Below are 461,373 nucleotides of genomic sequence, written 5' to 3'. Positions count from 1 at the left end.
TCTTCAAAAAAGAGCTTGCTGAAATGACTCTGAGATGAAAAAGACAGATAATTTGATATTTCAATTATGGAGTAATCACTAAAACGAAGCAGGTTCTTAGCTTTATCAAGTTTTATGTTTCTTATGTAATCACTCGGGGAAATGCCAAGCTCTTCTTTAAACATCCTTGAAATGTGGCTTGTTGAAGTCTTTAAATGTTCTGCCAGATCATCAATTGTTATGCGATCGTTAACATGAGCATATATGTAATTTAAGCATTCGTTGGCTGTTCGTGAAAGACCGGCATTTTGGCGAAGATCCTTCATTCGTACCGTATAATCCATAACCATTTTTGAATGAAGATCGGAGAGAGCATCTATCGTTTTTATGTCATCCAGTTTTTGAATGTAAAAATCACTTAATCTGAAAGCACGCTCCATCTCCATGCCTTTTTCAGTACATATTCTGGTAATAAGTGCAACACTTACAACAAAATGATACTTCAGATTCTGCAGAGGGTCTCTTGATAGTGTACCGGTTCCGTTTGAATCAAGGAATCTGTGTTGATCAATGTTGTCCTGTACAGCTTCCGTATTTCCGCTTGCCACATATTGATAAAACATGTACTCATCATTTTGCTGTCTGTGAGTCATATCATTTTCGGATAAGAGTATCTCATTTTCTTCCCAGTCTTTGAAAGTATTCATGGCGTTCCTTTTCACTGATAAGTTTTTAGAAAAATTAATCGGATTAATTATACATGGAAAACATAATTAAGTTAATAATAGGCATATATGGAAAATGTGATAGAATATAAATGTATTTTAATACATTATTCATTAAGTCAGATTAAAAAAATGAGTTTGTTGAGGAGAATTATTATGGCTGAAGAGCGGGGGAGCTTTGGTTCCAGATTGGGATTTATTTTGGTGAGTGCAGGCTGCGCAATTGGTATCGGAAATGTATGGAAGTTTCCATATGTTACCGGTGCTAACGGAGGAGCTGTATTTGTTCTCTTCTATCTGATTTTTCTGATAATCATGGGAATACCTGTAATGACTATGGAACTTGCAATCGGACGTGCAAGTAACAGGTCGATTGTACAAGGCTATCATAAATTGGAAAAGCCGGGGCATAAATGGCACATCCATGGATGGCTTTGTATGCTTGGATGTTATCTTCTTATGATGTATTACACCACAGTATCGGGGTGGATGGTTGATTATTTTTACAAATTTGCTTCCGGTAAGTTCAGGGATATAGGCGTTGAGGACGTTGAGGGTGTTTTTGGCGAAATGCTGTCAGATCCCGAGGAAATGGGAATATTTATGGTTTTGACCGTTGTTTTCGGTTTTGTTGTTCTAAGTCTCGGCGTAGTGGAGGGCCTAGAAAGAGTAAACAAGGTAATGATGATAGGACTGCTTGGGCTGATCATAGTTCTGGCAATTCACTCACTTACTTTACAAGGTGCTGCGGAAGGTGTTAAATTCTATCTTCTTCCTGACTGGAACAGAGCGATGGAGGTCGGATTAGGCAAAGTAATAAGCGCTGCCATGAATCAGGCATTCTTTACACTGAGTCTTGGAATTGGTGCAATAGAGATATTCGGAAGTTACATGTCAAAGGAGCACACACTTACGGGAGAAGCTATAAGAATCTGTGCACTTGATACATTTGTAGCAATTATTTCAGGACTAATTATATTCCCGGCATGTTTTAGCTATAATGTAGAAACAAGTCAGGGACCTTCACTGATATTCATAACTCTGCCGAAAGTATTTATGAACATGAAAATGGGAAGAATCTGGGGATCATTATTTTTTGTATTCATGACTTTTGCAAGCTTTTCAACAGTTACGGCTGTTTTTGAAAACCTTGTGGCCTTTACCAGTGACAATTTCGGATTGAAAAGAGGCAAGGCCATTATCGCAAACTGTATATTCATCCTGATAGCAAGTCTGCCGTGCGTTCTCGGATATAACGTGTGGAGCAATCTGCATATTATAGGAGCAAGAGATGTTCTTGATTCGGAGGATTTTATAGTAAGTAATATCCTGCTGCCGCTTGGCTCACTGATTATTACATTTTTCTGCACTGCGAAATTCGGATGGGGATTTGATAAATATCTTGAAGAAACAAATACGGGAAGCGGAAGAAAAATGCCTGTAATATTCAAATACTATTTCAGATTTGTGCTTCCGGTTTTAATATTGATCATATTGATACAGGGATTAATTGCCTGAAAAAAGGAGCATCCATCGGATTTGATGGATGCTTAATTTTTTATATATCCCTGTCGGAATGAATATCTATGGAATAATCCGGATAGCTTTCTGTTAGATGCATGCGGGCATGATCAAGGGTAGCATCAGGATAGGGAGTGTCAAAACTGATTATTATATCCAAATCTATAATGCGGTTCTCATTATCAATGTGTATTCCATGCACCTGCAGAATTCCGTCGATATGTTCCAGGCGTCTGACGATTTCTTCCCGCATATCCTTGCTTTCACTGCTTATAACGCAAATGCCTATGGCACTTAGAATTACATTGAATTTATCAAGGACATCGTCTTTTATCTTATGACTAATAGTATAGATGCTGTTTGCAGTCATATTACTGTCGACATCTATAACAACAGAACCGATAAAACGATCCGGCCCATAATTATGTAGAACAAGATCGTGAACATCAAGAACTTCCTCATAACCATGAACAAATGATTTTATATCTTCTGCCAGGCTCCTGTCAGCTCTTTTACCAAGGATGTCGTTCATATCATCAATGAGTAGCTCTAAGCCTGCCTTGATGATCCAAAATGAAATAAAAAGACCGATAAATGCATCAATCTGAATATTCGCAATTATGGATAAAAGTGCTGAGATAAGTACTGTTATTGAAACAATGCAATCGTTTATGGCATCCTGACCGGAGGCAACAAGAGCAGGAGAACTAAAAGCTTCTCCGCGTTTTTTTACAAAGCTTCCAAGTAAAAATTTTGTAATTATCGAAACTATAACCATTGCTATTGTGTAGAACGTGTAGGTGGTCTTTAAAGGATTTATAATTTTTTCTATGGATTCTATTCCTGCGGAAGCACCGGCATAGATAATGATAATTGCAACAATAGCAGCACTTATGTATTCGATTCTTCCATGACCCATAGGATGCCCCTCATCCGGTCGCTTTTCGGATAGCTTTAAGCCAATGATAGTTACAACTGAGCTTGTGACATCCGTAAGATTGTTAAGAGCATCGAGGAGCATGGCAAGTGAACCGGCCATCATACCAAAAACAGATTTTAATATTACGAGGACGATATTGACCAGGATGCCAATTACAGAGGTATCAATTATTTTTTTATTTCTAAGTGTATTATTTTTAGTATTCATAGAAATTATTATACATCCATAGGTTTGGAGTTGTTAATGAAATATGTTAGAATAGCTTTCAATGGTATCCGGAATATGGCCAATAATCCTGATAGGTATAGGAATTGAGATTTTTATAAGAGGATTTTTTGGTTTATAAAGAAGACCTCAAAACGAAACAAAATGATCTGATGTAGGAAAGAGGAAAAATGGCAACAATAAAATTACTTGAACAACTAACGGAAAATAGATTTGTTAATCTTTTTCATGTTGAGGGAGAGAATGATAAAGGGCATCATTCAAATTATTATGTGGCATCCAGAGCTAAAACTAAGGAAGATTTGATGATTACCACAGGAAAAAATGTGGCTGACGGAGTTTCAATCTATGCTTTGTACGGAGAGAAGAGAGATAAGGTTGTTTTGGTAAGACAGTATCGTTATCCAATAAACACTTATATTTATGAGTTTCCTGCGGGACTTTGTGAACCCGGAGAGAACTATAAAGAGGCAGCAGAAAGAGAACTCCACGAGGAAACAGGACTTAATTTTCACCCGCTTGATGTAGATGATTTGTATGAGCTCCCTAGGTTTTCGACAGTAGGAATGTCAGATGAATCAGTTGCAATGGTCTTTGGGTATGCTGATGGAAAAATTTCTGATAAGTATCAGGAAGAAAGTGAAGAGATTCAGGTGGTTATAGCTGACAGGGATGAGGTAAGAAGAATCCTTAAAGAGGAGCATGTGGCAATCCTCGCAGCTTATCATCTTCAGCATTTTTTGCATGATGATGATCCATTTGAATTTTTAAATGTCTAAATATGATAATCAAGGATCGATTTACAGAAAGGAACAGCGATGTCAATTAGAGAAAATTTACAACTGGTAGAAGAAAATATACAAGCAGCTTGTGAAAGGTCCGGACGCGACAGAAACAGCGTGACACTAATAGCTGTAAGTAAGACCAAGCCTGTATCCGACATAAGAAAAGCCATGGAGTGCGGTATTACAGTATATGGTGAAAATAAGGTTCAGGAGATCAGGGATAAAACCGAAGAGATAAAGGAACCTCTCCATTGGCACATGATAGGGCATCTCCAGACAAACAAAGTCAAATATCTTCCGGGTAAAGTTGACATGATTCATTCTGTAGACAAGCTCAGCCTGGCAGAAGAGATCGAGAAGCAGGCAGCTAAGAATAATCTTGTAATGGATGTTCTTTGTGAAGTAAACATGGCAGGTGAAGATACCAAATTCGGACTTACTCCAGAGGAAACACCTGATTTTGTAAGAACAATAGCGTCTTTTCCACATGTGAGAGTAAGAGGATTGATGACTATTGCGCCGTATACAGATAATCCTGAGTCCAACAGAGTGTATTTTAAAGGGCTTCGTGAACTTCTTGAAAATCTGAAAAATGAGAATATTCCGGGGACACAGTTGGATACTCTTTCGATGGGCATGACAGGTGACTATGAGGTTGCCATAGAAGAAGGTGCAACTTTTGTCAGGGTCGGAACCGGAATATTCGGTGAGAGAGATTACTCGGTTAAGTGATAGATGATGAAAATGCTAAACTGGTTTATCGTTCGAAATAATATTATGAATTGATAAATCAGTTTAGCATTTTTTTATTTTCATTTAATTGATAATAAAACAGTTGAATCATAGAATAAATGTAGAGAAATTTTAGCTTGTCAACATTTGTCGGGAGTTTTCTGATGATTAGAACAGTGCCGTTAACCAAAAATCTAACATTGGATCAGATAAATTATCTGATTGATACGGGGCATGTATTTGTTACCCCGCTGGGTTTGAACAGAACTGCCTATATCGTAATTAATCACAAACCATTTATGGTTGTGGTGACGGATGTTTCTGTTAACGGAATTCAGTTGTCAGGCTCCTGGTATAATTGGGATGAGCTTGAAAAAATGGGTGGAGTATTTGAATCTGAATTTGACGCTCTTAAAGCAGTTGCTAATGGGGCTTGAAAAATGTGCTTTGATGTGGTCGACGAGTATATTTGTGGACCACTTTTTTCTTAAAGGAGATTTCTTATGGAAAATGCGAATGTTCAGGATGTAGCACAGAATAATGATATTGCAGCACCAAATGCTGATACTACATCACCCTCTGTTGAAGATATGATTGCTGCTATGGCTGATGCTAAGACAGCGACGGATGTTGATAAAAACTTGGAAAAAATTGCATTTGCAGAAGCGGTAGCTGCCTATGAAGCAAATCCTGATGGAAACGCAGTTTCAGCATCTGCAGCTGAAGCAGCGCCTGCAGTAGAGGAAATCCCTATACCTGAACCTGTACCCGAAGTAGCACCTGCGGTAGAGGAAATTCCGATACCTGAACCTGCTCCTGAGGCAGCACCAGCAGTAGAGGAAGTGCCAATCTCTGAGGCAGCACCTGCAGCAGAGGAAATCCCGATCCCTGAACCTGTACCTGAAGTAGCGGCTGCAGTAGAAGAAATACCGATCCCTGAGGCGGCACCTGCAGTAGAGGCAGTACAGATTCCTGAAGTAGCACCTGCTGTAGAGGAAATCCCGATACCGGAGGCAGCACCTGTAGCAGAGGAAATCCCGATTCCTGAAGCAGCACCTGTAGCAGAGGAAATCCCGATACCGGAGGCAGCACCTGTAGCAGAGGAAATCCCGATATCGGAGGCAGCACCTGTAGCAGAGGAAATCCCGATACCTGAACCTACACCAGAGGCAGCACCGGTGGTAGAGGAAATCCCGATACCGGAGGCAGCACCTGTAGCAGAGGAAATCCCGATACCTGAACCTGCACCTGTAGTAGAGGAAGTGCCTATACCTGAAGTAGAACCTGCTGTAGAGGAAATCCCAATACCTGAACCTACACCAGAGGCAGCACCGGTGGTAGAGGAAATCCCGATTCCTGAAGCAACACCTGGAGCAGAGGAAATCCCAATACCAGAGGAAGCACCTGCGGCAGAGGTAATCCCGATACCTGAACCTGCACCTGTAGTAGAGGAAGTGCCTATACCTGAAGTAGAACCTGCTGTAGAGGAAATCCCAATACCTGAACCTACACCAGAGGCAGCACCGGTGGTAGAGGAAATCCCGATACCTGAACCTGCACCTGTAGTAGAGGAAGTACCAATCCCTGAGGCAGCGCCTGTAGCAGAGGAAATCTCGATACCAGAGGCAGCTCCTGTAGTAGAGGAAGTGCCTATACCTGAAGTAGAACCTGCTGTAGAGGAAATTCCGATACCAGAGGCAGCACCGGTGGTAGAGGAAATCCCGATACCTGAACCTGCACCTGTAGTAGAGGAAGTACCAATCCCTGAGGCAGCGCCTGTAGCAGAGGAAATCCCGATACCGGAGGCAGCGCCTGTAGCAGAGGAAATCCCGATACCGGAGGCAACGCCTGTAGCAGAGGAAATCCCGATACCGGAGGCAACGCCTGTAGCAGAGGAAATCCCGATACCGGAGGCAACGCCTGTAGCAGAGGAAATCCCGATACCGGAGGCAGCACCTGCGGCAGAGGAAATCCCGATACCGGAGGCAGCGCCTGTAGCAGAGGAAATCCCGATACCAGAGGCAGAACCTGCAGTAGAAGAAATACCAATTTCTGAGATAGCACCTGCAACAGAGGATAATCCGGTTACAGAAGATTTACCGATTATAGAAGAAACAATTATTCCTGTTGAGGATGCTCAGGAAGAGGAAGAGCAGGAAGAAGCCGGAATCGAAATGCCTGAACTTGATCTTGGAATACCTGAATTGATAATTCCTGAAGAAGAGATACTTTTGAACGAAGACAATGAGGATATTGAAAAAGATGTTTCGGCAACTGACATTTCTGAGGATAAGAGCCCTGATGATATTGCGATGGAACAGGCAACAAATGCTATGCTTGGACCTGTTGAAGATATGAAGATATTCCTGCAGGAAGAGGACTACGAATATACTGAGATTGAAGCTGACGGAGTTACAACATTGGTTCTTGTAAAAATGGAAGACGATGATGTACTTTACATTGAATATGAAGATAATGAATTCTCAATGCTGATATCTCATTATGAGAAGGATGGAAAACATAGCTATAAGGATGTAAGGGACACTTATATTAAAGAATCAATAAACAAGGGCTGCAATTACAAAATCCGCCGTCATAAGGGAAGTAGAGCTGTTGTAAGATATAATTGATGAGAACGCAGCTCTCTAATAAAAAGATTATAAAAAACAAAATAATGGGGCTTTCGCTCCGGATGATTGTTCATCTGGGCGAAGCCCTCTTTTCATGTTCTTAATTATCTGTTAAGCCCTCGAATGCTTCATATGATAAAGGTCGGTATCAGCTCTTGCAATAAGAGAGGGAATCGGAACAGGAGATGAATAATCATATTCTGCAATTCCGACACATACAGATAAACTGTAAGGAGCTCCGGCTTTCTCGTTTAAATGCTTTACATTGGACCTTATTTTGTCAGAAAGCCAGTTTACTTCACCTTTGTATTCGGTTTCGGCTATTATTATAAATTCATCGCCTCCGAATCTGGAAACAAAGAAACGATTTCTGTGAGCCTGACAAGCCTCTTTCATTGCTGTGGCAACTCTTATAAGTGCTTTATCACCTTCGATATGACCATAAGAGTCATTGATTTCTTTGAAATGATCAACATCGATTATCATAAGATAAAGAGATAATCCGGGAGTCGGTGACTTCATTTTTTTCATTAGATAGCGCTGCATTTGATGGCGGTTGTTAACCTGTGTGAGAGAGTCCATAGAAATAAGATTCTCCATAGAGGTCAGATATACAAGTAAAACCGAAAGCGTAGCACCATAACACATTATGGGGAACGTTAAAAACATAACCTGAAGAATACCGCATGTCAGTGGCAAAATAGGGAAGATACCGATTACAAAATATAAACTGTGGTCAAGGTATCTGTCCTGTGTATAAGCCCTCCAAAAGCCCTTTATCGAGGAATAAATCAGATAACCTACAGGTACAAGTAAAAAAAGTCCATATAAAGGACCGTATTCTATAGTTCCATTATCTGAAAACTTGAATACAATTCCGCTGAAAGCGCCGGCAAAAATAAGTATAATTGCTATTGCCATGGGAATAGACCGTTTTATCATACCTGAGGATGTCAGGATTTTTTTGTTCTGTTGTATCAGTTCACAATACAGAAACCAGAAATAACTGCATCCGACAATACAACCATAGGGAATGATTGTAACTATGTACATTATGATATGATTCGATGGAATAAAGCCGGACTGAAAAAGAATCCATACTGAATCGGATAAAAAGTAACCAATCATTATGTAAATCATACGTCGTATCAAAATGGTAGAGGCCTGACGGTCAATACCATGATTTATTTTAACGAGAATCAGCCCCAAAATGAATGTGCAAGCAATATTTGCTTCTGCATAGTAAAAAAACTCTGACACACGAAGCCTCCCTGCTGAGTAAACGATTTCGTAAGAATACGATAATCATAATTTTAGCACGATTGCCCTGTGTTTATGGCAACGTAATTTGAATTTAATAGTTTTTTTATATTTTTATTCTTTAATATGAAATTAGGGTAAATTATGAGAGAATTTCCTTAATTGTGCTATACTAAAAGGAATAAATATTTTTTTATGGGGGGGTAAAGCCATGCAGATTTATGTTTCGCAGAGCGTAGTTCGAAGTGGCGACGGGACGAGAAATCATCCGTTCCGCTTTATTCAGGAGGCTGCAGATATAGCGCAGCCGGGTGATATTGTAATAGTTGCTCCGGGCATATATAGAGAATTTGTCCACCCTGTTAACGGTGGAACAAAAGATAAGCCTATTGTTTACTGTACAACCGAGCCTCAGGGAGCGGTTATCACAGGTGCTGAAGAAATCAGGGAATGGGAGCAGTTTAAAGGTGATGTTTGGAAAGTTAATATCCCTAACAATACCTTTGGCGATTATAATCCGTTTATTACGCCTGTAGAGGGCGACTGGTATTTTGGAAGCAAGACTAATCATACTGGTGATGTTTATTTAAACGGCAGATCAATGTACGAAGCCGGTTCACTTGAAGAAGTGGAGAATCCGGTAGCAAGAGCCGAGTCATGGGAACCGGAATATAGCATTTATACATGGTTTTCTGCGCAGGAAATGAACGACACTGTAATATTTGCCAATTTCCACGGTAAGAATCCAAATGAAGAAAATGTTGAAATAAGTGTGCGCAGAAACTGTTTTATGCCTCTTGAAGATGGCATAAATTATATTACAGTTTCCGGATTTGCACTTAGACAGGCTGCTACTCAATGGGCACCGCCTACGGCTTATCAGGATGGGCTTATCGGGCCTCATTGGTCCAAGGGATGGATAATTGAAGACTGTGAGATTTCGGAATCAAAATGCAGTGGCATTTCTCTTGGCAAATATTTACAGCCGGGTAATGAAAACAAATGGACAAAGCATTACATAAAGGATGGAACACAGACTCAGCGTGATGCTGTATGTCGGGCGGTCAATGAAGGATGGAATAAAGAAAATATCGGCTCGCATATCATCAGAAGATGCGAGATACATGATTGCGGCCAGACAGGAATAGTTGGGCATCTTGGAGGAATATTCAGCACCATTGAGGATAATCATATTTACAGGATCAATAATAAGCATAATCTCGAAGGTGCCGAGATCGGAGGTATAAAACTCCATGCTGCAATAGATACGGTAATAAGAAGGAATCATATACACCATTGCACAAGGGGCCTGTGGCTTGACTGGCAGGCACAGGGAACCAGAGTTACACAGAATTTCTTCCACGATAATACGCCTCCTGAAGGGTGCAAGATAAAAGACGGACTTGCCCTTGGCGAAGATATTTTTGTGGAAGTATCTCATGGTCCCACACTGATAGATCACAATATCTTATTATCTGATATAGCATGCAGACTCAGCACACAGGGGATTGCTCTGGTGCATAATCTCGTTGGCGGATCTTTTTCATTTGTCGGAGAGGGAACGGATAATGGCGGACTGAAGTTCCAGAGCTGCAGGTATACGCCTTATCATGAGCCGCATTCTACTAAAATTGCAGGGTTTATGACTATTCTCCATGGAGATGCGAGATTTTATAACAACATCTTTGTGCAAAAAGAAATAAGGCAGGACCTTAGAGATTACGCAAATTCCACGGGTATGGAATCACTGACTCTCTATAATTTTATATGCGGGACAAAGCCGTATGACGGCTATCCTACAAGGGAGCAGTACTTTGCTTCTCTTATGCCAAAGTCGGAAGATAAGTATGGCCCCGGTTTTAATGATAAGTATTATGCGCATCTGCCTGTTTATACAGGGGGAAATGCATATTTTAACGGTGCTCAGCCTTGCGATACAGAGCTTTTTTCATATATAGAAAAAAATCATACCGTTAGGATCATTGTTTCGGAAGAGGAAGGACATTTCAGACTTCACACAAATCTGTATGAGTACCTGCCAAGAAGCATGACCCGTATGATTTCATCAAAGGTCCTCGGAGAAGCCTTTGAACCTGAGCAGAGATTTGAAAACAAGGATGGTACGGAAATAATTCTGGATTCTGACTACTTTGGAAGAAAGAGAAGTATCCATCCGTTGTGCGGACCTTTTGAAGAAGGTGCCGGTGACAGATTTACGGTGGCAATGCCTGTGATGGGAGGGCGTGCTATTTATCATCATGGAAAACAACGTATCGAAGGCAGAATGAGGAAAAGGATATCACTAAGAGACCCTGTTGAACCTCTAAGGGAAACCGAGGAGTGGGGAGAATTTGTCAATGGACCTGAAGGAGAAGGAAGCTGGGAAGCATCTGAAAGAGAAGATGAAGTTGCCAGAATTCAGGCAGACATTACTATGACAGGCTGTGAAAATATATCCTTCCCATATAACGGTACGCTTTTCCAGGTGCAGGACATATTTGTAAGAGGTAATACCGCATGGCTTCGCGATCTTAAAACGCAGAAGCTTGTTGAGGTTGACTGTGAATATGGGATATACTCTGAAAAGAAGAAGTGGAGTGTCAGTTCGCTTCAGGCTGTAGATGCAGGACATGATATGAATATGAACGGACTGGTGCAGACTGTCGGAACACTTCTTTGTGTTTTGAGCAAAAGTATGGCTCATGATCCGGCAGATGCCTGCAAGACAATAAGCGAAAGAGTTAATAAAGCGCTTGAACCCCGGATTACCATGAGGCTTACGCCTAAATATTTAAAATTTATACAGGAGAAAAAATTCATCTCACTTGAGGATGTTATTTATCGTGTTAAAACATCCCAGATTGAGCCGGTTACGGAAACAGTCGAGAATCTGTAACAGAAGACAACGATACGTAATGGAAAGAAGTTCTAATTGGTATAAACTTGATAATGCAGCAAAGATCATTCCTTCAACTGTTCGCGGTGCAAATACGAGAGTATTTCGTATTTCCTGCGAACTTTTGGAGGAAATAGATCCTGTTATTTTACAAAGGGCGCTTGACGAGTCTATCGTTGAATACCCTTTCTTTAACTGTATACTTAGGAGAGGATTGTTTTGGTACTACCTAGAGGACAGTAATTTGAACTGCATCGTGGAGGAAGAACATCTTCCTGCATGCAGTGCCTTATATCTTCCGGGTAAAAAGAGCCTGTTATACAGAGTTTTTTATTACAAAAGACGAATAAGCATAGAAATGTTCCATGTTCTTGCTGACGGGACCGGAGCCTTTATGTTCTTTAGGCGTATGGTCACAAGATATTTGGAAATAGCTCATGATTTTCATGTTGATAATGATTTCTTTGCTGCGGAAATAGCATCATTGCAGGAGAGAAATAATGATTCCTTTAAGCATTTTTATCAGAATCAAAAAGGGCTTAAACAATTAAAAAGTCTGTCATCAAACAATGCATATCAGCTAAATGGTGAGATAGACAGCAATAATGAATCACATATTGTTGAAGCCTGTGTATCGGCAAAGGCATTTAAGAAGCTTGCCGAGAAATATAATTCCACGGTCGGTGTTTTGAGTACAGCTGTTTATATAGCTGCGATAATAGATACTATGTCGACTGCGCAGAAGAAAAAACCGATAGTTGTCAGCGTTCCGGTTAATTTAAGACAATATTTTCAGTCTTATACAGCCAGGAATTTCTTTGGGGTTATCAGTATAAAATATGATCCGATGGATTTTGATAATACTCTTGATAGTGTTATCAAGGTTGTAAACAATGCTTTTAGGGAACAACTTGAACCATCAAGAATAAATGAGACCATGAATTCGTATGCTGCTCTTGAGCATAATATTGCAATTAAGGTAGTTCCTCTTTTTATAAAGGATTACGTCGTTGGACAGTTTGATGCAGCTGCAAAAAAAGGTGTGACTACATCTATTTCAAATATGGGGGTTATTAAAATGCCTGCTGAGGTTACTCCCTTTATTGAGCGGTTTTCGGCATTTATGACAGCGTCCAAGGAACAGATAACTATATGCAGTTTTAGGGATAAAATGGTGTTTGGCGAATGCTCGGCATTTACTACCCATCCAACAATGCTTAATTTGTGCAGAAGACTTACAGCGGAGGGGATTGGTGTTGAAATCAGCACTAATGACTTTAATGTGCAGCATCATGAGAAAAAGACAAAGGAGAATCAGTAATGCTTTATTGCCCGAAATGTAAGATTACTATTAGGGGAGAAAAAACATGCTGCCCTTTGTGTGAAGGAAAAATCCTTAACAGACAGGATGTTTTACGAACCGGAATAGATGAAAAAATGTATGATATTGATGATTTTTCAGATGAACAGGATGAGCCTTATCCCACGCTTCCTGAGAGAAGGATCAATGGTGTGACTTTTATCAAGATATGCACTTTCCTCCTTGCGATTATTATAGTTATGGGGGCAGCAATAAAGTATCTTTTCGGAGATAGAGTTACCTGGGTGGGAATGGTTATTCTCGGAAGTGTTGTTTTATGGCTTGATATGCTGGCAATCATGAGATACAGATACAATCTGATAAAGGTTCTTACTGTTGAAATGATTGTATCGAACATAGTGGCTTATTATATCGATAAAAAGACAGGCTTTTACGGATGGAGCGTTATCTGGATGATTCCTTTTGCTCTTGTCGGACATGCGATGCTTTGCTTTATATTTGCAAAAATCATGAAGCTTCGTTTTGAGGAGTATATTATTTATATCGTTATGGATGCAGTATTTGCTTTTTCACAGGCATTTTTTATATGGAATCATGAAAATACACTTCCGTATGCAGCCGTTTTTGTAATGGCCGGATTCGCGATAACACTTGTTGCAACATTTTTGTTTAGATTCAGAGAATTAAGAAGCGCGACACAGAGAATGTTTAATGTATGAACCTTTGAGGGAGCATATGGATTACAGAGAAAAAAGAAGAATGCGAAAGCAGATGCTGGAGCAGCAGTTCGGGGATTTTGTTGAAAATACTATCGGAAAGAGAATTGTGGATCGCGACCTTATTGCACCTGAGCTTCTGGATGATCCGGAAAAAGGAAAATGGTACAGGGTTGTAATACCGATGGGAATGTCAGGAGACGGCTCCGAATATCATGTATATGTGAAAATAGCAGATCCTGAAAAACTGTGTATCTTTTTTTCGGGCGGAGGAATTGCATACGATGAATATACTGCCGCAAGACCGATAACAGGAGGGAAAGTAGCAGCAGACCTGCCAAATTACTATTGGAATAATCTCAGACCTTTTACGCAGATAATGAATATAGATATGGGAATTATGAATCTGCGCGACAATGACAACCCTTTCAGGGACTGGAGTATAATTGATATTGCCTATGCTACAGGGGATTTTCACATTGGCAATAACGACTTTCCTTATGAGGGTGAAGACGGGGAACAGCATGTTCTCCATTTTCATGGCTATATTAATTTCCTTGAAGCTATGGGAGTTTCCAAGAATCTGTTTGCAAATCCTAAAAAACTTCTGATCGCAGGAAATAGTGCGGGAGCCTTTGCAGTACCGGCACTTACGGACGAGATACTTACTATGTGGTATCCCGGAGTAAAAGATATAACACTTCTCTCTGACAGTGCACTGCTTTTGTATAATAAATGGAAATATACTGCCAAAGAAGTATGGAAAGCTCCAAAACCAATCTGTGATGCTGTTAATTCGGATAATATAACTCTTAGCTGGTACAGAAATCTTTTTGCAAAATATGGAAACAGCTTAAGATATCTTTACTCAAGTTCAATCAGAGATTATGTTCTGAGCGCATATTACAATGACATCACCAACAAAGAGTACAAAACCGATTCTGATGTTCAGGATGCGTATTGCAGACAACTGAAAGAAATGGTATCGGATCTTAAGCTTTTGAATCATGACTTTGGGATGTATATAAATAACTGGGTTTTGCCTATTGTTACAAAAGGCGGAACAGTTCATACGGCAGTACGTGAGCCTTATTTTACCAGGTTTATGCAGGATGACGTGACTATGGCAAGATGGTTGTATGATGCTGTGAACGGTAATGTGTATGATGTTGGAATGGATTTGCTCGGTTAATATACTGATCGTTCATTCCTTCATTATAATTTTGGTATATCTATAAATTTTTTGGCAGTTTATGCCGAAATAGAATATGAAAGTTTAAATAAATCGGTATGGGGAATTTTGCTTATGCGAAGGCGTAGGGGGAAAATAAAAAAGACTATAAGAAATACAATCCTTACGTTATCCTGTATTACCTTTCTGGTGGTGACAGGAATTTTTGCCGTAGAGATTTATCAGGAGCACAGAAGCTCTTCCAATATGAGAAAAGTCCAAGCAATGGCTGCTGTTTCGGTAAGTAATTCCAAGGCTGCCATGGAAGAGAAAAATGACTCAGATGAAGTTCAAAATACAAATCTGGTTTCCCTTAAAATCGAATATCTTTACAAAAAGAACAAAGACCTTTGCGGATGGCTCAGAATAAACGGATCTGACATCGATTATCCGATCATGTACAAAGAGGGTGATAATGATTTTTACCTTCAACATGATTTCTTTGGAAATGAGGACAGAAACGGGCTTTTGGTCCTGGATAAGAGATGCAGCTTTGATCTTTCTGATAATCATCTGCTGATACATGGTCACAATATGAAATCAGGGGCGATTTTTGGGACGCTCAAATATTATAAAGAAGATGATTACTTAAGAAAACATCAGGCGATAGAACTTGATACACCAAGTGAACAGCGCTTTTATGAAGTAATCGCTGTGGTAGATACTACTGCAAATGGTGAAAAAAACGGCTTTAATTATTCCGAATACATCAGAATAAATGATAAGGAAACCTTTGACAGCTATGTAGCTAATTTAAAGGCCAGATCAATGCATAAAATTGCAGCTACAGCAGCTTATGGGGATCAGCTTTTAACGTTATCAACCTGTGATTATACAATGAAAAACGGAAGACTCTTGATTGTTGCTAAAAGGGTAGGATGACAGGAGGAAAACAGACATGAAAATGGGAAAAACAAAGTATTTACTGGTAATACCTATGTGTTGCATGCTTATGCTGACACCGGCTTCTTCAATGGAGGCTTTAGCCGTTACTGTTGATATAAACGATAATTATGATGCAGGACTTATTGGAGAGGAACTTGATTCAGGAAATACCGATAATTCCGGCAATAACACGGCAGAGGGCGGAAGCGGTGCTCAGACACCTGCAACGCCTGCGACATCTACAACACCCGCAACACCTGCAACGGCGACGGCTAATAATGTTGCATCAACAAATAATAATGCGACTGAAGCAGTTTCGACAGTAACACCTGCTGAGACAACTGCTGAGACGAATGATCTTCCAAGAACAGGTGATGATAATCGTATTACTATAACTTTTATAGCAATGCTTGCAAGCTTTTCTGTATTTTTGACAGCACTTCTTTCCGGAAAAAGGATTGGTAAAAATGTGTAAAATAAAAATCATAAAATCTTATAAAATGCCAATAAACAAAGAATAAATTATTTGATACACTGTAAACAGAAAAAGTTGTTAGTTTTCTTAGGTTGAGGTGAGGGGGATTTTTTCTATGTTACATGTATTTGCTTCAATCCTGTTTGTGATTGCGGCTGCTGCCTGCTGGTTCGTTCCCAGAACAACGCCAAATGAGTAAACTATTCTAAAACGCCATCGGGGTGACCGGTGGTGTTTTTATGTTTAATAAATAACTCGTTATTTTTATTAAGATAGAATGCCCCTCGCTATGAATGCGAATAAAATTCTTTCTTGTGAAAATTCCAAAGCACACTAATGAATTAATGTTATTTGCCGATATATAAGATAGCAACGGATATGCCGAATATCAAAGGAATGAGATCTTCTGATATTCGGAATTTTTGTATATAACGGAAATTTGCGGAAAGGAGGAAACTGTTAAATGCTGAATCTGACAGAGTTAAAGAGAAAGGAAGATATTCATACATATAGCTACAGTGTGTCAAAGGGAACGGATAAGACATCCGATGTAAAGGCAGCAGGAATAAAGGGAAAAATAAAAAATCAAGATACGGAACAGACAAATCAGAGCTTTAAGAGCTGTATGAACAATGCTGCAAGCACCGCGGATAAAACATCAAAGTCTGACTATACACAGGTTCAATGGGATGCTCAGAGAAAGAAAAACAATGCAATAGCCAAGCTTCAGATAATTGATGGAGATGTGGCTGCCCTTGAGAGAGTAGCACCTAATGCATCTGAAGACGTCAAAAGCGCGTGGATGGATGCTGCAAGAGAAACCGGCTTCAACGGACTTGGCTATGGGACGGATGGAGACAGTTCTCAGGCGACCAGTCTGTATGCTGAGATGAAAACCAGTGCAAAGATGACTGATAACAACATATCAGGTGTACAGGACATTCTGGGCGGAACAGTGGATTCTGCTATTGATGCAATTTCCTCAGCTAAGTATGACAGGATAAATTCCAAAGCTTCAGGCACTATTAATGTAAATGCAGAAAAGGAAATAAAATTTTATGATTCTTTATTACAGAAACTTAACGGATTAAAAGACGGCAGCTATTTGCCTGATTTCAGTAGCGTTTTTGACAGGATGAATAAAATCCATGATGAGATTTTTCCTTTCGCTGATAATGGAAATGCGGTGGAAAAAGAGGTACCACAAAATTATTATGCGAGTGCTTTTTTTCATGAAACAACAACAACAGCACCTGATGGTGAAAGCTACGAGCTAAAAGCACGATATCCGGAAAATTATGATCCTGTCAATCCTGTCATTGAGGTCTATGTTAAGGGAAAAGATGAAAGATTGTTCGTTGTAAAAGTAAACGATGTAAATCCCCAAAATGCATCACAGACAGAGTTATATGGCTTGTTTTCTTATGCTGAGGATGACAGAAACGTTCCTAGAAATATAGATCCTGAATCTGCTGACATCTATTACAGCAGCTTGGATAGGAAATACGATAAGATGAAGGAAGAGGCAGGCACTGAACCGGAAGAGATAAAAATGGTCAATTCATTTAAAAGTATGGATAATCTTTCTTACTGGGACAGAAAAGAGCTTCTTGAAAGTATAAACTTTTAATATGTTGGACATTTGTTGGACTTTCTGTAATATAATAGACTTAACAATAAAATATGCCTTTATATATGTGGAGGTGGAAAAATGACTAATGCAGAAGAAAGCCGGGAAACAAAAAATATAAACGTATCAGATATGGAACAAAGTACCACAAGCAGCCAGACAGAGCTTGAAGATGACGTTCTTGAGAATGTTGCAGGTGGAAAAGTTATAGATAATTGCATAAAAACAATTATAGATTTTGCTCTAAAAACCAAAAAGTGATTGGAAGAATAAAAAGTCTTAAAAAGGATGTGCTTTGACGTTTCTTTTTAAGACTTTTTTTATTTTGAATATATTATCTTATGTGCTATATTTTATAAAACAATATACATATCACTTTTTTATAAAGGATGGTAATTTTTTATGATAAAGAAAATGAATATAAAAAAAGCATTATTACTGGTTATTACAGCGGCGTTTATATCGGGCTGTGGAGAGATTGATAGTACTGTGAATGAAGCACTTGGAAATGTAAATGCGGAAGAGATAAAAAATACTATAAGTGAAAATCTTGAGAATGTGGATACGGAAGAAATAAAGAACAATATAAGTGAGCAGCTTGAAAACGTAGATACGGAAGAAATAAAGGACAATATAAACAAGCAGCTTGAGAACGTAGATACGGAAGAAATAAAGGACAATATAAACGAGCAGCTTGAAAACGTAGATACGGAAGAAATAAAGAACAATATAAGTAAGCAACTTGAAAATGTAGATACGGAAGAAATAAACAAACAGGTAAATGAGTTTATTTCCAAAGGCAGTGAGATAATCCGTTCAGAGCTTAATAAGTCTTCGGGAAAAGATAATGGGACATCGGAAATAGATCTTAGTGAGTACAGTGATATGATAGATGATGCTAAAGAAACCATAGAGGATATGGGAATTCTGAAGTCGACGGCTGATATAGGTCTTCATGATGTGGACGGAAAAGGTAAGAATTATAAGTTTACTTACGATAACGTTGAATATAGTGCTATCTACACGACAGATAACTGGAAGATCATGGATTCCTACAGAATTAATAATATGTCGGATATGGCAATTATATGTCAGGCGCTTATAGATGTTCATCCTATTCACGGAAGTGATATGGAGAGTTATCGCAACGCAACGGACTTGGCTTTTGAATGGTTACAGCATAATATTGCATATGTTGCGCTTTCAGATGACAACGCTTTTAAGAGCCATGCCAAGGATGTGGACCTTGATCCTAAAGATCAGGGTAAGACCATTGATCAGATTTATGAAGACAGAACAGGCAAGGAATTTGACATAAATGAATTCATAAGTGAGGAAAATCAGGAAAAGATTTATAGTGCTCTAAAAGACTTTATCAATGGAAAATAACAGGAAAATAGCAATGAAAAAGCCGCAAAGCATATAGCTTTGCGGCTTTAATAAAATGAAGCAGAACACGGGAGTCGAACCCGCCTCTTCAGCTTGGGAAGCTGACATACTACCGATGTACTAGTCCTGCAAAGAACTATTTAATAATACCCAAAATGTGATATAATTTCAAGTGGTTTGAAAAATAGTTTCCTTAAATGGATATGAGAGGATTGGAGGAGAGATATGGTAGTTGATAAGGGTAAGGCTATTGAAAAAAGTAAGGGTTTTGCAAACGAGTTTCGTGAGTTTATTATGCGCGGAAACGTAATGGACCTGGCAGTCGGTGTTATTATCGGTGGAGCTTTTCAGGGGATTATCAATTCATTGGTAAATGATGTTATCATGCCTGTTATCAGTGCACTTACAGGTGGCATTGATTTTTCCAACTGGTTTATTTCCCTTGACGGATCAAGTTACAGCACGCTGGCAGCTGCTCAGGAGGCCGGTGCAGCAACACTTAATTACGGTGTTTTCATTACTGCAGTAATTAATTTTCTGTTAATGGCACTTGTGATTTTTTGCATTGTTAAAACACTTAATAAGATGAGCGATAAGATTAAAAAGGAACAGGAAGAAGAGGCACCTACAACAAAGATTTGCCCTCGCTGTAAGAGTGAGATCAACATCGAAGCTACAAAGTGCCCTTGCTGTACTTCAGATATTTAAAAAAGTAATAAATAAAAAAAGACGGTCCGGATTTCCGGACCGTCTTTTACATCTGATGTTTAACAACTTCGTATTCATTGTTGTTTCGGTAGTATGGACATTCGGATTTTGAAGAACCCATAAGTCTTGCGTAGTCGTCTTCATCCATATCAACGCCACAGTAGTAGGCTTCATCATCTTCATCGTACTCATAGTAAGTACAGTCATCACAGTGCAATTGCATATAAAATCAGATCCTTTCATAATAATCATTTTTGAAGAAAAGCATATTGATCTTTTAATTCCTGAGGAACCTCAAAACCTTCATTCTGAACCTTGCGGATGGTGTTTGAAATAGGTCGCAGCAGGCTGTTTTTGTGCGCTGTATGCTTCTTTATAAGCTCCCCGTATTGGGGATTATCAGCAAGCTTATCGCGATATTCTTTTGAAAAGGCGCAAAATGTAAACAGTATTTCTCTTGCAACCTTATTAAGGCGGGGAGAAGCGCCAGCTTCAAATTTAATATAATTGGTATAGTCGCCAACAAAAACATTTTTATAATTATTGCTGTATCTTTTAAGATCAGTCCTGAGTTTTTCCTTCATTTCGGAGGAGAGTGTGTGGTTCTTTTTATAGAACTGAAGATAATCGCAATACATTGAGGTAAGTGAAGGATCCGTTACATCATTCCAGTGAACACCCTGTACGGTCTTGCACATTTCCCATCGGAATTCGCCGCATAGACGTATCATAACATCTTCCAGAGTTTCTGTGTTAAAAATTGAGATAATAAATCTGGCGGGGGTGTTTCTTTTTTTTCCTTCTATTTCCTGCCATAAAGAAGCACGGCTTCCCATATTTGGCATAAGAATCATGTATGGTGTGATGTCAACATCAATAAATGCCTGAGTTATACCGATTTCAGGATTTGAGAATACCGACTGCCTGCAAAAAATTGTGTAGTCGATTGAACGTATATAAGTATAAAAATCATTGATTTTCTGTGCAGTAACATAAGCTGTATCAAGAGGTCTTACGACATTTTCCGAGTCAAATACCGGAACAAACATGGAAGGTCTTCCGAATGTCATTCTGTTGCCCAATACCAAAAGATTTCTGATTTCAAAGGTCAGCCTGTCAATTGGGCTGTTTTTCATCTGCTCCATTTCTTCTTCGGTGATATCACCATTGGTTTTCAGTGTGCGGAGAGCGGTAAAGTAATCTTCATCAAACTCATTTCTCGAAGGCTCAAGCTCCATTTGGTAAATTTTTATCAGCCATTCATAGATAGTAATAACATAGCCGTTTGGATCGGGTTTATATGTTTTCATAAGGGCATAAAGCTGCCTTGTGTTTTCGAGCCCCGCAAGCTCTTCGTCCACAAAACCGAACATTAAGAACATCATAACCTCTGACGGAACCTGAGTGTCGGAAATGCTCCTTAAAAAGGCAGAGGTGTAGATTGTATAAAAATCTTTGGCAACGCTTCTCCTGAGCGCTCTGCTTTCGTCTGAAGTGTCATACCTGGTAGGCGTATTTTTGAATTGAGTTATTATGCTGCGAAAGTTTTCCGAAGCTGTTTCATCGGCATCAGCATATTGAATAATAGTGTTGAGTGCATTGTGTATATCTATCTCGGTAATGGCACCTTCAGAACCATTTCGTTTCATTTCGTCGGATTTCGCTTTTAAAAGTCCGATAGTTGAACGGAATTTTGAAATCGTGCCGGTATACTCTTTTTTGCATTCCGAAAGTTGCTGTCTGCAGGCACCAATAAAAGCAAGTGCTTCAATGCCGTGCATAATGATACCGTTTGCAATATCGCATGAGCGTATATAGCAGCCTTTTTTCATTATTTCCTCATTGGCATACATGGAACGATAGAATTTTTCCTGCCACTCCGAAAGGGCATAAGGTTTTACCGGGGGCTCAATGTCTTCAAGCTCGGGAAAATCCTCAACCTCTGCACCGACTGATACTGCCAGCATGGGATATTCGTCTTTTTCAGTATCCAAACGCTTAAAATCAGCTAAAATATCATCATAATCTTCGTAATACTTATCTAATCCCAGGACTACGTTTTTTACGGTAGCAGATGCAAGTATAGGAGATATTTTTGGATTGGAATTTACAATTTTATATATATCATCGACTGAAGTGAATGAGTATGAATAGACGGAGGTTTCCTCATTTGCTGTGTAAGTATAAGCGTAATTTTCCCCGGGCTTTTCGGCGCATCCCAAAAGAGTACCTATACCTACCGGTACAAACTTTCCGTCTATGCTGATAGAAACAGATCCTTTTACGATAATTTCAAGAGTTTCTACCTTATCACCGGCTTTATGAAGAATCTGATTTGGATTAAGAGTTATAAGCCCCATGTCTCTCCTTACAGAATGAAAAATAGAATATTTTGAACTTCATATGAATAAAGCTAATTTAATTATAAACGTATTTTTGATAGTTATTTATTAAAGTTTGGTAAATATATTTCAATTTCTATAAAATAAGCTAAATGGGGCAAAAACATCTTGAAATAAAGCATGTAAAATAATATATTAGAATTATATTTGGGAGGAGAGATGATGCGCTTTTTGTGTGCGTCAGCTTTTCTCCTTTTTATTTGAGAGTAAGCAAAATCCTTTTTTTGATGAGGAATAATATGCAGTTTTCATATCAGTTTGATGTTGCCGGAATAATGGTAATATTGACAAGCTTAATATGTGCCTGGATTCGTCCCAAGCTTATGAAGAACTTTGGATTTAGTCTGAAGCTTCTTATTTGCTGCTCCATTGCATATAATATACTTGATTCTACGACAATAATTCTGCTAAAGATGGCAAAGCCCGGAACATATTACGTTACATATTTTTTACTTGTAGGGTATTTTTGCGTTTTATACCTGATTCCTTATAGTGCAACAAGGTATTTTTATGAACTTTGTGGCGAAAGAGCTGACATGATTTTTATGAATGTCAGTCTTATAGCCATGATATTTCTTGCAACATTCGGAAATGTAATTTTTCATTTTTTCTTTTTCCTCGATAGGAATACCATGGAATATACACATGGTACTGCTATTTGGATCACCTTTGCTTATTATCTTCTTTGTGCGTGCCTTGTTGGTATTTGTGCCGTAAGGCATTCGAGATATCTTGGGCATGTCAGAAAAAGACTTCTTATCACAGTATTTTTTATCACGATTTTTTCTCTTGTTTATCAGGCCTTTTTACCCGAAGAATCCATAACTGGACTGGTTATAGCACTGGCGGTTGCCATGACCATCGTTGTATTCTGCTTTGTTGATGTTACGGTAGATGAACTTACAGGTCTCAATAACAGAACAGGTTTTGTTCGTTCCTGCGATGAACTTATGAATAAGCAGAATATGGATGGCTATTCCATGATAAAAATCCAGGTGTATCATATGCAGGAGCTTAATGAACGCACCGGAATGGAGAATGGTGACAGGGTATTGACTATACTTGCGGATGGCATTCAAAGGTGTGTTGATAACGCAGAACATAGAGCTGTATGCGGTAGAATAGGGGGAGATACATTTGCGGTTCTTACAGATGAAGAGCTTTCAATCAGTACTTTGGCATCTTCTGATTTGTCGGAATCCATAAGGAACCCTCTTACCGGACTTGATTATGCAGTTTCGTTTTATGCCGGAGTGTACAGACTTGAAAAGGGTGATACCGATATAGACAAAATGCTCGATCATGCGGGGTATGCATTAAAATGGGTATCGGGTAATTTCAAGACGAATGTTGCTTTTTACGATTCGGATATACGCAAAGAAGACGAGCACAGAAAATCGGTCGAGCAGAGAGTCAGAGGTGCAATACTTGACAGAGAATTCAAGGTATATCTGCAGCCGGTGTGCGATACCATGACAAGGGAGAGAATAAGTGCAGAAGCACTCGTCAGATGGATCGATTCTAAGAATCAGATGATCAATCCCTCTGATTTCATACCTATATTGGAGAAAAACGGATTTATCACGGAACTTGATCTTTACGTTCTTGAAGAAGTGTGCAGAATGCTTCGTGAATGGATGAATCAGGGGATGGCAGTAGTGCCCGTGTCGGTTAATTTTTCAAGAGTTGATGTTGATCATCACGGAATAGTCGAAGAAATTGTGGCAATAGTGGATAAATATCAGCTTGATCATAAGCTGATAAAAATCGAATTAACTGAAAGTGCCTTTAATGATAATATGGAGAATATTATCAAGATGCTGTCAAAGCTTCGTGAACATGGCTTTGTTATTATGATGGATGATTTTGGAAGCGGATATTCCAACCTCAATATGTTTAAAGACATGCCTGTGGATGTTGTGAAGATTGATATGTATTTCCTTAGAAATATTGAGAACAGTGAAAAGGGAATGATTGTTCTTGAATCTGTTGTTGATATGGCAAAGAGACTGGGACTTAAGATAGTTGTGGAGGGAGTTGAAACTCAGGAGCAGTATGATTATATAAGAAAACTGAGATGTGAGATGATACAGGGCTTCTACTTTGCAAAGCCAATGCCATCCGAGATATTCCCCGACCAGGTTACAGCCGGGTAATATCACTCAACGATTTACTGTGATGACAGCCTTTGCAAACTCATTTATTTTAGATTTACCGCTTACAAGATCATATATATTTGAAGCAGCAACCGTTTCTTTTAAAAGCATATACTCCCTTTCGGGAAGTGCTTTATATGCGTCTGACAGCTTTGAAATTACAGGGATGCTTGAGCATTCCTGTAGTTTTTTGAGAAGAGGAGATGCATTTTTGTTTAGGCCGAGAATTCTTATGTATGAACAGGGACGTTCTTTGTCTTTGACATAGTTTGAAAAGCTCTCCTTTGTCATTCCGAGAAGAATGTGCAGGAGGGCACGGCTGATCCTTGTATAGGTAATATCCTTTGACTTAAGTGCTGCCGTAAAATCGGTAATGCATGAAAAACCGGCTATATGAGATGTGATTTTATCTGACAGATCAGAAGATACATCAAGGTATTTATCAAAACCGTTATTCTTTTCGGACAAAAGCTTAAAGTGCATAAAATCAGAAAAATCATCAATATGCATTGCAAAATGACCGGAGTTTTGGATAGTTTCTTTTAAAACATCCACTGCGGACTTAGGTATATAAGAAGTTAAAGCATTAGGGTCATTGAAGCTAAAGCCTTCAGACTCAATAAGAAATCTGATTGCTTTTGCGGAAGAATAAATATCGGGGGTATCCGAAAGGCTGACATCATCATAGGATGAACCTTTTCTTTTTATACAAAAGGGAACAATACTGCTTTTTTGTAATTTGAGTGCTTTTATATATTCTGTACCCAATATATCGTTAGCGTTTGAAATGACCGATATATCGCTTCCTAAATATGAGGATAGGGCACAAGACCTTGCTGCTGCATAATTTTTTCCGGATTTTAAATTTTCTTTTAAAAGAAAAGAATATTCCTCCGGTTCGTCCAGAAGAACAGAAGCGATGTTTTCCAAAGCTTTAACATTTCCGGATTCGGAGCCAAAGCCAAGGAAATCAATACAGCCTGAATTATTTAGGATTGAAATGGCACCACCGGCGAAAAATTCTGCGCTGGATGTGCTATAATATACAGGCAACTCTAATACGAGGTCTGCTCCGCAAAGGAGCGCCATTTTAGTTCTTGCATATTTATCGAAAATTGCAGGAGCGCCGCGCTGGGTGTAATCACCGCTCATTATGACGACAGCATAATCGGACCCGGTCTGTTCTTTCAGAGTCCGGATCAGATATTCGTGTCCATAGTGGAAGGGATTAAATTCAGCTACGATTCCTACAGTCTTCATAAAAAATATATTATCATGGAGGTTTAATAATGAAAATACTGGTTATCAATTGCGGAAGCTCGTCTCTTAAGTTTCAGCTTATTGATTCAGAGACGGAAAAGGTAATTGGAAAGGGACTTTGTGAGAGAATAGGCATTGACGGTAGAATAAGTTTTACTCCCGGTGATGGCGATAAGATTACAAAGGATACTGCAATACCCGATCACAATCGCGCAATTGAACTTGTTATCGAAGCACTTACAGATGCAGATTCCGGAGTTATCGGTTCTTTAGAGGAAATCGGTGCAGTCGGACACAGAATCGTACATGGCGGAGAGAAGTTTACAAAGTCTGTTGTAATTGATGAAGAAGTAATTAAGGCAATAGAAGAGGTTTCGGATCTTGCTCCTCTTCACAATCCCGCAAACCTGATCGGCATAAGAGCATGTCAGAAGGTAATGCCTAATGTGCCTATGGTTGCTGTGTTTGATACCGCATTTCATCAGACTATGCCGCAGGAAGCATACCTTTACGGAATACCTTATTCTTTATATGAAAAGTATAAGATCCGCAGATACGGTTTTCATGGAACAAGCCACTCTTATGTAAGTAAGAGAGCTGCCGAAATGCTTGGAAAGGATTATTCAGAGCTTAAAACAATCGTATGTCATCTTGGAAACGGAGCATCTGTTTCTGCAGTAAAGAACGGTAAATGCGTAGATACATCAATGGGTCTTACACCTCTTGAAGGTCTTATAATGGGAACAAGAAGCGGAGATATCGATCCTTCAGTTGTTGAATTTATTATGAAGAAGGAAAATTGTGACGCTTCCGAAGCAGAGAATATACTTAATAAGAAATCAGGTGTGTATGGACTTTCCGGAGATGTTTCTTCAGATTTCCGTGATCTTGAGGATGGCTATAATGCAGGTGATGAAGGCTGTATCAGAGCTATTAATACTTTCTGCTATCGTGTTTCCAAATACATTGGTGCATATGCTGCGGCAATGGACGGAGTTGACTGTGTATGCTTTACAGCCGGTGTAGGTGAAAACGGACCCCTTGTAAGAAATATTATCTGTGAGAGACTTGGCTTCCTTGGAATAAAGCTTGATAAGGAAGCAAATGAAGTTCACGGAAAAGAGAAGGTTGTTTCAACTGAAGACTCTACGGTTAAGGTACTTGTTGTTCCTACAAATGAAGAACTTGCAATCGCCAGAGACACAAATGAACTTTGCAAGTAAGAAAATAATAAAATTACATTGACAACTGCTTTGGAAATGCATATAATAGCAAGAGTGTGTTGACAAATGCAAATGACCATTTATGGTTCATGATATGAACGCTGTAAGGAGGTGTTACCGAATGTCTATCTGCCCTAAGAATAAGTCTTCTAAGGGTCACAGAGACCAGAGAAGAGCAAACTGGAAAATGACTGCTCCCACACTGGTTAAGTGCAGCCACTGTGGCGCACTTATGCAGCCTCACAAGGTATGCAAGAAATGTGGCTACTACAACAAGAAGAGCGTTGTAGCAAACGAAGATTGATAATCATTTGATAATCATATCAAACCCGAGATTCTTTGGAATCTCGGGTTTGTTGCTTTTTCTTATTTTTTCTAGTAAACTTTTCTCATATATTCATATAGATTGGGGAGAAACAATGGCGGATTTAGTAAGAGTTGCAGTTGATGCAATGGGAGGAGACAATGCACCATACGAGATTGTAAAGGGTGCAATTGAAGCACTACAGGAATCTGACAGACTTAAGATTTTTCTTGTAGGCAAAGAACAGATTGTAAAAGATGAACTTTCAAAATATACCTATGATTCAGACAGGGTAGAGGTTGTTAATGCCGAGGAAGTAATTGAAATGGCAGAACCTCCTGTTATGGCTATCAGAACCAAGAAGGATTCTTCTATAGTTAAGGCTATGTTTCTTGTAAAACATGGCGAGTGTGATGCATATGTATCTGCGGGAAGTACCGGAGCTACACTTGTAGGAGGACAGGTCATAATCGGCAGAATTAAGGGAGTTGAGAGATCACCCCTTGCACCGCTTATTCCTACTCGTAACGGGGTATCGCTTCTTATAGACTGTGGTGCCAACGTTGATGCCAGACCATCTCATCTTGTTCAGTTTGCGAAGATGGGCTCTGTATATATGGAAAACTTTTGCGGAGTTAAAAATCCGAGAGTCGGTATTGTGAATATCGGTGCTGAGGAGGAAAAGGGAAATGCCCTGGTCAAAGAAACATTTCCTCTTTTAAAGAACTGCCCTGATATTAACTTTATAGGGTCGGTTGAAGCAAGAGATATTCCTCAGGGTGTTGCTGATGTAATAGTTTGCGAAGCCTTTACCGGTAATGTAGTGCTTAAGATGTATGAAGGAGTGGCTACAACATTGCTCAAAGTTGTAAAAGAAGGACTTATGAGTAATCTCAGAGCTAAAATCGGTGGACTTCTGATCAAACCAACTCTGAAAAAAGTACTAAAGGCATATGATATGGATCAGTACGGTGGAGCACCTATGCTTGGACTAACGGGACTTGTTGTTAAGACTCACGGAAGTGCAAAGTCTGTAGAAGTTAAAAACAGTATTTTGCAGTGTGTTACTTTTACCGAGCAGAACATTGCGGAGAAGATAAAAGAGTCTATTACCGCAGAATCATAAAAAGTACTTGTAAAGGAACTATAAATAGTATTATAGTTTTATAACACAAACAGTATTTTGTGAATCAGTTATAAAAGGAATGGAGAACTTATGGAATTCGAAAAACTTAAGGAAGTTATTGCTAACGTATTAAATGTCGACGTAAATGAGATTACAATGGACTCTACTTTTACAGATGACCTCGGTGCTGACTCACTTGATGTATTTCAGATCATCATGGGTATTGAGGATGAATTTGACGTAAAAATTGATGCAGAGCTTGCTGAGAAAATTTCAACAGTAGGTGAGGCAGTAGAGCTTCTCAAAAAAGCCAGAAACGAAGGCTGATAGGTAAATAATTACGACTTAAGGGTGATATGGAGCAGAGCTCACCATTTTTGCTTTGCATCATATCACTTTGTTGTTTATATATAGTTATCTTTAAAGACCGATATCAATCGTAAACACATGATAAATATTCGTTTTTAGATGAGGTGAAAAAATATGATAGGCGATAATGAACTTAATGAATTACAGGAAAACATCGGATATCATTTTAAAAATAAAGGACTTTTGCTTCAGGCGTTAACCCACAGCTCCTTTGCCAATGAGCAAAAAATTAATAAACGTAACGATTATGAGAGACTTGAGTTTTTGGGAGACGCAGTGCTTGAACTTGTGTCAAGCCACTATTTATTCAAGGAGTACCCTGATAAAAGAGAGGGTGAGATGACCAAAATGAGAGCAGCTATGGTATGTGAGCCTGCTCTTGCTTATTGTGCTGCGGCTATTCATCTTGAAAAATATCTTATTTTGGGAAAAGGTGAAGAGGCAACAGGCGGTCGATATAGAGAATCAATTATTTCGGATGTGATGGAGGCAATTATCGGTGCTATATATTTGGATAGCGGAATAGATGCTGCCAAAGCTCACATTGAAAAATTTATTTTGGATAATCCTGAGGAAAAACAGATTTTTTATGACAGCAAATCAATGCTTCAGGAAATGGTGCAAAAGGACACAGGGGTTGACCTGCGCTATGAAATTTGTGGCGAAAAAGGTCCTGAGCATGATAAAATATTCGAAGCTGCGGTTTACGTAGGTGATAAAAAATTGGGAGAGGGGTCAGGAAGGACTAAAAAAGCAGCAGAGCAGAAGGCTGCATATCAGGCAATCCTGGAATTAAAAAAAGAGTAACATGTATTTAAAAAGCATTGAAATTCACGGCTTTAAGTCGTTTGCAAATAAGATAAAACTTGATTTTCATAATGGAATATCAGGAATTGTCGGACCTAACGGTTCAGGTAAGAGTAACGTCGGAGATGCTATGAGATGGGTTCTTGGTGAACAGAGAATCAAACAGCTTCGAGGCGGTACTATGCAGGATGTTATCTTTGCTGGAACGGAGCTGAGGAAACCCTTAGGCTACGCATATGTCGCTATAACGCTTGATAATTCAGATCATGCGCTTCCTATTGATTATGATGAAGTAACTGTCTCCAGAAGGTTGTATCGCTCCGGAGAGAGTGAATATATGATTAACGGTAACTCATGCAGATTAAAGGATGTTAATGAGCTTTTCTTTGATACGGGTATCGGTAAAGAGGGGTACTCTATCATAGGACAGGGTCAGATTGAACAGATTCTGTCAAGTAAGCCTGAGGACAGACGTAATCTTTTTGATGAAGCTGCGGGTATTGTTAAGTTTAAATCCCGAAAGGATACGGCAATTAAGAAGCTTGAGCAGGAAAAGCAAAATTTAACCCGTGTTAACGATATTCTTTCCGAGCTTGAAAAACAGGTGGAGCCTCTTGAAAAGCAGTCCGAAGTTGCAAAGGTTTACTTAAAACACAAGGAAGAGCTAAAAACACTCGATGTTAACATGTTCCTTCTTGAGAACCAGGCTCAGAAAAAAACTCTTGAGGAATCGGAACAGAATCTTAAAGTCGCATCCAAAAATCTGGAGGATGCGGTAACTAAATATGAAGATACCAAGAATAGATATGAAGAGATTCAGGGAGAACTTGAGGTTCTTGATCATGATATTGAAGAGGCAAGAGCTAAGATAACCGACACTTCGGTTAAGCGAGAAAAGCTGGAAGGCCAGATTGGTATCATGAACGAGCAGATTCGTTCAGCTACCAGTGAAGCCGATCATTTTGAAAAGAGAAAAACTGATGAAGAGGCTAAAATTACCGAGAAGGAAAAGGAAAGAGATAAAGTCCTTGCAGTAAAGAGTGAGATTGATAAGGAACTTGAAGAACTTTCAGCTGATCGGCAACAAGCCCGTAAAAAACTTGATGGTATCCTTCTTCAAATCAGTGACATAAATAATGAAGTAGAGAATTGCAAGAGCAAAATTATTGAGACTTTAAGCGAACGTTCTACTATAAAGTCAAAGCTTAGTTCTCTTGATACCAGACAGGAACAGATTAATATACGCAAGGCGGAACTGACCGGTAAACTTGTAAAAGCAAGGTCTGACGAGTCACTGCAGGAAGAAATAATCAAAAAACTACAGGCAGAATTTGATCAGATAACTGAGGAAATTCGTTCAATGAATACCAGGAAGAAGGATTCTGAGAATGAATTAAACGGCATCAGGGACAAGCTTTCCAAAAAAGATGAAAGACTTCGCGATATTCAGAATCTGTATACACAGCAAAAATCAAAGCTTGAAGCACTAAGCAATCTGACAGAACGCTATGAAGGATATGGCGGCAGTGTTAAGAAGGTAATGGAGCGTAAGGATGAAAATCCGGGTATAATCGGTGTAGTTGCTGATATTATCAAAACACAGCCTGAATATGAAACGGCTATTGAAATTGCACTTGGCGGAAATATTCAGAATATTGTAACGGACGATGAAGATACTGCCAAGGATATGATTGAATATCTGAAGAAAACAAGAGCAGGAAGAGCAACGTTTCTGCCGCTTACCAGTATTCGAGATCCCCAGGAATTCAAGGCCCAGGAAGCGCTTAATGAGAAAGGCGTTCTCGGAATGGCAGACGAACTTGTTGACACCGAGGACAGATATAAAAGTGTGGCAAAGGCCATGCTTGGAAGAATTGTAGTTGTTGATACGGTCGACAATGCCGTAAAAATTGCAAGAAAATACAAATATACCATAAGAATGGTCACTCTTGAGGGAGAACTTCTTGTACCTGGTGGAGCTATAAGTGGTGGTACCTTCAGAAATAACTCAAATCTTCTCGGTAGAAGAAGAGAAATGGAAGACCTTGAGAAAAATACCAAAAAATGCAAGGAAGATATTGCTCTTATTCAGAAAGAGATAGAGGATACTAAAAAACGCAGAAATGAACTGCGAGTAAGCATAGAAGAATTAAGAAATTCACTCCAGACCAAATTCATTGAGCAGAACACTGCGAGAATTAACGTTGAGAATGAGAGAGAGAGACAAAGTCAGCAAAAGGGAAATTACACAGATCTCAAGACTGAGAGTGAAGCAATAGAACAGCAGATGGTCGATATCAAAAAGGAGCGTGAAGAGTATAAAGAAGCTCTGGAGCTTTCCGAGAAGACAGAAAAAGAACAGGCACAGAAGGTATCGGAATATCAGGCTAAGCTTGAAACGCTGCATGCTGAAGAGGAAAAAGAGTCTGAGAATGTATCTTCCTGGGATATTCAGTATGAGAAAATTCTTCAGAAGGAAACCTTTGAACAGCAGAATCTTGACCGTATAAACGGCGAGATCGGTGATGAAAAAGCTGCTCTTGAAGAAATTCTTAATTCTATTAAGGAAAATAATGAGATTCTTTCTCAGAGAAAGAAAGACATTGAAGAAATCAGACTTACGATTGAAAGTTCCAAGGATGTTCAGACAGATGTTAGCAAAGAGCTTGAAGAGAAGAGAGCAAGAAAAGAAGAACTTACGGCTTCTCAGAAAAATTTCTTTAAACTGACCGAAGAACTGAATCATACTATGAACGGTCTTGATAAGGAAGTGACAAGACTTGGTGCCAGATGCGAGAGAGCTAAGGAGGCAATCGAGACACAGATTAACTATATGTGGGATGAGTATGAGATTACTCTTACAGATGCTGCGGCTCTCAGAAATGAAGAGATGACGGATATGTCTTCCATGAAGAAGCAGATCGGAACCCTCAAGGATGCCATAAGAAAACTTGGGGATGTCAATGTCAACGCTATTGAGGACTATAGAATTCTCATGGAGAGATATACATTCCTTAAAACTCAGCATGATGATCTGGTTGCCGCTGAACAGCAGCTAAGAGAGATTATTACTGAACTTGACGAGTCCATGAGAAAACAGTTCATGGAAGAATTTACTAAAATTCAGACAGAGTTTGACAAGGTATTTAAAGAAATGTTTGGAGGAGGTAAGGGTACTCTTGAACTGGTTGAGAATGAAGACATTCTTGAGGCAGGTATCAGAATCAACGCACAGCCTCCGGGAAAGAAACTTGTTAACATGATGCAGCTTTCGGGTGGTGAGAAAGCTCTTGCTGCTATAGCACTTCTTTTTGCTATACAGAATCTGAAACCCTCACCCTTCTGTCTGCTTGATGAGATTGAAGCTGCACTTGATGAGAACAATGTTGTTAGATTTGCTCAGTATCTGCATAAACTCAAGTCAACACAGTTTATTGTAATTACGCATAGGCGTGGTACAATGGAAAGTGCTGACAGACTCTATGGTATTACTATGCAGGAGAAGGGCGTTTCAACGCTCGTCAGTGTTAATTTGATTGATAAGGAGTTGACTGACTAATGGCTAACGGCTTTTTTGCGAAACTTTCAAGCGGTCTTTCAAAAACCAAGGAAGGTGTAGTAAAGGGAATAAATAATGTTCTGAGTAATTTTTCTACTGTTGATGAAGAGTTTTATGAAGAACTTGAAGAGACTCTTATTATGGGAGACATTGGAGTCAATGCTACCAGCAGGATTATGGATAAACTTAGAGAACAGGTCAGGGATAATCATATAACCGATACCTGGGCCTGTAAGACACTGCTTATATCCAATATCCGTGAACAGATGAAGACCGATGATGATACTTATGATTTTGAAAATCATAAAACTGTTATCTTTGTAATTGGAGTAAACGGAGTCGGAAAGACAACTTCTGTAGGTAAGCTTGCAGCGCATTACAGAAGGAAAGGTAAGAAGGTTCTTGTTGCCGCTGCGGATACATACAGAGCAGGGGCTACGGAGCAGCTTCGTGAATGGACAGAACGTGCGGAGGTTCCGCTTATTTCCGGAAAAGAAGGCGCAGATCCCGCAAGCGTTATTTATGATGCAGTAGCTGCATTTAGATCCAGAAACTGTGATATTTTGATGATTGATACGGCAGGAAGATTACACAATAAAAAGAATCTGATGGAAGAGCTTGCAAAGATGAACAGGATTCTGGATAAGGAGCTGCCTGATGTACGCAGGGAGAATTTTATCGTGCTTGATGGTACTACAGGTCAGAATGCTATTTCACAGGCAAGAGAATTTGGTGAAGTGGCAGATCTTACGGGAATTGTGCTCACAAAGCTTGACGGAACAGCAAAGGGGGGAATAGCTGTTGCCATTGTTTCTGAGCTAAATATACCTGTCAAATACATCGGGGTCGGAGAGAGTCTTGATGATCTTGAGAGATTTAATTCCGATCAGTTTGTTGATGCACTTTTTGACTAATTATATGGTTCCACACTTTAAAACAAGAGGAGATTGCAATGTCTGAGGAAAAGAAGAGTCTTACACTTCCTGCATTTGAGGAAGCTTATGAAGACGTGAAAAAAGTTACACTTGAAACAAAACTTATTTTCAGTGATTACTGGAGTGCTACCACCGGTAACAAGGTATATTTAAAGCCGGAGAACCTTCAGAGAACAGGTGCATATAAGGTAAGGGGGGCATATTACAAGATTTCAACCATGTCTGAGGCTGAAAGAGAAAAAGGTCTTATTACAGCCTCTGCCGGCAATCATGCTCAGGGTGTAGCGTATGCTGCAAAGAGCTATGGGGTAAAGGCTACAATTGTTATGCCTACATCAACACCTCTTATTAAAGTTAACAGAACAAAGGCACTTGGCGCCGAAGTAATTCTCTATGGCGATGTTTATGATGAGGCTTGCGATCATGCTCTTAAGCTTGCAGAGGAAAAAGGATACACTTTTGTTCATCCTTTCGATGACCTTGATGTAGCGACCGGACAGGGAACAATTGCAATGGAGATAATCAAGGAGCTTCCCACTGTTGACATGATTCTGGTGCCTATAGGTGGAGGCGGACTTGCAACAGGTGTGAGTACACTTGCAAAGCTCCTTAATCCCAAGATAAAGGTTATCGGTGTTGAACCCGCAGGCGCAAATTGTATGCAGGAAAGTCTGAAAAACGGTAAAGTTACAACTCTTCCTACAGTTAATACAATAGCTGACGGTACCGCAGTTAAGACACCCGGAGAGAAGATTTTTCCTTATATACAAAAAAATATAGATGATATAATCGCAGTTCCGGATGAGGACCTTGTTGTTTCTTTCCTTGATATGGTTGAGAATCATAAGATGGTTGTAGAAAATTCCGGCCTTTTGTCTGTTGCCGCTCTTAAGCAGTTAAATGTAAAGGATAAGAGAATTGTCTGCGTTCTATCTGGTGGTAACATGGATATTATCACCATGTCTTCTGTTGTACAGCAGGGACTGATTATGAGAAACAGAATATTTACTGTTTCTGTTCTGCTTCCTGACAAGCCGGGACAGCTTGCACAGGTTGCTGGAGTTGTTGCAAAGACAGGTGGTAATGTGATAAAGCTTGAGCATAACCAGTTTGTATCAATAAACAGAAATGCGGCTGTGGAACTTCGAATTACTCTGGAGGCATTTGGAAGCGAACATAAGACTGAGATTATGAAAGTCCTTGAGGAAAACGGATATAAACCCAGACTTGTTCGCACAAACATTTAAATTATATGAAGTATGCTGAAAAGATAACAAAAAAAGGAACAGACTATTTGCTGATTACTTTCGGAGCTTTTTTGTATGCGATAGGTACAAGCTTACTTAACGATCCGAATAATATTGCTCCCGGTGGACTTACGGGGGCAGCAATAGTTCTTAACAGAATAGTACCTATAGGAACCGGTATATGGTTCATGGTAATGAATATACCGATTTTGTTTCTGGCAATATATAAATTTGGAATAAGATTTACGATTTCTACGGTATACGCTACTGTTGCCAACTCGATTTTTACGGACCTACTGGCAAAATATTGCACGGGTTATATTGTAAAGGACGTAATACTTGGCGTAATATTCGGCAGTGCTTTTGTTGCTGTGGGTATCGGAATTACATTCAAATGCCATGCTACTACCGGCGGTACAGATGTTATAATTAAAATACTAAGATTGAAATATCCGCATATAAAAACCGGCGTTTTATTCATGATGATAGATGTTTTTGTAATAGCTTTTGCCGGTCTTGTTTTAAAGGATATAAAGGTTGTTCTTTATTCATTTTTGGGAGTTATGATCACATCCTATGTGATTGATTTTGTTTTGTACGGAAGAGATGAGGCAAAACTGATCTACATCATTACGGATAATACCGACAAGATAACAGCAAGACTCCTTGAAGAACTTGATGTCGGAGTAACACATGTATTTGGAAAAGGTGCGTACAGCGGAGAGGATAAAAAGGTCATACTTTGTGCTATAAGTAAGAGACTTTCTCCTCTTGCTGAGGATATCGTACGAGAAGAAGATCCTGAGGCATTTATGATTATTACCAGAGCATCAGAGATATTCGGAGAAGGATATAAGAGCTATTTTGATGAACGGATATAATATTTATGAAAAATACTGAGAATCCAAAACACAATAGCAAAATGGTTAAAAACACCAGGAACCTGATTTCTGTTATTTTTCTAAGCCTGGTAAGTATTCTCGCACTTTCAACATGCATAGGATTGCTTTTGAGTAATGCTGCCACTAAGAGACAGGCGGACGCTTCCAGAAGTGAGCTTGATGTTCTTGAGAATGAAGGCTATTATACAAAAGCTCAGGCCAAACAACTTATTGAGAGGGCTGAATCTGCAGCACGTAAAGAAGAAGGAGATATTATACGCTCGCAGTTTAGGGAAAAGCTTGTTGAAGGCGACAAACTTGGTGCTGTAAGGGCATTGTACCCTGATGAAATTGTTACTGAGTATGGCGGCCAGTATTTCTTTACTCCCATATTGGAAGATATTGATAATAGTTCGATATTCCCTGATGAAATGGTGCTTTCTGATGATGGGAATATATATTACGGGGGAGAAAACAGCAATATTGTGCTGACACGAGGAATTGATATTTCAAGGTCCCAGGGAATTATTGATTTTGTCAAGGTCAAGGAATCAGGTATAGATTTTGTAATGATAAGGGTCGGACTTCGCGGGGCAGCAGAAGGACAGATCCTTGAGGATGATCTTTTCAAGACAAATATCAGACAGGCACAAAAAGCAGGATTGGATGTAGGAGTTTATTTCTACTCACAGGCTATAAATGATAAGGAAGCAGTTGAAGAAGCTGATTTTGTTATTAATCTTCTGGAAGGTTATGAAATCACTTATCCGGTTGCTATTGAGCTTGAACAGGTTAATTCTGCTGACGCAAGGACTGCAAAGCTTACTATGAGTCATTATACACAGATTGCAAAAGCCTTTTGCAATGAGGTGGAAAACGCAGGATATTCGCCAATGATAGCGGGAAATATAAGAACATTCAGCGAATTGCTTGATATTAGAAAGATAAAGACTTTCCCGGTGTGGGTTTCATATTATGGATTTCCTCAATATTATCCTTATGATTATTACATGTGGCAGTACAGCAAAACAGGAAAAGTTGACGGAATAGACGGCGAGGTTAATATGAATCTATGTATTTTTGCAAAGTAAAGTAAAAATACTTGACACAAAAAAGATAATGCGATAATATAAGCATCGTGCCTATAGTATCGCATTATTTGTCTTTTAAGATGGAGCAATGATGGAAAAGATTGTTGAGCAGGGGCTTTTATATGATTTTTATGGAGAGCTTCTGACGGCCCATCAGAGGCAGGTATATGAGGATGCAGTGTATAATGACCTTTCACTTGTTGAGATTGCGGAAGAATACGATATCAGCAAACAGGGTGTGCACGATCTTTTAAAAAGATGTACTAATTCTCTTGAAGGATATGAGAAGAAACTTCATATGATAGAGAGAACAGACAGAATCAGGAAGCAGCTTGGAGAAATGGCAGCTGCAGTATCCGATGACAAACTTGAGGATGAAGAATTGAGAACAAAAATCCTTGAGGCAATAGAATCAATCAAAGAGGAGTTGTCATAGTTTATGGCATTTGAAAGTTTATCCGATAAACTGCAGAACGTATTTAAAAATCTGCGAGGCAAGGGACGCCTTTCGGAGGAAGATGTCAAGGTTGCCATGAAGGAAGTTAAGATGGCACTTCTTGAAGCAGATGTAAACTTCCGTGTAGTTAAATACTTTGTAAATAAAGTACAGGAGAGAGCTGTAGGTGAGGACGTATTAAGCGGTCTGAATCCTGCGCAGATGGTTGTTAAGATTGTTGATGAAGAGCTGACAGCTCTCATGGGATCAGAAATCACTGAGATACAGTTTCAGCCCGGTAAGAGCATTACTGTGATCATGATGTGTGGTCTTCAGGGTACCGGTAAGACCACCACAGCAGCCAAAATAGCCGGCAAGGTTAAGCTTAAAGGTAAAAAACCGCTGCTTGTAGCATGCGATATTTACAGACCTGCTGCTATTGATCAGTTACGCATAAATGCTGAAAAGCAGGAAGTTGATTTCTTTTCACTTGGTACTGACGTAAGTCCTATTGAGATTGCTAAGCAGGCAATAGCACATGCTGAGAAAAATAACGAGAATGTAGTTATTCTTGATACAGCGGGACGATTACAGATTGATGAAGAAATGATGCAGGAACTTGTGGCTATAAAGGAAGCGGTCACAGTTCACCAGTCACTTCTTGTTGTTGATGCCATGACCGGTCAGGCTGCGGTTGATGTAGCAGTACAGTTTAATGACAGAATCGGTATAGATGGTATTGTGCTGAGTAAGATGGATGGCGACACCAGGGGTGGTGCGGCACTTTCAGCCAGACAGGTTACGGGCAAGCCTATTCTTTACGTAGGTATGGGAGAGAAGCTCTCGGATCTGGAACAGTTTTATCCGGATCGTATGGCGAGCAGAATCCTTGGAATGGGTGATGTCCTTAGTCTTATAGATAAAGCTGTTGAAGCAAATCGCGAGAGAGATGAAGAAAAAGAACGCGAGATGGCTTCCAAGATGAAAAAGGGTAAAATTGATTTTGAGATGTACCTTGAGTCCATGAAGCAGATGAGAAACATGGGCGGTCTTGGAGCGATTATGGGAATGCTTCCCGGAATGGGAAAGATTAGTGATGATCAGCTTCCTGACGAGAAACAGCTTGCAAGAATTGAAGCAATTGTGCTTTCCATGACACCTGAGGAGAGAAAGAATCCCAAGCTTATGAGTCCTCAGAGAAAATACAGAATAGCTAAAGGATCGGGAAATGATATTGCAGATGTTAACCGCTTTATTAAGCAGTTTGAGCAGATGCAGAAGATGATGAAACAGATGCCCGGCCTTATGGGTAAAAAAGGAAGAAGAGGCCTTGGAGCTCTTGGCGGTCTTGGTAAAGGCGGCTTCAATAAATTTTTCTGATATATGATATGCAGATTCGGCTATCCCGGATTTCATATATAAGATGATTGCGGAGTAATTCGTTTATCATAGCAATTAACATTTTATTTTTATTTAAATGGAGGATTTTTAAAATGGCAGTAAAAATTAGACTTAAGAGAATTGGAAAGAAGAAGGTTCCTTTTTATCGTATCGTTGTATCTGATTCTAAGTTCCCTGTAAACGGTAAGTTCATCGAGGAGATCGGAACTTATGATCCTAACACAGATCCCAGCACATGCAAGGTAAATGAGGAACTTGCAAAGAAGTGGCTTTCAAACGGAGCTCAGCCCACAAACGTTGTAAATAAGATCTTCAAGCAGGCAGGCATCACCAAGTAATTAAACTAGGGGAAAATTCATGAAAGAATTGGTTGAAGTAATTGCAAAGGCTCTGGTTGATAATCCTGATGAAGTTGTGGTTAACGAGAAAAAAGAAGGCCGTAACATCGTCATAGAGTTGCACGTTGCACCTTCGGATATGGGTAAGGTGATCGGAAGACAGGGAAGAATAGCCAAAGCTATTCGCTCTGTTGTGAAGGCAGCATCTACCAGAGAAAATCTTAAGGTTGATGTAGAAATAGTTGACTGATTTAGCCAGCGTGGCATTGACAGGTTTTAGGCCGAATAAAGCAGTATAGCTTTATTCGGCTTTACTTTATTTACTCTTTTTATTTTGGGAGCTTTATATGCATTTTTATGTTATGACCTTGTTTCCGGATATGGTCCTTTCGGGACTGCGGACAAGCATACTTGCGAGAGGCATGGATAAAGAACTTATTCATGTAGAGGCATACAATATACGAGACTATGCCGATAACAAACATAATAAAGTAGATGATTATACCTATGGAGGCGGTGCCGGAATGCTCATGCAGGCTCAGCCTATTTACAGTTGTTATCAGGCTATTTTGAAAGTAATAAAAGAAAGAGAACCGGATGCAAACCCCAGGGTTGTTTACGTGACACCTCAAGGAAGTGTATTTAGTCAGGGGATGGCCAGGGATTTTGCTAAGGATGATAATATAATTTTTTTGTGTGGTCACTATGAAGGCATAGATGAGAGAGTTCTGGAGGAGATAGTGACTGACTATGTTTCGATCGGAGATTATGTTCTTACCGGAGGAGAGCTTCCTGCGATGGTTATGATAGATGCTGTTGCGAGACTTGTTCCCGGTGTGCTTAATAATGAGGAATCGGCTGAAACGGAATCTTTTGATGATGGACTTCTTGAATATCCACAATATTCAAGACCTGAAGTGTGGATGGAAAAGAGAGTACCTCCCGTTCTTCTGTCAGGAAACCATCAGAATGTTGATGTATGGAGATTCCAAAAATCGCTCGAACGCACAAAAGAGCGAAGACCAGAATTATATGATAAATATGTGGAAGAGCATCCTGAACAATTTACGCCAAAAGCTATAAAAAAGCGTAACAGGATATTGGATAAAATCGAAGACTGATTTTTGTAACAGTACGGGAAACAAAATCAGATAAAAGCATTCGTTTATAGATGAGGTATATATATGACAGAATATTTTCAGGTAGGCGTAATCGCCTCCACACATGGACTTAAAGGTGAAGTAAATGTTTTTCCCACAACTCAGGATCCGGATCGATTTCTTGATTTGAAAAAGGTTATTCTTGATACGGGACGCGATGGCAAAAAAGAACTGACAATTGAGAAAGTCCGTTTTAATAAGAAGTTTGTAATCGTTAAATTCAAGGAATTCAACGATATAAATGAAGTTGAGCGCTTTCGTCAGAAGGAGCTGATTGTCAGAAGAGAGGATGCCATAGCACTTGAAGAGGGTGAGTATTATCTTGCTGATCTTGAGGGGATGACTATTGTTGACGAGGACGGTAAGGAACTTGGAATCCTTAAACAGGTTATTCAGACAGGAGCTAATGACGTGTATGAAATGAAACGCACTGACGAAGATGCATCTGAGGATTCTGAAACAGTTATGATTCCGGGTATCAAAGAATGCGTAAAAAACATTGATCTGGAGAATAAAATAATGACCATACATGTGATGGATGGTTTATTTTAAAAGAGAATTTAGCACTTTATAGCGCCGCATAAGAAAAGTTCACGTGTATAGTTTCCTGTCAAGTACTGATTTTGCATCATCTTTTGCATTATCTGTAAACAATGTTTTTACTTCATGAAATATAATAAAATACATGAAGGGGGCATGCATGAAGGAAGGAAACGGCATTAGTTTAATGCAGTGTTCTTTGGCTACGCATTTTATAACTGCGTCTTTTTGTTATGCAATGAATATAAAATATAAGAATTAACCGCTTTATTAGATGATTTGTGAGGCATCTTAATAAAGCGGTTTTTATGTTTTATAGGAAGTTTTGATGCTCTTGTATGAAAAAGCTTTTTTGAGAACGACACTTTTGTTTTTTTATGTGTAAAGGAGACAAAATATGAAGAAAAAGGCAATTATTCTTACAATAATGGTAGCAATGGCATTATCTGTAACAGCGTGTGGATCGTCAGCAAAGGATACTTCTTCAGAAAAGGTTTACATCACTCCGGAGGGAAAAGAGAAGGCACCGCTTGCAGATGCTCCAAAAGTTACAGATACAAAAACGACGAAAGAAAAAACACAAAATACTAAAGTGACTGAAGAAGAGAATATTGAAACAGAGAATAGTGTAGTCGGTTATTACAAAATTGTGCATATGACAACCGATGGGGAGGATATAACAGAACAGATACAACAATTGGCCCAAATGGGGACAGGTATGTTTGCCATTGTAAATCCTGATGGAACGGGGCATATGAATCTCATGGGTGAAAAGACAGATTTTAACTGGGATGAGAAGTATTTTCATATGCATGATGATACGGTACAGGATGCAGATGTGGAATATACATATGCCGATGATACCTTGATTATAAAGCAGGACAGTGATGAAATGCAGTTTGTACGTATGTCTGCAGAGGAAAAGAAGGACTATGACGATGGTAAATACGATAAAACCATTGATGAAATTACTGATAGTATGCTCGATCAGGCATACGACGAAGCGTTAGGTGAGCTTGATAATGCTTACAATGATGCAATTGATGCTATTGATAACAGTGCTAAGGAGGCCTCGAGTGTAACAGGAGATGCGGATACAACATATCTTCCGGATTTGTCAGCTTCAAAGCATAATGATTCAGGGTACTATAAAATAATGGCTTTTCAGGAGAATTTGAAAACATATAGTGCTGATGAATTAGCCAAAGCCGGAGTGGAGTTTGATATGATGCTTTGCCCTGATGGCAAGGGATATGCTCATTTTATCGGAACATACTATGATCTTTCCTGGGATGATGGCACTATATATGTTGCCACTGATGAAGGACAGGAGAAAATGAATTACTTTAAGTCGGATTATGATGGTAAGACCATAATAACCATAAATGATTCATCTATGGCAATGGTATTTGAATATGTCAAGGAAGCAGATTCTACTTGTGATTGGACAGGAGTGTCGGGAATTGCGGAATAACTTCATTACCTGACAGGGGTATGAGCCGGATAAATAGATTCCTTCATAGATGAGGATATGATGAAGAAAGAGAGAATGTTATTATGGGAAAAAATTTAAGATCATATATGGTGATGTACATAATGACAGCGCTTGTGCTGAATGTAACAGCGTGTGGAAAAGGACAGACAGTTGTGGCAGGAAATGTAGAAAAAACGCAGATTGAGGAAAAAACAGAGAACTCTTTTGATAATTCGGAAGTTACAAATGAACAATCGGAATTTGAACAGGAAGATGCGAGCAATCAAACGGAATTCGGACAGGAAGATACGATTGAACAAACGGATGTCGAAGAGATAAAGACTCAGACAGAAACGCCATCAGAAGAAACGGAAGTGGGGTATTTAACAGAGGCTGAGTGCATTGATGAAATAGAAAAATTAAGAAATACAGAGCCGTTTATTCCAGATAATAAGGACACACTTTCCGAGATGGCTGATTGCGTTACGGTATCACGTATCCTTGATGAACAGGGAATGATTTTTTCAAAGATGGAAAATTCAAGAAAGGAGTTTCTCCGCTACCAAATTCTGTGCCAGATTATGTGGGGGCAAAACCTTAGTGAAGATATTGCTGAGACTATAGACGGGGAAACTGCCATTTCACTGGATAATGCAAAGCGTGTGTTTAGGGATGTGTACGGAGAAGAAAACTTTATCCCGGGAGAGTACGAAAAAGCTGATGATGAATACCTTTACCCGATGTTTGGCGACGGAGAACCATGGGAAAATGTAGAACATAAGCAGTTTTTCGAGGATGAAAAATATATTCTTTTGAGCGGCCCGGCCTTCTATGAGAGCAATGGTGGCGATGAGGAATTTTTGGGCTATGCAGATATATTATTTGCTAAAAATGATGCCAGTAGATATGGAGTGACATTGTTGTATGGAAAATATAGGAATGACAGGATAAAGGTCTCTTCTGTAGAAACTTCTTCAGAACTTGAGGGAACCGGTGGCAAGAACTATTCCGGAAAGAATCTTATTGATGGCGATTACAAAACGATTTGGGCAGAGGGCGTTTCCGGAACCGGAGTCGGCGAAAATGTTATCCTTCATCTAGATAAAAAGCAGCAGGTGTATGGGGTTCTTATTTGTAATGGATATACTGCAAGCTATGAACAATATAATAATAATGGTTTATTGACGGATATCACGGCAGATTTTGGGGATGGGAATACTGTAAGTGGCACTCTTTCAGGATATGCGTATGAAGGTTTCTCTGCAGAAAACCTGGCAGATATTAATAAAACAAAGTTTGAACTTGAAGAACCGGTAATTACTGACACGATAGTTATTACCATTACCGGAGCAAAAGCAGGGGTTAAATATGATGATACCTGTGTGAGTGAAATATTGGTTTATTAACGCATAGGATACTTGATTTCATCAGAAATACGGTATCTATATATTGTTGAAAATGGGGGGATATATGAAAAAGAAAAAAATGAAATCTTTTTTATCAGGAGCATTGATATTCGGAATGCTCATGAATCTTACGGCATGTGGAAGTACACTAAGCGGACAGGCAGGAAACCCGGAGAGCAAGGATACTGCATTTGAAAATAATAATGAAACGCAGGAAAAAGCAGAGAATAATGCAAAAATTGCAGAAGAAAATGCAATAGATATTGCTTTGAAGGAAAATCAGTCCGAACATGACATGGACACCCAAAAAGTAGACGAGTGCAAACTATATGAAGACACAAATGGCTGGTTTTTTGAACTTGTGCCATCAGGAGCGAATGAGAGTAACTGGAGAACATATGTCACATTTTCCGGGGATGGATCTTTTAGTGGCTCATTCATCAAGGATTTTTATACCACATCCGATAATGGTGAAGATAAGTCTTCTTTAGATGCGAATTTTACAGGCAGGCTTGGTGAGTGCAGACAGATTGACAATTATACCTGGAAAGCGAATATTGCTGAACTTACCTATGATGTATCTGAGGATATTCCTGAGGAATATTCAAAGGCGGGCGGCTTTGAAGGGTATGAGAACGGAAATTCAGAAATGACATTTTATCTTCCGGGAAAAGCTGTTGAAGCCCTTCCTCGAGATGTGGCAGCGGATCTTTTCGGAAATGATTTTGGAGTTTATGTGGGAACAGAGATGGATTGGGTGTTTGATACACCGGAGGATATCCCTTTTTACTGCATGACAACTTCCGATGGATGCTTTATGGGAAGAAATGAAAATGCCATAAATTCACTTTATGTCAAAAATCTGGCAAAATTCCCCGGTATTGTAAACCTTGAATTGCAATACAATTCAGACGGGACATATTACTGCGTGGATGGTGATGCAGACGGCAGTATGAAATTTATAAATACATGCTTTAAATATGATGAGATGAATCTTGATGTAAAGGAGTGCATAAAACATATATATGATGATTTTGATGATGAAAATCTGACTGTTTATGGTGATGGAGGGGAAAATGACAAAGATGACTGGATATATAAGCCTGACTATAAGTGGCTAAACGGTATGCAGTCAAAGTATGCTTCATGGAGTGTGGAAAATGCCGGGAACTATGTCTTTTATCATGCGAGATTTGTATGCCCATACATCAACGATTCAAGATATGTGTTTGCTTATATTACCGAATATCACAAAGCTATTGATGCAGTAGATGCCGAGACAATAGGATTTGCCCTGGGGTCTTTAAGCTTTTCAGGAAGAAAAGAAGATGTATCCTGCGCAGGCGAAACGGAAGGCGAACCTTATGAAGAAATGCTGATTTACTGTAAGTCTGGATCGGATCGAACCATAAAAGGCGATGAAGTTGAGTTTGTAAGGGAAGAAGATACAGAGAAAATTGAAAAGTACGGACTTGATCCCAATGAGTTTGATAACGATTATCAGATTGGAGGATATGACGGGGAATTCGAAGAATTCAAGCTTGCGTCAGATTGTCCTGTCTATGTTCAATATGCTCCCGATGGATTGCACAGATACATTTCTTATGAAGAATTGTGTGAGCATCTTTCACGATTTGAACCTGAAGGCCTTCTGATGAACATCATCTTGGATAAGGATGGAAATGTAGTGCTTATCAAGGAGCCCTATACACCGTAAACGTCTTTATTTTTGCTGATATTAACAGTGTTTGATGGTATAATTAATCTACCTATATATTTAACAGGCTATTGACGTACATCCTGCAATATTCAGTCAGATATAAACTATTCTTTATGGAGGATAATAATTATGGTGGATTATACGGAAGGTGCCGGATATCAGTATCACATTCATCTTAAGGAGGGTGATGTCGGAAGATATGTTATTCTTCCGGGTGACCCGGGAAGATGTGAAAAGATTGCGGCTTATTTTGATGATGCTGCGCAGGTGGCATATAACAGAGAATACAATACATACACAGGCTATCTTGACGGAGAAAAGGTAAGCGTGGTTTCTACCGGGATTGGAGGAGCTTCTGCGGCTATCGCCATAGAGGAGCTTCACAAGATTGGTGCGGATACCTTCATCAGAGTCGGAACATGCGGGGGAATGCAGCTTGATGTTATGGGCGGAGATCTCATAATTGTAAACGGAGCGATAAGAGCTGAGGGAACATCCAAAGAATATGCACCTATTGAGTATCCTGCTGTGGCTACATTTGAGGTTACGCAGGCACTCAGGGAATCGGCTTTAGAGCTTGGACTAAGACATCATGTGGGAGTTGTTCAATGTAAAGATGCATTTTACGGTCAGCATGAGCCTGAGACAAAGCCTGTATTTTATGAACTTCAGAACAAATGGGAAGCATGGAAAAGGTGCGGATGTCTTGGTTCAGAGATGGAATCGTCCACACTTTTCATTGTCGGGCAATGGCTTCGTGCAAGATGCGGTGCGATAATGCTTACAGTAGCTAATCAGGAGAGAGCGGCAGCCGGACTTGATAATCCGCAGGCCCATGATACGGATTCTGCAATTAAGGTTGCTGTATCAGCGATAAGAAAGCTTATTGCTGAAGATAAGAAGAACTCAAAATAAATGATAAGGATACGGCAGATACATATATGGCTGCCAATGGTAGTATGATGAAAAGTTATGATGAATTGGTTGAAATTGCCCTTGAAGCAAGAAAGATGGCATACACTCCCTATAGCCATTTTAAGGTTGGGGCTGCTTTGATGACAAAGGATGGCAAGGTATATAAGGGATGTAACATTGAAAACGCAGCTTATACACCTACCAACTGCGCAGAGAGAACAGCTTTCTTTAAGGCAATCAGTGAAGGCGAAAGAGAATTTGCTGCGATAGCCATAGTTGGAGGCTATGAAGACCGGGAAGAACTTGGCCTTTGCTCTCCCTGCGGTGTTTGCAGACAGGTAATGCGTGAGTTTTGTGAAGATGATTTTAAAATAATATTGCTTACAGGGCAGACTAATGGTGAAAATACCTATGAAGTATATGATCTGCCTGAGATTTTGCCACTTGGATTTGGTCCTAAAGACTTGAAAGTTAAGTAAAAAACCTTGACTGAGTCTGTCTATATGTGATAAACTCATGTATGTTGCGAAAATGACGGTCCTCTGGTACGCAGATGTATTTAAGAACGTCCATTTATATAGTATAGGAGAAAGCAAATGAATACAATCATTGCAGAGATCGAGAAGGAGCAGCTTAATCAGAACGCTCCCGAGTTCAACACTGGTGACACAGTACGTGTTTACAACAAGATTAAAGAAGGAAACCGTGAGAGAGTACAGGTTTTCGAAGGAACTGTTAAGAAGATTCAGGGTGGTTCAAACCGCACAACATTCACAGTTCGTAAGATTTCAAACGGCGTAGGTGTTGAGAAGACATGGCCACTTCACTCTCCTCTTGTTGAGAAGGTTGAAATTGTGAGAATGGGTAAGGTTAGAAGAGCTAAGCTTAACTACCTTAAGGGCCTCACAGGTAAGAAGGCAAAGGTCAAGGAAAAGGTTCGCTAAGAATGATTTCTTTGGTAAGGGCAGTTACTATTTAGTAATTGCCCTTCTTTCGTTTTATTACTAAACAAATTGCAGGTAAAAAATATGTATCGAAAAAATAGATATCAATCAATGTACCGGGAAAAAAAGAAGACAGTAACACCTGAACTTATAAGAGAAATCCTGTCCTGGGTGTTTTATACGGTAATCGCTGTTTTTGTAGCGTTTGTGCTTGTATTATCCTTTGGAAAGAGAGTCAGGGTAATAGGCGATTCCATGGAAACTTCACTATATAACGGGCAAAGTGTATTGGTTAATCGTATTGTTTACAAGCTTGTTTCACCTAAGAAGGATGATGTAATAGTGTTTTTGCCAAACGGTAATGAGAAATCCCATTACTACGTAAAGAGAGTAGTTGCAGGTCCGGGAGAGACAGTTAAAATTGTTGACGGAAATCTTGTTGTAAATGGTGAAACTGTTGTTACTGAGTCAAGGGAATATGATAAAATGGAAGAGGCAGGAATTGCCGAAAATGAAATAAAGCTTGGTAATGGTGAATTCTTTGTTCTTGGTGACAACAGAAATAGCAGTGAGGATTCACGAAGCGCCAATATAGGTGTTGTCAAAATATCAACTATAGCAGGTAAGGCATGGTTTTCTTTTGGTTCCAAAGAAGGAAAGACAGGCCTTATAGATTAAAGGGTAAACTATGAATAATTATCAGTGGTATCCCGGACATATGACTAAGGCCATGCGAATGATGCAGGAAAACATCAAGATGGTAGACCTTATCATAGAACTTACAGATGCAAGAATACCGATGTCAGGAAGAAATCCGGATATTGATAAGCTGGGACAGAATAAATCAAGGCTGGTTATCCTCAACAAGGCCGACCTTGCTGATCCTGAAATCAGTAAGGAGTGGATTGAATACTTTTCAAATACCGGAGCCAGAGTTATGGAGATGAACTCCAAGACAGGATCCCAGGTAAGGCAGGTTCTTGATCAGGTTACGGAGAGTTGCAGGGAGAAGATTGAACGGGATAAAAAAAGAGGAATTGTAAACAGACCAATCAGGGCAATGGTGGCCGGAATACCTAATGTGGGTAAATCTACTTTTATAAATAAGATATCCGGAAAAGCAGCGGCTAAAACGGGAAATAAACCCGGTGTTACAAAGGGAAAACAGTGGATAATGCTTGGGAAAAATTTGCAACTGCTTGATACTCCCGGAGTCTTATGGCCAAAGTTTGAGGATGAGACTGTTGGATTGCATCTGGCTCTTATAGGTTCCATGAATGATGAGAACCTTGATAAAGGTGAGCTTGCTGTGAGTCTTATCAGAATTTTGGATGACTGGTATCCGGGAACGCTTTCTGAGAAATATGGAGTTAGTGAGGAGCAGAAGCACTTATATGAAGAAAATCCATATGAGACACCTGAATCTTCGATTCTGACTGCAATTGCTGAAAACAGAAAGTTAATAAAACAGGGTGGTAAACCTGATTTGGACAGAGCTTGTATGCAACTGTTGGATGATTTTAGAAATGGTAGACTTGGAAAAATTTCGTTGGAGAGGCCAATATGAATAAAATGCAGGAATTCTTAAAAAATGCGGGAAGTACAATACTTACAGTAGTTATTGTGTGCGTTATTACTATGCTTTTTATGAAATTTGTAGCTCAAAGAACCGATGTTGACGGTGAATCCATGATGTATACACTGCATGATGGGGATGCCCTTATGGCAGATAAACTCACTTACAGATTTTCTGATCCAAAGCGTTTTGATATTGTAATATTCCCGTATCCACAGGATCCAAGTGAGTATTTTATTAAACGTGTAATCGGACTTCCCGGAGAAACTGTTCAGATTGATTATGAAGGAAATATTTATATCAATGGAGAAATTCTCGAGGAGCATTATGGTGCTGAGGTTATCCAGAATCCCGGAAGAGCAAGTGAACCTGTAACTCTTGGCGAAGATGAATACTTTGTGATGGGTGATAACAGAAATTACAGTATGGATTCAAGAGAACCCAGCGTTGGTAATATTAAAGGATCAGACATTATTGGAAGAACCTGGCTTAGAATATATCCGTTCTCTTCCTTTGGAATAATTGATAAAAATAAGGAAAACAAGCCAAATGAGTGAGAAAATCGGAGATATTAAAAACGAGCTTTTGCTGGCTGAAGATGTTTCTGCTTATAATCTTTTTTGTGAAAAATATAAAGACGATGAGAGGGCAGGAGTAAAAAAGCTGGTTGATACGGCAAGAAAGCATATTGCAGCTATTGAAAAAGAAAAAAAACGCCTCTATGACATGAGATATTATGAGAGGCTGCATTCGGACAAGAGGTATATTTGTGGCATAGATGAAGTTGGACGGGGGCCACTCGCAGGGCCTGTTTATGCTGCTGCAGTAATACTTCCTGTGGATGCCGAGATTCTCTATATAAACGATTCAAAGAAACTGTCCGAAAAAAAGAGAGAAGACTTATATCGTGAAATATATGATAAAGCCATATCGGTAGGTATAGGCTTTAGTAGTCATGAGAGAATTGACGAGATCAACATACTTCAGGCTACGTTTGAGGCGATGGCTAAGGCAGTTGATAATCTGTCTGTTAAGCCGGATATTCTTTTGATAGATGCCGTTCATATCCCACAGTTGGAGGAATATCCACAGGAATCAATTATTAAAGGTGATGCCAAGAGTGTATCTATAGCTGCGGCAAGTATAATTGCCAAGGTCACTAGAGATCATCTTATGGCTGATCTCAATGAAAAGTATCCGGGTTATGGCTTTGCTCATAATAAAGGGTACGGAAGTGCTGATCATATTCAGGCGATAAGAGAAAATGGTCCGTGTGATATTCACAGAAGATCCTTTATTAAAAATTTTATATAAAGAATTGTCATGTTGCTAATGTTGAAAAGAAAGTGAGCCTGCATGAGTATCATTCAGAATCTTACCCAGAGAACCCCTGCTGTGAAGGTGGATGGGAGAATTGTTAATCAGAATGCTGCAAAACCGCAGGAATCTTTGCGCTCATTGGAGAGCGGAGACAGGCTTTCGGGGAAAATTATTTCCATGACAGATGAAGGTGGCATTAAAAATGCGCAGATAAGACTTGGAGATAATTCTGTCATTTCAGCCAAACTTCAAGACGGAATGTATCTTAAAGAAGGGCAGACGATTTCTTTTGAAGTACGTGGCGTATCTAATCAGATAACGCTTACTCCACTTTATGAAAATACATCTATAGATCCAACAACGCTTAAAGCACTTATTGCAGCCGGGCTGGAGGTCAATCAGGATACTGTGAATATGGTCAGGTCCATGATGGAGAATGGACTTGGAATTGACAAAAATTCACTTACATCCATGCATCAGCTTATTACTTCACATACTGATGCTGATATTAGTTCAGTTGTGCAAATGAGAGCGCTTGATATACCTGTTACAGAGCAAAATCTTCAACAATTTGAGAGCTATAAAAATTATGAGCACCAGGTGGTTGAGACCATGAAATCTATTATGGATGATCTTCCTGAGGCTTATGATCAGCTTGTTCAAAATGGGGAAGGGCAGGCTGCAAATGATTTATATGGAGGCATTCTTGATATGCTTGCTAAGGGTGCTGAACATATGGAACAATCATTTATTCAGAATGAACCCGAAACTATTAGTGCTCAAAATGAACAGGGGCTTTCAGGCATGCAAAATGAAAATACGTTACCCGGTATGCAAAATGAAGTTAATGTGCCTTCTATGCAAAATGGAACGGAAGTGCCTGTTTTTCAAACTGAAATTGCCCGGTTACAAACTCAAAATGATAGTGCCGGTGTGCTGCCAGCAGGAGAAATTCCTACAGGAAATGAAGAAACCACTGTTTTAAACGAAAACGGTGAAAAAGTTAATGTAGGAGAAGAACCCTTAGAAACATTAATGCCGGGTAAGGAAACGGCGGATGAAAATATAGATGCAGTAACAACTGAATCCCGTAAAGGCATAAATACTAATCAGGCTGAAATCAGTGATGCTTCCGGAGAAAATATCAGAACACATAATGGGAATCAGTTTGTTTCGCAGAAAATGACCTTCAGTAATGAACTTGCAGGAATAATACGTGAGCTTAGTACAGGTACAGGAGCAACAGGAACAGAGATTCAGAAACTGATTGCTCAGGCAGGGAGTGGCAAAACCGCAGAGATTGACCAGATGGCTCTTTTGAAGGAACTGGCGGATGCTTATGCAAAGTCAGCACATACTTCTGAAAGAGCAGATCAGGCATTTACAAAGCTTTTTGGAAATAATGAATACAACAAGCTGATGAAAAATATCATGCAGGATGAATGGATGCTGCGGCCTGATGATGTGGGAGTAAAGGAAAATGTGGAAAATCTCTATGCGAGATTAAATTCACAGGCCAGACAACTTACTCAGCAGCTTACGACAGCTTTTGGGGCTGACAGTAAAGTTGCCCAAAGTGCTGCTAATTTGCAAAATAATATTGATTTTATGAATCAGCTTAATCAAATGTTTCACTATGTGCAGCTTCCCCTCAAAATGGCAGATCAGAATGCGCACGGAGACCTTTACGTGTATTCAAACGGTAAACGGAAATTTGAGCCGGGTGATACTGTGAGTGCTATACTTCACCTTGATATGGATAATCTTGGACCTTTGGATGTTTATGTTAAGATGAGAGATAACAATGTAAAGACGAATTTTTATGTTGCTGATGAGAGTGTAATTGATCTTATTGCGGAGCATATTGGGGAACTGAGCGATAGGCTTAATAAACGAGGTTATAACATGGAGGCAAAAATGATGCTTCATACGGATATGGATGATGATAGCGAAGATCCACCTGTGAGCAGCATTCTGGATGCAAAAAAGACTTCATTTATGTCTATGACGTCCTTTGATGCCAGAGCATAGCACTGTCAGATAAGGTATGGTTAGATGTAAGTATAGATGAGGTAGATGATTATGGCTGATGATAAAACGAAAGGAACGGGCAAGACAAAAGACGGAAAGCCCAAGCAGGCTATTGCCCTAGCATACGATCCGAATGAAGATGGGGCGCCGAAAGTTATTGCAAGCGGTAAGGGCCTTATAGCAGAAAAAATAATAGATGCTGCTAAGGAAAAGGATATCCCCATACATGAGGACAGTAAGCTTGCGGATACTCTTTCAAAGCTGGAAATAGGAGAAATGATTCCTCCGGAGCTCTATGAAGTTGTGGCTGAAATCCTTGTTTTTGTTGATGCAATGGATAAGATTAGAGCAAAAGAGAAGGCACATTAGTTTTTAGTGCTTAACGTTTACAGATGAATTATGAATAAAAGAGAAACAGGAACATATTATGAAAATCTTGCCTGTGAATATATCATGGAGAACGGAGCGGAGATTTTGCTCAGAAATTTCAGGAGCAAAAAAGGTGAGATTGACATTGTGGCAAAAGATGGACGATACCTGATTTTTATTGAGGTAAAGTACAGGACCACTTCCCGATACGGAACGGCAGAGGCTGCTGTGAACTACAGAAAACAAAAAGTTATCTGTCGAGTATCTGATTACTATATGAAAAGATTTGGTATAGACGTGGGAACTCCCGTCAGATATGATGTTATTGCCATTTGGGTTGACGAAATGTCTGCTGCTCATATAAGATGGCATAAAAATGCTTTTTCATATATACCATGTAAAGCATGGTAATATAGCATGAGAAAGCGTTTGGAAACTATCGTTTACATAGGAGGTTTTTTAAGTGCAAAACGTACTGGTTTGTGATGATGACAAAGAGATAGTTGAAGCTATTGAAATATATTTAAAGCAGGAAGGTATCAATGTGTTTAAGGCATATAACGGCTTAGAGGCACTTGATATTGTTCAGAATAATGAGATTCATGCAGCGATAATTGATATTATGATGCCGATTATGGATGGAATACAGTGCACCATGAAAATTCGAGAGCACAGTTCAATCCCGATAATTATCTTGTCTGCTAAATCCGAAGATGCGGATAAAATACTCGGACTTAATATCGGCGCTGATGATTATGTTACAAAACCCTTTAATCCGCTTGAACTTGTAGCAAGAGTCAAGTCGAACCTTAGAAGATACACGCAGCTTGGTAATGCTGATAATAAGGATGCGGATGATGAATATGTTTTCAAGGCAGGAGGTCTTGTGCTCAATGATAATTCCAAGTCTGTAACAGTTGACGGCGAAGAAGTAAAGCTTACAAAAATAGAATACAATATACTGATGTTTCTTCTTAAAAATAAAGGAAAAGTATTTTCCATCAATCAGATATATGAAAACATATGGAATGAGAATGCTGTATCGGTTGATAATACTGTTGCTGTTCATATCAGACATATCAGGGAAAAAATTGAGATTGATCCCAAAAATCCTAAGTACCTGAAGGTTGTTTGGGGCGTTGGATACAAAATTGATACCGAGGATTAAGTATGTTTGACAAAATTTTCAGGCATAAAACTATGTCTTGGATCAGCAGGTACGTATTAAGAATATTTCAGCATATATGCATAGCGATAGTAGCGGCATTGATGTTTTATATTTATATAGGATCTTCATTTGTAGGCACTAACGGCGTAGTATATAACCTCCAGAATGAGGACAGCGGTGAGGAATATGCTGATTCCAGCCTGTTTAATGAGATCCTTATGAATAATCTTAAGAGTGTAGTTGAACTGTCTGCTTACCAGACTCTTTTTGAAACTTTCGGAGAGTACAATGGCAATAAAAGTGTTGATGTCACTGCTTTTATAAACAGGAACACAATTCTTCAGTCGGACTACATAACAGCTGTTTATCCGGTTTCAAATCTCATTAAATGGTCTCAGAACGGCTTTGAGTATGAGGATATGAATTTCTCTACAAAAGAAAGTAAGGATTTTCTTGCATCGACTACCGTCTATACTCACCTTATGAAGAATAATGCGGAAGGTGGTATGAACAGTTTTTTGAATTCTCAGCTCGACAATAATATGGTAAGAACCAACATTAAAGAGGCTGATGTTGACGGGGGAGGATCGCATACGGTCCTTATACCCAGATATCAGACTATTTATCATGAAAATATTGAAGAAATTGTTTCCCGCTGGGATGAATATAATGAACTGTGTGCAAACATAACAGAGGCCGCTTCTACAATGGCATCCTGTTATGACAGGTACGCTGATTATAAAGATGAATATTCATTCTATAAATCAAATTTCAGGTATTATATTACTAGAACAATAAATGCCAGAACAGAAGTTTATACTAATGTTGAATCGTTAAAGGGCAGTACTACAGGCTTGAATCTGAAGGATGTTTTTAAATCCTACGGAAGATACATTTATTACTGTCCCTATGATATTGAATACTCAACAAATACAAAAATCAATGAAGATGATCTGCGCAAAATACTTGGTAATTATCAGTATGCATATCCGGATCAGATGAAGTTTTATTTTGCGGTTGATGTAAATAAGACCTCAAATAATGATGATTTCAAAATAGGTAAAGAAGCTTTTAGCCGATATATGCCATATTATAAACAGCTTCATATGATAATAGCTTTTTTTGCTATTGCATACGTAATTGTTTTTGTTCATCTCAGTCTTTATGAAGGAAGGATTGAGTATTCAGACGGAACAGTAGGCGGTATTGAAAAAATAGATGTAATTCCTATAGAAATAGTCATATTATTTTCAGCGATAATAATAGGAATCTTATTTGGATTCTTCCAGTTTGCAAGAAACAATTATGCTACGATTTATAACAATACCTTTAATATGGCAGCACTTGCAGGAGGACTTACATTCCTGGCAAATAATGCGGCTGCTTATGCGGTATTTAGTGTCATAAGGCGTGCGAAATCAGGCTTTTTGTACAAGACGTCTCTGCTTAGGATGAGTCTTGAAATGGTCAAAAAACTTTTTGCCAAAATGACACTTAAGCAGAATCTTTTTGTAAGAACTATAGTGCCTTATTCTATTTCTATTGTATTACAGTTCTACCTGATAATCAGATTCCATATCCTTGGCATTATAATAGCGGTTGTGCTTGATATAGCCGTTGCACTGTATATTTTTAACCTTAACAAAGATAAGTTCATGATTCTGGATGCACTTCGTAGAATTAGTAATGGTGAGCTTGACGTTAAGGTTGATGTCAACAAGCTTCATGGTGCAAATGTGTACCTTGGTGAAGAGCTGAACAATATATCAGATTCAGTTGAAGCTGCTGTCAACAGAAGTATGAGAGATGAGAAGCTTAAAGCTGATCTGATAACGAATGTATCTCATGATATAAAGACACCGCTTACTTCAATCATCAATTATGTGGATCTTTTAAAAAGAGAAAATATAGAAGATCCAAAGGTGAGCGAATATATAAGGGTACTGGACAACAAGTCACAAAGACTTAGACAGCTTACGGATGACCTTGTGGAAGCATCTAAAATATCATCGGGAAATATCACGCTAAATATTGAAGAATTCAATTTTGCTGAATTTGTAAATCAGATACTGGGAGAGTTTTTTGAGAAATTTGACAGCTTTGATCTGGTACCGATACTTAAGTGTGAGAAGTATGACGTATTTATTCATGCAGATGCAAGACAGCTATACAGAGTTATCGAAAATCTGCTCAATAATGTTTGTAAATACGCATTGCCTAATACCAGAGTTTACATGGATCTGGTGGTTGTGAAACCTGAAGACGGACCGCACAGGGCAGTATTCTCAGTAAAGAATATTTCCAGAAATGAGCTGAACATAAATGCTGATGAGCTTACAGAGAGATTTATCCGAGGAGATATATCAAGAAGTACAGAAGGATCCGGCCTTGGCCTTTCTATTGCAAAGAGCCTGACAATAGCAATGGGAGGGCAGTTTGAGATTATTCTGGATGGTGATTTGTTTAAGGTAAATGTTTCTTTTGAAACTGGAAAATTCAGTAACGGAAATCCTGCTTCCGAAACAGCAGATGTAGAACAATAAAAAATGTACGGATAAGTAAAAAAAGACCGGGGGCCTGTTAATCAAACAGGTCCTCGGTTTTTGCCGTACGTGAGTTGTATTTTTCAAGAATGCTGTGCAGCTTTTCGGTAGGTGTTATTACATTACTAAGCGAATTGTCATGATTCATGAAATCAATTATCGTTGCAAGGAACTTACTCATATCAGCTACATGATAATATTCTCTCTTAATAAATTCAGGGTTCTGATAAATGAGATTAGTGGTTATAAGTGCATCAAAATCTCCCTTTTCATAGCCTTCATCAAAAACCTCAATTCCATTTGTGAAAAGGCCGAAGGTTGTACAGATAAATACACGCTTTGCACCCTTTTTCTTAAGCTGGCGTGAAGTATCTATCATACTTGAGCCGGAAGAAATCATATCGTCAATAATGATTACATCCTTACCATCAATGGAAGAACCAAGGTATTCATGAGCTACAATGGGGTTGGATCCGTTAACGACTTTGCTGTAATCACGTCTCTTGTAGAACATACCTGTATCAACATTAAGAACGTTGGCAAAGTAAACAGCTCTGTCAAGTGCGCCCTCATCTGGACTTATAACTGTAAGATGCTCTTTATCAACCGTAAGATCATCAATTTCTGAAATCAGAGCCTTCATGAACTGAGGAGATGCCATGAAGTTGTCAAAACCGGAAATCGGTGCTGCGTTTGAAATTCTGGGATCGTGTGCATCAAAAGTGAGGAAGTTACTAATTCCCATTTTGTAAAGCTCTGAGAACATAACAGCTGCATCAAGTGATTCACGGCTGTTTTTGTTATGCTGCCTTCCTTCGTAAAGAAAAGGCATGATGATATTTACTCGTTTGGCTTTTCCTGTAATGGCGGCAATTACTCTTTTTAAATCCTGATAGTGATCATCGGGAGAGTAGTAATTGTCATGGCCGAACATTTTGTAGGTCATGCTGTGATTCATGACATCAGTAATGATGAAAACATCCTTACCGCGTACAGACTCGCAGATCTGAGCTTTGCCCTCGCCGCTTCCGAAGCGTGGGTTTGTGTACTTTACTCTGTAATCATCCTTGACATATCCCTGAAAAGCCGGGTCATTACCGGGAGTATCATGCATGTCATGTCTGAATGAAACAAGGTGTGAATTTACCAGTTCGCCAAGACCACTTGCGGATTCCATAACCATTAAGGCAAGCGGAGCAACAGGCATGGAAGAATCTAACTTATGAAAATCAGGCATTTTATCTCCTAACATATTTGAAATATTGATTTTTTACGCTACTATCTTATTGTATCTTATACTGAAACGTCAAGACAGAACATATGATAACGTATAGTATCTAACTCAGGGAAAGTGTGGTACAATCTCTATTATGAATAATAACGGACATTTAATTAAAAAAGTTGAACCCGGAAGCATTGCCGATGAAATGGAAATTGCAGCCGGGGATCGTTTGCTTGCAATAAACGATAAAACCATAGAGGATATTTTTGATTACCAGTACATGGTGCAGGATGAAGAGCTTACGCTTTTGATACAAAAGCCAAACGGTGAAGAGTGGGAGCTTGAAATTGAGAAGTACTATGATGAGGATATTGGAATTGAATTTGATAACGGCCTTATGGATGATTACAGATCCTGCTGTAATAAATGCATTTTCTGTTTCATAGATCAGATGCCTCCCGGTATGCGGGATACCCTCTATTTTAAGGATGACGATGCAAGATTATCGTTTTTGCAGGGAAACTATGTTACGCTCACCAATATGAGTGATAAGGACATAGACCGTATCCTTAAATATCATTTGTCGCCGATTAACGTATCATTTCAGACAACCAATCCCGAACTTCGCTGTAAAATGTTAAACAACCGCTTTGCAGGTGAAGCCTTGAAAAAAGTTGAAAGACTTTGTGAGAAGGATTCGGGAATAGAATTAAACGGTCAGATAGTTTTATGTAAAGGCGTAAATGACAAAGCTGAGCTTCACAGATCGCTTACGGACCTGTATAATTACAGACCGAATCTGAAAAGTGTATCTGTTGTTCCTGTTGGATTATCCAAATACAGAGAAGGGTTGTATCCCCTGGAACCTTTCGAAAAAGAGGACGCCAGAGAGGTACTAAGAGAAATTGAATTCTGGCAGGAGAAATCCTTTGAAGAGTATGGCGATCATTTTGTACATGCATCTGATGAATGGTATATGATAGCAGAGCTTCCTATACCTGATGCGGATGTTTATGATGATTACGGTCAGCTTGAAAACGGAGTCGGAATGGTAAGGCTTTTACTTGATGAATTTGATACGGCTCTCGAAGATATTAAGAAAAACGGTATTGACGGAATTGATATTAAGGATATAAAGGGAGAGGTTTCGACAGCAAGCGGTAAGCTGATCTATCCTTTTATATGCAGTATGGCTGACAAACTAATGGAGGCAATTCCCGGTTTGAAAGTACACGTTCATGAGATTACCAATAATTTCTTTGGGGAGAGAATTACTGTTACAGGATTGCTCACGGGACGTGATATAATTGACCAGCTAAAAGGACAACACCTCGGAGATGCGCTTGCTCTTCCTCAAAATGTCCTTCGTGCAGGTGAAGATTATCTTCTTGATGATGTTCATATATCGGATATTGAGCGAGAACTCGGTGTAAAGGTACGCATTATCAGGAATGGAGGTATGAATTTTATCAGGGGGCTTATTTTTGAACAGGATGGTAATATATGAAGAGAAAGAACATAGTTGCAGTTGTCGGAAGACCTAATGTAGGAAAAAGTACTCTTTTTAATGCAGTAGCAGGAAAGAATATATCAATAGTTGAAGATACACCGGGCGTTACACGTGACAGGATATATCAGGATGTGGAATGGCTGAATTATAATTTTACACTAGTTGATACGGGCGGTATTGAACCTGATACCAATGATACAATTCTTTCACAGATGAGAGATCAGGCTGAGATAGCGATTGAGACTGCCGATGTCATTATTTTTATGTGTGATGTAAAGCAGGGACTTACAGATGCGGATTCTCAGGTTGCAGATATGCTCAGAAAATCAAGAAAACCGGTTGTTCTCTGTGTCAATAAGGTTGACAGCTTTAAGCGCGATTCACTGGATGTATATGAGTTTTATAATCTCGGCATCGGAGAACCTTTCCCCATCAGTGCGGCTAATAAGCAGGGAATAGGAGACCTTCTTGAAGAGGTTACAAAGAACTTTACTGCTTCTGATGGTGAAGAGATTGAAGATGACTCTATAAGAGTTGCTGTAATAGGAAAGCCTAATGTTGGTAAGAGCTCCATTATTAACAGACTCTGCGGAGAAAACAGACTTATTGTTTCCGATGTAGCTGGAACAACAAGAGATGCCATAGATACAGAAGTTAAGTACAATGGTAAGAAATATACCTTTATTGATACAGCCGGACTTCGAAGAAAGAATAAGGTTAAGGAAAAGCTTGAAGAGTTCATGATACTTCGTACCGTTACCGCAGTTGAGCGCGCGGATGTGGCTGTGATAGTAATAAATGCAGATGAAGGTGTTACCGAACAGGATGCGAAGATTGCCGGAATAGCCCATGACCGTGGGAAAGGAATTATCATTGCTGTAAATAAATGGGATCTTATAGAAAAAGACAATAAAACAGTAAATGAATTTACTAAGGATGTGAGAGATACACTTTCTTTCATGCCTTATGCGGAAATAATCTTTATTTCCGCGGAAACAGGCCAGAGACTTGTTAAACTCTATGACATGATTGATGCTGTAAGTGAAAATCATGCAATGAGAGTTGCGACAGGTGTGCTTAATGAAATAATGATGCAGGCAGTTGTAATGCAGCAGCCCCCGTCAGACAAAGGAAAGATGCTTAAACTTTATTACATTACACAGGCTTCGGTTAAGCCGCCAACCTTTGTTATATTTGTAAATGATAAAAAGCTTATGCATTTCTCATATACCAGATATATTGAAAATCAGATAAGAGGCTCTTTTGGATTTAAAGGAACGCCGCTGAGATTTATAATACGTGAGAGAAATAGCGACAAGGATAAAAAATAATAAGAGCTGACTAAAGTGAGAAAACCGGGAAGAGGAGAGTATGATCGCAAGAGTTTTATGTTTATTAATTGGCTACGTCTTTGGCCTTATTCAGACTGCAGTTATTTACTGTAAGATGAAGGGGGTTGATATTAGAAATGTGGGAAGCGGAAATGCCGGTACAACCAACACACTGCGCGTTCTTGGAGCAAAAGCAGGATTTACCGTGCTTTTCGGAGATATGCTAAAATGTATAGCAGCAGTGGTTCTTTCATCAATTATCTGTAAGAACATGCTGGGGGATGGCTATTATGACATGCAGTATCTCCTCAAAATTTACACAGCAGCAGGCTGCGTACTCGGACATGATTTTCCTTTTTATACTAATTTCAGAGGCGGAAAAGGTATAGCCTGCACTTTCGGTTATATTGTGGCATTCAAACTGACTTTTGTTATCGGATCATTGCTGGCTTTTCTTATACCGTTCAATATTACTCATTTTGTATCACTTGGATCTCTTTGCCTGTATGCGGTATTTTTTATTCAGCTGATTGTTGAAGGTCAGCTTGGGATTTTAGGAATGCCTCAGGCTTATCTTACCGAGATGTATATAATTGCTTTTGCTATGACAGCGCTGGCTTTTTATCAGCATAGGACTAATATTTCAAAACTTATCAAAGGTGAAGAGAGAAAGACATATATTTGGAAAAAAAATAAAGTTGACTAACTAAGAGAGGGAGAAAATTTTGGAAAACAACAATATTGCAGTCATAGGCTCCGGAAGCTGGGGAATTGCGCTTGCCTTTAGACTGTGGAAAAACGGAGCAGATGTGACCATTTGGGCCAGAAGCAGAAACTCCGCAGAAAAACTTCGTGACAACAGAGAAGATAAGGATAAGCTTCCCGGAGTGATTCTTGATGGCAGTATTAAAATTACCGATAATATGGAAACAGCGTTAAAGGATAAGGATATGATAGTACTGACTGTTCCTTCGACAGCTGTTCGTGAAGTATGTCAGAAGATGAAGCCTTATCTTGCATCAGAGGATGAGAGACATCAGATAATTGTTAATTGTTCAAAGGGAATAGAGTCTGAAACACTCATGCTCATGTCAGATGTGATCTTGGATGAGCTTCCGGGAAGTGATGTTGCAGTTCTTTCCGGACCTTCGCATGCTGAAGAAGTAGGGAAGAATCTTCCAACCAGTATTGTTGTAAGTGCCTTTTCAAAGGAAACGGCAAAAATGGTACAGAATGCTTTCATGGCAGATACTTTTCGTGTATATACCAGCCCTGACATGCTTGGAATCGAGATTGGAGCAGCACTGAAAAATGTAATAGCTCTTGCCGCGGGAGTATGTGACGGATTGGGATTTGGAGATAATGCCAAGGCTGCACTTATTACAAGGGGAATAGCGGAGATGTCCAGGCTTGGAGCTGCTATGGGAGGTGATTATGAGACCTTCTCGGGACTTTCGGGTATTGGAGACCTTGTTGTGACCTGTGCTTCCATGCATTCCAGAAACAGAAAGGCCGGAATATTGATAGGGCAGGGGAAAACTGTAGAAGAAGCTACCAAAGAAGTGAATATGGTGGTGGAGGGTGTTAACAGTGCTGCTGCAGCCCTTGCTCTTGCAAGAAAATTTGAAGTAGAGATGCCTATTGTTGAGCAGGTTAATGAAGTACTTTTTAATCACAAGAGTGCAGGGGATGCGGTAGGTGATCTTATGTGCAGAGAAAAAAAGGATGAAAACGATCTGCAAGGCTGGTAAAAAACATTAAAAAAACTAACTATATTACGTGCGTTGAAATATAATTGCATTTTTTATTACTTTTTTTGTAATTTTATGTTATTATATAAAACGCACGTTTTTTATGTTTCAAAAGAGGAAAGAGGAAAAGTATGGAAAAGAGAAGAATTTTAAAAACATTGTTAGGTACAGCTCTTGCTATTGCTATTACATTTGCAGCAGTACCTCAAACAGCAAAGGCTTATTCACCCAGCCAGCTTAACACAAACGGAGTTCAGGGAAAAACACATACAATCAAGAGCTATTTCCCCGGAATCGGCTATCAGAAGATCAATGTTAAATTTGAGTCAATCACAAAGGAAGATGGAGCTTTCAGATACGGAAGTAGTTACTATCCGGCTAAGAAAGCAAATGTTGTTGTAAGATGCACACTTCCTAAGGCAACTCTTAATAAGATTAAGCAGAATACTGTAAAAATGTACAAGGCAAGTAAGTATAAGACTGCAAACAACAATTTCTGCATCGCTGTTCTTGACGCAGAGACAGGTTGTGCTTTCAACAGCACTAACATGGTTGGTAAAGCTTATGCTGCATCAATCTCACAGGGATATAATACAAAGAGAACTACTTATCGTCAGACAGCAGACCACTTCAGAGTAACTTATCCCTGCCTTACAACATGGACTCAGGATGTTACAGTTTATTATCCCCCTGCAAATGAAGGCAATATCCTTGTTGGTGTAGCAGGAACAGCTAAGGAAGTATCTGTTTACAGCACAAAGAGAACAAACTTCACATCAGGAAGCTCACCGATTACAAGCTCTGTATTCTTCAAGAAAAAGATGAAGAATCTTTCAATCTGGACAAGAATTTAATAGTTTTTTTCTATGATAAGATGACTGATCCCTGCACCTTTTTAAACTATAGGTTGCAGGGATTTTCCTTGACATAAATAAAAAAATATTGATAATAAATACGTAAAGGCTTTGAAGGGAATAAGTAGTTTTTAGTACCGACCACAGAGAGCAGCCGTTTGGTGAGAGGCGCGGAAGAGGGCTACAAACGAATACCTCCCGGAGCTTCGCGGAAAAATGATTTTGCATCTAGTAAGCCGCGACGAGAACCGAGGCGTCAGTCGGAAGAGTATAATAGGAATTTTCCTAAAGTACTTGCTGAGGCATACAGTGTGAACTGTATGTAAATGAAGGTGGTAACACGGATTAGACTCCGTCCTTCGTAATCAATTACAGATTGCGGAAGATGGATTTTTTTTATCTTCTGCAAAAAACGGAGGTGTAACATGCAGATTTATGAAGAACTTAAGAGAAGAGGACTTATTGCTCAGGTAACAGACGAAGAGCAGATAAGAGAACTCGTAAATACAGGAAAAGCAACATTTTATATTGGCTTTGACTGTACAGCAGACAGCCTGACAGCAGGACATTTCATGGCTCTTACTCTAATGAAGAGATTACAGGAGGCAGGGAATAAGCCCATCGCACTTATCGGTGGCGGCACAACAATGATCGGTGATCCTTCCGGAAGAAGCGATATGAGAAAGATGCTTACAAGAGAAGACATCGATCATAATGCTGAATGCTTCAAAAAGCAGATGGAGAAATTTATTGATTTTTCCGAAGGCAAGGCTATGATGGTAAACAACGCAGACTGGCTTATGAACCTTAACTATATTGAGCTTTTGAGAGAGGTTGGGGCATGCTTTTCAGTTAATAATATGCTTCGTGCAGAGTGCTATAAGCAGCGTATGGAGAAGGGCCTTAGCTTCCTTGAATTTAACTACATGATCATGCAGTCATATGATTTCTATTACATGTTCCAAAAATATAACTGCAACCTTGAATTCGGCGGTGATGATCAGTGGAGTAACATGCTTGGCGGTACAGAACTTATCAGAAGAAAGCTTGGTAAGGATGCACACGCAATGACAATTACTCTGCTTACAGATTCTCAAGGCAATAAGATGGGTAAAACCGCAGGCAATGCTGTATGGCTTGATCCCGAGAAGACATCACCATATGATTTCTATCAGTACTGGAGAAACGTTGGAGATGCTGATGTTGATAAATGTTTGAAGATGCTTACCTTCATTCCGATTGAGGAAATTGAAGAGATGGAGAAATGGGACGATTCCAGAATCAATGAGAAAAAGGAAATCCTTGCATTCGAGCTTACAAGTCTTGTTCATGGAAATGAAGAGGCAAAGAAGGCTCAGGATGGAGCAAAAGCACTCTTTGCAGGTGGCGGCGATCTTTCAAACGTTCCTGCTGTTGCTCTTAAGGAAGAGGATTTCAGAGATGGCGTCATTGACATTCTTCAGGTTCTTGTTTCTACAGGCCTTTGCCCTACAAGAAGTGAGGCGAGAAGAGCGGTTCAGCAGGGAGGAGTTACCTTCGCTGATGAAAAAGTAACAGATTTCAAGACTACCTACACTAAGGATACATTTGCCGGTGACGGAGTAATGGTTAAGAGAGGCAAAAAGTCCTTTAAGAAAGTAACGATTTAATGATTTTATTTTTTGATATTGACGGAACTCTTTGGAATTACAAAAACGAAATAAATGAAAAAACAATAGAGGCTATTCGCGCTGCCAGGAAAAATGGACATAAATGCTTCATTAATACTGGCAGGGCAAGAGCCTTTGTAACGAACAAAGAGCTTCTTGGAATTGGCTTTGACGGAATTGTTTCAGCATGCGGAACAATGATCGAGTATGGTGGAGAGGTAGTCTATAATCGTCTTATTCCGGTCGATGACGCTGTAAGAACAATTGAAACTGTCAGAAGCTTTGGATTTAAAGCCATTCTGGAAGGACCCGGGCATCTCTATATGGAACGTTCCGAATTTGAAGGAGACATGTATGGAGAAAAGGTCATGGCAGAGATGGGAGATCGCCTCAGAGGAATTGATGAATGCTGGGGTAAGTGGGAAATACAGAAGCTGTCCTGCGCAACAGAGGTTCCCACTGAAAAAAGGGATGAATGTTTTGAAAAACTGAGTGACTTATACGATTATATGATTCATTCCGACAGAGTGGTAGAGATGGTTCCCAAAGGATTTGACAAGGGCTTTGGAATAGAAAAAGTATGCGAACTCCTTGGCGAAGATATTAGTAATACTTTTGCTTTCGGAGACAGTATAAATGATAAGGAAATGCTCTTAGCCGCCGGAGTAGGCGTAGGAATGGGAGATACTTATCATGATCTTTCGGACTATGCTGACTATATAACGGCATCTCTTGATGATGATGGCATATGGAAAGCTATGGAACATTTTGAATTGATTTAAAAAAGAGTCTGTGAAAATAAGAAATTTTCACAGACTCTTTCAGCTTTATGGATTTTATTTTAATTTATCTCCAAAGTACCCACAAAAATACGTAAGCACCGATAACGGCAGCAAGTGTGAAAGGAATACCTATCCTTGTGAAATCTTTAAAGCTTACTTCGTAGCCTTCTTTCCTGAGCATACCAACACCTGCTATATTGCAGCTTGCTCCTACAGGAGTTATGTTTCCACCAAGTGTTGCTCCGCAGAGAAGTCCAAAGTAAAGCAGGTATGGAGCAATGCCAAGTGATGCTGTAACGCCCTGAAGAACAGGGAGCATTGTTGCTACATAAGGAATATTATCGATGAATGCGGAGATAAGTACAGATCCCCAAACAACGATAGTGAAAAGTACAAACAGATTATTTCCGCCTGCCTTTACAATAAGGGCTGCAAGGTCATCAACAAGACCCATATGAGTAATTCCTCCTATTACCATGAAAAGACCGGTAAGAAGGAGAACTGTGTCATAGTCAAGGTTTTTAACAACTTTTTTGATACGTTCCGTATCGTGATCCTTGAAGTATTCCCAAACAATTCCTATAAGTGAGCAGATAAGACAAATCATACCGTTTGTAATCTCCGGCTTATCGGGAATGAATGAAGCTCCCATAAGAAGTACGACGTGAGCTATCATCATAATTGTAGGAACATAATCCTTTACTACTGTTTTTTCTGTTGCGGAAACAGGCTCTTTGTCTTTCCTGAAGAGTATCATCATGATCGGAACAGTAAGAAGTGCACCGAGCTCGACCGCAAAGAAAATACCGGGTCTTCCGTTCATCCAGAAGAAATCATTGAAGTCCATTTTTGCATAAGCACCAAGCATGATAGAGGTTGTGTCACCGACAAGAGTGGCTGCACCCTGGAGATTTGATGATACTGCAATTGATATGATCATAGGAACAGGATTGATCTTTAATTTTTTACAAATAGCAAGACCGACAGGTGCAACCATAAGGAGTGTGGCAACATTGTCTATAAAGGCGGAAATAAGGCCTGAGAACAGCGACATGTAAATAGTTACCCACATTACATTGGGCGCCAGGTCGAGAAGATGGTCGGCAATAAGATTTGGCATTTTTGATTCGATAAAATAATCCACAAGCAGCAATGTTCCGAAAATCATTAACAGGACATTCCAGTCAACAACAGAAAGAACCGTGTTGTATGGAAGAATTCCCGTAACAATATAAATTGCTGCTACACCAAGCGCTATGTAAGCACGCTTTTTGGGAAAAACGATTAAGCCAATGTACATGGCTACAAATAAGATGATTGCAAGAGTTTTCATGTTTTGTTCCTTTCGAAGTGGTTTGAATTCCATTATTTCTTTTGGGTAAAAAGATACAAGGAATTTGGGTTAAGTAAAGTGCCGTGCATGATAAACCGCAATAAAAAAGAGACAAATACTGCAGATACATGCAGTAAAAGTCTCGTTAATTACGACACATCCGGGGAATCATCTTCCCGTATTGACGGATAAATGCTACATGCATATGCATGACAACTACTCCCTTTTACCTATAATAAAATAGCAAATAAGCGCATTTTCGTCAAATTAAATTTTTATTAAAATACATTGAGAGTATATCATGATATATGATATAATATTAGCGTTTTGCGTATGAAATAAAATTGAATAAGTGATGAAGGAGAAGTTTATGAAGAAATTTTTAGCTATCACAAGTGCTTTTGTACTTGGAGTAACAGCTTTGACCGGATGTGGTAATAATAACGCTGATTCAGCACAGGTTCAGGAAGAGGTACAGGAAGAAACTCAGATTGAATCCGATAGCACAGAATCTGCTGAAGATAAGACAGCTGATGATAAAGAAAACGTAGAAGAATCAGCTACGAATGAAGAAAACGATGAGTCTGTTGCTGATTCATCTGTTATCAGAGTTGGATCTCTCAAAGGACCCACAACTATGGGACTTGTAAATCTTATGAAGGCTTCCGAGAATGGTGAGTCCAAGGGCTCATATGAGTTTACAATGGCTACACAACCCGATGAACTAATGGCAGGCATGGTTGCAGGCAATATTGATATAGCGCTTGTTCCTGCAAATATGGCAGCCGTTCTTTACAATAAAACTGAAGGCGGAGTAAGCCTTGTCGATATTAATACTCTTGGTGTTTTGTATTGTTTGACCGGTGATGAGAACGTTAAGAGCGTTAAGGATCTTGCAGGTAAAACAGTTGTTACAACAGGACAGGGGGCTTCTCCTGAATATGTTCTCAGATATCTGTTAGAGAAAAATGAAGTTACAGATTGCACAATCGAATTTAAATCAGAGGCAACAGAGATTGCAGCGCTTCTTCAGGAGGATGCTTCTAAGATTGCAATTCTTCCTCAGCCTTTTGTTGCAGTTGCAACAGCTAAAAATGAAGCACTTTCCGTTGCTTTTAGTCTTACAGATGAGTGGGATGCTGTTTCTGACGATTCAAAACTTCTTACAGGCGTTACAATAGTAAGAAATGATTTCCTTAAGGATAATACTGATGCTGTAAATACATTTATTTCAGAGCATCAGGCAAGTACAGATAAAGCATCATCCGATCTTGATGGAACTGCAGCACTTGTTGCTGAATACGGAATTATTGAAAAAGCTGAGATAGCAAAAAAGGCGATGCCTGAGTGCAATATTGTTTGTATTATCGGAGATGAAGCAAAAACAGCGCTTTCAGGTTATCTTCAGGTTCTTTTTGACAGTGATCCCAAGTCTGTAGGTGGAAAACTTCCTGAGGATGATTTCTATACATTTGACTGATATTTGAACATAAATCTTTTGTGGGGGATTTGATTTGAAGACAGTAAAAAAAATTGGCATTGCTGTTTGCTGGATTATTGTATGGCAGCTTGCAGCCCTTATCATCCACAATAAAATACTTCTGGCAGGTCCTTTAGAATCAGCTGCAGCTCTAATAAATATGGCAAAGACTCCTGATTTTACGGCATCAGTAATAACATCCGTGGCACATATTGCATTGGGAATAATATTTGGTGCGGTTTTAGGAATAATACTTGGGGCTTTATCATTAAAGGTAAAAATTATCGGAGAATTTTTATCACCAATAGTTACAGTAATTAAATCGGTTCCTGTTGCAAGCTTTGTTGTTCTTGTTTTAATATGGATAGGAAGTGATAATCTTTCTACGGTAATAGTAACTCTTGTGGTTTTTCCTATTATTTATCTGGCTACGATAGGAGGGCTTACAGCTGCTGATATTAAGCTTCTTGAAATGGCTCATGTTTACAGGATGCCGGCATCGAATAAGATAAGGTTTATTTATATTCCGGCGCTTATTCCTTCGTATCTCGGTGCGTTTTCTACTGCAGTAGGAATGGGATTTAAGAGCGGCGCAGCGGCAGAGGTAATAGGGCAGCCGCTGCTTACTATGGGAAATGGATTATACAGATCCAAGATTAACCTTGATACAGCTGAGGTGTTTGCATGGACTTTTGCAATAGTATTGGCATCATGGCTGACAGAGAAGGTATTTTATTTATTGATCAGACTTGGCAGAAAGATTTTTGTTCCCGGTGCTTCTGATAAAGACAAAAATATCTGTAAGGAGGCACAGAATGACAATTGATCTTGAAAATATCTGTAAATCTTACGGAAATCTGAATGTTTTAAAGGATTTTAATCTCGGCATAGAGGATGATCACTCTTATGTGATAACAGGAGAGTCAGGTAGTGGCAAGACTACATTGATAAGAATTCTTCTAAGCCTTGAGGAACCTGATAGCGGCAGAGTGCATTTTATGGGGGATTATAAATATCCATACTTGAATGCCGGAGTAGTATTTCAGGAAAACAGGCTTTGTGAAGATTTTTCCGCAGTTCAGAATGTGGTGATGGTAGGTCGAAAGAATTCGGTTAAGGTAGTAAGACAAGAGCTTCTGAGACTTTTACCGGAGGATGCGATCGACAAACCGGTATCACAGCTTTCCGGAGGAATGAAGAGGAGAGTAGCCATTGTTAGAGCATGCTCGATACCGTCGGATATGCTTATAATGGATGAGCCTTTTACAGGTCTGGATATTGAAAACAGACTTAAGGCAATTGAGTACATTCGTGAAAAACAGGGTCGAAATCCGCTTCTTCTAACCTCACATGATTTGGAAGGACTTGACTTCTGCAGACGGATAGAATTGTAAAATTCCTTTGTATCCCGGGAGGGTGAAAAGGTTTATATATGTAATTGTTAATAGTTTTATTAGAATTGGGAGATTTCAATGGTAACAAACGACAAAGGACTGGTAAGTTTTAAACACAAGATTATGGAAGAAGTTTGCCGTCTTGCATGGAAAGGCGAACTAAATGAGGAGCACAAGGACGAGCTTACGTACGAGATGGCTCCGGGCCCGAAGCCGGAGTACAGATGCTGCGTTTATAAGGAACGCGAGATTGTACGTCAGAGAATTCGTCTTGCATGCGGACAAAGCACAACCTACAACAAAGAATCTGATAATGTTGTACAGGTAATCGATCCCGCATGTGATGAATGTCCAATATCTGCTTTTTCTGTAACAGATAACTGCCGTTTTTGTATCGGAAAGGCCTGCCTTAACTCATGTAAATTTGATGCTATTCATCCCGGTGATATGAAGATGCATATAGATCCCGCTAAATGTAAAGAATGCGGAATGTGTGCAAAGGCATGTCCTTACGGCGCAATTGTTCATCTTGAGCGTCCCTGTCATAAGGCTTGTCCTGTCGGAGCAATTACATATGATGAATATGGCTATTGCAAGATAGATGAGAGTAAGTGCATCCAGTGCGGACATTGCATCCATAATTGTCCCTTTGGTGCTATAGGTTCAAAGACCTATCTTGTTCAGATTATCGATGCTATCAAGTCAGGCAAAGAAGTTATCGCTATGTGTGCTCCTGCAACAGAAGGACAGTTTGGTGAGAACATCACAATGGCTTCTGTTAAGAAAGCACTTGTTAAAGTTGGATTTGCTGACATGGTTGAGGTTGGACTTGGTGGAGATATGACTGCTGCATATGAGTCCAAGGAATGGGCAGAAGCTTATGCTGAAGGAAAGAAGATGACAACATCATGCTGCCCTGCATTTATCAATATGCTTAAGAAACATTTCCCTGAGCAGTTTGAGAATAATATGTCATCCACAGTATCACCTATGTGTGCTATTTCAAGATACTTAAAGGTGACTCATCCCGGGTGCGTTACTGTATTTGTTGGACCTTGCATAGCTAAGAAATCAGAGGCTCAGGACCCTGATGTTCCGGATAATGCAGATTATGTTGTAACCTACGGAGAACTCAGAGCTCTTATGAGATCTAAGGACGTTGAGTTCGAGCCTGTAGAAGATGAGTATCAGGAGTCTTCCATCTGGGGTAAACGTTTTGCTACAAGCGGTGGCGTTGCTAATGCTGTTATCGAATGTATGCAGGAGAGAGGCCAGGATATAGGAGATCTTAAACTTCATCGTGCAGCCGGAGGTATTGAGTGTAAGAAGGCTTTGACACTTCTTAAGATGAACAAATTCCCTGATGACTTCATCGAAGGAATGGTATGTCCTGGCGGTTGTGTTGGCGGCCCTTCAAAGCATAAGACGGAAACAGAAATAACAAAAGCTAGAGCCAGCCTTCTTGCAAAAGCTGATGGAAGAAAAGTGCTTGAGAATCTTAAGAACTATCCAATGGATCAGTTCTCGATGCATAGAGACGGAAAGCATATTGATCTTCCCGATTGATAAATCCTGCTTTGTATACAGCCAAATGTAGTTATATTATTGTATTAAAGACATAATAGAATTTAAAAATGCTACTGTTGAGAGATCTCAATAGTAGCGTTTTTTGTTGTCAGTTTGATATTTTTTTATCTATTCTTGAGTAAATTTATGCTTTGGGTATATAATTTTTAGGCACAGTCAATATTTTGATATTTGTAAAATATTTTATCACAGTTTTTATAACCTATTCAGGTTAATCAATTCATAATTTAGGAGGAATAAAAAATGTACGGTTTTGGAGAAATGATTTCCAAGCTTAAAGCTAATCCGAAGACTATTGTGTTTACAGAGGGTGAAGACCCCAGAATTTTAGAGGCTGCATCAAGACTTCTTGCAGGGAATTTTTTGAAGCCTATACTTCTTGGTAACCCTAATGTGATCAATAAGGTTGCAGAGAATGAGGGATATAATATAAGAGGTGCTGAAATAATCGACCCCACTAATTATGATGATTTTGAATCCATGGTAGATGAGTTTGTCGAGCTTCGTAAGAGCAAGGGAATGACACCTGAGCAGGCACGTGTTATTCTTTCTCAGTCAAATTATTTCGGAACTATGCTTGTTAAAATGAAGAAGGCAGATTGCCTTCTTGGAGGTGCTACGTATTCAACAGCTGACACAGTTCGGCCTGCACTTCAGATTATTAAGACGAAGCCCGGTAATAGCGTGGTATCTTCATGCTTTATTCTTGTTCGTCCTTCAGCTATTGGGGATAACGAAGTCATTGCAATGGGTGATTGTGCTATAAACATTGACCCTACAGAGGATGAGCTTGTTGAGATTTGCGGTGAGACAGTTGAGTGTGCTAAGGCATTCGGTGTTGATCCTAAGGTTGCTTTCCTTTCATTCTCAACAAAGGGATCAGCTAAGAGCCCTTCAGTAACCAAGATGCAGAATGCTACAAAGAAAGCTCAGGAGAAATATCCTAACATTCCTATTGATGGAGAGCTTCAGTTTGATGCAGCCGTATCACCGAAGGTTGCCAGAGTTAAGACTCCGGATTCACCGGTTGCAGGACACGCAAATACTTTTATTTTCCCTAATATTGATGCCGGTAACCTTGGCTACAAGATTGCTCAGCGTATGGGCAACTTTGAAGCATATGGTCCTATTCTTCTTGGACTTAATGCTCAGATTAATGACCTTTCAAGAGGCTGCAATGCTATAGAGGTTTATTCTATGGCGATCATTACAGCAACACTTGCCTGATGAGAACATTTAGCAATTAGCGAGGCACTATCTGTGTATAGTTCGGATAAAACTATCGTTTTTAAGGAGCTATAAAACTGACTTAGGAGACTACATGGGATATAAAGACTACATGATAAGGGCAACAGCTGCAGATGCGCAGATAAGAGCCTTTGCAATTACATCGAGAGATCTGGTTGAAGAGGCCAGAAAGATACATAATTTAACCCCTATTTGCAGTGCTGCACTAGGAAGACTTATGAGTGGCGCACTTATGATGGGCGATATGTTAAAAAATGAAAAGGATGCGCTCACTATCACAATTGATGGCGACGGTCCTATCGGAGGACTTCTTGCAACAGTCAATAACAGAGGAGAAGTAAAGGGGTACGTCAGGAATAATGAGGTAGCACTTCCGAATAATGAAGGTGGCCATCTCAATGTTGGCGGTGCTGTTGGAAACGGTACGCTTACAGTTACCAGAGATCTTGGACTTAAAGATCCATATGTCGGTACCATTCAACTTTTGTCCGGAGAAATTGCTGACGATCTTACCTGTTACTTTGTAGAGTCTGAGCAGATTCCTTCATCTGTAGGACTTGGGGTTCTGGTTAAGAATGATTTTTCCATAATGGAGGCAGGAGGCTTTATTGTACAGCTTATGCCCGGAGCTACAGAGGAAGTAATCAGCAAACTGGAGAGCAATATTCAGGGAATGAAATCTGTCACGGATATTTTGAAAGAGGGTAATACACCTGAAAATCTTTTGGAGATGGTGCTCTCAGGTTTTGATTACGAAATCACTGCCAATATGCCTGTGAAATATCACTGTGGATGTGACAGGGACAGAGTCGAGAGGGCACTTGTTCTTCTCGGAAAAAAGGAATTGGATAACCTTGCCAAAGATGGTGAGGACGTGGAAATAAAATGCCATTTCTGCGGAAAAGCATATTCCTTCACACCGGATAATTTAAGAGAAATGATGCAAAGAGCAAAATAAAAAAGAAAGCTTCAACGATAGAAAATTGTCGTTGGAGCTTTTTGATATTTTCAGAGCTATATATGACAAGCTCTGATCAGCAAATTATTTCGGAAAACAGAACTTTTTTTGTTTTATCCGGAAGTTCAACAATGAGTTTAGCGTTTTCATCAACATCAAGAGCTTTAGCTTTGTAGGTATCTGCCCCGGAAATTACTGTTATATCTTTTGAAAGCATGTTCAGACGACTGCGGTATTCTGATAAAATTTCACTGTCGTCTTTTGTGTTATTGGACAATAATTCATTGATTAATCCTGCAACAAACTCATTTTTTGTAATAGATTCTTCGCCTCGCTTAAATACAGCTCCGATTCTTTCTTTTTGATCTGCAGGGAAACACTTTTCGTCATTATTAAAATATATACCTACTCCAATTACTATGTACTGAATATCTCCGGTGTCAAAATCAGCACTAATTTCTGCAAGAATACCGCATACTTTTTTGCCGCTTAGATAAATGTCATTCATCCATTTTATTGATGGAGACAGATATGCGTCTTTTTCTAGAACCTTGCAGATAGATACAGCAGTAAATGGGGTTATAAGCTGTGAGTTTGAAATATGTAATTCTTCAGGTTTAAGAACGAAGCTCATATAGATGCCGCCATCCGGTGATGTGAAACTGCTTTTTCTTTTCCCTGTGCCGTTTGTCTGTTTAAGAGCAATAACTGTGTAACCGTGAGGACAGCCTTGAATAGCCTTCTGCTTTGCAGCTTTATTGGTAGAATCTATGGAATCAAATATCTGTATCAGATTAGGATCAATATCATCATTCAAAAGAGATGATATGCCTGATAGTGTCAGTTTATCGGAACGCTCTGATAAAAAATAACCCCTGCGGGAAGACGCTTCTATCAAAAAACCGTCTCTTCGCAGGGATTCAATTGCTTTCCAGACACTGTTTCTTGAAATATTCAGCTCATTTGCGATAGCTTCTCCTGAGGAAAATTTCCCGCGATTATTTTCAAGATAATCAAGTACTTTTTCTTTTGTGCCCGGCATATAAGTGGTCCTCTTTTATTAGTGCAATATAGTGGAAAGTCTTTTCTTTAATTCGGGACCGATAACAGTGACGATAATTATTTTTAGTACGGACGTAGGAATAAACGGCAGTACACAAGCGGATAATCCTGCGATAAAGGTGCTTTTCGAAGAAAGCATGAACCAAACGGTTCCGAATACATAGTTTATTGTAGCACCAATTACAAGACATAGCACAAGAGGAATGTAATAAAGAAATTTTTTTGAAAAATTTGTACGTTTTGCAAGCTTATGCCCCAGCTCATCGCCTAATCCTGCTGTTAAGGATAAAATGGGAAATGATATCAAAAAACCGCCGGTAAGGTTAAGCAGTACTCCTATACCTCCGCTAAAACCGGAAAACACAGGTACGCCTACAGCTCCGATGAGTAAATACAAAAGGGTGGAATAGGTACCTCTTTTTTTACCAAGTACAATTCCGGCAAGTGGAATTATCAGTGTTTGCAGGGTCATGGGGACGCCTGCGGGCATAGGGATGGAAAGCTGTGACAAAATGCTTATCATAGCGGTAAAAACAGCTATAAAACAGAGATCTTTCACTGATGAGGCAGTTCTGGTCTCGATTGGAGCAGTAACATTGGGGTTAATTTCTTCATTCATTTTTGAGTCCTTCTTTCGATGTTGTTTTTTTTAGGATTGAAAAATATAGCAATTATTCCAAATTTGTCACCCTTTACAGGTATGGCATAAGGGTGACAAATACAGAATAAAATGAATTGTTTGTATTGTCAACTACAATTATCCATCAAAGGTGACAATAAGACTATACAATATATAGTATGAATAAAATCTGAAATACAATATGAGAAGAACAATAGGAAAAATAATCGGAAGAGAAATTATGGAATAAAAATTACATTCAATTTGCATAAAAAAGACAGAAAATAGTGACTAATTTGATCGTATAGTAATATTTTCTAAAAATAATATAAATACAGGCAAAATGTATTGACATTTATGCCGGTAATTGATATTATCATTTTACCAACAGACGAGCAGATAACAGCTCCATAGTAGCAACGGTAGCGTGTGCTTTACCTAAGCACTAAACAACGAGTTTTATCTGTTTTGAGAATAGAGGGGAGATGAGGCGGCGCGTGCTTCACCAATTCGAACTTTCTATTCATTCTTTTTTCTAACGAATCATTTGGACTACGAAGAGGCGAGTAATTTGGATGCCGGTAGTCGGAAGAGAACATGATGCGCAGCATGGTTTTCGGTTGAGGATTCGTTGATATAATAAACAGAAAAGGAGACAAGTCCATTGGAAATTCAGAACTAAAGGGCACTGGTCGTAAGATCGGTGCCCTTCGTCATGCATAGAAAACTATTTGGCGTGCACTTTATTTAGCGAAAAAATTTTTATTATTGCAATGCCCTACAATATAGTGTATATTACGAAACTATGAGACCCTAAAAAAGAGTTTCTACTAATTAATTTAAACAGAGGGGCATTTTTAATGGCAACTAAGAAAAAGAATTTACTTATTGTGGAGTCACCTACAAAGGTGAAAGCAATTAAAAAATTCCTGGGTAACGGCTATGAAGTCGCTGCCAGCAACGGACATGTCCGTGACCTTCCGAGAAGCCAGATGGGAATTGACATTGAGCACGGTTTTGAACCTAAGTACATTACTATTAGGGGAAAAGGAGATGTGCTCGCTGCACTCAGGAAGGCAGCAAAAAATGCTGATCATATCTACCTTGCAACGGACCCTGACCGAGAAGGTGAGGCAATCTCATGGCACTTAATGACAGCTTTAAAGCTTGACGATCCGAATCGTTTTTCAAGAGTGACATTCAATGAGATTACACAGTCTGCAGTTAAGGAGGCTATGAAGCATCCCAGAGACATAGATATGAATCTTGTTGATGCACAACAGGCGAGACGTGTTCTCGACAGGATGGTTGGATATCAGATATCACCACTTCTTTGGGAAAAGATTAAAAGGGGCCTCAGTGCCGGAAGAGTTCAGTCTGTTGCACTCAGAATTATATGTGACAGAGAGGATGAGATTAATTCATTCATACCTCAGGAATATTGGACACTCGATGCTACACTTAAGGTTAAGGGTGAGAAAAAAACGATAGTAGCTCACTACTATGGCAAAAATGGCAAAAAGGTAGAAATTGCTTCAAGAGCTGAGCTTGATGAAATTTTAAAAGAGTTAAAAGGCAAGAGCTTTAAGATATCAGAGATAAAGAAGGGTGAGAGATCCAAGAAAGCACCGCTTCCTTTTACAACATCAACACTTCAGCAGGAAGCATCAAAAGCGCTTAATTTCTCTACCCAGAAAACAATGCGTACAGCACAGCAGCTCTATGAGGGAATAGATATGGGTAAGGCCGGAACAGTCGGACTTATTACTTACCTTCGTACTGATTCAACACGTATTTCGGATGAAGCACAGGCAGCTGCACAGAATTATATAACCGAAGCTTTTGGCGAGGAATATCTTGCTGAGAAAATCCAGGGAAGCAAAACAAATGCCAAGATACAGGATGCTCATGAAGCGATCAGACCAACAGATGTAAATAATACACCGGTTGCTGTGAAAGAATTCCTAAGTCGTGATCAGTTCAGACTTTATCAGCTTATATGGCGAAGATTCATGGCCAGCAGAATGGCGCCGGCAAAATACGAGACAACTTCTGTGAAAATTGATGCCGGAGAGCATCGTTTTACGGTTGCAGCATCAAGAACTGTTTTTGATGGTTTCATGAACGTGTATACTGATGAAGACGACCAGATTGAAAAAAACACACTTGCAAAAAGAATTGATGAGAATTCCGAGCTTGAACTGCAGGATTTTGAGGAAAAACAGCACTTTACACAGCCTGCACCGCACTATACGGAAGCCTCTCTGGTTCATGACCTTGAGGCGCTCGGCATTGGCAGACCCAGTACTTATGCACCGACTATTACAACAATTCTTGCAAGACATTATATTACCAAAGAAAATAAGAACCTCTACGTAACAGAGCTTGGAGAAGCGGTTAACAAGATGATGAACGAGGCGTTCCCTCAGATTGTTGATGTAACCTTTACTTCCAATATGGAGACGCTTCTCGACAGCGTTGCAGAGGGCGATGTTAAGTGGAAGACAATAGTAGAGAATTTTTATCCGGATCTTGCTGATGCAGTAGAAAATGCGCAGAAGCAGCTTGAGAAAATTGAGATACAGGATGAAGCAACTGATGTTGTCTGTGAAAATTGTGGCAGAAACATGGTTATCAAATATGGTCCTCATGGTAAATTCCTTGCATGTCCCGGATTTCCGGAGTGCAAAAACACCAAACCTTATTATGAGAAAACCGGTGTTGCCTGCCCTAAATGCGGAAAGGATATTGTCCTTAAGAGAACCAGAAAGGGACGTCTGTACTATGGATGCATAGATAATCCTGATTGCGATTTTATGGTATGGCAGAAGCCCTCTAAGAAAGCATGCCCCAGATGTGGTGGACTTATGCTTATTAAAAATAACAAGCTGGTTTGTAACGATCCTGAATGTGGATATATTGAAGACCGCAGTAAGGATGATGAGGAATAAATATATGATTTCAAAACAACTCGGAAATGTAAATTTCCGAGTTGTTTCTGTCTAAGCTACTTTTGTATTTTCGATAATTTCTGTGAATTTTCACCATTAATCACGCTATTTGTATTCAATATTCATTAAATTTTAATTAAAATACGAACAAATTGCTTTGATGTAAACAATATTATGTGCTACAATTTTATTAGTTATAGTGGATTTGTGCAAATTGTTAAAGATTTTCAGATAAAAGGAGACTTTTTTCATGAGTAGCGTACAACTTTTGGATAAAACAAGAAAGATTGGGAAGCTTCTGCACAATAGTAACTCCGGTAAGGTGGTGTTTAATGACATCTGTACGGTTTTGTGTGACATACTTAATTCCAATATGCTTGTTATAAGCAGAAAAGGTAAGGTTTTGGGAATAGGTGAAACCTCGGCTGTGGATTCATTGGGTGAGATGCTGGTGGATGATGTCGGTAGCTTTATTGACCCTATGTTAAATGAGCGACTTCTTACGGTTTTATCCACGAAGGAAAATGTCAATCTTGAGACTCTTGGATTTGAAGATGTCGATATGAGAAAATACCAGGCAATCATCACTCCGATAGAAATAGCAGGTGAAAGACTTGGCACTTTGTTTATTTATAAATGCAATCAGCCTTACGATATTGATGATATTATTCTTTGCGAATACGGGACAACAGTTGTGGGGCTTGAGATGTTACGTGCCGTTAACGAAGAGAATGCTGAGGAGAGTAGAAAGCTTGCGGTAGTAAAATCTGCCATAAGTACACTTTCATTTTCTGAGATGGAAGCTATTATCCACATTTTCGATGAACTTAACGGAATGGAAGGTGTTCTCGTAGCAAGTAAGATTGCAGACAGAGTGGGAATAACAAGAAGCGTTATAGTAAATGCTCTTAGAAAGTTCGAAAGTGCGGGTGTTATTGAATCAAGATCTTCCGGCATGAAAGGAACATACATAAAGGTCTTGAATGACGTGGTATTTGACGAAATCAAAAAACTCAAAGCTCAGATGTAATGGGAATGACTTTTTATTCCGAAATAAGTATTACAGGACGTGCATTGATGAAGGGATTTATCTGTAACGGGTAAATCCCTTTTTTAGCAAAACTAATTCTTGTGTTTTTGAACATAAAAGACACAAGATAAAGTATTATTTTATTCAAATATCTTGTAATTTGATTAAAATAATCTTAATATGATAGTAAGGGTTAAAAGGATTTTTGTAAGGGGGTTATATGATCAACAGTAATGCATTTGATTACATAAACGTACTTGATAAGACGGCAGATGCTTCCTGGATCAGGAATGAGGTGCTGTCCAATAACCTTGCAAATGTTAATACACCGGGATACAAGAGACAGGATGTGGCATTTGAGAGAGAACTTGAGAGAGCTCTTGGCAATTCCAGATATAAGACAATGGATGCCAAGGTTTCAGACCTTAAGATTAACAGACTCAAAGCAAGGCCATATACCGATTATTCCAATTTCTCTTACAGAATGGATGGCAATAATGTTGATATAGATACAGAGAATGTCACACTTGCTGCCAACCAGATTAAGTATCAGGGTGTAATGCTTGGAATACAGTCGGAATTCACTAACCTTCAGAACGCCATGAGAGGGCAGTAATACATAACTGTTTCAATGAAAGAGGTATAGCGTATGATTAGTACCGGCAATCTGTTTGATTCATTTAATATTAATTCCTCGGGAATGACAGCGGAACGTTTCCGTATGGATATTATTTCCCAGAACATCGCCAATGCAAATACGACACGCGATGCTACAGGGGATGTTTATACCAGAAAGGTGGTCACCTTTTCTGAAAAAGGCACACAGACACCTTTTTCGAAGATCCTTAATGAGAGACTTGATCACTATAGTGGTCGTGGAGTAAAGGTTTCATCTGTAAAAGACGATACCTGGACGGATTATAAGATGGTATATGATCCGTCACATCCTGATGCCGACGAGTTTGGTTATGTTACTTATCCGAATGTAGATATAGTAACCGAAATGACCAACCTTATAGATGCGCAGAGAGGCTACGAGGCTAACGCAACTGCGTTTAATTCAAGTAAAAACCTTATGAGCCAGGGATTATCAATAGCTCAGGGCTGATGATATTACATTGATTGCAGCAGGGGAACTGCAAGGAGGGTAAATGGCAGATATTGATATCAGTCAGATCAGAAATGTTCATTCAACTGCTATCAGAAATGCTGAAAAAGCTAATTCCAGAGTGACCAATCCTCTTGGGGACAGGTTTGGGAACGATAGCTCTTTTACGAATATTTTTAACAGAGCAGTTGAAAATATAAATACCACAAATGCTTATTTGTCAGATGCCGAGAATGAGGAGATAAAGTGGTCTCTCGGCGAAACAGACAATACGCATGATCTCGCAATTGCTTTGCAGAAGGCTGAAACAGCCCTGCAGTACACGATTGCGGTAAGAGATCGTATGCTTTCTGCATATAAGGAAATAATGCAGATGCAGATTTAAGTTTTACGGAGGAGTAAAGTATGCGAGAACGTCTTTTGGAGCTCAGGGACAGGCTTCTTGGGTGGTGGAATCGTTTTACAAGAAAACAGAAGACGCTTATTTTGGCCGGAGTTGCTGCAGTTGTTCTGACAGTGGTAATACTGGTGACTGTATTCAACCAGCCTCAGTATGTTACGATTGCAACTGTTGAGACGATGAAGGAGTCTCAACAGATAATCGATTTATTTGAAGAAAACGGAATAAAGTACAGAAAGTCAGAGGATAATCTCAGATTCGAAGTTTTGAAATCGGAAGAGAGTAGTGCCTCTCTTTTGCTTGGAACAAACTATATTCAGCCTGACACCTACAGTGTAGACAATGTAATAAACGGTGGGTTTTCTACAACAGAATCGGATAAGCAGAAAAAATATATAGCTTATCTTGAAAAAAAGCTTGGTACGGATTTTGCGGAATACTTTGATGCTATTGAAAGTGCAAGAATAGAGCTTCATATTCCTGTCAATGATGGCACGCTTTTATCAAAGAACGAGGAATCCTCTGCAAGTGTATTTCTGAGAATGAAGGATCCTGAATCTTTTACGGAGGATAACGCTGCATTTTTGGCAAGAGCAACCGCAAATGCACTTGGAAACAGTACTACCGAAAAGATTATCATCATGGATACAGACGGAAACCTTTTGTTTTCGGGTTCTGAGGATAACTCCGCTGCCGGACTTGCAAGTACTCAGCTTAATGCCAAGACTAAGGCTGAGCAGCAGGTTAGAAGTGAGGTAATAAGAGTCCTTAAGGGAACAAAACTCTATAATGATATAGAGGTAGCAAGTAACCTTGTTCTGGATTTTTCAAACATTAAGAAGACAACGCACACTTATACTCCTGCAGAGGGACAGACTCAGGGTGTGCTTAGTCACGAGGATAACTACAGTGCACAGAATGTAAACGGCAATAGTGGAATCCCGGGCACTGATACCAATAATGATGATGAGACATCCTATATGCTTCAGGATAATGAGAACTCATCGTCTACAATAGAAGAAGAATCGAAGGATTACCTTCCTAACGAGGAAATAACTACTGTTGATACGCCTTCAGGAAAAGTAAATTACGATGAATCTACGATTTCCGTAACAGCGACAAAGTTTGTTATTTACAAGGAAGATAATTATAATCCAGAAGATCATGACGGAATGACCTGGAAAGAATTCAAGGATACTACAGGTGTTACTCAGACTGAGGTTGCGGAAGATACCATAAATATTGTGTCAAAGGCTACCGGAATAATGGCAGCAAATATTTCGATGACAGCATATACACAACCAGAATTTTTTGATGCTGAGCCTAAGGGACTGACATTTACCGATATACTTCAGGCAATTCTTATTCTCCTTATCCTGGGACTTCTCGCTTTTGTTATCTGGAGAAGTATCAGAACACATAAGGAAGAGATTCAGATTGAGGAAGAAGAGGAAGAAATACTTCCCGAGGAGCTTTCTGTTGAAGAACTTCTTGAGTCTCAACCCGATGAGTTCTTTGAGGACGAAGAGACTGAAGAAGGCGAGGAAGGCGGTCTTGCTGACATTCTTATGGAAGAGAGCAGTGAGACTATGAAGCTTATAGAGAAATTTATCGAAGATAATCCAGAAGCAGCTGCTATACTTCTTCGCAACTGGCTGAAGGAAGATTTTGAAATGTAAAATAGTTGCAATTTAAAACTCAGAGGGGAGTACTAAATCATGGCAATTGACGGCGAAGAATTTGATGATGACGAGTTGGATGGTGCGGGCAGTAAAGGAAGTGCCATGCCACCTGCAGGGAATTATGACCCTTCCCTGATAGCGAATCTTTCCGGAACTCAAAAGGCAGCCATTCTTTTGATTGCTTTGGGACCTGAAAAGTCATCTGCAATATTTAAACATTTAAAAGAAGACGAAATAGAGGAACTGACTCTTGAAATAGCAAACACCAGAAGCGTAACACCTCAGGTAAAGGAAGCTGTTATAGAAGAATTCTATGGCATCTGCCTTGCTCAGCAGTATATCGCTGAAGGTGGTATTAACTATGCTAAGGAACTGCTGGAGAAGGCTCTTGGGGAAGATAAGGCAATGGATGTTATCAGTAAACTGACGGCATCTTTGCAGGTAAAACCTTTCGAATTTATCAGAAAGGCAGATCCTTCACAGCTGCTTACTTTCATTCAGGACGAGCATCCGCAAACGATTGCTCTTGTTATGTCCTATATGTCTTCAGCTCAGAGCGCATTAATACTTGGTGCGCTTCCACCTGAGAGACAGGCTGATGTTGCAAGACGTATTGCAACCATGGACAGAACAAGTCCTGATACGATCAAAGAGGTAGAAAGAGTCCTTGAGTCGAAACTTTCATCATTGGTCAACCAGGATTATACGGTTGTCGGTGGTGTGGATGCAGTCGTAGAAATCCTCAATGCAGTAGACCGTTCTACAGAAAAACATATCATGGAAACATTGGAAATCGAGCAGCCTGAGCTTGCTGATGAAATCCGTAAGAAGATGTTCGTATTCGAGGATATCCTTCTTTTGGACGACCGTGCTATTCAGCGTGTGCTTCGTGATGTTGATAATGCAGACCTGGGACTTGCCTGCAAGGGTTCTACCGAACAGGTACAGACTGCTATCTTTAACAACCTGTCCAAGCGTCTTGCTCAAATGATCAAGGAAGATATGGACTTCATGGGACCTGTTCGTATGAAGGATGTTGAAGAAGCACAGCAGAAGATTGTTAATGTTATTCGTAAGCTTGAGGATGCCGGTGAAATTGTAATCTCCAGAGGCGGAGGTGATGACCTGGTTGTCTAATCAATCTAATTTACTTAAGTTCGGCTGGTATCAGGTTGATGAGAATGATAAGCACATCATTGATAACAACGAACTTTCTGAAAGACGAATAGAAAAATATCAGGCTGAGGAAGCCAAACGAAGAGAGGCATTGGAAAAAGGAGAACCAGTGCCCTCTTTTGGCGGGTTTGAAGAAGGCCTTGGCTTTGAGCAGATAGATGCTTTTGACGGCACTCAGAACATTATCGGTAATACAAATTACGATGATCAGGGCGGCATTAACGACTTTTCCGAAGGTCTTTCCGGCACATATGACTCCGAGTACGGTATGGACTTTGAAAGTGAAGGCTTTGGGGAAAATACTGAAGCTTTTGATGAGAACAGCTTTAATGCCTACGGCGAAGACGGAATGATGGGGAACGATGGAAATCCGGATATGGATGGAAATATATTCGGTGAGGATAATCCTGATTTCCAAAATCTTCAGATGCCGAAAGAAGATGAAAATTCTTCCATGGGAATGGAAGAGGAACAGATGGTGGTTCCTGAGCCTGAACCGGAACAGCCTCAGATAAATCTTGAGGAAATACAGGCTCAGATAGATGAGCAGATAAGGATGGCAGAGGAGCAGGCAAAGCAGATTATAGATGATGCCAATGCTCAGGCAGAAGCCATAAGAAATGACGCTGAAGCTTTCAAAAACCAGGCTATCGAAGAAGGCAGAAATGCCGGCTATGAGGAAGGCGTAAAGCAGGCTGCAGAAGAAATTGAAAATATGAAGGCAGCTGCTGAAGCTGAACTGAAAGAGGAAAGAGAAAAACAGGAAGCTGATATCAAACAGCTTATAGCCAGTATTGAGCCTGATATGGTAGATACACTTACCCAGATTTATGAGCATGTGTTTAATGTGGATCTGAGGGAAAATAAGGAGATAATTCTTCATCTTATCAGAACCACTCTGGGTAAGGTTGACAGTGGAACGGATATAATCCTTCACATTTCATCTGATGATTATGACCTTGTGACAGATGAGAAGCCAAACCTTGAAGAAGCAATGGCTTCACCCAATTCCACACTTGAGATAATAGAGGATCCTCTTTTAAAGGAGAATGAATGTATCATAGAGTCTGAGGGCGGCGTGTTTGACTGCTCTCTTGGAGTGGAGCTTTCAGAACTTACCAGAAAACTGAAGCTTCTGGCATTTGACAGGAATAGGCGCTAATGGCAAATGGATTTATTGACTATTCGAAATATAAAAAAGTAGCAAATACCATGTTCTATAAGGTTCGTGGCAAGGTGGTAAATGTAGTCGGTCTTACAATCGAATCTGCAGGCCCCGAGGCCAAGATGGGTGATATTTGCTACATTTACTCCAAAAAAAAGGACGGCGAAAGCACGGCAAGACCTTCCGGAAGGGGGACCATGGCAGAGGTTGTCGGTTTTAAGGATAACCATGTGCTCTTAATGCCCTATGAGAACATAAGCGGAATAGGAAGCGGAAGCATAGTCGAGAATACTGATTCACCCCTGCGTGTAAATGTCGGAGAGGGACTCCTTGGAAAAACACTTGATGGACTTGGAAGAATAGATGGTACCAACTATGGAAAGGGCGTTATGCTTGAAAACGGTATAGCCTATTCTGTTGAGAATCAGCCTCCGGATCCTATGACGAGAGATCCGATATCGGATGTTCTTTCACTTGGAGTAAAAGCTGTCGACGGACTTTTGACAGTAGGTAAGGGGCAGCGAATTGGAATATTTGCAGGTTCAGGTGTTGGTAAATCAACTCTGATGGGGATGTTTGCCAGAAACACCAATGCGGATATAAATGTTATTGCTCTTATCGGAGAGCGTGGCAGGGAGGTCCGGGAGTTCATTGAACGTGACCTTGGACCTGAAGGAATGGAGAGGTCGATTGTTGTTGTTGCGACTTCTGATAAACCTGCACTTGAAAGATTAAAGGCTGCAAAAACAGCAACATCCATTGCGGAATATTTTCGTGATAAAGGAAAAGATGTGCTTTTGATGATGGATTCTCTTACACGTTTTTCAATGGCACAAAGAGAAATAGGACTTGCGAGCGGAGAGCCTCCGGTATCGAGAGGGTATCCGCCAAGCGTATATGCGGAAATGCCCAAGCTTCTTGAAAGAGCTGGAAAATCCAGAAAGGGATCGATTACAGGTCTTTATACTGTACTTGTTGATGGTGATGATTTTAATGAACCGATAACAGATACAGCAAGAGGTATTCTTGATGGACATATTGTATTAAACAGAAAGCTGGCGCAGAAGAATCATTACCCTGCTATAGATGTTCTTGCAAGTATTTCCAGATGTATGAGCGCGATAGCTCCACCGGAGCAGAAAAAAGCAGCGGGAAAACTTAAAAATGTTTTGGCAACATATGCGGATGCTGAGGACCTGATAAATATCGGAGCATATAAGAGCGGTGCCAATAAAAGTATTGATTACGCTGTTTCGAAGATAGACGCAGTAAATGAATTTCTTATGCAGGAGACAGATGAAAAGTTCACTTACGAGGAAGTCTGTGCCAAGCTGACAAGCATGTTCAAGGATTGATATAATATCCGGAATTTTATTTTTTTATTGTTTAAGTAGCGGGGTGAGGGCTTAAATGGCAAGGTTCAACTACAGACTCCAGGGAGTATTAAACTTAAGACTCCAGCAGGAGGAACAGGTAAAGATGGAATTTGCCCAAGCCTCCAAGGAATTAAATGACCAGATTGATATATTAAATGACTATATTGCGACGAGAGATGCTTTTATTCGTGAAGGATATGAGCTTAGAAGCGCCAGCATAATGGATGTCCAAAAAATCATGGACAACAACTATTATCAGCGACAAATGGATGTCATCATTAAGGATCAGGAGGTCAAAGTTGATTCCTATGCTGCGAAGCTTGAAGTTGCAAGACTTAAACTTACAAGAGCAGTACAGGAAAGAAAAATGCAGGAAAGACTAAAAGAAAAAGCTTTCGAGCAATTTGTTGAGGAAGAAAAAGAAGCGGAAGCAAAGGAAGTTGATGAAAGATCCAGCTTTACATATACTCAGCGTAGCAGAGAGGAAGAGTAATGGCAGAAAAAGAAGCTAAGGAAGCAAAACCGGAAAAAGAGGCTTCGGTATTACCCAAACCCGTTGACCCCGATAAAGAGGCCAGGCAAAAGCTGAAGGAAGAAAGGAAAGCTTTAAGGCAGGAACTCAAGGAGCAGAGAAAAGCGGCAAAGGCTCGTGAACTTGAGCTTGCTGAGAGAACAGCAGAGCTTAACGGCGAGGATGCAGGTGGAGTGGCAACGCTTATACTTACAGTTGTTATTATTCTTGTATGGCTTGCAATTATGGGAATGCTGATAAAGCTTGACGTCGGTGGCTTTGGGTCTAACGTTCTTGCACCCATAATAGGGGATGTTCCCGGACTGCAGGCAATACTTCCGGAAGGCAGTTATACACCGATTGCTCAGAAGAAATACGAGGAATCGCAAAAGCCTGTTGTTAATCCTGTGGATGAACAGCTTGCAAGCAGCCTGGATGAGGCCAATCTCTATATCAAGCGACTTGAAGAAGAACTTAGAAAAGAGATGGAAGAAAATGCAACTTTGCAGGAAGAAAATGAAAAGCTTCAGACAGAGATAACAAGACTTCAGCCTTTTGAAGAAAACCAGGCTAAGCTTGAACAGGAAAAAGAAGATTTTTACAAGAATATCGTATATGCTGATAATGCTCCCACACCGGAGGAATATCAGAAATATTATGAACTTATAGAGCCTGATGTGGCTGCGCAGATATATGCACAGATCATTCAGGGAACAGCGGATGATGATGAACTGGAACAGTATGTAAAGGCATATTCATCCATGAAGGCAAAGGAAGCGGCAGCGATTTTTAACGCTATGATAGAGAATGATACAGGCGATGCCGTAAGACTTATTTCAAAGATACTTGGTAAGATGAGTGCGGAAAATCGCGGAGCTATTCTTGATAAGATGACTGAAGAATATGCAGGAAAGGTAACGGATTATATGGAACCCGCTACTCATAAGGCTACAGTTTCCGGTGTCGGTAGCAGTAACTAAATGGAATTCGCTTTGTTTATAAATTTTTAATTTTTTTCGGCCATGCGGGTTAAGTTTTTTCCTGCATGGCCGATATATGTTTTGTAAAGCTATGGGCAAACCTTACCCATATAAGAAAGGAGGTACAGAATTTGATTACAAATGCGATTCCGGGTATTACAAATATTAATGCATTCGTTAATACCGCAACAGCAAAAGGAATTGCTGCATCAAAGGAGCAGACTGCAGACTTTCAAAAGACTTTGAATAACGCAAACACTCAAAAACAGGCAGCACAAGTAGCAACGTCTACAGCAAAAACTCTGACAGCCACAGCTGCGTCGAATAAAGCAGGAACTTTAGCAGCGACTTATGAACAGGCAAATACTCCAAGGCAGACAGAGAACATTAGTAAGCAAGACAATATGACAAAAAATGCTGATAGTACAGATGATACGAAAGCACTTCAAAGTCAGAATGCTGATGAAAAAAATGTAAATGTTAAAGAAGTTACAGATAATGTGGCAGAAGCTCCTGAAGAAGTCACGGAAGAGATAGCAGAAGAAACAGAAGTCTCCGAGGTCCTCATAACAATAAATGAAAACCCCGGAGAGGATGGTTCCATGATAGGAGTTATAGACGATGCTCTTAGTGCACTGGAACAGGCAATGCTTGATGACAGCAGAGAACTCATGCAGCAGCTCGCTGATCAACTGGGCGTTGATATTGAAGACATAGAAAGTGCCATGGCAACCCTCGGCCTTACAAATGTAGCGATACTTGAACCTACAAATCTTACACAGATAATAGGTCAGGTTACCGGAGCCAATGATGTGATGGCTATAGTAACCAATGCAGATCTTTATCTGAATGTACAGAATATGCAGGATGCGGTTGATACTACAAGGCAGAACCTGATGGAAGAGTTTAATCTTTCAGAGGAAGACTTAAGCTCAGCACTTGAAGACTTTAGTGAGAATCTGGCACAGCAGAGCTCTGAAAATCAGGTTCAGGCAGTACCTGTCGAGAACACAAATACAGAAGAAAATCCTATAATAATTGAACAGCCTCAAAATTATATCGATTCCGAAGCTGTAAGACTTGATCTTACGAATAATGCCGGAATAGTAAAAGAAATTGCAGTAGAACAGGAAGAAGAGGCACCTGTTACAGAAGTATCTGAAGAGATCGAAAAGCCTGATTTTAGTCTTCAGGTTGAAGAACCCGTTCAGGAACAGAGAAACGTTAAGGAAAATAACGCTAATAACAACAGTAACAATAATAACGGTAATAGCAATACACATGAGAATAACCTGGAAGGTTCCGTTTACAATCAGGTAATGAACCAGATATCATCATCCCTCTCTGAAGTAGTGGAAACCGAGAGCTATGGGCAGATGGCAAGGGCGAACACTCAGGAGATAATGGATCAGATAACCGAGTTCATAAAGATGAATGTTAAAGCAGATTCGACAACAATGGAGATGCAGCTTCATCCCGCAAGTCTTGGTAACGTTAATGTAATCATTGAAGCAGCAAAAGACGGAAATGTAATTGCAAAATTCCTTACACAAAATGAGGACGTAAAAGCAGCTATAGAGAGCCAGATACAGCAGCTTCAGGATAAGCTTAATGAACAGGGCGTAAAGGTTACTGCAGTTGAAGTTACAGTAAATGCGGGGGCTTTTGACCAGACGCTTAATGACAGCCAGAGCCAGAGACAGGATGATCAGGATGCTCAGAATTCCATCAGAAAGCCAATGAGAAGGATACGACTTGATGACCTTTCAATGGAAGAACTTGATGAAATTGACGAAGCAGATCAGCTCACAGCTGAAATGATGGCTATTAACGGTAATTCAGTAGATTTCTCAGCATGACAAATTTGTCGGAGGTAACCAAATGGGCGTAAATGCAGTAGTAGAAAACGGTAAACTTCTTGATACCTCAAACAAGGTTGAAGACGCCAAAAAGACAGCGGCTTCCAATCAGGGGTATGATAAAAACGCTTTCATGAATATCCTTTGCGCACAGATGAAATATCAGGATCCTTTAGAGCCGACATCCAACACCGAATATATTAACCAGTACGCAACCTTTACACAGGTTGAACAGATATCCAATATGGCAGAAGCTTTTTCGATGTCGAGAGCATCTGACCTGGTAGGAAAAACTGTTATCGTAACTAATGAAAACGGCGAGAAGGTAGAAGGTAAGGTCGATTATGTGACCTATAAGAGCGGCGAGGCATACCTTAACATCGACGGAACAGACTACAAGATGGACGATGTTAATTCCGTAGCGGATTCTCATTTCGTGGAAATCCATAATCAGGCAGACGATCTGCAGGCACTTATGGATAAGTTCCCTGTTTATGAGAATATGGTATATACCGATGCGCAGAAGGTATATGATGCTTATTCCTTCTATCAGCAGATGGATACCGATGCGATAGCTCTTATTGATAAAAAGGATATCGAGAAACTTGAACAGTACTATGCAAGGGCAAAGGAACTCATAGAAGAAGCACAAAAGAACGATGCGGAATACCAGAAAAAGAAGGCAGAAGAAGATGCAGCAAAGGCTGAGGCATTGACACAGGATCAGGATAGTAATACTGAGAGTGGTACAGATAATAACACTGCAACAACCGAAGGATAAAAGTCATATAGATTGGATTATATCAAATAATAAAATTTAAAAAATTTTGAAGATACACCTTAATAATATGACTTATGTGCCGAAATATAAATCGGCAGAGTAAATCAAGGCTTAGTGTTTTTGTTTAGGGAAAGGAGAAAGCCGTGAGAATAGATAAAAGCGGATTCCTTTCAATTGAACAGGTTCAGAACCAGTATCTTGGTCAGGGCGAAAAGATAAGAGGTGGCGCCGGCGTCCAGAATTCCGATTTCGGCAAAATCCTTTCTCAGCTCGAGAGCAACAGAGAAGGTGTGAAGTTTTCAAAGCACGCTTCCAACAGACTCAGTGACCGTAACATTGAGCTCACTCAGGATCAGATGGACCGCCTGAACAACGCAAGAAATCAGGCAAATGCGAAAGGAATAAACGAATCACTTATCCTGGTTGATCAACTTGCCTTCATCGTTAATGTAAAGAGCAACACTGTTGTGACCGCGATGGATAGTCAGGAAACTGGCAGCAACATTTTCACCAATATAGACGGAGCGGTAATCGCATAAGTTCTATAGAACAGGCAGAATGAAAACTATAATGACCGGACCGAGGCCGTATGAAGGCGGCCGCAAGCTTATCGGAAGTGGTAAGTATCTAAGGAGGTCATGAATTCCCGACTGACAGAAGGAGTTCACATTACGTTTCCCATTCTTTCATTCCCTTTTCTGAAAAATAGAATGTGTGTGCCGTCCCCGGAAGAGTGCGATAAATGCGCTCGTTTTTCAGGAGGACTTGCCTTATGATGAGATCACTTTTTTCTGGTGTAGCAGGACTTAAGACCCACCAGGTCAAGATGGATGTTATTGGTAACAACATCGCCAACGTTAACACCACATCCTTCAAATCACAGTCCATCACCTTCAGTGATTTGATGTATCAGACCACACAGCGCGCGTCCAGAGCCACTGAGAGAACCGGTGGTGTAAATGCCCGTCAGATAGGTCTTGGTGCTAAGTCAGGCGCGATTGCTACAGCAATTACACAACAGGGTGCGACGGAAACAACAAACAATCCTTTCGATATGCGTATTACAGGTGATGCCTTCTACGTAGTAAACAACGGAAACCAGACAATGTTCACACGTGACGGTTCCTTCTACGTTGACGGTGCAGGAAACCTGGCAATGCAGTCAACCGGTTACTTCGTATACGGATGGACAGCAATTGAAGATCCGGAAACAGGAGCGATTACAGTTAATACTAACGGTGGTATCGGAAAGCTTCAGATCATGTCTCCCGATAACATGACATATCCTCCGGAAGGAACAACAGAAGCAGTAGTAAGCGGCAACATAGATGCACATGATACAAATATAACCAGCGACAATGGTAAAACAGTTTCTCTTGAATTCTATGATAACCTCGGTTATCTCTATACAGCTAAATTCGCAATTCGCGATGTTGATGATGTTGAGCATACTTATTCAATTACTCTTGAGGATATTCTGGATTCCACAGGCAATACAATTGGTGCTGAAAAACTTCAGTATGTTACTTTTACAGATCTCGACAATGAAGAAACTGTAAATCCCATGAGAGATTCATTTACAAAGAATACTCAGAATCCAAAGTACACAGCAACAGTCGGAGCATCAAAGGCAAGCTTTAAGACTGCAACCGGAACAACAGCTTATTCCGGTGTTCCTGTTAAAGGCTTTATAAGTGACCTTCAGAACAATCCTAATTACTCAACTCTCCTTGATGAAGTTTACTCCAATTCGGGAGTAATACCGGATAATATCACTGATATTTCAGGTATCACATATGACCCTGACTGGTATTATGTTTTCGGAGAAGATGGAAGTATTACAATGTCAGCATTAACACCTGATGCAGACGCACCGACTTACGGAGACATAAATAATGTGATTGGCGATACTCATATCAGCTCCTGCACAGATACCGGAACAACTACGGTTCTTACACTTGCAAGTGATACTAATGTTAATCTTTCTCCTGCAATAGCAATCAGCAATTCCGGAACTAAGTGGTCTGCACTTTCAGATGAAGCAAAAGCACTTTTAAAAGGAGAAAAAGGATATTACAACATTGATGAAAAGGAGAATATAGAAACTATTCTTGGCTATGATGATACAACAGTAACTCTCTCAGCAGATGGTTCAACACTGAAAATTGATTATATTGATGTTAATGATAACAACAAGAAAAAGGTTATTTCATGCAAGGCTAAGTACGATTATTCATTAGATTTATCAGATCCTGATAAGATTACATACAATGCTATTAAGGGAAGCCCGATGTCAGTACCTCGTTCAGGCCTTATTTCAAACCTTACACAGTCCCAGAAAAATCTTTTGCAGAACATTTATCAGGGTGCTGTTCTTGGCGGAACAGGAGTAGCGTATGAAATTTATCTTGATGACAATGGTGATACAAATCTGAGAATCAAATCCATGGAAGTTCAAGATGATCCTCAGTCACCCGTATCAGTAAATATTGGTACAAACTATGTAGAGACAGATATAACTCCTGAGATACAGGATCCTATGGGAGCAACCACAGTTACGATATTAAATGCAGCTGCAGGCGGAGACGTTTTATATGACAGCATTCCAAGAACCGGTTATGTATCCGAGATAGCAGATGCGACCTTAACCAAGGACTTCTTCTCTGATGTATATAACTATACAGTAGATAAAGGTGCTGATAACTATGAGAAGCTGACCTACAGAATTTTGGATAACGGAAACCTTCAGGTAGTTAATAACTCAGCAATACTTACTTATGATGCAAATACAGGTAAGATTACTTCTCCTACAGAGAAATTAAAGCTCGATTTTGATCAGCTCGCACTTATAGACGGACAGCCCAAGATGGCAGGCTTCACAGATGTAAACCTTGACTTCTCGACTACAACAAATTACAACACCATGGCAACTTCAACAGTTGGTGCAGTTAAGGGTGATAAGGAAAGTCTTAAGACCGGACGTGCGGTAGGCGAGATGAATGGTGTCACAGTAAGTAAGGACGGAACAATATACGCAACATATTCAAACGGACAGACAAAGCTCCTTGGACAGATTGCAACAGCAGAATTTGCCAATGCATCAGGTCTTGAGAAAAACGGTGACAACCTTTATACACAGACACTTAACTCCGGCGAAGCAACGATTCAGGACGTAACAACAGATGGTGGCTACATCACAACCGGCGTTTTGGAAATGTCCAACGTAGATCTTTCAAGTGAGTTCACAAGCATGATAACAACGCAGCGTGGTTTCCAGGCTAACAGCCGAATAATCACAGTTTCCGATACACTCCTTGAAGAACTTACGAACCTGAAACGATAAATAATTTATTCACTTAACGAGGGGGAGATAAGTGATAATGCAAAAAAGGCACTCAAACGAGTGTCTTTTTTGCGGTTTGCGCGCCACCTGTGTGTTCTAACGGATTGGGCTTTCTTGAAAATAATCATCGGGAAACCATATTTTTTTGGAATTTTCCTTCAAATTATAGTAAAATTTACGACGGGGATTAATTTGGAGGGAATGTGTTATGAGGAAAGTGAAATTATATTTATTCTTAGCAGCGTTCGTTGCTTTATTTTTCACGTTTAATTTTCATACTTTTGATGTAAGTGCATCCGAAATGTACTACATAGAAGATGATGAGATGGCTCCTATAGACTGGCTTGTTACAGGGGTTACGGAGAATTCTGTAAGTGTTGATGTTTCAAAGCTTAAGACTAAGACTTTAACCGAGCTTAAGTATACTTATGGTGGTAACTTTGATTCACTTAACGTTTCTGTAGCCATTGAAGAGATTTCAAGCAATGACTATAACGGCAAGAATCTCAGTTATGTTGATATGAAGAATAAGACTAAGCATACTTTCAGTAAACTGAAATCAAAAACGGGTTACAGAGTTTATATTAAATATGATTATACCTATAAGCTGGATGGAAAGAGAATAAGCAAATCTTTTTATGATTATACTAACATGTCTACGGATGGATTCGATGAACTGAGTCTTTACACAAAGGGCGTAACAGATACTACAGCTACGCTTGATTGGAGAAGAACTCTAAAGAGTGTTAAGAATGAGTCTGATAATGGAGAATTTGGTTCTTTTTCCATAGGATATGCAAAGGTGGGCTCATGGAAAAATAATAAAGAGAAGACTGCAGCAGAGAATAAGGCAGTAAAGGCTGCCAAAGAGATGGCATGGAGACATGAGATTACGACACCTGATAAAAGCAGAATGTTTGCCATTACTGATCTTGAGCCTGATTCAACCTATGTAGCATGTCTTTTGTTTAAAGCTTCGGTAGTTTTAGACAAAAAGCGCATAAGCTGCATTTCATATGCGATTACAAGAGAGATAAAAACCACAAAGAAGAGTGGTATAGGTAAGCAAAGTGAAGATTCTTGCAGAAAGCGGGACATCAACGCTCCGCTTTATACAGATGCAGCTTATAAGTATAACGATTTTGCATCTAATTATTCAAATTATTTCTATGATATAAAGAAAAATGGAAAATCCGTCACACTTAGCTGGAAGGATCATAATAACACAATAGTACCTTCAGATAATACATTCAGCGTGGGATATGCAAAAGAGACAGTCTATGATCCGCTTGATATAGTAAGTAAAAACAAGGACCCTATGGGCGACGACTTAAAACAGGCATATTCCATGGCTAAGTCCGGGAAGATTAAGATAAATGGAAAAACTACAGAATATACTTTGCAAGGTCTTGATCCGAACGCATATTACACTATAGTGTTAAAAATCGGAACCCCGGATTATTACGGTTCTGTGAAAACTTACTATGCGGTAAGTCAGCATGTGTGTCCGGCAGAAGATAAAAACGAAGAGAACATATGGGATGATCTTAATAATATCCAACAGGGCTATATGTATGATTTTCAGGTGAAAAAGGATGGGAAAGATGCAATCATAGACTGGTCTGGAGCAGTAAGTGCATTCATATCACAAAAGGGTCTTGATCATTATCTGATTAAATATGATGAGATGGGCTCTGCAGCGCTTTATGTAACGAATAAAAGTGTGCTTGGTAATGGAACTGATGACGATAAATTTTATACGTATAAACGAATATACAATAATATAAGAAGAGCCGATGATACGACTCAGTATTATAGTATGAAATTCGACCAGAGAAGAAAAAAGACCAGATCTTACAATCTGAACAGTGACCAAAATATATATGCACTTAAGTTGGATTTTGTCTGCTATTCCTATGGAGGATGCTATAGAAAAATCAGTACGGTATTTTTCTGCGAAGATGGCGGTGAGAATTACTTTAGGGCTATGAAGACAGGTGGTAAGGATCCTTTGGGATTCCACAATTTAGGAGACAAAACCCTGTATCTGAAGAAAGAGGGGGTTAAGTGCGATAGGCGTGATGGATATGCAATGCTGAATGCTATTTATGAAGACGATTCGCATGCCGGTTCCAAGACCTATGCCTATTACGACAGAGATGAGAAATGCTATTACGTAGATTTTAACAGCGATGGTAAGAATGAGCTTAAGTTTAGTGAAACATCGGATAATAAAATACTGATAAATATTGTTGATGATACTTCTTTTAAGGGCAAAACAATATACCTGCGCATGACTGATAAGGAAATTGCGGATTTTGAAAGCAAAAGCGATTATGTCAGTGATGATTATGAGTATTTTTATTCCAAGCTTACGGTTAAGTTTCCTGAAAATAATTTGCCTCCGAAGCAGGATAAAGACGATAATGTTCCCGGCGCGGGTAACGGACCATCGGGAAATTCCGGAAATGAATCTGCAAATTCCGGAAATGGTAAGTCTGAAGGAAGTATTTCAGGACAGGTTTCAGCTTCTGATAAGAAATATGTATCCATGAAGGAGAACCATGCTTATATCACTATAGACAGGGATTCCGTAAAGGCTTCCAAGGTTAAAAAGAAGGCGCAGAAATTTGTTATCGGAATTGAAAATTCAAAGGGCAAGATAAAGGTTAAAAACCTGTCACCCAAGAAACTTCGTAAATACATTGATTTTAAAGTGAAGAAGGGGAAAGTTACGGTAACTCTTAAGAAGGGGGCAAAGAAGGGCACATATAAGCTGAAGGTTACTGTAGGCGCAAACGGTAATGTCAATAAAACCACGGAAACCGTAAGAATTAAGGTTAAATAAGCGATTAGGGGAAAATTGCAGGTATGAAAAAAGTAATGTTTAATTCGAAGGGAATATTATTGGCTGCCATAGCTGCAGTTACAGTTCTCTGTTTTGGCAAAATGACTGCAAAGGCTGATACAGACTATTATAAAAAGCTCAGATCGGATTATATTCTTTCGGATGTTACAGAGAAATCATTTACTGTTGATGTGACGAAGTATTACAACAGAGATGTTAAGGCACTGGAGCATGATAGGCAGGGTAAATGTACACTTCTTAGTGTGAGCTATGCTTGTACGAATAAGGCAGAGAGATATGACTATGATAATCTTGATTACAAAAATGTATCGGGAAATGCCAGAAAATTTACTATTAACGGACTGAAGGCTGATACCGATTATCTGATATTTGTAAAGATAAATGTAAGGTTATCAAGTGATAACAAGGAATATAAACTTGGATATTTCAAAAGAACATCTACATTATCTGCCAAGCTAAAAGAAGTAAATTTAAAGGGCGATATTGTTGAGGGAGTTACAGATACTACGGCTTCTTTAAATTTTAGCAAGGCCATTGACACAATCATGGAAAAGCATCCGAATATGAGATATTCAAGCGATGATTATTCCATAGGTTTTTGCAAGTATACAGGTGACGATACAACAGCAGCTTATAAGAAAGCAAAGACTATGGCCTTTGAGAGCAGGGTAATAGCATCTTCTAAGCTTGGAGGAAGATATACTCTGACAGGTCTTGAACCAAATACTAAATATGTTGTTTGTGTTCTTATCAAAATGGATATCTATTCTGATGAATACAAGGACAACACATATACTTACGGTATTTATTATGCTAAAGGTACATTTAAGACAAAGAAGGATGATGACCTTGAAGAACTGGAAGGACCATGTGTAGTAAGAGATCCTGATTGGGAATATAAGTCCTATTACGAAGATATCCATGAGGATATTAATGGGAATAATTACTATTGTGATTTTGAGATCACGAGAAATACCAATTCTATTACAATAGACTGGTCTAAGGATACAACCATATCAAAGGCAAATGATAATACCATTAGTATAGGATATGTTGAGGAAACTGTTTTTAATGTAAGGGGAGATAAGGAAAAATACGGCTATTATAATAATTTCGGTAAGAATGTAAGAGATGCTTACAATATGGCGAGGACCAAGCAGCATATAGTGCATGGAAATGATAATAGCTATACAATCAAGAATCTTAACCCTGATAAGACATATGCCATAGTAATTAGGCATGGTTTGAAATCACAGAAGTATTCGAAAGATGTTACCTATACAGTTATGAGCGGGATTAATCCACAGCCGAAGGTTAACTCTACTGCTGAAACTGAGTGGAATTCCATAAATTTTCAGCCTCCATATATGTTTGATTTAAAGGTTAAAAAAGTAGACGATGGGACGGCAGCTGTGATTGACTGGTCTGATGCGTCTAAGAGCTATGCTACGCAGAAGGAACTTGGAAAATATATCGGGGAAATGGACACAAGTGAAGTAAATTATATCTATTACAGGGAAATGGACCCGAATATGACAAGAAGCCAGAAAAATGAGATTTATATGGCTTTTAACAGAAGCAATATGTATGGCACCGGTGCAAAAAAAATCCCTGTAGAGCAGAGCAGAATGAAGAAACTGATCTATGGCCTTGATAAAGATAAGCAGTATCTTTTTGCTATCAAACTCACTTTCCATGTGTATCTGACAGGAGGCAGTTCCTATACTTTTAACAGCCTTTTCTTCTATGATGAGACAGGAGAAAATGGAGAGAATTATTTTAAGAACCTTAAGAAAAACGGGCAGGAACCATTCAGACAGCACAGCAAGGGTACCAAAGTAATAGATATACCTAAAGAGGGGGTAATAACTCTCTCCGGAAATGAAGTTAAGTACATTAAGAAAACCATAGGATCCGGAATTATTGATGAAAGATATGATCTGAAGACAGATTACAACCACTATGAGAATCTATATGATTTTCAAAAGAACGGAGATAACGATCTATCTGTAAACTTCACTAATTCAGGGGACGAGGTAACCTTTAAAATGCTAAAGCCGGATTATCTCTCAGGTAAGACAGTCACTATTTATCTGACAGGACAATCCATGAGCTATTTTGAAACATCAAGTACCGGTTTTAATAATGAAGGAAATTATTATTACGAAAAGATTGTCCTGAGATTTCAGGCGGGTGACAAAAAGCAAGATCCATCAGCACCGGGAATAGGTAATAATCCGGGTGGCACCTCGGAAACAGGTAAAAACGGAGAAAACGCGAATGCAGGCAGCTCTTCCGGAAATAATGCCGGTGCGGGAGAGAAGCAGTCGGATGCTTTGAACATTAAGAGCGGAAAGGCAGACAGTAAGAATGTAAAGTATCTGACAAAGAAAAAGAATCATGCTTGGATCACTATCGATAAAGATAATCTAAGCGCATCAAAGCTAAAGAAGAAAAATCAGAAAGTTACAATCGGAATCGAGAAATCAAAGGGCAAGATCAAAGTTAGTAATGCCTCATCCGGGAAGCTTGGTAAGTACATCGACTATAAAGTTAAGAAAGATAAGGTAATCGTTACGGTAAAGAAAGGCGCAAAGAAAGGCACTTATAAGCTCAAGGTTACTGTCGGTGCAAAGGGCAAGTACAAGAAAACCACTGTAATAATAAAAATTGTGGTTAAGTAAAATGACGAAAGCCATTCCGCTTAATACGGGATGGCTTTTGTCTGAAATATAGATTTTTTAAAAGGGAATTGAAGAAAATGAAGAATTCGTTGGGGAGAGTTTTAGAAGCAAGCTTTATCAGAGCTTTTGCAGGACTAATGGTTTTGATGTGTCTTATTTTTGCTTATAAATATGACGCGAAAGCGGCAGGAACAGCCGGCATAATAGAACAGAAAAAAGAGGGAAAAATAACCTGGACACTTACGAGCGACGGTGAGCTTACGGTATCAGGTAAAATAAAAGGTATTAAAGGAAAAAGAAAAAAGGTTATTGTAAAAGCAATAAAGAAACAGACAAATGCAAAGGTGAAATAAAAATACGCCATCCTCGAACAGATAGGGGATGGCATATTTTTTGAAATTAAATTACATGAATTCTGGCAACTTATGTAATTTAATTTCAAGCACACCGGATTGTTGGAATTTATAATATAAAAATCGAATTAACAAACTAATAAAAGAATATAAAAATCAAAAATTGACCAAAATCCAATTAAACGAGGAATAAATTTGTTTAAATAAAGCACGAGATATTGTATAATAGATTCTGATGTATGCACAAGATATAGCGTGAAATAAAAATTCAAAATATATTTGATTTTGTGAAATAAAAAATCAAACAGCGTTTGTTTGCGGCTTTTCGATTACCTTTTCATCAAAAAACATGATAAAATTAACTTAATTCAATTAATTTATGAAATTTTTTTGCTTTGCTTAAGGCCGTTTTTCTGAAAGCTTTTTACAAAAATAATTATAAGAGGATGATATTTTGATTGAGATTACCAGACTGGATGGACGGAGTATGCTTGTCAATGAAAATCTGATAGAAACAGTTGAAGCAACTCCCGATACGGTCATAATTTTGGCGAATGGACGTAAGATTATAGTAAGGGAATCACTTACGGAAGTTATGAACAGATGTAATGAGAGAGGGACTATACAGACAGGTGGCCCTTTGGTGTCTGCCGGCGAAGACGTACAGAAGTGCAGAGTTCGTGAAACTGTTCATAACATGGGAATTAAGTGATGTTTGAGTCTATATGTCTTTTGACTTATTAAAATGAAGGGGGAAAACTAAGTGGATATTGCGTCAATACTAGGTGTAGGTCTTTGCCTTGTTTTCATGATTCTGAGTATCGTGCTGGGTGCCGGAATTGGTGGCGTTAAGTACTTTGTGGATGCACCGTCAGCGATGATTACATTCGGTGGTGCGCTCATGGCTGTTTTGGGTTCGAGAACCATGCCTAGCTTTATAAACGGACTCAAGACTTACCCAATGATTTTTAAAGGGACGACTGATGATACCAAAACAGTAATTAAGCAGATCATTGATCTGTCTAATACTGCCCGTAAAGAGGGACTTCTTGCACTTGAAGAAGCTGCCAGCAATATTGAAGACCCCTTTATGAAGAAAGGTGTAGGACTTATTGTCGATGGTACTGAGCCTGAACTTGTTAAGGCAATACTTGAGGCAGAGATAGACGCTATGTCTGAGAGACATAAGGAAAACTACAATATATGGGCTGATATAGCCGGAATGGGACCTTCCTGGGGAATGATCGGAACACTTCTTGGACTGGTTCTTATGCTGCAGAACATGTCAGATCCCTCATCAATCGGACCGTCCATGGCCGTTGCATTGATTACTACGTTCTACGGTTCAGCGCTTGCAAACTGGATTTGCTATCCTGCTGAGAATAAGCTTAAGGCCAGATCTAATGCAGAGTACACTATGAAGAGTATTGTTATTGAAGGACTGCTTTCCATTCAGGCAGGTGAGAACCCCAGAGTTACTGAAGAGAAGCTTAAATCATTCCTGTCACCTGCTAACAGAGCAGCATACGAAGCCGAGAACGGCTCCAGTGATGGCGGAGGAGAATAATGGCTAAGAAACCAGAAGAAATAAAACCGGGTTTGCCTGCGTGGCAGGGTACATTCGGTGATCTTATGAACCTGCTTCTATGCTTCTTCGTTTTGCTTTTCTCTATGGCTACCATGGATGCTCAAAAGTTTGAAGAAGTTGCTTCCTCGTTCAGTTCCGCTTTTGGCATTTTCAGTGGTGGTGAAGCTGCGTTGGGGCAGGGGGCACTTGTAGGTGACGGTATTTCACAGCTTAATCAATTATCCAATTACATTATTTCAATGGGTATTTCACAGTCAGGTTCTCAGAATGAGGAGGTTACCGATACTGAGGGTGAGAATGCCAGTGAAAATGGTGGTGCCGGTATAAATGATGAAGGCGACAGCGCCGGAATCATGCAGGGTGAAGGTGGAATAGGCCAGGGAGCTGAGGGACAAGGTGAAGGAACCGGTTCCGAAGGCGAGCTTGAGAATGCCGGCACAGAAAGTGAATCCGAGAAAACCGGTGCAAATGCGGAGGATACTCAGGAGGCAGCTGAAGCTGAACAGCTTAAGGCTTCCGAAGCACTGGCTGCAGAGATAAGCGAATCACTTGATGCGATGGATATAACAAAACAGGTGGATGTGAACTTTACTAGTCAGTTTGTACAGTTAACATTACAGGGAGCAATCCTTTTTGATACAGGTGATGCCACACTTAAGGAAGGCGCGAATGTTATTCTTGATAAGGTTGGCTCGATTCTTGAGAGATATGCCGGAGGAACAATAGAGATTGAGGGACATACGGATAATGTTCCGATGCACAGATCCTACGGAAAATACTCAAATAATGATGAACTTAGTGATGGAAGAGCTCTTTCGGTATTTTATTATCTTCTGGAAAATACCGACCTTGAACCATCGAAACTTAAACACTCCGGAAGAGGAGAATATGAGCCGGTAGCTGATAACTCCACACCTGAAGGACGTGCTAGAAACAGACGGGTTGAGATTAGAATTTATAATCCGCTCAGTCCGATGTATTGAGGGAGAATAAAATGAAAAAAAATCTGCTTGCAATTATTATTCTGGCTATACTTTTGATCAACACCGGTATGACAGGCTTTATGATGTTCACGGTGATGTCTACGAACAATCAGGCTGTTGCGCTCATCGGTGATATAGCCGCAGCACTTCAGATTGAGGCAAACGGTGGCGAAAACGGCCAGGGCTTTTCCGGTTCTGCATCAGGTAATGTAGACATAGCGAATGTTGATTCTTATTCAATTCCGGATATGACAATTACCCTAAAGGACAGTGGTGACGGAAAATCACATTACATGCTGTGCACAGTTGTTCTTTCAATGGATAAATCAAATCCGGATTATGAGACATATGGTACCGCCGAATCAATTGTTACCTATCAGGATATGATCAAATCAAAGATTACTTCCGTAATAGGTTCATATACACTTGATGAGATCAGACAGCATGAGGAAGATGCGAAAGCAACTATCCTTGAGCAGATTCAGGAGTTGTTCGGATCAAACTTTATTTATGAAGTTAACTTCTCCGGTAATGTTTACCAGTAAAAATGATATATATTTTGGGGATTATGAAAAGAGTTTATTATGTTTGTTTTATGTTTTAAAAGTGAGGTGATCTACGTTTGAGTGAAGTATTATCACAGAATGAGATAGATAATCTACTTGCCGCTCTGAATACCGGTGAACTCGATGTGGATCAGATGTCCGCTGCGGACGAGAAAAAAGTCAAAGATTATGACTTCAAACGACCTGCAAAGTTTTCTAAGGAACATTTAAGAACCCTGGAGATGATCTATGAACATTACGGAAGACTGCTTTCAACAACACTTCCGTTGTATCTAAGAAAAAACGTACAGGTTTCTGTTGCCAACTCTGAAACGGTTACATATTCGGAGTTCAGTAATGCGCTAAGTAACCCTGTAATTTTGGGGATTATAAACTTTCTTCCCTTGCAGGGAACCATTATACTTGAGCTTCAGGCCAATATCGGATTTGCCTTCATAGACAGAATGCTTGGAGGAGAGGGCGTGGGACTTGATAAGACCAGACCCTTTACCGATATTGAGATACCTCTTATCGAGAAGCTCATAACGATCTGCATGCAGCTTATGGTAGAGCCTTGGGAAAACGTACTTGCAATCAACCCGATCATGGAGCGAATAGAGACTAACCCACAGTTCGCACAGGTCATTTCGCCTACTGACATGATAGCGATTGTTACACTTAACATTAAGATCGGTGAGGTTGAAGGCTTGATGAATATATGTCTTCCCTACTTTACGTTGGAGAGTGTCATGGATAAGTTGAATACCAAGTTCTGGTTTTCAACCATGCAGAAACACGATGATGATACCTATGGAGATCATCTTGAGTCTCTTGTCAGACATGTTGATGTGCCTGTTAAGGCAATACTTGGAAGATGTAATGTTTCGGTAAGCGATTTTGTTCAATTGCAAAGAGGGGACATTATCAGACTTGATAATCAGGTAAACAGTGAGTTACAGGTTTATGTCGGTGATATTTACAAATTTACGGCATTACCTGGTACTACAAAAGATAAATATGCCGTCAGAATTACGTCGGTTGTAAGAGAGGAGGAAGAGTAGCAGCATGGATGGAATGCTTTCACAGGAAGAAATAAATGCACTGCTCGCCGGTATGGATACGTCAGGAGGTGGCGATGCCGGTGGCTCAGATGCTCCGGCTGCAGATGCGCCGGCAGATGCGCCCGCCGGGGATGCTCCTTCAGGTGGCGGTGGCGGCTTTGTCGCAGGTGAGATTGATGAGAGTCTTCTGAATGATACGGAAAAGGATGCAATTGGAGAGGTTGCCAATATCAGTATGGGTTCCTCTGCTACAACCCTTTATTCGCTCGTTAACCAGAAGGTTAATATTACTACGCCTCAGGTTGAGCTTGCAAACTGGAATACGGTTCTAAATAATTACGAAAAGCCATGTGTATTTATTCAGATTAAATATACGGTAGGTCTTGAAGGTACAAATATCCTTATCCTTAAGGAACGTGACGTTATGGTTATCACTGACCTTATGATGGGTGGTGATGGTACTAATACGGATGGTGAAGTTGGTGAACTGCAGCTCTCAGCTATTTCAGAAGCAATGAACCAGATGATGGGTGCAGCTGCAACATCGCTGTCAACCATGATTGGCCAGAAGGTAGATATCAGCCCGCCGGAAGCAACGCTTCTCGATATGATAGATGATGACCCGAGTGAGATTTCAGAGTTTCTTACGGGAACCTTCTGCCGTGTAACATTTAAATTGCAGATCGGCGAACTGGTCGATTCTACGCTTATGCAGCTGTATCCGATAGACTTCGCTAAGAGTCTTAAGGATACTATCAGTACCGAAGCTGCAGAAGATGCGGCTTCAACTCCCGCTCCTGCACCGGCACCGGCCGCTGCAGCTTCTGAGATGGGAATGCCGATGCCGGATGCATCAGGTGCTCAGCAGGGAATGCCTGCTATGGATCCTTCCATGATGCAGGGTATGCAACCTCAGATGGGAATGGGTATGGGGATGCCGCAGATGGGTATGGGTATGCCTATGATGGGCATGGGTATGCCTATGATGCAGCCTCAGATGATGGGAGCTAACGTTCAACCCGCTCAGTTCCAGAGTTTTTCTACCGGCAATCCGATGATGGCTGCCGGAGAGAACATCGGACTTATCAAGGACGTTCCGCTTGAGGTTACTGTTGAGCTTGGAAGGACAGCAAAAGCTATTTCCGATATTCTTGACTTTGCACCGGGTACTATCATAGAACTTGAGAAGGTTGCAGGTGAACCGGTTGACGTACTTGTTAACGGAAAATTTGTGGCTAAGGGCGAAGTTGTAGTTATTGAGGAAAGCTTCGGTGTACGTGTTACGGAAATAGTTCAGTAATGGTTGGAAGGACATAATAATGAATGTTTCATCGGTTGCGCAGCTGTTTACTGTTCTGATCTTATTCTTCCTGGTTTTGGCTGCGACCTATTATGTGACAAAGTGGATTGCCAGATATCAAAAACAATCTGCGTTTACTGCAAATATGGAAATTATGGAGACCTGCAGGTTATCTACCAATAAATATATGCAGATAGTAAGAGTTGTTAATAAGTATCTGGTGATCGCTGTTTGCAAGGATACAGTGACTGTTCTTACCGAACTGTCAGAGGATGAATATGAACCTCCGGTTCTGAATAACTCCGGCCCTGTAGAATTCAGTAAAGAATTTGAGAAGGTTCTGGAGAGGTTCAAAAAGAAAAATTAGGTATAAAGTTTTAGGTAAAAGATTCAGGTATGAAAAAATTAAGGGGACTAATTGATACAAAGCTACTGTTAAAGAAAGGCATTTCTTTGTTATGCCTTTCTTTTGTTATGGCTTTTTGCATTTTTTACAGTGGTTCCGTGAATGTATATGCATCGACATCTTATATTGATGACACACATCCCACAGATCCTACGGTTGACAGAGATACACATCTTACCGGAACGGATGGGGACAGAACCAATATTAATGAACCAGGTTCGGCAAAGGATGCGGATGATCTAAAAGAGCTTAATATTGCCAATACGGTAACGGTTACCTATGATAACGGCAATGGAACGATAAACGGAGCGCTGAGAATTCTGATCACTCTGACTTTGATCTCTCTGGCACCGCTTCTTCTTATTATGATGACCTGCTTTACCAGAATCATCATAGTACTGCATTTTACAAGACAGGCAATAGCAACTCAGACGGCACCTCCGAATCAGGTGCTTATGGGATTGGCATTGTTTCTTACATTTTTTATAATGCAGCCCACACTTCAGGAAGTCTATGATACTGCTGTGGTTCCTTTTGATAAGGGTGAGATAGAACAGCAGGAATTTTTTGATAAAGCAATGATACCAATAAGAAACTTTATGTACGGCCAGACACAAACTAAAGACGTAAGGCTGTTCATGGAGATTGATGATATTGAGTGGGATGGGGAACTTGACAGTATTCCCAATGCGGTACTCGTTCCGAGCTTTCTTATAAGCGAACTTCGAACTGCGTTTATAATCGGATTTTTGATATATATTCCATTTATTGTTATAGACATGGTTGTTTCTTCGGTACTTATGAGTATGGGTATGATGATGCTTCCGCCGACGACAATTTCCATGCCGTTTAAGATACTTTTGTTTGTACTTGCGGATGGATGGAATCTGGTAATCGGTAGTCTTGTTAAAACGTTTTATTAGTCGAAGATTTAATTTGGATTTTTTGCAGATGGGAGGTTTGGAGTATGACAGTCGATGACGTAACCGCTATTATGAGTAATGGATTGTATATGGTTATAAAAATTGCGGTACCTGTACTTTTGGTATCACTTATAGTTGGACTTTCAGTTTCTATTTTCCAGACAGTAACTTCTATTCAGGATCAGACGCTGACCTTTGTGCCCAAAATTATTATTACGTTTTTGGCATTGATGCTGCTTGGAAACTGGATGCTTACGGAATTATCAAATTACGTTATTGGTATGTGGTCGGATTTTTCATTATATATTCATTAGCGAGGGATGAAGATTGATTGATTATACCTTCACCTACGGTGACCTGGAGGTGTTTCTGCTGATACTTGTAAGGGTGACAATGTTTGTATATATTGCGCCCTTTTTTAGTATGAGTAATACGCCGCACATGGTCAGAATAGGATTTTCATTTTTATTATCTGTTTTGTTATATGGACTTGTGCCCGTGAAAACGCTTGAGTATGATACAATCCTTGGATTTACCATAATTGTTATTAAGGAGTTTTTTACAGGTCTGCTTATTGGATATGCGGCACAGATCTGCACCACGATATCTACACTTGCAGGTCAGATAGCTGATATGCAGGTAGGACTTTCAATGGTTCAGGTTATGAGCCCCGGATCAAGAGAAATGGTACCTGTTTCTGCTGCGATTTATCAGTATGCATTTATCGGAATGATGCTGGTAAGCGGACTTTACAGATACTTTATTTCAGCACTTGTTGATTCTTTCAGCCTTATTCCTGTTAATGGTGCCATTTTCAATTCGGAGAAACTCTTGGAATCAATGGTCAAATTTTTTAGTGTTTATATGATAATCGGATTCAGAATTTGTCTCCCGATATTTATAGTTACTTTTATGCTGAATGTTATACTTGGCGTTCTTGCAAGAGTTGCACCCCAAATGAACATGTTTGCTGTAGGTATGCAGCTTAAGCTTATTGTCGGACTTTCAATTATGTATATTACCTGCACTCTTTTATATAGTGCGTCGGATTTCATTTTTTCAAACATGAGACAGCTCATGACGGAGTTTATTAATGACCTTATGTGAAAATCAGGAAAAATTTAATAGTACATTTCTGATTGCATACGATCTGCAGTTTTTTGCGGATGGTCCTGGTGGAGAAAAAACCGAGGAACCCACAGCCAAAAAGCTGCAGGATGCGAGAGAAGAAGGACAGGTTGCCAATAGCCGTGAGGTTGGTAATGCTGCGGGACTCCTTGCGCTTTTTTTGCTTATAAGATTTTTATACGGATATATGGGGGACAATTTTTCTCATATGTTCAGATTTGTGTATGGAGAGATTCCTACGCTCATCATCCTTCACGAAGGTAACATGCCTTTTCGTAATATAGAATCGGTTATGTCTCATGCGATACTTGTGATGTTTTTAACGGCACTTCCTTTTATGGCGGCTGCTTTACTTATAGGCCTCGTTTCAAATATTGCGCAGGTCGGATGGAAGATTACAACAAAGCCGCTTATGCCAAAACTTAGTAAGCTCAATCCAATAAGCGGGTTTAAAAAGATTTTTTCATCCAGATCGCTTTTTGAACTGTTCAAGTCACTTGCTAAAATTGCAGTAATAAGCTTTATTGTTTTCAATTATTTTACAGGTGTAAATGCATCTCTTTTCACGCTTTACGATATGCCTCTTAAACAGGCTATCGGACTTATGGGTTCGATGATCGTTGATGTGGGAATAAGAATTGCGGCGGTTTATGTTATCATTGCGGCTGCCGATGTAATCTTCCAGCGAAGGAAATTCAAGAAAGACATGAGAATGACCAAGCAGGAAGTAAAGGATGAGTATAAGAATACAGAAGGAGATCCTCAGATTAAAGGACAGCAGAGAAGGCGTATGATGCAGGCATCGCAGAGACGTATGATGCAGGAACTTCCTCAGGCTGATGTTGTTATCACGAACCCTACCCATTATGCTGTTGCGATTTCCTATGATGCCGAAAAATATGACGCTCCTAAGGTTGTTGCCAAAGGTGAAGGCTATCTGGCACAAAAAATAAAAGATGTTGCAAGAGAAAATAATATAGAAATAGTAGAAAATAAACCATTGGCACGTATGCTTTACGCAAACGTTGATGTGGGCGAATTCGTTCCGCCTGAACTTTATCAGGCTGTAGCCGAAGTGCTTGCTTTTGTATATCATCTCCAGGGCAGGGTGTAATCCTTGTGCCTTATTTTCCTCTTGAATACAAGATATGGTATGCGCTATACTAATAATGTATAAGTATGAAAAGTGGGGAAAGGGGGATATCTATGAATCTTAGCTGGCTTGAGACAATAAGAAAGCGTGCTTTTGATTATGGAGTGGCGCTTTATTTTGTTGCAGCTGTAATGATGCTCATTATCCAAATCCCTACGTGGCTTATGGATATGCTTCTGGCATTCGACATGTCGCTGTCTTTTGTAATACTTTTTACAGCCATGTTTTCAAAGGAAGTACTGGATATGTCATTCTTTCCGACTATCCTGCTGTTCACCACAATTTTCCGTATTGCTCTTAACGTATCATCCACCCGTCTGATTCTGACAGGAGGAGATGCGGGTCAGGTTATAGAGGTGTTCGGATCCTTCGTTGGAGCCGGAGATCTTATTATTGGTGCAATTGTATATGGTATGCTTATTCTCGTGCAGTTCATGGTCATCAACAAAGGTTCCGAGCGTGTTGCTGAAGTATCTGCACGTTTCACATTGGATGCTATGCCCGGTAAGCAGATGGCTATCGATGCAGACCTTAATACCGGTGCGATAACCGATCAGGAAGCTAAGGAGCGCCGTGAGAAGATTCAGAACGAAGCAAGCTTCTTCGGAGCAATGGATGGTGCTACCAAATATGTAAAGGGAGATTCGGTGGCAGGCCTTATTATTACGGTCGTAAATATTGTCGGCGGAATACTTATGGGTGTATTGAGACAGGGAATGCCCGTTACGGATGCTCTTGATAAATATGCGATTCTTACAATGGGTGACGGACTTGTAAGTTCTATCCCTTCCCTTTTGGTATCACTTAGTACAGGTATTCTCGTTACTAAGGGCGGAAAAGAAGCTGATTTCGGACCGGCTCTTATTGGGCAGCTGTTCTCGATGTCAAAGACCTTGTATCTGGTAGGCGGTGTTGTGGCTGCATTGGGACTGCTTACACCACTTCCGAATATTCTTTATATACCTCTTGGCGGACTGATTGCGGGGCTAGGCTTTTTGATGGACAGAGGTTCCAAGATTTCCCAGACGGAAGAAGAGGTTATGGCTGAAGAAGAACAGCAGGCAGAGGAGATCAGACAGCCTGAGAATGTAACGAGTCTTCTTCAGGTTGATCCCATAGAGCTTGAGTTCGGTTATGGAATTATTCCCCTTGCCGATGTTAATCAGGGCGGAGATCTGCTTGACCGTGTTGTTATGATTCGTAGACAGATAGCGCTGGAACTCGGTACGGTTGTTCCTATTATCCGACTTCGTGATAATATCCAGCTAAATCCTAACCAGTATATTATAAAAATAAAGGGTATTCAGGTAAGTGATGGAGAAATTCTGTTTGATCATTATATGGCAATGAATCCCGGAAATGTAGAGGAGGAGATTACAGGTATTCCTACCTTTGAGCCTTCTTTCCATCTGCCGGCTACCTGGATTACGGAGAGCCAGCGCGAACGTGCTGAGTCTCTGGGATATACTGTTGTAGATCCGCCTTCAATTATTGCAACACATCTTACAGAGGTTATTAGGAATCATATCGCAGAACTTCTTACAAGGCAGGATGTTCAGAATCTTGTTAACAATCTTCAGGAGAGCAACCCTGCGCTTGTAGAAGAGCTTACGCCTAAGCTTATGAGCCTTGGTGAGATTGAAAAGGTTTTGCAGAATCTTCTTTCGGAAGGTATTTCCATAAGAGATCTGGTAACAATTTTTGAGACACTTGCAGATTATGCTCCTTCAACTCATGACAGTGACATTTTAACGGAATATGTCAGGCAGAGTCTGAGACGTGCAATCTCAAATAAATATTTTTATCCGGGAGAGACTACAAGTGTTATAACACTTGATCCCAAGATTGAGCAGGAGATAATGCAATCCGTTAAGCAGACAGAAACAGGTGCATATCTGACTTTGGATCCGACGAGGACCAAGGCAATTCTTAAGTCGGTAGGCGAGCAGGCCAAGAAGCTTGAGGATGCAGGTATGATACCGATAATAATGACTTCTCCTATTGTTCGTATGTATTTTAAGAAAATGACAGAAGATTACTACAAGGATTTGATCGTGCTTTCTTACAATGAAGTTGAACCTAATGTTGAGATGCAGTCTGTAGGAATGGTAGCAGCATAATATGATTATTAAAAAGTACACAGGAAAAACTGAATCAGAGGCTACAGAAATTGCTAAGAAGGAGCTGGGCGAGAACATTGTAATAATGAATGTCAGACCGGTTAAGAAAAGCGGATTGTTTGCCATTTTTTCTCCTTCAAAGATTGAGATTACGGTTGCTCTTGAAGATGAGCCTTCAAAAAATATGAGATCCGTAAAGCCTGTAAAGGAGCAGAACAAGACTGCTAAAACTCAGAAGCCTCAGTCAATGGCGGATAAACTTTTGAAAGCGCAGGAGCAGGGAGAAATACCACCTCTCAAGGTTTCACAGGTGCCGACACCTGAACCTAAAATTGCGCCTCCTCCGGGGAGAGAGTTTGCTTTTCAACAGGATGAGAGCAGCGCTATAGAGGAAAAACTTGACAGCCTTCATAATCTTATAGAGAAGAATCTTAAGAACGAAAAAGAAGAAGTAAAAGCCGAAGTTTCCGAATCTGAGAATATTGAGGTCAAAGGAGAAAATACTGTCTCTGATGAGACTTTATCTTTTGTCAGAGTTCTTTATAACACACTTATTGAGAATGAGGTTGATGAAATTTATGCAAATCAGCTGACCGATGAGGTTGAGAAGGTTAGTAAGCCAAACATTCCCATGGAATATGTGTTGGCTAATGTATATCAGAAGATGGTTCTGAAATTCGGCCCTGCAGATAAAATCAGGGAGAGTCAGGACGGGCCTATTGCAGAAATATTTATAGGACCTACAGGAGTCGGTAAGACTACTACAATAGCAAAGCTTGCTTCTGAGCTTTGCATTACAAGAAAAAAGAAGGTTGCGCTTCTTACAGTAGATACCTACAGAATTGCTGCGGCAGAGCAACTTCGTACCTATGCGACGATTATGGATATTCCCTTCAGGGTTATCTATTCAATTGAAGAAATGAAGCAGGCTGCTGAAGATTTTAAGGATTTTGATTATCTCATGGTTGACACTGCAGGGCATAGTCTTCATAACGAAGAACAAAAAGAAACGATGATAGGCTTCATACATGCTCTTGAGGAATGTGTTGAGACGGAGAACTATCTGGTGCTCAGCGCTACTACCAAATACAGGGACCTTATAGAGATAGCTGACGGATATTCTGAGCTTGTCAAATATAAGCTGATCTTTACAAAGATGGATGAGACCAGTTCTGCCGGAAATCTTTATAATATACACATGCACACCGGAGCACCTATGTCTTATATTACAAACGGTCAAAACGTTCCGAGCGATATTGCAGTTTTTGATGCACAGAAAAGCGTAAAAGGGCTTCTTGGTGGAAAATAGTAGAAGAATTTAGGATATTTTGATAGAATAGAAACAGGATTATTTTTTTATGGATCAGGCTGAACAGCTAAGAAAAATTATAAAAGCAGAAAACGCACCACAGAGGCCTCTTGCCAGGATTATCACAGTGACAAGTGGCAAAGGAGGTGTTGGTAAGTCCAATGTATCGATAAACCTGGCAATACAATTCAGGAGGATGGGACAACGAGTTATTATACTTGATGCCGACTTTGGACTTGCAAATATAGAGATAATGTTTGGCACGGTGCCAAAACATAATTTAAGTGACCTGATTTATCAGGGAAAGAATATCAAAGATATCATTACCTGGGGACCGGAGGGAGTAGGCTTTATATCCGGCGGCTCAGGCATTTCAGGTATGTATAACCTGAGCAGGGATTATCTTGTATATATAATAGTAAACCTTGCGGAACTCGATGCGATAGCGGACACAATAATAATAGATACGGGTGCGGGAATATCTGATGCGGTTATGGAATTTTTGGTGGCAAGCGGTGAGATAATACTTGTTACTACACCGGAACCCACTTCGATAACTGATTCATATTCACTACTTAAGGCACTTAATCAACAGTCCCGTTTTTCGAAAGACAACACTAAGATTAAAGTTGTTTCAAACAGGGTTTCCAGTGGCGAGGAGGGTCAGCAACTGTTTAATAAACTGAATGCGGTTGTTGCAAGATATTTAAAGCTACCACTTTCATATCTTGGTGCGATACCTCAGGATCAGATGCTGGCGCGAGGCGTTATGCAACAGTCACCGGTTTCAATACAGTATCCGAACTCTAAGTCTTCGAAGGCGTTTGAGCAGATTGCTGCGGAACTTGTGAATAAGAGCGAAATGGAACAATACAAACCAAGAGGAATGGCTGCATTTTTCTCACATATTATAACAGGGCGTAAACTTAATTCAGAGAGAAATACCGGAGATAAGGCTTCCGGTCAGTAATATAAATTAAAGGTAAGAGGGGTACCTGCAATGCTTGCGGACTATATTGCGCCAGGCAATAAAATTGAACTGAAGGCCATCGGTAAGGTCTGGATGGACGATGACAGCCGCACGAAAAAGATTCACCTGAGTAAGATAACCGATATTTTGTCAGAGGACAGGATAGAAGTTCTTATGCCAATGGATAAGGGGAAACTGGTATTGCTACCGGTTGATGGTGAATACAGCTTGTGCTTTTACAGCTCAAGAGGACTGTTTCAATGTTACGGAAGGATAATTGACCGATACCGAAGTAATAACGTTTATATTTTGGTTCTTGACCTTCTTAGTAATCTTCAGAGACTACAGCGAAGAGAATATTACAGATTCAGCTGTGCATTGGAGCTTAGATCGCGAATCTTTACAGAGGAAGAGGTTGAAGCTATCAGGCGGAATTGGGGATTACTTTTGGGAACCAACAAACCGTTGCAACGAAGTGTCATAGTGGACATAAGTGGAGGAGGTTTACGGTTTGTCGCTAATTTCCAATATGAAGAAGGCAGCACAATTTATTGTTCTTATCGACTACCCGGAAATATTAATAATATAGAGTACGAAATGGTGTGCACCGTACTTAGGGTACAGGAACTCGAAAACAGGCCAGGACTGTATGAGCACCGCATACAGTACACCTACATTGACGAGACTTCCAGGGAAGATATTATTCATTTTATCTTTGAGGAAGAACGAAAAATTAGAAAGAAGCAAAACTAAATGTCGAAAAAAATTTTATTAGTTGATGACTCTGCACTCATGAGAACCGTCCTTAGTGATATTATTAATTCAGATTCTAGATTTCAGGTTGTAGATAAGGCTAAAGACGGAGTGGAAGCCCTTGAGCTTCTAAAGACCAAATCATACGATGCTGTTATTTTAGATGTAAACATGCCTCGTATGGACGGTATTACGTTACTCAAGGAGATTAACAAAAATAAAATAAGGGCGAAGGTAATGATGTGTAGTACAGACACAAAGGAAGGCGCAAAAGTAACACTCGATTCATTGGAACTTGGAGCCCTTGATTTTATTCACAAACCGGATCGTGCCTCGGATTGCCGTGGCGATGATTTCACCACTACGCTCACAAGGACACTCGCAGCAGTATGCGAGTCAAGAGCGCCGGTTAGTACGAAGGCTTTTTCAATCGATGAGATCAAAGCCTCTCGTAAGATGGTGAGTATTGTCGCTAAGCATGCAGACAAGGTCACAGGTAATCGTATTGTAGCGATTGCCAGTTCTACGGGTGGGCCTCGTGCGCTTCAAGCGGTTATTCCCAAACTTCCCAAAAATCTAAAAACACCGGTTGTTCTTGTACAGCATATGCCGGAAGGATTCACAGCTTCTCTTGCTGAGAGACTTGATTCTCTTTCTGAGATAAAAGTTAAGGAAGCTGCTGAAGGTGATGTTCTTCAGGCAGGAACCGTCTATATTGCAAGAGGCGGTAAGCATATGCATATTATTACATCAGCCGGCAAGCACACAATCCATTATGTGGACGGCCCCACCAGAGAGGGTGTCAGACCTTGTGCTAACTTCATGTATGAGTCTCTTATGGATTCAGACTATGACTCAATATGTTGTGTAGTACTTACAGGAATGGGTGCTGATGGTACTGAGGGAATTAAAAATCTGAAATCGGCAAAGAAAGTTCATGTCATAGGTCAGGACGAAGCTTCCTGCACAGTTTATGGCATGCCTAAGGCAGTGGCAACAGCTGGTCTCGTTAATCAGGTCGTTACACTTGAGGACGTAGCCCAGGAAATTATTATGAACGTTGGCGTTAAGTAATCACCTGGTGAGTTTTCTCACGAGCCCGGTGTACTACTTAGTTCGGTAAAAGACTTCTGTCCGATATCAGAACTTCCTTGTGAAGAAATTACTAGAGATGAGATTTTCCTGATTACTTCCGCTAACGAGATGTTTTTTCTTATGGAGGTAAAGGGATTATGGATGTTTCTCAGTATCTAGGCGTCTTTCTCGACGAAGCAAAGGAGCATCTCCAAACACTGAATGATAGTATCATGCAGTTGGAGCAGGATCCGGAGAACGAAGATTGTATTAATGAAATTTTCCGTTCTGCGCATTCCATGAAGGGAATGGCAGGAACCATGGGTTATAAGAACATGCAGAATCTTACCCATGATATGGAAGATGTATTTTCTGATGTGCGTAACGGCACTCTCAAGATTGATTCCAGCATGATTGACACGCTGTTTCAGTGTCTGGATGCTATACAGGCTTACGTTGATAATATTACGGAGTCTCAGGATGAAGGAACTGAGGAAAATGCCAACCTTATAAAAGCGCTTGCTGACATCAGAGCAGGCGGAACAGGTGGCGGAGCAGCACATGCAGCTGCAGCAACGCCTGCACAGGAGGCAGCGCCTGCACAGGAAGCAGCGGCTGCTGCTCCTACTATGACTGCAGCTCCTTCTGACGCAGACCCTACAAAGGATTATAGAGCAATTAAGATTGACCCTGATACCAAAGGGACATTGGAAGATGCCAAGGGGCAGGGCAAGAAGCTCTATGGCCTTAATGTAAAGATTCAGGATAGCTGTATCCTTAAGGCAGCAAGAGCATTCCTTGTATTCAAGGGTATTGAAGAAATTGGTGAACTTGTAATTTCCGAGCCTTCAACCCAGGATATTGAGGATGAGAAATTTGAATTCAATTTTAGTCTAATTATTTCTACAGACGAAGAAGATAAAGATAAGATCAAAGATATAGTTAAGAGTGTTTCGGAGATTGAGGATTGTGAAATCGGTGATTATGATCCCAATGTCGCAACAAGTACTGAAGACGCAGCGGCAGCACCTGCTCAGGGAACAGCACCCGCAGCGCCTGCTCAGGGAGCAGCTCCTGCAGCTCCTGCAGCACCTGCTCCGAAGCCCGCAGAAAAAGCACCTGCAGCAGGAGGTAAGGATGCCGGTGGTAAGAAACCTGTTGGCAAGCCTGTAGTAAACCGTACGGTTCGTGTGGATATCGATAAACTTGATGTTCTTATGAATCTGGTAAGTGAGCTTATTATTGCAAAGAACTCTTTGATATCTGCTGCTAATTCAGCAGGAATTGTAAGTGGCAACGTAAACGAGCAGATAGAATATCTGGAAAGCGTTACTACCAATCTTCATGAATCTGTCATGAAAGTTCGAATGGTACCTATTGAGAGCGTACTCCAGAAATTCCCTCGTATGATTCGAGATTTAAATAAGTCACTTGGCAAGAAGATGGAACTGACCATGACCGGTGAAGACACTGAAATGGACAGAACCGTGGTTGATGAGATCGGTGACCCTCTGATGCACCTTTTGAGAAACAGTGCTGACCATGGTATTGAATCTGCCGAGCTTCGTGCAGAGAGAGGAAAACCTGAAGAAGGACAGATTTTCCTGCATGCATACCAGGATGGTAACAGTGTTGTTATTGAAGTTGGTGATGATGGTAATGGTATTGACGCCGAGAAGGTTAAGGCTAAGGCTATTGAGAAAGGCGTTATTACTCAGGATCAGGCAGACAGCATGACTGAAAAACAGGCTGTTGAGCTTCTTTTCCATCCCGGATTTTCTACAGCAAAGCAGGTATCTGAAATTTCAGGAAGAGGCGTAGGCCTTGACGTTGTTAAGTCAAAGGTTGAGTCTTTGTCCGGCGAAGTTGATGTAAAGACAAAGCTTGGAGAAGGAAGTACTTGGATTATTAGACTTCCGCTTACACTTGCGATTATTCAGGCTCTGATGGTTGTAGTAGGAAATGAAAAATATGCTATTCCTCTTGATTCTATCCAAAGTATTGAGGATGTTGCTCCTACGGATATTAAGACCGTTGAGAATAAAGAAGTTATAAATCTTCGCGGAAGCGTAACTCCTATAATTCGTGTAAGTGATGCACTGGATGCAGAAAGTAACAAGAATGAAGATGAAGATCTTGTAGTCGTTATTACAAGAAAAGGTGATCAGCAATTTGGTCTTGTAATTGATGAACTGATGGGACAGCAGGAAATTGTTATCAAGCCTCTTGGCAGATACATGAATAAGTGCCGCATGATCAGTGGTGCTACTATCCTAGGCGATGGCGAGATCGCATTGATCCTTGATACAAATCAGTTAGCATAAAAGTGAGGCAATCAATCTCTGATTTTCGATATCATCCTTGTTCTGCAAAGTGAAGCGAATGCAAAAGTTTATGGATGAGGAGAACAATTCTGACGAAAGGGAAAAATTATGAATGAATTAAGAGATACACAAGATGTCGGCGAACTGATTCAGTATATTATCATCAGACTCGGTGACGAACAGTATGGAATAGATATTAAATATATTGATAACATTGTGCGCATGCAGCAGATAACAAGAGTACCTCAGGTTGCCCATTATCTTAAGGGCGTTATCAATATTCGAGGTGTCATTGTACCTGTTATGAGTCTCAGACTTAAAATGGATATGGCTCCGGATGAAATAACAGATAAAAGCCGTATTATTATTCTGAAGGCTGAGGAGGATACGCTTATCGGTATTATTGTTGATCAGGTTAATCAGGTTCTTACCCTGGGAAGTAAGAGCATTGAAAAAGTTACATACAGTGCCGATAAGGGGAAAAAGCTTAACAGCTTCATAAGTGGCGTTGGAAAATATGAAGGAGGTCTTGTTTCAATTCTTGATCTTGGAATGGTAGAGATGGAAGAGGATAAGGCTAAAGCGTAAAGGAGGAAAACCCTTTGAGTGAGATGAGTTTGGAGAATATGTCCGACCAATATTTTGATGTTCTAAAGGAACTGGGTAATATTGGAGCGGGTAATGCGACCACTGCACTTGCACAAATGCTTGGTACAAAGGTTGATATGTCAGTACCGCAGGTTAAGCTTCTTGATTTTAAAGATGTTGGAGATCTGATGGGCGGTGCTGAGCAGATAATGACCGGCATTTACCTGGCTGTTGAGGGCGATATAAACGGTAGCATAATGTTCCTTCTTGGTATGAAAGCAGCAAGACATCTTGTAAACATGCTTATGGGAATTACCGATAAGGACGAAAATGTTCCTTTTGATGACACAGAGCTTTCTGCGATCAAGGAAGTGGGCAATATTATTACAGGATCATACCTGAATTCACTTTCTATGATTACAAATTTGAAACTTTTACCTTCAGTACCTTTTCTTGCAATCGATATGGCGGGAGCTATCCTGTCAGTACCTGCAATTGAGTTTGGTATGATGGGGGATAAGATTCTGCTAATTGAGACATCTTTCTTTGACAGTGAAGTTCTCAGCGGATATTTTATCCTGCTGCCTGATGTGGACGGTTACAGTAAGATTTTGACATCTCTCGGAATGGGCGATGTTACCATTAATGGATAAGGAGCTAAGTGAATGAGTCAAATTATCAAGGTTGGTATGGCCGATCTTAATATTTGCGTCAGTCCTGATGGAATCACGACACTTGGACTTGGCTCCTGTGTAGGGATTGCTGTACGGGATCCGGTAACCAAAATAGGCGGTCTGGCACATATTATGCTTCCTGATTCCAAAGAGATAAAAAACAATTCCAATATTCCGAAATTTGCGGATACCGGAATTGATGAACTTATTAAGCAGGTAGTAGCAAAAGGTGCCAGCAAATCACGTCTTGTTGCAAAAATAGCCGGTGGTGCTCAGATGTTTGCATTTAATTCCGCCAATGCAACTATGCGTGTTGGAGAGAGAAATGTTGCAGCTACAATAAAAAAACTTAAGGAACTCGGTATTCCGATATTGGCACAGGATACAGGAGATTCTTATGGACGTACTGTAATTTTCTATCCTGAGAATGGAAATTTTGTCATAAGAGCTGTAGGTAAACCGGAAAAGACGATATGAGCGCTGAAGAAAATACTGAAGAAATTAACCAAAAAAAAGTTAACGTGAAAAAGGCTTCTCAGAAGGATAATTCTGAGAACGTGGTTGACGAAGAATTAGTTAATGAAGCCGGCGAGGATTCTGCTGATGAGGATCCTGAGGAAAAGCCGGAGGAAGAGAAAAAAGAGAAAAAGTATAGAACGGAGACTATCACCATTACTGAGGCTCCGAAGACCAGGCTGATTACCGCTATCGTAATGCTTATGGGCAGTGGTTTTATAGCTATATATACGATGCTCCAGCATTACGAAATCGGAGCCTGGATTAAAACGCTCTTTTTGTCACTTGTGATTTTTTTCATAGTCGGCAGGCTTTTTGAGCTATTGGTTGTTCATTTTGATACCCTGAATTCCGATAAGGAAAAGGCAATTCGGATACAGGAGGACGCAATAGCTCAAAGGCAGGCTGATGAACAGGTTGCACGTATTACAGAGGAAGAAGCAGCAGAGGCTGAAAGACTTGCTGCTGAAGAGGCTGAAAGACTTGCTGCCGAACAAGCCGAAGAGAATGAAAATTTACCGGATGAATATGATTCATTTGGAGAAAGTGACGATTTCGATTTAGGTCCAGACCTTTCGAAATTTTAACAGGGATAGTTAACTTATGGATGAAGCCGGAAGAAGCAAGCTTTGGAATGAATATCATAAGAATAAAGCACCCGAACTCAGAGAGAAGCTTATTTTGGAATATGCTCCGCTGGTAAAACTTGTGGCGGGACGCCTTTCCATGTATTTAGGTTTCAATGTTGAGTATGATGATCTTGTTGGATATGGTATTTTCGGACTTATTGATGCTATCGATAAGTTTGATCTCATGAAGGATGTTAAGTTTGAAACTTATGCCAGTGTGAGAATAAGAGGTGCGATTCTTGATCAGATAAGAAAAATGGACTGGATACCCAGGACCATAAGACAAAAACAGAAAAAGATCGAAGCTGCCATTCATGAAATTGAGAAGGAGCAGGGACATCCTGCAACAGATACGGAAATTGCTGCTAAGCTCGGCATTTCCGACGATGAATATGTTAACTGGCAAAATCAGATGAAGGTTACGGGTGTGGTTTCCCTTAATGAATTTATGGAACAGGGAAGTGATGTTCCCGAGGACACCAATAATCTTGCGTCAAGCTTTGAAAAGCCTGAAGAGGCAATAGAAAAAGAAGAATTAAAGAAGATGCTGGCAGAGAGTCTTGCGCTTCTTACAGATAAAGAAAAGAAAGTAATACTTTTGTATTACTATGAAGAGCTTACTCTGAAAGAAATCAGTAATGTATTAGAAGTTTCTGAATCCAGAGTTTCACAGCTCCATACAAGAGCTCTTCAAAAGATGCGTGAAAAACTCGGAAAATATATGGGAATACTGACACAACTTGGCTGATGATCACATCTTTAGTCAAGTTGTTGTCATGCTTTTAATCGCTATTATAAAAACGAACCTTTGCCAACATTTAAATATAAACTATAGTTTATAGAGGAGGGTATTAATGAACGGTTATTTTCAGCTAATCACTATGCCCACTTCAACAGGTATTAAAGTCTATGGGCCTACCGAAGACGGGCATGCTGTAAAATATGATGACGTTAAAGAATACCTGGAAGAGCGAGTAATCAGCTATAGACCGGCCATTTTAAACGAGGCTGTTACGGAAGCAACAGGAGAGATAGTAATTCTTAATGACAATTCCTGCTATCCTGAGAGAGAAAGCTACAGGCTTACTATTTCCAGAGACCGTATGGAAGCCTCGGCATTTTTTTATGCGCCTTCAGAAAATGCTGAATATATGTCTAAAAGAGAATTTCTCGAGGATCTGCAATATAGAAATATTATTTACGGTATAGATATTGATAATATAAATGATTATTTTGATTTCAGAGAATACTGTAAGGAAATTGTTGTTGCAAGAGGAACAAAAACAAGAGAAGGCTGTAACGCAAGAATAGATTATCAGTTCAAGGCTGACCTCCATGCAAAGCCCGCTATGCGTGAGGATGGAAGCGTTGATTACTTTAATCTGAATATTATTAATCATGTTAAAAAAGGTGAGCAGCTGGCTATTCTTACGCCAGAGGATCCCGGGGACCCCGGAAAGAATATTTACGGTGAGGTTTTAAATCCGAGACCTGTAAAACCGCTTAAACTTGCAGTTGGGAAGAATACATCACTATCTCCTGACGGACTTGTCCTTATTTCAGAAACGGACGGCCATGTTACGCTTAAACAGGGAAAAGTTTCTGTAAGCAATGTAATACAATTTGAGAATGTTGACGTGGCAACCGGTAATGTCAATTATGACGGTAGTGTGGAAGTAAGGGGGACTGTGGCAGCCGGCTTTTCAATAAAAGCAGGAGCAAATATTTTGGTTAAGGGTGTTGTTGAAGGTGCCAGTCTTACTGCCGGAAATGATATTATCCTCGAACGCGGTATAAACGGTATGGGGAAGGGCGAAATAAAGGCAGGCGGTAACATCGTTACAAAGTTCATTGAGAATGCCAAAGTCAGCGCAAAAGGAAGCATAACGAGTGAGAGTATACTTCATTCCAGTGTTTCTTCGGGAACTGAAATAAATGTTTCCGGAAAAAAGGGATTCATTGCAGGCGGAAGAGTTACTGCGACTGATAGAATTACTGCCAAGGATCTTGGCAGTGATATGGGAGCAACAACTATAATTGAGGTTGGAGCTGATCCGGGCCTTAAGATAAGAATAAGAGAACTCCAAAAAGCTATTTCGGATTCGTCTAAAAGACTTGAAAATATTAAACCTACCGTTGAATCTATAACAAAACGACTTAGGAGCGGCCAGCAGCTTTCTCCTGAGCAGACAAGACAGGCACAGCAGCTCATCACTCAGAATAAGGTATTGACTTCGCAGATTGAAAAAAACACCAATGAACTTAATGAGTTACAGCAAAAACTTGCAGATTCAAAAGATGCGTATGTTGTTGTTGAGGGGACAGCTTATCCCGGAATAACGATACATATTGGGGATCAGCAAACTACTGTTAAAACTGAGTCTACATATTGCAGATTTGTATTAAGGGACGGGGTTGTTAAGACAAGTCCAATCTAATTATACACGTTGTTTTGACCGATATAATGTTTAAAGGGGGAGATACAGGGGAGAAAGGAGGAAAATATGTCGATAGGCAGAATAGACTTTCAGGGTTCGGTGGCAAGAACAAATGATTTTTCACAGATCAAACAAAATGAAGACAACAAAGTTTTTACCGATCAGAATGCTCTGCAGACAGAATTTAATAAGGAAGTAGATCAAAAATCAAATTCTGTTACAAAGAAAGAAAATGTTGATCAGCAGAAACAGGAAAAGCATGACGCCAAAGAAAAAGGAAAAAATGAATATTTTGGTAATGGCGGAAAAGGAAAAAATCATTATAAATCGCCTGAGGAACTGGAGAAACTAACGGAAACTCTGATCGGAGCTGACGGAAAACCCTTGGACATGCATATTTCCTCCGGGTTTGACTTCAAAATTTAAACACTTTATAATACAAGGGAGTGTATTCTGAATGGGAGCGGAATACAGAAGCTCGAGTGGGGATGTTATGATAAGTGTTACGGAAATTATATTAATCGCCGTCGGAATCCTGGCGGTAATATTAGGGTATCTTATTCCTAGTAGAAAAGACTCTTCCGGCTTTGATTATGATGGGGCTAATCAGAGAATAAATGACATGGTTTCCAAGGCTATAAAAAATTCAAAATCCCAGATGGATGAGATGCTTGATGATTGCATGGAGGAAGCGATTAATAAGGCTGAACGTGCGATGGACCGTGTTACTAATGAGAAGATGTCTGCAATTAGTGAATATTCAGATACTGTCATGAATGATATCCATAAAAATCATGATGAAGTAGTTTTTATGTATGATATGCTGAATGACAAGCACAAGAACCTCAAAAACACAGTTTCTGAGGCTAATCGTGCTGCAAAAGAGGTAAAGGAAGCAGAAGCCAAGAGACAGGCAGAGCTTGAAGCAGAATCCAAGAGACAGGCTGAACTTGAAGAAGCTGCCAGAAAACAGGCAAAGCGTGAAGAACAAGCAAGAATTAAAGCTCAGCGTGAAGCTGAGGCAAGACGTCTGGCAGAGCTTGAGGCAGAAGCTAAAAGACAGGCTCAGGCTGAAGCTGAAGCAAGAAGAAAAGCAAAGCTTGAGGCTGAGGCAAGAAGACAGGCAGAGCTTGAAGCAGAAGCTAAAAAGCAGGCAGAACTTGAAGCAGAGGCAAAAAGGCGGGCTGAATTTGAGGCGGAACAAAAGAGAAAAGCAAAGCTTGAGGCAGAAGCCAAGAGACGAGCTGAATTTGAAGAAAAAGCCAAGAGACAGGCAGGACTTGACGCCAGTTCTCCTTTTGCAATCGAACCACATTTTTCATCTTTATCCGATATACTTGATCGCGCTGATGAAGCAGCCGCAGCAAAGACTAATAATCGTGTGATCAGATCTGAACAGCCTGTGGCAATGTACTATGAAAATGAGTATAACGAAGAGGCTGCTGAAGAATTCCAAAATACATATTGGCCTGAATCAAATGAAGATGACTATATGGATGAAGCGGTTCCAACTGTGAATGATATACAGACTCAACCTGCTGATGACTTTACCACATATGGAAACGGATATCCTGAAGAAGAAATTCCAGCAAAGGTTGTTTCGATTGCAGATGTACCAAGAAAAAAGACTGTTGTGCAGGAAACTGTCCGGGATACAGAGATGGTGAGCGACCCGGTATCACGTAATCAGAAGATTCTTGATATGCATAAAGCCGGGAAGTCAGCAGTTGTTATTGCACGTGAATTAAGACTTGGAATAGGTGAGGTTAAGCTTGTTATTGATCTTGCCGGAAAACATAAGAAAAACCGTACATCCATTATGTAAAGAAAACTGTTTTGGGGGACAAATATACTTACTATGAAACTAAAATATTACTTAAGAGGCCTTGGGCTCGGGATTGTTCTCACATCTATAATTATGGGTGTTGTTCTTGGTAATTCCGGCAATAAGATGAGTGACGAGGAAATAAAAAGAAGAGCGAAACAACTGGGAATGGTTGAAGCCGAAAGCACCTTGTCAAGTTATTCGGAAACCGCTAAGATTCCGGAGGGAACAGATGAAAATGATAACCCTGCATCCGATAAGGAAATGGATAAAGAAGGAAAAGAAATATTTGAAAAAATCGACCAAGGGGAGCCTTCGGCAGGTGAATCAGTTCCGGAAGTGGCTGAAGAGACGGAAGAAAGAGGAACAGCTGGCGAAAGCAGTGAAAGCATTGAATCCGAGGAGGATGTTAAACTCGCTGCTGATGATTCCAATAAGGTCGCTACTACAGATGTTGTGGAAGCACAGAGTGAAGAAAACTCAGAAACATCAATAGCAACGGATAGTACAACCACTGATACAACCCAAATAATAAATAAAACAAGTGGGTCTGATACTGCTAATTCGGAAATTTCTGCCAAACAGGAATCTGTAAATGAGGATTCACAAAATACAAATTCTTCTAATATTGGAGAAACACAAAAACAGGCAGCTGCTACAGATTCCCTACAAACTGAGGCAACACAACAGGAAAACGTTACGGGGATACCTGATGCTGATGAAGCAAAACAGCAGACATCTGTTGAAGGAAACAGTTCTTCAGAGGATGTGAATTATATAGTTGTTGTTTTGCCAAGTGGAAGCGAATCCGATGACTGTGCAAGAATACTCAGAGAGGCCGGTGTAATTGAAGATGGCGTTGAATTCAATAAATATCTTGTAAGTACAGGTAAAGACAGAAGCATCAGATCAGGGACAAAACAGATACCCAAAGGATTGTCCTTTGAGGAAATAGCTGCAATAATAACAAAATAATATCTTGTCAAAAGCCCAAAATCATGGTATTCTAATGAAGCTGTGAGCATATGGGCTTTTATTATGCCCTTTTTTGGCGCACAGAGTCACAAATAAACACGTACATCCAGATTTCATCCGGTGTTCTGTTTGGATAGGATGAAATGCTTTCGAAGGAAGTAACGCCCCTTCGGCTCAAAAGTTAAAGGTGTGCGGAAGATTAACCAAATGGAGGTAATAACATGAGCGTTGTATCTATGAAACAGTTACTTGAAGCAGGTGTACACTTTGGTCACCAGACAAGAAGATGGAACCCTAAGATGGCTCCTTACATCTTCACAGAGAGAAATGGTATCCATATCATTGATCTTCAGAAGTCAGTTGTAAAGGTTGATGAAGCTTATAAGGCAGTATTTGAAATTGCTTCACAGGGTGGTACAGTTCTTTTTGTTGGTACAAAGAAGCAGGCACAGGATGCAGTTAAGACTGAGGCTGAGCGTTGCGGTATGTACTATGTAAATGAGAGATGGCTTGGCGGTATGCTTACAAACTTCCGTACAATCCAGAGCAGAATCGAGCGTCTTAAGAAGCTTGAGAAGATGCAGGAAGATGGAACATTTGATGTTCTTCCCAAGAAGGAAGTTGCACAGCTCAAGAAAGAATATGAAAAGCTTAACAAGGTTCTTGGCGGAATCCGTGATATGAAGAGAATTCCTGATGCTATCTTTGTTGTAGATCCTAAGAAGGAAAGAATCTGCATCCAGGAAGCAGAGGCACTTGGAATTACACTTATCGGTATCGGTGATACAAACTGCGATCCTGATGAACTTGATTTCATCATTCCCGGTAATGACGATGCTATCCGTGCAGTAAAGCTTCTTGTTGGTAAGATGGCTGACGCTGTTATCGAGGCTAACCAGGGTGCAGAGAACCTCACATCTGAGGAGCAGGTTTCTGAGGAAGAGACTACAGAAGAATAATCTCATAGCGAGACGGAACTTCATTCAATATATAATTTAATCTTGGAGGATATTTTAGATGGCTATTACAGCAGCAATGGTTAAAGAGTTACGTGAATCTACCGGTGCAGGCATGATGGAGTGCAAAAAGGCTCTTTCCGAGACAAACGGTGATATGGATGCAGCAGTAGAGTATCTTAGAAAAAATGGTCAGGCTAAGGCTGAGAAGAAGGCTAGCAGAATTGCAGCTGAAGGTCTTACAAGAGTAGCTGTAAAGGATGACAAGACAGCATCTGTTGTAGAAGTTAATTCAGAGACTGACTTTGTAGCTAAGAACGAACAGTTCCAGAACTTTGTTGAAGCAGTTGCTAAGCAGGCTTCTGAGACAGAGTCAAAGGATATGGATAGCTTTATGGCTGAGAAGTGGATTCTTGATGGATCAAAGACTGTTCAGGAAGCACTTATCGAGATTACAGCTATTATCAGTGAGAAAATCAGCATTCGTCGTTTCGAGAAGGTTGTAGCTGAGAATGGTATCGTTGTTCCTTATGTTCATGGCGGCGGAAGAATTTCAGTTCTTGTTGAGGCTGATACTGATGTTGTAAACGACAACATCAAGGATGCTCTTAAGAACGTTGCAATGCAGATTGCAGCTCTTTATCCGAAGTATGTTGATATGAACGATGTTCCTCAGGACTTCAAGGATCACGAGAAAGAAATCCTCCTTGCTCAGGCTACAAAAGAGAATGAGGAGCTTCCTGAAGGAAAGAGAAAGCCTCAGCAGATCATCGAGAAGATGCTTGTTGGACGTCTTCAGAAGGAACTTAAGGAAATCTGCTTAAATGAGCAGGTATATGTTAAGGCTGAGGATGGCAAGCAGACTGTTGCTCAGTATATAGCTCAGGTTGCTAAAGAGAATGGTGCAAACCTTTCAATCAAGCGTTTCATTCGTTTTGAGACCGGTGAAGGCATTGAGAAGAGAGAAGAGAACTTCGCAGAAGAGGTTGCTAAGCAGGCAGGAATGCAGTAATTCCTATCTCATAATATAAAATGTGATTGCCCTTGCCGTTAATAATGACGGCAAGGGTTTTTATACATATGATAGTTTTGTCGGGAGGAATTACGGTAGATGGGAGTTGTTAATCTCAAGGGGACCGGTTCCGGTATTATTCTTGAACTTGATCCTAAGATTTCTTTTGATATTCTAATAAAAGAGGTAGCTACCAAATTTCATGATTCTCGTTCATTTTTGGGAAAAGCTTCTATGGGGATGATAATAAGAGGCAGAATCCTTTATGACAGAGAAGAAAATGAAATATTGGAAGTTATTTCAAATAACTGTGATATTAACATCACTTGTGTGTTAAGAGAAGATCCTGAAACGGACAGGATTTTTGCAAGCTATATTCAAAAGGCTGATTTGGTTGTGCAGGAACAGACAACAGAATTAAATGATGAAACTGCATTTGACGAAGCCAGACTTGACGAAGAAAAGAATTTGGCTGTAGTTCATACAGGTAGTCTGCGATCCGGACAATCAATAGTATTTGATAAAAGTGTTGTAGTTATGGGTGATATAAAGCCGGGAGCTTCCATAACTTCAAAAGGCAGTATTTTTATTCTCGGCTCACTTAGAGGTAGTGCATATGCGGGATCTGAAGGGGATGAAAACGCATTTATAATGGCACTTGAATTTGATCCGTTACAGGTCAGAATAGCTAATGCTATAGCTATTTCACCTGATTCTGATAAGGGACCAAAGATTAAAATGAGAAAATTCATGAAAACCACTTCGGAAAAGAATACTGAGGTGGCATACATTTTGGATGGACATATTGTAAAAGATACATATGGCGCCGCATTTTTGCGCGATAATCGATTTATTTAATTTTATAAAACGGAGGATGGAATGGGAGAAGTAATAGTAGTAACTTCCGGCAAAGGCGGAGTCGGAAAAACAACAACCACAGCTAATATTGGTACCGGGCTTGCTAAGCTGAACAAAAAGGTTGTACTTATAGATACCGATATAGGACTTAGAAATCTTGATGTGGTTATGGGGCTTGAGAATCGTATTGTTTATAATCTTGTAGATGTTGTAGAAGGCAGCTGCAAGGTGAAGCAGGCGATGATCAGAGATAAAAGATATGATACACTTTTTCTTTTACCTGCTGCACAGACAAAAGATAAGACAAGCGTAACTCCTGATCAGATGAAAAAACTTGCAGATGATCTTAAGCAGGAATTTGATTATGTAATTATGGATTGTCCTGCTGGAATTGAGCAGGGATTTAAAAATGCCATTGCGGGTGCGGAGAGAGCTATAGTCGTAACAACGCCTGAAGTATCTGCAGTACGTGATGCAGATAGAATTATCGGCTTACTTGAAGCAAACGAAATAGGTAAAACGCAGCTTGTTGTAAACAGACTTAGACCTGATATGGTTAAGCGTGGTGATATGATGAGCGCTGAGGATGTTATAGATATACTTGCTGTAGAACTTCTTGGAGTTGTTCCGGATGATGAAAGCATCGTCATTGCAACCAATAACGGTGAACCTCTTGCAGGTGACAGTTCATTGGCCGGACAGGCATATATGAATATCTGCAGAAGAATACTTGGTGAATCTGTTCCTTTCCTTAATCTTGATGATAAAAAAGGACTTTTTGCAGCCATAGCAAAAGTTTTCCGTAAGTGATGAGGGGGATAAGCTATGAAACTGACTGATATTTTTAAAAGAAAATCTTCAGGACAGGCAGCTAAGGATCGCCTAAAGCTGGTTCTTGTTTCAGACAGATCGAGCTGCTCACCGGAGATCATGGAACGAATAAAAAATGACATACTTGATGTTTTGTCTAAGTATGTTGAGGTTGACCAGGCCGGACTTGATATAAAATTTACTCAGATGGAAACCGAAGGAACTGAGGCAGACGGAAAAAGCGTACCTGCGCTTTATGCCAATATTCCGATAAGAAATGTAAAACATACCGTTAAGGAATAAGCTTAAAAGGATGCTTATAGGCATCCTTTTAATATGCAAATATATTTTTAAATTTTGATTATATATTTATAAAATTCATTGAAAAAATGTGAAAAGATTGATATTATACAGTAAGTAGTATTATTGTGTACAATTAAATATATTATATTACTTTTTAATATCGCCAGGAGGAAAAAATGAGTAAAGAGAATTATGATGGATTAAAATTGGAGAATCAACTGTGTTTTCCACTATATGCTTGTTCAAAAGAGATAATAAGGGCATATAAACCATTTCTTGATGAAGTGGATCTGACATATACTCAATATATTACTATGATGGTCCTTTGGGATAAGAAAGAAATGAATGTAAAAACTCTGGGAGAATGCTTATTTCTTGATTCCGGAACACTTACTCCTGTTCTAAAAAAGCTTGAGAATAAAGGCTATCTTAAGCGTACCAGATCTAAAACTGACGAAAGAAATCTTCTTGTTTCAATAACAAAAGAAGGAGAAGCATTGAAGGAAAAGGCAAAGGATATTCCCGCCAAGATTGGAAGCTGTGTTAAGCTTAATGAAAATGATGCAAAAGAATTATATAGACTACTTTATATGATTATTGACAATGTTCGTTAAAAAATTGTTATTTTTATCACGAATTTATATGTAAAAGTATTTAATTTGTGGTAGTATATTTAAGGCATGTTTGTGACTTTTATTGTCGTAAACTGCTAATAAATTTTATCCTGAAAGGGGTGGAGATTCTTTGACTATATCAATACTTAAAGCAGTGAGTTTCCTTATTCTTTTCCCATTCGTTATAGCAGTTCTCATGTTCTGCATAAGGAATTCATCACTTCTGCGCAATTTTGTTGCAATTGTAGGAGGCTTCAGTGTTATGGCGACTGCGATCATGGTTGGCATTCGAGTGCTTTCCATGAAAGGAACAACGCATAATACTTACCTGACAGCAACAGCTCCTCATGACCATATCATTATGGGAGGCGAACTCCTTCTTATGGGCATCGTTATTTTCCTGAGTCTTAAGTACAAAAAATACTATGCTATACTTTTATCCATGATAGGAACTATTCCGGTTCTTGCAATGGACTTCTCGGGATATACTGTTGAAGGATATGCTCATATAAGAGTTGATTTCCTTTCTGCAGTGATGATACTCATAGTAGGTTTTGTAGGTATTCTTATTTGTATTTATGCAGTTGGATACATGAAGGATTACCACAATCATCATACTGATGTTGAAGACAGATCAAACTATTTTCTCGCACTTTTATTTGTATTTGTGGGAGCTATGTTTGGTCTTATTGTTTCAGATAATCTGGGATGGATTTATTTCTTCTGGGAAATTACCAGTGTATGTTCATTTCTTCTTATCGGTTATACAAGAACGGAAGAGGCCATCAACAACAGCTTCAGAGCTTTATGGATGAATCTTTTGGGTGGATGTGGATTTGCTGTAGCGCTTCTTATTTGCAATCTGAGAATGGGGATTGCAAATTTAAGCCAGCTTACAGCTATTATTCCCAGACAGAATATGTTTGTAATGGTTCCTGTTACATTAATTGCATTTGCTGCACTTACAAAGAGTGCTCAGTTCCCGTTTTCAAGATGGCTTCTTGGAGCGATGGTCGCACCTACACCCAGTAGTGCGCTTCTTCATTCAGCAACCATGGTTAAAATCGGTGTATATATGCTGATAAGGCTTTCACCTATGCTGAAGGGAACTTTCACGGGAGTAATGATTACCGTTATAGGTGGATTTACATTCTTTGCTGCATCACTTCTTGCTATAACAGTAAGCGATGGAAAAAAGGTACTTGCATATTCTACAATTTCAAACCTTGGTCTTATTACTGCATGTGCAGGAACAGGTACTACCGAGGGCGTTTGGGCTGCTACAATGCTTATTCTTTTCCACGCTGTTTCAAAATCACTTCTTTTCCAGACAGTCGGTGATATTGAAAACTGCATGCACAGCCGTGACGTGGAAGATATGCATGGACTTATCATAAAGCTTCCTAAGCTTGCATTTATTATGATCATCGGAATATGTGGAATGTTTATGGCTCCTTTCGGAATGCTTGTTTCCAAATGGGCTGCGCTTAAATCATTTGTTGATTCAAATTCAGTATGGTTGGTTCTTTTCCTTGTATTTGGCTCAGGTTCAACTCTATTTTATTGGGCAAAATGGCTTGGAAAAATCTGTACTGTTATTCATCAGTCATATGAACTTGAGGATATCACACCTAAGAGTGAAATGATTTCTCTGGTGCCTCTTACATGTATGATTATTATTATGTGTTTTGCATTCCCGAAGATGTCAGATATAATGGTTCAACCTATTCTTAACGAGGCTTTCCATAAGAATATTCCGAATGTTATCGGAGGATCTGACGTTATTATCATGATGATTATGGTAGCAATGATATTTGCTATTCCTATCGGAAGCAGATTACTCGCTATAGGTAAGAAGAGTAAGATGACTATGTCTTATGTAGCCGGTGTTAATGCCGGAGATGACCGTCATTATATTGACTCTTTTGGTAAGGAGAGACCTCTTTATATGTCAAACTGGTATATGACAGAATATTTTGGAGAGGATAAGCTTCTTGCGCCCAGTATTGTGATTTCAGCTATTATAGTAATCGTAATGCTGATTATTGTATGCGGAGGTGCTTTCTGATGATTTTAACAACAGTTATAAAAGTAGTTCTTTATATATTACTTGCTCCTATAATCGGAGGATTAATGGAAGGTATCGACCGTGTTGTATCAGCTCGTATGCAGAGAAGACAGGGGCCGCCTCTTTTCCAGCCTTTTTATGATGTATATAAGCTTCTTGCTAAGCAGACAACCGTTGTTAACAGCATCCAGGTTCTGTTTGTTATAGCATATCTTATATTTACAATTTTTACCGGTGCACTTTTCTTTGGCGGCGGCGATATGCTTCTTGTATTTTTTGCTCTGTCAATGTCAGAGGTTATGATGGTACTTGCTGCATACTCAACAAACGGACCTTACAGTGCACTTGGAGCTAACCGAGAACTTCTTCAGATGATGTGCTACGAGCCTATGATCCTGCTTGTTGCAATAGGTTTTTATGAAGCAAACGGCAGCTTTATGGTAAATGATCTTGTTCAGGCAGCTAATCCTGCTGTTTACAAGATTCCGGGTATGCTTATTGGATTTTTGTTCATACTTACCATTAAATTCAGAAAATCTCCTTTTGACATGAGTACATCTCATCACGCACACCAGGAGATGGTTAAGGGTCTTACTTCAGATATTTCAGGTACTAATCTTGCTTTCTATGAGATAGCAGAGTGGTATGATGAAGTACTGATGATGGGTATTGTTGCTATGTTCTTTATTTATAACAATCCTATCAGCATTGTTTGGGCTCTTATTGCTTGTGTAATATTCTATCTTATGGAGACACTGATTGATAATGTATTTCCTCGTGTTAAATACATGGCTATGCTGGTTAGCAGCTGGGTTGTGATTCTTGTTTGTGCAGGAACTAACCTTCTTATTCTCAGTGTAATTGGTAAATAAAGGAGAAACTATGAAAATTTCAAAATCACCCTGGGTGTTACATTATGATGGATCCAGTTGCAATGGATGTGATATTGAGGTTCTTGCAACAATGACTCCACTTTATGACGTTGAAAGATTCGGAATTATAAATACAGGAAATCCTAAACATGCTGATATACTCCTTCTTACCGGTGGTATTAATGCACAGACAGCTCCGGTTGTCAGACAGCTTTACAATCAGATGCCGGATCCCAAAGTTGTAATAGCTTGTGGTATCTGTTCCTGTGATGGTGGCATTTTTAAGGAATGTTACAACATTTTAGGTGGATCCGATAAAGTTGTTCCGGTGGATGTTTATGTTCCCGGATGTGCAGTAAGACCTGAAGCACTTATTGATGGTGTTGTTAAGGCCCTTGCTATTCTTGAAGAGAAGAGAGTTAAAGTTAAGGAATCAATGAAGCAGGGATACTGTACAGTTGATTATAGTAAGATTGCTGTTCGTATGAAGGCAGAGGATTATGATCCTGCTACGCAGTATGATGCTGTGTTAACAGAAGAAGCACTTCGTGAGCAGGCTGAAGCCAAGATTGCTCAGACTTCAAAAACGGCTCCTAAGCCTGCAGCACCCGTAGCTGCACCTAAAAAAGATGAAGGAGGAAACGCCTGATGAATATGGATTTTAAGAGTGTTAAGGCGGAAGAGGTCATCGACGAGGCGCAGAGGCTTAAATTTGATGGGTATCATCTTATGCAGCAATGTGCTACCAGAACCGCTGATGGGTATGAACTTGTTTATAGCTTTGGCAAAGCACTTGAAGTGTGCCAGGTTAAGATAATCCTTTCTGAAAATCAGTCAATAAATAGTATAAGCCATGTATTTCCATGTGCTTTTCTTTATGAAAATGAGATGCATGATCTGTTTGGAATAGACATTCAGATGATCAGTCTTGATTATAAAGGTTCTTTCTATAGAACAGCTATAGAAACACCTTTTAAGTAATTTATTTGGGCAAAGCACTTGTAAATTAATAGTGCCGGCCATGGATTTATAATTAACGTTTTTCAGTTTTGTTAATACAACAGGCTGATGAAACAATTATCTTTAGAAAGAGGAGATTCTATGTCAACCAGAAGTGTTATTCCTTTCGGACCTCAGCATCCTGTACTGCCTGAACCGATACACCTTGATTTGGTTTTGGAGGATGAGAAGGTTGTTCAGGCCATTCCTTCTATTGGATTTATACATCGTGGTTTGGAAAAACTTGTAGATAAAAAAGATTTTCATGAAATGGTATATGTTGCAGAGCGTATTTGCGGTATTTGTTCCCTTGGACATGGACTTGGATATTGCGATGCAGTCGAACATATTATGGATCTTGAAGTTCCGGAAAGGGCTCTATATTTAAGAACCATGTTATCCGAGCTAAGCAGAATGCATTCTCATATGCTATGGCTTGGACTTCTTGCAGATGCATTTGGATTTGAATCACTTTACATGGAATGCTGGAGAATCCGTGAAGAGATTCTTGACATGTTTGAAATAGCAACAGGTGGTCGAGTTATATTTTCTATTATGAAGATAGGTGGGCTAAGGAGAGATATTCCTGATGATATGCTCAGGGCTTTCCGTCAGAGACTCGATAGTATCGAAGAAGGCCTTGGTATTGTTAGTAAGCCATTCTTTGATGATGTTGCAGTAAAAAATCGTCTTGTAGATGTTGGTATACTTACTCCCGAGAAGGCAGATCTTCTTGGAACAGCAGGTCCTTTTCTTCGTGCCAGCGGCATTGCCAGAGATATCAGATCAACAGGTTATTGTGCTTATGATAAGGTCGAGTTTGAACCTATTATCAGTACCGGATGCGATTCATATGCTCGTACAGAAGTACGTATTAAGGAGATATATCAGGCTATTGATATCATACGTCAGTGCATAGATAAGATGCCTGCAGGTCCTGTTGATGTTCCTGTAAAGCCTAACCAGTTCCCTAATGGCGAATATATGACCAGAATAGAGCAGCCCAGAGGTGAGGCACTCTATTATGTAAAGGCAAACGGGAGCAAGCTTATAGATCGTATGAGAGTAAGAACTCCTACATTTGCTAATATACCTGCTCTTGTTGATGTTCTTGCAGGATGTGATCTTGCTGATGTGCCGATTCTTGTACTTACTATTGATCCATGTATCAGTTGTACAGAACGCTAACGCTAATCAGAATGAAAGAAGGTAGGAAGATTTGAGTCTTATAAATTTTAATACACAAGTAATTAAAAATCTGTTCTCAAAACCTGCGACTCGTAAATATCCTTTCGAGCCTAAGGTATATCCTGAGCGTACACGCGGACATGTACAGAATGATATGGACGTATGTGTGCTTTGCGGACTTTGTTCAATAAAGTGTCCTACACATGCAATAACTGTTGATAAGGCTGCAAAAACCTGGTCTATAAGACCTATGAGCTGCATACAGTGCAGATGCTGTGTAGATAATTGTCCTAAGAAGTGCCTTTCAATGGATACACACTTTACTGAACCCGGTTCAGAAAAGATTACAAAGACATTTAAGCAATCTGAAAAGGCTATAGCTGCTCAGGAAGCTTTGATGAAGGCTGCTAAGGAAAGAGCAGCTGCCGTTGCAGCCGCTAAAGCCGCAGCAGCAGGAAATGCTGCACCGGCAGGAGCACCTAATGCCGCAGCAGCAAATGCTGCAAAACCTGCAGGCCCTACAGGAGCACAGATTGCTGCAGCAGCTAATGCAGCTAAAAAAGCTGATCTTGAAAAGAAAGACGAATAATAAAAATGAGAGCACTTATCCGCGTTACGGGTGCTGTTCAGGGAATTGGATACAGGCCTTTTGTAGCAGAGCTAGCAACTAAATATAAGCTTAATGGAGAAGTGAAAAATCTTGGTGGTATTGTAGAGATTATAGTGGATGGTGATGTTAAAGATATCAGAATATTTGCTGATAAATTAAAGACATCAGCACCATCCGGAAGCATTGTTATAAAAATTTCTTTAGAATATCAAGAGGAAAACGAACCGGAAGGTCCAAGTGACTTTTCCGGTTTTCGTATTGTTGAGAGTAGTGAAGATACTGATAATTCATATCTACCGGTTTTTCCGCCCGACATCGGTATATGCACCGAATGTAAATCAGAACTGTTTAACTTTAAGGACAGAAGATACAGATATCCTCTTATCAGCTGTGCTTCATGTGGCCCAAGATTTAGCATATTAAAGCAGCTTCCCTATGACAGAGAGACGACGTCAATGGACGTTTTCTTGATGTGCCCGGAATGTTCGAAAGAATATAGGATTGGTAGACGCAGACATGCTCAGACAATTTCGTGCCATTATTGCGGTCCCCAAATGAAATATATTAGTTTTGATAACAATAAGGATTCAGAAGATCCTGTAAATAGGGCAATAGAAATCATAAGGAATGGCGGAATAGTAGGACTAAAAGGTGTTGGAGGGTATCAGCTTGTTGCAGACCCCAAGAATTACAATACTGTAAAAAGGCTTAGGGAAATAAAGGGAAGAGAACAAAAACCGTTTGCGGTTATGTTTAATTCAGTTGAAGATATTCGAAAGATATGTAATCTTTCACCAATGGAGGAATCATATCTGACATCTTCTGCAAGACCTATAGTACTTCTTGATAAAAAGAAAAACAACCACATTGCTTTTGCGGAAAACGTATGCGGTTTCTCAAAGCAAATAGGTGCTTTTTTACCTGCAACAGGTGTTCATAGTCTTCTTACTGAAAAACTGGGTGCTATAATTGCTACCAGTGGCAACAATTCAGGTGAGCCTATGATTACATCTGATAAGGAATTTCTGTCAGAATTCAACGGCAGAATTGACGGAATACTTTATTATGACAGAGATATTTTAAGACCACTTGATGATTCTGTTATTCAGATAGTAAAAAGTATTGATGGTAAAGAAATACCACGATTTATAAGAAGAGCCAGAGGGTATGTGCCTCTGCCGATTTTTTTGAGTGCGCAGCTTGAAGATAAGGTTCTTTATCAATCATTTGGTGCAGATTTAAAGAATACATTTGCTATAGGTTATGGTGACAGTATAATTCCAAGTCAGTTCTTAGGAGACATGGAAAGCTATGGAATACTGAAATTACAAAAAAAAGAACTGGATGAGTTTGAACATATTTTCAAAATTAGCAGCTTGAATTACCAAAAAAGAGTAGTAATAAGTGATATGCACCCCGGATACTATTCTTCTGAACTTGCAAGGAACTTTGTAAATAAAATTAGAGATGCTTCCTTAATGCAAATTCAGCATCATCATGCACATATAGGTTCCGTTATGGCTGAATATGGATTAAAGGAATGTATAGGCATTGCGTTTGACGGAACCGGTTATGGTCTCGATATGACCATATGGGGAAGTGAATTTCTTGTTTGCAAAGGCGGAAGCTTTGAGAGAGTTGCACATTTGAAGCCTGTTAGGATTGTTGGGCAGGATGAAGGAATGAAAAATGCTGCTATTGCTGCAGCTTGCTATATGAATGAATACGGACTTGAGGTGCCGGGAGATATTCTTAAACCAGATGATTTGTATTTAATAAAAGCTGCTATTCAGAATAATATAAATGCTTTTTCAAATGCCGGTATGGGCAGGTTATTTGATGCTGTAAGCTGTATTTTAAGAATTTGCAACTATAATTCCTATGAAGGAGAGTGTGCAATAAAACTCCAAAATTCTGCAGAGGAATATTGCGAGGATCATGATGCCTATAATATTTTAAAAGATACAGTCACTATTGAGGATAGTCTTGAAATTAATGTAGGAGAGTTGCTGGCAACTCTTTTGAAGTTGAGAAACAGTGCTGATATAGGACTTATAGCATATTCATTTCACTGCGAAATCGCAGAAACAGTAAAAAATATCTGTATAGAGATAAGAAAGAAATATGGATTGAATACGGTATGCCTTTCCGGTGGTGTTTTTGCAAACAGATTACTTCTCTCTATGTGCGAGAAGCTACTTTGTAATTCAGATTTTGTGGTATACTATAACAGCATTTTGCCGTCAAATGACGGTGGTATAAGTACAGGTCAGATATATCTGGCTGATTTATTGCAAGAGAGGTAGAAATATGTGCGTTGCTTTACCGGGTCGCGTTACAGAAATCAATGGAACTAAAGCAACAGTTGATTTTTCAGGGAATACTGTTGAAGCTGAAGCAGGACTTGTAAAGATTAAAATAGGAGACAGGGTTCTTGTTCATGCAGGATGCATTATTCAGACAATGAGTGATGCAGAAGCAGATGAAATAGAGGAATTGTTCCGGGAAATAGAGGATCTGTAAAGACTTTATTATGGATAAATTTGAACTGATAAAAGAAACAATAAAAAAATACGATGGAGAAGACCTTAGGTTTATGGAAGTATGCGGCACACATACAGCTGCTATATCGGAAAACGGTATCCCTAACCTTTTATCTCCAAAAATACATTTGATTTCAGGACCGGGATGTCCGGTATGTGTAACGGTTACAGCTGTCATAGACAGACTTTGTGAATTATCGTTAACTGACAGCACTACAGTGCTCACCTTTGGGGATCTTATCAGAGTTAAAGGATCAAATATGAGTCTTTCGGATGCCAGAGCGCATGGAGGAAGCGTTGAAATGCTATATTCTCCCATGGATGCTATTAAGATGGCAAAAAGAAACCCGGAAATAAATTATGTTTTTGCAGCTATCGGATTTGAGACTACTACGCCGGTTTATTCGATGGTACTTGAAGAGACTATAAGGCAGGATATCCATAATTTAAAGCTTTTGACCTCACTGAAAACCATGCCTGAGGTTATAAGATGGGTATGTAAAAATACAACCAATATAGATGGATTTCTTGCACCGGGCCATGTTTCGGTAATTACCGGTTCTAAACTTTTCGAAAAGCTCTCCGAAGAAACAGGACTACCGTTTGTTGTAGCAGGTTTTGAAGGAGCAGGACTTCTTACTGCTGTATATGCCCTTATGAAAATGAAGGGGCATTCCGGAATAAAAAACCTATACAAAAGTGTTGTAACGGAAAATGGTAATGAAGAGGCAAGAAAAGCAGTTGATAAGTATTTTGAGCCTTGTGATGCATCATGGAGAGGAATGGGATTGATTCCAGGCTCGGGTATGAGATTAAAAAAAGAGTACCTTGAGTATGATGCAGGTAGTTATGGTCTTGATGAGGACCATATGCCACCCGGATGCAGCTGTGCAAGAGTTCTTACCGGTGAAATATCTCCGGATGAGTGCCCCTTATTCGGGAAAAAATGTACTCCGGAAGATGCGCATGGGGCCTGCATGGTTTCCACTGAAGGCAGTTGCTATAATTACTTTGTATCCGGCCGAAGAAAGAGATAATCAAAATATAACCTGGAGTTTAACAAAAAAATGAAAATTACGATGGCGCATGGAAGTGGAGGTGCATCCACCTCAGAGCTTATTGAAAATATTTTTGCAAAACATTTTAAAAATGAATATCTGGACAGAATGGAAGATTCCGCTGTTGTTCCCGGAAGCAAAAGATTGGCGGTTACTACAGATAGTTTTGTTGTAACACCGTATTTTTTCCCCGGCGGTGATATAGGAAGGTTGTCTGTTTGCGGAACAGTAAACGACCTGCTTATGAGTGGCGCAACTCCGAAATATATTACTTGTGGCTGTATTTTAGAAGAAGGGATGGATTTGGATGATCTTGATAAGATTATAGAATCCATGGCAGCTACTGCAAAAGAGGCCGGTGTGGATATAATTACCGGTGATACTAAGGTTGTGGAAAAACGTGGAGATATTGGCGGAATAATGATTAATACTTCAGGAGTCGGATTTATGCCTGAAGGAATAGCGTTATCTCCGGCAGGCTGTCAGGATGGCGATGTAATAATTGTTTCAGGAAATCTTGGAGATCATCATGCTGCGATTTTATCCGGAAGAATGAACATAAAGAATAGCATTGAATCAGATAATGCACCATTAGTTGAAATGGTGGGAGGCCTTATTAATGAACAGATAAAAGTCCATGCCATGCGTGACGTTACAAGAGGTGGGCTTGGAACGGTCCTTCACGAATTTGCTGGAGCTTCTAAATGTGAGATACATCTTTACCATGACAAGATTCCTGTAAGCTGTGAGGTAAAGGATTTTTGTAAAATGCTGGGGCTTGACCCGATATATATGGGTAATGAAGGCAAAATGATCTGCGTAGTAGACGGACAGGATGCTGAAAAGGCTTTGAATATTATTAAAAAATCAAAGTATGGAGATAAAGCAGCTATTATAGGAGAAGTAAAAAAAACCGATAATAATGGTGTAGTTCTTCATACCGCTATTGGAGGCGAAAGACTTATCGGACCTCTTTACGGAGAGGGACTTCCGAGAATATGCTGATTTTTTTTGCAAATAGGCTTTACTGTGATATAATGCACTATATGTTGTAGGTTGTTTTTTATACGTTACAAGCTTTAACGTAATGTGGAGTTATGATTTTATGAAATTTACAAGAGTTAATAAGGATACCATTAATTGCATAATTACAGAAGATGATATGGATGAGCAGGGCTTAAAGCTGGAGGATCTTTTTGATAAGAGTAAGGAAGCTATGGACTTCCTTCACGATGTAATGGAGAAGGCTGCAACTGAAGTTGATTATAAGCCACAGGGTGCATTTACACCAATGCAGATTACAGTTCTTCCGGATCATTCAATTTCACTTACTCTTTCAGAGAATACCGAAGGGGCCTTTGCAGATATGCTTAAGAACCTTACTGAGAAGGCAGGACTTAGATTCCCTAAGAATTTTCTTGAGGAACTGGGAGATGTACCTGAAGAGGACAGAATTCCTAAACTTAGTGAGTATCTTCATAGTCTTAAGGATTTCACCAATTCAGTAAAGAATATGGTTGAAAAGGTTAATTCCGATAACGGGGATTTGGCAGATGATAGTATTCCGGTTCAGAAGAAAAGCACAGACAGAAGATCAAGAATTGCTGAGGAACAACCAAAGGATACAGAAGAACATGATATTGATAAGCTTGGCTTCACGACCTTTGTTTTTGAATTATCTGATTTAAGGACTGCCATTACATTAAGCAAGCAGATACCTGAGCAGATTTCAATGGAGAGTACACTTTACAGAAGTAATGCTGCTAATGCTTATTACATAGTATTTAACAAAAAGAACGAGAATGCAAAAGTATTTGCTTCGGTATTTTCAATTTGTTATGAATTTGGCAAGTTTGTTACTACAAGGGAAAATATAATCTGTCATATGGATGAGAGTTTCGATACGGTTCTTAAAAAGAATGCAATAGAGAGACTTCGCAGTTTATAATTCTATAGGAGAAGCGACTGCATTTTAGTTTTTATGATATACAAAACGGGACGACTTCGTATGAAGGACGTTCCGTTTTATATATACAAAGATATGAGGAATAGGGTTTGACAGAAGGTAATAGCGAAGAAATAAGATTAAATAAATATATAGCCATGTGTGGAATCTGTTCTCGAAGAGAAGCTGATAAAATTATTCAGGACGGAAGAATTACAGTTAATGGTGAGATTGCCAAAATGGGAATTAAGGTATCCGAAAAAGATATAATCTGTTTTGATGGAAAAGTTATAGATACCGCAAAGGAAAAGACCGTAATTGCTTATAATAAGCCTGTAGGTGTTGTGTGCACCGAGAAGGATGAACATGCAAAGAGGACTATTATTGAGGATATTAATTTTGGAAAACGAGTAACTTATGCAGGACGACTCGATAAGGATTCTGAAGGTCTTATGATACTCACAGATGATGGAAATCTAATAGAGGCTATGATGAAATCAAAAAATGGTCATGAAAAAGAGTATGAAGTCATAGTAGATAAAAAAATCAGTGATGAATTTTTGAAGGGAATGGAAAAAGGGGTTTATCTGAAAGACCTTGATAGAACTACAAGACCATGTAAGGTTAAGAAAATTGATGATAATAGCTTTAAAATTATTCTTACTCAGGGGTTGAACAGACAGATAAGGAGAATGTGTAAAGCATTTGGATATGATGTATTAAAATTGAAAAGAATCAGGATACTTAACGTTAAGCTTGGAAATCTTAAGTATTCTGAATACAGAATACTAGAGGGACAAGAACTCGAAAATTTATACAAGAATGCAGGCTTATCTGATTAAGCAGACTTTATAATAATATTTTTACTGGTGAAGGTAGGGAAAATGGCTACAAGAGAAATACAAAAAACATATAATGAACTTGCGGACAAAATACGCTATCATATGGATCGTTATTATAATCAGGATTCTCCGGAGATATCTGATTTTGAATATGACATGATGATGAAAGAGTTAAAAAGACTTGAAGCAGAGAATCCGGAACTCATAACTAAAAACTCGCCTTCACAGATAATTGGTGGCACTACAAAGAGAGAAGCCGGAGTTAAGGTTACTCATAATGTACCTATGCTTTCCATAGAGGATGTATTTGACAGGGATGAGGTAAGAGCTTTTGTAAGTAAAGTACACGGAAAACATCCTGAAGCGTTATTTTCTGTTGAGCATAAGATTGATGGACTCAGTATGACACTGAGATATGAAGCTGATCCCGACAAACCCGGATATATGCGTCTGACAATGGCGGAGACACGTGGTGACGGTAGAATAGGTGAAGATGTAACAATCAATGCAATGGTGATTCCTGATGTAAAAAAAGAAATAAAGTATGACGCATCGTACCTGGAATTACGTGGAGAAGTTTATATGTCTCACGATGATTTTAACAGATACAATGAACAACAGGAAAAGCTCGGTAGAAAAATCGCTGCAAATCCCAGGAATCTTGCTGCGGGGACACTTAGACAGCTGGACAGTAATATTACTAAGGAACGAGGCCTCAGGATGTTTGTTTTCAATGTACAGGATGGGCCGGAAATATTAATGCAAAGTCATTGTGAAGCATTGGATGAACTTGAAAAACTAGGCATACAAGTTGTAAAACACAGAAAATGCAGAACATCAGAGGAAGTACTTGAAGCAATAGATGCTATAGGAGATGAACGTTTTAATCTCGATTATGATCTTGATGGTGCAGTAGTTAAGGTTGATCATACTTTGTGGAGAGATGATTTTCCTGCGGGAAGTAAATATTCCAGTGGACATATAGCATATAAGTATCCACCTGAGGAGAGAATTGTAATAATGGATGAGATACTTGTAGATGTCGGAAGGACCGGAAAATTAACATTTACAGGAAGCTTTCATGATAAAGAAACCGGAAAAGCCGCAAGACTTTGCGGAACTTCAGTTTCAAGAGCTACTCTTCATAATCAGGATTACATAAGAGATATGAAAATAGGTATAGGTGGAGCATATAAACTGTTTAAGTCCGGTGAGATTATTCCGAAACTGAATGGTTGTGTGGAAGAACCGCAGGAGGTTTATGTTGCACCTGAATACTGTCCTGTATGCGGACATAAGCTTGAACGAGAAGAGGATACAGCAGATATAAGATGTGTTAATCCGACATGTCCGGCACAGGTTACAAGAACGATTGCTTATTTCACTTCAAGGGATGCCATGAATATAATGGGACTTGGGGATACGCTGATTGAAGCACTTACTAAAGAAGGTTATTTAAATAGTTACGCTGATATATATGACCTTAAAAATCATCGAGATGAGATGATTGAAAAAGGTATTATAGGAAAAGAAAAAAATACAGATAAGCTTCTTGGAGAGATTGAGAAATCCAAGGAAAATGATCCGGTTATGCTACTTACCGGTCTTGCTATAAGGAATGTGGGAAAAGCAACTGCCAGAGAAATAATGAAACATGTAACAAATATAATGGATTTATTTAATGTTACTGTCGATGGATTTTTGTCTATGCCGGATATAGGTGAAACAACTGCCAATGATCTTTATGAGTTTTTTCATAGCGACGAAAATAGAAATCTCATTCTAAGAATGAAGGAATCAGGCGTTAACATGATTGTCTCAGAGGATGAAGAGGCATCCGATAAACTAGCAGGTATGACAATTGTTGTTACCGGAACACTTCCTACTCTCGGAAGAAAGGAAGCAGAAGCACTTATTACCAAAAACGGCGGTAAGGCTGCCGGAAGTGTTTCAAAAAAAACTACAATGGTTCTTGCAGGGGAAGCTGCCGGAAGTAAGCTTATAAAGGCTCAGGAATTGGGAATAAAGATTGTGAATGAAGCGGAATTTTTACAGATGATAGAGTGAATAAAAATGCTTTGATGAATTAAGAAAATATTATTATAAAGGGTCAGGAGGAGAAAATCATGCCCATTAAAATTATGAATGATCTCCCAGTGCGGGAAATACTTGAAAAAGAAAATATCTTTGTAGTTGATGAAAACCGCGCTATGCATCAGGATATTCGTTCTCTTAATATTTGTATTTTGAACCTTATGCCGCTTAAAGAAGATACTGAATTGCAGCTTTTGAGATCCTTATCAAATACACCACTTCAGATTGATGTTTCTTTTATGCGAGTAAGTAGTCATAAATCACTTAATACATCACCTAATCATTTAAACAGGTTTTATCATACGTTTGAGGAACTTAAGAACAATACATATGATGGCCTTATCATAACTGGTGCACCGGTAGAGCAGATGGAATTTGAGGAAGTTGATTATTGGCCGGAATTATGCGAGATTTTTGAGTGGTCAAAGACAAATGTTACTTCAACTTTCCATATCTGCTGGGGAGCTCAGGCCGGACTCTATTATCATTACGGAATACAAAAAAGGCAGCTTCCGGAAAAACTTTTTGGCCTTTTTGAGCATAGAGTTGAAAACAGGAAGGTTCCTCTTGTAAGAGGGTTTGATGATGTATTTCTTATGCCTCATTCAAGACATACGGAATCACCTTCTAATGAAATACATAGTTGTAAGGATCTTGTGGTTTTAGCTGAATCAAATGTGGCAGGAGTTTTTCTTTGCATGTCCAAGGACGGTAAAAACATTTTTGTTATGGGACATGCTGAATATGACAGATTGACTCTTCACAATGAATATATTAGAGATCTTAGTAAAGACTTACCTATTCATGTGCCTGAAAACTATTATCCTGAGGATGACCCTGATAATACGCCAAGACTTACATGGAGATCTCATTGTAATAATTTGTACTCTAACTGGCTTGACTATTATGTATATCAGGCAACTCCTTACAAGTGGGGACAAATACTTGATAAAGATAGGAAACTCAAAGCTCAGAGCGAGCTTACTACTGAAGATAATTGAAAAGAATATATAAAAACATAAAAGTTTTATGAAAAAAAAGTAACATTCACCGCAAACTAAAAAAAATAAGATAAAATGTAATATATCGTAGATAATAGTCTTAGCAGAACAGATTTCTGCGGAAAAGGGGTATGCAATGGGTTTAGATCTTGAAGAGGAAGAGAAAGAAGTAAAAACCGCTCCTAAGACCAGAACTAAGAGAACAAAGGAGCTTCTTGAAGAGCATGCTAAACGTATGGAAGATCTAAAGGAAGAACACGGGAACCTGGAAAAGGAAATAGAGGCCCTTGATTCTGAAGAAAAAGCTCTCGGTGTTAAAGACGCCATAAATTTAAAAATCACTCATGAAAAATTTGGTGCCGGAAATATTACAAAGCAGGATGGGAAATATATTGAGGTTGAGTTTTCTGATGTAGTTAAGAAATTTGTTCTTCCCGGTGCAATTGCAGATGGATATCTGAAAATTGATGATGAAGATCTTTTGGATTATTACAAGAAGAGAAATGATATTCATAACCGCTCCTTGAAAGCACATCTTGCTCTCAGGTCTAATGAATTTGCGATGGAAAGATTACAGGATGATATAGATAAACTAAATGAGAAATCTAAATAGTTTGATATTTTACTTTTATCAGGGGCTGCCACATATAATGATGGCAGCTCTTTAGTTTTTATTGGGATGCTGATCCTGCAATATAGCACTGACCATGCCGGTAAGGGTGTATACTTATAATCAGCAAAATATAACAATTGATTAGTGGAGTATACAAAATGTCTGAAGAAACAAAAGCACAGATTCGAAAATATTATAATAATCTTGAAATAAATGGGCTTGGAGTAATCGTGTTTGGAATATGGTCTGTACTTAAATATTTGATAAATATGATAATGGGACAGACAAATATGGAAGATATAGTTGCAATAATCAATATTGGTAATTCAGATACACTTGTAAATGTTGTATTGGTTATTGTTTTTATAGTGTATACGCTTGTTCTCCTTTTACATGTCTATATAGGTGCTTGTGCTGTATATTATGCCAGAAGAAAAACTGAAAATACACGATTTTTGATTTGGGCAATTGTCCTTTTTATTATAAATCTGATAAGTGTTTCCAATTATTTATGCTCACCAGAAAGTATGGAATGGGATGATACTGTTATTATTACGTTAATGGTTGATTTTACATTTTTCTATATAATTATTGATATGCTTTATTCATATATTAAAATAAAAAAACTGAGTAAACTAAAGGAGTACGAAAACTAAGATGCAGGAAGATTTTCATTATTACGCTACATATTGCGCTGCTTTTCTTGCAGGATATACGCATGAGGAAAGTCTGGACGTATGCTACAGTGCTCAATTAGTGGATTTATGTTCAAAAACATTTCTGGATAAAATTCATGCTCCATTAGCTTATGCTACTACTCAACTACAGCTCGAAATGATGGATGTCAGAACCGATATTCTGGGGCTCCAGGATATAACCAGAATATGGGCATCTTTTCACTTTTTACCATATGATCTATATGCGGTAAAGAAGTGGAGACCTAAAATTTACATGGATAAATACAGGCTTATCTGTAGGCCAAACAGTGATCTTGTAATAAAGACTGTTGAGATTGCTAAGGGTAAATCACTTCAGGCAGTAGGACTTGCGATGCATGTGCTCGCTGATACCTGGGCACATAGTTATTTTGCAGGAACACCGTCTTTGGTAATAAATAATACTACATGGGATTTTAGAGAAGTGGTAATGATTGACGGGAAAGAGCAGGAGAGGCCAATCAGGTTTAGACATAATCCCTCAGCACCTGATAATCTTGAAGAAAATATTTACACAAATAGTCTTTTCCAAAACAGTGAAAACTCGGTTATGAACCTGGGGCATGGAAGAGCAGGACATCTTCCGGATTATTCCTTTATCAAATACAGATATATTCCAGCGTGGGATGACTATAAAGAAATTACCAAAGATAATCCTAATGATTATTTAAAAGCATTTACTCAGATGATATACGCAATGAAATATCTCAGAGGGGAAGTGGATTCTTTTGAAAAAGATACATATGATATGGAGGCAATTAAGGAATATAGAGAACGAATAGAAGGCATCATAAGAAAAAGACAACTAATAGCATCAAATGATTGGAAAGCCTTTGGTGAAGAGCTGTCAGGTCAAAGTATCTGTGATTTTGACCTGGGTAAATATCAGCATGAATATGTTGTTAATTATTCAAAGACAAAAACCTTTATCGGAAGATTTCTTGACGCAGCAATTGCACAGAAGAGTATGGTAACAAATGAGATTTTTAAATCAAAAAATCATATAGCGGGATTTTCAAAAGAGATAACTGTAGATTAGCCCGCTGCACTGACAATGGACCATTATGAGTCAGATAAAAATATTGGTTAATAGATGAGGTTAATGATGTCAAAATTTCAAAGAATAAGGAATATTATTTTCAGTATAATAATGATCGTATATGCGATAATGATGATTATGGATTCAAAAGAAGCATATCCTGTTGTTCTTGCGATTATGGCTCTGGCTTTGATGATATCCGGTGTTAGTGAGCTTTTATATTATTTTTTCATGGCTCAATTTATGGTCGGTGGAAAGATGGTTCTTTATAAAGGCATTATATCAATTGATTTTGGCCTCCTTACTGGAGCGATAACTGATATACCAACATTTTACATAATCATGTATCTTGCAACAATTCATGCATTTAGTGGTCTTGTAGAACTGTTAAGAGCTAACGAAGCAAGAACATACGGCACCAGTTCATGGAAACTGAAATTTATGCATGGAATAATAAATATACTTATAGCATTGTTCTGCTTCATATTTATTAAGGAACAGGATACTGCAGTTATTATCTATAGTGTCGGAATAATTTATTCGGGAATATTACGTCTTATTTCTGCATTTAGAAAAACAACCATGGTATATATACAATAAAAAACAGGGTAGAAAACAAATTATTTTTTTCTACCCTGTTTTATTTTTTTTCTTGTTTATGAAATTGCTTTTTCAGATTCTAATGCAGTTTCCTCATGCGCTTTTTTATGAGCGGTAGAGAGCATAAGCTTGATTCTGTTCAGCTGGTTAACTTCACTGGCACCCGGATCATAATCAATAGCAACAATATTACAACCGGGATAAAGCTTTCTCATCTGTTTTATAACTCCCTTACCAACAACGTGATTTGGAAGGCAACCAAAAGGCTGCGTGCACACGATATTTGATGCACCTTCTTTTATAAGCTCAACCATCTCGCCTGTGAGGAACCATCCTTCACCGGTCTGGTTACCGATAGAAACAATAGGCTTAGCATAGTCAACAAGCTTGTAGATGCTGGTGGGGGCTTCAAAATGAACGCTGTTTTCAAACGCTTTTGATGCTCCGCCGCGAAGCTTTTCCAAGGCCCATATGCCTGCTTTACAAAAAGCCTTGTTTTTTTTGCTTGTTCCAAGCTGATCGGCTTTATAAACCTGGTTATAGAAACAGTAGAGCATGAAATCCAACAGATCCGGAACAACTGCTTCAGCACCCTCTGCTTCAAGAAGATCTACCAAATGGTTGTTGGCAGCCGGTGCAAATTTAACAAGTATTTCACCAACTATACCAACACGTGGTTTAACAGTATCCGTAATCTCAATTTTATCAAAATCTTCAACAATTTCCTTACACATATGCTGGAATTTTGTAAAGCTGAGATGTTTTGCGGAAACAAATTCTATACATTTCTTTTTCCATTTAGTATGAACAGCTTCAACTGATCCGGGAGTCTTTTCATAAGGTCTCATACGGTATACACATCTCATAAAGACATCACCGAATACTGCAGCATAAGCCGCTCTTTCAAGCATCTCAAAATTGATATGGAAGCCGGGATTGTGCTCAAGCTTACTTAAGTTCACCGAAACTACAGGTACCTGTTCCATACCGGCTTTCCTAAGAGCTCTTCTTATAAAGCCAACATAGTTTGTAGCTCTGCAACCCCCACCTGTCTGACTCATAAGGACAGCGGTCTTGTTAAGGTCATATTTACCTGAATGTAATTCGTCCATAATCTGACCTACAACCCAAAGTGAAGGATAGCAGGCGTCATTATTTACATACTTAAGTCCCATGTCAATCGCATGCTTGTTATCATTCTGCATAACTACGATATTGTAGCCGCATGCAGATAAAGCGGGCTCCAGAATATCGAAGTGGATAGGAGACATCTGAGGAACAAGTATTGTATAATTTTCTCTCATATCCTCTGTAAAAAGACGTCTATTGATAGCAGTTGAGTTAATGGTACGCTCATGATTTTCTTTCTGTTTACGGACGCGGATAGCAGCGAGCAAAGAGCGGACACGAATTCTGGCACTACCAAGGTTATTTACTTCATCTATCTTTAGGCAAGTGTATATTTTTCCGGAACCTGAAAGTATATCATTAACCTGATCGGTTGTAACAGCATCAAGACCACATCCAAAGGAATTGAGCTGGATAAGATCAAGATCATTTCTGGTACGAACAAAGCTTGCAGCTGCATAGAGTCGTGAATGATACATCCACTGATCTGAAACGATAAGCGGCCTCTCAGGGGTTCCAAGGTGTGAAATGGAATCCTCTGTAAGTACTGCGACACCATAAGAGCAGATCATATCAGGTATGCCATGGTTTATTTCGGGATCGACATGATATGGGCGTCCTGCAACAACAATACCATGCTTGTTGTTATCCTTCATCCATTTTAAGGTTTCTTCACCCTTTTTACGGATATCATCACGGGCTTTCGCCATTTCATCCCAACCTTTTTGTGCTGCAGCAATAATCTCTTTTGCAGGTATTTCGGAAAATTCCTTAACAAGTGCATCAGTAGCAGTCTTAAGGCTTGAGAAAGACATAAAAGGATTTCTGAATTTAATCTTGCCTTCAGTGATTGCTTCTACGTTATTCTTTATGTTTTCTGAGTAGGAAGTAACAATAGGACAATTGTAGTGGTTAGTCGCACCTTCTACCTCATCTCTTTCATAGAAAAGACCGGGATAGAAGATAAAATCAACATTATTTCTGATAAGCCACTCTACATGACCATGAGAAATCTTTGCAGGGTAGCATTCTGACTCACTGGGAATGGATTCTATACCCAGCTCGTATATCTGATGAGTTGATCTTGGTGAAAGCACAACACGATAACCAAGGTTTGTGAAGAACGTAAACCAAAATGGATAGTTCTCATAAAAATTCAGAACTCTCGGAATTCCAACAGTTCCACGACTGGCTTCAACCTCAGTTAAAGGCTTATAATCAAATATTCTCTTGTACTTATACTCAAATAGATTGGGTATCCCTGCGGCATTCTTTACCTTACCAATCCCTCGTTCACAGCGGTTGCCTGAAATATGCTGACGTCCACCCGTAAATTTGTTTATGGTAAGACGACAATGGTTAGTACATCCCTGACAGGTTGTCATACTTGTTGAGTATTCAAGCTTATTAATCTGGTCAATTGTAAGCATGGTTGTCTTGGAGCTGTTTTTCTCATGAAATCTGTTTCTGGCTATAAGTGCAGCTCCGAAAGCACCCATTATGCCTGCTATATCAGGACGTGTAACCTGGGCACCTGAGATTTTTTCAAATGCTTTGAGTACGGCGTCATTATAGAAAGTACCACCCTGAACAACAATATGCTCACCAAGTTCTTTGGCATCGGATACTTTTATTACTTTAAATAATGCATTTTTTATTACAGAGTAAGCCAGACCTGCAGAAATATCAGCAACAGATGCTCCTTCCTTCTGTGCCTGTTTTACTCGTGAATTCATAAACACAGTACAGCGTGTTCCAAGGTCAATCGGTGCTTCAGCAAACAGAGCGATTTTAGCGAAGTCCTGAACACTGTAATTAAGGGATTTTGCAAAGGTTTCTATAAAACTACCACAACCGGAAGAGCAAGCTTCATTAAGCTGAACGCTGTCAACAGTATCATTCTTAATATGAATGCACTTCATATCCTGACCGCCTATATCGAGAATACAATCTACTTCGGGGTCAAAGAAAGAAGCAGCATTATAATGAGCGATAGTTTCAACCTCTCCGTCATCAAGCATTAGAGCGGATTTAAGCAGAGCCTCTCCATAACCGGTAGAACATGATCTTGCAATAGTAACACCTTCAGGCATCAGTTTATAAATCTCCTGAATGGAGCTTATAGCTGTTTTGAGAGGGCTTCCGTTGTTGCTTGAATAGAAAGAGTAGAGCAGGTCTCCGTCTTCTGAAACAAGAGCGCATTTTGTAGTTGTAGAACCTGCATCAATTCCGAGAAATGCGTTACCTTTGTAATTGTCCAGTTTTGCTGTTTTTACCCGGTAATTATTCTGGCGGTCAAGAAATTTTTCGTATTCATCCTCTGAGTCAAAAAGAGGCTCGAGTCTTGAAACCTCTGCAGCCATGGTTATTTTATGTGAAAGCTTTCCAATCATATCAACCATGGAATAGTGGCATTCTTCATTGGCATTCATTGCTGAACCAATAGCTGCAAAAAGGTGTGAATTATCAGCATCAATTATATGCTCGTCATCCAGCTTCAAAGTACGGATAAAAGCAACCTTAAGCTCTGAAAGAAAGTGAAGAGGACCACCAAGGAATGCTATATGTCCGCGGATAGGTTTACCGCAGGCAAGGCCACTTATAGTCTGATTAACAACTGCCTGGAAAATAGAAGCAGCAAGATCCTCTTTTGTGGCGCCTTCGTTTATAAGAGGCTGGATATCGGATTTTGCGAAAACGCCGCAACGTGCAGCTATTGTATATAAAGAATTATAATTTTTTGCATATTCATTTAATCCAGAGGCATCTGTCTGAAGAAGAGAAGCCATTTGGTCAATAAATGAACCTGTACCACCGGCACAGATACCATTCATACGTTGCTCAACATTGCCACCTTCAAAGTAGATGATCTTTGCGTCTTCACCGCCAAGTTCAATTGCAACATCAGTTTTGGGAGCAAGAGCTTTAAGAGCAGTGGATACGGCTATGACTTCCTGAACAAAAGGTACTTCAAGATGACTTGCAAGTGTAAGTCCGCCTGAACCGGTTATAACAGGATGAAGTGTAACATTTCCGCTTATTTTTGCAGCATCTTGAAGAAGCGAAAGAAGTGTCTCCTGAATATTTGCAAAATGGCGTCTGTAATCGGAAAAGACAATATTTCTGTCAGAGTCCATAAGCGCAATTTTTACTGTAGTTGAACCTATATCAATGCCTAGTGTGTAGTCCTTTGAAATCATAAAATAAAACCTCTGAAAATTGAAAAGTAAACTGTTATTACTTATTAAATGCACTTTTTTTAAGCGCATTACGCTACATTATAATCTAAGGAGCTTTAAAAATCAAATATGTAAATATCGATGCAAAAGCCCATAAAATGTGATAAACTCATTAAGAATGTGATGAAATGCAGATAAAAAACGCTTAGATTGGAAACTGATATCAATAATGTGGTTTCTGAAAATGAGAGTTTTATTTTATCGTTCACATTGTGTACGAGGCTGCAAAAAAGACATCAGAAAATTTTTAATCAGATATAAACTACCGTTTATAGAGGAGGCACATGAGCAATTTTGAAAAGAAATTTGGAAAATATGCAATAAAGAATTTAACAATAGTTCTTATTATCTGCTATATAATTGGCTACATCCTGAGATTTGCACCTGTGGGCTCGGGCATTCTTAATTATCTGACGCTTAATCCCTATGCTATTATACATGGCCAGGTTTGGAGACTTATTACCTGGATACTTATTCCGCCGACTGAAAGTAATTTGTTCTTTGTATTGATAATGCTATATTTTTATTATTCTATTGGCACGACAATGGAAAGAGTCTGGGGAGAGTATAAGTACAATATGTATATCTTTACAGGGCTCCTTTTGATGATCATAGCTTCTTTCCTGTCATATGCTTATGTTATGGTAAAGTACGGACAGACTTTCGGTAATGCTGAGATTTCTATGCTGATGCAGACTGTATCCTATGTATTCAGTACTTACTATATAAACATGTCAATACTTTTGGCCTTTGCTGCAACTTTTCCGGATAATGTCGTATTGTTTATGTTCATTATTCCCTTGAAGATGAAGTGGCTGGGGATTGTTTATGGTGTATGGCTTGCATTTGAAGCGGTTTCTGCAGCGATTAGCGGAAATATTTATCTTTTCTTTGCAATTTCTGCATCACTCCTGACTTTTGCAATCTTCTGGTTTTCAAACGGACGTCTTATGCATCTTCGTCCAAAGGAAGTTAAGAGGAGAAATGATTTTAAACGTTCGGTAAAGATGACACCTCCCGGAATTACCAGACATAAATGTGCGGTTTGCGGAAAATCTGAAATGGACAATCCAAATCTCGAGTTTCGCTTTTGCTCAAAATGTAACGGTAATTACGAATATTGCCAGGAGCATCTTTTTACACACACACATGTTAAATAAATAAATCCGGAGAGAAATTATATGTCTAATCTTGATAATAAAGAGCAGGAATTTGCAAAAAGACTCGGTGATCTTACAAAACATGCCAGAAGACAAGGTGGTACCGTCACAGAGGAAGAAATAAGGGATTGCTTTGAGGAACTTGAACTTAGCGATGCACAGTATGAACTTATTTACGATTATTTGAAAAAACATAATATAGGTATCGGAGAAGTGATAGATGCTTCTGCATATCTTACAAAAGAAGAAGCGGGGTACCTTGAAAATTATCTTGAAGAATTGGAATTGCTTGAAAAGGTTTCAGATGGTGAAAAGGAAGCTTTGATCATATCTGCCATGGCAGGAGAGACTGATGCACAAAAGAGACTGGTAGAACAGAGCCTTTTGATGGTAACTGATGTAGCAAAGCTTTATGCAGAGCAAGGTGTTCTTATAGAGGATTTGATTGGCGAAGGGAATATTGCGCTCATGAAAGCTGTTTCGAATCTTTCGTCTCTAGAAGATCATAAGGAGTGTGAAGCTTATCTTGCGCAGAGAGTTATGGATGCCATGGAAAGCCTTATAGAAGATGATGCTGCAGAAACTGCAAGAGCCCAGAAAGCGGTTGTACTTGTGCAGAAAGTGGCAGATAAAGCAAAAGAACTTGCGGATGAATTAAGAAGAAGCTGCACGGTTGAAGAACTTGCCGAAGAAACCGGGTGGGAAGTATCTAAAATACTTGAGGCTATTAAGGCTTGCGGTAACCAGATAGAAGATATAGATTATAAGCCTGAAAAAGAATGATCAAATATTTAAGAAACTCTAAAATGAGGGAAAGTTATAGTACACCACATCTGATATGATATTCTCAGAGCGAAACAAAAGGGGACAGACGCTTGTATAACATAGTTAACGAAGATGATTTCAAATACACGATGCAGGATGTATCAAGGTATTACCTTGGGGCTAGACTAAGCTACAAGGAAATCCTCGCTGACGAAATGGCACCCTTTAAGTTTAAGACTATTGTTGAACGCTATATTGCTAAGGATATAGACGCTAATACCACTTTGGAAAGTCACCTGTATCATCTGAGTGAAGAAGACTTTGAATGGCGAGTATATAAACAGCTAAAAGCAAAGATCAGAATTAGCCAGTTGAAAAAGGGCTCTGCAGATCATTATCGGGAAAAGGTTTACACGATTGAACAGCTGTCAGCAATTTCTCCAGAGGAAAAAGAGAGTCGGGGATTGATTGTCAGAGAGCTGATAATATCCAAGCTTGCCTTATTGGCTTTTTCTTTATAATAATCTGTTGCAACCCTGTTTTGTTAAAACAGGGTTGACTTTTTGCTTTCTAATGTGTAATATACAGAAGTCTTAATTCTGGCGTTTCGCCTATATTTCCATTTTATTATTATTTGTTGTAATTTTGGGACAGTTTTTATTGACATTAGCGAACATTTGTTTTATTATCAATTCAGAACGCTTGTTCTGAACAAAAAAGGAGAAGAACAGTATGGAAAGAGAAGATAAACAGAAAGCATTGGAAGCAGCACTCGGTCAGATTGAGAAGCAGTTTGGTAAGGGTGCCGTTATGAAATTGGGTGATCCGTCAGCACAGATGAGTGTTGAAACTACACCGACCGGCTCACTCAGTCTTGATATAGCACTTGGACTTGGTGGAATACCTAAGGGACGTATTGTTGAGATTTACGGACCTGAATCAAGTGGAAAAACTACAGTCACACTTCATATGATTGCAGAAGTACAGAAGAGAGGCGGTATTGCAGGCTTTATTGATGCGGAGCATGCTCTGGATCCTGTATACGCTAAAAATATAGGAGTAGATGTAGATAACCTTTATATTTCACAACCGGATTCAGGTGAGCAGGCACTTGAGATATGCGAGACAATGGTTCGTTCCGGTGCTATAGATATAGTCGTTGTTGACTCTGTTGCAGCTCTTGTTCCCAAGGCAGAAATTGATGGAGATATGGGAGATTCACATGTTGGACTTCAGGCAAGACTTATGTCTCAGGCCCTTCGTAAACTCACAGCTGTTATTAGTAAGTCAAATTGCACTGTAATCTTTATAAATCAGCTTCGTGAGAAGGTTGGAGTTATGTTTGGTAACCCCGAAACAACAACCGGTGGACGTGCGCTGAAGTTTTATTCTTCGGTTCGTATGGATGTCAGAAGAATAGAAACATTAAAGCAGGGCGGTGAATCAATCGGTAACAGAACAAGAGTTAAAATTGTAAAAAATAAGATTGCTCCACCTTTTAAAGAAGCAGAATTTGATATTATGTATGGCAAAGGAATCTCATATACAGGAGATGTACTGGATCTTGCAGCAGCTGTCGATATTGTTAATAAGAGTGGCGCATGGTATCAGTATGGAAGCGATAAGATAGGACAGGGCCGTGAGAATGCCAAAAATTATCTTAGCGAACATCCTGAAATTCTTGAAGAGATTGCTGCAAAGGTTAGAGCACATTACGGACTTGATGGAGACAGCAGCGAAAACGCCGAAGAAACACCTGTTACCGGCAAAAAAGCAAAGGCATCAAAAAATGAAGAGGCTTAATGTATATGATTGTTTCGAATATTATACCGTTGGATAATAAAAGATCAAAAATTTTTATTGACGGTGAATTCGCTTTTATCCTATACAGAGGTGAAATTAAAAATTTTAAATTATGTACGGGCGAAGAGATTTCTTCGCCTGTTTTTGATGAAATATGTAATATTGTTATTCCTAAAAGAGCTAAGATACGAGCTATGAATTTATTACAGAAACGTGATTATACTGAGTACAAGCTTAGAGAGAAATTAAAGGAAGGGTTTTATCCCGAGCCTATAATTGATGATACCATAGAGTATTTGAAATCATACAGATATATTGATGATGAACGTTTTGCAGAGGACTATACAAGATATCATATGGAATCAAGGAGTAGAAACAGAATTCGTCAGGATCTTATGCAAAAAGGAATAAGAACGGATATAATAGACAGAATTATAGAAAACGCTTATCGGGAGGAAAAAAATAACCCGGAACTGGATATATGTGTAAGTCTGCTTCGTAAGAAACATTATGATCCTGATACGATCACATATGAGGAAAAGCAAAAACTGATGGCTTTTTTATACAGAAAAGGCTTCGGAAATGAAGTCATTACAAAAGCGTTATCTCTTGACACAAGCGGCATCTGAGCGTAAACTTAATATGTTGTTATATTGTATGAAATATAGATTGTTAAAATCATTTTATACAAAATATCGTACAATGAAAATTGAATAAGGAGGTGCTCCTGTATGCCTACAATTATTGTAGCAGTAGCAACTCTTGTCGTTTCAGTAGCAGTAACCGCTTTTGTTATGAATTCGCGTCAAAAGAAAATTGACGCTGAGAATGAAAGTAAAATCGGTAGCGCTGAAGAAAGGGCAAGAAAAATCATCGACGATGCTGTAAGAGCTGCCGATGAATCGAAGCGCGAAAAACTCCTCGAGATTAAAGAAGAATCACTTAAAGCAAGAAATGAACTTGAAAAAGAAGTGAGGGATAGGAGAGCAGAGGTTCAACGTTCAGAACGTAGAGTTCAGCAGAAAGAAGAGAATGTCGAAAAGAGATCAGAAGCAATTGAGAAGAAAGAAGCCGGTTTAAATGCACGGGAAGATGCATTAAACAAAAAGACGCAAGAGGTTGCGAAGCTTGATGAGCAGAGAAGACAGGAACTTGAGAAAATCTCAGGCTTAACCTCCGAGCAAGCAAAAGAGTATCTTTTGAAAATTGTTGAAGATGACGTAAAGCATGAATCCGCAGTCATGATTAAAAACATGGAAGCGGAAGCTAAGGAAGAAGCAGATAAACGTGCTAAGGAAATTGTAGTCAACGCTATTCAGAGATGTGCTGCAGACCATGTTTCAGAAACTACTATTTCAGTAGTTCAGCTTCCTAATGATGAAATGAAGGGACGAATAATCGGACGTGAGGGTAGAAACATCAGAACTCTTGAAACAATGACAGGTGTTGATCTTATTATTGACGATACACCGGAGGCAGTTGTTATTTCAGGTTTTGATCCCATCAGAAGAGAAGTTGCCCGTATCGCACTTGAGAAGCTGATTGTGGATGGACGTATTCATCCGGCCAGAATTGAAGAAATGGTTGAGAAAGCACAAAAAGAAGTTGCTAATAAGATTAAGGAAGAAGGAGAGAATGCTGCACTTGAAGCTGGTGTTCACGGACTTCATCCCGAAATCATCAAACTTCTTGGCCGTATGCGTTTCCGTACAAGTTATGGTCAGAATGCACTTAAGCATTCTGTTGAAGTATCACAGCTTTGTGGACTTATGGCTTCAGAGCTTGAACTTGATGTTCGTATAGCTAAGAGAGCCGGTCTTTTACATGATATCGGTAAAGCCGTTGATCATGAAATGGAAGGATCACATATTTCTCTTGGCGTTGATATTTGTAAGAAGTACAAAGAATCTGCAACCGTCATCAATGCAGTTGAGGCACATCATGGTGATGTAGAACCTCAGTCACTGATAGCTGTTATAGTTCAGGCCGCTGATACAATTTCAGCTGCAAGGCCGGGTGCAAGAAGAGAAACTCTTGAGACCTATACCAGCCGACTGAAAGAACTCGAGGAGATAACCAACAGCTTTAAAGGGGTTGATCATTCCTTTGCTATTCAGGCCGGAAGAGAAGTCAGGGTAATGGTTGTTCCTGAACAGGTAAGTGATTCCGATATGGTATTAATGGCTAGAGATATTGCTAAGAAGATAGAGAACGAGATGGAATATCCCGGACAGATTAAAGTTAATATCATTCGTGAAAGCAGAGCAACTGATTATGCAAAATAATTTGCAGCGAAGATGAATATAAGACCGATGTGTGATTGCACATCGGTCTTTTCACGTTAAAATGTTTGTTTTCAATGTGTAATTGACTATTAAGTTGCAAACCATCAGCTTATCTGCAATAATCAAATAAAAATATTCTTTTTTTTAGAATAGGAGGGTATGTTGTTATGCAGGAATCTGGTGAAGACTATATTGAAACTATATATTTGCTAAAAAAGAAAAATGGATTTGTCCGTTCTATAGATGTGGCTAATGAACTTGGATTTTCAAGACCAAGTGTATCCAGGGCCGTAGGTATATTAAAAGAAAATGGTTTTTTAAATGTATCAGATTATGGTGAGCTTGAACTAACAGATGAAGGCAAGAAAAAGGCCAAAAGTATTTATGAGAAACATACGAATCTGACAAAATTTCTTATGCTTACCGCAAAGGTTAATGAAGAAATTGCAGAAAATGACGCTTGTAGGATAGAACACATTATTAGTCCTGAAACCTTCAGAGGAATAAAGCGATATTTAAAAGAGCATAAAGATGAGCTTTGATATTATTTTTAAAAATAGAATAAATGCTATTCTCGGAACAGAATTTGATACGTTTCTTGAAGCATTGGAAAATAAAAGAACAGGCGCTGTAAGGGTTAATCCTTTAAAGGGCAGTTTTGAAGATATTGAATGTGCACTGGATGTTCAATTTGATGAAAATGTCCTGTGGGAGCCTTTGGGACATGTATATACAGATGGTTCGCCGGGGAAACATTCACTTCATGAAGCGGGTGCTTATTACATACAGGAGCCAAGTGCCATGTCACCCGTGCATTATCTTGATCCAAAGCCCGGAGAAAAAATATTGGATCTTTGTGCAGCTCCGGGTGGGAAAAGCACTCAGATTGCTACCAAAATGGATAATCAAGGGATTTTGGTATCCAATGAGATTGATAAAAAAAGAGCACAGATACTATCGCTTAATATTGAGCGTTTAGGCATAAAAAACACTCTTGTGACTAATATGAGACCTCAGCAGTTATCTGAATTTTTTGAGGGGTACTTTGATAAAATCCTTGTAGATGCACCATGTTCCGGTGAAGGTATGTTTAGAAAAAATGATGAAGCTATAGAAAACTGGAGCATGGAAAATGTCATTACATGTGCAAAAAGGCAGACTGATATTTTAAAAGAGGCCGTAAAAATGCTTGCGCCGGGTGGTAAACTTGTTTATTCAACATGTACTTTTGCGCCGGAAGAGGATGAACTTCAAGTTGCAAAGCTCCTTTCTTGGGGATTAAAGCCTGTTGAAATAAAAATTTATGAAGGCATGATTCATGGTGACATTTCAAATGTTTCAAAAGTTCTTGCTTTGCCGGATAAGAAAGATACCGAAGAAGGATTTTTTCAAACTATTCCTGAGTGTAATGACGAAGATGTTTCTAAATGTACTGCAAGGTTATGGCCACATAGGATAAAAGGGGAAGGACACTTCTTAGCAGTGCTTACAAAAGACGGAGATATTAGTCTAAATAAAGGTCTGTACTGTATTAACGGCAGAATTAAAGCAGCTAAAGAAAGTGATATAGTACCGTTTATAGATTTTTCCAAAGAATTTTTAAAAAATGTAACTGTTTTAACTGAAGATTCCGGTATGAAAAATGGTAGGAATACGGATAAGAAAACAGGAAAAGGAAAAAAAATCGGTAAAGGTACTAAGGGAATATGCAGGATTGACGGCGATTTATGTGGCACGCCATTTTTATTCGGAGATCAGTTATATTTAGCTCCTGAAGGAATGCCGGGAATAAATGGGCTTACAATCATGAGGCCCGGATTGCATCTTGGAACAATCAAGAATGGAAGATTTGAACCTTCTCATTCATTAGCACTTGCTTTAAACCCCCAAAATGTAGTATTAACATATGAGTTAAATAAGCAGCTCTTAAAACATGATGACAATAAAGCGATGGAATTTATTGGCGGAATGAGCTTTAGGGAGCAGGGGCTTGATAACGGGTGGTATCTGATTACTACTTATGGATATAGTCTTGGCTGGGCGAAATATGCAGGTGGTATTTTGAAAAATCATTATCCGAAAGGACTAAGAATTTATATATGATTAAGTTACTTAAATATTTAAAAAGTTATTCTTTAGAAGCGGTCTTGGGACCGCTTTTCAAATTGCTTGAAGCTACTTTTGAGCTGATTGTTCCTTTAGTTGTTGCTGCCATTATTGATAAAGGAATATCAGCAGGTGATAAGCCATATGTTGTAAGAATGAGTCTTGTACTTATTCTTTTAGCTGTAATTGGATATGCCTGTGCTGTGACAGCTCAGTTTTTTGCTGCTAAGGCGGCATCTTTTTTTGCTGCTGCAATCAAAAAAGATCTGTTTAAAAACATACAGGGTTTTTCATATGCGCAGATTGATAACATGGGAACAACAACACTTATTACAAGGATGACCAGTGATGTTAATCAGGTTCAACAAGGAGTAAATCTTACCTTGAGACTTCTTCTGCGTTCTCCTTTTGTTGTTTTTGGAGCGATGATAATGGCGTTTTCCATTGATTTTAATCAGGCGCTTATTTTTTTGTTTACAATTATTGTTTTATCTGTTGTTGTATTTGGAATTATGCTTTGGGGAATTCCAAGGTACAAAAAAATACAGGAACTCCTTGATAAGGTTTTAGGACTGACAAGAGAAAATCTATCAGGTGTTCGTGTTATAAGGGCATTTGATTTAGAAAAAAAAGAGGCCGGAGTATTTAAGGAAAGAAATGAAGTTCTGACAAAGCTTCAGGAATATGTTGGCAGAATTTCAGCTCTTATGAACCCAATAACATATGTAATACTTAATCTGGCAATTATTATCCTTTTAAAGACAAGTGCAGATAAAGTATATGTCGGAGTGCTGACGACAGGTGCGGTAGTTGCACTTTATAATTATATGTCTCAGATTCTCGTTGAGTTGGTTAAACTGGCCTCGCTTATTATTACAGTTACAAAATCATTTGCATGTGGAAACAGGGTACAATCCATGCTTGAAGTAGAAGGCTCAATGCAAGATGGTACCTATGATGCTCATAAAGCTGATTGCGGTGAGGATGATGCTGTTATTACTTTTGATAATGTAAGCATGCGCTATCAGGGCGATAGTGAAGACTCTCTTAAAGACGTGACATTTTCAGCACGTAAAGGTGAGTCTATAGGTATTATTGGAGGTACCGGCTCCGGTAAAACAACACTTATTAATCTTATTCCAAGATTTTATGATGTTACCGGTGGAAAAATAAAATATAAAGGTAAAGATATCAGGGAATATACTATGGAGTCGCTTCGAGATGTCATCGGTATAGTTCCTCAAAAGGCTGTCCTTTTTAAAGGCTCAATAAGAGATAACCTTAAATGGGGGAATGCTGCCGCAAGTGATGATGAGATGTGGGAGGCTGTAAAAACTGCCCAGGCGCTGGAAGTAGTAAATGAAAAGAAGGGCAAGCTTTCAGCTGAGATAACTCAGGCCGGAAGAAACCTTTCAGGTGGACAGAAGCAACGTTTGACAATTGCCAGAGCGCTTGTTAAAAAGCCTGAAATACTTATACTTGATGACAGTTCATCTGCTCTTGATAATATGACAGACAAAAATTTAAGAAAGGCTATTTCAGAGCTTTCTTATAAGCCTGTTACATTTATCGTTTCTCAAAGAGCTGCTTCTGTGAGATTCTGTGACAAAATAATTGTTCTTGATGATGGAATTGTAGATGGGATAGGTACACATGAACAGCTTCTTGAAAAGAGTGAGACTTACAGAGAAATATATGAGTCTCAATTTGGAAAGAAGGCAGTAAATGAGTGAACTTAAAAGAGTATTAAAGTATGCTGCTTCTTATAGGATTCTTATATTTTTTTCTATTACATTTGCAGTGATATCCGCACTTCTTGCATTGTATGCACCGATAATAGCCGGTAATATTGTCGATTGTATTAAAACTGAAGGGAACGTTGATTTTGCAACGATAAAGGAGTTGCTTATCAGATTCGGAATAGTAGTTCTTATAGCAGCACTTTGTCAGTGGTTTATGTATGGCGTAAATAATAAAATAACCTATGGAGTTGTTCGTGACGTAAGAAATGATGCTTTTGACAAGCTTCAGATTTTACCGTTTGAGTATCTTGATAAACATCCACAGGGAGAAATTGTAAGTAAGATTATTGCAGATGTTGATCAGTTTGCTGATGGACTTTTAATGGGATTTACACAGTTATTTACAGGTATAGTGACTATTCTTGGGACACTTGTGTTTATGTTCTATCTGCAGTGGCGGATTGCTGCTATGGTTGTACTTCTTACACCCATCTCGCTTTTCGTGGCAAGATTTATTGCAAGCAGATCTTATTCGCTTTTCAGGGATCAGTCAAAAGCAAGAGCCGATCAGACAGCTCTTATTGATGAAATGATTGGTAATCTGAAGGTTGTTAAAGCCTTTGGACACGAGGATGAAAACCAGATAGTATTTGATGAAATTAATGAAGAACTTGCTACAACCAGTCTTAAGGCAACCTTCTTTTCATCTCTTGCTAATCCAAGTACCAGAGTTGTAAATAATACAGTATATGCTTTTGTAGCTCTCTTTGGTGCTTTTGAGTGCATAAATGGACTGATGAGTGTTGGTGAGCTTACAATTTTCCTGAGCTATGCTATACAATATACTAAACCATTTAATGAAATATCAAGTGTTATAACAGAGCTTCAGAATGCGCTTGCGTGTGCAAGAAGAGTATTTGAACTTATTGATGTAAAACCTCAGATTCCTGATGCTGATCCTGCAGAAGAACTTAAGGAAGTTAAGGGCAATATTGAAATAAAAGATGTGAATTTTTCTTACGATAAGGAAAGAGAACTGATAAAAGATCTGACGCTATCTGTTAAAGAAGGCCAAAGAGTTGCAATTGTGGGACCAACAGGAAGTGGTAAGACTACGATCATAAATCTTTTGATGAGATTTTATGATGTTGATAAAGGAAGTATCCGTACAGAAGGTATAAACATAAAGAATCTGAAAAGAGCAGATCTTAGAGGAAACTTTGGAATGGTTCTGCAAGAAACCTGGTTACGCACGGGAACCATTAAGGATAATATAACTCTTGGAAGAAACGGATTTACTGATGAAGAGATAATAGATGCCGCTAGAAAATCACATGCGCACAGCTTTATAAAAAAGCTTCCGCAAGGCTATGATACTGTAATAGGTGAGGATGGAGGTATGTTATCGCAGGGCCAAAAACAGCTTCTTTGTATTACAAGAATTATGCTTCAGGTACCTCCGATGCTTATTCTGGATGAGGCAACAAGTTCTATAGATACCAGAACGGAAATGAGAATTCAAAGAGCCTTTAAGAGGATGATGGAAGGACGAACCAGCTTTATTGTAGCGCATAGATTATCAACTATTAAAGAAGCTGACAGGATTCTTGTAATGAAGGATGGACATATTATAGAACAGGGTAACCACGAAACTCTTCTTGCAGCAGGAGGATTTTATTCAAAGCTTTATCAAAGTCAATTTGAAAATTGATCAAATAAGAAGTATGAGGATTTATGAGTAAAAAAGAAATACTTACTTTTAAAGAAAAGGTTGAGCACGATATTATCAAAAAATTCAGAAAGGAAATCTGGTGTAAATTTACCAAGGCAATTAACGAGTATAATCTCATAGTTGATGGGGATGTAATAGCTGTATGTATCTCCGGAGGAAAAGACTCTATGCTTATGGCAAAGCTCTTTCAGGAGTTGGCAAGACATGGCAAGCACAATTTTGAAGTGAAATTTCTTGTTATGAACCCTGGGTACAACGATGAAAACTATAAAAATATTTTGCATAATGCGGATATTCTTGGCGTTCCCATCACAACCTTTGAATCTCAGATTTTTAATATTACGGATACTATTGAGGGATCACCATGTTATCCGTGTGCCAGGATGAGAAGAGGTGCTTTGTATTCAAAGGCACAGGAACTTGGCTGTAATAAGATTGCACTGGGACATCATTTTGATGATGTTATTGAAACTATCCTGATGGGAATGCTATATGGTGCCCAGATGCAGACTATGATGCCGAAGCTTCACAGCACTAATTTTCCGGGGATGGAACTTATAAGACCAATGTATCTTATAAGAGAGGAAGATATAATTAAGTGGCGTGATTATGAAGGATTAAAATTCATTGCATGTGCATGCAGACTGACCGAAGCGCTTGCTATAGAGGAACAACCCTCTCTTACCAGTAAACGTGCTGAGGTTAAGACCCTGATAAAAGAGATGAAGAAAACGAATCCCTATGTGGAATCAAATATTTTCAGAAGTCCTGAGAATGTTTCTCTTGCAACTGTAGTATGTTATAAGGATAAAGACGGTAAACGTCATAGCTTCCTTGATGAGTATTGATGTTTTTTATACTTTTTTTCTTGTTGGATTGACGATAAAGTGTTAAAATTATTTTCGTTCTGTGTTAAAAAGAGGGAATATATTTAATTGAACAGAATAATAAACAAAAAAAGAGGAATCGTATGGAAAAAGTAAAAGGAAGACTTAGGGGGATAATTTTTGCAGCAATGATGGCTTTAGCTTTAACAGCTATTTCCAAAATTGAGGTAAAGGCAGCAACAGCAATTGATGTTAACCGTATTTACAATGTAACAATTGATGGTAATAAGCATGAGTACACATTTACAACGCCAAAAGATAGTATTACACAGGTAGAGGCAGTGCTTATAAACGAAACTTCAAATTATGATGATGTAGAAGTAAAACTTCTTGTTGATTATCGTCAATATTGGTATGGCTTTTTGTTTCCGAACAATGGAAAACAGTATTCTGATAAGCTTGTTTTTAAGCCAGGTCAGGAAGCTACGATTTCTTTGGAAGGGGGCTACAAGGATAAGCAATATACTGTAGCATTCAGGGTTATCGGCACTGAAACCGCTAACATAGAAAAAGAAAATAATAATTCCGCATCGACAGCTAATGTTATCGGTCTTAAAAATACCTATACAGGTATACTTAATCTGGCGGATGATGATGTAGACTGGTTTGTTTTTAAAGCACCAAAGACAGGTAAATACAAATTTGAAGTTGTTAATACCGAAACAGATAACTGGTGTACTTTTACTGCTGCCGGATATAAAACGAAGAATAAAGAAGACAGTAAGAATTATCAACTTATTTCATCAGGTGACGGTTGGAAAAAAACAACAAAGATCAAGCTTAAGAAGGGTAAGAAGTACTACATCAAATTAAGTGGTTCAAGTCTTAAAACTTGCCCTTACCAGATTCGTGTAAAAAAGGTAAAATAAATTCATAAAATGAGTTAAAATAAGAACAGTAATTTTACTGTTCTTATTTTGATTATTAGAATACAAAACACAGGAGAGGTTTATGAAGAAGAGACCAATATATGTAATTGGACATAAAAACCCCGATACCGATTCTATATGCGCAGCTATTTGCTATGCAAATCTTAAGAACAAGATTGCCGGCGAAGAGGCTTATGAAGCAAGAAGATGCGGACATATAAATGAGGAAACACAGTTTGTTTTAAACCGTTTTGGAATACAGGCCCCGGGATATACCAAGGATGTCAGAACGCAGGTTTGTGATATGGAGATAAGAGATCTGTATGCTGACGATGATCATATATCTCTAAAGCGCGCATGGGAGAGAATGAAAGACGAAAATGTTGTTACTCTTTGCGTCACAAATAATGGGAAACTTACCGGCCTTATAACGACCAATGATATCATGGAGACATGTATGGATGTTCATGATGCAACCATACTTTCCGAGACAAAAACATATTATGGCAATATAGTGGATACACTTGATGGAGCGATGCTTGTCGGAGACATGTCAGAGCAGATTACATCCGGCAAAGTCCTTATAGCAACAGCATCACCTGAAATAATGGAAGAGGTCATCAAACCCGGCGATATTGTTATTTGCGGTAACAGATATGAGACACAGCTAGTTGCTATAGAGAATCAGGCTGCCTGTATTGTTGTGTGTATTGATGCAAAGGTGACAAACACGATCAAAAAACTTGCTGAGGAGAGAGGCTGCAGGATAATAACAACACCTTATGATACCTTTACTGTGGCAAGACTTATTAATGAGAGCGCACCGGTCGGTTCAATAATGAAACGTGAAAAGCTTATAACATTTCACACTGAGGATTTTATAGAAGATATACAGCAGACCATGGCACAGGTAAGACACAGGTATTTTCCTGTTCTGGATGAGGATGACAATTATGTGGGCATGATTTCACGTCGTAATTTGCTGGGTGCAATGAAAAAGAAGCTTATTCTTGTTGATCACAATGAGAAGAGCCAGACTGTTGACGGAGCTGATTCAGCAGAAATTCTTGAAATTATTGACCATCATAGACTTGGCTCATCCATTGAAACCGCTAATCCGGTATTTTTCAGAAATCAGCCGCTTGGATCTTCGTGTACTATTATTTATTCGATATACAAGGAAATGGGCGTAGAGGTAGATAAAACAACAGCATCATTGATGCTTTCCGCTATCATTTCGGATACTTTAATGTACAGGTCACCTACATGCACCGAGATTGATAAGAAAGCAGGTAATGAACTTGCCAAGATCGCTGAAATTGATGTCGAGGAATTTGCAAGAGAGATGTTCCGTGCAGGTTCAAATATGGGAAGTAAAACACCAAGACAAATAGTTCATCAGGATTTTAAGAAGTTCACTGTAGAAGATAAGACGATAGGTATCGGGCAGGTGAATTCCATGAGTGCTGAAGAGCTTGCAGAGATAAAAGAAAGGGTATTGCCTGAGCTTAAAGATATGTTGGTAAGTGATGGCCTGGACATGATCTTCTTTATGATGACAAATATTCTTTCCGAATCTTCAATTGTAGCGTTCGAAGGTAATAAAGCTGAAAGCATTATAGATGCAGGCTTTCATGTAGCTGCGGGAAGCGATAATATTGCACTTCTAAAAGGTGTCGTTTCCAGAAAAAAGCAGCTTCTTCCTACGATAGTTGAAGCATTACAACAGTGATGAACTAAAGGTCATCATGTTAAAAATCAAAAAATATGGTATAATACCCTCAGTAACTGTTTTTTGTTATTGAGGGTTTTCTTATGAGGCATAAGATTATGGGGGTAAAACTTAGAATTACAGCTATTGTTTTAATAGCTATTCTTTTTGTGAGCTTTTCCGGTTCCGGAGCATTTATTTCCAAAGCTGAAAATAATGAAAATGATTATTTGCCTACTACTCAGATTATATACAGAGTAAATCCCTTATATGCGGATGTGGTTGATGTTTCCGATCTGTATCATGGCAAGGAAACACAGGTATCTATAAAGTCTTTACTTGCTGATAATAACAAAGCAACCTCTACTGATGAAATAATAACCGCAATAAGAGAAGGGTTAAAACGACAGGATAAAAATATTATCGTTAATTTTTCCCTGGACGGAACGGGATATGACGGATCTTCATTGATTACATTGCAGGATAATGCATTTGATATCGCTATGGAACACACCGGAAAAGGTGACGAAGGCGATTACTTAAAATGGGGCTATAGCGGCATGGGTATGCAGGTAGCCTATGACAAGAAGGATGGTAAAACAATCGGGACATTCACTTATTTTATGACTTATTATACAACCCCGGAACAGGAACAGTCGGTAAATGCCAAGGTAAAGCAAATATCCTCCAGTCTTGGACTTGCTCAGAAGAATGAATATGAAAAAATATTGGCTGTGTATGAATATATGTGTAAAAACGTCAAATATGATTATGGATCTTCGATGTTAAAATACACCTGCTATTCAGCTGCAATAAATAATTCTGCAGTTTGCCAGGGATACGCGTTGCTTATTTACAGACTTTTAAATGACTCGGGTGTAAGCTGCAGACTTATTGCCGGAGATACAAAAAGTGGCGGTCATGGATGGAATATAGTGAGGGTTGGAAGCTATTATTACAATATTGATGCTACCTGGGATGCCGGAAAAGTATCGGAAAAATATTCATATTTTATGAAGTGTGATAATGAGTTTGATGATCATAAGCGATGGACACAATATGCAAGCAGCAGCTTTTATTCGGCTTATCCCATGAGTTCAACCAGCTATAATACTGGAAAAGTTGGTTCGTACATTCCGATAAAATCGTTAGCGATAAATAAGGATAAACTGACAATAAAAGCAGGAGAAAGCTCCAGCCTGAATGCAAAGGTTGTTCCGGCAAAAGCAGAATCTACTTTGGTCTGGAAAAGTAGTAACAGTTCGGTCGCAACTGTTAGCTCAAACGGCAAAGTGAAAGGAATAGCTGCAGGAACCTGTCAAATTACAGTTTCCTCTCAGGACAGTAAATTTAAATCTACATGCTATGTGACCGTTACTGGAAAGTCAGCTGAGGTAAAATCATTAAAGCTTAATAAAAAGAAAATAAAATTGGAAAAAGGAAAGAAATTTCAACTTAAGGTTACTATAAGTCCTGATACAGCTGAAAATACTGAACTTGTATGGAAGAGCAGTAATGGTAAGATTGCTAAGATTACGAAAAAGGGCGTTGTGAAAGCAAAAGGAAAAGGAAAATGCAAGATTACTGTTATGACGAAGGATGGTAAGAAGAAAGCAACTTGTACAGTTACGGTTAAATAAGAGATATATAAAATAAAAACAAAGCGGATATTCACAAATGTAAATATCCGCTTTGCTTTTATGAAGTAGGGACCTAAAATTCTGTATTTTTTATCAGCTTACAAAAAACTTGTCAGCGATAGTCTCCATATACATGTCACGTTGTTCTGTAGGAACATCGTATTCATCCATTGCCTTAGATACTGACCAATGATTGTTCCCGATGGAACGAAGCATATGTCTGATTAATGTATAATCAATGATATTATCATTCTGTAAATCAGTAGTGCAATCATTCGCAAAAGTAGTAGTCATAATAACCCCCAATAAACTAAAAAAACCAATAAACTAGGTTTATCATATACATTTTGTTGAGAAAATCTCTCCTCAACTACTATATATTGTATTATATTTTTGAATTAATGCAACAGATTTCTTTCGAAAAAATGAATATTATTTTTATGTTTTTTTAACCGTTTATACATAGTCCAAAACTTGTTAATTAAATGTAATTTTGATACAATTATTATCGGAATTGTGTGGTTCTGTATTATATGTGAGGCAAGTATGCAAAAGACATATATTGTGGAGCGAGACGGGTATCACATTTCTGGGGAAATCTATTTGCCGGATGATTCTAAAGGGAGATATCCCATAGTAATTATGGCACATGGCTTTGGGGGAAGCCGGGAAGGAACAAGACCATATGCTGAAATGCTGGTAAGGGAAGGACTTGGCTGCTACATTTTTGACTTTTGCGGCGGAGGTCTTTCTTCTAAAAGTGATGGTAAGATGACCGAAATGTCTGTTCTTACGGAAAGTGAAGACATAGAAGCTGTTGTGGAGAACATCAGGAAGGCTCCGTTTGCTGACAGAAAAAATATCTTTCTGATGGGGGAGAGCCAGGGTGGTGTTGCATCTACTATAGCAGCAGCGCAAACTCCGAAAGAAATAAGAGCAATGGTACTTCTTTATCCGGCATATACTCTTTTTGATGATGCGAAAAGACGCTATCCTGAACGAGAAATGATAGAAGATACGTCAACTGTATTTGGACTTCCTGTAGGAAGGAAATACTATGAAGATGCATTTTCTCTTGATATTGATGACTGTATGGGTAAATATCATGGCAATGTTCTGATTCTTCATGGGAATATTGATCAGGTGGTCCCGTTATCATATAGCATCAATGCACGAAAAAAATTTCCTGCGGCAAAAATTATTCAAATAACGGATGCGGGGCATGTTTTTTATGGTAAAGAGGTTGTTAAAGCAGGCAAAGAAATGATATCATTTATACATGAGAATATTGACTGAGAATTCAGTTAAAGGGGGATTACTATGAGCTGTTTTTTTGATGATACATTTAAGGATATTGATGTTGAAGAGCTTAGAAAAAGTGCTGAAAACGTACTTGAGTTTACACAGAACAGAGCAAAGAGTCTGCTTTCTGTAGTAGAGGACAAATTCAATAATCTTGAGAATAATAAAAAGAACATGATAATTCTTGGTGTTTCTGTTTTTGCAGGGGTGCTTATTATTGCAGGTGTTTTTTATCTTCTTGGAAAGCATGCAGCAAGAAAAGAATTTGATGAGTGCGATTTCGAGGAATGGGATGGCTAAAGAGGGATGTTTTTGCGAATTTTGTGACAATAATTTTTTTGTGCTTGAATATACACATTTGATGTGTTAACATATTTGAGTCGCTTATTTTTGGCGGTAAGCCGGTGTGTCGGAATGGCAGACGATGCAGACTCAAAATCTGTTGTCCTCACGGGCGTGTGGGTTCAAGTCCCACCACCGGCACTATTATATACCTGATATCCAGACAGTTGATGTTTGGGTATCAGGTTTTTTGTGTTTTTGCACAAAACAAGGAAACGAAATTTGAGCACTTCGTTTCTTGTTACATTTTTAAGGTAGTGTTATTATGATTATACGGAAACGTAAAACAACAAGTGACGTTTCCGAGATTGCAAAGGACTACCTGATGAGAAAAAATATATATTTAAACGATAATTGGTATTTTAAAAACGAATTCGATGAAGAAATGATTTCTTCAGACTATAAAAGTGATGAGCTTTTGAACGTCAGAATTCCTCATACTGTAAAGGAAACTCCGTTTAACTATTTCGATGACAAAATTTATCAAATGCTTAGTGGCTACAGAAAAGAATTTATAGCCGATAAGAGCTGGGATGGAAAGAGGATTGTCCTACATTTCGAAGGAGCAGCTCACGAGGCAACAGTATATTTTAACGGCGTACAACTGGGAGTTCATTCTTGTGGATATACTGCTTTTGAATTCGATATTACTGAGAAAATTCTTTATGACAAGCCAAATATCATTGCTGTGAAGCTTGATAGCAGGGAAACACTTAACGTTCCTCCTTTTGGTTTTGTTATAGATTATATGACCTACGGAGGGATTTACAGAGAGGTCTATCTGCAAATAACAGATAAAACATACGTATCGGATGTATTTGTATATACCGATGTGCCTGAAGTATATGAACCCGGACTTGAAGAGAAAAAAGTATCGCCCAAAGCAATTGGGGCATTTCTTCATGCAAAGATAAAACTCGGTGGTAATACTTTAGGGTGTACTGTTTCAAAATCTCTAAGGAGAATTGCAGGAAAACTTCCCGAATGTGTAAATGATGAATATGCAGAGGCTGTGGTGCTTAATAGCTCCAGTGAAAATACGGATATTAGTTTTGGTTTTCACACATTACCTGTTGTTTTGTGGGATATAAATAATCCGGCTCTATATGAATTTATTGTTTCTATACACAGGGATGGCAAATTACTTGATGAAGTTAAGGTTCCGTTTGGCTTTAGAAATGCATCCTTTAAAGCTGATGGTTTTTATCTTAACGGAAGAAAACTGATAATTCGAGGTTTGAACCGCCATCAGTCATATCCTTATGTCGGATACGCAATGCCAGGATCCATGCAGGCTTATGATGCAAAAATATTAAAAGAAGAACTGTGTTTGAATGCTGTAAGAACGTCACATTATCCGCAATCTCATGAGTTTATTAATGAATGTGACAGACTTGGGATGTTGGTGTTTATGGAATTTCCGGGATGGCAGCATATAGGTGATGAAGAGTGGAAAAAACAGGCTGTTATAAATGAGAAGGAAATGATTACACAATATAGAAATCATCCATCCATTTTTATCTGGGGAGTCAGAATAAATGAATCAGCAGATGATGACGCGTTTTATACTAAAACCAATGCTGTGGCACATGAGCTAGACCCCTCCAGAGTGACAGGTGGCGTGAGAGCATCAACAAAAATGAATCTCCTCGAAGATGTATATACGCTTAATGATTTTTCACATAACGGCAAAACGCCGGGATGCATAAAGAAAAAAGATGCTACTCCGGATATGAAGAAACCATATATGGTTACTGAATATAACGGTCACATGTATCCGACAAAGTCTTTTGACCCTGAAGATACCAGAGTGGAACATACAATGAGACACATTCGGGTAATGGATGCAATTGCCGGTGAAGGCGATATAGCAGGCGGCTTTGGATGGTGTATGTTTGATTACAACACGCATAAGGACTTTGGCTCAGGAGACAGGATATGCTATCACGGTGTGATGGATATGTTCAGAAATCCAAAGCTTGCAGCAAAAGCATATGAAATGCAGGGAGATGAAAAACATGTTCTTGAGCTTTCATCCTCAATGGACATAGGTGAACATCCTGAATGTATAAGAGGAGACATATGGCTTTATACAAATGCCGATTCTGTGAGAATGTATAAAAATGATGTCTTTATAAAAGAGTTTCACACTGCTGATTCACCATATAAAAACATAGCACACGGTCCCATTCTGGTTGATGACTTTATAGGAAATCTGCTTTATGAAAATGAAAAATTTTCAACGGAATTTGCCGATAAAGTTAAACATGCACTTAATACAGCAGCAAGATATGGAATGGGTGAACTGGGAATCAGGGATAAGATAACAGGTGCAAGGATGATGCTTGTTCACCGTATGTCTGTAAAAGACATTGTCGACCTTTACCAGAAATACATTGGAGATTGGGGTGGTGAAGCAACATCATTTAAGTTTGAGGCTGTAAAAAACGGAGAGGTAGTTAAAACACTTATTAAAGAAACCGTTAATACTATCTGTTTGGATACGCTTGTTAGCCATACGGAGCTGATAGAAGGAAAAACATATGATGTAGCTTCAGTCAGATTTAAAGTTTCAGATCAGAACGGTAATATTCTTCCTTTCTTTGCGGAACCTGTAAGGCTTAAAGCTGAAGGTGCCATAGATATAATCGGACCTGAAACGGTTCCGGTCAGAGGAGGTATGGCGGGGACATACGTAAAGACGAAAAAAGGACAGGGCAGACAAGGGAAACTTATAATTGAGCTTGATGCACAGGGTGAGTTAATCAGAAAAGAAATAGAATTCAATATTAAAGAAGAGGTAATTGATTATGTCTGATAAATCCAAGGTAATTTTCGGAAATATAATGCCTGAGAGTGTTTATAAGAAGGCAGTAAAAACAAAAGAAAAAAATATTAAGAAATTTGGTGATGATACAAAAGCTGATTACCCAATCCGGATTTCAAATAACCAATATATAGGTGAAAGTCTCGGGGTACAAAATATTGAAGTTTTACCGGAGGGGACAATTCCTTCAAATACACTTCCGTTTGATTCTCAGAATGGAATAATTGTCGGAAATATCAGAATGGGATTTGGTCATTACAGAATAAGTATGGCTATGGCTTCCTGTGCGAAGCACCTTGGATATACACCCTATTGGATGGATTTAAATTCGTATCCACATACTACATGTACAAAGGTAATCAGTGCTCAGAATGAGCTTTATTCTTTGGGGTCAAGACTCTCCAAGAACCCCATTTTTAATAAACTTGTGTGGGAACCTGTGAATTACGAGGGATTTCGTGCACTGTCATATAATGCTGCGGATCAGAAGAATGCAGAACTTATGGCACCTGTATACAAAAATGTTCCAAAGGACATACCGGTAATTGGGACTCATGTATGGCCGGCACAGGCTGCAGTACATGCAGGAATGAAATATGTTGTAAACGCTATTCCGGATAACTGGCCTATGGCACTTCATTTTGCTGAAGGTGCTGTTCATACAATACAGTGCAGAAATGCATATATGGGATACCGTATCCTTAACGGAATGAATAAAAAGCAGATTTGCAAACCGATGCCACAGGATGATCTTGTTTACACAGGGCACTATATCGATCATGAGCTTGTTTCAAATATAGAAAAGGATTGTGAGGCAAGAACAGAAAGAAGAAAAAATAAAAAACCTATGCGATTTCTTCTTACTATTGGGGGAGCAGGTGCGCAGAAGGAGATTTTTGCTGCAATAATACAGTATCTTTTACCCAGAATCGCTAACAAAGAGGCTGTTTTATATGTAAATGTGGGTGACTACAAGCAAGTTTGGGAAGATTTAAAAGATGAGATTCCCGCTATGAAAAAGCACATACATGAGCATCTCGGGGATTTTGAAGAGACTGAAAATTTTGCAAAAGAAGCACTTGATCCCGAAAATGAAGTGAGCGGAATACATGGTTTTTGGCATGAGAATATCTTTGAGGCTGTGTATTGTACAAACCTTCTTATGAGAAGCTGTGATGTTCTGGTGACAAAACCAAGTGAGCTGGCGTTTTATCCTGTACCAAAGCTTTTTATCAAGAGAGTAGGTAAGCATGAAATGTGGGGTGCAATACATTCAGCTGAGGTTGGAGACGGCACATTGGAATGCAGGGATATACCGCATACAATTCAAATGCTGGATCAGTTTTTAAAAACACCGCTTCTCGATGAAATGTGTGAGTGTATTATACAGAACAAGAAAGCAGGTCTGTATGATGGAGCATATAAGGCTGTTGAACTGGCTATGGGCATGAAACAAAAATCAATTATTCCGGAAAAAGAAAAGAAATTGATCTAAGTGTTATAAATTTAAAAACAATTGCTTATGGATGAGGAGATTGAATAGGAAATGAACGATAAGAAAAAACTTAATGGTGCTGCTAAAGCATCGTATGGACTTGGGGCAGTCGGAAAAGATATGGTTTATATGCTTTCAGCATCTTATATTCTGTATTATTTTCAGGATATTTTAGGGGTGAGTGCAGCAGCAATGGGAGTAATTCTTATGGCTGCACGTGTATTTGATGCTTTTAACGACCCTATTATGGGAGCTGTTGTTGCTAAAACAAAAACGAGATTTGGTAAATTCAGACCATGGCTTTTGATAGGAACCATTACAAATGCGATAGTACTTTATCTTATGTTTTCGGCTCCGCCGGAACTATCTGGAAGTGGACTTGTAGTATATGCTGCGGTAACATACATACTTTGGGGAGTTACCTATACTATGATGGATATCCCCTATTGGTCAATGATACCTGCTTTTACAGAAGGCGGCAAAGAAAGAGAAGGACTTACAACTCTTGCAAGATCATGTGCTGGAGTTGGATCAGCACTCATAACTATAGTGACTGTTATGGCTGTATCAGCACTTGGTCATATGTTTGGCGGACAGGGTATTTCTGACAGAGAAGTGGAGAGAATTGGTTTTTCTTATTTTACTATAGTTGTTGCTGTTCTTTTTGTTTTGTTTACGGTTATATGCTGTTTGAATGTAAAAGAAAAATCAACGGTAGATATGGACTCTCCGTCAATAAAGGAAATGTTCAGAGCACTTATTCAGAATGATCAGGCAATGGCGGTTGTTGTTGCAATTGTTATTGTAAACTGCTCTATTTATATCACATCAAATCTTGTAATATACTTTTTTAAGTACGATTTTGGCGGAACAGGATGGAGGGGTGCATATACACTGTTTTCTACTTTTGGCGGTGGTATACAGATCCTTGCTATGATGATCCTTTATCCTTTTCTAAGAAAATTCTTTACATCAATAAAGATTTATTACATAAGTATGGGAATGGCAATTGTGGGTTATATTTCACTCCTTGCACTTGCATCAACATCAATGACAAATGTATATTTGCTTTTTCTTCCGGGATTTTTTATTTTTGCTGCAAACGGAATGCTTGCTGTTATAACAACAGTATTTCTTGCTAATACAGTTGATTACGGTGAACTCAAGAATAATAGAAGAGATGAGTCGGTTATATTTTCAATGCAGACTTTTGTGGTAAAGCTCGCATCAGGTATTTCGGCATTTATTGCTGCTTTGTCTCTGCAGGTACTTGCTCTTAGTAACGATACTGCTGAAGCTGCAGCTGCAATTGATTATTCGGTAGGTGTAAGTGCAGTTCAGAAAATGGGACTTAGAATGACAATGACAATTGTACCTATTATCGGCCTTGTATTTGCTATTTTCTGGTTTAAGAATAAATACATTCTTACAGATGAGAAAATTTCTGAAATATCCGGACAGATTGCAGAACGCAATAAAGTTGCATAAATATTTAAAGGTTCAAAAATATATTTGTATTCTGAATGTTAAAATAAGACATATTCATAACAAACTATTGCTATATATTTTTAAAAAGTTTGTGTGATATGTCTTATTTATTTGTTTAATGCCTTTTTTACACATTATTCAGCTATGGCTTAAACAGGTTGAGATATCTGTCATTTTGGTGTATGCTATATATTGTTTAGTAGTATGCTTAGCGACATTATGTACATACAAGATATTGGGGTCAGAGGATACTATGGATTGTAAGGATTTTCAGAGAATGATACCCGGTTTTTTAGCCGATGAACTGGATAATTATTCTCTTGAAGGATTTTTAAATCATATAGATATGTGTAAGAATTGTAAGGAAGAGCTAACCATACAATTTCTTATTGAGGCCGGAATTCAGAGGCTGGAGGATGGAAGTACCTTTAATCTTGCCAATGAATTACAGTCAACAATTAATGATGCCTGGCAGAGATTACGGATGAGGAAGAGATTACTTAAAATGGCCTATTTTCTGCAGGTTGTTGTTTTTGCTGAGATAATTGCCGCCTTTGCTTTATCGGTGGCACTAAGATAAAAAGTAAGTTGGGGACATTATTAAATGGGGAAGAAGTTATTACTTATAGACGGACACAGTATATTGAACAGAGCGTTCTACGGACTTCCTGATCTTACAAATTCAGAGGGTCTGCATACGGGTGCAGTTTATGGATTCTTGAATATTCTATTCAGACTCATTGATGAGGAGCAACCGGATTATCTGACTGTTGCTTTTGATGTTCATGAGCCTACTTTCAGACACAAGATATATGCACAGTACAAAGGCACCAGAAAACCAATGCCACAGGAATTAAGAGAGCAGGTACCTCTTATGAAAGAGGTATTGGACAGTATGAAAATCTGTCGTATGGAAAAGCCCGGCCTTGAAGCTGATGATATTCTCGGTACTATTGCCAAGAGAGGCGAAAGAGAGGGAATGGAAGTACGTCTTGTATCGGGAGACAGAGATCTTCTTCAGATTGCTTCGGACCATATTTGCGTAAGAATTCCTAAAACAAAAGCAGGGAAAACAGAAATAGAAGATTATTTTGCTGTGGATGTTGAAGCGCTATATAAAGTTAATCCTATACAGTTTATTGAGCTTAAGGCTCTTATGGGAGATTCATCCGATAATATACCGGGCGTTCCGAAGGTAGGAGAAAAAACCGCAATAGAGCTTATGACCACCTATGGGTCAATTGAAAATATCTATAATAATCTTGAAAATATCAGTAAGAAATCCATCAGAGAGTCTCTTGCTGCAAACAGGGATTTATGCGATCTAAGCAAGGTCCTTGCAACAATAAATGTAGAAGCTGAGTTTGATTATTCATTTGAAAATGCCGGTCTTGATGACATTCTTGGACGAGATGCCTATGAAATGTTTAAGAGGCTAAATTTCAGGAATCTGCTTTCGAGATTTGAGGATAATGTAACAAAAACTGAAACAAAACTTGAATTTGTGGATATAAGCGGAAAAGATGCTGTGATAAAGGCTTTTAAAGATGCACATGAATATGCAGGAAAACGTGATGACAGATTTATCGGAGTAGGCCTTATATCTGAAGATGATAAGATATCATCAAAAGCGTCTAAAAAACTTGGTCAGCTTTCATTGTTTGAAGAAGAGAATTTCACGGATAATCTGATAGGCATTAGTATATGCACTGATAATGGGAAAGCTTTATATTTTGAAACTGACGAAGAAGTATCTGAATCGTTTTTAGGAGACAAGCTTTCGGAATTGTCTAAAGATTGCAGGCTTTCATTTTTTGACATAAAGCATGCATATAAGTATTTTAAGCCTTTTGAAACTCTTCATTACAATGAGAGAAAATGCGGGTCTTTTGATACTCTTATAGGTGCGTATTTGATAAATCCCCTGAAAAATGATTATCGTCCTGAGGATATTGCGACTGAATATCTACAAATGACTATAAGATCAAAAGAACAGATTTTCTCGAAAGAATCCCCGAGAGATGTGAGCAGGGATGACAGAAAAGAATACGCTGGCTATCTTGCATACATAAATTTCATGGCAGCACCTGTTATTGAGAAACGGCTTAAAGAGTCGGAAATGCTGGAGCTTATGAACGAAATTGAAATGCCCCTTAGCTATATTTTGTACGATATGGAAAAAGAGGGAATTTTAGTTAAACGTGATGAGCTTAAACTTTACGGTGAACGCCTTACAGGTCGAATAGATGAACTTGAAGAAAGTATACATAAACAGGCCGGAACAGAATTTAATATAAATTCACCCAAACAGCTTGGAGAAGTCCTTTTTGAGAAGATGGGACTACAAGGTGGGAAGAAGACAAAAACAGGATATTCAACAGCTGCAGATGTTCTTGAAAAGCTCGCGCCTGATAATCCGGTAATTAAGGATATTCTTGAATACAGGGGACTTACAAAACTGAAAAGCACATATGCTGATGGTCTTTCTGCTTATATCGGTGATGATGAGAGAATTCATACAAGCTTTAACCAGACTATAACAGCTACAGGAAGAATAAGCTCCACTGAACCTAATCTTCAGAACATCCCGATGAGAACTGAACTTGGAAGAGCTATCAGAAAAGTATTTGTTCCAAAAGTAGGTTATGTTTTTGCCGATGCAGATTATTCACAGATCGAGCTTAGGATTCTTGCTCACATGTCTGGAGATAAAGGCCTTATTGATGCTTATCATGAAGGCAGGGATATTCACAGAATTACTGCATCTAAAGTATTTGGAATACCTTTCGATGAAGTGACGGATGTCCAGAGACGAAATGCAAAGGCTGTTAACTTCGGTATTGTGTATGGCATAAGTGCATTTGGACTTAGTGAAGATTTAAATATTTCCCGTGCTGATGCAAAGAAGTATATGGAAGATTATCTTTCAACATATCCCGGAGTTAAGGCTTATCAGGATGGAGCAATAAATGATGCAAAAGAAAAGGGATATGCCGTGACTCTTTATAATCGCAGGCGTCCCATGCCGGAACTTAAGTCCGGAAACTTTATGCAGAGGCAATTTGGCGAGAGAGTTGCGATGAATGCTCCAATTCAGGGCACTGCAGCAGATATTATAAAAATAGCAATGTTGCGTGTATGGAGACGAATTCAAAAAGAAGAACTCAAGTCTCGTATGATACTCCAGATTCATGATGAACTTTTGATTGAAACGGCAGAGGATGAGATTGACAAGGTGAAAGCAATTCTTGAAGAAGAAATGACAAATGCTGCAAAGCTCCTTGTACCGCTTGAAGCGGAATGTCATATAGGTACTGATTGGTTTGAGGCAAAGTAAGTGGTTAAGATAATAGGTGTTACCGGCGGAGTGGGAGCCGGTAAAAGTACAGTTTTAAACTACATAAAGAGCATTTGTAATTGCAGGATTATTTTTGCTGACCAGGTTGCAAATGACTTAAAGCTGAAAGGGCAGTCATGTTACGAACCAATTGTCGGCCTTTTATCGGAGGATATTCTTTCCGAAAATGGTGAGATAGACAAAAATAAAATGGCTGCGAAGATTTTTGCCGATGAAGAGCTTATACAAAAGGTTAATGACATCCTGCATCCTGCTGTAAATATATACATATCTGATGCAATAAAGCAGGAAAAGATCAGAGATGAACTGGATTATCTTTTTATTGAAGCAGCACTTCTGATAGAGAACGGGTATGACAAAATCGTTGATGAATTGTGGTATATATATGTTTCGGAAGATGTCAGAAGGCAGAGATTAAAAGCTTCAAGAGGCTATTCGGATGATAAAATAAACGATATCTTTAAAGGTCAGCTTAAAGACGATGAATTCAGAAAGTATGCTGACTTTGTAATAAACAATAGCGGCGATGAAAGTGACATGAAACGTCAAATAGATTTAAAGCTGGGGGAAAACTGATGGCAACAATGGCAGAACAATCAGAAAAAAATGTAGTTTTTGGTCTTGATATCGGAACCAGAAGTGTTGTTGGTACTGTCGGATACATGGAGGATGAAATCTTTAATGTTATGGCGCAGTGCGTGGCCAAGCATGAAACAAGAGCCATGCTGGACGGACAAATCCATGACATCGGTAAGGTTGGTGCCACAATAAAAAAAGTTAAGGAAAATCTTGAGCAGCAGACACAGATTCATTTGACGGATGTCTGTATTGCTGCGGCCGGTCGTGTACTCAGAACTGTTAAGACCAATTTTGAAGAAGAGTATACCGACAACAGAGAAATGACTGAAGAAGAGATATACAATCTTGAGTCAAAGGCTGTCGAAAAAGCATATCAGGAGTTTCTTACACAGAATCAGTCAGATATGAAATTTTATCTGGTTGGTTATTCTGTGATGCATTATTACCTTGATGATTATCAGATTGCTAATCTTGAGGGGCATAATGCAGGTAGAGTTGCGCTCGATCTGATAGCAACTTTTCTTCCGGATGATTGTGTTGACGGTCTGTACAAAGCATGTGAGAGAGCTGATCTTAAAGTAGCTAATATGACACTGGAGCCTATAGCTGCGATGATGGTTGCTATTCCACCTCAGTTCAGAATGCTTAATCTTGCACTGGTAGATGTAGGTGCCGGTACTTCCGATATTTGCATTACGGATGATGGTACAATTACGTCTTATGGAATGCTTCCTATAGCAGGTGACTCAATAACTGAGATTATTGCGCAGCATTGCCTTGTCGATTTTAACACTGCAGATCAGATAAAAATCGACGCAAGCCATATGGACCAGGTAAAATATGTTGACATCATGGGACTTGAAAAGACCATATCCGCAAAAGAGATATCAAAGATGATAAAGCCTTTGGTGGAAAAAATGTCAAAGATGGTTACTCAGCAGATCAAACAGCTTAATGGTAATAAACCGGTAAGCGCGGTATTTGTTGTTGGTGGCGGCGGATGTGTTCCGGGGTATACAAAGGCACTTGCAAAAGAAATGAAAATTCCTGAGGAACGTGTTGCACTTCGGGGTGAGGAAGTAATGAAGAGCATAAGATTCCTTACGGAAGACAGCTCAATAGAGCGTGACTCTTTGATGGTTACGCCTCTTGGTATTTGTGTAAGCTTTTACGAGCAGTCTAATAATTTTGTGTTTGTTTCATTTAATGGCCAGCAGACTAAGATTTATGACAACGGCAAACTGGCAATTGTAGATGCTGCTATGCAGGCGGATTTTCCTAATGAAGATCTTTTCCCGAAACGAGGCGAAGAGCTTAGGTTTACAGTCAACGGCCAGGAACGTATGGTAAGGGGAGAGCCGGGTGAAGCAGCTGTTATTACTTTAAATGGATCGCCTGCTGATATACATACTAAGATTCATGCCAATGACATAATTGAAGTCACAAGTTCTACTGCAGGAAGATCCGGAAGAAGTGAAATCAATGATATTCCTGAGTTTAAGAGCACATTCAATATTACTGTCGGTGGTAAGAGTATTGATGTTCCGAGGATGGCGGAAGTTAACGGGGAGCGTCAGACCGGTCTTTATGATATTAAATCCGGTGATGAGATAAAAATCCTGGATTATGAAACGGCAGCACAGATTGCACAGCTGCTTGATATAGACATCACTGAAGACACTATAATTACAGTAAATAATGAAGTTGCAAGCGGGGACACACCTGTATATGAAAATTTCAAGGTGGAATTTAAGAGCGGTGAAGATGCTATAATGGATTACTATGCAGATTTTCCTGATGCCGATGAAGTTGCGATTGAACAGGAAAATGAGGAATCTTCATATGAAGCAGATCCTAATCTTGATTTTGAAGCAAATGAAGACGGTAGTCTGAGTTTTTCCGGTGCAACAACAACTGTAGCGCCTCCTGCAAGGCAGATAACTTCAGGCAGGCGTGTCATCACAAGAGATCTTCATGTAACAGTTAATAATGAGCCTATTGTGCTTCATGGTAAATCGGATTATATTTTTGTAGATATCTTTGATGTAATTGATTTTGATTTAAGTAAACCTAACGGAAGATCAATCGTGACGACCTTAAACGGTGGAACACCCGATTATATGCAGGCTATTCACGAAGGTGACAGAATAGAAGTTTACTGGAAATAGTATATAAATAAATACTTTTTTAACCATATAGACACATTTTTTTCACAGTTTATATTTAGTATGGAAACGGAGAATTTAATAAATGAGACTCGCAAGCCTATCAAGCGGCAGTAGTGGGAATAGCATTTATGTTGGTTCTGATACTACGCATATCCTTGTAGATACGGGGTGCAGTAAAAAAAGAATAGTTGAAGGTCTTTCAAAGCTGGACCTTTCATTGGATGATATAGATGCGATTTTTGTAACACATGAGCATTCAGACCACATTGCCGGGTTACACACAATATTGAAGAAACATGATATACCTGTATTTGCCACAAAAGGTACTATTCAGGGGATACGTCTTAGTGATAAAAAAAGTGAAATGATTTCTTCTGAGTTTCATGAAATCCGTGCTGATGAAAAAGTATCAGTAAAGGATATGACAATAAATCCAATCACAATAATGCATGATGCTTTGGAACCTGTGGCATACAGAATATCATGTGGGAATAAAAAGATAGGAATTGCAACAGACTTAGGCTGTTACAATGAATACACAGTAGATAATTTAAGGGGAATGGATGCTATACTTATTGAGGCCAATCACGATGTGAGAATGCTTCAGTCAGGTCCATACCCTTATATGCTGAAAAAAAGAATACTGGGTGAAAAAGGACATTTGTCCAATGAGAAAAGTGGGGAGCTTCTTTGCAGAATCCTGCATGATAATCTAAAAGGAATTCTCTTGGGACATCTCAGTAAAGAAAATAATCTTCCTGAACTGGCTTATGAAACGGTGAGGGTTGAGATAGAAATGGGTGAGAACCCATATCATGGAAATGATTTTCCTATAATGGTAGCTGCGAGAAATGAGCTTTCTTCTGTTATTGAAGTGTGAGAAAAGTGAGGAGTAAAAGTATGAATAAAATTATAATTACTGTCGTTGGTAAGGACACCGTTGGTATTATTGCAAAAGTATGTACATATCTTGCTGAAAACAGTATCAACATTCTTGATATTTCCCAAACAATTGTATCAGGATACTTCAACATGATGATGATTGTTGATATGTCTAAGAGTAGCGCTGACTTTATGAATGTCTCAGATTCACTTGAAAAACTTGGTGAAGGCATAGGCGTAGTTATCAAATGTCAGAGAGAAGAAATATTTGATTCTATGCACAGAATTTAAGCAAAAGTAAAGGAGCGCCAATGATCAACATAAATGAAGTTTCAGAAACAAATGAAATGATCGAAAAGGAAAACCTTGATGTAAGAACGATTACCATGGGTATAAGCCTTTTTGATTGTATAAGCTCGGACTTGGATACTCTTAACAAGAATATCTACGAGAAGATATATAACTCTGCAAAGAATCTTGTTCAAACAGGAGAGGATATTGCTAAAGAGTTTGGAATCCCGATAGTAAATAAACGAATATCAGTAACTCCTATAGCACTGATCGGTGCTTCTGCATGTAAAAGCTCTGACGATTATGTAACAATTGCAAAAACGCTCGATAAGGTTGCTAAAGAGGTTGGAATCAATTTTCTTGGTGGATACAGTGCACTTGTAAGTAAGGGAATGACTGAGTCAGACAGGCTTCTTATTGAGTCAATACCGAAAGCTTTGGCAGAAACGGATGTAGTTTGTTCATCTGTAAATGTCGGATCAACTAAGACCGGTATAAACATGGATGCTGTAAGGCTTCTTGGTGACGTTATTGTTAAGACTGCAGAAAAAACAAAGGACAATGATAGTGCCGGATGCACAAAGCTTGTTGTATTTTGCAATGCACCTGATGATAATCCGTTTATGGCCGGAGCTTTTCATGGAGTAACAGAGGCTGATAGAATCATAAATGTTGGTGTCAGTGGCCCCGGTGTTGTTAAGACAGCTCTCGAAAAAGTCCGTGGGGAGAACTTTGAAATTCTCTGTGAGACTATCAAAAAAACTGCATTTAAAGTTACCAGAGTAGGACAGCTTGTAGCTAAGGAAGCTTCAGCAAGACTTGGAGTACCTTTTGGAATTGTCGATCTTTCTCTTGCACCTACACCGGCAATCGGTGATAGTGTAGCGGACATTCTCCATGAAATCGGTGTTGAACATGCAGGCGCGCCCGGAACAACAGCAGCACTTGCACTTTTAAATGACCAGGTTAAGAAGGGAGGAGCTATGGCTTCTTCTTATGTTGGTGGTCTTTCAGGAGCTTTCATCCCGGTTAGTGAAGATCAGGGAATGATAAATGCAGTTAATGCAGGTGCGCTTACATTGGAAAAATTGGAAGCGATGACTTGTGTTTGCTCTGTAGGACTGGACATGATAGCAATACCCGGCGATACAAAGAGCACAACAATTGCAGGAATAATAGCAGATGAGATGGCTATAGGTATGATAAATCAGAAGACAACTGCTGTAAGACTTATTCCGGTAATCGGAAAAAAGGCCGGTGATACAGTTGATTTCGGAGGCCTTTTGGGGTTTGGACCTATCATGAACGTTAACAGGTTTTCATGCGATGAATTTGTTAACAGAGGCGGAAGAATACCTGCGCCAATTCACAGCTTCAAGAATTAAAGACGGAAAAGAAACTTACTATGGAAAAGCTAAAAAATGTTTCTGATAAAGTATCGGAAATGGCAGAAAAAGTGAATAGAAACTTGCGCAGAAATGCTGCAGGCCAGACGGATAAAGCGCCCAAAATGCACAGGGGTATGAAGATTAACAGAAATACAAAAAAGACTGTCAGAGAGACGTGTGTATCATGGGGATTTCTAATGCCAAGTCTGATGGGGGTTATGACTTTCTTTGTACTTCCGTTTTGTGTGGTGGTTTTTTATGCACTTGTTAATAACCCTATACAGAAAGAATTTGTAGGACTTTTTAATTTTGAGAGAGTATTTACCAATAATGCTTTCAGGCAGGCGGCTTACAATACATTTAAATTTTCTATTATTGCAGTGCCGCTTTCAGTAATTCTTTCACTATTTCTGGCTGTTGTTATGGAATCCGGTATCCCTTTTAAAAGTCAGTTCAGAAGCTTTTTTCTGAGTCCGATGATGGTTCCGATTGCTTCAATAGTCCTTATATGGCAGGTACTTTTTCATTTTAACGGAATAATCAATGTTATCGGAATGAGCTTTGGCGGACCTAAAATTGACTGGTTGAAATCAGATAAAGCGCAGATAGTAATAGTTGTTCTGTTCTTATGGAAAAATCTTGGATATAACATGATTCTTTTTATGGCTGCTCTTTCCAGCGTGCCTAAAGATCTTTTGGAAGTGGCAAGACTTGAAAGCGCTACCGATGCACAGATATTTTGGACGATAAAAATGAGATATCTGTCTTCAACAATATTGTTTGTTACTATTATGTCTCTAATAAATTCTTTTAAGGTTTTTAGAGAGATATATCTAATGACCGGTGATTATCCGTATAAGACATTGTATATGATGCAGCATTTTATGAATAATACTTTTGCATCTGTTGATTATCAAAAGCTTTCAGCATCTGCGATATTGATGGCTATGGTGATCATTGTTTTGATGCTTATAATGTTTGTTACGGAGAACCGGTACGGAAAGGATATAGAAGGATAATAATGTCTGGACTTAAGCTGCCTGCCGGAGAAGTTGCTTTTTATGAAAAAGCAATCCGGAAGGCACGACGAAAAAGAAAAATATATAAATACGGGATAGTGGCAGGAACGGTGATATGTGCCATATTTGCAATCCTTTTCCTGCTCCCGACAATACTTACAGTTACGAATTCATTTATGAGTTCATCTGAAATAAACGCTAATTACGGGGCTGTATTTCAGACAACAGATACCGGAGGAAAAGTATTTATTTCAAAAACGGTAAATCTGAAATTTATACCGGATATGGTTTCGTTTGATCAGTATATTACAGTGCTTTTTAAATCACCGGAATACCTGGTTAAGTTTTGGAATAGTGTTTTTTATGTAGGCCCCATACTGATTGTTCAGCTTATGATTGCCATGCTTGCATCATATGGTTTTGCAAGATATAGAGGTAGAGTAAGAGAGGTTATTTTCTTTCTTTATATAATCATGATGCTTATGCCATATCAGGTAACTCTCGTACCTAATTATCTGGTTTCATCATGGCTTGGAATTCTGGACACCAGATGGGCAATATGGCTTCCGGGATTTTTTTCACCGTTTGCAGTATATTTGCTTACCAAATTTATTCGAAGAATTCCGACAGAAGTAATGGAAGCAGCTTCAATTGACGGTGCCAGTGAATGGCAGATTTTTTCTCAGATATGTGTTCCGCTATGCAAAAGCGGACTTATATCAATTGGAATTCTGGTGTTTATAGATTACTGGAATATGGTTGAACAACCACTTATTTTATTATCCAATGATGAACTTCATCCGCTTTCGGTATTTTTGTCTAAAATTAATGCGCATGAAATCAGTCTTGCGTTTGCGGTAGCAGTTATTTATCTTGTGCCACCGCTATTGATTTTCTTATATGGGGAAGAGTACCTGATCGAAGGTATTTCATACCAAGGCGGTTTAAAAGGATAGATTTTTGCCGGAAGGCACATGTTTTAGTTTAAAGGGAAGAGGAAGTAACGGTATGTCTGAAGTAAGAAATGTAAGACCTAAGAAAAACAGAAAGGATATAATAAAAGATCTGGCAATCGCGTTTTTGGCAATTTTATTATTGCTTACCTTTTTTTCAAACACGATTATGAATTATTCATTGCCTGAAGTTGAAATTCAGCAAATTCAGCAGGGGACGATTTCACCTATTATAAGAGGAACCGGAACGGTGGAAGCAAAAGATCCTTATAATGTAAAGGTTTCTCAGGAACGCGTTATAAAGAGCGTTGCGGTTTCTGAAGGAGCTAAGGTCAAGAAGGGAGATATTCTTTATTATCTGGAGGATAAGGAATCAACAGAGCTTCAGGACGCAAAAAGTAAACTTGATGATTTGATGCAGACCTTTGAGACCTCTTTGTTTTCAGGTGATCTGTCAAATGAGGCCATTAATCGTGTAAGAGGCGGTCAGACCCTTTCAATGGATCAGTTTCAGGCAAAGCTTAAGGCTGCAACTGACAGATATGATGCTGCTAAACTTGCGGATGAGGAAGCGCAGGCAGCGATTGATGCTCAGTCTCAGGAGCAGGCATATACATCTGCACAGTATAATTATGATGAGGCTACTCCTCAGTATCGTGATGCTGACATAACTTATAGAATTACAGAACTTGATCAGCAGATAGAGGCTGCTAAATCAGAATCATCTGATTCTACAACAGAGACTAATGCAGACACTGTACAGAAGGATAAGTATGATCGCGCTAAAGACGAGGTTACTACCGCCAAGAGTACAGAAAGCTCATATTATGAAAAATGGCGTAAAGCTATAGACGAGCAAACAAAAGGAAATGCAACTCAGGAAACAGTTGATAATGCTGAGAAAGCCTATAAAGAGAAAAAGGCAGCAAGAGAAGAGGCTGAATCAAAACTTGCTAAGGCAGAGGCTGCATATATCAGTGCTCAGGCTTCGGTTTCAAAAAAGACTGTTAACGAAGCTCTGGTTGAAGCTCTTGAAGCTGAAAAGAACAGACTGCTTCTTGAACAGGCAAGCGGAACAAAAGATGTTTCACAGATTACTACCCAGGCAGGTCAGGTTGATAATGATTATCAGCGTAAGGCCGCAAGTCTTCAGGATACAAAAAATAAGACTTCTCAGGAACTTGAAAGAGCTACAACTGATAGAACAGAGCTTCTTACTGAGATTGCAAAAGAGATAGAACTGGATTCTCAGAGAGATACTATAAATGAGCAGAAGGAAGTTGTGGAGAAACTTGAGAAGGAGTCAGTCGGAGCTACTATAGATGCGCCGGTAGACGGTACGGTTACAGATCTTACACTTAAAGCCGGTGAGTCTACAAACGCTGAAAATCCGGTTGCAATTATTCAGGTTGAAGGAAAAGGAATGCAGACCAGTTTTTCCGTAACCATGGATCAGGCAAAGAGACTTAAGGTCGGAGATATTGCTGAGCCTCAGAATGCATGGTATTACACAGACTTTAAGGCAACTCTTAAGTCTATTACTGCCGATCAGCAAAATCCTAATACAAAGAAGCTCCTTACATTTGCTATTGAGAGTACTGAAGTTCAGAATGGTCAATCCGTCAGTCTGCAGATTGGTGAGAAGTCAGATGCTTACGATCTCACAATTCCTGCAGGTGCTCTTAGAGGTGACAACAACGGTAAATTTATTTATGTAGTTAAATCAAAATCAAGTCCTCTCGGAAACAGATATATAGCTTCCAGAGTTGATGTAGAGGTATTGGCTTCAGATGATACAACTGCGGCTATCAGCGGAAGCCTTGAGGGGGACGAATATGTGATTGCCAGGACAACAAGTCCGCTTAATTCAGGCGATCAGGTAAGATTGGCTAATAATCAATGAATAAATTAAGCAAAAATATTACTAACTTTTTTAAAAATCTAAAAATCAGACAGATTGTATTTATTGCAGTATTGGTATTTTTGGTTCTGACAATATATGGAATCAACTTTTTTAGAGACAATATCGTGGATCATCAGTACGATCAGCTTATGGGGAGAAGATGGTCTGATGATCAGAGGTGCGGGCAGGTCAGTATGTTCTTCTCTGAAAATCAGGGAGTAAACACTGACAAGATAAATGAATATGTTTATAACATCAACAAAGGCCTTATTGCAGATGGATTGCAGGAAGCTGATGCCAGCACACAGGGAGGCGATGCAGTATGGAATTACTGTTTCAGTTCTGTAGGAAGCGTGGATATAAATAAGGAGCTTAAAACAGTAACGGCTGTTGCCATTGGTGTTGGCGGCGATTACTTTCAATTCCATCCTATGAGACTTTTAAGCGGTAACTATTTTACCGGTGATATTGTTATGAAGGATTATGTTATTCTTGATGAGGATCTTGCATGGCAGCTATTTGGATCTACCAATATTATCGGCGAAAATATTCTTATTGGCGGAGTGCCTCATTACATTGTCGGCGTTGTGAAAAAGGACAGCGGAAAGTATGTTAAGGCAGCCGGAATGGTTTATCCGACAATCTTTATGTCTTTTGAATCGCTTGCTACATATGGGAAAATTGATGCTTCAGTACTGTCAACAGACGGAACACTCGGAAAAGTAGATGTTGCTTCTAAGAACGACGATGAGAACGGAAACGGCTCATCTGATGTTGATACGCAGGCAAAAGGAATAATCTGCATGGAAGTAGTAATGCCCAACACTGTAAGCAACTATGCTAAGACTTTTGTTATTGATAAGCTTGGTCTTAATACAACACAGGTTGAGGTTGTAGATAATTCTGCCAGATTTGAGGATATAAACCTGCTGGGACTTATAGGAAAATTCAATACCAGAGGAATGCAGATTAAGCCTGTTATTTATCCCTATTGGGAGAATAATGCAAGGGCTTATGAAAATATATTGGCTGTAGCACTTTTAATAAAAATAATATGTTTCGCGATAATCTTTTTTATGCTTTCAGTTTTTGTTGTTCAGGCGTACAGACATAAAAAGTGGACAGTAGGTCAGGTAGTACATAAAGTATCTGACTGGAAATATGATTTGGAATCAAACGTGAAATACCATAATGAAAAATGGAAATATTTCTAATATTAGAATTATTCAGTCATATATAAACTATAGTTTATAGAGGAGGAAATTTAATGAAAAGAAATTATCTTAAGAGAATTATAAGCGTTTCTCTTGCAGCTGTAATGACTCTAAATCTTGCAGCATGCGGATGCGGATCCAAGAAAAAAGAATCCGTAGCTGATGAAGAAGTATCTCATGATGCAACTGCTTATGTATTTAAGGAAAATGCCGTTTCTCTCGGTGAAGGTGTTGATACTGCCAATATAGTTTCACTCGGAACTTTTGGAGATAAGGTATATGCAGTCGGAAATTCTATATCAGAGGAAGAAAAAAACGTTACAACTCTTTTTACCTTTGACAAGGATGGAAGTAATTTAAAACCTGTAGATCTTGCTCTGGATGATAATTATTCCATTACCAATACAGCTGTTGCTACAGATGGTTCAATATATGCCATTGAAACAAAATATGGCGGAATGGATGCCGGATTTGGAGATATTAACATCCAGGATATTATGGGTGGTGGCGATGGAAGTATGGAGATAATCGGTGGCTCTGATTCCGACGAAGGAATCGTTGTCGATGATATTGATCAGTATTCCGCTGAAGATGAAGTTGAAGCAGCAGATAGTAGTGAAGATGAGGGTACTGATTCTGAAGCTGCTGCAAGTGAATCATCTGAAGGTGTAAAGGAAGAAAATACTGCTGACAGCACAAAAGAGGATGCAAGCACACCTGAGGAACTTAATTCCAGTATGGAAAATGCGGCATCTGAAGAAACAAGTACATTGGAACAGGGAGATGGTGAAATTGTAGATTCTTCCATTGTAGCTGCTGAGGATGAGTATTATCTTGTTAAACGTGACGCTAACGGAACGGAAGCATGGAGACAGAAGCTTGAATCAAAAACAGATTCATATTTTTATGTTACATCGCTTGTTCTTGCTGACGACAATACTATTCTTGTTTCAGATACTCTTGGAATTCACAAATACAGTACAGAAAATGGTTCCAAGACATCTGACTTTAACCTGGATGAGTATATTGACAGTGAATACGGCGTTTCTATCCAGATTTTCAAAACAGGTGACGGCAACCTTGTAGGAATGATAAGTGGCGGAAATCAGGCTTTTTACAGACTGGACACAAATGCAGGAACAATTACTCCTGTTGAAGCTGTTGACAATCCGTTCTATGATTATGTGTTCTATTCAGGAGCCGGAAGTCATGATTTGTTCGCAGTTGGTTCAGAAGGTGTTTATACATATAATCTTGGAGATCAGAATGTTTCCATGATATTGAACTTTGTGGATTCAGATATTAATACTTACGGTCTTTCACAGATGGTTGCAATTTCAGATACTGAAATTGTTGCACTTATTCCTTCAGACGAAAATGGATTTACACTTTCTTCACTTACAAAGGTTGATCCTAAAGCTGTAAGTGACAGACAGCAGATTACACTTGGATGTAACTACATTGACTTTGATGTACGTTCTCAGATTATTAAGTTCAATAAAACAAATGATAAATATCGTATCGTAATAAATGACTATTCAAAATATGATTCAGATAGTGAGTACACAGGCGGAGCAAATAGATTGAATACAGATATTGTTTCAGGAAATGCGCCTGATATTATTGTTCTCGATTCAGATATGCCTGTGGACAGTTATATTTCCAAAGGTCTTTTTGAAGATATGACTGAGTATTTTACTAATGATGAAGAACTCAGCAAAAACAAGTATATGGATCATGTTATGGATACATTTAAGACTGATGGTAAGATGTATAAGGTTATTCCCAGCTTTTATGTAGAAACTGTTGCAGCATATAAGAAAGATGCCGGTGACGATTATACATGGACTATTGATGAGCTCGAGAAGATTGTAAAAGACAGAAATATCAAATATAAGAATATCTTCGGTGCACTTGCAAGAGATGAAGTATTTGATATGGCACTTACACTTACAGGTTCACAGTATATTGATTGGTCTACGCTTACATGTAGTTATAATTCAGATGCATTTATTCATCTTCTGGAGTTCATTAATGAGTTCCCGGAGGAATTGGAAGAAGATGATTACTATAATGACTCCTCTGCATTTTGGAGACAGGGCATATCTGTAGCTGACAGATTATATTTATATTCGCTTTCAGATTATAATTATGAGGCAAAGGGTACATTCGGTGATGAGATTACTACTGCAGGATTCCCTTCTGATAACGGAAGCGGTTCTGCAATATTCCCTAATCTTCAGCTTACAATGAATGCTTCTTCAAAGGTTAAGGATGGTTGCTGGGAGTTTATGAGATATTTCCTTACCAACGATTATCAGAAAACAATAGAAGGCGCTTTTCCTGTAAGCATGACAAAAATGGATGAACTGATTGCCAATGCAAAGAAAAAGCCTTCATATCTGGATGAAGAAGGTAAAGAAGTAGAGTATGATGATACATACTACATTGGTGAGACAGAAGTCATTATTAATCCTATGACTGATGAAGAAGTTAATAAAGTTATTGATTTTATTAACAGTATTGATCAGGTTGGAAACGGAAATGAGGAAGTAGCAAATATTATTTATGAAGAAGCTGCTGCATATTTTAGTGGGCAGAAAACAGCCGCTGAAGTTGCTGATATAATTCAAAGCCGTGTTCAGATTTATGTAAATGAGATTAGCTGATAAATTAGTTGGTAGCTTGACAGAGGCACAAAATGGAGGTGACTGGCATGTACAATCAATTGTTTGGAGTGTCGCCTATGATGTTTTGGCTGATACTGACAGTAGCATTGGCAATAATTGAACTTCTGACAATGGGACTTTCCACTATATGGTTTGCAATAGGTGCTCTTGCAGCATTTGTTGCAGCAATTGTGGGAGCAAATATTCCGATGCAGATAGTGATTTTTATAATTGTGTCTGTTCTTATGTTGCTACTTGTGAGACCCTTATCGGTAAAGCTTATTGGCAATAAAATTGAAAAGACGAATATAGATGCTCTTGTCGGAAGAAAAGTAAATGTAAGTAAAGAAGTAGATAATATTAAAGAAACAGGATGTGTCATTCTTGATGGTACTACATGGAATGCCAGAAGCATTGATGATGACAGTATTATCCCGGTGGGAGAAACTGTTATTATAGAAAAAGTAGTAGGAAATAAACTTATTGTGAAAAAAGTTTAAGGAGGGAAAAAATGCCATTTTTTATTATCATCGTTCTGATTCTTGTTCTTATTGCATTAAATATTAAAATTGTTCCTCAGGCTCATTCATTTATCGTTGAAAGACTTGGAGCATACAAGGAAACGTGGGATGTAGGACTTCATTTTATGATTCCTTTTCTTGACAGAGTTGCAAGAAGGGTAGATCTTAAAGAGCAATATTGTGATTTCCCTCCTCAGCCCGTTATAACCCAGGATAACGTTACTATGCAGATTGATTCAATTGTTTTCTTTAGAATTTCGGATCCTAAGGCTTATACATATGGAGTAAGAAATCCTATAGGAGCTATAGAAAATCTTACTGCTACAACACTTCGTAATGTTATTGGTTCCATGACACTGGATGAAACTCTTACAAGCCGTGATCAGATAAATGCCCAGATGCAGGATGCTCTTGATATTGCTACAGATCCTTGGGGAATCAAGATTACAAGAGTAGAGCTCAAGAACATTAATCCTCCGGAACAGATAAGAGATGCGATGGAAAAACAGATGAAGGCTGAACGTGAAAAGAGAGAAAAAATCCTTTTTGCGGAAGGTGAGAAGCAGTCTGCCATTACTGTTGCTGAAGGTGAAAAGCAGAGTAAAATTCTTCAGGCTGAGGCTGATAAACAGGCTACTATTTTAAAAGCAGAGGCTGAAAAGGAAAAAAGGATCAGAGAGGCAGAAGGTCAGGCAGAAGCTATAAGAAGTGTCCAGAAAGCTAATGCTGACGGTATAGCAATGCTTAAGGAAGCAGGAGCAGATGAATCTGTTCTTACTATCAAGAGTCTTGAAGCATTTGAAAAAGCTGCAAACGGTCAGGCAACAAAGATTATTGTTCCGAGTAGTATAGCAGGCGTAGCAGGTCTTGCTGAATCTATAAAGGAAGTAGTAAGTAAATAAGTTTGAAACAGAGAGGTAGCGGATAGGAATAAAGTTTAGGGCATGATAAATAAACCACCTGGAGGTAGTCGAAAAATTAAATATTTGGGGCAAAGATCTACGATGTCACTTCTGCAAGATCATCTTTGATGATAAAACCTCTGGACTTCAATAGATTAAGAGCCTGAGCAGTTGTAAGAGTTTTCTTTTCTTCAACGGACTTCTGAATAAAATAACCATCAGGAGTATAGGGCTTAAGATCTGTGAGTATGTGCCAGATAGCGGTCAGGAGCATACGACAGATTGCAATGATGGCTTTCTTGTGACCACGATGTGATTTGATACGGCGATAACGTTCTGTAATTTCGGGATGCTTCTTGGATTTGATCAAAGCATTTGCAACTTGCACCAATACAGGTTTAAGATAAATACCAGCACGGGAAATCCTAGTGGATTTGATTTTGAAATTGCTTTGGTCATTGCGTGGACAGCATCCAGCCCAGGAAACAAGGTGCTTGTCTGTGGGGAAGACAGACATATCGCCACCTATTTCTGAAAGTATCTGTATTGCCGTGAATGGATTTTTATCCAACCCCGGAACTGTACGAATTAGGGCAAGAGCATCGTTGTAAGGATCAGAAACACGAAAGATTTCCCGTTCTATTTCATTCTTGTGTTTCTCTAACTCATCTATGTGATCCAGACATTGACGAAGCTTGATTGCTTGCTCCTTACAGATAGCGCCATCAACGGCAGCCTGGATTTCCTCAATTGGATGCTTACATCGCCTGTCAACAAAAGGAGTAACATCGAAACATTCCCCGGGATGCTTAAGAATATATTCAGTTATGGATCTGGAAGATTTGCCAAAAACATCAGTGAACACTTCATCAAGCTTAAGATTTGATACTGTGAGACAATTAAGGGCACGATTCTTTTCGCCTGTGATCATACAGATAAGCTTGAAACGGTATCTCACAAGATCTCTAAGATGACGAATGTCAGCTGGCGGAATGAAGGAAGGCTTGATCATGTCACACATAAATAAGTCACATATCCATTTTGCATCCTTACGATCGGTTTTATTACCTTTTTGGGGCTTTGTATATTTGGGATGGGCAAGTACGACATTACAAGACTTTTCAAGGATATTAAAAACGGGTATCCAGTACTTGCCAGTAGATTCCATGCAGACATCAACACAATGATACTTGGCCAGCCATTCAGCAAGTTCACGCAGTCCTCTTGAGAAGGACGAGAACCTTTTTTCAAAATACTCAGTGCGGCCATTTGCATCGGTAATACCAATGCATGCATAGATCCAGGTTTTGTGGACATCAAGCCCACAGCAGTTCTTTCGAAAGATTTTAAATGCCAATAGATAACCTCCTGTCACATTTTATAGTTGTAAAGCTGACAGTGACTGGTCATCCGGCGAAATCGAGACAACTTCGGAAGAGATAAGTTTACGGGCTACGGTATGCGCCATTCGTTGATGCCTTTACAGATGACCGACAACATATAATCATGCGAGGTGGCCGCTATACCGCCCCGCCACTCACCTCCACGTGTTCTGTAGTATGTCAGCCTTACGAATAAAGAATATAACAGGAAACTTTAAAATAGAAAACAGGGAAAGACGCTGGGTTTCATAACCCCGTTGGTGTCTTTCGCAGAAAGACAGTTAATAATCATGATAGAAAGTGATAAGGGGAATGATTAAATTCCCCTTATCTTTTGTCACACTTAATAAAATATTAAAAAGATTTCTATTGATATTTTTTCTTTATTGATGTATTGTGAAAATTAGTCGAAGATATAACTAATCTTTGAGCAATAGCTTATCGACAAAAGACTTAGTTTTATAAGTTTATCTATTATATTTTCCAACTTAATTTTAAATATTTGAATAATTCAAATAAATTTTCAGAAAGGAATTAGGTTTTGAGAGAAAAATTAGAAACACTCACACTGGCTTCACTTCGTGACCTCGCAAAGCAGAATGGCATTAAGAGCGTCACAACTATGAAAAAGTCAGAACTTATTGATGCGCTTTTAGAACTTGATCAGAAACAGAAGGCAGAACAAAAAGCTGAAAATGTAGAAGAAACAAAGGCAGAAGAAGCAAAGGCAGAAGAAGCAAAGGCAGAAACATCTAAAGAGGACGGTTCCAAAAAGGAGAACATAAAAAAAGAAAACGCTAAACATGAAGGCCAGGATAAAAGGAATCGTAAGCATTCTTCTGATGAGAAGGAAAAGTCATCAGCTAAGAAAACAGTTAAGAAAAAAGTAATTGTTTCCGATAATTCACAGAATCCTCAGAATGCTCAAAACGGTCAGAATACTCATCCTCAGCAGAATGTGCAGAATACATATAATGCTCAGGGGAATAACGAAAACAAAGCGGTAGCTGAGGTTCCTTCAGAATCTTATGTAAAGAAAGAGATAACGGCCGAATCTAATGCAAAAAAAGAAGTGCCTGCAGAAGATAATGAAATTGCAAATGGAATTGATGCAAATGGAATTCTTGAGGTTATGCAGGATGGCTTCGGATTTATAAGATGCGAAAACTATCTTCCGGGTGAAAATGATGTTTATGTAGCTCCCGGTATGATAAGAAAATATAATCTGAAGACCGGGGACATTTTAAAAGGAATAGCCCGTCAAAAGAAAGAAAATGATAAATTTGGCGCGTTACTTCAGCTTATATCAATAAACGGATACAAACCTGAAGTTGCTATGGGAAGATGGAATTTTGAAAATATGACTCCTATTTTCCCAAAAGAACAGATTGTACTTGAACATCCGGGTTGTACGATTGCCATGAGAATCATGGATATGATCTCACCTATCGGTAAAGGTCAGCGTGGTATGATCGTTTCTCCTCCGAAGGCAGGTAAGACAACTCTTTTAAAGGATGTAGCACTTTCGGTTAAGAGAAATAATCCGGATATTCATTTGATCGTACTCCTTATAGACGAACGTCCTGAGGAAGTTACGGATATAAAAGAGAGTATTGAAGGACCCAATGCTGAAGTAATCTATTCAACATTTGATGAGCTACCTGAACATCACAAAAGAGTTTCTGAAATGGTAATTGAGCGTGCTAAACGACTTGTTGAGCACAATAAAGATGTTATGATACTTCTGGATTCCATTACAAGACTTACAAGAGCTTATAATATTGTTGTTCCTCCGTCAGGAAGAACACTTTCAGGTGGCCTTGATCCGGCAGCTTTACATATGCCTAAAAGGTTCTTTGGAGCGGCCAGAAAGATGAGACAGGGCGGTAGCCTTACCATACTTGCTACAGCTCTTGTAGAAACCGGTTCTAAAATGGATGATGTTATTTATGAGGAATTTAAAGGAACCGGCAATATGGAAATGGTTCTTGATAGAAAAATGCAGGAAAAGCGTATATTCCCTGCTATCAATATTCCAAAGTCAAGCACCAGAAGAGAAGACCTTCTCTTAAAGCCGGATGAACTTGCAGCAGTGAACGCACTTCGAAAAGGCTTTAATGGTATGAAGGCCGATGAAGCGGTTGACCAGTGTATCAACATGTTTGCAAAAACACGAAATAATGCTGAATTTGTAAGAATGGTTGAGAAACAGGTCGCAAGATACTAAACAATTATATATGGACGAAGTTATAATGTATGCAATATAGGTGAAAACGGCTCAAAAAAGCCGCAAACAAAAAGGCATACATTATGGCTACGTCCATTTTTTTTGATTGAATATAGTAATCTGATCGTAAACCATGGGTAAGAAGAACAGTTTGGTCATAAAAAAAACACGCTTTGGCGTGTAATATTTGGGAGGAGGGGTTGTCAGGTGGGGAACCCGACAACCCGGTATGAAAAAAGTTTTGTTGGGGGAGTCAGAAGTTCTAACTCCTGTTAGATTTATAATATAGATTAAATTTGTACAGAATATGGACAATTCATAAACTAAATATAAAATAATTCGAAATTAAATATAAGCAGTAACGTGATTTTGTATATTTTTTATTTTTTTCAAATATTACCATAAAAGAATTACTTAGATTACAGCGGTATTAAGCAAAACATGATATACTAAAAGGGTAAATTAATTATTTTAAAAAAACAATTATTGAAAGTTAGCTATTCATATATCACTTAACGATTTTTCGGATATTTCTTAATAAATTACAGTAAGTATAGAACAATTTGCTTTATCTATAAAAAAATGAGGAAATTTGATATAATATCTTTTGATATACATATTTAAGGTTTAAGGAGATGAAAAAAGTTATGCGTAAAGTAATACTAACCGGCGACAGACCGACTGGAAAACTTCATGTCGGACACTATGTCGGTTCACTTAGAAGAAGAGTTGAATTGCAGAACTCGGGCGAATTTGACGATATCTTTATTATGATTGCTGACGCCCAGGCTCTTACAGATAACGCAGAGAATCCTGATAAAGTCAGAGAGAATGTGATTGAGGTTGCACTTGATTATCTTGCGGTTGGACTTGATCCCGCAAAAAGTACACTTTTTGTTCAATCTCAGATTCCTGAGCTTACAGAGCTCTCTTTTTACTACATGAATCTTGTGACTGTTTCCAGACTTCAAAGAAATCCTACAGTTAAGTCTGAAATCCAGATGAGAAATTTTGAGACAAGTATTCCTGTTGGATTTTTTACATATCCCATTAGTCAGGCTGCTGACATTACTGCATTTAAAGCAACTACGGTTCCTGTAGGTGAGGATCAGGAACCTATGATTGAGCAGTGCAGAGAAATTGTTCGTAAGTTTAATTCAGTATATGGTGAAGCATTAGTTGAGCCTAATATACTCCTTCCTGATAATGCTGCATGTTTACGTCTTCCGGGTACTGACGGAACTGCCAAAATGAGTAAATCACTTGGAAATTGCATTTACCTTTCCGAATCACCTGAGATGATAAAGAAGAAGGTAATGGGAATGTTTACAGATCCTAACCATTTAAGGGTTGAGGATCCCGGTGAAGTTGAGAATAATCCGGTATTTATCTATTTGGATGCATTTGCTAAGGATGAACATTTTGCTGAATTTGCACCGGATTATGCTAATCTTGATGAGATGAAGGCTCATTATAAGCGAGGCGGACTCGGCGATGTTAAGGTTAAGAAATTCCTGAATAATGTACTTCAGGCCGAGCTCGAGCCTATTAGAAAGCGCAGAGAGGAATTCCAGAAGGATATTCCTTATGTATATGATGTCATAAAGAAAGGCTCAGAGGTAGCAGAAAAAGTTGCCGCAGAGACCTTAAGTGATGTCAAAAAGGCTATGAGAATTGATTACTTCTCTGACGAGGAGCTTATAGCTATGCAATCTGCAAAATATCAGGTAACTGAAGATTAAACTGGAGGCACTACATGAAGAACATTCTATTTGTAGCATCGGAAGGTGTACCATTTATTAAAACCGGCGGATTGGCAGACGTTGTCGGATCCTTACCGAAAGACATTGATAAGAGATATTTTGATGTAAGGGTTATTCTTCCAAAATATACCTGTATGGCGCAGGAAATGAAGGATAAATTGGAATACGTTTCCAATTTTTATATGGATTTTCATTGGAAAAGTGAATATGTTGGCATTTTTCATGCTGAAGTTGATGGAGTACATTACTATTTTATCGATAATGAGTACTTCTTTGGTGGTATGGCACCATACGGCGGAGATGTTATATGGGAGATAGAGAAGTTTACATTTTTCAGTAAGGCTGCTCTTTCAATTCTTCCCGTAATAGGCTTCAGACCAGACATCATTCATTGTCATGACTGGCAGACCGGACTTATTCCTGTTTATCTTAAGGAAAGATTCCAGGGGAATGAGTTTTTCCGTGGAATTAAGTCGATAATGACTATTCACAATCTTAAGTTCCAGGGAAAATGGGATGCTAAGGATGTGCAGGATATAACAGGTCTTCCGGATTATTATTTTACACCGGATAAACTCGGATATTACAAGGATGCCAATCTCTTAAAGGGTGGTATTGTTTATGCTGATGCAATTACAACTGTAAGCAGTACATATGCTGATGAAATCAAAACCGAGTTTTACGGTGAAGGACTGGATGGATTATTAAGAGCCAGAAGCCATGACCTTAGAGGTATTGTAAACGGTATTGATTATACTGATTTCAATCCGGAAACAGATAAATTCCTTGAGCATCCGTTTAATGCAATTAATTTCCGTAAAGAAAAGTCAAAGAACAAGAGAGCTCTTCAGAGAGAATTAAACCTTCCTGAAGATGATAAGATAATGATGATTGGTATTATTTCAAGACTTACCGATCAGAAGGGCTTTGATCTTATTGCTTATGTTCTTGATGAGCTTTGCCAGGATGCAATACAGATTGTTGTTCTTGGTACGGGTGAAGAACAATACGAGAATATGTTCAGACATTTTGCATGGAAATATTCTGATAAAGTTTCTGCGAACATTTATTATTCAAATCCGTTATCACATAAGATTTATGCAGCATCAGATGCATTCCTTATGCCTTCTTTGTTTGAGCCTTGTGGCCTTTCACAGCTAATGGCATTAAGATACGGATCAATCCCGATTGTAAGACAGACGGGAGGACTTAAAGATACAGTTGAGCCATATAATCAGTATGAGAGCACAGGAACCGGTTTTGGATTCCTTAACTATAATGCTCATGAGATGATGAATACCGTTCGCGAGGCTGAGAGAGTATTTTATGATAATAAGCGCGAATGGAATAAGATGATAGATCGTGCAATGGCAGCAAACTTCTCATGGGAGGTTTCAGCAGCCAAATATCAGGAGATGTACGATTGGCTAAGACCATAAGAAAATGAGTAAGAAAAAAAGTATTTTAGTTCAAGGTGGTATACTAGCAACCGCCGGTATTATATCAAAAATAATAGGCCTCTTATATCAGGCTCCTTTTACCGGAATTGTAGGTGATGAAGGAAATGGATATTACAGCACGGCATATTATATTTATTCAATTGTACTACTGATTTCTTCATACAGCATTCCCTCTGCGATGAGTAAGATAATATCGCAGAGACTTGCTGTACATGAATACAGAAACGCACAGCGAATTTTTCACTGTGCGCTTATTTATGTTTGTATCGTAGGCGCAGTAGGAAGTTTGATTGCGTTTTTTGGTGCACCTTTGTTTGTTGACGGATATTCGATTCCGGTTTTACGTGTGTTTTCACCATTTATATTTATTTTCGGTCCTCTGGGTGTGCTTAGGGGGTATTTTCAGGCGCATAGAACAATGATACCTACAAGTATTTCTCAGCTTGTAGAACAGTTCCTGAATGCGTTTGTTTCTGTTGGAGGTGCATACTTACTGGTTAATCTTGCGCTCTCAAAAGGGAGTGATGAATCAACCAGAGCAATGTATGGCGCTATAGGAGGTGCACTCGGAACGGGATCCGGTGTTGTTATAGCACTTATTTTCATGCTGTTTGTTTATAATGCGAACAGGGATGCTGTAAAAAGAAAGGTTATTCATGATCATCATAAAGATCTTGGATACAGAGAAATATTCATACTTATTCTGATGATTGTGACGCCGTTTATTTTAAGTACATTTATATACAATTTATCGACAACACTTAATTCTACTCTGTTTTCCAAAATTATGACTTACAACAGAGGAATACCGCATAACGAGGTTGTTACCAGATTTGGTGTATTTTCAAGAAAGGCTATGAATATCACCAATTTCCCAATAGCAATAGCTTCAGCAGGAGCGGCTACCATAATGCCAAGTGTTTCAACCTATTATGCGCAGAAGAATTATGAAAGAACAGCTCAAATGGTTGAACGGGTTTACCGATTGATAAATATGATAGCAATTCCTTCAGCTGTGGGACTTTTTGCTTTATCGGAACCAATAATCATGCTGCTGTTTCCTCAAAAGTCTACCCTTCATGAGGCTGGGGTACTTATGCAGTTTTTGGCGATCACTGTTGTATTTTATTCCCTTTCAACAGTAAGTAATGCCATACTACAGGGAATAGGAAGAGTAAATGCGCCGGTAATAAATGCCGCTATAGCACTGGTGATTCAGACTATAGTTCTTACATTACTTTTGCTTTTTACAAATCTTGGCAACAAGGCACTGGCAATTGTAACTATTTTGTATTCACTACTCATGTGCATACTAAATGAATATTCTATTTCAAAAGCCTTGGATGTTAAACAGGATATCAAAAAAATGTATATTATTCCCTTTGCGGTTTCAGTGGTTATGGGAACCATGGCGTTTTTAGTGTATAGATTGTTTTCGATATTTGTCGGAAAAGTGCTTGAAAATGAATACTTCACAAATCTTATATGTGTTGCTGTTGCAATGTTTATTGCTGTTCTTATCTATGCAGTAGGAATGGTCAGGACAAAAGGTGTAACTGAAGAAGAATTGTTGCAATTTCCTAAAGGATATAAGCTTGTTGGCATATTGAAAAAAACGCATATTATTAAATAATAATAAATTTAACTTAATGTTGGACATTTGTTGGACAGATTTTGCTATTATTCTCTTGTAAGTTTAATTGTGAGGAGGAGATAGCTATGATTGAAGTTACCGGAGGAATACCTCTCGATGACGATTGTCTTGAGGATGTAATCGGGGGTAGTGCGAAAATAAAGAGATTCAACAAGGTTAAGAAAATCCAGTATATGGATGTAAACTGTCAGAAATGTCAGAAGAACATTAGAGTTGATATTCAGCAATCTAAGTGTGAATGTCCTCTTTGTGGTGGGATAAACTATTTTGCCGGATAATGTGTTCGTTTATGTGCTATAAAGCTTTTTGCTTTAGAAAGGAGTGGCATATGAGTGATGAAAATTTGAAAACAGAACTTAGTGATGAGGAACTTGATGAGGTCAACGGTGGTTCGGGATTTTTCTTTGCTAAAGACCAGGATATTGTGAAAAAAACGGTTTATACCGGTGAAGCTGTGGATGCAGGCACCTTAGAGCTCAAAGGAAAGAAACCTAAAGTAAGTAGACTTGGTAATTCAGTTACTTCCAAGTCTAAAGTGACGGTTGCTGATTCTATTGAAGCACCGTCCGATGGAGCATGGTTATAACCGGGGGCTTTCATGAATGATAATATTTTCAGGAAAAAGAGTATTGATAGGATTTCTTCACCTGAAGCATTAAATGATTATCTGCACGTAACTACACCTGCCATATGGGTTATCCTTATGGTGGTTGTGGTTATGCTTGCAGTTTTTTTTATTTGGGCTTCTATAGATGACATCGATACGATCATAAAAGGTGAAGCATATGCTACAGATGGAAGAGTTACGATGATAATCAGTGATGTCTCTAAAGATGCAATAAAACCCGGGCAGAATTTATGCATCGGTGATGAGAAATCTGTTATAGATTATGTTGATAAGGATTCTTATGGCAGAGTATCTGTTGGCTGCGATATGAAAATTCCTAATGGTGTGTATGAAGGTGAAATTTTAGTTGAAAGCATAAAACCGATTCATTTTCTTTTAAGTGACTAAAAACAGGAATGCAGGTATGAATAAAAAAGTAAAAAATCCTGTAAAGAACGGAGTTGCAAAGGTTCCGGTAATAATGCAGATGGAGGCTGTTGAGTGTGGGGCTGCAAGCCTTTGTATGATCATGGCTTTTTACAGTATGTGGGTTCCGCTTGAAAGAGTCAGGGTAGACTGCGGTGTTTCAAGAGATGGGTCCAATGCAAAATATATATTAAAGGCAGCCAGAAACTATGGCTTTGATGCTAAAGGTTACAGATTTGAAATTGATGAGATAAAGCGGGATGGCATTTTTCCGTGTATAATACATTGGAATTTAGATCATTTTGTTGTTCTTAAGGGATTTAAAAACGGATATGCTTATATAAACGATCCGGCTCGCGGCGATGTCAGAATAACAATGGAGGAATTTGATACTTCATTTACAGGCATTGTTCTTCAGATAGTTCCCGGAGAGGGCTTTGTTCCTACAGGTAATAAAAAGAGCATGGCAGAATATGCTTCAAAAAGACTAAAGGGAGCAAAAACAGCAATGGCACTTGTCGCTGTTACAGGAATTATTTCCTATATGATTGGCGTGATAAATCCTGTCATGACCAGAGTCTTTATGGACAGACTTCTGACAGGGATAAACAGGACCTGGCTTGGACCGTTTATATTTCTCATGGTAATACTTGCAACTTTACAGATTATTAGTGAACTGATAACAAGAATTTACTTTTTGAAGATAAGCGGCAAAATGGCATGTGTTGGTGCAACAACATATATGTGGAAGGTATTGAAGCTTCCTATTGAATTCTTCTCTCAGAGAATGGCAGGGGATATTATTATGAGAGAAGAAGTAAATGAAACGATAGCAGCTACTTTGGTGGATACGGTTGCACCTTTATTTTTACATTCCGTAATGATGATAGTATATCTTTTCGTTATGCTAAGGTATAGCTACCCGCTTACGATAATAGGTCTTTCTGCGATATTTATCAATTTGATTGTTGCGAGATATGTATCAGAGAAAAGAGTAAATCTTACAAGAGTAAGGATGCGAGACGAGGGGAAATTACTCTCTGCAACAATTTCTGGAATTGAAATGGCCGAGACTATAAAGTCCTCAGGCGCGGAAAATGGTTTCTTTCAAAAATGGACCGGATATCAGGCATCAGTTCTTGCTCAAAATGTAAAATACAGTGTGCTTGAAAGCTATCTTGGCGTAATCCCGCCTCTTTTAACATCACTTGCTAATTATGTTGTTTTGATACTGGGTGTTTTCTTTGCTATGAGAGGTCAATTTACAGTCGGTATGATTTTGGCTTTTCAAGGATTTCTTTCGTCATTTATGGAACCAGCAAATATGCTTATAAACTCAGGCCAGGCTATTTTTGAAATGAGAACTGACATGGAACGCATAAGTGATGTGATGGATTATCCGGAAGATGATATTTTTGATGAAAAATTTGGACTTGAATCAGAAGAAGGAGAGTTTTCTAAGCTGACAGGAAATGTTGAAATCAAAAATCTTTCATTTGGCTATTGTAAATTAAAGGATCCTCTTATTGAAGATTTTTCTTTGGAAATAAAGCCCGGAGAAAGAATTGCCATTGTGGGAAAAAGCGGATGCGGTAAATCAACCATGGCAGGGCTTATATCAGGTTTGTATAAGCCCTGGAGCGGAGAAATATTATTTGATGGTAAAAGAATAAATGAAATAAGCAAAGGTGTATTTAAGGGCTCAGTATCGGTTGCCAGTCAGGATGTTGAGCTTTTTGAAGATACTGTAGAAAACAATATTAAAATGTGGGATGAATCAATCGAGGATTTTGAAATGATTCTTGCAGCTAGGGATGCCGGGATTCATGAAAAGATAATTTCCAGACCTTCCGGCTACAGATCAAAACTATTAGAGGGTGGAAAAGATATGTCCGGCGGAGAGAGGCAGCGTATTGAGATTGCCAGAGTTCTTGCCAGAGATCCTTCGATTATTATACTTGACGAGGCTACAAGTGCACTTGATGCAAAAACCGAAAATGAAGTTGTCAATGCTATAAAAAACAGAGGAATTACATGTATTGTCATAGCGCACAGACTATCTACCATAAGGGATTGTGATGATATTCTTGTTATGGACAACGGTAAGGTAGTCGAGAGAGGAACTCATGATGAGCTTATTAAGCTCGATGGCTTTTATAAAAATCTTGTAACTGTTGAATGAGGAAATATGGGCTGGTTTGAAGATCAGATAAAAGAAAGAAATAAAAGAGACCAGGAAGCTTTTGAATACTCAATGGAAAAGCTGGTAAGAGCTGTCATTGGTCAAAGGGGAAGTATAGCTGATGATGACCGTCTTTATACTTCTGAAGTTATCAGGAATATTCTGACCTTTTTTGGCTGCAAAAATACTGATATTCCGTCAAATATTGATAATCTGGAAGAAGAACTTGAGTATTCGCTTCAACCGAATGGAATAATGAGAAGAAAGGTTGAGCTAACTAAAGGCTGGAGTTTTGATGGTACAGGTCTTATGCTTGGTTTTTTTGAAGAGGATAAGTCTGCTGTTTTACTGATTCCGAGAAACACGTCAGGATATTATTACAGAGACAGAGTAACGGGCAGGAAAATAAAAGTAAAAAAGCATGATGAAAAGCTCTTTTCTAAGGAAGCTTATGTATTTTATAAGCCACTTCCGCTGCGAAAGCTTGATATGTCAGATCTGATTTCTTTTATGACACATTGTATTACTCCGGGAGATGTTGTTTCAGCCACATTTGCGTCCTTTATGGTTGTCTTTTTGGGAATGCTTATCCCTCTGTTTGTCAGAATTCTTACGGGTCCGGTTCTTGATTCCGGTAATATGAGATTTTTGCTTAGCACAGCTCTTGTAATAGGAACAACTGTTATAACTACACAGCTTATCAATACAATAAAATCACTGCTGTTGTTCAGGGTTGAAACGAAAATGTCTGCTCAGGTTGAAGCCGCTGTTATGATGCGGATTATGTCACTTCCAGCATCTTTTTTCAGGGAGTTCAGTTCTGGCGAGCTTGCTAAAAGAGAACAGAGTATAGAACAGGTTTGTTCACTTCTCATAAGTAATGTTTTTTCAACAATACTTGCCGCTATAATGTCTCTTTTTTATATTTACCAGGTATTTATCATTACACCGGTATTATTTATGCCGGCTATTACGATTGTGTTATTAGTTTTCGTTATTGTTCTTTTTGCATCGTTGTTGCAAACGCATGTTAATAAAAAACTGATGAAAGCTTCTGCGGAAGGTATGGGAATTACATATGGCCTTATCAGCGGAATTCAAAAGATAAAGCTTGCAGGTGCGGAAAAAAGAGCTTTTGCCAAGTGGACGGAGCAGTTTGCACAGAAAGCGCAATGCTTATATAATCCTCCTTTCTTTTTAAAGATAAATAATTGTCTTGTTACAGCTGTTTTGCTTTTTGGAAATGTAGTTTTGTATGATCTTGCGGCAAGAAATCATGTCAGTCAGTCAGATTTCTATGCTTTTAATGTAGCATTTGGACAGGTGATGGCAGCATTTGTTGCTCTTGCAAATATAGCATCATCGATTGCACAGATAAGGCCTGCAATGGAAATGGCAGGACCTATACTAAACGCAGAACCTGAAGTTTACTCTGAAAATGAAGTTATAGAAAGGCTATCGGGAAGCATAGAACTTAATAATGTAAGCTTTAGATATGACAATTCGATGCCATACATAATAAATAATCTTTCACTTAAAATCAAAGCAGGAGAATACGTTGCCATAGTAGGTGAAACAGGATGCGGTAAGAGTACGCTTGTAAGACTTCTTCTTGGTTTTGAAAAACCGGAGAAAGGAGCAATTTATTATGACAAAAAGGCTATTAACAGTATTGACCTTAAATCTCTTAGAAAAAAGATAGGTGTTGTTTTACAAAACAGTTCACTCATTCAGGGCGATATTTTTTCAAACATTACAATATCCGCACCATCTCTTACTCTTGAAGAAGCGTGGGAAGCAGCGGAAATAGCAGGTATGGGCGATGCTATACGAAATATGCCAATGGGAATGCATACGATAATAAGTGAAGGGCATGGCGGAATTTCCGGCGGCCAGAAGCAGAGAATAATGATTGCCAGAGCAATTGCTCCAAAGCCAAAGATACTGATTTTTGATGAAGCTACAAGTGCTTTGGATAATATTACTCAGAAAAAAGTCTCTGATGCTCTTGATGGACTTAATTGTACCAGAATTGTAATTGCTCACAGATTAAGTACCATTAAAAATTGTGACAGGATACTTCTTTTGAAAGATGGAAAAATTGCAGAAGAGGGGAGCTTTGAGGAGCTTGTAGAAAAAAAAGGATATTTTGCTGAACTTGTAAAAAGGCAGTTGGCTTAGGTTTTAAGGGGGAGTTTCATGGCAGAGTATAAGTCCTATAATGATAGGTTTAAAATAAGTGTCTTTTGGGAAATAATTATCTATTTTCTTTTGGGAACACTCATAATAGGCGCTGTATCATATATATCCATTACTAATATGTCCTCGCATACTGTTCTTGAGCAGAGAGAAAAAATGGCTACAAACATCTTTGATGACATAGATGCTTATCTTGACGAGTACGATAATATGGACCTTGTATTTGATTATTGGATAAAAAACAGCCAAATTATGGATGTTGAATACGAATCCGATGAAGCAACAAATGATAAGATTCGTACTTTTTTTGATAGAAACAGCGGATTTTCACTCTTGGATGCAACAAGAGATGATATTGAAAATTTACCGGAAGAAGACAGAAAACTACTTACAGAGATCGTTTTTAACAGAATATTGCTACGTATAAATCAGATAAAAACTTCCTATAAAGTTGATTATGTTTATATCATGGCTGCTGATGAAAATTTGAAAAAAGGAATCTTTCTTGTCAGCGGTAATGACGGGAAAATGACAAGAAGCAGTAATTTTGGAGATGCATATACTCTGGGAACAACTGTAAGCTTGTCTGACGAACAGGTAAGAACATTAACAGATTCATTAAAAAACACTTATAGTCTGGCAGGTTCTGAAGGGTATGTAGATACTTATAAGACATATATGAATATTCCGGGATATCATATTTTTTTGGGAATAGCTTATCAGACATCAGATGTTAAAGTGGAAATAAAAGAAGAAACCTCAAAAAGTACTTTCAGAGTAGTTCTTTTTCAGCTGATTTTTGCTGTTATTTCTCTTGCGCTCATTCAGAGAAATGTTTTAAGACCTCTTGAAAAAGTACAAAAGAGCATTGAATCTTATGATAAGAAAAAGGATAGCGCAGAAGTTGTTGATAAGCTATCTAATATTCATCTTGGCAATGAAATAGGTAAACTTGCAGACAGCTTTTCTAAAATGGTACTGACGGTGGATCAAGTATATCGATGAGGTTCAGAAAATAACTGCTGAAAAGGAAAGAATAAGCGTAGAGCTTAATGTTGCCACTAAGATTCAGGAGGATATGCTTCCACGCAAATTTCCGCCTTTCCCGGACAGAACGGAATTTGATATTTTTGCAACCATGAATCCCGCAAAAGAAGTGGGTGGAGATTTTTATGACTTTTTCTTTATAGATAAAGATCATCTTGCACTCGTAATTGCCGATGTTTCAGGTAAAGGAGTGCCGGCTGCCCTTTTTATGGTAATTGCCAAAACACTTATAAAGACCAGGACTTTAGCCGGAGATACTCCTTCAGAGATTCTTCATGATGTTAATAATCAGCTTTGTGAAGGGAATGAAGAAGAATTCTTTGTAACGGTATGGCTTTCTGTTATTGATGTTACAACAGGTAAAGGCATAGCAGCAAATGCAGGGCACGAGCACCCGATACTAAGACATAAAGGAGAAGATTATACTCCGGCAATTTATAAACATAATGTTCCTCTTGGAATGATGAGTGATTTGAAATTTGATGAGCATAATTTCGAACTTTTGCCCGGCGATAGTTTATTCGTTTATACTGACGGTGTAACGGAAGCTGAAAATAAAGAACATGAACTGTTTGGAATGGAAAGGACTGTTATGGCTCTTAACAAAAATAAGAGTGATAATCCTGAAGAGATAATCGGGACTGTAAAAGATGAAATCAAATCATTTGTTAATGATGCAGATCAGTTTGATGATATTACCATGATATCTTTCTTCTATAAGGGCTGATAAATAATATGTTGGACATTTGTTGGACAAGATTTATTACAATATCTTCATAGAATGTTTTTTACATTCTTTATGAGGGGGTTTTAATGAATAGTGTATTTGGAAAAATATTTCATTTATTTGATAACTGCAAATCTGCAGATTTGCCTCGGGTAAATTCGCTTCTTTATCCTGATGATGATAGCGAGGAAATTATTTCCAATGATATTGGTGAAAAAATAGAAATTGTTGAAAATAATATTGCACTTCTCAGCAGGCAGGTAATGAAGAATTCATATGTAAAAGCAATCGAAAACAGTATCAGAGATATTGAAGAAGATGTGGATTTTATTGATAATTCCCATGAGTTTGCAGTTAAGACCGATGAATTAAAAAGAAGACTTCTTATTGGTAAGGAAAATCAAAATAAGCTAAGAAAAAGAGTTATGAGTACTGGGGAGTAAATTTGTACCAAACGGGGAACTATTGTTATGACTATTGAAATACAGAGTCTTTTGGCTTTAAATGCTACATTGATACTGCAGATTTTGGGGTTATCTGCAGTTGTATTGGCAGATAAATATATCAGAAAAAAGGACAGAATGATATTGCTTGAGAATATCATTCTGATTTTTTCTGTTATTATAGTAACTCAGATTGAGAGTTTCTCTCAGCATGATAAATCATTATATTTTTTACGGCTTGTAACAAGTATTTTCTGTTATGTTATAAGGCCTGTTATAATTGTCCTGTTTATACGTCTTCTAAGCGACAATAAGAGGCCCTGGATACTTGTGGTCTTGAATACGATTATCTACTTTTCTGCATTTTTTTCCGGAATTGCTTTCAAAATTACAAAAGATAATCTTTTTATAAGAGGCCCCTTGGGTTATTCATGTCACATTATTTGTGGTATATTACTGATATGGCATATTTATTTGACTTTAAAAAAATATAGAAGCGAGAAAAGAAGACTAAATTATATTCCTATAACAGTAACGCTGATTATTATTTTAGGGGCTATTGCTGACAGTGTATCAAATTTTGATGCACGTATATCTTTTTTAACTGTTTCCGTGGTAACAGGTTCGCTATTTTATTACATATGGCTGCACCTGAGATTTGTTAGAGAACATGAAAAAGCTATTGAAAATGAGAGACGCATAGAAATAATGATGTCACAGATTCAGCCTCATTTCATGTTTAATACACTTTCTACAATTCAGGCACTGTGCCTTACGGATCCTAAAAAAGCATTTTCAACGGCAGAAAAATTTGGAACCTATTTAAGAAACAATATCGGCTCACTCGATAAAAATGAACTTGTACCTTTTGATAAGGAATTTGAACATACCAGAGTATATATCGAGATAGAGACCATAAGATTTCCGAATATCAAGGTTGATTATGATATTGAGGAGGAAGATTTTGAGCTTCCCGCACTTACTCTGCAGCCTATTGTTGAAAATGCAATAAGGCATGGAGTGAGGATCAGAAAGAACGGTAGTATCTGGATAACGGTTAAAAGAGAGAATAATTTCAACTTGATCTGTGTGCAGGATAATGGAAAAGGATTTGACCTGGAAGCTTATGAAAAAAGTGACGAGATGCACTATGGACTTAAGACCATTCGTGACAGAGTTGAAAATCTATGTAATGGTGAGCTGATTATTGAGAGTGAAATAGACAAGGGAACAACTGTTACGATTAAAGTGCCGGTAAGGGGAGAGTATAAGTGAAAGCAATATGTGTTGATGATGAAAATCTTATTTTGGATTTGACGGTATCACTTTTAGAGGATTTTGGTTTATTTGAAGATGTAAAAGGGTTCACATCCGGACAGGAAGCCACTGAATATATTGAAAAAGAAAATGTGGGGGTGGCACTTCTTGATATCGATATGCCTGAGATGGACGGAATGACTCTGGCAGGTATTATTAAGGATAAAAGCCCGAATACTTCAATCATCTTTTTGACGGGTTATTCTGAATATGCCGTGGAAGCTTTTTCTATTCATGCTGATGGATATCTTCTTAAGCCTATTGCGAAGGATAAACTATATCAGGAAATTCGTTATGTGCTTGATAACAAGGATGAGAGTTCGGAATATCTTGTAACAGCTAAAACCTTTGGTAATTTCGATCTTTTCGTAAAAGGTGAAAGCGTAGTGTTTAAGCGATCAAAGTCAAAGGAACTTCTTGCTTATCTCATTGATAACAGAGGTGGTACTGTGACAAGAGCTGAAGCCTTTGCAGCGCTCTGGGAAGATGGAATGTATGACAGAGCTATGCAAAAGCAGATGGATGTTATAGTCAGAAGCCTTAAGGATACACTTAAGGATTATGGTATCAGCGAGATTTTAGAGGTGAAGAGCGGAGCAATGCGTATTTGCCCTGAGCTTATAGATTGTGATATGTATCATTATCTTGACGGTGATGAAGACGCAGTCAAATCATTTCGTGGTGTTTATATGAATTCGTATTATTGGGCAAGCCTTACAGAAGCTTCATTGCTTGATGATGATTTTTGATCACACTGTGGTTGAAAAAAAACTTTTAAAAGAGTAATAATGTTTTTATGAATGAGTCAGACTTAACTTTTTTAATGAATATTTCAGGGATTTCAGTTGCTGATGGCTTGAATTTTTGCGGTAGCAAGAAAGCTTTTCTGAAATTTCTCAATACGTTTTACAACAGTATTGAAAATAAAGCAGCAGAGATTGAAGATGCTTATAATGATGGGAACCTTGGTTTTTACACGACCAAGGTTCACTCTTTGAAAAGTACTGCAAGAATAATAGGTGCTTTTGAACTGTCAGAAATGGCGCTTATGTTGGAAGAGGCCGGAAGATCCGGAGATGTAAAATGTATTGAGGACAATACCGCAAGGCTGCTTGAGTTGTATAAGAGTTATAGGGACAGACTTTCCGTACTTGATAAGATAAACGAAGATGATGACTGCGCCCAAAAAGAGATATCACCTGAATATCTTGAAGATGCGTATAACGCACTTAAGGAAATAATTCCTTCAATGGATTATGATGCAGCAGAGATGGTACTTGATGAGCTTAAGGCCTATAAATTACCTGCAGATGATAAAGAAAAGATTAAACGGCTTAGCATGCTTTTAAAAAAACTTAAATGGGATGAAATGGAAAATATCCTGAAGAATCATTAATTATTTTGAGTCCGCTTTATCAACACGGTCTGTGTAGATTCCGCTTATACCCTTTTGAAGGTAATTTTCCATTTCTTTATCATCATTGATGGTATGGATGAAGAGAGGTAACCCGGTCTCTTTCATTGTTTTCATAAATTCCTCATCATTAGTCAGACTATCATGAAAAGTAAATCCCAGGATTGGCATTTTACCGGCACTTAAGAGTGCTTTTTTTGTTCGCTCAAAATCTTCGGTTTCATATAGGGTATATATGATGTAGGGAAAACCAACTTTTCTTACTTTTTCGAATTCTTTGGCGTGGTAAATCTGAACCACAAATCTTTCCTTAAGGTCAGGATAATCAGCGGCTATTTTTTTATAAGTATCAATATCGGTTTCTTTTGTATCTGTTACAAGTATAAGATCTTCATGCTGCCGCATGAACTTTGCAATATCGTCAAAGGTAAGGACAGAAAATTTATCCTGAACCTTACATTTCAGAAAATCAGAGTAGTTTGGGGCTTCGCCAGGAGTCAGCTGCTTTCCTTCAAGATAAAGATCTCCCCATGCATGACCGCAAACAAGTACATGGTCGCTTGTGTAATGAAAATCCGCTTCAATAATTCTGTTTCCTTTGGCGTAGCTGTTTTCAAGTGCTTCTCTGGAATTCGTATAATCGTATTCATTTCCTTCTGAATCGGATATTATCCCGCAGGCATGAATGATATACTTTGTCTCTGAAAAAAAATCCCGCATAGCTTCAATTTTGCTAAGATCATTGGAATTAGTACAGCCTATAAGAAAAATAAATAAAGAAATCATTATGAGGTAAAAATATTTTTGTGCTTTCATTATGAGGTTTATCCTTTGGTTTTGCTATTTAAACTTCTTATGTGCTAAAATAACTTGGTTTGAAACAAAAATAATTATAACATTTATGGAGTAGGCGTGAAAAAGAGAAATATAATAAAAAACATAATTGCTACCATTATTGTAGGAGTGGCTTTTCTGCTTTTCTTTACGGCATGGTGGTTCTTCCATACATGGAATACCATGACAGTTAACGAACTTGTATTTAATGTAAAAATGTCGCTATCCGGAGCTTCACATGCAATGATCAAACTTTTTGTTATGAAAGCATTTCTACCTGCATGTATTGCATCAGCGCTCATTTTTGCATTCCTTATCTTTGTTAAGAAAGAGGATTTAGGAGGAAAAAGAAATCTTATAGTGGCAATTACAGGAGCTGCAGCCTTTTTTGCAGCTGTTATATATACCTGGATTCAGCTGGATATGACGTCATATATTGATCAGCAGATACATGCTTCAACTTTTATTAAAGATAACTATGTAGATCCCGGCAGCGTAAAAATCGAATTTCCAGAAAAGAAGAGAAATCTGATCTATATTTATCTTGAATCTATGGAAGTTACAGATGCTGACAAAACGCATGGTGGCGGATTTGAAGAGAGCAGAATACCGGAGCTTACCAATTTGGCTCTTGAAAACGAATTTTTTGGAGACGGCACCGGCAAATTAAATGGCGGATTTTCAATGCCGGGAACCGATTGGACCATGGGCGCGATTTTTGCACAGTCCACGGGTCTTCCGCTTCAAATCAGTATAGAAGCAAACAGTATGTCTGAACAGGAAACATTTTTTCCTACTGTAAAAGGACTTGGAGATATTCTTAAGGATGAAGGTTATCATCAGGAATACCTTTGCGGATCCAATGCTACATTTGGAGGTCGTGAACTTTTCTTTAAGGTACATGGAGACTTTGACATAATTGATTATCCTTATGCCAAGGAGCAACAATGGATTCCACAGGACTATGGTGTCTGGTGGGGCTTTGAAGATGAAAAGCTTTTTGAATATGCAAAGAACAGACTTACTGCGCTATCAAAGAACGATGAACCGTTCAATATGACGCTTCTTACCGTTGATACACATTTTGAGGATGGTTATGTATGCAGACTCTGTGAAGATAAATTTTCTGATCAGTATTCAAATGTGTTTGCGTGCTCAAGCCGTCAGACTGCTGATTTTGTAAAATGGGTACAGGAACAGGACTTTTATGACAATACGACGATAGTTCTTGTGGGAGATCATCCCACTATGGATGCCGATTATTGCGATGAGGTACCAAGTGATTATGTAAGAACTGTATATACGTGCTTCATAAATGCGGATGCTTCCGTAAAAAACAAAGTTAAGAGAAGTTATACAACTCTTGATATGTTTCCGACTACAATTGCTTCACTTGGTGCTGAGATTGAAGGAAACAGACTGGCACTTGGAGCGAATTTGTTTTCAGAGGAAGAAACTCTTCTTGAAAAATATGGGATGGAATACGAAAAAAGTGAACTCGACAGAAAGTCTCACTTTATGAATGAGCTTGCCGGAATTAGTGAAGAATCAATTGCAAGCCAGAATTACAGTGATCCTACCTGTGATGTGGACATATCATATGACGATAACGGTAATGTGAATATAACGGTCAGCAATATTGAAAATAATATTGAACAGATTGAAAATGTTGAATTGGAAGTTGAGCCTGAAGGCGATTATGACAGACTTATCAGTATGGAAATGACAAAAAATACTGATGGAAGTTATGTGAGCATTTTACCTGCAGAAACTATAGATGAGAGTGATACGGACTTTAGAATATATATGAACGGTTCGCTCGGTTCACGAATATCTTTATTTTCACAGCACGGGGATATGAATCTTAAGCAGACCGATATAGGCGAGTATTTAAAAGCCTTGAAGAGCTATGCTGAATCAAGTGATTATACTGTTTTCATAACGACAAGAAAGAGCGGAGCCATGAGACTTACAGGTGACGATATAACACTCCTGCATGATCTCGGAATAGAGGATGATATCAATAAGGGTGAGGATATAACCATTACTGCAGCTATTAATTCCGATACTAAGGATGTTATTGTGTCTAAGAAAAATGCTGAAATTGAAGGTAAAGTATCCGATAATCTCTCTTATCATCTAAAAGGAAGCTGGGATAGCTTTGATGACAGGGACTTTCTTATGGAAATTAACGGAAACAACATTATGATGGAACGAAAAGGTCTTCATTTTGCTGTCGTTAAAAATTCAAACGGAAGAGTTGTGGATTATGTGAATTTCGATCTGCTTGATAAGGAATGCAGAAGATACTGATTACAAAAGCTATATGAAAAGCAAATGAGGTTTAGAAATGGCATTTGATGGCATTACAGTTGCAAATATTGTTAGAGACTTAAAAAGTGAATTACTTGGTGGCAGAATATATAAGATAGCACAGACTGAAAAAGATGAGCTACTTATCACAGTCAGAAGAGCTGTTGAAAACGGCGGGGGACAGAGAAGACTTTTTATGTCCTCGGATGCGTCATTGCCTTTGGTATATATGACTGATGAGAACAAGCAAAGTCCTATGACAGCGCCAAATTTTTGTATGCTGCTAAGAAAACATATACAAAATGGCAAGATCATAGCAGTGGAACAGCCGGGGCTTGAAAGAATTATCAGGATTGATGTTGAACATCTGGATGAAATGGGGGATCTTCGTCATAAAACGCTGCTCATTGAGTTAATGGGAAAATACAGCAATATTATTTTTGTTGATGAGGATAATAAAATTATAGATTCTATAAAGCATATACCTTCATCTGTAAGCTCAGTCAGAGAGGTGCTTCCCGGAAGAGACTATTTTGTCCCCAAAACTCAGGATAAGCTTGATCCGCTTTTGACAACAAAGGATGACTTTATGAGTATCATTCCTTCTAAAGGTCAGGCCATATTTAAGGCTCTTTACGGAACCTTTACAGGACTTTCACCCGTAATATCTCATGAAATATGCTATAGGGCGGGAGTGGATTCAGATAAATCTGCCATAGCACTGGAAAATTCTGAGCTTAATGATTTATGGACATCATTTGATCAAATGATGAATATTGTTAAAGAGAAGAAGTTTACGCCGGAACTTATTTATATAAATGGAAAGCCTAAGGAGTATGCAGCTGTTTCTCTTTCAATGTATCATGGTGGTGATTCCGAATATAAGGAATATGATGAGATATCATCACTACTTCTGGACTTTTATGCAGAAAAAAATACTGTAACCAGGATAAGACAAAAATCCTCAGATTTAAGAAAACTGGTAGCTACGGCGCTTGAGAGAAATATCAGGACACTGGATCTTCAGAATAATCAGCTTAAGGATACTGAAAAGAAAGATAAATATCGCATTTACGGAGAACTCCTTACTGTTTATGGGTACAGTGCGGAACCTGAGGCAAAATCCATAACAGTTAATGATTATAATTCAGGAAATGATGTAACCATCCCTCTTGATCCTACACTTTCTATTTCTCAAAATGCCAAAAAGTATTTCGACAGATATACAAAATTGAAAAGGACTGCAGAAGCGCTTGAAACTCAGATGAAGGAAGTGTCTCAGACTGTTTCACATCTTGAGTCTATAGCTGCGTCTTTAGATATTGCAAGGCAGGAGGATGATCTTACTGACATAAGGCGTGAGCTTATAGAAGGAGGATACATTAAGGGAAGCGCGGCTGAAAGACTAAACGGAAAAGGAAAGAACGGAAAAAATCCCGGATCCGTAAAGTCGAAGAGTAAACCTTTTCACTATGTAAGCAGCGATGGTTTTAATATTTATGTTGGTAAGAACAACTATCAGAATGATGAATTAACTTTCAAGATGGCTAATGGTGGGGACTGGTGGTTTCATGCAAAAGGAATTCCCGGTTCACATGTAGTGCTTATTACTGAAGGTAAAGAAGTTCCTGACAGAGCCTTTGAAGAGGCAGCTTCCCTCGCTGCTTATTATTCAAAAGGAAAAGAACAGCAGAAGGTTGAAATAGATTATCTTAAACGAAAAGATGTTAAAAAACCAAGTGGTGCAAAGCCGGGCTTTGTTGTGTACTACACAAATTATTCAATGGTTATAGGAACTGACATTTCATCATTAAAAGAAATTGAGTGATTATAAGGCTCTTTTTAACTGGTGAAAAATAAAATTACTATTAAAAAAGTACGAAATATCGATTGTTTACTGATTGATTGCCGATTTTTATTGTATAATTAATTCTGTTGGTTTTTCTTTCAATTTGGAGGGGATATGAAAGTAAAAAACAGTAATAATTTGATTAAAATCGCAATCATCAGCGGAATAATCGTTGCATTTATATTGGTTTTCGGGACTATATTTAACGGACGAAGTGCAAGCTCGGATACAGAAGCAGCTGTAAGAAATGTCAGTCTGCTCTATCTTGATGAACTTGCGGCAAGAAGAGAACAGGTTGTAACTGCAACACTAAATACATATATAAGTAATCTAAAGGTTGCTACCGGTCTGATCGGGAAAAGTGACCTTGAAAGTGTTGAGGCCCTTCAGGATTATCAGATAAGAATGAAACAGCTTTACAATCTGGAAAAATTTGCATTTGTTGATGAAAACGGTCTTATATACACATCAAAGGGAACAAGAACAGATATAGACCAATATGATTTCGATTATCAGACTCTTTCCGGGCCTGAGATTTCAATAAAAACGTCAAAAAAAGAAGATATGAAGCTAATAGTGGCCATACCGGTCGACAGGCTTCCATTTGAAAATCATACTTTGCTTGCATGCTTCATGGAAATGGACATGAGTATATTTCTGGAAGGGTTGTCGCTTGGAGGATCAAATAACAGTACCACCTTCTGCAATATATATACGACAGACGGAACGTCTCTTACCAATATTGTTTTAGGAGGGCTTGCAAGTGAGAGCAATCTTATCCATGCACTTAAGAATGCAGAATTTGAAAAAGGATACAGTGTTGAAAAAATAAGTAATGATTTTACTGACAGAAACAGAGGCGTTGTATCTTTTACCTATAATGGTATAAAGGAGACACTTACATATATTCCTGTTCACAAAACTGATTGGATACTGACATATCTTATACGAGAAAGTGTTATAAGTGAGCAGATAAAAACCATTTCAAATGGTATAGTTTTTCGCAGTCTTTTTATGTCAGGCTTGATTGCTATTGTATTAACGACTGTATTTATTATTTTTGTTATTCAGATCAGAAAGAACGACAAACTGATGCTTGAAAAAGAAACCTCTGAAGTTCTTCAACAGGAATTGGAAGAACGTATAAGTCTTCAGGATGAACTGCTCGAACAGGAGGAGAAGCGTAAACAGCAGGATAAGATGATTACGGCTCTGGCTTCGGACTATAGGAGTGTGTACTATATCGATCTTGATAAGGACGACGGGGTTTGCTATAGAAGTGACTCTAATTATTATAATGATGTTAAGGAAGGAGAACACTTTAAATACTCAACAGCCTTTAAGGAATATGCTTCAAATTATGTCGGTAAGGATTATCTTGAAGGTTTTCTGGATTTTATAAAACCTGAAAACATAAAGAAGAATCTGGAGGATGAAGCGATTATAGCCTACAGATATCTTGTAATAAAAGATGGTAAAGAAAGCTATGAAATGCTTCGTATGGCAGGTGTAACGCAATCGGATGAAAATGATGAAGGTGACATACATGCTGTCGGTGTAGGATTTACTGATATTGATCTCGAAATGCGTGATAACATGTCAAAGAACCAGGCACTTAGTGATGCATTAAAGGCTGCTGAAGAAGCAAGTAAAGCTAAGACAGTATTTTTATCAAATATGAGCCATGAGATAAGAACTCCGATGAATGCGATAATCGGACTGGATACTCTTGCTCTTCACGAACCGAATCTTACCGAGCAGGCAAAGGATTATCTTGAAAAAATCGGTTCTTCAGCTCAGCATCTGCTCAGTCTTATAAATGATATTCTCGACATGTCAAGGATAGAAAGCGGCCGAATGGTGATCAAGAATGAAGAGTTTTCTTTTTCACAACTTATTGAACAGATCAATATTATTTTCAGCAGTCAGTGTCAGGATAAGGGACTTGATTATAATTGCAATATAAAGGGAGAGCTTAGTGATTATTATATAGGTGATAGCATCAAGCTAAGACAGGTCCTTGTAAATATTCTCGGCAATGCGGTTAAATTCACAAATACAGGTGGCAAAGTTGATTTTTCTATTGAGAAAATAGCCGGGGTTGATGGAAAGTCCTCGATACAATTTAAAATAAGTGATACAGGCATTGGTATGAGCCAGGAGTTTTTACCTAAACTTTTCGATACCTTTAGTCAGGAAAACAGCGGCACATCAAATCAATATGGAAGCTCCGGTCTGGGAATGGCTATATCAAAGAGCATTATCGAAATGATGAATGGTAAGATAAGTGTTGAAAGTAAGAAAGGAGTAGGAACAACTTTTACTGTTACGGTTACTGTTATTGATTCTGACAGGGAAAATGATACTTACGACAATGAAATCGAAATTCGTCCACAGGACATGAATGTTCTTATAATAGATGATGATCAGGTCGCTTTGGATCATGCACGACTTATTCTTGGGCAGGCGGGAATCAATACGGAGATTGCTCTTTCAGGTAAAGCAGCCATTGAAATGATTAAACTTCACCATGCCAGAAGAGAACCGTATAATCTGATAATTGTGGATTGGAAGATGCCTGAAATGGATGGCATAGAGACAACAAGGCAAATACGGGAAATTATTGGAGACGAATCTGCTATTATAATCCTTACAGCATATAATTGGGATGAGGTATTAAATGAAGCACTTGAAGCAGGCGTTGACAGTTTTATAGCAAAGCCTTTGCTTGCGGGACATTTGATTGAAGAAATCAGGAATGCATTTAAGAGAAAGAACGTCTTAAAGGTAAAAGAAGTAAAAAAAGCAGATCTTGAAGGTAAAAGAATTCTGATAGCAGAAGATATGGCCGTAAATTCTCAAATTCTTATGAAGGTTCTTGCTTTAAGAAAAATTGAATCTGAGCTGGCAGTAAACGGAAAAATTGCTCTTGATATGTTTAAAGAAAGTAAGGAGGGCTACTATGATGCAATTTTGATGGATATGAGAATGCCTGAAATGGATGGACTAACAGCAACAATGAATATAAGAAAAATTGAAAGAGCGGATGCTAAAACAATACCGATAGTTGCGCTTACCGCAAATGCTTTTGATGAAGATGTTCAAAAGAGTCTTCAGGCCGGTTTGAATGCACATTTAAGTAAACCGGTTCAGCCGGAAGTTCTTTTTGAGACATTGGAAAATCTGATACAGGAATAACTTTTTTGTGATAGAATAAACTATATGGTTATTTATAATAATAAACGCTGCATTTTGCAGCTAGAATGTGAGGAATTATGGTCTGCAGTATGACGGGTTATGGCAGATGTGAAACTGCCGATGAGAAACATAAGTTTACGGTTGAAATGAAATCCGTTAATAACCGCTATCTTGATATAAATATCAAGATGCCAAAAAAGTTCAATGCTCTTGAATCCAAAATAAGAAATGAACTTAAGAATTACGTAAAAAGAGGAAAAGTCGATGTTTTTATAACATATGAAGATTTTTCCGAGACTGATACGAGGGTTAGATACAATAAAGAGATAGCTGCCGAGTATCTTTCTTATTTAAAACAGATGTCTGCAGATTTTGGAATTGATAATGATATCCGTGTTTCTGCTCTTTCAAAATATCCGGATGTATTCAGTATGGAAGATGCAGAACTGGATGAGGATGAGATGTGGGGCACTCTGAAAAAGGCAATAGACAAAGCGGGTGAGGAATTTGCTGCTGCCAGACAGAAAGAAGGAGAATTCCTGCATAAGGACCTGGATGAAAAGCTTGCCGGAATGCTTGAAAGTGTAGACTTTATCGCTGAAAGATCGCCGGTTATTATCGAAGAATACAGAAACAGACTTCGTGATAAGGTAAAAGAGCTTCTCGAGGATAAATCTGTTGATGAAAACAGACTTATTATGGAGGTTACTCTTTATGCTGATAAAGTTTGTGTAGATGAAGAGCTTGTAAGACTGAGAAGTCATATTAAAGCTATGAGGGATGCTCTAAATAAGGGCGATGATAAGGAAGGAATTGGTAGAAAACTTGACTTCCTTGCACAGGAGATGAACAGAGAATCTAATACTATCTTGTCAAAATCTACGGATCTTGAGATATCGGATAAGGGTATAAGTCTGAAGACCGATGTTGAGAAGGTTCGTGAGCAGATTCAAAATATAGAGTAAGACAGGAAGAGATTATTATATGAATAACAAAGGAATAATAGTTGTAGTTTCAGGCTTTTCCGGTGCAGGAAAAGGAACAATAATGAAGGAGCTGATCAAAAGATACGATAATTATGAATTATCAATTTCAGCTACAACAAGAAATCCCAGACCCGGAGAAGAAAACGGCAGAGAATACTTTTTTGTAAGCAAGGAAGAATTTGAAAAGCTTATAGAAGAGGACGGCCTTATCGAGCATGCTAATTATGTGGGGAATTATTACGGTACTCCCAAAAAATTTGTTCAGGAAAAGCTTGACAACGGCAAAGATGTAATCCTTGAAATTGAGATACAGGGTGCACTTCAGATTAAGAAAAAATATCCTCAGGCACTTCTGCTGTTTGTAATGCCACCATCTGTGGAAGAACTTGAAAAAAGACTCCGTGGAAGAGGGACTGAAACGGAGGATGTTATTCACGGAAGACTTCTTCGTGCAAAAGAAGAGGGACAGGGTATTGACGAGTATGATAATATAGTAATCAATGACAACCTTGATACTTGTGTTAAAGAAATGCATGAGATAATTCAAGCTGCTCATTATACTCCTGATAGAAATAAAGAATTTATTCAGGGAATTCAGAAGCAGCTGTCAGAACTTAAATAATTTTTTTTAAATGGAGGAATAACATGATACATCCATCATATGTTGATCTTATGAAGGTAGTTAATAAGGACGTAGAGGAAGGTAATGAGCCTATTATCAGCTCAAGATATTCCATCGTTATGGCAACAGCTAAGAGAGCAAGACAGCTTATAGCCGGCGACGAGCCAATGGTAAGAGTTAAAGATAAGGAAAAGTTTCTTTCTATAGCTGTAGACGAACTCAATGAAGATAAACTTAGAATTCTTTCAGATGAAGAGAAGGAATCTCTCATTGAAACAGATTCAGAAATGAATATTGAGGAATAATTATTTCGGTATAATATATGAAAATTTTGTTTGTATCTCTTGGCTGTGACAAAAATCGTGTCGATTCTGAGGTTATGCTCGGCATGCTGTCACAGCGGGGGCATGAATTTACAGATGATGAGGAAATAGCAGAAGCAGCAGTGGTTAACACATGCTGCTTTATTGGTGATGCAAAAGAAGAAAGCATTAATACTATAATTGAACTTGGGGAATATAGAAAAAGCGGGAAATACAAAGCACTTATTGTTACCGGATGTCTTGCTGAGCGTTACAGAGAGGAAGTTTTAAAAGAAATACCCGAGGTGGACAGGATTATAGGAACTGCTTCTGTTGAGCATATTGTAGAAGCTTTGGACTCGGTTCTTTCAGAAAAAACTGATAATGTAGCGGCAGATTCTTTAAGCAGTAAGACAGATAACGCTTCTAAATCTAAAGAAAAGGCGTACCTCGATACTCTGGATAAAAAGCCTGTTGGCAACAGGAAACGTATACAGACCACCGGAGGACAGTTCAATTATTTAAAAATCGCTGAAGGCTGCAATAAAAACTGTACCTATTGTGTAATTCCAAAGGTAAGAGGTCGTTACAGAAGCGTCCCAATGGAAGAGCTGATTTTGGAAGCGACATCGCTTGTTAACATGGGGGTAACGGAGCTTATACTGGTTGCACAGGAAACAACCTTGTACGGTACTGATCTATATGGTGAAAAAAAACTGCCGGAGCTATTGCATAAACTGGCTCAGATAGAAGACCTTCAATGGATCAGAATCATGTACTGTTATCCTGAGGAGATAACGGATGAGCTTATTGATACTATAAAAAATGAGCCAAAGGTTTGCAATTATCTGGATATACCGATTCAAAGCGGTTCTGATAATGTTCTAAAAATGATGGGAAGACGGACTAACAGGGCTGAGATTACTGAGAGAATAAAGTATATCAGACAGGAAATTCCGGATATTTGCCTGCGAACTACTCTTATAGCAGGATTTCCCGGAGAAACAGATGAGGACCATGCACAAACAGTTTCTTTTGTTAAGGAAATGAAGTTTGACAGACTGGGGTGCTTTACCTACTCTCAGGAAGAGGATACAGTGGCCGGTGAGATGGATTGTCAGATTCCCGAAGAGGTGAAGATAAGCAGAAGAGATGATATAATGGAATTGCAACAGGAAATAGCGTTTGATGCTGCAAGGGGACGAATCGGAAATATAGTCAGTGCTGTAATAGAAGGAAAAATTACAGATGATGAAGATGAAGATTATGACGGCGCAACATATGTTGCAAGAACGTACATGGATGCACCTGATGTAGATGGATATTTGTTTATTATGAATGTTCCATATGATCTTATGAGCGGCCGTTTTGTAAGTGTACGTATTACCGGATCAAATGATTATGACCTAATTGGGGAATTAGTGGAGGGGAATGAAGATGAAAATGAATTTACCAAATAAACTTACTGTTTTTAGAGTTATTTTAATTCCGTTTTTTGTACTTTTTTTATTAGCAAATATATTCGGAGAAGCTGATAAATGGATTGCATTGGTGATTTTTGTAATTGCATCTCTTACAGATCTTTTGGATGGAAAAATTGCCCGGAAATATAACCTGGTAACTGATTTTGGAAAATTCATGGATCCTCTAGCTGATAAACTTCTTGTTTGCAGCGCTATGATCTGTCTTATTGAACTGGGGAGAATTCCTTCCTGGATAGTTGTTATAATAATAGCCAGAGAATTTATCATAAGTGGTTTCAGACTTATAGCAGTTGAGAACGGAAGAGTAATTGCTGCAAGCTATTGGGGAAAATTTAAAACTACTTTCCAGATGTTTATGGTAATTTTGATGATAGTTAATATACCTCAGCTTCAAATTGTTACTACTATCATTATGTATATTGCGCTTGCTCTTACCATAATTTCACTTTGTGACTATATTATAAAAAATAAAGATGTTATGAGCGGCGATATGTAATTTGATAATCGAATTTATTGATATTTAAAAATTATAGTTGTGGGAAATCGCAATTGATGATATAGTTTTCAATTGTGTAATTTGAATGTTTTAATTTGGGGACGACATTTAATGTACGTCCTCATTTTTTTTCAATAAAAAGGAAAGAGGTTTTATGTCTAATATACTGGAAGAAATTAAGAAGAATATTGAAGGAATATCTGAAGCTGTAACCGGCAACAGGGAAGAGCAGAGAGTAAGATATGATGAAGCAAAAGGAATTGATGAAAGAGTGCTTCGTGCTATTACAGAGATGGGATTTGAGTATATGTCTCCAATCCAGAAAGCTGCTATTCCGGTAATGATGAAAGGTGTAGATATAATTGGACAGGCTCAGACCGGAACCGGAAAAACCGCAGCGTTTGGAATCCCGCTTCTTCAAAAGGTTGATCCCACTAATAAACATTTACAGGCGGTTGTTTTATGCCCTACAAGAGAGCTTGCCATGCAGGCTGCTGATGATCTTAGAAGTTTTGGTAAATATATGCATGGAATAAAAGTACTTCCCGTATACGGAGGACAGGATATTTCAAGGCAGATACGTGCGCTCTCTTCAGGTGTTCAGATTGTTGTAGGAACACCCGGACGTGTAATGGATCACATGAGAAGACATACGATGAAAATGGCGGATGTACGTGTTCTTGTTTTGGATGAAGCAGATGAAATGCTTGATATGGGATTTAGAGATGATATAGAAACAATTCTTGAGGGAATGCCTGAAGAAAGACAGACAGCTCTTTTCTCAGCTACCATGCCTGAGCCTATTTTGCAGATTACAAGAAAATATCAGCATGATGCAGAATATATAAAGATGACGCCCAAGGAGATTACTGTTAAATCAATTGAACAGTATTATTATGTAGTGCCTTCAAACTATAAGGAGGAGGTACTTACAAGACTTATTGAATATCATCAACCGGTAAGGAGCCTGGTATTTTGTAATACTAAACGAAAGGTTGATGAACTTACAGGAATACTTAAGAACAAAGGCTACAGAGCAGAAGGACTTCACGGAGATCTTTCACAGTTCCAGAGAGATACCGTTATGAATCTTTTTCGCTTTGGCCAGGCGGATTTTCTTATTGCGACGGATGTTGCAGCAAGAGGAATTGATGTAAGCGGTGTTACTGCTGTTTTTAATTATGATATTCCTGAAGATATTGAATATTATGTTCATAGAATAGGACGTACAGGACGTGCAGGTAAGAGCGGACAGTCGTTCTCACTTGTATCTCCCAGAGAAATGTATAAGCTCAGAGATATTGAACGCATCTGCCATACAAAAATAGAAGAGGGCGATGTGCCTTCAGCGAAGGAAATAACCAGAGCAAAAGCCAGAAAGCTTTTTACTGAGGTCATTGATCTTATTGAGGCAGGTGAAATTACAGACTGTCTTGAGTTTTTAAATGACAAGGTGGCAGAGGATGAGTATTCCATTGAACAGCTTGCAGCAGGTCTTATGCGACTTAAGATGGGCAAAGCTCCTGAAGAACTTGATTTGAAGCCAAGAAAGCGAGATCTTTACAGAGGACAGAAAAATAGAGACAGACGAGATGGTAAAGGTGGCAGATTCGAAAGAGACGGACATGGCAGAAGAGACGGTCAGGGAAGAGGCGATGGAAAAGGCAGAAGAGATGGAAAGGGTTCAGGATACGGAAGAAATCGTGATGGCAAGTACAACAAGGATCGCGGTATGAGAGATGCTTCAGCTATGCATAAGAAAGCATCAGCCGATAAGTTCAGAAGAAATGCCAGACCAAGAACAGAGAAGCTTGGTGTAAGAAAAGAAAAGTAAAAAATACATTAAAGAGTAAACGCTTCAAGGGATCATATTGTTCCTTGAAGCGTTTTTTCATTTTGAACTTATTTTTTTGTAATAAAAAGTTAATAAACATTTAATTGAGAGCGATTTTTGTCAAAGTTAAAATTATAGTGATTTTGAAAAGTTAAAATAATATCGGTTATTGCAATATATTATTGAAAATGTATGAGGGGAGAATAATTAATGAAGAAAAAAATAATTGCAACTCTTATTTCACTTAGTCTGGTTGTTGGATGCGGCACAGCAGCACCATCAAAGGATTTGTCTGATAAAAAAGACTCGGCCGTAAAGGATGCTGTGGAAAGCACTGAAAATTCAGAGGATGATTCAGCAGGGACCGACGAATCAGTAGAAGCCGGTGATTTAGAAGAAGCTGAAGATTCTGTTAAAACTGATGATTCAGAAGAAAACAACGATTCTGCAGAAGCCGATGACGCTGATGATAAAATTGACAGTGAAATGGTAGTAGGTGAGACATATCATGGGTTTAAACTAAATGATATGTACAGTAGCCGGTTTTTAAGCTCAGATATCTATACTTTCAAGCATGAAAAGAGCGGAGCAGATCTGGTTTATACAAAGAACTCCGATCCGGAAGTGTCATTCTGCATTGCTTACAGGACTCCTTATATAGATGAAACTGATACAAACCATGTCTTTGAGCATGCTATTCTTTCATCTTCTGCCAAGTATCCTTCTAAGAATCTTTTCTTTGATATTATAAATAAATCCTATAATACCTACGTTAATGCTCATACTGATTTACTTACTACATACTATCCTGTTTCATCGATGAGTCAGGATCAGTTGATGACCATGATGGATGCATATATGAGTTGCATGGTTGAACCTGATATTTTGAAGGATGAAAAGATATTCGACAGAGAAGCTATAAGGCTTGAGTTGGCCGATCCGGAAGGCGATATTACAATAAATGGAACTGTTTATGCAGAAGACTATGGCTTTCTTACTAATAAAAATAACTGTTCAATAAATGTATTACTTGACAATCTGTTTCCAAATCAGATTGCATCAAATATGATTGGAATGTCTGAATACCACTATGATGACCTGACTTATGAGCATACAATTGAAACCTATGAAAGATGCTATCACTTTGATAATAGTCTCATTTCACTATATGGAAATCTTGATATTGACAGATTTTTGGAGTTCCTTGATGAAGAGTATTTATCAAAATATGAAGTTTATGGAACTGATTTAAGTGAGTACAAGGATCCTCGTACTGAAGACGGGTATGTTGAAAAAGTCGAATATATACCTGCATATGAGGGAGATTCAGTCACTGACAGTGGCAGAATTTTTTATGCAATTGACTTGGAGGACGCTGATCCTGACGATCTTTTGAAGTGGGATTTTTTAACAACTGTTTTATCTAATGATTCATCCTGTATGAATAAAAAACTTCTCGAAGAGGGAATATCTAATCCTGTATCTGTTGGAATAATGACCGATTTACAAAAGCCTGTTCTTATTTTTTCAATGGATTATGCAAATGAAGATCAGATGCAGACGTTAAAAGAAATAGCTAAATATACTATTGATGATGTGGCACAAAACGGGGTTTCCAAGGAAATATTTGAGGCTGATATTAAGTATACTGAACTTAGTACAGTGTTCATAAGAGATGCCTCCAATGTTGGGGTTAATCTTAGCAGAGTGTTTAACGATTACTGGGCGATAACCGGTAAAGTGGATTATTACGAAGAATATGAAAGAATACTGGATGAGCTTATTGCTGATACCGATCAGGAAAACTTTAAGAGGCTCGCGGAGAGTATAAAGAATCCCGCAAGAAGTGTACTGGTAGCTTCTATACCTAAGCCGGGTCTTGCAGAAGAACATGATAATGAGCTGCAGGAATATCTTAAAACTAAAAAGGAAAAAATGACAGAGGAAGAAATCCTTGAGTTGGTAGAGAAAACCAATGAATTTAATGAGTGGAATCAGGAGGAACTTTCGAATAACGATTTTTTGATAGATATCGAGAAATTACCTGAATATAAAACTGCATCATTTGAAAAAAGACAAGAGGATGGTATTACTTATTATCTGGGTGACGTGGATGCAAAAAAAGGTGGGTATTATGAACTCTATTTTGATCTAAGTAAGCTGTCTAAGGAAGAAATACGAACTCTTATGCTTTACATGGATTTTATGTTTGAGGTCGGTACTTCGAAATATAACAAGGATGAACTAGGGCTCCTTGAGAGCGAGTACTTGAATGGCTTTTCGCATGGATTATTTTATCCTACAGATGATTCTGAAGAATATCACAGGCCCATGCTTAAAGTATTGTGGAGAGGACTAAATCAGGATTTTGATAAGGCTCTTGAGCTGGTTACTAATGTTATTATCGAGACAGATCTAAATGATAAGATTAATATTGGCCATGTAATTTCACAAAATCGCGAAAGCTATAATCTGGCAAAAACTGATGCATATTATTATGCATATTATTATGCTATGGCATCAGGAACAACAACTTTATCTGATACACAAAGATTTGATTTAGATATACACGATCCGGAATTTTATAAATATATATCAGAAATCGATGATGGTATTCAAAAAGATGTGTCTACATTAGATAAGCTTGCTGAGGATATTGATACAATAAGGAAAAAGGTATTTACAAAATCAAATCTTATTTTTGTATCTGCAGCTGATAAAACTGAGAATGAAGATGTTGTTAAAAGTGCGGCACAGATTTTAGGAAAACTAAATGAAGGTGAAGATGGTAAGGATGTTTATCAATTGCCTGTATTTGCACTTAAAACCGGAATTATTTTAGAAGAATCTCAAAATTATACAGTATTTGATGCGGATTATAGAAATGATCCGGATTTTAGAGGAGCATATCTTCCGTTTATTTATGCAGCAAGTGACAAATATGTTATTCCCAGGATCAGATTCCAAATGGGAGCTTACTCAGCAGGAAGCAATGCAAATACTCGCTGCTTTGAACTTAATGCCTATACATATTCTGATCCAAATGTAAAAGATTCAATTGAAGTTTTAAAAGGTATACCGGAGTATATAAAGACTGCTGAATTGAATAAAGATGATTACCGAGGGTACATATTAAATGCTTACGGTGAAGAAACAAGGTCGGAAGGTATATGGAATGATGTTATAAGAAGAATACGAAGAGATATTCTTGGGGTTGATGAACAAGGCTATGTGGATACAGTCAATGATATTCGAAATACAGATTTGGAAATGCAGGAGGATGCTGCAAAAAGTTATGAAAAAATATTTACAAATGCAGCGATAGCTACAACAGGTAATGAGGCAAAAATAAAAAAAGATAAGGATGCATTTGACGAAATCCTAAACTATAAACTAAAATAGACCTCATGATTAAGGAAGAAAAAATAGAAGAAATATTCAATAACCATGCGGATTTGCTTGAGGCTGAATCTACTGAGATAAGTACAGCCATTCGTCTTTATGCGTATGAATTATTGCCTGAGAAGACAAATCAAATTGAAAATATCGATAAGATAAAGGATATGGTCGAGTCTACAAGCCATGTGCTTGAAAAAATGTATAATGGATATGAGAACCTGGATATTGGGAGTATCAGGGAAGCGGACAGAGATACATATAATAAAATCGTTTTTGACTTATCGGTATTTATCGCTGTTATGTGTATTGGATCACGGGTTTATGATGATCTGGATCCTGTGTTTTCAAGAGATATTTTGCATGCCGCGCTTGATGCTGTACATTTTCTGATTTTACGTCAGTTTAAGGAGGCTGATGATGAGAATAATGAGGCAAGCGAACGTGTAAGCGTGCTTCATATGAGCAGCAGGGACGATGAACTTGATTCTGCTACGACAGCAGCTCTGATGTGGGCTTTTTCAGAACTTTTGAAAACGGATAAGGACGTGAGAAATGCATATGACCATTCACTTATGGCAGGCATGCCTCAGAAGATGTCCAGACAAAAGAGATATAAGATGAGATTGTCAGAGCTTGTAAAAAAGCATTCCTTTAATGTGACCTGTAAGGATGAAGAGTTCATATGCTTATTCCTTTCATTAGTTGTGCTTCTTGATACAGAAGAGACTTTTGCAGATGAAGTAAAAAGGCCTTTATATGATTTTTTATATAAGGATGCTGATGAAACTGATAATTCATTAAGCGCTGTCATTGCGATTTTATCTTTGCAAAATGAACTTGATAATGACGAGCAATTAAGTAAGGGAGCATCTCAGCTGATAAAAGTAGTTGAATATAACGTCATCGGAGCAAATAGAAATAAGATGACAGAGGAAGATAAAACAGAGATAAAAGAACATATTAAGGTATTAGAGGCTAAACTAAAATAATCAAAATAGCATATAGAAAAAGTTTATTTGAAAAATAAGCGATTTATGGGTATACTACTTTGTGGAAACCGATTAATCGCTTATTTTCTATATATATATAAGCATTATTTTTATACAATGGAGGCAATAATATGCAGGGTTCTAAACCAACAGTTTTATTAATTATGGACGGATTCGGAATTAATGATAATCCGAAAGGAAATGCCATAGCAATGGCAAATACACCAGTTCTTGATGGTCTTATGAAGGAGTATCCTTATGTAAGAGGTAATGCAAGCGGACTTGCTGTAGGTCTTCCTGACGGACAGATGGGAAATTCTGAAGTCGGACATATGAATATGGGTGCCGGACGTATCGTTTACCAGGAACTTACAAGAATTACAAAGTCAATTGAGGATGGCGATTTCTTTACAAATGAAGGACTTATGGCTGCAATTGACAACTGCAAGAAGAATGACTCGGCTCTTCATATGTACGGACTTGTAAGTGATGGTGGAGTTCACAGTCATATTACACATATCTATGGACTTCTTGAACTTGCAAAGAAAAATGGTCTTAACAAGGTGTATGTTCATTGCTTCCTTGATGGACGTGATACACCGCCGGAATCAGGAATTGATTTTGTTCAGCAGCTTGAGGACAAAATGAAAGAAATAGGTGTCGGTGAAGTGGCTACTATTTCCGGAAGATACTATGCTATGGATAGAGATAACAACTACGACCGTGTGAAGATTGCATATGATGCAATGACTAAGGGCGAGGGTAACAAAGCTGATAGCGCACATGAGTGCATGGTTCAGACATACAAGGATGGTAAGACTGATGAGTTCGTTATTCCTACAGTTATTATGAAAGATGGTGCACCTACTGCAACTATCAAAGATAATGATTCAATCATTTTCTTCAATTTCCGTCCTGACAGAGCAAGAGAAATCACTCACTGCTTCTGTGATGATGATTTTGATAAGTTTGACAGAGGGACACGCATCAATACTACATATGTATGCTTTACGGATTACGATCCGCTCATTCCTAATAAGGAGATTGCATTTAAGAAGGTTCTTCTTAATAATACCTTTGGCGAATGGCTTGCAGCTAAGGGAATGAAGCAGGCTCGTATAGCTGAAACTGAGAAATATGCGCATGTAACATTCTTCTTTAACGGCGGTGTTGAGGAACCCAATGAGGGCGAGGACAGAATTCTTGTAAACAGCCCTAAGGATGTTCCTACATATGATCTTAAGCCTCAGATGAGTGCACCTGAAGTTTGTGACAGAGTGCTTGAAGCAATAAACTCTGATAAATATGATGTAGTTGTAACTAATTTTGCTAATCCTGACATGGTAGGTCATACAGGTGTTATCGACGCAGCTGTTAAGGCTGTTGAGACTGTTGACGAATGTGTTGGCAAAATCGTTGAAGCAGTAAAAGCTAAGAATGGCACAATGTTCATTTGTGCAGATCATGGTAACGCTGATATGATGATTGATTATGAGACAGGTGAGCCTTTTACAGCTCATACAACAAATCCTGTTCCGTTTATTCTTGTAAACTATGATCCTGCGTATACACTTCGTGAGGGCGGTTGTCTTGCAGATATTATTCCTACTCTTATTGAGTGTATGGGATATGAGCAACCCGCTGAAATGACAGGCAAGTCTCTTCTTATTAAAAAGTAAATCAGATTTTAATAATCTGTAGCATCAATAAAACAATACTTGTTGATTTTTAGCAAAAATTATGTTATCTTTAACATGTATTTGTGAATTATTTTAGGAGGGTGTTTTTGTGGCAGCGTTGAAAATTGTTTTGGCAATTATTTTTATTATTGATTGTGTCGCACTTGTTACACTTGTACTTGCTCAGGAGGGTAAGACACAGGGACTTGGTGCTATTCAGGGATTTGCGGAGACTACTTATTGGGGCAAGATTAAGGGTCGTTCCAAAGAGGGAGTTCTTAAGAAAATTACAATCGTATTATCAGTACTCTTTATCGTTCTTAGTGTTGTACTGAATATGACTGTATTTTAAACAACGGTATTTATCTTGAAGGGCACTCGCAAAGAGTGCCCTTTTTTCACTTTGTAAAACTATTTAAAAGTCTTTCGGATTATCAAATTGGAGTAAGAATACTATTATGAGCAAAAAGAAAATAATGACAAAAAAACAGAATATTACAGGTACTTTTATATCCAATCAGAGAGGCTTTGGATTTGTTGAGGTTGAGGGAAGAGAGGATGATATCTTTATTCCCGAAGAATATACAGGTGGCGCTTTCCAGGGCGACACAGTTGAAGTTGTTGTTACCTACGAAAAAGAGAAAAACGGAGGAATGAGAGATGAAGGACGGGTTGTAAATATACTGGTAAGGGCTATTGATAAAATCGTAGGTACTTATCAGGATGGGCATACCTTTGGATTTGTTATACCTGATAATCTAAAATTCACTCAGGATATTTTTGTTTTAAAAGAGCACTCTAAAGGCGCTGTAACAGGGGATAAGGTTGTTGTATCCATAACTTTTTATGGTGACCCGGTGAAGGATAGAAAACCGGAAGGTAAGATTTCCGATATAATAGGTAATATTAACGACCCCGGAGTTGATATTCTTTCAATAGTAGAAGGCTTTGATCTTCCTCATAGTTTTCCTGAAAAGGTAATGAATCAGGCTGAAAAATGCAAGGATCATCTGATTGAAGGTGATTATCAGGGAAGACTTGATTTGAGAGATGTTCAGATGGTTACTATTGACGGCGAGGATGCAAAGGACTTGGATGATGCTGTTTCATTAACGGTCGAAAATGGGATATATCATCTTGGGGTGCATATAGCAGATGTAACTAATTATGTCCAGGAAGGTTCTGCGCTTGATCGGGAAGCTTTGAAAAGAGGGACCAGTGTCTATCTTGTTGACAGAGTTATACCCATGCTTCCGCATAAACTAAGTAACGGAATATGTTCATTAAATCACGGTGAAGACAGATTAGCTTTAAGCTGCCTGATGGATATTGACGCAAACGGTGCAGTTATTTCTCATAAGATAGCTGAGACGGTAATAAATGTTAATGAGAGAATGACATATACTTCTGTTGCAGCTATTTTAGAGGATGAAAACGAAGAAGAGTTAGAAAAGTATAAAGAGCTTGTGCCAATGTTTAAAGATATGGCTGAGCTTTCTGAAATACTTAAAACAAAAAGAAAAAAGCGCGGAGCAATTGATTTTGATTTTCCTGAAGCTAAAATTATTCTTGATAAAGACGGTAATCCTCTGGATATAAAGTTAAGGCTGGCAAATACGGCCACAACTATGATTGAAAGTTTTATGCTTGCAGCTAATGAAACGGTAGCAGAACATTTCTTCTGGATGCAGTCACCGTTTGTTTATCGTGTTCATGAGCAGCCTGATATGGAAAAAATAGCTAATTTGAATGCTTTTATATCAAGGCTCGGGCTACATCTTAATACAAAAGCAGATGAGATTAGGCCGTCTGAAATTCAAAAGCTTTTGGACAAGATTGAGGGCACTGAGGAAGAAGCTGTAATCAGCAGAATTGCACTTCGCAGCATGATGCAGGCAAAATACAGTACTGAGTGCCTTGGACATTATGGACTTGCTTGTAAATACTATTGCCATTTTACATCTCCCATAAGACGTTACCCGGATTTGCAGATTCATAGAATTATTAAAGATTATCTGCGCGGAAGAATGGACAATGAAAAGATAAAGCATTATCAGGGCATACTTGAAGAGGTAGCAAAACATTCTTCTGATACAGAAAGAAGAGCTGAGGAAGCTGAACGAGAAACAGATAAATTAAAAAAAGCGCAGTATATGGAATCACATATTGGTGAAGTCTTTGAAGGAGTAGTGTCCGGAGTAACAGGATGGGGAATGTTTGTTGAACTGCCAAATACCTGTGAAGGTATGGTCCCTGCAGCTACCATGGAAGACGATTTCTATATATTTGACGAAGGAAATTACAGACTTGTCGGAGAACGAACAGGAAAAATATATACACTTGGACAGACTGTGAAGGTCAGAGTGCATGATACCGATAGGCTTAGCAAAACTATAGACTTCAGAATGGTATCAGATGATGACTTTGCTCAGGATACAAGTGAGTATGATGACTCTTTTGAAGAGGATTATTATGAAGAAGATTATTATGAAGAAGATGATAAAGGCCGCATCAAGCTTGTGAAAGGAAAAAAACATAAAAATAAGGATAAGAAATCAATCAAAGGTGATAAATTAAAGAAAAACCTAAAATCTGAAAAAAAGACACCTGCAAAATTGAGAGCTGCAAAGATCTCTAAATTGTCACTTGAAGCACTTGATAGCGATAAGGATGATATTAAACAAATTGCGAAAGAAGAAAAAAAGCATAAACATTCTAAGGGTGCTGAAAAGTCAAAGAAAAAGAGAGAAAAAGAAATACTTAAAGAAATAGCTGCTCTAAAAAAGAAAAGCAAATCAAAAGAAAAAGCAGCAAAAAAAGGTGGTGACAAAGAAACTACCGAGAGTGGTAGAAAAGTATATAAAGTGCATAAATATAAAAAGTCCGCTACTTCTAAAGCAGCAAGAAGTGTTCAGGGAAAAAGGAAAAAGAAGAAAAAATGAGGATAGACTACAATGGCCGATGACAGCATTAAACTAATTGCAAATAATAAAAAAGCTTTTCATGATTATTTTATAGAAGAAAAATATGAGGCAGGTATCTCACTTGCGGGTACGGAAGTTAAATCCTTAAGGCAGGGAAAATGCAGCATAAAAGAGGCATGGGTAAGCATTGATAAGGGTGAAGCTTATATATGCGGGATGAATATCAGCCCGTATGAGAAGGGGAATATCTTTAATAAGGATCCACTGAGAGTGAGGAAACTTCTTCTTCATAAGACAGAAATCAGAAAGCTTGATCAGGCATCACAGGCTCAGGGATATACACTTGTTCCGCTTGAGGTGTACTTTAAACATGGTAAGGTTAAAGTACAGATTGGTTTGGCAAAAGGTAAGAAACTATATGACAAGAGAGAAACTACTGCTAAGAGAGATCAGCAAAGAGAGGCAATGAGAGATTATAAAGTGAGTCTTAGATAATAAGATAAAAATATACCACCGGTTTAGTTGATTTTATCTTAAAATGCCTATATACTAATATAGCGCTTATGCACATGTACAATTTAATAAGGGTTAGTAAAGGTTTCGACAGGGATTCTGAAGCTGGAGAAGCTGTCCGCAGGATGGTGCGTTAAACCTCAAACTTAAATATAAACGCTGAAGATAATTTAGCACTCGCTGCCTAAGTGCGGCGCGTCAGCCTGAGTGCACCTGCACATTCAGTAACTGACGTCAACTTTGCAGGAAACGACATGGTGATTGCTCCGTAGCTATGGTCGTATCAGGGGCTACCTTTCATATTAGGGCGCAGACTTCCGGTTATGAGAGGGAATTGGCTTTGCCACAATAGCCTGCTATGACAGTAGAAGGACAGGGGATGGGTTTTTGGACAGGGGTTCGACTCCCCTCTAATCCACTAAATAAGAGGACACTAGGTCCTCTTTTTAGATTAATGAAGATTGTTGATCAATAAAAACTCTCCGCTATAGATACGCACTCGCACGAGAGGAATAAAGTAAAAATATGAGGAAATATCATTTATAGAAAAGTGCCAAATTTCCTTGCAATTACATATACTTGTAGTTAGAATGTACTTTAGACACAAAATATATGCTCATAAGGGAGGATCAAATGAAAAAAGTGGGAAGAAGTTTAAAGGGGATTATAGCATCAATTCTTGCCGCAGCCTTTATCGTAGGTGGTGTTCCGGCTAATTCAATCAGTGTTAATGCTGCTTCAAAAGTAGATATCAGTGAAACTACTCAGGTAATAAATAAAAAGGGAAATCTTGTTTATAAAGAGACCGGAAACAGTATGGTTACTATTACACCCGGTTCTTTTGCGAAGAATGTTCTGTCTGTTACCATAAATGATGAGGATGCAAAGATAAAGAATATCAAGTGCAGCAGTAAACTCAGATATAAAAAGACATACAGACATATTGATGAAGAGAGTGACAAAGTTACATACCGCTTCTCTTTTTATACTAAGGAAGCTAAGCTTTATAAATTTAAGTTTCATGTAGATGATCAGGAATATGTTATCTTCATTAATGCAACAACTCCTATAGCGAAAGCAACATATGCCGGTCATGAGCTTTCAACAAAGCCGGGATTTCTTGGAAGTACCAATTACGTTACTGATCTTTCAAAGGGTAAGATCAATGTAACCATGTCTAAAAACTATGTACTTACATCGATAGAAGTTGGTAAATACAAGAATGTGTCAGCCGGCAATATTGTTGAACCTACTCTTTACTGGACACAGGTAAAAAATAATAAAAAGGTTGTTCTTAGCGGAGAGAAGCAGGTTGTAGTTCATGATAACAAAAATACAAGTGAAGATAGCATGTATTCAACAACAATTATCCGTGTGAATTATAAGTACTTAAAGAACAATACTACAGGCTGCGTTGATTATTACTTTAACAGAATTGTTGATACAGATAACTAAACAGAACAGGAATTATTTATGAGCCAGAAGAAGATTAGAAAAGAGCGTATAGTTGTAAAGGTTGGTACGTCTACTATTACAAATGAGAACGGTGGGATCAATATTCACCAGATTGATTTACTTTGCAGAGCATTAGCCGGAATAGAGAACCTTGGGTATGATGTTGTACTTGTAAGTTCAGGAGCTATTGCTGTAGGGGCTAACAAAATGAGGCTTTCACAGAAACCAAAGGATTTGAGATTGAAGCAGGCTGCTGCTTCGGTTGGACAGTGTGAACTGATGCATTTATACGACAAATTATTTGGTGAATACGGAAGACTTGTAGGACAGATACTTCTTGATAATGATGATGTTGAGAATCCTATTCGAAAAGAGAACCTTAAAAATACATTTGATGCGCTTTTGGAAAATCACATAATTCCTATTGTTAACGAAAATGACTCTGTAAGCCATGTGGAGATCGAATCAGATCAAAAGCTGTTCTCGGATAATGACATGTTGTCAGCAATAGTTGCTGTATTTTGCGGAGCATGTAAGCTTATTATATTATCGGATATAGAAGGATTTTATGATAAAAATCCCTCAAAATATCCTGATGCCAAGCTTATCAGCAGGGTTGAACATATAGATGAAACAATATATAAGCTTGCTGAAGGAAGCGGTTCCAACAGAGGAACAGGTGGAATGGTAACAAAGCTTCAGGCTGCTGAGCTTGCAACCTCAAAAGGTGTAGATGTTCTTATAACCAATGGTAAGAACACGGACTATTTATACGATATTATCAATAAAAAGCATGTTGGAACGCTGTTCGTTGCAAAGGAGAACAACTGATTTTGGTTGATACAATAAAAACTGAGCGTCTGCTTCTTCGAAAATGGAAGGAGCAAGACGCTGAAATTTTATACAAAATGGCAAGTGATCCTGTGATTGGTAAAGGGGCCGGATGGATGCCTCATAGGGATTCTGACTATTCCAAAGCAATTATCAGATCTATTCTTTCCGATGATGGTGAGTATGCTATTTCTCTGAGAGATAATACGGAAATTGTCGTTGGAAGTATAGGACTCAGAATTGGAGCTTCTCCCAAAAGAGGTATCAATCGTGAGGATGAGGCAGAAATAGGGTATTGGCTTGGAAGAGACTACTGGGGATATGGTTACGCTACAGAGGCACTATCTGAACTTATAAGATACAGCTTTGTTGAAATAGGTTTAAGTGCTGTATGGTGTGGCTTTTTTGACGGTAATGAAAAATCAAAAAGAGTTATAGAGAACTGTGGTATGAAATATCATCATAGAAATGTACATTTATTTAACTCGATGCTAAAAGAGTACTATAATGAAACATTAATGAGAATAACTGCACAGGAATTTTTCCTGAATGTATGAAGAAAGGTTCGGATATAAAAAATCCGAACCTTTTTGAATGTAAAAATTGTTTATTCAAGCGGACCTTCATGAAAACGATCATAAATCTCTGCCAGATATGTTTTAACCATTTCAATATTAGCCATTTTCTTGAGCTCAACATTGTTCATGGCAATTGAAATCTCATCCGCAAGAAGAAGCATGTCATAAATTGCAAGCTTGAACTGATTCCTGGTCATTTCTTTGAGGTTAATATCCATAAGCGGTGTGCCGAGTTTCATGGTAATGTTTTCATCAGCAATACCTGTCATAAGTCTCATGGTATCAGGATCAAAGTTTACATAAAGGATAAGCTTTTCTTTCTCATGCTTTTTAAGAGTGATAGGGGTCTGGTGGCTGGTTTCCATCCATTCGTAAAGGTCTGCATCATCAGGATGAAGAAGATAGTTTGTAAGCTCTTCACGATGCTTCTCAACATACTGAAGATATTTGCTGGCGTTAGGGCCTGTATAAGTAAGATCGACCTTAAGACCGTTCTCAGTTCTTAAAAGACGACATTTTGAAGCAACTTCTTTAATTTTTAAAGTGCTTTCTGTATTACCGATCGGTTTAAGTAATCCGGTTTCGAGTTCCTGTCTGAATTCCATATGTGAATTTCCTCCAAAAAATAGAAATACGTTATCATTGAGTGTGTTAAGTATAGCACAAAGAGGGTAAAAATGATATACTATTTCATGGTATGTGCCTTTTTATATAGCACATGCTTGGGAAAAGTTTTGAAAAAAGTAATGGGTGAATATGGCTACAAGTAATTCAAGAAAACGCTCAACAACGAGCAGAAAAACAAACGCGAGAAAAAGATCAACAGCAGCAAGAAAAAACTCAAGGTCAAGATATAATGCGGAACCGCTTGACTATGCAGTTAAGAGCGAAATAGCTCTAATTATATTTGCAGCGCTAACGGTCTTTTTATTTTTATGTAATTTCGGAATATGCGGTATTTTCGGAAATGCGATCAGCAATGTTATGTTTGGCATTTTCGGTATGATCGCATATATTTTGCCGATTATTATCTTTACTACGGGGGCACTTTTAATTTCAAATGGACCGAGTCCTGCTGCCTTAAGAAAAATATTATCGGGATATCTGATACTCCTTGTATTGTCGATGTTCTTTGAACTGTTTACAGGTAGAACACAAGGAATGACATCATATAGTGCTGCCGAAATCTATAATGGTGCCGCAAATGCTCATAATGGGGGTGGCTTTATAGGCGGAAGCATAACATATATGGCATATCATAATCTGTCATTGGCAGGAACGCTTATACTGATGCTTGTTGCCGGTTTTATAGGTGTTTCTGTTTTTACTCAGAAAACTATGCTTGATGGTGTAAAGCATGGCGGAAGACATATGATCGAGAGAACAAGACAGAGCGCAAATAATTACAGAGAGCGCATGGATGAACGAATGAGACTCCGCGAAGAAGAAAGAATGAGGCTTGAGGAAGAAGAACAGCTTCTACTGGAGCAGAAGGAAGATGCGAAAATACTCAGGATGGACAAGAAGGTTTCAGGAGTCAGCATGAATACGCTTCTTGATGCGGATGATGATTATGATGAGTACGAAGATAAAGAAGAGATATTCGAGCCTGAACCCGAGCCACAGCAGGAATTCAGAATTCACGGGATAGATGATGCTGTTTATGAGGAAGAAGAACAATCTCCGATTTTTATTCCTGATGAGGAAATCCATGATGATATACATGAGATAAAGTTCAGACCCGGACTTGCCACTGAAGCACAGCCTGATGGACAATATGTTATGAAAACTGCCCTTAAACAGGATGCGGAAAACGAACATCACGTGATAGATATCAGTGACAGGTTTATTGAAAATGATATCACAAGTGATGAAAATGATAGAATCACAGATATAAAAGAAAAAATTACGGATATTAAAGAAAACTATGCGGATGAAACTTCCATGGCTGAAGAGCATCGTGAAGATGATGACGATGATTATGACGACAGTGCCGCATTAGAAGCATTGAATGCTGTGAGAAAGCATAAGCCTGTTGCAAGACTCAGGGAAGAAAAAGAAACAGATAATTTAAACGATATACCTATTCATTCTGAAAACCTTGCTCCTGATTATAACGGAGAATATGCTGTTCACAGTACTGATTATATTACAAGCACAAAGAATAAAGAGGCTGCGATAAAGAGACAGGAGCATGAAAAGGAAATAACAAAAAAGCCTGTGATGGAATATGTTTTTCCTCCTTTCAACCTTTTGAAGAAAGGACAGAAGGGTAAAGGAGATTCTGCAAAATACCTAAAAGAAACAGCTATGACGTTACAGGATACACTTTCTATGTTCCATGTAAATGCAACTGTCACTGATATTAGTCAGGGACCTTCTGTTACAAGATATGAATTACAGCCTGAAGCAGGCGTTAAGGTGAGAAAAATTGTTGACCTGGCAGATGATATTAAAATGCATCTTGCAGCTACTGATATAAGAATAGAAGCCCCAATACCGGGTAAATCAGCAGTCGGTATCGAGGTGCCAAATAAAGAGAATTCAACAGTTGCATTAAGGGATCTTATAGAAAGTGAGGAATTCCAAAAGTCCAAATCGAATCTTTCTGTAGCAATCGGTAAAGACATTGCCGGAAAAATTGTTATTACGGATATTGCTAAAATGCCTCACCTTTTAATAGCAGGTGCAACGGGTTCAGGTAAGTCTGTATGTATTAATACTATTATAATGAGTATAATTTATAAGGCGTCACCTGAAGATGTCAGACTTATAATGATAGATCCCAAAATTGTTGAACTTTCGGTTTATAATGGTATTCCGCATCTTCTCATTCCGGTTGTCACAGATCCTAAGAAGGCTGCTGCTGCTCTTAACTGGGCAGTTTCTGAGATGACGACAAGATATAAGAAGTTTGCCAATGCTAAGGTCCGTGATCTTAAGGGATACAATGCTCTTTGTGAAAATTCAAATGATCCGGATATGGAGAAAATGCCGGAGATAGTAGTTATTGTCGACGAGCTTGCTGATCTTATGATGCAGTTTAAGAATGAAGTCGAGGATTCCATCGTCAGACTGACACAGCTTGCACGTGCAGCCGGAATCTATCTGATCATAGCAACACAGAGGCCTTCAGTAGATGTAATTACAGGTCTTATTAAAGCAAATATACCAAGCAGAATTGCCTTTGCTGTATCAAGCGGTGTGGATTCAAGAACTATACTTGACAGCTATGGAGCTGAAAAACTGATTGGTAAGGGTGATATGTTATTCTTCCCGAGAGGATATAATAAGCCTGCCAGAGTTCAGGGATGTTTTGTGTCTGATGATGAAGTGTCAAATGTATCTGATTTTGTGAAGACACAGGGCGTAGAAACAAATTATGGAGGAAATGTTTCGGATGAAATTTCCAATATGGAAGTGACATCAAAGTCGTCACAGTCTTCCGGCTCCGGAGAACCTTCTGATTCCGCATCAGATCTTGATCCGTTGTTTGCACAGGCAGGTGCTGCAATTATTGAAAAAGAAAAGGCGTCTATAGGTATGCTTCAAAGACTATATAAAATTGGTTTTAACAGAGCTGCCAGGATAATGGATCAGTTAAGTGACGCCGGAGTAGTAGGACCTGAGGAAGGAACAAAACCCAGACGTATTCTGATGAGTAAAGAAGAATTTGAACAAATGATAGATAACGCATCATAAGACTTTTGGTTTTTTGATTATGCAATTTCGGTATTGTACGAGAATGCGAACCGCTTAAAATAGTTGTTTTTTGATGAGAGGAGAAGATTATGGCAGTAAAATCAGATATTGAGATAGCAAGAGAGGCAGAGCTTTGGTCAATCAGGAAAGTAGCCGAAAATATTGGCATTGATGAAGATGACCTTGAACTATACGGTAAATATAAAGCTAAGCTGTCAGAAGAATATCTAAAGAAAATTCAGGCAAATAAGCAGGGAAAGCTTGTTCTTGTAACTGCTATAAATCCTACTCCCGCAGGAGAGGGCAAAACAACTACAAGCGTAGGACTCGGAGATGCATTATCAAGACTTGGAAAGAAGGCTGTGATTGCACTTCGTGAGCCTTCTTTAGGGCCTTGCTTTGGTATTAAAGGTGGAGCTACCGGTGGTGGATACGCACAGGTTGTTCCTATGGATGACATGAATCTTCATTTTACAGGTGACTTTCATGCCATTACTTCTGCCAATAATCTGTTAGCGGCATTGCTTGATAATCATATTCAGCAAGGTAATGAACTTCAGATCGACACCAGACAGATTATCTTTAAAAGATGTGAAGATATGAATGACAGGGTTCTCAGAAACATTGTTGTAGGCCTGGGAAATAAGATGGACGGCGTTGTAAGAGAGGATCACTTTGTAATAACCGTAGCTACAGAGGTTATGGCTATTTTATGTCTTGCAAAAGATATGAATGATCTAAAAGAGCGTATTTCAAGAATTGTGGTTGCATATAATTATGCAGGCGAACCTGTAACTGCAGGTGACCTTAAGGCAGTAGGTGCAATGGCAGCACTTCTTAAGGATGCAATGAAACCTAATCTGGTTCAAACTCTTGAGCATACACCTGCTATAGTTCATGGAGGTCCTTTTGCGAATATTGCACACGGCTGTAATTCAATAAGAGCTACAGAAGCAGCACTTCGCATGTCAGAGATTACAATTACCGAAGCAGGATTTGGAGCAGATCTTGGTGCAGAAAAGTTCCTTGATATTAAATGCAGAATGCATGGTCTTAAACCTGATGCTGTAGTTTTGGTCGCTACCATAAGAGCATTAAAATATAATGGTGGAATCCCTAAGGATAAGCTTTCTGAAGAAAATCTCGAAGCTTTGAAAAAAGGTATTGTTAATCTTGAAAAGCATATAGAGAATCTCCAGAAGTACAATGTTCCTGTAGTTGTTACACTTAACAGTTTCCTTACGGATACAGATGCTGAAATATCTTTTGTTAAACAGTTCTGTGAAGAAAGAAACTGCGATTTTGCTATTTCAGAAGTTTGGGAGCATGGTGGTAAAGGTGGAGAAGCGTTGGCTAAAGCCGTTTTGAATACACTTGAAAATAAGCCTTCAAATTATTCTCCTATTTATAAAGATGAGCTTACTCCTGAAGAGAAAATAGAAACAATTGCAAGAGAAATATACGGAGCAGATGGCGTAATATATGCTCCTGCAGCAAAAAAACAATTACAGAAAATAGTAGACATGGGATATGGAAAGCTTCCTGTTTGTATGGCTAAAACACAGTATTCTCTCTCTGATGATCCATCTTTATTGGGAAGACCTTCAGGATTTGAAATAAATGTTCGAGATGCATATGTATCAGCCGGGGCAGGTTTTATAGTAGCACTTACCGGTAATATTATGACAATGCCCGGACTTCCGAAAAAACCTGCAGCATTTGAAATAGATGTTGATGACAATGGAAATATAGTCGGATTGTTCTGATTTGCAAAGATTACTTATTCAAGAATTCATACATTTAAATATGAGGAGATTCACTAAATGAATATTATTGACGGCAAGATTATTTCTCAACAGGTAAAGGATGAAGTAAAGGCAAGAACATTACAGCTAAAGGAGGAGAAAGGCATAGAAGTATGCCTGGCAGTAATTCTTGTAGGTGCAGATCCTGCATCACAGGTATATGTAAGGAATAAAAAGAAGGCATGTGAATATGTCGGCTTTAAATCTTTATCGTATGAGCTGCCTGAGGAGACATCTCAGGAAGAGCTTTTAACACTTATTGATAAGTTAAATAAAGACGAAAATGTACACGGTATTCTCGTGCAAATGCCTGTTCCTAAACATATAGATGAAAAGACAGTTATAGATGCTATTTCACCTGAAAAAGATGTGGACGGCTTTCATCCTATGAATGTAGGCGCATTATGCATTGGAGAACCCGGCTTTGTCTCCTGCACTCCTGCAGGTATAATACAGCTTTTAAAGCGTTCTGATGTAGATATAAATGGTAAAGAATGCGTTATTGTCGGAAGAAGTAATATTGTCGGTAAACCGATGGCTCTTCTTATGCTTAGAGAAAATGCTACCGTAACTGTTGCTCATTCAAGGACAAAAAATCTGAAAGAGGTTTGTAAAAGAGCAGATATTCTTATTGCTGCTGTCGGTAAAGCAAAAATGATTACAGAGGATTTTGTCAAAGAAGGTGCGGTTGTAATAGATGTAGGTATTAACAGAAACTCTGAGACCGGGAAACTGTGTGGTGATGTTGATTATGAGAATGTTGCAACTAAATGCAGCTATATAACTCCCGTGCCCGGTGGAGTAGGACCTATGACAATAGCTATGCTTATGAATAATTGCTTAGAATCAGCCCTTAGAACGGTCGGAGAATGATTAAATGAAATGCTCTAATTGTGGGGAGGAAATTCCGGAAGGACTCCTTTATTGTGAAAAATGCGGCAGTGAAATTCGCATTGTTCCGGAATTTGATCCAGAGGTTGAAAACAGAATAAATGAGTCGTTATCCGGAGTAGCTGACGACCTTAAAGATGAGAGTATTTTTTATACCAAAAAGCTTACTGGAATGAAAGCAAATAAAAACGAATTGAAGCCCTTTGTAATTCCTGTAATTACAGGAATCGGTATTATTATTGCTTTTATTGTAGTTGTTTTGTTTATGTTTGATGGTAGTAAGACTACTGAAAGCTATGAAGAGCAGGCAGAAAAATACTATGTCGAAGGTGATTTTGGGAATGCAATAGATTTTATAAACAAGGCTATTGAGAATCTTGAAGAAGATGATATAAACAAAAAAGCGGAACTGATTATGAAAAAATATGGATATCAGAGAGAAGCAGGTTTGGTGGAAGATTCAATAACCACAGTTTCTGCTTTAACTGATGATTCAGTATATGGTGAAAGCGTTGCCCAAGTCGCATATGATCAGCTTATCGGATATTATCAGGAAAATGAGGATTATACAAAAATACAGGAATTATTAGAGAATACGAAAATTATTTCCGTTAAGGAGAAATATTCTTATTTTATACCTGAGGCACCGCTTATTTCTCCTAATGGCGGCGATTTTGATGAAACTGTCAATATAAGGATAATCAATAAGTCAGATGGTGACATATTTTATACAGTTAACGGTAATGAACCTGATGAAGGCAGCATTAAGTATGATGATGAACTCATACTTGATGAAGAGGGCGATTTTAATATCAGGGCTGTGACAATTAATAAATACGGAATAAAGAGTGAGGTAGCAAAAGCTTTATTCCATTTGGAAAATTTTGGACCTTCAGAACCGGTAATTATGGAAGAAAGCGGAGAGTATTCTCAGGCGACGATGATTGTTGCTGTTTGCGATCCCGGCTGCAAAATTGTGTACACAACAGATGGCACTGACCCAACAGTAAATTCCAAGGAATATTTGACTCCGATATCAATGCCTATAGGAAATACCTTATTTAAATTTGCCACAGTTGATGCTGAAGGAAAGATAAGTGAAATAGTTGAACGGAATTATCATCTGGCTTATACAACACTTATATCTGTTGATCAGGCCAAGGAGAGTATAGTATCAATTTTGCTTAAGCTGGATATACTTCTTGATTCAGCAGGCAAGGTTAGAGGCGAAGAAGGATATTACGACTATGTTTATGGCGGAGACATTGAGATAGAAGGGTCAGGACAATATTACAAATTTGTTGAGACACATGTTTTCAATGATGGGAGTACCGCTGAGACCGGTCTTTTATATGCTGTTAATACGCATGACGGAAAAGTAAACAGACTCGGTTACGATTCAAGCGGCAAGTATACATTAATCACTATTTCAAACAGATAATAATATTTTAACACTTTAACATGTCAAAGCTTGAAAATAGGTTTTATATCATATATTATTTTAAATAATATTTTTTAGATTATTTTATTTCAGGAGGAGAGCAATGTTCAAAATTTTAGAGGCTAATGAGCTAGCTGCGAATATACATCAGCTTATCGTAGAAGCTCCCCGCGTAGCCGACACTTGTTTACCCGGACAGTTCCTTATTGTCCGTGCAGAAGAGGATGGAGAGCGCATACCTCTTACTATCTGTGATTATGACAGAGAAAAGGGTACAGTTGAGCTTGTTGTACAGGCTATTGGTGCTGAGTCAAGAAAAATCTGCCGCAAAAAAGCAGGCGAATTCCTTGCAGATGTAGTTGGACCTTTAGGTAATGCGTCTGATCTTTGCAGTGAAGATATAGAGGAACTTAAAAAGAAGAAGATTGTATTTATTGCCGGCGGTGTTGGTACTGCACCTGTTTATCCTCAGGCAAAATGGCTTAAGGAACAGGGCGTTGATTGCGATGTTATCATTGGTGCAAAAAACAAGGACCTCGTAATTCTTGAAGAGAGATTTAAATCTGTATGTAACCTTTATGTTACTACCGATGATGGATCATATGGCAGAGAGGGTATGGTTACAAAGTGCCTTCAGGATCTCTATGATGAAGGAAAACATTACGATCACTGCGTAGCAATCGGACCCATGATCATGATGAAGTTTGTTTGTAAGCTTACAAAAGAGCTTGGTATTCCAACAATTGTAAGTATGAACACAATCATGGTTGATGGAACAGGTATGTGTGGTGCATGCCGTCTTACTGTTGGTGGTAAGGTTAAGTTTGCATGTGTTGACGGACCTGAATTTGATGGCCATGAAGTAGACTTTGATCAGGCTATGAAGCGTATGAAGCTTTATGCAACTGAGGAGGGACGTCTTGCCCTTAAAGAGCAGGAAGGCGATACCCATCATGGCGGCTGTGGTAATTGTAACTAAGATATATTTGAAAAACTGTGTTTTTACGGAATGGAGATAAAAATGGCACAAGATGTTTGGACAAGAGTTCCGGTTCGCGAACAGGATCCGAAGGTTCGCGCTACCAATTTTGAAGAAGTATGTTTGGGATACAATGAGCAGGAAGCTATAGATGAGGCAACAAGATGCCTTAACTGCCCTAATCCTCAATGTGTGAAGGGATGTCCTGTTTCAATAAATATTCCTAAGTTCATTCAGGAACTTAAGGATGGAGATGTTGAAAAAGCTTATCAGACAATCAGTGAGTCCAGTGCACTTCCGGCTGTTTGCGGTCGTGTATGTCCTCAGGAGAGTCAGTGTGAAGGAAAATGTATCCGCGGAATAAAAGGCGAAGCAGTTTCTATAGGTAAGCTCGAAAGATTTGTTGCTGATACAGCCAGAGAAAGAGGTATTAAACCTCAGGGTGCAAAGGAGAAGAAGGGCAAGAAAGTAGCGATTATCGGTTCCGGCCCTGCAGGACTTACTTGTGCCGGTGACCTTGCAAGAATGGGATATGAGGTAACAATATTTGAAGCTCTACATGAAGCAGGTGGCGTTCTTGTTTATGGTATTCCTGAATTCCGTCTTCCAAAAGATGCTGTTGTAAAGAAAGAAATTGAGAACGTTGAATCACTCGGTGTTAAAATTGAAAAGGATGTAGTAATAGGAAAATCAGTTACTATTGATTCACTAATGAAGGATGAAGGCTTTGAAGCTGTATTTATTGGATCAGGTGCAGGTCTCCCCAGATTTATGAATATTCCAGGTGAGCAGGCCCTTGGTGTATTTTCCGCTAATGAGTTCCTTACAAGAAGTAACCTGATGAAGGCATTTTCACTTGATAGTACTACACCTATAATGAGACCTAAAAAGTGCGTTGTAGTCGGCGGTGGTAACGTTGCTATGGATGCTGCACGTACAGCGCTTCGTCTTGGCGCGGAAGTACATATTGTTTACAGAAGAAGTGAAGAAGAACTTCCTGCAAGAAAAGAGGAAGTAGAGCATGCCAAGCAGGAAGGCATTATTTTTGATCTTCTTTGTAACCCTGTAGAAATTCTTGAAAATGAGGACGGCTGGGTTAGAGGATGCAGATGCATAAGAATGGAACTTGGCGAACCTGATGAGAGCGGAAGAAGAAGCCCTGTAGAAGTACCCGGTTCAGAGTTTGAAATAGAGTGTGATGCTGTAATAATGTCACTCGGTACTAGTCCTAATCCGCTTATTTCAAGCACAACTGAAGGCCTTGAAGTAAACAGAAGAAGATGTATTGTTGCTGAAGAAGAAAACGGTAAGACCTCAAAGGACGGTGTTTTTGCCGGTGGTGATGCTGTTACAGGTGCTGCAACAGTTATCCTTGCTATGGGTGCCGGTAAGGCTGCTGCAAAGGGGATTGACGAGTATCTTAGTAACAAATAATTCCTTGACTGTTATGTTATGAAAATTCTTCTTGTATAAGAGTTTTTAGAATCAGTCTGAGGAAAATAAAATGCCTTGTTTTTCTCCCTTGTGGGAATTCATCGCTTAATGATGATAACTTTCAATGGAGTAAAGACAAGGTGGCGCTTAGCGCCCAGTGAGGGAGGTATATGGTATATCAGAGCAGTGCGCAAAAAGCTGAAGACAATCAGTCATCAGGAATAATGCTGATTACTGTTGGGGCTATTGGTCTAATTGGGGATATCTTTTTTCTAATCAAAAATCCACTTGACATGCCAATGTTTAACAAATATCTCACATGCGGAGTTATGGGAGCTCTGTTTGTGTTATTTTTTGTTATGGGAATTTTAGCTGTAAGAAGCTATAAAATATTTAAAGGTAAAGCGGTGGAAGAAGGTACCGTACTTGATAAGATAACTGAATGGAGCACGGAAGAACTGACTCCTGAAATTATCGATGAACATATGTATGACGATGATGAAGTATATGAAGCATTAACAGACAAACAGGACTTATACTTTAAGCGTTCTGAATATATTAAGAAAAGAATTATGAGACAATTTGTAAATGTCAGTGAGGATCTTATCGATTCATTTGTTGATGATTTTTACAGTAAGATATTTGGAGATGAAATTTGATAGCTATTGATATTCTCTGTGTAGGTAAAATAAAAGAGAAATATTGGAATGAAGCTATATTGGAATATTCCAAGAGGCTTTCGAGATACTGCAGATTAAATATAATTGAAGTTCAGGATGAAAAGACACCCGATAATGCACCCGAGGCGATAGAGAAACAAATTAAAGAAAAAGAAGGCGAAAGAATCCTGAAAAATATGGATTCAAAAGCTTTGAAATTTGCTCTGGCTATAGATGGCAAGAATTTTTCATCACCCGGCTTTGCGGATATGATTGAAAAAGAAAGCGTTATGGGGATTAGCAAAATGCAGTTTATTATCGGAGGATCGCTTGGGTTGTCTGATGAGGTATTAAAAACGTGTGACAAAAAATTAAGTTTTTCTGCTATGACTTTTCCACATCAGATGATGCGTGTGATTTTATTGGAACAGATATATCGCGCATATAGAATTATTAATGGAGAACCTTATCATAAATGAGTAATATTACTGAGAAAACAATGCATCTGGGTATTGACCAGATGCAAGGCATATTTGGACAGCATGATAAATATATCAGGAAAATAGAAGATAATCTCAAAGTCGAAATTATAGACAGAAGTGGTGAACTTCACATTATCGGAACAGGTGAAAGTGTAAAAAAAGCTTATGAAATTATAAGTGAACTGGCAGGACTTTCCGAGACAGGTTCTGAGATTGAAGAACAGAATGTTAATTATGCCATACAGCTTTCTGAGGATCCTTCAGAAGATGAGGCTTCTTCAGAGGGGAATATTCTTTCACAGATAGATGGTGATATTATTTGTCATACGGTTAACGGTAAGCCGATAAAACCAAAGACTCTCGGACAGAAGAAGTATGTTGATGCAATCAGAAAAAAGATGATTGTATTTGGACTTGGACCGGCAGGAACGGGAAAAACGTATCTTGGAATGGCTATGGCGATAACTGCTTTTCAGAAGGGAGAAGTGGAAAGGATTATTCTTACCAGACCTGCAATTGAAGCCGGGGAAAAGCTTGGCTTTTTACCGGGAGACCTTCAGAGTAAAGTGGATCCTTATTTAAGGCCGCTTTACGATGCATTGTACCAGATTATGGGGGCTGACAATTTTGTTAAAAATATGGAAAAAGGGCTTATTGAGGTTGCTCCTCTTGCTTATATGAGAGGAAGAACACTTGATAATGCTTTTATAATATTGGACGAAGCACAAAATACCACACCTGCCCAGATGAAAATGTTCTTAACAAGAATAGGATTTGGCTCAAAAGTAATTATAACCGGTGATTCTTCCCAAAAGGACCTTCCTGCAGACACAAAATCAGGACTGGATATTGCTTCTGCTGTTTTGAAAAAGATTGATGATATTGCTTTCTGCAATCTTACCAGCAGAGATGTAGTAAGACATCCTCTGGTACAACAGATAGTAAAAGCTTATGAAGATTTTGAAAAATCAAAAAATAATGAAGAAAAAAGGAAAGCAATAAAAAAACGGGAAAGACGTTAAACCATGGAGAGTACGATTGAAATAAATAATAAAGTAAGCTTGGAATCAAAACTAAATAATAATGATAAATTGATAAATGTACTTTTCGGATCGATATTTTTTGTAACCGGTCTGATGATGCTTGGGTTTTCTTTTTTATATAATTTAAGTATTGAAGAAATTATAAGAAATACCTTCACAGGTTTTTTATGTGGGGGAATACTTATATATATGCTGAATGATGCAAGCGTAAGAGGGCTTTTTTCTTATGACAATGGGCATAAGAGAAATCGTTTTGTGATTTCATATTATATAGCACTTATACTTTCTATGGCTCTGCCTCTAATTACAGTTGAAGTATGGCCATATCTGTTTGTTTTTTTATTACTGGGACTTTTTTCTACAAATGAAATAGGATTATTTTCGGGAACTATGCTGGTGATGTTTTCTGTTCTACTGGAAAAAGAAGGTAGTTATTCCGAATTTTTTATGTATTTTATAGCAGGTACTGTTGTGCTTGTTCTTTTACGTGATCTGAATGAGACTACAAAGATAGGTGTTCCTATATTCATTTCAATCTCATTACTTTTTACATTAGTGGTTGCTTACGATATATTGTTTCAAAACAGGTCTTTTTCGATTACGCTTCTTATAGTACCGCTTGTTAATATACTTATAAATTTGATCCTGATGCTGATTCTTCTTAATATTTTTGGCGTTTATGTGATCAGAAAGAGCAATGACAGATACATGGATATTAATGATACTGAATATCCGCTTCTGGTACAGCTCAAGGAGAAGGATAAGGATGCTTACTTCAAGGCAATACATATTGCTTATCTTGCTGAGAGAATAGCTTTGGATCTTAATCTTAATGCAAGAGCGGTTAAAACCATGTCGTATTATTATAAGATTGGTGTTATTGACGGCTCAAAATCCTGGGATGAAGTAAAGCATTTTTATATTGATAATAGTTTTCCAGATGAAGCTATAACTTATCTAAAAGAATACATTCAGAATGATAAGAGTAGTCAGCTGTCAAAGGAAGCTGCAATTATTTTTATGTGTGAGACGCTTATCACATCAATTAATTATCTGTTTAAAAAAGATAAACAAACAAAGATTAATTATGATGAGCTTATAGAGAAGATTTTTGAATTAAAAATTGATAACAAAGAACTATATAATTATAATATTTCACTTTATGAATTAGAGCGAATGAAGACACTTATGAAGAAGGAGAAACTTTATTATGATTTTCTTCGTTGATAATGAGGTGGATGCCAATTTTTCATTTGATATTGAAGATGTGGCAAAAAAAGTTGCAGCCAGAGTTCTTGAAACTGAGGGCTGCCCTTTTGATGTTCAGATAAGTCTTTTGATTACAGATGACGAAGGCATAAGAGAGATGAATGCTAATTTTAGGGATATTGATGCACCAACCGATGTGCTGTCTTTCCCTAATATTGAATACGATGTTCCGGGTGATTTTTCTGTTGCTGAAGGAGAGCAGAAAGTTGATATTATTGATCCTGAGAGTGGATTATTTTTCCTCGGAGATATTGTGATAAATGAAAACAGTGTAAGGGAGCAGGCTTTGGAGTATGGACATAGTGAGCTTCGTGAGTTTTCATTTCTTGTGGCTCATTCCATGCTTCATTTATGCGGTTATGATCATATGGAAGAAGATGAAGCTGCTGTAATGGAAAAAAAGCAGGAAGAGGTTTTAAAATCACTTAATATAACAAGAGATTAGTATGATAATAGTTTGGGGGTGAGTTTTATGGGGAAAAAAATGAGAATAAGACCTGATATTGTATTATCATCCGGAATGATATTCATTATGGCAATAATGGCGCTTTTGGTAGTTTTTTTTGACTTGACAGGTGCGGATGGAGTTGGCTTTCTGGCAGCACCGATTGCTTTATTTATGATAGCATACTGTGTTTTTATATGTGCTTTTGAAACAACTACCCGTGAAATGGTTCGTATGAGATTAAGTAGAAATCAGATGCTTTCAGCACGCAAAAATGTGAAGCAATTAATGGTGATAAGCTTTTGTGTTGGGGTAGTTGTAAGTATTATTATTGCAGCGCTTGCTATAGTTATTGCTGAATTTGTATTTCATTCACCAAGAAGCTTTTATGTACTTTTGCTTGTTTCACCTGCTTTTTTGTTTTTAAGTGTCCAGGGAGTTCTGAGAGGATATCTGAGTGGCTCCGGATATGCATTGGTTTCAATTATTTCAGATGTAATTCTTACACTTGTTACTGTTATTACGACATTAATTTTATCAAATACAGTATATGATTATGGAAAAAAAGTAGATGCGCTTATGCATGTGAATGATATTGCCCCTGCATATGGAGCAATTGGTGCAGCATTAGGAATATCACTTAGTTCATTTATCAGTTTTATTTTTGTGATAATAATGGTTATTTTGAGAAAAAATGACCTTCAGGATTTGTCTGGAGATAGTGTAAAAGTTGTAGCCGGACAGAAAAACGAATGCGTCGGAGATTTGATCGTAAACTGTCTTATTGCAGCAACCAGTGGATTTTTGTTATTTATTGACGAATGTGTCTATCTGAATGTTGCACATAAGATTCATCCTGATGAAAACAATATAGATAACTGGGGAATTTATATTGGTCAGTGTGTTGCAGTTGTTGTATTTTTTGTGTTTATTACTTCACTGCCTTTTGTAAAATCATGGTACAGTGTTCACATAAGTATTGTAAAAAAAGATTATAAATCAGCAAGGCTAAGACTTCAGAATTTGGTACATTTTGAAGCTATGCTAATATTTCCGCTTGTAATTTGGATAATGATCCTTGCAAAGACGTTTAATACTGTTGTTTTCGGTAAGAGCAATGAAGCAGGAATAGATATGGTGATACTGTCAATTCCTGTTGTTATACCTGGTGCTGTTACAGTATTTCAATCGTTCCTGTTAAAACAACTGAAAAATAAGGTTGTTATGCTCAGTAACCTGATAATAGGCGTTATTGTACATTTGGCGGTCTTGTTCTTAATGTCCTATGTTGGCGGCTTTGGAATACATGCTTCAATAGCTGCTTTTGCTGCAATGTTTATTGTTCAGGGTGTGCTTGGAATATTCGAGATTAAGGTAATGCTTGATGCTAAAATGCAGATGGTCAGAAATATTTTAATGCCATTATTGGCTGCAGTCGGATCCGGCCTTGTTGCTTTAATGCTCGACAGACTTCTGGTAAATGTAATAGGAGAAATACTGACTCTGATAATTGCTTTGGTTCTTTCATTTATTCTTTATATGCTGCTTTTGATTATTCTAAGAAGTGTAAACAGATATGAAATTGAACGTATGCCTTTAGGAGATTATTTTGCTTTGGTTTCAGATAAATTATACGGAGAAAGGAACTAAACTTTGTCTTTTCAAAATCATGTAATTGTAGGTGGAGCAGGTGCTTCCGGCTTATGTGCAGCCATTGCGGCAGCCAGGGATGGAGCATCAGTTACAGTTATAGAAAAAACAGATTCTATCGGCAAAAAACTGTCTATGACAGGTAATGGTAGATGTAATCTGACTAATTTAAATTTATCCGAGAACGATTATAATAACGATGCCAAAAAAAGAGTAAAAGAATTACTGAAACGATTCGGTGTCAAAGAAGCTACTGATTTTTTTAAGTCACTCGGCTTAGTAATAAGCAGTGAAGAAGGATATATTTATCCATTTTCCGGTCAGGCTTCATCCGTGGTTAATGTTCTTGTAAATGAATGTAAACGACTTAATGTCGAATTTGTTTTTAATGAACAGATCAAACAGATAATCAAATCCGAAAACGGAAAAATTATTGTCAAAACAAATAAAAATGATTATTTTTCGAAAGCAGTCATACTTGCTATGGGTGGACTTGCCGGGCCTAAAACCTGTGGCGCTACCGGAGACGGATATTATATCTGTGAAAAGCTTGGAATGACAAAAAAGGAAACCTTACCTGCGTTAGTGCCACTTTTAGCTGAGGATGATACACTTCCACAAGAAAGCGGTGTAAGGTCAATTGCCAGGGTTACATTCATGATAGGCGATGAGATTATTGGCTCTGAATACGGAGAAGTGCAGATTACAGGGAAAGGAATATCCGGTATACCTGTTATGCAGGCTTCGGGAACGGTGGCTTGGCATCTTAGAAAAAAAAGGCCTGTTACCTGCTCTATAGATTTTTTTCCGGGATATAATGAAGAGGAATTTGAAGAACTTGTAAACAGATTAGTAAATCTTCCCGGTGAGAGAAGGTTAGGTGAACTTCTGGAAGGATTCTTTAATTCTAATATAAATGAAATGATTCTTAGAAGAATGAAGATTAATAGTAATATGAAGTTAAAAAATGTTGGCGAATCAATGCTGACCTGTATACTTCATAAATACAGAGATTTAAGAATTGAAATTAAGGCAACAGCGGATTATAAAAAAGCACAGGTTACACGAGGGGGTATCAGCTTAGGCAATCTTGATGAATGTTTACAGTCGAAAAGCACTCCCGGGGTATTTGTTGTGGGCGAACTCTGTGATGTTGACGGAAGGTGCGGCGGTTATAATCTACAGTGGGCCTGGACAAGCGGATATATAGCAGGAGAGGCGGCCAGCTGCTTATGATAAGAATTAATTCAATAAAGATTATTAACAGTGGCTTTGAAAAAATGCCTGAGGGCAAAGAAGAACAAAGAGCTTTAATAAATCGAAAACTAGTAAAAAAGGCATCAAAGCTTTTGAAAATAAATGCTTCTGATATAAAAGAACTGATAATAAAGAAGCATTCTATTGATGCCAGGAAAAAATCTGAAATAATGGATATTTATGTTGTAGATATAAGTCTATCAAATCCCGGCATATCTGAAGAAAACATTATAAAAAAGTCAGGATGTAAATCCGCTATAACAGTAAAAGAAAAAAAATATCATTTTCCGAATAACAGAGAAGAAGATGAAGTATTTAAACGTAATTTTGACAAGAAACCTGCAAGACCAATTATTGTAGGATCAGGCCCTGCAGGACTTTTTTGTGCTTATGAGCTTGCTCTTTCAGGCTATTGCCCCATAGTTCTTGAACGTGGAATGGATATAGATAAAAGACATGAGGCTGTTTCTGCTTTTTGGAGAGGTGAGGCACTAATGCCTGACGGAAATGTTCAGTTCGGTGAAGGCGGAGCAGGTACTTTTTCAGATGGAAAACTTAATACCATGGTTAAAGATAAAAATGGTCTGGGCTTTGAATGCCTTAAGATTTTCCACGAGCATGGTGCAGCTGAAGACATCCTGTTTGAATCGAAACCACATATTGGAACTGATGTACTTAGAACTGTAATAAAAAATATCAGAAATAAGATTATAAGCTATGGTGGTGAATTCCATTTTCAAACAAAAGTTACATCTTTGATAATAGAAGGAAGAAAAGTAAAAGGCGTAAAATGTGACGATAATAGTGAATTTTTGTCTGATATAGTAGTTCTTGCCATAGGTCATAGTGCAAGAGATACTTTCTATCAATTGTCAGATCAAAATATTGTTATGGAGCCAAAGGCTTTCGCAGTCGGATTAAGGGCCGAGCATCCACAAAAACTTATAAACAGATCTCAATACGGAATTGACAATCCCCAAAGTCTCCCTCCGTCCCCGTATAAAGTTACTGCGAGAAGCAGTGATGGTAGAGGCGTATACTCTTTTTGTATGTGCCCCGGAGGATATGTGGTTAATGCTTCATCAGAAGATAAGAGACTTTGCGTAAACGGAATGAGTTATTCAGCCCGTGATGGTAGGAATGCCAACAGTGCTATTGTAGTAACGGTTGAACCTAAAGATTTTGGTTCGGATGATGTACTTTCAGGTGTTGAATTCCAGAGAAGACTTGAAGAAAAGGCATATGCAATTGCTAATGGTAAAGTTCCTGTAGAATATTTTGATGATTTTAAAAGTGCCGTATATGGAAATGAAAACACCAATAAGGACAAGAGAGACAGAAACCTGCCATGTATAAAAGGTTTGTGGGAATTTGCACCGGTACATGAAATACTTCCTAAAGACATAAATGTATCTATTGTTGAAGGAATGGAACATTTCGGAAAAATCATTCATGGCTTTGATTCTGATGAAACCATATTATCAGGAGTAGAAGCAAGGACATCATCACCTGTCAGAATTAACAGAGATGAAAATTTAGAGGCTATTGGTATTGAAGGGCTGTATCCCTGCGGCGAAGGTGCAGGCTATGCAGGAGGTATTACATCAGCAGCAATGGATGGTATGCGTGTGGCCGAAAAAATTGCCATACATTATAAATCAGGTAAAAATTTTTACAGAAAAAATATGGCAGACAGACGGGATAAACTTGATGCTGACGAAAAAAATAGTCTTAGCGGGAGAATCGCCAGGCGAATTGTAGAACTTGATGAATACAAAAAGGCTAAGAACATTCTGATTTACTGCAGTATCGGGAATGAAGCAGATACTAATGGAATAATTAACGCAGCATTAAATGATGGAAAAGCGGTTTTTTGTCCCAAAATAACAAATAAAAAGGACAGGGTAATGGAATTTGTACGTATAAGATCTAAGGAGGATCTGATATCCGGTTCATATTCGATACCTGAGCCTTTATACGATAAAGATTCTGAAATATATAATTCCGATAGTGAATATACACTTCTTATTTTACCTGGACTTGTTTTTGATAATATCGGAAACAGAATAGGTTATGGCGGAGGATATTATGATAATTACATGATTCGCTTTAACGGATCGATATTGAATGGTATTATGAAAACCATAGCCATTGGATATGATTTTCAGGTTCTTAAGGAAGATATTTCCGATTTTATGAGTCAAAATGATGCGAAAGTTAATATGATTGTGACCGATAAGGAGACATTTGATTATGAGCACAGGAGCAAGCATTAAAGAAACTATACATAATATTGGCAAAAAGGCTTATGATGCAAAATTTGAGCTTTCAAAAATGACTGAAGAAAAAAAGAATGAAATTCTTTTAAAAGTAGCAGAAGCTTTAATTGATAATTCAGAGATAATCCTTAAGGCCAACGAAAAGGATATAAAACGCGGTGAAGCAAACGGGATGCATAAAGGACTTCTTGACAGACTGCGACTTACGGATACAAGAATCATGGATATGGCTGAAGGAATTAAACAGGTAGTTAAATTGCCTGATCCTATTGGTAATGTTCTTGATGATTGGAATCTTGAAAACGGTTTAAATATCAAAAAGATTTCTGTGCCTCTTGGTGTTATCGGTATAATATACGAGTCAAGACCTAATGTTACTGCCGATGCTTTCAGTCTGACATTTAAAGCAGGTAATGTAGTTATATTAAAAGGCGGCTCCGATGCTATAGAATCAAATATGGCTATTACAAATGTAATCCGTGATGTAATAAAAGAAAATGATCATAATCCGGATTATATTCAGCTTATTCCTTTTACCGACAGAAGTGCTGTAACAGAGCTTTTATCTTTGCGTGAATACGTTGACGTAATTATTCCGAGAGGAAGTGCAAGACTGATCAAGACTGTATGTGAGAACAGTATGATTCCCGTAATTGAAACAGGAAGTGGAAACTGTCATATTTACGTCGACAAAGAAGCTGATCTTCATAAAGCTATTCCGATAATTATTAATGCCAAAACCCAAAGAATAGGTGTATGCAACGCTGCAGAGTCACTTGTTGTGCATGAAGATATTAAGGAAGAATTTTTACCGCTTCTTCAGAAGGCGATGAATGAAAATAATGTTGAACTAAGAGCAGATGAGGATTCAATAAAAATCTTAAAGGATGCAAAGCTTGCTAATGAAGAAGATTTTGGAACAGAATATCTGGATTATATTCTTTCTGTAAAAACTGTTAAAAGCGTTGAAGAAGCAATTGAACATATAAATAAATACAATACAGGCCATTCAGAAAGTATAATTACTAAGGATAAAGAAGCAGCGGAAAAATTCCTTAAAGGTATTGATGCAGCTTGTGTTTATGTAAATGCATCCACAAGATTTACTGATGGTTTTCAATTTGGTTTTGGTGCAGAAATTGGAATTAGCACACAAAAATTACATGCAAGAGGACCAATGGGACTAAAGGAACTTACATCCTACAAGTATGCAATTACCGGTGACGGACAGATAAGAAAATGACAGAAAGAATGATTGAATAAATGAAAACTAAAGAAGAAATAGAGAGATTAAGACAGGAAATAATTACTGTATCACTTGCACTTTTGGAACAGGGCCTTATTGTCAGAACATGGGGGAACATAAGCGCAAGGATTGATGATAAGCATTATCTTATTACACCAAGCGGTATAAAATATGAAGATTTAACACCGGAAATGCTACCGATAGTTTCCGTTGATGATAATTCATATGTAGGTGAATATAAGCCTTCAAGCGAAAGCCTTGTACATTCTGCAATTTACAGTACAAGGAGCGATGCTGAATTCATAATCCATACACATCAGGTATATGCTACATGTGTGGGCGCACTTGGAAAAAGACGACTTAAGGCTGAACTAAAAGAGAAAAAGGTTGTTTTTCCTGTTGCAGCATATGCGCTTCCAGGTACAAAAGAGCTTGCTGACAATATAAAAGCGGCATCCATAAAGTATGCGGAAACAAGAAGTATAATAATGGCAAATCATGGAGCCATTTGTTTTGGTCATAATGCAGAGGATGCTTTTAGTGAAGCAATCAAGCTTGAAGTGGCTGCCAGGAAATATATCTTTGATATTTGCAAAACAGAAATATCAAATGACGTGGAAGAAGGATTTTCCAGTAAACTGGAAGAAGGTAAAATAGTTTACTTAAGAAACGATACTCCTGAACGTGTTAAGATTATCCATCAGACAATTTATGCGAAAAGACCTGATGTTACCTATATTTTTCACAATAAATCAGAAGCGGTCATGACAATTTCAAGACGCGTTAATCATATGAGACCACTTTTGGATGATTTTGCTCAGATAATAGGGACGAGTTTGCGAATACCGACAGCAGAGGGGGCTCCTCTTACTGTTAAGAAAAATATAAATGCTGTATTTGCATATAATGATGGGGCCTATTGCCTTGGAAATACTGAGGATGACGCAAAAGCTGCGGCTATTGTTCTTGATAAGGGATGCATAGCACATATTGCTGTTATGCGTTTTGGAGAAGGAAGATTCATTTCATTATATGATTGTTTTAAGATGAACAGAAACTATAGAAAAAATTATAGTGTCCTTGCAAATTCTGTAAAATAACATAAAATTATACTATAAATAACTAACTGCGAGGTGACAGATATGTCTAAGGAAAATGATAAGTATGTAGCTTATGTTGCGAGCTATACTTCTGGATCAAAAGAGAACTATGGCATTCGCATATATGATGTGGATATGAAAAATGGAAGAATGACTGAGAAAGAGAAAGTTAAAATAACAAATTCTTCTTACATAGTTCTGTCACATAGTAAGGAAACACTTTATTCTATTACTGATGCCGGCGTTGAGGCTTATCATATTGAAGACGATGGTAGTCTTACAATTCTTAACAAGGCATCAATAAATGGTATGCGTGGCTGTTATATTAATATGGACCAATATGACAGATTTCTTGTTTGCGCAGGATATCATGATGGTAAGGTTACTATTCTTGAACTTAAAGAAGACGGAAGCATTGGGGATATTACTGATGAGAAATTTCATAAAGGTCTTGGAACAATAGCGGGTAGAAATCATACTCCTCATGTTCAGTGTATAAAAGTAACAAAGGATAATAAATATCTTTTAGCTGCAGATCTGGGCATGGATCGAGTCAATGTTTACAGATTTGATACAGAGCATGGTAAAATTTCCGATATTGATGTTATTCATTGCGATCAGGAATCATCACCGCGTCATATGCAGTTTTCAAAAGACGGTAGATTTCTTTATGTTGTATTTGAGCAGCAGTGCAGCATAAATGTTTATATGTACACAGAAGAGAAGGGAATTCCTTCATTTGAAGAAATTCAATCTGTGCAGAATTCTGATGAACAGGACACAATAGGTGTAGCAAGCAGTGCTCTTAAGTTTTCTGATGACTACAACTATCTTGTAAGTTCAGTGGCAGGAGAGAACAATGTTATAGTTTACAAAGTTGATAAGGAAACAGGTCTTCTTACCAAGAAGATTGAGCTTCCTATATCAGGTGAGTATCCGAAGGATGCATGCCTTTTCCCTGATAACAAGCATCTTGTTTCACTTAATCAGGAATCAAACACAATGACATTCTTTAATATCAACTTTGATAATAATACTCTTGTAATGAATGGTCCCGAACTTAAAGTAGACAGACCGAACTGCATTATTTTCCATAAACTTGGAGAGAGAATAAAAGTAAGATAAGGTAATAAAAAGCAGGCTGCCGCAACATTGCGGCAGCCTGTTTTGATACTATAGGATAAAACCATGTATTTATCACAGGATGCAAATAAAAAATCATTTCTTATAAAAATCAATCAGACTCGATGCTTTTGCATGCATGTTTGACATAAGAAGGTCAAGTACGGTAAATGCACACATACATTCAACAACAACTACGGCTCTTGGAACAACAACAGGATCATGACGGCCTTTGATGTTAACTTCAATTTCAGAACCATCACGTTTTACAGTGCTCTGTGATTTGGATATGCTGGGAGTGGGCTTTATATGAGCTCTGAGAATTATTTCAGACCCGTCACTCATGCCACCTAGTATTCCGCCTGAATGATTTGTCATTTTTATAATATTATGATCAGAGTCAGAACAAAAGGCATCATTATTTGTGCTTCCATATGAAGAAGATACAAGAATTCCGTCGCCAATTTCTACTGCTTTTACGGCACCGATACTCATTATGGCGTGAGAGAGCATTGCATCAAGCTTATCAAAGACCGGTTCACCTATACCTACCGGTAATCCGGAAATTTTACATTCAATTGTTCCGCCGACAGAGTCACCGTTTTCCCTGCACTCATTTATAAGACTGATTGCTTCTTTGTCAGCAGCTTCATCAGGCATTGCAGTTATGGATTTCAAAATCTGAGCCCTATCAATATTTGAAGTATTGGCAACAACATCTCCTATAGATTTTGTATAGGCAGTGATTTCAATACCCATTTCTTTTAAAAGTTTTGAACAGATTGCGCCTGAAGCAACTCTGCCAATTGTTTCACGACCTGAAGAGCGACCACCACCTCTGTAATCTCTGAAACCGTATTTTTTATCAAAACAAAAGTCTGCGTGTCCCGGTCTGTAGTATTGTGCAATTTCGGAATAATCTCCGGATCTTTGAGAAGTATTTTTTACAATTAATGAGATGGGTGTACCGGTTGTTTTGCCTTCGAAAATACCGGATAAAATCTCTACTTCATCAGCTTCCTTTCTTGGAGTGGTGATTTGTGATGAACCGGGTTTTCTTCTGTCCATAAAGACCTGTATGTCAGATTCGGACAATTCCATTCCTGCAGGGAAACCATCAAGAACTACTCCTAATGCTTTCCCATGAGATTCGCCCCAGGTCGTCATTGTTATATTATTTCCAAATACTGATCCGCTCATATAATTTATTTCCCCTTTTTGAAATAGTTCTTTATATTTTTACATAGAAAGGACTATATTACAATGAAAAATGGGGGTGTCTATGCATAATTATGTTACTATTATTTACTTTTTCTGAAAAAAATCTTAAATTTTTCTTTAAATATATAAAAAAAGAGATATAATATAAAAGTATAACTTTCTTTATGAGGTATATGGGGGAATGCAAACAAATCATTTACAAATGGGGCCGACCTATAAAGATAAGGTCATAGATAATGCCCGACGATTAAATAGTAGATATAGGAGATTTAGATTTTTGGGAACGCTTTATGCAGTATTGGCGCTACTCTTATATAATATAGCACTACATTTTTACCATAATGTCAAAAAAGATACATGCCTGGTTGCTGTTTTATTTTTCTTTATTGCAAGCAGTAGTTTTACTTATCCTGAAGCGCTTAGCTTAAATGTGAGCTTTGTATCAGATTTTAATGATGATGATACTCAGTACTATACAGCAGATGCATTTGACGCAGTATCGCCTGAGTCAGAGGTTGAATTGGCTGCTGTTACTGTTGTAGATAAATCAAAATTCATTAATGATGTCGATACGGTATCAGAGGATCAAGAGCTTCAGGAAGGATTTTTACTGGCAGATACTTTGAATCCCGTAAGTGATGAGAATGATGAGAATTTTAAGACAACTGAATCCGAACAGAATTCTGCATTTGAAAAAGATGACTGGAAGCTTATTCTTGTAAACAAACAACATCCAATTCCCGAAGGATATGATTTTCCTCTCGGAGAAATTGACAATACGATGAAATGTGACGAACGTGTTATTTCATCGTTAATGTCCATGTTAAGGGCTGCTGCAGGTGAAGGAATAAATCTTGCAATATGTTCGCCGTACAGAGATAGTGGAAGGCAAGAGGGGCTTTTTGCCAGAAAAGTAAATTATTACCTGGAAGAAGGACTGTCATATATGGATGCATATAATTTTGCATCTCAGGCAGTTACGGTCCCGGGTTCTTCAGAACATCAAATAGGACTTGCATTTGATATTGTATGCGGTTCCTATTATAATCTTGATGAGGGATTTGGAGATACTGAGGCAGGCAAATGGCTTGCTGAAAACAGTTATAAATATGGGTTTGTAGTTCGCTATCTTAAAGGTAAGGAAAATATAACCGGTATCGAATATGAACCCTGGCATTTCAGATATGTAGGAGTTGATGCTGCTACTGTTATGTACAATGAAAACCTCTGTCTTGAGGAATTTTGGAATAATTATTTGTATGATTGATTATTGGGGCTGTTGTGGAGGATATAAACAACAGCCTTTTTGTTTGAGCAAGGTGCCGTTCATTAACGAGAATTAAAAATGGATGACGGTACTTGCAACAGATAGGATTGAGTCAGCAAATATTTAGTATATTTAAATGAGAGGTATAAAATGTATAAATTATTAAAAAAGGAAGGAATGGCAAAAAGAGCTGAATTTCAAACAGTTCACGGAACCATTCAGACTCCTGTATTTATGAATGTCGCTACGGTTGCTGCAATAAAAGGCGCTGTATCTACAGAGGATTTAGAACAAATTGATACTCAGGTAGTGTTGTCGAATACATATCATCTTCATTTACGTCCCGGTGATGATGTTATTTACAAAATGGGTGGATTGCATAAGTTTATGAACTGTAATAAACCTATTTTAACGGATTCCGGCGGATTTCAGGTTTTCTCACTTTCCGAAAACAGAAGAATTAAGGAAGAAGGAGTTTACTTTAGATCTCATATTGATGGTCATAAACTATTTATGGGTCCGGAAGAGAGTATGAGAATCCAATCGCATATTGCTTCAACAATTGCAATGGCATTTGATGAGTGTCCTTCTGCACGTGCTGACCATGATTATGTGAAAATGTCTGTTGACAGAACAACCAGATGGTTAAAGCGTTGCCAGGATGAGATGAACAGGCTAAATGCTCTTCCGGATACAATAAATAAAAATCAGTTGTTGTTTGGAATAAATCAGGGTGCGATTTTTGATGATCTCAGAATAGAACACGCAAAGCGCATTTCTGAAATGAATCTTGATGGATATGCAGTTGGTGGACTTGCTGTGGGTGAAACGCATGAAGAAATGTATCATGTACTTGATATTGTTACTGAACATCTTCCGGAAGATAAACCCACTTATCTAATGGGAGTTGGAACACCTGCGAATATTCTTGAAGCTGTTGACAGAGGAATTGATTTCTTTGATTGTGTTTATCCGAGCAGAAATGGAAGACATGGACATTTATATACAAAAAGAGGACATATAAATCTCTTAAATGCAAAGTATGAGCTTGATGACAGACCGATAGAAGAAGGATGTAACTGTCCTGCATGTAGAAGATATTCCAGAGCCTATATAAGGCATCTTCTTAAGTCCGGAGAAATGCTCGGTATGAGATTGTGCGTATTACATAATCTGTACTTTTACAATCACCTTATGACAGATATAAGAGATGCTCTGGATGAAGGCAGATTTAAAGAATTCAAGAAAAAAACACTCGATGCAATGCTTGAATTTGATTCTGAAGAACCCGCTGTTCGCTATGATATTGCTAAAGGATGGAAAAAGGGTTAAATTGTGTACTTGTTAAAAAGTGCTATTAATTGTAAGATACTACATATGTTTAATAAAAGGTAATTTGGAGGTTGATATGAGTTTTGTTAACACAATGGCTCTTGAAAGTGCTGGGGCTGTAAACGGTACCGGAAGTATGATGATAATTCTGGTTTACGTAGCTATTTTTGCGGTTTTGTATTTTATTATGATCCGCCCTCAGAGAAAAGAGCAGAAGCAGAAAGCACAGATTCTTTCTCAGCTTGCTGTAGGTGACAGCGTGAGAACTACAGGAGGATTTATCGGTACTGTTATTGATATCGATGATGAGTCATCTACTGTAATCGTTGAATTTGGTAATAATAAGAATTGCCGTATCCCTATGGTTAAGGAAGCTATCGTTGAGGTTGAGAAGCCTGAAGATGCTGTTAAGGACAATTCTAAGGATGAGAAATCCAAGTAACTTAAAAGAAGACTGGTTTCAGTCTGCATTATAAAGTGGACAGCCGGCGAACAGTTTTTTGCCGGCTATCATTATATAGGGAGAAAATATATGAAGATGGGGATAACCTGTATACCTGGTGATGGTATAGGACCGGAAATTGTTTCAGAAGCAAAGAAAGTACTCGAAAAAGTATGTGAAGTTTACGGACATGAAATCGAATTTACCGATGTCCTTATGGGAGGAGCTTCCATTGATGCATTTGGAAAGCCTCTCACGGAAGAAACTATTGAAACATGTAAAAAGGCTGATGCTGTTCTTATGGGATCAATCGGAGGAAATACGTCGACTTCTCCCTGGTATAAGCTTGAGCCATCTCTCAGACCCGAAGCCGGTCTTCTTGGCCTTCGGAAATCCTTGAATCTATTTGCAAATTTAAGACCTGCATTTTTATATCCTCAGCTTCAGGATGCCTGCCCGCTTAAGGCAGAGACATCTGAAAAAGGATTCAATCTTCTTATTATGCGTGAGCTTACAGGTGGATTGTATTTTGGTGACAGATATACAAAAGAAATTAATGGTGAGCTTGTTGCCACTGATTCTCTTGTTTATAAGGAAAGTGAAATCAGAAGAATAGCAATAAAGGCTTTTGACGTAGCAATGCAGAGATCAAAGAAGGTTACCAGTGTGGATAAAGCGAATGTTCTGGATTCTTCAAGGCTTTGGAGAAAAGTTGTGGAGGAAGTTGCTGCTGATTATCCGGAAGTTGAGCTTTCTCATATGCTTGTTGATAATTGCGCTATGCAGCTTGTCAAAGATCCGTCTCAGTTTGATGTTATACTTACAGAGAATATGTTTGGCGATATTTTGTCAGATGAAGCCAGCATGATTACAGGTTCTATAGGTATGCTTCCCAGTGCATCACTTAACGAGAGCAAGTTTGGCCTGTATGAGCCGAGTCATGGAAGTGCTCCTGATATTGCAGGAAAGGATATTGCAAATCCTATAGCAACCATTCTGTCTGCTGCAATGATGCTTAAATTTACATTCAAGCTGGACAAAGAGGCTGAAAGTATTGAAAATGCAGTGAAAAATGCACTTGAAGATGGTTACAGAACAGTTGATCTTATCAGAGGTGATGAGAGCATCGACGATAACAAAAAATGCGGATGCTCAAAGATGGGAGATATAATTGCATCAAGAATCGAAAGAAGCTGAAGAGGATTTAACTTTATACGATTATCTGCCACAGGAACCTATTGACATGGTAGTTGTGCTCACTGTAATAGCGATGTTCTTTTATTATATATGGCGCGCAACTTACCTTACTCCCTGGTATGATGAATTATATACATATTATTATTTTATAAGCAGGGGGCCTGCATACGCAGCTATTCATTGGCCGCTTCCCAACAATCATGTTGGATATTCAGTGCTGGCGTCTCTTCTTGACCTGTTTGGCAATTCATATATGGGCCTTCGGGGTATTTCCTTTTTCTGTGCTGTTTTAAATCCTTATCTTGTGTACAGAATATGTAGAAGGTTCCTGCAGGATTGGTACGCCTATGGGGCTATGGTGCTCTATTTTTCCAATATGCTTGTAAATGAGATGTCTGTGCAGGGGAGAGGGTATACACTTGCATGTACATGTTTTTTGATCACTGTAAGGCAGCTTACGATAATTTGCAGATCCGGTGAATTTAAACTTTTCGATTATATCGTGTTTGCGATTGCGTTGATTTTAGGGTTGTATACCTTACCAAGCAGTATTTACTGGGTAATCCCAACATGTATGGCTGCAGCAGTCTTTCTTCTTGTTAATGGATATAGAACATATGATTATCGGGGCTCGATATGGAATAGTAGATATTTTAAACGGCTGAAAAACTGCATTGTGACAGGCGCTATTTCAGCTGTGATCATTTTTTTACTTTATCTTGTCATATGGCTTTCAATAGGATCTAATTTCCTGATAAAGGATGAAAATTCAGTATATTTTGGTATGTCACATGTAAAGCTTATTCTTTCGCATCCTTTTGTCTGTGCTGAAAAAGGATTGGGCTATATGCTTTCACGGCCTTATATACAAAATGTTGGCAGGAGTGACTACTTTAGGAATTTTTTAAACTGGTTTAATTCTTTAAGCGGATGCATGTATCCTGATTTCAATGTTTTTACAATTGTCATGTCCATCTTTGCCTGTATTATTTTATTTTTTGAATGTATAAGGCATTTTGAGAACAGTAGAACAATTTTTAATCTGATCATGATTTTTAATTTAATAGGATATCCTATCATGATCATAATTCAGTCCAAGTTGCCTTATTATCATGTTTTTTCATATACAGGTGCTTTGACTGCGTTTATTTTCGCATTCGTACTGGAACATATAAGTGTAATGCTAAGATTTTTCATAAGGAAAAATGATAATTTTGCGAAAATCAGGCGATTAATTTATGTGACTCCGGTATTGCTTATGGTTATATTTTCTTTGATGATGATAACCAGACCCGATTATCACAATCAACTTGGTAATCGAGAGACCAATTGTTATAATGCACTTTATATTGCACATCCTGAAAATGCCAAAAAGATTTGTGCAATTGACTGCGATCAACAATATCTTTTGAAATTCGGATGGGATATTGAATGTGAAAATACAGATATATATGATTGTGATTATATACTCATAGACAAAAATATGATGGTAGAAGGCTATACAGGACCTGATTTTTGGAAGTGTTATTTGAATTACGAAACAATCCCATGGGATTATGTTAATTCAAATTACTATATTTTCTATGAAAATGAAGATTTTCTTTTATACAAGAAATAGGCAAATATAAGGAGGTTTTTTATGAACAGTGATCGTGTAATGGAAGGACTTCAACAGGCACCACACAGAAGTTTGTTTAATGCACTTGGCTTTACCGCTGAGGAGAGGAAGAAACCACTTATCGGTATTGTAAGTTCACAGAGTGATATAATTCCCGGACATATGGAACTGGACAGAATTGCGCAGGCAGTAAAACTCGGAGTTGCTGAAGCCGGAGGAATGCCTGTGATAGTCCCTGCTATTGCTGTATGTGATGGTATTGCAATGGGTCATATTGGTATGAAGTATTCGTTGGTTACCAGAGACCTTGTAGCTGATAGCACAGAATGTCTTGCTATGGCACATGCATTTGACGGTATGGTAATGATTCCAAACTGTGATAAAAATGTTCCCGGACTGCTTATGGCTGCTGCTAGAGTGAACATTCCTACAATTTTCTGCTCCGGTGGTCCTATGATGGCAGGTCGTATTCATGGTAAAAAGAAATCTCTTAGTGCCATGTTTGAAGCTGTTGGAAGTGTATCTGCAGGAAAAATGACAGACGATGAGCTTATGGAACTTGAAGAAAAGGCTTGTCCTACTTGTGGATCATGTTCCGGAATGTATACGGCTAACTCAATGAACTGCCTTACAGAGGCTATTGGTATGGGCTTACGAGGCAACGGAACAATACCTGCAGTATATTCTGCAAGAATAAGACTTGCTAAAAAAGCCGGTTATAAAATAATGGAGCTTGTTGAGAAAAATATTCGCCCAAGAGATATTATGACTAAGGAAGCCTTTGAAAATGCACTTGCTATGGATATGGCTCTTGGATGCTCAACAAATACCATGCTTCATATTCCGGCTATCGCTCATGAAGCAGGAGTTGAAATTAATACTGAGATAGCAAATGCAATTTCTGATCGTACACCAAACCTTTGTCATCTTGCTCCTGCAGGCCCTACCTATATGGAAGATTTAAATGAAGCGGGTGGTGTATATGCTGTAATGTCTGAACTTGCTAAAAAGGATCTTTTGCATCTTGATCTTATTACATGTACCGGTAAGACTGTAGGTGAGAATATTGCCGGTGTAAGAAATCTGGATCCGGAAGTTATCAGACCTATTGAGAATCCATATATGCCTAATGGTGGAATTGCTGTTCTTAAAGGAAACTTAGCTCCCGAGACCGGAATAGTAAAGCGCTCCGCAGTTGTTCCTGAGATGATGGTTCATGAAGGACCTGCAAGAGTATTTGATTGTGAAGAGGATGCAATATCAGCTATCCTTGGAGGTAAGATTGTTGAAGGCGATGTTGTCGTAATCAGATATGAAGGACCTAAGGGCGGTCCCGGTATGAGAGAAATGCTTAATCCTACGTCTGCAATTGCAGGTATGGGACTTGGTGCTTCAGTTGCACTTATTACCGATGGCCGTTTTTCAGGCGCAAGCCGTGGTGCTTCTATAGGTCATGTATCTCCTGAAGCAGCTGTTGGCGGACCTATTGCTCTTGTTAAAGAGGGAGATATCATTTCTATAGATATTAATAATAATAAACTTGATGTTAAGGTTTCAGATGAAGAAATGGCTAAGAGAAAAGCTGAATGGAAACCGAGAGAGCCAAAGGTAACAACAGGCTATCTTTCAAGATATGAGAAAATGGTAACGAGTGGTAACAGAGGAGCAATTCTGGAAATTAAATAATTTTGGGATATACTTTTATAAATAACTAAAAGGAGTACTTGATTTATGCAGCTTACTGGAGCACAAATCGTCCTGGAATGCTTGAAAGAACAGGGCGTTGATACGGTTTTTGGATATCCGGGCGGAACAATATTAAATGTTTATGATGAATTATATAAGCAACAGGATCAGATAAAACATATTTTGACATCACATGAACAGGGGGCTTCACATGCTGCTGACGGATATGCCAGAGCAACAGGAAAAGTTGGCGTTTGCCTTGCGACAAGCGGACCGGGATCAACAAATCTTGTAACCGGTATCGCATCTGCATATATGGATTCTGTTCCTATGGTTGCCATCACTTGTAATGTCAATCTTCCTCTTCTTGGAAAGGATACTTTCCAGGAGGTTGATATTGTTGGTATTACAATGCCGATTACAAAGCATGGCTATATTGTTAAAGACATTAAACAACTTGCAGATACTATAAGGAAGGCATTTGACATTGCAAGAAGCGGAAGACCAGGACCGGTAATCGTTGATATTACTAAGGATGTTACTGCTAATAAATGTGATTACAAGCCTGCTAAGCCTATTCATAAACAAAAGCCTTTAAAGTACACGGATGAAGATATAAATGCTGTAATTAAAATGATAGAGCATGCAAAACGCCCATACATTTATGTTGGTGGTGGTGCTGTTATTTCCGGCGCAGATGAAGAGCTTCTTACATTTGCGGAAAGAATACAAGCACCTGTGTGTGATACTCTTATGGGTAAAGGTGCATTTAGCGGTCATCATAGTCTTTATACAGGAATGATCGGTATGCATGGAACAAAAACCTCAAATTTTGGGGTAAGTGAATGCGATCTTCTTGTTACACTTGGCGCAAGATTTTCTGACAGAGTAATAGGTAACGCTAAAACTTTTGCAAAGAAAGCTAAAATTTTACAGATAGATATTGATGCTGCGGAAATTAACAAAAATATCCATGTAGATTTTTCTATTGTCGGAGATCTTAAAGAAGTTTTAAGTAAGATTAATGAGAAGCTTACACAGCAAAATCATACTGAATGGATATCTCATATAAAGGAATATGAGAAAAAGTTTCCTCTTGCATATGACAAGGATGCACTTACATGTCCCTATGTTATTGAAACACTCGATAAGCTGACATCAGGCGATGCAATTATTTCAACAGATGTTGGACAGCATCAGATGTGGACTGCGCAGTTCTTTAAATTCAAACATCCGAGAACTTTCCTTACTTCAGGGGGACTCGGAACAATGGGGTATGGTTTGGGAGCAGCTATCGGCGCTAAGGTTGGCATGCCTGATAAGACTGTTGTAAATATAGCCGGTGATGGTTGTTTTAGAATGAATATGAATGAGCTTGCAACTGCAAGCAGATATAATATTCATGTTATAGAAATTGTGATTAACAACCAGGTTCTCGGAATGGTACGTCAATGGCAGAACTTATACTATAATCAGCATTACTCAAACACAATACTTTCAGATAAGGTTGATTATTGCAAAGTTGCGGAAGCTCTTGGCTGTAAGGCTATTCGTGTAAATAAAAAGGATGATGTTGAGTCTGCCCTTAAAAAGGCTTTGTCTGCTGAAGGACCCGTACTAATCGACATTGCAGTTGATCCGGATGAAAAAGTATTTCCTATGGTGTCACCCGGAGGCTCTATAAGCGAAGCTTTTGATGAAAAAGATTTAGAAGGAAAAGACAGAGCATAAAAATCTGTTTGATGTGTGTATGAAAAAGAGGGGAATTTTATTTTTAATATTAGGATTATCGTTGGGGACGTTTGCAGTAATTTACTTGCTCCTGGGGTTCTATTATAGTGGCAGTTTTGCTTACGGAACATGGATAAATAATGTTTATTGTACAGGTAAGACTGTTAAAGAAGCTAATATGGAACTAAAAAATAATTGCTTCTACAATGGAGTTGTTATTACAGCAGCAAATAATGAATGTTTTTTTGTGGATTCTGAGTCAATAGATTTTACTGTTGACTTTAGTGATGAATTAACCAATATTATGGATTCACAAAATCCTTTAATATGGGGACGGAATTTTTTTATAGCCAGGGACAGAGAGATTACAGGAACTCCGAGCTTTAATGAAAATAAGTTAAGGGAGGTTCTCTCTTCCTGGAGTATTTTTGAAGATGTAGACAGGCCATATTATGAATTAAAAAGAAATGATGATGGTTATTACATTGAGGAATACACAAATAAAAAAGCAAATTTCGAAAAAATTTATGATTCTGTAAAGAACAGTATTACCAGTAAAGAATATGAAGTAAATGTTAGTTCTTTATCGGATTATTATGATGATGTAGCTGCTACAGATGATGATAAGAAGGTATATGACCTTTTTAAAAAGATTGATTCTTTACAGAAAACAAAGGCTTCATTACTTGTAGCTGATGACAAAATTGAGGCAAGTTCTTCTGATTATGCAGACTGGATGATTACTTTGGATAAGCTTGATAAAGCCAGAGATGAGGAAAAATCCGAAGATAATCCCGGAAGCGGATATTTTATTGCAGGGGATAAAGTTATTGAATTTCCCACTGATTACAGAGTTGAAGAAAATTTTATAACAGATAAGGATGGAAACATACTTATAAGCTGCTCAAATGTTTTTGACTTTGTAAAAAAGGGACTTAGTAATCTGGATACAAATGAATGTATAGATCGTTTTCAAAAAGATGGTAAAGGCCTTATTTATGTTAGCGGAAATAAAAACGGAAAGTTATATGATGAGAATAAAGAATACGAAAACTTTATTAATTCAATTGACGGTACAGGTCCGGATGAATCAGAAGTAGTCTTTCCCAATAAATCATTAGTTGTTGATGGGGCAGATCTCGGAAAAGAATACATACTTGTTGATATGGGTAAACAACATCTAAGGTATTACAAAAACGGGAGAATCTGTATTGAGTATGACATTGTTACAGGAAATACAGGGCTCGGAAGAGGAACACCTGTAGGATTGTACCATATTTACAATAAACGATATCATACAATTCTTAGAGGTGTGGACTATGCTTCATATGTTAACTTTTGGCTTGGAGTAAATAAAGGCATTGGGATACATGATGCAACATGGAGAAGTGAATTTGGGGGTGAAATATACAAACACTCAGGTTCACATGGATGCATTAATTCACCTTTGGATCTAATGGAAAAACTATACAATCAGGTAGAAGTAGGAGTTCCTGTATTGCTATATTATTAAATTATGGAATTTTTGTATTGAGGAAAGCGTTCTTTTTAGAACGCTTTTTCTTTATGTTTGGATATGGTTTATATAAAAAACAGAATAAAACTCTAAATAAATTTTTGTATAATTGCTTAAAAAGCATACTATTTTTACATGAAAAATATAAATAAATCATTTAAAAAAAAATAATAAAGCCCGAAAATAAGCTAAATAATTGATTAAATAAATAAAATAACATTAATTATGATATATATAGTTGACAAAAAATATTTTACGATTAGAATGATACATAAGTTAATGAAATTCGAATAAAAGAATTGCAAAAAAATATTTTATGTTTTGCGGTTTTTATTAAACCAAAGGAGGAATTATTCAGTGTCCAGAGTTTATAATTTTAGTGCGGGTCCGGCTGTACTTCCGGAAGAGGTTTTGAAACAGGCTGCAGCAGAAATGCTTGATTACAATGGCAGCGGAATGTCAATAAATGAAATGAGCCATAGATCAAAAGCTTTTGATCAGGTTATTCAGACTGCAGAACAGGATATTAGGGATCTTATGAACATTCCCGATAATTACAAGGTTCTTTTTCTTCAGGGAGGCGCTAGCCAGCAGTTTGCAGCTGTTCCCATGAACCTTATGCAGAACAAAAAGGCTGCTTATATTGTTACAGGCCAATGGGCTAAGAAAGCTCTTGCTGAAGCAAAGAAATATGGCGATGCAATAGAAGTTGCTTCAAGTGCCGACAAAACATTTTCATACATTCCAGATTGTTCTGATCTTGCAATTCCTGAGGATGCTGATTACGTGTATATTTGTGAAAATAACACAATATACGGAACAAAATTCAAGAAACTTCCCAATGCAAAGGGACATATTCTTGTGTCTGATGTATCTTCATGCTTCCTTTCAGAGCCTGTAAATGTTAACGACTACGGTGTTATTTATGGTGGTGTTCAGAAGAATGTCGGACCTGCCGGTCTTGTTATAAGCATTATCAGAGAGGATCTTATAAGAGATGATGTTCCTGATTATGTACCTACAATGCTTAAGTGGAAGACACAGGCAGATAATGGATCACTTTACAATACTCCTAACTGCTGGGCTATTTATATGTGTGGTCTTGTATTTAAATGGCTTAAGGAACAGGGTGGCCTTACAGAGATGAAGAGAAGAAATGAAGAGAAGGCTGCAATTCTGTATGATTTCCTTGATAACAGTAAGATGTTCAAGGGAACTGTAAGACCTGAAGACAGATCACTTATGAATGTTCCTTTTGTAACAGGCAGTGATGATCTCAATGCAAAGTTCATTGCTGAAGCAACCGCAAATGGTCTTGTAAGTCTTAAGGGCCACAGAACAGTAGGCGGTATGCGTGCTAGTATATACAATGCAATGCCCAAGGAAGGCGTACAAAAGCTTGTTGATTTCATGGAGAGCTTTGAAAAAGCAAATTTATAATAGTTTTCGGAAAGGATAAAAGAGATGTTTAAATATAAATGCCTTAATCCAATCGCAAAAATCGGATTGAATAATTTTACGGATCAGTATACAGCAGTTGATAATATAGACGATGCTGATGGAATTCTTGTACGTAGTGCAAATATGAACGAAATGGAATTCTCTGATAATCTGCTTGCAATCGCAAGAGCAGGTGCAGGTGTAAACAATATTCCTGTAGACAGATGTGCCGAAGAGGGAATTGTTGTGTTTAATACACCCGGAGCAAATGCAAACGGTGTTAAAGAAATGGTAATTGCTGCAATGCTTATTGCTTCCCGTGATATTATCGGCGGCGTTGAATGGGTTAGAGCCAATGCAGGTGACCCTGAAATTGCAAAGCTTACGGAAAAAACAAAGAAAAAGTTTGCAGGAACAGAAATTGCAGGTAAAAAGCTTGGAATCATTGGCCTTGGTGCAATTGGTGTGAGAGTTGCAAATGCCGCAAGAAATCTTGGTATGGAAGTGTATGGTTATGATCCGTATCTTTCTGTAGATGCTGCATGGAGTCTTTCTTCAGATGTAAAGCATGTAACTAACGTTGATGATATTTATTCAAAATGTGATATCATAACAATACATGTACCTGCGCTTGAGAATACAAAGGGAATGATCAATGCGGAAGCTATCGCCAAGATGAAGAAGGGTGTTATCATCCTGAATCTTGCGAGAGATATCTTATGTAATGAAGCTGATGTCCTTTCAGGGATCAATTCAGGAAAAATCAGAAAGTATGTAACGGATTTCCCGAATACAGTAACTGCAGGACACGATGGCTGTATCGTAATTCCTCACCTTGGTGCATCTACTGAAGAATCAGAAGATAACTGTGCTGTTAAGGCAGTACTTCAGATGAAGGATTTCCTTGAAAACGGTAACATTGTTAACTCTGTAAATATGCCAAGATGTGAGCAGGGAATCTGCACAGGACCGCGTCTTGCCATAATTCATAAGAATGTTTCCGGTATGATCGGTAAATTTACCCAGGTTCTCGGAAACGCTGACTATAACATTTCTAATATGACAAATAAGTCAAGAGGTGATTTTGCTTATACAATTATCGATGTAGAAAGTAGTATTTCTGATGAGCTTGTAAAGGACATTCAAAGCATTGATGATGTAATAAGAGTTCGTGTAGTAAGAAAGGACGTATAAACATGGCTGATATAAGAGCTTTTGCTGCATATAGACCGAGAAAAGATATTGCTGATAAAGTTGCAGCACTTCCTTATGATGTATATAACAGAGAGGAAGCAAGAGCCGAAGTTATAAGAGAGCCTATGTCATTTCTTGCTATTGACAGACCTGAGACTCAGTTTCCCGAAGATTATGATATGTATGCCAATGAGGTTTATCAGAAAGCACATGATATGCTTTGGGAGAAAATACAAAACGGTACCTTTGTACATGATGAGAAGCCATGCTATTACCTGTATGAACAGAGAATGGATGGCAGAATACAGACAGGTATTGTAGCGTGCAGTTCTGTTGATGACTATGATAATAATATAATAAAAAAGCACGAGAACACACTTGCTAAAAAGGAAGCAGACAGGATTCACCATGTTGATTCATGCAATGCTCAGACCGGCCCTATTTTCTTGTGCTATAGAGAAAACGATTCTATCAGAGAAGTAATAAACAGAGTTAAAACAGAGGATGAACCTTTATATGATTTTGTCACAAAGGAAGGCGTAAAAAGCAGAGTTTTTATCGTAGACAAAGATGAGGAAGTTACAAAAATTGCCAATGCTTTTAAGACAATGGACAGCATTTATATTGCTGACGGACATCATAGGTGTGCATCCGCTGTAAAGGTGGCAAAGAAAAGAAGAACAGAAGATCCTGATGCAAACGGTAATAAAGAGTATGATTATTTTCTGTCTGTTCTTTTTCCTGACAGTGAACTCATGATAATGGACTATAATCGTGTTATTAAAGATTTAAACGGTATGACATCAGAAGAGTTCATTGAAAAGATAAAAGAAAAATTTGATGTAATCCCTGAGAACACTGCGGTTAAACCAGCCAGAAAGTGCGAAATGGGAATGCTTGTTGCCGGGAAATGGTTCAGACTATCTGCGCATGATGATATCAAAAGCAGTGATGCTGTTGACGGACTGGATGTCAGCATATTACAAAACTATGTACTTTCGCCTCTTTTGAATATCAATGATCCTAAAAATGATCCAAGAATCGACTTTGTTGGTGGCATAAGAGGGCTTTCGGAACTAGAAAAAAGGTGCAATGAAGACTGTGTTTTGGCATTTGCAATGTACCCTACAGATATCCATGAACTCTTTGCAGTTGCAGACGCAGGACTGCTTATGCCTCCAAAATCCACATGGTTTGAACCAAAGCTTTTAAGTGGACTGTTTATTCATGCAATTTAACTTGACTTTGAGTATATTAATGTTAAGATGTTTTTGCCTGAAAAAAAGATTTAAAGAGGGCAGTATGCCATATGGCATATTGCTCTTTTTTCTATCTTATAGTGAGCAATAAAATAATATATAATGGAAAAAATGAAAAACTTTGGGAGGATAGATTATTGAATCTGGATCGTCAGAGAAAAGCGCCTGTATATGAAGCGCTTGAGAGGTTTAGGAAACAAAGAGTGGTGCCTTTTGACGTACCCGGACATAAACGAGGACGTGGTAATGCTGAGCTAGTCAGATTCTTAGGTGAGCAATGTGTAGGCATTGATGTTAATTCCATGAAACCTCTTGATAATTTATGTCATCCTGTTTCAGTAATAAAGGAAGCAGAAGAACTTACTGCTGATGCATTTGGTGCAGAGCACGCATTTTTAATGGTAAACGGAACAACTAGTGCTGTACAGGCAATGGTTTTATCATCAGTTAAACATGGTGAAAAAATCATTATGCCCAGAAATGTACATAAAAGTGCAATAAATGCACTTATTTTATGTGGCGCAATTCCTGTATATATTGACCCTAAGGTTGATACCAAACTTGGAATACCGCTTGGGATGGAACTTGTTGATGTTGAAACTGCTATAAAGGAAAATCCTGATGCTAAGGCAATTTTAATCAATAATCCGTCCTACTATGGCATTTGTTCAAATTTGCAGGCTATTGTTGATCTTGCCCATGCGAACGGAATGAAGGCTTTGGTTGATGAAGCACATGGGACCCATCTGTATTTTGGACCGAATCTGCCTTTATGCGGTATGAAGGCCGGGGCTGACATGGCTGCTATAAGTATGCACAAATCCGGTGGAAGCCTTACACAAAGTTCGATTCTTCTTTGCGGAAAAGGCGCAAATATAGGCTATATAAGCAGAATAGTAAATCTTACGCAGACAACAAGCGCAAGTTATCTTCTTATTTCCAGCCTTGATATTTCAAGAAGAAATCTTGCATTACATGGTCATGACAGCTTTGAAAAAGTAACAGGAATGGCTAAATATGCAAGAGATGAGATTAACGAGATTCCCGGATATTATGCGTATGGTCATGAATTAATTAATGGTGGCAGCATATATGATTTTGATGAGACAAAACTCGTGGTAAATACCAGAGGTGTTGGACTTACCGGTATTGAAGTATATGATCTTTTAAGAGATGAGTATGATATACAGATGGAATTTGGTGATCTGTCAAATGTAATGGCATACATTTCTATAGGTGACAGATTACAGGATATAGAGAGACTTGCCGGAGCTCTTGCAGACATCAGAAGATTGTATGCAAAGCCAGAGCAAAGCTTTTTCTCTGCTGAATATGTAACCCCTATAGTTAAGGCAACACCTCAGGAAGCATTTTATGCTGAAAAGGAATCTCTTCCTATTAAGGAAACTGTCGGAAGGATTTCTGCTGAGTCTGTTATGTGTTATCCGCCCGGAATTCCGATTATTTCTCCTGGTGAAGTGGTAACACAGGAAATTCTTGATTATATAACTACTGCTAAGGCAAAAGGCTGCTCTATGCAGGGACCGGAAAGTGAAGACATTTCTGCACTGCAGGTGATTAAATAATTTGGAGGTATCTATGCCACAGATGGATTACTGGTTCGGTGAGATGCACACCGATAATGTTAAGATTAACATCAGATTGAGCAAGCAATTATTTTCGGGATCCAGTGAGTTTCAGAGAATCGATGTTTTTGATTCTCCGGAATTTGGGAAATTCCTTGCTTCTGACGGTAATATTATTTTTTCCGAAAAAGATGAATTTACCTATGATGAGATGATAGTTCATGTTCCTATGGCAGTTCATCCAAAGGTTCAGAGGGTACTCGTTCTTGGTGGCGGGGATGGTGGTGTTGCCAGAGAGCTTAGTTATTATGATGAAATAAAGGTTATTGATGTTGTTGAACCTGATAGTATGTTTGTCGAAGTATGTAAACAGTATTTCCCCGATAATGCCTGCGGACTTGATGATGACAGAGTTCATATATATTACCAGGATGGATTAAAATTCCTTAGAAAATGCGAAGATATGTATGATCTGATTATTAATGATGTCACAGAGCCTCTTGGACATGAGGCAGGCCTGTTTACCAAGGAATTCTACGGAAGTTGTTATAAAGCACTTCATGATGATGGCATAATGGTTTATCAGCATGGAAGTCCTTTTTATGATGAAGATGAAGAAAGCTGCAGGGCAATGCATAGAAAGGCATACAGAGTATTTCCAATAAACAGGGTTTATCAGGCACATATTCCTACATGTCCTGCCGGTTATTGGCTCTTTGGATTTGCAAGTAAAAAATATCATCCGTTAAAGGATTTTAATCCGGACAGATGGGATGAAAGGAATATAAAAACGTGGTATTACACAACGCATCTTCACAAGGGGGCATTTATGCTTCCTAAATATGTAGAGGATCTTCTTCAGGAAGAAGAGGCAATGTCAAGATAATAGTCTTTTTATTGCCGTAAAAAATACGCATTTTAGATGAGGAGAATGGGATGAGCAGATTATTAGTTATAGGTTGCGGCGGTGTAGCACAGGTAGCTATACAAAAATGTGCACAGAACAGTGAAGTATTTACAGAAATGTGTATTGCTTCAAGAACTGTTTCCAAATGTGATGCTTTGAAAGAAAAGCTTGAAAAAGCAGGAACTTCTGTGAAAATAACCACAGATACTGTAAATGCCGATGATGTAGAAGATATTAAGAGAGTAATAAACAACTATAAGCCTGATGCGGTACTTAATGTTGCGCTTCCGTATCAGGATCTGACCATTATGGATGCATGCCTTGAGTGTAAGGTTGACTATATTGATACTGCAAACTATGAGCCTGAGGATACAGATGATCCTGAATGGAGAAAAATCTATGAAAAGCGTTGTAAAGAAAAAGGCTTTACAGCATATTTTGATTACAGTTGGCAGTGGGCTTACTTTGACAAATTTAAGGATGCGGGGCTTACAGCACTCCTCGGAACAGGCTTTGATCCCGGTGTAACTTCTGTTTTTACCGCTTACGCAAAAAAACACTATTTTGATGAAATCCATTATATCGATATAATGGATTGTAATGGCGGAGACCATGGTTATGCTTTTGCAACAAATTTCAATCCTGAAATTAATCTCAGAGAAGTTTCAGCGAACGGAAGCTATTGGGAAGATGGTCATTGGGTAGAGACGAAACCAATGGAAATAAAAAGAGAGTACGATTTCGCTCAGGTAGGTAAAAAGGACATGTACCTTTTGCATCATGAAGAAATTGAAGCTCTCGGCAGAAATTTCCCTGAGGTTAAGAGAATTCGATTCTTTATGACATTCGGTCAGAGTTATCTTGATCATATGAGATGTCTTGAGGATGTTGGAATGCTTTCAACAAGCCCTGTTATGTTTGAAGGTCGTGAAATTGTTCCGATACAGTTTTTGAAAGCTTTGCTTCCTGATCCTGCAAGCCTTGGTCCTAGAACCGTTGGTAAAACAAATATAGGTTGTATTTTCCGTGGTATCAAAGACGGAAAAGAACGAATCATCTATATCTACAATGTATGTGATCATCAGGAATGTTATAAAGAACTTGGAAGCCAGGCTATAAGCTATACAACCGGTGTCCCTGCTATGATCGGTACAGCACTGGTTGTTACAGGAAAGTGGAAGAAGCCCGGTGTATTTACTACAGATGAATTCGATCCGGATCCATATATGGAAATGCTTAACGAATATGGACTTCCATGGGTGGTTGAAGAAAATCCTGTTCTGATTGATTGATGAAATATTTGCTTAGAAAAAAGGGGCGGTCTCGGAATGGAGATCGTCCCTGTTTTATGCATTATTGAAATGCATTAGATTCTTATTCATTAAAAATCTTTTTTAGTGCACGCATAACATCACTTGCCATAAATGGTTTTACAACAAAATCTTTTGCGCCTTTTTTTAATGCAAGTACAATCATTGGTTCCTGTTTTTGGTCGGAACACATGATGACATTTGCATTGGAATCGAATTCCATAACTTGGGTTAATGCATCAATACCATTCATTACAGGCATATTGATGTCAAGAATTAAAAGATCGGGTTTCTTCTCTTTGTACTGATCAACTGCTTGTTGCCCGGTGGTTGCTTCACCTACTATTTCGTATTTTTCTTTATCAAGAGCTGATTTCAGCATTTCTCTCATGAATGTTGTATCATCTGCTATAAGAATTCGTTTGCGCATAATTACTCCCATCTGTAGTATATATTTAAAAGTTGTTTTACATTTCAAATTTTATATAAATAATTATTACAACAAAATTGAACAATATCAAAAAAAAAAGAGTTACAATTCTATTAATAAAAAATAAACAAAGGAATGGTTAAACATTTATATGGAATCCTGGTTATCTAGAACAGAGCTTTTATTAGGAAGCGAATCAATAAATAAATTAAAAAACAGTCATGTGGCAATTTTTGGTGTAGGAGGCGTCGGAGGATACGTTTGTGAAGCTCTTGTAAGAAGCGGTGTTGGCAAATTTGACCTTATAGACAGTGATACGGTGGCTTTGAGTAATCTTAACAGGCAGATAATTGCGCTTAACAGTACAATCGGAAGATATAAAACTGAGGTTATGAAGGAAAGAATGATTGATATTAATAAAGAGGTGATTGTTAATATTCATAATTGTTTTTATCTTCCTGAAAATGCTTCCGATTTTGATTTTTCCAAATATGACTACATAGTAGATGCTGTTGATACAGTTACAGCCAAAATTGATATAGTTTTGAAAGCAAAAGAATGCAAAACTCCTGTTATTAGTGCAATGGGAGCTGGAAATAAGACAGATCCAAGCAGATTCAGGGTTTCAGACATATATAAGACCAGCGTTTGTCCGCTTTGCAGGGTTATGAGAAGAGAACTGAAAAAAAGAAATGTTGATCATCTAAAGGTTGTTTATTCAGATGAAGAGCCTATTAAGACCGATGCCGGGAGAACTCCGGGCAGTACAGCATTTTCTCCTTCTGCCTGCGGACTTGTAATTGCCAGTGAGGTTGTAAAAGACTTAATAAAAGGATGAATGAAATGAAAATAAATGATTTAAAAACTCCTGTATATGTTATTGATGAAAGAAAATTAAGGGAAAATTGTGAAATACTAAATAGTGTTGAAGAAAGATCAGGGGCAAAAATCCTACTTGCGCAGAAAGCTTTTTCTGCTTACAGTACTTATCCGCTTATAGCAAAATATCTTTCGGGAACAACTGCTTCGGGCCTTTTTGAAGCAAAACTTGCATATGAAGAGTTTTATCCTGAAAAGGATAAAAATATCTGTAATTCTAAACCGGAAATACATGTGTTTGAACCTGCTTTTGACGATGATGAAATGGAAGAGATATGCAGGATATCCGATCATCTTATTTTTAATTCAATAAATCAGCTTGAACATCACAGAACTAAATGGGAAAAGGCTGTAAAAAGTGGCAATTTATCTGTTGGAATCAGAGTTAATCCGGAGTTTTCAACGCAGGAGGGACATGAAATCTATGATCCATGCGCACCGGGCTCAAGACTTGGCATAAGACTTTGTGATATGCCGGATACACTTCCGGCCGGTGTGGAGGGGTTTCATTTTCACACACTTTGCGAACAGGGATTTGAACCATTAAAGAATACATTTGAGGCTTTTGAAACTAAATTTGGAAAATATTTGAAGGACCCGATACATAAAATTAAATGGTTAAATCTTGGAGGCGGACATCATATAACCCGGAATGATTACGATAGAGACGGACTTATAGAGCTTATTAAATATATTATTACAAACTATGAGGTTCAGGTATATTTGGAGCCCGGTGAAGCAGTTGCATTGGACGCGGGATATCTTTTGACTACAGTTATGGATGTAATAAATACAGAAGCTTATCCTGTACTTGTTCTGGATACTTCCGCAGCATGTCATATGCCTGACGTTCTTGAAATGCCATACAGGCCTCCGCTTCAAAATAGTGGGGATGCAGAAGAAAAGAAGTATACATACAGATTATCTTCAAGAACCTGTTTAGCCGGAGATGTTATAGGCGACTATAGCTTCGATAAAGAAATATGCATAGGTGATAGACTGACTTTTGAAGATATGGCAATTTACAGTATGGTGAAAAATAATACCTTTAACGGTATGCCGCTTCCTGATATTGCCAAATTAAAAGAAGACGGAAGCACGGAGGTAGTTAAGCACTTTAGTTATAATGATTTTAAGACAAGATTATAAAAATATTTCATGCAAAGACTTAATAACTATTGTAGCGTAGTTTAACTATATGATAGAATTCATAAAGAAAATCGGAGGTGAATATAATGGAAAACGTTACAGTTTTAAATCATCCGCTTATTGAACATAAGCTTTCAATTCTTAGAGATAAACACACAGGAACCAAGCTTTTCAGAGAACTTGTAAGTGAGATAGGTGCATATCTTATATATGAGGCTATGAGAGATGTTAAGCTTGAAGTAACAACGGTTGAAACTCCAATTAAAACGATTAAAATGGGTCGCCTTAACGAGGATAATTATGCTTTTGCCCCTATTATGAGAGCAGGCATGGGAATGCTTGACGGTGTTCTTAAGGTAATCCCTAATGCAAAAATAGCACATGTAGGTATGTACCGTGATGAAACTACATATGAACCGGTTAACTATTTCTTTAAAGCACCGGAAGATATTGGAGAAAGAGAAGTTATAATTCTTGATCCCATGCTTGCAACAGGTGGTTCAGCATGTGATGCTATCGATCTTTTTAAGAAAAAAGGCGTTAAGAAAATGAGATTTATTTGCCTTATAGCTGCTCCGGAAGGACTTGAGAAAGTTACATCCGAGCACCCTGATGTTCCGATTATCTGTGCACATGTTGATGATATGCTTAATGAGAAAAAATATATAGTACCGGGTCTTGGAGATGCTGGTGATCGTATATTCGGAACAAAATAATCAAATTTGAGTTAATTTGCTTTAAAAAGCTGGAACACTTTTTAGGATAACCTTTTAAGAACGTTCCAGCTTTTTTAGGGAATAAATGCTGAGGTAAAAAATGACATTAAACAGCTATCCGATTAATGACGGATTTAGCATGCCTGCTGAATATGATCTTCACAAAGGAACACTGATGATTTGGCCCAGTCGCCCCGGAAGCTGGGGAAAAGATCCGATTAAAGCGCAGGTTGCATTTTGTAATGTTTATTCTGAAATATTAAAAAGTGAAAATCTTTATGTTATTGCAGATGAAGAAAATTATGAACATGCTATAGGCTTTATAAAACAAAATGTAAAGAATATAAAAAAAATTGTGGAATTAAGCAGGGAATCTTTTGATAAACCGGATTTAGATGAAATATTGGATGAGGGAGTTCTTTATCTTATAAAAAAGGAGACTGATGATTCCTGGGCAAGAGATGTTGGCCCTACATTTGTAAGAAACAACAGCGGCGAAATAAGAGGCATTGACTGGAAATTCAACGCATGGGGCGGTGAGGTTGACGGTCTTTATAAAAACTGGGATAAAGATGATAAAGTTGCTAATACCTTTTGCTCGCTTATAAAAAAAGATTGTTATGATGCTCATCCTTTTGTACTTGAAGGTGGTTCTATCCACTCCGACGGTGAAGGAACCATTATGGTTACCGAAAGCTGCCTTCTGAGTAAGGGCAGAAATCCTGATCTGACAAAGAATGAAATTGAGGAAAATTTAAAAAAATACCTCGGGGCCGAAAAAGTTTTATGGCTGCCTTGTGGAATTTATAATGATGAGACAAACGAACATGTAGACAATGTTTGCGCCTTTACAGCACCGGGGGAAGTCGTGCTTGCCTGGACCGATAATACGAGCGATCCTCAATATGATATGTCTTCTAAGAATTATGAATATCTCATTAAAGAAAAAGATGCACGCGGAAGACATTTAAAAATCCATAAATTGCCTATTCCGGATCATCCGGTATGTTGCACAAAAGAAGATATTGACAATTATATTTTTGAAGATGGTGAGGATGAGCGCGAAGTTGGCGAAAGACTTGCTGCAAGTTATGTAAATTTTTATTTTACAAATACAGAAATACTAGTTCCTGCTTTCGGTGGAATCAATAAAGATAGCGATGAAAGAGCGGTAAAAATACTTTCAGAAATCTGTAAAAACAGGAAAATTGTTCGGATAGACGCAGGAGCAATTCTTCTTGGAGGCGGTAATATCCATTGTATTACGCAGCAGATACCGGCAAATATTAGTAATATGCATAGAAAAATAATATCCTTTGAATAATAAACCAAAACAGAGAGGCAACTACTATGTACAAGGACATTTCATCTACAACTGTTGCTGCAATTCAGTTTGCATGCGGTAAAGAAGCTTATCATAATACTGAAATATCTGATGAAGAGCTTGTTCGTCTGAATATAAAAAAAGCTGATAAGCTTGTAAGAAAAGCTGCAGCTCAGGGAGCGCAGATTATTTTATTATCGGAGCTATTTGAAAGGCAGTATTTTTGCCAGGAAAGAAGATATGATTATTATGATTTTGCAACAACGACAGAAAAAAATCCGGCTGTGCAGCATTTCAGAAATGTTTGCAGAGAACTATCTGTAGTAATTCCTGTCAGCTTTTATGAAAAAGAGGGCAATGTTTTATATAATTCTGTTGCAATGATAGATGCAGATGGTGATGTTCTTGGAGTGTACAGAAAGACACATATTCCGGATGATCATTACTATCAGGAAAAATTTTATTTTACTCCGGGAGATTTAGGTTTTCATGTATTTGAAACAGCATATGGCAGAGTAGGTATAGGTATTTGCTGGGACCAGTGGTTCCCTGAGACAGCCAGATGCCTTGCGCTACAAGGTGCTGATATAATACTATATCCGACAGCTATTGGATCTGAACCTATTTTGAATGTGGACAGCTCCGGACATTGGCAAAGAACCATGCAGGGACATTCTGCGGCAAATATTATACCGGTAGTGGCGGCTAACAGAATAGGAACGGAAAATGTAATTCCATCCGAGGAAAACGGTGGTCAGTTGTCATCTCTTGTTTTTTATGGACATAGTTTCATGACAGATGAAACAGGAGATATTTTGAGACAGGCAGGAAATAATACAGAAGAAATTATTATGGCTGTTTATGATTTTAATGAAATAAGACAAAACAGGCTCTCATGGGGGCTTTTCAGAGACAGAAGACCGGAATGCTATAAAGAAATTACTGATTAAATTGTTCGGTAGTAAAGCAAAAAAATGAAATTATAAAAGCTTTTACTTTATCACATTAAAGCGATGCTCTTCTCATTTGTAAAAAGGTGTTATATAATTTCGTGGTATTTTGATATTTTATATGTTTTTTGAGGTAATTATATGACACTTATCGATGGGGAGAAGAACGGAGTTTATCTCGTAAAGGAGATGAATGTCGAAAAAGCGAATTACTCGCAGAGGCTTAAATCTATTGGCGTTGTCGATGGATCTCATATCAAAGTAATAAATAAAAAAGAACGCGGTGGTCTCATAATACAGGTAGAGAAAAAGCAGATAGCTTTATGCCACAATGTTGCATCGGGAATCATTGTTGAATTTGAAAAAAAAGAATATCCGGATGTTATGTAAAAAGCCTGAAAATTTATTTTATACAGAGGTGTAATGATGTCACAAAAGATAAGAACACGTTATGCACCAAGCCCAACCGGCAGAATGCATGTAGGTAACTTAAGAACCGCACTTTATGCTTATCTTATTTCAAAGCATGAAGGCGGTGATTTTATCCTCAGAATTGAGGATACAGATCAGGAGCGCTATGTTGAAGGTGCTACTGAAATTATATACAGAACTCTTGAGAAGACAGGACTTATTCATGATGAAGGTCCTGATAAAGATGGCGGGGTAGGACCTTATGTTCAGAGTGAAAGACAAAAACAGGGTCTTTACCTTAAATATGCTAAGGAACTTGTAGATAAAGGTGAAGCTTATTATTGCTTTTGTACACCTGAGCGACTGGCAACACTGACACAGGTTATTGATGGCAAAGAGGTCAGTGTTTACGATAAGCATTGCCTGCACCTTTCAAAAGAGGAAATAGAGAAAAACCTTGCAGAAGGTAAACCCTATGTAATAAGACAGAATAATCCAACTGAGGGACAGACGACTTTTAATGACGAACTTTATGGTGACATTACTGTAGATAACAGTGAACTTGATGATATGGTACTTATAAAGTCAGATGGTTATCCCACATATAATTTTGCTAATGTTGTAGATGATCATCTCATGGGAATTACTCATGTTGTAAGAGGGAACGAATACATTTCTTCTTCGCCCAAATACAACAGACTTTATGATGCATTTGGTTGGGAAGTACCCAAATATATTCACTGTCCGCTTATTACTGATGAAGATCATCACAAGCTTAGTAAGAGAAGTGGTCATTCTTCCTTTGAAGACCTCATTGAGCAGGGATTTTTAGCTGAAACAGTTGTTAACTTTGTTGCGCTTCTTGGCTGGTCACCTGAAGATAATACCGAAATAATGAGTCTTCAGGACCTTGTTGAAAAATTTGATTACAAGAGAATAAACAAATCACCTGCTGTATTTGATTATACTAAGCTTAGATGGATGAACGGTGAGTACCTCAAAAAGATGGACGATGATAAGTTCTATGAACTTGCTCTTCCTTATATGAAGGAAACCATTAAAAAAGACCTGGATTTACATAAAATAGCAACAATGATTAAAACAAGAATAGAAATCTGGCCTGATATTGCTGAGATGATTGACTTTTTTGAGGAAATGCCCGAATACGATATTTCAATTTATAAGCATAAGAAGATGAAAACCGATGAAGCATCATCGCTTTCTGTATTAAAGGAGCTTCTTCCTATTCTTGAGGCTCAGGAAGATTACAGTAATGATGCTTTATATGGCAAACTTCAGGAATATATAAAAGAAAAAGAGTATAAGAACGGCTATGTACTCTGGCCTATTAGAATTGCTGTTTCAGGTAAAGCCATGACTCCCTGTGGAGCTACCGAAGCTATGGAAATCATCGGAAAGGATGAAACTCTTAAAAGACTTAGAGCTTCTATAGCTAAGCTTGAGGCCTGAATTAAATATTAAATGTAATTCCGCTCAAATGCGTGCGATAAATCATGATAAGGGACCTGCTTGTGTTATTGCGGGTCCCGGGAGCGGAAAAACATTTGTGATCATTCAGAGAATTATTAATCTTATCCGGAAGGGAGTAAGCCCCGGATCTATTCTCACGATCACTTTTACAAAAGCTGCAGCTATTGAAATGCAGCAAAGATTTATTAAAGAAACTGATTCTATGTATCCGGAGGTTCTCTTCGGAACATTCCATTCCATTTTTTATCACATATTGGATAATAGAAATTTAACTATTATCAAAGAAAAGGATAAGTATAAATTACTTAGCCATATTTTGCATGGTCGAGATTACGACAACGAAATGATAAAGCTCATTTTGTCAGAGATTTCCAGGCTTAAGAATTGTGGAGGCAATCCTGAAGAACGAGATAAGTCAGTTCCTTTTTATGAAGATTTCCCAGAAATTCAAAATGAATATAATGTAATTATGAAGGAACAGGGATTGATAGACTTTGATGACATGATTATTTATTGCAAAGAGTACCTCTTACAAAGACCGGATATAAGGAAAAAATGGCAAAATAGATTGCAGTATATACAAATTGATGAATACCAGGATATAAACAAAACACAGTTTGAAGTTGTAAAACTTCTTTTAAACGATGAAAAAAATCTTTTTGTAGTCGGTGATGATGATCAGTCAATATACGGATTCAGAGGATCGGATCCCAAAATAATGCTGGGATTTAAAGAGGAATTTCAAAATTCAAAAGAAATAATCCTTGATACAAATTATAGATGCTCAAAAAAGATATTAAAGGCTTCAATGCAAGTGATTGAAGAAAACAAAATAAGGTTTAAGAAAAATATTGTATCAGGAAAAACAGGCTCTGAAGGTATGGTCGAAGGACTAAGTTATTCTGATAAAAAGGAACAGTACGTTGACATAATAGAACGAATACGAAAAAATGCCGCTATAGCTAATGCTTCAATAAGTAATTGTCATGTTTCCAAAAAAGTGGATATAGACTATTCGGATACTGCGATAATAGTGAGAACTAATACAGAGGCGACTGTAATTGCAAGAATGCTGAATGAATCCGGTATACCTTGCTCATATAAAGAAAAAATATTGGCTTTCCATGAAAAAAACGGAGTAAGAGATCTTATAGCGTATATGTCTTTTGTCTTTGGAGGCCAAAAAAGAACGGATTTTTTGAAGATAATGAACAAACCTTTGAGATATATAAGTAGAAACGCCTGTTTCAATGAAACAATAAATGAAAAGGATCTTGTTCTTTATTATGCAAAAGAAGGGAAAATTTCTATGACTACAACTGTACAAAGGCTGTTTAAAGCATTTAGGCTTTTGAGTAAATTAAGCCCGAAAGCCGCTATTCATTTTATAAGAGGGTACATGGGGTACGACAGGTATGTAAAGGAAAAATACATATCCAATATAAAATTATATAAAGAAATAATTGCTGATATGGACGAATTTGAGAAAATATGCAGTGCTTTTGACTATTATGATGAGCTTAGTGAATACCTTTCCAATATAGAAGATGAACTGAGGGAAATGAAAAAAATAAAAGTTGCCGATAAGAAAGGCATAAGGGTAATGACAATGCATGCTTCAAAGGGGCTTGAGTTTAAAAAAGTTTATCTTCCGGATTTGAATGAAGGAATAATTCCATCTAGAAAAAGCATAACCAAGGAGGAACTTGAGGAAGAAAGAAGGATGCTTTATGTTGCAATGACAAGAGCAAAAGATGAATTATATATTTCATACGTAAAAGGTACCAAAGAAAATCCAATGAGGATGTCAGCTTTTTTAAGGCCGATAAAAGGAATTTTTCAAGATAGTAATTATTGCGAAATGTTGATAAAATAATATTGTATTTTTAGAAATGAATATGCATTTTTAAATCAAAAAAATACAATCGGAGGGAGACTATGAATAAAGAATATAAATTTAATTTGGCTATGTTTATTGCTGCTATTTCATGTGCTGTTATATTTTCGGGTTGCGGTTCCGGAGGAGGATCATATAAGAATGCTGAAAGCTCATATGCACCTGAAGCTTCATATGAAACAGGAGAAGCGATGGCTGATGGTGCTCTTTATGATAAAGCGTATGATGATTATGATGCTGAGAATATTGAAAACACCACTGACTCTGAAGATATTACAAAGGAAAAGCAAAACTCAAAAAGTAAACGTAAGCTCATAACAAACATGAGCATGAATGCGGAAACAAAGGAATTTGATAAAACGCTTGATTTTATAAAGAAAAGAACTGATGAGCTTGGCGGATATGTAGAGAGCTTCAGTTCTGAGAAAAGCTCGTATAATGATGAGAGAACTGCTAATCTTACCTTAAGGATACCAGAAGAAAAACTGGAAAATTTCATTGCTGAAGTTTCTAAGGAAAGCAATATTACTTCTCAGGATATGAATGTTACGGATGTAACACTTACTTATGCAGATCTTGAAAGCCATAAAAATGCGCTTAGAGCAGAAGAAGACCAGCTTTTAACGTTAATGGAAAAGGCAGAGAGCATAGAAGAGATAATGCTTATTCAGGATAAGCTGACAGATGTACGCTATCAGCTTGAGTCTATGGAATCGCAGCTTCGCACCTATGACAATCAGATCAGCTATAGTACGCTTAGACTAACTCTGCGAGAAGTAATCGAGTATACACCTGAACCGGTGAAGGATCCTACATTTGCTGAAAGAGCTAAAGAAGGCTTTGCTGAGAATCTGGCTGCAGTTATTACTTTCTTTACGGAATTGGCACTTCTTCTTATTACACATATACCTGTTTTAGTAATTGTATTTGTGATCATAATTATTATTGTAATCTTCGTTAAGATAGCTGAAGCGAAGAGAAAAAAGCGTCTTGCATCAATGCCGGTTATGCAGCCAGTTGTAATACCAAACAGCCCTGTGACATATGGCCCCGGCAGACAGATGCCTTTAAATGGACAAATGCAGCAAATGCCGGCTGATAATCAAATGGAGGCAAATAACCAAATGCCCACAGGTGCTCAAACAAGTAATGAAAAAGCAAGTGATTCCGGCTCTGATACTATGGAAGGAAATACGGATATAGTTAATTCAAAAAATAATAATCCAGATGGTTCTCATAATAAGTGAGATGAAAATGTCCTTGGAAATTATAAAATCCAAGGGCATTTTTTTCTAATATTTTTTTAATAACTCATATTATTGTTATTGAATAACGCTAATGATATGATGAAAAAAAGTAGTTTATAGCTGAAAGTGTGTTGTTTTTACAAGCAATTAAGCCACGGAGATGTCTTTCAATGTTAAGAGAGACCATTGCAAAATTCAAAGAAGAAGAAGATAAATATTTTAATATATGTGAACATGACATAATCAGGATGAATATGCTGGTTCAGAAAAAGATGTCTATAACGCTGATAGGTGTCTACTTAGTTATGCTTATATTGGCCAAGCTTCTCCTTAAGGGATTCAGGATTCATTATATATATTATTGTCTGTTTGTAGTAATTGTTTTGTTCTTTATAACGAATCAATATTTGATTGAGAAGAACATAAGCATGAGATTTTGCAGAATGGAATCATTGTTTTTTTATGGCCTTTTGTATTTGACACTGATCTTTATTGATGTTTGGCCATATCGTGATCAACCTGCAGGATTATTTCCCTTTTTTTTGATAATGTTTTCAGTTATATATATAGACAGATTAAGACTTTATGCTGTTTTTGAACTACTTCTTTGTATTTGCTTTTGTGTTATATGCTATTTTAGAAAAGATAACTTTTACTTTTCCAGAGATGTTTTTTCGATAATTTCCAGTATTTTTATATCAGCTATATGCACAATAATACTTGTAAATCTGAGGATAAGAGAAGCTCTTAATTCAGCAAAATTTGAGCAAATGAGTGAAAAGGCAGCTGAGGCTGAGGCTAATGCGATTGCTGCAAATGGAGCAAAGACACAGTTTCTTTCACAGATGTCGCATGAAATCAGAACTCCTATAAATGCAATTCTGGGTATGAATGAACTCATACTCCGTGAATATGATGATCCGGAACTAAAAAAATATTCGCATGGAATAAAAACTGCAGGGAATACACTGCTTACGCTAATAAACGATGTTTTGGATTTTTCAAAAATCGAAGCCGGGAAAATGGAACTTTATACTGTGGATTATGATCTGGCAGGCCTTATATCAGAGCTTATTAATATGGTCGATGAAAGAGCAAAGAATAAGGGACTGGAACTAAATGTTGTTGTTAACAAAGAAATCCCTCATCTTCTTCACGGTGATAATGTCAGATTAAAGCAGGTAATTTTGAATATACTTACAAATGCCATAAAATATACGGAAAAGGGCAGCGTGCAATTTTCTGTCGATTATCTTACCGGCGGGCATCTTGATGTAAATGGTTCAATAGGCCTTAAAATCGCGATTTCAGATACAGGAATCGGTATAAGAGAAGAGGATATGAAAAGGCTTTTTGATCCTTTTGAACGCATTGAGGAATCAAGGAACAGGAATGTTGAGGGCTCAGGTCTTGGGATGAGTATAGTTCAGAAATTTCTCGAACTTATGAATTCTGAGCTGCATGTAAAAAGTGAATATGGAAAAGGCTCAACATTCTCATTTGTTGTTGAGCAAAAAACTGTTAGCTGGGAACCGATTGGCGACTTTAAGGTCGCTTATGACAGACTTATTCAGGATGATGGAAAATATTCAGAACTGTTTACGGCACCTGATGCTAAAATCCTCGTTGTTGATGATAATGAAATAAACCTTGTTGTAACACAAAATTTGCTTAAGGATACTCTGGTTGATATTGAAACAGCCTCCAGTGGTAAGGAAGCCCTTGAATTAACCGCAAAAACAAAATATGACATAATGCTTATAGATCATCAGATGCCTGAAATGGATGGTATGGAGTTTCTTTGGCGTCTTAAGAGTGATGAAAACAATCCAAATATAGATACTCCCAGCATAGCACTTACTGCGAATGCTTTTGCAGGTGCAAGGGAGGTATATATAAAATCAGGTTTCAGGGATTATCTTTCAAAGCCGATAATTGGAGATGCTCTGGAAAGGATGCTGCTTACGTATATACCTGAGGAAAAAATCAATTCTGTTGAAGAACATGAAAAGAAAAAGGTTTCTCCCAAAAAGACTGTTAAACATGAAAAAAGAGAACATTCACATAAAAAAGATGTAGTTGATTTTTATGATATACGAGAAAATTATAATGATGATAAAGAACTGTATGATGCAATTGGCCTTTTGATGAAACGAGCTAAGATAAGGCGATAATTGGAGGTTCGAGTGAACGCTAAGGTATTGATTGTTGATGATTCCGAACTGGACAGATTTTTCATTAAAAAGCTCTTGGAATATCTTGGGGTTGATTCCGATGAGGCAGGGGACGGTAAAGAGTGTCTGAAAGCTGTTCGGCAGGAAGAGTATTCCATAATCCTGATGGATTATCTGATGCCTTATATGAATGGAATTCAAACTTTTTCGCAAATAAGGGATGGTATTGATAACAGAAATGAATCCACACCTGTAATTGCACTGGTTTCACCTGATGATCCTAATGAGGGGAAAAACTGTCTCGAAGCCGGTTTTGCCAATTATCTTGATAAACCTGTAGAATTTAAACAACTTATGGCTGTTCTGATAATGTATCTGCCTGATAATATCAGAAATGAATTAAAGCTTCCTACAGCGAATAAAAATGAAGAAACTGATGTAACCACAGTTCCTGATAATATAGATTCACATGAAAACGAGAATCAGAACATAATAAAAGCAATATCAGAAATACCTGAAATAGATTATGAGAAAGGAATTTCTCTTTGCGGTTCTGAGGAAGGTTATTTAACTGCTATTGGTATTTTCTTCAACTCTATAGATTTTAAAGCAGATGAGATTGAAGGATATTATAAAAATGAAGACTACAAAAATTACACTATAAAAGTTCACGCACTCAAGAGCTCAGCGAATTTGATCGGTGCAACAAAATTGTGGGCTGATGCAAAAGGACTTGAAGAAGCCGGCAATAATAATGATATCGGAAAGATAAAAAATGAAACAGATGCACTTCTTTCAGACTACAGGTCATTTAAAGAAAAGCTCTCATTTCTTTCCGATGATAGTGAAGATGAAAAGCCTCCGGTATCAGAGGATGCTTTAAATGATGCATATGCTGCACTGTCAGAATTTATTGAGGCAATGGACTTTGATCTTGCTGATATGGTTATAAAGTCAATGAAGGATTATAAACTTCCTGATGCTGATGCAAAACGTTTTTCAGAGTTTGAAAGACTTTTAGCAGGACTTAATTGGGATGATATGAAAAAGATTCTTGCAGAAAAATAATCTTGGGAGAATATTATGGCTAAGAATGCGACTATCATAAGTTCAAATGAGACTTTTATGGTAAAAGGACTTATCATGAAGCTTAAGGATGTTGGAATTACTGCAACATTTTCTCCTGATAAGGTAGAAGACCTTCAGAAGAAACAGGAGAGTGCTGAAGTTTTCATTTACTATCTTGATGAGATTGTGCCCAAAAGCTTGATATATTTAAAGGATTTGTGTCTTGAAACCCACAGGCAGGTAATTTTTATCTGTAATCCTCTTGAATATGAAGAAGCTCTAACATATCTGCCTGAGTCACATGTTCATAGCTTTTTCGAAAGACCTCTTCAGATGGATAGTTTTTTGGAAACCATGAATAAATTCTTTATGGATGAGATCATGGATACCAATAAAAAAAGTGTTCTTATCGTTGATGATGATGTTTCTTACATGAGGACAATCAGAGACTGGCTTAAGGATGAGTATAAGGTATCAATGGCAAATTCAGGAATACAGGCTATTACATGGCTGGCTAAGAACAAAGCTGATCTTATACTTCTTGATTATGAGATGCCTGTAACATCAGGGCCGAAGGTTCTTGAAATGTTCAAGAGTGATATGAGCATAAAAGACATACCGGTAATGTTTCTTACTTCCAAAGGAGATAAAGCCAGCATTGTAAGAGTTCTTGCACTAAAACCTGCTGATTATATTTTAAAAACAATTGATAAAACTTCTTTACACCTAAAAATTGATAATTTCTTCAGAATGAGATAAAAATTTTATATTTTTAGTGTAAAGTTTATTTGAACGCTTGCCGATAAAAATATTGGAGTAGTATATCCATCTAAGCGACAAGGATGTTGCGGGTTCATGAACAAAGGAGGGTTTCATATGAGTATGGTAAATGGCATAGGGGCCAATTATGCAAATCAGTTAAGTGCTTATCAAACCAAGAATCACCACACCGGTAAAACTGAAAATACAAAGAAGAATGACACACAATTAGGTGTTCTGAAAAACAAAGGTATTTCCGAAACACATGTACAGGAAGGTGTCGAACTTTCAGAAGGTGCCAAAAAACTTTTGGATGAACTGAAAGAAAAGTATGGCAATATGGACTTTTTTGTGTCAAACTATTCTTCGGATGAAGAAGCAGAAGACATTATGTCCCGAGGTACCAAGGATTACAGTGTACTGATCGAGCCTGAAATACTTGAACAGATGGCTGCCGATGAAGAGACGAAGAATAAATATATGAATATTATCGACGAATCTACCGGCAAGCTTGATGAAATAAAAGAACAGCTTAAAGAATCAGGACAGGAAGTAGAATCTCTTGGTATGAAGATTGATGCTGAAGGCGCTGTTTCGTTTTTTGCAAAGATAAAGGAGCAAAACGAAAAGTACCAGAAGCAGGTTGCTTCTGATAAGGAAGCTGCAAAGGCAGAAGAGGCGAAAGCAGAAAAACGTAAAGAACGTGAAGAAGCCATGGAAAAGCTCCGTGAGGGGCAGGGGGCAAATCGCTATAGTAAAAAGGAAGCCCCTTACGAAAAGGTAACTACCGTTTATGCCGATTCTGTAGATGAGCTTTTAGATAAAATTAAAAATGTAGACTGGAGCCAGATTGAGGCAACACCTGTAAAAGGTTATGGAAGTAAATTTGACTTCTCGGTCTAAACGGAGGTGCATATGATCTTTTCAGAGATCGCTACAGAAATGAACACTAAAATCCAGAATGACGAACAAATTACGGTGGATATTGAGCTGGATGATGGGAAAAACGTTACTTGTGCTGTTCTGATAGTATTAACCGTTCAGGAAAAGGATTACATTGTTCTTCTTCCGCTTGACGAGCATGGACAGAACAATGACGGCAATGTATGGTTCTATCAGTTTATTCAAAAATCCAAAGATTCTGAACCTGAACTTGGATATATTGAAGATGATGATGAATATGAAGCTGTTGCGGATGCTTTTGACGAGTATCTTGATGATGTTGAATTTGATGAACTCATCGATGCTGATCCGGAAGACTGAAAAGATTATTTTTTAAGATACATACAAAGGCAGTATGGCAAATTTCCATACTGCCTTTAATTATTTTCCGATAAATTAAATGTTTTTTGTGGTATAATACTATGTCGTAAATTCAAATAAGGAAAAATAATGAATAAAAATCTTAAATTGGTAGCCTCCCTGCCATACCCCATGGGAGTAAAAAGGACATCAAAAGGAATTCGCATTTGTGCTGTTTACAATAGCGAAAATGACTGTGGTATTATTTTGTATCGGAAAAATGACAAAAAAGGAACTAAGATTACTTTTTCAAAGGATTTTCGATACGGAAGGATTTTTTGCGCTGAAATTGTCGGAGATACAGATGTATTTTCAGGATATATGCTTTTTGAAAACGGAAAAGTATTCGCAGATCCTTATGCTACATATATCGAAGGCTTTGAGAAATGGGGAAAAAATGTAAAGCAGGAAGATTTGTGTTGCCGAATAGATGAATCTGAGTATCATTGGGGAGATGATAAACACCCCAATATCAAATATGAAGACTCTTTCATATACACTTTACATGTAAGAGGCTATACAAAAAGTCCAAACAGCGGAATAGAACTAAAAAAACGTGGTACATATAAAGGACTTATAGAAAAAATACCATATATTAAAAGTTTGGGCATAACTGCTGTTGAAATTATGCCATCCTATGAAATGAATGTTCTCGATATACCTAAGGCGGGAAACACTGCAAATGGCGGTAATATGCCTGAGGGCTCGTTCCATTATGATAATAAGACAAGCGGAAAAATTATTTATAGTGAGAACGGTGTAGTTAAAAACGGAAATTCAGTACGTCATAAAGTTAATTTCTGGGGATTTAAAGAAGGCTTTTATTTTGCACCTAGAACAGCTTATGCTGTAGACCCGAAGAATGCCGATCTTGAGTTTAAAGATCTTGTGAAAGAGATGCATAAAAACGGCATTGAAGTTATCCTTCAGTTTTATTTTAATGAAGACGCTACTGAAGATCTTGTATGTGCTGCTATAAGGCACTGGGTATTTGGCTATCATATAGACGGCGTTCATATGAAAGGAAGCAGCGTAGCACCTTCTATGGTCGCTTCAGATCCGGCATTGTCTGATATAAAGATCTGGTATTATGGTTTTGATTATGGCAGGTTATTTTCCGGTAAGAATCCCAGGGTTCGTACTCTTGCCGAATTTAAACCTGATTTTATGTATGCTTCAAGAAGATTCCTTAAAGGAGATGATAATGCCATAGGGGATTTTATAAAAGCAATGCTTACTAACAGACCTGAGGCCGGAAACATTAATTATATTTGTGATTATGAAGGCTTTAGACTGGCAGACCTGGTATCATATGAGCACAAGAAAAATGAGACAAACGGAGAAAACAATACAGACGGTACGGATAATAATCTTAGCTGGAACTGTGGAGTAGAAGGAAAAACAAGAAAAAATGTTGTTTTATCGCTCAGAACAAAACAGATAAGAAATGCTTTTACAATGCTTATGTTCTCCCAAGGGACTCCTATGATATTTGGCGGAGATGAGTTTGGAAATTCACAGGACGGTAATAATAATCCTTATTGTCAGGATAATGCTACCGGTTGGATTGATTGGAGTCAGGCACAAAAGGGTTCCAATAAAGATTTAATTGATTATCTTAAGTTTTTGTCAGGATTAAGATTTAAATATAAAATCCTTCACGAATCCAAAGCATTTAAACTTATGGATTATAAAGCATGCGGGTACCCTGATCTTTCTTATCACGGAATAGAGGCCTGGAGGCCCGATCTTTCAAACTACAGTCATAGTATAGGAATGCTATACTGCGGTCTTTATGAAAAGGAAGATAAAGAACAGGATTTCTTTTATATTGCTTATAATATGCACTGGAATCCGGTTACTTTTGCACTACCGAAGCTGCCTGAAGGTATGAGATGGTTTGTGCTTAATGACACTGAAGAACCTTCGGATAACATGAAAATGCAAACTGTAAAGGACCAGACTAAGATAGAATGCAGTGAGAGATCGATAAAAATCCTTATCGGTGCAGGCAAGCCTGTAAAGAAAGCACAGAAAAAGGCTGCTAAATAAATATGGAAAAATCAGACAAAATTACTATTCGCAAAACATTAATGCATTTTTGCACAATAACAAAGCACAGACATCTTGTTAGACGACATTGCTTTAAAATGGGACTTTATTTTCAAGGGTTAACACATGATCTTTCCAAATATTCAATTTCTGAATTTTGGAATGGTGCCAGATATTATCAGGGAACACGTTCTCCTAATACCAGGGAACGTGAACTTTTTGGTTATTCCAGAACATGGCTTCATCATAAAGGGAGAAATAAGCATCATTTTGAATATTGGATAGACTTTTATAAGTCAAATGAAAATAATAGCAATGGTATTGTTCCCTGCCAAATGCCGGATAAGTATATTGCTGAGATGATTGCCGACAGAGTTGCGGCATGTATGACTTACAGAGGTAATGAATACGATTCATGGGATTCATTAAGATACTATCAGCGTGAAAAGACAGTACTGAAATCCCTGGTGCATCCGGATACCTTAAATAAATTGGAATTTTTTCTGAATATGCTTGGAGAACAAGGAGAGGATGCGACTTTTAAGTATATTAAGGAAATATTCCTTACAGGCAAAGATAAAGGCCGTTGGAAAAGAGAATTAAAGGAGAATAATATTGAGCAGTATAAGTGAAATGATAAAGAACAAACCGGAAGATCTTATAGAAAGATTTATAAGATATACTAAAATTGATACTCAGTCTGATGAGCATACAAATAAAAGTCCGTCAACTCCGGGACAACATGATCTTGCAAAGCTTCTTTATAAAGAGCTTACTGAAATAGGTGCTTCTGATGTGTTTTATGATCAGGAGCATTGCTACGTATATGCAACAATTCCTGCAACAAATGGAAACGGGAAAAAATCTCCGGTTATTGGATTTATATCTCATATGGATACTTCCGATGCCGTAAGCGGTAAAAATGTTAAGGCACGTATCGTTGAAAAATATGACGGAAATGATATAAAACTTTCGGATGACGGAAGATATGTACTTTCACCAAAGGATTTTCCCGTTCTTAATGATAAAAAAGGAGAAGACCTTATTGTTACTGACGGCACTACTCTTCTTGGAGCCGATGATAAAGCCGGCATTGCTGAAATTATGACTATGGCAGAAAGCCTGCTTAAGAATCCGGAAATTCCTCATGGTGAGATTAAAATTGCTTTTACTCCTGATGAAGAAATCGGAGAAGGTACAGATCATTTTGATCTTGAAAGATTTGGTGCTCAGTTTGCTTACACAATAGATGGCGGAGATCTTGGTACACTTGAATATGAAAACTTTAATGCTGCAGAGGTTGAACTGATCATAAACGGAAGAAGCGTTCATCCGGGTGATGCTAAAAACAGAATGTTAAATGCGACTCTTATTGCATATGAATTTCAGTCTATGCTTCCCGTTTTTGAGAATCCTATGTATACAGAGAACAGAGAAGGATTTTTTCATCTTACCATGATGAAAGGAACCTGCGAAAAGGCTGTTGTTTATTATATAGTTCGCGATCATGATATGGAAAAATTCACCCAAAAAAAGGAATTGGTAAAGAGCATAGTTGAATTCCTTAATAAAAAATACGGTGAAGGCACTGTGGAATTGACTATGGAGGATTCTTATTACAATATGATTGAAAAAATAAAGCCTCACATGCATCTTGTTGACAATGCTAAAAAAGCAATGGAAAGACTTGATGTAGTTCCGGTTGACGTTCCGATAAGAGGTGGTACCGATGGTGCAATGCTTTCATATAAAGGACTGCCTTGTCCGAATCTTTGCACCGGCGGATATAATTATCATGGAAGATATGAATTTGCAGTAATTGGCGAGATGAGAAAAACCGTGGATATTATTCTTGAGATTTGCGGTATTTATGGAGATTTTGAGATTTGAGTAATGATATTTTAAACAAAAGCACATTGCTTCACGCTGAGGTTTCAAATAATTCGGGTGAAGAGACAAAAAAACAATTTGAGTTTATTGAAAAGGTTAAAAAGCATGTAGAAGAGCTTTCCAAAGAACTTGGAAGGAAACCTACGGCATGTGTTGTAACTTTCGGATGTCAAATGAATGCGAGAGACTCAGAAAAGCTTTTGGGTATTTTAACGAAGATTGGTTATGAAGAAGTTGACACTGAAGATGCGGATTTTGTTATATACAATACCTGTACTGTCAGGGATAATGCTGACCAGAGAGTTTTCGGCCGTCTTGGATATGTGGGCGGTATAAAAAAGAAAAAGCCCTGGATGAAGATTGCACTTTGCGGTTGTATGATGCAGGAGCAGGGTGTCATTGAAAAGATACAGAAAAGCTATAGACATGTAGATCTGATTTTCGGGACTCATAATATTTTTAAGTTTGCTGAACTTTTAAACACAATGTTCGAGTCCGAAAGAATGATTATCGATATCTGGAAGGATACGGATCAGATTGTGGAGGATCTGCCAATTGTAAGAAAGTACAAGTTTAAGTCCGGAATAAATATTATGTTCGGCTGCAATAACTTTTGTACTTATTGTATAGTTCCTTATGTCCGCGGAAGAGAAAGATCGAGAATTCCAAAAGATATAATAAGAGAAATAGAATATTTGGCTGCTGACGGCGTTAAGGAAATTATGTTGCTTGGACAGAATGTTAATTCATACGGAAAGGGTCTGCCCGAAAGCGATAAAATGAGTTTTGCACAGCTTCTTTCAGAGGTTTGCAAGGTTGAAGGAATTGAACGTGTTCGTTTTATGACTTCACATCCAAAAGATTTGTCAGATGAACTTATTAAAGTTATAGCTGAAAACGAAAAGGTTGCAAGACATATTCATCTTCCTCTTCAGTCAGGCTCTGATGAAATTCTTAAAAAGATGAACAGGCATTATACAAAAGAAAGCTATCTTAATCTTGTGGAGAAGATTAAAGCGGCAATTCCTGATGTATCTATTACTACGGATATTATCGTTGGGTTCCCGGGTGAAACAGACAGCGATGTTGATGAGACAATTGATGTAGTAAAAAAAGCAGCATTTGACAATGCATTTACATTTATATATTCAAAGAGAACAGGAACTCCTGCAGCCGGATGGGAACAGGTTCCGGAATCAGTAAGTAAACCTAACTTTGACAGACTGCTTAAGGTTGTGCAGGAAACTGCAAAGGAACGTGCATCCAGATTTACAGGTCAGACTCACAGAGTACTTGTTGAAGAGGTAAATGAGCAGGATTCTTCACTTATAACAGGAAGAATGTCAAATAATACTCTGGTTCATTTTCCCGGTGATGCTTCGATGATTGGGGAATTTGTAAATGTAAAACTGACAGAATGTCATGGTTTTTACTATACGGGGGAGTGTATTTAACAGAGGTGAAATTTTGGAAATAGAGTACGAAAAGTTAAGTCCCATGATGCAAAATTACGTGCGGACTAAGGAGGAGTATAAAGATTGTATCCTTTTTTACAGGCTCGGCGATTTTTATGAGATGTTTTTTGATGATGCGAAAGTTGCATCAAAAGAACTTGAACTGACACTGACCGGAAAAGCCTGTGGTCTTGAAGAACGTGCACCCATGTGCGGTGTGCCACATCATGCTGTTGACAGTTATTTAAGTAAACTTGTAAACAGAGGCTATAAAGTTGCTATTTGCGAACAGCTCGAAGATCCTAAGGAAGCTAAAGGTATTGTCAAAAGAGATGTGACACGAGTTGTAACACCGGGTACAAACCTTAATATGCAAGCGCTTGATGAGACGAAGAATAATTATCTCATGTGCGTATTCTTCTCTGATGAAAAGAGTGGTATTTCTTTTGCTGATGTAACAACCGGCGATTTTTATCTTACGGAGGTTGATCAGCTTAAGGATATAATCGATGAGATTCAGAAGTTTCAGCCATCAGAACTTATATGCAATGATGCTTTTCTTCTGAGCGGTATCGATATTGAACTTTTAAAAGACAGAAACAATATTGTTGTTAATCCGCTTGATCCAAGATATTTTGATGATGAATCCGGAAAACAGATTATCATGAAGCATTTTAAGGTTTCGAGTCTTTCAGGTCTTGGTATAAGTGATTTTCCAAACGGAATAGTTTCTGCAGGTGCAATTCTTAAGTATCTGAATGAGATGCAAAAGGATGAATTGTCTAACATAATACATATTTATCCTTACATAAACAGTAAATACATGCTCCTTGATTCATCTACAAGGAGAAATCTGGAACTTATAGAAACAATGCGTGATAAGCAAAAGAGAGGGACACTTCTCTGGGTGCTTGATAAAACCAAGACCGCTATGGGTGCCAGAATGCTTAGAAGCTTTGTGGAACAGCCTCTTATAGAAACTGCTGATATATTACAAAGACAGTCTGCCATAGAAGCACTTGTTAAAAATGTAATCGCAAGGGATGAGCTTAGAGAATATCTTGGCCCTATCTACGATTTGGAACGCCTGATGGCTAAAATTAATTACCATACAGCAAATCCGAGAGATCTTCTTGCTTTCAGGAATTCACTAAAAATGATACCTGCAATAAAGATAGTTTTAGAAGATCTAAGAAATATTGTTGCAATTGATTCTGTTTACAACCAGATTGACGATCTTCAGGATATTTATGAACTGATTGATAAGTCCATTATTGAAGAACCCCCATTGACAATTAAAGAAGGCGGAATTATTAAAGATGGCTTTGATTCAGATATTGATCATTTCAGACAGGCAAGCAGTAACGGTAAGCAATGGCTTTCCGATCTTGAAGCAAAAGAGCGTGAAAAACTTGATATTAAAAACCTTAGAATAAAATACAGTAATGTTTTCGGATATTCCTTTGAAGTTACCAATTCATTTAAAGACAAGGTTCCCGATTATTTTATCAGGAAACAGACCTTGACAAATTGTGAACGTTATACAACACCTGAGCTTAAGGAATTGGAAGACACTATTCTTAATGCGCAGGACAAACTCAATAACCTTGAGTATGAAATGTTTTGCAAGATCAGAGATTCAATTTCTATGGAGATTGAAAGGATTCAGGAAACAGCAAAAGGAATTGCTCTTTTGGATGTATATTGTTCTCTTGCATATGTTGCAGAAAGAAATCACTATGTAAAGCCGACCTTATCCGACAAGGGAACATTAAAAATAACCGGCGGAAGACATCCTGTTATTGAACAAATGCTGGACAGAACCGATATGTTCATTTCGAATGACACCTTCCTTGATGATAAGAAGCATGCTGTAGCTATTATTACCGGACCGAATATGGCAGGTAAATCAACTTTTATGAGACAGACTGCTCTTATAGTTCTGATGGCACAGATAGGAAGTTTTGTTCCTGCAGAGTCTGCACAGATAGGTGTTGTTGACAGAATATTTACAAGAGTAGGTGCTTCGGATGACCTTGGAAGCGGTCAGAGTACATTTATGGTTGAGATGAATGAAGTTGCCAATATTTTGAGAAATGCAACTTCAAAATCACTTCTTATTCTTGATGAAATAGGAAGAGGAACTTCTACTTATGATGGACTTTCAATTGCCTGGGCAGTTATAGAACATATCAGCAACAGAAAACTACTCGGCGCGAGGACCTTATTTGCAACGCATTATCATGAACTTACCGAGCTTGAAGGAAAAATTGATAATGTCAATAATTACTGTATTGCCGTTAAAGAAAAGGGAGATGATATTGTTTTCCTTCACAAAATCATTAAGGGCGGTGCTGATAAGAGCTATGGTATTCAGGTTGCAAGACTGGCAGGTATACCCGATATGGTAATAGACAGGGCAAAGGCTATTGCCGAAGAACTTACTGATAATGATATTACAGAGAAAGTACAGGGGATTACAGTCAATCAAAGCAGCAATAAAAAATCGACGGTTAAGCATTATGATACTGTTGATCTTTCTCAAATGTCATTGTTTGATACAGTGAAGGATGAGGACGTTTTAAAGGAATTACAGGAGATTGATATTTCAAATCTTACGCCTATGGATGCTTTAAATACATTATATAAGCTGCAAAATCAGCTGAAAAACAGATGGAAAGGCGCCTGATTGCATAATTACCAGGCTGCCTGAAAAAGAGCGGAGACATTAGATGGCTAAAATATTTGAACTTGATCAGAACACTATAGACCAGATAGCTGCAGGTGAGGTAGTTGAACGACCTTCAAGCGTTGTAAAAGAGCTTGTGGAAAATGCTATTGATTCAGGAGCTACTTCAATAACCGTTGAGATTCAGGATGGCGGTACAAAGCTCATTCGTGTTACGGATAATGGAAGCGGTATAGATAAGTCAGAAATTCGTAATGCGTTTAAAAGACATGCTACAAGTAAACTTATGAGCATTGATGATATTTACAGACTTAAATCCCTTGGTTTTCGAGGTGAAGCTTTATCAAGTATTTCTGCAGTTTCACAGACAGAACTTATAACAAAAACCGAGAATGAGCTGGTTGGTACCAGGTACTGTATCAATGGAGGGAAAGAGGAATCTGTTGAAGATATCGGTGCTCCTACAGGAACAACAATAATTGTAAGAGATCTATTTTATAATACACCTGCAAGAAAAAAATTTTTAAAAACACCTCAAACTGAAGGTTCTTATGTTGGCGATCTGATGGAACACATGGCTATGGATAATCCTTCGGTCTCCTTCCATTTTATAAATAACCGGGATGACAAATTTACTACTTCCGGCAACGGTGATTTAAAAGAACTTATTTACAGGATATATGGAAGAGATGTTTCAATGTGCCTCGTTCCTATATCTGTTACTGAGAACGAATATACAATTGAAGGCTATCTCGGTGAACCTGCTTTAAACAGGTCAAACAGAAATTTTGAGAATTTTTTTGTGAACGGTAGATACATAAAAGATAAGGTTATTTCCAAAGCTCTTGAAGAAGGATATAAGGAATATCTTATGCAGCATAAGTTCCCTTTTTGTGTTGTTCATATAAGAATGAACACAGAACTTGTTGATGTAAATGTGCATCCTTCAAAGATGGAAGTCAGATTTAGCAACCAGCCTTTTGTGTATGAATTCATAAGAAAAAATGTTGCTAAAGCTCTGCATGAACATGAAATGATTCCCGAAGTTTTGAGAAATGAAAAGGAAGATAAAGCATTTGCCAAAAAGCAGGCTGAGCAATTAAAAAAACAACCTGATAATGTAAATAAGCAATCGGATAAGTTTTTTAACACCGAAGCTGCAAAAGCTGACCTATTACCTACAAATTCAAATAAAGCTTCAAGAACCGAGATATTTATTTCAGAAGAGAACTTTTCCGGTAATTCCCTCTCTGAAACCGGAAAAAGGCAGTATAACGCAAATGATTCTGTGCCTGAGCCATTTGAAAAGAGCAGACTTACACAGGATAATAAGTTAAAGGAAGATAAACCTGTATTTGCGGAAGGTATCTCTCCGGAGCCTGTAGTCATAGAAGATAATGTGAAATCTCCTGTTTGGACAAGAATTTTTGGAGATCATACCCCGCCAAAATCCGAAGAGGATAGCAAAGTGGCAGGACCGATAATTAAAAGCTCCGAGGCGGTTATTGTAGAAAAAGGTATACAGCTTGATCTTTTTGATGACAAAATGCTGAAGAAGGATAACAGAAATGAATATAATATCCTTGGACAGATATTTGATACATATTGGATAATTGCTTTTAAGGATAAGATGTTTATTGTTGATCAGCATGCAGCTCATGAAAAAGTCAACTATGAGAGAATGATAAAAAGATATAAGGAAAAAGATGTTGCTTCTCAGCTTGTGCAACCGCCAATTATTGTGTCTCTTACAACACAGGAAATAGATGTATTTGAAAAGTATCATGTAGCGTTTGAAAAGCTTGGCTTTAATATTGAACCCTTTGGCGGCCACGATTATGCAATAAGAGAAGTTCCTGTTGACATTTACGGATGCAACAATGAAAAAGAAATGTTTACGGAAGTATTGGATGAGCTTGCAAATGACACAAATCTTGACAGAACACCTGATGTAATAAATTACAAGATTGCAAGTATGGCATGTAAGGCTTCGGTAAAGGGAAATATGAAAATGTCTGTCATGGAAATGGAAAAGCTGATCGATGAACTTTTGACATTGGATAATCCTTATAATTGTCCTCATGGAAGACCCACTATTATTTCTATGAGTAAATATGAAATAGAGAAGAAATTTAAACGTGTAGTTGACTGATAAAAGGATTCTGAAATTTATTATGGATAAAATAGTCATTTTGACTGGCCCGACTGCTGTAGGTAAAACGAAAATTTCAATAGAGATTGCCAAAGCGCTTCATGGTGAAATAATATCAGCTGACTCTATGCAGGTTTATCGTAATATGAATATCGGAACAGATAAGATTTCGGAAGCAGATATGCAGGGAGTTCCACATCATCTTATTGATATTCTTGATCCGGAAGAAGAATTTAATGTATTTAAATTCAAAAAGCTGGCTACAGCTGCAATAAATGATATTACTTCACGGGGCAAGCTCCCAATAATTGTTGGCGGTACCGGATTTTATATCCAGTCGGTTCTTTATGATATAGATTTTTCCGAAAATTATGATAATAATGAATTGGAAAAATATAAAAATGAACTTACTGAATTATCAAGAAGTGAAGAGGGTATTCACAAACTGCATAAAATGCTACAGGAAGTTGATCCGGATTACGCTAATGAACTTCATGAGAATAATGTTAAACGTGTAATAAGAGCGTTATGTTTTAATAAAGAAACAGGACTGAAATTGTCTGAACATAATAAGGATCAGAGGGAAAAAGAAGCTTCTTTTGATTTCTTTTATTTTGTTCTGACGGACGAAAGACAAATTCTTTATGACAGAATTGAAAAACGTATAGATATTATGATGGAAAAAGGACTTATAGAAGAAGTACAGGAACTTTTGAAACATAATATAGACCGAAACGCAACCTCTATGCAAGCAATCGGTTACAGAGAGATATTTCAATATCTTGATGGGAATATTACCAAGGAAAAAGCTATTGAGCTTTTAAAAAGAAATACAAGACATTTTGCAAAAAGACAGATTACCTGGTTTAAACGGGAAAAAGATGTGACATGGATAGATAAATCCGAATATAACAGGGATGATGAGATAATTGCAAAAGAATTAGTTAAAAGGATTAAGAATAGATGGAAAATTTGAATTTGAAAAGTATCTACAAAAGCATGGGAATTCCGGAGGAAGTCTATGATTTTTGTGATGATATATGGAATGGATTAAAACCCAGATTTGAAAAAATCAGGGAGATTTCCGATTACAACCAGGCAAAAGTATTAAAAGCCATGCAGGATAATAAAGTATCAGAAGCTTGCCTGCTTGGAACAACCGGATACGGATACAATGATATAGGAAGAGATAAGCTTGAGGCAGTATATGCTTCTGTTTTCCATACTGAGGATGCACTTGTAAGACCACAGATAACATGCGGAACTCATGCTCTTGCACTTGCTCTTATGAGTAATTTAAGACCGGGAGATGAACTTTTATCACCTGTAGGGAAACCTTATGATACTTTGGAAGAGGTTATCGGTATAAGACAGTCAAAGGGATCGCTCGCAGAATACGGAGTCAGCTATAGACAGGTTGATCTTTTGCCGGACGGAGAATTTGATTTTGATGGGATAAAAGCAGCTATTAATGAAAAGACCAGGCTTGTTACCATACAGAGAAGTAAAGGCTATCAGACAAGACCTACGCTGTCTGTTGAGAGAATCGGAGAAGTAATTAAATTCATAAAAAGCATAAAGCCTGAAGTGATATGCATGGTTGATAACTGCTATGGAGAATTTGTCGAAACTATTGAACCTACCGATGTAGGCGCGGATATGGTTGTGGGGTCTCTTATAAAAAATCCGGGAGGCGGTCTGGCTCCGATTGGCGGATATATAGCAGGCAAGAAGGAATGTGTTGAAAATGCTGCTTACAGACTTACTTCACCGGGACTTGGAAAAGAAGTAGGAGCGTCGCTGGGGATACTTCCTCAATTTTACCAGGGGCTGTTTCTTGCTCCGAACGTTACCGCAAATGCTTTAATGGGTGCTATTTTTGCGGCAAATATATATGAAAAGCTTGGATTTTTCGTACTGCCGAACGGAACAGAAGAGCGCTATGACATAATTCAGGCAATTACCTTCAATGATCCTTTGCTTCTTACTTCTTTTTGCGAAGGTATTCAGGCTGCAGCACCTGTGGATTCCTATGTTACACCGGAGCCTTGGGATATGCCTGGGTATGATTCGCAGGTTATCATGGCAGCCGGAGCATTTGTATCGGGCAGTTCTATAGAATTATCTGCTGATGGCCCTTTGCGCGAGCCTTATTCAGTATTCTTTCAGGGTGGACTTACCTGGCAGCATGTTAAATACGGTATCATGAAGACGCTTGCTGTAATGTATGAAAAAGGACTTGTAAAAATCTGAGTATATAATTATTTTGATAAATAAGCGTAGTTGATACGTGGCTAAATTGTGGTATAATCATTTGAGGTCTGATTTTCTTTTTTTCAAATTCAAGCCCGAAGAAGCATTGGAAAGGAAAAAATGAAAAACAAAAGATCTATTAATCTTATGCTCGCAGAGGATGATGGCTATCGAGAAATGCTTCCATATGAAAGATTTATGCATATAGGAGCTCATTCTTTAACAGATGCAGAATTACTTGCAATAATAATCAGAACCGGAACCTCTAACAGAACTCCTATGGAACTCGGAAATGCAGTTCTTAGTATGTGCAACAAATACGAAATGGGACTTGCAGGAATTAAGTACCTTTCTGTGAAGGAGCTTATGTCCATAACGGGTATCGGAGAAGTGAAGGCTATTAAACTTCTTTGTATAGCAGAGCTTTCTGACAGAATTGCCAGAAGCAAGGCGAAAATTCGTCTAAACTGCAAAAATCCGAAAACTATTGCGGATTATTACATGGAGGAAATGTGTCATTATCAAAGGGAGCATGTTATGCTCATGTGTCTTAATACTCAGGGACAGCTTATCAGTGATTTTGAGATATCCGTGGGGACAGTTAAGACCGCATCTCTTTCACCTAGAGAGATATTTATTCAGGCTTTGCGGGATAATGCAGTCCAGATAATTTTGCTGCATAATCATCCAAGCGGTGATCCCGGACCTTCTGAAGCAGATTATGAGTTGACTGAGCAGATTAGTGATGCAGGCAGACTTTTAGGTATTCATCTGTTGGATCATATAATAATAGGTGATCACAAATACTATAGTTTTTTAGAAAATAATGTTTTGAAATTTTAGGAGGCTATTTTGGGCAACAACATATTTGGTATCGATCTTGGAACAAGCAATATCAAAATTTATAACAAGGCTACAGATGATGTTACTGTAGAAAAGAATCTCATTGCGGTTGAGAATAAGACATCACTTCTTGCTTATGGTAATTCAGCATATGATATGTACGAAAAGGCTCCGAGCAATATTAAGATTTCTTACCCTTTAAGTAATGGCGTAATTGCTGATATTGAGAATATGAAATCTCTTGTTAAGCTTTTTATTACAGATCAGATGAAAGGCGCAATCAAACCTGTTGATGTTTATATTGCGGTTCCTAAGGATGTAACTGAAGTTGAGAGAAGAGCTTTCCATGATCTTATAAGAGAATCAGGCGTTAAGGCTAAGAAAATCATGATGGTTAAGAAGCCTGTTGCTGATGGCCTTGGAATGGGAGTTGATGTTATGAATTCCCAGGGTGTTCTGGTTGTTAACGTGGGATATGATACCACAGAGATTTCTATCCTTTCCTTGAAGGGAATCGTTATAAGTAAACTAATTAAGGTTGGTGGTAAGAAATTTGATGATGCCATCAGAAATGTAATACGTAAAGAGTTTTCATTAATTATTGGTGAGAAGACATCTGAAAGTATTAAGATGTCACTTAAGGATCTTGAAAAGGCAGGTCAGGATGCTGTTGTATACGGAAGAGATATCGTTACAGGTCTTCCTGTAGAAAGATCTATTCCTACAGATCTTATCGATCAGTGCCTTATTGAGAGCTTTGATCAGATACTTGATAACATTAAAGCAACTCTTGAGCGTACACCTCCGGAGCTTGCAGCAGATATATTTAAGCACGGTTTATATTTAACAGGTGGTGCTTCTCAGGTTTGCCATCTTGCACAGAGACTTTCAAACGGAGTTGGCCTTAATGTAAATCTTGCAGAGAATCCACTCAGTTCAGTTGCACTTGGTCTTGGTAAGATCATAAAGGATGATCAGTATAAGGCACTTGCTTACTCGGTTGAAGAGGATGTATAAATGAGTCCTGTCATTAAAAGAGGGGGAGATAAATTTACACTTCCAAGTAAATATCTCCTCTTTATTTTAACAATTTTATGTGTGGGTCTTATCGTAATCACATTCAATACTGATATTTTCAACTCATCTGTCAATTCTTTTGCAGGATCTGTTGTAATTCCATTTCAAAAGGGGATTACTTCTGTAGGAGTATGGATGAAAGGCACAGCCGACAATCTTGCAAGTATCAGAGCTCTTCAAAAAGAAAATGAAGCACTGAAAAAACAGGTTGAACAATTAACGGTTGAAAATACAAATCTTGAGCAGGATAAATATGAACTTACAAATCTAAGAGAATTATATGCTCTTGATGCACAGTATTCAGACTACAAAAAGATCGGTGCAAGAATTATTGCTAAGGATGCAGGTAACTGGTACCATTCTTTTGTGATAGATAAAGGTACTGATGTAGGTGTTGAAGTTGACATGAATGTTATTGCAGGAGGTGGACTTGTAGGCAGAGTTACAGATGTTGGACCGGACTGGGCTAAGGTTCAAACAATTATCGCAGATAATTCTTCTGTAAGCGGTACAGTTCTTTCTGCTTCTGAAAATTTGATAGCAACGGGGAATCTTGAGCTATATAACGATGGACAGATTTCGTTTTCAAAGCTTGTAGATGAGGCTGATAAAGTAAGTGTTGGCGATAAAGTGGTTACATCAAATATCAGTGATAAATATCTTCCCGGAATACTTATAGGATATATTTCTACAATAGAGGAAGACTCAAATAATCTTACAAAATCAGGCAAAATCACTCCAGTTGTTCAATTTGAGTATATGAATGAAGTTCTGGTTATCATGCAGCTCAAAAACACCGGGGACAAATAATTTATGCGTAGATTCTTTTTTACAGTTTTATCTATAATAATAAGCTTCATATTACAAACTACAGTTTTCAGGGCTCTTGACTTTAGTGGAATAGTACCCAATCTTATGATCATACTGACTTCTTCCTACGCATTTATGCGAGGCGATAAGAGTGGTATGGCCATTGGTATGTTCTGTGGTTTTCTTGTTGATATTTTCTTTGGATCATATCTTGGTTTTTATGCACTTATTTATATGTATATAGGATTCATCATCGGAAAATTTAACAAGATTTTTTTCCCTGAGAATATTTTATTGCCACTTGCACTTATAGTATCTTCAGATTTCTTATTCGGATTTGTATGCTATGTTCTGCTGTTTATGTTCAGAAATAAGTTTGATATCGGATACTATATGATAAATATTATTTTACCTGAAGCAGTATATACAGCTCTTGTGGCAATATTTATTTATCCTGTTCTGATCAAGATAAATACATATCTTGAAGACATTGAACAAAGGAGTGCTAAGAAATTTGTTTAATAAGATAAAAGAAGTTTTCATCAATTTCATAACTTCACGTCTTGTAATGATTTCGGGAATTATGATTCTTGCTGCTTCCGGTCTTGTATACAGACTTTTCTTTTTACAGATCATAAAGGGAGAAACCTATTTGGATTCCTTTCAGCTAAAAATCATGAAGGAGAAATCCATTCCTGCAGCAAGAGGAAATATATACGACAGAAACGGTAAGCTTCTTGCCTATAATGAATTGTCTAATTCCGTTACGATCGAAGATGTATATGAATCCGGTTCCGGAAAAAATGCAGCTGTTAATGAAACTTTAAATAAAGTAATTGATATTGTTGAAAAAGACGGGGATATTGTTGATACTGATTTCAACATACAGCTTAGCAGTTCTAATAATTTTGAATTCACGGTAGAAGGAAATTCTCTTCTTAGATTTTTGGCCGATGTTTACGGAAGAACATCAATTAATGATTTAAAATACGAAGAACGCTCAAAAAACGCTCAAGAAGTTATTGACGATTTATGTACCAAATTCGGTATCGGTGATTATTCTGATCCTGAAAATAAAAAGTCTTTTGTTCCCGGAATGGGATATGAAAAGAACAGACTTTTACAGCTTGTTGTTATCAGATACAAGATGTATTCAAACAGTTACCAAAAATATATCAATACGGTTATTGCTACAAGCGTTAATGACAAAACTGTTGCGGATATTATGGAAAATTCAAATATTCTTGATGGTATTTCTATTGAAGAGGATACAGCAAGAGTTTATGTTGATTCCGAATATTTTTCTCAGATACTTGGCTATACAGGTAAGATTTCCGAATCTGAGCTTGCTGAATTGCAAGCTGAAAATCCAAACTACAGGTCAAATGATACTGTCGGTAAATCCGGCATAGAACAGTCTATGGAATCAGTTTTACAAGGAACAAAGGGTAGTGAAACAGTTTTTGTAGATAATACAGGTAAAGTTCTTGAGACCAGCAGTTATATTGATTCGAAGGCAGGAAATGATGTTTATCTTACTATAGACAAGGATTTGCAGGAGGCTTGCTATAATATTATTGAGCAATCGCTTGCAGGTATTCTTGTATCCAAAATACAAAATACAAAATTCTTCCTTTATGGAGAAAATATAAAAAAGTCTGATATTCAGATTCCTGTATATGATGTATATTTTGCATGCTTTGATAATCATATCATCAATATGGATCACATGGCATCAGAGGATGCCGGCAGAATGGAAAAGACCGTATACGATAAATATGTAGTCAAAAGACAACAGGTTAGTGAAGGCTTAAATGCAGAATTCACTTCAAATAATACGCCATATAATCTTTTATCAAGCGAATACAAGGTATATATGAGCTACATCGTTCAAAAGCTCTATAATAACGGTGTAATTGATACTGATAAGGTGGATAAAGAAGATAAGACATATATAGCATGGACAACGGATGAAACAATTTCGCTTTCTGACTATATCAGATATTGTATTTCCGCAAACTGGATTGATGTAACATTGCTTGATCTTGAAAGTCAGTATGTTGATTCGGGTGAGATTTACAATACTATTATCAACTATATATTTAAAGATATAGAGGATGATGATGAATTCAACAAAAAAATATATAAATATCTTCTTGCCGATGATATTGTTACAGGTGATGAGGTATGCAATATACTTTTGGAACAGGGTGTTGTAGAGCTTCCTGAAGAAGAACTTTCAACATGGTTGTCAGGAACAGAGTCGCCTTATACCTTTATGCTCAACAGAATTTCAAGTCTGGATATTACACCTGCCCAGCTGGCACTGGATCCCTGTTCAGGTTCAATGGTTGTTACAGATGTTAATAATGGAGATGTTCTTGCGCTTGTGTCATATCCCGGATATGACAATAATAAAATGGCAAATGGTGTAGATGCAGAATACTATGCAAAACTGCGAAGTGACCAGTCTTCACCACTGATTAATTATGCCACAATGCAAAGAACTGCTCCCGGATCTACATTCAAAATGGTCTCAGCGACAGCAGGACTGATGGAAGGTGTTATAGATACATCTTCAACCATCACATGTACCGGTGTTTTCGACAAAACAGGCATACTTGCTCACTGTTGGATATATCCCAGATCACACGGTTCACTTGATGTTGTTGGCGGCATTAGAAATTCATGTAATAATTTCTTTTATGAAGTAGGTTACAGACTTGGACTTGTAGGTGATTCTTTCAAATCTGATACCGGTCTTCAAAAGCTTGCAAAGTATGCCGATATGTATGGGCTTAGTGAGAAGACGGGAATCGAGATTTCCGAATATGAGCCTATTGTTTCAGATCTTGATTCAACACGATCAGCTATCGGTCAGGGTACAAACTCATTCACTACAGTTGGGCTTGCCAGATATGTGACAACTGTTGCAAACAGTGGAACCTGTTATAATCTGACTCTTGTTAAAAAGACTTCTGATTCTGATGGTAATCTTCTTCAGGAATATGGGGCAACAGTAAGAAATCATATAGATATGGATTCATCTTATTGGAATGCTATTCATCAGGGTATGAGAGGAGTTGTTGAAGATAAACCTTATTTCAATGACCTTGCTGTAAATGTAGCAGGTAAAACAGGTACAGCCGAGGAATCGAAAAAAAGAGCGAACCATGCTTTGTTTGTATGTTATGCGCCTTATGAAGCTCCTAAAATAGCTATTGCAACGCGTATCGCATACGGTTATACATCAAGTTATGCTGCACAGATAACAAAAGAAGCTATAGCTTATTATTTTGGACTTAAGGATCCTGATGAGGTTCAGAACGGTACAGCGCAGCAGCTTGAAGGCGGAGATACAAATGCGGACTGAGACATTTTTGGAAAAACTGAAAAGCTATCGCATATTTGATTATGATTTTAAGCTGGTAGTTATGCTGGTATCATTATCCATCATAGGTGTAATAGCAGTAGGAAGTGCGGATCCGACCTATAAAAATAAACAGATATCGGGTCTTGTACTTGGACTATTCATGATGGTTCTGGTATCACTCATGGACTACGTTGTAATTTGTAAATTTTATATAGTTTATTACATTGTGAACATATTTCTGCTTTCTTTGGTATTTACACCACTTGGAAAATCGGTAAAAGGTGCTACCAGATGGATCAACCTGGGATTTGCATTTCAGCCTTCTGAGGCGTCCAAAATATTATTGATTTTATTTTTTGCAGCGTTCATAATGAAATATAAGGATAAAGTTAAGACTTTATCTTTTATATTTATTTGTTTTTTATTACTGATTCCGCCATTAGTAATGGTCGTAATGCAGCCTGATCTATCAACTACGATTATGCTTACGGTTATCATCAGCTGCATAATGTTTTCAGCCGGCATAAATATGAAATTTGTCATAACGGTTCTTGCTATTTCAATTCCGTCTGCATTACTTGTTATATTTGATGCACTTGCGGATAAAAGTGTTATTCTCAGGGAATATCAGCAAAGCCGTATTCTTGCATGGCTGCATCCTGAGGATTATGCAAATTCAGATGCATATCAGACTCTAAACTCTATGATGGCAATAGGTTCGGGACAGCTTTTAGGAAAAGGTTATAATACAAATGAAATCAGCTCTGTTTTAAATGGCGGTTTTGTCTCCGAATCTCAGACCGACTTTATCTTTACTGTTGTTGGTGAAGAGTTTGGTTTTATAGGCGGATGCGCAGTTATTTTATTACTTTTACTTATCGCAATAGAATGTATGGTTATTGCAGGTAGGGCCAAAGATCTTACCGGACAGCTTATCGCTACAGGAATGGGGGCCTGGATAGGTTTTCAGGGATTTCTGAATATAGGAGTTGCTACAGGAGCGCTTCCCAATACAGGAATTCCGCTTCCGTTTGTAAGTGCCGGTCTTACTTCTATTGTCAGCTGCTACGTTGGAATGGGATTTGTACTAAACGTCAGACTGCAAGGTAAAAAATATTTTTAGTTGGGGAAGGGGTAACCTATGAATATCGCATTTATCGCACATGATGCAAAAAAGAAACTTATGCAGAATTTTTGCATTGCATACAGAGGAATTTTATCCAAGCATGATCTTTATGCCACAGGTACAACAGGAAGACTTATTGAAGAAGTAACAAATTTAAGTGTCTATAAATACCTGGCCGGTCATCTTGGTGGATCTCAGCAGATTGGTGCTGCTATAGAAGCAAATGAAATTGACCTTGTTATTTTTCTTCGTGATCCGCTTACACAGAAGATGCATGAGCCTGATGTAAATAATGTAATGCGTCTCTGTGATATGCATAATATTCCTATAGCAACTAATCTTGCAACTGCTGAATTATTAATTAAGTCTTTAGATAGAGGAGATCTTGAGTGGCGTGAGATGTATAAATAAAATAAAAAATCGTCTTATTGCAATTACTCTTATTATATGCTCCTCTACAGGAATTGCCGGATGCTCAAGTCAAGAATATGCGTTTCCTTATTCAGTGCCCACAGTAGAATATGGTGAAAATACGGGTGATGTGATGAAAACATTTGCTCATGATTTGTGTGTTACAAACAGCGATATAGGTGATTCTATAACATTATCCGAAAATACCTGCTGTGGATTATTTGATTTAAAAAATAAGAAAACTTTATACTCAAAGAACGCACAGATTCAACTTGATCCCGCTTCGCTTACCAAGGTAATGACAGCAATAGTAGCATTAAAGAACGGATCACTTGACCAGATACTCATTGCTGATTCTGATGTCTATATAAATGAACCGGGTGCACAGCTCATTAACCTTAAGGAAGGCGATTCAATGACTTTGGATCAGGCATTGCATATTCTACTTCTGTATTCAGCAAATGATGCTGCAGTGCTTATTGCAAAAGGAGTATTGGGAAGTGTAGATGCTTTTGTTGAAGCAATGAATAATGAAGCCAAGGCTATTGGAGCAACACATACACATTTTATGAATACAAACGGTCTTACAGCCGATGACCATTATACAAGTGTGTATGACATGTATCTTATGTTCAATGAAGCGCTTAAATATGAAAAGTTCAGCGAAATAATACGAATGCCTTCGTATTCAACACAATTTTCTACAGCATCAGGAAGCTTGAGAGATGTTGAGGTAAAAAATACTAATGGTTACATTAATGGAAACAGGTCAATGCCTGCAGGAATAACTGTGCTCGGAGGTAAAACCGGTACAACAAATGCAGCAGGACACTGCCTGATTCAGCTGGCTTCAGATACTTCAGGAAACAATTATATAGCTGTTATTATGAGAGCAGAAGATACGGAAACTCTTTATTCTGAAATGAGTGATTTGTTATTGCAGATAACGGGTGGTTAAACTATAATATTATTATAAAAAAGAAAAGATTTTAACGAGAAACTATGATTTTCACGTATCTTTTCCTAATAACAAAAAATCAAAAAACGTGGAGGGTATGGATATGGTTCAATTAATAGTTGGGAATAAGGGTAAGGGCAAAACAAAATGCCTGTTGAACAAAGTCAATACCGAGGTAAAGAACATCTTAGGCAATGTGGTTTTTCTTGACAGAAACACAAAGCATATGTTTGAACTCAACAACAAAGTACGTCTTATTGTAGTTCCGGAGTTTATGATTGAAAATTCAGATGAATTTATCGGATTCGTCAGTGGCGTGATTTCTCAGGATCACGATCTTCAGCAAATGTATTTCGATGGTTTCCTTAGTATCGCTTGTCTTGAAGGAAAAGATATCACATCTACAATTGAAAAACTTGATCGTTTAGGCGAGAAATTTAATGTTGATTTTGTACTAAGCGTTTCTATGGATGAATCAGAGCTTCCTGAAGCTGTAAAGTCAAAGGTTGTAACTGCTCTATAATTATATAATTTAGGATAGGAAATAGATAAGCCGCGTTTTATCTCGCGGCTTATCTTTAATTTTGAGTATGGCTAGAAAACCAAAAAACAAGATAACAAAATATCCCATGTTTTTGCATATAAATGTAGGAATTGTTTTTTTTGCATTTATACTGGTTTATGTAATTATCTGTGTTTTTATGTATTTTAACAAAAAGCATATAGTAGGCTACGAAGTAAGAGAAGGCTCTCTTTCATCAAATAATATATATGAAGCTGTAGCTCTTAGAAGTGAAAGTATTGTTACTGCGGCTAATGCAGGCTATGTTAACTATTTTGCTCCCGAAGGTCAACGTGTTGCTGTAGGGAATCTCGTATATACTGTTGATGAATCAGGTGATCTTCTTGATTATCTGAAAACACAGGGAACAGAACAGGCTTCTCTGACAAATGAAGATTTAAGTGAACTTCGTTCTCAGATAGTTAGTTACAGCGCGGACTTTGATCCTAAGACGTTTTCAACTGTATATGATTTTAAAAACAGCCTGGATGGAACCGTTCAAAAGCTTGCGAGTGCCAGCGTGTTGCAGAGTATTAATTCTCTAAATAATAATGCCGGTGCATTAAACAGTATTAACTATTGTTATTCACAGGGAACCGGTATTGTTCAATATTATGTTGATGGATATGAAGATCTAAATATTTACAATATGACTTCAGATCTTCTTGATAATACAAAATATGAGCGTAAACAGTTAATCAGTAATGCACTTGTAGGTGTAGGCGATCCGGTATTTAAGTTATCTACAAATGAAGACTGGATGGTAGTAATAAAAGAGAACGATCTTGAAAAGGTTAATGCTCTTGCCGAGAAAGAATATGTTAAAGTTCGTTTCCTAAAAAATCAGGATGAAGCATGGGGAAAAGTATCATATGTAACAAATGATTCCGGTGATACTTTTGTAGGGCTGTCTTTTACCAATTCAATGATAACTTTTGTAAAGGATAGGTTTTTAAGCGTTGAACTTATCACAGAAGATGAGAGCGGATTGAAAATACCCAATTCTTCTATTGCTGAGAAAAGTTTCTTTGTAATACCTAAAGAATATGTAACAAAAGGTAATAATAACAATTCTGGTGTTCTTCGAGATAAATATGATGAAAACGGAAATGAGACATCGGAATTTATTGAAGTAGAGCTCTATAATGAAAACGAAGATTCATATTACGTTGATGATTCTACTTTGAGAAATGGTGATCTTTTGATTAAATTAGATTCTCAGGATAAATTCACTGTCAATTCAAAAGATACATTGATTGGTGTTTATAATATCAATAAAGGCTATGCAGATTTTAGACAGATAAGTATTTTATATCAGAATGATGAATACGCTATCGTAAAATCAAATACAAATTATGGTCTAAACGTATATGATTATATTGTGCTGGATGCTTCAACTGTGGAAGGTGATGCTAAGAACCTTGACACTTCGGAAGAAAACTAGCATAATAAAGAGTGTTATATTATTTTTTTGTTGGGGTTAGGAGTTAATCACATGAGTGTAATGGATAAGTTTTTATCAGCTATGAAGTTGAATGGGGATGATGAGAGCGGATATTATGATTCTGATGATGATGCATATTATGACAGTACCATCGAACCAATTCATAAGAGCAGCTCGATAGGAAAAGATGATCCTTCAATTGAGGTAAATGAGGAGAAGCTTAAAAGGACTGCACCTGCACCAAGAAGTATGCCATCAAGAAGCCGCACTGGTAATGGGATGGAAGTTTGTGTAGTTAAGCCTACATCAATTGAGGATGCAAGAGAAATTACCGAAACGCTTCTTAATAATCGTACTGTTGTACTTAATCTTGAAGGAATTGATGTTGAACTTGCACAGAGAATTATTGATTTTACATCAGGTTCATGTTTTGCTATAAGTGGAAATCTTCAGAAAATTTCCAGATATATTTTTATAGTAACACCTGCAAGTGTTGATATTTCAGGAGATTTTCAAGATATTTTAGGTGGTGCTTTTGATGGAGGCATGGGAAGTACCGGTCCACAGCAGATGTAAACAAAATCTGGTTTTTAGGCAGAAGCATTTGTTTCTGCCTTTTCTTATGTATATGTATTTTTTGATTAAATGAGTTTTGACAAATAAAATTTTCTTTTATTTGAAAGGTGTTTTTATGTCTGAAAGATTAACAGTAAATTATAATAATTCGCCCTGTTACGATATTATATTTGACAAAAGTTTTGATGGACTTGCGAAAAATATTTCAGAACTAGGATTTGAGGGCAGAAAAATCGCAATTATTACGGATTCCAATGTAAGACCTTTATATGCGGATATTATTGTTGAGTTACTTAAAGAGTTAGCTTCAAAAATAATCGTTTATGCTATTCCGGCAGGAGAAGAAAATAAAAACCTTGATGAAATCAGAAAGGTTTATTCTGAACTGATTGATAATAAGTTTGACAGAAAAGACCTTATTATAGCTGTAGGTGGTGGCGTTGTAGGTGATATGGCCGGTTTTATTGCCGCTACTTATCTGCGAGGTATTTCTTTTATTCAAGTACCGACAACGCTTCTTGCTCAGACAGACAGTAGTATCGGTGGTAAAACAGGTGTCGATTTTAATGGCTTTAAAAATATGGTTGGTGCATTTTATATGCCTGTGCTTGTATATATAAATATAAGTGTACTAAGCACATTACCTGCTGAACAGTACGCATCAGGTTTTGCTGAAGTTATGAAGCATGGATTGATAAAGGATTCTGATTTCTATATTTGGCTCATTGATAATATGTATGAAATCCAGGAGAAGGATCCTGAGACTCTCATATATATGATAAAAAAGAGTTGTGACATAAAGAGACTTGTAGTTGAGAAGGATCCCACTGAAAAAGGCGACAGAGCATTACTTAATTTTGGCCATACAATTGGCCATGCTATCGAAAAATATAAGAATTTCGAATTGTTTCATGGTGAATGTGTTGCTCTTGGATGTGTCGCTGCTGCATTTATTTCATGGAAAAGACAAATGCTTTCGATGGAAGAATATTATGAAATAAGAGATATGTTCGTTCCTTTTGGATTGCCTATTTCTGTAACGGATATTGACGATGAAAAAATTATTGAAATTATGCATTCCGATAAAAAAGCAGATGGAAAAAATATTAAATTCGTTCTTCTAAAGAAAGTTGGAAAAGCTGCCCTTGACAAAACAGTTACTGATGATGAGGTGAGAGCTGCTTTAAAAGAAATCACCTGGTCAGATGAATTCGAATAAATATATTTTGGAGTGTTATTTATGAATAATTTTACAACGAAAAAGAAGGTGTTTCTTATTGCTGATTTTGTGGCAATCATACTTCTTGTAGCATTTGATCAGTTTACAAAATTTCTTGCTGTTACACACTTAATGGATCAAGATTCAATTGTTTTGATTCCGGGTGTTTTAGAGCTTACTTTTTTGAAAAACAGAGGTGCTGCATTTGGAATTTTACAGGACCAAAAAGTTTTCTTTGTTATGATAGCAATTATGATCCTGATTGTCATTGCATATGTTTTGTTTCAGCTACCGATGGAAAAAAAATATACAATTCTTCAGATAATTTTGGTTATGATTGCAAGCGGAGCAGCAGGTAATATGATCGATCGTCTGAAGAATGACTATGTGGTTGATTTTATTTCATTTGTTATAATTAATTTCCCCATATTTAATGTTGCGGATATTTATGTAACAGTTTCAACTATTTTGTTTATTATATTGTTCCTGTTTTATTATAAGGAGAAAGACTTTGACTTTTTAAGCTTTAAACAGCAAAAAAAATACAGGGAGATTAAATGACAGATACTACACTTAATGAAAACAAATTAAATTTTGTAGTACAGGAAGATATGGACGGAGAGAGAGTTGATAAGGTTATGAGCTCTCTCTCTGATTCTATGTCCAGAAGCTATATTCAAAAACTTATAAAGGAAAAAAAGGTTATAGTTAATGGGAAGACTGTAAAACCAAGTAATACTGTTTCTGAGGGCGACCTTATAGAGATGGAAATTCCAAAATCAATAGTCCCGGATATTGAACCTGAAGATATTCCTATAGATATTATTTACGAGGACAAGGATGTTCTTGTTGTTAATAAGCCTAAGGGCATGGTTGTTCATCCGGCGGCCGGACATTACAGCGGTACGCTGGTAAATGCTCTTATGTTTTATCTGGGAGATGATCTTTCCGGAATTAATGGTGTGATGCGTCCGGGTATTGTTCACAGAATTGATAGAGATACAACCGGTTCTGTAATAATATGCAAAAATGATCTTTCTCACAGATCGATAGCTGATCAGCTTAAGGAACATAGTGTTAACAGAGTGTATCACGCCATATGCCATGGAATTCTAAAGAATGACGAAGGTACTATCACCGGAAATATTGGAAGAAGCTCTAATGATAGAAAAAAGATGGCAGTTGTTAGTGATGAACAGGGAAAACATGCTGTCACTCATTATAAAGTAATTAAACGATTTGAAAAAGACAAAATGACATATATCGAATGCAGACTCGAAACCGGACGTACACACCAGATAAGAGTTCACATGGCTCATATAGGCCATCCGCTACTTGGCGATACTGTTTATGGTCCTTATATGAAGAGCCGTTTTAAACTTGAAGGGCAATGTCTTCATGCAAAAACTCTTGGTTTTATGCATCCTTCTACCGGAAAATATGTAGAAACCGATGCACCTCTTCCTGAATATTTCTGTCATTTACTTGATATTCTTCAATAAGCAGTTTTTATATTACATTATTTCAATTTGTGATATAATTGTATTAAATTTATGAAATCTTTTATTATGGAGGTTTTATTATGAATACAATCATTACAATAGGCAGACAATTTGGCTCAGGTGGACGTGAAATCGGAATGAAAGTTGCAGAGCATTTCGGAATCAAATTTTTTGATAAGGAGCTCCTTACCAGAGCAGCTTCCGAAAGTGGTTTTGCGCAGGAAATGATACAGGATCATGACGAACGACCCACAACATCTTTTTTGTATAACCTGGTTATGGATACGTATTCATTTGGATATAATTCCTCCAGCTTTGTAGATATGCCCATAAGCCATAAGATTTTTCTTGCACAGTTTGATACTATCAAAAAAATCGCTGATGAAGGCCCGTGTGTAATTGTCGGAAGATGTGCAGATTATGCTCTTGCTGATTATCCTAATGTAATAAATATTTTTATACATGGAGATGAGGAAGATAAAATCAACAGAATAATCAACAGATATCCTGATGTTAATAGCAAGGATAAAGCTTTAGAAATGATTCTGAAAAAGGATAAACAAAGACAAAGCTATTATAACTATTATTCATCAAAAAAATGGGGTAGATCTGATACGTATGATCTTACTATAAACAGCAGCGTTTTGGGAATTGATGGCACTGTAAATCTAATAACTCAGTTTGTAGAAGATTTTGAGACAGCATAAATCAAACAATGAAAGGAATAAGGGGCAGACAAGATGTTTGCTCCTTTTTTATACAAAATGGCATATAATTTTTTTGCAACTATATCAAGAATGAAATATATCGAGAGATGGGCTTTGATGCGCAATTCAAGGCAGGAGAATCTAAGTGAGCATTCCCTTGAAGTAGCAATGATCGCCCATGCTTTATGTGTAATAGGAAATGTTCGATACGGTAAAGACTTAAATGCGGAAAAAGCCGCGCTTATCGGACTTTATCATGATGCATCTGAAATTATTACAGGAGATATGCCAACACCTGTAAAGTATTATAATGATGAACTAAAGAATGCATATAAACAGGTTGAAGCCATTGCTGATGTTCAGCTTTTACATAAGCTTCCTGATGATCTAAGACCTGCATATGAAGAAATCTTCAAAACCCAGGACGGCGATGATGAAAAATATATGAGAAGACTTGTAAAAGCAGCAGATAAGCTTTCAGCACTGATTAAATGTATCGAAGAAAAAAATTCCGGAAACAGTGAATTTAGAACTGCTGAAAAAAGTACAATGAAATCATTAAATAAAATGATTACAGAACTCCCGGAAGTAAAAGACTTCATGGATGACTTCCTTGAACCTTACGGCAAGACTTTAGATGAGCTTTCATGAACATGTTTTTCAATTTTGAAAGGAACAGTTATGACGTATTTTACATGCTTTTTCCTTGATGCTGAAAAAGATATTATTGTTAGTCTTTATAAAGAACTTGATAAGATGTTTTATATCTTGTCGACGCCAAATCATCATACCGGTAACCTGATTAGAAATCTTTCAGCAATCTGTAAATTGCCGCTTTCTCAAAACGAAAACAAAATGCTGGAGATAAAGGGAGAAGTTCCGTGTTACGTTGATGCAAGTAACATTGAATCATATTTATTTAGTCTTGGCGACATCGAAATAGCAAGTATTTTTCCTGATGGCACTGTTGATGTTAAGGCAACGATTCCGGCAATCGCCAAAACACTTATGAGTCAGACTAAGAATTATCAGCTTGACTTATCAAAAACTATTTTTAAAACTTATGTACGAAAAGATATAAAATTCCGAGCAGATCTTCATACTCATATGAACGGAAATCTTCCGGGAGATGTACTTATCGCTCTTGGAATATATCATCAGATCAGATACCCCTTATATTATATAAAAAAACTTGATTTAAAACTTACAGACAGCCAATGGGAAAAACTTAATAAACAACGTGAAAAAGTAGCTCGGCAATTTGTATCATCAGGACTTGAAGGTAAATATCTGGACAGAAGAATAAACGATAATACCTTTATTAATTTTGCGGATCTTATTCTTAATAACCTTGATAATGCTGAGATGAATATTGTTAAGATAAGGGGGTCTTTGGCTGTTATTAAAGATGGACAGGCAGTTTTTACAAATCTTGAAAAAGTATATCTTTACAGATACGTTTTTTGCAAAGCAAAAGAGAGCGAAGATAAGATTAATTTAAATAACATAGATCAAATTCCGGATGCAGATGTAAGGTCTTCACTTCGGCAAATGTTAAAAGATAAGGAAACCCCGGAATATTGCAGAAATACCATTTTTCAGGATAAACTTCTTTGGATTGCACGTAATTATAAAAAGCAAGGTGTTTGTTATGCGGAAATAAGTGATACAACACTTGTAAAAAAATATGAGTCCCTTGAAATGCTTAAGCAGGTTCATGAGGTAATGCCTTATATATATCAGGAAACAGGTGTAATGATAAGATTTCTTGCTGCAATGAGAAGAATTCCTTTAACCATTGTTAAGGATGCAATAACTCCTGCTGATTATCTTGAAAAAAATCTTGAAGTCCTAAGAGCAACGTTTCTTGATCCTTATGTTGCCGGCTGTGATTTCGTAGGTGAAGAAATTAATGACATCATTACCCTGAAACCGGTATTTAAAGAATTGGTTAAGTTTGCAGCTATAGATCCGACCTTTGTAATAAGAGTTCATGCAGGTGAAAATGATAGTTTAAAAGACAATATTTCACATAGTATTGCCTGTGTAAAAGATTGTTTACTTCCTGGACAAAGTATGCCTAAAATGCGTCTTGGGCATGGACTTTATACATATAGCCCGAGGTCGAAAAAAGGAAAAGAAGTTATAAAACAGCTTAAGGAAAACAATATAGTTTTAGAGTTTCAGCTTACAAGTAATGTTCGCTTAAACAATCTTAATTCGCTTAAAGCGCATCCTCTAAAATATTATTTAAAGCAGGGAATAAGCTGCGTGCAGGGAACGGATGGTGCCGCTCTTTACGGTACAAGTTCAATAGATGAGCAGCTTTCACTCAAAAAAATGCTTGAGCTTTCTGATGCTGATCTGCAGCTCATGAAAAATGCTGAAAATAAAATTATAGAAGAGGGGCAGAAAGCGTATTCAGATAAGAAGGCAGCTTTTATCTCTATGCTAAAAGGCAAAGATATGGAAGAAGTACTTCTTGAAAAAATGAAAACCGTTAAAATATCTAAAAATGGTTCTAAGAAAATTAAAAAGCTCGATTCAAATACCGAACTGAAAGATGAAATTGCAGAGATAACATGGGATCGTTTTCCAATAGTATTACTTGGAGGAAGCTTTAATACCGAAAAAAGAGCAACAAGAACTACAACTGATGGTTTAAAAGAGCTTGATGAACTTATGGCTTTTTTAAATCCTGATGAAGTATGCTTTATTATTGGACATAAGCTTTCAGGTTATGAAAAATATCTGATAGAAAATAATACAAAAAATTTCAGGATTTATGCGGTAGTTCCTATGCTGATAACAAAATACGAAAGAGACAGATTGAAAGAATCAGGGGTATATATAAGAGTTTCACCTGAAGCGGAAGGAATGGGAATATATAAAAGCTTCAATTATGAAATATTTGAAAGAAGACCGTCAATGGTCGTGGCTTTTGATGGAAACAGTGCTGCAGCAAATCTAATTCAGGAAGCTAAAAACGGAAAGGGGAAATCAGCAATTTTTATATGGAGCCATTCACAAACACTTAAACAAAAAGCTAAATCCCTTCATGGGTATGTAAGTTATTTTGATAATGAAAATCCTATTATAGATCAACTTCTAAAATTGCAGCAAAGTTTTAGTCGTGATAAATTATAAAATATTTTATATTTTAGTAAAAAAATTAAACATTAATTGGTCAATATATTATATAATTAAGAACGAAAAAATGTATTTTTGTTGGGAGGAAAAAGGTAAAAAATGAGAACAGGTTTTTTCACAAAAATTCAGTCAGTTATTTTGGCTGCAGCTCTTGCGGTAACTATTATTCCAACAACTATGATTGTAACCGAGCCCATAAAAGCTGAGGCGGCGGCTGCTAATATAAGAGAAAATCTTACAGATAATCAGAAAAAAATCTTTGATGCCTATGAGTATCTTGATACACGAATCAAGGACGCAAGTGTTGAAGTATCGGTAAAAACAAAAGAAGACCTTGATAATACAGGTTTTTATACCATCTATACAGGAGCAGAGGAAAAGAAGAAATATACGGATGAGGATCTTAAATATGCGAGACGTGCATATGTTTATCAGAATCCTTTGAATATTGCCGGTGCAATGGCGGAGCTTAAGTTTTTGTATCTAAAGAACAAAGAGGGTAAGTATGCCTGCTATGCATATCTTCAGAGAACAAGTGATAAAGATTACACAAACGAAACTAAGAAATTAAAAAATGCTGTAAAGAAAATTATGGATACTATTGACGATGATGAAACAAATTTCGTTGTTGAGTATCAATGCTTTAATATGATTATTGATAACGTAACTAATGTAAATATCGCTATTGATAATAAGGATCTTAGGAATACGGCATATGGCGCCCTTGTGACTCACAGAGCTTCTTCACAAGGGTATGCACTTGCATTTGCCGCACTTCTTGATGCAGCTGAAATATCAAATGACATCCTTTTTAACAGCACAAAATGCTGGAATCAGGTAAAAATAGGTACAAAGTGGTATGAAACAGATATTGTCGGTTGCGATAAGGCTAAAAAAGGCAAAATTGATTATGAAAGATTCAATACGTCCCAGGCCACAATGAAAAAGCTTGGCTTAACACGTGTGAATTTCTGTTCAAAGTATCGTACATCAAATGGCAAGCATAAAGAAACTGTTAATAAACTTCAGAAATATGATGATGAAGTTTTAAAGGATTCACACAATTTTGGGCTTGGAATCCTGAATGATGACGGTACTGTAACACGTACAACAATGCTTTCATGTGAACAGACTGTTAAAATTGTACCCACATTCAAATATAATTCCCAGCTTTATAATTGCAGTCTCGCTCTTAAAGATGTAGTTATAACAACAAAAGAAGCGGACAGTTACTTTAAATGGGTAGGCTGGACGAAAGACAAACCATATATTGAGCTTTCAAGAGGCGGGGCCGGAAAAAACAGAACATTAAGCCTGGTACTGTATTATGATGATGGAAGCAATAATGGTGCGGGTTCACCAATTAATGTATCTTACGAAATAATCGATAATGATGATACATCCGGTTCATTTGTTTATAAAATAACAGGCGATAATACTGTTTCACTGGCAAAAGTAAAACAAAAGAGCATAAAGAATGTAGTAATTCCTTCAACCGTGGTTGTTGGTGGAAAGAATTATAAAGTAACTAAAATTGAAAGCAATGCTTTTAAATTTAACAGAAAGCTGGAGACAGTGATTCTTGGCTCAAATATCTCAGAAATCGGAAGCAATGCATTTTCAGGAAAAACTAAGCTAATACGTGTAGAAACAACAGGAATAAACCTTAATAAGATTGGAAGCGGCGCCTTTAAATCTGCTGATGAAAATACATTTTTCCTTCTTAAAGCGGCTAATAAAGGTTCATACAACAAAATAGTTAAGAAGCTAAAGAAATCCGGTGCTAAGAAATCAGTATTTAAATATAGAAACATTAACTATTAAATATTCAGAATAGATAGCGATTCAATGAAATGAAAATCAGAGAATCGCTATTTTATTGCGTTATGTGCAGTTAGTTATTCAAATTACACTGTATAACCCTGTATAACCCTGTATGTTGCAATGTGTAGTTTTATTTCGTTAAAGAGGGATTTAACGAAGTGATATATTCTTCGCTATTGCTCCTAAACTATTAATTGAAATACTTATCGCGACTTTCGCAGTAATTTAAGTAAGATTTAGTCGCGTTAACTTCTTCACTGTTCGTGATGTATCTCTATTCATATAATAAATATATGAATAGATCTCAGGATGATATCCAAGTACTCAAAAAAGTAAATATGATTGTTAAGGAGAAACTTCCTGATTTAAACAAAAAACATCCTTAGAAAAAATAAATTTATCTAAGAATGTTTTTTTGTTTTTTATGAAATTATAATATCAAGTTAGATTCTTGCTACGCCACATTCTCTGGCTGCTTTTGCAACAGCTTCTGCAACTGCCTGTCCAACACGTTTGTCAAATGCCAAAGGAAGAATGTATTTATCATTTAATTCTTCAGGTGAAACAAGATTTGCAAGAGCATATGATGCAGCCTGTTTCATTTCTTCAGTAATATCCTTTGCTCTCACATCAAGTGCTCCTCTAAAAAGTCCGGGGAAGCAAAGAACATTATTTATCTGATTAGGATGATCACTTCTACCGGTACCGACTACAGCTGCTCCGGCTTCAAGCGCTTCATCAGGCTCGATTTCAGGAACAGGATTAGCCATAGGAAATACTATTGCTCCGGGAGCCATTGATTGAATCATTTCCTTTGAGACAATATGTGGTGCACTTACACCTATAAATACGTCAGCATTTTTCATTGCATCAGAAAGATTTCCTGAGAATTTTTCAGGGTTTGTTTTTTTAGCCATCTCTTCCTGAGCAGAATTCATTTCAACGCCTTCGCACAAAATACCACATCTGTCAACCATCTTTAAATGTTTAACTCCCAGATTCATAAGATGCTTGCCTATTGCTATGCCTGCTGAACCTGCACCGTTTATTACAACTTTTGCTTCTGCCAGATCTTTATTAACTACACGAAGAGCATTTATCAAAGCAGCGCCAACAACAACAGCTGTTCCGTGCTGATCATCATGAAATACCGGAATATCACAGATTTCCTTTAGCTTCTGCTCTATTTCAAAGCATCTTGGAGCGGCAATATCCTCAAGATTTATACCTCCAAAAGAGCCGGAAATCAGATAGATTGTACGAACGATTTCATCTACATCTTTACTTCTTATACAGATGGGAAACGCATCAACATCAGCAAATTCTTTAAAAAGAGCACATTTTCCTTCCATTACGGGCATTCCTGCTTCAGGTCCGATATCGCCAAGTCCAAGAACCGCAGTTCCGTCTGTAATAACAGCTACAAGATTATGCCTTCTGGTGAGTGTATAAGACTTTTCATAATCCTTCTGAATCTCAAGGCAAGGCTGTGCAACACCGGGTGTATAGGCAAGGGATAAATCTTCTTTATTTTCAACCTTTACTCTTGAAACAACTTCAATCTTCCCTTGCCACTCTCCGTGCAATTTTAATGACTCTTCAGCGTAGTTCATTGATTTCATTCTCCTCATTTGATAATGTTTTTAGCACGCACCTTTATTTTCCAAGTGCCTAAACTCTGCTATACTAATTATCAATAATAATAAGGAGAATAATTAAATGCAAGGAAAATTACCAAAAAGAAATGAAGTCGAAAAGGAATTAACCTGGAGACTCGAGGATATTTATGAAAATGAAGATAAATGGGAAGCTGAAGTAAATGAAGCTTTGCAAATTTCTGAAAGAATTGCCAAATATAACGGAAAGCTTTCAGAAAATGCCAAAAATCTTCTGGATGCTTTAAAGCTTTATGAAAAAGCTGATCTTTTATCGAGCCGTTTCTATGGATATGCACATATGAGACACGATGAAGATACTGCTAATTCCAAGTATAACGGTATGAATCAAAGAGCAATTTCCGTAAATGTTCATATCGGAGAAAAAGCATCCTTCATCGAACCTGAAATATTAGCTATTTCTGATGAACTACTCTCCTCTTTTTATAAGGAAGAGCCTGAACTTAAGAAATACGAAAACAGAATAAGAGAAATCAGACGTCTTAAGTATCATATACTAAGTAAAGAATTAGAGCAATTAATTGCGTCTACCGGTGAAATGGGCAGAACCCCTTATAATGGTTTCAATATGCTCTCTGATGCCGACTTGAAATTTCCAACTGTAAAGGATAAAGATGGCAACGATGTAATACTCTCAAATGGGCGTTTTGTGCCAGTTCAGATGTCAAAGGACAGAGAACTAAGGAAAAAGGCTTTTGAAGCCTTCTATGGCCGATATGAAGAGTTTAAGAATACCTGGGCTGCATTATATGACGGAGAAGTAAAAACCCGTATTTTTAATTCAAAAGCAAGAAAATACAATTCTAATTTTGAGGCAGCTGTTGATGAAAATAATGTTGATCCCGCTGTTTGTGACAGGCTAATCGACTCCATTCATAACGGTTTTGATAAAATGCACAGATATGTCGCGCTTCGCAAGAAGTTGTTAGGTGTAGATGAGCTTCACATGTATGATGTTTATGTTTCCATGATAAATGATTTTGATATGGAAGTAAGCTATGATGAAGCTAAAGAACTTTCACTTAAAGCTTTGGCTCCTCTTGGTGATGAATACCTTAGAATTGTGAAAGAAGCTTATGAAAATCGTTGGATTGATGTAGTTGAAAATGAGGGAAAAAGAAGTGGCGCGTACAGTAGTGGTGCTTATGGCGTTCATCCCTATATGCTTCTTAATTATAATAACACACTTGAAGATGTATTCACTCTTGTTCATGAAATGGGACACTCAATTCATACCTGGTATTCTGAGCATGAGCAGAGCCTTTGGAATGCAGATTACAAAATTTTTGTAGCAGAAGTTGCTTCAACAACAAATGAAGTACTGCTCTATCATTACCTTAAGGATAACGCTAAGAGCAAAGAAGAAAAAGCATATATAATAAATCATTTCCTTGAGAGCTTTAAGTCAACAATGTACAGACAGACAATGTTTGAAGAATTCGAAAGAAAGACAAACGAAATGGCTGAGAAGGGTCAGCCGCTAACTGCAGAGTCTCTGTCAGATGTATACTACAATCTGAATAAAGAGTATTTTGGTGAAAATATGATATCAGACCCTCAGATAGCTTACGAATGGTGTCGAATTCCTCATTTCTATTATAATTTTTACGTATATCAGTATGCTACCAGCTTTGCAGCATCTGTTTCGATTGCCGGGAAAATTCTAAAAGAAGGTAACAGCGCCGTAGAAGAATACAAGAGTTTCCTTAAGAGCGGATGTACTCAGGATCCGGTAAGCCTTCTAAAAATTGCTGGTGTTGATCTTACAACTGCGGCTCCTATAGAAGACGCATTAAAAGTATTTGATGAAGCTATTAGTGAAATGGAAGAATTATTTAAGTAACAGTAAAAAAGTCTGATTATCTTTTGAACGATAATCAGACTTTTTTATTTTAGTATAGATTCCTAAATTACTTCAGAAATTATAAATTAATAATTTTGTACGTTCGGATTATATGTTTCTTTTATTGCTGTATAAAGCTCTGCATCTGAACAATTTTTGTAAGGAAATACATAAAATACACCGGCTATACCACATGTAATTATTGCAAGCAAATACCAACCGATAAATGAAAGATCATAAACAAAAGCATTCATTTTCTGGCCATTCATCATCTGTCTTGATAATGTTATTGCTTCATTTGATGACATATTAGGATCTTCTGCCATCAGATAAGGAACCAGTCTGTATGAATATGCTTTAATGATTCCCGGTATAAAACAAAGCATAGACCAAAGAAATAGATAAAGGTCCTTAAGGAACATAGTCTTAACAATATTCATCCAATTGTTTTTAAAACCAAATGTAACTTCTGAGATTTGTGCATTTTCAACAGCCCGGTTAACAATAAAGAATCTTTGGCATCCTACTTCAAGAACATTAAATAATATAATATCAAGTATAATTCCGATTATGACAGCTATACCTATAACACCGACTATTGCTGCTATTATTTCAGGTGTTAATTTATCCATCAACTCCTGCATTGTTTCCTCATTATTTGATGCACTGTTAGCGGAACCGCTTGCCGTACCACCAACACAAATACCGAGGATTATTGTAACAACAATACATGCCCATCTGTTCTTTTTAAAGTTCATAAGTCCATTAGCTTTAAGCTGTGAATTGGTCCACATAGTATTATCTCCCTTCAAATATAAACTTTTTTCTATATTATGATTATACATCATGTAAATGTATAAAAAAAACGATAATTTGGAAAAATATATTGTTTTTAATTTCTTTTTTATAAAAATAGCGTAATTTTTGAAAATCGATAATATATTAAATGAATCTTTTTAAAAATTTGCAATTTGTTCAGATAATTATTTCTTGCACTATCATGCTATAATTATTTCAAATACTAAAGTACCAGACTAATATGGAAAATATATTCGGTTTAAAGTACTCTCAACTGACCGGTATGAGTCAGAAAAAAACATACATGTATATGTGAGGAGTAAATATGGGGGCAGATTCAGAATATAATAGAAAATTACATTTACAACGTTTGGAAAAGCTTCATTCTCTTGAGGACATGTTACCTGTATATTGCATGCCCTATCTCGATGATAAAGAACTGACATCTCAGATAAATACAGTTATTTCATACGCGTATGATCTTATAACTTTTTTTCAGTTTTTAAAGGAGCGAAATCCACTTCTAAGAAACATAAGAGAAATCAAAGAAATTGATATTGACATTTTGGACAAGCTGTCATTCGAAGATATTAATGAATTTCAACGATATCTTTCATTTAACAATGGTGAAAACAAGCATGTTAATAAAGAAAAAGGTATAGCAAGAAGAATGTCTGCTGTACGTGGATTTTACGAATTCATGTGCCAGCATCATTATTTAAAGAACAACCCTACACTTGGGGCTGCAAAAAGGCGCAAAACACCCAAAAAAGACATTATCAGAATGAACTCTGATGAAGTTAATACATTAATGGATACTGTAATTAATACTGAAATAAAGGTTTCTGACAGACAACGTGCATTATGTGAGAAAACCAATCTGCGTGACACCGCTATTTTTACACTTCTTTTAAATACAGGTATTCGTGTTTCTGAATGTGTAGGGCTTGATCTCGATGATATCAACTTTGAAGAGAATTCATTTTCTGTAGTAAGAAAAGGTGGGAATACACAGATATTGTATTTTAACAGAACAACTGCTGAGGCTTTAAAGGAATATATTAATTTCGAAAGACCAAGCCTTATATCTGATGATAAAGAAAAAGCATTATTTTTATCACTGAGAAAAAGAAGAATTACTGTTCGAAGTGTTGAGCTTATGGTAAAAAAATATACCATGCTCGCTGTTCCCGGCAAAAAACTAACGCCTCATAAAATGAGAAGTACTTACGGTACTGCCCTTTATCGTGAAACAGGTGATATAAGGCTTGTGGCAGATGTACTTGGTCATAAAGATATCAACACTACTGCTAAACATTATGCTGCTATTGAAGAGGAACACAGAAAGCGGGCAGCTTCTATTGATCCATATAATTAAGTATAAAATTTTATACACTCTTAACTCAAAGATTAAAAAACTCCGATTATTCAATTTTATCATTAAAAATAGATGAATAATCGGAGTTTATATTTATGCAGAACACTTAGCAAAGTTCTGGCAAATATTTTATTTCAGATGAGAACTTATAACAAATTATAAAAGCTCCTGGAATCCCGGAACAAAAAGGTGTCTCGGAATACCATCAACCATAATAGGTCCTACATCTCCTTGAATCAATGGACGAACATATGTGATGAATTCATCTGTTACATAGGTTCCTTCTTTATTTATCCATTCTCTCGGAACAAGACGTTCATCATTTGCAATCTTATGAACATCCTTAACTTCTGTACCTGCCTGATAAGGATCATCAGAAAGTCTTTCAATTACAACCATCTTACCGCTATCACCTTCATCAGCAGCCTTCATTGCAGCGCCACCTACTTCATAGGCTTCAAGAATATCAACACGTGAAGCACAATGACTGGCAGCTCTCTGAAGGGTTGATAATTCAATAGCACGTGTCTTGCATCCTATTTCTGTAGAAAGCACAGTGCAAAGATATCTGGCAGTTCCTGTAAGCTGCTTATGCCCGAATGCATCTACATATTCAACGCCATTATCATATTCGCTGATATATTTACCATCTTTATCGTGTATACCTTCAGAAATAGCAATAACTACATTTGCTTTTTCTTTAAGAAGCTTCTTTACCTTATCAACAAATTTCTTTACATCAAAAGGAAGTTCAGGTAAATAAATAGCATCAGGTCCATCACAATCCTCACCTCTTGAAAGAGCTGCAGATCCTGTAAGCCATCCTGCATTTCTACCCATAATTTCAACTATTACAACCTGACCATGTTCTGTCTCAAGACTCCATCCGTCACGAATGATTTCTTTTACAGATGTGCCAATGTACTTTGCAGCTGAACCATAACCCGGTGTATGATCGGTAAGAGCAAGGTCATTATCAATAGTTTTGGGACATCCTACAAATCTTACGGAAGAACCTGAAATAATAGCATAATCTGAAAGCTTTTTAATGGTATCCATAGAATCATTGCCACCAATATAGATGAAGCAATCAATCTCAAGATCGGAAAGAATCTGGAATATCTTTTCATAAGTTTCCTTGCTTTCAAAAATCTCAGGAAGCTTAAAACGACATGATCCCAGATATGCAGATGGTGTTCTCTTTAAAAGCTCAGCATCAAGACCGGTTTTAATATGATCAGCAAGATCAATATAGCGACCTTCCATAAGTCCCTGTACGCCATGGATCATTCCATACACTTTTTTATATCCACGGTCTATTGCAGTACGATAAACACCTGCAAGTGAGGAATTAATTGCAGCTGTAGGTCCTCCTGACTGTCCAACAATTACGTTTCTCTTCTCCTTAGTTGCCATGGTTATGAATACCCCCTTATCAAGTTTTGTTATGCAACATGTATATATTTTATCAAAATATGCTGACTATGTCATTAAAAATGTCCATAATTATAAAATCTCTTTAAAAAACATCTATAAAATGGTTATATTTTTTTTATTTTTTAACTTGATATAAATAGGGAAAGTATAAACATGCTCCCTTGATGAGCAAAAATCGATTAGAAAGTTTACTATTTTGTTACTTCAATTTCTTTAATGAGAAATTCATTTCCCTGCTGAAGGTACGTTCTTTCACTACCACAAAAAGGACATATGCGCCCATGGTTTATTGTTCCATACTCTTTTTTACACTCTTCACAATATGTAATAGCCGGAATTGTTTCTATAAACAATTCCGTATCTTTTAATAGAGGGTGCTTAATTGCTGCCCATTTCCAGCAGTCACTAAGAAAATGCGGAATAACAGTTGAAACTTCACCAAGTTCAACAGTTACTTTATCTATCTTTTCTATTTTGTTCTCTTCTGCGACAACCTTAAGGTCATCGATAATATGAAATACAACGCCAAGTTCGTGCATATTAATCCTCACTACCTGATTTTCATAACGCCTTCTGATAAAAGAATCAGAAGGCGTTTTAATATTGCTTTATTTGTTCTTTTTGAATTTGATATTTATAGCCTGTTTAGCCGCATATGGAAGAATATATTTTAACTTATCTTCACTCTTCCTCATAACACTGCATTCAGGATTTTCTCTGAAAAGATGTATAGCATCGAATTCACATTTTGTAGTACAAAGACCGCACCCAATACATTTATTTGTATCAACAACAGATGCACCGCATGAAAGGCATCTTGCTGTTTCTGCCTTAACCTGTTCTTCGGTAAATACAAGCTTTGCATCTCTAAAGGAATGTGTAGGATCAGCTATTTTTTCATTCTTACCCGGAATCTGTCTCTTGCAGGTATCATAGTCCTTAACGAGAATATTGTCTTTATTAAGTTCCTTAAAATCATTACGATTTCTGCCAATTGTAAGAGACGAATGAGGCTGTACAAAGCGATGAATTGATATTGCGCCTTGCTTTCCTGCAGCAATTGCATCTATAGCAAATTTAGGGCCTGTATATACATCTCCGCCAACAAAAATATCAGGTTCTGATGTCTGGTAAGTTAATGAGTCTGCAACAGCTCCATTTCCGCGACCAAGTTCAACCTTTGTTCTTTTTAACAGATCGCCCCATAAAATAGATTGTCCGATACTTAAAAAGACATGCTTACATTTAATTGTGACTGTATCATTTTCATCATACTTAGGATTAAATCTGTGTTCATCATCAAATACGGACAAACATTTTTTAAGTACGATTCCTGTAACTTTACCGTTTTCTGTCAGAATTTCTTTTGGACCGTAACCACAATTTATTGTGACACCATCTTCTTCTGCTTCTGCAATTTCTTCATCTGATGCAGGCATAATGTCTCTGGATTCCAAGCAGAATTGCATTACGCTGTCTGCACCGCATCTTACAGCACTTCTTGATACATCAATGGCAACATTACCACCACCAATGACAACAGCATCTCCGTTAATTTTTAGGTTTTCATCCTCTGTAACGGCATGAAGGAAATCAACAGCTGTTATAACACCGTCAGCATCCTCTCCTTTTATTCCGGCTTTTCTGCCTCCCTGACAACCGATTGCAATATAAAATGCCTTATAGCCTTGATTTCTTAGATCATCTATAGTTATATCTTTGCCTACTTCAATTCCGGTCTTGATGGTAACACCCATCTCTTTGATAATATCAATTTCAGCCTGAACTACATCTTTCTCAAGCTTATATGAAGGAATACCATAAACCAGCATACCACCGGCTCTGTTATTTTTTTCAAAAATTGTGGGTCTGTATCCTTTTTCTGCAAGGTAAAATGCACATGAAAGTCCGGCAGGACCTCCACCGATAATCGCTATCTTCTCATCAAATTCACCCTGAACCTTAGGGATTACCTTCTTTGGTATAAACCTCGTATCTGAATTTAAGTCCCTGGCAGCTATAAATTTCTTAACTTCATCAATAGCAACAGCCTGATCAATTGTACCTCTTGTGCAGGCTTCTTCACATCTTCTGTTACAGATATGACCACAAACTGCAGGAAGCGGATTATTCTTTTTAATTAGTTCAAGAGCTTCCGTATATTTACCCTGAGCAGCCAGTTTTAAATATCCCTGAACTGCAATGTGTGCAGGACATGCAGTCTTACAAGGCGCAGTGCCTGTATCATAACAATTTTTTCTGTTATTATCTCTGTAATCGAGGTCCCAATCTGCTTCAGACCATTTTTTCTCACTTGGAAGAATATGCTTAGGGTACGTAACTTCTGTTCCATCCTTTTTGCAGAGTTTTTGACCAAGTTTAACCGCACCTGCAGGGCATACCTCAACACAGCGTCCGCACGCAACACAATCTGTTTTACTGACTTTTGCAACATATGCTGAACGTGACATATTAGGAGTATTATAAAGCTGTGAAGTTCTAAGAGCATAACATACATTAACATTACAGTTACAGATAGCAAAAATCTTGTTTTCACCATCTATATTTGTAATCTGATGAACAAAACCGTTATCTTCCGCTTTTTTGAATATCGAAAGAGCCTCTTCTTTTGTTATATATCTTCCGCCTTTACCGGTTTCAACAACATAATCAGCCATATCACCAACGGCAATACACCAATCCATTTCATCATCCGCGCAGCCCTCATCATAAGTCTTACGTGATCTGCGGCATGAACAAGGACTTGCTGCATACTTACCTTCATATTTGTCAAGCCAGTGTGAAATATGCTCAAGGGATATGGATTCATTATTCATCCCGATTGCTTTCTCAACAGGGATAACATGCATACCAATGCCTGCTCCTCCCGGAGGAACCATTGGTGTGATTTTCTCGAGAGGAAGAGTTGTCATGTAATCAAAGAATTTACCCATTTCAGGATGCTCATCAATGAGTTCCTTATTCATGTTTGTAAACTCAGCACTTCCCGGAACATACATTGGTACCAGGTATTGCTTCTCTCTCTTATCATTTTCCCAGTTATACTCTACAAGTCCAGTCCATGACATATGATCAAGAAGTTCCTGAAGATGTCCTGCTTCTATACCAGATAAAGCCTTAAGCTCATCAAAAGTCTTTGGTTTTCTGACCCCCATTTTTAGAGCCAGTTCAGCTTCTTCATCTGAAGCTATAGCCGCGAGTGCCCAATACTCAGGATCATCATTTGTTAATTTCTTTAATCCCAGATGATAAGGAACTCTATCCGTAATCATTTTACCCAGTTTAATAATAGGCTCACGCATAACTGTGTCATCTTTTACATAAGATGGCTTGTAAGGTGGTTTTCTACCCATAAAAAATCTCCTTTAAAAAACAATTTTCAATACAACCATATTTTTTACAGGATACGGAAAAACTGTATTTAGTATCCTGATTGAGTCTAATATAGGGGGCTTATTAGCCCCCCTATATATTTCTATATATTATGCTATTAGTTCTATCAGGCTTATTCAGCTCTTTCCATAGCAAGCTGGAAGTCTTTAGTATCACCGAATACCTCATTTGCATAAGGGTTCTTTCCAAGCTTCACCGATCTCTTAATTATCTCTGCTATACAAATAACATTTATTGCGATTGACATAATTGCAACAAAGCCCTGCATTCTGGGATCAGCTGTAATACCCATTGAGGAAATGATTTCACCGGCTTGTGATGTTTTACCTGCACCCGAATTATAAAGTTCAATTGCCTTAGCATATAAATCCATTGTAGTTATGCCGTTTGCAGTAGCACCACCATAAACGGAAGGAAGAGCAGCTGCAAATTTACTTGAAAGCTGGAATCCGGGAACTACCTGTGCCCACATACACCAAATCGCAAGTGTATTTGCTCTGTTCTGAATCCATGCACCCTTGTTCCAGAAAGCATTTGCAAAAGTAGGCGCAAGAAGAAGTGCAACACCACAATACCAGGAATGTGTAGGAAGATTGAGATATGTATATTCAAAGTTCCATACATCATATGCAAGAATGAACCATACGGTCATGTCAGGCCAAAGCATATCTGAATGATTTCTGTCTTTTGATGAATAAAGATGCACACATCCTGTCATACAGAATATATTTATCATACCTGCAATGGCATTAACAACATTCCACCATCCGCCATAGATAAATACGCCTTCGTTTGAAGCCCACCAGGCTCCGTTCAAATTACCTGAAATAGAAAATGCAGCAAGAGCTGATTCCATGTCTGATACATTAGCAATCATAATATTTGCTGCAACGATAAACCAAGGGAACCAGGCGAACCACTTTTCTTTACCTATGCCCCACTTATACTTTATCATCATAAAGCCTACACATCCGATATCAGCAGCATAAAGCTTAAAATAATGGAACCAGCCGTCCATAAATGCTACTGTAGGATTCGAAGAACCTCCAAAAGCTCCCATATGTGCAGCTATAAAATAAACAGTAAGGATTGTAGGAATAATAACAAATACAATCATTCCACCAACTTTTGTTCTTCGGCCTATTTCATTCATGAGAATAAGTCCCACAAAAACAAGAACCCAGCCAATCAATTGAGAACTTGCTGTGGCGCCGTAAAGTTGAAATAACATAAAACACCTCCAAAATGAAAATATAAAAAAATTATAAAATAATAATAGCAATCTACATAAGTAAATTGCTATTGGCAAAAGTAATATATTTTCATCTATATTTTGGGACACTATTATTTAAAATGTAGTTTCCGGATACTAATCTGCATAATATGGAACAATAATATTTGTTCCTTCCTTTAATTTTGCATCAGGAGAAATCTGATTTATATGGGCAATATCAGTGACAAATTCTCTGGTATTTCTATAATGAAGATCATCCATATGCTCTTCGGCAATTGACCATACCGAATCCCCGTTACATATGCTTACTGAAGCATAATAACGATATTGCTTATTATTTGTATTATTGCTGGCATCTGAATTAAAAGAATAAGAAAGAAATAAAAATATTGAAATCATTATAGATGCCAACACGCAAATAGTAATAAGTCTTCTTTTAAAGATAATATCTCTTCTTATTTTTTTGCTGTTTGTAACCCTTGTCATTGTTGTCCTCATACCCTTTCCTCCATACCGAACAAATGTTGCGAACAATTGTTCTTAAAACAATATAACGAACATACTTTCTTTTGTCAATATTTTTTCGCACATTTGTTCTGAAAATAATTATAAAAATTTCTTAAATAATCTTAAAGAAATCATTCGTTTGAGTTCATAATTTGTTCATATTTATCTATTATTATTTATATCAAGATAGTTGATGAACGAAATCACTATCTCCCCCTCATAAGAAAATCGCAGGACACTCACAGCAATGTGAGTGTTTTGTGATTAATCTTGTTTTTTCTTGATGAATCCATCATAACTCTCAATGTGTCCAATAAAAAGTACAGCGAATACATGTTTGCTTTAGGAACACTTTTGTGTTAAACTGAACATAGGTTCTTAAATAAAATTGTTATTTATAGAGAGGAATACTATGGAAAAAGGTAAGATAAGCGCTAAACAGCAGGAGATTCTTGATTATATTAAGGAAAAAATAATAGAAAAAGGCTATCCCCCGACTGTGCGTGAGATTTGTGAGAAGGTTCACCTTAAATCAACATCTTCTGTTCATTCTCATCTTGAGACATTGGAAAAGAACGGATATATCAGACGAGATCCTACAAAGCCCCGCACTATAGAAATTTGTGATGATTCTTTTAATATGGTCCGTACAGATATGGTTAGTATACCTGTTGTAGGACAGGTTGCTGCCGGTACACCTATTCTGGCTGAACAGAATATTGACAGCTACTTCCCTATCCCTGCAGATATTTGCCCTAAAGGTGATATGTTTATATTAAATGTTAAGGGAGATTCAATGATAAATGCAGGTATTTTTAATGGGGATCGCATTTTTGTCGAAGCATGTAATACAGCTAAGAATGGTCAACAGGTTGTGGCTCTTATAGATGATTCTGCTACAGTTAAAACATTCTACAAGGAAAACGGTCATATCAGACTTCAGCCGGAGAATGATACTATGGATCCGATTATAGTCGATGAATGTGAAATACTTGGTCGAGTATTCGGAGTACTTAGATTATATTAGTATTTTTTATCATATACGTTATTCTGATGTTTATGTCTTATTTCCGAAACGATAACTATAAACTGGATTTAGTTCGTAGAGTATATTTTAGACAAGTGTAAAAAAGGTACATATCACAATGTGATATGTACCTTTATATATATTAACTATATTATAATTCTTCTTTAGTTATGTGTTTCCCGTCTCTCCAGATTCTCTCCAAATCATAGAATAATCTGTTTTCCTGGTCAAAAATATGAATAATAACATCGCCAAAGTCTTGAAGAATCCAAAATGCACTCTCATAGCCTTCTATATCTTTCTTTTCATATCCGGCACGCCCAAGTGCTTCTTCGACTTTATCAGCCATTGCCTGAATTTGTGAACGGTTTGTACCACTAGCAACAATAAAATAGTCGCCAAGTGAAGATACTTCACTTATATCGATAATTTCAATATCTTGTCCTTTGGTGTTTTCAAGTGCTTCTACAGCTAGTTTAACCATGTTTTTGGAATTTTCAATTGAATGTTCAGCCATTGTTTGTTTTATCCTTTTCTAAATAGTAATCGTAGGTTTTTGCCGTCATATCATCACATTCTTTATCAATATTTTTTAGATAGTCAAGTGTATCTGACAATATAAACAACATACATTTATCAAGATTTTTATATGCTAGCTTACGAATCTCACTCATATGCTGCAATGGTTTTCTATTAGGCTCAATAAAATCAGCTATGAAAACAATTTTTTCAAGATCACTCATACCAGGATGACCGGTAGTATGCCACCTTATTGCACCAAGAATTTCATCATCTTCTATTCCGTATTTATGTTCCGCAAGACACATACCTGCTTTTGCATGTATCAGAGCAGGATTTCTTCTTTCTACATCTGTGATCTCAACACCATATTTTTTGCAGATTTTCATTTGTTCTTCATGATCAAGATTTTTGGCACAATCATGTAGGTATCCTGCAATAATGGCCTTTTCAATTGACACATCATGAATAGCAGCCATATTTGCAGCTGTATAAGCAACACCAAGGGTATGATCAAACCTGTCTGCATTTAGAACAAGTTTCATTTCTTTTCTAAGCTTATGCGATATTTCTAAGATTTTCATAATATATAATGAATAACCTCCATAAAATTAATACAATCATCCATTGTATATTTTCATATCATCGTCATCCGAATAAGCAGTAGGTATTCCGGTATATAAATTTTTCAGAGTTGCAAACTCGATAACATCTTCAGGAAGCATATATCTGACAGATCTGCCATTCTTTATTCTTGCTCTTATATCACTACTCGATATGTCAATATTATTAAACTGAAGAATTCTAATATCTGCTCCATATTTATCGTGAAGATATCTTCTGTAAGAATCCATATCACCAATAGACATATTATCTCTTATAGCAGCAAGAATTATACAATTCTTAAAAACATCTTCACTATTATGCCAGCTTTCCATTTGTTTGAGTGTATCACCGCCAACAATTAAATATATTTCATCGCCTGGATACATTTTCTTTAACTCATTTAGTGTATCGATAGTATAGGTATTTCCCTCACGATCAATTTCAAGTCTTGAACAGGTAAAATACGGATTGCTATCAATAGCAAGTTTGACCATCTGATATCTTAATTCACCCGGAGTAACATTATCATGTTCTTTCATATAGGAACATCCACTGGGCATAAATATTATCCTATCTAACCCAAATTGTTCTCTGGCCGCTTCGCCCAAAATAAGATGTGCATTGTGAATAGGATTGAAAGTACCACCTAATAGTCCGATTTTTCTGCTCGCCATATAAAATTCCTCTTTAATAATGTAATATTTGAATATATTTAAATATATTTAAATCATAAATAATTACTTAGGTAATTTTATCTCAGGATCTTCATGAAAGGGTTTATAAAGTACAAATTTTCTTCCTATAACCTGTACCAATGTAGAACGCGTTCTTTCAGCAACAGTATTGGCTACTTCCTTTACATCATCCGTACAGTTTTTTAATATAGATCCTTTTATAAGCTCTTTATTATTAAAACATTCCAAAACGCTTTCAGTTACTTCAGGTGTAACCGAAGATTTTCCTATCTGAAAAACAGGCTCCAGATTCATCGCCAGTCCTTTTAGATAGGCACGTTGTTTACTCGTTAAATTCATCATTGTCCTCCGCATCTGTTTCTATATCATCGTTCTGATCTATACTATCATTTTCAGAAGTTGTATCTGCATTTCTGTAATAATCAAAACTGTTACCATACATACGGACAGTATCGCCCTCCTGTATTCCCAAAGCTTCAAGCTGATCCAAAATTCCGTTTTCAACAAGAAAACTCTGGAAAAATGCAAAACCTTTTTCTGAATCAAGGTTCGTGTACCCAAGCATTTTTTCAATTTTGGGTCCTTCTATTACGTATTCCTTTTCATTGGAATCATACTCTACAGTAAATGCTTCATTGACAGATTGTAATTCAACTTCCGGATCATATTCACTTTCAAAAACAAAAGTTTCATCACCCAGTTTATCAAGCTCTCTACTTATATAGTATAACAGTTCGTTTATGCCTTTGCCAGTTAGTGTTGATGTTGCAAACACTTTTACTCCCTGAGGCTCAAATTTATCTCTGAGTTTCTTGATGATTTCAGAATTTTCTCCTTCAGGAAGCATATCAATTTTATTAGCAGCTATTACTTGTGTTTTCTTTGTAAGATCAGCATTATATTTAGAAAGTTCTTTATTTATTGCCTCTATATCTTCAAACGGATCTCTTCCTTCGGTCCCTGCTGCATCAACAACATGAATCATCATTCTTGTTCGCTCTATATGTCTTAAGAACTCATGACCAAGACCTGCACCGTCAGCTGCACCTTCAATAAGTCCGGGAATATCAGCAACAACAAAGCCTCTTGCATCATTTAAGCTAACAACACCAAGTATAGGTGTAAGTGTTGTAAAATGATAATTTGCAACTTTAGGCTTTGCATTTGATACTTTTGTTAAAAATGTAGATTTACCAACATTAGGAAAACCAACAAGTCCTACATCCGCAATCATTTTCAATTCAAGAAGAATTTCAAGTTCTTTAGCAGGTTGACCGGGCTGTGCGTATCTTGGAGCCTGCATTGTGCTCGTTGCATAATGCATATTTCCGTTACCGCCTTTACCGCCCTTTAAAAGGGTATATTCAGTTACATCTCCTGACATATCAACAATAACTTTCCCACTTGAAGCTTCTTTGATTACAGTTCCCTGTGGAACCTTTATTATGATGTCAGAGCCTTGTTTACCATGGCATCTTCGCTTTCCGCCATCCTCACCATTTTCTGCCTTGTATTTACCGCCAAAATGGAAATCAGAAAGTGTATTTATTCCAAGGTCAACTTTTATAATAACATCGCCGCCTTTTCCGCCGTCGCCTCCATCAGGGCCACCGTTCGCAACGAATTTCTCTCTTCTGAAAGAAATGTGTCCGTCTCCACCCTTACCACTTTTTACAAATATTCTCGCTCTATCAACAAATGCAGGCATCTTAGTCTCCTGTTAATAAAAATCACTTTATATCGGTGTCAATTAAATTGAAATCCTGATTGGATCCAATAATAAAAACTTGTTAACTACCTATAAGATAAAAAGAGCCCCAAACAAATACATGTTTGGAGCTCAATACAATACGATACTGATTACTTCTCTACAGCGTAAACGCTAGCCTGCTTCTTATCGCGGCCTTTGCGCTCGAAACGAAGCACACCATCAACAAGTGCAAAAAGAGTATCATCTTTGCCGATACCTACGTTCACACCGGGATGAATGTGAGTGCCACGCTGTCTGTATAAAATATTTCCAGCCTTTACGAATTGTCCGTCAGCTCTCTTTGCTCCAAGACGCTTTGACTCGGAATCACGACCGTTCTTTGTGGATCCGACTCCCTTCTTATGAGCAAAAAATTGAAGGTCCATATTCAACATGACTTACACCTCCTCGAATTTAATGTTCAAAAACTCATTACCATACTGTTTGTAGACCCCTGTAATACCAAGTTCAAAAGACTTAAGTAACAATTCTCCTTTTTTGGAAAAACCATCTTTAGAATCCACTTCAATATAACCCCTTTCAGGGTTTGCATCACAGGTAAAATTATCATCAGTAAACTTTTCCAATGAATTAACAGTATTTATTGTGAGCATAGATATAGCTGCACAAACAATATCTTTCCCATATTCACCGGAACCGGCATGTCCCTCAAGTTTAAACCCAAGGTATTCACCATTTTTATTTTTACGAATAATGATATTTGTCATATCTGCAAACACATCCTACAAGAATTACAGAGAAATCTTGTCAATTTTAACGCTTGTAAAGCACTGTCTGTGACCGTTCTTCTTGTGATAACCTGTCTTACTCTTGTACTTGTAAACGATAACCTTCTTGCCCTTGCCCTGTTCCATAACAGTTGCGCTAACTTTTGCATTTGCTACATCGCCAGCAACCTTAAGAGTGTTGTCATCATTTACTGCGATAACATTATCAAATGTAACTTCTTTTCCGGCTTCTACGTCGAGTTTCTCAACTCTGATAACGTCGCCCTCGGAAACCTTGTACTGCTTACCACCAGTAACTATAATTGCGTACATAAGGCACCTCCTTCTTCTAAATCTCGCTAACTGTGGTGGGATAAATAATCCACTTAAACCTCATTAAGCGGCATACTATTGCATATTATCATCACTTTTTTGTGATGTCAATAGTTTCACGGAGAGATTTCTTCCTTTTTTTTCTGACAAATTCCATTATACCAAGTCCTGTAAGATCAATAAAGCTTAAATCCATGGGGTCATCTTTTATCAATTCCTTAATATAAGAAATCAGTTCATCATTCATGGATTTGTTTTTCATTGAAATAAAATCTATAAGTATCATACCCGAAAGATTACGTAATCTTATTTGTCTATAGGCTTCTTTTGCGGCTTCCCTGTTTAATTCAAGGAAAAACTCATCAGATTTTTTCAGATTTTTGCCTGAGTTAACATCAATTAAATTGAGTGTTTCTGTCTGTTCAATTATCAGGAATGCACCTGACTTCATCCAGACATGCTTCCTAAAAAGATCCTCTGTTTTACTTGTAAGGCTATAATGAATCTTAATGGGAAGTCTTGTTTCCTGCTCATCATAATAGTGACATTCAACACTTTGAGAAGTGAGTTCTTCATATACACTCTTATTATCAGTAATAATGTTTACAGTATTTTCACCGACAATCTGTGAAAAAGTCTTACGAACATTAATGATTTCCGTATATATATCAGAATTATCCGTACTGATTTTTTGATATTCCGAGCGGGTTTTCGCAATGGAAATAAGTTTTTCAATATCTCCTTCAAAAACACTGCCGGATAAATCAATTCTCCCTGTAAGTCGTGCCTGCTTAGTTTTCTGCTCTTCTACCTGCAACTGGACAAGAACAATATCTCCCGGTTTTAATTCAGATGATGAAGTAACAGTCCTGTTCAAAATGCATTCTGCAGGAAGTGATTTTAATTGCAAAAAACCTATTCCGTGTTTTCCGCAAGTCTTATCAAACCTGATAAAAGCTGCACGAAGATTTGAAACTATATTATCAACTCTACCTACGTATATATTTCCTGTTCTGTCGCCTGTATAAGGGAAATCCAGATATTCGACAATATTATCATGAATTCCAATAATTGCTGTATTCTCAAAGAAATCTGTAATAATGATTTCAGACATAGATTTTACCCTTATTTTCTATAAAGCCTGAGGCAAAAGATAATTCGTTTAGCATTTCGGGAATCATGGGCTGGACAAAATGACCTTTATCATCATTACCATCAAGGTATGTTTCGAGTCTGTGGTATTTTGCAGCAAATTCCTTCATTTCTTCATTTGCAAATGAAAAAAGGCTTTCTGTCAGAAGTGATGCTTTTAAATTTGAACTGCTTCCTGCTGATAACAATACATGTATTTTGTTATCAGGTAAAATTTCCCATCTGAATATCAGAGGCTTTATATCTATAGTTTTTTCACCATTCTTTGTCTTTTTTACGGCAGGTATTTTGCTTTGTTTCATATAATCATTAAATACCTTTTCAAGATCAAAGCACGGTTCTTTTCCTTCTCTAAAAGAAATGATATATTCGGCAGCCGCAACACTTGTCATGGCATTGACTGTTTTTTCCGGAAGTTCCTTAATTGCTGTTATGACTATGCCCTCATTCATTGAAGCATTAAGAGCTTCCATAACTTCATCAATACTTTTTAAGCTGTTTACGGTCATATCCATGTAATCACCATCTGTGGTGGAGCCTACACTTAAAGGCTGAGCAAAAGATAATATCTGATGCGGACTGTAGCCCTCACTATATTTAATATCTATTTCAGCACGCCTTATTGCTTTCTGAACATATCTCATAACATCCAGATGGCCAAGAAAGCGTATTGGACCATGCTTTGAAAATTTCAATCTCAATTTAACCATAAATAATAACCTTTATGAAAAAATAATATTTTTAAATTCCCGTTTTTGGTTGAAAACAGATTCCAACACCATAATTTGCACCGCCGCATCCCATACATGACTGCCTGCAGTTAGGCGATACTTTACCTTCTTTTGATGTCTCCCATTCACGCCATAAGAACTCTTTGGAAACACCACAATCCAGCATATCCCATGGGAGAATCTCATCCTTTGATCTTTCACGTTTTACATAGAAAAGCGGATCGAGTCCTGCTTTTTCCATTTCTTCCATCCAGATGTCATTTTTAAAATACTCACTCCAGGCGTCAAAAATGCAGCCTCGTTTGTATACGTTATAAATAACAGTGGATAATCGTCTGTCACCTCTTGCCAAAATTCCCTCAAGCATACTTGCATCAGCTTCATGCCAGTTATATTTTATATGTTTTTGATTTAGCTGTGCCATTATACCTTTTCTGGTAATGCTGGCCTTATCAAGAAATTCTTCCTTAGTATTCATAGACGCCCATTGGAACGGTGTAAAAGGCTTTGGAACAAAGAAAGACGTACTTGCAACAATTTCTATGGTTCTGCCATTTCGCTTCTCTTTTGGAACAGTTTCGAAATATTCAACCGCTATTTTATTAGCAATATCACCTATTCCTTCAATATCTTCAGTAGTTTCACCGGGAAGTCCCAGCATAAAGTACAGTTTTACTTTATTCCAGCCTCCTTCAAAGGCTTCATGTGCACCACGTAAAATATCTTCTTCTGTAAGTCCCTTATTTATGACATTACGCATTCTTTGAGATCCTGCCTCGGGTGCAAATGTAAGTGAGGATTTTTTTACATCCTGCACTTTGCTCATAACATCAAGTGAAAAAGCATCTATTCGGAGAGAAGGAAGTGATATATTAACTTTATGTTCATTACAATAATCAATAAGAAAATCCAAAAGTTCGTTTAGTCCGGTATAATCACTTGTACTAAGTGAACTAAGAGATATTTCTTCATAACCGGTATTCTTTATAAGAGTCATTGCATACTCTTTTAGTTTTTCAACATTTCTCTCTCGAAGTGGCCTGTATAGTTGGCCCGCCTGGCAAAATCTACAGCCTCTTATGCAGCCACGCATTACTTCAAGGACAACCCTGTCCTGAGTAACCCTGATAAATGGCATGACAGGCTTCATAGGATAGTAAGAATCAGTAAGATCAAGGCAAATTTCCTTTTGAACAACTGCAGGTACACCATCCCTTATGTGTGTTATTGCAGAGATTATCCCATCTTCTTTGTAACTTATCTCATAAAGTGAAGGAACATAAATACCATGTATCTGAGAACATTTGTATAAAAACTCTTCTCTGCTAATACCTTCAGCCTTGGACTGTTCATACAGATCAAACAGCTCTCTGTATTTGGTTTCACCTTCACCAATATAGAAAATATCAAAAAAGTCTGCTATGGGTTCCGGGTTATAAGAACAGGGACCCCCACCAATAACAATAGGATCATCCCATGTTCTGTCCTTTGAATATATAGGAATCCCGGAAAGATCAAGCACTTGCAATATATTTGTGTAGCACATTTCATACTGAAGAGTAAAACCCAAAAAGTCAAAATTCTTAACCGGATCTTGTGATTCCAAAGCAAAAAGCGGGATATTTTTTTCTCTCATAACGCTGTCCATATCAGCCCATGGAGAAAATACCCGCTCACACCAAACATCCTCATATTCGTTGAAAAGACCATAAAGAATCTGTATTCCCAGATGAGACATACCAATTTCGTAAACATCCGGGAAACAGAATGCGAATCGTATTTTTATGTCAGATAAATCCTTCACAGCACTGTTAACCTCACCTCCGATATACCTCTCGGGTTTGGAAATGCTAAGAAGGATTTCATCTGATAAAGCTAATTTTTCTTTCAAATTACACCTCATACTATATAAAAAGATAGCTAATTAAAAAAATGGTGTACCTGACTTAAATAACATTAAAAAAAGTAAATAGTTATCTTCTGGCAAGTTCATCTGTAATTTCTTCCCAGCTGATTCCTTTTTCAGCCATAAGTACCATCATATGATACAGGAAATCTGCCATTTCGTAAATGAGTTCATTTGAATTTTCATTTTTTGCAGCAATAACCATTTCGGTACTCTCTTCACCAACCTTTTTAAGAATCTTATCAAGGCCTTTCTCAAAAAGATAATTTGTATAAGAACCTTCTCTTGGATTAATCTTCCTGTCACTTATAACAGAAAATACACTATCAAGTACTTTTTGAGGATTCTTTTCAGCATACTTCTTACCAGCAATATCATTGAAAAAGCATGTGTAATTACCGGTATGACAAGCTGCTCCTATCTGCTTTACCTTTGCAAGAATGGTGTCCATATCACAATCAGCTGTTAATTTCTTTACATACTGGAAGTGACCGCTGGTCTCCCCTTTAAGCCATAACGTATTCCTGCTTCTGCTAAAGTATGTCATTTTCCCGGTTTCTATTGTTTTGTAATAGGATTCTTCATTGAAGTATGCAACCATCAAAACTTCATCTGTTCTGAAATCCTGAACAACAACAGGCACCATTCCTTCAGAATTCTTTTTTAAATCTTCCCATTTATATTGAGGCAGCATTCTGCTTACAGCAAGGTTATTCTCCGCACAGATATTTTTCATATTTCTGATTTCTGAAGAATTAACATTTATAGCATTTCCCGAAAGTCCGCTTACATTAGACTGTGATAACAATCCAATCATTTTATCAAGGGAAAGGTCGGGAAGATTTAAAATTGTAGGCATATTGATATCAGGAGTCTTTTTTATTTCTGAGCTGTTTAAAAGTATTAGCTCATCCGAATATTTGCAGATATTATCTTCATAAGCTGAAATTTTATCTGTTTCTGTAAAGCAAATGCATATTTTATCTTTACCAAATTTTTCAGACACTTCCTGTAGGATATCAATGTTTTCCTGTTTTGAAAAATTAAGACATGCTTTCTTGCATCCTGCATACAAAAGTTTCTTTATGTCTTCCATTCGTTTTACATTACCGGCACCATAAACATCACAGGAAACCTTTCCGCAGATATCCTTTATAATATCAAGCGATTCCTCATGTTCGGCATCACCGTTTGACATATCATAAATAATTATTGCATCGCAGTCATCATTATCATACTTTTCTGCAAGCAAAACAGGTGTATCAGAAATAACGTCTGCATTTTCAAGCGATTTAACTGCATTTCCATGTAATAAATATATGCAAGTAACAAATTTTTTCAGCATAAGAATTATATCTCCCAAGTAATTTTATAGACTTCCTTTAGTACTTAATACACCGGATATCCTTTCATCGAATGATGTTGCTTCATCCAGTGCTTTAGCAAATGCTTTAAACATTGCTTCTGCTTTATGATGATCATTTAACCCTGTTATTACTCTAAGATGAAGATTCATCATAGCTCCATAGGATACTGCATAAAAAAATTCTCTGATAAGTTGAGTATCAAATTCACCGATCATAGGAGCTTTGAATTCCGCGTCCATTTCAAAATACGGTCTGCCGCATAAATCAATTGCCGATAATACGAGAGCATCATCCATAGGAAGCAGAAAGTTTCCATATCGTTTTATTCCCTGTTTATCACCTATTGCTTTTGCTATAGCCTGTCCAAGTACGATACCGGTATCTTCTACAGTGTGATGCCCGTCAACATGAGTATCACCAATACAATTAATACTAAGATCAAAAAAGCCATGTTTTGCAATAGCGGATAACATATGATCAAAAAATCCAATACCGGTATTGATATCAGATTTTCCGGTTCCGTCTATTTCAATTTCAACAGTAATATCAGTCTCTCCGGTTTTTCTTGTTACTTCGGCAAATCTGGACATATCAGCCCTCCTCAAAACGAACTGCTATAGAATTGGCATGCGCTGTCAATCCTTCATTTTTGGCAAACAGTTCAATGTCTTTGTGAACTTTTCTTAATCCTTCTTCAGAATATGCAATAATACTTGTCTTTTTTACAAAATCATCAACCGAAAGAGGTGAGAAAAATCTTGCAGTCTGATTTGTAGGTAAAATATGATTAGGACCTGCAAAATAATCACCTAAGGGCTCAGATGAATATGTTCCAAGGAAAATAGCTCCCGCATGTTTAATCCTTGGCATAATCTCAAAGGGACTTGCAGTTATTATCTCAAGATGCTCAGATGCAATTGCATTTGCAGCGTCAATGGCATCTGAAATATTTTCAGCAATAAATATATAGCCGTAATTGTCTATTGATTTTTTAATTATTTCAGCCCTTTCAAGTTTCTTTATAAATTCATCTACTTCTTTTGAAACTTCATCCGCTATTTGTTTGCTTGTTGTTATAAGTATAGCACTTGCCATCTCATCATGTTCAGCCTGAGATAAAAGATCTGCAGCAACATATCTTGGATTAGCTGTATCGTCAGCAATTACAAGTATCTCGGAAGGACCGGCTATTGAATCAATTGAAACATATCCAAAGCAGGCTTTTTTTGCAAGTGCTACAAAAATATTACCGGGCCCCGTTATCTTATCAACCTTTGGAACTGATTCGGTGCCAAAAGCCATTGCCGCAATCGCCTGGGCTCCGCCCACCTTATAAACTTCAGTAACACCGGCAATATCTGCTGCAACAAGAGTTCCGGGATTCACTTTTCCTTCTTTTGAGGGAGGAGTACACATTATTATACGTTCTACTCCGGCAACCTTGGCAGGAATTACATTCATAAGTACACTTGATGGATAAGCAGCTTTACCACCCGGAACATATACACCAGAAATTTCTATAGGTATAATTCGTTGTCCGAGAATAGAACCATCCTCATTAGTGTCAATCCATGTATTTCTCTTCTGTTTTTCATGAAATACCCTTATATTTTCAGCGCTTTTTTTGATAACCTCTATAAAATCATCATCCAATTCTTTGTAGGCTTCTTCGATTTCAGCTTTTGTAACTTTTATTGTATCTGCTGAAATATCAAAATGGTCAAACTTGGCGGTGTATTCAAAAAGTGCTTCATCTTTTCTGTCACGTACATTTGTAATTATATCAGAAACTATTTTTTCATATTCACCATAATTTGATGGGCTTCTTTTTAAAAGCTTTTCAAGAAGCTCGCTTTTTGTCTGGTCATTTAATTCAACGATACGCATTAGAGGTTCTCCTTCATGTCATTTATAAGCTTATGTATTCTATCTGATTCCATCTGCATACTTACCTGATTTACAATAACTCGTGCAGACAGTGGACATATTTCTTCCAATACAGTCAGTCCATTTTCTCTTAGTGTACTACCTGTTTCAACTATATCAACAATAACATCAGACAGATTAACAATAGGACCAAGTTCAACAGAACCGTTTAACTTGATTATATCAACTGTCTGTTGTTTGCGATTGTAAAAATAATCTCTAGCAATGTTCGGGTATTTACTTGCCACTTTTATCATTTCATGATGGTTTAGAAGTTCTCTTGCTGATTCGGGACCGCATACACACATTCTGCATTTACCAAAGCCAAGATCCAAAACTTCGTAAACGCTTCTGTTCTCTTCCATTATTGTATCTTTGCCAACAATTCCTATATCTGCAGCACCATATTCAACGTAAGTCGGAACATCCGGTCCTTTTGCAAGAAAGAATTTAAGTTTCAATTCTTCATTTGTAAAAATAAGTTTTCTTGTCTTTTTATCTGTTACTTCTTCACAATGAATTCCGCATTTTTCCAAAAGTTCCATTGTCGAATTTACAAGACGTCCTTTTCCGAGAGCAAATGTAAGATATCTTTTTTCTGGGCTCATATTAATTTGCTCCTTTCAAAATTACTTGTTTTCCTTCAGCTCTTAATGCCTTAGCTTTGGATAGTGCATTTTCAAAATCGGAATCATTAAAATCAATAACAATTTTTTCATTTCTTAAAGGTAGTTCAACATTCTGTCTGTATAAAGCAGTCATTAAATCATCAAGGTTGATCTTGAAACCGATTGAGGGCGCACTTTTTCCGAATCTTTCCAGAAGATTGTCATATCTTCCACCTTTTGCGATGGCATCACCGACACCATATGTATAAGCTCCAAATACAACTCCGGTATAGTAATTGAATTTACTTAACATACCAAGGTCAAATGAAATATATTCCTGCATTCCATAGCTGCATAAAACCTTATATAGATCCTGAAGATGCTTTATGGCAAAAAGAGATCTTTTATTATTAGCAAGGCTTCCGGCCTCATTCAGAACATCCGCATTACCAATGCATGTTGAAACGCTTCTTATTAGTTCACGGTATTTTTCGGAAACACCATATTCTTCCATAATACGATCTGCTTCGAAAGCATTTCTGTTTACCAATTGTTCTCTGATATATTCTTCAGTTTCAAAATCGATGCCGGCTTCTTCACAGATTCCATAATAGTAATCAGCATCACCAATGCTTACCTTAAAATCTTTAAGCCCGGTTGATGAAATTGACTCAACAAGAAGCGCTATCATTTCTGCATCAGCATATATTGAGCCGTCATTCATGAGCTCAGCACCTATTTCTGTAGACTCTTTCAGTTTTCCCTGCAGACTGTGCGTATTAAGAAAAGTTTTACCGCTGTAGCAAAATCTTACAGGTTCATCATCCTCAAGGAAATATTTACTGGCAAGTCTTGCAACAGAGGGTGTAAAATCAGGTCTTAAAACCATGGTTATACCATCTTTATCAAAGAATTTATACAATTCTCTTGCACTGTTATCACTTATCTCTTCTGAAAAAACATCAAAATATTCAAAAGTAGGTGTATCAATTTCTTCAAAACCAAATGAACACATTTTTTTACAGATGACTCCTTTTACCCAAGATCTGTCACTGCATTGTGTTCCATATAAATCACGAACGCCTTCGGGTGTGTGTAAAAGTCTTCGGTTCATATTTATCTCCTGACGCTTTAGCATATTAACGTGTTACTTCGCTACTACATTAAACTTATTTCAGTTTATAGGAATGCAATTTATTTGTCAATCTCTTTGTGTCAAATCCTTTTGTATAAGGTCAAGATATGGTATATATGCATCCATATCAGTTGAAATAACGAATTCCGGATCCAATTCATCATAACGAAAGCTCTTTCTACCCCCGGCTAAGGCTCTATCCCAGAATTTCTTCAGATGCCTGAATGGAAGGTAATAAAAAACTCCTCTGGATGTGTAATAAATGAGAAAAAAAGCAATGCCATCCTGCATCTCAAAACGTTCCATAAATGAAACCTGATGAGCATGTATATTTTCAAGTGCAAAGGTATCCTGAGCACATTCTTTTGCATCAAAACAAACCGGTATACCCTGAACAGCCCCGATATAATCTATGGTGCTTTTTTGATCAAAATATGCCAGTGTTATATGTCTTGTTTCCTTGTCTATTTTTATAGGTGTAATTGGTGTTGGGATTTTTTGTATCAGAGCAAGATTATCCTCCTGATACCTTTCGTTTGTACGATTTATCAACTCCTCCAAGGCCTGTCCACGAAGCCCCCTCGAATTCCATGTGGCCATAAATTCTCCCCGTATTATGACCTAAGAGGGTTAACCACTTTGAGGTGGATTTCTTAGGTCAGTGCATAGTTTTCATAAAAATAATTAAGTCTGCTTTTTTCTGATGAAGCAATCAAGATTTATCAAATACAGAATCTGCAATATTATTGTATACGACAGGTGTATCCGCAATAAAACTTTTTTCCGATAGTCCCAAAAGCTCACCTTCAAGCTTTGGAAATTTTAATCTATAAGAATGAAGAAGTTGATAATTTAACTTAAAAAGCTTCTTCATTTCTTTATTCACAAATGCATCTCCGTATTTTGTATCTCCAATTAAAGCATGACCTATTGAAGACAAATGAGCTCTTATTTGATGAGTCTTTCCGGTATGAAGTAAAACTTCAAGCTCGGTCAGTTTGATATTTTCATTATTGATGAAAATTTTTCCACTTCTTAGTATTTCATAAGAGGTTTCAATTTTTGAATATGATTTGTTTTCTGCTTTGATATCTTCAGGAATTGAATCATATAAAGTAACGGTGTTGCTTTTTTCGTCTTTATATAAATATCCATCTATATGAGCATTGGAAAGTACTTCACCAACTACAATTGTTCTGTAATATTTATGCAATGATCTGTCTTTTAATATTTCTGCCATAGTCCTTGCACCGGCAAGACTCTTTGAACAAATTAAAAGTCCTGAGGTATTTCTGTCTAATCTATTACATACAGATGGTCTGAAAAGTCCGAGCGTTTGCCTTGTAACAAAACCGGTTTTAAGAAGATACCCTATAAGCCATTCGTTTATACTCATATCCGTACTCTCGGCTTTCTGAGATAAAATACCTGCAGGTTTATTAAGCAAGAGAACATGTTCATCTTCATAGATAATCTGAATGTTCTTATATTTTTCAAATGCTTTTTCGTATTCATTTGTACTTGTGCTTTGAGCAGAATTCAGGTCTTTAGCATGTTTGTTTACGAATTTGTCAAATGTTTCATCCGAAAAGAAAACAGCTATAACATCCCCGCTGTTTAGCATTTCCTTTCCGGTTGCTTTTTTACCGTTAAGTGTAATATTCTTTTTTCTGAGCATTTTAAATAAAAATCCCATTGAGCATTCAGTAAAATAACTCCCAAGAAATTTATCTAATCTTTTTCCTTCTAAGTTATTATCAACTTTTATTTCTCTCATGCAAATTCCTTTATATTACAACGAAACAGATAATAAAACCAAAGCGCAAGTCTCAACAGTTCCGGGAACCCATGCATCCTCTATTGCCTGTGGATCAATATTTTTAGATTTTCTGATCTGTTCAAGCTGTTCAAGTCTGCTGCAAAAAGCATTTATATCTTTAAATACCTTTACTGTATAGCTACTATAACCACTTTGTGAAATCTGATTTTTGATGTGTTTTTCACAGTTTATAACATCAAGTGCCTTATCTTCGGTAAAACATACAACGTTTTTATCAAGTACTGTAGCTGCGGCAATACCATAGTTTTCCTCATAACTTGTCATTTCCAGATCGTAACGGATTAAAAGACCGTTTTTGTGAGCTTCTATAACGTCATATGATTCCTTAGAACATGGATGAGCTCTCAAATACATAATAAGATTTACAGCACTTAGTCCGGTAGGCAGGCATCCGATAGCAGCAATTATGCTAAATGCGCTTTTATTTGATTTATATATAATTAAGCCTGTAAAAAATATAATAAGACATATTGCTAGTGCAACTGCTGTTCTTATTGCAGCAAATTTTCTATTGTATTCGATATATCCAAAACTTCCTTTAGCTACTCTTTTCATACAAACCTCAAAATTATTTTAATAAATAAAGCTCTTCTTTTGTGAGCTCTCTGTATTCTCCGGGTAAAAGTGAAGGATCAAGCAAAAGTGCTCCCATTCTTACTCTCTTTAAAAAAACAACTTCATTCCCTATTGCTTCAAGCATACGTTTAACCTGATGAAAGCGTCCTTCATGAATTATCAGATGAAGCACCTGCTCTCCGTTTTGCTCTGATATATATGCCTTTGCAGGAAGGGTAGGAATTTCATCTCCAATGTCAATGCCTTCTTCAAGTCTCTTTATATCAGATTCTGAAACGAATTTCTTTGTATGGACTTCGTATTCCTTTTCAACATGTTTTTTAGGGGACAGTAATCTATGTGCAAGTTTACCGTCATTTGTTATAAGGAGAAGACCTTCAGTATCTTTATCAAGTCTTCCAACAGGTGAAAGATTTTTATCATATCCTGTATCAATAAGATCCAACACGGTTTCATCATGATTATCTTTTGTAGCAGAAACAACTCCCTGAGGTTTATTTAATATATAGTATTTGAACTTGCTGTAATTTTCCGTAAGATTCTCTCCGGAAAACAAAATTTCATTTTGTGCGGGATCAATACTAATATCCGGTTTAGTTGCTACTACACCGTCAACCAAAACCATTCCGTTTTTGATACATTCCTTTAATTGTTTTCTTGTTCCAAGGCCACAATCGCCTAAAAATTTATCTAATCTCATTCCATTCCCTATTAACCGAACATGTAAAAATATTAAAATTGTTTTGAAAGCATTTCTGTTTTTGCACATAATAAGTCATACATGTGTGAAGGTCTTTTTACATAAAAAGCTGCCGCATGATTATTTCCTGCGGCAGCCATAAAAAACATCAATTAAGATAATCAAAGCATATCAAGATTCAAATCAGCTTCATCATCAAAGCTTCCTTCAGGAGTCACTGTAGAAACTGTTGAGGAAACCTTTGCAGTCTCTTTCACATTTGAAGGATTTACACTCGGAGGTATAAGATCAGCTCTGTTTGATTTTATTGTTTCACTGTATGCTGTAAGATCTCTGAGTAATGCGTTATTGCTTGCATTAGTAGTATCAATTGCTTTATTAACAATAACTTCTACTTCTGCAAGAAGATTATCAGTATATGCTACAGCTGCAGCCTTCATTTGATTTGCTTCATTAGTGGACTTTGTCAGAATCTCTTCTGCCTGCTTTGCTGCATGTGCTATAACTTCATTTGCCTGGGCATAAGCCTGTTGCATGATATCATGCTCATTGATCATAGCATGAGTTTGCTCAGTTGCCTTATCAATCAGGTCCTTTGCTTTCTTTCGGGCATCTTCAAGTATGGATTCTTTATTGCTGATAATTGTCTGGTAACGACGTATCTCATCCGGCGTCTTACTTCTTAATTCTCTGAGAAGATCATCAATCTCTTCCTTGTTCACAATAATGTTACCATGTGACAGAGGCTGATGCTTGCAGCTGTCAATGTAGGTTTCAATTTCATCAATGCATTGCTCAATCCTGCTGCTCATATTTGTTACCTCCCTCTAAGCTGTTTATTTCATACCCATATTTTTTATAAACCATTTGTGCAACTGATGGTGTAACACAACGGCTTATATCCCCATGAAAACTTGCAAATTCTCTGACAGTAGAACTGCTAAGATAAGCATATTCAAGACTTGTTGTCAAAAATACGGTATCAACTTCGTTTTGTGAGAAAGCCCTGTTTGTCTGTGAAATCTGTAGTTCATATTCAAAATCTGTTATGGCTCTCAATCCTCTGAGAAGAATTTTTATATTATTTTCTTTGCAGTAATCTATAATCAATCCTTCATAAGAATCAACCTCAATATTTTTCAGATCTGCAGTTGCTTCTTTTATCATCTTAACACGTTCATCTGCTGAAAACAACGGATGCTTGGCTGTGTTAACACTCACAACGATAACCAGTTTATCAAACATTTCCGAGCCTCTTCTAATAATATCAAGATGCCCTAAAGTTATTGGATCAAAGCTTCCGGGATAAACAGCTATTTTCATTGTTTCTTTCCTCTTTCTTCGACCTATGGACTAACACTTATGGCTAATCCTAAAGGTCAGAACATAGTTTTCATTTACATCTTTGCGAACAAAAAGTCACTGGCTACCATTTTACTTAACTACTACAGTACATGTAGCCTTATGCTTACCATCAACAGATTTTGCGGTAATCTTGGCTTTACCTTTTGATAACGCATAAATATTTCCGTTTGCATCAACCGATACAATACCGGGTTTACTGCTCTTCCAGGTAACCTCTTTGTTTGTTGCTTTCTTTGGTTTAAAGTTAACACCAAGAGTATAGGCGCTACCAACAGCCAGCTTTAATTTCTTTTTATTTAATTTGATAGATTTAACTCTTACTGACTTCTTTACAATAACCGTTACTTTGGTCTGTAGTCCGCCATCTTTGGATGTGCAGGTTATATAACATTTACCTTTTTTTCTGGCTGTGATTATACCTTTTTTGTTTACGGTAGCAATACTCTTATTGGAAGACTTATACTTAATTCCTTTGTTGGAAGCCCATTCAGGAAATACAGTTGCATTAACATTTGCTTTGCTTCCAGCAAATATTGTTATTGTTGAAGAAGCTACTTCAACATTTTTTACTTTTCCGTCAGTTACAAGGACGCGGCATCGTGCTTTTTTTCCTCCGAAAACAGTAGTTGCAAATATCTCACATTCTCCGCATTTTAAACCTGTTACTGTACCGTTACTATTTACTGCTGCAACATTATCATCAGAGGAACTCCAAATAACCCCCTGCCCTGAAGCAGGTGAAACAGTAGCCTGAAGCGTTGTACTTGCTCCTACACCTAAAGTCATATTTGATGCGTTAAGAGAAATCGTTACTGCTGCTGAATTATAATTAGCGTTATTATAGTCAGTTACACTTGTAGGATATATTCTGTTAAATTCCGGAGTTGAGCATTCAGCATATCTTGTATGTACAAATTTTAAGGTTATAGAACCATTAGTCAAAACAGTCGTGTCAAAGTTCTTGCTTCCTCTTAAAAACCATATATATCTGTTATTTCCAAACTCAGAGCCCCAGGTGGAATCAAGATTATAATAAATATTTCCTATTTTTACTATATTCCATCCATGAGGACCGGCTTCACCCTCTTGTCCGCCATCACCTGAAATAAGCCTTGCATCTACACCTGACATGAGCATCATCCTGTAAAATAAAAGTGAATAACCTTCACATACAGTTGAATGCTTTACAACAGCTGTATAGCATGAATACGGACTGTAATCGCCTATAGCTTCTTTGTTTTTATAGTCATAATCATATGTTACGTTAGTACAAATCCAGTCGTAAGCTTTCCTTGCCTTGTCATAGTCACTTGAAAGCCCTTGTAAATTAAGGTTCTTAACAAGAGCATTAATAGCATTTGTTGTATCTACTTCCTGCTGGGCATTATGTGTATATTTAAATGCAAGTTGTACTGTACCATAAGACGAATCATTTGCATATGCAACAGTAGTTTTCTGTGATATACCGCAAAATGCCCATCTTACATAATCACCTTCATTAGGCACACCTGTGTGCTCGTACATTATAGGCAATAATGCATTCAATATGCTTGTCTGATTATATATACCAGGAAGTTTAAAGTCTATTGTTACAGGTGTCTGTCTTGCCATAATTCCTCTTCTTGCAGCTTCACCCATCTCCTGGACAGAAGTGCATTTTCCTCCTGAGGAAAGAAGAGTTTTTACATGTACGGTTGAGTCAAGACCTTCACCCAAAGCCTGAAGCTCATCCTCTCCAAGATTTATTATACCATCATAAACAGGGTTTATTGCAGCATAAGGATCCGAAGTAGTAAAGTTAAGAACTACGGAAACATCATAAACGGAAAAGCTGTCTGCTTCGTAACGTACAACTGTTTCATCGCTATCATCATAGATATCTGTAGCATTGTCATTATAAACGTTTAATGAATAATCGGACTCACCGATTGAAGGTGCTTCAGAATTATCCTGTGAATCGATTCCATTTACTTCCGCACGGACTTCAGTTGTGGTAGTATCATCTTCAATATGAAAAACCTGAACTGAAGTTGACTCATTCTCAGAATTAGCTTCTGCAAGTTCATCTGATAAAGTAATTTCTACCTGAACAGGCCCGTTTGGCTCTATCTCCTGTCCGTCATTTAGTAAAGTTATATCAAAAGATGCAGAATCAAAAACGACAGATTCTGAAGGAAGTACTTCGTTTACAAGATCATCTGTCTTTTTGCCATCAACACTTACAACCTTTTTTACAGAAACATCAGTATTGTCAGGTATGACACCGGCAAATGCATGAAGCTTTATTTTATATCCGTCTACATATGTTTCATAATCAAAAGTCTCTGATATTTCAGCTGCATTTCCATCGGATACTGCATTTTTAATATTTCCGTCAGTTACAGCCTCATCACTTTTGTTTGATTCTAAATCCCCGTTATCCTCAGCATCTTCAGTCCCCTGTTCAGCCCGTGGTGTCTGCAAGCCTTCATCGTTGTGACCATTTTCTGAAGCTTGTTCATATTCAGATGCGTTTACATCTTCCGGAATTTCTTCATTATCATTTTTTGAATCAGATGATTCATTGATATCAGAAGAAGTTTCTGCATTTCCGTCAGAAACAGCCTGTTCAGTAAACAAAACCGGATTCAAATCTTCAAGATTATTTACATCTGCATTTTCATTCAATTTGATAACTTCATCATCTGTTTGATCATCAATTTCCTGAATTACAGGTTCTGTAATTTCTGCAGCTGAAGCAGTTAAAGATATATTGCTTTCAGCAACAATGGCACAGCTTAAGAGAAGTGCCAGTCCACTCTTTCCCAAAATCACTTTTTTCACGTTTATTCCCCTTTGTAGTTATTCCGTTAAAACTTTAAGCAATTATTGATTAAATGTTCTTGTAGATATTTTCCTTATTCTGCCCACAAGACATCATGCTTTTTTCAAGAAAACATGCTGATTTGTCTTATATCTTTTTTCTTTTACAATCTCAAATCCGGCATCTTCAAAAACCGATAAATCCATATCCAGATTACATTCAGCAATAAGCATTGTGTATTCAGTTACATATGGTAATCTTGAAAGAAGCTCAAAAGTTCTCTCATATAAACCGGATTCATAAGGTGGGTCAACAAAAATCAGATCCACTTCTTTTTCCTTAATGTTTTTCAACCCGACAAGAACATCCTGTTTTAAAACAGTTCCTCTGTCTTCAAATTTTGTAGTCTGTAAGTTCTGATTGATACATTTTACAGCTTTTATATTATTTTCTATAAAATATGCCTTTTTAGCCCCCCTCGAGAGTGCTTCAATTCCTATACCGCCGCTTCCTGCGAACACGTCCACAAAAACAGCACCGGGAACATCATTTTGAAGCATGTTAAAAAGAGTCTCTTTTATTCTGTCCTGTGTAGGTCTTGTATCATTACCTTCCGGTGTCACGAGCTTAAGTCTTCTCGCTTCTCCTGCAATTACTCTCATATAATCTCCAAATATTATAGTCTGACTTTAGTTCCTTTTGTATCTCTGCTTGTTATTTTAAGATGATCAAGCACTAATTTCTTACCGTTATATTCAATGGTCTGTTCATCGGCTTCCTTCAAATAGAAAACCTCTCTGACAAGGTCTTTTACACCAAGCCTCATTCCACGAACACCAACGGCGCTCTTCTTCTTTTCGGGTATTTCTTCAACATTAAATCTCAGGAAGAAACCATTTTCCGACTGAAGCACTACAGTGTTTATATCGTGTATTTCATGAACACTTATAACTTCATCATCATCTGCAAGCTTTGTAGCTGCAACCGTTCTTCTGGTAACATCAAATTCACCGCCATCAACAAGCTTCATATTTGCCTGTTTGGTAACAAACATTATTCTGTAAAGATTAAGGTTACTCTGACTAGAAACATAAATTATCTGGTCGCTTGTTGTGTCAAAATCGCTAAGGTTATCAATCGGTACACCTTTATCTCTCATTCTGCCGGCAGGAAGATCCATTGCTTTAATTGTATGCAGGTTTCCTTTAGCAGTAAATACGCAGACTTTTCCTGTATTCTTCATAATAAAGGAGTACTTAAAATCATTCTTTATTGTCTCAAGATTTTTCTCATAGGTTGTTACATCTATTGTCTTGGCATATCCAAAACGGTCCATGATAAATGCGACATCTATTTCTTCTACAGGCTTTTCTTCATATACAGCTTCTTCGACATTATCGATTACGGTTCTGCGCTTTACTGCATACTTTTTCCTTATCTCACTGAGTTCATTCTGAATTACAAGAGACATAGATTCATGATCTTCGAGGATATCCTCATATCTGTAAATCTTGGCTATGGTATCTTCATGTTCTTTGACAAGTGCGTCAAGCTCTAATCCGATGAGTTTATATAGTCTCATTTCAAGGATTGCATCAGCCTGTCTTTCTGTGAAGAGAAGCTGCGCAGCCATTGCACGGGAGGCTTCACTCTTAAATCTGATTCCTTCAGTATTACCGTTTACAAGACAATCTTTAGCCATTGGTCGGTCTTTAGAACCGCGAAGTATTTCGATTACAATGTCTATTACATTGCATGCCTTAATTAGACCTTCCTGTATCTCTTTTTTATCCTGTTCTTTATGAAGCAGTGTCGTATACTTTCGTGTTGCTGTTTCGAACTGGAAGTTAACAACAGCCTTCAGGATAGAATGAAGACTCATTGTTTCCGGCCTTCCATCAGATATGGCCAGCATATTAACCCCAAAAGTATCTTCAAGCTTTGTTTTCTTATACAGCAGGTTTGTAAAGTTTTCTACATCAGTATCTTTCTTTAGTTCGATTACTATTCTGATACCTTCTTTTGATGACTGATTTGAAATATCAACAATATCATTAGTAATCTTCTTCTCAGCAAGATCGGCCACATCAGAGAGGAATTTACCTATGCCCGCACCAATCATAGTATATGGAATTTCTGTTATAACAAGATTTATGTGTCCGGCTTTTCCCTTTTCTGTTTCTACCTTTCCTCTGATACGAACCTTTCCCTGACCGGTTTCATAAATGGAACGAAGATCGTCTTTATTTATAACAATTCCGCCCGTAGGAAAATCAGGACCTTTTATATATTTCATAAGCTGCTTGGTAGTAAGTTCCGGATTCTGCATAAAAGCAATTTCAGCATCAATAACTTCAGCAAGATTATGAGGTGGAGTACTGGTAGCCATTCCGACAGCGATACCTTCTGAACCATTAATCAGAAAATTCGGGATTTTAACAGGTAAAACCGTAGGTTCACGCTCTGTTTCATCGAAATTGGGAACAAAATCCACAACGTCTTTATCAAGATCCGCAAGAAAATTTTCCTGTGTTATCTGCGCAAGTCTTGCTTCTGTATATCGCATTGCGGCTGCGCCATCACCTTCGATATTTCCAAAGTTACCATGTCCGTCAACCAGCGGTACAGCTTTTTTAAAATTCTGTGTCATTACTACAAGTGAATCATATATGGAGCTGTCACCATGTGGATGATATTTACCCATGGTATCGCCGACAATACGTGCACTTTTACGATATGGCCTGTCATATCTGATACCAAGTTCATACATATCATATAAAGTTCTTCTCTGAACAGGCTTAAGACCATCCCTGATATCCGGAAGCGCACGGGCTACAATAACACTCATCGCGTAATCAATATACGATTTTTGCATTATTTCCGAATACTCGGAACGAATCAGTTTTTCTTCCATTTACATTAACCTCTTTATGTTTATATTTAAAAGTGGAAGTTCCGCTTAAATAATTCGCAAGAACATTTTCATCAAAGCTTATACATCCAGTTCAGCGTCTGTAGCATGCTGATGTATAAAATCACGTCTCGGAGGAACTTCATTACCCATAAGAAGTTCTGTCATATGTGAAGCCATTTTCGCATCTTCAATTTCAACAAGACGCATCATTCTGTTTTCGGGATCAAGTGTTGTCTCCCATAACTGCTGAGGATCCATCTCACCAAGACCCTTATATCTTTGAAGTGTGAACGAGCCTTTATGATTTTTGCGATATCTATCAAGAGCTGCGTCATCATACAGATACTCTTCCTTACCCTTACTCGGCATAGCCTTATAAAGAGGTGGCATAGCTATATAAACATGGCCTTCAAAAATAAGCTCCGGCATAAATCTGTAAAAAAGTGTGAGCAACAATGTCGCTATATGAGCACCATCAACGTCGGCATCGGCCATAATAACAATCTTGTCATATCTTAGTTTTGAAATGTCAAAATCATTACCATAACCTTCGGAAAATCCGCATCCAAAAGCATTTATCATTGTTTTAATTTCAGCGTTAGCAAGAATTTTATCAATACTTGCCTTCTCAACGTTAAGGATTTTACCTCTTATAGGAAGAATCGCCTGGAATTCACGGTTTCTTGCCATCTTGGCACTTCCACCGGCTGAATCTCCCTCAACTATAAAGATTTCGCATTTTGAAGCATCTTTACTAATACAGTTTGCAAGCTTTCCATTTGAATCGAAAGAATATTTCTGCTTTGTGAGAAGATTTGTCTTGGCTTTTTCTTCTGTCTTCCTGATTTTTGCAGCTTTTTCAGCACATCCGATTATAGCTTTTAAAACTTCAAGATTTCTGTCGAAAAATCTGGTAACCTCTTCACCTGTAATCTGAGATACGATTTTTGCGGCATCCTGATTATCAAGTTTTGTTTTTGTCTGTCCCTCAAATCTGGGATCCGGATGCTTTATGCTGACAACAGCAGTCATACCGTTTCTTACATCAGTACCGTTGAAGTTATTATCTTTATCCTTTAAAACACCAATTTCTCTTGCATACTGATTTATAATATTTGTAAACATGGTTTTAAAGCCGGTGAGGTGAGTACCACCTTCGGCATTATAAATATTGTTACAAAAACCAAGTATATTTTCATGAAATTCATTGACGTATTGAAGGGCAACATCAACAGAAACGCCCTCGCTCTCACCGCTGTAAAAAATCACATCGGTAACGGCTTCCTTGGATTTATTCATGTCACGAATAAATCCGGTTATCCCTTCAGGTTCATGGAACTCTATATATTCTTCGGTTCCCGGTCTGTCATCAATATAAATAATTGTAAGTTCAGGATTGAGATATGCAGTTTCATGAAGCCTTGATTTTATATCTTCTTCTCTGAATCTAGTCTTTTCAAAAATAGTTGGATCAGGCAAAAAAGATATGGTAGTACCATGATCTCTTGTTTTACCCACAGGCTCCAAAAGACCATCTTTTAATTCAACTGTAGGTACACCTCTCTCATAGGCATCTTCATAAATCTGACCATCAGTTCTGATCTGAACCTTAAGCCAGGTAGATAAAGCATTGACAACGGAAGAACCAACACCATGCAGACCGCCACTGGTTTTGTAAGCTGCATTATCAAATTTACCACCGGCATGCAGCATTGTTAAAACAACACGCTCAGCTGTAATTCCTTTAGCATGCATTCCTACAGGAATACCGCGGCCGTTATCTTCAATCGTTGCACTTCCGTCAGGATTAAGTGTTACGGTAATCTGTGAACAATGACCTGCAAGATGCTCATCAACTGCATTGTCCACAATTTCATAAACAAGGTGATTAAGACCTCTTGTTGAAACACTTCCGATATACATTCCGGGTCTCATTCTTACTGCTTCAAGACCCTCAAGAACTGTAATGCTTGACGCATCATAGTTGTTATTTACAGACATATAAACTCCCCAATTTCATTTAATAACTTTTTCACCCTCATACATGAATTTTTCTTGAACATGCAATTGCCAGAGCACCGGGACCTATGTGACATGATACGACCAGTGACAAAGGATCCATATGCATTTCATATCCCGGAAAAGCTTTTTCTACTTCACTCTTAAACTCATTTGCTTTTTCAAGATCATATGAATACGCTCCTGACAGATGAACATCATGTGCATCAAGTCCGCCAAATCTGTTCTCGAAATCAGACAGCATTGCATTTATCATTATGTTTTTTCCCTGCGTAGCTGTTCTTGCTTTAGCAAAAGCATCAAGTTTTTCACCCTGAATCTGAAGAACCGGTTTAAGCTTTAACAGCGTACCAAGTGCTGCTGCTGCAGGAGTGATTCTCCCACCTTTTTTCAGATAATAAAGAGTATCAAGCATAATATATATACTTGATTCAAACTTCACTTCTTCAAGTTTATCCTTAATTTCTTTGCCGCTCATACCCTTATCGCGCATTTCAATAGCATCGAGTACAGACTGTCTCATGGTTACGGATATGCGCTGATTATTGACTACAAAAACTTTACCTTCATAGTCATCCGCTGCCAACATAGTTGCAGTCTGACATGAACTGGAAAGTCCGCTACTGAGCGGGATGTAAACTATTTCATCGTATTCTTTTAGCATCGAATCCCATAATTCAAGAAGTGAACCGGGACTGGGCTGACTTGTCGAAACGTCTGCTCCCTCTGCAAGTTTTTTGAAAAAATCTTCCTGTGTAAGATTAATTCCCTCTAAATATTCAACACCATCAATCATAAAAGGCGTAGGTAAAACTTTTATTCCGAGAGCTTCACCGTCAGCCGGCATAATACCACTGTTTGTATCAGTTATGATTGCTACTTTTGACATGATTTCCTCCGAGAAATTATACTATATATTGTATTATTCGAACACATACTCTACTAAATTTTACTTTTATAAGGCAATAAAGTCAAATGAATTTGAATTCAGCCATTCTTTTATAGGTGCATTCTCTTCCATTACAAGGTCCGGATCTTCCATAAGTAACCTGTCGGCAAGACTTGCTGCTTCTTTGATCAAAGCAGCATCCTGATAGATGTCAGCTACATGAAATGCCATTTCTCCGCTTTGTCTTATTCCGAAAAGATCTCCTGGTCCTCTTTGTTTTAAGTCTTCTTCAGCGATTTTAAAACCATCGTTTGAATGATTCATAATCTCCAAACGTTCCTTTGCCTCTTCACGTCCGGAGGTATTTATAAAAATACAGTATGATTGCACTTTGCCACGTCCAACTCTTCCTCTTAACTGATGAAGCTGTGCCAGTCCGAACCGTTCCGAATTTTCAATCATCATTACAGTAGCATTCGGTACATTAATGCCTACCTCAATAACAGTTGTAGAAACAAGAACATCGATTAGTCCGTTGGCATAATCATTCATAATGGATTCTTTTTCTGAAGGCTTCATTTTTCCGTGAAGAGTCCCGATTCTTATTTCGCGTGGCAAAGCTTTTCTTAGCTTTTCAGTATAATCAGAAACATTTTCCATTCCATCCATTTCACCTTCTTCAATCATTGGACATATCACATATGCCTGATGTCCTGCTTTTACCTGATCACAAATAAATTTGTATGCTTTCGGTCTGTACTGTGTACCAACAACACAATTTTTTATTGGAATCCTTCCCATGGGCATTTCATCCAGAACTGATATATGAAGATCGCCGTAAAGAATTATGGCCAAAGTTCTTGGAATAGGCGTAGCACTCATTGCAAGAATATGGGTATTCATACCTTTTTCCGACAGTTTTTCTCTTTGTTTTACGCCAAATCTATGCTGCTCATCTGTTATAACAAGAGATAGTTTTTTGTAATTTACTTTTTCCTGTATCAGAGCATTGGTACCAACTATACAGTTAGCTTCTCCGTTTTCTATTTTCTCATAAGCAATTCTTTTTTCTTTGGTAGTAAGAGAACCTACCAAAAGAACAGGTCTGACAGGAAGATCATACTCTTGTGACATTTCATTAAACGCTTCAAAATGTTGCCTTGCCAAAACCTCTGTCGGAGCCATGATTGCTCCCTGATAACCGTTTTCTGCCGTAAACAAAAGAGCAAGAAAAGCCAATATAGTTTTGCCGGATCCCACATCACCCTGAATAAGCCTGTTCATAATATGAGGTCCTTTAAGATCAGCCTTTATCTCTTCCCATATAAACAATTGCTTTCTCGTAAGATTATATGGAAGTCTTGTGATTAGTGAATCAGAAATTGTTGAATTATCGTATACATAGTCATTAATTGACTGTTCTTCGTCTCTTTTTAAAAATCTGAGCTTTAGCACAAACTGAAGAAGCTCGTTAAACGCAATACGTTTTCTTGCGATTAAATATTCATTCATATCTGCAGGAAAATGTATTTTTCTTACAGCTTCTGAGTAATCCATCAAATCAAGCTCTCTTTTGATATATCCGGGTAGCATTTCCTCTAGATAAGGAGTGGAATTAATGGCCTGTTTCATAACTTTAATAATAAGCTGATTTGAAAGACTTTTAACCAAAGGATATCTTGGCTGCATGGATCCCATAATTTCAAGATAATCCTCAGTTTTATACATTTTGGGCTGTTCCATTACAAAACTTCTGCCTTTTCTCTGAACGAGTCCCCTAAACACGTAATAATGACCGGGCTTTATATTGTTTCTCATAAAAGGCATGTTGAAATAAGTAATTTGCATTTCGCCTGTTTCGTCAGATGCCTTAAAAGTTAAAATGCTTAAGTTCCTTACGTGCTTTACAGCTATATTTCCCGAAAGCATTATTCTGACTGCCGAGGTCTCACCCTCATGTAAATCAGAAATGCTAATAATCTGCTTACAAATATCATAGTCTCTTGGATAGTATGAAAGTAAATCTTCAACAGTTTTTATTCCACACTTTTCAAAAAGGGCGCTGCTTTTATCGCCAACGCCCTTTAAAGAAGATACATGTTCAATTAGTGAAGGATTTTTTTTACCCGTCATTTTACTCCGCACTCACAATATAATAGTAAATCGGCTGTCCACCGTATTGAACTTCCACATCGCAATTGGGGAACTTATTGATAATGCGTTCACCAAGCGTATTAGCTTCGTCCTCCTTAATATCAGAACCATAATATAAACTGATAAGTTCTGTTGAATCATCTGCTATCTTATCAATCATCATTGCGGTTACATCATCTATATCACCGCCTACACCGAGTATGCCATTATCGCCTATACCCATATAATCGCCTTGTTTTATAGTAACATCATCGATCATGGTATCACGAACAGCGTAGGTTATCTCTCCGGATTTAACAGTTGATATTGCCTCATTCATGCCCTCTTCATTCTCTTCTGCGGAAGTACCGGGCATAAAGTTGATAGCAGCTGTAATACCCTGAGGGACTGTCTTTGTAGGAATAACAACTATTCTCTTATTATCTTCTCTGTCTTCCATCATTATCTTAGCCTGATTAGCCGCCAAAATAATATTTTTGTTATTAGGCAAAACAAATACTGTATCTGCATTTACTTTAGAAGCTGCATCGAGGATATCTGCTGTACTGGGGTTCATTGTCTGACCACCCTCAATTACATAATCAACACCTAGGCCTCTGAAAATCTCAGCAAGTCCATCTCCGGCACAGACAGCAACAAAACCTATTTCCTTGTGCTCTTCATTTACAAATTCAGGCTCTTTTTTTGCACCGGTATCCTTAAGCGGGATATCATCACCTGCACTATATGTAGGAGTTGATTCTGCTGCACCATTGATTTCAGTCTCAATTTCTGCATAAGCGCCGCTTTCAGTCTCGTGGAAGAGCTTTTCACGATGTTCCATTCGCATATTATCAATCTTCATATTTGAAAGCTGACCATACATTAAAGCTCTCTGAATAGCAAGACCGGGATCATTGGAATGAACATGAACTTTACAGATTTCATCATCTGCAACCATTACTATACTATCACCGATAGATTCAAGGAAACCTTTAAAATCTATCTCCTGTTTAACATTAAGTGGCTTATTAAGAAGTACAATAAACTCTGTGCAGTAACCAAACTTAATGTCAACCTCTGCTTCTGCTTTTACTCTCTTTGAAACAGGAGTAGCTGCTGCTTCATCTATTGAATAATCAATTTCCTTACCAAGATAAGCATCAAGTGCGCCCTTAAGGACCTGCATAAGTCCCTGTCCGCCTGAATCAACAACACCGGCCTGTTTTAATACAGGAAGCATATCAGGTGTTTTAGCGAGAACTTCATCTCCATACTTTATGGTCTCTTCAAAAAATACAGAAAGATCTTCAGTACCTTCTTTTGAAAGTTCCTTTGCTTTTTCGGCCACACCCTTTGCAACAGTTAAAATAGTACCTTCCTTAGGCTTCATTACAGCTTTATATGCTGTTTCAACTGCTTTATCGAAAGAATCAGCAATTATTGTTGCATCAAGTTCGTTATGATCGCGTACGCCTTTTGTAAAACCTCTAAGTAGCTGAGAAAGGATAACGCCCGAATTACCTCTTGCGCCTCTCATGGCACCTGAATAAATGTTTTTGCAAAGATTGCCCATATCTACATCATCAGGCAATGCTTTAACATCCTTGGCAGCAGACATAATTGTCATTGTCATGTTAGTACCTGTGTCACCATCAGGAACCGGAAAAACGTTAAGCTCATTTATCCATTCTTTTTTTGCATTCAGATTACCTGCGCCTGCAAGAAACATCTTTTTAACATCAGACGCATTTATAGTGTTACTCAAAATTCTACCCTCCTTGACCTTAATCAATGACGCGAACGCCTTCGACGAAGATATTTATCTTCTCTATTTCAAGGCCGGTGAATTCCTCAACCTTGTATTTGACATTATCTATAAGGTTATCAGTTACAGCTGAAATACTTACGCCATAAGCTATTATTACGTGAAAATCCAATGTAAGCTTTCGATTTGATCCAACAGTTACATTGATTCCCCTTTTTATATTGTCTTTCTTCAAGAGACTTACAAGTCCCTCCGCTACATTAACATTAGCCATACCAACAATACCAAAGCATTCGTTAGCAACTGCTCCTGCATACTGTGCGATTACTTCATTATCTATAGCGATACTGCCCATATGGGTATTCATTGAAGTAGACTTCATACTGCACCTCCATTAAATAGCATATAAATCGATTATAAACTACCTCGATAAAAAAATGAAGTAAAAAAAGGATTCACTCGCGTGAATCCTTTAATTAAATACAAAACATAATGAAAAAAGATTAAGCACGCTCAACCTTTTTGGATCTGAGACAGCTTGTACAAACGTTCATTCTCTTAGTTCCACCATTAACTTTAACAGCAACCTTATGTACGTTAGCATTCCAGATTCTATTGCTCTTTCTATGGGAATGGCTTACGTTGTTACCGAAATGAACGCTCTTGCCGCATACTTCACACTTAGCCACTTTGACACCTCCTTATAAGCCATATTTGTTAACAATTATGTTGCATTCCAAAGCCAAAAAGCTTTGTAAAACATTATCTTCAAAATAAATATTCGCAACATCAGATATATTATCAGAAATGTTAAGTGAATGCAAGTACTAATTAAATATTTACAAAGAAATTAGAATTTTATGCTTTCATATAAGCATCGAATTGTCTCAAAAGAATATTATATTCTTCATTGATCATATCGCAAATCCTGTGATCTCCGCACATATTGTCCGGATGATATATTTTCATAAGATCACGATATCTTTTCTTAAGTGCCAAAAGAGAATTAACGCCTTCAAAAAAGAATTCTGCTCTGCTGTATTCTTCTTCTCTTAAATATCCCTTCTCCTGTTCGAACTTCTTGCGTTCACGTTCAAGCTTCTTTTTATCAACATTAAGCTTATCAAAGCCTTCTTTTAATATTTCTATCTGTTGATCAAATAAAACCTTGTCGTCTTGAAATTTCTGTTTATCATGCTCAAATTTGCTTCTCTCAAACTGAAATCTGTCACGGAAATTATTCATTTCCTTCTCAATCTCAGCAACCTTTCGGTCAACAATAATCTGCTCATGTTCAAGTCTCTGGCTTTCTTTGTAAATCCAGAGTTTCATTTCAAGTAGTTCTTCCTCAGTAGCCTTGTCAATTTTTTCCTCACTAATAAACTTTTCCATACGGAACCCAACCCCCTATACAACAACAAATTACTCAAGGTTTTCTTCTTCAGGAAATGCAATATCTACTGCGCTGTCATTATCCATCATGTCATTATCGCGATTCATGAAGCGATCAGCAATATCCGGAACAAGATCCAGGATTTTTGTTACAGCATCCTGATTCTTGATATTAACCAATTTTGTCTGACCATTTTTTATTACAAGAACCGCACTTGGCGACATTTTAGCCGCAAATCCGCCGGCTCCCGAATTCTTCTTGTCAGCATCACTTGCACCTGCACCAACACCAAACGATACATCAACAAGTGGAACAATGATGGTATCACCAACCTTTGTAGCTTCACCGACTACAGTTTTGGCACCCATAATTGTATTCATGCCATTCATTAGAGAATCAACAACGGAATTAAATTTTGAATCTCCCATAAAAATATCTCCCCTATTATGAATTAATTATTTTCTTAAATCTTTTAACAGTCTTCTTTACATCCTTATTAAAATAAAGTACTGCCGCAGCCCAAACTATGGTAAAAACGGTTATTTTTCCTTTTATATAAGTTTCCCCTGCTATAACCTGATTTTCAAAATCAGGAACTATAAACACCTTATTTAAAAGAACCGGATACATAACACCATAAGCTGCAAGAATATCAGCAGTTATAGTAGGATCTGACATCCCAATCACAAATTTAGCTTTAAATTTGCGTGGAATGACCTTCTTCAAAACTCTGATAAATTGTTTTTTGGAAACGTTAAATGCACGCTTGAAAATATCGTTATTTAACGTATTTTTAACCATATCTATCTTAGCATAAATTCTAGATATTGTATATTGGATTTTAGTAAATACATCCTGTGGTATTTTTATTATTTTTACAACAGTAGTAAAAATTTTGTTCAGCAGTTCAAAAAATCCTGCCTTATCGACCTTTTCATCGTCTTTATTTTCAAAGTCCTTTTGCGATTCATCTTTTGATGCGAAATTACCAATATCTCCATAACTACTGTCAGACGCTTCAGGCTCATCAACAATGTCAGTAGTTTTAGTTTCCTTAATACTATCGGATGTATCAGACCCATCTAAAGAAATGTCATTTTTAGTATCCGATTCTATTAAATCATCAATTTCAGCCTCGTCATCCGGTGATTTCAATAATTCTGCAGAAAGACCATTTTCTGACTTGTCATCAAGGTCATATTCTGCCGTATCATCACTTAAAGCATCATTCTTTTTATTTTTCGGAGGAAATACCGTAAAAAATAATACCTTTACCTTAAACTCTTTTGATTCAGGATAAGAAATTCCCCCGCTTAAAATATGTAAGAGCCAGCTAAAAGAAGCATCTGCGATAATATTATCTTTTAATTTCCCGGCTTCTTTTTCCAAATCTGTCTCTTTTATCACGGCATGAGCCTTATATCTAATGGGAACAAACAATATCAGCAGAATCAAAAAAATAACAAAACAAAGCACTGACAGCAATGTAATGCCTGCAATTTTCAAGATGGTCAGAAAAATCCCCATTAATTATCCCCCAAAAGCATTCCCAAATATCCTTTTATGTCTCCGTCCATTCCGCTTTCACACGCTTTATTGCAAATCTGTACCACCATTTCCACGGCCTCGTTATAATTCCCCGCTATTCCGTAAACAAATGCGGGATGCCTAAGATAATACTTTTGTTTAAGATTGGCGCAATGCATAATTTCAAGTTGTCCGTTTTTAGTCTCTGACGCAGTTATAACATAGATAAAAAGCTGACCTGCACCATGCCTTAGTTTCCATTTTACAAGTCTTGGCTTCTTTATCGAATCTCCTATGTACAGATTTGAATAAAATGAACAAAAACCCTTAATTGACAAAACTCACTCCCCTGTTTTTGCAAAATAGCAGTCAAACAATCTTTTAGCAATAGGAACAGCGTACTCTCCACCTGAACCTGCATTTTCAACAATAATTGTTACTGCGATTTCAGGATTTTCTGCAGGAGCATATCCTGTAAACCAGGCGTGAGAATCCGATGTACTATCCTTAAACTCTGCTGAACCGGTTTTACCTGCAGCAGTATATTCAAGTCCTTTTAGTCTTGAAGCAGTTCCAATAGTTATAACCTTTTCCATCATATTCTTTAAAAAATATGATTCATCTTCAGACATTATCTTTTTATAAGTTTCCGGCTTAAACACCTCTATATCCTTACCATCTTCCGTAACAACCTTATCAATAAATCTTGGCCTCATAAGAATTCCGTCATTAGCAATAGCCAACGTTATAAGATTTATATGAAGCGGTGTTACAGTTGTAGTACCCTGACCGATGCCAAGCTGCATTGTATCTGCGTCACTTAAAGCACTGCTGCAAAAAGCAGTTGACTTTGAATAATTCATATCCCACGGCAGATCTGAATTAAACATAAGCTCATCCAAAGTCTTTCCAAATGCATTTTTATCCAGCTGAAGTGCTATGTTAGCAAATGATGAATTACAGGATTTTGCAAACGATGTCTGAAAATCCAAAGCACCATGGCTTTCACCGTGAAAGCACCTTATAGTATCGTTACCGGAAGTAAACTTCCCGTTACAATTATAATGATAATCAAGATATTCATCACCTTTTTCTTTGTAATACTCAAGTGATGTGACTATCTTAAAGGTTGACCCGGGTGGATAAAGTCCTTGAGATACCCTGTTTAAAAGCTGAGTGTTGTCTTTGTCTTCAGTAATAGAATCCCAGTCTTTTTGTATTGTGGATGGGTCAAAATCAGGTTTTGATACAAGACAAAGCACTCTTCCTGTATCTACTTCGGTTACTATTATTGCTCCTTTATGAGCTGATAATGCTTCATATGCTGTCTGCTGAAGGTCCACATCGAGAGTCGTATATACATTATCTCCCGGAAACTTCATTTCATTCTCCCTGGCCTGTGCCTTACTCTTTAAGGTAGCATTGGAATTTATAAGATAGTAATTTGCCAGGTTTTCTATTCCGCTTCTTCCGTTTACGGCAAATCCGATAACATGAGAAAAAACTTTGCCAAAAGGATATTCTCTTGATTCGTTCCCATTAGCATCAGTAACCGTTTTTGCCAAAACCTGTCCATCGGATGCATAAATGGTTCCCCTTGTATTCTGGGTCTTTAGAAGCTGTTGATGAGCATTATAGCTGTTATCAAACATAACTCTTTCGTTTTTTATGGCATAGATACAAATGTAGCTTATCATGCAGATAAACAATAAAACAAATGCACCGCCTATTAAGAGTATGGGATAAGATTTATTGTTTTCCTTCATTTATCTTTTCCCTCTTTCTTTTTAAATACTCCTGATAGCGTTCATCGGTTCTGACAAGACACTGTCCTTCAACCAGTGCAAGCATAATAATCGTGACCATAACCGAAGTTCCGCCATAACTTACCAGGGGAAGAGTCACACCCGTAAGCGGTATAAATTTTGAGTCCCCTCCAACAGTAAGAAAAACCTGGAATATGTACATCACGCCAAGTCCGACACATAAAAGTTTACCGAAGTTACTTTTAATTTTATAGGCTTCAAGAAGTATCATTAAAAATGTTGAAACACATATAGCAATAACGCAGGAAGCAAAAATAATACCCAGCTCTTCTGCTATTGCAGCGAACATGAAATCCTCTTCTACGTAAGGAATTGAAGTCGGGGTTCCACCATACAAACCAAGTCCCCAAAGGCCCCCTCCGCTTATTGCAAAAAGAGATTGCGTAACCTGATATCCCGTTGAATCAATCTGCGTCCAGGGATCACTCCAGGCAGAAACTCTTTGTTGAATATGTGGAAATATTTTGTATGCGACAACGCTGGCCGCAGCACCTGAACCGAAGCCCGAAATAAGGTAAAGCGCATTGCCTGTAGCAACAAAAAGTACACAAATATATACAACAAAATATATGAGTGCGCTTCCAAGATCCTTTAATAAAACAAGGATTATTACATGCGCAGCAGCCAGAAACGTAACAACTGCCACTGTCTTAAAATCATTTTTCCTGGAAAGGATTGACGCTATAAAAAACACATAAATCAGCTTAACCATTTCCTGAGGTTGAAATGACAATCCGGCTATTCTGAAATTGATTTTCGAGCCGTTAGCTACAGAGCCGTATATAAGTAAGATAAGCAAAATAACAAGTCCAGCTCCGGCAAATAACCATCCCCATCTTTCAAGAAATGCCATTCTGAATATAACTTCCGGAATAATGAAAGCGATAACAATAGATGCACTCGCAATAACAAACTGTCTTATCCCTTTTCCATAGGATATTCTGGTTATCATGATCATTCCAACCATCAGCAGCATGCACATATTATTAATCAAAAGCCTGTTGCCGTCAGGATAGACAAGTCTGAACAAAGATATGGTAGTTATAAGTACCAGCGATTGTATCATCAGCAATAAAAAATATCTCTTCGAGCCTGTCTGTGCGATTATCTGAATAAAGCATGCAAACTGAGTCGCAAACAGGAAAACTGTCTGTATTGCATATATCCATTTTCTTCGAAATTCGCCTTTATACATGAAAACCAGGAAGCTGAAAATCGTATAAAACGCCATGCTTCCCGCAATCACATATTTAGAAATCTCAGTTAAATATAATTCCATAAAAAACGCAGCTTAATCCGCGCTCCTCTCAAAATGTCCTGCAGTATATTCTTTTGTTGATAACAGTTCATCATATTTCATTTTGCCAGTGTCTTTATTATCACACAAAATTACACCATAGGCCTTTAAAATCTCTGAAACCTCTTTTTCAGATTCAGTAGTAAAATCAATTCTGTAAACAACATTATATTTATGCGCAAAGGCAATAAGCTTTTTAGTCTTTTTAAATAAAGAAACCGGAACACTGTTCCATATAATATTTGAGCAGTGTCTGCAATCATATGTTACAGGAAGTACTCTGCCGGTTCGGTCGACTATATTTGTTTCCCCATATTCAGTAATTTTTCCTCTTTTTCCGGTGCAGCTTTCCAAAGTATTCTTTATACAACCGGCTGAAATCATCATTGGCACTCTTCCATAAACCATGATCCCGGCTTCAGGTAGTTTGGATTTTGCATCTGCATCAAAATTATTATAAAGTGCATCAAGGAATTCGCCCATTTCGTGAATATTGAGTTCCAACGGTAAGTTAAATCCCGAAAGCTTATGTTCTTTAAACAATTCATTATACAGTGAAAAAGCTTCATGATTCCACATATAAAGACCATAATCCGGAATAACATCACCTTTATATCCCGCTTTTTTTATAACGAATAATTCTTCAAGGTTTCTTACAAGAATGCCTTTAAGATTATACTCAGAAGTCTTTTCCAGAATATCCCCAATTTCAGAATGACCATCAATAAAAGTCTCATTTCTGAGAACATAAGGAAGCGCAACGTAAACGCAGGCATTTTGCGGTATATCCTTTAAAAGATCACTATCATTAAATAGAATTCTGCTGTCAACATATATTCTATATCTTTTATCAGATTTTCTAATGTGATCAGCAGTCGCCTTAAGCTGTTTAGAGTCCATTACAGTCACTGAAAAGTCCGGTTTATCTTCTTCAATACCTGAAAGTGCTTTATTAAAGTATCCCGTATTTTCATTGGAATAGAAATTATCCTGAACATTATTGGATGCAAATTCTTCTATAGCTTTTTCTAATTTATCGCAGGCATCTCTCCTAAGCTCATTTAGTGACTTATTTGGAATAAAAATTCCTTTTTCATCCATTTCAAGAGTTATATCACGAAGCTCAAAAAAAGTATTTCCAAATTTTGAAAGCTGTTTATTTATGTCATCTTCAGTCATAGGCTTTTTTACAGCTTCCTGAACATTGTCGGAAAAAGCTGTTATCTGTATGTTATTATCCGGTCTTGTATTATCAAAAATAGCAAGTTTAAATTCTGCCGGTTGTCCTATTTTAAATTTCCCTGATGCGCTTATTTTAACTTTTTTCTCACCTGTTAAATATCTATTTCTGATATCGCTTAGAACGTTGTCATCGGAACCGTTATAAGCAGGGTTATCTATTGTTACCATATCAGGACTGTTATGTCTGAAATAGTAACCTTCTCCTATTTCTGAACGAAGATATAAGAAAGAAAGTAACCTCTTGTCTTCAGAGGATGCTTCGAGTTTTATTTTTCCCTTTTTGAATTCCTTATCATTTTCGGCAAGTTCATAATATTTATCAATATATTTTCTGTATATAGAGGTTACTCCGGCAGCATATTCCGGTTTTTTCATACGGCCTTCGATTTTAAAGGAATCAATTCCCGCCTCTATAAGTTCAGGAATCCTGTCAACCATACACATATCCTTAAGACTTAACGGATAGCATTCCCTTTTACCGTTTTTATAAGGAAGTCTGCATGGCTGTGCGCATCGTCCTCTGTTACCGCTTCGCTCGCCAACCATGCTTGAAAATAGGCATGCACCGGAATAGCAATAGCACATAGCACCATGAATAAATGCCTCAATTTCGACACTTTCACCATTTTGAAATTTGCAATTATTATGAATATCTTCTATTTCCTGTAAAGATAGTTCTCTTGCAGGAACTACACGTTTTGCACCAAGATCCATAAGAAGGTTTGCACCGCCTTTTCCGGTTATAGTCATCTGAGTACTTACATGCAGTTCGACAGACGGAAAATTTTCCCTGATAATCCTGAAAACACCGAAATCCTGAATAATAGCACCATCAAGCCCCGCTTCTGCAAAAGGAGCAAAAAAAGCTTTAAATTCAGGGATTTCATTTTCTTTAAGCAACGTGTTTACCGTAAGATAAATCTTCTTGCCGTGCATATGGGCGTATTTTATAGCTTGAATAACTTCCTCATTCGAAAAATTATCAGCAAATGCTCTTGCTCCAAACCCCTGTCCGCCGAGATAAACAGCATCTGCTCCGGCATTAAATGCTCCAACCATTGTTTCATAATTTCCGGCCGGTGATAGTAGTTCAACTTTACGCATAGGTAAACAACCTCATTTTCTAAAAACAAAAATATTTAAAGGCTGCCGAACCGGCAGCCTTTGGATTACTTTTTCAGAGATTTAAGCTCTGTTTCCATCTGAATGATCTTTCTGGAATCCTCTGTTATGTCTGACTGAAGATTCTTAACGTTCTTCTCAGTATTCTCAAGTTTAATCTGAGTAGCAATAAGCTCATGCTTTATGTCATAAAGCTCTTTCTCCTTATCACTAAGCTGACCTTCAAGCATCTCAACCTGCTTTTTGGCCTTAAAATAATCATCTGCAATATTTAATTGAAGAAGTACGTTCTGTGTATCAAGTGGCTGTCTTTTAAAGCCATCCATTTTGTTATAATCGGCAATCTTATTATTAATATAAGAGGCAACCTTTTGTAGATATTCTTCACTCTCATATCCGCTCAGAGTAAATACCTTCCCCCCGATGATTACCTCGGTATCTGTCTTAGAAGCCATAACTATCCTCCCCATTCAGGCAACTTTTTATAATTTCTTATTTGACTGTTCCTCATATTAAGACGAGATTAAAGTCATAAGAGATTATATACTTTAAAACCACCCATTATCAATAGTATAGAGTGTTATTTTATAAAAATAATACCACAATATCATGTATTTGTCATCGGTAAGAGCCCAAGATGTTCGTATGCCAGATCTGTAACTATTCTGCCTCTGGGAGTCCTGCCTATTAGACCGTTTTTTAGAAGATACGGTTCATATACATCTTCGATAGTTCCTGAATCCTCTCCTATTGAAGCAGCCAATGTATCAAGACCTGCCGGTCCTCCTCCGAACTTTTCAATTAAAGTAAGAAGAAGCGTCCTGTCATTGTGATCAAGTCCCAGCTTGTCGACGTCCATAAGATCAAGTGCTGTTCTGGCTACCTCTTCGGTAATTATTCCATCATAACGAACCTGAGCATAATCTCTGACGCGTTTTAGAATTCTGTTTGCTATTCTTGGTGTTCCACGGCTTCTTTTCGCCATTTCCCTGGCACCGTTATCTTCTGTTTCCACCCCCAGAACTTTAGCTGATTGCTTGATTATCTGCATAAGCTCTTCCGTCTCATAGAATTCCATTTTATAAAGCATACCGAATCTGTCACGAAGAGGCGCTGACAGCATTCCGGCTCTTGTTGTCGCACCTATAAGTGTAAAATGCGGTAGGTCCAGTCTTATAGATCTTGCAGAAGGTCCTTTTCCGATCATAATGTCAATCTTATAATCTTCCATAGCAGGATAAAGAACCTCTTCCACCTGTCTGTTTAATCTATGAATTTCATCAATAAAAAGTACATCACCTTCTTTAAGGTTATTAAGGATTGCAGCGATTTCTCCGGGTTTCTCTATTGCCGGACCGCTTGTAACCTTACAATTAACCCCCATTTCGGCTGCAATAATTTCCGCAAGAGTCGTTTTACCAAGCCCCGGCGGTCCGTACAAAAGAATATGATCAAGACTCTGTCCTCTTTTTTTTGCAGCTTCTATTGAAACATTCAAATTCTCTTTTATTTTTGACTGTCCTATATAATCTTTTAGTCTTTTTGGCCTAAGTGAACCTTCAATCTTTTTATCTTCCTGAAGAGCTTCTGCATTAATAGCTCCGTTCCCCCGCTCTGCAGAAGTCCTTATAGTTCTTTTTTCCATACATCCACCATTTAGTTATTATATTAATTCTTTCAGTGCCATCTTTAGGATAGCTTCCGTGTCGTCCCCTTGGACACCTGTTGACATAACCTTTCGAACAGCTTTTGAAGCTTCTGAAAGTGAATAGCCAAGACTAACCAGCGCTTGAGTCGCTTCATTTTGAGGAGCGTCATCACCTTCAATTATCATATTGTTTTCGCCATCGCCTCCGGCTTTTCCTGAAAGAATATCATCGTTTGATATCTTATCCTTAAGCTCCAAAACCAGCCTTTCTGCTGTTTTTTTACCTACTCCGGGAGCTTTGCTTATTGATTTCGAATCACCCGACAAGATCGCAAATCTAAGATCATCAGGTGTCATAACCGATAAAATAGCCTGTCCGCCTTTGGGGCCGATACCGCTTACACTTATTAATAGTTTAAAAAACTCCAATTCATCTCTTGTTAAAAAACCATATAAATTCATGGCATCCTCACGAACGCTCATATAAGTATAAAGTTTAACATTTTCTCCTTTGGAAGGGAGTCTGTCAGCCGTATATGCTGATATATTTACATTATAACCAATACCGCCCACATCGATCACAGCAAGCAAATCGCGTTTTTCATCAAGTATTCCATTAACAAAAGCAATCATTTATTTAATATTTCCTTCGCACGGTTTATTTAAAAATCAAATTAAAATCAGTAATAATTCTATCATACCATTCGAAGATTAAGTCAGTTTTTTCTCTAATTGCTTCTATATTATTTTCTTTTGCCTTTTTTTCAAGTTCTTTAGACAGGTTGCCAAGTTCTATCGCGCCTATAAGTCTTGCGGAATTTTTCGTATTTTCAATAGCCAAGACAAATTCCTTATTTTGATGATTCTCAATATATTCAGCAAGCTTTTTCTTATTGTTATCCGCTGTTCTCATAAACATTCTGATAACAGAGATATAAACGCTTTCACTTCCGCATAACGAAAGTGCAAATACAGTATCAATATAGTGCAAATCCTTAAGTTTATTTATGTACAATTTATCTGTTTTTGATATTTCTTCTTTATCAAAAACAAGTAAATCATTTTCAGTAGTAGTATCTTTGGTCTGTGCCGCTTTATCTATATAGCTGTATTTAAATGATGGCAGATATTTTGCAAGCGTCTTCTCAAGTGCAACTGTATCGACAGGTTTAGAAAGATAATCATTAAAACCTGCCAAAAGATATTCTTCCTTTGCGCCCACAACTGCATTGGCCGTAAGTGCGATTACCGTTGTATCATTCTTTAAAAGATTTTGCTTCTTAAGATTTTGAAGTGTCTCAATACCATCCATCTCAGGCATCATATGATCAAGGAAAATAATATCGTAGTGCTTGAAGCTTACATATTCTATACACTTTGCACCGCTTGATGCAAAATCAGGATCTATTTTATTTCGCTTCAAAAGGCTCTTCATTACAGATAAATTCATGTCATTATCATCAACAACCAAAATATCGGCATGCTCTGCAACAAGAAATCTTTCATTGTGATCTTCCGTATTGGTTATAAGTGTTTCTTCATTTATCTCGCCAATATCACACCAATCTGTAACCTTTTGTTTTAAAACAAAAGAAAATTCAGATCCTTCGCCATATACACTCTTTACTAAAAGAGTGCTGCCCATCATTTCAAGAAGACTTGTAACAATTGCAATTCCAAGTCCTGTTCCTTCTATATTCCGGTTTCTTTTTTGATCGAATCTCTGGAAAGAAGCGTTCAGTTTGTTTATATCAGTATCTTTAATACCGATACCCGTATCAGAGACACGTACATCTATTTCAACATATTTTTTATCAATAGGTGTTCCTTCAATTGAGAGTGTCACACAGCCTTTTTCCGTATATTTAACTGCGTTAGTAAGTAGATTTAATATAATCTGCTTAATTCTGAAGTCATCGCCAAACATTCCTCTTGGCAGATGCGGATCTATATTCAGTTTAAATTCAAGATCCGTTTTCTTTATACGCGCCGAAATCATATTAATAATATCAACAAGCAAAGGGATTGTTTCATATTCAACACATATTATTTCAAGTTTTCCTTCTTCAATCTTTGAAAAATCAAGAATGCTGTTTATAAGTGAAAGCAGTGTTTTTGAAGCACTTTGAATATTATTGGCGTATCCTTTTATATCATCTCTTTTATTCTCCCTTAATATCATTTCATTCATTCCGATTATGGCATTTATGGGAGTCCTTATTTCATGGGACATCATAGCAAGGAAATCACTTTTTGCTTTTCCTGCAGCTATTGCAGCATCAGCTGAGTCCTGAAGCTTGTTATTCATTTCTTCCTGCCATTTTATAAGACTTCCAAGCAAATGATATATTACTAATATGCAAATGATTGAGGATAAAAATGCAATGGTACCATATAGAATTGTTCTTCCATAAATTGTAAAGAAGTTAAATGCTACAAAAACCGTAAAATCTGCCACCTTGGTTTTTTTTGCTATAAGAACCTTCAGAACACCGTCATAATCAGTAAATACGATTACCTTTCCCTCATCGTCCCCTGCTTTGTGATAAGGAAGATTTGCAATATTAGTCGATTTTTTGCCGGTCATCTGATAAGTACCGTGTGGATGATTTATAATAGTTCCTCTTGAATCGGTGAGAAAAGCATAGCTGTTTTCGGAATAGGAGCTTCCAAGTATTTCGACCAATTTATCAATATAAAAATCAATACCAAATACGCCCAGAAACTCTCCGGTTTTATTATCATATACTCTCTCCGAAAAAGTTATACAGTAATTACCTGTCTGGGCATCAATATAGGGTGTAGAAATATTAAAGCCGTCTTCAGAATTAATAGTATCCATATACCATTGTCTGTCTTCTACTTTGAAGCCCGACTCAGGTCTCCATCCGGTATTCATATATACTACCTGTTCAAAATCCTTATTTGCTATATATGATGCGGATATCTGATTATAACACTCAGTAATTCTGTCGAGATAATCAATTATTTCCTGTGAATCATTAAGTATTTCCGGCTTTGTTGAAATATTAACGCAAAACATATCAAGTATAGTTTTTTGAGAAGTTGTCCACTCTGTTACCTGGCTTTCATAATAACCGACCATCTGCTGCATTCTAGCATCACACCATCTGGTAGTCATCCAGCTTATGGAAGCCACGCTGACAAGCATTGAAAAACTCATTAATCCAATGATAATTATTCTGTATTTACTGCTTACTTTTGTAATTCTGCTGGCATCTTTTCTGTTCTTTTTGCGATTTTCACTCTTTACATAATTCGAGTAGCTTATTATCTGCTGAATACTTTCGGAAAGCTGTTTTGTTGCATCCTGAATACTCTGAAATCTCGCTTCATAATTTTTATCTTCATCAAATGCTCTTGAATCGGTATTGCTAAGAATCTGGTTCAAAGGAGCTTTTAAGTCACCTGTAACAGCCTTCAAAAAGTCATCCTTTGACTCCAAAGCTTCCTGTGCTTTTTCTTCATTTTTTCTTGTAATGAAATATAGAATGAAAATTATAAAGAATATGATTATATTCAGACTCATGCCAAGGAATAGCCATAAATATGAATCATGGTATAATTCCCAGTCATTAATACTAACAATTAGGTACCATCCGGAATTCGTACCGGTCGCAAACAGGTTTTCATGAAAAAGACCTTGAGGAAGTTTGGTAGAAACTGTTTCATTTGATGTCTTAGCAAGATTGAAAATACCAATATAGTCAGGATATACATCTAAAAGGTTTGCACCAACATATTGTTGGTCACTGCAGCCCGCAATAATACCATCTTCAGTTACAATTACAGAGGTGTTATTGTCTGAAATGGATATCTTCTGAATTTCATTTTGAATATGTGAAAGAGTGTAATCAATAGCAAATACGTCATTATTATTTTCGAGGGAAACGGAAACCGTGTAGCAAATAGCACCTGTAACCGCATCAATATAGGGTGCGCATACATAAGTATTACCGTTATTTTTTATAGCACCTTTAAACCATGTTCGCTCAGTCTGGTCATAATCCTCAAGCTCAAGATCCGGAATAATATGCCAGTCATATCCAGCAACATAAACATTAAAGCCCACACCATCCGTTTCCTTAATGATTTTGTCCTTGGATTCATAGATAAATGCTTCCAAAGCACTTCTATCATTTACAAGTGGCTGTGCCTTAATTGCATACTGTGCTGTTAAATTTTTAGCATTATTTATCCCGTTTTCAAGTTCAGCTCCAATACTCTCAAGCTGATACTTTCCTGAACTTATTGTTTCATCGGCAGTAGTCCTGAAAACCAGAAAAAAATTGATGCTTGTAACAATAATCAGTGTAATAAGAACAAAGATAATAATGCCCGCTGCGTGTTTGTTCTTTTTCACCTAAAATACCTCAAATGAGTTTACAGCAGCTTCGCATTTTCCCCATACTTAAGCATCATCCCGGCAATGAAACCGTTTAAAAAACCCGTAAGCGCCCCGGATAACATAAGTAAGGGAATGTAATAAAAGATTCCTGATGTTTTTACTATAAAAGCCGCAACAAGGAGCTGTCCCATATTATGAGCAAGCCCCCCGCAAATGCTTACGCCTTTTATATCAAAAAGGTCAAGTTTTTTTATAACTACCATTACAATAAAGCTTATTGCAGCACCTGTTACGGAAAATAAAATTCCAAACAGGCTGCCAAACAAAAAGCCTGAGAGAACAATTCGTAAAACATTTATGAGAATACCTTCATATTCTCCGTAAGAAAAAATAATAAGTACTATTACCATGTTGGGGAGACCAAGCTTCATGCCCGGTACTCCTCCAAAAAAAGGAATCAATGTTTCAATATACGAAAGTAACATCGCATAAGAAAGCAATAATCCAAGTAATGCAATTTTGCCGGTGGCAGAAATATTATTCTTCATATCAGTAATCAGACATTTTTAAGAGCTTTAACTATAGTCATTTCAATAACATCACTCTTGGTACCGACAATTACATCCTCTGCTATACTTGCAACAATAGACTTTTCGAGCTCGTCCCATGCTTTTAAGTTTGCATCATTTTCAGGCGAAGGATCTTCAATTTCCTCATTAAGTGAGTCTTTATAATCAGAAAGGTACCATGCAGCACTAAGATTTCCTACTCCGTCAAAGCCATCATATATTCCCATGCTTCCGAATCCTACATTTGTACCGCCATATTCCTGTTGAAGTCTTGCAACATAGTCAAAATCCATCAATCCGGTTTCAATTATATCTGCAATTTTACCCATGAAGCCTTTTGCCAGGGCGTTTTGTTTTGAAGAAGAAACAGAAATAAGTTCTTCTTTCTTTTCATAATTCATTTCAGTTTTTGCCGTCAGCTTAAGACAACAGTAATTCTCAAATTTCTCAAACCATAACAAGGCTGAAAAATCCTTTGTGATCTGTCCGAGCATCAAAGCTGTTTCTTCAAACAACAGCTCCATCTGCAAATTATCTTTATGCTTAAGGTTACACTCTTTCAGAAAATCCGAAGCTTTTTCAAAATCAGCTTTCATAACGTTATCTTTGCAATTGATAACAAGCTTCTGTGATGTTACTATCGGTTCACCCTCAATTTCTTTATACTTTTTGCTCATATTCCTCTCCTCATAAGTATTATATTAAAATATTGTGTTACAAATTAATTACTTCCGTTAAATTTAAGACAAAGCATAGTTATATCATCAAATTGCGGTGCATCTTTTACAAACTGATATATACGTTCTCTTACTTTTTTATCAAGTTCAGCAGGCGATGCCTCCATATTTTCATTAAGTGCACTTAGCATTCTGTCTGTACCAAACAGATCATTTTTTGAATTTGTTGCTTCAGTAACACCATCTGTATAGATGTATAATGTATCTCCTTTATCCAAATAAATTTCACCGCCCCTAAAAACAAGCCCTTCCATTGCAGCAAGCGGAGGTGAATGTTTCTCTTTGACTATTTCAAAGGACCCGTTGTTTTTCTTTAGACATGGATATTCGTGACCTGCATTTGCGTACCGAAGCCTTCCTTCCGAAACAGTTAGAATCCCAAGCCATGCTGTGACAAAAAGTTCAAGGTCATTTCCTTCGCAAAGTTGATTATTAACCTTTGAAAGAATGGTACTGGGATTCATTTTCCTTGAATACAATGTCTGATTCTTTATAATTGCTCTTGCTACCATCATAAAAAGAGCAGCCGGAACTCCTTTACCGGAAACATCCGCTATAACAATAGCCAGGTGATCCTGATCTATCATAAAAAAATCGTAAAAATCGCCGCCAACTTCCTTTGCCGGAGTCATGGATGCATATAAATCAAATTCAATTCTTTCCGGAAAAGGCGGAAAGAGTCTTGGCAAAATATGCTCCTGTATTCCGGAAGCTAATGCAAGGTCCCTGTCCGCAATAGCTTTTTCCCTTCCCTGCACAACATTAAGTATGCAGTACATAAGAAGCAGAAAAAGCATTATGACACCATTGATTATAGAAAGTCCGTAAATTCTTACTGTAATAATTGATACTATTGTAGGGCCAAGAACATACATAAATAGTGTTACAATCTGATAACTCTGAAGTTTTTTTCTCTCCAATACGATCACAGTCAGTGTACAAATTATTGAAAAGGAAACATAAATCAATGAAATAAGATAGTAATCAGTCCTGTGGTAGAAGCCTTCCTGGTCAACATAAAAATAAAATTTTGTAAAAACATTTGATACGCTTAAAAGAATGGATACTAAACAACCATAAAATTGAAAACCATCAATCAGTTTTATGGTTTTCTTATCAATATCAAGAAAGTTCTTTGTGTATTTCCAAAAAAAGAAAACCTCTAAAGGAGCACACAAATAGTACAACAGATTATCTGCAAAATTTATGTACGAAAGCTCCCGAACACCATCAACAAGCCAGGCAACCGAATCAGTAAAAACACCGAAATATGCAGCATTTAAAAGATATAAAAACCACTTAAGATCATTACCTGTTTTTTGGACATCTATAAGACAGCATATGTAGAGTATATACCCCATAAACATGCCAAAAATATCACCGCTTATATTAAAAATATATACAGGTTTGAGATCTGAAAGTCCCCTTACAAAGACAAATTGAACGCTCAATAATAAAAGAACCAGATAAATAATTGAGGCCAAAATAGCCCTTTGTTTTTGCTTTTTAGAAATAAAATCCATTTTAAATCCATCCGGTAAATTACAGATTCTTTATGATCGTGGTCTTATTTTGCCCATCTGTATATTCATACAAAACTTCATCCATACTTTGTTTAACCATATAGATTCCTAAACCACCTATTTCTCTCTCCTCTGCTGAAAGAGAAATATCCGGATCGTCCTTGGCAAGCGGATCGTAGTGCACCCCACTGTCAATCAGCGTAATAATTACACGATTATCACTGTCCACATCGAAAAGTATCTGCGCTTTCCCGATTTTATCATGATAGGCATAATGAGCAATATTAACGTATAATTCCTCGACAGCCATATCAATCTTAACCTGATTTTTCATATCGCATTCTGCATTTTCAAGCTCAGTATCAATAAACTCAAGTACCTGCGTCAGATTTTCGATTGTTGCATCAACTACAAGTTCTTTCATGTCCTTACCCTTTAGCTTAACCAAATTCTAAAGTATCAGTTTCATTTGGAAGAATATATTTTTATGGTCAAAAATCACATTTTTTCATATTAAATAGCAGGATAAACATAGTTATCCTGCTGGTAATTTATCTATGAAAAATCATTCTATCGTAAGAATATCAGAAAAGCCTGTTACTTCAAAAATCTCATTAACTTCCTCTGAAACGTTCTTAACAACCATTTTGCCCTGCTTGTTCATTGTTTTCTGAGAAGACAAAAGGACACGAAGACCTGCACTGGAAATATATTCCAGACTGGAAAGATCAAATACAAGATTCTCAACACCTGCAAGAGCTGACTTCAGTTCTTCCTCAAGTGTTGGTGCCGTAGTTGTATCAAGTCTGCCTTCAAGGCCAACTACCAATTGTTTATCCTGTAAATCTTTTTTAATGTTTAACATCTATTAAACCTCCTCACAAAATTATTATTTTTAATAATATAGTATATTGTACACTATTCAGTAAACAAATGTAAAAAGTTTATATTTTTTTTAAAGTATTTTCACTTTATCCTGCTTTTCCCTCAATATCCTCGATCTGAGCAGTATAAAGATGGTAATAATCTCCTTTTTTAGCCATTAGTTCCTCATGAGTTCCGCACTCTGTGATACCACCGTTATTTATATACATTATTTTGTCGCAGCCTGTAATTGTTGAAAGCCTATGGGCAATAATAAAGCTTGTTCTTCCGGAAAGCATAGCATTAAGGCCCTTCTGCAGATCTTTTTCAGTCTGAACATCAATACTGGAAGTAGCTTCATCCAAAACAAGAATAGCAGGATCTGAAAGCAGCGTTCTTGCAAATGATATAAGCTGTTTTTGTCCCTGTGAAAGTAGTGAACCTCTCTCCTTAACTTCTGTATCGTAACCATTGCTCATATTTCTGATAAAGGGATCGGCACATACCGTTTCCGAAGCTTTTATTATTTCTTTTGAAGTAGCGTCCAGTTTTCCGTATCGTATATTGTCTTCTATGGTACCTGAAAAAATAAAGCTGTCCTGAAGCATTATTCCCATCTGTTCTCTGAGAGATTTCAGTGTTACCTTAGAAATATCCTGACCATCTATAAGAATTCTTCCGCTGTCAACATTATAAAATCTTGAAATAAGGCTTACGATAGTACTCTTTCCTGCTCCTGTAGGTCCCACAAGTGCCACGCTTTCACCGGGCTCAACAGAGAAAGAAACATTATGTAATACTTCCTCACCCTTTTCGTAGGAAAATGAGACGTTTTCAAATTCTACTTTTCCTTTAAGCTGCTTCATTTTTACTGCATCATCGGAATCATTAATTGTTACCGGTTCATCCATCGTTTCAAAAATACGCTCAAGATATGCGATATTATTAATAAAACCATTAAAAATATTTCCAAGGTTCATTATTGGCTGCCAGAATCTGGAAGCATAACTGGAAATTGCTACTATTGTTCCAAGTGTCTGATTACCTCCTGCAAAAATCACAAGTCCAAAGAAATATATCGCAGCTCTTACAAATACGGAAATTGTATCAATTCCGGGCCATACTAAAGTACTGTAAAAGATTGCTTTCATCCAGGTTTTTCTGCAGTCTCCCGAAAGTTCTTTGAAAATTTTTGCGTTTTCATCTTCTCTTGCAAAAATCTGAGTAATACGAGCTCCGACGATATTCTCCTGCAGATATGCATTCAGATTTGAATTCTTATTTGAAACCATCTGCCATGCTTTTCTTTGCTTTTCTTTTATCCAGAACATAAATATCATTAGAATCGGCACACCGCCAAGCACTACAAGGCTTAGCTGAACATCTACGGCAAACATGAATATGACTATAAAAATAAGATTAAGTATTTCAAGCACTACGTTAATCAATCCGTTACTAAGCATATCTGAAACAGAATTTACATAGTTTACGACCCTTACCAGAATCTTTCCGTGCGGTCTGTCATCATAATACTGAAAAGGAAGCGCCTGCAAATGCTCATAAAGATCGTGTCTTATCTGATAGATAATATCCTGACTGACACTGACCATTATTTTAGACCTTATTGTTGAAAATAATATGCTTAATGCATAGAAAAACACAGAAAGGCATACAAGATAAAAAAGCATATTCTTATTGTTTTCCGGTATAGCTGCATCCAGTGCTTTCCTGACTATTATCGGATTAACGAGTGCTGTTATTCCGGCAATGCCACTTAAAGAAAAGGCGATTAGCATTTTTAACAGATGCTTCTTTATATACTCAGAAGCTCTTAATAAATGCTTTATATCAAAAGGTTCTTCTAATATTTCATCCTGCTTATATGTATTCCTAGCCATACTTATGCCCCCATTTGTAATTTTACAAGATCGGCGTAATAGCCACCCTTTTTAATCAGTTCTTCATGTGTACCGCGTTCTGTTATTTCTCCATGCTGCATGATCAGAATCTGGTCTGCATTTTTTGTTGTTGAAATTCTCTGGGCTATTATTATCTTTGTACATTTAAAATCAAGCGAATCAAGATTTTCCTGTATAGCCTTCTCAGTCTCAAGGTCCACAGCGGAAGTTGTATCATCAAGTATAAGAATTGAAGGCCTTACTGCGAGTGCTCTTGCGAGAGATATTCTCTGCTTTTGGCCACCTGACAGTCCAACACCCCGCTCGCCGACAATTGTTTCATAGCCCTCAGGCATTTTGGCAATAAAATCAGAAGCCTGCGAATACTTTGCGTATTTTAGTACATCTTCCTTACTTAGGAACTGATCACCGTATGCAATATTTCCGTCTATCGTATCGGAGTACAGCAGAACATCCTGTGTCGCAAGTCCTATATTTTTTCTAAGCTGCATGAGTTTTATGTCCTGCACATTAACACCATCAATAAGAACCTGCCCCTCAGTAGGCTCATAAAATCTTGGAATCAAATGTATAAGTGATGTTTTACCGCACCCTGTCTCTCCCATAATCGCAATTGTCTGTCCAGGCATAGCAGTAAATGAAATATGTTTTAATACAGGAAGCTTTCCATCTGTGTACATAAAGCTTACATCTTTAAATTCAACTTTGCCGTCAAATCTGTTAGGCATAAGTGCAGTATATTCCTTGTCAACTATTTCCGGTTCTGAATAGTAAATTTCCATAACCTTTACAGCTGCAGCTGAAAATCTCTGAAATTCGTTCATAACGTTTCCAAGCTGTCTCATTGGGTTGGCTATAGCCCAGATAAGTCCGGAAAAAGCAACATATTCTCCCATTGTCATTTCGGAATTTATCAAAAAAAGACCACCTATCAAAAGAAGAATAACCGGTAACAGGTTAGCAAATGTTTCAACTATCGGAAAATATTTAATCCAGATATTTGCTGTCTTTTTATTTGTATCTCTGTAATCCTTATTGCATTTATCGAATTGTTCTATCTCATAATCTTCTCGTGCAAAAGCTTTAACAACACGATTTCCTGATATATTTTCCTGAGCAATTGTATTCATTGCAGCAAGCTTTTCACGAAGAAGTGCATGCATGGGGGCTACTTCTGTTTTAAACTTTATGATCACAATAAAAATTACAGGAGCTACAGCAAGTAAACATAATGCCATTTTCCAGTTCATGAACAGAAAATATATGCCAACCGCGGTTATCAAAGAGATGGCTTCAACAACCATTCGTATGACCCATGCAACCATATGACGTACTGCATCAAGGTCACCGGTTACTCTGGTCATTAAATCTCCGGTTCTGTAAGTACTGTAAAACTTCATATCCTGTCTTTGTATCTTGTCATAAAGATAATTTCTTATCCTGAATAAAACTCCCTGGGACACCTTCTCATATCCGTAGCAGTCAATATAAACAATAAAGCATCTAAGAATCGTAAATGCGATCATCATTATCAGCAATCTGTAAAACTCTTCAGAATGCTCATTAAAATATACTCTGGCTTCGGGACCCGTTAAAAACTTATCTACTATCTGTGATGAAAAAAACGGTACTGTAAGCTGCATCATATTATAGGCAACAGTACCCAATATAGAGATAACATAAATTAGCCTATAGCCCTCCATATTATCCCAAAGCCATTCCAGTCTTGTCCTTGGAAACTTCCATTTTCTGCCATACATTTTCATAATACTCACCCCGTTTTTTGTAAAAAAATATAAGCAATATAATAGTCAGAAACTATAGAAGTTCCTAACCATTTATTGCTTATCTTAGTACAATTTCTTGCTATAGTGGTGATTTAATTTTTAGAATATTTGTATTCAATATTTCGTATTTGAATACAAGTTAATTGTTTACTATCTTACCATCGAATCAATGTTACCATTACCCTCAATTGTTACAACAACTTTATGCGGAAGACATATTATTGATTCACCTGCTTTTGATATTTCTCCCTGATTTATACAAAGCTTATCCGGGCAGTTAGCACTTTTAACATAACAATACCCATTTCCGATTTCTATTATATTTATATCACCATTTTCGCTTTTTACTTCAAATTCAGTGTCTATATCAAGAGGTAATTCCTTTATTATTTCGCCGTTAACCGATATTACCGCTTTGGTACCATTTTTAGAAAAAATTTTCCCAAAAATTAGTAGTAGCAAAGAAAGAATAATGACAGTAAGCAGAAGAATGTATGTTTTAACTCTTCTTTCCATCTTATTTTCTCCAAAAGTGTAGATTTTTTATCAAACAAGTTTTTATGAATACATCTATAGTCATAAACTATTATATGATATTTTCTTTAAGACAAGAAAGTAAAATTACACGGTATTTTCATAAAAAAAAGCCTCAGTTTCCAAAACGAAAACTGAGGCGAATTTGTTTGCTGTTTTTTGAACAGTTTTATTTGATTACGTGTACCCAACCTTCGGGAGCTTCTATTTCACCCATCTGAATACCTGTAAGAGTATCATAAAGCTTTTTAATAACAGGTCCCATCTCATCCATTCCTGATTCAAAGCAGATTTCCTTGCCATGATCATTAATTTTACCAACAGGACTGATAACTGCAGCTGTACCACACAAGCCCATTTCCTTAAATTTATGAACTTCATCCAATCTTACAGGTCTTTCATCAACAGTAAGTCCAAGATAGTCTCTGGCAACCTGTACAATTGATCTTCTTGTTATTGAAGGAAGAATGGAGTCTGTGAAGGATTTGGGAACTACAAGATTTCCGTCTTCATCAACAAAAAGAATATTAGCACCACCGGTCTCTTCAATGTATGTTCTGCTCTGTGCATCAAGGTAAACATTCTCTGCAAAGCCTTCTTCATGAGCTGTAACAATAGCATGAAGGCTCATTGCATAGTTGAGTCCTGCCTTAATGTTACCCGTTCCATGCGGAGCTGCTCTGTCAAAATCACTTATTTTTACAACGATTGGCTTAGCTCCACCTTTGAAGTAAGGTCCTACAGGTGTTACAAAAATTCTAAACTGATATTCATCAGCAGGCTTAACTCCGATAACATTGCCTGTTGCAAACATCAAAGGTCTGATATAAAGAGTAGCACCGCTTCCAAAAGGCGGAACCCAATCCTCATTTGCCTTTACTACTTCTTCTACAGCCTTAATAAATCTCTCTGCGGGAAACGCAGGCATTTCAAGGCGTTTAGCTGAGTCTTCCATTCTGCTTGCATTAAGATCAGGTCTGAAGCAGACAATATGTCCGTCTTCTGTTTCATAAGCCTTGAGTCCCTCAAAAACCTCCTGTGCATAATGAAGAACACCTGCATCTTCACTAAGTACAATCTTAGCATCTGTTGTAATCTCACCATCATCCCACTTGCCATCCTTATAATTAGATACATAGCGGTAATCTGCTACATGATAATTAAATCCAATGCTTGACCAGTCCAAATTTTTCTTACTCATAATAATTATGCTCCTCCTAAAAATTCCGATCAGTTCAGGGGATGAAATTTACTCCCAAGCCGATTTAATTTAACACTTTAAAGTGCCAACTTTTAATAAATAATATAATTATATTATATCAAGTGTCAAGGTGTATAAATAAGCATTAAATTCACATGGCATACATTACAAAATTAATGTGCTATAAAATCATTTATCGAATTTGTCATCTGTTCCAATACCGGTCCTTATTTCATTATTTTCTGTTTCCGTATCATCATTTACCGGATCCGTCTTTTGAGGAAGCACCTGTTCAATATATCTTTTATTCTTCTTATAAAATTTAAAAATTTTTCTCCAGGTAGATGCTTCATTATGAACATAATACTTAGAGTTGTCAGCTTCACTTAATTTTACAATTCCGTTCTCATCCATATATGCCGTATCAATATACACAGAAGTGTCACGAGGTAGTTTTTTTGCTCTTAACTTTTTCATAGTTACGTGACCGCATAAAGTATAAATACATGCAAATACAGGAACCCCTATAATCCAGCCTATAGGCCCCCATATGCCACCAAACAGCATAATTGCAAAAATTACCCAAAAGCTTGAAAGACCTGTTGAATTGCCAAGAATCAAGGGGCCAAGAATATTTCCGTCAATTTGCTGTAGAATAACAATTACAATCAGAAAAGCAAGTGCTTTAAAAGGATTGATCATTATAAGCAGTATAAGACCAAAACCGCCGCCTAAATATGGTCCAAAGAAAGGAATAAGATTTGTTATTCCTACTCCAAAAGCAAGTACAATAGGATATGGAATTTTCAAAATGCTAATAGCTATAAAGCAGATAATTCCAACTATTACAGAATCAACAAGCTTTCCCATTAAAAATCCTGTAAATGTATGATGCGCATATCTGAAAGCACCTATGACTTCATTAGCCATTTCTTTTCTAAGAAATGCATAGCAAAGCTTTTTTCCCTGACCGATAAATGTTTCCTTTGAATTAAGGACATATACAGCAACCACTATTCCTACAATAAGATATAAAAATATCTGTATGATACTCATCATACTCTTTGACAGTGTAGTTATCATTGTTGAAAGATTGGGAACTACAAAGTCCTTAAACATATTGTTTATGGTTGTAGAATACTGTTCAAGTAATGAATCCACAGCCCTCCTGACAGCAGGATTATCATCGAGATATTTATCCATAAATCTTTGGAGGTTATTGGCATAATACGGGAAATTACGAATAATGTCGCGAATGCTTTTTATAAGCTGTGGAATAAGAACCATTAGCATTGCATACATCACAGTAAAAAACAGAATCATTGTAAGTGCTACACTTATCTGTCTTACTTTTTTTCTCTTTTTAAAATATTGAATTTCAGAAAGATTTATGCCGTTAAATCTGTAAATTGAATAAATCCATTTTTTCTCAATCATATTTAGGAGTGGGGTTAGAATATACCCAAGAACACATCCTATAATAATCGGAGTAAGGATTGAAAAAAGGTGATTTAATGCTTTAGTGAGCTTACCACCATTAAATATCACATAATAAATCAGCATAATGGCCAAACTGCACAAAATTACAGAAACCATTATGCTGATCTGTTTTTTACCAGGCTTCCATCTCATAGAAGAACCCCCCGCTTACTTTTTTTCATACATTTCTATAAATCTATTATATCCATCTGTAAGCGATTAGTAAAATAATTATAACTGCTCAAGCTTATAAACAAGACTGTCCATAAAATCAGGCTCATACTCTTCTATTTTTCCTGCATCACATTTTGATGAAAACTCAGGATCAAGAGGAATTCTGGCAAGAACATCAAGTCCGTTTGCAGAAGCATAAGAGTCAATTTTGCTCTCACCGAAAACATAAATCGGTTTATTGCAGTGGGGGCAATTCATATAGCTCATATTTTCAACAAGGCCAAGCACGGGAACATTCATCATTTTTGCCATATTAACTGCTTTTTCCACAATCATGGAAACAAGTTCCTGTGGTGTTGAAACTACTATTATTCCATCTACCGGAAGAGACTGAAAAACAGTAAGCGGAACATCTCCTGTTCCGGGAGGCATATCTACAAACATATAGTCTATATCACCCCAGTTTACTTCTCCCCAGAACTGTTTAACAACCCCCGCAATAACAGGACCTCTCCAAATTACAGGATCTGTATCGTTATCCATAAGAAGGTTGATAGAAACAAGCTTTATTCCATTCTCAGATTCTGAAGGAATCATATTGCCGTTGTCATCAGCATATTTAATTTGTGATGCTCCAAACATTTTAGGGATTGAAGGGCCTGTAATATCCGCATCAAGAACAGCTGTCTTATAGCCCTTTTTATTCATTGCACAAGCTGAAAGGCCTGTAACAAGGCTCTTGCCTACACCGCCTTTACCGCTGACAACTCCAATGACTTTTTTTACGCTGGAGCCATTTGCAAGGTTAACGCGAAAGCTTGCTTCACTCTCCTTTCTAAAATCTTCAGGAGTCTTCTTTTTCTTTTCTTCTGACATTTATAAAACCTCTCATATATATTTATAAAGCAGTAATTATCTGCTTATTTTCACATCAATAAGATTAACAAAATCATCCTTATCCCCAAGATATTCGCTGATTATATATCTCGGTCTGTTTTTTGTCTCAAGGTAGATTTTTCCTATATATTCACCTATAACGCCAAGAGAGATCATGGTAAGACCTCCAATAGCCCAAATTGATAAAACAGTTGTTGTCCATCCCGGAATTGTATTACCTGTAAAGTGCCTTACAAGCGAATAGATGAGAATTATGATACTGACCGAAAAAATAGCAACACCCAGTCCGGAAATCATTCGTATAGGTTTAACACTAAGTGAAGTAATTCCTTCAAAAGCAAAGGAAAGCATCTTCATTAGGGGATATTTACTCTCTCCCGCAAAACGCTCCGCCCTCTCATAGTAAACAATATCTGTCTTTAAACCAATCATGGGAACGATCCCTCGTAAAAACAGATTAACCTCAGAATATTCTGAGAGCATCTCAAGTGCTTCACTGCTCATAAGTCTGAAATCAGCATGATTATATACTATATCTGCGCCCATTTTATTCATGAGCTTATAATACCCCTGAGCTGTTCCCCGTTTAAAGAAAGTGTCAGTCTGCCTGCTGCTTCTTACACCGTAAACGATTTCAGCACCTTCCTTATATTTTTCAAGCATACCGTCTATTGCATTAATGTCATCCTGCAGATCGGCATCCATTGAAATCGCAACATCACATACACTTCTTACAGTCATCAATCCTGCAAGAAGTGCATTCTGGTGGCCTCTGTTCCGGGAAAGCTTAACTCCCTGAAACAAAGGATTTTTCTTATGTAGTTCATCTATCTGCTCCCAGGTGGTATCTGCGGAACCGTCATCCACAAATACCACTCTGCTTGATGATGCTATTACACCATCCTTTATGAGCCGACCCATTTTTTCTTCAAGTCTCTTTGAAGTCTCCGGCAATACCTCCTGTTCGTTATAGCAGGGAATTACCATAAACAATCGTATATCATTTCGCATTGATATAGTTAACCAATCCTTCACAATCAATTATTTTTTGCATAAAAGGCGGAAATGCCTGTCCCTGGTAGCTTTTACCTGTTGTCTCGTCAGTAATTACACCTGTATCAAAATTAATACTTACCGTATCACCGTCATTTATTTCCTTTGCAGCTTCCTCACATTCAACAATGGGCAGGCCAATGTTTATACTGTTTCTGTAGAAAATTCTGGCAAAAGTCTCAGCTATTACACATGAAACACCTGCAGCCTTTATAGCTATAGGAGCATGTTCTCTTGAAGAACCGCATCCAAAGTTCTTATTCGCAACAATAATATCACCTTTTTTAACATTTTGAATAAATGTCTTGTCTATATCTTCCATACAATGAGCTGCAAGCTCCGCATGATCGGTTGTATTTAAATATCTTGCGGGGATAATTACGTCTGTATCAACATTATCACCGAATTTAAAAACGCTTCCTCTTGCTTCTTTCATATTCCCTTTCACCTTTCATAGTAATGCTTATTAAGTTATTTCTTGCCTGAGTAAATAAATTGATTATAATTCACTTGGCTGTGAAAGCTTACCTGTAACCGCACTTGCAGCTGCAACAGCAGGTGAAGCAAGGTAAATCTCTGAATCTGTAGCTCCCATTCTGCCGACAAAGTTTCTGTTTGTTGTGGAAACACATCTTTCGCCGGAAGCAAGAATACCCATATATCCGCCAAGGCAAGGACCACATGTAGGTGTAGAAACAACTGCGCCGGCTTCAATAAAGGTTTTCAAAAGTCCCTCATCCATAGCCTGCATATATATGGCCTGAGTAGCAGGAATTATAATGCATCTGATACCTTCAGCCACTTTTCTGCCTTTAAGAATTTTAGCAGCCATACGAATATCATCTATTCTTCCGTTTGTACAAGAACCGATAACGACCTGATCGATTTTTATTTCATCAATCTCATCAAATGTATGAGTATTCTCAGGAAGATGAGGAAATGCTACTGTCGATTTAAGTGTTGAAAGGTCTATAGTATATTCTTCATCATATTCAGCATCTGCATCCGCTTCGAATATTTTATATTCTTTTCCCGGTGCATGTTCTTTCAAATATTCCAAAGCCTTCTCATCAACAGGGAAAATACCGTTTTTTCCACCTGCTTCAATTGCCATATTTGCAATTGTAAATCTGTCATCCATTGAAAGCTCTTTTACTCCATCCCCTGTAAATTCCATTGATTTATACAGAGCACCGTCAACTCCAATCATTCCTATAATGTGAAGTATGACATCTTTACCGCTTACATATTCATTAAGTTTACCGGTAAGATTAAATTTAATTGCGGAAGGAACCTTAAACCATGCCTTACCTGTAGCCATTCCGGCTGCCATATCTGTAGAACCGACACCAGTACTGAAAGCACCGAGAGCACCGTAAGTACATGTATGTGAATCTGCTCCAATTATAAGATCTCCCGGAACTGTAAGCCCTTTTTCCGGAAGAAGCGCATGTTCAATTCCCATCTGCCCAACTTCAAAATAGTTCGTAATTGAATTTTTTCTGGCAAATTCACGAACACATTTACAGTTTTCTGCAGATTTAATATCTTTATTCGGAACAAAATGATCCGGAACAAGTGCAATTTTGTCCTTATTAAAAACTCCTTTTGTTCCGATTTTATCCATTTCCTTAATCGCAACCGGACTTGTTATGTCATTACCCAGTACAAGGTCCAGATCCGCTTCAATAAGCTGTCCGGACTTAACTTCCGAAAGTCCGGCGTGTGCTGCCAGAATCTTCTGGCTCATCGTCATACCTGCCATTTACAATCACTCCCAACCTTTCCTTAATCACTTGTTTTCGTTACAATCTGTATATATCTTGAATAAAGATACCATATTTAGCGTTTTTTGTAAAAAATAACAACTACTGAATAAACAATCAAAACAGCAATGCCAATACAGCTAAGAATAATTCCCGGATAAAAACCTTCAGGTTTAAACTCAGCAGTAATTTCATGAACTCCTGCAGGTATATTAAGTGCCATCATACCATAATCAGCCTCAATTATTTCAGCAGGCTTCCCGTCTATTTTTACAGAAAATCCCTTCATATTCGGAATTGAAAAAAACATAATTTTCCCTGAAAGAAGGTTACTGGTCATTGCATAAAAACCATTTGTATCAGGTACAAATTTCATGCATGAGCTTGCAGCCCTGTCAAAACAGTTCTGATTAAAAACATCCTGCGGCATTTCCTCATTATAATATGATTTCGGCAATTCGCTTATAACATTTTTATACTTTTCAAAATCCTTATCGGATAAAATAACAGCAACAGACAAAAGTCTATCCTTTAAGCCATCGTCAATCTTTTCCCATTCTGATTTCTTTATGCAATAATCATAGGTAAATCCCATCGGAATATAGTTCATATTCCTGTAAATATCTATTCCATTCTCAGAATTCACATATCCAAAGCCATCTAATCCCTTACCTGTAGTAAAAAATCCTTTATCATTTATCAGTGAATTCTCAAGATAATACTTATTTGAAAGTATTGCTCTCAGCCCTATACTTTCTTTAGGAATTCTTGTTTCAACCGTTCTTTTAATTTCTTCTGTACCGTATAAAAAATCAAAGGTCTTCGAAGGTATGGTGCTTATGAAGCTATGTAGAGACCCATATCCCCAGAACATATCATAATTTGTAGCAGTATCATCTGTTTCTGTTCTGTAAAATTCATCATCATCCAGATCAGGGCTTGAATACAGCATCTGCTTTTCCCATTGTTCTTTACCATAATTACTTATAAGACCACTACCGTTTTTAAGAACAATATGCAGTGATATTATTGAAGCCATAACGGTAAAAACGAGCATTATTTCCAGTCTCATAATTGGTTTCTTAAGTATAAGACCTTCACCTTTCCAAAAAGGAAGCTTTATCTTTCTAATACATTTTGGTGTCACAAAGACCGATATGATCAGGAGTAAAAGGATTACTGCCGTCCCAATAACATCTCTCCAGTATATTTTTTCATTGGAAATCAAAGCCATATATACAACGTCACCGTAGTCGTCATATGAAGGTAATATCGATATCAAAAGAATCAGAAGAAACAAAAGAGATGTTATCAGTGTACCTTTTTTTAATTCTTCGCTTCTGCCGCGCTCAATCATTTTCGCTGTTACAAGCGACATTATCAGAATAGGCATATAAAACCATCTGGCATAGTAGCTTTCATTAAATAGTGAAAATGCTGAATTACCAACGGGAATCATTGCCATAATAAGACATACCAAAAGAAGTCTTTTATGATTGTCTTTTTTATTTTTCTTTGAAATAAAATATGCTATAACACCGGATAATCCAAAGAGAGGCAAAAAAACGGCCAAGGATGCATTTTTTACCGGACTTGTATAGAATACTGTTCCTTTGCCTATAATGTCCGGTATCATAACCATGCTCTTTAAAATATCCCAAAGCATGTTCATGCTTTCATAGGAAACAACATCATATCCAAGAAGTATATTGGAAAGTCTGCTATTTCCGGATACTCCCAAAACAGCCTGAAGAATATAAAATCCACCGATCATTACTCCCAGAACTCCACCGCTTAATGCTCGCAAAAACATTCTGGCTACATGTACGGACCTGTTTCCCGGAACGTAGCATATAACAAAATATAGCAATAGAAAAATCACTTCTCCAAAAAAGAAATAATAATTTATAACAGCCATAAAAGTTGTCATAAGTGTAAAAAATATAATTTTTTTACCGCTGGGAATAAAAAGCCAATGATCCTTATGATGATCAATCTCCATAAGCTTTTCAAAAGAATAGAGATACAACGGAAAAAAGCATACAATGTCAGTAAAATGATTAAATACTATATTACAGGCATTAAATCCTGAAAACGCATATAATAATGCGCCTATCATTGCAGCTTCGTCACGTACAACCTTTTTTCTTATATAGAAATATGCAGTCATTGAGCATATGCATATTTTAATAGCCATCAAAAAAGGCATCATGTATGGAATAGTTTCCTCGGGAAAAGGTATGGTCATCCAAAAAAACGGACTCCCCAATAAATAAAAAGAAAAGCTGCCTATAAGAGAACCGCCTAAATCCATATTCCACAGATAGAAAAAATTACCGTCTCTAATGGCTCTATGGGCTACCGTATAAAAAGGAATCTGTTGAACATTGTAATCCCCATAATAGAAAAACGGCATGCCTCTGCTAATAAAAAAAGGCACAACCGCTATCATATACATTATAAAGGAAAGTACAAAAAGCTGAAGAATTCGATTTTTGATAGATTTTTGACTGTAATACTTCATATCCTCTTAAAATGAGCTGCCGCTATGCGGCAGCTCTCCTTTTGATCATTTATTATTCAGCGGATTAGTTGTTTATAAGCTTATCGTTTTCGTTGTTCCAGCTGTAAAGCTTTCTGATCTCTGTACCAACCTTCTCAGCAGGATGCTCAGATGCGAGCTTTCTCATAGCGTTAAAGTGTACCTGTCCGCCTGCCTCACTCATATCAAGAAGGAATTCCTTAGCAAAGGTTCCATCCTGGATATCTGAAAGAATTTTCTTCATAGCCTTCTTGGTATCCTCTGTAACAATCTTGGGTCCTGTTACATAATCGCCATATTCAGCTGTATTTGAAATTGAATATCTCATTCCGGCAAAACCTGACTGATAGATAAGATCAACAATGAGCTTCATCTCGTGTACACACTCGAAATATGCATTTCTCGGATCATAGCCTGCCTCAACAAGTGTCTCAAAACCAGCCTGCATAAGTGCGCATACACCACCGCAAAGAACTGCCTGCTCACCAAAGAGATCGGTCTCTGTCTCTGTTCTGAATGTAGTCTCAAGGATACCTGCTCTTGCACCACCGATACCTGCACCATATGCAAGTGCCTTATCAAGTGCCTTTCCTGTTGCATCCTGATGAACAGCTACAAGACAAGGTGTTCCCTTACCTGCCTGATACTCACTTCTTACTGTATGACCGGGTGCCTTGGGAGCGATCATTGTAACATCTACATCCTTAGGCGGCTGGATAAGACCAAAGTGAATATTGAAACCATGAGCGAACATAAGCATGTTGCCGGGCTCAAGGTTGGGCTCGATGTCTTCCTTATACATCTTAGCCTGCTTCTCATCGTTAATAAGAATCATAATCACGTCAGCCATCTTTGCAGCTTCTGCTGTGTTGTAAACCTTAAGACCCTGTGCCTCAGCCTTAGCTTTGCTCTTTGACCCCTCATAAAGACCGATAATGACATTGCATCCGGACTCCTTAAGGTTAAGTGCATGAGCATGGCCCTGAGAACCATAGCCGATAATTGCAATTGTTTTACCCTCTAAAAGTGAAAGATTGCAATCCTCCTGATAGAAAATACGTGCTTCCTGTGACATGTTTCTTACCTCCGTAAAAAATTGATTTTATATACTGACGAAAATCACTTAAAATTTTAATTAAGCAGTTTTCGGAGTTAACTTATTTTTAAATTTTCAATATGACATCTGTTCCAATTCTTCAATAGAAATAACCTTATCGGTTCCTCTACCGAGTCCTGCTATACCTGTCCTTGCAAGCTCAAGGATTTCTTTGCCCTCAAGCATCTTAAGAAGTGCATCAACCTTTGACTGATTACCGGTAATCTCAATAATAAGTGATTCAGGAGTTACATCAATAATGTTAGCTCTGAAAATATTGGCAATAGTCATAATGCTCTCACGTTCCTTCTCACCTGCACGAACCTTTATAAGTGCAAGTTCTCTGTAAACGCTGTCATCAGGCTCAAGCTCATGAATATCCCTGACATCTATAAGCTTGGAAACCTGCTTCTCAATCTGATCAAGGATCACATCATCACCTGATGTTACAATTGTTATTCTGGTGTAATTGGGATCTGCTGTAGTTCCGGCTGTAATGCTCTCAATGTTATATCCTCTTCGTGCAAACAAAGCAGATATTCTTGTCAAAACACCGGATGTATTATCTACCAGCAATTGAAATACTTTTCTTTTCATACCGCTCCATTGAATGTGAATAATCTAATATCTTCCAATTTTATGCGCTTTTTACTTTAAAGTCAATAAAATACTTTTATAAACTAAAACTTTAAAGCCTTAAATCGTTGATTTATTTTAACATGTTTATCTTGATATAAATTAATCAGATGCCTTTATTTCTCATTTTCACTGCATTTTGTGAGTGCAACCGTTCCTGTTCTTGCCATTTCAACAATAGAAACCGTACGAAGCATTTCAATAAAAACTTCTACTCTTTCAGGAGTATCACAAATCTGAATAATCATCATATTTTTACTCATATCGACAATCTGAGCTTTCATGATATCGCAATTTTCCATGATATCTCTTCTGTTTTCCCTGTTGTATCTGACCTTTAACAGAGTAAGCTCTCTGCAGATACTCATACTCTCCTTGAAGGTTTTTACCTTAATTACATCCAGCTTCTTATTGAGCTGTTTTTCAATCTGTTCAATAGTTCTCTCATCACCGCTTGAAACAATTGTCATACAAGAAATATCCTTCGAATTCGTCTCACCGACAACAAGGGAATCAATATTAAAGTTTCTTCTGGAAAACAGCCCTGCAACCTTTGATAATACGCCGGCATGATTTTCTACAAGAACTGAATATATACGTTTCATTATTCCTCCTCGCCTATAAATGAATGTGTAAGAATCATTTTGCAAGATCCATGGGATCTACCACCACTTCACAAAGCACACATTCATCACATTCCATAAGGTCATTAATCAGTTTTGTTGCTTCAGCCTGAGATGATGCGCGTAAATACTTCATATCGTAAGCTTCTGCAATCTTATCCAGTTTCGGAGTGTTATGAAGTTCAACCATGTTATACCTGTCATTTAGCGCATAGTGCTGATATTCCCTGACCATCCCAAGATATCCGTTATTAAACACTATTATTCCGACATTCATTCCATACTGTCTCATTGTGGAAAGCTCCATCATTGACATCTGAAATGCGCCATCCCCCATGACAGCAACAACTTTTTTACCAGGTGCAGCATACTTTGCGCCAAATGCTGCAGGAATTGAATATCCCATTGTTCCCATTCCGCCGGAGGTCAAAAATCTTCCCTCTTTAACAAGATGCCATCTACAGGACCATATCTGATTTTGTCCGACATCAGCAACATAAATGGCATCTTCCGGCAGGCTTTTTGAAAGATCGTGTAGGAATATCATAGGGTCAACATACTTGTCAGTATCAATATCGGGTCTGATCTCGACCATATCCTTTTTATATTCGTTTAAAGTTTTAATCCATTCTTTTCTTTCGTGTATTAGATCCGCTTCATCCTCAAAATTATTTATTTTCTTAAAAACATGCTTAATATCACCAACAAGAGGAATTGTAGGACCCACGTTTTTGCCTATTTCAGCAGGATCCACATCGATATGGATAAGTACTTTGTTCTCAGTAATAAGATCGGGTCTGTTAACAGCTCTGTCAGCAACTCTTGCCCCAACCATAAGCAACAGATCAGATTCATTAAGCGCACGGTTTGCGCAAGGCCTTCCGTTGTTACCGACCATGCCAAAATAATATGGATCCTCGGAAGCCATTACTCCAATACCCATCATTGTTGATACAACAGGGATACAATTATCCTTAACAAACTTTCTGATTTCATTCGCGGCTCCGGAAAGATGAACACCACCGCCTACACAGATAATGGGACGTTTTGCTTTTGCAACTTCTTTAACAACCTTCTTGATTTGAGCTGCATTACCTTCAACTGTTGGCTTATAGGTTCTCATATTCACTTTATCCGGATATGAAAATTTTGAAATAGCCTGCTGTTGGATATCAATTGGTATATCAATAAGAACAGGCCCTTTTCTTCCTGTGCTCGCAATGTGAAAAGCTTCTTTAAAAATTCTTGGAATATCATTAACATCACGAATAAGATAGCTGTACTTTACAAATGATTCGGCAGCACCTGTAATATCTGCTTCCTGAAATACATCACTTCCTATAAGTTCACTGTTTACCTGTCCTGTAATACATACAAGAGGTACACTGTCGGCATATGCTGTGGCTATTCCGGTAATAAGATTTGTAGCACCGGGGCCACTGGTTACTGCGCACACACCTACTTTACCGCTTATTCTTGCATAACCGCTTGCGCAATGTGCGGCATTCTGCTCTGTTCTTATAAGAATCTGCTTTATGTCGGTTTCTCCAAGTGCATCATAAAAAGGAGCTATCGCTACACCTGAGTAGCCGTAAACAACCTCAACATTTTCTGCCTGCAAGCACTTTACAATTGCCTGTGCACCTATCATTACCGTTCCTCCATTTTGTTTTTATATAAAATGTAATATTCAAAAATTAATCATGAATTCAATCACGTTTTTACATATAAATATTATCGCATTTATATCACCGAAATGCAAAGTACCTGTTTTATGTCATACATTTTGAATGATATTCTTTACCACACGTACACAGTTAGCCGCATCAGAGGAATATCCGTCAGCACCTATTTCCCATGCATAGTCCTCAGTTACAACAGCTCCGCCTATAATTATTTTGGCATTACATGACTTCTCTTTTGCGATCCTGACTACATTTTTCATTTCCTGCATTGTGGTTGTCATAAGGGCTGACAGGGCAATAATACAAGCATTTTCAGCAACTGCTGTATCAACTATTTTTTCGCTCGGCACATCCTTTCCGAGATCTATGACATTAAAACCATGATTTTTAAGCATTAGCGCCACCAGGTTTTTACCTATATCATGTATATCCCCATGTACTGTTGCGATAATAATTGTTTCCTTTTTCTTGTCCTCATTGCCGTCAGCTTCATTAAGTAGCGGTTCAAGTTTTGCAATGCTAAGCTTCATTGCCTCAGCACTTGCTATAAGTTGAGGCAGAAAATACTTACCCTTATCAAAAAGATCACCTACTTCATTTATTGCAGGCATAAGTACATCATTTAATAAAGTCTTTGGAACACATCCGGCATCTACCGCTTCCAAAGTGTCTTTTTCTATGCTTCTCTTATTGCCTTTCATGACATCTGTCTTAACCTTGTCATAAAACATCTGCGTAAGCGACTTTTCTTCTTTGTATTCTCCCGACGAAGGAACATTATTCTTTACATTATTCTTAGTATTTTTATCAATAACTGCGGGATTTAGAGCATCCTGTGAAATACTTTGTGCTACAAGCTTTTGTCCCTTAGGAACGCAGGATACCTGGACGGTCATTCCATCGTACCTGTTCATTCTTTCTATATATCGAAGATCCGACTCTTCTTTATGTCTAAGAAGATCAGAAGCAAAAGCACTGTTTACCAATAGTTCCTGCGATGGGTTGCATATAGCCATTGTAAGACCATTTGCTATAGCCATAGTCAAGAAAGCCGTATTAATAAAAGCTCTCTGAGGAAGTCCGAATGAAATATTGGATAATCCGCAAATAGTAGCGAGTCCGTTTTTCTTACAAAATGCTATCGTCGAAAGAGTCTCTAAAGCTGCATCCGGATTTGCACCTATAGTAGCAACAAGGCCATCAACAACAATATCTTCTTTTCTGAGTCCGATTTCATAAGCCTTATCGCACAGCTGCTCAATAATTTCATGTTTTTCTTCAAGACTGCCAGGAAGCCCCTTTGGTCCTACAGGTAATGCAATAAACATTGCTCCATATTTTTTTGCTAACGGAAGAAAACGTTCAGCCTTATCTTTTTCAAGAGAGATTGAATTAATTAGTGCCCTTCCGGGATATTTTCTGAGAGCCATTTCCATTGTGGCTTCATCGCTTGTATCTATACACAAAGGAAGCGATGTAAGAGGTATTATTTCATCAAGAACATCACTCATCATCTGTTTCTCATCAATGCCGCTCATTCCTACGTTCACATCAAGAATGGCTGCACCATCCTCCTCCTGCTGAGAAACAAAATCGCATATCATATCAAGCTTACCTTCACGAAGTTCTGCCTGAAGTTTCTTTTTGCCGGTAGGATTTATTCTTTCGCCAACAATCATGAATGGATCATCTAAACCAAATGCCACATTCATACGTTCACTCGTAAGATACCTGATACCTTCTTTTTTTCTCGTAAACAAAGTTCCATCCGGATATTCAAGATAGCTCTCCTTTTCGCCAAGAACTTCGTCAACAGAAAAATCTCTGTATTTTTCATATATGCCGTTAATATATTCAGGTGTTGTTCCACAGCAACCACCAATTATAGAAGCGCCGGCTCTTAGCAGCTTTTCCATTTCAGGAACAAAAACAGCGCATTCCATATCATATTCAGTTGAACCGTCTTTAGTGACAACCGGAAGGCCTGCATTGGGTTTAGCTATTATCGGTATTGATGTAACAGAAGCCATATCAGCAATAATAGAAGCCATATTATCAGGTCCCGTTCCGCAGTTAGCTCCAACAGCAGCAGCACCCAAAGATTCCATGACTATGGCAGCAGTTGCGGCATCTGTTCCAAACAAAGTTCTTCCATCAGACTCAAATGTAAGAGTAACCATAACTGCAATATCAGAAACTTCTTTAGCAGCAATGAGCGCTGCTCTACATTCCTGAAGGCTCATCATAGTCTCAACAACCAATAAATCACAGCCGGCTTTATCAAGGATTTTAATCTGTTCTTTATAAACATCGATCAGCTCTTCAAAATCAAGGTCACCCATTGGTTTAAGCTGTCTGCCTGTCATTGTAATATCACCTGCAACAAGGGATTTATCACCAGCGCTGTCTTTTGCTATTTGAACGAGCTTTGTATTTATTTCTTCAATTCTATCCTCAAGCCCAAAGTTCTTAAGCTTAATCCTGTTTCCCGTAAAGGTAGGCGCATATATAATGTCACTACCGGCATCAACATAGCTTTTTTGTAATTCTTTTATTACGTCAGGATTTTCAAGTATCCACTCTTCCGTGCAAGCACCTGCAGGAAGTCCCTTTTTCATTAAATTTGTTCCGGTAGCCCCATCAAGAAACAAAATTTTTCTATTTTCAATTAAATCCCAAAAACTTTCTCTGGTCATTTTTTTACCTTTCAGAATAATTAATTATCAATAAATACATCATCTTTTTAATATAAAACGTATGTCACCTATTTTCTCAAATTATTATTCGATTTAATAGTGATAAATTTCACCTTATATAGCAAAAAAGAGATTAATATTGTAATGGTTATCACAATAACAGGTCTCATATACATAAAAAATGCATTTCCATATAGTCCGGGAACCGTTCTGTCAATGCACCATCCGACAAAGGATATGATCAGTACATGATAAAAATAAATACCTGATGATAACTCTCTTCCTATATAAGAAAGGCATTTTTCAATGAATGTTTTATCGTTTTCAGATATCTGACCTTTATCTTTATCACTCCTATAGCAGCCGACAATTATTAGTCCAATTACAATAAGGAGCGATCCGAAATACACCTCTATCTGTCCCCATTTTTTATATTCCATAAGCGTAGAAAAAATGCCGATTATAACAAGCATTGTTCCAAGGGTTAATGGTTGTTTTACCTTTAATTCTGCTTTCTCATTATTTATCCAAAATCCAAGCAAAGTAAAAGGTATCCCAATAAATAACCAGTTTCTTATCGTGTACCATACTGAAATATTTATTCCAAAAGGTCTTATTGGATAATAAATCTGTAATCCTTCTCCCAAAAACAAAAATGCTAATAAAATTACAGATATTGGTTTGGCAGCTTTTTCCATCATAGGAGCAAAAATATATATAAGTCCGTAAACATATATAAGCGCAAACAGATACCACATATGATCAAAAGCATAGGTGAAGTCATAAATAAATTTTCCGGAGTTAAAAAGAATCAGTCTTGAAAATTCAAATAAATTGAATTTTTCATGGAACCATGCAGAAGCTCCATATCCGACTGTCATTGCATATATAAAAGAATATGCAGTATATATAGTCCAGATTTTTAAGGTTATCCCAATAGTTTTAAATAACTTTCTCCCCGCACTTTTCCTTATAGAATAAGCATCAGGGTGTTTTTCTTTTGTAAGGTAAATTCCCGCAATAGCAAAAAACATCGGCACGCCAAAACGTGCCAATGCTTCAAACAGGTCCCCTATTACAGCCGGAAATTTACAATGAATAAGGATAATCAGTATACATGCACAAGCTTTAATCTTATCAAACGTATAATTTCTCATTAATCAATTCCATAGTCCGAAGAATTCTTAAGTCTGCTGAGTGCTCTTGCCATAGCAGCCTGCGCAGTGTAATACTCTTTAATAGAATTATTCTGACGCATTTCTTCTTCAGCTCTTTCCAAAGCTCTCTGAGCTCTGTTTCTGTCAATATCTTCGGGTTTCTCAACGGTATCTACAAGTACTATAACTCTGTTATTTGCTATCTGTGCAGAACCCACACCTACAATAGCATCAATTTTATCACCAATCGAATCCCTGATAGTCATTTTTCCATTATATATGGCAAGTACAATTTCTTCATGATCCGCCAGAATTGCATACTCTCCATCTTCACAGGGAAGAATTATTTCCGATGCTCTGTCATCATAGAAAACACCATTTATGGACATGACTTGTAAACGAAAAGTCTTTCTATCAGCTTTCAACGTAAAGTCTCCTTAGTATGCGAGAATAGTTCCGGCAAAATCCATGCATTACTCGTTGGTATTTCCCTCAAGTTTTTTAGCCTTCTCAACTACTTCATCAATTGTTCCAACATTAAAGAAAGCTCCTTCAGGATAGCTATCCATTTTTCCTTCAATGATCATCTTAAAGCCTTTAATAGTTTCTTTAAGCGGAACATAAACTCCTTTCACACCAGTGAAATTCTCAGCAACATGGAAAGGCTGTGAAAGGAATCTTTGTATCTTACGAGCACGATAAACAGTAAGCTTATCCTCCTCGCCCAATTCATCCATACCAAGAATTGCAATGATATCCTGCAACTCCTTATATTTCTGAAGCATTTCCTGAACCTTGGTAGCAACCATATAGTGTTCCTCACCGACCACGTCTGCTTCAAGAATGCGGCTTGATGACTCAAGAGGATCGACTGCAGGGTAAATACCTTGCTCAACAATCTTACGTGAAAGAACAGTTGTTGCATCCAAATGTGCAAATGTTGTAGCAGGAGCCGGGTCTGTAAGGTCATCAGCAGGAACATATACCGCCTGAACCGATGTTACTGATCCTGTCGTCGTTGAAGCGATTCGCTCCTGGAGTTTACCAAGATCTGTTGCAAGTGTAGGCTGATAACCTACCGCAGAAGGCATACGCCCAAGAAGTGAAGAAACCTCTGAACCTGCCTGAACAAAACGGAAAATATTATCAATAAATAAAAGTACGTCCTGTCTTTCCCTGTCTCGGAAGTATTCAGCCATTGTAAGTCCTGTTTCGGCAACCCTCATACGTGCTCCCGGAGGTTCATTCATCTGTCCGAAAACAAGTGCGGTTTTTTCAATAACCCCGGACTCCTTCATTTCAGTCCAAAGATCATTGCCTTCACGAGAGCGCTCACCTACACCGGTAAATATTGAATAACCACCGTGTTCGGTAGCAATATTCTGTATAAGCTCCTGAATCAGGACAGTTTTACCTACACCGGCGCCACCAAACAGGCCAATTTTTCCTCCCTTGGCATACGGTGCAAGCAGATCTATAACCTTTATTCCTGTTTCAAGAATCTCAGCTACAGGACTCATATCCTCAAGCCTAGGCGGCTCTCTGTGTATAGACCAGTGCTTTTCACCTTCAAGGTCAGGTCCGCCATCTATAGTATCTCCGAGAACATTAAAAAGCCTTCCCAGATTTTTTCTGCCGACAGGAACGCTTATAGGTCCTCCTGTCTGATATACAGGCATGTCTTTGGCCAAGCCTTCACTTGCTGTTAACATAATGCATCTTACAACGTTATCTCCAATGTGTTGTGCGACTTCCATTATGCCCTTCTTATCGCCAACCTTGACCTTCAGTGAATCATTTATATATGGCAAATTGCCATTTTCAAATAAGACGTCTACTACAGGTCCCATGACCTGCAGGATTTTACCTTCATTACTCACTAATATGTCCTCTTGTTAATCATTTGTTAACATATGTTTTTTTATTTAGCAGCCTTCTTTGCTTTTGCTGCTTTTGCTGCTTTAGCCCTTCTTAGTGCTTTAGCGCCACTTGCTACTTCAGTAATCTCCTGGGTAATTGCTGCCTGCCTTTGCCTGTTGTACTGCTTAGTAAGTTCGCTTATCATAGAAGTCGCATTTTTGTTTGCGTTGTCCATCGCCATCATTCTTGAATTCTGTTCAGAGCAGAAGGTTTCAACCAATGCTCCATAAATGAATCCATTTATAAAATTAGGAACAATGTTATCCAAAATTGCTTTCGGACTTGGATGGAATATAAATTCTTCGTTGTATGCATCAATAATTCTATATCTGTTTCGTGCAGTTTCTATGATATCCAGAGGAAGTATCTTCTCCATCTTCACTTCACTTGACAATGAATTTTTCATGGATGTGTAAACAACGTATACCTCATCAATAACACCATTGGTATAATCATCAATAATTATTGAAGCAATGTCTCTCGATCTGTCCAAATTCGGATTCTGAGCAGTATACCTGAAATTTTCCTCAATTTTAAAACCAAGGCTTGAAAAATAATGTCTTCCGAATTCACCTACAACATATAATTTGTAATTCACAAGATTATTATTTTCCCTTATATGCTTTTCGGCAGTTTTTACAACATTATGATTAAAAGCACCGGCAAGCCCTTTATCCGAAGTCAGGACAAGATATCCTTTTGCTCTGGCATTAAACGGTATATCATCCGTGGTTTTCAGGAAAATATCTTCAACATCATCAGGAATATGCCTTGAAACTCTCGCGATCATAGCCTGAAGGGCATAAAAGTATGGCTCCGTCTCAACAAGCTGCTTTTTTGCCTTTCTAAGCTTATTGGATGAAATCATGTACATCGCATTTGTAATTTTCATTGTGTCGCGAATACTGCTAATTCGGTCACGAATTTCCTTTATATTTGCCACTGAAAATCACCTTAATCCAAAGTTAATACTTTTCTCTTCTTTTTTATCTCGTCCTTCAAGCGATCATTGTTAATTCTCTCAAACTGATCCGCCGCTTCAAGAATATCCTTTTTTGTACTTTCGGAAAGATCCTTAGATTTTTCCAGATCTTCAACTATATCCTGTCTGTTCTCTTCAAAGAATTTAAGAAGTCTGTCCTTATAATCCCTAACCTGATTAACAGGAACAAAATCAAGCTTGTTACCGTTTGCACATACCAGAAGAATAACCTGCTCATGCATTGAATACGGTTTTCCGAGCGGCTGTTTTAAAAGCTCCATAAGAACGCTTCCGTGACGGAGCTGATTCTTTGTAGTTTCATCAAGATCTGATGCAAACTGAGTAAATACAGCCATTTCTCTATATTGAGCAAGGTCAATACGTATGCTTCCCGCAGCCTTCTTCATAGCTTTAGTCTGAGCAGCACTTCCAACACGTGATACTGAAAGTCCTACGTTAACAGCCGGCCTCATACCTTCAAAGAACAAGTCGGATTCAAGGAATATCTGTCCGTCTGTAATTGAAATAACATTTGTAGGAATGTATGCAGATACATCCCCCGCCTGAGTCTCGATGATAGGAAGCGCTGTAATAGAACCACCGCCAAGATCACTGGAAAGCTTACTTGATCTCTCAAGAAGTCTCGAATGAAGATAAAATACATCTCCTGGATAAGCTTCTCGTCCGGGTGATCTCTCAAGCAAAAGCGATAATGCTCTGTATGCTACCGCATGCTTTGATAAATCATCATAAACTATAAGTACATCCTTACCCATAAGCATAAAATATTCTGCCATAGCAGTTCCGGCATAAGGAGCAATATATTGCAAAGGCGCACTGTCAGAAGCGGTTGAAGCCACAATAATGGAATATTCCATAGCACCTGCTTCTCTCAAGGTGTTTATGAGCTTTGCTATTGTGCTTGCTTTCTGGCCGATAGCCACATAAACACATATAACATCCTTGCCCTTCTGGTTAAGAATGGCATCCATGGCAATTGATGTTTTACCGGTCTGCCTGTCTCCGATGATAAGTTCTCGTTGTCCTCTGCCTATCGGGAACATGGTATCAATAGACAAAATACCGGTTTCAAGCGGTTCATTTACGGAACGTCTCTCAACAATACCCGGAGCCGGCTCTTCGACAGGTCTGTAAACATCTGTCTTTATTTCTTCTTTTCCGTCAATAGGATTGCCGAGCGCATCTATAACTCTTCCTACAAAAGCCTCTCCAACAGGTATTCCTGCCTGCTTATAGGTTCTTACGCATCTGCTTCCTTCCCGGATTCCTTCATCACTTCCAAAAAGGATGACACCGATATGATCGTCACGAATATCCTGTACCATTCCTTTTGTTCCATCTTCAAAGCGCACTATCTCACCGTAAAATGCATGATCTATACCGACCACATTCGCAATACCGTCGCCTACCCAGATGGTTTTTCCAACCTCTTTGCCTTCTGCTTTAAGGTCAAAATTATTTACCCTGTCTCTAATGATGGAAACAAGGTTTTCAGCACTTGTATTCTGTCTCTTTTTTGTAAGTTCTATTAGTTCCTTGAGCTGCCTGGTACGACCATCATCACTCCAGTCATACTCAAAATTACCGTAATTAACAATAAATCCACCGCCAACCTTAGGGTCGTGGACAATTTCAAGCTCAAGGTCCGGATTGTTAAACTTCTTCGCAAGTGTTTTCTTTATTTGCTCCGCTTGTCCTTCATTTGGTGCAACAGAGGAATATCGAAGTCTTGCCTTATTATCGTTTACCATAAACTTCCAATCCTTTGATTTTTATTATTCGCTCTTTTCAATAGCCTCAAAAATGAACTTATTGTAAAGCTCTTTGTCTGTTTCTTCATCATGCTTTGATACGGCAATCTTATTAGCGGCATGAACAACAAGGTCTGTAAGCTCTGAAACATATGCATCTTTTTCACGTTGTGCTTCTATCTGAGCATTGTGCTTTGCCTCAATAATAATCTGTTCAGCCTTTTCCTTAGCATCCGTAATAATGCGATCATATTCATCGTAACCGTCTTTTTTTGACTTTGCGATAAGTTCATCGCATTCCTTGCCTGCATCATTAAGCTTTTTAACATAGCTTTCTTTCAAAGCTTCCGCTTCCTTTTCCTTGCGGACAGCTTCATCTGTAGCATGATCAATTTCTTCTCTTCTTTTCTGAAGAATCTCATCTACTCTTCTAAATAAAAATAATCTGAACACCACATATAAGATCAAAAGATTGATCACAGTATATACGATGTTCATAATGCTGATACTTAACACGTTACTTCTCCTCCCTACAAATATCAGGTAAACAGGATCATAATTGCAACAACGAAGCCGTAAATAGCTGTCGCCTCAGCAAGGGCACAACCAAGAAGCAATAGCTTCATTATCTTACCGTCAGCTTCGGGCTGACGTGCTACGGCATCAACTGCCTTAGCTGTAGCCACACCGATACCTATACCTGCTCCTAACCCTGTAAATGCTGCAATTCCTGCACCAAGCGCTGTTAAACTCATAAAAAGTCCTCCGTTTCATTTTTATTTTAAAAAATGTTTATTCTATCGCCTCTTTTATGTAGAGAGATGTAAGAAACACAAATACATATGCCTGTATCAGACCATCAAATATATCAAAGTAAACACTGAATGCTGCCGGTATAGCTACCGGTACTACCATTTTCAAAAGTTCCATAATAACGGTAGCTCCGATTACATTACCAAAAAGACGCATGCATAGTGAAAGAGGCCTGATGGCAAGCTCCAAAATATTCATAGGTGTGACAATAGCCATAGGCTGTGCAAATGACTTTAGCCATTTGCCGAATCCTTTGTGAATGATCCCTGCTGCTTCAACAAGGACAATACTTGTCAGTGCAAGCGCTAATGTCACATTAAGATCCATGGTTGCAGGTGTAAATCCAAATAATCCCACCAGATTGGATGCACCGATAAATACAAGTACAGCAGCCATATAGTCCCTGTACATATAACCTTCTTCGCCAAGCATGCCGCCTGTTATACTACGAAGTCCATCCACTATCATCTCAGCCAGGAGCTGTTTCGTACCAATGTCATGCACTTTCATATTATTGGTAAGAAACATCAAAAATAATGTAATTACTATTATCACACCCCAGGTAACTACAACTGACTTATTAATATCAAAAAAGCCGTTCATAAAGTCAAAGTGTATCATCACTTTATCCTCTAATAACAGCTCTTCTAATAATCCTCCAATGTCCATACTAACACCGTCCCAAAATATAAAAATTATCGTTTTATAAACTTATATTATTATACTTCGGGCAGAGATTTTTCACAATGGAAACTTACTCTGCCCCTTAAGTTTTAGCCTCGCTTATATTTGAAAGAAGCATGCTTTGCGCCTGCGCGTTTCAACATCTTTACGGTCTTTTTATAATTTTTCTTATCTCTGCATTTTATTAAAATTTTAGCATCCTTTTTTATTCCTTTAAAAGAATTCTTCCCTATTTTCTCAAGGCTATCAGCATATATCGTTATTTTTTTCAGATTTTTGCATCCATAAAATGCCAAATCACCTATAGTTCTGATATTCTTTCCAAGCGTTATGCTTTTTAATTTCCTGTCATTTTTAAATAAGCCATTGTTTATTCCGGTTATTTTGTAAGCTCTTCCGTTGTATGATATTTCATCTCCAACTGTATCTGATTTACCCTTTTTACCTGTAATTTGAAAAACAGTGGCTTCATCAGCAGGCGTTATATAAAAACACTTTTTACCGGAGAAAATAAGTCTGTCCTTTGGAAGTATATCCTCATCAGTCTTAACAATTTCTACAGCAACCGGATCAGTGTTATTCTGATCACTTACCTTAGTCTGATCATTATTGCCTGAGTTTTTGCTATTTTCCTGTTCCTTTGTATTACCTTTTTCTTCTACAGGCTCAGGTTGTATTTTCTTCCAATGAGCATATAAAACATGATCATACCAGCTAACAACAAGTGAATCATTTTTTACTTCTTCACCACCTACAATCTCATGATACCATCCGTCAAATTCATAATCTTTACGGGTAAGGTCCAAAGGAAGTGTCCCGTATACTTCACCGGTCTTTCTTGATACGGAAGATAATGTGCCTTCTCCGCCATTTAGATCAAAGCTGATATTACAGGTTTTAATCGGATTATCAATAACACAAAATTCAGTCAAATGAGTATCAGCGGTTTCTGCAGTTATTTTACAAATACCAAATCCAACAATCTCATATTCAACGCCTTTTTCTCCCATATCCTTAAGCTTTATTATATTATCATCCGAGCAGCTCCAGTTTACTTTGACATTATCAGCATTTTCAGGATAAAGCTTGTAACTGATAGTTCCTTTTTGTCCGTAAGCAGCTCTTAAATGAGAAATTGATAATTCAATATCAGAAGTCGGTATTTTACCATTTTCATCCGTACTCTTAATGACACAGGAGGATTTTATCTTAGCGTCAGGTGTCATAAGAGTTATCTTTGAATACCCTGATCCGATTGCTTTGTAATTTCCTTCTCCATCAACAGTGATTACATCCGTATCAGAACTTATCCATGTAAAGTTTTTATCTGTAGCATTAGAAGGTTTATAAGAATATTTTAAAGAACCGCTATCTCCTTTTTTTACAGTGAGCTCTGTAGAGTTAAGCGAAAGCTCTGTTACAGGAACAGTATCAAAATCTTTTTTGGACTTGATAATATTTTTTACATTATCAAAGGAATATTTTGTGCCTGTTGCTTTAGGAAAATTATTAAAATCTCCTCTTCTGTTTCTCTGTGAATTTATTGTCCAGGTACCATCCCCTGTTATAGTACGTTTATATTTTGAAATTGTTTCTGTAGTAAGATGATAATATGCATGCTTTACTTCATACTTAAACTCATCGTTATGCTTTTTGGAAAACGTAGCATCATCCCATGTGGCATCAACCTCATACCACTGACCTCCAAGCATTACAATATTCCATGCATGATTTCCGGCATTATCAGCTTTTGTATATCCTGCAATAGTAAATGCATTCACATTTATTCCATCCAGCAGATAAGCATACGCCTGCGCATAGCCATCACATACTGCTTTATTATTTATAAGAGCTCCGTAAACAGTATGTCCTATATGAAATGTCGTACCGTAATTCTGACATTCCTTATCATAGGTAACACTATTTATCAGTTTGTCGTGAATAGCCAGTTCTTTTTCAAGAGTTCCTTTAGCACCGGTTATTGTAGAATCCGAAAGGAATTCTGCTTTAGCCTGTCTTATTTCTTCTTCCATTTTGTCAAAAGAAGACTGATCATATTCAGGTACCATGGATCTTAAGAAAAAGTAGCAGCCATATGTTTTTTTACCTGTTATTTTGTTTGTGGTAACAATATTAAAAACACGAATTCCCGCAAGTGTCAGCTGAACAAGTTCGGGATGATCATATCTTACAGCTCTGAGCATAACCTGATACTGCTGTTGTGTATATGGATTTTTATCTGTCGCATCAAGATCAATCGGATATACATATGGATCTGTAAACTCAGTTTTTGATCCATAGTCATATACATGCTTACTGGCTGCCATTACAGCCTTGTACATTCTCTTTTCCGTATCATCAAGATTTTCATAGTGAGGGCCTGTTGAAACCTCAGGAACATATGCATTAAGCGACTGTAAATTTAAATCATCATCTTCTGATACTTCAAGCTCAATTTCTGTAACCTCAGGCATTGGTGCATCAGGCATATCACCTGTCGGATACTCAAATTCGCAAATTTCATTTTCGCTTGCATTAACGTTTATAGCAGGATAGCTATAAAAAACCGTCAAAAAAAATGATGCTGCTAATAATGCCAGCATCAATTTACCCAAATTTTCCCCTATTACTTTTTTCATTAAATGATTCCCCTTATTTATTCAGGTTTTTAAAACGACCCATCTATTATACATGCAAGCTCCCATATATCGTCAAGAGTATAACCGGGTTTAGTTTCCATTTTGGAAATCATTTCTTCATCAGCCTCTCCTGTAAGCACGCAGACAGAAACCGCACCTGCATTCTGTGCAACAGCAATGTCAGTATATAGTCTGTCACCCACACAGCATATATGTTCATTTTCAACACCCGTCATTTTAGAAATAATATCTACCATATTTCTGTTAGGTTTTCCGATATATACAGGTTCCTTACCAGATGACGCTGTAAGCAGAGCACATATACTTCCGCAATCGGGAAGGACCTCTCCCTTTGGCATAGGGCAAACCCAATCCGGATTAGCAGCAATAAAGTCCGCATCTTTTCTTAAAAAATGTACTGCCAGATCCAAATCCCTGTATACCAGCTCCGTATCAAAACCAACACATACGACAGGAATATTTTCTTTTTCATCAAGACTTACGCGAATACTGTCAAATTCCTCAGAGTCATAAATGGCAGCATTAAAAGCTTTAAGTCCCGCAGCTACAATTTCATCATAAAAAGGTTTTGTTCCAACAACATATATATATCTGTCGGAACAATTCCTTCTAAGGTACTCTGCGGTAGCCATCCCAGAAGTATAAATATTTTCACGCTCACAGGGAAACCCAAATCCTTTTAGCCTTTTAATATAGTCATTGCCTGATCTTGAAGAATTATTTGTTAAATATATATACTTTTTGTTGTGCTTTTCAAGTGTATGTATAAAATCTACCGCGCCTTCAAAGACATTATCTCCCAGATATAATGTACCATCCATATCAAGAAGAAACAGTTCACATTCATCAAGCTTTTTATAATCGTTTTCTAAAGATAAGTTCTTTCTCATTAGCAATATTACTTGTGGCTTGATTTTTTAGCCTTGACCTTTTTTCCAATATCATTCTCGGAAACATCGGAAACAATTACAGTATCTCCTTCTTCAAGACCGCATTTAATCTCGGTATATCCGTTGCCGCTTTTTCCTTTCTCTACGCTCTTTCTTTTTACCTTATTGTTATCATACACATAAACGCAATCGCCTTGATCATCTGTATATACAGCATTTTCAGGAACGCAAAGAGCATCCTTATTGCCTTTGGCAACAATTGTCACATCGGCTTCTAGTCCAATTGTCGGCTTAGCTGCCTTATCGTTGATTTCAATATCAACCTTAACTCTGGGCTTTCCGTTTTCATCTTCTGTAGCAATGGGAGAAATAGCAGCTACACTACCCTCATATGTTTTCTTGCCCATATTTATCTGTGCAGGCTGCCCAAGCACTACTCCATCAATATCAAAACGTGAAACCATAACAGAAACCTTGTAACCCGTTGAAGGCTGTACCACAAATAATGGTGTTCCTTCTTCAACAAGAGCCCCATCATCAATAAGTCTCTCAATCACAGTTCCGTCAACACTTGACTCAACGCCCTTTTTACCGGCATCCAACTGGATGTTGGCCTTATTCATTTCAATTTTTGCAAGTTCAATCGAATCCTCGAGCTGCTTAAGATGAGATTCATTAACAATTTTATCCTGAGCCCTTGTTTTCTCATCAAGACTACGTTCCCATTCCTTCTCAAGGAGACTTAATTGATTTGTAATTTCTGTATATACAGCAAAATCTTCAGGTGTAAGTTCTTCTACAGGAAGTTCTGAAAGGGCATCTATATTCTGATCAATATCGCTTTTTATCTCTGCAGCCTTATTTTCAGCGTCTGTTTTTATACCTTCAATTTCTTCAAGTTGTTCCTGAAGACCGTCAACAGTTTCTTTTTTAGATTCAATATCACTATTTAATGTCTCTAATTCTTCACTGTCATCCTGTATCAGATTAAATAAACGATTATAGTCCTCTGAGTCCTTTTCGCAGTTGTCAATTTCTTCCTGATAAGCATCAATCTCATCCTTTACTGCGATAATTTTATTTTTCATATCGTTAACATCTGCCTGTGCCTCATCGACCTTCTTTTTCATTTCCTGATAATCATTATTGGCAGATTCTCCTGTGGACGCAACATTATCAAGCTTGTCCTGCATTTTTCTTATGGACTCTTCCAATTCCTGTGTAGCACTTTTTACTTCCGTGTTTCTCTCATGCTGCGTTACAGTAATTGTCTCTCTGTTCTTCTCGAGATCTGCATACTGTGTTTTTAATTCCTCAACACTTTTGCCAATGGATTTAAGCTTTTCAATGTTGGCGTTATTATCTGTAACTGCCGCATTATAACCATCCTCGTAATAATTGGTATTAACAGAAGCAATCTGTGCATCTGTAACAAAGGAGTTAAGATCGTATTTTGCCAGCACTTCATTTTTAGCAACAACATCATTTACTTTATGACAAACATTTGTGATTTTCCCTGAGGCAGGTGCATAGACAGTAATCGCCTTATCAGCTTCAATTTGTCCGACTTCAACGATACTTGAACTAATAGATGATTTAACAACATTATCAACAATCACTGTATCCGGATATGCATAATAAGCAATTCCACCACCAATAACACAGATAGCCGCAACTCCGCCGGCAATCAGTTCCCTAAAATAACTTTTCATAACAATCCCCCCGATAAAGCTAAGGTAAAAATATCATTATTCATTATATCAAAAATAAACTTGATTACCACAAAAAAATTAGGCCTCAGGAAAATCCCGAGGCCTAAAAAGAACTAATTAAAGATCGATGCTACCTGTCATCTTGTTATTAACTACGTAATAAGCCTTGTTCTCTTCAGGCTTTACATAAAGCTCAAGATTTTTAGCACCTTTAACTCCATATTCTGCTTCATATGCTGCTTTTGCTCTTTCTACAAGGTCATCCTGAGAAATAGACTTATCACCATACTGAAGCTCGACTTTGGTCTTGATAGCTGCCATAATATTCCCTCCTCGTAAAATTTTTCATAAACTTTTTTGATTATAATACTGTTATAGTACCTTAGTCAAATAAAGTATACGAAAAAGCGTATTATTCCGCGGATTTCAAAGCAATATTGTCCTTATCTTTGTAAATATGTTTAGCAGGAACGCAACCTCTTACAGAAGAAAGCGGATATATATTACTCTCCCTTCCGACAACAGTACCGGGATTAAGAACACTTCCGCATCCGACTTCTACGTTGTCGCCTAGCATTGCACCTACTTTTTTTAAGCCTGTCTCAATTTGATCGTCATCACCGTTCTTAATAACTACAAGTTTTTTATCAGATTTAACATTTGAAGTAATTGATCCGGCGCCCATATGTGATTTATAGCCAAGAATAGAATCACCCACATAATTATAATGAGGAACCTGAACTTTATTAAAAAGAATAACATTTTTAAGCTCAGTTGAATTTCCTACAACCGCACCTTTACCTACAATAGCATTTCCTCTTATAAAAGCACCCGGTCTGATTTCAGCATCCTCATCAATAATGCAGGGCCCTGCAATATAAACATTATCGGAAAGGAATTTTGCGCTCTTCGCAACCCAGATATCTTCACCTCTTTTTTCAAATTTATCCTCGGGAAGTGTTTTTCCAAGCATAATAATAAAATCCTTTATTTTAGGAAGAACCTCCCAGGGATACGTTACGCCTTTAAAAATATCGGCTGCGATAGTTTCATTTAAATCATACATATTTTCAATTTTATAATTTTCCATGGTATGCCTTTCTTATTAACGGATCCAAGCATAACGCTTAGCCACTTTGTTTATTTCTTTGCTCTTGAACTTTTTGCTTTGCCTGAAGCTTTTTGATAGTACTGTGCTGATTGTACGAAAAATTGCTGCATATGAGATCTCATATCGTTTTCTTTTACGTAGTTAGTTCTTCTGGTAATGAAATCCGATAGTTTTTTCATATATTCATCTTCGGAAATTTCTCCCTGTTCAACCTGTGTAAGCCCTTTTTCCCAGCTTGCGGTAAGTGATGGATTTAGCATAGGTTTCATCGAAACGAAAACCGTATCGTATATCATTTCTCCCATTTGAGTCGGTGTAATTATCTGTGTTTTCTTGTTCAGGTTCAAATAACCGTTTTTAACAAGTTTATCAAGAATTCCGGCTCTGGTAGCACTTGTACCTATTCCGGATCCTTTAATCTGAGATCTTAATTCTTCATCTTCAATAAACTGTCCGGCATTTTCCATAGTCAGAATAAGTGTACCCGAATTATATCTCTTAGGAGGACTGGTTTCTCCTTCTTTGATATTGGCTGCAGTCAGGTTTAATTTATCACCTTTTTTAAGCTTGGATAATACCTCAAACAATCCTTCATCTGCAGCAGCATCTTCTGCTTCGTTATCATTTTTGCTATCTTCTGCCTCTTTTTCATCCTTCTTTTTTAAAAAAGAGTAATCCATAACATGCAGATATCCTTTAGAGCTAAGAAGTTTAAATCCAGCAAAAAAGCTCTCGAAAAATTCAGGATTTACAGTTTGTATTTTTATCTCCATCCTGATCTTAGAGTACTGAGCAGCCGGATAAAAAACAGCCAGAAATCTGCGAACAATTATCTCGTATACTTTAGCAGAAGTAGGACTAAGTGAGCTTAAAGCTGAAAGGCCCTGTCCTGTCGGGATAATAGCATAATGGTCTGTAATTGCCTTGTCATTAACATACCTTGTTTTGGCAATTCCCTTATAGGATTCGTGCTGCATTATGGCTTTAGCATAAATTCCGGCAGGTTCGTATGATATGAGTCCCGAAATATTTTTATTAATCTCTTTCGCAATTGCAGTACTCAGAACCCTCGCGTCTGTTCTTGGATAAGTTGTAAGCTTCTTCTCATATAACTCCTGCGCAATAGCAAGTGTCTGATTGGGATCAATCTTAAAAAACTTTGAACAATCATTCTGAAGTTCTGCAAGATTATATAAAAGAGGAGGATTTTTCGTTTCCTTTTTCTTTTCAAAAAGTGTAATTTCACCTTCTATAGGAAGGTCGCCAAAGGATTGAATCAGTTCCTTTGCACTCTTTTCTTCCTTAAAGCCCTTCTCGTTGTATAATTCAAAAGAACCGTTATATCTGCTTTTTTCAGTAACACGCCACTCTGCAGAGATATTTTTATCACCGAGCGCAAAATCTCCAACAACACGATAAAAAGGAGTTTTTACGAAGTTTCTGATTTCACGTTCCCTGTCAACTACAATCCCCAGAACACATGTCATTACGCGTCCGACCGCTACAACGCATCTATCCATTCCAAGAAAGGTTTTTATGGAATAGCCATATCTTAAAGTCAGTGCCCTTGAAAAATTAATTCCCATAAGATAATCTTCTTTTGCTCTAAGATATGCAGCAGCTCCTATGTTATCATATTCGCTGTCATCTTTCGCTTCGCGTATCCCTCTTAAAATTTCTTCTTCTGTCTGGGAATCGATCCATACACGCTTTTTTTGTTTTCCGGTAACATGCGCTTCCTGATCAACAAGTCTGTATATATACTCTCCTTCACGTCCCGAGTCAGTACATATATATATTGTATCCACATCACTTCGCGTAAGCAGGCCTTTTACAATATTGAACTGCTTCGCATTCTGTGGTATAACTTCGTACTTAAATTTAGACGGAATAAATGGAATTGTGTTAAGTGACCATTTGGCCATCTTCTCATCATATACCTCAGGATAACTCATCGTCACCAGGTGCCCATAACACCAGGTGACGATGGCCTCTTCGGATTCCATATATCCGTCTTTATTAGAAAAATTATATTTTAATGCAGTACCAAAAGCCTTAGCAACGCTTGGCTTTTCGGCTATAAAAACGCTTTTAGGCATTCACCATCTCTTCCAATCCGATTAATTTGATGGACGCTTCTTTTTCTGCAAGTGCAACAAGACCTTCATCAAAACCGTTTGCAGAAAACAGATAGTAATAATCAGGATTGATTCTTGCTCTTTTACAACAGCTTCTAATCATATCCATTGAATCAACATTCATCACAGAATCCCAGTTACATATTCCTACAAGAGTATCTCCCGATTCGCTCTGTGCAACTACATCGAGTGAATCGATTTTACCAACCCACTCGCCTTCCTCTTCAATCACAAATGGTAATTTTCCATATTCAGAAAGCTTGGAAACATACTCTCTGCATACAAGTTTGTATGCAGACTTCACATAATCACCCAGCTCATTTTCTATGTATTTATCATAGTAATCCTCAGCATCCATTTTGATTATCTGTGTCAGATTCGCATAGAAAAATCTATAGAAAAAGTTTGCAAGGGGATCGCAAATTCTGTAAACACCCTTCTGAACATTCTCATGTCCTGTAGTAGCAAAGGAAAAAACTTTCTCAACCATTCCAAGCTCAATAAGGCTCTTTAAATAAACCATAATTTTTGCTCTTGAAAAACCTGTAGCATGATGAATGTCATTTAATTTATTCTTTCCGTTAGCAAGTCCATAAAGAATTGTATTATAAACTGCAGTTTCTCGCAAATTTTCTTCAAGTAGTCTTAAGGTTTCTCTTAAAAGCACGCTGTTTTCTACATCCAGGAACTTTTCGCAAACATTTTGCTTGAAAGTTTTGTTCTCATCAAAATAAGACCACTGTCTTGCGTTTCCACCGAAAATCGAATACGTTGCAACAACATCCTTGTCACTCATATTCGCAAACCTTCTTCTCATCTCCTGGAATGAATAAAATTTAATCTTAAGGAAGCCTGAGATATAGGATGCCTGGGAACCTATTTTGTCTACCATGTTATTCTCAATCCATGCTGCATTTGATCCCATCAGAACAAGCATTATCTGAGGATGCGAATCATCATAAATAATCGATTTGATTTCCTCAATGAAATTGGGGGAAGCCTTTATGATATCCTCAAATTTTTCAACAAAGATACACATAGGTTTTCCGAGATCAGTAGCAATTTTTGCTATGCATTCAAAAATCTCACGATATGTAGGATACTCCGATATATCATAACCTTTTTCATGTAATCTCTGGCCTACAAGGTATTGCTGTAATCTCTCTGAAGCTGCTGCTGCACAGTAATACAAATAGTCCTTATCAGCAGCAAAAGTCTTTATTACGGATTGGCTACCCGTGCGAATATGTCCATATACTATTACTATATGATTTTTGCCTGTCCGGTAATAACTATTTAATACCTCTAATTCCTGTAACTTTGTTTTTTCCATAAATTAAGTCCTCACCCCAAGTTAAAAATTATGTCTTTTTATTTTTTGTTTATATATCCCAGTGCTTTGAGAAGTTCTGCACATTCTACAGCTCCGCCTGCAGCTCCTCTTAGTGTGTTGTGAGAAAGACCTACAAATTTCCAATCATAAACTGTATCTTCTCTGAGTCTTCCTATACTTACCCCCATACCACCTTCGTAGTTTACATCAAGAGATACCTGCGGACGATTATCCTCTTCAAGGTACTGAATAAACTGCTTAGGTGCACTTGGAAGACCAAGCTCCTGTGGCTTACCGCTAAAATTCACAAGACAATTAATAAGTTCATCTTTTGTAGCTTTCTTCTTAAATTTTACAAAAGCTGCAGCCGTATGTCCATATAAAACTGGAACTCTTATGCACTGACATGTAATAATCGGACTTTTGGCAGGTACGATTACACCATTTTCAATAGTTCCCCAGATTCTAAGAGGTTCTTTTTCACTTTTTTCTTCTTCACCGGAGATGAAAGGAATGATATTTCCCTCCATTTCAGGCCATTCTTTGAAGTTCTTTCCTGCACCTGAAATAGCCTGATAAGTTGTTGCAACAACTTCATAAGGTTCAAACTCTTTCCATGCTGAAAGTGCCGGCGCATAGCTCTGGATTGAGCAATTAGGCTTAACTGCAATAAATCCCTTTGTTGTACCAAGTCTCTTCTTTTGGAATTCGATTACATCAGCATGCTGAGGATTAACTTCCGGAATGATCATAGGTACATCGGGTGTCCATCTGTGAGCACTGTTATTTGAAACAACAGGTGTCTCTGTCTTTGCATATTCTTCTTCAATAGCCTTGATCTCATCTTTAGACATGTTAACTGCTGAAAGAACAAAATCAACATCCTTGGTAACCTCTTCAACATTGGTTACATCCTTTATTACAAGCTTCTTTACAGCTTCAGGCATGGGAACTTCCATCTTCCATCTGTCGCCAACAGACTCCTCATATGTTTTACCTGCACTTCTGGGGCTTGCCGCAACAACAGCAACCTCAAACCATGGATGATTTTCCAGAATGGTAATAAATCTCTGACCTACCATACCTGTTGCACCAAGAACTGCTACTCTTAATTTCTCGCTCATTTTTTCACTCTCCTCTTACATATATAAAAAAATATTTTTAAACTGAAACATCATTCAAAAAGTTATATATCGTTCAAATGTGTCCAAAAAACGTCAAGGCGCTCATCATTTCTTAGGATTGCCTTTTTCATAGCTTCAGGGCCGGGAGCACCGACTGTAAGTCTCTTCTCTACACATGTTTTAAGACTTATCGCATCATATATATCATTATCGAATTCAGGTGCAAATTCCTTAAGCTCATCGATCGTAAGATCAGAAATACCTAAGCCCTTATCTATACAGTGTAAAACAATTCTGCCAATAATTCCATGCGCATCCCTGAATGGAACACCCGCATTTACAAGATAGTCAGCTGCATCTGTTGCATCTGTAAAGCCTCTTATTGCACTTTTTTCCATTTGGTCCTTATTGAACTTCATGGTCTTTAGCATATCAGTAAATAATAAAATACAGTTTTTTGTTGTATCTATCGCATCAAAGCTGACTTCCTTGTCTTCCTGCATATCTTTATCATACGCAAGTGGTATTCCCTTCATTGTAACAAGAAGTGAATTAAGTGCGCCGTAAACTCTTCCTGTTTTTCCTCTTACAAGCTCAGCGATATCGGGATTCTTTTTCTGTGGCATTATGCTGCTACCTGTTGAATAAGCATCATCTATTGTCACAAAATTATATTCATTAGAATTCCATATGATCACTTCCTCTGAAAATCTGGAAAGATGCATCATGATAAGTGATAGCGCAGACAAATATTCAATAAGATAGTCTCTGTCAGAAACTGAATCCATACTGTTATTTGTGGGGCCATAGAATTGTAAAAGTTCAGCCGTATAATCTCTGTCCAGTGGATATGTGGTACCCGCAAGTGCTCCTGCACCAAGCGGACAAAAATTCATTCTTACAAAAACATCATTTAGCCTTTGAGCATCTCTGTAAAACATTTCAAAGTATGCACCAAGATGATGTGAGAGTGTAACAGGCTGAGCCTTCTGAAGATGTGTAAAGCCGGGCATATAAGTATGTATGTTATCTTTCATTATTGTGTTAAGTGTATCTAACATGCCATATAACGCTTCAGCAGTATTTTTCACTTCTTCTCTCACAAACAAACGCATATCAAGGGCTACCTGATCATTTCTGGATCGTCCCGTATGCATCTTTTTGCCTGCATTGCCAATTCTTTCAATAAGATTTGCTTCCAGAAAACTATGAACATCCTCATACTTATCAGTTATTTCAAGTTTTCCTTCACGCACATCCCTAAGTATCTCATCAAGACCGTTTTTTATCTGCTCGCATTCCTCATTGGAAATAATTCCCTGCTTAGCAAGCATTGTTACGTGAGCTTTGCTTCCGATTGCATCTGCATCTATAAGTCGTTTATCAAAGTATATGGATGCATTAAACTTCCAGGCAAGTTCACTGATTTCGCCTTGAAATCTTCCTCCCCATAGCTGTGCCATAAATATCTCCTTTAATCACTTGTATTGTATAAATATACTCAATAATTTAATACAACAATTTATTCTTTAACTTATCATAGTGTTAAAGTGAATACAAGTAATCAGAATATAAAAAAACTCACGTTATTTCACGTGAGTTTTGTAAATATTATTCAAAAGCTGGAAAAGGGACTTGAACCCTCGACCTACTGATTACGAATCAGTTGCGCTACCAACTGCGCTATTCCAGCACATATCTGTGCCTTTTGCAAGGCACAGATACCATTATAAATGTGATAACATCCTTTGACAAGCATTTTAGAATTAAAATTTCATTTATCTCATATGAACATCCACTTGAGGAAATGGTATTTCAACTCCCTCTTTATCAAAAGCTTTTTTTACCGCCTCATTCATTGACCATTTTGCCTTTAAATAATCCGCAGGTTTAACCCAGCCTCTGATTCTTAAGTTAACACTGCTGTCAGCAAGTTCATCCACATAGACACTTTTTTCGTATTTATCAGAAATGTATTCGTTAGCATCAAGCACCTTTGTTGCGACAGCCCTTGCTTTATCAATATCAGCACTGTAGGAAATGCCAACCATAGTATCAAGGATTCTCATTGAATTCCCGTTATTGTTGGTTATTGTAGCAGCTGCAAGTGTACCGTTAGGGATAACAACTCTTCTGAAATCAGCTGTAAGCATTCTCGTATTTATAAGTGATATTTCTGTAACGCTTCCTTCTATTCCCGAACTGCCTACAATGATATAATCACCAACTCTGAAAGGTCTTGCCAGAAGTATCAAAATACCTCCGGCAAAATCAGAAAGTGTTCCCTGTATTGCAAGACCTATTGCAACACCTGCAGATCCAAGAAGAGCTACTATACTTGCCGTATCCATACCGAATGCGGATGCCAGTGAAAAAACAAGCAAAATCTCCAGCGATACTTTTACAACCTTGGCAAGAAACCTTGCGGTTGCATCCTCTATCTTGGTTTTTTTAAGAGATTTTTCAACAATATTGGCCAGAATCCTGATAACCTGCCACATAATTACAAGAATCACAATGGCAAGCACTGCCTTCATCAAAAGAGAGAAAGCTCTGTCCGGAAGATCCTTTAAATACTTCTCAATGACTCCCGGCTTCAAATTTTCATTGCCTGTTACCTCCGCTATAGTCTCAATCGCGCTCTCCGCTGTAGCAGTTGCAGTAAGGGGTAACATTTTAAACATTATTTATCATCTTCCTTCTTGTCAGTATTCTCTGTATTCTCAGCCTTTTTGGCAGATGCTTTTCCGGTTGCCTTCGTACCTGTTTTTTTAGTACCTGCTTTAGATGCTGATTTTGTAGAAGTACTCTTCTTTGCAGTAGTCTTCTTACCTGTCACTGCTTTGAGCGCAGCTTCTGAAACTATGCTTGAAATACGTTCTTCTTCAATCTGCTGATATTTCTTTTCAATTGCTTCTTCCTGAGCAGCAAGCTCTCTCTCATAACGTTCATGCAATTCCTTAAGAAGTTCAGCCTCTTCTTTTTCCTGTCTGTTTTTCAGCTCTCTAAGAGTTCTCTCGCGCTCCTGCATCTTATTATTTGCTTCTTCTTCGCGAATCTTTCTGATCTTCTTTTCCTGAGTTGTATAAGCTGTGTAAGAGAAAATAGCAAGTGATGATGAAGCAAGCTTAACGGGAATTGAATACGGTCTGCCGTCAGCCTCACTAAATTCGGCTTCTATTCTTCCCGCATTAACTATTCCGCTACCTCCATAGCAGGTATCATCAGAGTTGAATATCTCGTAATATTTTCCGTCTGCAGGAACACCTACTTCAAAGGTTCTGTCCACTCCGGCCATATTAACAACTATGATGAGCATATCTGAATCGGATTCACCTTTTCTGATAAATGACATCATGCATTCTTCAGCAGCCATGCTGTTTATCCATTCAAAACCGCTATCATTTATGTCAATCTGATGTAAAGCAGGTCTTGAATAATAAATTTCATTAAGTGAATGAATCATATTCTCAAGGAATACGGCATTGTCTATGCTAAGTTCATTCGGATCCATGTAAAGCATTTTCTTACCGGGATGTGTCATTAGATATGAAATAGCAAGACGTACACCGGCCATCTTCTGTGAAGAATCTCCGGGCATAAGGTCATACAGTCCCTCTAACCCTTTACCGATTTCTTCATGTGTAAACGCAAGTACAAATCTCTCTGTATAGCAATAAACAAGTGAAAATGTGAGTTCATTATGATTTCCGGATCTGAATAATGGATCATTTTGAATGTAGTCAAGGAAATCCTTTGTCCAGCCATTATTCCATTTATAGTCAAAGCCCAGTCCGCCGTCATCTGTCTCACCTGTAACTCTCGGCCAGCAGGAGGTTTCCTTTGTAAGCGTAAGCACTCCGGGATACTTTGATTTAAGCACGGAATTGAAGTTGCACAAAAAGTCCTTAGCTTCAAGATTTTCATTTCCGCCATACATATTAGGAATCCATTGCCCCGGCTTTCTGTCATAATCAAGATATAAGATCTTGGCAATGTCAGCCAACCTAAGCCCATCCAGGTGATATGTATCCACCCAGTAAAGAGCACAAGAAAGAAGGAAATTTGTTACCTGCTTTCTTCCAAAGTCAAAGATGAGATCTCCGGTTCTCGGATGTACTCCCATTCTCGGATCGGGATATTCATAAAGTGCCTGCCCGTCAAATGAATTCAGTCCGCACTGAAGCTTTGGGAAAAATGTTGTAACAAAGTCCATAATTACTCTAATGCCGGCTTCATGCATTATATTAACAAATTTCATAAAGTCATCCGGAGTTCCGTATTTCTTTTGAACAGAGAAAAATCCATTTATATGGAAATGATGTCCGGGAATATGTTCCATAATGGGTTTTAATTCAATAGTATTAAATCCGTGATTCTGAACATATTCAAGAACTTCCTTTGCAAGCTCCTCATAATTGGGAATATGATTCTGATGCTTTGCAGCAAATGAATCCAGGGATAATTCACAAATAGATAATGCGTCAGTATCTCTGTTAAACTTCGTGCGATTTTTAATCCAGGCTGCATCATTCCACTTGATGCCGTTTATTTCCACAACCTGTGAAACTTCATTTTCCTTATCTTTAAAAGCATATCCATAGGGATCCGGTCTCTTGAAAATAACGCCACCCTTTGTCTTTATTTCAAACTGATATCCATCACCATTCTTGGCTTCGGGAATAAATATTTCAAATACACCTGCGTGATCCACGCGCTGCATCTGATTTACTCTGCCGTCCCATTCATTGAAATCACCAATAACACTTACTCTTGAAGCATCAGGTGCCCAAACAGCAAAGGAGCATCCTTTAACACCATCAATTGTAGTAACATGTGCGCCAAGTTTATCATGGATTGTGTAATGAATACCGCTATTGAATTTTATAAAGTCCTCACGGTCCATTCTGGGCGCAAAATTGTAAGGATCGATTATTTCCTTGGTATCGCCGTTTTCAAACTTAATACGGTATTTGTATTTGAAGTTTTCTTTAAATGGAACAAGAACAGCATAAAAGCCTGCTTCGTCAGCAAGTTCCATTTTGTAGGTCTTGGTTCCTGTTGAAGGAACAACCTCTATTTCAGCAGCCATAGGATAAAAGGTCTGGATAAGAAGGTTGGAACCAACCTTGTGAGCACCTAAGATTCGATGCGGATCATCTCCGTCAGAATATATAATTTCTTCAATCTCAGGCCAGTTCATAAGTTTATATAGTTTGTTGTTCATAGTCTCCCTCCGCATCTATATAATTTTTTATATAAAAAATATACTTATCTGCTTGCATTAAAAAGACATATGCAATCCTTGATTATTATAGCATAATTTGAAATATATATTTATTTCTTTCCTGTTGAGCCAAACCCACCAGTGCCTCTCTCAGATTCAGCAAGTTCATCAGTTTCTTCAAATGTTACGGATAAAAATGGCTGAATAATTATCTGAGCTATCCTTTCTGCAGGAGTTATGGTTCTGTCTGAGTCGGAGTCATTATGTATAGCAACTATTATCTCTCCTCTGTAATCTGAATCAACAACACCTACACAATTTGCAGGGCGAAGCCCTTCCTTTGTTGCAATTCCGCTTCTGGCATATATCCCGCCAAAATATCCGTCAGGAATCTCCATTGCAAGGCCGGTTCCGATTTTCTCGGTAGTATGCGGTTTTACAGTTACTTCCGTCTGCAAATCGGCATAAAGATCATAACCTGCAGCTGCAAAACTTCCTCTTGACGGAAGCGTTGCTGTTTCAGTAAGTTTTTTTATGTTTACCTTCATTATATTTAAATAAACTCCTTCCTTTATTATAAAAAAATATTATAAGCATAAATCAGTTTCCGAACTTCTTATTCGGACTTATATAGCCCTTTTCGGAAACCACTCTTACAAACTCATCATACTTTTTGTTGTTACTGATAAAGATTTTATATTTCCTTTGGCCGGTAAGATCAACTCTTAATCTGTTGTCTCCTACATCTGATATATTTAAAATCCACTTATTCCCCTCATGCTTGAATTCGAAGCTTATTGTATCAATAGTTTCAGGATTCTGAAGCGTGAATTTTCCTCTGGTAGATGACATTATGGAATTAAGTGCTTTCAGATTATCCTCACTTATCCTGTATTTACCATCATGTCCATTGCCCACACAGATATCAGCTTCATTACAGAGTACGAACATATCTACTTTGAATTTTCTCAGTTCATCTGACATTTTAAGCATGAAAACAATAAGAAAAATTGCCGCCGCAAACACAGCAATAAAAAAGACAGCCAAAAGCTTCCCCTTATCGAATACTTTTTTCATTCAGTTCCCTCCACTAAAAAACCTGTTACAGGTATCCCCGCAACAGGTTTTATTATCTTACATATCCTCTATCATGGCAAGTGCTCCATAAATATTTGAGTCATCCCCAAGAGCTGCTTTTTTAAGTTCTACAGTACTCCTTATGGACGGCATACAATAACGATCAACCTCTGCCAGAATCTTTTCCATAAAGAAATCACCAACTGCTTCCATTACACCACCACCATATACAACAATATCGGGGCTTATGGTATTTATCATATTACCTGTCGCAACGGCAAGATAATGACATGCTCTGTCAACAGCTTCAAGAGTTACTGCATCTTTTGCAGCTATTGCCTTCTTTAGGTTCTTACTCTTAAATACACCGTTCTCTATAGTCTCAGACAGCATATTCTTGCGTCCTCTGGCTGTTTGCTGCAATATATAAGAGCTCATTCCTTTCTTACTTGAAAAAGCTTCAAGACAGCCTCTTTGTCCACACCCGCAAAGCGGTCCCTCCGGATCAAGGATCATGTGTCCGTACTCAGCTGCTTTATATTTGTTACCGGTAAACATTTTGCCATCCAGAATAAGTCCACCACCCATACCGGTTCCGACAAAGAATCCGACAACATTTTTATACCCCTTGGCAACGCCATATTTCCATTCGCCAAGTACTCCGACATTTACATCATTTCCGATATAAAAAGGTATGTCGAATTTCTTCTCAATTGATGATTTTATATCATAATTTGTCCATGGCAAATTAGGTGAAGTAAGAATAATGCCTGCTCCCTGATCTATAACTCCCGGAGCTCCGGCTGCAATAGCTTTAATATCTTTTTTCTTGATATCAGAATCCCTTATCATATCTTCGACAACGCTGATTATCATTTTTTCAACATTATCAGCATCATCGCCGGCTTCTTTTGTCTTTTTCTTAAGCCTGAATACTATTTCCTTCTTTTCATTAAAAATCGCACCAAGGATCTTGGTTCCCCCGATATCCAGACAGATATTGTACTTATCAGCCATTTTTTTACCTCCGCTCTTTGTACTTGGCATAATTGTTTTTACCGTTTTCTTTTACATAATACAAAGCCTTGTCGGCATTTTTATATAATTCATTATACGCTTTTCCGTCATCAGGGTATACAGAATATCCTAAAGACATTGTATATTTTACCGTTTCTCCGTTATAGTCAATTGTCTTTGAATCTTCGGAAAATGCCTTTAGCAGTGAATCTATATTTTCTTCACTCTGATTCCTGATGATAACCAAGAACTCATCTCCGCCTATTCTTGAAGGATAGCAGTCTTCTCCAAGATTATTCTGCATTCTTCTTGCTGCATCCTTAATAACTTTATCTCCGCAGTCATGACCGTAATTGTCATTAATCTGTTTAAAGTGATCAAGATCCAAAAGCACCATTGCCAATGATTTGGTATCTTCATTTTCAACCAGAGATTCGTATACTTTTCCTATAGTCATTCGATTGAACAAGCCTGTAAGTGTATCTCTCTCGGCAAGGTTTCTGATAGTTTCATTTGTTCTCTTAAACTGATCAATATCATATTTAAGAATAAAAATATGAACCGTATCATTCTGCCTTGTCTTTCGCATGTGATAGCATGCATTTTGATATCTTGGCTGATCATTTGTACCTGTGCGTTCAAGATAAACCATTCTTCCGGAAAGTATTCCCTTTTCATACTCCGAAAGTAACCTGTCTCTATCATAGAACTCATACATTTTTTCCTGGTCTTCATCAGTTACCTGTGAAAAAACCATGCTCTTTGTAACATCACTAAAGGGTAGTTCAATATAACCGGTTTCACCAAAATCCGAAATAAGCCCGCTCTGTCCAAGATGCATATAAACAGTCTTGTTCTCTGTCAGATTAGCCTCCAGATAGAAAGTATTTCTTATAAACTGCTCAAAAGAACCATATCCAAGGGTATCTGTAAAAGCGTCACTCGCAAGCAAAAGAAAAGTCGGATCACTGGGCATATCATAGTATTCCGAGCCACTCTGGCTTATATCCGGGAGCTTTCTCATTCTTTCTGAATCAATGCTTCTCGATCCCATTATAAACATCCTATTGCCCTCAGAAACAATAGGAATCAAAAGGTACATCAGCCAGTTATAATTCCCCTGTGCATCAATGGTTCTAAAGTAATCCGTCAAATGGTCTATATTATATTCATTAAGTCTTTCATCAAGATTATTAAGATTATAGAATTCAAGGAACCCTTCTCTATCCTCATTGTATATGGCATCATTTGCAAAGCTCTTTATTGCTTTTGAGAACGGCCCCTTCTGCATAGTCTGATTATATTTAGCGTGATTTTCATAAACCGTTTCAAAAGAGTCTTCGCTTACATTCACAATATCCACTCTGTTATATATCATATAGAGGAATTTCAAATGCATATTCATCTGAACTGCTCTTGTTCCTGCATCGTTTTCGGATATTGCCTCTGCCGTAGCCAGTATCGCTGTCTTCTTCAGCTCCTTTGATCCTGTAATCCTTCTAAGCATAAGTCTGTTATAACCTGCAGTTGTAACAAACTCCATCGAATGTATCGCATCGTTATCAACACACTGAGCCGCAAGGGATCTGACATTTCGCGCAAAAGAGTGTCTTGGCGAATTGAAAAGATCATCAATAAATTTTATATCCCCTGCAAAAAGAGGCTCAAAAATATCGTTAAAATCTTTACTGTACATCAAAATTCTGAAAGAATTCCCATCGTATTCAAGCATTGCAAGAGGAAGCTGATTAAGGAAAATCACTTCGTTCTCGTCAAGATGCTTTTCCTCTATAGGTGTTTGAGAAAGTATATTTACATTTCCGATTTCATTATAGAAATTTCTCTCATTTTCATTTTCATACTCAAAAGGATATCCGCCTTCAGGATAATACCACATGGGTACAGCTTCGCTGTAAAGATGTCCCTGAGTTTTTTCGCAGCCTGCCTGCTTTAAGAACTCAAGAATTTCTTCATCCTCTACACTTCCCATCATTGTATGTATCCCAAGTTCTTTAGCCATATTGATTACGTTTTTCATCATAATCCTTGGCTTTTTGTCATAGTTATATCCCTCAAGGAAGCTACTGTTTATTTTCACAGCATCAAAAGGCATGTCATTCAGAATATGAAGTGATGAATATTCGCTTCCAAAATCATCAAATATGATGGTGAAGCCCTTATCCCTAAATCTCTCAAGTTCCTTCTTTATGCCTTTTCTGTCTGTCGTTATTTCAGCTTCGCTTATTTCAATCTGAATAAGCTTTCTTGACAGTCCATACCTTTCTACTTCAGTTTCTACAACCTTAAGCATATCGGCCAGTTCAAAGTCCAGCCTTGTCAGGTTGATCGAAATAGGTACAGGATCTAATCCGGTGTCTTTCTTTATGTCACTTAAATCTTTACAAACCTGTCTTATAACAAAACAGTCCAGAAGATTTATCTTCTTTGAGTGTTCAAGAACCGGTACAAAATCATTCGGATATAATATTCCATATTCAGAATTTAACCACCTGGCAAGAGCTTCATGGCCGCACACTTTTCCGGAATAAGTATGAAAAATCGGTTGATAATAAACAGATATTTCACCATTTTCTATTGCCTGTTCGAGATGATGCACCACATAATGCTGCATAAGAATTTTATTGTCTGTACTCTGATTGTTGAAAACAGAAATACCATCAGACTTTCTTTCACCGTTTGTGCAGGCAATGCTGGCATTTACAAGAATTTTTTCAGCACTCTTATCATCCTTTGATATTGGATATATACCGGCACGAAGTGACATTCCGGTATGGATATATACTTCATCAAAATCCTTTTGGATTCTAATTATGAAGGTTTCCACATCATCAATATCTGTAATAACAGCAAATTCGGAGTCTTCGATTTTAGAGGCTATATCAACAGGAAAAGCATTTCTGATTTTTTTCCTTACAAAAGTCAGAACCTGATAGCCTTCATCAAAGCCATAATTCATGTAATACTGTCTAAAATTCTCAACAACTATAAAAACACAGCAAAAAGAAGCAGATAATTCATCATTTTCTGCTTTCGAATCAATAATTTTTAAAAATTCATCCTTCTGGTATAGCTCTGACGAACCCTGTTCGCCTTCTCTTATTGTCATAATAATACCAGCCTCATTTTAGTAAATTTTCATAATTAAATGTTAGCAAAATGATGACTTAAAAACTATTAATCTTATATAAAAAATTATTAAAAAAAGGAGCATCACGTGTCGTGATACTCCTTCAATAAACGTTATATGTAATTATTCACCGAATACAGCGATATAATCCTTCTGGAATTTCTCAATTCCTGCTGTTGTAAGAGGATGATTAACCATCTGAGAAATAACGCCGAAAGGTACTGTAGCAATATGAGCACCTGCAAGAGCACAGTCTGTAACATGCATAGGATGACGAACAGATGCAGCAATGATCTCTGTATCAATACCGTGAAGGTCAAAAATCTGAGCAACTTCAGAGATAAGATCTGTTCCTCTGGTGCTTATATCATCAAGTCTTCCAAGGAAAGGACTTACGAATGCAGCACCTGCTCTGGCAGCAAGAAGAGCCTGGTTTGCTGTGAAGATAAGTGTCATGTTAACCTTGATGCCTTCTGCAGCAAGTGTATGACAAGCCTTAAGTCCCTCAGCTGTCATAGGAATCTTTACAACCATGTTCTTGTGAATCTTGGCAATTTCACGGCCCTCGGCAATCATGCCCTCAGCGTCAACAGTTGTAGCTTTTACTTCACCACTAATAGGTCCATCTACGATAGAAGCAATCTCTGCTACTACCTGATTAAAATCTCTACCCTCTTTTGCAATAAGGGACGGATTTGTTGTTACACCGCAGATAACTCCCATATCATTTGCTTTTCTAATGTCTTCAACATTAGCAGTATCCAAGAAGAATTTCATAATTAACTCCTTCCGCTCAGGATATATCCCGAAGCATTTTTAACTTAAGTTTTTCACACCAAAAACTATAATAGCACATCTAAATTATTTTACAATTCATTAAATGCTATTTTAATTGCAATTGTTGCTCATTTTAAGTCTCCACCGTCGTCATGCAAAAGGAATTCTTCAGTCTGGTCCGCAGCAGTTGTTGCCAAAGTATCACATCTTTCATTTTCAGGATGCCCGTCATGGCCTTTTACCCAGTTCCAGGTAACCTTATGTTTGCTCTGAGCTTCAAGAAGTCTCTTCCAAAGCTCAATATTTTTAACAGGCTTTCCATCTGATTTTTTCCAGTTTTTCTTTATCCAGCCATTTATCCAATTCTCATTGAAAGCACTTATCACATACTTGGAATCCGAATACAGATCAACTTCACAAGGTCTGTTCAGAGCTTCGAGTCCCATAATTGCACCCATTAGCTCCATTCTGTTATTAGTGGTTTTATCGTAACCTGCACTCAGTTCTTTTTCATGCAGTGTTCCGTTATTGTCAATGAACTGGATAACTGTTCCGTACCCTCCCGGGCCGTCCGGATTTCCTCTTGCGGATCCGTCTGAATATATAGTAACCTTCATTTCTTTTGTCTCCTAAGTATCAAAATTGTCTTCAAACCTTTATAAGGTCCAGTCTCCTGTATTTTCAAATCTAATTGCCATATTTTCTGCTTCCCTGACGATCATGTCATTGTATCCTATAGTCCTCAAAAGATTGATCGCATTTCTTTTTGTTGCGGGACCATCTTTAAGCTTATAGTCAAACAGCACATCATTTTCCTTCATTTCTCCTTCGAAATGCCGGATATCATAAAGCTTTCCAAGTATATCGGAAAGCTCCCCGTCATGCGTGGCTGCAAAGCACATAACGCTATCCTTATGATTGGCAAAAAATTCAAGTATCTTAGATGAAGCAGCAATTCTTTCAACAGTATTGGTTCCCCTTAAGACTTCATCAATAAAGCACAATACTGCAGCCCTGGAATCATCTTTGGCATCAAGAATTCTTTTTAGTGATTTAATTTCAACCATATAATAGCTGTCACCCAGATTTAGATCATCCTTAAGTGCCATTGAACTGAAAACTCTGAAAAAAGATGCTCTGTATTCCTTACAAATACAGGTATGTATTGTTTGTGCCAAAATCGTATTGATAGCACACATTTTAAGGAATGTTGATTTTCCGGAAGCATTTGACCCTGTAATAAGAAATCCTCTGTCCGCTGTAAATGTATTAGGAACAGGAGCATTCATTAACGGATGACAACCTTCTTTTATTTCATAATGTTTCTCTGTCAAAAATTCGGGCTTACAATAATTCCTGTCAAGTGAGGCCCTGTAATAACATACAGACATTACAGAATCAATATACCCTATGTCTTTAGTAAGCTTGTGAACCGATTCTTTTTTGTCCTGTAACTTTCTATACATTGAATTGAATTTAATTAAATCTATATGCGTAAGCATCCTGGCATAATCCATAAGAATATCTATAGGATTTCCACTGCCCATCACTTTAGAGCCTGACATTAATATCCATGACCCCTTCGTAAAGCTTTTAAGATCAATAGTGCACTCCTTTATTTCACGAATTTCATCGTAAAAAGTGCAATCTTCCAAAGATAGTAATTCTCTTCCGCCTCTTATCAATCTAAGTACATACGAAAAGGTCACCATATATGGTTGTAAGGATGCCTTAATTTTATAATAGCTAACAACATTTATAGCCATCGCTGTTATAAGAATTAAAAAACCTATCATAAAATTAAAGAATACCATTGAAAAGATTGAGCCTGCCATTATGATCAGCATTAATATATGAAAGCCATCAGAGCCCGGATTTGCTTTATCAATAAGCGGCAAATAATCATAAATTGAATACTTCCCACTTTTACCTACTCGAAGAAGACATTGTTTAATTTTACATCTCTCGTCTTCGCTTCCACTTAAGGCTTCAAGCTCTTTTTCCATTTTTGCAAAAATACCGGTGTCCTCTGTCTGCGGTGTCCTGAGCATATAGTAAAGATACTCTTCGCCCGAAGATGTTTCGCAATAGTTCAGCCTGTCATAAACGGTGTGCATATCCAGGTCATTCCAGGTTATATCATCAACAGAATAATCACTTATATTTTCTTTAAAATAGCCGCTAATATCATCACGTTGTTTCTTTAGACGCGCTGAAGGCGCAGAACCAAATTCGTCTGCGCACTTCATAATAAATTTTTTTTCTTCAATTTTACTGTTTCTGTATCCGATAAGAAATACCGCAAATATTATTGCAGTTACAATTATCAAAAACCAAATTCCAGTCATACCTTATTCGTTATTGTAACTCCTTGTTTATTCTCTCTTTTATCTCGGAAGCCTTTTTATATAGTTCCTCAGGGCTTACTCCTATATTATATTCACCATTTTCATAACGAATAACGCCGCCGATCATAGTAAGCTTAACATTAGCGTTGCTGCCGCTGTAAACTATGTTCTTAACGATATTATTAATTGGCTGCATATTGGGCTGATTCAAATCGATCATAATTACATCAGCAACCTTTCCTGCATCAAGAACATCTGCATTCATAAGTCCCATTGCATGAGCCCCGTTAACCGTAGCCATTTTCAAAACTTCTTTTGCGTCAACACATGCTGCATCATTTTCACGAAGCTTTGCAAGACCGGTAGTAAGAAACATCTCTCTGAACATATTAAGGCAATTGTTACTTGCAGGGCCGTCCGTTCCGAGAGCAACAGGTATTCCCCTCTTTAGATAATCATTAATGGGAGCAATGCCGCTTGCAAGCTTTGTGTTTGATCCGGGATTTGTAACTACATACATTCCCCTCTTTTTTAATATGTCCATATCATTCTCGGTGGTATGAACGAGATGATATCCGCCACCACCAAAATCAAACATTCCTAGACTGTCCAGAAATTCTACAGGTGTCATATTGTAACGTTCTTTACATTCCATAACCTCATTTGCGGTCTCTGAAATATGTGTAAAAACAGGTGCCTTATACTTGTGAGCAAGCTCCGCAATTTTTTCAAGCAATTCCTTTGAACAGGTATATTCAGCATGGAACCCTAATATATATGAATTATAACTGTCTCTTCCGTTAAGCTTGTTATAGCACTCCTCAACAAGTTCAGGTGATTGGCTGAAGTTATTTACAGCTCCAACCTGAACGCATCTCATTCCGGAATCACGGCATGCATCAGCTATTGATTCCGGTGTAAGATACATATCAAAAATTGATGTAATTCCACCATCCAAATACTCTAAAACAGCAAGCTGTGTCAAGTAATATATGTCCTCAGGGGTCAATTTTGCTTCAACAGGAAATATCTGTTTGTTTAGCCAATCTGCAAGAGGCATGTCATCTGCTCTTGATCTGAGCAATGTCATAGCTGAATGAGTATGGGCATTTTTAAATCCCGGCATTAAAAGGTTTTTTTTGCAATCAATTTCCCGATCAAAAATAAGCATAGAATCAGGATTTTCTTTATAATATGCTTCAATCTGATCCTTTGTATCACAATAAATTATCTTGTCATTATTTGTCCAAAGTTCACCTTCGAAAATATCCTGTTCTTCTCTCATAGTGAGAATTCTTGCATTATAAAACCTTATTCTCATCTCTTACCCCTTTTACACCAAATATTTTTTCTCAAAACTTCTTAACACATTCTGTCACAAGCTTCTCAAACAAAGGTCCTGTCTTATCTGCAGCTTTCTGTACATCCTCATGCGAAAGAGGCTCGTTTAACATCCCTGCCGCAAGGTTACTTATACATGAAATACCACATATCCTCATACCCATATGTCTTGCAGCAATCGCTTCAATTACAGTACTCATGCCCACTGCATCAGCACCAAGATTTCTTAACATGCGAATCTCGGCAGGTGATTCAAATGAAGGACCTGTAAGCTGAGCATAAATTCCTTCCTTAAGAGATATGCTGTTTTCCAAAGCTGTCTTTGCGATAATATCTCTAAGTTCCTTATCGTATACACAGCTCATATCAGGAAATCTTGTCCCGAATTCATCAATGTTCTGACCAATCAGAGGATTTCTTACAAATACAGAAATCTGATCTGTAATAAGCATAAGATCTCCTGCATCAAAATTATAATTGATTCCTCCTGCAGCGTTTGTAAGGAAAAGGATCTCTGCGCCCAGCATTCTCATAACTCTTGCAGGAAGTACGACATCACTTATATCATATCCTTCATAAAAATGTACCCTTCCCTTCATGCAGACAACGGGAACATCGCCTACATAACCAAATAGAAATTTGCCGGCGTGTCCGGGAACTGTAGAAACAGGAAATCCCGGAATATCCGTATATGAAATCTCGCACTCAATTTTTATCTGCTCAGCATAATTACCAAGTCCTGAACCAAGTGTGAGTGCAACTCGTGGCTTAAAATCTGTGATTTCTCTGATTGCCTTTACGCAGTTATTAACCTTTTCGTATATTTGATTTGCCATTTAGTCATCCTCCATTATTACATCATCTTCATCTGAAGTATCAGAATCCGTTAACGGAACCGAATTATTAATATAATACTCTACATCCGCCTCTTTGTCATGTATATGACCGTGCAGTTTAGGCCTTACCGTATTTTGAATAGCAAGGATAATTGCGTCAAGCGCTCCAAAATCCGTTAATCTATTAATTACAAAACCGTTTATACCTTTTCCTTCTTCAAGATTGCCAAACTGGTTTAGTATGTCTATAAGCATTCGGCTTCCCGGTACTTCATCAAATCTTATACCTATATTTTCGGGAGCATTACCAATTTTAAAAGAAATAGAACTGTCATGCTGAAGCGGTTCTCTTTTACCAAGATAGATATTCATTACCCTGGTTGTTGAATCCTCCATAAAGTAAAATTCATTTCTTAAAACAGGTCTGTTGTATTCATCAGTTGAAAATTCGGATACAGTTGTAACGGTATATATTTCACCATGCTCGTCTATATCGGTAACGGCAGATTTTCCGTCAAATCCGCATTTTATCTTATGGAGGGTATCACCTTCACGTATCAAAAGGAAAAAAGCACCGCTTAAACTGTCAAGTTTAAAACCAACCGAGGAAATACCGGATGTATAATTATTATGCATTATCTGCATAAGAAGCGGCATAAAACCAACACCCTTATCATCCATATCATAACTTTTTCCATCAAGTGTTTTCATAAGAAGATACCTGAATTTAGAACTCATTCCGCAAAGACTTCTCTTCTTTTTATTGTTCCAGCCACCACTCGGAATAGCCATACTAAAGTCCGGTTCTTCCTGTACGCTTTTGATAAATTTACGAAGACTACCCTGGGCTTTTTTTACTTGCTCCGTCACCTCAACAGGGCCATTCTCCACTTCAATTTTTGCCATCTGATCATGAACGATTCTTGACATGTTGCCCTTTTGGAAGAGATCTTCATTACCTGCGTTGGTTACTATCATCATATTGATATCCGGAAAAACATATACATTTTGTCCAAGCATACCGTTGAAGGTATAAGCGCCCAGTCTTGAGCTGCTATTCCAAAGCTGAAAACCATATCCCGGCGCAGTTATCTCACCTGTAGGGATGTGCATGGAAGTAGCAGCTTTCACCCATTCCTCCGGTAATATCTCCTTGCCGTCATATTTCCCACCATTTAGATACAACTGTCCCAGCTTAGCCATATCTTCAATTCTTATATACATCCCCCAACCGCCCTTGTTGATATTTTGAGGGCAGGTTTCCCAAAATATCCGTTTAATTCCAAGCGGATCAAACAGTCTTGGTTTTAAATAATCAAACATGCTCTCGCCCGTAACTTCCGTCACAATCGCAGAGAGCATGTATGAATTCATTGAATTATACTCAAAGGATGATCCGGGGGTAAAATTAGTCTGTGACTCCAGGAACTGTTTTCTCCAATCATTTGATGAAATGGCACCGGCTTCATTAAATGCGGCACCACTTGTCATTGTAAGAAGATGCCTGACAGTTATTCCGCTTGAAAACAAGCTTTGAAAAGGTCCCTTAATTCCTTTGAAAATATCTTCAATTTTGTCTTCTAATTTAATTTTTCCTTCGTAGACAAGCAGGCCGATAGCCATACCTGTTACGCTTTTACACATTGAATGGGAAACGTGCCAGTAATCCATATTAAATGGTTTAAAAGCACATTCCCCAATCACATATCCATTTCTGACTGCCATAGCTTTATGCATATGGCAGCTATTGTTTTCATATAAACTTCTGAATAGTTTTTCAATAAAGTCACTGCTAACACCCTGTTCTTCAGGTGTGCACCTTGGAAGCTTTGTTTCGCCTTCACAGTTTACGGGAAAAGCCGGTTTTTGAGCAGTATATGTCACTTTACTGATATCGCCTGTCTTGTGTCCAATAAGCTTCATTAAAAGCTGTATTACTTCAAGTTCTGACTTAGCCATTCATATCCTCTTTCGACCATTTCATGGCTCTCATGGAATTGAGGATTGCAAGTACGGCTACACCTACGTCACCAAATACAGCCATCCACATGGTCGCAATTCCGACAGCACCAAGAAACAGTATCAGTATTTTTACCGAAAGAGCAAATACTATATTCTCCTTGACTATTGCAAGCGTTTTACGTGCTATTTTAATAACTGCGGAAATTTTGCCTATGTCATCGTCCATAAGTACAATATCTGCTGCTTCGATAGCTGCATCAGATCCCATACTTCCCATCGCAATTCCGACATCGGCTCTCATAAGTACCGGAGCATCATTTATTCCGTCACCCACAAAGGCAACCTTACCGCTGTTATTATCTGCAAGAAGTTTTTCTACTCTTTCAACTTTATCTGCAGGCAGTAACTGCGAATACACCTCGTCTATTCCAACTTTATCTGCTACGACCCTGGCAGCATCATCATTGTCACCGGTAAGCATAACCACTTTACTTACACCGGCCTTTTTAACATTTGAAATAGACTTTGCAGCACCTTCTTTTATTGTATCAGATATTATGATTGTTCCAATAAAAACTTTTCCTTTTGCTACATAAATAATGGTGCCGGGCTTATCGGATTCTTTAAACGCAATATTATTGGCTTTTAAAAGTTTTACATTTCCAACATAAATATCTTCACCTGAAAGCTTAGCTGTAATGCCATGTCCGGGTACTTCCTTAATCTCCGTAAGCTCATTGTTATCATCTGCTAAAGCATCATTATTTTTATGAAGTTCCTCATGGTATTCAATAACAGATCTTGCAATAGGATGATTTGAAAACTTCTCTGCACCGGCAGCAATACAAATTATCTCTTCCTTAGATATCTCTGCATTCGCCTGTATTATTTCAGTTACTTTAAACTCACCCTTTGTAATTGTCCCTGTCTTATCAAGTACGAGTGTACTTGCTTCAGCTATAGCCTCTAAATAGTTACTTCCCTTAACAAGTATACCCAGTTTTGAGCTGGCACCGATCCCGCCAAAGAATCCGAGTGGAACAGATATAACAAGTGCACAAGGACAAGATACTATAAGAAAAATGCACGCTCTTTTTACGGAATCAGCAAATGGCATAAGTCCCATAATAGGTGGTATTACCGCAAGAAGTACTGCACCGATTGTAACTACAGGTGTGTAGTATCTTGCAAACCTGGTAATAAAGTTCTCCATACGGGATTTTTTGTTACTGGCATTCTCTACGAGTTCAAGAATTTTTGAAACCGTTGAATCTTCATAATTCTTAGTTGTTCTTATTTTTAAAACGCTATCCTTATTTACACATCCGCTTATCACCTCGCCGCCTTCAGTTACCCTTCTGGGTACAGACTCACCTGTAATTGCAGAAGTATCTATAAAGGAATCACCCTCAACAACAATGCCGTCGATCGGAATCTTTTCGCCGGGTTTTATAAGAAGCATCGTGCCTATCGTAACTTCTTCAGGATCAGTTTCAACAGCCTCTCCGTTTTCCTGGATCACATTAGCATATTCAGGTGCAATACTCATAAGTTCCGTAATGGATGCTCTTGATTTTCCAACCGCATAGCTTTGGAACAGTTCTCCTATCTGATAGAAAAGCATTACTGCCAGTGCTTCTGAATACTCTCCAATGGCAAAAGCTCCAAAGGTTGCTATCATCATAAGGAAATTTTCATCAAATACCTGTCCATGAGATATGTTAATAAATGCTTTTCTCAAAACATCATACCCGATCACAATATAAGGGATAAGATAAATCACAAAGATTACAGGCCATGAAAGTCCTTCAAAAAGACCTATATGGTCAACAATCAGAAGTACGATAAAAGCTGCAAGCACTCCTATTATTCTGTTTCTTGTTTTCTTCATTTTCCTAGTCATAATCTATTCCTCATTTGCTCTAACTATGATGTATTTCATTTACTTTTTATATGCTCAGATCTCAATTTCGCAATCAGGCTCAACCTTTTTGCATGCCTTAACAGCTGCATCAAGAATTTCATCATATATGTCATCGTCAGCTTCAAGAGTAAGCTTCTGTGTCATAAAATTAACTCTTGCGCTCTTTACACCATCAATCTTATTAATGGCTTCTTCCATCTTTGCAGCACAATTTGCACAATCAACTTCACATTTGTAACTCTTCTTCATAGTCTTGTCCTCTTTTCTTTCATTTGATTTTGTTTATTATTTTTCCTCTATATGCTCACGTCCCATGGATATTATTGTTCTCACGTGGTCGTCAGCGAGGTAATAATACATTTGTTTGCCTTCACGTCTGCTTTTTACCAGGCTGTTCATCTTAAGAATCTTTAGCTGATGTGATACAGCGGATTGTGTCATTCCCAGATTATCCGCAAGATCATTTACGCAGAATTCAGAAACAAATAAAGCAAAAAGAATTCTTATTCTTGTCGAATCGCCAAATACCTTAAAAAGCTCTGCGAGATCATACATTTCTTCTTCATCCGGAAGTTCATCCATTTTGCAGGATAGGTTCGACATATTTTTCACCTCATTAATTACCTGTTTATATTACTTAGTCCATTATTGTTATGTCCCGTTAAATAAGTCAGACAACAAAATGCACTTTTATCTTTTTACATATGAGCAATTGTTCATATGTTGATTTAAATATAATCCCATGTTTTCTAATTGTCAATATTTTTTATAACCTTAATTGATAAAATGTTTTAAAATAAATACATGAAAAATATCGATTATAAATTTGAATATTTAACTGAAAAAGCAAAGACTATTTTAAATGTGAAGAAAGGCTATCGTGATGATACCCTCTTCCCTGAGATAAGTACGCTTAACACAGATAAACATAACCCTATTGATGTTGTAACAACTGAAATAATGTATTGTGGTAAATATGAGGTCTGTGATTTTTTAATTAACCATTATTCAGATTTTCTTTCAATCAGCGATTACAGACTATTAACAAATCTGGTCTATGAAATAAAAACAACCGGCTTCCCTATAATCGATCACTTAAAAAGTGAGCAGCTTCGCAGAGTTGTGAACAAGCTGACAATTGATTGCAACTACTGTCTCTGGTTATGTGCAACACCGGATGATATTTATTATCATTATGTAAAGGAATACATTCCAAAAGCTGATAAAATTCAACCGGGCTATGCCGACTCCTGCCCTGACTTCAAAGTTAAAGCTTCCCTTTCCCTTGATAAATATAAAAACAGGTATGTCGAGGAAATCGACATACCTGAAAAAAATGTTCTTCTATGTGATATGGGTATTGAAGGAGTTCTTATCGCCTTCAATCGTTAATTGCTACTGCATTACAAAGTAGAATATCCAAAGCCGTTGCAAATTGCATCAACCTGTATTCCTTCCTTACAAAGAGGGCAATTATCATGAGGATAGCTTGCATAATCCGGCAGATCTCTTGTTGAGAAAAGTGATCTTATGGGATATTCCTCAATCTGTGTAGCTACGCTGAATATAGCAGCAATTCCAACTACTTCTCCCTTATAAAATTTTACAGAGTCAACTGCTCTTTTAAGTGAACCACCTGTAGTTACAGAATCCGAAAGAATCAGCACTTTTTTCCCTGTAATCATATGTTTATTATTATCTCTGAACATAATCTGACCGTTTACATTATATTCAGGGCCTGTAATATACATTGTTTTATGCGCATTTGTGGAAAGCACTCCGGCCTGTGTAAGTTTATCGGCAAAATAAGATCCGACAACCTCCATACCGTTAAGACAAAGTATTGTATCAATAGCTTCTGAAGCAATATAAAACTCTGCAAGAGATTCACCTGCTGCTCTGGCTTCCTTCATTCTTGCTTTAGCATCACAAAAATCGATGAAATAATTAACATGAGAATTAGGAGTTATAAAATGTCCCTTTGTGTTACGAAGAATTACATCATTGTTCCTTGAGTACTCAATCTTAGTATAACCTTGCATAATTCCCTCCTCCTGTTTCATAAATGAATTACTTTAAGAAGATAAGCTTATACATTATATTATCATACTAATTAAAAAATATTCTTTTAATTGTTAATTATTTATACAAATTTTAGATTACCAAACTGTTGTCTTTAAAGTTTTTTAATTCCGAATATGCAAGAGGTATTGAAACAAGTAGTGAAAACATATCCGCAACAGCCTGCGTAATCTCAACCCCAAAAAGACCAAAAATCCCGGGAAGAATTATAATCAGGGGAATAAAGAAAATTCCGTTTCGACAGGATGCCATAATTGAGGCTTTAAACCCTTTTCCAATGGACTGTAGCATCATGTTGGTCATAACAATACATCCGCTTAAAGGGATTGTTGCCGAAGTCCATTTCAGAGCTACTGTTCCTACTGCAATAACATCCGGATCGTCTCTGAAAAAAGAAATGATTGAAGGGGCAAAAATAAAGCATATGCCACCAACCAAACATAAAAATACGGTTGCGTATTTTACACAAAAGAAATACCCTTCTTTTACACGATTTTTAAGATTAGCTCCATAATTAAATGAACATACAGGCTGATATCCCTGCCCAAATCCGATAAGAGCCGATGACATCATCATCATCACTCTGGTATTAACAGACATTCCGGCTATTGCGGCATCTCCCCCATAGGTTCCTGCCGCTTTGTTCATAAGAAGTGATGCAATTGCCGCAAGCCCCTGTCTGAAAAGTGATGGAGCACCACCATTGCTGATTTCCTTAAGATAATATGAATCAAGACGAATATCTTTGAAGCTCAATTTAATGTTTTCGCCTTTTCTGCTTCCTATCAAAAGAACAATAAAACTTGTTAACTGTCCCATTATGGTTGCAATAGCAGCACCCGAAACTCCCAGGTGGAACACAAAGATCAAAAGAGGATCAAGCCCCATATTCATTACCGCTCCACACATAAGACCTATCATGGCATATACTGCACTCCCCTGAAATCTGAGCTGATTATTTATTACAAACTGCCCTGTCATAAAAGGTGCGCCTATGAGTATTATCCTCATATATTTTCTTGTATCTTCAAGCGTTGTCGTTGTTGAACCTATCATCATGGCAATATCATCCACAAAAATATTGCCGATGAGTGCTATCAAAACACCGAGTATTATAGCCAATGCAAAGCCTGTGGAAGCCATCTCATTTGCTTCTTTATATTTCCCGGCTCCAAGCATTCTTGAAAGATAATTTCCCGATCCATGTCCGCAAAAGAATCCTGTAGCCTGAATAAGAGCCATAACGGTAAATACAAGACCTACGGCTGCAGTAGCTTCTGTTGATATTTTCCCGACAAAAAAAGTATCCGCCGTGTTATAGATACCTGTAACAAGCATACTGATAATAGTAGGTACCGCGAGCTTTAATATGAGCTGTGGAATGGGTGTTTTGGTCATCATGTCGTATCTTTTACTATTTGTTTGCATACTTATAACTTTGTCCGCAGCAACAATCTTTATGCGAACAATTTCTTTTTCCTTTCTATCATCTCATCAATACTGTTCATATATAAGGTTACATCCTTAACATTATCGCATCTTTCAATTCTTCCGTCACCGTAAACTCTCTTTGTAACCGTTCCTGCTCCAATCGCAACAATGGATTGAACTTCTTCCATCATAAGTATGTTATAAATACCTGCTTTGCCTTCACAGGCATATCCAGTATTCTCAAGATTACCGGATATATTTTTTTGTCTGTAAAGATAATAGGGAGAAAGCCCCATTCTTTCAGCACCTTCACCTGCAATCTTCATCATCGATCCGGTATCCCCGGCAACAAAAAAACCATTATTTCTAATATGCTCAGCAAGTCGTGAGCCTCTTTTAACAGAAAGACTATGAACAGTCAGATCATCCGGATGAAGCTTTTCTATTTCACTCATTGTGTGTTCGACATCTTTTTCCGTTTCACCCGGAAGGCCAAGAATTATGTCCATATTTATATTATCAAAGCCTTCTTCTCTTGCGGTATTATAAGCTTCTATAAACTGTGAAACAGTATGTTGTCTTCCGATTCTTTTAAGTGTCTCATCACTCATAGTCTGAGGGTTCACAGATATCCTGTCTACTCCGCATTCCTTCATAGCACGAAGCTTATCCCTTGTTATCGAATCAGGTCTTCCCGATTCTACAGTAAACTCTCTGCAAGAAGATAAATCCACTCTATCTCTCAAATATGTAATCAATCTTCTCATCTGATCCGGACTTAATGTTGTAGGTGTGCCTCCGCCTACATATACAGAATTAACTGTTTTACCTTTAAAAGCTTCAGAAACATAATCTATTTCTTTTTCAAGGCAGCTTAAATAGGAATCAACTTTTTTAGCCCACGTTACTATCGGAAAAGATGTAAAGGAACAATAAAGACATGTTGTAGGGCAGAAAGGTATTCCAAGATAAATACTGTATCCATCTTTATAATTTATGTCATCAAGTATTGCTTTTTCTCTTATGGCAATGTTATATGCAAGATTTGTTTTTTCATCTGATACAAAGAAGGTCTCTTTCATATATTTTTTTATATCAGATACATCTTTACCTGCTTCGAGCATTTGCATTGGAATTCTTGTAGGTCTGATACCGGTGAGCGATCCCCAGGGAAGTTCATGTCCTATTTCCTTCGTAAGTTCCCTGTACATCATTTGCTTTAATGCATTTTTAGGAGTAGAAAGCGAAGATTTCGTTCCGTTTGTAGAGCTGTCGGAACCACCGGTTTCATTATCGCAAACAACAGATGCTTCACAGATTGTTCCATCCTTTCTGATTATCTTCATGGTAATCTTACCGGCATCCTCTGAAAAATCTATTTCGATTCTAAATGAAATTAACTTTTCATCTATCTCTTTATTTTCATACTCTTCGTCTGTTACAACGCTTACATCTTCTTTTGGGTAAAAAGCTTTTACAAGAGAATGTATGTCATATTTGTATCTATCTTTATTTATCCTGACTAAAATCATTACTTATTCCTTTATCATTCAATTTTAAATACAGGCAATAATATGCCTGAAAAAGTATTATAAAAATGAATTATACATTTTTTCATAACCTATTGTGGTTGTTTCACCATGTCCGGGATACACAACAGTATTATCTGGAAGAACAAAAAGCTTATCATGGCATGAACGTACAAGCTGACTCATTGAGCCTGTAGGAAAATCCGTCCTTCCAACAGAGCCTTCAAATAGCGTATCCCCGCTTATAAGTATATTGCCCTCTTCGAAATAATAGCAGCAGCTTCCTTCCGTATGTCCGGGTGTGGCAATAAGTTTAAATTTCAAGCCTGCATCCTCGCAAATTTCACCATCCGTAAGATATTTATCAGGTTTTACCGTAAGGTTCATTCCATAATCGATTGACAGATTATATGATGGATCTTCGCAAAGTCTTTTTTCCTTTTCATAAACAAATACCTTTGCTCCGGAGAGCTTTCGTAAATCATCCACACCCCCGATATGGTCAAAATGAGCATGTGTAAGGTATATAGCTGCAACACGAAAACCGCGTTTTTTAAGTTCGTTATAAATTAGTTCTCCCCTGTCTGCAGGATCAAAGACAATCACGGGTGTAAGCTCTTCCGATTCAACATTTGTATTACTACTATGATCTTTACCATCTTCCTTAAAAACAAAATAGCAGTTAGTCTGTACCATTCCCAGGCACATTGATCCAACTGCCACAGTTCCTATTTCTTTATTTTTCATTGTAAAAAACCCTTCCTGAATTTGCCGCCGCAATAATCCATAAACGATAACTACCAAATTAACTGCAAAAACATACTAAGCGCATATGAATGCGCTTAGTTCAAAAATTTGTCAGCCAGTAGTTCTCTCAATATCAATAACACTGTCTATATTCCTTATTTTATCAACAATCTCTCCAAGCTCTTCTCTGCTTGATACCTGGAAAGAAGTTTCCATAGTAGCAAGCCCCTGTTTACTTGTTCTGGTGTTCATAGATAAAATATCCACATTCTTTTCAGTAAGAGCTCTGGAAACATCCGCTAAAAGCCCGGACCTGTTATTTGCAAAAATATTAATAGTTGCAACATATTTCTCACCGAGTGCATGGCTCTCCCATTTTGCCTCGATGAGTCTTGTTCTATCCTCATTCTGCATCGCCCGAACATTAACGCAATCCTTTCTATGGATTGAAACGCCTCGTCCTCTTGTAACAAATCCAACAATCGGGTCGCCGGGAACAGGATTACAACACTTTGAAAATCTTACTGCTACGTCATGAATTCCTTTTACAATGATAGCACTGCCACTACTGCTAATTCTCGGTGTGACATTGGATTCGGCAACAGCAGCAAGAACCTCTTCATCAGTCATGTTCTGCTTATGATCTTTATCATAAAGTTCAAGTATCTTATTAACTACCTGACCTTCCTTAAGACCACCATGGCCTACAGCAGCAAGTACCGCATCCCAGCTATGAAAGCCATACTTTCTGACAATGAGGTTCTGATATTCAGGCTTCATAACATTGTATATATCAATGCCCTTTGCCTTACAATACTCAACAAGTGCTTCCTTACCCCTGCTAACATTTTCTTCTTTGAATTCATGTCTGAACCACTGGTTTATCTTATTCTTAGTCGATGTGCTTCCGACAATGCTAAGCCAGTCTCTGCTAGGACCTTTAGAATTTTGGCTGGTAAGTATTTCTATTCTGTCGCCATTCTGAATTCTGTAATCAATCGGAACAAGCTTACCGTTTACCTTAGCCCCAATCATCTTGTTACCGACAGCGCTGTGAATACTGTAAGCAAAATCGATGGGAGTAGAACCTGCCGGAAGATTTTTGACCTCACCATTTGGTGTAAAACAATAAACATCTTCGGAAAACAGATTAAGATCACTCTTAAGCAGATTCATGAATTCCTGATTGTCCGACATATCCTGTTGCCATTCAAGAATCTGTCTTAGCCATGTCAGTTTTTCTTCTTCCTGCCCTTCTACATGTTTACCATCAGATGCTTCCTTATATTTCCAATGTGCAGCAATACCATATTCAGCCGCACGATGCATCTCATAAGTTCTGATCTGTATTTCAAAAGGTTGGCCTGTTGCACCAATCAAGGTTGTATGAAGAGACTGATACATATTAGGCTTTGGCATTGCAATGTAATCCTTGAATCTGCCCGGAATAGGCTTGTACATTTCATGAATTACACCAAGCGCTGCATAACAGTCTTTTACAGAATCAACGATTATTCTAACTGCAAAAAGATCATATATCTGGTCTAAGGTCTTTCCCTGATTATGCATCTTTTTATAAATGCTGAAGAAATGTTTTACTCTTCCGTTCACTTCACCGGGAATACCAGCATCACTTATATGTTCTCTTACAACATCACAGATCTCATCAACATATTTTTCTCTCTCAACCTTTCTCTGAGCAACCCTTTTTACAAGGTCATAATAAATATCAGGTTCCAGATACTTAAGAGAAAGATCATCGAGTTCAATTTTAATTTTGCTGATACCAAGGCGTCCTGCTATAGGGCTGTAGATATCTAGTGTTTCCTGTGCTATTCTTTGCTGTTTCTCTGGTGGCATATGCTTTAGAGTACGCATATTATGAAGTCTGTCAGCAAGCTTTATAAGTATAACTCTGATATCCTTTGCCATGGCAAGAAACATTTTTCGTAAATTCTGAGCCTGCATTTCCATCTGATCCGGCGTCTTACTTGCATAGTCTCCTGAAAGTTCAAGTCCCTGCAGTTTTGTAACACCATCAACCAAAAGGGCAACATCAGCACCAAATTGTTGTTCAACCTGCTCCTTGGTATAAATCGTATCCTCAACCACATCATGTAATAAGCCTGCAGCAATTGTCTCCTTATCCATCTCCAGGTCAGCCAAGATAATTGAAACGCACAGAGGATGAATAATATAAGGCTCACCTGACTTGCGTCGCTGATCCTTGTGAGCCTCAGCAGCAGCCTGATAAGCCTTTTCAATCAAAGTAATATCATCGGAAGGATGATATCTGCGGACACGGGTAATAAGCCCTTCATAGAGGACTTCGGGAGACTGAAATTCATCGATTGATTCAATTTTTCCATCATCAAATTCTGTCTGTCCCATAATTATGCTCCGCTAAATAAGTTATTTTCCTTCGTATGAAAGAGCAGAATAAAGCTTGTAATCACCAAGTGCTTTTCTGCCTTCAAGTCCCTTAAGCTCCATCAGCACAAGAATACCGGCTACTTCACCGCCAAGCTTCTCAACAAGCTTAATCATAGCCTTAAGAGTACCGCCTGTTGCAATAAGATCATCAACAATAATAACCTTCTGTCCGGGTTTGATAGCATCAACATGCATCTCCATTGATGCAGTGCCATACTCAAGCTCATATTCCTCGGAAATTGTTTCACAGGGAAGTTTGCCCTTCTTACGAGCCATTGCAAATCCCTTCTTCATATTATATGCAATTGCCGTACCAAAAATGAATCCTCTGGACTCGGCACCTACAACAACATCAAAGTCAATATCCTTTACAAGATTCTGCATCTCATTTATAGCAAGCTGAAGTCCATCAGGATCCTGCAATACAGTAGTAATATCACGGAACATAATACCGGGTTCGGGAAAATCAGGTATAGTTCTAACATAATCATTTAACTGTTTCATCATTCTTACCTCATTAAAAACATATAGTTTCTTTTTAACTAAATCAGTATATCACGAATTTTACACAATTACGAAAAAATTTATACAATTTTAATAAATGAATTTTGTATAAAATTATAATAAAAGATTTTAAGCAATTAGTATATAGGCTTTGATAAAAAAAATAATACAAATCCCCCATATATACTTTTATTATCAAAATCACAAAATGCCTTTCAATAAAAATGTATATATGAGGGCTTCTATTCATATTTTTGGATTATTCAAGCTTGAATTCTATTATCTCACCGCGAAGATCTCCAATAAGACCCAGAGAATCTACATTTTTAAGTTTTGAAGAATCCATCTGTTTAATTAGTACCATGCTTTTTTTAGTTCCTGCAGGAATTGTTCCCTTAAATGAACTTAAATCATTATCAAGCATAGTCACATTTGTATATCCTACATTTTTTCCGTTAAGAATAACCTGAAAATGTGGATTTGCCTTTACCATATCTACAGATACATCTGTTGAATTTGTATTTGCTATTCTAAAATTCAATATAAGAAGCTTTTTCCCTGAAGTTGCATTTATAACAAATATATCATCGTTATCAGGATACGAACCTGCAACACTATAGCCGGAATAAGTAAGAAAAATTCCTTTAGAAATCTCTTCTCTCATTCCCTCAACTGTTTTATCCGCTTCACTTGTTAATTCTTCATTGCCTTCATCTGTAACAGGTTCATTGCTAATCTTTGCAGGAGTAGGATTTTCAGCAGTTTCTTCATTCTCTTTATCCTCAGTATTTTCTTCTGTGCCTCCTGCATTTTTTATACCCTGATCAAGATCATCTCCAAATTTTTCGAGGAGATTATCCAGATCATCCTTTGATTCATTATTTGAATCACTGTTATCAAAGCCATTGTTTAAAGGTTCTTCGGTATTGTCTTCCTCCTCGCCTGTATCTGAATTGTTTGCAAGATCAAGTTGTTCATCATTGTTTTCAGCGATTACCGTTTCATCTTTTTTCTCATTTGTTGAAGTATCTTCCGATCCTTCCTCAGGATTTTTAGGCATATTAGCAATAGCCTCAGCAGTTGCAGCATCACGTTCCGCTTTTCTTGCTTCACGTGCCTCTTTCTCCATTTGTCTTTCAAGCTCAAGAGAACTAAGTGAGGAAAGTCTTTCCACACCATTATTAGAATATTTCATCAATATGCTCACAGCATACTGAACTGTCTGGTTATATTCTTCATCAGTCATCTCAGGAAATTGAGATCCGCATCCTGTCAGTAATATCCCCACTGTAAGTCCTGCAGTCAAAGCCTTTAAAACACGTTTTATCATAAACGCCTCCATAAGGTTTTACCTTGTCTCAAGCTCAAACCAAAACTCCACACCATTATCATAATTTTGAACGCCATACTGCTGATGCATAGATTCCATTATAGCCTTTACTATTGACAGACCTACACCACTTCCTCCGTATTCCCGTGTACGAGCCTTGTCAACTTTATAAAATTTCTCCCATATATGATTTATGCTGTCTTCCGGTATCGGTTCACCTGTATTGAAAACCGATATCCTAACCTTATCTTCAAGTTGTGTAAGCTTTATTTCAATGATATTATCTCCGCCAATATGATTAAGCGCATTACTGTAATAATTCATCAAAACCTCTTCCGTCTTGAATTCATCAGCCCACACATATATGGAAGGATATTCTGCCATCTGGACTTTGGCGTTTTTCTGTTTCGTTAATATATCGGCAGATTTTACGTAATTCTTTATAGTTTCCGTAATATCAAATCTTTCCATTTGAGCAACATCATTACCGAATTCAAGCTGATTTAAGGTAAGAAGTTTTTTTACAAGCGTATCCATTTTTGATGCTTCATCTCTTATCACATCACAGTAAAATGCCATGCTCTCGGGATCATCGCTTATTCCTTCCTCAAGTCCCTCTGCATAGCCCTGAATAAGTGCTATAGGTGTTTTCAATTCGTGTGAGACATTTGACAAAAATTCACGTCTCATCTCATCTATTTCTTCTTTTCGGGCAATATCCTGTTTCAGCTCATTGTTTGCTGTTTTAAGCTCTTTAATTGTAGTTTCCAGCGTTTCGGATAACTCATTTATATTTTCGCCGAGAATATCTATCTCATTAGTATTCTTTTTGTTACTTTTTGTGTAATACTTTGCCTCAAAATTCAGATTTTTCATTTCCTCAGATATCTGGGAAAGCTGAAGTATTGGCTTCGTTATCCTGTTACTAAGGTAAATAATGCTTGCAGACCCGATTACAATAGCTATAATTCCAACGTAAAGCAAAAATCTGTTGGATATTCCGACGCTCTCTCTTATTCCGGCAAGAGCACATCTGACCATTACAATATATCCGGATTCAATAACGCCCCAGATTTCTAGGTATTCCGTATTTAATCTCTTATCTGTTTCAATCTGTATAGTGTATGTTCCGGTTTTTTCAAGTATTCTTTTTCCATCCCCGGGTGAGTTAAACAGACTATCCCCTATAAGATTATCCCAGAGAATATGTGCCATGTAGTCAGCATCATTTGATGATGATTTTATCATCTGTGAATCGGCGTCCAATACTATAAGTTCAATACCGTAAGTATCACATATGCTTTGAAGTTCTATATCATATTCATCTGTTGAAAAGCTCCCATTGGTTGAAGCTGAATCTATACTTTGGTAAGCTTTTTTTACAACATCAAGCTGATGTGACAAATATACTTTTTCAAGGAAAAACTTATTGATTATGATCAGGAATAAAATCATACCGACCATAACAAAAAGGAATAACACATTAAGTTCGGTTCTAAGTGAGAGCCTTACTTTCTTTTCATCATTTTTAGCCAATTGAAAATATCTCGCTTTGTTCTGGATTTAAAATATTATGAACATTGAATCTATAGGCAAATTCAATATTCTATGGTTCAAATTTGTATCCCATTCCCCAAATGGTCTTTATAAGGTCACCCTTTTCACCCATTTTTCCCCTGAG

396 protein-coding genes, 3 tRNA genes, 1 other RNA gene and 1 other annotated feature (2 of these 401 running past the window's edge) are annotated in these 461,373 nt (G+C 37.7%); of the genes, 271 read left to right on the top strand and 129 right to left on the bottom strand.

Annotated elements, in window-relative coordinates; genetic code table 11:
• Nucleotides 1–686: the 5' portion of a helix-turn-helix transcriptional regulator gene (locus BV60_RS0111310; RefSeq protein WP_029321856.1), read on the bottom strand. It extends 58 nt beyond the left edge of the window; the window shows 686 of its 744 coding nt (coding positions 1–686); the start codon lies at nucleotides 684–686; its stop codon lies off the left edge, out of view.
• Between the two features lie 174 nt (nucleotides 687–860).
• Here BV60_RS0111310 and BV60_RS0111305 point away from each other — a divergent pair, with 174 nt between their 5' ends.
• Nucleotides 861–2,222 (top strand): sodium-dependent transporter, encoded by a 1,362-nt coding sequence (locus BV60_RS0111305; protein WP_029321853.1) that lies wholly within the window; start codon nucleotides 861–863, stop codon nucleotides 2,220–2,222.
• A gap of 40 nt (nucleotides 2,223–2,262) precedes the next feature.
• Here the strand turns inward: BV60_RS0111305 and BV60_RS0111300 are convergent, their stop codons facing one another.
• Nucleotides 2,263–3,372, bottom strand: coding sequence for a cation diffusion facilitator family transporter (locus tag BV60_RS0111300; RefSeq protein ID WP_029321852.1), 1,110 nt, complete (start codon nucleotides 3,370–3,372; stop codon nucleotides 2,263–2,265).
• A gap of 188 nt (nucleotides 3,373–3,560) precedes the next feature.
• Between BV60_RS0111300 and BV60_RS0111295 the strand changes: the two genes are divergently transcribed.
• The 4 genes from BV60_RS0111295 to BV60_RS22000 all read left to right on the top strand — a co-directional run bounded on the left by BV60_RS0111295 (nucleotide 3,561) and on the right by BV60_RS22000 (nucleotide 7,537).
• Nucleotides 3,561–4,169: an NUDIX hydrolase gene (locus BV60_RS0111295; RefSeq protein WP_029321850.1), complete on the top strand. Its 609-nt coding sequence runs from the start codon at nucleotides 3,561–3,563 to the stop codon at nucleotides 4,167–4,169.
• Nucleotides 4,170–4,208: 39 nt separating this feature from the next.
• The gene (locus BV60_RS0111290) at nucleotides 4,209–4,907 is read left to right on the top strand and encodes a YggS family pyridoxal phosphate-dependent enzyme (RefSeq protein WP_029321848.1); all 699 of its coding nucleotides are present in this window, start codon (nucleotides 4,209–4,211) and stop codon (nucleotides 4,905–4,907) included.
• 164 nt (nucleotides 4,908–5,071) lie between these two features.
• Complete coding sequence (locus tag BV60_RS0111285) at nucleotides 5,072–5,344, top strand: hypothetical protein (RefSeq protein WP_029321846.1); 273 nt, start codon at nucleotides 5,072–5,074, stop codon at nucleotides 5,342–5,344.
• A gap of 66 nt (nucleotides 5,345–5,410) precedes the next feature.
• Nucleotides 5,411–7,537, top strand: coding sequence for a hypothetical protein (locus BV60_RS22000; RefSeq protein ID WP_051656680.1), 2,127 nt, complete (start codon nucleotides 5,411–5,413; stop codon nucleotides 7,535–7,537).
• 111 nt (nucleotides 7,538–7,648) lie between these two features.
• Here BV60_RS22000 and BV60_RS21995 read toward each other — a convergent pair whose 3' ends face one another.
• The gene (locus tag BV60_RS21995) at nucleotides 7,649–8,797 is read right to left on the bottom strand and encodes a GGDEF domain-containing protein (protein WP_051656679.1); all 1,149 of its coding nucleotides are present in this window, start codon (nucleotides 8,795–8,797) and stop codon (nucleotides 7,649–7,651) included.
• Nucleotides 8,798–9,008: 211 nt separating this feature from the next.
• On the opposite strand from BV60_RS21995, the gene BV60_RS0111270 reads away from it, so the two are divergent.
• From BV60_RS0111270 to BV60_RS0111225, 9 genes are all read left to right on the top strand, one after another.
• Nucleotides 9,009–11,693: a right-handed parallel beta-helix repeat-containing protein gene (locus BV60_RS0111270; protein WP_081846656.1), complete on the top strand. Its 2,685-nt coding sequence runs from the start codon at nucleotides 9,009–9,011 to the stop codon at nucleotides 11,691–11,693.
• 19 nt (nucleotides 11,694–11,712) lie between these two features.
• Nucleotides 11,713–13,014, top strand: coding sequence for a hypothetical protein (locus tag BV60_RS0111265; protein WP_029321838.1), 1,302 nt, complete (start codon nucleotides 11,713–11,715; stop codon nucleotides 13,012–13,014).
• Nucleotides 13,014–13,733, top strand: coding sequence for a DUF6320 domain-containing protein (locus tag BV60_RS0111260; RefSeq protein ID WP_029321837.1), 720 nt, complete (start codon nucleotides 13,014–13,016; stop codon nucleotides 13,731–13,733). The genes BV60_RS0111265 and BV60_RS0111260 overlap by 1 nt, the downstream gene beginning before the upstream one ends.
• A gap of 16 nt (nucleotides 13,734–13,749) precedes the next feature.
• Nucleotides 13,750–14,922 carry a pectin acetylesterase-family hydrolase gene (locus tag BV60_RS0111255; RefSeq protein WP_029321835.1) on the top strand — a complete coding sequence of 391 codons (1,173 nt, stop codon included), beginning with the start codon at nucleotides 13,750–13,752 and terminating at the stop codon, nucleotides 14,920–14,922.
• A 114-nt stretch (nucleotides 14,923–15,036) separates the two neighbouring features.
• Nucleotides 15,037–15,843: a class B sortase gene (locus BV60_RS0111250; protein ID WP_051656678.1), complete on the top strand. Its 807-nt coding sequence runs from the start codon at nucleotides 15,037–15,039 to the stop codon at nucleotides 15,841–15,843.
• 16 nt (nucleotides 15,844–15,859) lie between these two features.
• A complete protein-coding gene (locus tag BV60_RS0111245; RefSeq protein ID WP_029321831.1) occupies nucleotides 15,860–16,321 on the top strand; it encodes a hypothetical protein in 462 nt (153 codons plus the stop codon).
• Between the two features lie 463 nt (nucleotides 16,322–16,784).
• Nucleotides 16,785–17,951 carry a hypothetical protein gene (locus BV60_RS0111235; protein ID WP_029321829.1) on the top strand — a complete coding sequence of 389 codons (1,167 nt, stop codon included), beginning with the start codon at nucleotides 16,785–16,787 and terminating at the stop codon, nucleotides 17,949–17,951.
• A gap of 81 nt (nucleotides 17,952–18,032) precedes the next feature.
• The gene (locus tag BV60_RS0111230) at nucleotides 18,033–18,212 is read left to right on the top strand and encodes a hypothetical protein (protein WP_029321827.1); all 180 of its coding nucleotides are present in this window, start codon (nucleotides 18,033–18,035) and stop codon (nucleotides 18,210–18,212) included.
• Between the two features lie 141 nt (nucleotides 18,213–18,353).
• A complete protein-coding gene (locus BV60_RS0111225; RefSeq protein WP_029321825.1) occupies nucleotides 18,354–19,340 on the top strand; it encodes a hypothetical protein in 987 nt (328 codons plus the stop codon).
• A 59-nt stretch (nucleotides 19,341–19,399) separates the two neighbouring features.
• Here the strand turns inward: BV60_RS0111225 and BV60_RS0111220 are convergent.
• Nucleotides 19,400–19,470: transfer RNA gene (locus tag BV60_RS0111220), tRNA-Gly, on the bottom strand.
• A 95-nt stretch (nucleotides 19,471–19,565) separates the two neighbouring features.
• Here BV60_RS0111220 and mscL point away from each other — a divergent pair.
• On the top strand, nucleotides 19,566–20,048 hold the full coding sequence (mscL, locus tag BV60_RS0111215; protein WP_051656677.1) for a large conductance mechanosensitive channel protein MscL: 483 nt from the start codon (nucleotides 19,566–19,568) through the stop codon (nucleotides 20,046–20,048).
• Nucleotides 20,049–20,094: 46 nt separating this feature from the next.
• Here mscL and BV60_RS23495 read toward each other — a convergent pair whose 3' ends face one another.
• The gene (locus BV60_RS23495; RefSeq protein ID WP_197029552.1) at nucleotides 20,095–20,271 is read right to left on the bottom strand and encodes a DUF6472 family protein; all 177 of its coding nucleotides are present in this window, start codon (nucleotides 20,269–20,271) and stop codon (nucleotides 20,095–20,097) included.
• Between the two features lie 25 nt (nucleotides 20,272–20,296).
• A complete protein-coding gene (locus BV60_RS21990; RefSeq protein WP_051656676.1) occupies nucleotides 20,297–22,408 on the bottom strand; it encodes a Crp/Fnr family transcriptional regulator in 2,112 nt (703 codons plus the stop codon).
• A gap of 281 nt (nucleotides 22,409–22,689) precedes the next feature.
• Between BV60_RS21990 and BV60_RS21985 the strand changes: the two genes are divergently transcribed.
• Nucleotides 22,690–24,606 carry a GGDEF domain-containing protein gene (locus tag BV60_RS21985; protein ID WP_051656675.1) on the top strand — a complete coding sequence of 639 codons (1,917 nt, stop codon included), beginning with the start codon at nucleotides 22,690–22,692 and terminating at the stop codon, nucleotides 24,604–24,606.
• Nucleotides 24,607–24,612: 6 nt separating this feature from the next.
• On the opposite strand, the gene BV60_RS0111195 is transcribed toward BV60_RS21985, so the two are convergent.
• A complete protein-coding gene (locus BV60_RS0111195) occupies nucleotides 24,613–25,866 on the bottom strand; it encodes a nucleotidyltransferase (protein ID WP_029321821.1) in 1,254 nt (417 codons plus the stop codon).
• Nucleotides 25,867–25,895: 29 nt separating this feature from the next.
• Here BV60_RS0111195 and BV60_RS0111190 point away from each other — a divergent pair, with 29 nt between their 5' ends.
• The 31 genes from BV60_RS0111190 (at nucleotide 25,896) to BV60_RS21975 (ending at nucleotide 56,749) form a co-directional block, all read left to right on the top strand.
• Entirely contained in the window at nucleotides 25,896–27,089 is a 1,194-nt protein-coding gene (locus BV60_RS0111190) for an acetate/propionate family kinase (protein ID WP_029321820.1), read from the top strand.
• 121 nt (nucleotides 27,090–27,210) lie between these two features.
• The gene (gene rpmF / locus BV60_RS0111185) at nucleotides 27,211–27,393 is read left to right on the top strand and encodes a 50S ribosomal protein L32 (protein ID WP_026490935.1); all 183 of its coding nucleotides are present in this window, start codon (nucleotides 27,211–27,213) and stop codon (nucleotides 27,391–27,393) included.
• Nucleotides 27,394–27,508: 115 nt separating this feature from the next.
• Entirely contained in the window at nucleotides 27,509–28,519 is a 1,011-nt protein-coding gene (plsX, locus tag BV60_RS0111180) for a phosphate acyltransferase PlsX (RefSeq protein WP_029321819.1), read from the top strand.
• 90 nt (nucleotides 28,520–28,609) lie between these two features.
• Nucleotides 28,610–28,846 carry an acyl carrier protein gene (gene acpP / locus BV60_RS0111175; RefSeq protein WP_026490933.1) on the top strand — a complete coding sequence of 79 codons (237 nt, stop codon included), beginning with the start codon at nucleotides 28,610–28,612 and terminating at the stop codon, nucleotides 28,844–28,846.
• 156 nt (nucleotides 28,847–29,002) lie between these two features.
• The gene (gene rnc, locus BV60_RS0111170; protein ID WP_029321818.1) at nucleotides 29,003–29,695 is read left to right on the top strand and encodes a ribonuclease III; all 693 of its coding nucleotides are present in this window, start codon (nucleotides 29,003–29,005) and stop codon (nucleotides 29,693–29,695) included.
• A gap of 1 nt (nucleotide 29,696) precedes the next feature.
• The gene (smc, locus tag BV60_RS0111165) at nucleotides 29,697–33,254 is read left to right on the top strand and encodes a chromosome segregation protein SMC (protein WP_029321817.1); all 3,558 of its coding nucleotides are present in this window, start codon (nucleotides 29,697–29,699) and stop codon (nucleotides 33,252–33,254) included.
• Entirely contained in the window at nucleotides 33,254–34,168 is a 915-nt protein-coding gene (gene ftsY, locus BV60_RS0111160; protein WP_029321815.1) for a signal recognition particle-docking protein FtsY, read from the top strand. Before smc ends, ftsY begins: the two co-directional genes overlap by 1 nt.
• A gap of 38 nt (nucleotides 34,169–34,206) precedes the next feature.
• A complete protein-coding gene (gene ilvA / locus BV60_RS0111155; RefSeq protein ID WP_029321814.1) occupies nucleotides 34,207–35,436 on the top strand; it encodes a threonine ammonia-lyase in 1,230 nt (409 codons plus the stop codon).
• Nucleotides 35,437–35,441: 5 nt separating this feature from the next.
• Nucleotides 35,442–36,317 (top strand): YitT family protein, encoded by an 876-nt coding sequence (locus BV60_RS0111150; RefSeq protein ID WP_029321812.1) that lies wholly within the window; start codon nucleotides 35,442–35,444, stop codon nucleotides 36,315–36,317.
• Nucleotides 36,318–36,358: 41 nt separating this feature from the next.
• Nucleotides 36,359–37,408, top strand: a complete 1,050-nt coding sequence (locus BV60_RS21980) for a glycoside hydrolase family 25 protein (RefSeq protein ID WP_197029551.1) — start codon at nucleotides 36,359–36,361, stop codon at nucleotides 37,406–37,408.
• A gap of 91 nt (nucleotides 37,409–37,499) precedes the next feature.
• Entirely contained in the window at nucleotides 37,500–37,844 is a 345-nt protein-coding gene (gene ylxM / locus BV60_RS0111140) for a YlxM family DNA-binding protein (protein WP_029321809.1), read from the top strand.
• Between the two features lie 3 nt (nucleotides 37,845–37,847).
• Nucleotides 37,848–39,224, top strand: coding sequence for a signal recognition particle protein (gene ffh / locus BV60_RS0111135; protein ID WP_029321807.1), 1,377 nt, complete (start codon nucleotides 37,848–37,850; stop codon nucleotides 39,222–39,224).
• 113 nt (nucleotides 39,225–39,337) lie between these two features.
• A complete protein-coding gene (gene rpsP / locus BV60_RS0111130) occupies nucleotides 39,338–39,583 on the top strand; it encodes a 30S ribosomal protein S16 (RefSeq protein WP_029321806.1) in 246 nt (81 codons plus the stop codon).
• A gap of 19 nt (nucleotides 39,584–39,602) precedes the next feature.
• Nucleotides 39,603–39,833: a KH domain-containing protein gene (locus BV60_RS0111125; protein ID WP_029321804.1), complete on the top strand. Its 231-nt coding sequence runs from the start codon at nucleotides 39,603–39,605 to the stop codon at nucleotides 39,831–39,833.
• Nucleotides 39,834–39,930: 97 nt separating this feature from the next.
• Nucleotides 39,931–40,704 (top strand): tRNA (guanosine(37)-N1)-methyltransferase TrmD, encoded by a 774-nt coding sequence (gene trmD / locus BV60_RS0111120; protein WP_029321802.1) that lies wholly within the window; start codon nucleotides 39,931–39,933, stop codon nucleotides 40,702–40,704.
• Nucleotides 40,705–40,767: 63 nt separating this feature from the next.
• Entirely contained in the window at nucleotides 40,768–41,295 is a 528-nt protein-coding gene (gene rimM / locus BV60_RS0111115) for a ribosome maturation factor RimM (RefSeq protein ID WP_029321801.1), read from the top strand.
• 385 nt (nucleotides 41,296–41,680) lie between these two features.
• Nucleotides 41,681–42,757: a hypothetical protein gene (locus BV60_RS0111110; RefSeq protein ID WP_029321799.1), complete on the top strand. Its 1,077-nt coding sequence runs from the start codon at nucleotides 41,681–41,683 to the stop codon at nucleotides 42,755–42,757.
• A gap of 83 nt (nucleotides 42,758–42,840) precedes the next feature.
• Nucleotides 42,841–44,163, top strand: a complete 1,323-nt coding sequence (locus BV60_RS0111105) for a discoidin domain-containing protein (protein WP_029321797.1) — start codon at nucleotides 42,841–42,843, stop codon at nucleotides 44,161–44,163.
• Nucleotides 44,164–44,227: 64 nt separating this feature from the next.
• Nucleotides 44,228–45,880: a hypothetical protein gene (locus tag BV60_RS0111100; RefSeq protein ID WP_029321795.1), complete on the top strand. Its 1,653-nt coding sequence runs from the start codon at nucleotides 44,228–44,230 to the stop codon at nucleotides 45,878–45,880.
• A gap of 132 nt (nucleotides 45,881–46,012) precedes the next feature.
• Nucleotides 46,013–46,798, top strand: coding sequence for a uridine phosphorylase (gene udp, locus BV60_RS0111095; RefSeq protein WP_029321794.1), 786 nt, complete (start codon nucleotides 46,013–46,015; stop codon nucleotides 46,796–46,798).
• A gap of 44 nt (nucleotides 46,799–46,842) precedes the next feature.
• Nucleotides 46,843–47,277: a cytidine deaminase gene (locus BV60_RS0111090; protein ID WP_330376266.1), complete on the top strand. Its 435-nt coding sequence runs from the start codon at nucleotides 46,843–46,845 to the stop codon at nucleotides 47,275–47,277.
• 117 nt (nucleotides 47,278–47,394) lie between these two features.
• Nucleotides 47,395–47,742 (top strand): 50S ribosomal protein L19, encoded by a 348-nt coding sequence (gene rplS / locus BV60_RS0111085; protein WP_029321791.1) that lies wholly within the window; start codon nucleotides 47,395–47,397, stop codon nucleotides 47,740–47,742.
• 111 nt (nucleotides 47,743–47,853) lie between these two features.
• Complete coding sequence (lepB, locus tag BV60_RS0111080; protein ID WP_242840973.1) at nucleotides 47,854–48,420, top strand: signal peptidase I; 567 nt, start codon at nucleotides 47,854–47,856, stop codon at nucleotides 48,418–48,420.
• Between the two features lie 10 nt (nucleotides 48,421–48,430).
• Nucleotides 48,431–49,309: a ribosome biogenesis GTPase YlqF gene (gene ylqF, locus BV60_RS0111075; RefSeq protein WP_029321788.1), complete on the top strand. Its 879-nt coding sequence runs from the start codon at nucleotides 48,431–48,433 to the stop codon at nucleotides 49,307–49,309.
• Between the two features lie 5 nt (nucleotides 49,310–49,314).
• Entirely contained in the window at nucleotides 49,315–49,875 is a 561-nt protein-coding gene (gene lepB, locus BV60_RS0111070) for a signal peptidase I (RefSeq protein ID WP_035777629.1), read from the top strand.
• A complete protein-coding gene (locus tag BV60_RS0111065; protein WP_029321784.1) occupies nucleotides 49,868–50,632 on the top strand; it encodes a ribonuclease HII in 765 nt (254 codons plus the stop codon). Before lepB (BV60_RS0111070) ends, BV60_RS0111065 begins: the two co-directional genes overlap by 8 nt.
• A gap of 42 nt (nucleotides 50,633–50,674) precedes the next feature.
• On the top strand, nucleotides 50,675–52,669 hold the full coding sequence (fliK, locus tag BV60_RS0111060; RefSeq protein ID WP_029321782.1) for a flagellar hook-length control protein FliK: 1,995 nt from the start codon (nucleotides 50,675–50,677) through the stop codon (nucleotides 52,667–52,669).
• Between the two features lie 51 nt (nucleotides 52,670–52,720).
• Complete coding sequence (locus tag BV60_RS0111055) at nucleotides 52,721–53,038, top strand: EscU/YscU/HrcU family type III secretion system export apparatus switch protein (RefSeq protein ID WP_029321781.1); 318 nt, start codon at nucleotides 52,721–52,723, stop codon at nucleotides 53,036–53,038.
• Nucleotides 53,039–53,068: 30 nt separating this feature from the next.
• A complete protein-coding gene (locus tag BV60_RS0111050; protein ID WP_029321780.1) occupies nucleotides 53,069–53,449 on the top strand; it encodes a YraN family protein in 381 nt (126 codons plus the stop codon).
• A 52-nt stretch (nucleotides 53,450–53,501) separates the two neighbouring features.
• Complete coding sequence (locus BV60_RS0111045) at nucleotides 53,502–54,206, top strand: response regulator transcription factor (protein ID WP_029321778.1); 705 nt, start codon at nucleotides 53,502–53,504, stop codon at nucleotides 54,204–54,206.
• A gap of 2 nt (nucleotides 54,207–54,208) precedes the next feature.
• A complete protein-coding gene (locus BV60_RS21975) occupies nucleotides 54,209–56,749 on the top strand; it encodes a sensor histidine kinase (protein ID WP_051656673.1) in 2,541 nt (846 codons plus the stop codon).
• Nucleotides 56,750–56,786: 37 nt separating this feature from the next.
• Here BV60_RS21975 and BV60_RS0111035 read toward each other — a convergent pair whose 3' ends face one another.
• Nucleotides 56,787–57,986 carry a ribose-phosphate pyrophosphokinase gene (locus BV60_RS0111035; protein WP_029321775.1) on the bottom strand — a complete coding sequence of 400 codons (1,200 nt, stop codon included), beginning with the start codon at nucleotides 57,984–57,986 and terminating at the stop codon, nucleotides 56,787–56,789.
• 133 nt (nucleotides 57,987–58,119) lie between these two features.
• On the opposite strand from BV60_RS0111035, the gene BV60_RS0111030 reads away from it, so the two are divergent.
• The 7 genes from BV60_RS0111030 (at nucleotide 58,120) to BV60_RS0111000 (ending at nucleotide 65,848) form a co-directional block, all read left to right on the top strand.
• The gene (locus BV60_RS0111030) at nucleotides 58,120–59,478 is read left to right on the top strand and encodes a DUF512 domain-containing protein (protein WP_029321773.1); all 1,359 of its coding nucleotides are present in this window, start codon (nucleotides 58,120–58,122) and stop codon (nucleotides 59,476–59,478) included.
• Nucleotides 59,475–60,812 (top strand): ribosome biogenesis GTPase Der, encoded by a 1,338-nt coding sequence (gene der / locus BV60_RS0111025; RefSeq protein WP_029321771.1) that lies wholly within the window; start codon nucleotides 59,475–59,477, stop codon nucleotides 60,810–60,812. Before BV60_RS0111030 ends, der begins: the two co-directional genes overlap by 4 nt.
• Nucleotides 60,813–60,852: 40 nt before the next feature.
• Complete coding sequence (plsY, locus tag BV60_RS0111020; protein WP_029321770.1) at nucleotides 60,853–61,518, top strand: glycerol-3-phosphate 1-O-acyltransferase PlsY; 666 nt, start codon at nucleotides 60,853–60,855, stop codon at nucleotides 61,516–61,518.
• A 19-nt stretch (nucleotides 61,519–61,537) separates the two neighbouring features.
• Nucleotides 61,538–62,563 carry an NAD(P)H-dependent glycerol-3-phosphate dehydrogenase gene (locus BV60_RS0111015; RefSeq protein ID WP_197029550.1) on the top strand — a complete coding sequence of 342 codons (1,026 nt, stop codon included), beginning with the start codon at nucleotides 61,538–61,540 and terminating at the stop codon, nucleotides 62,561–62,563.
• Between the two features lie 131 nt (nucleotides 62,564–62,694).
• Nucleotides 62,695–63,417: a hypothetical protein gene (locus BV60_RS0111010; RefSeq protein WP_029321767.1), complete on the top strand. Its 723-nt coding sequence runs from the start codon at nucleotides 62,695–62,697 to the stop codon at nucleotides 63,415–63,417.
• Nucleotides 63,418–63,519: 102 nt separating this feature from the next.
• Nucleotides 63,520–63,780: a binding site (T-box leader), on the top strand.
• Nucleotides 63,781–63,842: 62 nt separating this feature from the next.
• The gene (gene tyrS, locus BV60_RS0111005) at nucleotides 63,843–65,066 is read left to right on the top strand and encodes a tyrosine--tRNA ligase (protein ID WP_029321765.1); all 1,224 of its coding nucleotides are present in this window, start codon (nucleotides 63,843–63,845) and stop codon (nucleotides 65,064–65,066) included.
• Nucleotides 65,066–65,848 (top strand): HAD-IIB family hydrolase, encoded by a 783-nt coding sequence (locus tag BV60_RS0111000; RefSeq protein ID WP_029321763.1) that lies wholly within the window; start codon nucleotides 65,066–65,068, stop codon nucleotides 65,846–65,848. Before tyrS ends, BV60_RS0111000 begins: the two co-directional genes overlap by 1 nt.
• A 64-nt stretch (nucleotides 65,849–65,912) precedes the next feature.
• Here BV60_RS0111000 and BV60_RS0110995 read toward each other — a convergent pair whose 3' ends face one another.
• Entirely contained in the window at nucleotides 65,913–67,214 is a 1,302-nt protein-coding gene (locus tag BV60_RS0110995) for an SLC13 family permease (protein ID WP_242840972.1), read from the bottom strand.
• 337 nt (nucleotides 67,215–67,551) lie between these two features.
• Between BV60_RS0110995 and BV60_RS0110990 the strand changes: the two genes are divergently transcribed.
• The 6 genes from BV60_RS0110990 (at nucleotide 67,552) to hslO (ending at nucleotide 73,848) form a co-directional block, all read left to right on the top strand.
• Entirely contained in the window at nucleotides 67,552–68,661 is a 1,110-nt protein-coding gene (locus BV60_RS0110990; protein ID WP_029321760.1) for an ABC transporter substrate-binding protein, read from the top strand.
• A 34-nt stretch (nucleotides 68,662–68,695) separates the two neighbouring features.
• The gene (locus tag BV60_RS0110985) at nucleotides 68,696–69,487 is read left to right on the top strand and encodes an ABC transporter permease (RefSeq protein WP_051656672.1); all 792 of its coding nucleotides are present in this window, start codon (nucleotides 68,696–68,698) and stop codon (nucleotides 69,485–69,487) included.
• On the top strand, nucleotides 69,477–70,055 hold the full coding sequence (locus tag BV60_RS0110980; protein WP_035777245.1) for an ABC transporter ATP-binding protein: 579 nt from the start codon (nucleotides 69,477–69,479) through the stop codon (nucleotides 70,053–70,055). The genes BV60_RS0110985 and BV60_RS0110980 overlap by 11 nt, the downstream gene beginning before the upstream one ends.
• Before the next feature lie 78 nt (nucleotides 70,056–70,133).
• Nucleotides 70,134–71,621 (top strand): 4Fe-4S dicluster domain-containing protein, encoded by a 1,488-nt coding sequence (locus tag BV60_RS0110975; RefSeq protein ID WP_029321753.1) that lies wholly within the window; start codon nucleotides 70,134–70,136, stop codon nucleotides 71,619–71,621.
• A gap of 264 nt (nucleotides 71,622–71,885) precedes the next feature.
• Entirely contained in the window at nucleotides 71,886–72,869 is a 984-nt protein-coding gene (gene pta / locus BV60_RS0110970) for a phosphate acetyltransferase (RefSeq protein WP_029321751.1), read from the top strand.
• 94 nt (nucleotides 72,870–72,963) lie between these two features.
• Nucleotides 72,964–73,848 carry an Hsp33 family molecular chaperone HslO gene (gene hslO, locus BV60_RS0110965; RefSeq protein ID WP_029321749.1) on the top strand — a complete coding sequence of 295 codons (885 nt, stop codon included), beginning with the start codon at nucleotides 72,964–72,966 and terminating at the stop codon, nucleotides 73,846–73,848.
• Nucleotides 73,849–73,924: 76 nt separating this feature from the next.
• On the opposite strand, the gene BV60_RS0110960 is transcribed toward hslO, so the two are convergent.
• Nucleotides 73,925–74,890 (bottom strand): biotin--[acetyl-CoA-carboxylase] ligase, encoded by a 966-nt coding sequence (locus tag BV60_RS0110960; protein ID WP_051656671.1) that lies wholly within the window; start codon nucleotides 74,888–74,890, stop codon nucleotides 73,925–73,927.
• A gap of 18 nt (nucleotides 74,891–74,908) precedes the next feature.
• On the bottom strand, nucleotides 74,909–75,529 hold the full coding sequence (locus BV60_RS0110955; protein WP_081846654.1) for a biotin transporter BioY: 621 nt from the start codon (nucleotides 75,527–75,529) through the stop codon (nucleotides 74,909–74,911).
• Between the two features lie 860 nt (nucleotides 75,530–76,389).
• Between BV60_RS0110955 and topA the strand changes: the two genes are divergently transcribed.
• From topA to BV60_RS0110615, 68 genes are all read left to right on the top strand, one after another.
• The gene (gene topA / locus BV60_RS0110950; protein ID WP_029321743.1) at nucleotides 76,390–78,480 is read left to right on the top strand and encodes a type I DNA topoisomerase; all 2,091 of its coding nucleotides are present in this window, start codon (nucleotides 76,390–76,392) and stop codon (nucleotides 78,478–78,480) included.
• Nucleotides 78,481–78,730: 250 nt separating this feature from the next.
• Nucleotides 78,731–79,510: a GTP-sensing pleiotropic transcriptional regulator CodY gene (codY, locus tag BV60_RS0110945; RefSeq protein ID WP_029321741.1), complete on the top strand. Its 780-nt coding sequence runs from the start codon at nucleotides 78,731–78,733 to the stop codon at nucleotides 79,508–79,510.
• Between the two features lie 220 nt (nucleotides 79,511–79,730).
• On the top strand, nucleotides 79,731–80,126 hold the full coding sequence (flgB, locus tag BV60_RS0110940) for a flagellar basal body rod protein FlgB (protein WP_029321739.1): 396 nt from the start codon (nucleotides 79,731–79,733) through the stop codon (nucleotides 80,124–80,126).
• A 33-nt stretch (nucleotides 80,127–80,159) separates the two neighbouring features.
• On the top strand, nucleotides 80,160–80,618 hold the full coding sequence (gene flgC, locus BV60_RS0110935) for a flagellar basal body rod protein FlgC (RefSeq protein WP_029321737.1): 459 nt from the start codon (nucleotides 80,160–80,162) through the stop codon (nucleotides 80,616–80,618).
• Between the two features lie 43 nt (nucleotides 80,619–80,661).
• Complete coding sequence (gene fliE / locus BV60_RS0110930) at nucleotides 80,662–81,003, top strand: flagellar hook-basal body complex protein FliE (RefSeq protein WP_029321735.1); 342 nt, start codon at nucleotides 80,662–80,664, stop codon at nucleotides 81,001–81,003.
• Between the two features lie 20 nt (nucleotides 81,004–81,023).
• Nucleotides 81,024–82,697: a flagellar M-ring protein FliF C-terminal domain-containing protein gene (locus BV60_RS0110925; protein ID WP_029321734.1), complete on the top strand. Its 1,674-nt coding sequence runs from the start codon at nucleotides 81,024–81,026 to the stop codon at nucleotides 82,695–82,697.
• Nucleotides 82,698–82,802: 105 nt separating this feature from the next.
• Nucleotides 82,803–83,837 carry a flagellar motor switch protein FliG gene (gene fliG, locus BV60_RS0110920; RefSeq protein ID WP_081846783.1) on the top strand — a complete coding sequence of 345 codons (1,035 nt, stop codon included), beginning with the start codon at nucleotides 82,803–82,805 and terminating at the stop codon, nucleotides 83,835–83,837.
• Complete coding sequence (locus BV60_RS0110915) at nucleotides 83,830–85,038, top strand: FliH/SctL family protein (RefSeq protein WP_029321731.1); 1,209 nt, start codon at nucleotides 83,830–83,832, stop codon at nucleotides 85,036–85,038. Before fliG ends, BV60_RS0110915 begins: the two co-directional genes overlap by 8 nt.
• Nucleotides 85,038–86,396: a flagellar protein export ATPase FliI gene (gene fliI / locus BV60_RS0110910; protein ID WP_029321729.1), complete on the top strand. Its 1,359-nt coding sequence runs from the start codon at nucleotides 85,038–85,040 to the stop codon at nucleotides 86,394–86,396. The genes BV60_RS0110915 and fliI overlap by 1 nt, the downstream gene beginning before the upstream one ends.
• A 55-nt stretch (nucleotides 86,397–86,451) precedes the next feature.
• Complete coding sequence (fliJ, locus tag BV60_RS0110905; protein ID WP_029321727.1) at nucleotides 86,452–86,910, top strand: flagellar export protein FliJ; 459 nt, start codon at nucleotides 86,452–86,454, stop codon at nucleotides 86,908–86,910.
• Complete coding sequence (locus BV60_RS21090) at nucleotides 86,910–87,908, top strand: hypothetical protein (protein WP_051656670.1); 999 nt, start codon at nucleotides 86,910–86,912, stop codon at nucleotides 87,906–87,908. The genes fliJ and BV60_RS21090 overlap by 1 nt, the downstream gene beginning before the upstream one ends.
• Before the next feature lie 131 nt (nucleotides 87,909–88,039).
• Nucleotides 88,040–89,767, top strand: coding sequence for a flagellar hook-length control protein FliK (locus BV60_RS0110895; RefSeq protein ID WP_029321724.1), 1,728 nt, complete (start codon nucleotides 88,040–88,042; stop codon nucleotides 89,765–89,767).
• A 22-nt stretch (nucleotides 89,768–89,789) separates the two neighbouring features.
• Entirely contained in the window at nucleotides 89,790–90,548 is a 759-nt protein-coding gene (locus BV60_RS0110890; protein ID WP_051656669.1) for a flagellar hook capping FlgD N-terminal domain-containing protein, read from the top strand.
• A gap of 143 nt (nucleotides 90,549–90,691) precedes the next feature.
• Nucleotides 90,692–91,087 (top strand): TIGR02530 family flagellar biosynthesis protein, encoded by a 396-nt coding sequence (locus BV60_RS0110885; protein ID WP_029321720.1) that lies wholly within the window; start codon nucleotides 90,692–90,694, stop codon nucleotides 91,085–91,087.
• Between the two features lie 233 nt (nucleotides 91,088–91,320).
• Nucleotides 91,321–93,891 carry a flagellar hook-basal body complex protein gene (locus BV60_RS24210; RefSeq protein WP_051656668.1) on the top strand — a complete coding sequence of 857 codons (2,571 nt, stop codon included), beginning with the start codon at nucleotides 91,321–91,323 and terminating at the stop codon, nucleotides 93,889–93,891.
• Between the two features lie 208 nt (nucleotides 93,892–94,099).
• Nucleotides 94,100–96,739, top strand: a complete 2,640-nt coding sequence (locus BV60_RS0110875) for a hypothetical protein (RefSeq protein ID WP_029321716.1) — start codon at nucleotides 94,100–94,102, stop codon at nucleotides 96,737–96,739.
• A 23-nt stretch (nucleotides 96,740–96,762) separates the two neighbouring features.
• The gene (locus BV60_RS0110870; RefSeq protein WP_029321715.1) at nucleotides 96,763–99,444 is read left to right on the top strand and encodes a hypothetical protein; all 2,682 of its coding nucleotides are present in this window, start codon (nucleotides 96,763–96,765) and stop codon (nucleotides 99,442–99,444) included.
• A gap of 77 nt (nucleotides 99,445–99,521) precedes the next feature.
• Nucleotides 99,522–99,797 (top strand): hypothetical protein, encoded by a 276-nt coding sequence (locus BV60_RS0110865; protein ID WP_029321713.1) that lies wholly within the window; start codon nucleotides 99,522–99,524, stop codon nucleotides 99,795–99,797.
• Between the two features lie 454 nt (nucleotides 99,798–100,251).
• Nucleotides 100,252–100,509 (top strand): flagellar FlbD family protein, encoded by a 258-nt coding sequence (locus tag BV60_RS0110860; protein WP_035777240.1) that lies wholly within the window; start codon nucleotides 100,252–100,254, stop codon nucleotides 100,507–100,509.
• Between the two features lie 51 nt (nucleotides 100,510–100,560).
• On the top strand, nucleotides 100,561–101,364 hold the full coding sequence (locus BV60_RS0110855; RefSeq protein WP_029321710.1) for a motility protein A: 804 nt from the start codon (nucleotides 100,561–100,563) through the stop codon (nucleotides 101,362–101,364).
• A complete protein-coding gene (locus tag BV60_RS0110850) occupies nucleotides 101,364–102,368 on the top strand; it encodes a flagellar motor protein MotB (protein ID WP_029321708.1) in 1,005 nt (334 codons plus the stop codon). Before BV60_RS0110855 ends, BV60_RS0110850 begins: the two co-directional genes overlap by 1 nt.
• A gap of 11 nt (nucleotides 102,369–102,379) precedes the next feature.
• Nucleotides 102,380–102,913, top strand: coding sequence for a flagellar basal body-associated FliL family protein (locus BV60_RS0110845; RefSeq protein WP_029321707.1), 534 nt, complete (start codon nucleotides 102,380–102,382; stop codon nucleotides 102,911–102,913).
• A 77-nt stretch (nucleotides 102,914–102,990) separates the two neighbouring features.
• Nucleotides 102,991–103,974: a flagellar motor switch protein FliM gene (fliM, locus tag BV60_RS0110840; RefSeq protein ID WP_029321705.1), complete on the top strand. Its 984-nt coding sequence runs from the start codon at nucleotides 102,991–102,993 to the stop codon at nucleotides 103,972–103,974.
• A gap of 4 nt (nucleotides 103,975–103,978) precedes the next feature.
• A complete protein-coding gene (fliY, locus tag BV60_RS0110835; protein WP_029321703.1) occupies nucleotides 103,979–105,274 on the top strand; it encodes a flagellar motor switch phosphatase FliY in 1,296 nt (431 codons plus the stop codon).
• 19 nt (nucleotides 105,275–105,293) lie between these two features.
• A complete protein-coding gene (locus BV60_RS0110830; protein ID WP_029321702.1) occupies nucleotides 105,294–105,641 on the top strand; it encodes a flagellar biosynthetic protein FliO in 348 nt (115 codons plus the stop codon).
• Nucleotides 105,642–105,670: 29 nt separating this feature from the next.
• On the top strand, nucleotides 105,671–106,603 hold the full coding sequence (fliP, locus tag BV60_RS0110825) for a flagellar type III secretion system pore protein FliP (RefSeq protein WP_051656667.1): 933 nt from the start codon (nucleotides 105,671–105,673) through the stop codon (nucleotides 106,601–106,603).
• 44 nt (nucleotides 106,604–106,647) lie between these two features.
• Nucleotides 106,648–106,917: a flagellar biosynthesis protein FliQ gene (fliQ, locus tag BV60_RS0110820; protein ID WP_029321698.1), complete on the top strand. Its 270-nt coding sequence runs from the start codon at nucleotides 106,648–106,650 to the stop codon at nucleotides 106,915–106,917.
• Between the two features lie 49 nt (nucleotides 106,918–106,966).
• Nucleotides 106,967–107,710 carry a flagellar biosynthetic protein FliR gene (locus BV60_RS0110815; RefSeq protein WP_242841017.1) on the top strand — a complete coding sequence of 248 codons (744 nt, stop codon included), beginning with the start codon at nucleotides 106,967–106,969 and terminating at the stop codon, nucleotides 107,708–107,710.
• Nucleotides 107,697–108,845 carry a flagellar biosynthesis protein FlhB gene (gene flhB, locus BV60_RS0110810; protein WP_035777237.1) on the top strand — a complete coding sequence of 383 codons (1,149 nt, stop codon included), beginning with the start codon at nucleotides 107,697–107,699 and terminating at the stop codon, nucleotides 108,843–108,845. Before BV60_RS0110815 ends, flhB begins: the two co-directional genes overlap by 14 nt.
• A 92-nt stretch (nucleotides 108,846–108,937) precedes the next feature.
• Nucleotides 108,938–111,004, top strand: a complete 2,067-nt coding sequence (gene flhA, locus BV60_RS0110805; RefSeq protein ID WP_029321692.1) for a flagellar biosynthesis protein FlhA — start codon at nucleotides 108,938–108,940, stop codon at nucleotides 111,002–111,004.
• A 1-nt stretch (nucleotide 111,005) separates the two neighbouring features.
• Nucleotides 111,006–112,313, top strand: a complete 1,308-nt coding sequence (gene flhF, locus BV60_RS0110800) for a flagellar biosynthesis protein FlhF (RefSeq protein ID WP_029321689.1) — start codon at nucleotides 111,006–111,008, stop codon at nucleotides 112,311–112,313.
• Between the two features lie 49 nt (nucleotides 112,314–112,362).
• Nucleotides 112,363–113,283, top strand: a complete 921-nt coding sequence (locus tag BV60_RS0110795; protein ID WP_051656666.1) for a MinD/ParA family protein — start codon at nucleotides 112,363–112,365, stop codon at nucleotides 113,281–113,283.
• A 30-nt stretch (nucleotides 113,284–113,313) separates the two neighbouring features.
• Entirely contained in the window at nucleotides 113,314–114,036 is a 723-nt protein-coding gene (locus tag BV60_RS0110790) for a flagellar brake protein (protein ID WP_026509950.1), read from the top strand.
• The gene (locus BV60_RS0110785) at nucleotides 114,037–115,110 is read left to right on the top strand and encodes a protein-glutamate methylesterase/protein-glutamine glutaminase (RefSeq protein WP_029321685.1); all 1,074 of its coding nucleotides are present in this window, start codon (nucleotides 114,037–114,039) and stop codon (nucleotides 115,108–115,110) included. It abuts the gene before it with no gap.
• A gap of 158 nt (nucleotides 115,111–115,268) precedes the next feature.
• On the top strand, nucleotides 115,269–117,434 hold the full coding sequence (locus BV60_RS0110780; protein ID WP_029321682.1) for a chemotaxis protein CheA: 2,166 nt from the start codon (nucleotides 115,269–115,271) through the stop codon (nucleotides 117,432–117,434).
• A 108-nt stretch (nucleotides 117,435–117,542) separates the two neighbouring features.
• Nucleotides 117,543–118,022, top strand: a complete 480-nt coding sequence (locus BV60_RS0110775) for a chemotaxis protein CheW (protein ID WP_029321680.1) — start codon at nucleotides 117,543–117,545, stop codon at nucleotides 118,020–118,022.
• Nucleotides 118,023–118,036: 14 nt separating this feature from the next.
• Nucleotides 118,037–118,675, top strand: coding sequence for a chemotaxis protein CheC (locus BV60_RS0110770; RefSeq protein ID WP_029321678.1), 639 nt, complete (start codon nucleotides 118,037–118,039; stop codon nucleotides 118,673–118,675).
• 12 nt (nucleotides 118,676–118,687) lie between these two features.
• A complete protein-coding gene (locus BV60_RS0110765) occupies nucleotides 118,688–119,173 on the top strand; it encodes a chemotaxis protein CheD (protein ID WP_029321676.1) in 486 nt (161 codons plus the stop codon).
• Entirely contained in the window at nucleotides 119,170–119,799 is a 630-nt protein-coding gene (locus BV60_RS0110760; RefSeq protein WP_029321674.1) for a hypothetical protein, read from the top strand. Before BV60_RS0110765 ends, BV60_RS0110760 begins: the two co-directional genes overlap by 4 nt.
• Nucleotides 119,800–119,815: 16 nt before the next feature.
• A complete protein-coding gene (locus tag BV60_RS0110755) occupies nucleotides 119,816–120,589 on the top strand; it encodes a FliA/WhiG family RNA polymerase sigma factor (protein WP_029321672.1) in 774 nt (257 codons plus the stop codon).
• A gap of 106 nt (nucleotides 120,590–120,695) precedes the next feature.
• The gene (locus BV60_RS0110750; RefSeq protein WP_051656665.1) at nucleotides 120,696–122,279 is read left to right on the top strand and encodes a FapA family protein; all 1,584 of its coding nucleotides are present in this window, start codon (nucleotides 120,696–120,698) and stop codon (nucleotides 122,277–122,279) included.
• A 66-nt stretch (nucleotides 122,280–122,345) separates the two neighbouring features.
• Nucleotides 122,346–122,705, top strand: coding sequence for a hypothetical protein (locus BV60_RS21080; RefSeq protein ID WP_035777228.1), 360 nt, complete (start codon nucleotides 122,346–122,348; stop codon nucleotides 122,703–122,705).
• Nucleotides 122,706–122,736: 31 nt separating this feature from the next.
• Nucleotides 122,737–124,104 (top strand): DUF6115 domain-containing protein, encoded by a 1,368-nt coding sequence (locus BV60_RS21965; RefSeq protein ID WP_051656664.1) that lies wholly within the window; start codon nucleotides 122,737–122,739, stop codon nucleotides 124,102–124,104.
• A 33-nt stretch (nucleotides 124,105–124,137) separates the two neighbouring features.
• A complete protein-coding gene (locus tag BV60_RS0110735; RefSeq protein WP_156036063.1) occupies nucleotides 124,138–125,079 on the top strand; it encodes a hypothetical protein in 942 nt (313 codons plus the stop codon).
• A gap of 221 nt (nucleotides 125,080–125,300) precedes the next feature.
• The gene (gene rpsB, locus BV60_RS0110730) at nucleotides 125,301–126,038 is read left to right on the top strand and encodes a 30S ribosomal protein S2 (protein WP_029321664.1); all 738 of its coding nucleotides are present in this window, start codon (nucleotides 125,301–125,303) and stop codon (nucleotides 126,036–126,038) included.
• Nucleotides 126,039–126,096: 58 nt separating this feature from the next.
• The gene (gene tsf / locus BV60_RS0110725) at nucleotides 126,097–127,047 is read left to right on the top strand and encodes a translation elongation factor Ts (RefSeq protein WP_029321661.1); all 951 of its coding nucleotides are present in this window, start codon (nucleotides 126,097–126,099) and stop codon (nucleotides 127,045–127,047) included.
• Between the two features lie 99 nt (nucleotides 127,048–127,146).
• Nucleotides 127,147–127,905 carry a septum site-determining protein MinC gene (locus BV60_RS0110720; RefSeq protein WP_051656663.1) on the top strand — a complete coding sequence of 253 codons (759 nt, stop codon included), beginning with the start codon at nucleotides 127,147–127,149 and terminating at the stop codon, nucleotides 127,903–127,905.
• A gap of 21 nt (nucleotides 127,906–127,926) precedes the next feature.
• A complete protein-coding gene (gene minD, locus BV60_RS0110715; protein ID WP_029321658.1) occupies nucleotides 127,927–128,715 on the top strand; it encodes a septum site-determining protein MinD in 789 nt (262 codons plus the stop codon).
• A gap of 15 nt (nucleotides 128,716–128,730) precedes the next feature.
• Nucleotides 128,731–129,018, top strand: coding sequence for a cell division topological specificity factor MinE (gene minE, locus BV60_RS0110710; protein ID WP_029321657.1), 288 nt, complete (start codon nucleotides 128,731–128,733; stop codon nucleotides 129,016–129,018).
• Nucleotides 129,019–129,194: 176 nt separating this feature from the next.
• Nucleotides 129,195–129,632 (top strand): MarR family winged helix-turn-helix transcriptional regulator, encoded by a 438-nt coding sequence (locus BV60_RS0110705; RefSeq protein WP_029321656.1) that lies wholly within the window; start codon nucleotides 129,195–129,197, stop codon nucleotides 129,630–129,632.
• A gap of 130 nt (nucleotides 129,633–129,762) precedes the next feature.
• On the top strand, nucleotides 129,763–131,700 hold the full coding sequence (locus BV60_RS0110700) for an NADH-quinone oxidoreductase subunit 5 family protein (RefSeq protein WP_242840971.1): 1,938 nt from the start codon (nucleotides 129,763–129,765) through the stop codon (nucleotides 131,698–131,700).
• Nucleotides 131,700–132,572, top strand: coding sequence for a respiratory chain complex I subunit 1 family protein (locus BV60_RS0110695; RefSeq protein WP_029321654.1), 873 nt, complete (start codon nucleotides 131,700–131,702; stop codon nucleotides 132,570–132,572). The genes BV60_RS0110700 and BV60_RS0110695 overlap by 1 nt, the downstream gene beginning before the upstream one ends.
• Before the next feature lie 10 nt (nucleotides 132,573–132,582).
• Nucleotides 132,583–133,221, top strand: coding sequence for an NADH-quinone oxidoreductase subunit B family protein (locus BV60_RS24205; protein ID WP_051656662.1), 639 nt, complete (start codon nucleotides 132,583–132,585; stop codon nucleotides 133,219–133,221).
• Nucleotides 133,221–133,553, top strand: a complete 333-nt coding sequence (locus BV60_RS0110685) for an NADH-quinone oxidoreductase subunit C (protein ID WP_029321649.1) — start codon at nucleotides 133,221–133,223, stop codon at nucleotides 133,551–133,553. Before BV60_RS24205 ends, BV60_RS0110685 begins: the two co-directional genes overlap by 1 nt.
• A gap of 120 nt (nucleotides 133,554–133,673) precedes the next feature.
• Nucleotides 133,674–134,759 carry a hydrogenase large subunit gene (locus BV60_RS0110680; RefSeq protein WP_029321647.1) on the top strand — a complete coding sequence of 362 codons (1,086 nt, stop codon included), beginning with the start codon at nucleotides 133,674–133,676 and terminating at the stop codon, nucleotides 134,757–134,759.
• A gap of 31 nt (nucleotides 134,760–134,790) precedes the next feature.
• Nucleotides 134,791–135,348, top strand: a complete 558-nt coding sequence (locus BV60_RS0110675; protein WP_029321645.1) for a 4Fe-4S dicluster domain-containing protein — start codon at nucleotides 134,791–134,793, stop codon at nucleotides 135,346–135,348.
• A gap of 5 nt (nucleotides 135,349–135,353) precedes the next feature.
• Entirely contained in the window at nucleotides 135,354–137,675 is a 2,322-nt protein-coding gene (gene hypF / locus BV60_RS0110670) for a carbamoyltransferase HypF (RefSeq protein WP_029321643.1), read from the top strand.
• A gap of 4 nt (nucleotides 137,676–137,679) precedes the next feature.
• Nucleotides 137,680–137,892, top strand: coding sequence for a HypC/HybG/HupF family hydrogenase formation chaperone (locus BV60_RS0110665; protein WP_029321642.1), 213 nt, complete (start codon nucleotides 137,680–137,682; stop codon nucleotides 137,890–137,892).
• Nucleotides 137,893–137,902: 10 nt separating this feature from the next.
• Nucleotides 137,903–138,949 (top strand): hydrogenase formation protein HypD, encoded by a 1,047-nt coding sequence (hypD, locus tag BV60_RS0110660; protein ID WP_029321640.1) that lies wholly within the window; start codon nucleotides 137,903–137,905, stop codon nucleotides 138,947–138,949.
• Between the two features lie 30 nt (nucleotides 138,950–138,979).
• On the top strand, nucleotides 138,980–139,975 hold the full coding sequence (gene hypE / locus BV60_RS0110655) for a hydrogenase expression/formation protein HypE (protein ID WP_029321638.1): 996 nt from the start codon (nucleotides 138,980–138,982) through the stop codon (nucleotides 139,973–139,975).
• 100 nt (nucleotides 139,976–140,075) lie between these two features.
• A complete protein-coding gene (locus tag BV60_RS0110650; RefSeq protein WP_029321636.1) occupies nucleotides 140,076–140,918 on the top strand; it encodes an adaptor protein MecA in 843 nt (280 codons plus the stop codon).
• Between the two features lie 107 nt (nucleotides 140,919–141,025).
• Nucleotides 141,026–141,757, top strand: coding sequence for a pseudouridine synthase (locus BV60_RS0110645; protein ID WP_029321635.1), 732 nt, complete (start codon nucleotides 141,026–141,028; stop codon nucleotides 141,755–141,757).
• A 42-nt stretch (nucleotides 141,758–141,799) separates the two neighbouring features.
• A complete protein-coding gene (gene ligA, locus BV60_RS0110640) occupies nucleotides 141,800–143,824 on the top strand; it encodes an NAD-dependent DNA ligase LigA (protein WP_029321633.1) in 2,025 nt (674 codons plus the stop codon).
• A 59-nt stretch (nucleotides 143,825–143,883) separates the two neighbouring features.
• The gene (gene metA, locus BV60_RS0110635) at nucleotides 143,884–144,852 is read left to right on the top strand and encodes a homoserine O-acetyltransferase MetA (protein ID WP_029321632.1); all 969 of its coding nucleotides are present in this window, start codon (nucleotides 143,884–143,886) and stop codon (nucleotides 144,850–144,852) included.
• A gap of 136 nt (nucleotides 144,853–144,988) precedes the next feature.
• Entirely contained in the window at nucleotides 144,989–145,465 is a 477-nt protein-coding gene (locus tag BV60_RS0110630; RefSeq protein WP_029321630.1) for a hypothetical protein, read from the top strand.
• Nucleotides 145,466–145,623: 158 nt separating this feature from the next.
• Nucleotides 145,624–146,121 (top strand): hypothetical protein, encoded by a 498-nt coding sequence (locus BV60_RS0110625; protein WP_029321628.1) that lies wholly within the window; start codon nucleotides 145,624–145,626, stop codon nucleotides 146,119–146,121.
• Nucleotide 146,122: 1 nt separating this feature from the next.
• Complete coding sequence (locus BV60_RS0110620) at nucleotides 146,123–147,220, top strand: DUF6765 family protein (RefSeq protein WP_029321626.1); 1,098 nt, start codon at nucleotides 146,123–146,125, stop codon at nucleotides 147,218–147,220.
• Between the two features lie 66 nt (nucleotides 147,221–147,286).
• Entirely contained in the window at nucleotides 147,287–147,820 is a 534-nt protein-coding gene (locus BV60_RS0110615; protein WP_029321623.1) for a DUF308 domain-containing protein, read from the top strand.
• 56 nt (nucleotides 147,821–147,876) lie between these two features.
• Here the strand turns inward: BV60_RS0110615 and BV60_RS0110610 are convergent, their stop codons facing one another.
• Entirely contained in the window at nucleotides 147,877–152,148 is a 4,272-nt protein-coding gene (locus BV60_RS0110610) for a 2-hydroxyacyl-CoA dehydratase (protein ID WP_029321620.1), read from the bottom strand.
• 323 nt (nucleotides 152,149–152,471) lie between these two features.
• Here BV60_RS0110610 and BV60_RS0110605 point away from each other — a divergent pair, with 323 nt between their 5' ends.
• The 14 genes from BV60_RS0110605 to BV60_RS21955 all read left to right on the top strand — a co-directional run bounded on the left by BV60_RS0110605 (nucleotide 152,472) and on the right by BV60_RS21955 (nucleotide 168,887).
• Nucleotides 152,472–153,347 (top strand): hypothetical protein, encoded by an 876-nt coding sequence (locus tag BV60_RS0110605; RefSeq protein WP_029321618.1) that lies wholly within the window; start codon nucleotides 152,472–152,474, stop codon nucleotides 153,345–153,347.
• Nucleotides 153,348–153,368: 21 nt separating this feature from the next.
• Nucleotides 153,369–154,130, top strand: a complete 762-nt coding sequence (locus BV60_RS0110600; protein ID WP_029321616.1) for an RNA polymerase sigma factor region1.1 domain-containing protein — start codon at nucleotides 153,369–153,371, stop codon at nucleotides 154,128–154,130.
• Between the two features lie 92 nt (nucleotides 154,131–154,222).
• Nucleotides 154,223–154,633 carry a hypothetical protein gene (locus BV60_RS0110595; RefSeq protein WP_029321614.1) on the top strand — a complete coding sequence of 137 codons (411 nt, stop codon included), beginning with the start codon at nucleotides 154,223–154,225 and terminating at the stop codon, nucleotides 154,631–154,633.
• A 211-nt stretch (nucleotides 154,634–154,844) separates the two neighbouring features.
• Nucleotides 154,845–155,915 carry a recombinase RecA gene (gene recA, locus BV60_RS0110590; protein WP_029321612.1) on the top strand — a complete coding sequence of 357 codons (1,071 nt, stop codon included), beginning with the start codon at nucleotides 154,845–154,847 and terminating at the stop codon, nucleotides 155,913–155,915.
• A 5-nt stretch (nucleotides 155,916–155,920) separates the two neighbouring features.
• Nucleotides 155,921–156,544 carry a regulatory protein RecX gene (locus tag BV60_RS0110585; RefSeq protein ID WP_029321610.1) on the top strand — a complete coding sequence of 208 codons (624 nt, stop codon included), beginning with the start codon at nucleotides 155,921–155,923 and terminating at the stop codon, nucleotides 156,542–156,544.
• 102 nt (nucleotides 156,545–156,646) lie between these two features.
• Nucleotides 156,647–158,200 (top strand): ribonuclease Y, encoded by a 1,554-nt coding sequence (gene rny / locus BV60_RS0110580; RefSeq protein WP_029321608.1) that lies wholly within the window; start codon nucleotides 156,647–156,649, stop codon nucleotides 158,198–158,200.
• A 167-nt stretch (nucleotides 158,201–158,367) separates the two neighbouring features.
• Entirely contained in the window at nucleotides 158,368–158,742 is a 375-nt protein-coding gene (locus BV60_RS0110575; protein ID WP_029321606.1) for a metal-dependent transcriptional regulator, read from the top strand.
• Entirely contained in the window at nucleotides 158,732–160,303 is a 1,572-nt protein-coding gene (locus BV60_RS0110570) for an RsmB/NOP family class I SAM-dependent RNA methyltransferase (protein ID WP_029321604.1), read from the top strand. The genes BV60_RS0110575 and BV60_RS0110570 overlap by 11 nt, the downstream gene beginning before the upstream one ends.
• Nucleotides 160,300–162,039, top strand: coding sequence for an ABC transporter ATP-binding protein (locus BV60_RS0110565; protein ID WP_029321602.1), 1,740 nt, complete (start codon nucleotides 160,300–160,302; stop codon nucleotides 162,037–162,039). Before BV60_RS0110570 ends, BV60_RS0110565 begins: the two co-directional genes overlap by 4 nt.
• Complete coding sequence (locus tag BV60_RS0110560; RefSeq protein ID WP_029321600.1) at nucleotides 162,032–163,759, top strand: ABC transporter ATP-binding protein; 1,728 nt, start codon at nucleotides 162,032–162,034, stop codon at nucleotides 163,757–163,759. The genes BV60_RS0110565 and BV60_RS0110560 overlap by 8 nt, the downstream gene beginning before the upstream one ends.
• A gap of 23 nt (nucleotides 163,760–163,782) precedes the next feature.
• A complete protein-coding gene (locus BV60_RS0110555; RefSeq protein ID WP_029321598.1) occupies nucleotides 163,783–164,628 on the top strand; it encodes a tRNA lysidine(34) synthetase in 846 nt (281 codons plus the stop codon).
• Between the two features lie 122 nt (nucleotides 164,629–164,750).
• The gene (locus BV60_RS0110550) at nucleotides 164,751–165,536 is read left to right on the top strand and encodes a hypothetical protein (protein ID WP_029321596.1); all 786 of its coding nucleotides are present in this window, start codon (nucleotides 164,751–164,753) and stop codon (nucleotides 165,534–165,536) included.
• A gap of 82 nt (nucleotides 165,537–165,618) precedes the next feature.
• Nucleotides 165,619–167,268 carry a putative manganese-dependent inorganic diphosphatase gene (locus BV60_RS0110545; protein ID WP_029321594.1) on the top strand — a complete coding sequence of 550 codons (1,650 nt, stop codon included), beginning with the start codon at nucleotides 165,619–165,621 and terminating at the stop codon, nucleotides 167,266–167,268.
• A 98-nt stretch (nucleotides 167,269–167,366) separates the two neighbouring features.
• On the top strand, nucleotides 167,367–168,887 hold the full coding sequence (locus BV60_RS21955) for an Ig-like domain-containing protein (RefSeq protein ID WP_051656660.1): 1,521 nt from the start codon (nucleotides 167,367–167,369) through the stop codon (nucleotides 168,885–168,887).
• Between the two features lie 93 nt (nucleotides 168,888–168,980).
• Here BV60_RS21955 and BV60_RS0110535 read toward each other — a convergent pair whose 3' ends face one another.
• Nucleotides 168,981–169,181: a hypothetical protein gene (locus BV60_RS0110535; protein WP_029321591.1), complete on the bottom strand. Its 201-nt coding sequence runs from the start codon at nucleotides 169,179–169,181 to the stop codon at nucleotides 168,981–168,983.
• Between the two features lie 252 nt (nucleotides 169,182–169,433).
• Between BV60_RS0110535 and BV60_RS0110530 the strand changes: the two genes are divergently transcribed.
• The 20 genes from BV60_RS0110530 (at nucleotide 169,434) to BV60_RS0110435 (ending at nucleotide 194,188) form a co-directional block, all read left to right on the top strand.
• Nucleotides 169,434–170,183: an alpha/beta hydrolase gene (locus tag BV60_RS0110530; RefSeq protein WP_051656659.1), complete on the top strand. Its 750-nt coding sequence runs from the start codon at nucleotides 169,434–169,436 to the stop codon at nucleotides 170,181–170,183.
• Nucleotides 170,184–170,207: 24 nt separating this feature from the next.
• Complete coding sequence (locus BV60_RS0110525; RefSeq protein ID WP_029321588.1) at nucleotides 170,208–170,489, top strand: hypothetical protein; 282 nt, start codon at nucleotides 170,208–170,210, stop codon at nucleotides 170,487–170,489.
• A gap of 100 nt (nucleotides 170,490–170,589) precedes the next feature.
• Nucleotides 170,590–170,672 (top strand) — tRNA-Leu (locus BV60_RS0110520).
• A 124-nt stretch (nucleotides 170,673–170,796) separates the two neighbouring features.
• Complete coding sequence (locus tag BV60_RS0110515; protein WP_242840970.1) at nucleotides 170,797–173,349, top strand: glycoside hydrolase family 2 protein; 2,553 nt, start codon at nucleotides 170,797–170,799, stop codon at nucleotides 173,347–173,349.
• Entirely contained in the window at nucleotides 173,342–174,853 is a 1,512-nt protein-coding gene (locus BV60_RS0110510) for a DUF6937 domain-containing protein (RefSeq protein ID WP_051656658.1), read from the top strand. Before BV60_RS0110515 ends, BV60_RS0110510 begins: the two co-directional genes overlap by 8 nt.
• 51 nt (nucleotides 174,854–174,904) lie before the next feature.
• Entirely contained in the window at nucleotides 174,905–176,341 is a 1,437-nt protein-coding gene (locus BV60_RS0110505) for a glycoside-pentoside-hexuronide (GPH):cation symporter (RefSeq protein ID WP_029321583.1), read from the top strand.
• A gap of 253 nt (nucleotides 176,342–176,594) precedes the next feature.
• Nucleotides 176,595–176,921, top strand: a complete 327-nt coding sequence (locus tag BV60_RS0110500; protein ID WP_051656657.1) for a zf-HC2 domain-containing protein — start codon at nucleotides 176,595–176,597, stop codon at nucleotides 176,919–176,921.
• A gap of 24 nt (nucleotides 176,922–176,945) precedes the next feature.
• Nucleotides 176,946–179,678: a DNA polymerase I gene (polA, locus tag BV60_RS0110495; RefSeq protein WP_029321578.1), complete on the top strand. Its 2,733-nt coding sequence runs from the start codon at nucleotides 176,946–176,948 to the stop codon at nucleotides 179,676–179,678.
• Nucleotides 179,679–180,275: a dephospho-CoA kinase gene (gene coaE / locus BV60_RS0110490; protein WP_029321577.1), complete on the top strand. Its 597-nt coding sequence runs from the start codon at nucleotides 179,679–179,681 to the stop codon at nucleotides 180,273–180,275. It abuts the gene before it with no gap.
• Nucleotides 180,275–182,446, top strand: coding sequence for a cell division protein FtsA (locus BV60_RS0110485; protein WP_029321575.1), 2,172 nt, complete (start codon nucleotides 180,275–180,277; stop codon nucleotides 182,444–182,446). The genes coaE and BV60_RS0110485 overlap by 1 nt, the downstream gene beginning before the upstream one ends.
• 82 nt (nucleotides 182,447–182,528) lie before the next feature.
• Nucleotides 182,529–183,326, top strand: coding sequence for an MBL fold metallo-hydrolase (locus BV60_RS0110480; RefSeq protein ID WP_029321573.1), 798 nt, complete (start codon nucleotides 182,529–182,531; stop codon nucleotides 183,324–183,326).
• Nucleotides 183,327–183,346: 20 nt separating this feature from the next.
• Nucleotides 183,347–183,619 (top strand): ACT domain-containing protein, encoded by a 273-nt coding sequence (locus tag BV60_RS0110475; RefSeq protein ID WP_029321571.1) that lies wholly within the window; start codon nucleotides 183,347–183,349, stop codon nucleotides 183,617–183,619.
• A 20-nt stretch (nucleotides 183,620–183,639) separates the two neighbouring features.
• On the top strand, nucleotides 183,640–185,004 hold the full coding sequence (locus tag BV60_RS0110470) for a PFL family protein (RefSeq protein WP_029321570.1): 1,365 nt from the start codon (nucleotides 183,640–183,642) through the stop codon (nucleotides 185,002–185,004).
• Nucleotides 185,005–185,024: 20 nt separating this feature from the next.
• A complete protein-coding gene (locus BV60_RS0110465; protein ID WP_242840969.1) occupies nucleotides 185,025–186,026 on the top strand; it encodes a carbohydrate ABC transporter permease in 1,002 nt (333 codons plus the stop codon).
• Between the two features lie 2 nt (nucleotides 186,027–186,028).
• Nucleotides 186,029–186,982 carry a carbohydrate ABC transporter permease gene (locus BV60_RS0110460; RefSeq protein WP_081846647.1) on the top strand — a complete coding sequence of 318 codons (954 nt, stop codon included), beginning with the start codon at nucleotides 186,029–186,031 and terminating at the stop codon, nucleotides 186,980–186,982.
• A gap of 52 nt (nucleotides 186,983–187,034) precedes the next feature.
• A complete protein-coding gene (locus BV60_RS0110455) occupies nucleotides 187,035–188,882 on the top strand; it encodes an HlyD family efflux transporter periplasmic adaptor subunit (RefSeq protein WP_029321564.1) in 1,848 nt (615 codons plus the stop codon).
• Nucleotides 188,879–190,096 (top strand): ABC transporter permease, encoded by a 1,218-nt coding sequence (locus BV60_RS0110450; RefSeq protein ID WP_029321562.1) that lies wholly within the window; start codon nucleotides 188,879–188,881, stop codon nucleotides 190,094–190,096. The genes BV60_RS0110455 and BV60_RS0110450 overlap by 4 nt, the downstream gene beginning before the upstream one ends.
• Nucleotides 190,097–190,149: 53 nt before the next feature.
• Nucleotides 190,150–192,765, top strand: a complete 2,616-nt coding sequence (locus BV60_RS0110445) for an ABC transporter substrate-binding protein (RefSeq protein ID WP_029321561.1) — start codon at nucleotides 190,150–190,152, stop codon at nucleotides 192,763–192,765.
• Nucleotides 192,766–192,812: 47 nt separating this feature from the next.
• Nucleotides 192,813–193,265, top strand: a complete 453-nt coding sequence (locus tag BV60_RS0110440; RefSeq protein ID WP_051656656.1) for an NfeD family protein — start codon at nucleotides 192,813–192,815, stop codon at nucleotides 193,263–193,265.
• A gap of 11 nt (nucleotides 193,266–193,276) precedes the next feature.
• Nucleotides 193,277–194,188, top strand: a complete 912-nt coding sequence (locus BV60_RS0110435) for an SPFH domain-containing protein (protein ID WP_029321557.1) — start codon at nucleotides 193,277–193,279, stop codon at nucleotides 194,186–194,188.
• Nucleotides 194,189–194,285: 97 nt separating this feature from the next.
• Here the strand turns inward: BV60_RS0110435 and BV60_RS0110430 are convergent, their stop codons facing one another.
• Nucleotides 194,286–195,545, bottom strand: coding sequence for an IS110 family transposase (locus BV60_RS0110430; RefSeq protein ID WP_026509922.1), 1,260 nt, complete (start codon nucleotides 195,543–195,545; stop codon nucleotides 194,286–194,288).
• 566 nt (nucleotides 195,546–196,111) lie between these two features.
• Between BV60_RS0110430 and rho the strand changes: the two genes are divergently transcribed.
• From rho to BV60_RS0110360, 15 genes are all read left to right on the top strand, one after another.
• Nucleotides 196,112–197,797, top strand: a complete 1,686-nt coding sequence (gene rho, locus BV60_RS0110425; protein ID WP_029321556.1) for a transcription termination factor Rho — start codon at nucleotides 196,112–196,114, stop codon at nucleotides 197,795–197,797.
• Nucleotides 197,798–198,444: 647 nt separating this feature from the next.
• Nucleotides 198,445–199,539 (top strand): tryptophan--tRNA ligase, encoded by a 1,095-nt coding sequence (gene trpS, locus BV60_RS0110420; protein WP_029321555.1) that lies wholly within the window; start codon nucleotides 198,445–198,447, stop codon nucleotides 199,537–199,539.
• Between the two features lie 14 nt (nucleotides 199,540–199,553).
• On the top strand, nucleotides 199,554–200,999 hold the full coding sequence (gene glgA, locus BV60_RS0110415) for a glycogen synthase GlgA (RefSeq protein WP_029321554.1): 1,446 nt from the start codon (nucleotides 199,554–199,556) through the stop codon (nucleotides 200,997–200,999).
• Between the two features lie 4 nt (nucleotides 201,000–201,003).
• Nucleotides 201,004–202,653 (top strand): putative polysaccharide biosynthesis protein, encoded by a 1,650-nt coding sequence (locus BV60_RS0110410; RefSeq protein WP_029321553.1) that lies wholly within the window; start codon nucleotides 201,004–201,006, stop codon nucleotides 202,651–202,653.
• An 86-nt stretch (nucleotides 202,654–202,739) separates the two neighbouring features.
• Nucleotides 202,740–202,952 (top strand): hypothetical protein, encoded by a 213-nt coding sequence (locus BV60_RS0110405; protein ID WP_029321551.1) that lies wholly within the window; start codon nucleotides 202,740–202,742, stop codon nucleotides 202,950–202,952.
• 50 nt (nucleotides 202,953–203,002) lie between these two features.
• On the top strand, nucleotides 203,003–203,260 hold the full coding sequence (locus BV60_RS0110400) for a hypothetical protein (RefSeq protein ID WP_029321549.1): 258 nt from the start codon (nucleotides 203,003–203,005) through the stop codon (nucleotides 203,258–203,260).
• Nucleotides 203,261–203,272: 12 nt separating this feature from the next.
• Nucleotides 203,273–203,689 carry a hypothetical protein gene (locus BV60_RS0110395; RefSeq protein WP_029321547.1) on the top strand — a complete coding sequence of 139 codons (417 nt, stop codon included), beginning with the start codon at nucleotides 203,273–203,275 and terminating at the stop codon, nucleotides 203,687–203,689.
• A 16-nt stretch (nucleotides 203,690–203,705) separates the two neighbouring features.
• A complete protein-coding gene (locus BV60_RS0110390) occupies nucleotides 203,706–205,889 on the top strand; it encodes an NHLP family bacteriocin export ABC transporter peptidase/permease/ATPase subunit (RefSeq protein WP_051656655.1) in 2,184 nt (727 codons plus the stop codon).
• A gap of 6 nt (nucleotides 205,890–205,895) precedes the next feature.
• Nucleotides 205,896–208,070 (top strand): ATP-binding cassette domain-containing protein, encoded by a 2,175-nt coding sequence (locus tag BV60_RS0110385; protein WP_029321543.1) that lies wholly within the window; start codon nucleotides 205,896–205,898, stop codon nucleotides 208,068–208,070.
• A gap of 18 nt (nucleotides 208,071–208,088) precedes the next feature.
• Entirely contained in the window at nucleotides 208,089–209,093 is a 1,005-nt protein-coding gene (locus BV60_RS21065) for a HAMP domain-containing protein (protein WP_035777218.1), read from the top strand.
• 73 nt (nucleotides 209,094–209,166) lie between these two features.
• On the top strand, nucleotides 209,167–209,862 hold the full coding sequence (locus tag BV60_RS21060; protein ID WP_051656654.1) for a PP2C family protein-serine/threonine phosphatase: 696 nt from the start codon (nucleotides 209,167–209,169) through the stop codon (nucleotides 209,860–209,862).
• A gap of 86 nt (nucleotides 209,863–209,948) precedes the next feature.
• Nucleotides 209,949–210,305 (top strand): hypothetical protein, encoded by a 357-nt coding sequence (locus BV60_RS0110375; RefSeq protein WP_029321541.1) that lies wholly within the window; start codon nucleotides 209,949–209,951, stop codon nucleotides 210,303–210,305.
• Between the two features lie 27 nt (nucleotides 210,306–210,332).
• Complete coding sequence (locus BV60_RS21950) at nucleotides 210,333–211,580, top strand: sensor histidine kinase (RefSeq protein ID WP_051656653.1); 1,248 nt, start codon at nucleotides 210,333–210,335, stop codon at nucleotides 211,578–211,580.
• Nucleotides 211,577–212,371: a response regulator gene (locus BV60_RS0110365; protein WP_029321538.1), complete on the top strand. Its 795-nt coding sequence runs from the start codon at nucleotides 211,577–211,579 to the stop codon at nucleotides 212,369–212,371. The genes BV60_RS21950 and BV60_RS0110365 overlap by 4 nt, the downstream gene beginning before the upstream one ends.
• A gap of 74 nt (nucleotides 212,372–212,445) precedes the next feature.
• Nucleotides 212,446–213,018 carry an Hpt domain-containing protein gene (locus BV60_RS0110360; RefSeq protein WP_197029549.1) on the top strand — a complete coding sequence of 191 codons (573 nt, stop codon included), beginning with the start codon at nucleotides 212,446–212,448 and terminating at the stop codon, nucleotides 213,016–213,018.
• On the opposite strand, the gene BV60_RS0110355 is transcribed toward BV60_RS0110360, so the two are convergent.
• The gene (locus BV60_RS0110355; protein WP_029321534.1) at nucleotides 213,019–213,852 is read right to left on the bottom strand and encodes a glycerophosphodiester phosphodiesterase family protein; all 834 of its coding nucleotides are present in this window, start codon (nucleotides 213,850–213,852) and stop codon (nucleotides 213,019–213,021) included.
• A 96-nt stretch (nucleotides 213,853–213,948) separates the two neighbouring features.
• Here BV60_RS0110355 and BV60_RS0110350 point away from each other — a divergent pair, with 96 nt between their 5' ends.
• The 19 genes from BV60_RS0110350 (at nucleotide 213,949) to BV60_RS0110265 (ending at nucleotide 239,301) form a co-directional block, all read left to right on the top strand.
• Entirely contained in the window at nucleotides 213,949–216,183 is a 2,235-nt protein-coding gene (locus tag BV60_RS0110350) for an LTA synthase family protein (RefSeq protein ID WP_051656652.1), read from the top strand.
• 37 nt (nucleotides 216,184–216,220) lie between these two features.
• The gene (locus BV60_RS0110345; RefSeq protein WP_029321531.1) at nucleotides 216,221–218,011 is read left to right on the top strand and encodes an Rqc2 family fibronectin-binding protein; all 1,791 of its coding nucleotides are present in this window, start codon (nucleotides 216,221–216,223) and stop codon (nucleotides 218,009–218,011) included.
• A 135-nt stretch (nucleotides 218,012–218,146) separates the two neighbouring features.
• A complete protein-coding gene (locus tag BV60_RS0110340; protein WP_051656651.1) occupies nucleotides 218,147–221,230 on the top strand; it encodes a hybrid sensor histidine kinase/response regulator in 3,084 nt (1,027 codons plus the stop codon).
• Between the two features lie 77 nt (nucleotides 221,231–221,307).
• Nucleotides 221,308–222,195, top strand: coding sequence for a YicC/YloC family endoribonuclease (locus tag BV60_RS0110335; RefSeq protein ID WP_029321527.1), 888 nt, complete (start codon nucleotides 221,308–221,310; stop codon nucleotides 222,193–222,195).
• 19 nt (nucleotides 222,196–222,214) lie between these two features.
• A complete protein-coding gene (gene gmk / locus BV60_RS0110330; protein ID WP_029321525.1) occupies nucleotides 222,215–222,838 on the top strand; it encodes a guanylate kinase in 624 nt (207 codons plus the stop codon).
• Nucleotides 222,839–222,861: 23 nt separating this feature from the next.
• Entirely contained in the window at nucleotides 222,862–223,143 is a 282-nt protein-coding gene (gene rpoZ / locus BV60_RS0110325) for a DNA-directed RNA polymerase subunit omega (RefSeq protein WP_029321523.1), read from the top strand.
• A gap of 17 nt (nucleotides 223,144–223,160) precedes the next feature.
• On the top strand, nucleotides 223,161–224,600 hold the full coding sequence (gene rimO, locus BV60_RS0110320) for a 30S ribosomal protein S12 methylthiotransferase RimO (RefSeq protein WP_029321521.1): 1,440 nt from the start codon (nucleotides 223,161–223,163) through the stop codon (nucleotides 224,598–224,600).
• Nucleotides 224,584–225,120 (top strand): CDP-diacylglycerol--glycerol-3-phosphate 3-phosphatidyltransferase, encoded by a 537-nt coding sequence (gene pgsA / locus BV60_RS0110315; RefSeq protein ID WP_029321519.1) that lies wholly within the window; start codon nucleotides 224,584–224,586, stop codon nucleotides 225,118–225,120. The genes rimO and pgsA overlap by 17 nt, the downstream gene beginning before the upstream one ends.
• Nucleotides 225,121–225,274: 154 nt before the next feature.
• The gene (locus BV60_RS21055; RefSeq protein WP_081846645.1) at nucleotides 225,275–226,954 is read left to right on the top strand and encodes a DEAD/DEAH box helicase; all 1,680 of its coding nucleotides are present in this window, start codon (nucleotides 225,275–225,277) and stop codon (nucleotides 226,952–226,954) included.
• 210 nt (nucleotides 226,955–227,164) lie between these two features.
• Nucleotides 227,165–230,356 (top strand): insulinase family protein, encoded by a 3,192-nt coding sequence (locus tag BV60_RS0110305; RefSeq protein ID WP_029321514.1) that lies wholly within the window; start codon nucleotides 227,165–227,167, stop codon nucleotides 230,354–230,356.
• A 5-nt stretch (nucleotides 230,357–230,361) separates the two neighbouring features.
• On the top strand, nucleotides 230,362–231,342 hold the full coding sequence (locus BV60_RS0110300; RefSeq protein WP_029321512.1) for a hypothetical protein: 981 nt from the start codon (nucleotides 230,362–230,364) through the stop codon (nucleotides 231,340–231,342).
• A 131-nt stretch (nucleotides 231,343–231,473) separates the two neighbouring features.
• Entirely contained in the window at nucleotides 231,474–233,021 is a 1,548-nt protein-coding gene (gene gpmI / locus BV60_RS0110295) for a 2,3-bisphosphoglycerate-independent phosphoglycerate mutase (RefSeq protein ID WP_029321509.1), read from the top strand.
• A gap of 109 nt (nucleotides 233,022–233,130) precedes the next feature.
• Nucleotides 233,131–233,373, top strand: coding sequence for a preprotein translocase subunit SecG (gene secG / locus BV60_RS0110290; protein ID WP_029321508.1), 243 nt, complete (start codon nucleotides 233,131–233,133; stop codon nucleotides 233,371–233,373).
• Between the two features lie 106 nt (nucleotides 233,374–233,479).
• The gene (rnr, locus tag BV60_RS0110285; protein WP_051656650.1) at nucleotides 233,480–235,963 is read left to right on the top strand and encodes a ribonuclease R; all 2,484 of its coding nucleotides are present in this window, start codon (nucleotides 233,480–233,482) and stop codon (nucleotides 235,961–235,963) included.
• A 12-nt stretch (nucleotides 235,964–235,975) separates the two neighbouring features.
• Nucleotides 235,976–236,440 carry an SsrA-binding protein SmpB gene (gene smpB / locus BV60_RS0110280; RefSeq protein ID WP_029321506.1) on the top strand — a complete coding sequence of 155 codons (465 nt, stop codon included), beginning with the start codon at nucleotides 235,976–235,978 and terminating at the stop codon, nucleotides 236,438–236,440.
• Between the two features lie 90 nt (nucleotides 236,441–236,530).
• Nucleotides 236,531–236,879, top strand: a transfer-messenger RNA (tmRNA) gene (gene ssrA / locus BV60_RS22725).
• A gap of 212 nt (nucleotides 236,880–237,091) precedes the next feature.
• Complete coding sequence (locus tag BV60_RS0110275; protein WP_029321505.1) at nucleotides 237,092–237,913, top strand: hypothetical protein; 822 nt, start codon at nucleotides 237,092–237,094, stop codon at nucleotides 237,911–237,913.
• 18 nt (nucleotides 237,914–237,931) lie between these two features.
• Entirely contained in the window at nucleotides 237,932–238,744 is an 813-nt protein-coding gene (gene proB, locus BV60_RS0110270; protein ID WP_029321504.1) for a glutamate 5-kinase, read from the top strand.
• 2 nt (nucleotides 238,745–238,746) lie between these two features.
• Nucleotides 238,747–239,301, top strand: coding sequence for a GNAT family N-acetyltransferase (locus BV60_RS0110265; RefSeq protein ID WP_029321503.1), 555 nt, complete (start codon nucleotides 238,747–238,749; stop codon nucleotides 239,299–239,301).
• Nucleotides 239,302–239,351: 50 nt separating this feature from the next.
• Here the strand turns inward: BV60_RS0110265 and BV60_RS0110260 are convergent, their stop codons facing one another.
• Nucleotides 239,352–239,927: a hypothetical protein gene (locus BV60_RS0110260; protein ID WP_029321501.1), complete on the bottom strand. Its 576-nt coding sequence runs from the start codon at nucleotides 239,925–239,927 to the stop codon at nucleotides 239,352–239,354.
• Nucleotides 239,928–240,078: 151 nt separating this feature from the next.
• Here BV60_RS0110260 and BV60_RS0110255 point away from each other — a divergent pair, with 151 nt between their 5' ends.
• From BV60_RS0110255 to BV60_RS0110175, 17 genes are all read left to right on the top strand, one after another.
• Complete coding sequence (locus BV60_RS0110255) at nucleotides 240,079–243,024, top strand: FtsK/SpoIIIE family DNA translocase (protein WP_029321498.1); 2,946 nt, start codon at nucleotides 240,079–240,081, stop codon at nucleotides 243,022–243,024.
• An 89-nt stretch (nucleotides 243,025–243,113) separates the two neighbouring features.
• Nucleotides 243,114–244,790, top strand: coding sequence for a formate--tetrahydrofolate ligase (locus BV60_RS0110250; protein WP_029321496.1), 1,677 nt, complete (start codon nucleotides 243,114–243,116; stop codon nucleotides 244,788–244,790).
• A gap of 57 nt (nucleotides 244,791–244,847) precedes the next feature.
• Nucleotides 244,848–245,702, top strand: coding sequence for a bifunctional methylenetetrahydrofolate dehydrogenase/methenyltetrahydrofolate cyclohydrolase FolD (folD, locus tag BV60_RS0110245; protein ID WP_029321494.1), 855 nt, complete (start codon nucleotides 244,848–244,850; stop codon nucleotides 245,700–245,702).
• A 4-nt stretch (nucleotides 245,703–245,706) separates the two neighbouring features.
• The gene (locus tag BV60_RS0110240) at nucleotides 245,707–247,161 is read left to right on the top strand and encodes a chitobiase/beta-hexosaminidase C-terminal domain-containing protein (protein ID WP_029321492.1); all 1,455 of its coding nucleotides are present in this window, start codon (nucleotides 245,707–245,709) and stop codon (nucleotides 247,159–247,161) included.
• A gap of 103 nt (nucleotides 247,162–247,264) precedes the next feature.
• The gene (locus tag BV60_RS0110235; RefSeq protein WP_029321491.1) at nucleotides 247,265–248,140 is read left to right on the top strand and encodes a sulfide/dihydroorotate dehydrogenase-like FAD/NAD-binding protein; all 876 of its coding nucleotides are present in this window, start codon (nucleotides 247,265–247,267) and stop codon (nucleotides 248,138–248,140) included.
• A 42-nt stretch (nucleotides 248,141–248,182) separates the two neighbouring features.
• Entirely contained in the window at nucleotides 248,183–249,574 is a 1,392-nt protein-coding gene (gene gltA, locus BV60_RS0110230; RefSeq protein WP_029321489.1) for an NADPH-dependent glutamate synthase, read from the top strand.
• A 170-nt stretch (nucleotides 249,575–249,744) separates the two neighbouring features.
• Nucleotides 249,745–250,233, top strand: a complete 489-nt coding sequence (locus tag BV60_RS0110225; protein ID WP_029321487.1) for a hypothetical protein — start codon at nucleotides 249,745–249,747, stop codon at nucleotides 250,231–250,233.
• Nucleotides 250,233–250,712 carry a 23S rRNA (pseudouridine(1915)-N(3))-methyltransferase RlmH gene (gene rlmH / locus BV60_RS0110220; RefSeq protein ID WP_029321486.1) on the top strand — a complete coding sequence of 160 codons (480 nt, stop codon included), beginning with the start codon at nucleotides 250,233–250,235 and terminating at the stop codon, nucleotides 250,710–250,712. Before BV60_RS0110225 ends, rlmH begins: the two co-directional genes overlap by 1 nt.
• A complete protein-coding gene (locus tag BV60_RS0110215; protein ID WP_029321485.1) occupies nucleotides 250,709–251,737 on the top strand; it encodes a PhoH family protein in 1,029 nt (342 codons plus the stop codon). The genes rlmH and BV60_RS0110215 overlap by 4 nt, the downstream gene beginning before the upstream one ends.
• Nucleotides 251,738–251,740: 3 nt before the next feature.
• Nucleotides 251,741–252,985: a hypothetical protein gene (locus tag BV60_RS0110210; RefSeq protein ID WP_029321484.1), complete on the top strand. Its 1,245-nt coding sequence runs from the start codon at nucleotides 251,741–251,743 to the stop codon at nucleotides 252,983–252,985.
• Nucleotides 252,969–253,472, top strand: coding sequence for an rRNA maturation RNase YbeY (ybeY, locus tag BV60_RS0110205; RefSeq protein WP_029321483.1), 504 nt, complete (start codon nucleotides 252,969–252,971; stop codon nucleotides 253,470–253,472). Before BV60_RS0110210 ends, ybeY begins: the two co-directional genes overlap by 17 nt.
• Nucleotides 253,473–253,499: 27 nt before the next feature.
• A complete protein-coding gene (locus tag BV60_RS0110200) occupies nucleotides 253,500–255,122 on the top strand; it encodes a hypothetical protein (protein ID WP_029321482.1) in 1,623 nt (540 codons plus the stop codon).
• A 3-nt stretch (nucleotides 255,123–255,125) separates the two neighbouring features.
• A complete protein-coding gene (locus BV60_RS0110195) occupies nucleotides 255,126–256,358 on the top strand; it encodes an aminoacetone oxidase family FAD-binding enzyme (protein ID WP_029321481.1) in 1,233 nt (410 codons plus the stop codon).
• On the top strand, nucleotides 256,355–258,655 hold the full coding sequence (locus BV60_RS0110190) for a 5-formyltetrahydrofolate cyclo-ligase (protein ID WP_081846644.1): 2,301 nt from the start codon (nucleotides 256,355–256,357) through the stop codon (nucleotides 258,653–258,655). The genes BV60_RS0110195 and BV60_RS0110190 overlap by 4 nt, the downstream gene beginning before the upstream one ends.
• A complete protein-coding gene (locus tag BV60_RS0110185) occupies nucleotides 258,633–259,901 on the top strand; it encodes a glutamate-5-semialdehyde dehydrogenase (protein WP_035777215.1) in 1,269 nt (422 codons plus the stop codon). Before BV60_RS0110190 ends, BV60_RS0110185 begins: the two co-directional genes overlap by 23 nt.
• Nucleotides 259,902–259,921: 20 nt before the next feature.
• Nucleotides 259,922–261,004 carry a class II aldolase/adducin family protein gene (locus BV60_RS21945; RefSeq protein WP_051656649.1) on the top strand — a complete coding sequence of 361 codons (1,083 nt, stop codon included), beginning with the start codon at nucleotides 259,922–259,924 and terminating at the stop codon, nucleotides 261,002–261,004.
• A 42-nt stretch (nucleotides 261,005–261,046) separates the two neighbouring features.
• Nucleotides 261,047–262,129: a lactonase family protein gene (locus BV60_RS0110175; protein WP_029321477.1), complete on the top strand. Its 1,083-nt coding sequence runs from the start codon at nucleotides 261,047–261,049 to the stop codon at nucleotides 262,127–262,129.
• Nucleotides 262,130–262,222: 93 nt separating this feature from the next.
• Here the strand turns inward: BV60_RS0110175 and aroC are convergent, their stop codons facing one another.
• Complete coding sequence (gene aroC / locus BV60_RS0110170) at nucleotides 262,223–263,326, bottom strand: chorismate synthase (protein WP_029321476.1); 1,104 nt, start codon at nucleotides 263,324–263,326, stop codon at nucleotides 262,223–262,225.
• 298 nt (nucleotides 263,327–263,624) lie between these two features.
• Here aroC and BV60_RS21940 point away from each other — a divergent pair, with 298 nt between their 5' ends.
• The 14 genes from BV60_RS21940 (at nucleotide 263,625) to BV60_RS0110100 (ending at nucleotide 281,814) form a co-directional block, all read left to right on the top strand.
• Nucleotides 263,625–264,614, top strand: a complete 990-nt coding sequence (locus BV60_RS21940) for a M15 family metallopeptidase (RefSeq protein WP_051656648.1) — start codon at nucleotides 263,625–263,627, stop codon at nucleotides 264,612–264,614.
• 150 nt (nucleotides 264,615–264,764) lie between these two features.
• On the top strand, nucleotides 264,765–265,946 hold the full coding sequence (gene tgt, locus BV60_RS0110160; RefSeq protein ID WP_029321474.1) for a tRNA guanosine(34) transglycosylase Tgt: 1,182 nt from the start codon (nucleotides 264,765–264,767) through the stop codon (nucleotides 265,944–265,946).
• A gap of 76 nt (nucleotides 265,947–266,022) precedes the next feature.
• Entirely contained in the window at nucleotides 266,023–266,388 is a 366-nt protein-coding gene (gene yajC, locus BV60_RS0110155; protein ID WP_029321472.1) for a preprotein translocase subunit YajC, read from the top strand.
• Between the two features lie 90 nt (nucleotides 266,389–266,478).
• Nucleotides 266,479–267,585, top strand: coding sequence for a 3-isopropylmalate dehydrogenase (gene leuB / locus BV60_RS0110150; protein WP_029321470.1), 1,107 nt, complete (start codon nucleotides 266,479–266,481; stop codon nucleotides 267,583–267,585).
• On the top strand, nucleotides 267,560–269,203 hold the full coding sequence (locus BV60_RS0110145; RefSeq protein WP_029321468.1) for a glycosyltransferase family 39 protein: 1,644 nt from the start codon (nucleotides 267,560–267,562) through the stop codon (nucleotides 269,201–269,203). The genes leuB and BV60_RS0110145 overlap by 26 nt, the downstream gene beginning before the upstream one ends.
• A 21-nt stretch (nucleotides 269,204–269,224) precedes the next feature.
• Entirely contained in the window at nucleotides 269,225–270,889 is a 1,665-nt protein-coding gene (gene ilvD, locus BV60_RS0110140) for a dihydroxy-acid dehydratase (protein ID WP_029321466.1), read from the top strand.
• A gap of 45 nt (nucleotides 270,890–270,934) precedes the next feature.
• The gene (gene ilvB, locus BV60_RS0110135) at nucleotides 270,935–272,620 is read left to right on the top strand and encodes a biosynthetic-type acetolactate synthase large subunit (RefSeq protein ID WP_029321465.1); all 1,686 of its coding nucleotides are present in this window, start codon (nucleotides 270,935–270,937) and stop codon (nucleotides 272,618–272,620) included.
• Between the two features lie 19 nt (nucleotides 272,621–272,639).
• A complete protein-coding gene (locus tag BV60_RS0110130; RefSeq protein WP_081846642.1) occupies nucleotides 272,640–274,133 on the top strand; it encodes a L,D-transpeptidase in 1,494 nt (497 codons plus the stop codon).
• Nucleotides 274,134–274,493: 360 nt separating this feature from the next.
• Nucleotides 274,494–275,576, top strand: coding sequence for a 3-phosphoserine/phosphohydroxythreonine transaminase (gene serC, locus BV60_RS0110125; protein WP_029321461.1), 1,083 nt, complete (start codon nucleotides 274,494–274,496; stop codon nucleotides 275,574–275,576).
• Nucleotides 275,577–275,600: 24 nt separating this feature from the next.
• Nucleotides 275,601–276,770, top strand: a complete 1,170-nt coding sequence (locus BV60_RS0110120; protein ID WP_029321459.1) for a phosphoglycerate dehydrogenase — start codon at nucleotides 275,601–275,603, stop codon at nucleotides 276,768–276,770.
• A gap of 2 nt (nucleotides 276,771–276,772) precedes the next feature.
• Nucleotides 276,773–278,008, top strand: a complete 1,236-nt coding sequence (locus BV60_RS0110115) for a DUF1015 domain-containing protein (protein WP_029321457.1) — start codon at nucleotides 276,773–276,775, stop codon at nucleotides 278,006–278,008.
• A 158-nt stretch (nucleotides 278,009–278,166) separates the two neighbouring features.
• A complete protein-coding gene (locus BV60_RS0110110; RefSeq protein ID WP_029321455.1) occupies nucleotides 278,167–279,615 on the top strand; it encodes an aminotransferase class I/II-fold pyridoxal phosphate-dependent enzyme in 1,449 nt (482 codons plus the stop codon).
• 22 nt (nucleotides 279,616–279,637) lie between these two features.
• On the top strand, nucleotides 279,638–280,501 hold the full coding sequence (gene speE / locus BV60_RS0110105) for a polyamine aminopropyltransferase (protein WP_029321453.1): 864 nt from the start codon (nucleotides 279,638–279,640) through the stop codon (nucleotides 280,499–280,501).
• A 50-nt stretch (nucleotides 280,502–280,551) separates the two neighbouring features.
• The gene (locus tag BV60_RS0110100; protein WP_029321452.1) at nucleotides 280,552–281,814 is read left to right on the top strand and encodes a saccharopine dehydrogenase family protein; all 1,263 of its coding nucleotides are present in this window, start codon (nucleotides 280,552–280,554) and stop codon (nucleotides 281,812–281,814) included.
• Between the two features lie 82 nt (nucleotides 281,815–281,896).
• On the opposite strand, the gene BV60_RS0110095 is transcribed toward BV60_RS0110100, so the two are convergent.
• Nucleotides 281,897–282,262 (bottom strand): response regulator, encoded by a 366-nt coding sequence (locus BV60_RS0110095; RefSeq protein ID WP_029321450.1) that lies wholly within the window; start codon nucleotides 282,260–282,262, stop codon nucleotides 281,897–281,899.
• Between the two features lie 151 nt (nucleotides 282,263–282,413).
• Here BV60_RS0110095 and BV60_RS0110090 point away from each other — a divergent pair, with 151 nt between their 5' ends.
• The 40 genes from BV60_RS0110090 (at nucleotide 282,414) to BV60_RS0109895 (ending at nucleotide 329,701) form a co-directional block, all read left to right on the top strand.
• Nucleotides 282,414–283,100: a tRNA threonylcarbamoyladenosine dehydratase gene (locus BV60_RS0110090; protein ID WP_029321448.1), complete on the top strand. Its 687-nt coding sequence runs from the start codon at nucleotides 282,414–282,416 to the stop codon at nucleotides 283,098–283,100.
• Between the two features lie 5 nt (nucleotides 283,101–283,105).
• Nucleotides 283,106–284,290: a carboxynorspermidine decarboxylase gene (nspC, locus tag BV60_RS0110085; RefSeq protein ID WP_029321446.1), complete on the top strand. Its 1,185-nt coding sequence runs from the start codon at nucleotides 283,106–283,108 to the stop codon at nucleotides 284,288–284,290.
• An 86-nt stretch (nucleotides 284,291–284,376) separates the two neighbouring features.
• Nucleotides 284,377–285,006: a uracil phosphoribosyltransferase gene (gene upp / locus BV60_RS0110080; RefSeq protein ID WP_029321445.1), complete on the top strand. Its 630-nt coding sequence runs from the start codon at nucleotides 284,377–284,379 to the stop codon at nucleotides 285,004–285,006.
• A gap of 100 nt (nucleotides 285,007–285,106) precedes the next feature.
• A complete protein-coding gene (gene aguA / locus BV60_RS0110075; RefSeq protein WP_029321443.1) occupies nucleotides 285,107–286,330 on the top strand; it encodes an agmatine deiminase in 1,224 nt (407 codons plus the stop codon).
• A 26-nt stretch (nucleotides 286,331–286,356) separates the two neighbouring features.
• On the top strand, nucleotides 286,357–287,280 hold the full coding sequence (gene aguB, locus BV60_RS0110070; RefSeq protein WP_156036058.1) for an N-carbamoylputrescine amidase: 924 nt from the start codon (nucleotides 286,357–286,359) through the stop codon (nucleotides 287,278–287,280).
• A 141-nt stretch (nucleotides 287,281–287,421) separates the two neighbouring features.
• Nucleotides 287,422–287,670, top strand: a complete 249-nt coding sequence (locus tag BV60_RS0110065; RefSeq protein WP_029321440.1) for a ferrous iron transport protein A — start codon at nucleotides 287,422–287,424, stop codon at nucleotides 287,668–287,670.
• 36 nt (nucleotides 287,671–287,706) lie between these two features.
• Nucleotides 287,707–289,161: a glutamate--tRNA ligase gene (gltX, locus tag BV60_RS0110060; protein ID WP_029321438.1), complete on the top strand. Its 1,455-nt coding sequence runs from the start codon at nucleotides 287,707–287,709 to the stop codon at nucleotides 289,159–289,161.
• 28 nt (nucleotides 289,162–289,189) lie between these two features.
• Nucleotides 289,190–291,058, top strand: a complete 1,869-nt coding sequence (locus BV60_RS0110055; RefSeq protein WP_051656647.1) for an ATP-dependent helicase — start codon at nucleotides 289,190–289,192, stop codon at nucleotides 291,056–291,058.
• Between the two features lie 62 nt (nucleotides 291,059–291,120).
• Complete coding sequence (locus BV60_RS0110050) at nucleotides 291,121–292,326, top strand: DUF4349 domain-containing protein (protein WP_051656646.1); 1,206 nt, start codon at nucleotides 291,121–291,123, stop codon at nucleotides 292,324–292,326.
• A gap of 170 nt (nucleotides 292,327–292,496) precedes the next feature.
• Complete coding sequence (locus tag BV60_RS21935) at nucleotides 292,497–294,500, top strand: ATP-binding protein (protein WP_051656645.1); 2,004 nt, start codon at nucleotides 292,497–292,499, stop codon at nucleotides 294,498–294,500.
• A 12-nt stretch (nucleotides 294,501–294,512) separates the two neighbouring features.
• Nucleotides 294,513–295,568: a response regulator gene (locus BV60_RS0110040; protein ID WP_029321434.1), complete on the top strand. Its 1,056-nt coding sequence runs from the start codon at nucleotides 294,513–294,515 to the stop codon at nucleotides 295,566–295,568.
• Between the two features lie 15 nt (nucleotides 295,569–295,583).
• Entirely contained in the window at nucleotides 295,584–296,327 is a 744-nt protein-coding gene (locus BV60_RS21930; protein WP_051656644.1) for a response regulator, read from the top strand.
• A gap of 117 nt (nucleotides 296,328–296,444) precedes the next feature.
• Nucleotides 296,445–297,230, top strand: coding sequence for a DUF6033 family protein (locus BV60_RS0110030; RefSeq protein ID WP_029321431.1), 786 nt, complete (start codon nucleotides 296,445–296,447; stop codon nucleotides 297,228–297,230).
• Between the two features lie 12 nt (nucleotides 297,231–297,242).
• Nucleotides 297,243–297,590, top strand: coding sequence for a DUF1292 domain-containing protein (locus tag BV60_RS0110025; RefSeq protein WP_197029548.1), 348 nt, complete (start codon nucleotides 297,243–297,245; stop codon nucleotides 297,588–297,590).
• A 129-nt stretch (nucleotides 297,591–297,719) separates the two neighbouring features.
• Entirely contained in the window at nucleotides 297,720–299,681 is a 1,962-nt protein-coding gene (locus BV60_RS0110020; RefSeq protein ID WP_051656643.1) for a hypothetical protein, read from the top strand.
• A gap of 41 nt (nucleotides 299,682–299,722) precedes the next feature.
• Nucleotides 299,723–300,313, top strand: a complete 591-nt coding sequence (locus BV60_RS0110015) for a DUF5662 family protein (RefSeq protein WP_255358145.1) — start codon at nucleotides 299,723–299,725, stop codon at nucleotides 300,311–300,313.
• Between the two features lies 1 nt (nucleotide 300,314).
• Nucleotides 300,315–301,571 carry a peptidase T gene (gene pepT, locus BV60_RS0110010; protein WP_029321424.1) on the top strand — a complete coding sequence of 419 codons (1,257 nt, stop codon included), beginning with the start codon at nucleotides 300,315–300,317 and terminating at the stop codon, nucleotides 301,569–301,571.
• Between the two features lie 26 nt (nucleotides 301,572–301,597).
• Nucleotides 301,598–303,025 (top strand): tRNA (N6-isopentenyl adenosine(37)-C2)-methylthiotransferase MiaB, encoded by a 1,428-nt coding sequence (gene miaB / locus BV60_RS0110005; RefSeq protein WP_029321422.1) that lies wholly within the window; start codon nucleotides 301,598–301,600, stop codon nucleotides 303,023–303,025.
• Between the two features lie 43 nt (nucleotides 303,026–303,068).
• On the top strand, nucleotides 303,069–305,714 hold the full coding sequence (gene mutS / locus BV60_RS0110000) for a DNA mismatch repair protein MutS (protein ID WP_029321420.1): 2,646 nt from the start codon (nucleotides 303,069–303,071) through the stop codon (nucleotides 305,712–305,714).
• A 43-nt stretch (nucleotides 305,715–305,757) separates the two neighbouring features.
• Complete coding sequence (gene mutL / locus BV60_RS0109995) at nucleotides 305,758–307,866, top strand: DNA mismatch repair endonuclease MutL (protein ID WP_029321417.1); 2,109 nt, start codon at nucleotides 305,758–305,760, stop codon at nucleotides 307,864–307,866.
• 22 nt (nucleotides 307,867–307,888) lie between these two features.
• Nucleotides 307,889–308,842, top strand: a complete 954-nt coding sequence (gene miaA / locus BV60_RS0109990; protein WP_029321416.1) for a tRNA (adenosine(37)-N6)-dimethylallyltransferase MiaA — start codon at nucleotides 307,889–307,891, stop codon at nucleotides 308,840–308,842.
• The gene (locus tag BV60_RS0109985) at nucleotides 308,830–310,119 is read left to right on the top strand and encodes a methionine gamma-lyase family protein (RefSeq protein ID WP_029321414.1); all 1,290 of its coding nucleotides are present in this window, start codon (nucleotides 308,830–308,832) and stop codon (nucleotides 310,117–310,119) included. Before miaA ends, BV60_RS0109985 begins: the two co-directional genes overlap by 13 nt.
• A gap of 120 nt (nucleotides 310,120–310,239) precedes the next feature.
• Nucleotides 310,240–310,962 (top strand): RadC family protein, encoded by a 723-nt coding sequence (radC, locus tag BV60_RS0109980; RefSeq protein ID WP_029321412.1) that lies wholly within the window; start codon nucleotides 310,240–310,242, stop codon nucleotides 310,960–310,962.
• Between the two features lie 9 nt (nucleotides 310,963–310,971).
• On the top strand, nucleotides 310,972–311,979 hold the full coding sequence (gene mreB, locus BV60_RS0109975; protein WP_029321410.1) for a rod shape-determining protein: 1,008 nt from the start codon (nucleotides 310,972–310,974) through the stop codon (nucleotides 311,977–311,979).
• On the top strand, nucleotides 311,980–312,849 hold the full coding sequence (gene mreC, locus BV60_RS0109970) for a rod shape-determining protein MreC (protein WP_029321408.1): 870 nt from the start codon (nucleotides 311,980–311,982) through the stop codon (nucleotides 312,847–312,849). It begins immediately after the preceding gene.
• 3 nt (nucleotides 312,850–312,852) lie between these two features.
• Entirely contained in the window at nucleotides 312,853–313,371 is a 519-nt protein-coding gene (mreD, locus tag BV60_RS0109965) for a rod shape-determining protein MreD (RefSeq protein ID WP_029321406.1), read from the top strand.
• Nucleotides 313,364–316,222 (top strand): penicillin-binding transpeptidase domain-containing protein, encoded by a 2,859-nt coding sequence (locus BV60_RS0109960; RefSeq protein ID WP_029321405.1) that lies wholly within the window; start codon nucleotides 313,364–313,366, stop codon nucleotides 316,220–316,222. The genes mreD and BV60_RS0109960 overlap by 8 nt, the downstream gene beginning before the upstream one ends.
• Complete coding sequence (locus BV60_RS0109955; protein ID WP_029321403.1) at nucleotides 316,212–317,345, top strand: FtsW/RodA/SpoVE family cell cycle protein; 1,134 nt, start codon at nucleotides 316,212–316,214, stop codon at nucleotides 317,343–317,345. Before BV60_RS0109960 ends, BV60_RS0109955 begins: the two co-directional genes overlap by 11 nt.
• Nucleotides 317,346–317,363: 18 nt before the next feature.
• Entirely contained in the window at nucleotides 317,364–317,759 is a 396-nt protein-coding gene (gene mgsA, locus BV60_RS0109950) for a methylglyoxal synthase (protein ID WP_029321402.1), read from the top strand.
• On the top strand, nucleotides 317,743–318,717 hold the full coding sequence (locus BV60_RS0109945; protein ID WP_029321400.1) for a D-alanyl-D-alanine carboxypeptidase family protein: 975 nt from the start codon (nucleotides 317,743–317,745) through the stop codon (nucleotides 318,715–318,717). The genes mgsA and BV60_RS0109945 overlap by 17 nt, the downstream gene beginning before the upstream one ends.
• A 103-nt stretch (nucleotides 318,718–318,820) precedes the next feature.
• Complete coding sequence (locus BV60_RS0109940; RefSeq protein ID WP_029321399.1) at nucleotides 318,821–319,240, top strand: hypothetical protein; 420 nt, start codon at nucleotides 318,821–318,823, stop codon at nucleotides 319,238–319,240.
• A gap of 67 nt (nucleotides 319,241–319,307) precedes the next feature.
• Nucleotides 319,308–320,723 (top strand): HlyD family efflux transporter periplasmic adaptor subunit, encoded by a 1,416-nt coding sequence (locus BV60_RS0109935; RefSeq protein ID WP_029321398.1) that lies wholly within the window; start codon nucleotides 319,308–319,310, stop codon nucleotides 320,721–320,723.
• A gap of 51 nt (nucleotides 320,724–320,774) precedes the next feature.
• A complete protein-coding gene (locus BV60_RS0109930; protein WP_029321396.1) occupies nucleotides 320,775–321,299 on the top strand; it encodes a cell division protein SepF in 525 nt (174 codons plus the stop codon).
• Between the two features lie 115 nt (nucleotides 321,300–321,414).
• Nucleotides 321,415–322,518: a 3-dehydroquinate synthase gene (gene aroB / locus BV60_RS0109925; RefSeq protein WP_029321394.1), complete on the top strand. Its 1,104-nt coding sequence runs from the start codon at nucleotides 321,415–321,417 to the stop codon at nucleotides 322,516–322,518.
• 21 nt (nucleotides 322,519–322,539) lie between these two features.
• A complete protein-coding gene (gene lspA, locus BV60_RS0109920; protein ID WP_029321392.1) occupies nucleotides 322,540–323,079 on the top strand; it encodes a signal peptidase II in 540 nt (179 codons plus the stop codon).
• A complete protein-coding gene (locus BV60_RS0109915; RefSeq protein WP_081846639.1) occupies nucleotides 323,076–324,020 on the top strand; it encodes an RluA family pseudouridine synthase in 945 nt (314 codons plus the stop codon). Before lspA ends, BV60_RS0109915 begins: the two co-directional genes overlap by 4 nt.
• Nucleotides 324,021–324,100: 80 nt before the next feature.
• Nucleotides 324,101–324,727 carry a cytidylate kinase-like family protein gene (locus BV60_RS0109910; protein WP_029321388.1) on the top strand — a complete coding sequence of 209 codons (627 nt, stop codon included), beginning with the start codon at nucleotides 324,101–324,103 and terminating at the stop codon, nucleotides 324,725–324,727.
• A gap of 57 nt (nucleotides 324,728–324,784) precedes the next feature.
• Complete coding sequence (gene yfbR, locus BV60_RS0109905) at nucleotides 324,785–325,378, top strand: 5'-deoxynucleotidase (RefSeq protein WP_029321386.1); 594 nt, start codon at nucleotides 324,785–324,787, stop codon at nucleotides 325,376–325,378.
• A 30-nt stretch (nucleotides 325,379–325,408) separates the two neighbouring features.
• Nucleotides 325,409–327,874 carry an adenosine deaminase gene (locus BV60_RS0109900; RefSeq protein ID WP_029321384.1) on the top strand — a complete coding sequence of 822 codons (2,466 nt, stop codon included), beginning with the start codon at nucleotides 325,409–325,411 and terminating at the stop codon, nucleotides 327,872–327,874.
• A 102-nt stretch (nucleotides 327,875–327,976) separates the two neighbouring features.
• Complete coding sequence (locus BV60_RS0109895; RefSeq protein WP_029321382.1) at nucleotides 327,977–329,701, top strand: leucine-rich repeat protein; 1,725 nt, start codon at nucleotides 327,977–327,979, stop codon at nucleotides 329,699–329,701.
• Between the two features lie 443 nt (nucleotides 329,702–330,144).
• Here BV60_RS0109895 and BV60_RS0109890 read toward each other — a convergent pair whose 3' ends face one another.
• Nucleotides 330,145–331,314, bottom strand: a complete 1,170-nt coding sequence (locus BV60_RS0109890) for an NAD(P)-dependent malic enzyme (RefSeq protein ID WP_029321380.1) — start codon at nucleotides 331,312–331,314, stop codon at nucleotides 330,145–330,147.
• A gap of 106 nt (nucleotides 331,315–331,420) precedes the next feature.
• On the opposite strand from BV60_RS0109890, the gene pepF reads away from it, so the two are divergent.
• A complete protein-coding gene (pepF, locus tag BV60_RS0109885) occupies nucleotides 331,421–333,220 on the top strand; it encodes an oligoendopeptidase F (protein WP_029321378.1) in 1,800 nt (599 codons plus the stop codon).
• Nucleotides 333,221–333,306: 86 nt separating this feature from the next.
• Here the strand turns inward: pepF and BV60_RS0109880 are convergent, their stop codons facing one another.
• A complete protein-coding gene (locus tag BV60_RS0109880) occupies nucleotides 333,307–334,014 on the bottom strand; it encodes a DUF975 family protein (protein WP_035777212.1) in 708 nt (235 codons plus the stop codon).
• Between the two features lie 329 nt (nucleotides 334,015–334,343).
• On the opposite strand from BV60_RS0109880, the gene BV60_RS0109875 reads away from it, so the two are divergent.
• On the top strand, nucleotides 334,344–335,396 hold the full coding sequence (locus BV60_RS0109875; RefSeq protein WP_029321374.1) for a tyrosine-type recombinase/integrase: 1,053 nt from the start codon (nucleotides 334,344–334,346) through the stop codon (nucleotides 335,394–335,396).
• A 156-nt stretch (nucleotides 335,397–335,552) separates the two neighbouring features.
• Here the strand turns inward: BV60_RS0109875 and BV60_RS0109870 are convergent, their stop codons facing one another.
• The 5 genes from BV60_RS0109870 to BV60_RS0109850 all read right to left on the bottom strand — a co-directional run bounded on the left by BV60_RS0109870 (nucleotide 335,553) and on the right by BV60_RS0109850 (nucleotide 341,979).
• Nucleotides 335,553–336,812, bottom strand: coding sequence for a 6-phosphofructokinase (locus tag BV60_RS0109870; protein ID WP_029321372.1), 1,260 nt, complete (start codon nucleotides 336,810–336,812; stop codon nucleotides 335,553–335,555).
• A 212-nt stretch (nucleotides 336,813–337,024) separates the two neighbouring features.
• On the bottom strand, nucleotides 337,025–337,372 hold the full coding sequence (locus BV60_RS0109865) for a hydrogenase maturation nickel metallochaperone HypA (protein ID WP_029321370.1): 348 nt from the start codon (nucleotides 337,370–337,372) through the stop codon (nucleotides 337,025–337,027).
• Nucleotides 337,373–337,441: 69 nt separating this feature from the next.
• The gene (locus BV60_RS0109860) at nucleotides 337,442–340,207 is read right to left on the bottom strand and encodes an FAD-dependent oxidoreductase (protein WP_197029547.1); all 2,766 of its coding nucleotides are present in this window, start codon (nucleotides 340,205–340,207) and stop codon (nucleotides 337,442–337,444) included.
• Nucleotides 340,208–340,359: 152 nt separating this feature from the next.
• Nucleotides 340,360–341,478 carry a DUF5692 family protein gene (locus BV60_RS0109855; protein WP_029321366.1) on the bottom strand — a complete coding sequence of 373 codons (1,119 nt, stop codon included), beginning with the start codon at nucleotides 341,476–341,478 and terminating at the stop codon, nucleotides 340,360–340,362.
• 138 nt (nucleotides 341,479–341,616) lie between these two features.
• Complete coding sequence (locus tag BV60_RS0109850) at nucleotides 341,617–341,979, bottom strand: LysM peptidoglycan-binding domain-containing protein (protein WP_029321364.1); 363 nt, start codon at nucleotides 341,977–341,979, stop codon at nucleotides 341,617–341,619.
• Between the two features lie 421 nt (nucleotides 341,980–342,400).
• Here BV60_RS0109850 and lexA point away from each other — a divergent pair, with 421 nt between their 5' ends.
• Nucleotides 342,401–343,015: a transcriptional repressor LexA gene (lexA, locus tag BV60_RS0109845; RefSeq protein WP_029321362.1), complete on the top strand. Its 615-nt coding sequence runs from the start codon at nucleotides 342,401–342,403 to the stop codon at nucleotides 343,013–343,015.
• 151 nt (nucleotides 343,016–343,166) lie between these two features.
• Here lexA and rsfS read toward each other — a convergent pair whose 3' ends face one another.
• The 95 genes from rsfS to BV60_RS0109365 all read right to left on the bottom strand — a co-directional run bounded on the left by rsfS (nucleotide 343,167) and on the right by BV60_RS0109365 (nucleotide 450,239).
• Nucleotides 343,167–343,532 carry a ribosome silencing factor gene (gene rsfS, locus BV60_RS0109840; RefSeq protein ID WP_029321360.1) on the bottom strand — a complete coding sequence of 122 codons (366 nt, stop codon included), beginning with the start codon at nucleotides 343,530–343,532 and terminating at the stop codon, nucleotides 343,167–343,169.
• The gene (gene yqeK, locus BV60_RS0109835) at nucleotides 343,525–344,118 is read right to left on the bottom strand and encodes a bis(5'-nucleosyl)-tetraphosphatase (symmetrical) YqeK (RefSeq protein WP_029321358.1); all 594 of its coding nucleotides are present in this window, start codon (nucleotides 344,116–344,118) and stop codon (nucleotides 343,525–343,527) included. The genes rsfS and yqeK overlap by 8 nt, the downstream gene beginning before the upstream one ends.
• Before the next feature lie 36 nt (nucleotides 344,119–344,154).
• Nucleotides 344,155–344,814, bottom strand: a complete 660-nt coding sequence (gene nadD, locus BV60_RS0109830; RefSeq protein WP_051656641.1) for a nicotinate-nucleotide adenylyltransferase — start codon at nucleotides 344,812–344,814, stop codon at nucleotides 344,155–344,157.
• 63 nt (nucleotides 344,815–344,877) lie between these two features.
• Entirely contained in the window at nucleotides 344,878–345,174 is a 297-nt protein-coding gene (yhbY, locus tag BV60_RS0109825) for a ribosome assembly RNA-binding protein YhbY (protein ID WP_029321354.1), read from the bottom strand.
• Nucleotides 345,158–346,543 carry a GTPase ObgE gene (gene obgE / locus BV60_RS0109820; protein ID WP_081846637.1) on the bottom strand — a complete coding sequence of 462 codons (1,386 nt, stop codon included), beginning with the start codon at nucleotides 346,541–346,543 and terminating at the stop codon, nucleotides 345,158–345,160. The genes yhbY and obgE overlap by 17 nt, the downstream gene beginning before the upstream one ends.
• 152 nt (nucleotides 346,544–346,695) lie before the next feature.
• Entirely contained in the window at nucleotides 346,696–346,980 is a 285-nt protein-coding gene (rpmA, locus tag BV60_RS0109815; RefSeq protein WP_026490668.1) for a 50S ribosomal protein L27, read from the bottom strand.
• Nucleotides 346,981–346,983: 3 nt separating this feature from the next.
• Nucleotides 346,984–347,313, bottom strand: a complete 330-nt coding sequence (locus tag BV60_RS0109810) for a ribosomal-processing cysteine protease Prp (protein ID WP_029321351.1) — start codon at nucleotides 347,311–347,313, stop codon at nucleotides 346,984–346,986.
• A gap of 24 nt (nucleotides 347,314–347,337) precedes the next feature.
• Entirely contained in the window at nucleotides 347,338–347,646 is a 309-nt protein-coding gene (gene rplU / locus BV60_RS0109805) for a 50S ribosomal protein L21 (RefSeq protein WP_029321349.1), read from the bottom strand.
• A 91-nt stretch (nucleotides 347,647–347,737) separates the two neighbouring features.
• Complete coding sequence (locus BV60_RS21925; RefSeq protein WP_051656640.1) at nucleotides 347,738–348,760, bottom strand: ribonuclease E/G; 1,023 nt, start codon at nucleotides 348,758–348,760, stop codon at nucleotides 347,738–347,740.
• Nucleotides 348,753–349,508: a TIGR03936 family radical SAM-associated protein gene (locus BV60_RS0109795; RefSeq protein ID WP_051656639.1), complete on the bottom strand. Its 756-nt coding sequence runs from the start codon at nucleotides 349,506–349,508 to the stop codon at nucleotides 348,753–348,755. The genes BV60_RS21925 and BV60_RS0109795 overlap by 8 nt, the downstream gene beginning before the upstream one ends.
• Before the next feature lie 31 nt (nucleotides 349,509–349,539).
• Nucleotides 349,540–351,432, bottom strand: a complete 1,893-nt coding sequence (locus BV60_RS0109790) for a TIGR03960 family B12-binding radical SAM protein (RefSeq protein WP_029321345.1) — start codon at nucleotides 351,430–351,432, stop codon at nucleotides 349,540–349,542.
• A gap of 70 nt (nucleotides 351,433–351,502) precedes the next feature.
• Nucleotides 351,503–352,780 (bottom strand): bifunctional phosphoribosyl-AMP cyclohydrolase/phosphoribosyl-ATP diphosphatase HisIE, encoded by a 1,278-nt coding sequence (hisIE, locus tag BV60_RS24105; RefSeq protein WP_081846636.1) that lies wholly within the window; start codon nucleotides 352,778–352,780, stop codon nucleotides 351,503–351,505.
• A gap of 24 nt (nucleotides 352,781–352,804) precedes the next feature.
• A complete protein-coding gene (gene hisB, locus BV60_RS0109780; RefSeq protein ID WP_029321342.1) occupies nucleotides 352,805–353,392 on the bottom strand; it encodes an imidazoleglycerol-phosphate dehydratase HisB in 588 nt (195 codons plus the stop codon).
• Nucleotide 353,393: 1 nt separating this feature from the next.
• Nucleotides 353,394–354,689, bottom strand: a complete 1,296-nt coding sequence (gene hisD / locus BV60_RS0109775) for a histidinol dehydrogenase (protein ID WP_029321340.1) — start codon at nucleotides 354,687–354,689, stop codon at nucleotides 353,394–353,396.
• The gene (hisG, locus tag BV60_RS0109770) at nucleotides 354,689–355,336 is read right to left on the bottom strand and encodes an ATP phosphoribosyltransferase (protein WP_029321339.1); all 648 of its coding nucleotides are present in this window, start codon (nucleotides 355,334–355,336) and stop codon (nucleotides 354,689–354,691) included. The genes hisD and hisG overlap by 1 nt, the downstream gene beginning before the upstream one ends.
• 1 nt (nucleotide 355,337) lies before the next feature.
• Nucleotides 355,338–356,450: an ATP phosphoribosyltransferase regulatory subunit gene (gene hisZ, locus BV60_RS0109765; RefSeq protein ID WP_029321337.1), complete on the bottom strand. Its 1,113-nt coding sequence runs from the start codon at nucleotides 356,448–356,450 to the stop codon at nucleotides 355,338–355,340.
• 87 nt (nucleotides 356,451–356,537) lie between these two features.
• On the bottom strand, nucleotides 356,538–357,071 hold the full coding sequence (locus tag BV60_RS0109760) for a Holliday junction resolvase RecU (protein WP_029321335.1): 534 nt from the start codon (nucleotides 357,069–357,071) through the stop codon (nucleotides 356,538–356,540).
• Nucleotides 357,072–357,183: 112 nt separating this feature from the next.
• Nucleotides 357,184–358,248 carry an RluA family pseudouridine synthase gene (locus tag BV60_RS0109755; RefSeq protein WP_029321333.1) on the bottom strand — a complete coding sequence of 355 codons (1,065 nt, stop codon included), beginning with the start codon at nucleotides 358,246–358,248 and terminating at the stop codon, nucleotides 357,184–357,186.
• 15 nt (nucleotides 358,249–358,263) lie between these two features.
• Nucleotides 358,264–358,866, bottom strand: coding sequence for a hypothetical protein (locus tag BV60_RS0109750; RefSeq protein WP_029321331.1), 603 nt, complete (start codon nucleotides 358,864–358,866; stop codon nucleotides 358,264–358,266).
• A 13-nt stretch (nucleotides 358,867–358,879) separates the two neighbouring features.
• The gene (locus BV60_RS0109745) at nucleotides 358,880–359,587 is read right to left on the bottom strand and encodes a pseudouridine synthase (RefSeq protein ID WP_029321329.1); all 708 of its coding nucleotides are present in this window, start codon (nucleotides 359,585–359,587) and stop codon (nucleotides 358,880–358,882) included.
• 161 nt (nucleotides 359,588–359,748) lie between these two features.
• Nucleotides 359,749–360,399, bottom strand: coding sequence for an HrpE/YscL family type III secretion apparatus protein (locus tag BV60_RS0109735; RefSeq protein WP_035777209.1), 651 nt, complete (start codon nucleotides 360,397–360,399; stop codon nucleotides 359,749–359,751).
• Entirely contained in the window at nucleotides 360,383–360,910 is a 528-nt protein-coding gene (gene coaD / locus BV60_RS0109730) for a pantetheine-phosphate adenylyltransferase (RefSeq protein WP_051656638.1), read from the bottom strand. The genes BV60_RS0109735 and coaD overlap by 17 nt, the downstream gene beginning before the upstream one ends.
• Nucleotides 360,911–361,021: 111 nt before the next feature.
• Nucleotides 361,022–363,775 (bottom strand): Ig-like domain-containing protein, encoded by a 2,754-nt coding sequence (locus BV60_RS21920; protein WP_051656637.1) that lies wholly within the window; start codon nucleotides 363,773–363,775, stop codon nucleotides 361,022–361,024.
• A gap of 93 nt (nucleotides 363,776–363,868) precedes the next feature.
• Entirely contained in the window at nucleotides 363,869–364,417 is a 549-nt protein-coding gene (rsmD, locus tag BV60_RS0109720) for a 16S rRNA (guanine(966)-N(2))-methyltransferase RsmD (RefSeq protein ID WP_029321323.1), read from the bottom strand.
• 14 nt (nucleotides 364,418–364,431) lie between these two features.
• On the bottom strand, nucleotides 364,432–366,669 hold the full coding sequence (locus BV60_RS0109715) for a DNA gyrase/topoisomerase IV subunit A (protein WP_029321322.1): 2,238 nt from the start codon (nucleotides 366,667–366,669) through the stop codon (nucleotides 364,432–364,434).
• A gap of 78 nt (nucleotides 366,670–366,747) precedes the next feature.
• A complete protein-coding gene (locus tag BV60_RS0109710; protein WP_029321321.1) occupies nucleotides 366,748–368,670 on the bottom strand; it encodes a DNA gyrase/topoisomerase IV subunit B in 1,923 nt (640 codons plus the stop codon).
• A gap of 37 nt (nucleotides 368,671–368,707) precedes the next feature.
• Nucleotides 368,708–369,577 (bottom strand): DegV family protein, encoded by an 870-nt coding sequence (locus BV60_RS0109705; protein WP_029321320.1) that lies wholly within the window; start codon nucleotides 369,575–369,577, stop codon nucleotides 368,708–368,710.
• 66 nt (nucleotides 369,578–369,643) lie between these two features.
• Nucleotides 369,644–371,710 (bottom strand): ATP-dependent DNA helicase RecG, encoded by a 2,067-nt coding sequence (gene recG, locus BV60_RS0109700; RefSeq protein WP_029321319.1) that lies wholly within the window; start codon nucleotides 371,708–371,710, stop codon nucleotides 369,644–369,646.
• Nucleotide 371,711: 1 nt separating this feature from the next.
• The gene (locus tag BV60_RS0109695; RefSeq protein WP_029321317.1) at nucleotides 371,712–373,481 is read right to left on the bottom strand and encodes a DAK2 domain-containing protein; all 1,770 of its coding nucleotides are present in this window, start codon (nucleotides 373,479–373,481) and stop codon (nucleotides 371,712–371,714) included.
• Between the two features lie 16 nt (nucleotides 373,482–373,497).
• Entirely contained in the window at nucleotides 373,498–373,860 is a 363-nt protein-coding gene (locus BV60_RS0109690; RefSeq protein WP_029321315.1) for an Asp23/Gls24 family envelope stress response protein, read from the bottom strand.
• A 121-nt stretch (nucleotides 373,861–373,981) separates the two neighbouring features.
• Nucleotides 373,982–374,167: a 50S ribosomal protein L28 gene (gene rpmB / locus BV60_RS0109685; RefSeq protein WP_022759940.1), complete on the bottom strand. Its 186-nt coding sequence runs from the start codon at nucleotides 374,165–374,167 to the stop codon at nucleotides 373,982–373,984.
• Nucleotides 374,168–374,336: 169 nt separating this feature from the next.
• Nucleotides 374,337–374,870 (bottom strand): hypothetical protein, encoded by a 534-nt coding sequence (locus tag BV60_RS0109680; protein WP_029321313.1) that lies wholly within the window; start codon nucleotides 374,868–374,870, stop codon nucleotides 374,337–374,339.
• A gap of 30 nt (nucleotides 374,871–374,900) precedes the next feature.
• Nucleotides 374,901–375,299 (bottom strand): GerW family sporulation protein, encoded by a 399-nt coding sequence (locus tag BV60_RS0109675; RefSeq protein WP_029321311.1) that lies wholly within the window; start codon nucleotides 375,297–375,299, stop codon nucleotides 374,901–374,903.
• Between the two features lie 16 nt (nucleotides 375,300–375,315).
• Complete coding sequence (locus BV60_RS0109670; protein WP_029321309.1) at nucleotides 375,316–376,398, bottom strand: hypothetical protein; 1,083 nt, start codon at nucleotides 376,396–376,398, stop codon at nucleotides 375,316–375,318.
• Entirely contained in the window at nucleotides 376,398–376,736 is a 339-nt protein-coding gene (locus tag BV60_RS0109665; protein WP_051656636.1) for a hypothetical protein, read from the bottom strand. The genes BV60_RS0109670 and BV60_RS0109665 overlap by 1 nt, the downstream gene beginning before the upstream one ends.
• Before the next feature lie 3 nt (nucleotides 376,737–376,739).
• On the bottom strand, nucleotides 376,740–378,164 hold the full coding sequence (locus BV60_RS0109660; RefSeq protein WP_029321306.1) for a peptidoglycan D,D-transpeptidase FtsI family protein: 1,425 nt from the start codon (nucleotides 378,162–378,164) through the stop codon (nucleotides 376,740–376,742).
• Complete coding sequence (locus BV60_RS0109655) at nucleotides 378,148–379,503, bottom strand: FtsW/RodA/SpoVE family cell cycle protein (RefSeq protein WP_029321305.1); 1,356 nt, start codon at nucleotides 379,501–379,503, stop codon at nucleotides 378,148–378,150. Before BV60_RS0109655 ends, BV60_RS0109660 begins: the two co-directional genes overlap by 17 nt.
• Nucleotides 379,504–379,515: 12 nt before the next feature.
• On the bottom strand, nucleotides 379,516–381,867 hold the full coding sequence (locus BV60_RS0109650) for a peptidase U32 family protein (RefSeq protein WP_051656635.1): 2,352 nt from the start codon (nucleotides 381,865–381,867) through the stop codon (nucleotides 379,516–379,518).
• A gap of 65 nt (nucleotides 381,868–381,932) precedes the next feature.
• A complete protein-coding gene (gene zapA, locus BV60_RS0109645) occupies nucleotides 381,933–382,340 on the bottom strand; it encodes a cell division protein ZapA (protein ID WP_029321302.1) in 408 nt (135 codons plus the stop codon).
• Nucleotides 382,341–382,492: 152 nt separating this feature from the next.
• Complete coding sequence (gene ruvB, locus BV60_RS0109640; RefSeq protein WP_051656634.1) at nucleotides 382,493–383,530, bottom strand: Holliday junction branch migration DNA helicase RuvB; 1,038 nt, start codon at nucleotides 383,528–383,530, stop codon at nucleotides 382,493–382,495.
• 18 nt (nucleotides 383,531–383,548) lie between these two features.
• A complete protein-coding gene (gene ruvA / locus BV60_RS0109635) occupies nucleotides 383,549–384,166 on the bottom strand; it encodes a Holliday junction branch migration protein RuvA (protein WP_029321298.1) in 618 nt (205 codons plus the stop codon).
• 25 nt (nucleotides 384,167–384,191) lie between these two features.
• A complete protein-coding gene (locus tag BV60_RS21915) occupies nucleotides 384,192–387,917 on the bottom strand; it encodes a cache domain-containing protein (RefSeq protein ID WP_051656633.1) in 3,726 nt (1,241 codons plus the stop codon).
• Nucleotides 387,918–387,937: 20 nt separating this feature from the next.
• Nucleotides 387,938–388,450, bottom strand: a complete 513-nt coding sequence (locus BV60_RS0109625; RefSeq protein ID WP_029321294.1) for a Gx transporter family protein — start codon at nucleotides 388,448–388,450, stop codon at nucleotides 387,938–387,940.
• Nucleotides 388,451–388,458: 8 nt separating this feature from the next.
• A complete protein-coding gene (locus BV60_RS0109620; protein ID WP_029321292.1) occupies nucleotides 388,459–389,148 on the bottom strand; it encodes a hypothetical protein in 690 nt (229 codons plus the stop codon).
• 44 nt (nucleotides 389,149–389,192) lie between these two features.
• On the bottom strand, nucleotides 389,193–390,731 hold the full coding sequence (locus BV60_RS21910; RefSeq protein ID WP_051656632.1) for a PP2C family protein-serine/threonine phosphatase: 1,539 nt from the start codon (nucleotides 390,729–390,731) through the stop codon (nucleotides 389,193–389,195).
• A gap of 19 nt (nucleotides 390,732–390,750) precedes the next feature.
• Complete coding sequence (locus BV60_RS0109610) at nucleotides 390,751–391,179, bottom strand: ATP-binding protein (RefSeq protein ID WP_330376244.1); 429 nt, start codon at nucleotides 391,177–391,179, stop codon at nucleotides 390,751–390,753.
• A gap of 117 nt (nucleotides 391,180–391,296) precedes the next feature.
• A complete protein-coding gene (locus BV60_RS0109605) occupies nucleotides 391,297–391,596 on the bottom strand; it encodes an STAS domain-containing protein (protein ID WP_029321286.1) in 300 nt (99 codons plus the stop codon).
• 106 nt (nucleotides 391,597–391,702) lie between these two features.
• Complete coding sequence (locus BV60_RS0109600) at nucleotides 391,703–393,493, bottom strand: ABC transporter ATP-binding protein (protein WP_029321284.1); 1,791 nt, start codon at nucleotides 393,491–393,493, stop codon at nucleotides 391,703–391,705.
• Nucleotides 393,494–393,495: 2 nt separating this feature from the next.
• Nucleotides 393,496–395,280: an ABC transporter ATP-binding protein gene (locus tag BV60_RS0109595; protein WP_051656631.1), complete on the bottom strand. Its 1,785-nt coding sequence runs from the start codon at nucleotides 395,278–395,280 to the stop codon at nucleotides 393,496–393,498.
• 171 nt (nucleotides 395,281–395,451) lie between these two features.
• Complete coding sequence (locus tag BV60_RS0109590) at nucleotides 395,452–395,817, bottom strand: NusG domain II-containing protein (protein ID WP_029321281.1); 366 nt, start codon at nucleotides 395,815–395,817, stop codon at nucleotides 395,452–395,454.
• Nucleotides 395,818–396,004: 187 nt separating this feature from the next.
• Complete coding sequence (locus BV60_RS0109585; protein WP_029321279.1) at nucleotides 396,005–397,036, bottom strand: branched-chain amino acid aminotransferase; 1,032 nt, start codon at nucleotides 397,034–397,036, stop codon at nucleotides 396,005–396,007.
• 189 nt (nucleotides 397,037–397,225) lie between these two features.
• Complete coding sequence (locus tag BV60_RS0109580) at nucleotides 397,226–398,668, bottom strand: AI-2E family transporter (protein WP_051656630.1); 1,443 nt, start codon at nucleotides 398,666–398,668, stop codon at nucleotides 397,226–397,228.
• 78 nt (nucleotides 398,669–398,746) lie between these two features.
• Nucleotides 398,747–399,565, bottom strand: coding sequence for an Mrp/NBP35 family ATP-binding protein (locus BV60_RS0109575; RefSeq protein ID WP_029321276.1), 819 nt, complete (start codon nucleotides 399,563–399,565; stop codon nucleotides 398,747–398,749).
• Nucleotides 399,566–399,601: 36 nt separating this feature from the next.
• Nucleotides 399,602–400,597, bottom strand: a complete 996-nt coding sequence (locus BV60_RS0109570; RefSeq protein ID WP_051656629.1) for a glycosyltransferase family 2 protein — start codon at nucleotides 400,595–400,597, stop codon at nucleotides 399,602–399,604.
• Complete coding sequence (gene leuD, locus BV60_RS0109565; protein WP_029321272.1) at nucleotides 400,587–401,075, bottom strand: 3-isopropylmalate dehydratase small subunit; 489 nt, start codon at nucleotides 401,073–401,075, stop codon at nucleotides 400,587–400,589. Before leuD ends, BV60_RS0109570 begins: the two co-directional genes overlap by 11 nt.
• A 63-nt stretch (nucleotides 401,076–401,138) precedes the next feature.
• The gene (leuC, locus tag BV60_RS0109560) at nucleotides 401,139–402,404 is read right to left on the bottom strand and encodes a 3-isopropylmalate dehydratase large subunit (protein ID WP_029321270.1); all 1,266 of its coding nucleotides are present in this window, start codon (nucleotides 402,402–402,404) and stop codon (nucleotides 401,139–401,141) included.
• A gap of 77 nt (nucleotides 402,405–402,481) precedes the next feature.
• Nucleotides 402,482–404,929 (bottom strand): YfhO family protein, encoded by a 2,448-nt coding sequence (locus BV60_RS0109555; protein ID WP_029321265.1) that lies wholly within the window; start codon nucleotides 404,927–404,929, stop codon nucleotides 402,482–402,484.
• Nucleotides 404,930–404,993: 64 nt separating this feature from the next.
• Complete coding sequence (gene ilvC, locus BV60_RS0109550; RefSeq protein ID WP_029321264.1) at nucleotides 404,994–406,022, bottom strand: ketol-acid reductoisomerase; 1,029 nt, start codon at nucleotides 406,020–406,022, stop codon at nucleotides 404,994–404,996.
• 96 nt (nucleotides 406,023–406,118) lie between these two features.
• A complete protein-coding gene (ilvN, locus tag BV60_RS0109545; protein ID WP_029321262.1) occupies nucleotides 406,119–406,640 on the bottom strand; it encodes an acetolactate synthase small subunit in 522 nt (173 codons plus the stop codon).
• A gap of 155 nt (nucleotides 406,641–406,795) precedes the next feature.
• A complete protein-coding gene (gene ilvN, locus BV60_RS0109540) occupies nucleotides 406,796–407,284 on the bottom strand; it encodes an acetolactate synthase small subunit (protein ID WP_029321260.1) in 489 nt (162 codons plus the stop codon).
• Between the two features lie 34 nt (nucleotides 407,285–407,318).
• A complete protein-coding gene (ilvB, locus tag BV60_RS0109535) occupies nucleotides 407,319–408,953 on the bottom strand; it encodes a biosynthetic-type acetolactate synthase large subunit (RefSeq protein ID WP_029321259.1) in 1,635 nt (544 codons plus the stop codon).
• Between the two features lie 126 nt (nucleotides 408,954–409,079).
• The gene (locus tag BV60_RS0109530) at nucleotides 409,080–411,683 is read right to left on the bottom strand and encodes a homocysteine S-methyltransferase family protein (RefSeq protein WP_029321258.1); all 2,604 of its coding nucleotides are present in this window, start codon (nucleotides 411,681–411,683) and stop codon (nucleotides 409,080–409,082) included.
• A 68-nt stretch (nucleotides 411,684–411,751) separates the two neighbouring features.
• Nucleotides 411,752–412,840, bottom strand: a complete 1,089-nt coding sequence (locus BV60_RS0109525) for an acyltransferase family protein (protein ID WP_029321257.1) — start codon at nucleotides 412,838–412,840, stop codon at nucleotides 411,752–411,754.
• The gene (gene atpC, locus BV60_RS0109520) at nucleotides 412,840–413,265 is read right to left on the bottom strand and encodes an ATP synthase F1 subunit epsilon (RefSeq protein ID WP_242840967.1); all 426 of its coding nucleotides are present in this window, start codon (nucleotides 413,263–413,265) and stop codon (nucleotides 412,840–412,842) included. The genes BV60_RS0109525 and atpC overlap by 1 nt, the downstream gene beginning before the upstream one ends.
• 48 nt (nucleotides 413,266–413,313) lie before the next feature.
• Nucleotides 413,314–414,720: a F0F1 ATP synthase subunit beta gene (atpD, locus tag BV60_RS0109515; protein WP_255358109.1), complete on the bottom strand. Its 1,407-nt coding sequence runs from the start codon at nucleotides 414,718–414,720 to the stop codon at nucleotides 413,314–413,316.
• Between the two features lie 41 nt (nucleotides 414,721–414,761).
• Nucleotides 414,762–415,703 carry an ATP synthase F1 subunit gamma gene (atpG, locus tag BV60_RS0109510; RefSeq protein WP_051656628.1) on the bottom strand — a complete coding sequence of 314 codons (942 nt, stop codon included), beginning with the start codon at nucleotides 415,701–415,703 and terminating at the stop codon, nucleotides 414,762–414,764.
• Nucleotides 415,704–415,714: 11 nt separating this feature from the next.
• Nucleotides 415,715–417,514, bottom strand: a complete 1,800-nt coding sequence (atpA, locus tag BV60_RS0109505; protein ID WP_035777204.1) for a F0F1 ATP synthase subunit alpha — start codon at nucleotides 417,512–417,514, stop codon at nucleotides 415,715–415,717.
• A gap of 24 nt (nucleotides 417,515–417,538) precedes the next feature.
• A complete protein-coding gene (locus BV60_RS0109500; protein WP_029321252.1) occupies nucleotides 417,539–418,030 on the bottom strand; it encodes an ATP synthase F0 subunit B in 492 nt (163 codons plus the stop codon).
• A 23-nt stretch (nucleotides 418,031–418,053) separates the two neighbouring features.
• On the bottom strand, nucleotides 418,054–418,269 hold the full coding sequence (gene atpE, locus BV60_RS0109495; RefSeq protein WP_026510393.1) for an ATP synthase F0 subunit C: 216 nt from the start codon (nucleotides 418,267–418,269) through the stop codon (nucleotides 418,054–418,056).
• Between the two features lie 37 nt (nucleotides 418,270–418,306).
• Entirely contained in the window at nucleotides 418,307–418,996 is a 690-nt protein-coding gene (locus tag BV60_RS0109490) for a F0F1 ATP synthase subunit A (protein WP_029321251.1), read from the bottom strand.
• 104 nt (nucleotides 418,997–419,100) lie between these two features.
• Nucleotides 419,101–421,650, bottom strand: a complete 2,550-nt coding sequence (locus BV60_RS0109485) for an Ig-like domain-containing protein (protein WP_029321250.1) — start codon at nucleotides 421,648–421,650, stop codon at nucleotides 419,101–419,103.
• A 29-nt stretch (nucleotides 421,651–421,679) separates the two neighbouring features.
• Nucleotides 421,680–422,561, bottom strand: a complete 882-nt coding sequence (locus BV60_RS0109480) for an HAD-IIA family hydrolase (protein ID WP_029321248.1) — start codon at nucleotides 422,559–422,561, stop codon at nucleotides 421,680–421,682.
• 8 nt (nucleotides 422,562–422,569) lie between these two features.
• Entirely contained in the window at nucleotides 422,570–424,273 is a 1,704-nt protein-coding gene (locus tag BV60_RS0109475; protein ID WP_029321247.1) for an HlyD family efflux transporter periplasmic adaptor subunit, read from the bottom strand.
• Between the two features lie 117 nt (nucleotides 424,274–424,390).
• Nucleotides 424,391–424,594, bottom strand: a complete 204-nt coding sequence (locus BV60_RS0109470) for a DUF6465 family protein (RefSeq protein ID WP_051656626.1) — start codon at nucleotides 424,592–424,594, stop codon at nucleotides 424,391–424,393.
• A 91-nt stretch (nucleotides 424,595–424,685) separates the two neighbouring features.
• The gene (locus BV60_RS0109465) at nucleotides 424,686–425,363 is read right to left on the bottom strand and encodes a UDP-N-acetylglucosamine pyrophosphorylase (protein WP_029321245.1); all 678 of its coding nucleotides are present in this window, start codon (nucleotides 425,361–425,363) and stop codon (nucleotides 424,686–424,688) included.
• Nucleotides 425,364–425,413: 50 nt separating this feature from the next.
• A complete protein-coding gene (locus BV60_RS0109460) occupies nucleotides 425,414–427,483 on the bottom strand; it encodes a DNA topoisomerase (RefSeq protein WP_029321244.1) in 2,070 nt (689 codons plus the stop codon).
• Nucleotides 427,476–428,855, bottom strand: coding sequence for an ATP-binding protein (locus BV60_RS0109455; RefSeq protein WP_029321243.1), 1,380 nt, complete (start codon nucleotides 428,853–428,855; stop codon nucleotides 427,476–427,478). Before BV60_RS0109455 ends, BV60_RS0109460 begins: the two co-directional genes overlap by 8 nt.
• Before the next feature lie 38 nt (nucleotides 428,856–428,893).
• A complete protein-coding gene (asd, locus tag BV60_RS0109450) occupies nucleotides 428,894–429,979 on the bottom strand; it encodes an aspartate-semialdehyde dehydrogenase (protein WP_029321242.1) in 1,086 nt (361 codons plus the stop codon).
• Nucleotides 429,980–430,041: 62 nt separating this feature from the next.
• The gene (gene argH, locus BV60_RS0109445) at nucleotides 430,042–431,442 is read right to left on the bottom strand and encodes an argininosuccinate lyase (protein WP_029321241.1); all 1,401 of its coding nucleotides are present in this window, start codon (nucleotides 431,440–431,442) and stop codon (nucleotides 430,042–430,044) included.
• A 157-nt stretch (nucleotides 431,443–431,599) separates the two neighbouring features.
• Nucleotides 431,600–431,672, bottom strand: a tRNA-Thr gene (locus BV60_RS0109440).
• Nucleotides 431,673–431,757: 85 nt separating this feature from the next.
• Nucleotides 431,758–432,663, bottom strand: coding sequence for a mechanosensitive ion channel family protein (locus tag BV60_RS0109435; protein ID WP_029321240.1), 906 nt, complete (start codon nucleotides 432,661–432,663; stop codon nucleotides 431,758–431,760).
• Entirely contained in the window at nucleotides 432,663–435,206 is a 2,544-nt protein-coding gene (gene glgB, locus BV60_RS0109430; RefSeq protein WP_029321239.1) for a 1,4-alpha-glucan branching protein GlgB, read from the bottom strand. Before glgB ends, BV60_RS0109435 begins: the two co-directional genes overlap by 1 nt.
• Nucleotides 435,207–435,316: 110 nt before the next feature.
• Nucleotides 435,317–435,754, bottom strand: a complete 438-nt coding sequence (dut, locus tag BV60_RS0109425) for a dUTP diphosphatase (protein WP_029321238.1) — start codon at nucleotides 435,752–435,754, stop codon at nucleotides 435,317–435,319.
• Nucleotides 435,755–435,806: 52 nt separating this feature from the next.
• Nucleotides 435,807–436,283, bottom strand: a complete 477-nt coding sequence (locus BV60_RS0109420; RefSeq protein WP_029321237.1) for a hypothetical protein — start codon at nucleotides 436,281–436,283, stop codon at nucleotides 435,807–435,809.
• Between the two features lie 57 nt (nucleotides 436,284–436,340).
• On the bottom strand, nucleotides 436,341–437,300 hold the full coding sequence (locus tag BV60_RS0109415; protein WP_029321236.1) for an ROK family protein: 960 nt from the start codon (nucleotides 437,298–437,300) through the stop codon (nucleotides 436,341–436,343).
• 4 nt (nucleotides 437,301–437,304) lie between these two features.
• The gene (locus tag BV60_RS0109410; RefSeq protein WP_029321235.1) at nucleotides 437,305–440,427 is read right to left on the bottom strand and encodes an EAL domain-containing protein; all 3,123 of its coding nucleotides are present in this window, start codon (nucleotides 440,425–440,427) and stop codon (nucleotides 437,305–437,307) included.
• 144 nt (nucleotides 440,428–440,571) lie between these two features.
• Nucleotides 440,572–441,225, bottom strand: a complete 654-nt coding sequence (gene fsa / locus BV60_RS0109405; RefSeq protein ID WP_029321234.1) for a fructose-6-phosphate aldolase — start codon at nucleotides 441,223–441,225, stop codon at nucleotides 440,572–440,574.
• Nucleotides 441,226–441,353: 128 nt separating this feature from the next.
• Nucleotides 441,354–441,842 (bottom strand): ribonuclease HI, encoded by a 489-nt coding sequence (gene rnhA, locus BV60_RS0109400; protein ID WP_029321233.1) that lies wholly within the window; start codon nucleotides 441,840–441,842, stop codon nucleotides 441,354–441,356.
• 39 nt (nucleotides 441,843–441,881) lie between these two features.
• Nucleotides 441,882–443,573 carry a MutS-related protein gene (locus BV60_RS0109395; RefSeq protein ID WP_029321231.1) on the bottom strand — a complete coding sequence of 564 codons (1,692 nt, stop codon included), beginning with the start codon at nucleotides 443,571–443,573 and terminating at the stop codon, nucleotides 441,882–441,884.
• 10 nt (nucleotides 443,574–443,583) lie between these two features.
• Nucleotides 443,584–444,894 (bottom strand): amidohydrolase family protein, encoded by a 1,311-nt coding sequence (locus tag BV60_RS0109390; protein ID WP_029321229.1) that lies wholly within the window; start codon nucleotides 444,892–444,894, stop codon nucleotides 443,584–443,586.
• Nucleotides 444,895–444,925: 31 nt separating this feature from the next.
• Nucleotides 444,926–445,750 (bottom strand): purine-nucleoside phosphorylase, encoded by an 825-nt coding sequence (locus BV60_RS0109385; RefSeq protein ID WP_029321227.1) that lies wholly within the window; start codon nucleotides 445,748–445,750, stop codon nucleotides 444,926–444,928.
• Entirely contained in the window at nucleotides 445,751–447,709 is a 1,959-nt protein-coding gene (locus BV60_RS21905; RefSeq protein WP_051656625.1) for a serine hydrolase domain-containing protein, read from the bottom strand.
• Nucleotides 447,702–449,615: a heavy metal translocating P-type ATPase gene (locus tag BV60_RS0109375; RefSeq protein WP_029321222.1), complete on the bottom strand. Its 1,914-nt coding sequence runs from the start codon at nucleotides 449,613–449,615 to the stop codon at nucleotides 447,702–447,704. Before BV60_RS0109375 ends, BV60_RS21905 begins: the two co-directional genes overlap by 8 nt.
• A 54-nt stretch (nucleotides 449,616–449,669) precedes the next feature.
• Nucleotides 449,670–449,885: a cation transporter gene (locus BV60_RS0109370; RefSeq protein ID WP_029321220.1), complete on the bottom strand. Its 216-nt coding sequence runs from the start codon at nucleotides 449,883–449,885 to the stop codon at nucleotides 449,670–449,672.
• Nucleotides 449,886–449,921: 36 nt separating this feature from the next.
• Nucleotides 449,922–450,239, bottom strand: coding sequence for an ArsR/SmtB family transcription factor (locus tag BV60_RS0109365; RefSeq protein WP_051656624.1), 318 nt, complete (start codon nucleotides 450,237–450,239; stop codon nucleotides 449,922–449,924).
• Nucleotides 450,240–450,440: 201 nt separating this feature from the next.
• Between BV60_RS0109365 and BV60_RS0109360 the strand changes: the two genes are divergently transcribed.
• The gene (locus BV60_RS0109360) at nucleotides 450,441–451,028 is read left to right on the top strand and encodes a hypothetical protein (RefSeq protein ID WP_029321217.1); all 588 of its coding nucleotides are present in this window, start codon (nucleotides 450,441–450,443) and stop codon (nucleotides 451,026–451,028) included.
• Between the two features lie 11 nt (nucleotides 451,029–451,039).
• Here BV60_RS0109360 and BV60_RS0109355 read toward each other — a convergent pair whose 3' ends face one another.
• The 9 genes from BV60_RS0109355 to BV60_RS0109315 all read right to left on the bottom strand — a co-directional run.
• Nucleotides 451,040–451,678, bottom strand: a complete 639-nt coding sequence (locus BV60_RS0109355; protein WP_029321215.1) for a phosphoribosyltransferase family protein — start codon at nucleotides 451,676–451,678, stop codon at nucleotides 451,040–451,042.
• A 112-nt stretch (nucleotides 451,679–451,790) separates the two neighbouring features.
• Entirely contained in the window at nucleotides 451,791–453,146 is a 1,356-nt protein-coding gene (locus BV60_RS0109350) for an MATE family efflux transporter (RefSeq protein ID WP_029321213.1), read from the bottom strand.
• Nucleotides 453,147–453,175: 29 nt separating this feature from the next.
• Complete coding sequence (hemZ, locus tag BV60_RS0109345; protein WP_029321211.1) at nucleotides 453,176–454,681, bottom strand: coproporphyrinogen dehydrogenase HemZ; 1,506 nt, start codon at nucleotides 454,679–454,681, stop codon at nucleotides 453,176–453,178.
• Nucleotides 454,682–454,738: 57 nt separating this feature from the next.
• On the bottom strand, nucleotides 454,739–455,425 hold the full coding sequence (locus BV60_RS0109340; protein WP_029321209.1) for an MBL fold metallo-hydrolase: 687 nt from the start codon (nucleotides 455,423–455,425) through the stop codon (nucleotides 454,739–454,741).
• Nucleotides 455,426–455,536: 111 nt separating this feature from the next.
• Nucleotides 455,537–457,816, bottom strand: coding sequence for a RelA/SpoT family protein (locus BV60_RS0109335; RefSeq protein WP_029321207.1), 2,280 nt, complete (start codon nucleotides 457,814–457,816; stop codon nucleotides 455,537–455,539).
• A gap of 21 nt (nucleotides 457,817–457,837) precedes the next feature.
• Nucleotides 457,838–458,362: an adenine phosphoribosyltransferase gene (locus BV60_RS0109330; protein WP_029321205.1), complete on the bottom strand. Its 525-nt coding sequence runs from the start codon at nucleotides 458,360–458,362 to the stop codon at nucleotides 457,838–457,840.
• Nucleotides 458,363–458,621: 259 nt separating this feature from the next.
• Nucleotides 458,622–459,692: a hypothetical protein gene (locus tag BV60_RS0109325; RefSeq protein ID WP_029321203.1), complete on the bottom strand. Its 1,071-nt coding sequence runs from the start codon at nucleotides 459,690–459,692 to the stop codon at nucleotides 458,622–458,624.
• 18 nt (nucleotides 459,693–459,710) lie between these two features.
• Nucleotides 459,711–461,228, bottom strand: a complete 1,518-nt coding sequence (locus BV60_RS0109320) for a HAMP domain-containing sensor histidine kinase (RefSeq protein ID WP_029321201.1) — start codon at nucleotides 461,226–461,228, stop codon at nucleotides 459,711–459,713.
• A gap of 70 nt (nucleotides 461,229–461,298) precedes the next feature.
• A protein-coding gene (locus BV60_RS0109315) for a response regulator transcription factor (protein ID WP_029321199.1) crosses the window boundary here: on the bottom strand, nucleotides 461,299–461,373 show its final stretch. It continues 600 nt past the right edge of the window; only the last 75 of its 675 coding nucleotides appear in the window; its start codon lies beyond the right edge, outside the window; it ends in the stop codon at nucleotides 461,299–461,301.

This window comes from Butyrivibrio sp. AE3004 (assembly GCF_000703165.1).
Lineage (GTDB): Bacteria > Bacillota > Clostridia > Lachnospirales > Lachnospiraceae > Butyrivibrio.
This window is presented reverse-complemented; position numbering and strand designations above follow the sequence as displayed.

Excerpts from the sequence above, each read along its gene's own strand:
- BV60_RS21090 (WP_051656670.1), top strand. The coding sequence starts at position 86,910 with ATGGCAGAAAAAGAAGCTAAGGAAGCAAAACCGGAAAAAGAGGCTTCG.
- BV60_RS0111255 (WP_029321835.1), top strand. The coding sequence starts at position 13,750 with ATGGATTACAGAGAAAAAAGAAGAATGCGAAAGCAGATGCTGGAGCAG.
- BV60_RS0110120 (WP_029321459.1), top strand. The coding sequence starts at position 275,601 with ATGTTTAAATATAAATGCCTTAATCCAATCGCAAAAATCGGATTGAAT.
- BV60_RS0109710 (WP_029321321.1), bottom strand. The coding sequence starts at position 368,670 with ATGTCTGTAAATAACAACTATGATGCGTCAAGCATTACAGTTCTTGAG.
- BV60_RS0109850 (WP_029321364.1), bottom strand. The coding sequence starts at position 341,979 with ATGAGGACAACAATGACAAGGGTTACAAACAGCAAAAAAATAAGAAGA.
- BV60_RS0109385 (WP_029321227.1), bottom strand. The coding sequence starts at position 445,750 with ATGGCAAATCAAATATACGAAAAGGTTAATAACTGCGTAAAGGCAATC.
- BV60_RS0109410 (WP_029321235.1), bottom strand. The coding sequence starts at position 440,427 with ATGACAATAAGAGAAGGCGAACAGGGTTCGTCAGAGCTATACCAGAAG.
- BV60_RS21080 (WP_035777228.1), top strand. The coding sequence starts at position 122,346 with ATGTCGATAGGCAGAATAGACTTTCAGGGTTCGGTGGCAAGAACAAAT.
- BV60_RS0111030 (WP_029321773.1), top strand. The coding sequence starts at position 58,120 with ATGAATAATAACGGACATTTAATTAAAAAAGTTGAACCCGGAAGCATT.
- BV60_RS0111265 (WP_029321838.1), top strand. The coding sequence starts at position 11,713 with ATGGAAAGAAGTTCTAATTGGTATAAACTTGATAATGCAGCAAAGATC.
- aroB (WP_029321394.1), top strand. The coding sequence starts at position 321,415 with ATGTCTGAAAGATTAACAGTAAATTATAATAATTCGCCCTGTTACGAT.
- BV60_RS0111225 (WP_029321825.1), top strand. The coding sequence starts at position 18,354 with ATGATAAAGAAAATGAATATAAAAAAAGCATTATTACTGGTTATTACA.
- BV60_RS0109865 (WP_029321370.1), bottom strand. The coding sequence starts at position 337,372 with ATGCACGAACTTGGCGTTGTATTTCATATTATCGATGACCTTAAGGTT.
- BV60_RS0109415 (WP_029321236.1), bottom strand. The coding sequence starts at position 437,300 with ATGGCTGATAAGTACAATATCTGTCTGGATATCGGGGGAACCAAGATC.
- flhB (WP_035777237.1), top strand. The coding sequence starts at position 107,697 with ATGACCTTATGTGAAAATCAGGAAAAATTTAATAGTACATTTCTGATT.
- BV60_RS0110215 (WP_029321485.1), top strand. The coding sequence starts at position 250,709 with ATGAGTAATATTACTGAGAAAACAATGCATCTGGGTATTGACCAGATG.
- BV60_RS0110545 (WP_029321594.1), top strand. The coding sequence starts at position 165,619 with ATGAAGAAGAGACCAATATATGTAATTGGACATAAAAACCCCGATACC.
- plsY (WP_029321770.1), top strand. The coding sequence starts at position 60,853 with ATGATCGCAAGAGTTTTATGTTTATTAATTGGCTACGTCTTTGGCCTT.
- lepB (WP_242840973.1), top strand. The coding sequence starts at position 47,854 with ATGTACCGGGAAAAAAAGAAGACAGTAACACCTGAACTTATAAGAGAA.
- BV60_RS0109460 (WP_029321244.1), bottom strand. The coding sequence starts at position 427,483 with ATGCCTAAAAGCGTTTTTATAGCCGAAAAGCCAAGCGTTGCTAAGGCT.
- gmk (WP_029321525.1), top strand. The coding sequence starts at position 222,215 with ATGAATAACAAAGGAATAATAGTTGTAGTTTCAGGCTTTTCCGGTGCA.
- radC (WP_029321412.1), top strand. The coding sequence starts at position 310,240 with ATGAAAAACAAAAGATCTATTAATCTTATGCTCGCAGAGGATGATGGC.
- leuB (WP_029321470.1), top strand. The coding sequence starts at position 266,479 with ATGAAGATGGGGATAACCTGTATACCTGGTGATGGTATAGGACCGGAA.
- BV60_RS0110470 (WP_029321570.1), top strand. The coding sequence starts at position 183,640 with ATGATCAACATAAATGAAGTTTCAGAAACAAATGAAATGATCGAAAAG.
- BV60_RS0110600 (WP_029321616.1), top strand. The coding sequence starts at position 153,369 with ATGTCTAATCTTGATAATAAAGAGCAGGAATTTGCAAAAAGACTCGGT.
- rpoZ (WP_029321523.1), top strand. The coding sequence starts at position 222,862 with ATGATACATCCATCATATGTTGATCTTATGAAGGTAGTTAATAAGGAC.
- BV60_RS0110340 (WP_051656651.1), top strand. The coding sequence starts at position 218,147 with ATGAAAGTAAAAAACAGTAATAATTTGATTAAAATCGCAATCATCAGC.
- BV60_RS0110190 (WP_081846644.1), top strand. The coding sequence starts at position 256,355 with ATGATAAGAATTAATTCAATAAAGATTATTAACAGTGGCTTTGAAAAA.
- BV60_RS0109365 (WP_051656624.1), bottom strand. The coding sequence starts at position 450,239 with ATGTCGAACCTATCCTGCAAAATGGATGAACTTCCGGATGAAGAAGAA.
- speE (WP_029321453.1), top strand. The coding sequence starts at position 279,638 with ATGGATTACTGGTTCGGTGAGATGCACACCGATAATGTTAAGATTAAC.
- BV60_RS0110515 (WP_242840970.1), top strand. The coding sequence starts at position 170,797 with ATGATTATACGGAAACGTAAAACAACAAGTGACGTTTCCGAGATTGCA.
- BV60_RS0110210 (WP_029321484.1), top strand. The coding sequence starts at position 251,741 with ATGGAGAGTACGATTGAAATAAATAATAAAGTAAGCTTGGAATCAAAA.
- BV60_RS0109910 (WP_029321388.1), top strand. The coding sequence starts at position 324,101 with ATGAATACAATCATTACAATAGGCAGACAATTTGGCTCAGGTGGACGT.
- aroC (WP_029321476.1), bottom strand. The coding sequence starts at position 263,326 with ATGAGCGGATCAGTATTTGGAAATAATATAACAATGACGACCTGGGGC.
- argH (WP_029321241.1), bottom strand. The coding sequence starts at position 431,442 with ATGGCACAGCTATGGGGAGGAAGATTTCAAGGCGAAATCAGTGAACTT.
- BV60_RS21985 (WP_051656675.1), top strand. The coding sequence starts at position 22,690 with ATGCAGTTTTCATATCAGTTTGATGTTGCCGGAATAATGGTAATATTG.
- BV60_RS0109875 (WP_029321374.1), top strand. The coding sequence starts at position 334,344 with ATGGGGGCAGATTCAGAATATAATAGAAAATTACATTTACAACGTTTG.
- rsfS (WP_029321360.1), bottom strand. The coding sequence starts at position 343,532 with ATGGCTGAACATTCAATTGAAAATTCCAAAAACATGGTTAAACTAGCT.
- fliE (WP_029321735.1), top strand. The coding sequence starts at position 80,662 with ATGGCAGATATTGATATCAGTCAGATCAGAAATGTTCATTCAACTGCT.
- hisG (WP_029321339.1), bottom strand. The coding sequence starts at position 355,336 with ATGAGCCCAGAAAAAAGATATCTTACATTTGCTCTCGGAAAAGGACGT.
- yfbR (WP_029321386.1), top strand. The coding sequence starts at position 324,785 with ATGGCATATAATTTTTTTGCAACTATATCAAGAATGAAATATATCGAG.
- BV60_RS21905 (WP_051656625.1), bottom strand. The coding sequence starts at position 447,709 with ATGGCTAAGTCAGAACTTGAAGTAATACAGCTTTTAATGAAGCTTATT.
- BV60_RS0110395 (WP_029321547.1), top strand. The coding sequence starts at position 203,273 with ATGAATGATAATATTTTCAGGAAAAAGAGTATTGATAGGATTTCTTCA.
- BV60_RS0110925 (WP_029321734.1), top strand. The coding sequence starts at position 81,024 with ATGCGAGAACGTCTTTTGGAGCTCAGGGACAGGCTTCTTGGGTGGTGG.
- BV60_RS0109625 (WP_029321294.1), bottom strand. The coding sequence starts at position 388,450 with ATGAAGAATAATATTTCTGCCACCGGCAAAATTGCATTACTTGGATTA.
- hypE (WP_029321638.1), top strand. The coding sequence starts at position 138,980 with ATGAAAATTACGATGGCGCATGGAAGTGGAGGTGCATCCACCTCAGAG.
- glgA (WP_029321554.1), top strand. The coding sequence starts at position 199,554 with ATGAAGAACATTCTATTTGTAGCATCGGAAGGTGTACCATTTATTAAA.
- BV60_RS0109465 (WP_029321245.1), bottom strand. The coding sequence starts at position 425,363 with ATGGAAAATTATAAAATTGAAAATATGTATGATTTAAATGAAACTATC.
- BV60_RS0110530 (WP_051656659.1), top strand. The coding sequence starts at position 169,434 with ATGCAAAAGACATATATTGTGGAGCGAGACGGGTATCACATTTCTGGG.
- BV60_RS0110995 (WP_242840972.1), bottom strand. The coding sequence starts at position 67,214 with ATGGAATTCAAACCACTTCGAAAGGAACAAAACATGAAAACTCTTGCA.
- BV60_RS0110130 (WP_081846642.1), top strand. The coding sequence starts at position 272,640 with ATGAAAAAGAGGGGAATTTTATTTTTAATATTAGGATTATCGTTGGGG.
- BV60_RS0111150 (WP_029321812.1), top strand. The coding sequence starts at position 35,442 with ATGAAGTATGCTGAAAAGATAACAAAAAAAGGAACAGACTATTTGCTG.
- rny (WP_029321608.1), top strand. The coding sequence starts at position 156,647 with ATGCCTACAATTATTGTAGCAGTAGCAACTCTTGTCGTTTCAGTAGCA.
- rplU (WP_029321349.1), bottom strand. The coding sequence starts at position 347,646 with ATGTACGCAATTATAGTTACTGGTGGTAAGCAGTACAAGGTTTCCGAG.
- BV60_RS21910 (WP_051656632.1), bottom strand. The coding sequence starts at position 390,731 with ATGGATTTTATTTCTAAAAAGCAAAAACAAAGGGCTATTTTGGCCTCA.
- BV60_RS0110345 (WP_029321531.1), top strand. The coding sequence starts at position 216,221 with ATGGCATTTGATGGCATTACAGTTGCAAATATTGTTAGAGACTTAAAA.
- BV60_RS0110790 (WP_026509950.1), top strand. The coding sequence starts at position 113,314 with ATGCTTGCGGACTATATTGCGCCAGGCAATAAAATTGAACTGAAGGCC.
- BV60_RS0109590 (WP_029321281.1), bottom strand. The coding sequence starts at position 395,817 with ATGGAAAGAAGAGTTAAAACATACATTCTTCTGCTTACTGTCATTATT.
- BV60_RS21955 (WP_051656660.1), top strand. The coding sequence starts at position 167,367 with ATGGGGGTAAAACTTAGAATTACAGCTATTGTTTTAATAGCTATTCTT.
- BV60_RS0109880 (WP_035777212.1), bottom strand. The coding sequence starts at position 334,014 with ATGTGGACCAATTCACAGCTTAAAGCTAATGGACTTATGAACTTTAAA.
- BV60_RS0110335 (WP_029321527.1), top strand. The coding sequence starts at position 221,308 with ATGGTCTGCAGTATGACGGGTTATGGCAGATGTGAAACTGCCGATGAG.
- BV60_RS0110400 (WP_029321549.1), top strand. The coding sequence starts at position 203,003 with ATGAGTGATGAAAATTTGAAAACAGAACTTAGTGATGAGGAACTTGAT.
- miaA (WP_029321416.1), top strand. The coding sequence starts at position 307,889 with ATGGATAAAATAGTCATTTTGACTGGCCCGACTGCTGTAGGTAAAACG.
- BV60_RS0110980 (WP_035777245.1), top strand. The coding sequence starts at position 69,477 with ATGACAATTGATCTTGAAAATATCTGTAAATCTTACGGAAATCTGAAT.
- flgB (WP_029321739.1), top strand. The coding sequence starts at position 79,731 with ATGATCAACAGTAATGCATTTGATTACATAAACGTACTTGATAAGACG.
- asd (WP_029321242.1), bottom strand. The coding sequence starts at position 429,979 with ATGAGCGAGAAATTAAGAGTAGCAGTTCTTGGTGCAACAGGTATGGTA.
- BV60_RS0110095 (WP_029321450.1), bottom strand. The coding sequence starts at position 282,262 with ATGCGCAAACGAATTCTTATAGCAGATGATACAACATTCATGAGAGAA.
- BV60_RS0110200 (WP_029321482.1), top strand. The coding sequence starts at position 253,500 with ATGGGGAAAAAAATGAGAATAAGACCTGATATTGTATTATCATCCGGA.
- BV60_RS0111300 (WP_029321852.1), bottom strand. The coding sequence starts at position 3,372 with ATGAATACTAAAAATAATACACTTAGAAATAAAAAAATAATTGATACC.
- leuD (WP_029321272.1), bottom strand. The coding sequence starts at position 401,075 with ATGAAAGAAGCAAGAGGAAGCGTTTTTAAATTCGGTGATAATGTTGAT.
- mutS (WP_029321420.1), top strand. The coding sequence starts at position 303,069 with ATGATGCAAAATTACGTGCGGACTAAGGAGGAGTATAAAGATTGTATC.
- BV60_RS0109985 (WP_029321414.1), top strand. The coding sequence starts at position 308,830 with ATGGAAAATTTGAATTTGAAAAGTATCTACAAAAGCATGGGAATTCCG.
- dut (WP_029321238.1), bottom strand. The coding sequence starts at position 435,754 with ATGAAGGTAAACATAAAAAAACTTACTGAAACAGCAACGCTTCCGTCA.
- BV60_RS0110445 (WP_029321561.1), top strand. The coding sequence starts at position 190,150 with ATGAAAAGAAATTATCTTAAGAGAATTATAAGCGTTTCTCTTGCAGCT.
- BV60_RS0110760 (WP_029321674.1), top strand. The coding sequence starts at position 119,170 with ATGAGCGCTGAAGAAAATACTGAAGAAATTAACCAAAAAAAAGTTAAC.
- BV60_RS0110275 (WP_029321505.1), top strand. The coding sequence starts at position 237,092 with ATGAAAAAAGTGGGAAGAAGTTTAAAGGGGATTATAGCATCAATTCTT.
- rpsB (WP_029321664.1), top strand. The coding sequence starts at position 125,301 with ATGAGCGTTGTATCTATGAAACAGTTACTTGAAGCAGGTGTACACTTT.
- fliK (WP_029321782.1), top strand. The coding sequence starts at position 50,675 with ATGAGTATCATTCAGAATCTTACCCAGAGAACCCCTGCTGTGAAGGTG.
- ilvD (WP_029321466.1), top strand. The coding sequence starts at position 269,225 with ATGAACAGTGATCGTGTAATGGAAGGACTTCAACAGGCACCACACAGA.
- BV60_RS0110785 (WP_029321685.1), top strand. The coding sequence starts at position 114,037 with ATGTCGAAAAAAATTTTATTAGTTGATGACTCTGCACTCATGAGAACC.
- minE (WP_029321657.1), top strand. The coding sequence starts at position 128,731 with ATGAAACTGACTGATATTTTTAAAAGAAAATCTTCAGGACAGGCAGCT.
- BV60_RS0109470 (WP_051656626.1), bottom strand. The coding sequence starts at position 424,594 with ATGGCAGCTATCAAGACCAAAGTCGAGCTTCAGTATGGTGATAAGTCT.
- BV60_RS0111230 (WP_029321827.1), top strand. The coding sequence starts at position 18,033 with ATGACTAATGCAGAAGAAAGCCGGGAAACAAAAAATATAAACGTATCA.
- hisZ (WP_029321337.1), bottom strand. The coding sequence starts at position 356,450 with ATGAACCGAAGACTTTTACACACACCCGAAGGCGTTCGTGATTTATAT.
- BV60_RS0111245 (WP_029321831.1), top strand. The coding sequence starts at position 15,860 with ATGAAAATGGGAAAAACAAAGTATTTACTGGTAATACCTATGTGTTGC.
- BV60_RS0109870 (WP_029321372.1), bottom strand. The coding sequence starts at position 336,812 with ATGGCAACTAAGGAGAAGAGAAACGTAATTGTTGGACAGTCAGGAGGA.
- fliJ (WP_029321727.1), top strand. The coding sequence starts at position 86,452 with ATGGCAAGGTTCAACTACAGACTCCAGGGAGTATTAAACTTAAGACTC.
- BV60_RS0109490 (WP_029321251.1), bottom strand. The coding sequence starts at position 418,996 with ATGGACATTGGAGGATTATTAGAAGAGCTGTTATTAGAGGATAAAGTG.
- BV60_RS0110305 (WP_029321514.1), top strand. The coding sequence starts at position 227,165 with ATGAAGAAAAAAATAATTGCAACTCTTATTTCACTTAGTCTGGTTGTT.
- BV60_RS0110020 (WP_051656643.1), top strand. The coding sequence starts at position 297,720 with ATGAATAAAAATCTTAAATTGGTAGCCTCCCTGCCATACCCCATGGGA.
- BV60_RS0111195 (WP_029321821.1), bottom strand. The coding sequence starts at position 25,866 with ATGAAGACTGTAGGAATCGTAGCTGAATTTAATCCCTTCCACTATGGA.
- BV60_RS0110435 (WP_029321557.1), top strand. The coding sequence starts at position 193,277 with ATGCCATTTTTTATTATCATCGTTCTGATTCTTGTTCTTATTGCATTA.
- hisB (WP_029321342.1), bottom strand. The coding sequence starts at position 353,392 with ATGTCCAGATTTGCCGAAGTAACAAGAAAAACCGGAGAGACTGATATT.
- BV60_RS0110975 (WP_029321753.1), top strand. The coding sequence starts at position 70,134 with ATGGTAACAAACGACAAAGGACTGGTAAGTTTTAAACACAAGATTATG.
- BV60_RS0109355 (WP_029321215.1), bottom strand. The coding sequence starts at position 451,678 with ATGCAAGGTTATACTAAGATTGAGTACTCAAGGAACAATGATGTAATT.
- BV60_RS24210 (WP_051656668.1), top strand. The coding sequence starts at position 91,321 with ATGATGAGATCACTTTTTTCTGGTGTAGCAGGACTTAAGACCCACCAG.
- BV60_RS0109555 (WP_029321265.1), bottom strand. The coding sequence starts at position 404,929 with ATGAAGTATTACAGTCAAAAATCTATCAAAAATCGAATTCTTCAGCTT.
- BV60_RS0110025 (WP_197029548.1), top strand. The coding sequence starts at position 297,243 with ATGATCTTTTCAGAGATCGCTACAGAAATGAACACTAAAATCCAGAAT.
- coaD (WP_051656638.1), bottom strand. The coding sequence starts at position 360,910 with ATGAAAATAGCTGTTTATCCCGGAAGCTTTGATCCAATAACTTTAGGG.
- metA (WP_029321632.1), top strand. The coding sequence starts at position 143,884 with ATGCCCATTAAAATTATGAATGATCTCCCAGTGCGGGAAATACTTGAA.
- BV60_RS0109890 (WP_029321380.1), bottom strand. The coding sequence starts at position 331,314 with ATGAACTACGCTGAAGAGTCATTAAAATTGCACGGAGAGTGGCAAGGG.
- BV60_RS0109325 (WP_029321203.1), bottom strand. The coding sequence starts at position 459,692 with ATGATAAAACGTGTTTTAAAGGCTTTGACTGCAGGACTTACAGTGGGG.
- BV60_RS0110630 (WP_029321630.1), top strand. The coding sequence starts at position 144,989 with ATGGGTTTAGATCTTGAAGAGGAAGAGAAAGAAGTAAAAACCGCTCCT.
- BV60_RS0110115 (WP_029321457.1), top strand. The coding sequence starts at position 276,773 with ATGGCTGATATAAGAGCTTTTGCTGCATATAGACCGAGAAAAGATATT.
- BV60_RS0109755 (WP_029321333.1), bottom strand. The coding sequence starts at position 358,248 with ATGAGAGAAATAAAAGTTGATAATAACTTAGAAGGAAAAAGATTAGAT.
- BV60_RS0110225 (WP_029321487.1), top strand. The coding sequence starts at position 249,745 with ATGGTATATCAGAGCAGTGCGCAAAAAGCTGAAGACAATCAGTCATCA.
- gltA (WP_029321489.1), top strand. The coding sequence starts at position 248,183 with ATGGCACAAGATGTTTGGACAAGAGTTCCGGTTCGCGAACAGGATCCG.
- BV60_RS0110465 (WP_242840969.1), top strand. The coding sequence starts at position 185,025 with ATGGAAAAGCTAAAAAATGTTTCTGATAAAGTATCGGAAATGGCAGAA.
- BV60_RS0110750 (WP_051656665.1), top strand. The coding sequence starts at position 120,696 with ATGAACGGTTATTTTCAGCTAATCACTATGCCCACTTCAACAGGTATT.
- BV60_RS0110680 (WP_029321647.1), top strand. The coding sequence starts at position 133,674 with ATGTCAACCAGAAGTGTTATTCCTTTCGGACCTCAGCATCCTGTACTG.
- BV60_RS0109525 (WP_029321257.1), bottom strand. The coding sequence starts at position 412,840 with ATGAGAAATTATACGTTTGATAAGATTAAAGCTTGTGCATGTATACTG.
- aguA (WP_029321443.1), top strand. The coding sequence starts at position 285,107 with ATGACATTAAACAGCTATCCGATTAATGACGGATTTAGCATGCCTGCT.
- BV60_RS0110695 (WP_029321654.1), top strand. The coding sequence starts at position 131,700 with ATGATTTTAACAACAGTTATAAAAGTAGTTCTTTATATATTACTTGCT.
- BV60_RS0110845 (WP_029321707.1), top strand. The coding sequence starts at position 102,380 with ATGAAAAAAAATCTGCTTGCAATTATTATTCTGGCTATACTTTTGATC.
- BV60_RS0110480 (WP_029321573.1), top strand. The coding sequence starts at position 182,529 with ATGAGACTCGCAAGCCTATCAAGCGGCAGTAGTGGGAATAGCATTTAT.
- BV60_RS0111285 (WP_029321846.1), top strand. The coding sequence starts at position 5,072 with ATGATTAGAACAGTGCCGTTAACCAAAAATCTAACATTGGATCAGATA.
- BV60_RS0109670 (WP_029321309.1), bottom strand. The coding sequence starts at position 376,398 with ATGGGGATTTTTCTGACCATCTTGAAAATTGCAGGCATTACATTGCTG.
- topA (WP_029321743.1), top strand. The coding sequence starts at position 76,390 with ATGGCAACTAAGAAAAAGAATTTACTTATTGTGGAGTCACCTACAAAG.
- lepB (WP_035777629.1), top strand. The coding sequence starts at position 49,315 with ATGCAGGAATTCTTAAAAAATGCGGGAAGTACAATACTTACAGTAGTT.
- BV60_RS0110610 (WP_029321620.1), bottom strand. The coding sequence starts at position 152,148 with ATGATTTCAAAGGACTACACACTAGGCATTGATATAGGTTCAACTACA.
- BV60_RS0109435 (WP_029321240.1), bottom strand. The coding sequence starts at position 432,663 with ATGTTTAAAATGTTACCCCTTACTGCAACTGCTACAGCGGAGAGCGCG.
- BV60_RS0110055 (WP_051656647.1), top strand. The coding sequence starts at position 289,190 with ATGCGTGCGATAAATCATGATAAGGGACCTGCTTGTGTTATTGCGGGT.
- ylxM (WP_029321809.1), top strand. The coding sequence starts at position 37,500 with ATGGAAAAGATTGTTGAGCAGGGGCTTTTATATGATTTTTATGGAGAG.
- ilvB (WP_029321259.1), bottom strand. The coding sequence starts at position 408,953 with ATGATAGGTGCACAGGCAATTGTAAAGTGCTTGCAGGCAGAAAATGTT.
- BV60_RS21950 (WP_051656653.1), top strand. The coding sequence starts at position 210,333 with ATGACTATTGAAATACAGAGTCTTTTGGCTTTAAATGCTACATTGATA.
- aguB (WP_156036058.1), top strand. The coding sequence starts at position 286,357 with ATGTACAAGGACATTTCATCTACAACTGTTGCTGCAATTCAGTTTGCA.
- BV60_RS0111235 (WP_029321829.1), top strand. The coding sequence starts at position 16,785 with ATGCTGAATCTGACAGAGTTAAAGAGAAAGGAAGATATTCATACATAT.
- tgt (WP_029321474.1), top strand. The coding sequence starts at position 264,765 with ATGTATAAATTATTAAAAAAGGAAGGAATGGCAAAAAGAGCTGAATTT.
- rpsP (WP_029321806.1), top strand. The coding sequence starts at position 39,338 with ATGGCAGTAAAAATTAGACTTAAGAGAATTGGAAAGAAGAAGGTTCCT.
- der (WP_029321771.1), top strand. The coding sequence starts at position 59,475 with ATGAAGAGAAAGAACATAGTTGCAGTTGTCGGAAGACCTAATGTAGGA.
- nadD (WP_051656641.1), bottom strand. The coding sequence starts at position 344,814 with ATGGCGAGCAGAAAAATCGGACTATTAGGTGGTACTTTCAATCCTATT.
- ilvN (WP_029321260.1), bottom strand. The coding sequence starts at position 407,284 with ATGAAACGTATATATTCAGTTCTTGTAGAAAATCATGCCGGCGTATTA.
- rsmD (WP_029321323.1), bottom strand. The coding sequence starts at position 364,417 with ATGAGAGTAATTGCAGGAGAAGCGAGAAGACTTAAGCTCGTGACACCG.
- BV60_RS0111290 (WP_029321848.1), top strand. The coding sequence starts at position 4,209 with ATGTCAATTAGAGAAAATTTACAACTGGTAGAAGAAAATATACAAGCA.
- BV60_RS22000 (WP_051656680.1), top strand. The coding sequence starts at position 5,411 with ATGGAAAATGCGAATGTTCAGGATGTAGCACAGAATAATGATATTGCA.
- rplS (WP_029321791.1), top strand. The coding sequence starts at position 47,395 with ATGAATACAATCATTGCAGAGATCGAGAAGGAGCAGCTTAATCAGAAC.
- BV60_RS0110385 (WP_029321543.1), top strand. The coding sequence starts at position 205,896 with ATGGGCTGGTTTGAAGATCAGATAAAAGAAAGAAATAAAAGAGACCAG.
- ybeY (WP_029321483.1), top strand. The coding sequence starts at position 252,969 with ATGATTTTCTTCGTTGATAATGAGGTGGATGCCAATTTTTCATTTGAT.
- BV60_RS0110450 (WP_029321562.1), top strand. The coding sequence starts at position 188,879 with ATGAATAAATTAAGCAAAAATATTACTAACTTTTTTAAAAATCTAAAA.
- BV60_RS21925 (WP_051656640.1), bottom strand. The coding sequence starts at position 348,760 with ATGTCTGAAATCATTATTACAGATTTCTTTGAGAATACAGCAATTATT.
- BV60_RS0109655 (WP_029321305.1), bottom strand. The coding sequence starts at position 379,503 with ATGGAATTATATTTAACTGAGATTTCTAAATATGTGATTGCGGGAAGC.
- BV60_RS0110475 (WP_029321571.1), top strand. The coding sequence starts at position 183,347 with ATGAATAAAATTATAATTACTGTCGTTGGTAAGGACACCGTTGGTATT.
- obgE (WP_081846637.1), bottom strand. The coding sequence starts at position 346,543 with ATGCCTGCATTTGTTGATAGAGCGAGAATATTTGTAAAAAGTGGTAAG.
- ilvN (WP_029321262.1), bottom strand. The coding sequence starts at position 406,640 with ATGAAAAGAAAAGTATTTCAATTGCTGGTAGATAATACATCCGGTGTT.
- hisIE (WP_081846636.1), bottom strand. The coding sequence starts at position 352,780 with ATGCTGAAAAAATTTGTTACTTGCATATATTTATTACATGGAAATGCA.
- BV60_RS21060 (WP_051656654.1), top strand. The coding sequence starts at position 209,167 with ATGCTTCCACGCAAATTTCCGCCTTTCCCGGACAGAACGGAATTTGAT.
- BV60_RS0110955 (WP_081846654.1), bottom strand. The coding sequence starts at position 75,529 with ATGAATGAAGAAATTAACCCCAATGTTACTGCTCCAATCGAGACCAGA.
- BV60_RS0110260 (WP_029321501.1), bottom strand. The coding sequence starts at position 239,927 with ATGGAATTCAGACAGGAACTCGAAACCGGATTACTTAAACCGATCGGT.
- hslO (WP_029321749.1), top strand. The coding sequence starts at position 72,964 with ATGGGATATAAAGACTACATGATAAGGGCAACAGCTGCAGATGCGCAG.
- BV60_RS0109915 (WP_081846639.1), top strand. The coding sequence starts at position 323,076 with ATGACAGATACTACACTTAATGAAAACAAATTAAATTTTGTAGTACAG.
- BV60_RS0110500 (WP_051656657.1), top strand. The coding sequence starts at position 176,595 with ATGGATTGTAAGGATTTTCAGAGAATGATACCCGGTTTTTTAGCCGAT.
- atpE (WP_026510393.1), bottom strand. The coding sequence starts at position 418,269 with ATGAGTTTAACAGCGCTTGGTGCAGGAATTGCAGCATTTACAGGGTTA.
- fliY (WP_029321703.1), top strand. The coding sequence starts at position 103,979 with ATGGATGGAATGCTTTCACAGGAAGAAATAAATGCACTGCTCGCCGGT.
- glgB (WP_029321239.1), bottom strand. The coding sequence starts at position 435,206 with ATGAACAACAAACTATATAAACTTATGAACTGGCCTGAGATTGAAGAA.
- hypD (WP_029321640.1), top strand. The coding sequence starts at position 137,903 with ATGGATAAATTTGAACTGATAAAAGAAACAATAAAAAAATACGATGGA.
- BV60_RS0111065 (WP_029321784.1), top strand. The coding sequence starts at position 49,868 with ATGAGTGAGAAAATCGGAGATATTAAAAACGAGCTTTTGCTGGCTGAA.
- BV60_RS0110755 (WP_029321672.1), top strand. The coding sequence starts at position 119,816 with ATGGATGAAGCCGGAAGAAGCAAGCTTTGGAATGAATATCATAAGAAT.
- BV60_RS21945 (WP_051656649.1), top strand. The coding sequence starts at position 259,922 with ATGAAAACTAAAGAAGAAATAGAGAGATTAAGACAGGAAATAATTACT.
- yqeK (WP_029321358.1), bottom strand. The coding sequence starts at position 344,118 with ATGAAAATCTTAGAAATATCGCATAAGCTTAGAAAAGAAATGAAACTT.
- polA (WP_029321578.1), top strand. The coding sequence starts at position 176,946 with ATGGGGAAGAAGTTATTACTTATAGACGGACACAGTATATTGAACAGA.
- upp (WP_029321445.1), top strand. The coding sequence starts at position 284,377 with ATGGAAAACGTTACAGTTTTAAATCATCCGCTTATTGAACATAAGCTT.
- fliP (WP_051656667.1), top strand. The coding sequence starts at position 105,671 with ATGAAAAAATTAAGGGGACTAATTGATACAAAGCTACTGTTAAAGAAA.
- rnhA (WP_029321233.1), bottom strand. The coding sequence starts at position 441,842 with ATGAAGGTTACTATATATTCAGACGGATCCGCAAGAGGAAATCCGGAC.
- BV60_RS0109570 (WP_051656629.1), bottom strand. The coding sequence starts at position 400,597 with ATGCGAAATGATATACGATTGTTTATGGTAATTCCCTGCTATAACGAA.
- BV60_RS0109595 (WP_051656631.1), bottom strand. The coding sequence starts at position 395,280 with ATGAAAATGTATGGCAGAAAATGGAAGTTTCCAAGGACAAGACTGGAA.
- BV60_RS0110250 (WP_029321496.1), top strand. The coding sequence starts at position 243,114 with ATGGCAGTAAAATCAGATATTGAGATAGCAAGAGAGGCAGAGCTTTGG.
- BV60_RS0110765 (WP_029321676.1), top strand. The coding sequence starts at position 118,688 with ATGAGTCAAATTATCAAGGTTGGTATGGCCGATCTTAATATTTGCGTC.
- BV60_RS0110525 (WP_029321588.1), top strand. The coding sequence starts at position 170,208 with ATGAGCTGTTTTTTTGATGATACATTTAAGGATATTGATGTTGAAGAG.
- BV60_RS0110065 (WP_029321440.1), top strand. The coding sequence starts at position 287,422 with ATGACACTTATCGATGGGGAGAAGAACGGAGTTTATCTCGTAAAGGAG.
- BV60_RS0109860 (WP_197029547.1), bottom strand. The coding sequence starts at position 340,207 with ATGGGTAGAAAACCACCTTACAAGCCATCTTATGTAAAAGATGACACA.
- BV60_RS0109600 (WP_029321284.1), bottom strand. The coding sequence starts at position 393,493 with ATGGCTAGGAATACATATAAGCAGGATGAAATATTAGAAGAACCTTTT.
- pgsA (WP_029321519.1), top strand. The coding sequence starts at position 224,584 with ATGAATTTACCAAATAAACTTACTGTTTTTAGAGTTATTTTAATTCCG.
- BV60_RS0109455 (WP_029321243.1), bottom strand. The coding sequence starts at position 428,855 with ATGGAAAAAACAAAGTTACAGGAATTAGAGGTATTAAATAGTTATTAC.
- leuC (WP_029321270.1), bottom strand. The coding sequence starts at position 402,404 with ATGGCAGGTATGACGATGAGCCAGAAGATTCTGGCAGCACACGCCGGA.
- BV60_RS0109395 (WP_029321231.1), bottom strand. The coding sequence starts at position 443,573 with ATGACTGGAATTTGGTTTTTGATAATTGTAACTGCAATAATATTTGCG.
- tyrS (WP_029321765.1), top strand. The coding sequence starts at position 63,843 with ATGCAGATTTATGAAGAACTTAAGAGAAGAGGACTTATTGCTCAGGTA.
- BV60_RS0109940 (WP_029321399.1), top strand. The coding sequence starts at position 318,821 with ATGGTTCAATTAATAGTTGGGAATAAGGGTAAGGGCAAAACAAAATGC.
- BV60_RS21065 (WP_035777218.1), top strand. The coding sequence starts at position 208,089 with ATGGCAGAGTATAAGTCCTATAATGATAGGTTTAAAATAAGTGTCTTT.
- nspC (WP_029321446.1), top strand. The coding sequence starts at position 283,106 with ATGAAAATAAATGATTTAAAAACTCCTGTATATGTTATTGATGAAAGA.
- BV60_RS0109705 (WP_029321320.1), bottom strand. The coding sequence starts at position 369,577 with ATGTCAAAAGTAGCAATCATAACTGATACAAACAGTGGTATTATGCCG.
- flhF (WP_029321689.1), top strand. The coding sequence starts at position 111,006 with ATGATTATTAAAAAGTACACAGGAAAAACTGAATCAGAGGCTACAGAA.
- ilvA (WP_029321814.1), top strand. The coding sequence starts at position 34,207 with ATGTCTGAGGAAAAGAAGAGTCTTACACTTCCTGCATTTGAGGAAGCT.
- BV60_RS0109580 (WP_051656630.1), bottom strand. The coding sequence starts at position 398,668 with ATGAGATGGAAGCCTGGTAAAAAACAGATCAGCATAATGGTTTCTGTA.
- BV60_RS0110665 (WP_029321642.1), top strand. The coding sequence starts at position 137,680 with ATGTGCGTTGCTTTACCGGGTCGCGTTACAGAAATCAATGGAACTAAA.
- BV60_RS0109810 (WP_029321351.1), bottom strand. The coding sequence starts at position 347,313 with ATGACAAATATCATTATTCGTAAAAATAAAAATGGTGAATACCTTGGG.
- BV60_RS0110585 (WP_029321610.1), top strand. The coding sequence starts at position 155,921 with ATGATTGTTTCGAATATTATACCGTTGGATAATAAAAGATCAAAAATT.
- BV60_RS0109575 (WP_029321276.1), bottom strand. The coding sequence starts at position 399,565 with ATGTCAGAAGAAAAGAAAAAGAAGACTCCTGAAGATTTTAGAAAGGAG.
- yajC (WP_029321472.1), top strand. The coding sequence starts at position 266,023 with ATGAGTTTTGTTAACACAATGGCTCTTGAAAGTGCTGGGGCTGTAAAC.
- BV60_RS0110685 (WP_029321649.1), top strand. The coding sequence starts at position 133,221 with ATGAATATGGATTTTAAGAGTGTTAAGGCGGAAGAGGTCATCGACGAG.
- fsa (WP_029321234.1), bottom strand. The coding sequence starts at position 441,225 with ATGAAATTCTTCTTGGATACTGCTAATGTTGAAGACATTAGAAAAGCA.
- gpmI (WP_029321509.1), top strand. The coding sequence starts at position 231,474 with ATGCAGGGTTCTAAACCAACAGTTTTATTAATTATGGACGGATTCGGA.
- BV60_RS21965 (WP_051656664.1), top strand. The coding sequence starts at position 122,737 with ATGGGAGCGGAATACAGAAGCTCGAGTGGGGATGTTATGATAAGTGTT.
- BV60_RS0111110 (WP_029321799.1), top strand. The coding sequence starts at position 41,681 with ATGAAGAAAAAGGCAATTATTCTTACAATAATGGTAGCAATGGCATTA.
- BV60_RS0110175 (WP_029321477.1), top strand. The coding sequence starts at position 261,047 with ATGTCTAAGGAAAATGATAAGTATGTAGCTTATGTTGCGAGCTATACT.
- pta (WP_029321751.1), top strand. The coding sequence starts at position 71,886 with ATGTACGGTTTTGGAGAAATGATTTCCAAGCTTAAAGCTAATCCGAAG.
- rnc (WP_029321818.1), top strand. The coding sequence starts at position 29,003 with ATGATAGGCGATAATGAACTTAATGAATTACAGGAAAACATCGGATAT.
- BV60_RS0110565 (WP_029321602.1), top strand. The coding sequence starts at position 160,300 with ATGATTAAGTTACTTAAATATTTAAAAAGTTATTCTTTAGAAGCGGTC.
- ilvC (WP_029321264.1), bottom strand. The coding sequence starts at position 406,022 with ATGTCACAGGAAGCACGTATTTTCTATCAGGAGGATTGCAATCTTTCA.
- codY (WP_029321741.1), top strand. The coding sequence starts at position 78,731 with ATGAGTAGCGTACAACTTTTGGATAAAACAAGAAAGATTGGGAAGCTT.
- smc (WP_029321817.1), top strand. The coding sequence starts at position 29,697 with ATGTATTTAAAAAGCATTGAAATTCACGGCTTTAAGTCGTTTGCAAAT.
- BV60_RS0110235 (WP_029321491.1), top strand. The coding sequence starts at position 247,265 with ATGTTCAAAATTTTAGAGGCTAATGAGCTAGCTGCGAATATACATCAG.
- BV60_RS21055 (WP_081846645.1), top strand. The coding sequence starts at position 225,275 with ATGTCTAATATACTGGAAGAAATTAAGAAGAATATTGAAGGAATATCT.
- recA (WP_029321612.1), top strand. The coding sequence starts at position 154,845 with ATGGAAAGAGAAGATAAACAGAAAGCATTGGAAGCAGCACTCGGTCAG.
- atpA (WP_035777204.1), bottom strand. The coding sequence starts at position 417,514 with ATGGTAAACGATAATAAGGCAAGACTTCGATATTCCTCTGTTGCACCA.
- BV60_RS0110775 (WP_029321680.1), top strand. The coding sequence starts at position 117,543 with ATGAATGAATTAAGAGATACACAAGATGTCGGCGAACTGATTCAGTAT.
- BV60_RS0110355 (WP_029321534.1), bottom strand. The coding sequence starts at position 213,852 with ATGAAAGCACAAAAATATTTTTACCTCATAATGATTTCTTTATTTATT.
- BV60_RS0109530 (WP_029321258.1), bottom strand. The coding sequence starts at position 411,683 with ATGACCAGAGAAAGTTTTTGGGATTTAATTGAAAATAGAAAAATTTTG.
- BV60_RS0110360 (WP_197029549.1), top strand. The coding sequence starts at position 212,446 with ATGAATATTTCAGGGATTTCAGTTGCTGATGGCTTGAATTTTTGCGGT.
- BV60_RS0110865 (WP_029321713.1), top strand. The coding sequence starts at position 99,522 with ATGAAGAATTCGTTGGGGAGAGTTTTAGAAGCAAGCTTTATCAGAGCT.
- BV60_RS21980 (WP_197029551.1), top strand. The coding sequence starts at position 36,359 with ATGGTTAAAAACACCAGGAACCTGATTTCTGTTATTTTTCTAAGCCTG.
- BV60_RS0109620 (WP_029321292.1), bottom strand. The coding sequence starts at position 389,148 with ATGAGCAAAAAGTATAAAGAAATTGAGGGTGAACCGATAGTAACATCA.
- BV60_RS21935 (WP_051656645.1), top strand. The coding sequence starts at position 292,497 with ATGTTAAGAGAGACCATTGCAAAATTCAAAGAAGAAGAAGATAAATAT.
- BV60_RS0109360 (WP_029321217.1), top strand. The coding sequence starts at position 450,441 with ATGAAAAATATCGATTATAAATTTGAATATTTAACTGAAAAAGCAAAG.
- mreD (WP_029321406.1), top strand. The coding sequence starts at position 312,853 with ATGCGTAGATTCTTTTTTACAGTTTTATCTATAATAATAAGCTTCATA.
- trmD (WP_029321802.1), top strand. The coding sequence starts at position 39,931 with ATGCATTTTTATGTTATGACCTTGTTTCCGGATATGGTCCTTTCGGGA.
- BV60_RS0111010 (WP_029321767.1), top strand. The coding sequence starts at position 62,695 with ATGGAAAAGAGAAGAATTTTAAAAACATTGTTAGGTACAGCTCTTGCT.
- folD (WP_029321494.1), top strand. The coding sequence starts at position 244,848 with ATGAATATTATTGACGGCAAGATTATTTCTCAACAGGTAAAGGATGAA.
- BV60_RS0110015 (WP_255358145.1), top strand. The coding sequence starts at position 299,723 with ATGCATTTTTGCACAATAACAAAGCACAGACATCTTGTTAGACGACAT.
- BV60_RS0111050 (WP_029321780.1), top strand. The coding sequence starts at position 53,069 with ATGAATAAAAGAGAAACAGGAACATATTATGAAAATCTTGCCTGTGAA.
- tsf (WP_029321661.1), top strand. The coding sequence starts at position 126,097 with ATGGCTATTACAGCAGCAATGGTTAAAGAGTTACGTGAATCTACCGGT.
- BV60_RS0110625 (WP_029321628.1), top strand. The coding sequence starts at position 145,624 with ATGTCTGAAGAAACAAAAGCACAGATTCGAAAATATTATAATAATCTT.
- BV60_RS0109930 (WP_029321396.1), top strand. The coding sequence starts at position 320,775 with ATGAGTGTAATGGATAAGTTTTTATCAGCTATGAAGTTGAATGGGGAT.
- BV60_RS0111270 (WP_081846656.1), top strand. The coding sequence starts at position 9,009 with ATGCAGATTTATGTTTCGCAGAGCGTAGTTCGAAGTGGCGACGGGACG.
- ftsY (WP_029321815.1), top strand. The coding sequence starts at position 33,254 with ATGGCTAACGGCTTTTTTGCGAAACTTTCAAGCGGTCTTTCAAAAACC.
- BV60_RS0109350 (WP_029321213.1), bottom strand. The coding sequence starts at position 453,146 with ATGCAAACAAATAGTAAAAGATACGACATGATGACCAAAACACCCATT.
- smpB (WP_029321506.1), top strand. The coding sequence starts at position 235,976 with ATGGCCGATGACAGCATTAAACTAATTGCAAATAATAAAAAAGCTTTT.
- BV60_RS0110650 (WP_029321636.1), top strand. The coding sequence starts at position 140,076 with ATGAAATTTACAAGAGTTAATAAGGATACCATTAATTGCATAATTACA.
- BV60_RS0110405 (WP_029321551.1), top strand. The coding sequence starts at position 202,740 with ATGATTGAAGTTACCGGAGGAATACCTCTCGATGACGATTGTCTTGAG.
- BV60_RS23495 (WP_197029552.1), bottom strand. The coding sequence starts at position 20,271 with ATGCAATTGCACTGTGATGACTGTACTTACTATGAGTACGATGAAGAT.
- BV60_RS0109650 (WP_051656635.1), bottom strand. The coding sequence starts at position 381,867 with ATGCGTAAAGTTGAACTACTATCACCGGCCGGAAATTATGAAACAATG.
- BV60_RS0111105 (WP_029321797.1), top strand. The coding sequence starts at position 42,841 with ATGGGAAAAAATTTAAGATCATATATGGTGATGTACATAATGACAGCG.
- BV60_RS0110455 (WP_029321564.1), top strand. The coding sequence starts at position 187,035 with ATGTCTGAAGTAAGAAATGTAAGACCTAAGAAAAACAGAAAGGATATA.
- BV60_RS0109735 (WP_035777209.1), bottom strand. The coding sequence starts at position 360,399 with ATGAGCAGCAGGATTGAGCAATGCATTGATGAAATTGAAACCTACATT.
- BV60_RS0109605 (WP_029321286.1), bottom strand. The coding sequence starts at position 391,596 with ATGTTAAACATTAAAAAAGATTTACAGGATAAACAATTGGTAGTTGGC.
- BV60_RS0109855 (WP_029321366.1), bottom strand. The coding sequence starts at position 341,478 with ATGTTATTTCAACTTTACGGCGCCACAGCAAGTTCTCAATTGATTGGC.
- BV60_RS0109340 (WP_029321209.1), bottom strand. The coding sequence starts at position 455,425 with ATGAAAAATAAAGAAATAGGAACTGTGGCAGTTGGATCAATGTGCCTG.
- flgC (WP_029321737.1), top strand. The coding sequence starts at position 80,160 with ATGATTAGTACCGGCAATCTGTTTGATTCATTTAATATTAATTCCTCG.
- BV60_RS0111295 (WP_029321850.1), top strand. The coding sequence starts at position 3,561 with ATGGCAACAATAAAATTACTTGAACAACTAACGGAAAATAGATTTGTT.
- BV60_RS0110870 (WP_029321715.1), top strand. The coding sequence starts at position 96,763 with ATGAAAAAAGTAATGTTTAATTCGAAGGGAATATTATTGGCTGCCATA.
- BV60_RS0110830 (WP_029321702.1), top strand. The coding sequence starts at position 105,294 with ATGAATGTTTCATCGGTTGCGCAGCTGTTTACTGTTCTGATCTTATTC.
- BV60_RS0110735 (WP_156036063.1), top strand. The coding sequence starts at position 124,138 with ATGAAACTAAAATATTACTTAAGAGGCCTTGGGCTCGGGATTGTTCTC.
- BV60_RS0111100 (WP_029321795.1), top strand. The coding sequence starts at position 44,228 with ATGAAAAAGAAAAAAATGAAATCTTTTTTATCAGGAGCATTGATATTC.
- mutL (WP_029321417.1), top strand. The coding sequence starts at position 305,758 with ATGGCTAAAATATTTGAACTTGATCAGAACACTATAGACCAGATAGCT.
- BV60_RS0110535 (WP_029321591.1), bottom strand. The coding sequence starts at position 169,181 with ATGACTACTACTTTTGCGAATGATTGCACTACTGATTTACAGAATGAT.
- mgsA (WP_029321402.1), top strand. The coding sequence starts at position 317,364 with ATGAATATCGCATTTATCGCACATGATGCAAAAAAGAAACTTATGCAG.
- BV60_RS0109935 (WP_029321398.1), top strand. The coding sequence starts at position 319,308 with ATGGCTAGAAAACCAAAAAACAAGATAACAAAATATCCCATGTTTTTG.
- ruvA (WP_029321298.1), bottom strand. The coding sequence starts at position 384,166 with ATGATTGCTTTTGTTAATGGAATACTTGATGAAAAACGCGATTTGCTT.
- BV60_RS0110240 (WP_029321492.1), top strand. The coding sequence starts at position 245,707 with ATGAAATGCTCTAATTGTGGGGAGGAAATTCCGGAAGGACTCCTTTAT.
- BV60_RS0109680 (WP_029321313.1), bottom strand. The coding sequence starts at position 374,870 with ATGGAAAAGTTTATTAGTGAGGAAAAAATTGACAAGGCTACTGAGGAA.
- pepT (WP_029321424.1), top strand. The coding sequence starts at position 300,315 with ATGATAAAGAACAAACCGGAAGATCTTATAGAAAGATTTATAAGATAT.
- acpP (WP_026490933.1), top strand. The coding sequence starts at position 28,610 with ATGGAATTCGAAAAACTTAAGGAAGTTATTGCTAACGTATTAAATGTC.
- BV60_RS0109955 (WP_029321403.1), top strand. The coding sequence starts at position 316,212 with ATGCGGACTGAGACATTTTTGGAAAAACTGAAAAGCTATCGCATATTT.
- BV60_RS0109895 (WP_029321382.1), top strand. The coding sequence starts at position 327,977 with ATGAGAACAGGTTTTTTCACAAAAATTCAGTCAGTTATTTTGGCTGCA.
- BV60_RS21975 (WP_051656673.1), top strand. The coding sequence starts at position 54,209 with ATGTTTGACAAAATTTTCAGGCATAAAACTATGTCTTGGATCAGCAGG.
- BV60_RS0110605 (WP_029321618.1), top strand. The coding sequence starts at position 152,472 with ATGAGCAATTTTGAAAAGAAATTTGGAAAATATGCAATAAAGAATTTA.
- BV60_RS0109790 (WP_029321345.1), bottom strand. The coding sequence starts at position 351,432 with ATGAGGTGTAATTTGAAAGAAAAATTAGCTTTATCAGATGAAATCCTT.
- trpS (WP_029321555.1), top strand. The coding sequence starts at position 198,445 with ATGCGTAAAGTAATACTAACCGGCGACAGACCGACTGGAAAACTTCAT.
- BV60_RS0109715 (WP_029321322.1), bottom strand. The coding sequence starts at position 366,669 with ATGGAAGAAAAACTGATTCGTTCCGAGTATTCGGAAATAATGCAAAAA.
- BV60_RS0110505 (WP_029321583.1), top strand. The coding sequence starts at position 174,905 with ATGAACGATAAGAAAAAACTTAATGGTGCTGCTAAAGCATCGTATGGA.
- BV60_RS0109375 (WP_029321222.1), bottom strand. The coding sequence starts at position 449,615 with ATGACTAGGAAAATGAAGAAAACAAGAAACAGAATAATAGGAGTGCTT.
- BV60_RS0109660 (WP_029321306.1), bottom strand. The coding sequence starts at position 378,164 with ATGAAGGAAAACAATAAATCTTATCCCATACTCTTAATAGGCGGTGCA.
- BV60_RS24205 (WP_051656662.1), top strand. The coding sequence starts at position 132,583 with ATGAAAATTTCAAAATCACCCTGGGTGTTACATTATGATGGATCCAGT.
- BV60_RS0110100 (WP_029321452.1), top strand. The coding sequence starts at position 280,552 with ATGAGCAGATTATTAGTTATAGGTTGCGGCGGTGTAGCACAGGTAGCT.
- BV60_RS0109675 (WP_029321311.1), bottom strand. The coding sequence starts at position 375,299 with ATGGGAGATTCAAAATTTAATTCCGTTGTTGATTCTCTAATGAATGGC.
- rimO (WP_029321521.1), top strand. The coding sequence starts at position 223,161 with ATGAAAATTTTGTTTGTATCTCTTGGCTGTGACAAAAATCGTGTCGAT.
- BV60_RS0111090 (WP_330376266.1), top strand. The coding sequence starts at position 46,843 with ATGATGAAAAGTTATGATGAATTGGTTGAAATTGCCCTTGAAGCAAGA.
- BV60_RS0110620 (WP_029321626.1), top strand. The coding sequence starts at position 146,123 with ATGCAGGAAGATTTTCATTATTACGCTACATATTGCGCTGCTTTTCTT.
- ylqF (WP_029321788.1), top strand. The coding sequence starts at position 48,431 with ATGAATAATTATCAGTGGTATCCCGGACATATGACTAAGGCCATGCGA.
- plsX (WP_029321819.1), top strand. The coding sequence starts at position 27,509 with ATGGCGGATTTAGTAAGAGTTGCAGTTGATGCAATGGGAGGAGACAAT.
- BV60_RS0110440 (WP_051656656.1), top strand. The coding sequence starts at position 192,813 with ATGTACAATCAATTGTTTGGAGTGTCGCCTATGATGTTTTGGCTGATA.
- BV60_RS0111055 (WP_029321781.1), top strand. The coding sequence starts at position 52,721 with ATGGCTGATGATAAAACGAAAGGAACGGGCAAGACAAAAGACGGAAAG.
- rpmA (WP_026490668.1), bottom strand. The coding sequence starts at position 346,980 with ATGTTGAATATGGACCTTCAATTTTTTGCTCATAAGAAGGGAGTCGGA.
- BV60_RS0110300 (WP_029321512.1), top strand. The coding sequence starts at position 230,362 with ATGATTAAGGAAGAAAAAATAGAAGAAATATTCAATAACCATGCGGAT.
- BV60_RS0109745 (WP_029321329.1), bottom strand. The coding sequence starts at position 359,587 with ATGAGATTAGATAAATTTTTAGGCGATTGTGGCCTTGGAACAAGAAAA.
- gltX (WP_029321438.1), top strand. The coding sequence starts at position 287,707 with ATGTCACAAAAGATAAGAACACGTTATGCACCAAGCCCAACCGGCAGA.
- BV60_RS0110795 (WP_051656666.1), top strand. The coding sequence starts at position 112,363 with ATGGATCAGGCTGAACAGCTAAGAAAAATTATAAAAGCAGAAAACGCA.
- BV60_RS0109330 (WP_029321205.1), bottom strand. The coding sequence starts at position 458,362 with ATGAAACAGTTAAATGATTATGTTAGAACTATACCTGATTTTCCCGAA.
- BV60_RS0109475 (WP_029321247.1), bottom strand. The coding sequence starts at position 424,273 with ATGAAAAGTTATTTTAGGGAACTGATTGCCGGCGGAGTTGCGGCTATC.
- BV60_RS0110705 (WP_029321656.1), top strand. The coding sequence starts at position 129,195 with ATGAGTAAAGAGAATTATGATGGATTAAAATTGGAGAATCAACTGTGT.
- BV60_RS0110875 (WP_029321716.1), top strand. The coding sequence starts at position 94,100 with ATGAGGAAAGTGAAATTATATTTATTCTTAGCAGCGTTCGTTGCTTTA.
- BV60_RS0111190 (WP_029321820.1), top strand. The coding sequence starts at position 25,896 with ATGAAAATACTGGTTATCAATTGCGGAAGCTCGTCTCTTAAGTTTCAG.
- rnr (WP_051656650.1), top strand. The coding sequence starts at position 233,480 with ATGAGCAAAAAGAAAATAATGACAAAAAAACAGAATATTACAGGTACT.
- BV60_RS0110720 (WP_051656663.1), top strand. The coding sequence starts at position 127,147 with ATGGGAGTTGTTAATCTCAAGGGGACCGGTTCCGGTATTATTCTTGAA.
- BV60_RS0110030 (WP_029321431.1), top strand. The coding sequence starts at position 296,445 with ATGAGTATGGTAAATGGCATAGGGGCCAATTATGCAAATCAGTTAAGT.
- BV60_RS0110850 (WP_029321708.1), top strand. The coding sequence starts at position 101,364 with ATGGCTAAGAAACCAGAAGAAATAAAACCGGGTTTGCCTGCGTGGCAG.
- BV60_RS0109335 (WP_029321207.1), bottom strand. The coding sequence starts at position 457,816 with ATGGGACAGACAGAATTTGATGATGGAAAAATTGAATCAATCGATGAA.
- BV60_RS0111260 (WP_029321837.1), top strand. The coding sequence starts at position 13,014 with ATGCTTTATTGCCCGAAATGTAAGATTACTATTAGGGGAGAAAAAACA.
- udp (WP_029321794.1), top strand. The coding sequence starts at position 46,013 with ATGGTGGATTATACGGAAGGTGCCGGATATCAGTATCACATTCATCTT.
- ligA (WP_029321633.1), top strand. The coding sequence starts at position 141,800 with ATGGCTACAAGAGAAATACAAAAAACATATAATGAACTTGCGGACAAA.
- BV60_RS0110090 (WP_029321448.1), top strand. The coding sequence starts at position 282,414 with ATGGAATCCTGGTTATCTAGAACAGAGCTTTTATTAGGAAGCGAATCA.
- BV60_RS0109795 (WP_051656639.1), bottom strand. The coding sequence starts at position 349,508 with ATGGTTAAATTGAGATTGAAATTTTCAAAGCATGGTCCAATACGCTTT.
- BV60_RS0109390 (WP_029321229.1), bottom strand. The coding sequence starts at position 444,894 with ATGAGAATAAGGTTTTATAATGCAAGAATTCTCACTATGAGAGAAGAA.
- BV60_RS0109370 (WP_029321220.1), bottom strand. The coding sequence starts at position 449,885 with ATGAAGAAGAGTTACAAATGTGAAGTTGATTGTGCAAATTGTGCTGCA.
- BV60_RS0111000 (WP_029321763.1), top strand. The coding sequence starts at position 65,066 with ATGATTTTATTTTTTGATATTGACGGAACTCTTTGGAATTACAAAAAC.
- BV60_RS0111250 (WP_051656678.1), top strand. The coding sequence starts at position 15,037 with ATGCGAAGGCGTAGGGGGAAAATAAAAAAGACTATAAGAAATACAATC.
- zapA (WP_029321302.1), bottom strand. The coding sequence starts at position 382,340 with ATGGCTTCTAAGACAGATACCGAGGTAATCATCGGGGGGAAGGTATTT.
- BV60_RS0110560 (WP_029321600.1), top strand. The coding sequence starts at position 162,032 with ATGAGTGAACTTAAAAGAGTATTAAAGTATGCTGCTTCTTATAGGATT.
- BV60_RS0110550 (WP_029321596.1), top strand. The coding sequence starts at position 164,751 with ATGGAAAAAGTAAAAGGAAGACTTAGGGGGATAATTTTTGCAGCAATG.
- mscL (WP_051656677.1), top strand. The coding sequence starts at position 19,566 with ATGGTAGTTGATAAGGGTAAGGCTATTGAAAAAAGTAAGGGTTTTGCA.
- BV60_RS21930 (WP_051656644.1), top strand. The coding sequence starts at position 295,584 with ATGGCTAAGAATGCGACTATCATAAGTTCAAATGAGACTTTTATGGTA.
- BV60_RS0109690 (WP_029321315.1), bottom strand. The coding sequence starts at position 373,860 with ATGAAGTCTACTTCAATGAATACCCATATGGGCAGTATCGCTATAGAT.
- rpmF (WP_026490935.1), top strand. The coding sequence starts at position 27,211 with ATGTCTATCTGCCCTAAGAATAAGTCTTCTAAGGGTCACAGAGACCAG.
- BV60_RS0110185 (WP_035777215.1), top strand. The coding sequence starts at position 258,633 with ATGAGCACAGGAGCAAGCATTAAAGAAACTATACATAATATTGGCAAA.
- BV60_RS0110615 (WP_029321623.1), top strand. The coding sequence starts at position 147,287 with ATGTCAAAATTTCAAAGAATAAGGAATATTATTTTCAGTATAATAATG.
- BV60_RS0110460 (WP_081846647.1), top strand. The coding sequence starts at position 186,029 with ATGTCTGGACTTAAGCTGCCTGCCGGAGAAGTTGCTTTTTATGAAAAA.
- BV60_RS0111125 (WP_029321804.1), top strand. The coding sequence starts at position 39,603 with ATGAAAGAATTGGTTGAAGTAATTGCAAAGGCTCTGGTTGATAATCCT.
- lspA (WP_029321392.1), top strand. The coding sequence starts at position 322,540 with ATGAATAATTTTACAACGAAAAAGAAGGTGTTTCTTATTGCTGATTTT.
- BV60_RS0109750 (WP_029321331.1), bottom strand. The coding sequence starts at position 358,866 with ATGAAAAGAGTAGCTAAAGGAAGTTTTGGATATATCGAATACAATAGA.
- fliG (WP_081846783.1), top strand. The coding sequence starts at position 82,803 with ATGCCACCTGCAGGGAATTATGACCCTTCCCTGATAGCGAATCTTTCC.
- BV60_RS0109760 (WP_029321335.1), bottom strand. The coding sequence starts at position 357,071 with ATGGCCACATGGAATTCGAGGGGGCTTCGTGGACAGGCCTTGGAGGAG.
- BV60_RS0109485 (WP_029321250.1), bottom strand. The coding sequence starts at position 421,650 with ATGAAAAAAGTAATAGGGGAAAATTTGGGTAAATTGATGCTGGCATTA.
- BV60_RS0110780 (WP_029321682.1), top strand. The coding sequence starts at position 115,269 with ATGGATGTTTCTCAGTATCTAGGCGTCTTTCTCGACGAAGCAAAGGAG.
- flhA (WP_029321692.1), top strand. The coding sequence starts at position 108,938 with ATGAATCTTAGCTGGCTTGAGACAATAAGAAAGCGTGCTTTTGATTAT.
- BV60_RS0110510 (WP_051656658.1), top strand. The coding sequence starts at position 173,342 with ATGTCTGATAAATCCAAGGTAATTTTCGGAAATATAATGCCTGAGAGT.
- BV60_RS0110555 (WP_029321598.1), top strand. The coding sequence starts at position 163,783 with ATGAGTAAAAAAGAAATACTTACTTTTAAAGAAAAGGTTGAGCACGAT.
- pepF (WP_029321378.1), top strand. The coding sequence starts at position 331,421 with ATGCAAGGAAAATTACCAAAAAGAAATGAAGTCGAAAAGGAATTAACC.
- BV60_RS0110410 (WP_029321553.1), top strand. The coding sequence starts at position 201,004 with ATGAGTAAGAAAAAAAGTATTTTAGTTCAAGGTGGTATACTAGCAACC.
- rimM (WP_029321801.1), top strand. The coding sequence starts at position 40,768 with ATGACAGAATATTTTCAGGTAGGCGTAATCGCCTCCACACATGGACTT.
- proB (WP_029321504.1), top strand. The coding sequence starts at position 237,932 with ATGAGCCAGAAGAAGATTAGAAAAGAGCGTATAGTTGTAAAGGTTGGT.
- BV60_RS0111305 (WP_029321853.1), top strand. The coding sequence starts at position 861 with ATGGCTGAAGAGCGGGGGAGCTTTGGTTCCAGATTGGGATTTATTTTG.
- ffh (WP_029321807.1), top strand. The coding sequence starts at position 37,848 with ATGGCATTTGAAAGTTTATCCGATAAACTGCAGAACGTATTTAAAAAT.
- BV60_RS0109480 (WP_029321248.1), bottom strand. The coding sequence starts at position 422,561 with ATGAGAAAGAACTTATCTTTAGAAAACGATTATAAAAAGCTTGATGAA.
- BV60_RS0109420 (WP_029321237.1), bottom strand. The coding sequence starts at position 436,283 with ATGAAAAAAGTATTCGATAAGGGGAAGCTTTTGGCTGTCTTTTTTATT.
- BV60_RS0109900 (WP_029321384.1), top strand. The coding sequence starts at position 325,409 with ATGACGTATTTTACATGCTTTTTCCTTGATGCTGAAAAAGATATTATT.
- hemZ (WP_029321211.1), bottom strand. The coding sequence starts at position 454,681 with ATGATTTTAGTCAGGATAAATAAAGATAGATACAAATATGACATACAT.
- BV60_RS0110570 (WP_029321604.1), top strand. The coding sequence starts at position 158,732 with ATGAGCTTTGATATTATTTTTAAAAATAGAATAAATGCTATTCTCGGA.
- BV60_RS0111035 (WP_029321775.1), bottom strand. The coding sequence starts at position 57,986 with ATGCCTGATTTTCATAAGTTAGATTCTTCCATGCCTGTTGCTCCGCTT.
- minD (WP_029321658.1), top strand. The coding sequence starts at position 127,927 with ATGGGAGAAGTAATAGTAGTAACTTCCGGCAAAGGCGGAGTCGGAAAA.
- mreC (WP_029321408.1), top strand. The coding sequence starts at position 311,980 with ATGAGTCCTGTCATTAAAAGAGGGGGAGATAAATTTACACTTCCAAGT.
- ruvB (WP_051656634.1), bottom strand. The coding sequence starts at position 383,530 with ATGGAAAAAAGAACTATAAGGACTTCTGCAGAGCGGGGGAACGGAGCT.
- ilvB (WP_029321465.1), top strand. The coding sequence starts at position 270,935 with ATGCAGCTTACTGGAGCACAAATCGTCCTGGAATGCTTGAAAGAACAG.
- BV60_RS0110990 (WP_029321760.1), top strand. The coding sequence starts at position 67,552 with ATGAAGAAATTTTTAGCTATCACAAGTGCTTTTGTACTTGGAGTAACA.
- BV60_RS21990 (WP_051656676.1), bottom strand. The coding sequence starts at position 22,408 with ATGGGGCTTATAACTCTTAATCCAAATCAGATTCTTCATAAAGCCGGT.
- BV60_RS0110255 (WP_029321498.1), top strand. The coding sequence starts at position 240,079 with ATGGCTACAAGTAATTCAAGAAAACGCTCAACAACGAGCAGAAAAACA.
- yhbY (WP_029321354.1), bottom strand. The coding sequence starts at position 345,174 with ATGAATTTAACGAGTAAACAACGTGCCTATCTAAAAGGACTGGCGATG.
- BV60_RS0110390 (WP_051656655.1), top strand. The coding sequence starts at position 203,706 with ATGAATAAAAAAGTAAAAAATCCTGTAAAGAACGGAGTTGCAAAGGTT.
- hisD (WP_029321340.1), bottom strand. The coding sequence starts at position 354,689 with ATGCGTATCGTTGAATTAAATGACCAGACAAAAAGCGAGCTTCTTGAA.
- recG (WP_029321319.1), bottom strand. The coding sequence starts at position 371,710 with ATGACGGGTAAAAAAAATCCTTCACTAATTGAACATGTATCTTCTTTA.
- BV60_RS0109585 (WP_029321279.1), bottom strand. The coding sequence starts at position 397,036 with ATGAGTAAGAAAAATTTGGACTGGTCAAGCATTGGATTTAATTATCAT.
- BV60_RS0110375 (WP_029321541.1), top strand. The coding sequence starts at position 209,949 with ATGAATAGTGTATTTGGAAAAATATTTCATTTATTTGATAACTGCAAA.
- BV60_RS0110890 (WP_051656669.1), top strand. The coding sequence starts at position 89,790 with ATGGGCGTAAATGCAGTAGTAGAAAACGGTAAACTTCTTGATACCTCA.
- BV60_RS0110050 (WP_051656646.1), top strand. The coding sequence starts at position 291,121 with ATGAATAAAGAATATAAATTTAATTTGGCTATGTTTATTGCTGCTATT.
- BV60_RS0110575 (WP_029321606.1), top strand. The coding sequence starts at position 158,368 with ATGCAGGAATCTGGTGAAGACTATATTGAAACTATATATTTGCTAAAA.
- BV60_RS0110960 (WP_051656671.1), bottom strand. The coding sequence starts at position 74,890 with ATGCCGGGCACAAAAGAAAAAGTACTTGATTATCTTGAAAATAATCGC.
- fliQ (WP_029321698.1), top strand. The coding sequence starts at position 106,648 with ATGACAGTCGATGACGTAACCGCTATTATGAGTAATGGATTGTATATG.
- hypF (WP_029321643.1), top strand. The coding sequence starts at position 135,354 with ATGAGAGCACTTATCCGCGTTACGGGTGCTGTTCAGGGAATTGGATAC.
- lexA (WP_029321362.1), top strand. The coding sequence starts at position 342,401 with ATGGAAAAAGGTAAGATAAGCGCTAAACAGCAGGAGATTCTTGATTAT.
- fliI (WP_029321729.1), top strand. The coding sequence starts at position 85,038 with ATGGCAAATGGATTTATTGACTATTCGAAATATAAAAAAGTAGCAAAT.
- BV60_RS0110485 (WP_029321575.1), top strand. The coding sequence starts at position 180,275 with ATGGCAACAATGGCAGAACAATCAGAAAAAAATGTAGTTTTTGGTCTT.